Raw genomic sequence first — 461,373 nt, forward strand, 5'->3', positions numbered from 1 at the left:
GAAAATCAAATTTCGCCTAACAATCCTCTAAACTTAGTCATTGGTTTATTGGTTGGCCTAATGCTTGGTGTTGGGGTGGCCTTTTTACTAGAGTTTATGGATAAATCAATTCGTGATGAGCGTTTTATCACAGAAGAAGTCGGTTGGCCAATTCTAGGTAGCGTTTCTGAAATGACACGTGATGAATTAGCAACTAAACTGGAGACGTTTAAACAAAAAAATAGGAAAAGAACTCAGAGTAGAGTCTAAGAGGTGAAAAGATGTTTAAAAAAACAACAAAAAAAACAACTGTCGAACGTCCTAGTTTAATTACCCTAACTCGACCGAGTTCGGTTATAGCAGAACAATTTAGAACAATTCGGACAAACATTCAATTTTCAATGGTTGATAATGAGTTGAGAACACTAGTGGTAACGTCAGCTGCTCCAGGAGCAGGGAAATCAACGGTTTCTGCTAACTTAGCCGTTACGATGGCGATGCAAGGCAAGCGTGTTTTATTAGTAGATGCAGACATGCGTAAACCCACCGTTCATAAAACATTTGAATTGCCTAACCAAAATGGTTTAACGACGTTACTAACAGAAAAAAATATTGAAATTAAAGAGATCGCTCACCGTATGCCAACCGAAGGGTTATACGTGATTACAAGTGGTGCTATTCCACCGAATCCTTCAGAACTCTTAGCTTCCAATCGAATGACGGCACTTATTAAAGAACTAGAAGAAGTTTTTGATTTAATAATTTTTGATACACCTCCAGTTATTGCCGTGACGGATGCACAAGTTATGGCAGCTAGAGTAGATGGAACACTTTTTGTTATTGATAAAGGTGTTGCAAATAAAGAAATGGTAAAAAAATCAAAAGAATTATTGGATATTGTGAAAGCTAATGTAATTGGTGTAATCTTTAATCGTGTAGAATTGTCATCCGATAATTACTATCATTATTACGGAGAATAGGAGAGAGTCAAATGATTGATTTGCATTGTCATATTTTACCAGGCATCGATGATGGTGCAAAAACGATGGACGAATCTATTGTAATGGCTCGTTTAGCTGTTGCTGAAGGAATCACTCATATCCTTGCTACCCCTCACTATAAAAATGGCCGTTGGACAAATGAAAAGGACACGATTATACAAGGTGTTCAGCTTGTGCAAAAAGAGTTAGACGATAGAGAGATTGCCTTGACGCTGTTTCCAGGGCAAGAAGTCCGGATTGTTGGCGAGTTGATGCAAGATATTGCAGAAAATAGGATTCAATTTATTGATGAAGACAACCAGTACCTTATGATTGAGTTCCCGACTGCGACAATACCCGCATATACGGACTCTTTATTTTTTAATTTAAAAAAAACAGGTGTCACGCCAATTATTGTCCATCCAGAACGAAACCATGCGTTACTTAAAGATCCAAATATTCTCCTTAGTTTGATTCAAAAAGGAGCTTTAGCGCAATTAACAGCAGGAAGCTATGTGGGGACTTTTGGGAAAAAAATCCAACAGTTCAGCAAACAATTAATCGCTGCGAATTTAGTTCATTTGATTGCCTCCGATGCACATAATATAACAACGCGCTCTTTTCATATGAAGGATGCTTATCGAAAGTTAGAAAAAGAGTTTGGTAAAGAAACAGTCATGAATTTTAAACAAGTAACGAAGGACTTAATTAATGGTGAAATGATTAGTCCCTCTTTACCAAATGAGATTAAAAAATCAAAATTTTTAGGCTTATTTTGATAAAGAAAGAAGGGATAATAATGAGTAGAACAATAAAAAGAATTATCTTAATCGGTTATGACAGTATGGCTATTGTGTTATCAGCTATTATGGCCTATTACTTTTTAAATCCATATATAGGACTATCCTTTGAGAACCTATCGATACTCGTTGCACTAATTATTTTTATCTATCTAGCATTAGCGGTCTATTTTAATTTATTTTCAAAAATTAATCGCTTTATGAGCATTAAAGAGTCACTTACCATCGGACTATGTGTATCGATTGCTTACGTTTTATCGGCTAGTATCTACTTAATCATGGGACAAACGGTTAGCTTTCGATTTATCTTATTGGGTTATCTCTTTTCGGTAGCTTTGATTATGGGAAGTCGAGTCGGTTGGCGTATTTATCATGAACACCATTACCGTAAGTTGAATGCCCATCGAATCGAACGCCAAGTTCCAACCCTAGTTATCGGTGCAGGTCATGGTGGCAGTATTTTAATCAGAAGTCTAAAAAGAAGCGATACAGACGTTAAATTAGTCGGGCTATTAGATGATGATTTATCCAAACACAATCTGCTGTTATATGATGTCCGTGTCTTAGGTCAGATAGCCGATATTCCGTTATTAGTGAAACAATATCGTGTAGAACAAGTAACGATTGCGATACCCTCATTAGATCCTAAAGAATACGAGCGTATTTTAGATTTATGTAACCAAGCAGATGTAGCGGTTAATCAGATGCCTTCTATTGAAGATGTCTTGCAGGGCAAATTATCGGTTAGTCAGTTTAGGGAAATCGATGTGGTCGATTTGTTGGGACGTGCAGAAGTGAAATTAGATATGAAACAAATTTCAACTAAATTAGTCGGCAAAACGATTTTAGTTAGTGGTGCCGGTGGATCAATTGGTTCCGAAATTTGTCGTCAAATAGCGCGTTTCTCACCAGCACGAATTATTTTATTGGGCCATGGTGAAAACTCTATCTACTTGATTGATAAAGAATTGAAGAATGCATTTGGGAAAACGATTGAGATTGTTCCTATTATCGCAGATATTCGTGACCGTAAACGGATCTTTCATATTATGAAAGACTATAAACCAGCAAGAGTTTATCATGCAGCAGCGCATAAGCATGTGCCGATGATGGAATACAATCCACGTGAAGCGGTAAAAAATAATATCTATGGAACGAAAAATATGGCGGAAGCAGCAAAAGCTGCTGGAGTTGATAGTTTCGTGATCATCTCAACGGACAAAGCGGTTAATCCTCCGAACGTGATGGGGGCAACCAAACGTATCTCTGAAATGATTGTGACTGGTTTAAACGAACCAGGTAAAACGAAGTTCGCAGCGGTGCGTTTTGGAAATGTCTTAGGCAGTCGTGGAAGTGTTGTCCAACTATTCAAAGAACAAATTAGGAACGGTGGGCCTGTAACGGTGACCGATTTTCGAATGACACGTTACTTTATGACCATTCCGGAAGCGAGTCGTTTAGTTATCCAAGCAGGAGCTTTAGCCCAAGGTGGCGAAATTTTTATTCTAGATATGGGTGAACCGGTTAAAATATATGACTTAGCTAAAAAAGTAGTCAAGTTAAGTGGCCTTACAGAAAAAGAAATTCAAATCACTGAAACGGGTATTCGACCAGGTGAAAAACTATATGAAGAATTAATGGTGGATAGTGAAAAAACCAAAGAACAAGTTTTCGAGAAGATATTTGTTGGAAAAGTAACAGATATGACTGTCGATACAGTAATGGAATTCGTGGAACATTTAGATAATTGTACAATTGAGGAACTAAGAACTGAGATTATTGAGTTTGCGAATGAGAAAACAGAAGTTGAATCTGAAGTAGATAAAAGTTATTCTTATCAAGGAAATCAATTAGTGGGGGTGCAAGAATAACAAGCAATATACTAGATTCAATGATATAGGAGTATAAAAAGTGATACAAAATACTGATAACTATAAGAAATTTTTTAGCATAAATTGTAGAGCAGTATATTTTTACTGAGGAGATAATAGAGAGGTGTTTTCTAAAATATGACATATAATGAAAATAATAAATTAAATTACATTTATTTTAAAAGAACAATCGATATTTTTGTCTCATCAATTGGACTGATACTGACATCCCCTATTCTGTTAATTACTGCAGTGGCAATAAGAAGTAATACACCTGGACCGATTATTTTCAAACAAAAACGCTTAGGTCTTCATGGAAGAACGTTTGAGATATACAAATTTAGGTCCATGGGTATGAATGCGGAGAAAGGTGGTGTCTACGAAAAAAAAAATGATTTGAGAGTCACAAGTGTAGGAAAGTTTATTCGCAAAACAAGTATCGATGAACTACCTCAATTCGTGAATATTCTTAAAGGAGAAATGTCTCTTATTGGACCTAGGCCCGCTTTAATGTATCACCCTTGGAACTATGATAAATATAGTGAAGAACAGAAAAGAATGTTTTCTGTGAAACCTGGAGTAACCGGTTGGGCACAAATTAATGGTAGAAAAGATGTAGAGTGGCCTAAAAGAATTGAACTGAACGTGGAGTATGTAGATAATCTATCATTAAAATTTGATACGATGATTTTTTTCAAGACTATTTTAAAAGTTGTGAAAATGGAAAATAATTTAAACGTGAACGAAACGGCTACAAAACAAAAAGAAGTAAAATGAAATAGATAAAATACAATATATTAGGAGGGTGCCAGATTGTCTTTGAAGTTAATGTATATAACTGATGATACACAGATAGCTCAAATAGCAGAAAAAAGCGGCGTTGACCTGATTTTTGTTGACCTTGAAATTAATGGTAAAGATGAGAGGCAGGCCCATTTAGATACAGTTATTTCTCGGCATCAAATTGAAGATGTAAAAAAAATAAAAGATGTATTAAAGATAGCAAAATTATTAGTCAGAGTTAATCCACTATGTGAAGAATCTAAGGCAGAGATTGAAAGAGTTATTAATGATGGTGCTGATATCATCATGCTTCCTTTTTTTAAGACAAAAGAAGAGGTAAATACCTTTGTTCGCTACGTAGATAACCGTGCTGAGGTTATGCTCCTTTTAGAAACACCTGAAGCTGTCGGAAATCTGGATGAAATTCTAGCTGTTGATGGTATTGATTATGTGCATATTGGTCTAAACGATTTGCATATTGGATATAAGATGCAGTTTATGTTCGAGCTCTTAGCAGATGGAACTGTTGATAAGATATGTGAAAAAATAGAAAAAAAAGGTATTCAGTATGGGTTTGGTGGAATTGCAAGATTAGGTCAAGGAGAACTTGCATCAGAATATGTCATGGGAGAACATTATAGATTAAACTCATCTATGGCAATTCTTTCTAGAAGTTTTTATAATACAAATAAGGTTCCGGGACCAGACAAAGCAAAACAAGTATTTGATAAAGGTGTTTCTGAAATAAGAAATTATGAACTAGAACTAATAAAAAAAGATAGAAACTTTTTTGAAGAAAATAGAGTAACTGTAAAAAATAAAATAATAGCTATAACTAATCGGAAACAAACTGTTTCAAGTGGCAAATGATGCTACTTCCAATTACTAGTCTCAATTTTTGGGAATCATATCTAAAAAAAACTACGAATTTTTGTATGTATTAAAAGTGATCTCTAGATTCGAAGATATCTATTTAGATAGATCAGCGAAAGATCAATTAATAAAGGTGTACGAAGAAAAGAACAGACATAAAAAACAAACAAAAGATGTTTTAAAAATATATTTCATTATACTTCAATATAGTAAATCTACTCTCGGTTCTTTACTTAATAATTCAATCAAGAAGTTTATTGTCATGAAGACTAAATACATTACCAAATAAGAGTTTGGATAATCTAATAGCCGGTGTAAATCTAATGTATAAGTACAAAAAATAGTTTAATTCGTCTAATAAATATATTAGTTTTAAAAAGCTATAGCCTAAAAACTGATCAGGCAAAAAAATATTTAAATAGACATATAAGATAAATATTTTATTAGTAAAAGAATTTGAAATCTGAACTATAATATTAAAAGGATGGAGTTAAAAAATATGGTGAATCGTGTAAATAAAATTATTAAAGATTATTCAAAGCAACTAGTTACAACTGCTCAAAGTGTAAATAAAATAAATAGTAAGAATAAAATTTCTATAATTATAGATCAAGTATACTGTACATTAAAATATGGATCTAGCCCAAACAATTACTTAAACTTTTAGTTTTATGCATTAAATTCATCTAAAAGAAATAGTTATGTTACACATAGGGTCAGCGAAAATATGATTAAAAGATATAATAATGATGCATATAGAGAAATATTTGAAGACAAAAGTAAGTTTGCAGAAGTGTTTCAAGAATACTTTGGTAGAGAATGGATTTCACTAAAAGAATTAAATTATGATAAGTTCTTAGAATTTATTAAGGATAAAGAGATGTTTATCTATAAGCCCATAAATTCAGCACAAGGACAAGGTATTAAAAAAATAGAAACTAAGCAATTTCAAAGTAGTAGAAACCTATATGACTATATTAAAGATACTTATAAAGAAAATGGCATTATAGAAGATTGGATCACACAGCATCAAGAAGTATCAAATTTATACAGCAAATCAGTTAATCCAGTTAGGATTGTATCAGTTAACAAAAATGGGAGATTTAATATTGTAGCTGCCGGCTTAACCATAGGTAATGGTAGGGATATCCAAATGTTTGTTTGAACGATTTAGTATGTCCAATTGATATTAATACGGGCTTATTAAAATTTTCGGCAGAAGACGGTAATGGGCAAACCTACGAAAAACATCCGATTACGGGTGAAATTATAAAAGGATTTAAAATTCCATTTTGGAAAGAAATTATAAAGTTAGTCTATGAAGCATCTTTGGTCGTCCCTGAGGTCGGCTATGTTGGATGGGATATAGCAATAACCCCTGATAAAGCAATTATTATAGAAGGCAATACCTCCCCAGGATATAAATTTTATCAATTACCCAATCATTTACCAAATGGAGTTGGTAATAAAGAAATTTATGAAAAAAACAATTGATTTCGATAGCAAAAAACTATGTTGGTTAATTTCGTGAAATACTAATTAATATACTGAAAAAGAATGATTATGTAATATGTACGTCTGTAATAACTATTTATGGCTCTTGACTTACCTTATGATTTTGCGTACTTATTGAAAAATAAAACTTTGTCTATAATAGGTTTAATAGTCTTTATTCCAGCGAAGAACTGAATTTTATATTCTAGTATCTTAGCTGGGATTTATTCACAACATTTTATCAACTGTATATTTTTACGAACTTCTATATCTTAGATAAGATTAGTAATATAAATGAAGTGAAAAAAGTATGGCATGATGATTCCCTGAGACAAGATAGCATGAAAAAAGCTTAAAAGGAAAAGATAACAAGTTCTGTAAGAAATAGACCGATTATAAAAGATGAAATTAGGAATTAGGAGGTGGGTTTAGATGATAAAGTTGTTGTTAACAGGTGCTTTTAAATACAGTCAAGAACAGCTTGATAACCTAGAAGGTTTGGGCTATGAAATTATATTTATTCAAGACGAGAGAGTATCAATCAATATTGATGTATCTAATATTGAAGTAGTCGTATGCAATAGTTTATTCCTTTATAACAATATTAGTAAATTTAAAAATCTGAAAGTTATCCAACTTACGAGTGCCGGAATGGATAGAGTACCACTAGATTACATAAATAAAAATAAAATAAAAGTGTTTAATGCAAATGATGTTTATAGTATACCAATAGCAGAGTGGGTTGTACTCAAGGTTTTGGAAACATACAAGATGAGTAAATTTTTCTATAAAAATCAAGAAATACATGAATGGACTAAGCGTAGAGACTTATTGGAGTTAACAAATAAAACAGCTTCAATCATTGGTTTTGGTAATGTCGGGCGGGAAGTAGCGAAGCGGCTTAAAGCATTTGGTGTGAAAATAATAGGCGTTGATAGAAAAGAAATAGAATCTGAGTATTTTGATGAGTGTATCTTGATTAAAGATAGCGACAAAGCGCTAGAAAAGTCAGATATTATTATTTTGACCTTGCCCTTAACTAAAGAAACTCGTAGTTTCATTAATAAAGATACGATCAAAATGATGAAAGACAATGTTGTCCTTGTGAATGTAGCCCGTGGTGGCTTAATAAACGAAGCTGAATTAATAACTGCACTTAATGAAGGTAAATTTTTAGGTGTTGCTTTAGATGTATTTCAAGAGGAACCTCTCAGAGAGAGTCGTTTATGGGATTTCGAGAATGTTATTATAACACCACATAATTCATTTGTTTCAGATAGGATTGATGACAGGTTATTTAATTTGATAGCTGAAAATTTAAATTCTAATTTAATACATATAGTTTAAAGGAGATAAACCGTGGTGAATGTAGCAGATAACATGAAAAATATCTTAGAGGAATATCCAAATTATCAAGAGACACTCTTTACTAAGGGCTACTTGATCACAAGTAACTTATTTAAAGAATTAGATTTATATCCTTTTTACAATAATTGGAATAAAGAAGAATGTGGTACATTTAATAATGGAATGCCTGTAAACATTTATTACCATAAGCAGCAAGACTATCATGTATATGAAGAAAATGGAATAACGGCCGCTATTATTGGACATGCTTACAATCCATTTGATATGAAGTATAAAGAAGTAGAAATACTAAAAGACTGCATACAGGAATATAAAAAGAATGAAGAAGCATTTTTGGAAAAGATAAGTGAGTTAACAGGTATCCATATAATTGTTATAAATGATAACGGAAACTTAATAGTTCTCCAAGATTGTGCGGGTATGAAAGCCTGTTATTATGGGATAGCCAAAGATGATGTTTGCATAACCTCACATCCTCAGTTAGTGGGAGATATTTATAATTTAGAAATAGATGCTAATGTAAATGAGCTGATGCAAAAATGGTTTTTTTCTTTAACAGGAAGATATCTTCCTGGAGATTTATCTCCATATAAGTTACTTAAAAGACTAGGGCCCAATACATTAATACGATATTCAGAAGATTTTAAATTAGAAAGATTTTATCCTACTGAAAGACATCCGGAGCTAAGCGAGGACGAATATGAAGAATCATTAAATCTAATAGCAAAGGTACTGAAAAATAATATAGAGTTGTGTACCTTAAAATGGGATGTTCCAGCTATTTCGCTTTCAGGTGGGATGGATAGTAAGACAACACTAGCTAGTGCGAATGGGTTTTATGATAAATATAAGTATTATAGTTTTCATTCTAAACCCCAAGAAATAGAGGATGCAGATGCAGCACATGAGATTTGCCGAGAAATACGCGTTGAACATGACATATATGCTATTCCTGAAAGAAATGAAGATATTCAAGACTTTGAGATTCTTAAAAAAATAATACTGCATAATGCTTCTTATATAGATAATCCTAAAGATAATGAGATTAGAAAATTTATCTATTTAAGTAGATTAAATGATTTTGATGTTGAATTGAAATCTTGGGTATCAGAAATAGGAAGAGCCATGTGGGGGAAAAAATATAGTGTTAGCTTACCAGAAACTTTAACGCCAAGACATTTTACAATTTTTCAAACAAGATACTTTGGATCGCCTAAACTGTTAAGACATTCAGATAGAAGTTACGAAGATTATCTTCAAAGAATAAATCTTACCCAGCCTATCTATAACTACGAACATGCTGATTTATTTTACTGGGAATTTAGATTTGGTTCATGGGGAAGCAATGTTGCAACAACCCAAGATATTTCGAGACACATGGTTACAATGCCTATGAATAATCGTAAGTTAATGGATATGTTTTTGTGGTTTCCGCATGAGTATAGAAAAAAAGATATGGTTAACCGAAAAGTTATTAAAATATCTAATAATGAGATAGCGAAATTAGATATTAATGTTGATAATATGTATTTGAGAGGTAAAAGAGTTTTCATTGAAAAAATTTATTATCATTATAGAACTTTTTTTTATAGAAGTAAGTGATAGATTTATGTTTAAATTAACCATTTTATAAAGAGGAAATAAGTCAAGTCCATAATCCTGTGTAAAAATTCTAGTATAAGGTCTGAGCCGACCCCCGAAAGTTAGACCTGGAAAATCTAAACTTAGGGGGTTTTTGTATGGCAAAATATAGTTTCGAATTTAAGCTAACGGTTGTTAAGAGTTATTTAGATGGAGCTGGTGGATACAAGTTTTTGGCTAAAAAATATGGTATCCCAGGAAAAAGTGGATCCCAACTCAAAATATGGGTCGCTAATTATAGACAATTCGGTGAGGATGGGCTAATCAGAAGTAAAAAAGACAATCATTATTCTGTTCAATTCAAGATAGATACGATAGAGTTGTATCTAACTACTGAGATATCCTATCAGCAGCTTGCATTGAAGCTCAAGATAAACAACCCATCCTTAATCGCTAATTGGGTAAGGGCATTTCATGCCGAAGGCATTGAAGGACTCTCAAAACCGAAGGGACGTCCGGCTAAAATGAAAAATAAAAACACTAACCAACTAAATAAAAACAGCCCTATTAAATCTACTGATAAAAATTCAGAACGGATCAAAGAGCTTGAGAATCAAGTATTATCTTTAGAAATTCAAAATGCTTTTTTAAAAGAATTGCGGAGTCTGCAGACCGAGGAAAACCAAAATCAAACGAACCAACTGCAAAAATTATCTACAGACTCCGAGAAAAATTCCAATTAAAAGATATCTTAATGACTATTGATTATCCTAAATCAACCTACATGTATTGGCAAAAACGTTTTAAACAGAAGGATCCAGATACAGAGTTAAAGCAACTTATATTAGAAATACGGGACCAACACAAAGATTACGGTTACCGTCGTATAAAGGCAGAATTAAGAAATCGTGGTTTCGTTGTAAATAAAAAGAGAATTCAACGCATTATGCAGGAACTAAACTTACAAGTTACTTCTTTTTCTCGTAAATCACGTAAGTATAGCTCCTACAAAGGAACGGTTGGAAAAGTTACTCCTAATCGTATCAGCCGCAGATTTGATACAACTATCCCCTATCAAAAGATAACGACGGATACAACAGAATTTAAGTATTACGAAAATGATCCATCTGGGAATCTGCAGATAAAAAAATTATACCTTGATCCTTTTATGGACATGTATAATAAGGAGATAGTCAGCTATAAAATCACAAAACAACCGAATGGTATCACTATTATGGAGGCTTTAGCCGATGCTATTAAAGCAACTGAAAAGTGTCCATTTAGACGAACTTTCCATTCTGATCAGGGTTGGGCATACCAAATGAAGGCCTACGGCGCTGAGCTGAGAAAAGATAATATATTCCAAAGTATGTCTAGAAAAGGGAATTGTCTTGATAATTCTCCAATAGAAAATTTCTTTGGACTACTAAAACAGGAAATGTATTATGGAAATGTTTTTCATAGTTATAGAGAGCTGGAACAAGAAATCATCAAATATATTCACTATTATAATCACGATCGCATAAAAGAGAAGTTAAATTGGATGAGCCCAGTTCATTATCGGGAACATCATTTCTCTCCTTCTCTAGTAGCTTAAAAGCAAAAAAATAGAGTAGATTTCTCTACTCTAAATAAAGTCCAACTTTTTGGGGTCACTATAGTCACATTAAATATTGGTTATCTTTTTTTAAGTCTGATCTATTTGTAGTTTGTAGCTACTAAAACTGGATATATCTTTGGGATGAACCAATCCACTCTTCATTCTTATCCATTAGAACCGCGCCAACCAATCGGTCAGCCGAAGCAAAACTTGGGAAAATACGGATTGTCTTCTTACGACAACGAACTTCTTGGTTGAGTCGTTCAATTAAGTTGGTACTTTTTAATCGAGAGTGGACCTGCTCCATTACTGCGTACTGGAAGGCATATTTAAAACCGAGATCTAATTTTTCGCCGCTCTGGCTAAATCGATATTGGTGAATCTGAAGACGGCTTTTAAAGAATCTCTAAAGGGCTTAGATTTTTTTAGGAATGCTTTCTAGGATATTTCTCATGAAATGGACCTGACATCTTTGCCAAGAAAGCCCGGCAAAGGATTGACGAATAATCGTAACTAGACCTGGGTGAGTGTCTGAAATGAAGAGCTGTATTCCGCTCAATCCACGTTGTTTCAAGTACTCAAAGAATGTAGTCCATATTTCTACGCTCTCTTCATTTTGAATCATGAAGCCAATAATCTCACGCTCGCCTTCTTAAGTGATTCCCAAAGCGATATGGCAACTTTTTAGAAAAAATGCGGAGATCTTCTCGAACCTTGATATACAAGACTTCAATCATTAAGGATGACTATCTAGAATCCGATTTTGTCATTCAGATATGAGTGGATTGAGCTGTTTAGTTATGCTGGAAACAAATGATTTGGATACAGTCTTTCCTTATAGTTCCTCTACGATTTGAGAGACCTTGCGCGTAGAGAGGCTAGAAACGTAAATCTCTGCTATTGAAGCCATCAGGGCTTTCTCATTTCGTTGATATCGCTCAAATATATTCGGAGAAAATTTTCCGTCACGGGTCTGTGGTATCTTTAAATCAAATGTTTCAAGTATTTAGTAATTTACTAGCTGAATTCGATAATTAGTAACCTTATAAAAATAATAATATAAGATAGTAGGTGAAAAAAATTAAAAAAATATTATTGACTGCGACAGTACTAAGCCATATTGCTCAATTCCATAAACCTCTAATTAACATGTTGAAAGAAAATGATTATGAGGTGCATGTGGCTGCAAGAGATAACTTGATAGAGAAAAATGGACTTCAGCTTAATGAACCAGATAAAATTTACGATATATCACTCGATAGATCCCCACTGAGCAAGAATAATATTACGGCTTTTATGCAATTGAATAAGATTCTTTCCAATAATCACTATGATATCATACATTGCAATACTCCTATGGGAGGTGTGATTACAAGATTAGCAGCTATTAAATATCGTAAAAGCGGAACAAAAATATTTTATACTGTACATGGATTTCATTTTTATAAAGGAGCACCTATGAAAAATTGGATAGTTTTTTATCCAGTAGAGAAATTCTTATCAAGATATACAGATAAGTTAATTACTATATCCAAAGAAGATTATGATTTTGCTAAAAAGAATAAATTTAAAACAAAAATTGAACACATTCATGGAGTTGGTGTAAATTCGGATAAATATTTTTCGCCATCAAATGAGATAATACAGAAATTAAGATTGGAAACAGGCTATTTGATGAAAGACTTTATTTGTATCTGTACAGGAGAATTAAATGATAATAAAAACCAAATATCACTATTACGAGCCGTACCAGCAATTTTGAAAAAAATTCCAAATTTTAAATTGATTTTAGCTGGAAATGGTCCAAAACAAATCTATTTACAAGGATTTATTTCAGAGATGCAACTAGATAACTATGTTAAAATGATTGGTTATGTTAAAGATTTAGAACAATATGTAATGATGAGCGATATTGCTGTTTCCTCTAGCTTAAGAGAAGGTCTAGGACTTAATTTAATTGAAGCAATGCTATGCGCAAAACCGGTTATTGGTTCTGAAAATAGAGGTCATAAAGAGCTCATTACACATATGGTAAGTGGATTTCTCGTTAGTCCTACAATCAGTGAAGAATATGTTGAGGCAATTATTAAGATATACAGAAATCTAGATTTGAAATCTAATATGGGTAAGAATGCTATTATATATTCCCAAAAATATTCAAAGGAAAATGTTGTTAAAGAACTACAAAAAATATATGAATTAAATCAATAAAAATTAGTTGCTTGAGGAGGTATAATAAGTGAATGGTGATAATAGACCTAAAATTTTGATAATTTCTGATGCAACCTGGTCAGATGATAATAACATTGGCAATACTTTTTCAAATTTATTTAGAGACTGGCCTAAGGATAAAATAGGAATGATTTATGCTAGATCAGACTTGCCTAATACAGATATTTGCGATGAGTTTTTTCAGATATCAGAAAGTAGATTAATCAAACGTTTTTTTAATTTTAATATTAAAACTGGTAAAAATATCAAAAATATTTCCTTGAAAAAGATTGAAAAAAAAAACATAGAGATGGATGAAGTGTCCGGAAAAAACTTATATAATTTTTTTTTAAAATATAGATGGAATATTTTTTTAACAGCCAGAGAAATATTATGGAAAGTTGGAAACTGGAAAACAAAAGAATTAGATGGGTTTATTGATGATTTTAGTCCTGAAATAGTTTTATCTTTAGGATGTCCTAATGAGTACATGAATAACTTACAACAGTATGTCATAACTAAATCTAGAGCTAAGTCAATAATTTATTTTGTTGATGACGTATATTCAAGTAAAAGATTTAATTTATCTCCTATATTTTGGTTTAATAGAAGACTTAGAAGACGGGAAATACGTAAAACGGTCAGTATGTGCGATTTAGTATACACAATTATTGATAAGCAAAAGAAAGAGTATGATGACTTATTTGGCGTCAATAGTAAAATTTTAAATAAAGGTGGAAATTTTTTAAATAAGCTAATAATTAAGAAAAACTTAAGTACGCCAATCAAAATAGTATATACAGGTAATATAACTTCCGGTAGATGGCGGACTTTGGTTAAAATCGGTGAGGCTTTAGATAAAATTAATAAAAATAAAATCAAAGCTATACTTGAAATTTACACTAAGAATGAATTATATGGAAAGATAGAAAAAGCTTTTGAAAAAATTGCTAGTGTAGAATTTAAAGGAGGTCTAAATGTAGAACAAGTAAAAGATATACAGAATAGTGCAGATATTTTACTTCATGTAGAATCAATTAAATTGAAAGAAAAGTTAGAAACAAGGCTATCTTTTTCTACAAAAATAGTTGATTACTTTGAACGTGGAAAATGTATTTTAGCTATTGGGTGGGCAGAATCTGCTTCTATTGAATATATAAAAAAAAATCAAGCTGGGTTTGTTATTGAGGATGTAAGTAACATCGAAGTAGAGTTAGGAAAATTAATAAATAATCCCGAGTTAATACGAGACTATGGCAATAAAGGTAGAAATTGTGGATTTAATCATCACCAAATAAATAAAATTAAAGAAAGTATGTTGCATGATTTTAAAAATTTATTAACTCATTAATGTTTATGCTTATATATATTTGCATCAAGTGGCTAACTTAAAATAATAAGAATATTAGATTCAATAAAAAAACGTCTAAAATAAGAAGATAAATCTAATAACGATGAGCAAGATGTTATGATATTGATAATATTTGTTTATTATATAAAAGGAATTGAAATGAATGCATATCTTACAAATAAATGCAGTTAGTGAAATTCGCTCAACTGGTCGCTTCATCAAAGAACTAGATGAATATCTTATTCGAAATGAATATAAAAGTAGTGTAGCATTTTCGGAAGGAATACTTAATAGTAGGGGATACAAAATTGGAACAAAATTGGAAAAAAAAATTCATGGGCTTTGTTCAAGAATAACTGGATTACAAGGATACTTTTCAAAAAATGGGACTAGAAAATTATTAAATCATATTAATAAAATAAATCCTGATATTGTTCATATACATAATTTGCATAGTAATTTTATTAACATGCCTATGCTTTTTAAGTACCTAGCTAAAAACGATATAGCCACTGTTATCACGCTTCATGATTGCTGGTTTTATACAGGTGGACATACTCATTATGTTACAGATAATTTTTATGATTGGGAAACTGGATTTTTTAAAAAAAATCGGAATAAAAAATTGACAGGTAATAAAAGCTGGTTTTTTGATCAGAGCGAAAAAATATTTAATGATCAAAAAAAATGGTTTATGAATATTCCAAGACTAACTTTTGTGGGCGTATCAGGATGGATAACTGAAGAAGCCAAAAAATCAGAAGTTGCTCAAGGATCAACTATACAAACTATTCATAATTGGATTGATATTGAGACTTTCAGACCAACTAATAATACTGATATCAGAGATGAACTAAATATTCAATTTGAATTTATTATTCTTGGAGTAGCTAGCGCATGGACTAATAAAAAAGGACTTGATAATTTTATTGAGCTGTCAAAAAATATCAAAGATGATGAATGTGTTATATTAATAGGAAAAGTTGATAAGCATATTAATTTACCAGACAATATAATTAACGTTCCAGAAACGCATAACGTTAATAAATTAGTAGCCTATTATTCGTTAGCTGATGTATTTATAAATTTATCACTTGAAGAATCGTTTGGTAAAGTTACAGCAGAGGCATTATCATGTGGTACTCCTGCTATAAGTATAGATTCTACCGCTAATGCAGAAATAATAGGGGAAGGGTGTGGATATATCATTAAAGATTGGAATCTTAATGATATATTAAGTAAAATAGATATAATAAGATTTGATGGAAAATATACATACACTGATAATTGTATAAAATTTATAAGAGAAAAATTTGACTCTAAAGAAAAATTAAAAAAATATAAACAATTGTATGAAAATATAATCTTAAAATAAGATTACAAGGGAGAATAATTATGACTATAATTATTGGGTATATAGCTATAGTAGGTATGTCAAGAATTATTTCACCTAATAAAAAATTTTTTTCACTAATTGCAAGTTTTTCATTACTTATTATAGCGGCCTTTAGGTCCATAGAATTTGGATCTGATACGATAGGATATGTTAAGGCATATCAAGAATTAGAGTATAAATCTTTATCTATTTTAATAAAAGAATTTTTATTTGGAAATGGAAAAGATCCTGTTTTTTATATTTTTTCAAAACTTATCAATATGAGTGGAGCAAATTTCCGAATCTGGTTACTTATACTCTCTGGAATATTTATATTTTCGGTAGAAAGAACTATTAGAAAATACTCTCCCTACCCTTATCTTAGCTATGTTGCTATAATTTCTTTGGGATATTTCTTTTTCTCTTTAACAGGGTTAAGGCAAACCCTCGCGCTATCGCTGATCTTACTTTCGTATCCATTTTTAAAAGAAAAAAAGAAACTCCCATTTATAGTTATCGTTTTTATAGCTTCTCTATTTCATTCCTCTGCTTTAGTTTTTTTATTTAGTTATCCTCTGGCGAATATGAGACTTGGGTATAAACATATTCTAGGGCTTGGCGCATCGCTATTTATTTCTGTTTTTTTTAGTGACTATATAAGGTATTTTGTTAAAATATTTAGTTGGACAGAAACGCTATCAAGTTATGCACTTCAAGAAGCTAAATTATCTTATTCTGGATTTATTATCCAGTTATCTATATTACTTTTTTGCGTAATCTTCAAAGAAAGATTAATCAAAGAGGATACAAAAAATTTAATATTATATAATTTGCTGTTTATAGGACTCATATTTCAATCTTTTGCGCCAGTAATTGCAGAGTTTTTTAGAATTAGTATGTATTTTTCTATATTTAGTATAATATTAGTTCCAAGAGCTATTAATGTTGTGAAAGACAAAAATTTAAGAGTACTTGTATATTTTATAATATTTATTCTTTTTGTTTCTTATATATTATGGACAAATAGTTTTTATAGTTATAATTTTTTGGATTAATCTTTACTAATAAAGACCTCATATATATATTACGCATTTTTAAAAATATCTCATTTAAAAAAATATCTTTAAGATAGTTAATATTAAATAGTCATATTTTTTTATAAACCAATCTATTTGGTTCTGTTTTAACTGTATGCTTACTTCCTGTAATATTATACTTTCACGTAATTTTAAATTAGGCTTTTAGATTTCTTTTATAAAGACAAGATAATCTTAACTTAAACATAAGAAATTTTTTCTATCATTAGTTGAATTCTACAAGATATTATGTTTATTATTCAACTGATCATAACCTGTCTACTTTTTATTCATAAAAATAGAATAGATAAAGTCACTAGTGTTGCATAAACATAGCTTAATTTGACCTCATTTCTTGTTTTTCTGAAAAAAGGCAAAAAAAGGGAGTGCTTACGCAAAAGATGACTATTTCCAGAAAATTTTGCTTATTCAACTGATTCCATTACCAACGGACACCCTTTCTTTAAGGATCTAAGTCGGTATCAAAAGATTAAACCATTCTTCTGCCGGTTGAAATAACAGATAACGAAAAAATCGTTTGATTTGGAAAACAGACTGTTTACTTTTTGTTTTTAACTTAATCAAATAGGTTAATAAACTGGCAATCATGGCTAAAATCAGCTGATTGACAACCCCTTTTTCACTTCTCGAAAAAAACTTTTTAATCGTCATATGTTGTTTAATATGCTTGAAGAACAGCTCTATTTGCCAACGTGCTTTGTACATTTCTGCAATGTCAGTAGAGGAGCAGTCAAAACGATTGGTAATAAACTGGAGAGTTTTCCCCTTTTTATCTTGAACGGTTACTAAACGAAATCTGGACGTTAGATGGTTCTGAGCACCTAATGCGACCATTTGGTCGCTGATAACGGACTCACTCTTGGAAGTTACTAATGGTTCTAAAACATGAACTTTTGTATTCTTTTTGATTCTTGTCACAAAGAAGTAGCCCTGCGAGTGCATCGTATCTAATCGTTCAAAATCAAGGTAACCGCGATCAAACACATAAGTCGCTTCAGGTTGATTAACCAATACTTCTAACTGATTTGTATCGTGCTCGACGGCGTTAGTCAGTCTAAATTCATCTGGGTAAAGATGTTCATTATCCATAAAGCAGAGTTTTAAGTGAAGCTTAACTCCTGATGTTGTTTTACGAAAATCAGCCCATTGATAAAGGTTTTGGTTAAGTGAAAACGTCGAAGAATCAATTAGGTAGAGACTATTTCGTTTCGTTACGGGCCTTTTATTTTTAGCCTGACTAACCAGCTGACTAAAAATGGCTAAAAGAATCTCTGAATCTATTTTTGAGAGAGTTCTAGAGAGCTGAGAATAACTGATACTAGTCATACCCATTTCTTTTTGAAGTTCTTTCGAAACAAAAGCCGCATCCATCTCTCTAAGACTTTCTTTTTCGTCATTGATTCCATGAAGAAAAAGTTGAAGAGCTTGGAAGAAACTAAGTTTCTTATGGTATTTATCAAAGTCAACAATCTTTTTTTGAATAGGGCTTGGTAAAAGATTTAGCTTAATGGAAGAAAAACATTTATTAAAAGCAGAATTTGTTTTATACTTATCCATGTGTTAGGTCCTTTTTATTGGTCTTGGATGAGTCATCTGAGTTCAGTATAAAGGACTTTTTTGCATATTGGAATAATATAAACAAATTTGTGAAACACATAATGTTTCATGCAACACTAGTGAGATAAAGTAAATATTAAATTCCAAGAAATAATGAGAGGTATAGTATGAAAAAAAAATTAAGTGTGAAGAATAAGATATTAGAGAATGAAAATAATAGAAATATAATGGTGAATGTACTCGGTGCATTTATGATAAAAGGAGGGGGACTAATAGTCTCTTTATTTGCAATGCCGTCATATATAAGTTATTTTAATAATCAAACAGTTTTAGGCCTATGGTTTACGATGTTATCAGTATTAACATGGATACTAACTTTTGATTTAGGAATAGGAAATGGCTTGAGAAATCATTTAGTACCTGCTTTTATCAAAAAAGACAAACAATCAATAAGAAAATTAATTTCTTCAGCTTACATAGTGATTGGCATGATGATGTTAGTTATATTAATTTTAGCAATACCAATATTTAATTTTATAAATTGGAATAAACTATTTAATATTTCAGAGAAATTAATCGACAGTAAAATATTATTACTATCAGTGACTATTGTTTTTTCAGGAATAATGTTGCATTTCTTACTTAAAATTATAAATTCAATTTTATATGCTTTGCAGAAGTCTGCAATAAATAATTTTATTGGATTATTAAATAGTATAATAATTCTTGCATACTTGCTATTAGCCCCATCTGCTGATCTACCAACAAGTCTATTAAGACTATCAATTGTTAATGTAGTAGCAATAAATGTTCCTTTATTAGTTGCTACAATATATGTTTTTTCAAAGGAACTTAAATTTAGTAAACCTAAACTCAGTTTTTATAGAAAAGAATATGCTACCAAAATATTAAAGCTTGGAGGTTTATTTTTTTGGGTACAAATTATGTATATGCTTATTACAACAACAAATGAATTTTTAATCACATGGTTGTCAATTCCAGCAGAAGTTGTTGAATATTCAATTTATTATAAGTTGTTTACTTTAGTTGGAATTATATTTGCACTTGCATTAACTCCTATTTGGTCTGCCGTGACTAAAGCTCTTTCAGAGAATAATATTAATTGGATAAAAAAATTATATAGGTTATTAATATATTTAACTTTAATTGCAGTTGCTTTTGAATTTATTTTAATACTTTTTTTACAACCAGGAATCAATATATGGTTAGGTTCGAATGCAATTAAAGTGAATTATTATTATGCTTTTACTTTTGCAATATTTGGAGGTATATTTATTTGGAATGGTGTGTTGTCAAGTATAGCAAATGGACTTGGAGAATTGAGAGTACAAGCCTTATGTTATACAGTTGGAGCATTTTTGAAATTTCCAATAGCATGGGTTTTAGTGCATTATCTAGATTCTTGGATAGGTATAATTATAGCTAATATTATTGCAATGGGGTTATATAGTATTATTCAACCATTTTGGTTAAATAGAATATTAAAAAATAAAATTGGAGGTCAAAATAATGTTTGAAGATAAAATATTATTAATAACAGGTGGTACAGGTTCTTTTGGAAATGCTGTATTAAAGAAATTTTTAGATAGTGATATTAAAGAAATACGTATTTTTTCAAGAGATGAAAAAAAACAAGATGATATGCGTAAAAAGTATAATAATCCTAAAATTAAATTTTTTATTGGTGATGTAAGAGACCCGAATAGTATACGTAATGTAATGTATAACGTTGATTTTGTATTTCATTCTGCCGCATTGAAACAAGTTCCTTCTTGTGAGTTTTTTCCAATGGAAGCAGTGAAAACGAATGTGATTGGAACAGACAATGTTCTTAATGCAGCAATTGAAGCAGGAGTCGAAAAAGTTATTTGTTTATCTACAGACAAAGCAGCGTATCCCATCAACGCGATGGGAACTTCTAAAGCAATGATGGAAAAAGTTTTCGTTGCTAAGTCACGAAATGTTAGTCCAGACCAAACATTAATATGTGGGACTAGATATGGTAACGTGATGGCTTCCAGAGGAAGTGTAATTCCGCTGTTTATTGAACAAATAAAAGCAGGGAATCCATTAACAGTTACTGAATCAAGTATGACTCGATTTATGATGAGTTTAGAAGAAGCGGTAGATTTAGTTGTTTTCGCATTTCATAACGCTAAACAAGGTGATATCATGGTTCAAAAGGCACCTGCAAGTACAATCGATACGTTAATAAAAGCGTTGCAAAAAATATTTGATACGAATGTACCTGTTGAAGTTATTGGAATTAGACATGGGGAAAAGATGTATGAATCACTATTAACTAAAGAAGAAGCTGCGCACTCCATTGATATGGGAGGATTTTATAGAGTTCCTTCAGATAAAAGGGATTTAAATTATGGCAAATTCTTTGAAGAAGGAAATATTAACGCTGTGCATATCAATGAATACAACTCTGAAAACACAGAACAGCTTACAGTTGAACAATTAGTAGAAAAATTATTAAAATTAGATGAAATACAAGACGCATTAATCGGCTGGGGGTCTCCATATGCAAATATTGGTAACCGGATCTAATGGATTTGTAGGGAAAAATCTAATTGCTGAATTGAATAATCAAGGCTACAAAGATATAATAGAATTTGATAGAAACACGGATAAAAACTTATTAGAAGAATTTACCAAAAAATGTGATTTTGTTTTCCATTTAGCTGGGGTAAATCGTCCAAAAAATGAAAAAGAATTTATGCAAGGTAATTTTGGATTTACTTCTGATTTATTACAAATGCTCAAAAAAAATAATAACAAAGCTCCGGTACTTATTACTTCATCTATCCAAGCTGAAAAAGATAATCCATATGGGATAAGTAAACGTGCTGGTGAAGAGTTATTGATTAATTATGAAAAAGAAACAGGAGCTAAGGTATTTGTTTACCGTTTAGCGAATTTATTTGGAAAATGGAGTCAACCCAATTACAATACAGTAGTAGCTACTTTTTGCCATAACACTGCTAGGGATATCGATATTCATGTAAACGACCCAGAAGCTAAGTTAACTCTATGTTATATTGATGATGTAATAAAAGAGTTTATATTAGCTCTAGAAAATAAAACTCAAGTAAGTGGGGATTTTTATAGAGTACCCATAGAGTATGAGACTACTCTGGGTAAGGTAGCATCTTTAATTAAAAGCTTTAAAGAGAGTCGTTCTAATTCAATCGTTCCAAATATGGGAAACGAACTAACTAAAAAATTGTATAGTACTTATTTAAGCTTTTTACCAGAAAATAATTTCTCTTATGATTTAAAAATGAATGTTGATCAAAGAGGATCTTTTACAGAATTCATAAAAACCCCCGATAGAGGTCAAGTTTCAATTAATATTTCTAAACCTGGAATTACTAAAGGAAACCATTGGCACCATACAAAAAACGAAAAATTTTTAGTCGTAAGTGGAGAAGGTCAAATACGCTTCAGGAAGCTTCACTCTGATGAGATTATTAAATATAATGTTACTGGAGAAAAATTACAAGTAGTAGATATACCGGTAGGCTATACGCATTCAATTGTAAATATTGGAAATACTGAATTAGTTACTGTAATGTGGGTAAATGAAATTTTTGATCAAAATGATCCTGATACTTATTATGTGGAGGTATAAGATGAAAAAATTAAAAGTAATGACTGTTGTAGGAACAAGACCTGAAATTATTCGTTTATCAGCTGTTATAAATAAATTAGAAGAATCAGAAGCTATTGAGCATGTATTGGTCCATACTGGCCAAAATTATGACTATGAATTAAATGAAGTGTTTTTTGAGGACTTTCATTTAAGGAAACCAGATTATTTTTTAAATGCGGCAACTGGAACGGCAACAGAAACGATTGGAAATATTTTGATTAAAATTGATCCAGTCATGGAAGAAGTGAAACCAGACGCATTTTTAATTTTAGGAGATACAAATAGTTGCTTATGTGCAATAGCAGCTAAAAGAAGGCAAATTCCTATTTTTCATATGGAAGCGGGAAATCGGTGCTTTGATCAACGTGTTCCTGAAGAAACGAATCGTAAAATTGTAGATCATACGGCAGATATTAACTTGACTTATAGCGATATTGCTAGAGAGTATTTACTGGCAGAAGGGTTACCTGCCGATCGAATAATAAAAACAGGGAGTCCAATGTTTGAAGTGTTAAACTCTAAAAAAGAAGATATTAAAAAATCAACTATATTAGAAAAATTAAATTTAAAAAAAAATGAATATTTTGTTGTCTCAGCACATCGTGAAGAAAATATAAATTCAGAAGAAAACTTTACAGATTTAGTCGAAACACTAAACACAATTGCAGATAAATACAAATTACCAATTATTGTTAGTACACATCCTAGAACAAAAAAAATGATAGAAGAAAAAAACATACTATTCAATCAGCATATAAAATTAATGAAACCACTTGGCTTTGATGATTATAATAAACTCCAATTAACTGCTAAAGCTGTTTTAAGTGATAGTGGTACTATAAGTGAAGAGTCATCGATACTTAATTTTCCGGCGTTGAATATAAGGCAAACTCACGAAAGGCCAGAGGCTATGGAAGAAGCATCTGTGATGATGGTTGGACTGGAGAAAAAAAGGATTTTACAAGGCTTAGAAATATTAGAGGGAAATAAAGGAGACACATTCAGAGAGGTCTCAGACTATAGTATGCCTAATGTTTCGGATAAAATACTAAGAATAATAATATCTTACACAGACTATGTGAACAGAGTAGTTTGGGGTAAGTAGAATGAATAAATGGCTTTTGATGTGGCCGCGGAATATGGTGGAGTATTGTCAATATTAAGACATATATCTGTGGGTGCAGACACATTTGCCTATTCGAATAACTATGATAGGATTTCAAATACTAGATGGAGTGATATTTTCGATGAATTTATAGACACCATCTTTTTAGGTAAAGAGGGTAAAGACCTAGGTTATACTATTATCTTCAAGTTTATCCAAATATTTAATAAAAACTACCAGTTTTTTCTAATATTAGTTGATATATTTTTCACTACTTTATTAAAACCTGAATAATTCATAGATTTCTTCAAAAGCTACTTAATGTGTATTGTAGCGCTATTTTTTATTTGATTTTCTTCCACTCTTTGGGTGTGAAAAAAGAACCCCAATCTGTTATGGTTAAAGCGGCCAAAATAAACCATGAAAGTGGTTCTCTCAATGGCTACATTACACGAAAATCACTTGCTTTTCAATTCTAAAATATCCATTTCAAACAATGGAGGAAATCTTTCAACTGATTCTGGATTAATATTGGCTAAACCATTTATTAAAAGCAGAATTTGTTTTATACTTATCCATGATTTTGGTCCTTTTTATTAGTCTTGGATGAGTCATCTAAGTTCAGTATAAAGGACTTTTTGTCTAATAGAATAATATAAATGAATTTACGAAACATTATATGTTTCATGTAACACTAGTGATAGTCGCAGTTATAGCATTTTGGAAGTCAAAAATATGCCACTCAATCAAGCCACTATTATAACGCATTAATTATTGCGCTAATTACTAATCCATTAACGTGAGTCAATCCAAGTGCTATGAAAGTTGTTCAATACTATTCGATATTTTTGATGTTATTGGTGCCTAAAATAATAAGTTTATTTAAGAAAAATGAAAAACTATTGGTTTATCTAGTTGTGATAGGTTTATTAATGATAATGTTGCTATAGAGCAACCCACAATACATGTTTTTTAGGAGAAGTGATAATTTATGACTAGAAAAAAAATTTTACAAGTTACTTCATGTTTTAAGTATGGCGGAACTGAGGCATATATAATGAACAACTATAGAGAAATCGATAGAAATAATTATAATTTTGACTTTTGGATATTTAAGGAAGAAGAATCACCATATGAAGAAGAAATTAATCGTTTAGGAGGAAAAATATATCATGGTGAATTGCCTGAATTTAATAGGATAGTGCCTTTTATTAGATCGCTTGTCCTGCATATAAAGAGTAATGGTCCATATGAAGCTATCCATTCTCATATAAATATAATGAATGGTTGGGTTATGTTAGCTGCTTTTATAGGTGGTATTAGTATAAGAATTTCCCATTCTCATTCGAATTCAGGGAAATATACTGATAATATAATTAAAAAGTTATATTACAAAATATTAGAGTATATGATAAAAGTATTTAGTAACAAGAAACTAGCGTGTAGTTTAGAGGCAGGCAATTATCTATATGGAGAAAAATATTTCAGATTGTACGGTGAAGTTGTAAAAAATGGAATAGAACTTAATGAATATATTAATAACTATTCTGATAATATATCTAAATTAAGAAATGAATATTTAATACCAGAGAATCATATAGTAGTAGGTAATATTACAAGATTTGATGAGAATAAAAATCAAGAATATATAATCAAAATATTTAAAGAATTAAAGAAAATAGAGCCAAACATAACATTAATATTAGGTGGGAGTGATGGAGGGCAATTAGCTTATGTGAAAGAAAAGTCGCGTAAACTGAATTTAGATAAGAGTATCAGATTTATCGGGACGAGAAATGATGTTAATGACTGGTTGCATATAATGGATGCCTACTTATTTCCCTCTTTTCATGAGGGGTTAGGTATCGCAATATTGGAAGCACAAGCTTCAGGACTAAAGTGCTTTGTTTCAACAGGAATTCCAAAAGAGGTAGACTTAGGTATAGGTCTGGTAGATTTTTTGGACTTAGGGAAAAATCCTAAATATTGGGCTAAACACATTTTAAATAATTTGATAAATAATGATGTACATTCAGAACTCATTTCCACTACTTTTGATGCTAATGGATATTCTATTGCATCCTCTATTCTTAGAATCCAAGAAATATATAAAGGAGAATAAAAGATGAAAAAGACTGTCCATTACTTCTGTTTTGGTGTTGATGATCATACAAAGCAAAATTTATACTATTTCCCTTCGGCCCAACCTAAAATACAGTATATAATTGATACCCTAAAGAATAATGAATATATGGTAAATATGGTATCATCATGTTCAATAAAAAACAACGGTTTCTTTAAATCGAAAATATATAAAGTTGATAATAATGAAAAACATGTATTTTTTTCATCCTTCAAGACACCACTTAAAGTCTTAAATAAAATATCAATATTTATGACGTTTGTACAATTTATTTTTTATATGCTTTTTTGCGTTAAAAAAAATGATATTGTGTTAATCTATCATTCTCTTTATTATATAAGACCGATGGAATTGCTAAAAAAACTTAAAAAGGTAAGATATATACTAGAAGTAGAAGAGTTGTACTCATTCTTGGATGATAACACTGAAGTTTTTATGGATCAAGAAATTGAGTTTATTAATTATGGCTCAGCATATCTATTAGTTAACGACTTAATAGATGAAAAAATATCTAGAAGAGAAAAAAAAGCTGTAATATCTTACGGAAATTACAGTGTTCCACCTAAAATTTCATGTCGGAATTTTGAATACCATGACTATATTAATGTGGTATATGCAGGGGTCATCGAAAATAGAAGGAAGGCAGCTTTTATAGCAATTGAATCTGCAAAACATCTAAATGAAAAATATTGTATTCATATTCTTGGTTTCGGTGAAAAGAGTGATATAATCAATTTAAAAAAAAGAATCAATGAAATTAACAAAGAATTATCAGAAGAGCGGATTATATTCCACGGAACAAAGTCTGGTGATGAATATTCTTGTTTTTTACAATCATGTGATGTTGCTCTTAGTACACACTCATATGATAAGAAAGATTTACCAGCTGCGGATTATTCTTTTCCTTCTAAAATAATAACTTATATGGCAAATGGATTAAAAGTAGTATCGTCTGATGTTCGAAGCGTAAGATATTCGAAAATAGGTAGAAATATTACTTTTTATGAAAAAAATACTCCCGAAGATATCGCAAAATCAATTGAATCATTAGAATATGTTTCTCAAGTCGACTCAAGAGAAAAGATAAATGAACTAGATAAACAATTCAAGAAAAACTTGAAAAATCTAATTGATGAATTTTAAAAAGGTAATGTAGGTTTATATTGGTAAAGTGCTATTTGCTCAGAGGCATCTTTGCTGCTTTGGTAAAGCTACATATAGGACTTTGAGGTAGCCGGTTTATTTGGCTCTTTTAAAACCTGCATCGTCGTTTCATCTACATGAATAACTCGTGATTGCAGTAACTGCTTATGTAACAAGTCATATATAGGCTTTAACCATAGGTTAGAAGCTGTGATAACCCAATTTTCCATAGTGGCACGACTCAGTACGATCCCATAATTTTCCCATTCTTTTTCTTGACGATAAAAGGGGATACTCAATTCAAATTTTTGATGCATTAGCCAGGCTACTGAACTTGCAGAAGCTAAACTTCTAGGGATAACCGGTGCAGGTGTTGGAGCTTTTACAATAGCGTCTGCACCATCTTTCTTACAAGTTGGACACTCATAAGCATAACGCACAATTTTTCTCACCTTCAGGTGAGCAGGAATAAATTCAATTTCTTGTCGAACTTCTTCTTTTCCAATAATGTTTAATTCTGTATTGCACCATTCACAATGGCATTCTTCTTCATGTAATAGACAATTAACGTTGACGACTGGAAGTTCTTTTATCATTTTTTCTTTTTATCCAATTGTCCGTCTTTTTACTTTAAAGTCTTCTAAGTGATTGATTTCAGGTGCTTTTTTATCTTGGTCGATTTCTGCCTCATTAAATAGGTTTAAATCTTCGTCCGTAAATAAGCTCAGTTGGTTTTCAACAGGTGGGATCATTTTAGACTTCTCACTAGAACGACCAAATAACTTTTGAGTAAGTAGCTGCACTTGTTCGGTTAATAATGCTAACTGTTCGGTTAACTGTCTATTTTGCTCATTTGCTAACTCTAGTTTTTTGATCAAGATTTGTTCTAATTCAGTCATTTTTCACACCTACCTTTTCTTCAATTTGATACTCTTATTATACCAGAAATCGCATGCGAAAAACAGATAAAATCGTTGGTTTGACAACGATTTTATCTGTTTTTAAATTAATTGAAATACCCAGGTTTCACTTTCTTTATTGCTTTTGGTTGATCCATTTTCAATCCTTCTAAAAGCCATCCCATCAATTTGTCGACGCATATCTGTTTTTCCACAAATAATAAATACGTTCTTTACCTTGGTAAGATCAATGACTTTCATGAGTACTCAATTCCGATAGAATAATTCGCAGAAACTCCGCTTTAATTTCTTCGTATAAGAACAGTTCTGTTCGGGAGAACTTAACACCAGTGACTAACGTAGAAGGAGAAGCCTTCGGCTTATAGAGCTGATTTGTTGGAGCTTTTGAATCATTGGCTAATACCACTGGGACAATAGCTTGTTTTGCTTTCATTAATAAAACCTCCTGTAAAACTTGAATTGGTTTAATTTTTACAGGAGGTTGTGTATTTTGAAAGATACCTTTCTATTAGGCGCTTACGGTTTAAATTTATTTTTATGTAGGGGTACAATTGATAGGTTACAAAAAAAGAATAAAAAAAAGAGACATCCTGTATAATTAAGTTACCACACCAAATCAGGAGGATGTCCCTATGTCAATTATAACAGAAGAAATGCGTGTAAGAAAGAAAATATGATTACTCCATTAAATATGGGGTTTCGAAAGCAGCTAGAAGATACAACACGAATCTTCAATTTATTTATCGGCATTTAAAAAAGTACGATGGTTCAGTTAAAAGCTTAGCCTTAATTTCAAGGAGACCTAAGTCTCCTTATCCCAATCGACATACGGTTGAAGAAATGAAGTTGATTAAAAAGAAATATAAGCATTTTGCTCATGAGGGGCTAGCAGAAGTGTACGCCCAATTAATGAAAGAGGGTTATTTAAGAAGTTTTAACGGCATGAAACGTATGATTAGAAAGTATATTAAGAAAAAAGAAGCTTCAAAGCGAAAATGGAAAAAGAATAATCAGGGACCAAAATAAGAAAAAACCTATCCAGGCGAACTTGTCCAAGTAGATATAAAATATGTCCCTAAAGAAACCATTAGGTTTGACAGCAAAGGCATTAGCTACTATCAAATTACCGCAATCGATACGTATAGTTCTAAAAGAGTACTAGAAATAGTGGATGAAAAAAGTGCAACAAATACAGCACTTTTTGCTGAAAAACTTGAAGAAAAGATGGGTTTTAAAATAGAGTGTATTCAAACAGATAACGGTTCTGAATTTATGTTGGTACATCCTAACTCAAAGGGAAAGACTATTTTCCAACTAGTTTTAGACGCTTTTTCTATTCATCATACCCACACAAGACCTTATTCTCCTTGGTAAAATGGTATCGTTGAACGATCTCATCGGATAGATGGAGACCGTTTTTATAGTAGACATTTATTTAAGTCGAAGGAAGAGTTGATTAAAAAACATAGTCGTTACGCTAACTGCTATAATAGTATCGCTAAACAAAAATATAACTTTAAGTCGCCAAATCAAGTAGTAGAGAGTTATTTTAAACAACTAGCTGAGAACGCTGTAGGATATCTAGAATAAGTTGTTAAAAAGATTTGACATAGAGCCCCCGTAAGGAGCAGCCCACCTTTATAGTCCGCATTTTGATGCGGTGATCACTAATAGGGTAAGCTCCTTACGCTCTATGTTAAATCGTGAATCATATTTGAGCTGAGTTCATTTATAATTTAATTTGCAGGATTCTAACTTTGTAACAAATGATTGTGTTTTCTAGACGCTTACGGTTTAAATTTATTTTTAAGTAGAGCATTAACATTGAGAATGTTATATAATAGAAATGGTGAATACGTTGTTACAATAAAATATCTTATATTACAAAGGGGACTTTATGAAATATTGGCATCAATACACTAACTTGATGACTAGATAAGATGGAGGAAATAATGAATAAAATTAATTGGATGGCGGCAAGGACAGAAGTTACATTAACTGCAAAAGAGTATAGCTATAAAAAATCGAATTATTTATTTCACATTAGTATTGAAAGGATTTTAGAACTTTGTGACCAATATAAGATAAACGCTAAAGATTCTAATAGATCTATTAGTATTGTAGGTGAAAGAGGTAGTGGGAAAACTTCTGTAGTAAAAACGGTAAGTCAAATATTAAAAGCTAAAGATTATTTTGTTTTTGATATTGTAGATCCAGGAGTTTTTTCTGGGACTATAAGTTTGTTAGAATTATTAATAAGTAACATTTATTTATATATTAATAAAAATAGTAAAGCAAATAATTATTCTAATCTATTTGGACACTCAAATAGTAGAGAAATTTTAGAATTTAAAATGATTGAAGAAATTGAAGGTATTATGGATACTTTGGCAAATTTCAGAATCGATAAAAGTGTATTTTCTAATGAAAATACAAGCATGGAAGTATTAAATGATATCAATAATCGAGTATCGTTTAATAAAAATCTTTCAAAGTTAATTAATGATCTTAAGGTATATACAGGTAAAGAAAATATTGTATTATGTATTGATGACTTAGATTTGGTTGATAACAAAGATACTTATAATATGCTAGAAGATATTAGAAAATATTTACTGAAAGATATTACCGTCATTGTTTCATACAGGGATGTCCAGTTGTTGGATGCAGTCGTCCAAAAAAATTTGAACGAAAATAAAGAGCTGAAAAATGAAGGTTTTATAGATAGTAATGATATTTATAATCAGTCAACGAAGTATATTGAAAAACTTCTACCGCTCTCATCAAGAGTTTATTTACAAAAAACAAATGAAGTATGGAGTCAAAAAAATTCAGATGTTTTATATGCACTTTTAAATTTCGAAAAATTAAATTCTGAAAAATTAAATTACGAAAAAGAATTTGTGGAAAAATATGCAGAAGATGAAAAAACAATGAATTTTTTAAAGGGAGCTACTGTAAAAGAATGGTTGATCTTTGCTATTTTTAAAAAAACAAGAATTAACATTACGCCAGTTGACGCAAAAGAAGAAATGATTGTGGGATTACCGGATAATATGAGGGGACTTTTACAATTAATTGAAATTGTTCATGAGAGACTTGTGATGCCGAAAAATAATGATGAAAAATACCTGGAAATAATTAGAAATAATTTAAAAATATATAAAGAATACTATTACGATTTTATCTCTGAAAAACTGCCAACTGATGAAATGAAAATCATCAAAAAATGGGAAGGATCACCCGTAGAGAGTAAGAATTACAATATTTACCAAGCACTTTTTCATGAAATTAAAAAATCGGTAGTAAGTGCTAACAAAGAAATGAAGTCATTTGGAAATATGGATCAGTTATTGAATATTAACTTAGTTTCCAATGAGAATGTCACAATTGGTGATGTTTATGAAATCTTAGAGAGATATAAAATGACAAATGCAGATGACCCAGAGGCTGTATTCTTTGTTTACGTTATCAAGGTTATTTATAGTATTGAACTATTGCGCTTATATATTAATGGAAATATTAAAAAAGAAAATAGTATAGATTCTTATTTAAATTTGCTTAATAATAAGATAACTCCGGATGGTTTAATTTATGTAGAAGAATCAGATAACATAATTAAGTATAACAAACAGTTCATTGAGAAGATTAATTTGAATATGGACGAATTTTCCAATAGGAGCATATTGATATTAGATACTTTGATAAAAAAATTAATGTATACAACATTTACTGCGAAAGGTAATAATAGTCAAAATATCCGATTTAAATTGAATAACACTAAGGAAGCGGAGAATAAAAGTAATGGTAATTTCATTCAAACAAAAAATATTACGTATGCATATAGATCTTACTACAGTAAAAATATTAAAGAAATAACTTTGTCAAAAAACTACTCCTATTATTTTGATTTGCTAACATATCTCACTAAAAGAAATTATATAGAAGATAGTTTTGAAGATAAAAATTATATATATTATTCAATGTTCGATATGGATAAATTACTTCGTGTTAATTTTGGTGGAGCAAATCCTAACTACACACTATATTCTGTAATAGATCAAATAAAGAATCTATTTGTTTTTTCAAATACAGAAAAAGGCTTTACCTATTTGTATGAAAATTTTGAAAACAAAGAAAATAAAAATATATTTAGAGAATATACAAAAGAAGAATGGAATTCACTTGACTTACTACTAAAAAATAGGCAAGAATTAGTAGAAAATTTTGAAGAAATAAAAAGAGCTGATGTAGAAAACAATGAAAAATTATTTAAAAAATATAAAGAATTAGAAAGTGATTTATACTCAATTAATAAACATACAGAATCGCAATCACTAGCAATTGAAATAACTAATTTTAAAAAGAATATAACATCAAATATTGTGTTAATTCCTACTAGTAAAAAAGGGCTAAGAGATGCAATAAAAGATGTCTTAAAAAAAGAAAACGATAAATTAAATAAAACTGAACTCAATGAACTCAATAATATGGTTATTAGGGCGAAGTTAAGGGGTCCATTAAATAAACAAGATAGAGAGCAATTTATAAATATCTTGGATGCAAAAAACATTAGATATGAATTAAAATAGAAAGGTTTCTAAAAGATGATAAATGCAGATAGATTGATGCGAATTATGTATAAAGAACTAGATTTCAACTTATTTGCTTTAAATAAATTGGATACAGAAAATAAATCAGTTGCAGAAAATGGTATGAAACAATTTTCTATGTTTGATTTAAAGAATGATCAGTTTATAAAGATTTTGAAAAATAAATATTTAGAAGTTTACCCTGATAATTATAATATGGATGAAGTAAATATTATTATTGAAGAACAGAAACAAAATATTCAAAATAAGTTTGGACAAACAAATACACTATTCTTATTTCCCTTTTATGCAGAAAAACTATTTAAATTTGTTAATTCTCATATTAGAGTTGATTTTAATGATATTTTAGAATGGGATGGATTTATAAATAAAGTAGATGGAAATATTTTTATTGCAGCGTTTTTAGCATCAAATAATATTAACTCAAATGCTTATCAACCAGATGAAATTATTTCTCATACAAATAACCGTCTTTACAAGATACTGGATAAAGGCGTTGCTGAAAATCACATGCATTTAAAAGCTTCAGGGTACACGTCTGATTTAAATTGGGTAACATTATTAGGTCATAAGATATTTGATACAGAGGCACTAACCAAGTTTGTTAGTAATGAAAATAATTTTGGGAAATTGAAGACTAGCGGGAAAAAAAATGAGGATATCATTTTATACATTCAAAAAATCAAATTGGTTAGAATCTATTTAATGCAGTTCATAGATGTTTATAAATCTGATAATAAGTATTTTTTAGAAGAAAAGAAGAAAGAATATACTGACTATTGCATTAGTGAAAAAGAAATGTATCGAATGCTAGTTGTTAATACTAGTGTAGAATTAGAAGTATTTCGCGAGAAAATTCAAAAAGTAGAACGAATTCGACGACATAATTTTAGGATAAATACAGCAGATATTAAGCAAAGTTATTTGATAGAACGTAAATTTTTAACTGAGTTATTTACAATCCTCTTGAATAACGAATTTACAAGATTCTTCATGTACCTATTTAACTTTTATCTGGCAGGATTAAACCTTATAAAGTTTGAATTTGTTCAAGACAATATTGGTATGGGTTTTGGTAAGTTTAAGGAGAAAGAAAGTGTCAAAGAAGGTTTTTTAAATAACAACTTGTTGATTTATGAAAGTGTATTTGATAAATATTATAAAGAAGGTAATATAAAAAAAATCGAAATTCGCATCGCTCCAAAAAGTAAAAAAGACTTAATAAAATTAATCGATACACTAAATAAAACCAATGAAAAATATTATAGAAAATATAAGGCAAAAAATGAAGCTATTTCAAAAATTGAATATGGGATTATCATTCATTACATAAAAAATAGTGATTCACTAAATAATGGAGATAATATATCAATGTGGAGAAACAAGAAAATGCGCGTATCTCTTGATAGAGAATCAAAGAAAACTTCTAGTTTTTTTAGTCTATCAGCGGCAAGCCATCTTTATAAAATAAAAATTATTGGAATCGATGCTGCAAATGTAGAGTTAAGATGCAGACCAGAGGTTTTCGGCCCCGTGTTCCGAAAACATAGATTAGAAAGTAAAAAAAGTAATAACTTGAATTTTACCTATCATGTAGGAGAAGAATTCAATACGATCTGCAATGGTCTCCGGGCAATTGATGAAGTAGTAGAGTTCTTGAATTTTCGAAGAAATGATAGATTGGGTCACGCGTTAGCGCTAGGAATGGAAATAAAAACTTATTTTACTAAAAAGCGAAATTTTTTGACATCTACTTTACAAGATTATGTAGATGATATTATTTGGATGTATTATCTTGTCGCATCGGAAAATTCTGTTGATTATCACAGCAATATGTTACTTTATTTAGCAGAAGAATTTGAAAAATATTCCAAAAAATTATTTTGCAATACAAAATTATGTTTTGAATTTTCTATGTACGATTATATGTGTGCATATCAATTGCGTGGCGATAATCCTAGCGAATATAAGGTATCTGAAGTATTTGAATGTAGAAAAATGATGATATACGAGAATATAATGAAAAAACCAAATAAAAAATATCAATTGAATAGTGATAATAAAAAACACCAAGAGGCTTTTATGAATAAAAAAGCACAAAAATTGTATTATTTATATCATAATAATCTACTTTTACGTCAACAAGGGCAACAAACTGAAATATTCGAAGTTCAGTCGTATTATATAGAAGCAGTAGAATTAGCACAAAATTTATTACAAAAGAAAATATATGAAAAAGGAATAAGTGTTGAAGTTAATCCATCTTCTAATCGCAAAATTTCATCGATCACAAAATTTATTGATTTACCAGCTTTTGGAATTAACCGTGTAGGACTAAAGAAAGAATCTTTAAAAGATTTAGACTATCATATACCTGTAAGTATTAATACAGATGATAGCAGCATCTTTCAAACCAATTTAAATAATGAATATTCGATGTTAGCGGCGGCATTATTCAGATATGGTTTTGCAAATGAAGATGTTTATCAGTATATAGAATATTTAAGGAAATCTTCTTTAGAGCAATCATTTATTAGAGAAGTACCTTTTTAACACCACTTTACAAGTTTTTATGTCCTTTAGGATATGAAAATACAAATAACTACAAAACTCTTGTATGATTAGTTTGAGATGAAAACCAACAAAAGAAAAGGAGTCGTTTAATTTGCTGTTAGTAGAGATAATCGAAAAGGTTTAGTTAGTGGACTCATTTTTTCAAGTTTAGCGGTATTTAATTGTTTTAATATAGCTATTCGTATGAATACGTTACTAGTAGATTTTTTGTTGCTTTTATTAACCTTAGCTGCTATTTCTGGAATCTATGTTTACCGAGACAACTTCAAGGAAGCCAGTTTTCATACGGCATTTATTTTATCTGTTCTAGGAATTGTAAAGAATAGTGGCGTGTTTTTTGTTTTATTAGCGCTAGCGTTTTATCTGTTTATCGCCATAAAAAATATGGCTTTAGAGTCCAAACATTAGTGCTTGTATTAGGAACAGTCGCGTCTTCTTTTTTATTGGATACTTTATGGGGTAGACATGTGAAAACGACCTTTGTTGAGATGACATCTAAACAAAGGCCAGTCTTTCGTCTTATCAAGAGATTTTTTCAAGTAAGTCTTCAGACATTATTGATGAGGTTACATCAGCCTTTGTAAAGACCATTCTTAGGCTAGATACGTTGTCGACACAAGGTATTTTATTGATTTAGGTGTTATTTATTGGAGCGATGCTGTTTATTCGTTTTGACTTTAAACGCAAAAGCAAGTTGATGGCTATCTTTATCGTTTTAGATAGTACGATTGTGTTGTATTGTGTCGGGATTTTATTGATGTTTTTTTCTATGCCGACAGATGAAGCGCTTGTTTTAGCTGGTTTTGAACGCTATGCATCTAGTATGGTCATTTTTGGCCTTGGCGTGGACACATTGGATATGGCCGTCGAGATGGATAGACTTTTCTATGAGCAGTCCTTAGAAGCTCGTACGTATAAGTTATTTAAAAGTATCAAGCATAAAAAAGCTTATCAAACGTCAACGATGTTGCTTTTCTTTGTTTCAATCGGTTTATTGTTGTCCGAAAACAATGGAATGATTTATACAGCGAATGAGTATCAAACGACTATTCCTTATCAGGTGAAGCAGGTTACAGGCGATAATATGCGTCTAAACGAAAAGCGTTACTTGATTGTTTCTAGTGATAAAGAGGATGTTGACAACTACCTTGTTTCATTTGTTGGGAAATACTTTTTCTATAGCCCGACTGTTGATGCAAGAGAGTTTTTTACGATGGACGATGATCACTTTACTTTCTAAGCTCTAACTAAAAAATTAATCGGGGTAAATCTTAAATCTAGTATGTGTTCAACAACCGATTTACTAAAAGGTATCTAGTATTAGCTAATTCTAGTTGAAATTAACTAAATCAAGATGGATTGATTTAGTTATTTACCGAGCCGTTTCTCACTTAGAGAAGCGGTTTTTTGTTGTCCAAATATTTACAAATCTTCTCCCTCATTTACAAAGACTTAACAAGAAGTTGGTCTGAAAATCACATCCACTTGGTAAGATTTGGGTGTTGAAAGAAAACAACCTTTATAAAAAAGGTATATCTTTTGATAATTTCTACATACAACTGAGGAGGAATAAAAAATGAATCATTTAAAAAAAGGATTAGTATCAACTTTATTAGCTGGAGTCTTGCTAGCCGGTTGTGGCGCAAAAGGCGAAGCAGTCCAACCAACACAGGTTGACTTAAATGCGTTGACGACACAAGAAATTGAAACGAAAGCCAAAGAAGAAGGCAAAATCCAATCGGTCGGCATGCCAGACACCTGGGCGAACTGGGGTGAAACATGGGCTGAAATTGAAAAGAAGCATGGACTTACTCAAGCCGATACCGATATGAGTTCGGCTGAAGAAATAGCGTTATTCGAAGCTGAAAAAGAAAATGCTACCAAAGATATTGGTGATGTAGGTCAATCGTTTGGACCGATTGCAGAAGATAAAGGCGTCACTCTTCCTTACAAGACGTCTTATTGGGATGAGATTCCGGCTTGGGCAAAAGACGATGATGGCGATTGGATTGTGGGGTATACGGGGACAATTTCTTTTATCACCAATACGAATGCGGTAAAAGAAGCACCAACGTCATTTGCTGATATTTTAAAAGGCGACTACAAAGTGAGCATAGGAGATGTTAATGCTGCGACTCAAGCACAAAATGGCGTTTTGGCAGCAGCGATTGCGAATGGTGGCGATGAAACCAATCTTGAACCAGGGATAGCTTTTTTTGCAGAACTTGCTAGTCAAGGAAGATTGGATATGGGCGACACCGATTTAGCTCGTTTAGAGGCTGGAGAAATTGAAGTCGGAATTTATTGGGACTTTAATGCCTTAAACTATGCTGACTCGATTGAAGCTAGTAACCCGGATGCAGCTTTTTTGGTTACCATTCCACAAGATGGCACCGTTCAAAGCGGGTATGCAACAATTATTAATGCTTATGCACCACATCCTCATGCTGCAGCGCTAGCAAGGGAATACATTTTATCGGATGAAGGCCAAATCAATTTGGCAAAAGGCTATGCTCGTCCTATTCGTGAATCCGTTAAATTACCAGCCGATGTACAAGAAAAATTGATTGTTACTGATCAATACGGTGCAGCTCAATCCATTAAAGACACCACTGCTTGGGATAAAGCAGCAGCTACATTAGGACAAACGTGGCAAGAAGACGTCTTAACAAAGGTCAAGTAAGTAGCTAAGGAGAGAAGGTAAGTCTTATGAATAAAGTAATCTTAGTTGTTTTGGATGGTTTAAACGCTAAAACAGCGCACACCTATATGGGTTTTTTGGAACATTTAATCGAAAACAACCAGTGTGCAGCTTATCGTATGAACGCCGAACTACCGGCACAATCTCGACCGCTCTATGAAGTTATCCAGACAGGCGTGCCTAGTTACTTGAACGGCATTGTTTCTAATGGAACCGTTCGACGCTCGAAAGAAACCAGTGTGTTTCAACTAGCTAAGGCTGCCGGTTTAAAAACCGGGGCAGCTAGTTACCATTGGGTGAGCGAGTTGTACAATAAAGCGCCTTTTAACCCAATGACGGATCGCATCCAATTGGATACGGATCAAGCGATTGAAAATGGTCTCTTTTATTATGAAGATCACTATCCGGATAGTCACTTGATAGCGGATGGGGCTTATTTAATCAATGAGAAACAAACCGATTATATTTTGATTCACTCAATGAATATTGATGACATCGGCCATAAGTTTGGCTCACAAAGTAAAGAGTACGTTCAAGCAGCAGTCAGAATGGATGCACTCTTAGCTAATTATCTGATGGATTGGTTAAAGAAAGGCTACCAAGTTGTGGTAACGGCCGATCATGGCATGAATGAGTATTGTACACATAACGGTGTAACAGAGGAAGAGCGACAAGTTCCGTTGTATATTTTTTCAGATAAAGTAACGGTTGGCGATTGCCGCGAAACACTTGTGCCACAACTGCAACTAGCACCTTTATTGTGTTATTTGTTGGCGATTGAAAAAAGTGCGGCGATGCAAGACTTGACGTTTATCTAAGGGAGGATAAGGTAGTGACCACTAAAAAAAGACATTGGCGCTATGGCGTTTTCTTGTTGCCATTTATGGTATTAATTGTTTTATTTGAAATTTTCCCTTTAGTGAGTATTCTAATCACGAGTGTTTCACCTATTGGGACAAGCGGGATGACATTCGAGCACTTTATTAGCATTTTTAAAAGCGACTATTACCGGATGTCCATTTTTAATAGCCTGATGATTGCGGTCTGGTCTTCTGTGATTGGTTTATCGGTTGCTGTTTTAGGGGCTTATGCTATTCATCACGCAACGCCTAAAGTTAAACGGTTTTTTATCAATTTGATCAATATGGCTTCAAATTTTCAAGGTATTCAGTTAGCCTTTGCGTTTATTATTTTACTAGGTAATGCAGGGGTATTGGTATTGATCGGGCAACAAATGGGGATTGGGTTTCTAGCAAATTTTGATGTCTATTCCAGTACTGGTATTTTGCTGACTTTTATTTATTTCCAAATTCCTTTAGCTACGTTGTTATTGTATCCGTCTTTTGATGCTATTCGTCAAGAATACAAGGAAGCAGCCATGCTGTTAAATGCCTCTACCCTTAGTTTTTGGTTACGTGTTGGTATTCCCATTATTTTACCAAGTCTATTCGGTACTTTTTCAGTCCTTTTTTCAAATGCATTAGCGGCATATGCGACACCTTATGCTTTAATGGGCAACAATTATGCTCTCTTACCGATTCGGATTTCAGCCATGTTCACGGGAGACATTGTGCAACAAGTTGAGTTAGGCAGTGCCTTATCGGTGATTTTGTTGTTGCTAATGAGCGTGATGACCATTATTAGTACAACCGTATTGAAAAAAATGAGAAAGGAAGGATGACATGCAGAAAAAACACCCTTGGTTTAGCAACATCATTCTTTTTAGCCTTTCCTTTATTTTAGTTTTGCCTTTGATTGGAACACTGTTGAATTCCTTTTTTAGAGATTTTACGAGTATCATTCCTAAAGGCTTTACTTTTTCTTTTTATACGCAATTGTTTACTGGCGACAATCAGCTGTTACCTGTATTGCTACGAACCCTGATCATTGCACTTGTGCCAACCATTCTTTTACTCGTTCTGTTGCTATTAGCGATGTATGCTATACAAGTGTATTTTCCGAAATTAGACAAGTACTTAGACGTTTTGTCAAAAATTCCTTATGGGATCCAAGGTGTCATTTTAGCAGTTAGTATTCTTTCGCTTTATACAAGTGGTGGTGGCATTTTATCTAACCGGATTTTACTGTTGATTTGTGCCTATAGTATTGTTATCTTGCCTTTTATGTATCAAGGCATCAAGAATGCGTTATTGACCATTGAAGTGCTGCCTATTTTGGAAGCTGCTGAAATTTTAGGTGCTAATAAGGTTTATGCGTATTTTACTATTGTAGTGCCAAGCATGATGAAAGGCTTGTTTGCAACGATGTTGTTATCTACTGGGATTCTATTTGGTGATTTTGTCTTAGTTAATATTCTAGCAGGCAGCTATTATAAAACGATGGGTATTTACTTAAATGAAATAAGAGGCACCTCTGGTCATGCAGCCAGTGCCGTATCGGTTATCATGTTTTTAGTGATGCTGGTGTTGTCTTTTGGTGTCAATCAACTGAATAAAGAGCCTAAACTTAAAGGAAAAAAACAAATAAAAGCCGTTAAAACAAAACAGCTAATAGAAAAGGAGCGAGTTGGAAATGAGTTACATCGAGTTTAAAAACATTCAAAAATCGTATGATGGAGAAACGATGATTTTAAAAGACTTATCTCTGTCTGTTGAAGAAGGACACCTCGTTACCTTGCTTGGTCCATCTGGTTGTGGCAAGTCGACGCTGCTACGTTCATTAGCTGGTTTTGAAAGACTGGATAGTGGCACCATTACAATCAATGGCAAAGATGTCACCAATTTGCCACCGGGTAAGCGTGAGATTGGGATGGTTTTTCAACAATACTCTTTATTTCCTAATATGACAGTTGAAGAAAATATTGCGTTTGGTTTGAAAATGCAAAAGCAAGATAAAACAATCATCAAAGAAAAAGTTGCTCAAATGATTGCTATTGTTAATTTAAGCGGCAAAGAAAAAAAGTACCCTAAAGAATTATCGGGTGGGCAAAAACAGCGAGTAGCCTTAGCTCGTGCGATTGTTAATGAGCCTAAAGTATTGTTATTAGATGAACCGCTATCGGCTATTGATGCTCAATTGCGTAAAAGTTTGCAAAAGCAAATTCAGCGGATTCAAAAAGAACTAAACATCACGACCATTTTTGTGACCCACGACCAAGATGAAGCGATGATTTTATCAGATGTAGTCCACGTAATGAATGATGGCAAAGTTGAACAGTCAGGTAAACCCACTGACGTTTACACGCACCCAAAAACCCATTTCGTCGCTTCTTTTATGGGCAACTACAATATTTTAAAGCCCGAACAGTTTCAACAATTTTCAAGGCAACGCATCGGTGCTAGCATTGCGATACGCCCTGAAGTCATTGATTCATCACGCTTACCATTTGAACCGGATGAAGAACGCTACACTCTCCAAGGGAAAATAGTTGATCAGTCAACTAGTGGCAATATTTTAAGTTATTACGTTGATTGTGCGGGTATAAAATTGCGAGTAGATGAATTGTATCGTTCGTTTAACTTATTTAAAATTGGCGAGGACGTTCATCTGAGTTTTGAAAAACGCAATTGCCTTGAGGTTTGAAGGAGAATCGAGTAGAGTAGACAGTAAGAAGGGCTGACTGTCTATTTTTTGAGGGTTTAAATGAGAAGTGGAGGAGATGCAATAATGACTCGTTATGATCAACACATGCACACGTTTTTTTCATCTGATTCATCTGAAAAATTTGAAAATTATTTAAAGCAAACACCTGGATTAGTGGTAACGACCGAGCACTTAGACTTTAATGATCATTATATGGGTGGGGAAGATACCATCTTAGATTATGAAAAGTACAGCGTAACAATCGACCAACTAAATGAAAAACACGGTAATCGTATCCGTAAAGGCATTGAGATTGGCTACACGAAGGAGTCTTATGATCAAATTCAAGACTATCTAAAAGGCAAGGAGTTTGATGTGCAATTATTGAGTGTCCATCAAAATGGCGAGTACGATTTCTTACAACCGATTGTTAAAGAAAAAAATGTAGAAGATGTGATGAACGAATACTTTCCTCTATTACTAGAAGCAGCAACAAATTTTCCAACCGCCAATGTCTTGACTCACTTTGATTATGGCATTCGCTTATTTGATGTTTCTGTAGAGGAATTACAGGGCCATGAATCCATATTGAAACAAGTTTTGCAAAAAGTAATCGATAAACAAATGGCATTCGAGTTGAATACGCGAAGCATGTACCAATACGGCAATGTAGCACTCTATGAGCAAATGATTGAATGGTATGTGGCATTAGGTGGGAAACTGTTCTCGCTAGGCTCAGATGCCCATTCGATTGATTATTACGCCTATCATTTTGATGATGCGATTGCCTTGTTAGAAAAAAATAGCGTTTCATCGGTTACGATTTTTGAAAAGCAACAATCAACACAATTGCCCTTGAGCGAGATGAAAAAAAACGTTAAATAGAGCAGGTTGAGAAAGTCTTCAGACAGTTGAAGACTTTTTTGGTGTTTTCGTATTTTTGGTGCCGGAAAACGGACGAGTCTGGAACGTTTTTTGTTTTACTTGTCCGATATACGCCAGTTTGTGCCGAGTTAGAGGAGAATGGAGCTTCACTCGGCATTTTTCAAGGTGTAGTGGACAAGTTGGGTTTTTTATGGTGACGACTTGGCTAAAATTAGAGTTTTATCCAATCAGATTACTTTAGATGTTGAAGTAATTTTAAAGATTTTGGGTAGTTTTGTTTTTTGATGCTGGATTGGACAAGTTGGGTGTTTTGTATTGACGACTCGGCTAAAATTAGAGTTTTATCCAATCAGATTACTTTAGATGTTGAAGTAATCTTAAAGATTTTGGGTAGTGGATAGTTTTTTTAAAGTAATTTTGTTTTTTGATGCTGAATTGGACAAGACTGGAACATATTTTGCTCCACTTGTCCAAGATACGCTAGTTTGTGCCGAGTTAGAGGAGAACTGAGCTTAACTCGGCAGTTTTCACGATGCAGTGGACGAGTTTAGTGTTTTATGATGTTGACTCGGCTAAAAATAGAGTTTATCCGATCAGATTACTTTAGATGTTGAAGTAATCTTAAAGATTTTGGGTAGTTGATAGTTTTTTTAAAGTAGTTTTATTTTTTTATTGCTAGATTGGACAAGACTGGAACATATTTTGCTCCACTTGTCCAAGATACGCTAGTTTGTGCCGAGTTAGAGGAGAACTGAGCTTAACTCGGCAGTTTTCATGGTGTAGTGGACAAGTTGGGTATTTTGTAGTGACGACTTGGCTAAAAATAGTTTTTATCCGATCAGATTACTTTAGATGTTGAAGTAATCTTAAAGATTTTGGGTAGTTGATAGTTTTTTTAAAGTAGTTTTATTTTTTTGATGCTAGATTGGACAAGACTGGAACGTTTTTATCTTTACTTGTCCAAGATACACTAGTTTGTGCCGAGTTGGATGAAAACCAATCTTCACTCGGCGGTTTTTACGATATAGTGGACGAGTTTAGTGTTTTGTAATGTTGACTTGGCTGATAATGGGTTTTGTTAGATCGAATTACTTTCGTGGATGCATTCTTTAATCGTTTTTAGCAATAAATGTGAGTTAAAGAAAATAACCCTCACAAGTTCAACGGTTCATGTTATCAAAAAGCAGCGAATCAAGCGAGTTTTGAAAAAAATAGTTGCTAAGACTACACCAATATTAACTTCTGAAGAAGTAGAACAATACGCTCAAGTACTTAAACCCTACACACATGCAGATGAAAAAACAAAAAAATTGCATATTGAAACGATTAAAGTAAAATTAAGTCGTTAAGGATTTTAACTATGAGAAAGACTTCAATAAATTGAAGTCTTTTTTGGTACATGGCAGTTAGAACAAGCGAATACCGACTAGTTGAGCTTGTTTTCTAGTTCACTTGTCTAAACTAAAGCAAAAACTTCCCAGTCGATGATTTTATTTCATCGACTGGGAAGTTTTTAGTTTGAAACAGACCAGTTACCTATTTTTCATAACAAACTTGGCCATAATTAGTTTTTTAGGCAATCTTTTTGTACAAAAAAACAGGTGTCAGTGAGCCTTTATCACTGACACCTTTAAAGCTCTGAGAGATAGTCCTAAGTAGAAGAGACCGCTAGATTCGATTGACCCCAGACTTTATTGCCGCTGCTTTTACAGCTTCAGTAACAGCTGGACAGACTCTTGGGTCTAAGGCATCAGGAATCACGTAGTCAGCCTTCAATTCATCCGTAGAGACAAGAGCAGCAATCGCATTAGAAGCAGCGACTTTCATGGCTTCATTGATATCAGAAGCTCGGACATTCAATGCTCCTTTGAATACACCAGGAAATGCCAAGACGTTATTAACTTGATTAGGGAAATCACTGCGCCCAGTTCCAATAACACCTACACCAGCTTCTATAGCTAAATCTGGCATAATCTCTGGTACAGGATTAGCCATCGCAAAGACAACTGGATCGGGATTCATCATCTGAATCATTTCACTTGTTAGGATGTTAGCTGCAGAAACGCCAACAAAAATATCAGCATCCGTTAAAGCTGCAGTCAGGTCACCGTGTTGATTGGTTAAGTTGGTTACCGTCGTCATGTGTTGTTGTTCAGTATTCAAATTAGGTGTATTGCTAGTTAAGATGCCACTTTTGTCGGTCAAGATTAAATTTTTCACTCCGAAGTTTAACAAGTGTTTTGCGACAGCAATACCAGCAGAACCGGCACCATTAACAACGACTTTGCTCGTTTCAAAAGTTTTGTTTAGCAGTTTTAAAGCGTTAATCAATCCTGCTACCACAACAATGGCTGTCCCATGTTGATCATCGTGAAAAACAGGAATATCTAGTGAAGCTTTCAATCGGCGTTCAACTTCAAAACATTCTGGCGCAGCAATGTCTTCTAGATTGATGCCGCCAAAACTGCCACTGATCTGTTCAATAGTCTGAACAATCGTATCGCAATCCTTGGCTTTAATCAAAATTGGAAAAGCATCCACATCGGCGAATTCTTTAAACAAAATGCACTTGCCTTCCATCACTGGCATCGCAGCTGCTGGACCGATGCCTCCTAAACCAAGGACTGCCGTTCCGTTGGTAATAACGGCTACTAGATTATTTTTACGCGTCAAATCGTAAGCTTTATCAGGTTCTTTTTCAATAGCTAAGCAAGCTTCAGCCACTCCAGGAGTATAAGCCAAAGCTAAATCTTCACGAGTGTTGATCGGAACGCGACTGATCACTTCAATTTTCCCGTTCCATTCGTAGTGTTTGTCTAGTGCTTCTTTTTTATTGTCCATTATAAATCCCCTTTACTCTTCAAATGAGAAGCGGTAATCTGTTAAGCCGGCATCATCACGAATCGCAATCAGTTCTTTTTGAACCGGTTTATTAACTGGTAAACCCGTTTTTTTGCGTTCTTGCCAAATTAAATACTCTTTTTCGCCAGCGGTATAAATGCGTTCTGCACCAGGAGCTTTTTCAGCGGCTCTTAGTTCACGCATAATGTCACCAGTTGTTTTCTTAAAGCTTTCTAGTCCCATAAAGGCTTCTGTATCAATTGCAATGAAGAAGTGTCCTAAATGGAATTTTGTTTTCTCGCCTTGTTCTCCGATACCGGATAACATACTCAAAAAATTTCCTTGTTGCAATGCAGAAGAAAGGACTTCAACGATGGTAGCATAACCATAGCCTTTATACCCTGAAAGTTCTTCGCCAATGCCACCTAATGGAGCTAAAGCAGCTTGACCCGATTGCAGCGCTTTTAAAATTTCTGGTGAATCAGTCATAGCTGAACCGTCATTGGCAACAACTGTTCCAGCAGGTGTATCTTTGCCTTCACGTTCAAACAGTTCGATTCGTCCTCGTTGGATAATGGAAGTAGCGCAGTCTAGTGAAAATGGGAAAGCTTCATCTGTTGGGAAACTAACCGTTAATGGATTTGTGCCTAATTTATTTTGGACACTAAATGTCGGAGCAATAGAAGGGCGCGCATTTGTTCCGGTCATGCCAATGCACCCAGCTTCAGCAGCCATATCAGTATAATAGCCAGCAATTCCATAATGGGTAGAATTACGCACCGCAACCATGCCCATTCCGAATTCTTTAGCTTTATTAATCGCCATTTGCATAGAGCGATGCGCGATAACTTGACCCATTCCATCATGTCCGTCAATAACCGCTGTCGTAGCTGTTTCTCGTACAACTTCAAATTCGGTTACCGGGCTTTGAATACCTGCTTTAATTCGGTCGATGTAAATGGGTTTGAAGCGATTAACCCCATGGCTCTCGATGCCTTTTTTATCGGATTGCAATAAAACATCCGTACAAATTTTAGCATCTGCTTCAGGTACCCCATAAGCCATAAAGGCTTTCTCTACAAACTCAGTCAAAAAATCCCATTCTATAAAACTACTCATCGTAACTTCCTCCTCAAAAATGATTTTTGTGAAAAAGCAAACAATTCAAAGTAAGCGCTTACTCCGTCGCATATAGTTTAGCACATAACAGTTGTCAACTCAATTTAAGTTAGAAGAAGAAAGTCATGATTATGTCTTGAATTTGAGCAGACTAGACAATTTTTAGGAAAATAGAGCCAAACTTGTCTTTCTTTTAGTAAATACTGCCAACATTAGCCAATGTTTAACCTCACTGGTCATATTGCTAATGGAACTAGCCAAGTTGAAGAAAAAACCTTAGCAACTCATCCATTTCTTACACAACTGCGACCAGTTCACTGCTTTTCTTTACTAACTGGGTCGTTGAACAAATTAGGTCTAAAAAACATTTATTTAGGAATAGTGTCTAGCTATAAAAATAATACTTGAAATTATGTGTTTGAGCTGTAATAGTTAAGTGAGTCAATAGATGATAGTCGCTGGACTAATTACTTTCGCTTTTTATAATAAGCTCATTAGAATGGAGAACAACGGTGTACAGAAAGGCACGGAAATTACCTCAACCGACTATAAAAAATAGTGAAGATGAACAGGTATGATTGCTTGTTATTGATTGGACATAAGAGAGAGCACTTAGACAAAATGATAAGAGACTTCTGCTACTAACTAACCTTACCTAGCTAGAGCAAATAAAATACAATAAAAGGAGTAAAAATAATGAAGAGAATTGTAAAATACGCTAATGCTTTGGCTCGCTTATATGGAGTCGTACAGTTTGAAAAAGTTGTTGAGATTTATAATAGTCAAAATAAAACAAAATGGACGTTGGAAAAAGCAAAAATAGCAATCCAAGCCGATAAAGAAGCATTAGAAAAGGATTTTATTTATCTGCATAGAGATTGGATTGTCCATGAGACTGTTTTAGAAGAAGATACTTTTGATGAATTAGTCGTAAACCAACAGTCGAAACCTTTTTATATTCCTGAACAGGATGAATTATTAAAGCGCACTAATGAGTTTTACGAGGAGGAGACTAAAGAGTATCTGAATTTAAAAGAATACATAACGACTAAAGTTGTCGAGGGTGATTCTTTTATAGCTGAAATGATAAGTGATGATATCCGTGGACATTGTCTATACGGCTTTTCACTGGATTATGCGTTAAGAGAATTCAACTTTAGAGAGGTAAGATTTAAGAGTAAAGAGCAAATGGATAAAGTTGCCCAGTTGATTATAGAATTGGCAAACCATACTCGAATAAGAGAAAATAATGGTTTTACACCGGCTGAATTACATGAGCAAATGATAAAATCAGAATCATCACTATCTGATAAACCTGTTATTAAAAAAGTAGGACGCAATGATCCCTGTCCATGTGGGAGCGGTAAAAAATATAAGAAATGTTGTCTTAACAAAGTATAAAATCGTTAAAAGAACAGAAGATAGATTAAATAGAATACCAGATGAGACTTATAAAAAATCGCATATGTAAAAAGATAGTCAAAGATGTTTTAGAATATGATTACCTATTTGATGCTGAAACGGACGAGTTTAAAGTGTTTTTGGCTTCACTTGTCTAAGATAGACTAGAATGTGCCGAATTGGAAAGGATTTGGCCTTCATTCGGCAGTTTTCTTACTGGATTGGACAAGTTGAGTGTTTTATAGTGTTGACTTGGCTGTAAACAGAATTTGTTAGAGCGAATTACTTTAGATAATAAAGTAATTAGGAAACTTTGAGCAGTTGAAGGTCCTTTTGTGTATTATTACTTGTTTGATGCTGGAACGAACGAGTTTGGAGTGTTTTTGGCTTCACTTGTCTAAAATAGGCTAGATTGTTCCGAGTTCGATTAAAACTGACCTTCACTCGGCAGTTTTTATATTGGAGTGGACAAGTTTAGTATTTTATAATGTTGACTTGGCTGTAAATAGATTTTTTAGAGCAAATTACTTTAAATAATAAAGTAATTAGGAAAAATTTTGAGTAGTCAAAGGTTTTTTAGGATATTATTGTTTGTTTGATGCTGGAACGGACGAGTTTGGAGTATTTTTGCCTTCACTTGTCTAAGATAGGCTGGTTTGCGCCGAGTTGGAGAGGAGCCGACCTTCACTCGGCAGTTTTTGTTTATGAGTGGACAAGTTTAGTATTTTATAATGTTGACTTGGCTGTAAATAGATTTTTTATATTTTTTAAAGATATGTTTTAGGGAGCAGTTGAGAGTATGGTGTAGCAGCGTTTCTAGGGGGTGACCAACAACCAAAAGTCTGAGTACAAACAACCAAAAGTCTGAGTACAAACAACCAAACATTATTGTTGTTGTTGATTGTGCTGCTTTTATTGTATAGTATTAGATATGGAAGTGCTTTATTTGGCTAAAATTAAAGTTAGATACAGAAATGATTTAAACCTTATCCCTATGAGGAATTTTGAAGCTAAAGAAATGGATTTGTTTTTCTCTATTTGTGCAAAGATGAAAGATCAAGGAACAGCAAAAGTCCGGTTTGATTTTGAGCAATTAAGAGAATTAAGCGCTTATAAACCTACTTCTTTAGATAGATTTTCTGATAGTCTAGAGAGTGTATATGACAAGATGATGCATTTAAGTTATCGGACAGAAACAGAGGACGAAATTGAAAGATTTGCTTTATTTACAGGTTTTAAAATTAGCAAAAAAGAACAATACGTTGAAATTTCAGTTAATCCTGATTTAGAACATTTAATTAATCGTTTAACTAAAGAATTTACAAAATTTGAATTAGAAGAGTTTACCGAAATTCGTTCAAGCTATGCAAAAACCATGTACAGACTTCTTAAACAATTCAAATCAACAGGTTTTTATAAAGTTAAAATAGAAGAATTTAGAACGATACTTGATATCCCCGAAAGTTACAAGATGGGCAACATTGATCAAAGAGTTCTTAAGCCAATAAAAGATGAATTAGCTCCTTATTTTGATGATTTAAAAATTATCAAACATAAAGCAAGAAAAGAAAATAAAATAGCTGTAATTGAATTTCGTTTCAAAGAAAAGAAATCTAATAAAAATTTTGTACCTTTACACAATTGGTTAGAAGAATCGAATTAAGTAAAATTATAGGAGATTATTTATTATGGCAACTATTTCAGTAAAAAAATTATCTGAAGAGCTTGGTATATCCAAACAAGCCGTTCATAAAAGAATCGAACAATTACCTGACCGCTTTCAACCTAAAAAGGTTGACGGGGTTTACGAGTTGACGGCTGAAACTGCTGATGCGATAAGGAAAAATAAAAAGGCGTCAACCAGCGTCAATCAAATCAAGGTTGACGCAGTTGACGAGGTTGACGCACTAAAAATGCAGATAAATGAATTAAAAGAAGAGAAGAAAAGACTCTACGGGCAACTTGATCAATTTCAACTTTTACTCGACCAGCAACAACAATTAACCCTACAATCGAACCAACAAATACAACAATTACAACTTTCTATTACAACTCAATCAGAAGAGAATACGAGCAAAAAAGACAATATTGTTTCTAGCTCTGCAATGGAAGAACAGACTGAAAAAGAGCCACCACAAGGAAAAAAAAGGTTCTTTAGTCGTTTATTTAACCGATAATAATAGTCGATTAGGTCACATTTCGAAACGTAATCGTGTATTGAAGACAGACATAAAAAAAGAACCCTTTGGGTAAAGGGTTCGGGATACACGATTTTATCTAATTTAGTGTATTTATATATATAATTTCACTAGTGTTGCATGAAACATTATGTGTTTCACAAATTTGTTTATATTATTCCAATATGCAAAAAAGTCCTTTATACTGAACTCAGATGACTCATCCAAGACCAATAAAAAGGACCTAACACATGGATAAGTATAAAACAAATTCTGCTTTTAATAAATGGTTTTCTTCCATTAAGCTAAATCTTTTACCAAGCTCTATTCAAAAAAAGATTGTTGACTTTGATAAATACCATAAGAAACTTAGTTTCTTCCAAGCTCTTCAACTTTTTCTTCATGGAATCAATGACGAAAAAGAAAGTCTTAGAGAGATGGATGCGGCTTTTGTTTCGAAAGAACTTCAAAAAGAAATGGGTATGACTAGTATCAGTTATTCTCAGCTCTCTAGAACTCTCTCAAAAATAGATTCAGAGATTCTTTTAGCCATTTTTAGTCAGCTAGTTAGTCAGGCTAAAAATAAAAGGCCCGTAACGAAACGAAATAGTCTCTACCTAATTGATTCTTCGACGTTTTCACTTAACCAAAACCTTTATCAATGGGCTGATTTTCGTAAAACAAAATCAGGAGTTAAGCTTCACTTAAAACTTTGCTTTATGGATAATGAACATCTTTACCCAGATGAATTCACACTGACTAACGCCGTCGAGCACGATACAAATCAGTTAGAAGTATTGGTTAATCAACCTGAAGCGACTTATGTGTTTGATCGCGGTTACCTTGATTTTGAACGATTAGATACGATGCACTCGCAGGGCTACTTCTTTGTGACAAGAATCAAAAAGAATACAAAAGTTCATGTTTTAGAACCATTAGTAGCTTCCAAGAGTGAGTCCGTTATCAGCGACCAAATGGTCGCATTAGGTGCTCAGAACCATCTAACGTCCAGATTTCGTTTAGTAACCGTTCAAGACAAAAAGGGGAAAACTCTCCAGTTTATTACCAATCGTTTTGACTGCTCCTCTACTGACATTGCAGAAATGTACAAAGCACGTTGGCAAATAGAGCTGTTCTTCAAGCATATTAAACAACATATGACGATTAAAAAGTTTTTTTCGAGAAGTGAAAAAGGGGTTGTCAATCAGCTGATTTTAGCCATGATTGCCAGTTTATTAACCTATTTGATTAAGTTAAAAACAAAAAGTAAACAGTCTGTTTTCCAAATCAAACGATTTTTTCGTTATCTGTTATTTCAACCGGCAGAAGAATGGTTTAATCTTTTGATACCGACTTAGACCCTTAAAGAAAGGGTGTCCGTTGGTAATGGAATCAGTTGAATAAGCAAAATTTTCTGGAAATAGTCATCTTTTGCGTAAGCACTCCCTTTTTTTGCCTTTTTTCAGAAAAACAAGAAATGAGGTCAAATTAAGCTATGTTTATGCAACACTAGTGATATAATTTATAATTTCAAGCTTATTTTTCATTTTTTTGTTTGTTTTTTGTTACAGCTATAATAATCATAAGAAAACAAAAAATTGTTAACCCCACACCCACTAAAAAAACCTCCTTATTTTATGTGACTGCTCAATTATAAGCTAAATACAATATTATAGGAGTACATATAAGTAAAATAAGAAGTACTACTAAAGCTATTAATATTTTATTTTTTTTTTTCATATTAGCACCTTTCTTTTCCGTCATTTTATGGAAATAACTTTCTATTTTCTTTATATGGCATATAAATCATTTGCACTTTACATAATTTCATGTTGAGGTCACTTTATAAATTAATTTTACTTATTACTGTTTACTGTCTCCCAGAAGATGACATCTTCCAATTTCTAATTCTAAAAACAACTCCATGGTTAACTTCTGATCCAAGAATACCACTTAATGTAGCTACCATAGTTGAAGCTACTGCCAAACCAACACCAGGAACCATGGCAGCAATTGCTGTTGCTAATCCAGCACCTAAAACTGTTCCTGCTCCATAGTAAACTTTTAAAAATCCTTTACTTAAATAAATATCCCAAGAACCTTTACCTTTTTTTACAACTTTTGTTACTCCTGCAGACATTAAAGAAATACCTGGCGAAGATTGCTGCGGTTCTAAATCATAACCCATAAAATTGAAAAGTTCGAACATCTGAGAATCTGTTATGATAATTTCGATATTTGTATAAATGCAATAAAAATAAGGTTTAAAAAACCATTTGAAAGTATTTAATGTAATTTGTAAAAAAGAGCTTAGTAGCAGTCATTAGATTGTTGTTATAGCTCTTTTTTTTTATGATTATAACTATAAATCTATGATTTTCCCACTTTAAAAAACGAACATTTGTTCGTATAATGAACACAAATAGATAAAGTTGGTGGTTTAATTGGATAATAAAACTAATGAAAATAATACTATAATTAATCCAATTACTTCTGGTTATGTAGATAGAGGGATGGCAAAGTGGCAAGGATTAATTTTGTCAGAACATAATGAAGTCGTAAACGAAGAAAAGAAAATGAGTAAGAAAATAAATATAGAAAAACCTAAACAATCCTTAGAAGAAATTTCAAAAATAATTGACTATTCATATAGACAAAAAGCAGTTGTAACAATTCAATTAGATTATTTAATAAATGGAAAATATGATGATGATATTTTAGGTGTAGTTTACGGATATTATGAAAACAATATTTATATTCAATCTATTAATGCCGGTATTATATTTTGTGAACTAGACTTAATTCGTAATGTTGGAAAAGTGGATTTATCCATGTCTAACGTAGAATACGAGGGGCGTGTTATTTAGAAAAACTAAAAAATAACGAAAAACCAAAAGACTCTTACGAATGTTGGGATTGGAAAGACACGCTTGAAGCTAACAAAGAAAAGGGGCTTATCCCAGAAAATCGCTTAACAAAGTGGCTTCAACAGTTAGCCGTATGGTTTAAACAATTGTTAACACGAGAAAAACAATTCGAGCAACGAAGAAATCGAGGATTGTCTCGATAACTGCATTTAAAAATTACGAGTAACATTAAATTGGATTTCACTATGTAAGAAGAACATCCACTTACATGAACTGTCATGATTAACAATGTTTTTTTCGACATTCTGAATTGCAAAAAAGTTTTTCTATGTGAATGAATTTTTTATTGTTAAGAAATAAATTTTATGCTATTGTTCAATTAAACTACATAATAAAGTGGTTTCACAGTGAAAAAGTTTAGAAAAATAATAATAGCATCTGTAACAATAATTTTATTATCAGTAATAGTTCCAGCTATTTTGCCACCTAGAAGTACTGGATTATCAATTTTACAAGGAAATATTGCGTATGCAGATAATGATAGCGATGTAATTGAATTAACTGAACATGAGAAAGAAATAATTAATGAGTATGATGATAACGAAATTATTGACGTGAATAATATGACCGTGGAGCAAAAAGAAGTATTTGAAAATATGATAATTCAAGCAGTTGCAGAAATGGATCTCCCTACTAGTGAAGATGAAGAATCTACAACCAATGAAATCATGGATTTTTTTAATTCAGATACAGAATCTTATGGTGATTTAGAAGAAACCACTGAAAATATCATTGAAGAAATTGATAGCAATCATGAAACTGTTTTTGATCGTTTTTATGATGGTATTTCTGGTGAAGAGGTTATTGCTGCTAGAAAAATTGTATCTGTTAAAGTATTAGGAACAATTTTAAATGTTGCCATTTCATTTGTTACAGGTGGGGCAATTAGTTGGTTTATAAGAAAATATGGTTGGTCTGTACTCGTTTCTCAAATCGGAAGTAGAGTTAGTGCCTCATTCCAGATAAAACGATATCAAGTATTAGCAAAAGGACTTTCTAAATCAGCAGTAGCAATCGCTAATCCAGGATTAACAATTGCTAAATTAATTGACAAGAATGATAAAAATAGAAATAATGGATGGATAGACTTTTAAAAGGAGCTTTTAAATGGAATTCATTTTAATTTTTTTTGAAGAAATATTATCAGCTGTTTTAAAGATTAACAATAGAATAATTAAAAATTTTATTTTAATTATTTTATTGTTAATAATGTCCGTATTTGTTTTTTTTATGCTGTATATACTTATTGGGGCTATATTTTCGACAGTAAGTTTGATTATAAAGATAATCCTATTTGCTATATTTATTCCCTGCATGTATGTAATATATATAATTATTTTAAATGGCTATAGCGAATGGAAAAATTAATACCTCTGATGTTTCAATTGCATAGTATACTAAAATCCCAACCACATAAATGGTTGGGATTTTTTCTTGGTTGAGACTATGAAAGAGTAGGGGATAGGAAGTTGCCTCTGTTTCGGAAGGTTACGACGAAAACAATTAAAAAATAGCCGATATACTGGGGGAAACGACAGTATCAAGATAAATAAAATAAATAGGTGCAATTGAGGTGGCTAAAGATGGACAAACCTTACTTTATGATTATACTTTTGTAGCCTTTGTTATTGGAGATATGGTTCGGTAACTGTATTTTAAAATTACCAGTAATATTAAACATAACAACCTTCCCCATTATCCAAAAATAGATTTCACTAAGTAAGAAGAACGCCCAACCTTATAAAATCACGGTTGGGAGAGTAGTCACTTTGTATAACGGATATTATGAAAATAATATTTATATTCAATCTATAAATGCAGGTGTAATTTTTTGTGAATTAGACTTAATTTGTAATGTAAAAAAAATTAATTTTGAGAAATGGTTTAGCGTATAAAATATTCTAAAGAGGGTGTATGAAAGATGATAAAAATGGACTACTCACACCAACCAAAAAGAGATATTCTTTGTATTGACGTTAATTCTTTTTTTGCTTCAGTAGAATCAGTAAAAAGAGGAATACACCCTTTAGAATCGTATATCGTAGTAATGAGCAATCAAGAATTAGAAGGCGGATTGGTTTTAGCAAGTGCTCCTAGAGTAAAAAAAGAATCTTGATTTAATAAGATTCTAAATACACTAATTTAAGCATTTTCATGTATTCATATCGTTTTGACGTACTTGAATAAGTACGTTATAATAAAAGAAACTAAAAGGAGGAATAGTTTATGTCGATCGTAAACCCTAGTCAAGCTAGAAAAGTCTTTTACCAATTATTGAAAGACGTTAATAAAACTAATGAACCCGTTTATATCTCAGGAAAAAATGAAGAAAGTGAAGCGGTTATGGTCAGTAAAAAAGACTGGGATGCTATTCAAGAAACCTTGTACCTTCATTCTTATGGAGTAGCTGATGTGATTCACCAGCGTGAACAAGAAAATGAATTTGTTGCATTGGAGGATATCGATTGGGATACTCTGTAAAATTAGCAAAATCAACTATGAAAGACCTTAAAAATTTAAAATCTGCTCATTTAGATCAAAAATTTAAAGATTTAATGGACGTATTAAAAGAGAATCCGTTTCAAAATCCGCCGCCTTATGAGAAATTAGTTGGTAATTTAAAAGATAAATATTCACGCCGTTTAAACATTCAACACCGGTTGGTTTATTCGGTAGATAATGACGCAAAAGAAGTCATTATTTGGTCTGCTTGGACGCACTATGAAAGATAGAAACTTATTTTTTAAAGTAAGTTTCTATCTTTTTTGATTAAAATGATGAGAAAAAACCTTGTCAAAGTAAGTTCTTCGATACATTATTTTATCTCATTTCATGTATGAAAAAATACTAACTTATGTATATGTTATTATCACTAGTGTTGCATAAACATAGCTTAATTTGACCTCATTTCTTGTTTTTCTGAAAAAAGGCAAAAAAAGGGAGTGCTTACGCAAAAGATGACTATTTCCAGAAAATTTTGCTTATTCAACTGATTCCATTACCAACGGACACCCTTTCTTTAAGGATCTAAGTCGGTATCAAAAGATTAAACCATTCTTCTGCCGGTTGAAATAACAGGTAACGAAAAAATCGTTTGATTTGGAAAACAGACTGTTTACTTTTTGTTTTTAACTTAATCAAATAGGTTAATAAACTGGCAATCATGGCTAAAATCAGCTGATTGACAACCCCTTTTTCACTTCTCGAAAAAAACTTTTTAATCGTCATATGTTGTTTAATATGCTTGAAGAACAGCTCTATTTGCCAACGTGCTTTGTACATTTCTGCAATGTCAGTAGAGGAGCAGTCAAAACGATTGGTAATAAACTGGAGAGTTTTCCCCTTTTTATCTTGAACGGTTACTAAACGAAATCTGGACGTTAGATGGTTCTGAGCACCTAATGCGACCATTTGGTCGCTGATAACGGACTCACTCTTGGAAGCTACTAATGGTTCTAAAACATGAACTTTTGTATTCTTTTTGATTCTTGTCACAAAGAAGTAGCCCTGCGAGTGCATCGTATCTAATCGTTCAAAATCAAGGTAACCGCGATCAAACACATAAGTCGCTTCAGGTTGATTAACCAATACTTCTAACTGATTTGTATCGTGCTCGACGGCGTTAGTCAGTGTAAATTCATCTGGGTAAAGATGTTCATTATCCATAAAGCAGAGTTTTAAGTGAAGCTTAACTCCTGATGTTGTTTTACGAAAATCAGCCCATTGATAAAGGTTTTGGTTAAGTGAAAACGTCGAAGAATCAATTAGGTAGAGACTATTTCGTTTCGTTACGGGCCTTTTATTTTTAGCCTGACTAACCAGCTGACTAAAAATGGCTAAAAGAATCTCTGAATCTATTTTTGAGAGAGTTCTAGAGAGCTGAGAATAACTGATACTAGTCATACCCATTTCTTTTTGAAGTTCTTTCGAAACAAAAGCCGCATCCATCTCTCTAAGACTTTCTTTTTCGTCATTGATTCCATGAAGAAAAAGTTGAAGAGCTTGGAAGAAACTAAGTTTCTTATGGTATTTATCAAAGTCAACAATCTTTTTTTGAATAGGGCTTGGTAAAAGATTTAGCTTAATGGAAGAAAACCATTTATTAAAAGCAGAATTTGTTTTATACTTATCCATGTGTTAGGTCCTTTTTATTGGTCTTGGATGAGTCATCTGAGTTCAGTATAAAGGACTTTTTTGCATATTGGAATAATATAAACAAATTTGTGAAACACATAATGTTTCATGCAACACTAGTGTGTTATTATTATTAAAAAGATAGTAAAAAAGTATTTATTTGCTTTTTAGCTTTAATTTTAAGGAGTTGTTACGATGTTTTTTTCTATTCTTAGCATCATAGGAGTATTCTCCATGCCTTTATGGGGCATTATTTTTTGTTTGAACCTAATTTCCATAATCGAAAATATACGATATGATAAATTATATACGAAAAATGTTTTTTGGTTTACATTCTCATTTGTACTTATTTTAATTATTTTCACTATCCTTATTCTTTCTAAAAATTAATTTTTTGTTTTCTTTATGATTAAATGCCTTAGATCTACTAATAAAAATAAAAAAAAGAACCTTATTTTAGTAAGGTTCGCCATACATGATTCTATCTCATTTCATGTATTAAAAAACAATAAATATTTTTTGATATAGGAATCAAAGTTTGGTTTAACTGATGGGCTCTTTCGGATTGAATAAAAATTAATTATAGATACTCCATAAATGTTTTAAGCCATCAATCCTTTGGGTATTAAACGGATAGCTTATTTCGTTTCCCTTTTCTAAATAACTCCAATCACCAAAGCGTTTTAACGTTTCTCTAGCGGCACCGTAGACATCCAAGTCTTCTTCTGTAATAAACTGATTTATAAAGTAAATCTTTCCACTTTGTTCAATATCTTTAACCGTAAAAGAAAAATCAAGTGCTAAAGACTGTATTTGCTCTCTATATTCTTTGAACTCTTGTATATCGCGGGCAGAGATGCTCTTAAAATATATTCTGTATCCTTAAACGGAAGAACCTCAACGGTTCCTTATCTTTCTTCAATTATCTGTTCTTGCTTTAAAGCTTTAAGAACCATTTTCACTATATCCTTTCCCAAGCTAATCGTTCTATCCTTAGTTCCATTTCTACCCCTTATAATAAGGCTATTCTTAGACAAGTCTTTTTTCTTTAAATACCTTACTTCGTCTTTTTCACTATATTTTGATAATCTCACTCCGTTAAAATACCACTATTTTTTTTAACAAGCCTGTAAATAATTTCATGTGAAAAGTTTGGAAAAGTACTTAAGAGATTATGTGTGTGAACAAGATTTGCAAATCAAAATAGATTTTAACTGCTATGAAAGCTATATCCAAAGACATTCTTCATGATATAAATCCTTATTGAATTAAACTATTTAGCGTATAATTTATGAAATTTACGTATCAATTTTTCTTTTCTTTCCCATCCTCTTTATCGCCTATATAACCTAAAGTTATTGTTAGAATACCCCCTAAAATTCCTATCCCTATTACTATTGAAGCTATATCTAAATCCATAAAAATTAACCTCCTTTTAAATTTTCACCAAATAATCTATAAGTTCCATAATTAACTTCTTTACTTAAATATAACATATGTCGCATATCAGATTACATAAGTCAGATGTAATCTTTATAGTTAATTCATTTGTTTTACGAATACTGTCTTATCTTCAGCATATTTTTCTACGCTTCTAATTTAGTTAGACAAAGTAATGGATAGGTTACACTTTACTGGACAAAAAAGATAAGGTCTCTAACATTAGTATCAATAGAAACTAAAAAGGAGATTTTTAACATGACCAGAAGACAAAGAAGAACCTATACAGATGAATTCAAAAAACAAATTGTTTTGCTTCATAATACCGGAAAATCAAGAAAGGAGATCTTGTCGGAATATGATTTAACGCCTTCGGCCTTTGATAAATGGACTAGACAAGATGCGAACTCAGGATCATTTAAAGAAAAAAACAATAAAACTGTTGAAGAACTTGAGCTGGAAAAGTTGAGAAAAAGAAATGCCCAACTAGAAATGGAAAATGATATTTTAAAGCAAGCGGCGCTGATATTTGGACGAAAGTCCTAGTTATTAAAAATAATGCCCATCTTTATCCCATATCAGCGATGTGCCTGGTCTTAGAGCTTCCAAGAAGTACCTATTACTATTATTTAGAGAAAGACCTAGAAAGACAATAGGATCCTTGTAATCAGGCTGTTATAGACGTTTTTCATAGCAGCCGAAGAAACTATGGAACTAGAAAAATTAAAGTTGAACTTTTAAAAAGAAACATCCTATTATCAAGACGTAGAATTGGGAGAATCATGAAAGATAATGGATTAGTATCTTCTTATACAATTGCTCAGTTTAAACCACAAAAGACACCCACAAATGAAGCAAAGATCAGTAACCAGTTGAACCGCAAATTCAATCAAAATGAGCCATTACGGGTAGTCGTGAGTGACTTAACTTATGTTCGAGTTGATAATCAATGGAACTATGTTTGCTTATTTGCAGATTTGTTTAATCGAGAAATTATTGGCTATAGCGCAGGTGGCCGAAAGGATGCTGCTCTAGTTTATCAAGCACTTTCGACCATACCATGTGATTTAACAAAAATAAAGTTATTCCATACTGACCGCGGGAATGAATTTGATAATGGTTTGATTGATGATGTTCTTGATGCTTTTTCTATCCAGCGCTCTTTGAGCAATAAAGGAACCCCTTATGACAATGCGGTAGCAGAAGCGCTATTTAAAGTCTTTGAAACAGAATTTGTTAGAAAGAAAAGCTTTCCAGATTTATTGAGTTTACAATCTGGTTTAATGGACTGCGTCCATTGGTATAATACCATTCGCATACACGGTACTCTTGGCTATCTAACACCGCATGAATATAAAACTAGACACCTTATAAAAACTGTCTAATAAAGTGTTGCCAATCCAGTAATCAAAGCTCATAGCATACAAGAAACGTTATCTTGTATGCTTGGGCGTAGAATTAAGCTGATCTTCTTTAAATTAACCACACAAAATATTAAAGGATACTTATATAAAACTAGATTAGGAAACTTATGTTATAAAAGATAAGCAAAGATTTATGAAACATAAGCAAAAATTGCATATTGCTTTTATCCTTCTTAATAAATTTTAGATTAATTTAAATTTTTTAAACTAATTTATTTTTAATTTTGTGCTGAGCTGCATTATCCTTTTTTAGACCTTAGAGGTGGTTTCTTCTCCAGTTTCTCTAATAACGATTTGTATTTACATTGATATTCTTGTATTTCCTCATTATATTTCAATTGAATATTTTAATCAATTTTGGCTTAATTATGGTCCCTATTATTATAAAGAGAAATAAAAAAACAAACACACTGTATAAGCTTGTTTACTTCGCGTGTGTTTGTTGTATCTTAATTAATATCTATGCGCTCTATTTTACAGTAGGAAATTATCTAGGCTGGGGTACGACTACAGTAGAAATCGTAGATTAAACGACTACCTATATGATGTTTGATTAATCAAGATTCTAGATACATACTTTTAAGTGTGTTTTATATATATCGCGTTTACGCATGCTATTGTATTTACAAAGGCATTACATTAGCATATAATAGAACTAAATAAGGAGGCGATTGACTTGGAAACAAAAGCAAAAAAATCTCTCATACAAGTACGCATGGATGAAACCGTCAAAACTCAGGCTGTAGAGGTTTTAAATAGCCTAGGAATGGATACCAGTACGGCGATTAACGTTTTCTTCAGACAAGTAATTGCGGAAAATGGATTACCTTTCCAACCAAAAAAAGCCCTATTCAATAATGAAACACTCGCAGCAATTAAGAAATCCGACGAAGAGGTCAAAAACGGAAAAGGCAAACGCTACACTACTGTTGACGATCTTTTTGAGGATGCTTTAGGAAACTAATGTCTATGTTAGAAATGAAACAGACCACAAAATTTAAAAAAGACCTGAAACGGTTAAAAAAACGCAACTTAAATCTTGAAAAACTTAAAACAGCAATGAAAATGATTGTTGAAGAGATCCCTTTGCCCGAAGAAGAATACCGAGCACATCTACTAGAACCAACAAAAGAATACCTCAATTGTTGGGAGTGTCATATTTCTGGACGAAACAACGATTGGCTCTTAATTTATAAATTCTATCCGGCTGAGAATCTTGTCTCTTTTATCCGAACTGGAACACATTCTGATGTCTTTTAATTTTTGAATAATCCAGTTTATTTTCGGATAAAAAACCGAGAATAGAAATCGTACTTGCTAAAAAAAGGCTTGAAATGGGTGCATTTCGGCCTTTTTTTTTAGCTCAAAACGGACACGTTATGAAGAGGTTTACCGGAGGATTTGGGGAGCGAAACGTCCACCAACAAGGTCGTTTGCGCCACGAATTGACTAACAAACATGGAGTTTGCCAAACCCTTAAACCAATCATATTGGTAACAATCGAAAGTATTTTAGGGATAACTGGAATAATAAAAAAACCTTAATTTAATAAGGTTCTGGATACATGATTCTATCTCATTTCATGTATAGAGGTAACTACTTGAATAATCAGACAACTGCTTATTATAATTATCTAAGCAAAAAGATTACACCATTAGAAGTAAGTACATACTTTACTATGAAATTATTTTGAAAAACGTTATCATTTATTTTTAGTATCCAACAAACTTATGAGCTCGTGTTAATTTAAGGGCACGGACTTCTCTTGGTAAGAAACAACCAATTTCATCTTCGTTATACCCAACTTGCAATCTTTTATCGTCTATCATGATTGGGCGACGCAATAACCCAGGGCTTTCTTGAATTAAAGTAAACAACTCTTTAAGCGGTAATTCTTCCAAATCAATAGTCAACTCTTGAAAAGCCTTGGATCTTGTAGAAATAATTTGGTCTGTACCATCTTCTGTCATTCGCAAGATAGATTTAATTTCAGAAACATTCAAAGGTTCTGAAAATATATTCTGTGCTTTATAAGGAATATTATTTTCTTCAAGCCAAGCAAGTGCTTTACGACAAGAAACACAACTGGGTGCTATGTATATTGTAACCATAATTTACACTCTCCCTTTTTAAATTAGATGGATTCAGTTGAGGAAAATATTAAGATTATTTTTACCTAAATAATTCATAGCTTTTCTAAAAACATTAATCGATGTTAATTTTACAGCGTTTAAACTAATTTGCTTTATCACCCACTAGGTGATGAAAAAAGAACCCCTTTCTGCTATGGTTATAGCATCACAACCAACCAATAGAAAGGGGTTCTCTTAATGATTACTTTACAAGAAAAAGCAATGAAATTCAATAACCATTTATATGTCTCTCATACAGGCGGTCGTTTATCGAGTGATTCAGGATTAATTTTAGTTGATGAATTAATGGATACTTTTCATTTTGAAGAATTATCAAAAAAACTCATTTCATATAATGAAAATCGTCGCTATTGGAAACACACTAACCATAAAATTTTAAAACAACTAATTCTTCAACTAATTGCTGGCTATAAAGCTGATTCGTCTGCGACTATCTTACAATATGACCCAGTATTACAAACTCTATCACAAGAAGAGTGTTTGGCTTCTCAACCGACTATCTCTCGGTTTCTTGATCGCATTACAGACCAAACGATTAATGATTTACAAACCTTTAATCAAACATTAATTGACCAAGCGAGATTTGTTCGCAATGATATGAATATGATTATTGATTTGGATTCTACACACTCTGATACCTTCGGTATTCAGGAACAAACAGATTATAATGCCCACTATCGAACAAACGGTTATCATCCATTAGTCGCATTCGATGGATTAACGGGCGATTTTTTAAAAGCTAAACTTCGTTCAGGAAATCAATACACGTCTAAAGGAGTTAAAGAGTTTCTTGAACCGTTATTAGATCATTACAATCAAGCAGTCCCTACGACAGATATTTTAGTGCGTGGAGATAGTGGATTTGCAACACCTGATATTTATGAGTTATGCGAAGAATATGGGTCAAACTTTGTCATTCGCCTAAAACATAATAATAATTTATACCGATTAGCAGAAGAGTTTGTGTATTACGACGATAATTATCCTTGGAATGAAAAAGAAGAATACTATTATTCCGTTTCCTATCAAGCAGCGTCTTGGTCTAAACCGCGTAGAGTATGCATTCAATCCATTCGAGAAATGGGTGAATTACTTTTCAAGCATACGTTTATTGTCACAAATTTTTCAGAAAATATTTCATCAAAACAAGTTTTTAAGACGTATAAAAAGCGTGGTGCTATGGAAAACTACATTAAAGAAGCAAAAAATGGTTTCTATTTTGATAAGACAGATAGCCCTAAATTTATTGAAAATCATGCACGTATGATGATAAGTGTCCTTGCATACAACCTAATCAATTTTTTGCGTACAACTTGTTTTGATAAAAATTATAAAGGACTTCAAATTAATACGATTCGTCTTCGCTTATTCAAAGTAGCTGGTAAACTAGTGAGTACTGCGAGAGAAATGTATCTAAAAATTTCTAGTTCGCATGTTTATCAAGCGGAGTTTTATGCCGTCTTTAATCGAATCCAAAGGATTCGGCATTATATTTAAAAACTCCTTAATTTTTTTTAAAAAAACCAATCAAAACCAAGGACCAACTATGGCCAAAATTCGTACTTTCTTAATGAGAAACCAATAAATAAATGAATTAAGTACCAAAAAGTAAAACTACTAAACGTTAATTTGAAAAAAATTTGAAAAAAGTGTGTTAATTGATTAAAAACAACAAAAAATTAAAGGTATGAATTATTCAGGTTTTAGTTAATAGCTTATAAAATATATAGTATCCTAGATAATTCATAGTTTTATTAGTTTATACTCAAAAACGTTATCTCTTCAATATTTATAAGAATTTTTGCTTTTCACCCATTTGGTGCATGTAAAAAGAACACCTTTCTGTTATTGTAGATTTGACGAAAAAACAAGACAGAGGTGTTCTATATGTCAAATTTACGTGATAATCGACTAAGTTTCAATAAAAATATATAACTTTCTTCAAGAAGTGAAGAATTATCTTCTCATGGTGGATTGATTTTGGTTCGTGAGTTTCTCGAAAAAATTCAATTTGACGAACTAGTGAAAAGAAATGTTCATTTTGAAGACAATCGGAAATTCTTTGCCCATTCAAAGAATACAACATTTCTTCAGTTATTGTATCAACTTATTTTAGGGTATAAGGTAGATAGTGCAGCCAATGCCTTACGGCATGATCCAATTTTCAAGCTCATCCTTAATGAAGTTGAAGGGAGTTCGCAATCGACTATTTCTCGGCTTCTTTCAGAATCAACAGAAAAAAATTTAGATGAACTGAATCAGTTGACACAAGCTTTAGTCAAACTTTTTCATGAATCTCAAGCCTCACAAGAGGTAGTTTTAGACTTAGATTCTACTCATTCTGATACATTTGGTCACCAAGAATCGACTGATTACAATGCCCACTATGGGACAACTGGTTACCATCCATTACTTGCCTTTGATGGACTTACAGGTCTTTTTCTTGGAGCTAAGCTTCGTTCCGGAAACCAATACACTTCAAAAGGTGTTGGTCCTTTTGTCCGTGACTTACTAGATTCCTATAAAAATCGTACGACTGAATTAAACATTCTGATACGTGGAGACAGTGGATTTGCCACACCTGAAATTTATGAACTAGCAGATGATTACTCCGTTCAGTTTGTCATTCGAGTAAAAGCCAACACGAAGCTCCAATCTATTGCAGAACATCTAATCACCTATGGTGATGATACAAATTGGGAAGAAACAGAAGTTCAATACTTTAACATTGCTTACCAAGCAAAATCATGGAAAAAGCCTCAACGAGTAGTCATAAAATCAACACGCAAGGGGTTACTTTTTCGTCATGAATTTGTAACAACCAATCTTTCTACGGTTATTCACAACGACCAAGTATTTGAGATGTACCAAAATCGCGGTACAATGGAAAATTATATTAAAGAAATCAAATCTGGTTTCTACTTTGATAAAACGGATAGTTCTGCATTTTTGACAAATGCGATTCGAATGACTATTAGTGGAATTGCTTATAACCTTATGCTTTTAATGAAATACCTAGTCTTTCCAAAAACAGAAAGAAAATCTCTTATTGATACCATTCGTTTTCGATTACTTAAAGTTGCTTCTCGACTGACATACCATGCTCATCGAGTTCAAGTCCAGTTCAGTAGTTCGAATGTGTACGATAAAGAATTTGAAACGATTCTTCAAAACTTGAATTTTCTATGATTCAAGTGTCAAATTGGTTAGTTTAAAAATTGCCTTAAAAAACAAGGGGGTAGTGCGCCTTTTTTTAGCAGAAACAACCTTTTCCCAACTTCCGTTAGGAAGGAATTCAACAAATTTGTAAAAAAAGAAGAAAAAGTATCAGCTTCATTGAATATTTTGATGAAAATATTCCTGGATACAATTCTATGAATGATTCAGGACTGGAAATAACCCTTTGTTTAACAAGGTTCTAGATACACTGTTCTATCCAATTTTATGTATCCAGAATTGACTAATTAAAAGCAGTTATACGTTGAAAAAAATACACGTCCTAATTATTTTTTCTATTATGTGTTACAATGTGTTATAATAGTGAAAAGGAGTGATTATATGAGTACCATTACCATTCGACTTAACAATGATGAACAAAAAGCTTTTAACGAGTATGCTAAATTATATAACGTACCTCTATCGACCCTATTTAAAAAAAGCTTAGAAGAAAAAATTGAAGATGAAATGGATATGAAGTTTATTGAAGAGTATGAAGCTGACGTTCAAAATGGGGCTATTGAACTGTATGAGCACAATAAAGTAAGAGAAATGCTAGGTTTATAATATGAATTATCACGTTGTTTATGAAAAAAAAGCTTTAAAAAGTTTCTCTAAACTAGATAAAGGCCAACAAAAAATGATTCTAGCTTGGATTGAAAAAAATTTAGTAAATACTGAGAATCCAAAAATACATGGTAAAGCTTTAAAAGGGAATTTAAAAGAGTATTGGAGATACCGAGTTGGTAATTATAGATTATTAGCGGATATTGATGATCAACAAATTAAAATAATTATTTTAAATGTAGGTCATAGAAAAGATATCTATACCTAATAATTTCTCTCAAAAGGTATATTTCTACTACACATAACTAGTTGTTAAATTTTAAAGACGTTTTTTTGAAAAAATAGTGGCGCAAGAGTCAAAGAAAAAGAGCACCCTTTTGAGATAAAAAGGATGCTCTTTTTGGGCTAAATAAGAACGTTTTATAGTTGACCAACAAATAGTTGTTTTTGATACATGATTCTATAACATTTCATGTGTCGTTTTATTTTTTATTTAATAATTTTTCATACTCTTCAACGTCATCAAATTCCGTTGCAATTTCTCCTGGATCTTTAGAGGTGTTTTTTGGTTGGAATGGTTTTCCATCGTTAAGCTGGTCTAGAGTAATCTCAAAGGTATAGTCTTTGTCTAAAATAATTTCAAATTCTTGTTTTTCACTTTTTACTAAGTAAATATTATCTGATTTTTTTTCAAATGTCCCGCTATCAACTTTTCTATTGTCAATTAGCTCAACAAAACTAGAATCATCTGGATAAAAGGCTAAAGAAACGAAATGTCCATCTTCAACGGTCTCGTTTTGATAGCTACCTTCTAGAACGGATGCTGTGTCAGGCGAGCAACCTACCAATACTATACTTATCATAAGCAATAAAGAGATTACTATTTTTTTCACAAAAAGCACTCTTTTATAAATATTTTTAGTTATTTAATATCATTATAACTTTTTTCCATAAAAAAAGAACCCCATTTAATAGGATTCTGGATACACGACTTTATGTCATTTCGTGTATCAAAGTCTTTAGCTAGCTGAGGTATACTAAGATTAATTATATAAAGGAGGAATAGCATGAAAAAAACAACTACAGCATCTTTTTTTGGATTAATTATGTCTATATTACCGATTTTAAAAGGAGAAAGCCTAAGTAGAATACTTATCACTTTTATAGCGGCATCTTTAACTATGTTATTTTGCTTATATATTTATGAAGATGACAAAAGTAAAAAAAAAAAGGTCAATTAAAGCTGCTGAAAAGTTCGAATAAGGTCTACCCAAAATAGACAGTTTGCAGGCATTGATTTAATTGAGTTTCCGCTGTCGTTTATACGTGTCTATTAAATCATTTTACCAAAAATCAATTTCTATCTAAATTCAGGAGCGAAATACATGAACAAAGCTATTTTTAAACAACCTTTTTTCTATACTGCTTTAGTCAACTTTATCTTAGCTTTAGCTTTTATCTTCCAAAAAGGATATGTAGCACGTTTAGGTAGTTTTCTCTGTTTTTCAACTTTTATAGTTAGTTTTTATAAGACTAATAAAGCTGTACGCAAAAAGTGACCTTGAAAAGTAAAAAACTACATGAGATTGATAAAATTTTCGATAAATTTTTTTCGAGTTTACCAGACTTAGATCGCTTAGAGATTCGAGAAAGAGAGCGAATTTTTCATGGACATATAGAAAGAAGAGAAGAAAAAGCGAACACTACAAGCTCAGCGAGAGAGAGGGCTATCTTGATAGAGACTTTGGACCTTCTCTGAAGTTTTAATTGCTTATGCTAAACAAGGTCTTATCACTCTGGTTGCAAGAGATGCAAGGGTTTCAAAAGATGACACTTCCATTTAAAAAATTTTTTAATGACTTCTTTTCATACTTATCTCTTGAAGGCGATATCATTTGTGTTACGGTGTTTATGTAGTAATGAAAAATGAAAAGGAAGTGTTATTTTTGTCAATTAATAAGATTTTAGTTGGAACAATAACTTCTCTATTATTAGCTGGTGGCTTTGCAACTACTGCTTCAGCAAGTGAATATATCGATGCGCCGATTGAGAAAAGTGTCGTGGAGAAGTCGGGCGGAATTCGATTACCTAATGACATGAGAGTTGGGGATAGGTATGAAGAGACTATTAACGTAAATGGTGAGGATGTTAATTATACTGTTACTAAGAATGATGAACAATTAGGCGATAGTTCTTCCAATAATTTTTCTACAATGAGTGCTCTACCTCAAACTGTGCCAGTATCAGGCAGAGCTTCTTTTACAGTGAAGGGTGAAGTTGGGGTTAATACTTTGTCATTTAGATTAAAAACTTATCAAGGTTTGATTGATTCTGTTAGCAGACCACAATATAATTTCATTGCTTCAGTTGATTTAGATAAATTAACTATAGAAAATAATAGACTTGCTTCATATCGTATAGCAACTTCTCTTAGCATTCCTTGGATTGGTGGGCCTTCGACTACTCAAACATTAGAAGGAAGAATAACAAGCCCAGGAGCAAATCAAAATATCAATTATTTAGAAATTGAAGTGTATTGATATTAGTAGTATAGAAATGAGGACGTTAGCATGTTAGCAACAGTAGTTTATGATTTTTTGCTCCTAGCAATTCTTTTAATTCTATTGGTATCAGCATATATCATTAAGGTTAATTCGGTGAAAATGTTGGGAAAAAGTAATAGATTAGAACTGGATCAAATTAAAAGTGGTGTCGTTATAGCAAACACAATTTTCTATACGGTTTTAATTGTATTTTTAATGATGATTGCAAGCCCATTTATTATTAGGCTTGTAGCCTTTTAAAGTGTATAAAAAAGAGATGGCTTCTATTTTGATAGACGTCTCTTTTTTTGTTCAACTACTTTATTTTTAGTATAGCTTTTTTGAATTGTTGCTAATTCACCTTCGCTGGAGTGTTATAAATTTAAACCAAAAATAAATTATTTTTAAAGTGTTAATGGACTAGGTTTTAAGAAGAAGAGCATAAAGAGATTCAGGCGCCTGCCGGTTTTCCGCTACGCTTCAAAACGTTGACGTGTCAGGCTGTGCCTGACGAATCTCAAAAATAAAACCAGGCGCCTAAAGGTCGAAAAAAGGCCTTTTCTTACCCCGCTTCAAAAGACTGTTATACCAACGTTTGCAGGAGGTCGAGTATGACATATGTATACACAGGTATTACATTTGTCATACCTAATGTACACATATGTCATACGTTTTGTACACATTTGTATGACACTTTTAAGCTGTTTTTTTTCTTGTTTTTTTGTCTCTATTATTATTTTAGAAAAGTCCCATGCCAAAAAGGCAAAGGGGATTTTTTTGTTTTACACGAAAAAAATAGACGGGAATGCCGTCGTTTTTCGTGCCTGTTCGCGACAATCCTTTTCAGCCCGAAGGCGAAAAAAGGAGTAGAGAGAATAGACGGTTTTTGCCTCGCATAGCCTGACCAAAATTTATTTTGGTATAAAAGGTTATACCAAATGTTTAGTGGTGCGTTCTTCATGTTATAGTGGGAGCACTTTATTGAGGAGGGATTTCATGGCTCACGTTCAAAAATTTACAAGAGGAAACCTCAACGGCTTATCCATTCACTTAGACCGTAAAACAGACCACCATTCAAACGAAGAAATCGACCCGACAAAAACTTACTTAAATGTTGATCTCTGTCAAAAAGAAGGCGACACCCTTTCTAGACTGAACGACCGATTGAAAGAGGTTTACTGCATGAAACGAGACGATGTCAAAGTTGGCTGCAATTGGATTGTGACGTTGCCTAAAAATTTAAAAGAACAAAATGAATCCGATCAGCAGGAATTTTTTGAAAAAACCTATGAGTTTTTGAGTGAACGTTACGGGGGAGAAAAAAATGTTTTGTCCGCTCAAGTTCATTTAGACGAAACCACCCCACACCTGCATTTTGTTTTTACGCCCGTTGTTTGGGACGAAAAAAAACAACGTGAAAAAGTATCGGCTAAAGAAGTGTTGAACCGAAATGATTTACAAAAATTTCATGGCGAGTTAGATACGTTTCTGAAAAAAGAACTGCCGAACATTTATAAAGACGGTATTTTAAACGGCGAAACGATTGAGTTAGATTCCGTCAAAGAGATTAAAAAATACGCCAAACAAATTCAAGAGAAAAAAGAGGATTTATCTAAAGAATTAGAGTTGTTTAGTAAACCCAAAAAAGTAGTTGAACAAGTAGAAAAAGCCTCTAAGAAAAGCTTATTTGGCGATAAAGTGACGCTCCCTTATAGCGAATTTGAAAAATTAAAAACTCTCTCTCTTTCGGGGATCAAATTAAAAACCCAACTAGATCAAGTGTCCGAGGCTTCAAAAAAGGACCTGACAGCTTTAAGAAAAGACGTTGACTTGGTAGAGCAAGAAAAAACAGAACTTAAAGGACAGCTTCAGCAAGCGAATTACTTTAGATAATAAAGTAATCAGGAAAAATTTTGAGTAGTCAAATGTTTTTTAGGATATTATTGTTTGTTTGATGCTGGATTGGACAAGACTGGAGTGTTTTTGGCTTCACTTGTCTAAAATATGCTAGAATGTTCCGAGTTGAAGAGGAGCTGACCTTCACTCGGCAGTTTTTGTTTATGAGTGAACAAGTTGAGTGTTTTATAGTGTTGACTTGGCTGTAAACAGAATTTGTTAGAGCGAATTACTTTAGATGTTGAAGTAAACTTAAATATTTTGAGTAGTCAAAGGTTTTTTAGGATATTATTGTTTGTTTGATGCTGGATTGGACAAAACTCGAGTGTTTTTATCTTTACTTGTCTAAAATATGCTAGAATGTTCCGAGTTAGATGGAAACAGACATTCACTCGGCAGTTTTCTTACTGGATTGGACAAGTGGAGTGTTTTATAGTGTTTACTTAGCTATAAACAGAATTTGTTAGAGCAAATTACTTTAAATATTGGAGTAATCTTAACTATTTTGAGCAGTTGATAGTTTTTTAAAGGTATGATTACCTGTCTGACACTTAAACGGGTGATTTTGGAGTATTTTTGGCTTCACTTGTCTAAAAAATACTAAGCTAAATAAAATCAAAAAAGCCTTGCTGTAAGCAGCAAGACTTCTTTATTTATCGATAATCTCTTTTAATTCTTCAACAAGTTTGTATACTTTAGTGCAGGGATTTCTTTTTGAATAAGTCAGATCAGTATAACGAGTATCTAACTTTTTTGCATTTTTAATTGCTGTATCCATATAAGGTCTTAAAATAGGATAAATACCTGAATCAATTTTGCTATAACCAGAATATCCTTTAGCTTTTAATAGATTATCTAGACTAGCATTATAAGCTTCTCTAGATAATGCTGATTGTTGAAGAGAAAAATGCAAACAATACCATAACTCAAAAGACTCGTTAGACCAAGCCGTTTTTATATTATGTGCCTCAGCTTTTGTTATCGCATTATCAAAATGATCATTAGGGAAATCGTCTTTATCAAACACAGCCCAGGTGTGTTCATAGATAATTGGAGCATGTCTTCTAACGTCTTCAATCTCTTCTATTACCCGTAAGGTTTCTTTACCTAATCCACAAATATCGATAGTAAATGATTCAACTGAATTTGACTATTTTTTATTTATTTCTTCTTTTAACCCGTTAAAATAAAGAACTTCTGTTTTTTCGCCTTCAGTAGCAATTAAATAACTAGAAGGAAGAGGAGCTCTTTTTTCCTTTTTTTTCTTTTTACCAGCTTGTCTTTTAGATTTCAACGTTTTCACTACCCTATCGTTTCAGATTTGGAATAGATTTATATTTCCCGAGAATATAGTCTCGCCCGTAACTGGCATCTTTTCTAACTTTTTTAGTATTTCCATTCTCATCCTCAAGAATATAAGAGTCTAATGAATACAAGTCAGATATGCCATTTTCATTTTTATCTGCAAACCAAATTTCATCGCGTCTAAAATTATCTTTATCCAAAGTAAAAACATCATGAGTAGTAAAAATTAACTGCGCATTTTGAGGATTACTTTTTTCATCATGAAAGAGTATAATATTATACCTTAAAAGAAGTGGATGAAGTTTAGCATCTAATTCATCAATAAATATAGTGCTGCCATTTTTAATTGCTTCACTTATTGATATAAAAAGTGAAATCATTTTCTTTGTCCCACTAGATTCAGAAGATAAAGGTACCGGAATATGCTTTCCATCATCAATATTTTTATGATAAGTTAAGACTTGGTACTGTTTATCTTCGATTGAGCTTTCTTCATTAATAACTGATTGCTCAATCAAACCAAAATCTTCTATTCCTAAATCGATTGCTTTAACAAATTGCTTTAACTCTTCTTTTCTTTCATTATTTTTTATAATATCTATAATAGGAGAATTTTTTCTTGCAATAAGCATCCGTCTTTCTCTGAAATCCTGACCATAATTCATTATCAGACACTCTTTAAACCATTCGTAGATTATTTTAGCTATGGGGATTTTTAATTTAGATGCAACAGTAATGAAAAGAGTTTTCGTATCCATAAGTTTTGCTAAATTTTTTGCTTCTTTTAATTGATTATCTAACTCTATAATGTTGCCATTTTCTAAATAAAAAAGAGTTTTAAATTTTTCTTTTTTGGTATTTTTATCTCTAATATAGAGATATTCTTCTATTACTTCTTCATTACTAAGTGAAAATCCGTATTGAAAAATATTTTTATCTACAGAAAAAAGTACTTCAAATGAAGAGGGATGTTCCTTATTTTCAAAACGAAATTTATCAACAGCTAAATTTTGAGAACCATTCATATTTTCATTAGAGAAAGAATAGAGAACAAAATGTTTCATGAAATGGAATGCTTTAATAACATTTGATTTTCCGCTAGCATTAGCCCCGAAAATTGAAATTACTTTCAAAATGTTTTCATTATAGCTGTCAATTGCAACGTCACTTTTATGTTCTGAGATAGGAGAAGCAATTAAATCTAGCGTAACTTCATTTTTAAAAGATTTAAAATTTTCAAATGTAAATTGGTGTAACATATTTATCACCTCGTACAAATAATATCATATTCTTTTTTATTAATCAATTTTTGAGAGAAATTCTCAAAAAACATGTTTTTATGCTAGTTATTCAAAATTTCTCTTATAAAATAAGAATAACGGACTAAATAATTAGATTTAATTTTCAAAAAAGAATGAAATGAAAGCGTTTAATGGTAAAATAGAGTTAATGAAGTTCTAGTATAGTATGGTTACATGTTTAAATAAATGATAAGTAGGTGAGTGAAATGAACTATGAAGATTTATTGAGAGCGTATAATCAGTTAGAAAAAGAAAACAAACAACTAAAAGAACAAGTGATGCAATTTAAAAATAAGTATGAAAAAGAAATAAAAAGAACCAACTATCAGGTTAAAGAAAATGAGATAGAATTAACGGGAAATACCTTAATAAAAGGTACGAAAAAAATAACTAATGATGGAACCAATTTAAATGTGAATCATCTATTTAATAAATACTCTTCCTCTACTAAAAAAATTGAGTTATATCTGTCACTATTTCGTGGAAGAGAAGATAGTTATGCCAGAAGATTTATTCATTCTAAAACAGGTAAGCCTGGTTATGCGCCAGCGAAATTAAAACCGTGGGATTCTGAAAGTAAAGAATATGCTCCTTTAGACTCACTTGTAATTGAGCAACACTTAAGAGGCGAATTAGTAGCGGGAATTTTTCCGATTTGCCTAGATGATACGTGCTATTTTTTAGCGATAGATTTAGATGAAGCAGAATGGCAAAGAGATGCCTCTATTTTAAGGGAATTGTGCAAGAATCACGAAGTTCCGATAGCGATTGAGCGATCGCGTTCTGGTAATGGTGCCCATATTTGGTTTTTCTTTGAGGAGGCCCTTCCAGCAAAAGTAGCTAGAAAAATGGGGACACTACTTATTACAGCAGCTATGTCATTGAATCACCAAATTGATTTTAACTCTTATGACCGCCTATTTCCAAACCAAGATACGTTACCCAAAGGTGGATTTGGTAATTTAATTGCCTTGCCGTTACAAAAGAAGGCTAGGATAGATGGAAATAGTGTGTTTATCGATCAAAACTTTCAAGAATACGAAGATCAATGGCAATTCTTAAGTCAAACTAAAAAAATGACGCGAAAAAATGTAGAACAGACGATTGAAGCCTTAATAAATGAAATAGGTTCGACTTCTATTCTTCCAGTCTTAGATGGCGAAAATAGTCGTTCAGATAAACAACAGCTAATCTTAGAAAAAAAAGATTTCCCTAAAAAAGTTAATTATATAAAAATGAATCAGCTTTATATTAAAAAAGAAGGCCTTTCTCAAAAGGCTTTGAGTATGCTAAAACGAATGGCGGCTTTTCAAAATCCTGAATTCTACCAGGCACAAGCAATGAGAAAATCTACTTGGCAGATTCAGCGTATGATTTCTTGTAGTGATGAGAATGAAGAGTACTTAGTCTTGCCTCGTGGGTTACAAGAAAAATTTGAAAAGTTATTAAATGAATTAACGGTTTCTTTTGAAGCAGAGGATAGAGCATTTAAAGGAAATGAATTAGCTGTTTCATTTAAAGGAAAATTAAGATTTGAACAAACAATTGCTGTTGAAAAGATGTTGCTTGAAGATACAGGTATCCTGTGTGGAACAACGGCTTTTGGGAAAACAGTAGTTGCTTTAAATATGATTGCTGAACGAAAAGTAAATACACTCATACTTGTAAATAAGACGAGTTTAGTAGAACAATGGCAGGAAAAAATAAAGGAGTTTCTTACCTTTGAGAACGAAGAAGATAAATTAGTGGGACAGTTAGGTGGAGGCAAAAAAAGCTGACGAATAAGATAGATATCGCTTTACTTCAGTCGATGTACCGAAAAGAAAAAGTGCATGAAAGTATTTATAACTATGGAATGGTTATCGTCGATGAGTGCCACCATATTTCAGCATTTAGTTTTGAAAAAGTGCTAAAGCAAGCTAATGCTAAATACGTTTACGGCCTTACTGCTACACCCACTAGAAAAGATGGACATGAACCAATTGTTTTCATGCAATGTGGCCCGATAAGGTATAGGGATGATGCCAAAAAGCAAACTAAAAAAAGGCCCTTTGATCATACTGTTATTACGCAATTTATGCCGTTAAACTCTGAAATTTACCATGGAATGACTTTACAAGAAATCTATCGAAAAATTGCCGAATCTGATGTGCGAAATGAAAAAATTATAGAGGATATTATTAGTTGTTATAAAGAAGGCAGGAATTCAATTATTTTAACAGAAAGAGTCTCACATGTAGAAGCATTAGAAAACGATTTAATTAAAAACATTCCCGATGTTATTGCTATAACGGGGGCAATGGGTAAAAAGAAACGAACAGAGAAAATGAAACGAATTAAAGAAGCACCGCTAGACAAACCATTGACAATTATTTCTACTGGTAAATATATCGGAGAAGGATTTGATGAACCCCGCTTGGATACCTTGTTTTTAGCTATGCCTATCTCTTTTAAGGGGAGAGTCCAACAGTATGCAGGCAGATTACATCGCTTGTATGATGGGAAGTTAGAGGTTAGAATTTACGATTATTGTGATATTCATATACCCGTTTTAGAAAGAATGTATCAAAAAAGATTATCTAGTTACTCATCTATGGGCTATTTAGTGAAAATAAATGAAAAAGGTATAAATCAAAGAAGTCTTGTTTACACAAGAGACAACTATTTTGACCAATTTAAGTTGGATGTAAAAAATGCTGAGATAGGAATTATTATTGCAAGTCCAACATTAGTTCAGGAATCTATTAAACGATTTACTAATGAACGATTAAATCTTAAAAATGACTCTCTAATTGTATCTGTTGTCACAACAGATTACCATACCTTAAAGAATAAAACGTATCAAGAAAATCAAAAACAATTGATTCAACAATTAAAGGCAGACGGTTTGTCAGTAACTTTACAAACGAACGTTCAGCAACAGTGTGTCGTTATTGATTCAAAGATAGTATGGTATGGCAATATAGATATTTTAGGTAAGAGTAAAGGAGAAAGTAGTTTTATTCGTTTGGAAAGACCCCTTGATTGCAAGAGAAATAAAAGAAATTTTAAAAATAAAGGACTAAATGGGAAAGAATGGATGGTTAGATAAATGAATGCCACAGAATTTATGCAAACGGTAGATAAGCAATTACTGAAGATGAGCAACCAGGATAAATTTGAATGGATGCGTAGTTATGCAAGAATACAAACGGGAAATCAACGGGAAATTTTTTTAGAATCTTTAAAAACTCCAGTTATAGCTAATCAAGTTATTTCAACAAAAGAAATAGAAGATTGGTTAGTTAAGGTAGAAGATCAAGAAGTCTATTTCACGTACTTTTACGAAAATAGTTGTGACAATCATTATGAAGATTATACTTATGTGGATGATTTTTCTATTATAAAATATTTACTCAAAGCCCTTGAAATAGCTGAAGAGTTATTAAATAAGAGCGATTACCGTAAAGCTGCAGATTTGTATGATTGGCTATGTACCGTTCCTTTTTTTGTATATGATACAGAAAAAAAGGAATGGATTGATGATGAACTAGATATGGAAAGATTAGCAGAAAGTCAGATGATACAAATTAATATAAGACAAATCGGTATAAATTTACTTTACGCTCACTATCAAGCAACAGTAAAAGAAAAGAGAGCTTCCGTATTGTATCGGTACTTATTATGGGAGATGTGCCAAAATATTACGATAGAGGAATTTTTTTCAGTAAGGCCTCAAGAAGTAAATGATAGCGAAGAATTTCTATTAGAATGGATTGACTTTTTGCAGAAAACTTCAGGAGACAGAGCAGGAAAGTTATTAACGGAGGCGTATCTTTATCAGGGTGGAATCAAGTTACTATGTGAATCAGCTGAAAAAAATAAAAACCGACATCCTCTTTTATATGAAAAAGCGTGCTTTTATCTTTATGAAGATAAGCAGTTTAGTGAATGTGAGGAAATAGGATTAGAAGCAATAAATAATATAGCTGAAAGTAGATTAATACGTGCAAAAGTTGCAAATTTAGCGGCGAAAGCTTCTATTAAGTTAGATCATCTAGATAAGATAGAACAATTTTATGAAGTTGCTTTTTACTCAGAATCTAGTCTTATACATTACCTAAGGCTATTTAAATTATCAGACTATGAAGAAAAAACCGATAAAGCTGCACTATTTACAAAAGATTTACCAGATACTTTTTCGAGAAGATATTTTAATGGCAATACTCAATTAAATGAAAATTGGCTTGGTGACGATTCTAAACGATTGCTTCGTTTTTTTAATAAAGAATTTGATTTTATTTATACTTACTGTGAGGGAGAAAAAAACTACTTAAATTGGAATAATAGTCTCAAAGGGAAAATAGTTCCTCTATTTTTTTTAATTTTAGATAAAAATGACGGAACAAGTAAGGCAAAGAAAGCTATTATCAGAAAACTAGTATCAAGGTTAAACTTTCACAGTATTGAAAAAGAGAGAGAAGAGGATTATCTTGATTTATGGAAAAAAACCATTAAATTAACCCCCGAACAAATAAAGTTTTATCTGGTTTGGTTGAATCAAGAAATAGCTGCTCTTACGGATGTACTTGTGGGAGGTGGGAATCGAAAACTTTATAGTATAGCTGCTGAATTAATTGTTCTATTAGGTGAAGTATTAGAATCTAACGGTACCCAAGATGGAAAAATTGGATTGATAAACTGGTATAAAGAAACTTACTCGAATAAAAGTGCTTTTAAAAATGAGCTAAATAAAATAGGCTAAAGATTTTAGCGATACTTATTTATCTAGCGAAATAGCCAAGTTTACTATCATCCTTTTTAACTTGTCCGTTTAGTGAGAAAAACAGACAACTTTAGTCTATAGCTACTTCCACTTGGGCAAAACGTAGTTAAAGTGGCAGAGTGAAGGGCTAAATTTTAGTAACTGGGAGTTTTTTCAGTCAAAGCAGACGAGTTGCGTGTTTCAAATTATAAACTTGTCTATAAATAATATTTGCCATCAAATGATTTAGATAAATGAATTTAACTTTAAACTGCGTATTTAACCTATGACAGCAAGTAAGTTAATAGGAGGTACGTGATGATTTATAGCAAAAGGACAAAACCCATCTCACTAGTCATAATGGAGTCGTTAGAACGAAGGACAACTTTGTCAAGAAAACATATTCATTATTTAAATGCATTACAAAAAGGTTTCGAAGGCGAATTAGCCTTTGACTGCATGACAGAAGAGCTGGGACTGGGCTGCATAGTTATAAATGACTTATTTTTAAAACCAAAAATGTCGAACGCTTTTCAAGTGGATACACTAATAGTCATAGGAGAGACTCTATACTTATACGAAATTAAAAATTATAGTGGTGAGTATGATTATGGATCAGAAATGCTTTTGAAGAAACCTGATTTTGAAATAAGTAATCCACTGATTCAAGTTCAGAGCACTAAAAACAAATTGAAGATATTCTTGAAAGAACTCGGATATGTCTTTGAAGTAAAGGCTTTCGTAGTTTACGTTCATCCGGAATTCACCTTATTTCATGCACCAGAAGACAAGACAATGATCCTCCCGACTCAGTTAAAAGGCCATTTTGCTACTTTAAGAAATGAAATGGCAACAATGGAAAAACTCCCTAAAAACTTTATAAAAGATTTTATGATGCATAAAGTTAAACAGCCAGCATTTACTGATGATATCCCTAACTATCAGTCTTCTGATCTCAAAAATGGGATGAGATGCGAGGAGTGTGGCGGATTTGAATTGAGTATCTATCGTCAAGCTTATCAGTGTGGTAATTGTGACTACAAAAACAATCTTAATTCTGTGGTTTTGAGTAGTGTTATAGAGTATAAACAGCTGTTTCCAGCGAACAAATTGTCAACGCTCATTGTCTATAACTGGTGTAACCAAAAGGTCTCAAAGAAGCGGATCAGGAGAGCTTTGAACACACTTAGTAAAAATGAAAGTCGCGACTAGCGTTTGTATCGGGACTGCTTGGACAAGTTCACACCCTTTAAGAGCTAACTTGTCTAGATAAAAATAAAAAAGACGAGCGAGCAAAAATTTGGTGAAACTTGTCCAGAACGCAACAAGAGTAGACAAGTGGACGGTTAATGTCTGAGAACACGACTATATTTCTTATAAACTGGACAAGTTTTTGCCTTTTCGCAGTATAATTGTCCGCGGCTTGGTATTCAGTACTGAGTGCAATTAAGGTCGCGAGTAATGTTTGTGTTGGGACTGCTTGGACAAGTTCACACCCTTTAAGAGCTAACTTGTCTAAATAAAAATAAAAAAAGACGAGTGAGCAAAAATTCGGTGAAACTTGTCCAGAACGCAACGAGAGTAGACAAGTGGACGGTTAATGTCTGAGAAAACGGTTATATTTCTTATAAACTGGACAAGTTTTTGCCTTTTCGCACTATAATTGTCCGCGACTTGGTATTCAGTACTGAGTGCAATTAAGGTCGCGAGTAATGTTTGTGTTGGGACTGTCTGGACAAGTTCACACCCTCCAAGAGCTAACTTGTCTAAATAAAGATTAAAAAAGACGAGTGAGCAAAAATTTGGTGAAACTTGTTCAGAACGCAACGAGAGTAGACAAGTGGACGGCTAATGTCTGAGAAAACGGTTATATTTCTTATAAACTGGACAAGTTTTTGCCTTTTCGCAGTATAATTGTCCGCGGCTTGGTATTCAGTACTGAGTAAAATTAAGGTCGCGAGTAATGTTTGTGTTGGGACTGCTTGGACAAGTTCACACCCTTTAAGAGCTAACTTGTCTAGATAAAAATAAAAAAGACAAGTGAGCAGAAATTTCAGTGAAACTTGTCCAGAACGCAACGAGAGTAGACAAGTAGACGGCTAATGTCTGAGAACACGGCTGTATTTCTTACAAACTGGACAAATTTTTGCCTTTTCGCAGTATAATCGTTCGCGGCTCAGTAAAAAAAGATCCGTAAGCGGTGCTTAAAATTAACTCAGAAAGTACCCACAAATGAAAAAAAACACTAGTATATTTAAAAAATAAGGGGTATGATTAAGCCGGTGAAGGCTTAATCATTTGGTTAAAATGTAACCGCTTAATAAGGCGTTAAACCTTTATTATCTACCGAAAGGATAAAAATGAAAAGGAGGTTAGAGAATGAAGGAACTAGAGCAATTTTCAGAGTATTTTAGTGGGTATATAGAAGGAAAAGAAGTCGTCTTATATTATGCAGATACCCGAGAATTAGCCCATACTTATGAATTTGAAACAGAAGAAGAAGCAAAAAAATTCTACCAACTTTGTTTAAATGTTGGAGAGATAGTCGAAGAAGTACCTGAAAAAAAGCGAGCATCGGCACACCAGGTTTTTATCAATGAGAGCTTGAAAAACGTTGAGTATAAAGCAACTACTTATTAATAAAGTTTTACGTAATCAGACTGAAAAATCCGAAACCCACTTTTGATAAGTGTGGGATCGGATTTTTTTATTTTAGAAAAAAAGCGCCCTATTTATGAAATCGAAAACGAAAAGGCGGCTTTTTAAAGGTAGACATAATTTCTTCGATAAATGGATTTTCTTCACCTAAAACTTTTGTTAATAACTCTTGAACTTTAAAATAAACTAAATAGTTCAGAAATTGTTGTAGGGAATGCGGTTCTAAATGGATAGAGGTAGCTGTTTGCAATCTTTTTTGGATGACGTTTAGCTCTTTTTCTACTGAAGGCAATTCGACTAAATTAAAATCAGCCATTATTCGCTGTTTGAAGAGTTGTTGAAGAGAATAAAGATTAATGACACGGACCAGCTGATTCTCATAACCTTTTTTTCCAAGGTCAAACGAAAATTCATGCTGGTTTCGAAAATGCAAAAAGGTTAAGTTAGATTGGCTATTTTTTATCGCATGTACCACATGATGCAACGCATACCAGCTAACAGGTGCGTTAGTCGGCCCTTTTTCAGGAACATAAGCAATCGTATTGTACACATAAGGACAGCACTTTTGAATGCCAATACTGCGTCCAATTAGTTTAACGTAGTGATAAGGTACAAGATTCGCTTCAAAATAACGATTCATAATCTCCGTAGTTGTTTCTTTTGATTTAAGTGGTTCTTGGTTCAAATAAAAAATTAGGCTATTAAAAGGTGAGGAGGCCAACTTACTAATATCTTTGACGTAAATTACTTGATTGGTGATGACGATATGGTTGAATTCAATACAGGTATCAGCGATTTCTTGTAGAGCCGTTTGGGTAAAATGAAGCGATTTTTGCTGACCTTTCTGAGTGTATTCATTTATTGATAGGAGTTGCTCACGTAGCAGTCCATTGTCATGAGCTAATTGCTGATTAACCTGATAATGCGACGAGTGATTAAATTCCTTTTCCCACGTGCTATAAGTATCCATCGCTTGAAACTGATCAAAATCTCTTCCCATGCATCATTCCTCTTTCCTAATTAGACTAATAGAAAAAATAATAGTACAAGTGTATTGTAACCGATTTCACTAAAGAAATCTCACTTTTTAATTGGATGGTAAAATTCTTATTATCTTTTAATCTATTCTTAATTTTTAGGTTCTATATCAAGTAATTGATAGGTGTAAGGGATAGATTAATTATTTTTTTAGTACATAATTTCTCTAAATATAGTTCGATATCAGTCTTTTTTAGCTCATTAAATAAACTTTTTTAGATGTGCATGTGAAAAAAATATTAAAATGAAGTTTTTTAAGTACAAACGCAACAAATTGGTTCGTTTATATCAGTTTTAGCTCTCTTTAAGACGTTGTTATAAGAATATAAAAGCGATTATTCTATGAGTGTACAAGGCCTTGTAACACTTTATAAAGGAATGATTGAGATGGTAAGAAAACTATCTATTGAAAAAGAAACAGCTTTTTTTGAATACCATAGCCGGATTGTATTCGGGGTACTAAAAAGAGAAGGCATAAAAAGGACTCATCCAGATTACGATGACTTTGTACAGCAAGGGTTGTTAAAGTTAGTTGAAGCCTATGAGAGCTTCCCAGAAGATCCGGAAGAAGAAGCGTTTATTTATCCTTTTGGCGGCTTTGCTTTTAAGAAGATTCAATGGCACATTAAAGACTTGCGTCGAAAAGAGTATCGTCTGTCGTCAAATGAATTACCTTGGCCTGATCTGATGCAAGAAAATTATCCAGATAGGCAGTCTCAGTTTGAAAATGAGTGCTTGATAATGGATTTATTTAAAGAAATGCTGGTGTATTTGACAAAGAAAGAACAGCTTTACCTAATAGATGCAGTTATTCATCGCTTAACGGTAACGGAGATTGCTAAAAAGTATCAAGTCAGTCGTAAGACCATTTATCAGTGGCGTAAAAGCATCATCGTAAAATTAGACCCCTTTCTCGTGCAATTGAAAGCAGCAAGGTAACATATAAAAAAGCTAAAACGTTATTAAGGGTGTAAGCAGTCATGACAAACCTTACAAAAAATAAAACACAGGAGGCTACACATTATGGAAAAAGAATGGAATAAAGGGTCGATCGCAGTTCACTTCGAGGATGCAGTGAATGAAAAAATTATCAAACGCAACTACTCAGATACAATTCAAGGCGTAACACCTGTACAAGTTGAAGGATTTACAGCAGCACTAGAAACAATCACGGTCTTACCAGCTTCATACACAGTGGTTGCTGAAGAATACCGCTACACACGCTAATGTTTTAAAAGAATCTCTTAAAAACTAACCTAAAAATTAAAGGAGGAAAAAATAATGGCAAAATCACTAGAATTACTATTCAATACAAGTTTAGGCAAGGCGAAATCACTGAGTGTGGCAGATCCAATTCTTAACCTAACACCTGAAAATGCGAAGGCAGCAATGGAGTCTATCAGTGCCTTGAAACTGTTCCAAAGTGAGGGCGTCGACTTGTACGCAACAGTAGTCGGAGCACGTTATACTGAGCGAATAGTAGAAGACATCTTTGAAGCCTAATTACTAAATGAGTAACAAAAATCTTTGCAGACTAACAACCTGCAAAGTTTTTTTCATTTTTTTATACGAGTATCAGTAGTAGAGTTATGATACAATTCTTGCTAGTAGTAGGGATATGTTAGAAGAGTTTTATTATTTGTTTAAACGAATTGTAAATCAGATTAAAGAAGAGTAAGATAGAGATTAAGAAAAGATGAGGAGGAGATTTTTTGACAATCAATACAGATCTATTAACACAATTTAAAACGCGATTTGAAGGAAATCGTGAGAACCAAGTAATTAAAGGAGCGATTGCTAAAGTCGGAATCAACACAGCTTCTTTAGATAACGACTTACTTAGACGCCATCCTTTTTCTTTTTCACAAGAAACAAAACGTGGTGAAATAACCAACCAAGAATCAAGTGGCCGTTGCTGGATGTTTGCAGCTTTAAATACCGCTCGTGTTGGCACAATGGATCGCTTAAATGTCGAAACATTTGAATTTTCACAAAACTACACGTTATTCTGGGATAAGCTAGAAAAAACAAATTATTTCTTAGATAGTATTTTAGATACGTTAGACGAAGCACAAAATTCAAGAATCGTTGCTCATTTACTAAAAGATCCAGTAGAAGACGGTGGACAATGGGATATGTTCTCCGGTATTTTAGAAAAGTATGGTGCTGTTCCAAAATCAGTGATGCCAGAAACATTCCATTCTTCACACACAGCGGTTTTAAACAAAGTGTTAACCGCAAAATTACGTGAATTTGCAAGTGTCTTACGTGAAGGCTATAAAAATGGCGGAACGACAGAAGAATTAGCCGCTAAAAAAGAAGAAATGCTGTACTTTATCTACAATGTCTTAGTAAAAGCGCTTGGTGAAATTCCTAAAGAATTTACCTATGATTACCGTGATAAAGACAATAAGTTTCATCGTATTGCACAAACAACGCCACAAGAATTCTTCAAAAAATACGTTGGTTGGGACTTAACAAGTTTAGTTAGCTTGTTGAATGCTCCAACTGAAGATAAGCCTTATGGAAAAGCCTATACAGTCAAGTACTTAGGTACAGTAAAAGAAGGCCAACCAATTCGTTATATCAATACGCCAATTGAAGTCTTAAAAAATGCAGCGATTGACTCAATTAAAGCTGGCGAACCTGTTTGGTTTGGTTGTGATGTTGGACAAATGTCTGAACGTAAATCAGGTATTATGGATGAGAATGCTTATCTGTACGACTTAACGCTTGGTGAAGGTCTAAAAATGACTAAAGCCCAACGCTTAGATTATGGCGAAAGTTTATTAACACATGCAATGGTTTTAGTCGGAGTTAATCTAGATGGTGATGGTAAACCGTTAACTTGGAAAGTTGAAAACAGTTGGGGCGATAAGCTTGGTAAAAAAGGCGTCTTCTCAATGAGTGACAAATGGTTTGATGAGTACACTTATCAAGTAGCTGTAGATAAAAAATACGTCGCAGATAAGTGGTTAAAAGCCTTAGACGAACCCGTCACTGAATTAGAGCCTTGGGATCCAATGGGCTCATTAGCAATGGTAAAATAAATACTTAAACTAATAATCGAAAAGAGAGATAGTATACACTATCTCTCTTTTCGATTATTAGTTTAAGTAACATCAGTCTATAATAGAAATATACTAGTTTTAAGTATAAAAATTTGTGTGTTAGAAACAGTTGAGATGAAAACCTCTACTTAATTTGTATTGAAACAATTTATTTTTCAATTTAACTGATTTTTTCGGTTGAGTACTGTATAGTATCTATTAAGAGATAACACTTGTTTCGAGCTATTCATTACTTTGAGCAGGTTAGAAAAGTAGTTGTTTTTTTTGTAGTTCTTAACATTCATTTATGTGGGTGAAAGATAAAGGATAAGGAACGTAGCAATGATTTTAAAGTGATTGGTAGTTGCTCACTAATATATGATCTTTTGATAATAATAGTGTAAGAATAAAATAAGAAAATGAGGAAAAATTCTAACTATATTTTAAAAAAAGGAAGAAGACTATGAACAGTTGGTACAAAAAACAAATAAAACACCTAATGGCTGAAGAATCAGGAATGACACTTGTTGAGATACTGGCTTCTATTTTAATTCTATCTCTTATCGTCACGACTTTTTTGTCTTTTTTTATCCAAGCGGCTAAAACAAATAATCAGACCGATAACGTAAATGAAGCAACTTTTATTGCACAAGAACAAATCGAACTGCTTACATACTATTCAAGCACAAAGAGTGTAGCAGAAACACTGACTCTGATTAAGGATACGAGCACAAAAGCTGGGTTTACTGTTGTATCGAAAATATCCAAAGAATCAGAAAACCTCTATAAAGGTACAGTGGAGATCTCCGAGAGCAAGGGAGGTAAAGTTTATGCACAAATGGAAACGCGGTTATCATTCAGTACAGCAAAATAGAACAAAGATTAATTTACGAAACGAATCAGGAATGACTCTGATAGAACTATTAGCCAGTATTGCTTTACTTTCCGTAGTGCTTGCATTGGCGGGAGCGGTAAATATGTTTGGTCAAAGACAGTATATGACACAATCTTATTCTGCTAGCCAGTCAAATAATTATGCTTATACGCTTTCTGTTATTTCGAGAGAAATTCGCAAACATCCATATGCTTCTATAACTGTGTCAGAATTGGGGGATACTTTATTGATAGATAAGGTTGAGTTTTTTAGTAAAAAAGGATCTCAGCTTTTTAAAAATGGCAATCAAATTTTGGCAGAAGATGTCGGGAGTTTTGTAGTCTCTTCTGACTCTGAAACGGAGAGTATAAAAATCTTATTGAAAAGCATATCAGAAAAAAACAATCAACCTAAAGAATATCAAACGACGATTTATTTGAGAGAGTGAGTGGATAAGATGGGGATTAAGCAACTCCAAGAGGAAGAAAAAGGCAGTGGTCTGGTTTTAACATTAATGGTGCTTTTGGTATTGTCTGTCTTAGGTGTTGCCCTTGGGACCCTTACGATTGGGAGCTACCAATTGAGTGATGCTACTCGTGATAATACATCTACTTATTATGTAGCAGAAGCAGGAGTGGTTGCAGCTTATGACCAGATTCAGAGAGAAGTATTAAGTGCTTATAAAAATAACACAACAGAAGGTGCTTTTTATAGTCAGGTATCAACTATCCTTAGCTCAAAAAATGGTCAGTCGAGTATAAAATTCGATCAGCAATTAGGCAGCAAACCTACTGCAACAATCCGGACTGAAAAAGAGAATGCTCAAAAATATACCATCTATTCTACAGGAAAAATAGATGGAAAAGAACGAACGGTTACAAAACCGGTCACAGTGAAGTGGGTTGAAAAGAATACTGCTGGGGGAGGAATGCAGACACTTCCTGCTAAAACAGCATTGCTTGTGAACGAAGAAATGAAATTATTAGGCGGAACGTTGAAGGATAATGCATATATTCAATCTATAAAAGATAGTGCGGTCCAGGTAGGGACTTATGGATCATTCAAAGAATCAACATTGCACTACTCTAGCCAAACGACACCGGGTAAATTAATAAATTATCCGAATTACATGAAAAATAATCTGCCTAAATTTTCTATTCAAGTTGAGAATGTAAATTTTAAAGATTATGAAGACTTGTTAACACATGTGAAAGTACCCACTGATAATACGATAGACTTTAAAAAATTACCGGATAAAATAATTAAAAAAATGAGAATGAACAGTATAAGGTTCAAGATAATGGGAATTTGTTTCTAAACAATTATTTACTTAATACCTATAAGCTTGAGGTTTATGACAATATTTCTTTTAATAAGATAATAGTTGAGTCTGGAAAAAAGTTAACTATTGACCCTATGGGAGGAAACCACACGATTTTAGTGAACGATTTATCAATTAGTTCAGGTAATATTGATATTGTTGGAAAAGGGACAATCACATTTTTAGTGAACAATTTATCAATTAGTTCAGGGAGGCTTAATGTTGTAGAAGAAGGCAAAATTACATTTTTAGTGAATAATTTAATATTTACTTCAAGTAATCTCGATATTATTGGTAAAGGAATAATTAGATTGGTTGTAGCAAGTACAATCAATTTTAATCAGAATTCATACATCAATGCCTCTGGAACAAGCAAACAATTCTTATTGATATTTACAGGTCCTAATCCAAATTTTACGAATATTAACATGATGAACGCTAATGTGATATCCATCGGAAATGAGAAACCAGTAGATCTCAATAATACCACTATAAATGGCGTATTTCTGACGGATAACAAAGAAATTATTTTGTCAGGTGGCAACTGGAATAGACCTTCCAACGTAATACTTATTGCACCAAAATCAGCTGTCACTTTAACTGGAAGTTATCTTATGAACGGTTCGGTCATCTCAGACACGTTTGAAATAAATGGGAGTGCGAAACTAATTTACAAAGCTATTGACACGACCGGTTTCCCATTTGGCTCATCAGTTACTGTTACTGATCCAAAACCAGAAGACATCATAAACTCAGGGACAATCATAGAAAACTAGCAGAAAGGTGGAAGAACGTGGCAGATTTTAAGAAGAAAAAATTAGGAGATTTATTGAAAGAAGCGGGACTTGTAACGGAATTGCAGATTGTAGAAGCACTCAGTTTGAAAAAGCAGGATCAAAAATTAGGAGACTTATTAGTTGATCAAGGATATATCACTGAGAAGCAACTATTGGACGCATTAGAAATTAAATTGAAGTTAAAAAGTGTATCCTTGTATCAATATCCGATTGATCTTTCTGTATTAGAGTTGGTAACAAAAGATTTTGCGCGTTCTAAATTATTGCTTCCGATAAAAAAAGAAAATACCCGTTTAATTGTGGCGATGAATGACCCACTAGACTTTTATGCGATAGAAGAGATAGAATTTTCTACCGGTTATGTTGTTCAACCAGTGATAGCGACACAAGATGACTTATTACAGACAATCAACCGTTTGTATGACTCAAAAGAAGTAAATATTGACTACATTGAAGGCGAAGATGCTCCTGCAGTAAGAATTTTCAACCAATTATTAGAAACCGGTGTATCGTTACGTGCATCAGATATTCATTTAGATCAAACGGAACGCCACGTATCGGTTAGGTACCGTGTAGACGGTCTACTTCGCAATGAGCGTCCTTTGCCGAAAACCTTAATGAACTCTTTGGTTGCTCGCATCAAAATAATAGCTGGACTAGATGTTACCGAGACTCGTCTGCCTCAAGATGGACGAATTAGTACAAATATTTTAGGGAAAAGAGTAAATTTACGGGTATCAACTTTACCAACCATTTTTGGTGAGAAAATTGTGTTGCGTATTTTAGATATCTCGAATATGTTTCGAAAAGTAGAGGATATCGGCTTAGAAAAAGATGTATTAGCGAATTACCAAAAGTTAATTGCCCAACCTTCAGGGTTAATATTGTTGACAGGTCCTACGGGTTCTGGGAAAACGTCTACTCTTTATGGTTCTATCAACGAACTGAACCATCCTGAAAGCAATATCATCACTATCGAAGATCCGGTTGAATACCAAATTGAGGGTATTAACCAAGTCCAAGTCAATACACAGATTGGACTGACTTTTGCGCAAGGTTTACGTTCAGTATTGCGTCAGGACCCAAATATTATCATGGTTGGAGAAATAAGAGATAGAGAAACAGCTGAAAATAGTGTTCGTGCAGCTTTGACCGGTCACTTAGTATTTAGTACGCTACATACTAACAGTGCTATTGAGGCTATTCCTCGCTTACTTGATATGGGAATCGAATCTTACTTAATCGTCTCTGCGATAAGTGGTATCGTAGCACAACGTCTGGTAAAAACAATATGTAAAGAATGTGCGGAGACAAGAAAAGCTACACCAGTTGAGAAAGAAATCTTCGAAAGACGCAACCAAACAATCGACACGATTACGTTCACCAAAGGTTGTGATGCTTGCCGTCATACCGGCTATCGTGGACGGATGGCTATTCATGAATTAATTGTGATAACAGATGATATAAAAGAATTGATGATGAATAAGGCTTCAATCCAAGAAATCAAACAACATGTCAAAGAACAGGGTATACGCTTTTTGATTGATGATGGATTAATAAAAGTAAAAGCTGGAAAGACAACTCTAGAAGAAGTTCTACGGGTTGCTTCGATTAACGAATAAGGAGGCGGTGATAATAGAACAATTAAATACGATATTAATAGCTGCCTATAAAAAAAAAGCTTCCGATATTCATCTTGTAGTAGGCTCTGCACCGGTATTTCGAATTGATGGGAAGTTAATCACTCAAAGGCTAGCATACCTCACATTTGATGATACAAAGAATTTTGCTAAAACTATTCTTAGTCAAGAAATGTGGGAAACGCTTGAACAAAAGAGAGACATTGATTTTTCTTATGGGATAGCTGAGATTGCTCGTTTCCGTGTAAATGTGTTTTACCAACGTAGTACTCTTTCACTTGCATTCCGAATTATTTCAAAAGAAATTCCCAGTGTGGAAAGTTTGGGCCTACCGGATATCACTAAAAAATTAGTCCAACAATCTTACGGTTTATTTTTGGTAACAGGTCCTACTGGTAGTGGAAAAAGCACTTCTCTAGCAGCGTTAATTAATTATGTGAACCAAACATTGAATCGACATATCATTACATTGGAAGATCCTATCGAATACTTACATGAGCATAAACAATCTATTGTTGAACAAAGAGAAGTGGGATCCGATACAGTATCATTTAAAAGCGGTCTTCGTGCCAGTTTGCGCCAAGATCCTGATATTATTTTAGTAGGAGAATTGCGTGATATGGATACTATTTCCACAGCCATAACGGCATCAGAAACAGGACATTTAGTCCTAGGAACATTGCATACTTCAGATGCTGCTAGTAGTATTGAGCGAATGATTGATGTATTCCCAGGAGGGCAACGGGAACAGGTTCGCTTAATGCTAGCGAATGTTCTCTTGGGAATTATGTCTCAACGACTATTACCGAATAAAAAAGGTGATGGTCGTGTGGCAGCAACTGAGATGTTGATCAATAATCCAGCAATCAAAAATATGATACGGGCTGAAAAAATGCATCAGATCCCTAATGTTTTACAGACATCTGCTGATCAAGGGATGCACACAATGGAGATGAGTATTAACAAACTTATTGAAGATGAAAAAATTCGTCGGTACCATTTTTACCCCTAAATTATAAAGCAGAAAGGAGGAAAATAATGGCTGTTTTTGCCTATAAAGCTAAAACGAGAGATGGAAAATTAATGAAAGGAAAAATAGATAGTATTAGTAAAAAAGATGCCCTGAGTAAACTGAGAAATATGGATTTAGTTGTCTTTGAAGTAGGCAAGTTGAATACGATATTAAATAAGGATATCAGTTTTCGTTCTTCTTTAAAATCAAAGGACTTTATCGTGTTTTTGAGACAGTTTGCCTCTTTAATGAACGCTGGGATTCTATTGGTCGATGCATTGGATCTCCTTTCTGTTCAATCTACTAGTTTGGTGTTGAAAGAAGCCTTGCAAGAGTTAGCTGAGGAAATAAGAGAAGGGGTTGCTTTATCCGAAGCAATGGCAAAAAAACCGAAACTATTTCCTAATCTGTTGATACATATGATCCATTCAGCGGAAGTTAGCGGACGTTTGGAAGAAGTCCTGGAACAAATGGCAGATTATTATGAAAAGCAACACCGAACCAAACAGAAAATTACAACAGCCATGACTTACCCGATAGTTGTAGGTGTATTAGCTTTTTTTATTACAACATTTTTACTGGTGTTCATTGTTCCGATATTTGGTGATATGTTTGCTTCAATGGGAAGCGAACTGCCAATGATTACTCAAGTGGTCTTGATGATGAGTGGGTTATTCCAGCGTTATTGGTGGGTTGTGGTCTTACTAGTTGGCGTGTTGGTAGCTATCATTATTCAGCTTGGTAAAAAAGATCAAGTTGCCTATGTATTTGATGTCCTACAATTAAAAATACCTATATTAGGAACCTTTTTACAAAAAACATTGTTAGCTCGAATGACTCAAACGCTAAGTTCTTTGATTAGTAGCTCAGTTCCAATTCTGCAAGCCATCGAAGTGACAAGTCAAGTTGTGGGTAACCGAGTGGTTGAGAATGTGCTACTACAAGCACAAAAGGACGTTGAAAATGGGGAATCATTAGCTAAACCTATGGTGGATCATTGGTTTTTCCCACCGCTTATCATTCAGATGATTCAAGTTGGAGAAACGAGTGGAGAGTTAGACGATATGTTAGAAAAAGTTTCAGAAATCTATGATCAAGAAGTTCAGGAAGCATCAGACAAGTTGCAAGTCTTGATTGAACCGATTATGATTATATTTCTTTCAGTTGTTGTAGGTGTAATCGTTCTGTCCATTGTTGTGCCCATGTTTAGCATGTTTGAAACTTTTAGTTAATTCTTCGGAAAATAGCTTGTAAAAATACAACGGATGTTATATGATGATTGAGAAATGAGCTTCTATAAAACAAAAGTAATTTTTTAATGAAAACTAGTTATAAATAAGAAAAAGAAAATGGAGGAAAAGAAAATGAGAAATAAAATCAAACAATTGTTGAAAAAAGAAGACGGGTTTACACTAATTGAGTTACTAGCGGTTATTGCAATTTTAGCTTTAATCGTTGCGATTTCAATTCCTTTGATTGGGAATGTGGTTGCTGATTCTAAAACTAAAACGACAGATGCTCAAAAAGAATTGGTTATCGATGCTGCGCAACTGTACGAGTTAGAAAATACAGTTTCAGCTAACGGTGAAATTTCTGTTGCTAATTTAAAAAGTAAAGGTTTCCTTGAATCTGATTTTGATGAAGTAGAAAGTGGAATAACAAAAGTGAATAAAAATACAACTGAAGGAAAAATAACTTACACTGTAGAATAGTATTACCCATTCAAATACATAGAAAGACTCCTTCGTGGAGTCTTTCTTGCTTACTAGGAGTTTTTTTATGCATACAACCGTAACATTTATCTTTTTTATCTATGGATTGGTATTCGGGTCGTTTTTTAATGTCGTGGGTTTACGTGTGCCGAACGGGACATTATTTGCTCAAACGCGATCTTATTGTGATACGTGCCAACGCACATTGACTTGGAAAGAATTGATTCCCGTTTGGTCTTTTTTAAGACAAAGGGGCAGGTGCAAAAAATGTAAAGAGAAAATTTCATTACTCTATCCGATTATGGAATTGGCAACAGGTTTACTGGCTACGATTACCTTTTATCAGTATGGCTGGAGTGAACAAACCTTTCTAGGTCTATTGTTAATTGCACTTATCATTCCAATCACGGTATCTGATATAGCCTACCGAAAAATCCCAAATAAGTTGCTTCTATTTTTCACTCCTTTATTTATATTGTTGCGCATCTTATACCCACAACCATCTTTTTGGATTTCCTTATTAGGTGCTAGTTTAGCATTTGGTTTGGTGTTTGTGATCATTCTTTTATCTAATGGGGGAATGGGCGCTGGGGATTTGAAATACTTTACTTTATTGGGCTTTATTTTCGGACCGGTTCTTTTTTTGTTGCTCTTTTTTGTAGCGACGCTTTACGGAGCCGTTACAGGCATGCTTATCATGAAGCTGAAGAGTGGCAATCGTAAAATGACCATTCCTTTTGCTCCATATATTGGTCTTGCTGCACTAACTATTTTTTATTTCGGAGAAACGATCCTACAGTGGTATCTATCTTTTTTTAGTTAAGGAAGAGCATTGTTTGTGTTTCTGAAACATAAGGAGGTATATGATGTTATTTAAAAAACAACCCTTGCTTTATTTTGAATTTTTAGAAAGACGAATTCGCTATTTAGTAATGGATGCTAACTCTGGTAAAGTACTAGAAAAAAATGAAATTTTATTTGATAACGAGATTCTTCATGAAGAGAGAATTATTGACCCCGCGTTACTTGAGAATCGTTTAAATGCGTTAGTTACTGAAAAAAAATGGAAAAATGCGCAAGCATCCATCTTGTTACCGGATAACTTTATTATTGTACGTGAAGAAAAAGTACCAGTACAGCTAGATCCTTCAGAAATTAAAGCTTATATTGCTCTACATATGGGACAATTAATCCGATCTCCGTTTAAAGAGACACGTTTTCATTTTGAGTTGCTTGAAGTTAGTGATATGGAGCAGACCATTCTTTTGATGCTTTACCCGCAAGAGATTATTCTACAATACGAATCTTTATTACAAAAGGTTTCCTTGGATCCTATTGTAGCGGATATTTCATCATTATGTTTGTACCGAATCATTAAGCAACAAAAGGACCTACAAAAGGACCTACAAAAGGACCCTAATAAGCATGTAATGGTGCTGCAATGGAGCGCAGTAAATAATACGATTATGATTTTTAACGAAGATTTGCCTAAAATATCACGTCAATCGCGTTTAACCAGGTTGATAGATTTATGGGATGTAACCCCAGATGGTGAATGGAATTGGAAGGAAGATATAAATTCATTTGATGAAGCTATTGCAGATACGCTCGATGTTTTAGAAAGATTACTTGATTTTTATCGTTATTCCGTGATGAACGGCGAGGGTGGAGTGACGGATATCTATTTAGCAGGAGATTTTCCTGATCTGGAAAACGTCAAAAAACAATTTTCCAACCGTTTTTTCCAACCGATTCATATTGTACAGGTTTCAGAAGATATTACCACTAAATATTTACCATTATATGGTCTTGCCTTAAAAGAGAAAAAGGCTGCTATTCCGAAACAAGTTGCTAAGAAAAAAGTGAAGCGCATTAGAAAAAAAGCACAGGGGGAAAATAAACATGTTTGAAGTCAATTTTTTTGAAAAAAAACAGAAAAACTTTCTTCCTTATTTACTAATTGGTATTTTTCTTTTCTTGCTTCTTTTAATAGCTATCTATTTTTTCTCAATGCAAGCTTATTATACGAACGTTGAAAAGCGTAATCAAGAATGGCTTCAAGTTGAGGCAGAACAGCTTAATGTTTCGCGACAAATACAAGAATACGCTCAATTGACGCAGCAAGTAGCAGAGAATAAAGCTACTTTTGAAGCAAAGCAATACCCAATGGCTTATGTAACAAAGACGATTCTTGAACAAGTTCCAAACGTGGAACAACGAGTGTCTATTTTTAATAAAAATGAAACGAATCAAATTACGCTAGTACTAGAAGGTTTAACGGTAACAGAACTATCAGATACTGTCGAAAAATTCAAAACGTTAGGTTATGTTTCAAGTGTCCATTTCATACGTATGGAAAATCAGGTAGGTGGAGCAGGTTCGACTGTTGAACTGTGGCTGGAAATTGATGAAATAGCTTTAGGAGAGGAGGTTCTGTCATGAAGCTAAAGTGGAATCGAGTGTCCTCCGTACTAGCATTAGTGATAGGACTAGTCATTCTAGGAGTATTTATTTTAGGGCAAGCCTATTTTCTAGATCCAATTAAAGAGCGAGCTAATCTTTCTGACCAACAGGTTGAGGAATTGACCAGCTTGAAGACTGAATATCCACCAGAAGCTTCTTTATTGAGTGATTTTAAACAAGAGTATGAAGAGACTTGGAAATTTTTACCTGAAAGCGAAAGGGTAAATGAAGAGCTTGTTGTTTTGGAGAAGCTTGCTACCCAAGAAAAAGTTGCTATACAACAAATATTACGTGTCGGAGAACCAGTGACAATTGAAGACCTTGATGAAAGTTACAGAAAAAGTATCTATGAGGTTGAAATGACAAGTACCACTGCGGGGAACATGCAAGACCTTGTTGAAAAATTAGAAGCTCTGGAGCGTATCTGGAATATTCAGTATTTTGGGTTTGAAAAACTAGATGAAGCTTCATTCAGTGGGACATTTACTTTTGAATTGTTCTATTATGTTGTGGCTTCAGAGTAAAGAACCATCTAATCTCAAAGTTATCCAATAATAAAGAGAATAAGGTATCAAAAATACCCCCTACTACAGTATGTAAACTATTTTGTAGTAGGGGTATTTCTAGTGGCTAATTAAAAGTCTTATACGTTTATTCTTTTGTTACTTTTTCAATTTTTACAATTCCTATACTAGCAATCTGAAGCGGTAAAGACATCGTAGTTGGCGCATGTTCAATTAGCGTAACTTTGACTGTGTTTCCTTTTACTAATTCTGATGGAGCAATACTTTCACCTGACTTTTGATCAACCAAAGCTATATCTTCTGTTAATAAAATGACTTCTTCAAAAGAAGCAGCCTCTGATGAGTTTAACGGAGTTAAATCCGCTAAAAATAACCCATCGGTATAGGTCTCATCAAAGTCAATGACCGTTCCAGAATAAAGAATGGTTTTATCTTCTATAGTTGGTGTTTCGCTGCTGTTTTCTTTTGAATTTTCTGCACCACACCCAGCTAGAAAGGCGACAGCGATAAAGCCTACTATTAGTTTTTTCATGTTTATGCCTCTTTTCATAAGGATTTAAATCGACTACTTTTTAGAAAAATTTGTTTAAGAAAGTTTTATTGAATGATCAGAATAAATTGCCTTAATCCTTAATTCTGCTATTAATGATTGGACGTCCTTTAGTTGTTTTTTTGTATAGATAAACGCTTCTTTAGCCAGAGTAGCATTTGGTGCGTCTTTACCGCTTGTACTAAAATAAACTGTTCCATTTTTAGTCAAAGAGGCGGTGACAATGTAAGCTACTTGAATATCAGCTAGATTTAATTCAATTTTATTGGTGATAGTCCCTTTGATAGAAAGAGTATTTTTATCTATTTCTACTGTCTTTTTACTTAGCATTCCAAATGTATAACGAGTCAAATTAATCGTCTCCTTTTATAAAGTAGCGTAGTTTTATTATAGCGTACAAAGAGAATGAACAACACTAGATTGTTTAACAATAAATTGCTTAAAAACAAGAGAATCGTTCATTTTTAAGCAATGAACTATTTTTAAAACTACCTAACTAACTCAATCAATGAGTTGAAATATTAGAATAATGGTTTTGCTTTCAAATCTACCCTAATTCCGATACAATCATTAAAAGACTCAACTAATTGCGTCCATATAATTTTTAATAGCTTAAATAATAGACAGATAAATTTGTTTTAATATTGGTTTTAGTTGAATAATACATATAAAATCTGTTCGAAAGGATTTGTTAGAATGAAACTGATTATTTTAGCAACAAGTGATATGCACGGGTATATCAGGCCGTGTAATTTTAGCACAAAAGTACAAGATGAGCCTTTTGGTGCACTTAGGGTAGCAACTGTTTTGAAACAAGAAAAACAAACAGCAAGTGGGCCTGTATTGATAATTGAGAATGGTGATTTTATCCAAGGATCACCGTTGACTTATTATATTGCGAAACATCGAGGAGAAATGAAGCCAGATGATTTATCGAATGTGTTAAACATGATGGATTACGATGTAGGGGTTATTGGCAATCATGAGTTTAATTATGGGGAAGACTATCTGCGTCAGGCTATTTCAGCAGCTCATTACCCTGTTCTTTCGGCTAATATCCTGAATGAAGTTGGTCAACCAGCATTTGGTAAAGCCTATGAGATTATTGAAAAAGACGGTCTCAAAATAGCGGTCTTAGGTTTAACAACCGTCTACATCCCCAACTGGGAACATCCTGATCATATTAAAAAATTGACTTTTAAAAGTGCTGTTGAAACAGCCAAAATACTGGTCCCTCAATTGAGAGAATTAGCTGATCTAGTGGTTGTTAGTTACCATGGAGGATTTGAAAAAAATATCGAAACGGGTGAAATAACTGAGCCATTAACAGGCGAAAACGAAGGGTATCGATTATTAACCGAAGTTCCTGGTATCGATGTGCTGATCACAGGGCACCAGCATCGTTTAATTGCGACTAAAATAAATGGGATTCCGGTTATTCAACCAGGGTATCGGGGAGAAGCCGTTGGGAAAATCGTTTTAACGATTGAAAAAAATGCTGATAATGCGTATACGGTTACACAAAGTGAAGCCAGTTTAGTAACAACGGCTACAGCAATTCCCGATGCGGCTATGTCAGAAAAACTGGCTAATCTATTTAAAGAAGTTGACGAATGGTTGGATCAACCACTTGGGAGAGTTGAAGGCGATATGCGGATTAAAGATCCACATGCCGTTCGAGCCGTTGAGCATCCTTATATAGCTTTTATTCAGAAGGTTCAAATGGATGCTACGGGTACAGATATTTCTGGGACAGCCTTATTTGTAAATGAAGGCAAAGGATTTAATGAAACTATTACGATGCGAAATGTTGTAACCAATTATGTCTATCCTAATACATTAGCTGTGTTACGTGTGACAGGTGAAGATTTAAGAAAAGCTATAGAACAATCGGCTGCTTATTTTAAAGCTGAAAAAGACGGTTCGGTTGGTATTAACCCAGATTTTATTGACCCTAAACCGCAATATTACAATTACGATATGTATGAAGGCATAGACTATGTAATCAATGCAAAACGGCCAATTGGCGAACGAGTGGTAGAATTAAAGTACCATGGAAAAGAGATAAAACCAGAAGATCAACTCGACATTACGTTAAACCAATACCGCGCCGTTGGTGGTGGGGATTATCCGATGTTTTCAGCCGATAAAATCATTCGTGAAAACCAAAAAGATATGAGTGAACTGATTGCAGATTACTTGGTTAAACATCCTGTTATTAAAGCAGAGACCAACCAGAATTTTAAAGTGATAGTAGAATAGAAGCGTAAAAGAGAGGCCTAGACTAAAAAATCTATGTTTCTTTTTTATTTTTTTTGAAAAAATGCAATTTAAACGGTAGAATTAGCTGGATTATAGGTAAAATAGATGAGCTGAAACTAATTGAGCCCAATGAGACCTGATTGTGAAAAATAAGAATGGACTGAAAGATCATTTCGTAAAAACCGCTTTCATTGTATAGTAATGTATGTAAGGAGGAACAATTAATATGTTTGATAATCGATTGTTAGCATTGCTTAACCACATGATAAACATGCCTCATTTGAGTATATGGAAACTAGGTGTCGTCCTTGATCAACCAGTAGAGCAATTAGAAGAAGATATTCAAGAGCTAAATGACGTACTGGGGAAAATTGGTTATTCAAAAATTGAAATAAAAGAAGGTGAATACAGAGTTCCTCAAAGTTTGATTTGTAAGCAAAAGGAACTTCAAAGAAAACTAAAAAATAGTCAAATTTATTTACAAGAAAATGAAAGAGAGCATCTGATTTACTTATATACCTTTATTCGAAAAGAAGAAGTATCCAATTACCATTATCAAGAATTATTGAAAGTTAGTAAAAATACAACATTAGCAGATATAAAGAAACTGAGAAAAAGATGCGAAGATTTCCAAATTAATTTAAAGTATACACGATCAAAAGGGTATTACTTGGAAGGCAATGAATTAGATAAAAGAAGAATGGCTTTTATCAGCATTTCTTCGTTGCAATTAACCCCTATTGGTTCATGGGCATTGAACTACATTGCTCAAGCTTGGAATGAAGAAATAAGATTAGACGAACTAAAAAAAGAACTGGTTCAGTGTGCAACAGAAAAGCATATCCACTTTGTTGAAAATAGATTATCAGAAGTTGTCGGATTAATTTATTTTGTTTTTTTGAGACAAAAAAGAGTGAAGATTATATTTACGAATAAAGAAAAATTAGTCTTAAAAGAGAGTAGTGTCAATGAAATTAGTGAGACTATTGTAACTGATTTTTTTAAGCTTTCTTATTCAGAAGATGAAACTAGTTTTTTAACAATGGTATTATTAGGTATTGCTGAAGGCGACTCTGTTTTGTATAAAGATGAAAAGTTGTATCAAATTACAAAAGACATCATAAGTAAAATGGAAAAGATTGCAGTGATAGATTTTCGAAATAAAAACGATCTTCAAAGAACTTTATATACACATATTGTACCAACTTATTACCGCTTATTATTCGGTCTTAAATTAGAAAATTCAATGGTTAATCAAATTAAAAGAGAGCATAATGAACTTTTTGGTTTTGTAAAGCAAGCTTTAAAGCCGCTGCAAGAAATAGTGAATTCAGAAATAACAGATGAAGAAATTGCTTATTTCACGATTCATTTTGGTGGTCAGTTTGAAAAGACTCTAAAGCAAGTTCAGTCCTATCGTGCCTTGGTTATTTGTCCTAATGGAATTAGTTCTTCTTTAATCCTACGTTCAGAACTAAAACAATTATTCCCACAAATTAATTGGCTAGGAGAACATTCAATAGAAGACTTGAAATTAACGCCTGAAGATTCTTATGATATGATTTTTTCAACGGTATATATTCGAACAGAAAAGAAATTATATATCGTTAAGCCTATTATGAACCAAAGGACTAAAAATTATCTATTACAAATTGTAACCAATGATTTTGAGCTAATAGGATCATCAAATATAAATATAGAAGATTTAATGTTGACGATTAAGAAATATTCTAATGTAACGGATGAAGAAAAGCTCTACAAAGCTTTATCAAAGAAATTATTAACGCCCTATGAGGAAGAAAGAGAGGAATTACCGATGTTAGAAGATTTAATTACTAACGATACGATTCAATTTATTAAAGATGAAAACTTAACTTGGGAAGAAGCTATTAGATTAAGTAGTGATTTGTTGATAAATAAGAATTATATTGAAGAAAGTTACGTAGAAGCTATTATTGCTAATGTGAAGAAATATGGGGCATTCATTGACTTAGGACAAGGAATAGCTATTCCGCATGCTCGTCCCGAAAACGGTGTGAACCAATTAGGGATGTCGTTATTAAAATTAGAAAAGCCTGTCTATTTATTAGATGATCCAAATCATGGAGTAAATATTATCATTACTTTAGCAGCTATAGACAACCAATCTCATTTAAAAGCACTCTCACAATTAACAAAAATACTAAGCGATAAAGAAAAAATAACGGTATTAAAAGAAGCAACGACAAAGGAAGAAATTTTAAATCTTATAAAAGAAAATCAGGAGGTAGAAGATAATGATTAAATTTGGTACAGCTTGTGGTTCAGGTTTAGGTTCAAGTTTTATGTTAGAAATGAATATAGAAAGTATTTTAAAAGAGTTAGGGTTAGATAGTTCTAAGGTAGAAGTAGAGCATTACGATATTGGTTCTACAGCACCAGGACTTGCAGATGTTTGGTTTGTTGGAGCAGATTTAGAAGATGCAGCTAAAGATTTGGGCGATGTAAGAATATTGAGAAGTATCATCGATATGGATGAGCTAAGAGAAAAAGTAACACAAGCTTGCAAGGACAAAAACTTATTATAAAAAGGGGCGTTTTAAATGAGTGGAATATTAAAAGTTATTATTGATATTGCTAGTACACCAGCGATACTTGTTGCCATGATAGCAGTTCTAGGTTTGTTGTTACAAAAAAAGCCAACCACAGATGTGGTTAAAGGCGGAGTTAAAACGTTTGTTGGTTTCTTAGTTGTAACAACTGGAGCTGGCGCTGTAGTTGCTTCATTGTCACCGTTTGGAGAGATGTTTCAAGTAGCCTTTAATGTGCAAGGTGTTATTCCTAATAATGAAGCAATTGTTGCAGTAGCTTTAAGTGAATACGGAACGACAACGGCATTAATTATGTTAGCAGGAATGATTTTTAACATCATGATTGCGCGCTTTACAAAATTCAAATATATCTTCTTAACAGGGCACCACACACTTTATCTAGCGTGTATGATTGCAGTTATTATGTCAGTTATTGGATTTACTACAATTCCATTAATTCTTTTAGGTGGTTTGGCATTAGGAATTGTAATGACTGTATCGCCGGCAATAGTACAGCCTTTTATGCGTCAATTGACTGGTCACGATAATGTTGCTTTAGGTCACTTTAGTGCAGTAGGTTATGCATTAAGTGGATATATAGGTAAATATTTTGGAAATAAAGAAAAATCAACCGAAGATATTAAATTCCCTAAAGGTTTAGGATTCTTGAGAGATTCAACAGTAAGTATTGCGATTACAATGGGGATTATTTATGTCATAGTAGCGATATTTACAGGCGGAGCTTATATTCGCGAAAACCTAAGTGATGGCACAAACCACATCATTTTTGCCTTACAACAAGCAGGAGCATTTGCTGCAGGCGTTTTCGTTATCTTAGCTGGTGTTCGTTTAATCTTAGCAGAAATTGTTCCAGCATTTAAAGGGATTTCAGAAAAATTAGTCCCAAATGCTAAACCAGCATTAGATTGCCCAATTATTTTCCCATATGCTCCAAATGCTGTTTTGATAGGATTCTTTTCAAGTTTCTTAGGCGGTATTGTAAGTATGATCATTATGTTATTTGCTGGCGGTGTAATTATTTTACCAGGAGTTGTTCCTCACTTTTTCGTTGGTGCAACAGCAGGAGTAATCGGTAATGCATCTGGAGGACTTAGAGGTTCAATATTAGGTTCGTTTGTTCAAGGAATGTTAATTAGTTTCTTACCTTTATTATTATTACCAGTACTTGGAGATTTAGGTTTTGCAGGTTCTACGTTCTCCGATGCTGACTTTGCGGTTTCAGGGTTATTCCTTGGACTTTTAGGAGAATACGGTGGCCAAGTAGCAGTAGTTATTGGTATAGCTCTTGCTTTATCTATAATGATTGCTTTAACTTTGTTCAGCAAAAAACAAAAAGAAACTGTCGAAGCAAATTAAGTTATTACCATAAGGAGGAATAGCCGGTGGAAATAAAAGAACTAGAAAAATTTGCTAAAGAAATACGCTACTATACTTTAAAAGAATTAAATTATATGGGATACGGACATTATGGTGGAAGTCTTTCTATTGTAGAAGTCTTAGCAGTTATTTATGGAGAACACCTAAATGCAAGTCCTGAGACTAAAGATGATCCCAATCGGGACTACTTTGTGCTATCAAAAGGTCATGGTGGTCCAGCACTATATGCAACACTCTCTCTGAAAGGCTATTTTCCCGAAGAATGGTTGTATACACTGAATCAAAATGGTACGAATCTTCCTTCACATCCCGATCGCAATAAAACACCAGGTATTGATATGACGACTGGCTCATTGGGACAGGGCATTTCTGCAGCTACGGGTATAGCTCTTGGTAACAAGATTGCTGCAAGAAATAACTTTACGTATGCGATTGTTGGAGATGGTGAATTGAACGAGGGCCAATGTTGGGAAGCAATCCAAATGGCTGCTCATAATCAGTTAGATAATTTAATTGTTTTTGTAGATGATAATAAAAAGCAACTAGATGGATATACAATTGATATTAGCAATCCATTTGATTTTGCAGAAAAATTTATAGCATTTGGATTTAATACTGTACGTGTTGATGGTCATTCAGTTAATGCTATTTCGAAAGCAATTACAAGTGTAAAGGTATTTAAAGGAAAGCCTTCTGTTATTATTTTAGATACCATCAAGGGAAAAGGTATCAAACATATAGAAGAAATGATGGATAACCATCATTTGCGTCCAGATGACGAGACAAACAAAGCGATTCAAGCTACGATCCAACAAATAGGTGAAGAGTTGGGAGTGTTAGTTTAATGAAAGAATTTATAGTTACATTAGATGAAGCAGAAATGCGGACAACATATGCTAATTTTTTAGTTGAATTTGCACAAAAAGACGAAAAAGTTGTTGCTTTAGAAGCAGATTTATCTAGTGCTATTGCAACAAATAAAATAAAAGAAGCAATGGGCAATCGATTGATTAATGTTGGTATTATGGAAGCAGAAGAAGTAGGGTGTGCTGCAGGTTTAGCGGTAGCTGGCTTTAAGCCTTTCATCCATACTTTTGGACCTTTTGCTAGTCGAAGAGTTTACGATCAAGTATTTTTGTCTTTAAATTATGCTCAATTAAGTGCAGTTATACTGGGATCTGACGCAGGCGTAACAGCAGAAGCAAATGATGGAACACACATGCCTTTTGAGGATTTAGCATTAATGAGAGCGATACCAAAAGCGACGGTTTATGAGGTTAGTGATACGATAATGTTAAGGGCTATCCTCGAACAGTCTTATGAAGATACTGGTTTTAGTTATATCCGTACAATCAGGAAGCAACCTGTTAAATTGTATAGTGAAGGAGAATTATTCGAATCAGGAACAAAAGTGTTGAGAGAAGGCAAAGATGTCAGTATCTTAGCTTCTGGAATAATGGTCTCAGATGCAATGCTAGCTGCTAACGAGTTAGCTGCTGAAGGAATTGAAGCAACTGTAATGGATGTCTATCGCTTGAAACCAATTAATAAAGAAGCTGTTCTTCAAGCAGCTGAAACTGGGGCAATTATAACGGCAGAAAATCACAATATTATAGGTGGATTAGGAAGTGCTGTAGCTGAAGTTTTAGCAGAAGAAAAACCGACTCTTCAATACCGAGTAGGAGTTCGCGAGCAGTTTGGTCAAGTTGGAAAAGCAGACTACTTGAAAGAACAATACGGGTTAACAGTTGAAAATATTGTTTCTCAAGCTAAAGAACTCATTAAGAAAAAAGAAAAAATGAGAGCAGTAACTATTATGTAATTCAATAATTAGGCTAACTAGATTCTGAGTCTAAAAAATAAAAAAAATTATCTAATTTGATTTAAGCTCTAAAAGATTAGATTTTTCAAGTCTATCTTTAGAGCTTTTTTATCATAATAAGTTTTTTTAAACAAATAAAACTAAAATAGATAGATTATCTTTCTTCTATTCAGTACTCAAATTGACCAGGAGAACTGTTAAAATAATTACATTCAACCAAAAAACGACCAGAAACTAAGACTACTCTTAGACTTCATGGTCGTTTTTTAGGTAGTGATCAACTAAATTTAGCTTTGAGAAAAACGAAAAAGTTTGTGCTTGCCAAATAAATAATAAAACGTACTGATTAGTAACAATAAGGTCATTATCCAACTACCGAAAGGAAGAAAACGATCTAGTAAAAAGTTGGCTAATCCAAATAATCCTGTAATGAAAAGAAGAACGAGGATGGGCATAAATCCTCTATTGGCATCTGCTGCAGTAAATTCCTTTGAAAAAGGGTAGGACTTCATAGCTAGTTTTAAATAACCAAAGAAAACAACTGTCGTAGCTAAGAAACCGTTAAGAATAATAGCCAGGTCGTTCCAACCGTACAAAAAGACTAAAAAAACACTTAAAGCTACATAAAAAGGTACAATCAGTCTCATCCAAACGGTTTTTCCAGCAGCTCTAACAAATAAGCCATCGTTATTAACGGGACTCATCTGGAAAATCCAAGCGCCCTTATAAGAAGATGAATAATTTAGAGAAGCCACTAATTGCGGGACCATAAACAAGGTAATGTAAACAGCGAAAGGAAAGCCTTGATTTCTTAAATCCGTAAAGGTCATCCCACTAGCCAAGCTGTTGAAGCTAAAGAATAAAGGGAGGATAAAAGAAACGGCTAATGGCGGATAGACTCTCGTTTTAAATTCCCGTTCATTTTGAATGATTTTCCAAGTGAATTGGTAATAAGCCTGTTCAGTCGAATTGGAACAAAGAATTGTTTTAGTTTGATTCATCCAATAATTGTGTTCTTTAAGATTCTCATTTTGATTGGTTAATTTTTGAATGTTTCGCTCTAATTGAGCACTATTTTTCCTGTAATAGAAAAAGAACAGCGTAGTAGCAGTTATAAACAACAACGTATAAAATAAGTAATAGCCGTTCATTCCTTCTTGTAATAAGCCTAATGGGGCAGCGAACCACAATGGAAATAACGGTAAGTGCCAGATTTTTGGTTGATAGACAATAGCGAAATCGACAAGACTAAATAGTTGACTAACTAACTGATAGCCTAAAATAGTAAAGATGGATAAGCCAATTTGACTGTATGAAATAATATTCTTCAGTTTTTCACCGTTAAATTTTTTTAGAATCGTAGCATAAATCACAAGTGTGAACAATAGCGTCCAGAAACTAAAAATAACCGTTAATATAGTAACTAATAATCCTGCGAGAAGACCATTTACAAAATAAGTAGCAATCGTTACTGGCCCACCTAAGGCTAAAGTCAAAGAAAATAAATAAACAAAAACATGGGTTGCTTTAGCTGCACTAAGGGTTTGACCGCTAACAGGCTTGGTCCCAATCAAGACTTGATCTTTTGCATCTAATAAGATAGCAGAAAAGCTAGCAATTGTCGTTGAGAGCAACATCACAAACAAATAGCCAAAATAAATGGTGTACTGCATAATCAGGCTATCGCTAACAAATAAAGCACCAATGACAAAGCTGCTAATAATAGCGTACCAAATCAAAGAAGAAAAAAAGGCGTTCTTTTCTTCTTTATTTTTCCCATTTTGCATAATCAGATTGGGCTCACGGCCGTCCATTAGAATTTTCGTCTTAACGATTAATCTCAGTTGCTTGTAATCGACTCCACTTTTTTCATAAAGTGAAGAAAAGATATCAAGAACTTTTAAGTAAAGTGGATCTTTCGAAGTCAAGGAGTTAGCCATCGTATTCGGCTCCTTTCATCGCCTCTAAAAAGTCTTCTGCTAATTGGAAGTGTTCATCAAAACCCGTTAATTCATTGAATAACTCTTCTAACGTTCCTTCAGCTTCATGTCGGATTTCGTTAAATGGTCCATCTGCAACGATTTTCCCGTTATTAAGAATCAAAATACGATCGCTTAATTTCTCAACGGTATCCATAATATGAGAAGAGTAGAAAATTGTTTTTCCTTCAGCTTTTAACTGCGCTAAAATTTCTTTGATAACAAGGACGCTATTGGCATCCAATCCATTTAATGGTTCATCCCAAAAAAGAATGGTTGGATTATGTAATAAACTAGAGATGATTAAGACTTTTTGGCGCATGCCTTTAGAGAAAGTGGAGAGTCGATTATGAAAAGCCTTTTCGATTTTTAAAGCCGTCATCATGGCTAAACTTCTTTTTTGAATGAGGGTTTCTTCTAAACCATAAAGCTGTCCAACAAATAAAAAATATTCATGGGCAGTTAGGGTTTCATATAAATCTGCATTTTCCGGGACATAACCAATCTGAGCTTTGTAGTTGGTCTCATTTCCGTCTAAAGGTTCTCCAAAAATAATGATTTCACCAGCATCAGGTTTCATTAAACCCAAAATCATTTTAACTGTTGTACTTTTTCCAGCACCGTTCGTACCGATATATCCAATGATTTCACCTGGATAAACAGCAAAATCGACACCTTTTAAGACTTCATTTGAACCAAATGATTTTCTCAGGTTCTTTATTTCTAAAATAGGTAACATAGTTAGCCTCCTTTGATTTAAATTGATTTTAACATAGAAATAAAACGATAACAGTAAATATATTAGATAGAATTGTCTGTTCAAATAGGACTAATCCGCTGCAATTTATCGCTATCAATGAAAAGTAGACAAGTTACGAAGATTATTTAACTAACTGGTCCAAAGTGCTCTATGAATAGACTAGTCCGATACAATTGCAACTTAACTGGTCACGTTTCATCTAAGAGTAGACAAGTTTACGATTATTTTATTCATAGTTGTCTATTTTAAAGAGTCAAGTACCAAAAGTTAAAGGAAACTATTAATCGATGAGCAATTTATACTAGTAAAAATCCAATCATTAGATTTCATAGAGAATCTTTCTGAGAATGAACTAACTTTATCGAATCTATGGTAAGGTTAATTTATTGTAAAAAAAAAGTAAAGGATTGTGAAGGATAAATGGCCACCATCATCTTTGATGTAGACGATACACTATATGATCAATTGATACCCTTTAGGAAAGCCTTTCATGAAACGATTCGTGAGGTTTCACTGGATGAAATAAACCATCTTTACCGGTTGAATAGAGAAAAAAGCGATGCCTTATTTGAACAAAGTGAGTTAGGAGTATTGCCTAAAATAGAGGTGCAAGTGATGCGTATCCAATATGCGTGCGAACAAACGAATATGTCGATTAGTGGAGAGACGGCTTTAAACTTTCAAAAAACTTATGAAAAAGAGCAGAAACACTTAATGTTGTATCCAGAAATGAGTGAATTATTGGATAAGTTAGCTCAAAACAATCATCAATTAGCTTTGTTAACAAATGGTGCAGCAGCACACCAACAAAAGAAGATAGATCAGCTTGGTTTAACTAAATGGATTAACCAAAATCAGATGTTTATTTCTGGCGAATTGGGTAAAATGAAACCGGATAAAGCCGTCTTCAAAATGGTAGAGTCTGCTCTAAAATTAGTGGATGAAAAACCGATTTATATTGGTGATTCGTTTCAAAATGACGTCATTGGCGGTAAAAAAGTAGGTTGGACTGTTATTTGGCTAAATGCTCGTCGCAATAAAAAGACGGATGATAGTATTCAGCCAGACAACACGATTCAACATCCGGCTGAGTTGCTAACGTTATTTGAAGAATGGGGTTATTTTAAAAAGTAAGACACTAGCGTAGTGGTGTTGGGACGACTGTTCCAGCGCTATTTTTTCTTTTCAATCTTATTTTTTGATAAACAGGTGAGCATTCGTGTTAAACTAAAGGGAGTAAAAAATAGGAGATGCACAGATGCTAAATTTAGTTATCTTGATGATTGAACGTGTAGGGCTTATTATTATTGTGGCTTACATGCTGATGAATATTCGTTATTTTAAAACGATGTTAACAAAAAGACACTACTTATCTACGAAAATACAATTGATTCTTGTATTTGGTATTTTTGCCATTATTTCTAATTTTACAGGAGTAGAAATTGGCAAAGACCAAGTGGTTTCCGATCAATTGTTTACCACATTATCTGAAAATGCTTCACTAGCTAATACGCGAGTGTTGACCATTGGTGTATCAGGTTTAATCGGAGGACCTTTTGTAGGTGTTAGTGTCGGGATAATTTCGGGTATCCATCGGTTTACTCAAGGAGGAGAAGCTGCATTTATTTATGTTGTCTCTTCTATTTTAATCGGATTATTTACTGGCCTATATGGTATGAGAACGATGAAAAAGAATCATTACCCAACAGTTATAGAAGGCATCATTATTGGGGCCTTAGCAGAAGGAATCCAGATGGCCTGCATTCTTATTTTAAGCAGCAACTTTCGAGATTCTATTGAGTTGGTTCGCTTTATTTCGTTGCCAATGGTCTTAATCAATAGCTTAGGGACGGCTATTTTCTTATCCATTATTCGAACGACCCTCCAACAAGAAGAACAAACAAAAGCCGTTCAAACACATGATGTTCTTCAGTTAGCCAATGAAACCTTGCCTTTCTTTCGACAAGGAATGTATGAAGAACCGTGTACAGCTGCCGCTGAAATTATCATGCGCTTTATCAAAGTATCTGCGGTCAGTATCACAGACCAAGAAAGAATCTTAGCGCATGTTGGTGCGGGAAGCGACCACCATATTCCTTCCAATGCAATCTTGACGGACTTATCAAAAGAAGTATTGCGAGAAGGTAAGGTAAAAGAAGCTTTCACTCACGAAGAAATCGGGTGTCACCATAAAGGTTGTCCACTAGAAGCGGCCATTGTCATTCCTTTAAAGTCTAAAGACCGAACTGTCGGCGTGCTGAAAATGTATTTTACAGATAAAAACGAATTGACTTATGTCATCAAACAATTGGCGGAAGGGCTAGGAAATATTATTTCCAGTCAAATTGAACTAGGTGAAGCTGAGTTGCAAGGAAAGTTATTAAAAGATGCTGAAATCAAATCACTGCAAGCGCAAGTAAATCCGCATTTCTTTTTTAATGCAATCAATACAATTTCTGCTTTAATTCGTGTAGATAGTGAACAAGCTCGTGCATTATTGGTTCAATTGAGCCATTATTTCCGAGCCAATCTTCAAGGCGCTAGAACCAATCTTATTCCATTAGCAAAAGAATTGGAGCACGTCGAAGCTTATTTATCGATTGAACAAGCTCGTTTTCCAGAACGTTATCAAGTAGAATTCAGGATCGAACCGAGTTTAAATCAAGTCTTACTTCCACCATTTATTATCCAATTATTAGTTGAGAACGCTATTCGACATGCTTTTGAAGGGCGAAAGGTTGACAATCATGTGTTGGTTTCTGCTCACGCAATTGAAAATAATCTCGTATTAAGTGTCAGCGATAATGGCTTTGGGATAAAATCAGACCGGCTAGGCAAATTGGGCAGAGAAATTGTTCCTTCTGAAAAAGGGACAGGATCAGCTCTAGAAAATTTGAATAAACGGCTGGTAAGTTTATTTGGAGAGTCAGCTGCTTTAAAGATTGAAACTTCTAATAAAGGGACAACCTTTTCTTGTATGGTTCCCTGCAAAGAAAGGACAAAAGACCATGCATACCCTACTCGTTGATGATGAGCCCTTATCTAGAAACGAATTGACTTATTTATTAAAAAAATGTCCTGAAATAACGTCTATTGTCGAAGCAGAATCCATTGAAGAAGCATTAGAAAAGATGCTTTATCAACCAGTGGATCTCATCTTTTTAGACATTCATTTGACTAATGAAAGCGGATTGACCTTGGCAGATAAGGTCAATCAGTTGAAAAAACCGCCGCTTATTATTTTTGCAACAGCTTATGATGAATATGCCGTGAAAGCATTTGAACTAAATGCGCAAGATTATGTCTTAAAGCCTTTCGAATTAAACCGTATCCAACAGGCAGTGACAAAAGCTTATCGACTAATTGATGCGAATAAAGAAAAAATAAAAGCAGTTAGCATCTCTATTTCTACAACCTTACCTATTCAAGTAGAAGAATATATTTATATGGTTAAACAACGAGAAATCATCGCTTTAGAAGTTAAAAACGGAATAACGACAGTGTACACCGTTCAAAAGGACTACCAGACGCGTGAGTCTCTAAGTGCCTTAGAGAAAAAATTAAGTCCTTCACACTTTATGCGCGTTCATCGTTCTTATATCGTGCAACTAGAAGCTATCCAAGAAATCCAGCCGTGGTTTAATCATACGGTTCAAGTGACTATGAAAAACCAGTTAAAGATTCCTGTTAGTCGTTCGTATATAAAAGAGTTTAAAGAAAAAATGGGATTGTAAAGCTCAAATGTTAGGAGTAAATAGCCTGTTCAAAGTTAGGATTACAGAAGATGACTTGACGGTTACTCACGGTTTAGGTGACGCATTACAAAATGCCAATATAAAACAAGAGGAATAGAGGATTTTAATTGTGTTATGAAAGAATTTATTCGTTTTATGCTCCAGTTAATTTTGATAGATAGTCAATTGACTTATTATAATGGCTGCTACTGGTCCCAAATGGTACGTAAAATCTCTCAAGTTCCGATTATCTTTATTTCTTCTCGAAATGAAAATATGGGTAGCGTGATGGCCATTCGAATAAATTTTATCGTGAGAAGATTTTTTTAATGGACTAATTATTTGGGAAGGAACAACAAGTTGATGAGAAAAATAAGGAGCAACTAAATTACTTCATCTTTTGGCTACATCAAATTAAGACAGCTACCGTAACGATTAGCTTATTGCTACAACAGGCAGCACAACTGGAAAAGCCGGTTATGCAACTGACTTAAAAGCAAGCTTTACTAACCAAATAGCTCTGCGTTATGAATCCAGGGAAATGATTCGAACTGAATAGTATAGCACAAAGATTCTACTCGGAGACAGATTGTTTGGGTGTTTTTCTACCCATTCTCGTTGCCGTACTTCATAGTGCCTTTGCATATCCCGTTATCTAAAAAACGTTAATTATCTTTTGAATGATGAATCAAAAATTATTGGTTCTCTCTATTATAAGTGTGTTTATCATCTTTAGTTTATTTATCGAATGACTTTAAAGATTTATTACACGATTGTTAAATGAATAAACGGACAGAAGACGCTAAGTCTTCTGTCCGTTTATTTTTTTATCGTGATAAATAAAGAATACAAGAAAACTTTTTTTGTTCTATTTATCATTTATTTTTTTCTGAAAAATTCAGTTGAATTTTGTGTCTTTCTCCTGTAAAGTGGCCCTTGAGAGCATTTCTCACTTTATTAGTTTAATAAGCCATTTTATTTTGAACGGACTTTAAAAAAACGTTAAAGGAACAGGATAAGATAAAAAAAAGGTAAAAAGAGATTTTTTAAGAAGGAGAAGAAAGATGAATGTATTTAAAAGTTCAAAATTATTGTTTTGGACGTTATGGTCTCTAGCCGCAGCGCTAACAATATTTATATCGACCAAGATTAGCTTCGTTTTTCAACCGTTATACGCACTATTTTCGACCCTTTTCGTTCCAGTTTTAATTGCAGGTTTTTTATTTTATCTAATGAACCCTCTTGTTAAACTGATTGAAAAAAGTAAACTAAAAAGAAATTATGCTGTTCTCATTGTAATGATTTTGGCTATTGGTGGGACGATTTCTTTTGGGATAAAAGTAGTTCCGTTATTATTAGAGCAATTTAGTGAGCTCATTATTAATATTCCTACGATTATTTCTAATATCGAGATTCAAGCAGAAGATCTCAAACGAATTCCAGGACTTGAAAAAATTGATTATGAAGAAGTTTTATTGCGTTTAAACCTTTCATTAGATACGATTTCAAATACGGTGCTATCTTCTATTACAACAAGTATCAGTTCAATCCTTTCGACACTGACCGGATTAGCAGTTGTATTAATCACAGTTCCAATTATTTTATTTTATCTCTTTTATGATGGTCGAAAATTTGCACCAGCTGTTGCTAGTCTGTTCCCAGCCAAATACAAAAATTATGCTATTGAATTGATGAGCCAAATGAATGATGTCGTCTCTGGTTATGTCAGTGGGAAAGGTCTAGCTAGTATCGTTGTTGGAATATTAGTTTATATTGGGATTCTGTTTATTGGTTTACCGTATAGTTTATTGTTAGCCATTATCTGTGGAGCAACCAATATGATCCCTTATATCGGTCCTTTTATCGGTGCGGCTCCAGCCTTTATTATTGGATTAACTATTTCACCAGGGAAAGCTCTTCTAGTAGCCCTTTTAATTGTGGTTATTCAACAAATAGATGCAAATTTCTTAACACCGAAATTTGTCGGTGAAAGTTTGAATATTCATCCCTTAACGATTATTGTTGTTTTATTAGTGGCAGGAAAAATAGCTGGTATTGTGGGAATCATTTTTGGAGTACCTGGCTTTGCCGTAGTCAAAACAATTATCATTTATGTCAAGAAAGTAATTTTAGAAGAGAAAAAAAAGGTTAAACCCGTTTAAGGTTTGCCTTTTTTTTCTTATTCTTTATAAAAACAGAAATATAGTGTTTTTTAGCAGTCTTTCTCGTTAAAAAGACCATTAAACTTTATCCTATAAAGAACCTTTTTTTAATAAATATGGATATAAAAAAAGTTAAACGCTTACTTATTTATTTTTTGTGAAAAAAAGAACATAAACGACTTGACATCTTTTTTTGTTTATTAGATACTAAGAAAGCATTAGTGAATATGTTAACGATGTGTTGCACTTATAGTTAATTTTTAAAGAAATAACGGCTATTTAGGAAAGGTGAAAAAGAAAGAAAATACTAAAGTCTTATTTATTATTTGTTTGAAAAAAATTGTACAATTAACAAGGTTTAATTTATATTAGTTTAATCAATCGTTAAAAGATAAGCTATCTTATTTAGGAGGAATTTATATGTCAGAAAACGAAACGAAATTATCAGGGAAAGTATTTTTAAACCGTGTCCTAGCCGGAACAGCAACAGGGATTGTTGTTGGGTTGATACCAAATGCTATTTTAGGAGAACTATTTAAATTTTTAGGAACAAAAATGGACATCTTTATCTCATTATTACACGTTGTTCAAGGATTCCAGTATTCTGTACCGATTATTGTTGGTGTTTTAATTGCGATGCAATTTAAATTAAACCCTATGCAAACTATTATTGTTGGTGCTGCAGCCTTAGTTGGTTCAGGTGCGTATGTTATTAATGAAGGTGCCTTTATGCTTGTGGGTATCGGTGATTTAATCAATACGATGCTAACCGCTTCGTTAGCCGTTATCTTAGTAATGGCTATTGGCAATAAACTAGGCTCAATGACAATCTTATTGCTTCCTATTCTAGCCGGTGCTGGAGCAGGTGCGGTTGGTTCGTTCACTCTTCCTTACGTAAAAATGATTACTTCAACAATTGGTTCTTTGATTAATAGTTTTACTGAATTGCAACCTATCTTAATGAGTATTTTAATTGCTATTTCATTTTCAATTATTATTATTTCACCCATTTCAACCGTTGCAATTGCGACAGCTATTGGTCTTTCAGGACTTGCATCAGGTGCAGCAAATATCGGTGTCTGTGCTGCAGCGGCTTCATTAGTTGTTGGATCAATGAAGGTAAATAGTATCGGAGTAACTTCTTCAGTAGGTTTAGGCGCAATGAAAATGATGATGCCAAACTTAATCAAACACCCCATTATTGTTTTGCCACTTGCAATTAGTGCAACAATCAGTGGAATTTTTGCAGCAATCTTTAATATTCGAGGAACACCCTTCTCAGCTGGTTTTGGATTCTCAGGTTTAGTTGGACCAATCAATGCGATTAAGTTTATGGAAGGCAGTACCATTGCAAACTTCGGAGTAGCTGTGTTGGCTTTCTTTGTTATCCCCTTTGCTAGTGCATTGCTTGTAGATTTCGTTTTATGTAAAGTACTAAAAGTATACGATAAAGACATCTTCAAATTTTTTACAGCAAAATAAAAAACAGCTGACAAAAATAAATCATAATGGAGGAATTTTAAGTGAACTTAATTATGTTTGGTACACGTGAAGATGAAAGAGACGCTGCGATGGTGTGGAGTGAAAAAACAGGAGTGATAGTTGATACTGTAACCGAAATCTTAACCATGGAGACTCTTGATAAAGTAAAAGGCAAAGACGGTATTTTAATCCAACAAACCGGTAAATTAAATGAAAAAATTTATCCAGCATTAGCAGAAATGGGTATTAAGCAATTGGCTACCCGTTCAGCTGGTTACGATATGTTTGATTTAAAATTAGCTAAAGAAAATGGCTTATTTATCACAAATGTACCGGCTTACTCACCAAATGCGATTGCTGAATTTGCGGTAACAGCTTCATTAAATATGATTCGCCATATGGATTTAATTAAAAAGAATGTTGAAAAACATGACTTCAGTTGGAATAAAGCGATTCTTAGTAGAGAAGTACGTTCAATGAAAATCGGAATCGTTGGAACAGGTCGTATTGGTCGTATTACTGGTGAATTGTTTGCGGGTTTTGGTGCAGAGATTCTAGGATTTGACCTGTATCCAAATGATGAAGCACGCAAATTCATGAGATACACTGATACACTTGAAGAATTAGTTAGAGAAGTTGACTTGATTTCTATTCATATGCCGGCAACCGATGACAATTTCCATTTATTTAACAAAGAGTTGTTTGCACAAATGAAAGACGGTTCATTCTTAATCAATACAGCAAGAGGAACAATCGTCAAAACCGATGATTTACTTGAAGCGCTAGAAAGCAATAAATTAGCTGGTGCTGCTCTAGATACCTATGAAAATGAACATTTATTTGTTAATAAAGACTTAAAAGGCGCAGCAATTGATGACGAGATCTTTAACGCATTAATGGCAAGAGAAGATATTTTCTATACGCCTCATATCGCCTTTTATACGGAGACGGCTGTTGAGAACCTAGTAGAAGGATCATTAGATGCGACTCGTAATATTTTAACAACTGGTGAAAGTGCCTTTGAAATAAAATAAAGCTAGTATAAACGAAAAAGAAGGAAGTTAGCCTAATTTCAATGGGCTGCTTGCTTCTTTTTTTTCACCTAAAATAGTAGCGTAAATTTAGTTAAAATATGTAGCAGCGTAAATTTAATTAAAATAACGATAGAAATAGAAACGAAAATAGGGTATGATGCTAGCAGAACAATTAAATAAAGCAAATTTTTTTTAGGCAGTAGGCAACTAAAAAAAAGTGAGAGGAGCTAACAAGAATTACATAGAAAAGCTAAACTTGTTAAAAACTGAACGAGTAACCAATAAGGGAGAATGAAGATGAAAAAGAAAATTGGTATCGCATTAGGAATAATTATAGTTACCGTTATTGCAGTTCTTGTTTCACAAAAAGTGCTTTCCTCAAAAGAAGTCGTTGTAGAAGAAATAGAAGATCCTTACGGTATAGAATATTTCACAGTTCCAAGTATGGAACAAGTTTTTGTTAATGGAACAGTCAAACCAGAACAATCACAAGAGTTTCGTAAAGAAGAAGCTTATGGAGTGATGGGCGATTTACAAGTGAAAAATGGTGAAACAGTAGAAAAAGGAAAATTATTTTATACCTATGAAAATACAGAAGTAGCAACCCAACTAAGCGATACGACTAACCAAGTTGCTAGAATGGAAACGCAACGTTCAAATGCAATCTACAAAAGAGATTTAGCGATTAAAAATTGGAATAAGTTACCTGAAGAAGAACGAACTCAAACACTAGAAGAAATAAAAATGGACATGAGCACCGATGATTTAGATGCAGAAATAACAGAAATGTACAACAATTTGGTTTCTTTAAAGGAACAAAGGTACAAAGAAATAGTTGCTCCTTTTACAGGAAAAGTATATGTACCGGAAGTGAAAGATGCTGAATCTCCAATTCTGAAATTAATTTCAGATCAGTTTTATGTAGCCGGTACAGTCAATGAAAAAGACGTTGGCAAGCTAGCCAGCGAGCAAATAGCTGATATTAAAGTTATTTCTAATGATTATGCTGTTACAGGTAAAGTGAGTTTTATTGATTTAAACCCAACAGAAGATGGTGCTCAAGAAGGGGACTATGGCCAAACGTCAACAATGTCTAGTTACCCAGTTAAACTTTCTCTAGACACATTAGAAGGCATTCGCAATGGCTATCATGTTCAAGCGGTTGTGAATATTGGAAAAGAACTAATTGCCATTCCGACAAAAGCGATTCATGAAGAAGATAAAGTCTATTACGTTTTAGTAAATGATTTTGGAACAGTTGTGAGACGCATTATTCAACTAGGTAAAGAAGAAGGAGAAAATACTATTGTAACGAGCGGGTTAGAAGCAGAAGACCAAATTATTCTATCATCAAAAGTTCCTGTTGAAGAAGGTCAATTGCTTAATGAAGCGACTGATTTAGAAGCAATGGATTCTATGACTATGGAAGAATAGGTGATGGTTGCGATGGAAAAAATAGAAACAACTAAACCGCTTATTGAATTAATAAATGTAACAAAGACATTTAAACGTGGCAAACAAGAAGTCACCATTTTAAAAGGATTAGACTTAAAAATTTACGAAGGTGAATTTATTATGATTATGGGGAAATCAGGTAGTGGTAAGACAACCCTGATGAATATTATTGGTTTTCTAGACCGTATTAGTTCTGGCATCTTTCATTTTCGTGGCGAAGATGTTTCTTCTTTAAATGAAAATAAAAAATCTGATTATCGCAATGCTTTTTTCGGCTTTGTCTTTCAACAATTCTTTTTAATCGAAGCGCTAAATGTCCAACAAAATGTTGAATTGCCAATGGTCTATAAAGGAGTTCACCAAGCAAAAGAGAAAAAAGCAAAAGCGCAACACTTTTTAGATTTAGTCGGTATTGGCGAGAAAATGAAAGATAAAACAACGGAACTTTCTGGTGGGCAACAACAACGTGTAGCGATTGCACGCGCATTAGTTAACGATCCCTTATTGATTATGGCAGATGAACCAACTGGTGCACTCGATAGTGAAACGGGTAAAGTCATTATGGATACGTTAAAACAGTTAAATGAAGAAGGAAAAACGATTGTTATGGTTACCCATGATAGCGACTTGACGGCCTATGCATCAAGGGTAATCTACATGAAAGATGGTTGTTTTGAAGAAGAGGTGAAAAAGCTATGATACGAAATATTTTAATGAGTACTTTTTTAAGCCTTAAAGCGCATAAATTGAGAGTATTCCTAACCATGCTGGGCATTATTATTGGGATTGCTTCTGTGGTTACGATTGCAGCTTTAGGAGAAGGAATCAGGCAGCAAACAATTTCTCTAGCTGATTCAACGAATTCTAATGAAGTTAAGATTCAATATGTCATGCCGATGTCTGAAGATCCGACCTATTATGAAGAATCCACCTTTGCTTTTTCAAGAGTAGATATGAAGCGAGTTCAAAAGGCAACTGGCGTAACTTCTATTTTACCTGACTATGGAGAAGGGATGGGAATGGGTAGTTCGGTTGAAATCATTAGTGCTGATTTTAATTATTTCGGACAACAGTCTTCTCTTCAATTAACGCCCTATAGTGAAGATCATACAATCTTATATGGCAGAAATCTAACAGCAGCAGATGCTAATCATGACGTGATTGTGCTATCTCATGACGTATTTGACTATGGGATTATCATTGATAACCCAGAAGACATGATTGGACAGGCTATTTCATTAAATGGCTACATGTATCAAGTAGTTGGAATCAAAACACCTTATGATTACGATAATACGCCATTGACTGGTGGAGGGGATGATTACTTGACCGCTTCTTCATCAATAGTCCCGCGTTCTTCTTACAATGATTTAACGAAATACAAACCGATTGTCGGATTAAAGATTAAATTTGACGGGAGCAGCGATCGTTATGCTGCAACAGAAGAGATTATTCAAGAATTAGTTGAAACCTATCCTGATGAACAGGGAACCTTTGAAGAAGATCGATCAAATGAAGAAATGCAACAAGAAATGGAAACTTATATGGCTGGGATTGTTAATTTCTTGATGGCGATAACTGCTATTTCACTTTTAGTAGGTGGAATTGGCGTGATGAATATCATGTATGTATCGGTTACTGAACGTAAACGTGAAATTGGGATACGTCGTGCTATCGGAGCTAAGCCTCGGACCATTTTATTTCAATTTATCCTTGAAGCAGCGTTTATTACTTTCATTGGTGGATTATTAGGCTTGGTTTCAGGATATGGTATTGCGATACTAGCAGGTAGTTTTATGGATCTTGAACCAGTCTTAACCATGCAAACTATTTTATTATCAACATCTGTTTCTGTTTTAACGGGATTATTTTTTGGTATTATGCCAGCTGTTAATGCTGCAAAAATGGATCCCATCAAAGCTATTTATCACTAATTCTGTTCACTTAGTATAGGAGGAAAAATGAAGAAAAAATTTATTTCTTTCTTTTTAATCATTACAGTACTGGGCTTTATTTGGACGACTGTTTTATTTGTTTCGGTGGAAAAACAACTTTCACGTTCTTTAGGTATCCGCATCCCGGCGAATTCAACGCTTATTTCGACAGATAGTCATGGAGGATTTAATGGCGACGGAGATTTAATGGGGTCCGTATGGAGTTCAAAGGAAAAAAAGCTGAGGATATAGTCAATCAAATTCAAGAAAATAACGACTGGAAAAAGACACCTCTTCCAAAGAATATCAAACTTCAACTTTACGGTGGTGAAATAGATGAAAACACTACTTACTCATCTGATTTAGCTCAGAATAATAAGATGCCAGAGATTAATGAAGGGTACTGGCTATTTATTGATCGATACGAGGGAAAAAAACGACTATCAAAAGGCGAAGAATTGTTTTCTCGATCTTCTCATAATTATACTGTCGGACTATATGATAAAAAAACAAGCAGTCTTTATTACTTTGAATGCGACTCTTAATTAAAAAAAATTAACGAAAGAAGATTCAAGCGATGAAGAGTTAATCTATTGTTGTTTGGATCCTATTTTATATTAAATAGAATGGACAACAAAAATGATGGTTATTATTATTTTTTGGCTACAAGCTGTTGGTAAAATGATAGCAGAGTATGGATAAAAAAATATAATAGGCTTATCGGTATATGACTAATTATTTCATTAAAAAAGATAGAATTATTTTATTGTAAATGAATAAACGTGAAATATCTCGTATGTTTAATAGATTATACGTTACAAAAATAGTGATCAATAAAAAAGGTTCTACTTTTTTTAAAAAAAGAAATAGAACCTTTTTTTGTTGAAAATTGCATTACAATAAGCTAAATCTCATTGTATTTTAACTTAAGAACAAAGAAAAAAGAAAAGCAAAAAAAAAAAAACTTATAAAAATTGTATAAAAAATATAAATATACAGTATAAACACTCAATATAGGTTGTATATACTGAATAAAGAATATATATGAAATTAATGCGAAAAAAATGTGGTGAAACCGACATTTAAGATGTAGCATATAAGTTCTTATTTTGGTTTGTCAGCGTTATCATAAGGGTGTAAATAAGATTAAGAGGAGGAAATAAAAGTGAATAATCCGATTCATGTCAATTCAGAAATTGGTAAATTAAAAAAAGTTATGGTGCATCGTCCAGGTAAAGAGATGGAAAACTTAATGCCTGACTACCTAGACAGATTACTATTTGATGATATCCCTTATCTTAAAGGAGCTCAAGCAGAACACGATCATTTCGTTAAAACACTAGAAAACGAAGGAGTCGAAGTTGTTTATTTAGAAAAATTAACAGCAGAAGCAATTGATGCTGGAGACGTAAAAGAAGAGTTTATTAATCAGTGGATGTCAGAAACAGGTATTGTTTCAGAAGACGCTAAAAATATTGTGAAAGACCAGTTGTTAAAATTAGATACTTTCGATATGGTTCTTAAAACAATGGAAGGTTTCAGAAAAACTGAAGTTGATTCAGATCATTTTGACAACTCTTTAGCGGACTTATTAGAAAGTGACTATCCATTCTTGGTTGATCCAATGCCAAACCTGTACTTTACACGAGATCCATTTGCAACAATGGCTAATGGTGTTACAATTAACAAAATGTTTTCTGAAACACGTAACCGCGAAACGATTTACGGAGATTTTATTTTCAGATATCACCCAGAATATAAAGAAAACGTAGATAAATTTTACTCACGTGATGAAGAGGACCGTATCGAAGGCGGAGATGAGTTAGTCCTTTCTAAGGATATTTTAGCCATCGGTATTTCACAACGGACAGACTCTCGTGCTATTGAAAAATTAGCAAAACGCGTATTCGCAGCTGGTGCTTTCAAAGAAATTCTAGGATTTGATATTGGCGAACACCGTAAATTCATGCACTTAGATACTGTATTTACCATGGTTGATTACGATAAATTTACAATCCACCCAGAAATTGAAGCAGGACTACGTGTCATCTCAATCAAACCTGGTAAAGATGGAGAAGTCGTACTTGAAGAAAAAGAAAGTAAAAACTTAGCTGAGGTACTAGCAGAAGCTTTAGGCTTAGAAAAAGTAACTTTGCTCCCATGTGGTGGCGGAAGTCTTGTAGACTCAGCTCGTGAACAATGGAATGATGGATCAAACACACTAACAATCGCACCAGGTGTCGTTGTTGTTTACGATCGTAATACAATTACTAATAAGCTATTGAAAGAAGCAGGATTAAAACTAATTGAAATTCCAGGAAGCGAACTAGTACGCGGTCGTGGGGGCCCAAGATGTATGACAATGCCTTTCGTTCGCGAAGATTTAAAGAACTAAAGTTCATTTTTACTCAAAAAATAAAAAACTATTGGAGGAAACATTATGACAGAAACAGTATTTCAAGGACGCAGCTTTTTAGCAGAAAAAGATTTTTCTAAAGAAGAATTGGTCTATCTAATCGAATTTTCAGAGCATCTAAAGCGATTAAAGAAAAATAATATTCCTCATCATTATTTAGAAGGTAAAAATATTGCTTTATTATTTGAAAAATCATCTACAAGAACGCGTGCTGCTTTTACAGCAGCGGCTATTGACCTAGGTGCTCATCCAGAGTATTTAGGAAAAGATGATATTCAATTAGGTAAAAAAGAATCAGTAGAAGATACTGCTCGTGTTTTAGGCGGCATGTTTGATGGAATCGAATTTAGAGGATTTAGTCAAAAAGTAGTCGAACAATTAGCAGAATTTTCTGGTGTACCTGTCTGGAATGGTTTAACAGATGACTGGCACCCAACTCAAATGATTGCTGACTTCTTAACAATCAAAGAAAATTTTGGCCATCTTGAAGGTGTGACATTAGCTTATGTTGGAGACGGACGAAACAACGTTGCGAATAGTTTATTAGTAACAGCAGCTATTTTAGGAGTAAACATTCGAATCGTTGCTCCTGATTCATTATTCCCAGATCAAAAATTAATTGACATGGCCAACGAATACGCAAAAACATCTGGTAGTGAAGTTATGATTACAGATGATGTTAAAAAAGGTGTTAAAGATGCAGATGCTCTTTATACAGACGTTTGGGTTTCAATGGGAGAAGAAGACAAATTTGCTGAACGTATTGAGTTATTAACTCCTTATCAAATCAACATGGACATGGTTCGTGCGACAGGTAAAGAAGATATGATCATCTTACATTGCTTGCCTGCTTTCCATGATGCTGAAACAATTTATGGCAAACAAGTGCAAAAAGATCATAACATTACAGCAATGGAAATTACTGATGAGGCTTTCCGTAGCAAGCATGCTCGCCAATTTGATCAAGCTGAAAATAGAATGCATTCTATCAAAGCTATTATGGCAGCAACATTAGGAAACTTGTTTATTCCAAAAGTTTAAGATTAAAAAAAGTAAGACAAGAACTTTAGAGCATGGGGAATACTGCCATCCTTATGCTCTATCTTTCTCTTAAAAATAATAAAAAACGAGTTAATACTAGTAAACGTAGAATATCCGACATATAATAAGCAGGAACAACCGTTTTCAAAAAAATACGAATCGAGATAGGATGGATAATATGACAAAAAGAAAGATTGTAATTGCTTTAGGTGGAAATGCGATTTTATCAGATGATGCTAGTGCAGCTGCACAACAAGCCGCGCTTGTAGAAACAGCAGAATATTTGGTAAAATTCATTGAAAATGGGGATGATTTAATCATTTCTCACGGCAACGGTCCTCAAGTAGGGAACTTATTGTTGCAACAAGCGGCTACTGATAGCGAAAAAAACCCAGCAATGCCTATTGATACTTGCGTAGCAATGACACAAGGAAGTATCGGTTACTGGATGCAAAATGCTTTAGGTAATGCTTTGGCAAAAAGAAATATCAAAAAGCCTGTTGTATCTATCGTAACTCAAGTAGTCGTAGATGAGAATGACCAAGCTTTCAAAAATCCAACTAAACCTATTGGACCTTTCTTATCAGAAGAAGATGCACAAAAAGAAATGGATAGAACAGGTTCAATATTTAAAGAGGATGCCAGTAGAGGATGGCGCAAAGTGGTTGCTTCACCAAAACCTGTTAGTATTCAAGAATACGAAGTTGTAAACCAACTTGTCGAAAGTGGAGTAGTTACTATTTCAGTTGGTGGCGGTGGTGTTCCTGTAATCGTTAAAGATGGTGAATTAACGGGTATTGAAGCGGTTATCGATAAAGATTTTGCTTCTCAAAAATTAGCAGAATTAGTTAAAGCTGACTTATTAGTTGTTTTAACTGGCGTAGACAATGTTTTTATAAACTACAACAAACCGGATCAAAAGAAACTTGAAAATGTAACAGTTGCTGAGATGAAAAAATACATTGCAGAAAATCAATTTGCACCAGGTAGCATGTTGCCTAAAGTAGAAGCTGCGATTGCTTTTGTTGAAAACTATCCACAAGGAAAAGCAATGATCACTTCTTTAGAAAACGTTGAAAATGTTTTAGAAGGAAATGGCGGAACAGTTATTACAAAATAAAGAGTAAGAAAAAGTGTCTTGAAACGAACCAGATTGAAAAAAATGGGATCTTTCAAGACGCTCTTTTTATAAGAAAATACTTATGAAAACGGACAATATAAGCAGTTTACTAGTTAAAATAAAAGAAAGAGCTAGGCTGTTGTGCTATAATGAATACATAGATAGATCATCATTTTCCATCATCATACACATAGTTCAAACAGGATTACTTATTCGTTTAGTTCAATTATTATAAGTAAGGAGCGAATCAAATGCCAACCAAAGAGATGAAAACAAACCAGTTGTATGAATTGCGATTTAAGTCAGTTTTTGCGAACTTAACGGATTCAGAATTCAATGGTCTAAAAAAACACTTGTGTCTCAGAAGTTATAAAAAAGGGCAGGTTTTATTTGATGAAGGCGATAAACGTGAAAAATTATTTTATTTAAAAAAAGGCCTTGTTAGAATAGAACGTTACGACAAGAGTGCTTCATTTTTATACATTGATTACAACAACCCCGATACATTATTTCCATACGGAGGGATGTTCTCCGACGAAACGTATCATTATTCTGCTTATGCAGCTACCGATATTGAATTATATTATTTGCCAACAGATATCTTTGAGCAACAAGCGATATATAACGCTAATCAACTGTTGTATCTTTACAAAAAGGTATCCGTCATTTTGAGACAACAAGAAAAAAGAATTCAGTATTTAGCTGTTTCAAGTGCTACAAGTCGTATCATCAACACGTTATTGTATTTAATGGAAAATTTAGGTAAACATGTTTCACCTAAAGCAATCGAAATCCCGTATCCTATTACAATCAATGAAATAGCAGATATCAGTGGTTGTTCAAGAGAGACAGTAGGCGGTGTGATAAAACAACTCAAAGAAGACCACCAATTAGAGTATGAGCGCAAACAATTTACATTTCTACATCCTTCTTATTTTAAATCCTATTCAGAATAAAGCAAAAAAAGAGCTCTACCGTTTGAAGGGAGAGCTCTTTTTATCTTTATTTGTTCATCATTTTTAGTAAACGTAAGCCAACGTTAATCTGTAAAAGTTCTTCGGCCTGATTAAATTGAATAGCCGTTAATTTTTTAATCTTATCTAACCGATAACGAACGGTTTTTGGATGAAGAAATAGTGTATCTGCAGTATCTTTATAATTTTGGTTTTTATCTAAAAATACTTTCAGTGTTTCAACCAAGTCAGGATGACTTGCATTTAACGTAAGTAAGGATTCAGGAATGAATTTTTCAAATTGATTTAAATGATCCATATCAGCAAACAGTTGATAAATGCCAATATCATGGTAACTATAAATCATATTTTCTTCACCAAATAATGCCGTAATCTTTTGAGTATTTTTTGCTTGTTTATATAAGGATGGCAAATGAAGCAAGTCGCTTTTATAACTAAAGCTAATAGTTATATCTAGCTGGTCTAAACTGACTATTTTTTTACTTGCTTCAATACTAGCAAAGAGTCTCTTTTTAATTATTTCTTCTGAGTCTTGTTTAGTATCCATGATAAAAACAATTTTATGATTGCGTATGAGATAAACATGTTGCAGCCAGTGTTTTTTTGTCTCTTCAATGAGCGTAAAGGCAAATTGCCGTTCTTTTTTATGTTGCTCATCAGGCAACTCTGCCGTCAAAGAACTAGTAGGTAAGTGACAAATGAAAATTCGGAAATTTGAGCTATTTGTTAGTTTTAAGCTAGTAATTTTTTCGTTTAACTCATCTGTATCTTCAATGCGATTGTTTAGCATATCAGAAATAATACTATTTCTATAATGCAACGTTGTTTGAGAAACAGCGTATTTTTTTAGCAATTCCATTTGGAGAAAACTAATGGTATTCTCAATAGCTAGAAAATCTTCATTCGGTGTAGAAGAATCAAGTTCATGAACGATTAATTCATAAGAATTAATTTTTAAGTTAGGGATAGGAACGACTAATTGCGTATACGTTTGATTGTTCTCAACTAGTTGTGAGGTAACTTTTCGTCTAGTATAATCGTAGTTCATGTATTTCTGTTTATTTAATGAAATAGATTGAATAAACAAGACATTGTCATAAAATGGATTAGTACTAATCCATTCTTCTTTGATAGTATTTTTTAAGCTAATCGGTTTTTTTATTAATTTTTCTAGAACCCTTAAGATATCTACAATCTCTGGTTCATTTAAAGCCATTTTTGTAAAATGGTTTTGCAATGAGTAATATTTTTCTAAAAGGTGGATATTATTATTGATTATTTTCCCCATAACATCTAGTAAAATAGGTTCGTATTGCGTCTGTTTAGGTATTTGTATTAATGGAAGTTCGTTTTTTTCGCATAATTCAATAATATATGCTGGAATAGAGACGACTAAACGGTCAATTTTGATAATTAAGCCACTTATTTTAAGCTGATGGACTTTGGTAAAAAAATCGCTCAGCTCAACAGAAGAAAGATCCTTTAAAGCGTAGTAGCTACTTAGCAACAACTCACCTTCGCGGCCCCAACTTTCGATATCCGGACCTTCTACAATCATAATACCGGTTACACTATTTGTTAACTTGGCGTGTTTAGTTAAAATCGTTGCTTCTTTGAGAGAATCAAAATCAAGCAATTCTTTTACTGTTAAATTCATACATTCACTTCCTTGTTTGTCATTATAAAGCAATATGCAAAGCTTTTCTCTATTCAAAATAGAAAACGCTCTATTCTTTAAATTAGTACGAGGATGGATTGCAAAACAATACATAATTGACTAAAAAGAAGTACATTTACTATAACAGAAAAAAACAGTTGGAACCATTCTAAATAAAGATATTAGTAAGTAAATAGACATAGAATGATAGGTAATTTTAAAAAAGAATCTGTTATAGCGATACTAGTCAAAATAGAGATTGGTTATAAAGTTCCTCGGTTAGATTAACCTATAAAAAGCCTCATCTAGTCGTTTTTATGAAAAACGCTTAGATAAGGCTTTTTGTGTAAGTTTATTGAGTTATCTTTTTAACCATTCAAGTAGTTCTTGGTATATTTGAAGAGCTTCTTTATTTGTTGGATCGCTATCAAAATCATGATTGGCTTGTTCTAGTGTAATAAATTTAGCAGAAGAAACTTTTTCACTCAAGTTTTCTCCTTGTTGGAAAGGAACGTCGTTATCCGTTTTGCTCTGAGCGATAAAAACTGGTGGAAGGCTTGCTAATTCATCATCTGAAAGTGAAAATTGATTTTGACATTTTTTATCGGGTAAGATTAAATCTAGCCAACGTCCTGTTTGTCTAGCATAAAGGTAGATAGCGTAGCGTGTTTGTAATGGGCCCTTAGCAAGAGGTGCAGGTTGGGTTAGTTGAGCAATTAAAGATTTAGGCATAAGTGGATACTGCTGGTAGTGTTTACTTGGTAAGAGATAAAAAGACTCTTGAATAGAAGAGTACCCGTAAAAGCTAATAATTTTATTGGGTCTCTTTCCTATATTCAAATCACTCCCAAGAAGTAAAGCTAAGTAAGCTCCAGCAGATCGACCAAACAAATGGTAGTCATTTGATGATAAATGTAAGACTGTATCGGAATGGTGAATGAACCATTTAACAGCTTCAACAGCGCTGCTATAAATTTCTGGTAAAGCTGTTTCTGGCGCCAAAGGATAATCGACAGTTAAAAGATGGTAGCCAGCCTTTAAAAAGAGATCGATATAAGCTTGCGGTAAGTCGTCACGGTCGCCCCAAATTAATCCACCACCGTGAAAATAAATAATGGTTTCATTTTTTAAATTAGCCGTACTTCGATAAAAAGAAGCAGATAGTGTAAGAGAAGAATGAGTAGCATAAGAAAAAAATTCTGGTTCCATGTTGTTAAACCTCCTGAAATTTACTTGAAAACGGGATATAGTGAGCTCAAAGTATAACAAAAGAAAGGCAATAAAAGGGTGGGTTTTTCTTTTATCAGTCCGAATTATACATCAAAGACAATAAAAGGGGGTCTCTTTTAGCTCTATGGTACAATGCAATCATAGAAAAAAGGCGTTATACTATGTATTGTAAGCCTTTCCTTTAGCAGTGCATTTATGTCGTACTTTAGTACTGTTTGATCAAAAGATTATTAGGTTTTTGTAAAAAGAGGGTAAATTTAGTTCATTAGTAGATAGAAATGGTCTTATTCTTCTAAAGGAGAATGAACCCGTATTAAAAGGAACTAGAACTAGAAGTTTTGAGACTACTTTTAATCGGAAAACCAGTAAAGCGAATAATGCAACTAAATTCTCAACGTATCGTGCTGACTAAAGGATTGGTTAAGCGCCCAATTAAATTAAATAGATTGCGAGGAATCAAAATGTTACACACAATAATTAAAGAAAATTCTTATCAAGACTCAATTGTACTAATGTTGTTAACAAACAAATTAAATACAATTGAAGGCGTTACAAAAGTTTCTATTATGATGGGAACACCTGCTAATAAAGATTTATTCGAAGGTAGTGGCTTAAAAACACCAGAACTTGCATCAGCTTCTGCAAATGATATGGCTCTTGTCGTAGATGCAGAAAACGATGGCGTAATGGATGCTGTCTTAGTAGAAGTAGATGAATTCTTAGCTTCACAAGCAACGACTGATTCAGAAGATACTAACGAAACAGCACGCACATGGGCAACAGCTATGAAATTAGGAAAAGATTCGAACGTTGCATTAATTTCTGTTCCTGGTACGTATGCAGCTCTTGAAACAGAAAAGGCATTAGACGAAGGATTAAACCCATTTATCTTTAGTGATAACGTATCAATTGAAGACGAAGTTCGCTTGAAGAAAAAAGCTCACGAAAAAGGCTTAATCATGATGGGACCCGACTGTGGAACGGGTATTATTAATGGCGTTCCAATGGCTTTTACAAACATTGTTAGACCAGGAAGAATCAGCATCGTTGGTGCTTCAGGCACAGGAATTCAAGAAGTTTCAACAATTATCGACAAATTAGGTGCAGGTGTAACCAATGCTATTGGTACCGGTGGCCGTGATTTATCAGAAGAAGTTGGCGGAATTACGATGTTAGATACAATCGTAGCATTAGAAGAAGATCCTAATACAGACGTAATCGTGGTTATTTCTAAGCCACCTGCAAAATCTGTTAGAGATAAAGTACTTGGTTTATTAAGACAAGTTTCTAAACCTGTTGTAACTATTTTCTTAGGTGAAAAACCAACGTACCACGAAAAAAATCTTTACCATGCTTACACACTAGAAGAAACGGCTAAATTAGCTGTTACTTTATTAAATGGCGAAGAAGTTAAAGCACTAGACGAAACAGTAACTATTCCTTCTGTTGAACTGAAACCAGAACAAACCTTAATTAAAGGTTATTATTCAGGTGGAACATTAGCTAACGAAGCAGGTATGTTAATTGCTGACGGTTTGAATCTTGAAGAAGGATTAACTCATGAAGATGGATTTATTTTAAATTCTGCAGGACATGAAATCATCGATTTAGGGGATGACATGTACACACAAGGAAAACCTCACCCAATGATTGACCCTGAAAAGAGAATTGAAATGATTCAAACAGCCGGCGACAACCCAGAAACAGCAGTCATCTTGTTAGACGTTGTACTTGGTTACGGTGCACATGACGATATGGCTACTGAATTAGCTCCAGCTATCAAAGAAGCTAAAGAAAATGCTAAAAAAGATGGACGCGAATTATTAGTTTTAGGAACAGTCGTTGGAACAACAGCTGACCCACAAAACTTAGTTCGTCAACAACAAATTCTTGAAGAAGCTGGCGTTATTGTTTGTTCAAGCAACAACAAAGCTGTTCGTACAGCTTTAGGTTTACTAGGACATACCGTAAAAGACGAAGAAAAAGGCTTTAAAGTAGTTGAAGAAGCAACGAGTGCTTCATTGCCTAAAGCCTCTCAAGCTGTTTTAGACTTATTAAGCACAAAACCATACGTAATCAACGTCGGTTTGAAGAGCTTTGCAGAAGCAATTGAAGAAAACCAAGGTAAAGCTGTTCAATTTGACTGGAGACCAAGCGCTGGTGGAGATGTAAAACTTCAAAAAATCTTGTACTTCTTAGATAATTACGTAGCAAAATAAAATGAATAAATTGTAGAACAATATAGGAGGGTTTTTAAAAAATGAATTATAAAACAATTGACGAAGCAAACCAAGCTGTCATTGACAAAATTGTAGCAGGTTCTCCGTTTTTATTAGATGTTGTACCCGCAAAAACGGTTATCGAAGAATTGAATGGAAAAGTATTATTACATGCTGGACCTCCAATTAAATATGAAAACATGACTGATCCAATGAAAGGTTCATGTGTTGGAGCTTCACTTTTCGAAGAGTGGGCTACAACTGAAGAAGAAGCAAGAGCAATGCTTGATAGAGGCGAAGTATCCTTTATTCCTTGTCATCACGTAGATGCTGTTGGACCAATGGGTGGAATCACTTCTGGAAATATGCCTGTTTTAGTAGTAGAAAACAGAACAGACGGCAACCGTGCTTACTGTACGTTAAATGAAGGAATTGGTGCTGTTTTACGTTTTGGAGCTTACAACGAAGAAGTTGTTACTCGTCTGCGTTGGATGCGCGATATCTTAGGACCTGCATTAAGTAAAGTGTTGAACAAGATGGACGAAGGGATGAACTTGAACGTTATCATTGCAAAATCAATTGCAATGGGAGATGAGTTCCACCAACGTAACATCGCTGCTTCACTAAACTTCTTAAAAGAAGTTGTTCCTTATATGTCTGAAATCGATATGAACGAAAAAGATCGCCAAGATGTTTTAGTCTTCTTAGCAGATACGGATCAATTCTTCTTAAACCCAATGATGGCAGCTGCTAAAGTTGTTATGGATGGAGCAAGAATGATTGAAGAAGGTACAATCGTTACAGCTATGACAAGAAACGGTGAAAACTTTGGTATTCGTATCAGTGGTATGGGAGACGAGTGGTTCACTGGTCCTGTTAACACACCAAAAGGACTTTACTTCTCTGGTTTTTCTGAAGATGATGCCAATCCAGATATTGGAGATAGCTCAATAACAGAAACATTTGGTGTTGGTGGAATGGCAATGGTTGCTGCTCCAGCAGTTACACGTTTTGTTGGTACTGGTGGTTTTGGTGATGCACTAAAAACAAGTAATGACATGATGGAAATTACAGTTGGTCACAACACAAACTTCCCAATTCCAACATGGGACTTTAAAGGTATTGTACTAGGAATTGATGCAAGAAAAGTTGTTTCAACAGGTATTTTACCAGTAATCAACACAGGTATTGCAAACAAAGTTGCAGGCAGAGGTCAAATTGGCGCAGGAACAGTAAATCCTCCAATTGAAGCTTTTGAAAAAGCTGTTACAGCGTATGCGAAAAAATTAGGTATGGAAATTTAACTTAATCTAAAATAGATGATCAGTGAGTGAGTAAAGCAAACAAAAGGTTTGAAAGCTCATTGATTCATTTTTTCATCTTGTTTATTAGGAAGGACTAACATGATTTTTATTCAGAAGATGTCAAAACAGTTAAAAGAACAAATGCAACCTGATCAAGATAAGTTGACTTCTTGGAAAGTGCATAGTATCTTTAAAAATGGTTTTAATTTAATGAGTGGGAAGCAGTTACTTTTTATAGGAACAGATAAAAATGGAGAGCTGCCTTTTTCTTTGCATTTAACTGCAAGAGATACAAAAGTAATCTTAAAAGAAATTAGTATTGGCGATACTTTTCATTATGATTATGAAAAGAAAGTAATGACTATTCATCAACTAGTCCTCTCATTTGATTATTGTTATGTTTATGACTCTATCTTACCTTTGCAACAAAAAATAAGTTTAAATCAAATAGATTCAACTTTGGAAGAAGCTGAAAAGATTTTAGAATTAAATGGATTTAAAAAACAATTGCCATTATTTTTTACTACTATAGATTATGATGAATCCTTTATGAAATCAATTGAAGGTCTCTTTTCAAATGAAGAAAAAACCCTGAAAGAAAGTATGCTTTATTTCATAGGGCGTGGAATGGGGCTAACACCTTCAGGAGATGATCTTTTAGTCGGTTTGCTGAGTATCGACTCAGGCTATCCTCTATTAGATGAACGTTTTCGCAGTATTATTATAGAGCTGCTAGAAACAAAGAGTCTAACGACTATTGTGGCAGAAACGTATTTACGTTATGCCGCTCAACATAAATACAGCACAACTATTGTATCTTTTGTTGGGGAACTGAATGAAAACCCAAGTGGGAATCAGCTTAAAGTAGATTTTAAAACGATCCTGACAAATGGAAGTACGTCAGGTTTGGACACCATGACCGGAATGCTTTTCGGAATATTATCAGAAAAAAGGAGAATAAATTTATAATGGGAAAACGTGTAGTTATCGCTCTTGGCGGAAATGCCATATTAAGACCTAATCAAAAAGCAACATTTGAAAACCAAATGGAAAATGTAGGTATTAGCACAGATTCTATTTCAGATGTTAAAAAAGCCGGCCATCAAGTTATTGTTACCCACGGAAACGGCCCACAAGTTGGGAATATTTTGAGACAAAACGAAGAAGCTAAAGAGGTTGTTCCACAATTGCCTTTACACGTTTTAAGTGCACAATCTCAAGGATTTATTGGTTATATGATGGAACAATCATTGAAAAATGCTTTGCTTTCAAAAGGTATCTCAGGAAGCGTTGTAACTGTTCTAACACAAACAGAAGTAGATGCATCTGATAAAGCTTTCCAAAACCCAACAAAACCAATCGGTGTTTTTTACACTGAAGAAGAGTCTAAGCAATTAACGATTGAAAAAGGATGGGAAATGGCAGAAGATGCAGGCCGCGGTTACCGTCGCGTTGTTGCTTCTCCACAACCTAAAAAAATCCACGGCGTTGATTCAATTAAAACACTGATTGAAAATGATACTGTTGTTATTTCGACAGGTGGCGGTGGAATTCCGGTTGTTTCTGATGAAAAGGGAATACTATCAGGAATAGAAGCGGTTATTGATAAAGATTTGTCTGGTTTAAGATTAGCAGAGCAAGTTGATGCTGATGTATTCATGATCTTAACAGACGTAAACAATGTTTATTTGAACTATGGCAAGTCGGATCAAATGAAGCTAGAAACAGTTGCTGTAGAAGAAGCCAATCGCTACGTCGCAGAAGGACATTTTGCTGCTGGAAGTATGGGACCAAAAATGGAAGCTGCAATTGCTTTTGCATCAAACGGCAAAGAAGCTATTATCTGTTCATTAGAAAATGCTGTTGATGCTTTAGCTGGTCTTTCAGGAACAAGAATCGTATTAGGGAGTGGAAAAAAATGAAATTGACAAAGAAAATCATACTTTTACTAATGTATGCAGCGGTAGCTATTATTACGCCGTTAACTGTATTTGCAGCAGGAATTGACGCAGTCACAGCACCAACAGGATTTATGGCTATTGTTACGCTTATTCCTTTAATCGTTGTTTTAACGTTATTATTCTTGAAAGTAGATATGATTATTGCTGGTTTAGCTGGTGGGGCATTAGCTATGCTTATTGGCGGAATTGGTTTGGCAGAGGTTAACACACAATTTTTAGCAGCCATTCCCACAATGCTAACGATTACTGTTCCAATTGTTAACTCTGCTATTGCGATGGCTGTGTTTAAATCAGGCGGGTATACTGCTGCTTTAACATTAGCTAAAAGAGGAACAAAAGGTAAAGTAGAATACGTTTCAGCCTTTATCGTTGTATTAGTTGCAGCTGCAACTTATATGTCAGGTATCGGTGGAGGAAGTGCAATGGTTATTGCGCCATTAGCTTTCGCAGCAGTTGGAGTTGTTCCAGAATTGATTGCCGCTATGTCTTTAGCAGCAGCAGTATCTTTCACAACATCACCAGCTTCACTTGAGTCTAGTATTGTTTCAAAATTAGGTGACATTCCCGTAAGTGAATATGTTGCTACAATGCGTCCTTACTGGTTATTATTTGTCGCTATTGCAATTTTACTAGCATTTTTTGGTACAAAGCGCCGCAAATTAGGCTTTAAAGAAGAAGCAAATGATGAGTATTCAAAATTATCAAACAGTCAATTAGTTAAATTAACTCTTCCAGCAGTATTCTTATTGTTTGCTGTTATCTTAGGACCAGTTATCAATAATCTAGTTGGTTACCCTATCTTTACACCACTAACTTACATGGTTGTTACACTTGCATTAATCTTCTTCTTCTCTAAATTCAATATGAATGAAACAGCTGAAGCAATGATTGATGGATCTACGTATATCTTGACACGTTTATTCCAAGTTGGTATTTTCTTAGGATTTATTAACGTGATTGCTCAAACAGGGACATTTGCTGTCATCGCAGGTGTAGCTGAAGCGGCACCTGCAGCATTAGTTGTTCCTGTCGCTGTTTTAACGGGTATTTTAATCGGTGTTCCAGCGGGTGCTTACGTTGGTTCAATCTTAACATTAGTTTTACCCGTTGCTGTTTCACTAGGTTTTACACCATTAGCACTAGGTTTCGTTACTATTGGTGTTGGTTTTGGTAGCCAAATGAGTTTCGTTAACATTACCATGCAAGCTTTATCTTCAGGATTTAATATTCCTATTTTAGAAGTTGTTAAAGGTAACGTTAAATGGATTACATTAGCTTCAGTCTTGTTATTAGTTATCTCATTAGTATTTGCATAATCACAATAAAAGGAGAGATTTAGTAATGGATATTTTATTAAAAAATGTACGCTTAAATGATGGAGAAAGTTTAAAAGATGTCGCCATCGAAGATGGAAGAATTACAGCAATTGAAGAGAATATGACGGCAATAGCTGAGCGTGTTATTGATGCAGACGGAAGAGTGTTAATTCCGGGTTTTATTGAAAGTCACCTTCATTTAGATAAAGCATTAATTGCTGATCGCAAACCAAATAACTCAGGAACATTAAAAGAAGCTATCAGTGTAACGGCAGAACTTAAGCCAACATTTACAAAAGAAGATATCTATGATCGTGCTAAAAGAACGCTAGATATGATTATTCCTAATGGTGTAACAGCTATCAGAACACATTCAGAATTTGATCCAGCACAAGGATTTACGGGATTTGAAATTGTGCTGAAATTAAAAGAAGAATACAAAAACTTGGTCGACATTCAAGTGGTTGCATTCCCACAAGAAGGAATCATTAAATCTCCTGGTACAGAAGAAATGATGAATCAAGCAATGGAAATGGGAGCAGACGTTGTTGGTGGAATTCCTTACAACGATTCAGATGCTGAGAAACACATTGATATCGTTTTTAAGATTGCTAAAAAATACAATAAACCAGTTGATATTCATGCTGAATTTAGTGATGAAGCAACAGATATGTCTATTGAGTACTTGTGCAAAAAAACAATTGCAGAAGGTTACCAAGGAAAAGTATCTGTTGGTCACCTAACAGCATTACACGCTTTACCAAAAGCAGAATTAGACCCAATTATTGCAAAAATGGCTGAAGCCGGTATCAGTGTAATGGCATTAACTGCAACAGATTTACACTTAGGTGCTCGTAACGATGAATACAACGTCAGAAGAGCGGTTACTCCTATTCGCAAGTTAAGAGATGGCGGAGTGAATATGTGTATTGCTACAAATAATATTCGCAATGCTTTCACTCCTTATGGAAATGGTGATATCTTACAAACAGCTATGTTGACTATTCCAGTTGGTCACTTAGGTGGAGCAAATGACTTGAAAACTGTTTTACCAATGATTACAGAAAACCCTGCAAAAGCAATTGGTTTAGTAGATTATGGTATCGCAGTTGGCAACAAAGCTGATGTTGTTTTATTAGATACTAAAATTAAAGGGAATGCGATTATTGATATCCCAACTAGATTATTTGTTATTAAGAATGGTAAAGTTACCGTTGAAAGTACAAAAGAAACTATTATTCATCGTTGATTTTACTCTCTTAGGAACGTACCTTTAACTTAATTACAATAAAAAAGCCCATGAATAAGCGCAGCTTTATTTTATTCATGGGCCTTTTATTATTTAAATTTGAATAATTGTTTAAATGAGCTATATAAAACGATTAAATAAGTAGAGTAAATGACTATCTCGGAATAATGTAATCCTTGTTAGGAAAAGACTACGAATAAAAAGAAAGGTTGAGGTGTGGCTAGATATGATTGTTTTTAATCAAATAAATGAAAATACTTATTGCGATTCTGTCACTCTTGTAGTGATTTCAAATAAACTTTCTTTTATTGAAGGTATCAAAACAGCCTTAGTGATGATGGGAACAACCTATAATAAACAACTAATGAGACAATCAGGTTTATTAACCGAACAAGGAGAAAAAGCTCAAGCAACAGATTTGATTATTGGACTTGAAGGAGAGCATGATGAAGCAGTCCAAAAAGCATTAAGCATCGTTATGGCAGAACTCGGATACAGTAAAGACCCGGAGTCACGTGCTTTTTTAACCAATCGTTTAAAAGGAAATATTGGCTTAATAGGAACAGCCGGAGCAGGTCTTAGAGAAATAGCAGCGATTATAGCTAAAAACAATAGTGGAATCACGCAAATAATAAAGATTGAACAAAAAAAAGTAGAAGAAGTAATTATTAAAAATGAATTGTTAAAAGGACTAAATAGTTTAAAAGAAGATAAAGAGACAAAAATTATTTTGATAGCAGCTAAATTATTTCATGATGATGTGATGAAAGAAATCATAACAGCTATAAAAAACATTGCAAAACCAGTTGTAACTTGCTTCTTAGGCGGAGCTCCAACGCTAGTAGAAGAAAGCGGAGCGTTAGCGATGGGAACACTAGAAGATGCTGCTCATGCTGCTATTAAACTAGCTAATGGCAAAGAAGTGGAAAAAATTAATTTTACGCTAGCAGATAATCAATTAAAAGAATGGATTCTACAAGAAAGCTGCCAATTAAAAACCAACCAACTATTCATTAGAGGATTATTTTTAAGTCAACCTCATTTTTACGAGAGTCTATTCATCATGAAAGAAAAAAAGTTTCCTATTTATTCAAATATAGTCTCAAAAGATACGATGAGTTTAGAAAAGGTTACTATTAGTAAAAATCATACTTTACTTCATCTAACTGAAAATCAGTTTACACAAAACCTTTCAGATAATGCTTTACGATTAGAAAGAATCAGCGAAGAAGCTAAAAAAGAAGACGTCGCAGTGATTTTACTTGATTTAATCATTAACTGTAGTACCCATGAAGATTTTACTCAAGAGCTTTCACAAGCAATTCAAGAAGCAAAGAAAAGTGCAGTAGATGAGGGCAGATACCTCTGTGTAGTAGCAAGTGTTTGTGGAATAGATCGAGGTTCCCAAAATATAATGAAACAAGAAGAACTATTGAGGCAAGCAGGAGCAATTGTCATGCCTAGCAATGCGCAAGCAACTAGACTGGCTATTTTAATCACTGAAAACAGCCGATAATTAAACTAGTTCATTAGTTTATCTAAAAAAATTACAGGACTATTTGATATACTTTGGATGAAATTGCATTATTTTTAGAATTAAAAAAATCTATGCTTAATTTCTTCGATAGCTTTAAATTTTAAAATAAGCTCAATAAAGAAATAAAATAAAACATACAAAGGAGTGGAAAGATGGGTAAACAAACATTCAGTAGTAAATTAAAAAGTATGGGTCCAGCAGCTATTATTGCAAGTGCTTTTATTGGACCAGGAACCATTACAACCACAACAATTGCAGGAGCCAATTATGGGTACCAGCTTCTCTGGGCGGTACTATTTTCAATTATTGCCTTAATGGTATTGATGGAGATGAGTTCTCGGATTGGAATTATTTCAAGAAAAGATGCCATCAGTGCAGCAGAAGAAATGCTTCCTGAAAATAAAGTTTGGGGTATCTTTATTAAAACACTAGCTTTAGTAGCTGTACTTGTTACTTGTTTTGGTTTTCAAAGTGGCAATGAAATTGGTGCATCACTGGGTCTCGGAGACGCATTAGGCCTTTCAAATACTATTTCTGCTTTAATTGTTGGAGCGATTGTAATGGCAACAGCTCTAATGGGGACAACTAAAATTTTAGAAAAAATTATGCTATTATTTGTAAGTGTTATGGGAATCATCTTCGTTATCACAATGATTTTAGTAAAACCAGATATTTCTGCTATGTTAAAAGGATTGTTTGTACCAACGATGCCAAATGGTGGTATAGTAACTACGATGGCACTTATTGGAACAAGTTTGATTGCCATCAATTTAGTGCTTCATTCGGTTACATCAAAAGATAAATGGAAGACACCGGAGGGACTGGTTGAAGCACGTTTTGATATTAAAGTGAATATTTTAATCGGGGGATTAATTACAATTTCTATGTTGACAACAAGTGCGGCTCTTTTGTATGAAACAGGTACAGAAGTAACCAGCCCACTTGTCTTTTCTACTCAGTTAGAACCAATTTTAGGCAATGGTGCAAGAATTATAGGAGATTTAGGTATTTTTGCAGCTGGACTATCCTCAGCTATTGCAATTCCTTTCATCTTGAAAACTATTTTAGCTAGTATTTTTAATTGGGAAAAAGGAATAAATGATAATAAAGCTAAATTAATGGCTGCTATTGTTGTTATTTTTGGTACAGCTTTTGCTGTAGCAGATGTTAAACCAACACAAATTATTATATTTGCTCAAGCAACGAGCGGGTTCTTCTTACCTTTTTTCGCAGCTTTATTATTAGTTGTGTCAAATAGTAAGACAATTATGGGTAAATATACTAATACGCTTCTACAAAATATATTGGGATTAATAGCTGTCGTTGTTACACTAATAATCGGTATGATTGGATTATATGGAACGGTATCTAATTTATTTAGCTAATAGAAGGATTTATTTAGAGTTAAATGAAAGAGTGCGGTAAGAATAGTTCTAGTAGGAATAATTTTTAGGTTGGAACTAATCAACTCGTTAGTGGACAGGACTGGAGTGTGTTGTTCTGGCCCCATCATTATCTTATTAAAGAGAAGGATAGTTTTTTATACTAAAATTTGAAAGGAATGAAATCATGAGGCCAGAGCAACTAGCAAAAAAAAGTAGTTACCTGACAGATTTTTTAAAAGAGGATTATTCTGGATTCGTCCATAGTATTTTTACACATAGTCTTAATATTCAATTAGGAAAACAATTGGTTCATATAAGTGATTTACTAGAGCCTTTATCAGCTTTTGGATTGAAAATAGATAATGTAAAAATGAATTCTCTTTTAAAAGCAGTCAAAATTAATAACTTTGTTAATTATCAAAACAACACATTATTTTTTTACAATCACTTGAATAAAATTATTTCAATTATCAGTCTAGAAACACTAATTGAAACAGAATTAACTCTTAAACCAATCGATTTCTTATCAGACCAAGAGCTTCAAGAAACAGTTTTTTTTAAAGAATTGAACAAATTGCCGTTAAAAATGAAAACGGGTCTGCCATTAAGTACAAAAACGAGCAAGCACATTGATGAACTAAGTACGTATTCACTGGAAACATTATCGGATTATTCTATTTGGAATCATTTTGTTGGTAGAGGAATTGGATTGACACCTAGTGGAGACGATTTCTTAATTGGGTATCTAGGTGTTTTAACATTATTTAATCAACAAAAAGAATCCGTTCAGGCCTTACGACCCTTCATACGCACAGAACAAACAACTGATATTAGTCTAGCTTACTTAACTTGTTTATTGCATGGCGTAGTGAATGAAAATATCAAAGATTTAATTGTTTCCGTTTACTCCAAAGATCAAAAAGATATCCAATCCAAATTAGAGTGGATGCTATTATTTGGGCACACTTCAGGGACGGATACATTATATGGGATGTTTATCGGAATGAAAGCAATGATATCGAAAGAAAATTATGGATAAAAGAGAGGTCCATATCCTAACTTGAAGACTTCTTGACAATAGGTTTGATTTCATTTATTCTTAGCGAATAAGCTCGTTTTTAAAAGCTTTTATTGATGGGAGAACGAATAAAATGAATCAAGGAAATATTGAAGATTTGACTGAAGATGAAATTAAAGAACTGCAAGCTTGCTCAGATTTAATTTTTGTAGAAACCGATATTAATGGTTTTTTTGAAGTAAAAGTTAAAATACCAACAGAAATGTTTCCGACAGATGTGTTTTATACAAAAGAAGCTATTGGTGATTTCCTAATGTCTAAGTTTAAATTAAGTATTATGATCGAATCAAATGATGGTAAATTTATCTATCAGCCCAATCGTTTAGGGAAAAGAATAATAATAGACTAACAAAAGCTAACTTTATTGTTAGCTTTTTTATTTTGCTCTTTTTTGAAGTTATTCCTAAATAGAAGTGTGGTATATTGAATAGGGATAAGTGAAAAATACAAAGGGAGTCGATCGAATTGATTAAACTAATTGCTATTGATATGGATGGAACGTTATTAAATAATGCCCATCAAATTACAGATGAAGTTCAAAAAGCTATCTTTGAAGCCAATGAATGTGGAATAAAAATTGTGTTGTGTACCGGAAGACCTTTAAAAGCCGTTTATCCTTATATCGAACAACTAGATTTGCCAAATCAAGATAGTTATGTGATTTCATTAAACGGGACACTAATTCAAAGAACAAATACGCAAGAAATTGTTTATAGCCATCAGTTAAAACATGCTGAATTGAAAGAAATTGATGCTATTAGAAAAGACTATACCTTAAATTTAGCCTTTTTTGATGAAAGTCATTATTTCTATACGGGTGAAAAAACAGACCGTCTACTGTTTGATGCAAATATACTTGAAATGGAACCCATTCATTTAGATATAAAAGATATTCCTAAAGATAAAGTTATCTATAAAGCGATGTTTGTAGGAGAACCTGAAGAATTGGATCGTTTTGTAAAAGCTGTTCCAAATGAATGGTACGAAAAATTCTATCCAATCAGAAGTTTATCTTATGTATTTGAACTATTACCTGAAAAAGCCAATAAAGGAGATGGCCTGACTGGATTAGCTAGATTATTGGCTATTCCGATGGCAGCTATTATGACTATTGGTGACGGGGAAAACGATATTGATTTGATGAATGCTGTTGAGGAAAGTGTGGCAATGGGAAATGCGACCGAATCAATCAAGGCAGCTGCTAAACATGAAACCAAGTCTAATGAAGAAGACGGCGTCGCTCATGCAATCTATCAGTGGGCTTTAAACTAAAAAATAAGCGTTATACCAGTAAAGATTAACTGGTATAACGCTTATTAAAGTAGTTTTAAAATAACCAGAAAATTAAAGCAATGGCTACTACTACTTGTGTTGTTCCAACTAATAGTCCATAAAGCAACGTTTTTGGTCCTTCTTTAACGATATCAGAAAATTTAACACGCAATCCAATGGCAGCTAAAGCAGCTATTTCGAATTGTTTGCTGATAACTTGAGCACTTGTTACCATGTAATCTGGTAGTGACACAAGACTTCTTAATAAGAATAAACAAAAGAATCCGATAATAAACCAAGGAACACCAGCTGAACTTTTTGTTTTTTCATGATGACTGGTTGGTTTAGAAAATAAAGACTTATCTTCTTCGACATTCATTTTCCCAAAAATTAAAGCGACACCAATAATTAATAAAACACGCATTAATTTAAAAACAATCGATAAATTTGCTACATCATCATTAACTAGTTTTGCTGAAGCAATGACTTGGCCAATTGATTGAACTGTTCCCCCAATAAGAGCAGATGTTTGTATCGTTTCATGATTGTAAAGGATAGCGGTAAGAATGGGTAAAGTAACCATTAAAAGTGTACCCGTTAAATTAACTATCGTGATGGACAATCCTTTATCCTTTTCCTCTGCATTAATAACAGGTGAAATAGTCCCTATAGCAGAAGAACCGCATACTGCGTTCCCAGCCCCCATTAACAAGGCAAATTTCTTACCGAACTTCAAGTAACGTCCGATCCAATAAGCAGCAATAATCGTCGCAACCATTTGAAATAAGATGAAGGTAAATCCTGTAAAACCTACTTGTTTAATAATTTGAAAATCAAGGATTAATCCGTTTAAGACAATCGAAAATTCTAACAAGCTTTTCTCGGAAAATTTTGTTCCAGTGTTTAAAATAGGTTTATTTAAAAGAGTATTACCTAATAAGATGCCTAAAAAAATAGCAATTAAAGCTGCGCCGATAGTCGGAATAAAGAGAGCTAACTCCTGACTAATAATAGAAATAATAACACTTAAAACTAAACCAGGTAAAATAAAGGTTATTTTTTCTGTCATTTTTTGAATCATAATCGTTCTCCTTTTGTTTCTTTAGTATAAAAGTAGTTTACACTTAAAATTGCATAAGTTAAAATAATCATTTATTATCTAATTATAAGATATATTTATAGAGAGGAATAACAACATGTTAGATTATCGCTACCAAACCTTTTTAACTTTAGCAGAAGTTATGAATTATACTCAAACTGCGAAAAAATTGCATATTACTCAACCTGCCGTTACTCAACACATTCAGTATTTACAAAACGAATTAAATACTGAATTGCTTCATTATGAGAATAGACAATTAACCTTAACAAAAAAAGGCAAACAATTACAAAAAGATCTTTTACTCTTACAAAAAGAAATCCGGCAAATTCAAAAAAAATTAGCAAAAAAATAGAGGCCCCCTCTTTTATATTTGGTGCAACATTAACCATCGGTGAATACGCTATGCCTGATATTATTGAAAAATACATGCATGCTTATCCGACACATACTTTATCAATGTTAGTAGATAATACCGCATCTTTGATTGATCATTTAGAACATGGAAAAATCGATTTTGCATTTGTTGAAGGAGAATTTAATCAACACTCATTTGGTTTCCATAAACTATCAGACGAGTCCTTTATTGCTGTTTGTGCAGAAAGTAATCCTCTCTGGAAAAAGAAACAACCGATTAGTGAATTGTTTTCACATCAATTAATGATTAGGGAAGTTGGATCAGGCTCACGCTTAATTTTAGAAACGGCTTTAAAAAATAAGAGCATCCTTTTAGAAAGTTTCACTAAAATGATGATGATTGGAAATATTTCTTCTATCAAGGAGTTAGTAAAAAAAGATTTAGGTATCACTTTTTTATACCAAAGTGCGGTTGAAGAAGAACTTGTCGCGGGGACGCTCAAAGAAATTAAGATTAAAGACTTTATTATCGACCATCCCTTTCATTTAATTTACCTTAAAACAGCTAATATAAAAGGAATGGAAATTGCACAAAATTTTATCAAATTACTCACTTAGTATCTAAATCGCAGCTTGTATAAAGGCGATTAAAATGATACTGTTTATTCGTAATCGATTACATGAAAGAACTAAAAAAGAGAGAAAATTACTTGAAATAGATTTTACCAATTGATTATCACTCAAATAAGAAAGTAGGAATATTAGTGATTAAAAAACAAATTATTATCGATACAGATCCTGGGATTGATGATGCAGTGGCATTAGCTATTGCTCTTTATAGTGATGAAGTAGAAGTCAAACTGATTACTACCGTTGCTGGGAATGTTGGATTAGAATATGTTACACAAAATACGCTAAAGTTGCTCCAATTTTTTAATAAAGATGTCCCTGTAGCTAAAGGTTTAGATGCACCATTAATCAAAGAAATAATAAATGCAGGTGCGATTCATGGTGAAACGGGTATGGAAGGGTATACCTTTGAAGAACCAACAGATCGTCTATTGTTAAAAGAACATGCAGTAAACGCGATGAGAGAAACTATTTTAACCAGCCAAGAACCTATCACGATTATAGGCATTGGACCATTAACAAATATAGCGATGCTTTTAAAAATGTATCCTGAAACTCAATCGAATATTAAAGAAATTATCTTTATGGGCGGTTCACTTACAAGAGGAAATAGTGGAGTGATGTCTGAATACAATATTGATTTTGATCCTGAAGCTGCTAAAATTGTATTTGATTCAGGAGTGCCGATTGTCATGGTTGGTTTAGACTTAGGATTGAAAGCATTAATTTTATTAGAGGATAGTATGAAAATAAAAGAAATGAATAAAATTGGAGATATGTTTTATCATTTATTCAAACGGTATAGAGGCGGAAGTATGCATACGGGGTTAACAATGTATGATAGTACAGCGATTGCCTATCTTTTAAGACCGGACTTATTCGAAGTAGTAGAAACTTTTATAGATGTTGAATTAAATGGCACATACACAACAGGTGCTACCATTGTTGACCTAAAAGGTTTTTTGAAAAAAGAAGCAAATGCAACCGTTTGTCTCGACATCAATCAAGAGGCATTTAAAAAATGGTTTTTAACAAGTATCGAACACTGTACAGAATAGGAGTAAGCTTCTAATAAACAGGATATTTTTCTATTCTGTTTATTTTTTAAAGAAAAATGTTGATAACGCTTGCATAAAAATGGAAAAGATGCTATTATGTGTATGTAATCGGTTACATAAAAAGCAAATATATGAGGTGAACAGGATGAGAACAATTAAAGATGTTGCAAAATTGGCTGGTGTATCAGTAGCGACTGTTTCAAGAGCACTGAACAAAAGTGGATATGTCAGTGAGAAAAGTCAATTAAAAGTTGAGGCAGCAATCAAAGAATTAGATTTTTATCCTAACGAAGTAGCCCGTTCACTTTTCCAAAAAAAATCTAAATTAATTGGATTACTTTTACCAGACATTGCTAACCCTTTCTTCCCATTAGTTGCTAAGGGTGTAGAAGATAAGGTAAATGAAATGGGATATAAACTAATTTTGGGAAATGTTCAAGAAAATCCCTTGAAAGAAGCAGAATACATACGGACCTTTGCCCAAAATAATGTAGCAGGTGTATTGTCAGCTGTTGAGAGCAGTTCAAAGGACTTAAAAAATATGCCTTTCGTGATGCTAGATAGAATCACCTCGGATAAAGAATATTCCGTTCATTCTGACGATTACCAAGGCGGTACGTTAGCCGCAATGGCAGTAAGTGAAAGAAGTCCTGGTCAGGTAGTTGTAATGGTTGGACCACGTTCGGTTTCCAACTCACTCGTTCGTTTAGCTGGTAGCGTCAAAGTACTGGAAGAAAATAATTTAACGTATCAATTATTTGAAACAGAATCGTATCAATTTGATTCAGCCCAAGAATCGGCTCACCAATTGTTTGAACTGTTTCCTAATGTTAAAAGTATTATTGCTTCAAATGATATACATGCGTTAACGATTATGCGTGAAGCGATTCGTCGAGGTTTATCTATTCCGTCAGATGTTCAAGTAATTGGATACGATGATAATCCTTACAGTAAATTGATGTACCCAAGTTTATCAACGATTGCACAGCCGGCGTATCAAATTGGCTATAAAGGTGCTGAAATACTATGCAATCGCATAGAAGGATTAAAAGTAAAAGAAAAAATATCCAATTGCCAGTAAAACTAGAAATAAGAGAGTCTTTAAGAAAGAAGGAAAAGTGATGAGTAAAATAACTGTTGTCGGTAGTTTATCAACTGATTTTGTTGTAACGGCAGATAAAAGACCACGTGTAGGAGAGACCATTTTTGGAGAAAATTTTACAACAACCTTTGGTGGTAAGGGCGCTAATCAAGCAGTTGCGGCTGCTCGTTTAGGCGGACAAGTTAGTATGATTGGAACGGTTGGTTCAGATTTATTTGGCAAAGAAATTATTATTAATTTATTAAATAATCAAATCAATACAACTCATGTGGAGACGGTTACACATATTCCTTCTGGATCAGCTCATATTACTGTTGTGGATGGAGATAATAGTATTATCTATATCCCAGGAGCGAATGATGAAGTAACAAAAGAGCAAATTATAAAGGCTTATCCTGTTATTGATTCGAGTGATGTTGTCATTATCCAAAACGAGACACCATTAGCTGCTATTGAAGCAGTCATCCAAACCTGCTTTGAAAAAGGCATTAAAACAATTTATAATCCAGCACCTGCTAAAAAAATTAATTCAGCCTTAATCGAACAGGTTGCGTATTTTACACCAAATGAATCGGAATTCAAATTACTTTTCCCAGCATTGACTCTATCAGAAGGAATGGCCAAGTACCCCAACAAATTAATTGTCACAATGGGTTCTAAGGGAGTTTATTTTAATGATGGTGAAAAAGAAGTCCACGTGGATTCGTATAAAGTAACACCACTAGATACAACAGGAGCTGGAGATACTTTTAACGGAGCTTTTGGTATAGCGTTAACAGCAGGACTAGATATGATAAAGAGTATTCGTTTCGGTAATCTAGCTGCAGCACTATCGATTCAAAAATTCGGTGCACAAATCGGAATGCCGACATTAATAGAGATGAAAGAGAGTGAATTTTATGAAAAAGAATGGGACATTAAATAGCGATATCGCCAAACTATTAGCCGATTTAGGTCATATGGATCAAATCGTCATTGCAGATGCAGGGTTGCCTATTCCAGTCGGAGTAAAAAAAATTGATTTAGCGTTAACGTTAAATGATCCACCTTTTCAAAAATTATTAGCTATTCTAATCAACGAAATGGTCATTGAAGAAGTTATTTTAGCTGTTGAAATTAAGTCGGAAAATTCGGCTCAATTGAAATTGATTGAAGAAAAATTGCTAGATAAACCGATTCATTACGTTAGTCATAAAGAGTTTAAAAAGCAAACGAGTTATTCAAAAGCAATCATTAGAACAGGAGAAGCAACACCTTATTCCAATATTATCTTACAATCAGGCGTGCTATTCTAGGGGGTAAAAAAATGGAAGTTACAATGAAAGGCATCACAAAAAGTTTTGGTACAAACTTTGTTCTTAAAGGCGTCGATATTGAATTAGAGGGCGGTAAAATTCATGCATTAATGGGAGAAAATGGCGCTGGAAAATCCACGCTAATGAATATTCTAACAGGTATGCATAAATACGACACCGGCGAAATTATGATTGATAAAAAAGAAACCGTCTATGAAAATCCTAAAGAAGCTGAAGAGCATGGCGTAAGTTTTATTCATCAAGAAATGAATACATGGCCTCAAATGACTGTTGTAGAAAACTTATTTATTGGAAAAGAACTAAAAAATAAGTTTGGTTGGTTGAATAAAAAAGAAATGGAAAAAAGAGCAAAAGCTATTTTTGATGATTTAGGTATTACGATTGATTTAAACTTAGAAGTTAACCAATTATCTGTTGGTCAACAACAAATGATTGAAATTGCAAAAGCCCTTATGACCAATGCAAAAGTCTTGATTATGGATGAACCAACAGCTGCATTAACAGAAAGAGAAATTGAAGTCTTGTTTAAAATTATTTTGAATTTAAAAGAAAAAGGCGTAGCTATTATTTATATCTCTCATAGAATGGAAGAAATATTTAAAATTAGTGACTCGATTACGGTTATGCGTGATGGCGTCTCTATTGATACAACAAAAACAAACGAAACAAATGTAGATGAAGTGGTACGTAAAATGGTTGGACGTGATTTAGATGATTACTATCCTGAAAAAAAATCAGAAATAGGTGAGATTATTTTTGAAGGACGTCATCTAACTAAAAAAGGTGTATTCGAAAATGTATCCTTTAACGTACGACAAGGTGAAATTATTGGTTTTTCTGGTCTAATGGGATCTGGTCGGACTGAAATGATGCGGGCGATTTTTGGGATTGATACATTAGATCAAGGAGAAGTTTATTTAGAAGATAAATTGCTCAAGATTAAAACACCGAGCGATGCAATTCATCAAGGTATTGGTTTTTTAACAGAAAATCGAAAAGATGAAGGCTTGATTTTAGAGTATTCGATTAAAGAAAATATTTCACTGCCGTCAATAGATGGGTTTAAAAAGAGAGGTCTAATTGATGAAGTTGCTGAAAAAGACTTTGTTGATTTGTTAATGAAACGCTTAAGTGTGAAAGCACAATCTGCTGAATTAGCTGTTTCAAATCTATCCGGTGGAAATCAACAAAAAGTGGTTCTTGCAAAATGGATTGGAATAGGTTCAAAAGTTCTCATTTTAGATGAGCCTACTAGGGGCGTTGATGTCGGTGCAAAACGTGAGATTTATCAATTGATGAATGAACTAACCGATCGAGGTGTAGCGATTATTATGGTTTCGAGTGATTTACCTGAAGTACTAGGTGTTAGCGATCGAGTTATCGTCGTCCATGAAGGAACGATTGCTGGCGAGTTGGATAGAGTCGAAGCAACAGAAGAAAAAATTATGAGTCTTGCTACTGGGGGATATTGATATGAGTTCAGATACAAAACAAGTGAAATTAGCCGAACAAAAAAATTCAAGAAAAGAATTGATTGGAAAATTAGGACCGTTACTAGCATTGATTGTCTTGGTTATTTTTGTAACCATTCTTAATCCAGGGTTTGTAGCGCCAAATAACTTATTAAACTTGTTAAGACAAGTTTCAACGAATGCCTTGATTGCTTTTGGGATGACGTTTGTCATCTTAACTGGCGGAATAGATTTATCAGTCGGTTCAACTTTAGCTTTAAGTAGTGCTTTAATGGCAGGTGGAATTGTAGCTGGATTAGATCCCTTGTTGGCAATGGTTCTAGCGATTATTGCTGGTGGATTATTAGGTGGGTTTAACGGTTTATTGATCACAAAAGGAAAAATGGCACCTTTTATTGCAACCTTAGCAACGATGACTATTTTCAGGGGAGCAACCCTAGTCTTTACTAACGGAAATCCAATCACTGGTATTGGCGATAGTTTTATCTTTAAATTTATTGGACGTGGTTACTTATTTGGTATTCCTTTCCCAGTTGTAGTGATGCTGATTTGTTTCGCAGTGCTCTATGTGTTATTACACAAAATGACGTTTGGCCGAAAAGTATTTGCAATTGGCGGTAATGAAAAAGCAGCCTTTATCGCCGGTATCAAGAGCGACCGTATTAAAATAGCTATTTATGCTATTTCCGGAATGATGGCCTCTGTGGCTGGTATTATTATTACGTCAAGATTGAATTCAGCTCAACCAACTGCTGGACAATCTTATGAGATGGATGCGATTGCCTCTGTTGTACTAGGCGGAACAAGTCTTTCAGGAGGACGTGGTAGACTTATTGGAACCTTAATCGGTGCACTGATTATGGGGACATTGAATAATGGGTTAAACTTGCTAGGAGTGTCTAGTTTTTACCAACAAATTGTGAAAGGAATCGTCATCATTATTGCAGTATTATTGGATAGAAAAAAATAAAACATTATAGGAGGAAAAGAAGATGAAGAAACTTATTGGTTTTGTAGCAGCAGCAGTATTATTTTTAGGAGGATGTGGCAGTGCTACTTTAGAAGGAGACAACAAAGATTCAGGTGTCGTTGAAGAAAAGGACACTAAAGATTTAGTGATTGGTGTGTCTTTATCAACGTTAAATAATCCCTTCTTTATTTCAGTAAAAGATGGGATTGTTGATTTAGCCGAAGAAAAAGGATCAGAAGTAAAAGTATTGGATGCTCAAGATGATACATCTAAACAAAGCAATGACATTGATGATTTGATTCAACAAGGAGTCGATATTTTATTGATTAACCCTGTTGACTCATCTGCCATTTCACCAGCTGTTGAAGCTGCAAATGGCGCTGGTATTCCAGTTATCACAATTGACCGTTCAAGTGAAGGTGGAGAAGTCATTACATTGGTTGCTTCAGATAACGTAGAGGGCGGAAAAATTGCTGCTCAATACATTGAAGAAATTTCTGGTAAACAAGCAAAAGTTGCTGAACTTGAAGGAATCCCAGGTGCTTCTGCTACAAATGAACGAGGCCAAGGCTTTGATGATTATGCTAAAGATACATTAGACGTTGTCGACAAACAAACGGCTAGCTTTGACCGTGCTAAAGGGTTAACAGTTATGGAAAATATGCTTCAAGCAAATCCTGAAATTCAAGCTGTTTTTGCTCAAAATGACGAAATGGCATTAGGTGCAATTCAAGCAATCCAAGCAGCTGGTAAAACAGGCGAAATTCAAGTTGTTGGTTTTGACGGAACAGATGATGGTTTAGCAGCAATTGAAGCTGGAACATTGAGTGCAACAGTGGCACAACAACCAGCTGAAATGGGTAAATTAGCTATGCAAGCAGCTTTTGATCACTTTGCTGGTAAAGACGTTGAGAAATCTATTCCTTCACCATTAGAATTAATTAAAAGCGACAAATAAATAATCACTTTTATTAATAAAAATAAAATACAGCATAAGCTATTGTCGCTTATGCTGTATTTTTGCGTTTAATAATTAAGTCAATACTAGTCATAAATCAATTAGAAAAGCTTGGAAAAGAAAGAATGATGTGTAGCTAGCTTTTTGAGAGTGAATCAGCTTTTTGCTTTGCTCTTTCTATAGGCAGAGGGAGTCATATTAGTCACACGCTTAAAGGATTGTGAGAAAAAAGATTGAGAAGAAAAACCTGCAATGGTAGAAATGTCAGAGATAGGGTAACTGGTTGTTTTCAATAACATCTTACTTTCTTTGATGCGGATGCTAATAAGGTATTCAATAGGAGAGATTCCAATGATTGACTTAAAAGAATGAGCCAAATAATATTTATTAATGTGACTCATTCTTGCTAAACTATCTAAATTTATTTCCTCTCTAAAAGAGTTTTCTATGTATTTTTTAATTTCCGCAATATCTTTACTTAATTTTTGGTTTTCAGTCTTTTCAACCTTTAATGTATTTCTACGCAAGACTTTGATTAATAAGATGTCCAACAGACTTTGAGCGATAACCGCATAATTTTTTTTCTGATTCTGAACTTCTTCTACTAGTTTTTTTAAATAAAATAAATATTCGCCATCTGTATCTTTGTATCTATAATAAGGGATAGGTGTATCTTGGTCAGTAGAAAGTGAAAAAAAGACTCCTTGAATGCCTAGAGCGATGTATTCAAGAGGGTCGTCCATTGAAGATTTTTCGGTGTGTTCGACATAAGAATTTATGATAATGAGATCCTTTGCACGAACAGTTATTTCTTTGTCCAAGATAAAGACCGAACCCTTTCCTCTAGTGATATACAATAATTCTGTAAAGTGATGAGAATGGTTTAAGCTATGCCAATCATTTTCATACATCGATTTTGTAACATAAAGTAAAGGCGTTGATAGATCGTACTGGTGACTACAAGGCATTTCATAAACAATATTTGACACGTTGAGGCCTCCATTCAAATAAGAATCCTGTATTTAGTATAAAGTTTTTAGTTAATGATTTCAATTAAAACAAGAAACATAAAAAATACAGCAAGATAACGATTGTGAAAGCGCTTTTTCAACCGTATAATTTAGAGGCAAAGAAGATAAGAGGGGGATTTATGATGAACAAGAAATTTTTATTGGCAAGTTCGGTCGCTTTATTTTCAGTAGCTTTATTGGCTTGTGGCAACGATGATACAAACAAAGAAGAAGCAGCAGGCGGCGACAGTGAAGGGAAATCTACTCTACACATAGCTGCACTTGAATCAGCTTATGGTTCAGAAATGTGGGACAATATTGTTGCATCATACGAAAAAGCTAATCCAGATGTAGACGTAGAATTAGCTGTTGACAAAAATTTAGAAGAGGTCATTAGTCCAAATATGAAAGCAGGAAAATACCCTGATGTTGTTTTACTTGGAACGGGTCGTAAATTAGCTCTTCCAGAAACAATGATTAAAGATAATGCTTTAGAAGAATTAACAGATGTATTAGATATGGGTGTTTATGGTGAGGAAGTAAAGGTAAGCGAAAAATTAGTACCAGGATTTACTGACACATTAGTAACAAATCCATACAATGATGGAAAAACGTATCTTGCACCAATGTTTTATAGTCCAACAGGTTTATTTTTCAATCAAAACTTACTAGCTGAAAAAGGCTGGGATGTTCCAGAAACATGGGATGAGATGTGGGAATTAGGCGACAAAGCTAAAGCAGAAGGAATTTCATTATTCACTTATCCTCATGCAGGTTACTTTGATGCATTCTTCTATTCATTATTATTTGAAGTTGGCGGATCTGATTTTTATAACCGTGCAATGAGCTATGAAGACGGTATCTGGGAAACACCAGAAGCAACGAAAGCCTTTGAAATCGTTGGTAAATTAGCACAATATACAGAGCCAACAACTGTCGCAAACGGGAATGACCGTGACTTCACTAAAAACCAACAATTGATTCTTGATGACAAAGCACTCTTCATGCCTAATGGAACTTGGGTTGTAGGCGAGATGGCAGAAGCTCCAAGATCAGACGGATTCGAATGGGGAATGACAGCATTACCCGCTATTGAAGAAGGCGGAGATCGCTATGCCTTTACATTCTTTGAACAATTATGGGTTCCAGAAGCAGCTGAAAATAAAGATGCAGCTAAAGAATTTATCACGTATGTTTACTCTGACGAAGCAGCAACTATTTTTGCTGAAGCAGGAGCTGTACAACCCATTGAAGGAATCTCTGATAAATTATCAGGCGATAACCAATTATTCTATAGTATCTATGATACTGGTGCAAAAGCCGGTATGGGCGGATTTGCTGCAACAGATGCTGTTGAAGGTGTTAGCATGGCAGATGAGTTATTCGCAACAGTAGATAGTATCGTTACTGGCGATAAAACAGTTGAAGAATGGCAAGCAGGAGTCGAAAAAGCTAGTGACCAATTAAGACCAGCTTTAAAATAAAAATAAATTAAATTTCACGAAGGTTGAACGGTGAGGTCAATCCCCTCATCGTTCTATTTATTAAATTGAGGTGATGAGAATGAACAAGAAAAAAAGAAAAGAATTTTTTTATTATAGTTAGTATCCTTCCAGCACTCATTTTGCTAGCGACATTCATTTTACTGCCAACCGTTGAAGTATTTAGGATGTCACTATATAAATGGGGCGGATTTTCAAATAACCAAGAATTTGTCGGTTTAGCTAATTTTAAAATATTATGGAATGATATGAACTTCTTCAGAGCTTTCCAAAATAGTATTTTATTAATTGTGGTTGTGACGTTAATTACAATGGTTTTTGCTATTTTATACGCAACGTTACTTTCTAGAGAAAAAGTTAAAGGCGATAATTTATTCCGTATTATTTTCTACATACCCAATATTTTATCAGTCGTTGTTATCTCTGGTATCTTTTCAGCTATTTACGATCCAAATACAGGACTATTGAATAATTTCTTTTCAGCTTTGAAGCTAGAAAATTTGCAACAACTTTGGTTAGGCGATCAAAAAATTGTCATTTATAGTATCGCTGGAGCGTTAGTCTGGCAAGCGATTGGGTATTACATGGTCATGTACATGTCTAGTATGGCAAGCATTCCAGAAAGCTATTACGAAGCGTCAGCTTTAGAAGGTGCCGGTCGTTTTGTGCAGTTTTTCAATATTACTTTACCGTTAATCTGGAACAATATTCGTACAACGTTAACATTCTTTATTATTAGTACAATTAATTTAAGTTTCCTTTTGGTACAAGCGATGACAGGTGGCGGACCAGATGGATCAACTGAAGTATTTTTGAGCTATATGTATAAACAAGCGTACACGAATTCATCATATGGCTATGGTATGGCAATTGGAGTGGTGATTTTCTTATTCTCATTCGCTTTAGCAGCTATTATTAGTCACATTACTAAACGCGAAGTACTTGAGTACTAAGGAGGACTACATTAAAATGAAAAAGATAAAAAATATGAGTGTCGATAAGCTTTATCGTTTATTTATTTATATGGCTTTGATCACTTTAGCGGTTACGATTTTCGTTCCTGTAGCCTGGGTCTTCTTAGCCTCAATCAAAGAAAATGCTGAATTTTACAATAATCCATGGGCAACGCCCAAAGGGTTTTATTTCCAAAACTTTATTGATGCTTTCCAAAAAGCAAGTATGGGAACGTACTTATTGAATTCCTTTATGGTAACGGCACTTTCATTAGTTATTTTACTGATTGTTGCTTTACCAGCAGCCTACGTTTTAGCACGCTATACCTTTAAAGGCAGCAAATTAATGAATACCTTTTTCAAAGCAGGATTATTTATCAACGTAAACTACATTGTTGTGCCTATTTTCTTGATGTTGCTAAAAGGCGATACGTTCCTTCGAACCTATTTTGGTGAAGGATTCTTATTGGATAACTTGTTTGTGCTTTCAATTGTCTATGCAGCAACAGCCTTACCGTTTACAATTTATCTGTTATCGAGTTATTTCCAAACGTTACCTACAACATTTGAAGAAGCGGCTTTTATTGATGGAGCAGGCTATTTCAAAACAATGATTCAAATTATGATACCAATGGCGCGTCCAAGTATTATTACCATTATTTTATTCAACTTTTTAGCGTTCTGGAACGAATACATTATCGCTTTAACGTTGATTCCAGGGAAAAACAAAACTTTACCAGTAGGACTAATGAATTTAATGGCTGCTCAAAAATCAGCTGCTAACTACGGTCAGATGTATGCCGGCATGGTTATTGTTATGCTTCCGACGTTGATTTTATATGTGTTAGTACAAAAGAAATTGACTCAAGGGATGAGCCTTGGAGGATTAAAAGACTAGAAAGAGGTTAATCAAATGAAGAAAAGCACTGGAAGAGTGACGTTACCTAGTGAACAAAATTTTTTAGCTGAAACAAAAGAAATGATGGAGCGTTGGGGTGCTGACGCAATACGAGATAGTGATGGAACAAAATTAGATGACGAAATCAAAGAGTTGGATGCAAAAATTTATACAACTTATTTCGTTGCTCGCGCTCACAATGAGTTTGCAGAAAAACACCTAGAAGAATGCCAACAAATTTACTTAATGAGTTTATTTCAAACAGCACTTTCAGAAAAAATCAGTATTTCATTTATGGATGGCTACTTTGCTGAGCAATTAAGACCTGATTTTATTCATGACCCTAAAAAATATTGGGAAGTCATTGACCGTACAACAGGAGTGATTGTTGATCCAGCAAATTGGGAAGCGAATGAAACAGACGAAACGGTTACGATTTTGACTGCTATTCCATTTCATGAGTACACCGTTTCATTCTTAGTTTACGCGATATGGGATCCAACCCAAATGTATAACCACATCACCAACGATTGGGGCGATAAACCCCACGATATTCCTTTTGATGTTAGACAACCTTATTCGAACGAAATTATGAAAAAATATTTAAAACAGTGGTTAATCGATAATCCTGCAACAGATGTTGTGCGATTTACGACGTTCTTCTACCATTTTACACTTGTTTTTAATCAGTTAGGTAAAGAGAAGTTCGTTGACTGGTTTGGCTATGGAGCAAGTGTTTCAGTAGCTGCACTAGATGCTTTCGAGCTAGAAAAAGGGTACCGCTTAAGACCAGAAGACATCGTCGATTGTGGGTATTACAATACTGCTTTTCGTATTCCAACAAAAACGTATTTAGACTATATGGATTTCATTCACTATTTTGTTGCTAAAGAAGCCAAAGAACTCGTTGATATCGTTCACGAAAGTGGCAAAGAAGCCATGATGTTCTTAGGTGACAACTGGATTGGCACAGAACCTTATGGCAAGCACTTTGAAATGATTGGATTGGATGCAGTTGTTGGAAGCGTCGGTGGTGGAGCAACATTGCGTATGATTGCTGATATTCCACACGTTAACTACACAGAAGGCCGTTTCTTACCTTACTTTTTCCCGGATACATTTTTTGAAGGCAACGATCCTGTTATCGAAGCAAATGAAAATTGGCTAACAGCACGTAGAGCGATGTTGCGTAGCCCGGTTGATCGTATTGGTTATGGTGGGTATTTGAGTTTAGCTTATAAATTCCCTGGTTTTGTTGATTACATTGCTGACATCACAGATGAGTTCCGTGAAATTTATGATACAATTAAAGACGTTAAACCATACACGGGTGTTAAAGTAGCTATTTTAAACTCATGGGGTAAACTACGAACATGGCAAACACACATGGTTGCTCATGCTTTATGGTACAAACAAATTTATTCTTATTTGGGTGTGATCGAATCATTAAGCGGAGCAGCAGTCGACGTTGTCTTTGTTAGTTTTGAAGATATTGTTAAAAATGGTGTAGACAAAGATATTGATGTTATTATTAATGCTGGAGATGAAGGAACTGCCTTTTCAGGAGGCAAAGAATGGATGAATGAAACACTCATTACAACGATTAGACAATGGATTCACGAAGGTGGCGGCTTTGTTGGTATTGGAGAACCTTCTGCTCATCAGCATGAAGGGCATTATTTCCAACTGGCAACGGCACTTGGCGTTGATAAAGAACTAGGATTTAGTTTATCAACGGATAAATACTTTACTACGGCTTTAGAAGAGCATTTTATTTCAGCAGATGCAACAAGTTTTGATTTTGGCGAAACGATGAAAAATGTTTATGCTTTATCAGAAACTACTGAAATTATTGAATACTCTGACGGAGAAGTCCACCTGTCAAGTAACAATTTTGGTAAAGGACGGGCTGTTTATATGGCAGGACTACCTTATAGCCAAGAGAATACACGGCTGTTAATGCGAGCGCTGTTCTATGCAGCCAATAAAGAAAATGAGTTTACTAAGTGGCATGCAAGCAACATTCAATGTGAAGTTCATGTTTATCCGTCTATTAAAAAAATGGCGATTGTAAACAATTCAATGGTGGAGCAACAAACAACCGTTTATGACGGAAGAGGACAGGCTTCGCAAGTAACATTAGCACCTAGCGAGATTCGGTGGGAGGAATACACATGAAACAGCGTACGTGGATAATCATTAAGCTCATTATTTTTGTCATTAGTTTAGCACTAGTTATTATTGGACAAAGAAATACGGGTAAAATCGAATTAGGTATCATGCTCGTTGGTTTAACTGGATTACTAGGCCTGTTGTACAATTACAATCAAAAATACGTTTAAAAAAGTTGAAGACTTTATTGAAGCAATTTTCTTGCTTTGATAAAGTTTTTGTTTTTACTAGATAAGAAAAGGGGAGTGTACAAATGAAAAAAGCTATTGCTTTAGATATTGGTGGAACAAAAATTGCGGCCGCACTAGTGACAGAAGCAGGTGAATGGTATCATCGAATCGAAGTAAAAAGTGATGTAACCAATTGTGAAACGCTTTTTGAGCAAGTGGTTCAATTAATGAATCAGGTATTATCTGATTCAGCTACTTCTTTAAATGAAATACCGGGTATAGGAGTAGGTGTTCCGGGTAAAGTAGATAGAATCAACGGAATAGCCGTATTTCAAAATAATATTCCTTGGAAAGATTTTCCAGTTGTCAGTCGACTAAAAGAACGATTTGATGTGGAAAAAATCGTGATTGATAATGACGTTTACATGGCTGCTTATGCAGAATGGAAAATGGCACAAATGAGTCAAGAAGAAACCTTTGTCTACATGACGATTAGTACAGGCGTTTCTTGTACGACAATCCATAATGGTGAATTTCTCAGAGGAGCAGGTTTTGCTGGAGAATTAGGCTTAATTCCTGTCCTTTCAAAGTCTAAAGACTCAAAAAATCAACGCTTAGAACAAGTTGGATCTGGGCCAGCAATTCAACGTTTAGCAGAAAAAAATTAGGATTAAAAGAAATAACGACTAAAGAAGTTTTTGAACAGTATTTTAAAGGTGTGGAAGGCTATCAAGCAATTATTGAAGAGATTGCCGATAATCTAGCGCAAGGTATTTATGCAGTAGGTAGCTTAGTTGACCCACATAAAATTGTTTTTGGTGGCAGCGTAATTGTTCATAATCCTTTTTTACTGACAAGTATAAAAGAAAAGCTGAACCATTATTTGATTGAAGAACAAGAGACTCTTTTAGAACGGTTATTTATTAGTCAACTAGCCCAGGATAACGGAATTTTAGGTGCTGGTTTAAGTGTCTTTAAATAAATAAATAAGTATTTTTACCTTATTAGTCGACAGCTATGAGGTAGAAATACTTTTTATTTTGAAAAAGATAGCGTTTTCTATTGACAGTCTTGCTGATTTGATTTATATTTAATTTAGCTGGTAGTTACCAGTAGTTACCAGTTGAGTTGGAGGGATATGAAATGATTGAAAAAAATAGTGCAACGCCTTTATATGTCCAACTTGTAGATATTTTAATCGCTGATATTACTCAAAAAATGCAGCCAAATGACAAAATGATGTCAGAAAGAGAAATCTGTCAATTGTACGATGTGAGTCGCACAACGGTTCGCTTAGCTTTAGCAGAATTAGAAAATTCGGGGTATATCTATAAGAGACATGGACGAGGAACGTTTGTATCTGGAGCGTTAAAGGAACGGAAAAATTTAATGGATAATTATAGTTTTACAGATCACATGCGCCAACTGGGTAAAGAGCCAAAAACAATTGTTGTGACGTTTGAACTAGATGCTGTTAATCCGATACTTGCCAAACAATTGGGATTAAAAGAAGGAGAAGAAATTTATCGACTAGAGCGAATTCGTTTAGCAAATGCAGAACCGATGATGTTTGAAATCAGTTATATACCTGCTTATTTATTTCCAAATTTAACTAAAGAAAAATTATCTACTCGGCCTTTATATGAAATTTTTAAAGAAGACTACAATCAAACGGTTAAAATTGCTGATGAAGAATTCTCAGCTAGCCTTGTCACAGACGAAGAAGCAGAGATGTTAGAAGTTGCTTTCTTTTCATCGTGTTTAAGGATTCAACGGACCTCTTACAATAAACAAAATATCGTTATTGAGTATACGAGTAGTGTGGCAAGAAGTGATCAATTTGTCTACAATGTTCGACATTCTAAATAAAAGAAAGAAGGAATAAAATGATTGGAATCGTTTTAAGTGGACACGGAGAATTTGCAAGCGGATTAAATTCATCTATCCAACTCATCGCTGGAAAACAAGCAGGTTTTCAAGTGGTTGATTTTTCAGAAGGAATGAGCTCAGATGATTTACAAGAGGCATTAAAAGTAGCCGTTGAATCAGTTGAGCAAGGTCAAGGAACGGTTATTTTTACCGATATTCCTGGTGGAACACCGTTCAATCAATCGGTTATTCTTTCTACAAAAAAAGAAAAATTAAGAGTCGTTTCAGGAACGAATTTACCAGCTTTGCTGGATGGTAGTTTTAGTCGAGAGTTAGTTTTAGGAGAGTTTGTTTCCAAAGTTTTACTGTCGGGTAAAGAGGGTTTACAAGAATTTGTCCAAAAGAAAAAAATTAGCGTCGATTCAGAAATGGAAGACGGAATATAAAGGGGAGTGTTCAGACTTGTTCACATTAAATGAAGAAGAATTAGAAAATTTAGGTGCAACAATTACGACAAGAGAGATTGCACAACAACCTGATTTATGGGAAGAAGCTTATACAACTTACACAGAAAGAAAAAAAGATATTGAAGAATTCTTCGAGAAATTAACAACAAAAAATGATAATATGCGCGTTATCTTTACAGGAGCAGGTACTTCTGCTTATGTGGGAGAAACAATTATCCCTTATTTAAAAGGCAAAGTTGACGGAAAACAATGGGATTTAGCTGCTGTACCTACAACAACACTGGTTTCTAATCCTTATCAATTTTTGAAATCAGATATACCAACTTTATTGGTCTCATTTGCAAGAAGTGGGAACAGCCCAGAAAGTGTAGCTAGTGTCGAGTTAGGCGAACAAATAGTAAAAGATTTCTATCAACTAACCATCACTTGTGCCAAAGAAGGCGAATTAGCAAAACGAGCAAAGGGCGATAAAAATAATTTATTGTTATTGATGCCTGAACGCTCAAATGACCAAGGTTTTGCTATGACAGGAAGCTTTTCATGTATGACACTAACTGCCTTATTGGTTTTTGATACAGCAAAAGAAGACGAAAAAGCAGCTTATGTTAAGACGATTCGTCAAATGGGTTCATCAGTTGTTGAGAGAGTATCAGAAATTCAAGAAGTGATTGACGGCGATTTTGACCGTATTATTTATTTAGGTTCAGGAAGTCTCGAAGGTTTAACAAGAGAAGCACAATTAAAAGTGCTTGAGTTAACAGCAGGGAAAGTTGTGACGGCTTTTGATTCATCATTAGGATTTAGACATGGACCAAAATCATTTGTAAATGAAAAAGCATTGGTTTTTGTATTTGTTTCTAATCAAGCTTACACACGTAAATATGATTTAGATATTTTAAAAGAATTAAAATTAGATGGTATTGCTCAATCAGTTATTGCAATTGAAACAACAGGAGAACAAAACTTTGATGGTGCTGCATTCTCATTTGGTAAAGAAGGCAAAGATGTACCAGATGCTTACCTAGCTCTACCATATGTGATCTATGGTCAAACTGTTTCACTGCTTTCCTCTATTAAAGTAGGAAATAAACCAGATATACCATCACCAACTGGAACGGTTAACCGTATTGTTAAAGGTGTAACGATTTACGATTACAGCGAATAAGAACCAACACTAATAGGAGGAATAATCTATGGGAACACCAAATATTTTATTAACACGAATTGATAACCGTTTAATACATGGTCAAGTCGGAATGACTTGGACCAACACCCTAGGGGCAAATTTAGTCATTGTGGCTAATGATGAAGTAGCGACAGACGAGGTCCAACAAAACTTAATGGACATGGTCTTACCAGAAACAGCTCAAAGCCGTTTCTTTACTATTGAAAAAACCATTCGCATCATTGGTAAAGCTGCACCACATCAAAAGATTTTACTTGTTGTGCGCACACCCGAAGATGCATTGAGACTTGTCGAAGGAGGAGTACCGCTAAAAGAAATCAATGTTGGCAATCTACATTTTTCTGAAGGAAAGAAACAAATATCTCCAGTTGTATCTGTCGATGAAAGTGATATTGCTATATTTAAAAAACTTGCTGCTTTAGGAGTTAAGCTAGAAGTAAAAGGCATACCTAATGAACGTGGTTTCGATTTAATGACAAAAATTTAACTAGCAAAAAGATAAGGGAGGAAACAACATGTTTATTCAAGCATTACTGATTGGCCTATGGGCTGGAATTGCCGGAATTGACCAATTCAACGGCTTAACACATATACACAGACCCATTGTTACAGGGGCAGTTGTAGGACTTATATTAGGAGATTTTACAACAGGTCTAATTGCAGGTGCAACACTAGAACTTGTCTGGGCAGGAATGGTACCGCTTGCTGGTGCTCAACCACCTAACGTTGTAATCGGTGGAATTATTGGTACAGCTTTTGCTATCTTATCAGGTCAAGCACCAGAAGTAGCTGTCGGAATTGCGGTTCCTTTCGCAGTTGCAGGTCAAGCTCTTATTACATTATTATTTACAGCTTATTCTCCAATTATGCACAAAATGGATACGTACGCTATGGAAGGCAATACAAAAGCCATTGATCGTCTGAATTATATGGGGCCTTTATTCTTGTTCATTTTCTTCTTTACTATTTCATTCTTACCTATTTATTTCGGAGCAGAACAAGCAGCAGCAATCGTTGGATTATTGCCAGCTTGGTTAATCAGCGGCTTAGGTGTTGCGGGTGGTATTATGCCAGCAGTTGGTTTTGCAATGTTGCTTAAAATCATGTTCAAATGGTCTTATGCGCCATTCTTCGCAATGGGATTTGTCGCAGCAGCCTATTTAAACTTACCGATTCTAGCTGTAGCTATTCTAGCAGTTGCAATTGCTGGATACGACTACATGTCCCAAGGAAACACTCCAAAGGCTACGCCTGTTGTAGCCAACGGTATTGACGAAGAGGAGGACTACAGTGATGGCATCTAAAGAGACAACGACAACACTAAACAAAGAAGATTTTATTAAAAATACGTACAATGATCCGACAATTGAAAAGGTGATTACTAAAAAAGATTTGAATAAAATGGTTTGGCGTTCTCTACTTTTACAAGCTTCATTTAACTATGAAAGAATGCAAGGTGGTGGTTGGACTTTCGGTTTGATACCTGGCTTGAAAAAAATCCACAAAGATGAGGGTGACCTTTCAGTTGCTTTATTAGACCATATGCAATTCTTCAATACTCATCCATTTTTGGTAACGTTTATTCAAGGAATCATCATCGCAATGGAAGAAAATAAAGAAGATAGAGCAACGATTCGTGGTATCAAGGTTGCTTTAATGGGACCATTAGGTGGTATTGGTGATGCAATGTTCTGGCTCACACTCTTACCGATTGCAGGTGGAATAGGGGCTTCACTTTCTTCACAAGGAAACGTCGCTGGACCAATTATTTTCTTAATTGCATTTAATATCGTTCACTTTGGCTTAAGATTCTTCTTAATGCACTATGGTTACAATACAGGTACAAAAGCTATTTCTTCATTAAAAGAAGGCACAAAGAAAATCTCTCGTGCAGCTTCTATTGTTGGTTTGGCTGTTGTTGGAGCTCTAGTTGCTTCTTATGTTAACTTTAAACTGGGCTTAGTTATTCAAGCGGGTAAAATTCCAGTTAATATTCAAGAAGGTGTTATTGATCAAATTATGCCTAAATTGCTTCCATTAGCGTATACATTCTTCTGTTATTGGTTATTGAAAAAAGGAAAATCTCCTTTAACATTAATCGGAATGACTGTTCTAATTGGTTTGCTTGGTAGTTTAGTAGGATTATTCTAAAAACTTATTGGGGAATTTATTCCCCTTTTTGTGTTACAAATATATTATGAATAAAAATTAGAGGTGGAAAAAGTGATGTCAAAATATATTTTTGCAGAACAATTTTTTCTCGAAAATAACGTTACAGGACCAGGTTATTTAGAAATAATAGAAGGAAAATTTGGGGATTTTTATCAAGAAAAACCAAGCACGGGTAATGAGATACTCGATTATACGGGCTATAGTGTTGCTCCCGGGTTAGTAGATACGCATATTCATGGGTTTAAAAACCATGATTTAATGGCAACAGATGCAGCAGGTCTGAATGTTATTTCAGAAGGCTTACTTTCTTGTGGGGTTACTTCCTTCTTAGCAACAACATTAACTTCTTTAACAGAAAAATTAGATCAGGCTGTTAAAATGGTTGGAGATAATTATAAACAGGTAACTGGCGCAAAAATAAAAGGGATTTTTTTAGAAGGTCCATTTTTTACTGAAAAGTATAAGGGTGCTCAAAATCCGAAATATTTTGGTGATCCAACGATTGAAAAATTAAAAAAATGGCAAGAGTTATCTAGTGGCACAATTAAAAAAATTGCGCTTGCACCAGAAAGAACAGGAGTAAGTGAGTTTATTGAGTATGCCGCTAAGGATCATATTAATGTAGCATTAGGACACAGTGATGCAACCTATGAAGAAGCGAAGTTAGCTGTTGAAAAAGGAGCATCCATTTTTGTTCATACCTACAATGGCATGCGTCCATTAAATCATCGTGAACCAGGCATGGTTGGAGCAGCAATGGATTTAAAAGGTGTTTTTGCTGAACTGATTTGTGATGGCCACCATGTTCATCCGGTAGCTGCTAATATCCTAATGAATGCTAGAGGCAGAAAAGAAACGGTTTTAATAACAGACTGCATGATGGCTGGTGGGATGCCTGAAGGACACTATGAGTTAGGTGAATTCCCTGTCGAAGTCAAAGATGGCGCAGCTCGTCTTGAAAGCGGTTCTTTAGCCGGTAGCGTATTAGAATTGAAAGATGCTGTGAAAAATGTTGTTGAATGGGGAATCGCTACTCCAGAAGAGGCGATTCAAATGGCAACAATAGTACCCGCTAAAAGTGTAGAAATAGCAGATGACTGTGGCAAGATAGCTCCTGGTTATGCAGCTGACTTTATTGTCTTAGATTCAAGTTTAACGTTGAAAGCGACTTTCTTAGATGGAAAATGTCGTTACCAAACCAAGTAGATAGGGGAGATTATATGTTAAAAGTATCATCAAATAAAATGGAAGCTTTAAAACGTTTATCAGACGAAAAGGGTGTTATTGGTGCTTTAGCTATTGATCAACGCGGCTCATTGAAAAAAATGATTGCTGCTGGTAGTACAACAGATGTAGGAGACGAAGGTATTGTTCGTTTTAAAGAATTGGTTTCTGAAGAATTAACTCCTTTTGCGACATCTATTTTATTAGATCCAGAGTACGGTTTGCCCGCAGCGAAAGTGCGCGACAAAGAAGCTGGTTTGTTAGTAGCTTATGAAAAAACAGGTTACGATGCAACTGAACCAGGTCGTTTACCTGATTTGCTGCCAGAATGGTCAGTAAAAAGACTGAAAGCTGCTGGTGCAGATGCCATTAAATTCTTACTTTATTATGATACCGATGAAGATAGAAAAATAAACGAACAAAAGCATGTCTTCATGGAACGCGTAGGATCAGAGTGTTTAGCAGAAGATATTCCTTTCTTTTTAGAAATTGTCACTTATGATGCAACGAATGAGGATGTCAAGGGAGCAGCATTTGCTAAAGTAAAACCTCATAAAGTGATTGAAGCAATGAAAGAATTTTCTAAAGCTGATTATAAAGTCGATGTATTAAAAATGGAAGTTCCAGTAAATATGAACTTTGTTGAAGGTTTCGCTAAAGAAGAAACAGTCTACACAAAAGAAGAAGCAACTGCTTACTTCAAAAAACAAAGCCAAGCAACAGACTTGCCATTCATTTTCTTAAGTGCAGGAGTTTCGGCTAAGTTATTCCAAGATACATTAGTTTTTGCTAAAGAAGCTGGTTCGACTTTTAACGGTGTTTTATGTGGCCGTGCAACTTGGTCAGAAGGCGTAGCACCTTATGCAACAAAAGGAGAAGAAGTAGGCCGTGAGTGGTTAAAAACAACAGGTAAACAAAATATTGAAGAATTAAATGCTGTATTAAACACAACTGCATCATCTTGGTATGATAAAGTTTCTAACGAATAATAACGTAAAAAATCACTCTCGCATCTTGTGAGAGTGATTTTTTTGAATAATAGTAGCCGTTTTGCGCTAATCTAATGACACAGAAAATAAAAATGTGAAAACAATCAAACTAAAGAGTTTAGTGCTATACTCTTTTTAGTAAAAAATTATTTTTTAGATGAATGAGTTCATTCAAGGAGGACAAAGATGGAGATAAAAAAGAATCAGTATCCGACAAATTGGGTTGGATTAAAATCAACACGTTTTAGCAAATACCGTTCATGGATTAACAATGAAAAGCCAGGTATCTGCGGGACGTATGTTTGTGCAGTTCTATTGCATGACTTGTACCAAAACCGTTACGGAAAAGACTTATCTAAAAGTTTGTTAGTGGCAGGATTAAAATCAGTCGTTGATGAAACTTTTATGTACCGTGGGACCTTTCCTTGGGACTTGAAACATGGTTTAGCTGTTGTTTTAAAAGGAAATCCTGATTACAAAGCTAAACTATCTTTTATTCCAGATAGAGTGGTAGTAGAACAGTTAAATAAACCAAATCCGTTACCTATTACAGTCGGAACAACGAGAGTATTAGGAAGTCCATACCAAAATCATTGGGTACTGGTTTATGCATATGGATACAATACAAAAGGAAAATTATTTTTTGAAGCTTATGATAACCATGGCAAAAGTGCAGCGATTTTGCCAGCTTCTCAAACATTTGGGTGTGTTTGGTTAGAAGAAAATAAAAATAAGTAAGCAAAAAATGCTTACTTATTTTATTTAAACACTTATTTTATTTAAACGAACATCACTCAAGCGTTTTGTAACTAAGTCCATAATGATTTGTGCATCAGCGGGATTTTCTAAATCATGGTTATCAATATCAATGATCAGTGTTTCACTCTTATCATAAGAATCAAACCAATTATCGTATTGACTATGAAGATGCGTATAGTAATCTAATAAACCTTGGTTGCCTTCAATTTGTTCGAATGAACGACCTCTTTTTTCGATACGACCTAAAACCGTATCCAATGAACCACGAAGATAGATTAATAAATCAGGTGATTTCTTTTTCATGCCATCTAATTCTTCCATCATATTATCTAATAAATCTAAATAAGTATCCATTTCAGCATCACTCATATTGCCTTCTTCGTAATTAATTTTTGTAAACAAGGCATCTTCATAAATTGAACGATCCAATACGTTGTTCTCATGTAAAAATGCTGCTTTAATACTACGAAAACGGGTATTTAAAAAATAAATTTGTAAAGAAAAAGCCCACCTTTTTGGATCCTCATAAAACTTTTCTAAAATACGGTTATCATCAACACTTTCATAAAAAGCATCGCTTCCTAATGTTTCAGATATTAATTTTGTGTACGTGCTTTTACCAGCACCTATCATTCCTGCTAAAACAATCACTGCGTTATGTTCCCCTTTCAATTGACGGTCACTCTCCTATCAAAGACCGGTGTCGTCTTCGGTTAATTTGCACTTCTTAGTATAGCATAATTTATAAACTGAAAGGGAACAAGTGCTAAATATGTCTGTGTCAAGTTTTTCTCGGGTCCCTTATTATCCTGCTAGTTTAGGCGTTCTATTTTTGTACACTCATCAGCTACCGCACGGCTATGCCGTTTGCTGGCCCATCTTTTTGGAGAAGGTTTCTAAAACCAGAAACCTTCTCCAAAAAGACAGGAATTAACGAAAAGTTTTAAATAATTGCCCCATTGCCGATGAATGAGAGGCATACAACGGAATTGCTCCATTCTTTGCTCCAACTGACTGTCGTGTCTTCTCATGCAATAATGACGATAAACGAATGGTTTGTTTCAGCTTGCGTTGTTGTCTCGCACTTCTATTTTGTTGGTGAAGATAAGCTTCGCGTAATGTGTGATTTAACATGCCTTGTTTTACCTTTACCATAGCTTCGCAACCTTCTTCGCTCCAATGCATCCCACGCTTTTTCATCCGAAAAGAAATGTGCCGTTGATTTGACTCCATTGCGCCTAAACCTCTAGCGTCCTTCGGCGCCTGTTCTACTTTTTCACGCCAATCGAAAATCCGATCCCAATTCCGCAATACGTATGTCCTAAAAATTTTCAGTTTTTCCAATGCTAGTGTCTCGTCTAGCGTGCTTTCATACGTATCCAACCAAACAGTTAGGTCATCTAAATTATGCGCTTTTAGTGCTTGTTTAACCTGCCGTTTAAAGAGAGTCGCTTGTGCTCCAAACGCACGATTTAAGCCTTGATAGACATGATAGGAGTCTAGCTGGTTTAAAACAGGGTAGTTCGACTGAGAAAAAGCTTCTTGGAATTTGTCTGCTGTATAGCCTTGTCCACCATCGCTATTGGTAATGACTTGGGCTTGTTGTAACGCATAGTGATTCGCCGTAAAAGCTTGAACTTCTGCCCAAAAACCAGCGGTTTTTTTAGTCGTCATGATGGCTTTAGGTTCCTTTAAAGAGACTCTCTTTCCGTTTTTTTCCCAGCCTTCGTAAACGATGGCATGACGAACTTCTAAGCTTTTTTTCTTTTTCGTCCCACGAACAAAAACACCATCAGCCTCGGCATAAAAATAATTCACTTTTTTTCCTTTTGGTAATTCGGCTGCTTCTTCTAGTTCCAATACGCTTTCTTCATCTTCACGTGATTGTGCTGTTCCAACTCGTTTAAGAAGACTGCCTACTGTTTGATGACTAATCATGACTGCCGTCCATTCTTTTAATAGGTCAGCGGTGTCACGGTAAGTACACTTACTAGCTAGTTCTGCCACTTTTACTTCTACGAGTGGACTATGGCGTTGGTAGTTTCGAATGCCTAGGCATTCATCTAGCGGATAATGGTTTTGACTCTCATGATCTACCATCAGGGTACGATGATAGCGAACAGGACCAAAAAGAAACTGAACAGTTTTCCAATCTGCTCGTTTCACTTTCCAACCTTCACTTTGTTTTTGTTCTTTAGCAACCTGATTTAGATGCGTGAAGATATCTCCTACTAATTCAGCGAATGTTTCGTACATGTAAAGTTGTATAGATTCTTCTGTAGCAATTAAATCGCTTGATTCCTTTATTATCTCATATAATTTTGTTATAATTTTATCCATAAGAAGGCCTCTTTCATTTATGTATTTGCCGCTCAAGCATACATTTATGATAGAACGTCTTCTTTCTTTTTGCTAGTAAAAAAATAATGTTATCTCGAGAACTATTTTACACATACCTAAACCTGAATAATTCATACCTTTAATTTTTTGTTGTTTTTAATCAATTAACACACTTTTTTCAAAATTTTTCAAATTAACGTTTAATAGTTTTACTTTTTGGTACTTAATTCATTTATTTATTGGTTTCTCATTAAGAAAGTACGAATTTTGGGCATGGTTGGTCCTTGGTTTTGATTGGTTTTTTAAAAAAAATTAAGGAGTTTTTAAATGTAATGCCGAATCCTTTGGATTCGATTAAAGACGGCATAAAACTCCGCTTGATAAACATGCGAACTAGAAATTTTTAGATACATTTCTCTCGCAGTACTCACTAGTTTGCCAGCTACTTTGAATAAGCGAAGACGAATCGTATTAATTTGAAGTCCTTTATAATTTTTATCAAAACAAGTTGTACGCAAAAAATTGATTAGGTTGTATGCAAGGACACTTATCATCATACGTGCATGATTTTCAATAAATTTAGGGCTATCTGTCTTATCAAAATAGAAACCATTTTTTGCTTCTTTAATGTAGTTTTCCATAGCACCACGCTTTTTATACGTCTTAAAAACTTGTTTTGATGAAATGTTTTCTGAAAAATTTGTGACAATAAACGTATGCTTGAAAAGTAATTCACCCATTTCTCGAATGGATTGAATGCATACTCTACGCGGTTTAGACCAAGACGCTGCTTGATAGGAAACGGAATAATAGTATTCTTCTTTTTCATTCCAAGGATAATTATCGTCGTAATACACAAACTCTTCTGCTAATCGGTATAAATTATTATTATGTTTTAGGCGAATGACAAAGTTTGACCCATATTCTTCGCATAACTCATAAATATCAGGTGTTGCAAATCCACTATCTCCACGCACTAAAATATCTGTCGTAGGGACTGCTTGATTATAATGATCTAATAACGGTTCAAGAAACTCTTTAACTCCTTTAGACGTGTATTGATTTCCTGAACGAAGTTTAGCTTTTAAAAAATCGCCCGTTAATCCATCGAATGCGACTAATGGATGATAACCGTTTGTTCGATAGTGGGCATTATAATCTGTTTGTTCCTGAATACCGAAGGTATCAGAGTGTGTAGAATCCAAATCAATAATCATATTCATATCATTGCGAACAAATCTCGCTTGGTCAATTAATGTTTGATTAAAGGTTTGTAAATCATTAATCGTTTGGTCTGTAATGCGATCAAGAAACCGAGAGATAGTCGGTTGAGAAGCCAAACACTCTTCTTGTGACAGAGTTTGTAATACTGGATCATACTGTAAGATAGTCGCAGACGAATCAGCTTTATAGCCAGCAATTAGTTGAAGAATTAGTTGTTTTAAAATTTTATGGTTAGTGTGTTTCCAATAGCGACGATTTTCATTATATGAAATGAGTTTTTTTGACAATTCTTCAAAATGAAAAGTATCCATTAATTCATCAACTAAAATTAATCCTGAATCACTCGATAAACGACCACCTGTATGAGAGACATATAAATGGTTATTGAATTTCATTGCTTTTTCTTGTAAAGTAATCATTGAGAGAACCCCTTTCTATTGGTTGGTTGTGATGATATAACCATAGCAGAAAGGGGTTCTTTTTTCATCACCTAATGGGTGATAAAGCAAATTAGTTTAAACGCTGTAAAATCAACATCGATTAGTATTTTTAGAAAAGCTATGAATTATTCAGGCTAAATATAAATTATTTTATCTTCTTATTTGAACAAAGCTAACTCTTTTTATTGAAACAATAAAGCTAAGGTTTTTTTACCTGCAATCCCATCGCAAATAAGGTGGCGTTCCTTTTGAAACAACAGAATAGCTTGCTTGGTTGAACGTCCAGCTAGTCGATTTGGTATTCCCACAATTTCATACCCTCGTCCAAAAAGCATCGCTTGCACAGCATAAACATCGTTTCCGCTTGTTCCTAATTGGATATTTCTTACTAAGGATGCTGTTTTAGGTCCCCATAATCCGTCTATTTCGGTACGGATAGTCTCTTGAAATAAACAAAGAAGAGCTTTTTTAGTATTTGGTCCAAATACTCCATCAACAATTGTTCCGCAGTTCTTTTGAATTTGTTTTATTATATCTCTGCGCTCTTTTAGAGAATGGTTTGCACTAGGCAAATGGGCTTGATGTTTGGTTAACAAAAGTACGGTCCCAATTTGAATTTGATCAGAAGACAGTTGATTTAATTTTTTTAACCAAGTAACAGTCGTCTTATTTTTTTTAGCGATGCTCCATAGGGTGTCACCAAATTTAACGATATGAGTTTCATTTTTTAGGTTTGATACTAGTGAATCTTCTTTTTTGTAATTATCTAGATCAAAAGCAAACTGATTAAGACTGATCCCAAAACTAGCTAAATAATCATCAGGGTCACGATGATTTGTTCCTCCAAGATGAATAGAAACCCAATGGTGTGTTTTAATGCCTTTTTCTTTTAATGTCTTTCCTGTATTTAATGTCCTTGGTATCCCAGCTTCATTAGCTAGTTTTTTTAAAAGCCAAACATAAGCAAGATAGTCTTTTTTGAAAATTAAAGGATCCGATGTGCGAGCTAACTCTACTTGAGCATACGCATAGGCGTTTGCATTTGCTCCTGCTCCATATTGAACGAATCCAGTCTTACTTAATTGAACTATTTTTCCTCCTCCACCAACCCAATGGCTAACAAAAGCGCCTCCTTTCAAAGCTTGTTGAGCCATAAAAGTTAGTTCGTTTTCCAATGCATTTTTACCAGTATTAAGGGCATTGCCTGATTCGTGGGCAATAATAATAGTTGATTTAATTAGTGGGTATTGTTTAAATACAATGAGTCTTTTTTCGATTTGATTAGACATCTAACTCCTCCATTTTTTATTATCTCTTTGATAAACGGTCGACGGTTTATGATGAGATAACGAAAACGAGCGAATGAACGTTACATTTTCAAAGAATAAGTCGGCGCTGAGGGTTCTTCTTTGATTGAGTATTTAGTTTTTGCTATCATTAAGGTAGTTAGACAAATGAACAGGTAGTTTAGTTGATTTAAAAAGCTAAATGATTTTAGAGAGGAAGAGTGAAGACCATGCAAAGAATTGTAGAAGGAACGTACGCATCAACTGAAGAAGCAATAAAAGCAGTAGAGCGCTTATTAAATGAGGGCTATCTAGCTGAAGAACTACTCATTATAACGGATGAAAAGCATGAAGATGAGTTAGAAGATTTAACTTTAGTAGACGTCGAATCGGTTGAAGACGATGAAGATAACGATGAAGATGACGAAGAAGAGTCGCTTTGGGATAAAATCAAAGAAACATTCCGAATGGGCGACTATACGAATGATAATGAGTCTAATACGTTAGTTGAACATGGTGTTGATGTCGAAACAGCAGAGCATTTTAGCGAGTCCTTAGAAAATCATGAGATTATTATTCTAACAAACAGCACGGCTCCTGCTCATTCAAAGCAATTATCATCGGTAAATAAAGATGTGTTAAACGACGATGAAAAAAATGAAGCTAGTCTATCTGCTAAGGAACAAGTAGAACCTAGTGAAACAGAAACAAAAGAAGCGATGAATCCGGCAACGGGAGAAGGCGAGCTATTTGATCCTTCTAAATCTCAGTCTGCAAGAGAAGACGTACCCGGAACGTCAACTGCATCTTCACCAGATAAAGAAGTAAACCATGATAATAGCGAACGAGATTTACTTAAACAAGATAGAAAAGATGCACCTCATCTAACTGGTGATGAAGAAACAGTTAACACAGAAGAGGGCAACCATGTTTATCCCGACAACATTAGCACAGGTGTTGTTGGAGAAGGTTTAACAGTGGAGACAGAACCTAGAAAAGCAGAGCATCCCAATCCGCACAACGATATTCCTGAAAGTGATGCTTATTACAGCAATAAATATGAAAATGCTGGTGGGAAAACAATTAAAGATGACGAAGAGCAATAAAACTTACTTGGCCCGATGAATGCAACGTTTTATTCGGGCTACTTATTTTAGCCACGTATGTATCCGCTTTATTAATAAATAAAGTAAGGTGATTCCTATTATTGACTGACAAACTAAAAAATAGAAAGAAGTGTATAAAAATGAGTAAAGTAGTTGAATCCTCTTACAACACAGTAGATGAAACAATTTTTGCTGTAGAACGCTTATTAAGTGAAGGCCGTATGGTGAACGATATTATTATTGTGACAAGCAAAACAAATTATTCGGATATTCAAAATCGAACATTAGTTGAAGTTGATAAGGTTTCTACTGATGGAGATTATAATATGTGGGAAAAAATAAAAGAGATGTTTACAGACGTTAGCCCAGAGTTAGCATTAGAGCATTATGGAATTGATAAACAAACGGCTCTCCAGTATAATGATGTTTTAAAATCCGGTAATTATGTTATTCTTGTAAAAGAAGACAATGGTATTCCAATTCGTCAACAGCTAGAAAACGGTCCTAAAGAACTGGGTAAATCAAGCAAGGAAGAAAAGAACAATAAACCAATTGGACGAGGCGGAAGTGGCTCGAAAGTTATTTCAAATACTTCGGAACCTACTGGTAAATCAGCCGTTTATTATGATAAGGATGTCGGTCTATTAAATCAAGAAATTGATTTTTTAAGTGAAAAATATTCTGGTAGACCAGAAGATAGAACGGACGAGAATGCCGGTTTTAGTAAAGCGAGACAACTTAAACCAGTCGGACGAGGCGGCAGTGGCGTTAGAAAAACGAAAGATACAACGCTACCCGAAGGAGAAAGTGCGATGCCTAGTTTCGAGGATAGATACTTGAGTGATGGCACGCTTCAAGATAATACGAAACCGATTACAAATGAAGCGAAAAGAAAACAATCTGTTAATACCTATGATCCAACAGATAATCCGTTGCAAGGAAATCCAACAGATGAAACAGGAAACCAAATAAACGATAGACACGAGACGGCAGTTGAAGATTCTCAAGATTTACCCCGTTTTACTGGCAATTCAATCACAGGGCAACCGGTTGTTGATCCGCTAGCTGATAAAGAATAAAAAGGAAAAATCAAAGTAACCGATAGAAGGAAGTTTTTTGCTTCTAATCGGTTGCTTTTTTTTAGTGTTAGTAGGCAAACTTCTGTTCTATTTTTTGAAACAATCTATGGTATACTAGGACAACCGATACAATTATAGGAGGCGAATACCTGTGACAGACGATTCATTTAAAAAAATAGTTTCTTCAAAGGATCTAACGCCTGATGAAGATTTACCAAAAATAACCAAAATTGAGACACAAAAAAGAAAAGGACGTTACAATATTTATTTAGATGAAGATTATGCTTTCCCAATAGATGAAGCTATTCTGGTAAAGTATGCTTTATATAAAGGAATGGTTATCTCTGATGACTTCAGAGAAGAATTAGAATCAGAAGATGGCTTTAGAAAAGCGTATACGAGGTCTTTAAATTATTTGAATTATGGCTTGCGTTCTGAAAAAGAAGTGCGTGATGATTTAGCTAAACATGAGTTTTCAGACGTGGCAGATGAGGTTATCGAAAAGCTAGAGGAACAAGGCTACTTAGATGATTTAATGTATGCAGAAAGTTATACACGTACGGGAGCCAATGTTGGAGGCAAAGGTCCTCGTGTCATCAAGCAAGAATTAAAAAGACGAGGCATTGCTGAAGAAAATATTGAAAAGGCAAGTGAGCAGTATCCATTTGACCAAATGGTTGAAAATGGGATTCAACTAGCTGAAAAAGTTATTCGTCGTTCTTCCCAACATTCTACTCGTGAAACCAATAATAAATTGCGCCAAAACCTGATGCAAAAAGGATTTGACTCAGATATTATTACACAAGTATTAGAAGAAGTGACCGTTGAAAAAGAAGAAGATGAAGAATATGTAGCAATAAAAGCGCAAGGAGATAAAATCTGGCGTAAGCAAGCTAAATTAAAAGGCTATAAAAAAATTCAAAAAGTAAAAAGTAGTTTGTTTCAAAAAGGGTTTACAGGAGAATTAATCAATCAATTTATTGAGGAAAAAGAATTGGAAGATCAAAACGAATGACAAAAAAAAGAGAGCAACAAAATGAGACAAGAGCATTACTAGATCAGCATGGTATTCAAATGTGGTCAGAAGAAAAAATTGAACGATTCAGAGCAACGCTATTAAGTTGGTATGATATTGAAAAAAGGACGTTGCCATGGAGAATAAGCAATGACCCTTATCGTATCTGGGTATCTGAAATTATGCTACAACAAACGCGTGTAGACACTGTCATTCCTTATTACCTAAATTTTATGGAGCAATTTCCAACGATTAAAGACTTGTCTCAAGCGCATGAAGACAAGTTATTGAAGGCTTGGGAAGGATTAGGTTACTACTCACGAGTTCGTAATATGCAAAAAGCAGCTAAACAGATCATGACCGACTATGAAGGTGAAATGCCTCGTGATCCAAAAGAAATCATTAAATTAAGTGGTATAGGTCCTTACACTGCAGGTGCGATAGCGAGTATGGCTTTTGATTTACCAGAACCGGCAGTAGACGGTAATGTGATGCGAGTGGTGAGTCGTCTTTTTGAAATAGAGGTAGATATTGCTAAACCAGCTAGTCGAAAAATTTTTGAAGCAGTAATGAGAGAAATCATTGATCCTTATAAGCCTGGTGATTTCAATCAAGCCTTTATGGATTTAGGCTCAAGCATTTGTACACCTAAAAATTATCACCCAGAGCTAAGTCCAATTAAAGAATTTAATGCGTCCTATATAAATGAAACCTGGGCGAACTACCCTGTGAAGAGTAAAAAGAAAAAAGCCGTTCCAGTTTATTACGACGGGTTCTTAATCGAAAATGAGCACGGTGAGTTTTTACTAGAAAAACGACCAAAAGAAGGCTTATTAGCTAATATGTGGATTTTTCCATTGTTAGAAGAACAGGAAAAAGAAAGAGAAAACACGATTAAACTCCAGAAGAAACTAAAAGAGGACTATTCCATTGAAATTAGGTTAATGGAGAAATCTTTTTCAGAAGTAACTCATATTTTCAGTCATTTGAAATGGACCATCGCTGTCTATTACGGCAAACTTTCTTGCGTTGAAAAAGTACTACCAGAAAAGTGTCAGTGGGTTCATCCTGATAATTTTAACGAGTATACCTTTCCCGGTCCACAAACAAAACTATGGCAAAGTTATTTGGCGTATCAGAATATGCAATAAAAATTAGTTTCTCATTATTCTTTCATTTTATCTGAGCTTTTTCTGTTATACCCAGTAGAATTTATGATATAATACTCTTGAGTCGAGTGCAAATAGCATTCTCTGATTGTTAGATTATTTTCTTGTTGGGTTTTCATGAGAAAAAGAAAGTTGGGTTAGGATGCAAGTTCCAAAAGAAGGAGAATACATCACAATCCAAAGCTATAAACATAATGGAAGTTTGCATCGTACCTGGAGAGACACGATGGTTCTCAAAACAAGCGACCAATCGTTAATCGGTTGCAATGACCACACGCTTGTAACCGAGTCAGATGGGAGACGTTGGTTGACGAGAGAACCAGCAATTGTTTATTTTCATAAGCACTATTGGTTCAATATTATTGCAATGATTCGCGACAATGGAATATCGTATTATTGCAACCTTGCTTCGCCATATGCTTTAGATGAAGAAGGATTGAAGTACATTGATTATGATTTAGATATAAAAGTATTTCCAGATGGCGAAAAGCGACTATTAGATGTAGATGAGTATGAAGATCATAGTGAATTGTGGGGCTATTCCGATGATATCGACCATATTTTAAAAGAAAATGTTAAAGTTCTTGTTGAGTGGATCAACGAAGAAAAAGGACCATTTTCCAAAGAGTACGTTGAGTTGTGGTACGATCGATACCGTCAATTAGCAAACAAGCAATAGGACTTCTACTTAGCGAGCGATGTTTTTTCTCTAATAATGAATAAAAGGGTGCCTTTATTAATTAAGGTGCTCTTTTAATTTGCTTTTAATAATGGTTGTTTTTTTAATAAATAGCAGTAAATAAATTAGAACTTTCTTTAATCAAACGTGCTATGTTATAATAACAAATGAAATATTGGATAAAGGAGTGGGTTTATTTGACAAAAAAAAGTGGGCTAATACTTTTTGCATTACTTATTTTGACAGTTGGAGTAATTTTTATTGGCCAAAATTATCAAAAAAAACAAAAATCAGAATTATTAGCAGCGAATAATTCTTATCAAAAAAATGAAGAGAAAGAAATGAAAGAAACATCAAAAAGTGAGTCATTTGAAGAGAATAGAAATCAAAAATCAGTGATAGAATACTTGTCTAGTTTGCCAACAGATGATGAGATGAGATCTGTTAGTTTTTACGGAGATTTTTCGGAATCTGATGAGTGGTTTCTTTCAGTTGGAGACTACATTAAGGAGCAAGTAGATGATCGCATAGAGATTGGTTCTGTTGCATTACCTGAGTTTGACTCTTATCGCTTATTTGAAGAAAATACAGCTTCCTCGCTGATAGAAAAGAAGCCAGCAATTGTTTTCTTTCAAGTTCCTGTTTATGGTGATCAAGTGAGAGACATTAGTTTATCTGATTCAAAAGATTACACGATGAAAGCCTATGAAACAATCAAACAAGCCTTACCTGAAACGCTGATTGTTTTCGTCACACCTCATCCAAGTAGTTCAAGAAAAGAAGAGTATAATTCTAGAACGTTAGATTATACAAGTTATTTAAAAGTTATTAAAGAAATTATTGAGGAAAGCAACCTTCCCCTTTTCGATTTACATGAAGCCTATGAGACTGAATTACAATCAACGGATCTGGCTCTTGAAAAAACACTAGCAGAAGATGGAAAAACACTAAATAATGAAGGCAATGCTATCTATACTACTCTTTTTAATGAACAACTGACAGTGCCTATTGACACAACAAGCGGAAAATAAAAAGAAGCGAATAAAAAGTCTTTGATTGGTATTTTGCTTACCTAATCAAAGACTTTTTTTATTGTTCGATATGTTGGATATTATCGATTGTTGTTTGAGGATTCTTTAAGTCCTTTTTGTAACTAGTTACTAAAATATTTAGGCGACTTAGAAATTCTTCGTATTTTAATATACTGGACATAATATGAATAACAGCATTGCTTTGAGTGACATCTTTATTTACTTCAGCTTCCATATTAGCTTCATCGAAAAAGGAATGCATAAATTTTGATCTAAGAGATTCTTTATAATCGATAAAATTTACTTCATCTGGAGAGACACGCCCGTTAAATTTCAATAAAATTTGTTCGTGAGCACTCAAGAGAGTTTCCAAACGTTCTCTTATTTGAATTCTGAGTTCTTCTGGAAAATGATTAAATGAATTTTCTTGGCGATGTAAAATACTAGCTAAGTTATACGCAACTTTAGTTGTTGAAATAATTTGACGATAAACAACAATTTTTCTTAATATCTGGGAGCGATTTTTCTTGCGAGAATATGTTCCTTCATCTTTAAACAACGAATAGTAAGTCTCTAAACGGTCTACTTCAGATTTGACCCATTTTAAATCCTTTTTTAAAATAGCATACTCACTATTTTTTCGTACGCTAGCTCTAATCCATTTCATGATCTCAGAAGTAGTATAATCAATTAAATGATACAATTTTTCTTCATATTTAGGAGGGAAAAAGAGTGTATTGACTAAAAATGCAATAACAACACCTAATAGTGTAGCTAGAATGCGGATAGTAGCTGAGAACATAAAATTTGTACCTGGGCTCATCATGATGACAATCAGTGTTACGGTTGCTAAGCCAATAACGGGGCCAAGATTAAATTGATTCAAGATAGCAATCAATAAGATTGATGCAAGTCCGACAAATATAAAGTGATTTCCTAAAGTTAGATTGACAATAATAGCTAAAACACCACCGACAATATTGGCAAATACTCTATCTTTTAGTGTTTTAACAGATCGCTTTAAAGAAGGTTGTAACGCAAATATTGCTGATATAGCAGCTAAGACCGCTGCGGTTTTCATATCTAATAAATAAGGTATGGCTAAAGCAAGAGTAATGGCTAGACCAGTTTTCATAGTCCTTGCTCCAATTTTCATAAACGATATCCTCTTTCCCAAAAAATATTTTTAATTGGTTTGCTAAGTTTATTGTTCTAATAGGTTCATTTTAGCAAATAATCATAGTAATGAGAAGAGGTTGTGTAACGATAAGTCTATTTTCAGTAAATTAATTTATTGTAATCGTTTTTTTTGTATTTTTGAAAAACAGCAAAAATATCTATTAGAAATACAAATTTAAGAATTTTTTTATTTGTAACCGGTAAATAGTCTCATTTGATAAGATTGCATTCTTATGTGATAAAAGTTATTATTAAGGGAATAAAAAAGACAAATTAAAATAGTTTATTTTTAAAGATAAACGAATTAGACTAAATAGATTGAATGAGGAGGGATTTATTTATGGTTACCAACCAAATGGTGAGCCAAACAATTGAGAAACTAAAAGCATCTAATATTCGAATAACACCTCAGCGATACGCAGTTTTAGAATATCTAATAGAGGCAGATAGTCATCCAACGGCAGATGATATTTACCGTTCTTTAGTCGAACGATTTCCTAATGTTAGTGTGGCTACTATTTACAATAATTTACGTTTATTTACTAAAATCGGGTTCGTAAATGAAATGACTTATGGAGACGGTTCAAGTCGGTTTGATTTTGCGACAACGCAACATTACCATGCTATTTGCGAAAAATGCGGTAAAATAGAAGATATTTATTACCCAGGCCTTGAAGACATTGAAGAAACAGCCCATAATTTAACAGGGTATAGAGTAACCAATCACCGGATGGAAGTTTATGGGATTTGTCCTGATTGTCAGGCATTATTAGTTAGCGAATAAATAACTCGTTTATCCGTAACCTGTTTAGTCAGGCACCGTCAATGAGTCGAATAATCAATTAATGTGACTTTACCCTATCTTGTCTTGATTTATACTGTTTTTCTAAAATGATGATTGCATTAACGATACATGACTTAAACGAATAGACTAAAGAATAAGAATTAGAAAAGGAGGTATAAACTATGACAACTTTAAATGATGTTGCTAAAAAAGCAAATGTGTCTAAGATGACGGTCTCACGTGTCATTAATCATCCTGAGCAAGTGACGGATGAATTAAAAGAACTTGTTTTTAAAGCAATGGAAGAATTAAATTACCGACCGAACGTAGCAGCCAAGGCATTGGTCAATAATCGAACTCAAATTATTAAGTTGTTTATCTTAGAAGAGATGGATACAACGGAACCTTATTATATGAACTTATTAACCGGAATAGCCCAAGAGCTAGATGCGCGCCACTATTCTTTGCAACTTGTTACAAAAAATAACTTTGATATCGGTACTTGTGACGGTTACATTATGTGCGGCGTCCGTGAAAAAGATTATGATTGGATTAGCGGTGCAAACAAACCTGTTGTTTTATTTGGCGAAAATCGTCATGGGTATGATTTTGTTGATTCAGATAATAAAGCAGGAATTTCGTTAGCCACTCAATATGCAATTGATTTAAAGTATCAAAACGTTATTTTTATTGGAATCGACATCGATGAATTATTTGAGCTATCAAGAGAATCAGGTTACCTGCAAAAAATGGCAGAAAACCAGATGAATGCTCAAATTTTTCGTTTTGGGAACCATTCTAGACAAGCGGCTAAATTTATTAAAGAGAATTGGTCTGATTTTTCACCAAACACTATTTTTGTCTGTAGCTCAGATCGACTAGCCTTAGGAATTGAAAGAGGGATTATTGAAATGGGTGGTAATATACCGAATGATTTTGGCATTACCGGCCATGATGGGATTTTTCTAGATCAAATTGCTTTTCCACAATTAACGACAGTAAAACAAGCAGTCATCGAAATGGGAGCTGCTTGCGCCAAAATGTTGCTAAATAAAATTGATCAAGATGGTATATCTCAAGGTTCGGTTTTGTTTGAACCAGAGTTAGTTATTAGGGGAACAACAAAACGAGCTGAATAAAGTAAACTAAAGTAAGGGAGGTTTTAGAATTGATGAAAGCAATGATTGTCGTTAATCCTTCTTCAGGTAGTGCAGAAGCAAAAGAATACGTTAGCCAATTAAAGACTCGCTTAGAGGAAAAGTTTGATGAAATCGCCATAAGAGAAACGGAAAAAGCTGGTGACGCATTGAAATTTTCTGCTCAAGCATCTAAAGAAAAGTTTGAGGCTGTTTTTTTAATGGGTGGAGATGGGACAGTTAATGAAGGAATTAATGGTATTGCAAAACAAGACTATCAACCAGATGTTGGGATTATTCCATTGGGAACGGTAAATAATTTTGCCCGTGTTTTGGGGATGTCTATGAAGCCAGAAGAGGCAATTAGCCAATTAGATCTTAATCATAAAAAGAACGTCGATATCGGGAAAGTAAACGATCAGTTTTTTGTCAGTACCGTTTCGATAGGTTCCATACCAGAAACCGTTCAACATGTTGATGAAGAATCTAAGGAGAAGTTTGGCTCGTTAGCTTATTTTTTAGAGGGGGTTAAAGCCCTAAATAATGATGAAACGTCAACGTATCAAATGACGTTAGATGGTCAGGATTTTGAAGAAGAGTATAGCATGGTATTAGTAGGGCTAAGCTCATTTGTTTTCGGAATAGAGACTGTATTTTCTTTGGCAAAAATGGATGACGGTTATTTTAATATGCTTTGTTTAAAAGAAACTACAGTAACTGAAAAAATAAAATTGATTCCAGAACTTCTTAACGAGGATGAAAATTATTCAGATAAGTTAAGCGTCAAACGCTTTAAAAGTGCAGATTTAAAAACAAAAAATGATAAAAAATTTAATACAACGGTAGATGGAGATAAAGGACCGGCCTTTCCCGTTCATTTTGAAATCTATCCACAATTTTTAACATTATTTGTACCTAATGACTAACTAAAACCTCTTACTAAATCAGGGATACTCATATTATTGAGCGTTTCTGGTTTTTTTTCTAAAAATAAAGAGTTATTTTTTCAGATATAAAGTCTTTATTTTAGCTATCCCGATGATATTTGATTAAACTAAAGGTACGAATGAAAGAGTTGGGAGGAATAATCAAATGAATGAAGTTAAATCAAAATGGTGGGAAGAAGCGATTATCTATCAAGTTTATCCGCGAAGTTTTAAAGATACGAGTGGTAATGGGATCGGAGATCTGAGAGGAATCATTCAAAAATTAGACTACATTAAACAACTTGAGGTAAACGCAATTTGGTTAAATCCAATCGTTAAGTCTCCACAAGTTGATAATGGGTATGATGTTTCTGATTATTATATGATCGACCCACTCTTTGGTACAATGGAAGATGTTGATGAACTGATTGAAGAAGCACACAAAAGAGATTTGAAAATTATTTTTGATTTTGTCTTAAATCATACATCCGTTGACCATCATTGGTTTCAAGAAGCAATCAAAGGACGGGATAGTCCATACAGAGATTTTTATATCTGGTACGATGCTTTACCTAATGGTGATTTACCAAACAATTGGGCTTCTATTTTTGGTGGTTCAGTATGGGAAAAAGAACCTCTAGGCGATCAATTTTATTTTCATTTATTTAAAAAAGAAATGCCTGATTTGAACTGGGATAATCGCCATGTAGGAAATGCCATGCAAGATATTGGGAAATTTTGGTTGGACAAAGGAATTGACGGTTTTCGTTTAGATGCCTTTATTCATTTAGATAAATCAGATGATTTTTCAAGTAAAAGATTAATAGATAATCGTGAAATTGTCTCCGCGCAAGAAATCAATGAAAATTTGCCGAATATAAAAAACTACATTCAAACACTATCTAGTGAATTACGAAAGGTAAATCCAACTGTTTTTATTTTAGGTGAAGCTGCTTCTGTAGATGCTGACTTAGCTGTTACGTATACGGATCCTAAAAACGATATGTGTGATGCAATTATTTCATTTATGCTTTTTCCAGAAGATCATTCGGTTAAAGACTCACGTTTGCCGTTTAATATGCAGCACGCTATTTTAGATAAAAATGAGTTTAAGAAAACAATGACAGAGTGGCAAGAGAAACTAGCTCCTTTTGGTGGTCCAACTCTTTATTGGAATAACCATGATATGCCACGTGCAGTTTCTCGCTTTGGGGATGAAAGCTACTACCGAGATAATAGCAGTAAAATGCTAGCTACGTTAATGTATTTACAAAAAGGCATACCCTTTATTTATTACGGAGAAGAACTAGGAATGTCTAATTTAAAACACGAGAATGCACAAGAGTTTGAGACACCTGGTGCAACTGCTTTTTATGCAAAGTCTAAAGAATTAGGCTACACAGAAGAACATATTTTAAAAGAACTTAACAGTACCGCACGAGATGTAAGTCGAGGAGTGATGCAATGGGATGATTCTGACTATGCTGGATTCTCAACTCATATTCCTTGGAGTGGTGTAAACAAAGAAAAAAAATACACGGTTTATGAAGAGGAAAAAGATCCTAATAGCATCTTAGCTTACTATCGAAAAGTTTTAAAGTATAAAAAAATGCCTATTTTTACTAAAGGAAGCTTTCATATGTTTGAAGTCAAGGGGAGTTTATATAGCTATGAACGTGTATTAGATAAACAAAAAGCGATTATTATCTGTAATTTTTCGGATACAAAAGAGCAATTGCTTCAGATAGGAATGACTGAAAACAAGTGGCATGTTCTTTTACAAAATGAAGGAAACTGCATTAATGGTAATTGTATTACACTAGGGCCATATGGTGCTATTGTATTGTTAGAAAATAAATCAGGTGAAATAAAGAAACAAAATTAGCGAACAGCCTCTTAAAAAAAGGGGCTGTTTCATTCTTGTTACCGTTAACATCGTGAATGATATTGTAAGTGTTTCCTTATTTGAGTATCCTTAATTCAAGTGTATGAAACGAAAAGAGGAGGTCCAACACAATATGACAACAGAATGGTGGAAAGAAGCCATTGTTTACCAAGTCTATCCAAGAAGTTTTCAAGATAGTAACAATGATGGAGTGGGAGATTTAAAAGGGATAATTAGTCGTCTTGATTATATCCAATCATTAGGCGTTAATGTGATTTGGTTAAATCCAATTTTCACTTCTCCACAAATTGATAATGGCTACGACGTATCTAATTACTGTGAAATTGATCCTCTTTTTGGTTCAATGGAGGATACAAAAGAACTGATTAAACAAGCACATAAACGTGGGATAAAAGTAATTTTTGATTTCGTTTTAAACCATACATCAGATCAACATCCATGGTTTCAAGAAGCGTTAAAAAATCCAGATAATACTTACCGAGATTACTATCTTTGGGCTGATGGAAAAGCGGCTGACCAGTTGCCAAATAATTGGGCTTCTTTCTTTGGCGGGTCGGTTTGGGAAAAAGAACCTTTAGGTGAGCAATATTATTTCCATTTATTTGCTAAAGAAATGCCAGACTTAAATTGGGGAAATCCTAATGTGCAATCAGCAATGTTAGAAGTTGCTTCTTTTTGGATGGAAAAAGGGATAGACGGTTTTCGTTTAGATGCCTTTATTCATATGGATAAAGAAGAAGGTTATCCAGACGTCCCTACTGCAGTCGATGGAGAATTGGTTTTAGCCGAAAATTATTATGCTAATTTACCTAAAGTAAATGAGTATATGAAGATATTTGCTCAGGCTTTGCGTACCCGCTATCCAGATGTTTTTCTGGTAGGTGAAGCGTCTTCAGCTACTATTGATTTAGCTGTTAATTACTCAGACCCTGCAAATGAAGCTTGTGATGCAGTTATTACCTTTCGTTATTTCCCAGAAGACGAGACACAAAAAGATGCTCGCTTGCCGATGTCAATGCAATCAGGTAATTTAGATATCAAACAATTCAAAGAAACAATGGTTGAATGGCAAGAATGTCTAGCCGATTTTGGTGGCCCAACTCTTTATTGGAATAACCACGATATGGCGCGCGCAGTTTCTCGCTTCGGCGATGCTATCCAGTACCGAGAAAACAGCAGCAAGATGTTAGCAACATTGATGTATTTACAAAAAGGGATGCCATTTATTTTAAATGGCGAAGAAATTGGGATGAAAAATCTAGAAATAAATACAATTGAAGGCTTCTTCGCTCCTGAGGCAAAAGTTTTTTATCAAAAAGCTTATGACTTGGGCTATCGTTCAGACCATATTCTTAAAGAATTAAACGCAACCAGTAAAGATGCTAGTCGAGGAGTCATGCAATGGGATAATACTCAATTTGCAGGCTTCTCAACGGCTGCTCCATGGAGTGGTGTAAATAGCGAACTGAATTACAACGTAGCTAAGCAAGAAGAAGATTCCTCTAGTGTCTTAAATTATTACCGGAGTTTATTGACGCATAAAAAAACACCCTTATTCACCAAAGGAAGTTTTAAGTTAATTAAAACAACGGATTATATGTATTGCTATGAACGAAAACTTGGTGACCAAGTGGCTTTAATTTGCTGTAATTTAAGTGAGCAATCTTCAATTTATAAAGATACTCGTTTTTCAGATGAAACAGTTAAGATTTTATTAACGAATGGCGATAACTCTCTAGAGCACCAACAAATTACGATGGAACCTTATGGCTCATTGGTTTTGATGCTTAATAAAATGGATGAACAAAAGATTTCGGGTGAAAAACGGCTAAACGTTATCTAAAAAAAGTTGTTTAATAAATGAATAGAAATGAGGAATAAACTAAATGGAAACATCAGCAATTTTTCATAGGCCAGAAAGTGAATATGCCTACCTATATACAAAGGATGAAATGCACATCAGGATACGCACTAAAAAAGGCGACGTCTCTAATGTAATGTTAATTAGTGGGGATCCTTATTTACATGAACAGAAAAAATGGTATTTAGATAATACTCCAATGGACTTAATTTTAACTACAGATGTCCATGATTATTGGTTCATTAAGATCAGTGCGGAGTTTAAACGCTTATCTTACGGTTTTCATGTTATTGGAAACGATGGGACAGAAGTACTTTATGGCGATAGAGGAGTGTTTCCTTATGAGGAGAAATATTTAGCTTTTGCCAATTCATTTTTCCGGATGCCTTATTTTCAAGAAATCGATCGGTTTAAAGCACCAGATTGGGTAAAGAAAACGGTTTGGTACCAAATTTTCCCAGAACGCTTTGCGAATGGTGATACGAGTAATGATCCAGCAGGTACATTGCCTTGGGGCAGTAAAAAACACCCCACGCGTGATGATTTTTATGGAGGAGATTTACAAGGCATTATTGATCATTTAGATTATTTGGTTGATTTAGGTATAAACGGGATCTATTTTTGTCCTATTTTTAAAGCAACCTCGAATCATAAATATGATACAACAGATTACTTCGAAATTGATCCGGATTTTGGTGACAAAGAAACGTTTAAGAAATTAGTAGATGAAGCACATAAAAGAGGCATACGCATTATGTTGGATGCGGTCTTTAACCATTTAGGGATGTTATCTTACCAATGGGCAGACGTTGTTGAAAACGAAGAAAAATCTAAATACGCCGATTGGTTCCATATTCATCAATTTCCAGTAAAACTAGATGAAAATTTATCAACTGAAGAATTAGAAAATGTCGGTCAAGTTCCCTATGACACGTTTGCTTTTACTGGACATATGCCTAAATTAAATACTGCTAATCCAGCTGTTCAAGATTATTTGTTAGAAGTAGCAGCGTATTGGATTCGTGAATTTGATATTGATGCTTGGCGCTTGGACGTTGCTAACGAAGTAGATCATCACTTCTGGAAAAGATTTTATCAAGTAACAACCGATTTAAAAGAAGATTTTTATATTCTAGGAGAAATTTGGCATTCTTCTCAAAATTGGCTACAAGGCGATGAATTTCATGCTGTCATGAATTATGCCTTCACGGGAACGATAGAAGATTACTTTATGAATAAACGCATTTCAGCTAATAAAATGGTTTCAGGATTGAACGAACAACTGATGTTGTATCGTCAACAAACAAACGAAGTGATGTTCAATTCTTTAGACTCACACGATACAGCTCGCATTTTATCCATTAGTGCGGGAAATAAAGATGTTGTGAAATCTAGTCTTGCGTTTACATTTATGCAATACGGTTCCCCTTGTATCTATTATGGTACTGAGATTGGAATGGATGGATTTGATGATCCGGATTGTCGTAAATGTATGGTTTGGGATGAAGAAAAGCAGGATTTAGCGATGTTAACTTTTACAAAAGAATTGATCGCCTTTAGAAAAAATTATCAAGCTATTTTAAGCTTTGGAAAATTAGAGTGGTTTGATGTGAGAGATGAAGAAGATGTTATTGGGTTTAAGCGTTCATTTGGGAAAGAAACCCTTGTTGCTTACTTTAATCAAGGAGAAGAAGAGTTAGTATTACCGACTGTTCCTCAAATGGAAAGGTTGTTAAACCATTTAACGACTGAAAAAGGCGAACGTTTGATTGTCGAGAAAAATGGTTTTGTTGTTTATAAAGAAACAAGTCTATCGTAAAAAAGTCGGATTAGGTAATTAAAAAAGAGTAGTCCATATACTCTTTTTTTGAGGGATTTAATTGATTCTGAGAGTAGTAATTTGACTGGAATTCTTAGGATTTAAAATGTGTTATAGATGAGTATTATTAATAATCGCTTCTTAAAATATTTGTTTGAGAAATAAAGGTATAGTTATAAAAAGTTCGTTTAGTTGCCGCTAGTGCAATCTAATCTAAAAAGTAAATGATAAATGGGCTTTTGTCTAGTGTTGAATAGGGATAAATGATTCTGTTACCGGTAACAGTGATAAAACGATTGCAAGAAAGCGGTTTATCGTTAATAATAAGAATGTAAAGAGAAATAACAAAAAGCAAAACATTAGAGGAGGATATTAAATTGAAGAAAAGTAATTGGAAAAAGTATGCTGTTGGATTGGTTTCTGCAAGTGCCTTATTATTAGTTGCATGTGGTGGAGGAAGCGGATCAGATACTGATGCATCTGATTCAAAGGATGGCGCAGGTAGTACAGAACTAAATATCGCTGTTGATACAGGTTATATTGATTACATTAACGAAATCAAAGCAGACTTTGAAAAAGAACACGATGTAAAAATAAAGATTACTGAAAGAGATATGTTTGAACAATTAGAAGCTTTGCCATTAGATGGACCAGCTGGAAGCGCTCCTGATATCATGATGTCAGCATACGACCGTATTGGACCTCTAGGACAACAAGGACATTTAGCTGAAGTAACATTAGGAAACGAAGCACAATTCAACGATACAGATAAAGCACAAGTAACGATCGATGGTAAAATCTTTGGTGAACCTGCAGTTATTGAAACGCTTGTTTTATATTACAACAAAGATTTAATTGAAAAAGCTCCAGAAACATTTAAAGAAGTTGAAGCATTAGCAAAAGATGAGAAATACAATTTTGAAGGCGAAGCTGGAAAAAATACTGGTTTCTTAGCAAAATGGACTGACTTCTACTTCTCTTACGGATTAGTTGCAGGATATGGCGGATACGTATTTGGTGAAGACGGAACAGATGCTTCAGACATTGGTTTAAACAGTGACGGAGCAGTTGAAGCGATTACTTATGCTACAGACTGGTTCCAAAATGTATGGCCTCAAGGAATGTTAGATATCACAAGTTCTGATGCTTTCATTACCGATCAATTCTTAGCTGGTAAAGTTGCTGCATTTATTGGTGGACCTTGGCAAGCACAAGCACTACAAGAAGCAGGCGTTAATTACGGCGTAGCAACAATTCCTACTCTAAACAATGGCGAAGAATACCAAGCGTTTGGCGGAGGAAAAGGTTGGGTTGTTAGCAATTACTCAAAAAATAAAGAAGTATCACAAGCATGGTTAGATTATGTTACAACAACTGAAAATCAAAACAAATTCTACGATGCTACAAATGAAATTCCAGCAAACCAAGAATCACGCGAATATGCAACAGGCAAAGATGATGAATTAACATCTGCGGTTATTGCACAATACAAAGAAGCACAACCTATGCCAAACATTCCTGAAATGGCTGAAGTATGGGCAGGAGCAGAAAACCTAATGTTTGATGCAGCTTCTGGCAACAAAACACCAAAAGAGTCAGCAGATGAATCAGTTAAAATGATTTCTGAATCTATTGAACAAAAATATACTAAAGAATAATAATAGGGATACTTTTTATCGGCAGAGAATGAGTCTATTCTCTGCCATTATTATTAAGTGAAAAGAGGAGAGAGACTATGTCTAAGGATAATCAGCCAAAAAAGCTGAAGGATGAAAGAAAAGCTATGCTGTATTCTATCGTTCCCGGTATTGGACAATTTTATAATGAACAAAAGTTTAAAGGAATCGTATTCTTAGGAATTACATTAATATTTATTTATGAAATGATTGTATTTGGCGCAAATGCTATTACAGGTTTGTTTACGTTAGGAAGTGTGCCCGTTGAAGATCATTCTTTGTTCATTATGATTGGTGGAACATTGCAATTGATTGTAATTGTTATCTTTTTAGCTTTTTATGCATTGAATATCTACGATGCTAAAACAGTAGCAACCAGATGGAATAGACAATTACCAGTAAATACAACAGCAAAATCTGTTCTATACAACGTTTACAATCAAGGTTTCCCTTACTTATTAATTGTGCCAGCTTATCTAATGATGGCTTTTACGATTATCTTTCCAGTTCTCGTTACATTGTTCATGGCCTTTACGAACTATGACTTTTATCATATTCCACCAGCAAACTTAATTGATTGGATTGGTGTTAAAAACTTTACGAATATTTTATTCTTGAGTTCTTATCGCGATGCCTTTACTTCAGTATTCAGTTGGACAATCATTTGGACACTTTGCGCAACAACTTTACAAATTTCTTTAGGCATTATAACTGCGGTTATTACGAATCAATCGTTCATAAAAGGCAAACGTTTCTTTGGAGTTATTTTCTTACTACCTTGGGCTGTCCCTGCATTTATCACCATTCTATCTTTTTCAAATATGTTTAATGATAGTATTGGTGCAATCAATACCCAAGTTATTCCTTTGTTAAACAATCTTCCTTTTGTTGAAATCGGACAAGTTGCTTGGAAAACACAAGCACTTTGGTCAAAAGTAGCTATTGTATTGATCCAAGGATGGTTAGGATTCCCGTATATTTATGTTATGACAACGAGTATTTTGCAGTCTATTCCAGAAGATTTATATGAAGCAGCTAAGATTGATGGAGCAAACGCTATTCAACGCTTCAAAGAAATTACGCTACCTATGATCTTCATGGTTGCAGCTCCAACTTTTATTACTCAATATACCGGTAACTTTAATAACTTCTCAATGATTTATTTGTTCAATAACGGAGGTCCTGGAAGCGTCGGCGGTGGTGCTGGTGCGACAGATATTTTGATCTCATGGATTTATAAATTAACAACAGGTACTTCACCACAATACTCAATGGCAGCTGCGATTACATTAATCATCTCAACACTTGTTATCTCAGTTTCTTTAATCGTATTCCGTAAAACAAAAGCTTTCAATATGGAGGATGCTTAGGATGAAAAATAAATTAAAATCCCAAAAAACGTCTACTTTCTTAAGTCATTTTTTTACGTATGCATTTATGATTGGTCTTTCTATTATTATCATTTACCCACTTCTCATTACGACTAGTTCAGCTTTTAAATCTGGAAATATTACAGCTTTTTCTTTAGATTTCAACGCCGATTGGACATTAGCTAACTTTCAACGTCTTTTCAGTGAAACGTTATATGGAACTTGGTATATGAATACGCTGATTGTAGCGACTTCAACAATGGTCGTTCAAGTTGCTTTAATTACTTTAGCCGGTTATGCGTATAGTCGCTATAACTTCATGGGAAGAAAGAAGAGTTTAATCTTTTTCCTTGTTATTCAGATGGTGCCGACTATGGCAGCACTAACAGCGTTTTATGTCATGGCTTTATTGCTAGGAGCATTAGACCAATTTTGGTTCTTATCTATGCTTTATATTGGTGGCGGTATTCCAATGAATACCTGGTTGATGAAAGGGTACTTTGATACAGTGCCGAAAGAATTAGATGAGTCAGCTAAACTAGATGGAGCAGGACATATCCGTATTTTCTGGCAAATTATCTTGCCGTTAGTTCGTCCAATGATAGCTGTGCAAGCTTTATGGGCCTTTATGGGGCCATTCGGTGACTTTATGCTAGCTCGTTTCTTATTGAGAAGTCCAGAAAAAATTACTGTTGCGGTAGGACTTCAAACTTTTATCAGTAACCCGCAAAATCAAAAAGTTTCTTTATTTGCTGCTGGTGCAATTTTGATCGCCGTTCCCATTTCAATTTTATTCTTTATGCTACAAAAGAACTTTGTTTCCGGCTTAACTTCTGGCGGAACAAAAGGATAAATATAATTAGTTAATATGTATGTGAATGCTATAAAAGAGTAGAGGTACTAAATAGAAATAGTGAAGAAAAAGAAGGAGTTCCTATGAAAACAGACGTATTTCCACTGACTTATTTTAAAAACATTTGGACGCCTAGAATAATCTTTAAAAAGCGTCACGAATTAAATTGGTTCCAACTTATCCTTGTTTTATTTTTTTTAACAAGCATACTCATGGTCCCTGTATCCTTGAATTTCTTAAAGATGGAAACTTATCCTATTGAAGAGAGTTACCCAGATACACTTGCATTAGTAGACGAGTCTGTTGTTGCAGCTTTTCAAGCAGCAATAAATGAAGATGGAGTGTTAGTTACTGATCCTGGGTCACAGGTAGTTAAGGAAAATGGTGTAGTGAGTATAACAAACTCAGATTCTATTATTAAAGAAAATTTGAAAGCAGAAAATGCGCTTATCTTTTCAGACAACGAACTTTATTTAAAAAATAAAGGTGTACCGGTTTCCGACGTACGATACACAAAGGATTTTAATCCTAGTCAACTAAACTCTGTCAAAGATATGAAAGCAGCTATTTCACGTCAGTGGTTTTTTCAAAACCGCGTCTATGTGATAGGATCTTTGTTGTTGTTGGTGTTCAGTATATTATTTGTCAGTACTATTTTAATTGTTTTGGGATCTGCTGTGTTTTTATATTTAACTAGAAAAAATTCTTTTTCATCTATTAAAACTTACAAGGAATCCGTTAATTTAATTCTCAACGCATTAGGCATTCCTTCTTTACTCGTATTAATTTCAGGTTTTATCCAATTTGATGTTGTTGTCATGCTAACCATTCAGTCAATTGGTTTAGCCTTAATGATCTTAGCAGTTTTTTATACAACACGTTTTAATGATAAAGTCCCAGTTAAAAATAATAGAAAAGCTACTGGAGGTAAAACAAATGACTAAACGTTTATTTGAAGTAGATCCTTGGAAAATTAAATCTTCTTCTTTAGAAATAAAAGACAAACGTCTACAAGAAAGTCTGACATCCATCGGAAATGGTTATATGGGGATGCGCGGGAATTTTGAAGAGGGATACTCAGGAGATAGTCACTTGGGTACTTACGTTGCCGGTGTCTGGTATCCTGACAAAACCCGTGTTGGTTGGTGGAAAAATGGTTACCCAGAGTATTTTGGAAAAGTCATCAACTCAACCAACTTTATTCCAATAGAAATTGCACTAGACGGCATCAAAATTGATTTAGCTAAAGATACAGTTAAAGATTATTCAATAGAACTAAATATGAAAACGGGTATTTTAGCTCGTTCTTTCATAGTAATAAAAGAACAATTAGAAGTCCAATTTTGTTTTAAACGCTTTGTTAGTATTGTTGTAAAAGAATTGGCCTTAATTAATGTCTCTGCAAAAGTATTAAAAGGGGAAGCAAAAGTTACCTTTAAGCCTTTGATGGATGGAAATGTAACCAATGAAGACAGCAACTACGAGGAAAATTTCTGGTTAGAAATCGATCGTGCTACTGGTGAGAAAAGTCACCTAACAACACAAACAATCCCAAATCCTTTCGGAATCGAACAATTCACTGTGACAACGATGATGCAGACTCTTGCTGAAAAAGCTGATGCTCGTCAAACAAATGAAGATTTTATGAAAGTTGAAGAAAAAATTGATTATCACTTAGCTACTGGTGAACAAGCAATGGTGACTAAATTAGTAAGTGTCGTTACGAGTAGAGACATTAAAACAGACAACCAAATCGCTGTTGCAACTAGTATTTTAGATGGGGCTATCGAAAAAGGTCCTAATACCTTAGAACAAGAACACGTGGCTGCTTGGGCTGAACGTTGGCGTAAAGCAGATGTAGTTATTGAAGGAGACGATGAGAGTCAACAAGGTATTCGTTTTAATATTTTCCAGTTGTTCTCAACTTACTATGGGGAAGATTCAAGATTAAATGTAGGTCCAAAAGGATTCACAGGCGAAAAGTACGGTGGAGCAACCTATTGGGATACAGAAGCATACATTATACCCATGTATCTATCTGTTGCGGATGAAGCTGTATCAGAACAATTGTTGAAGTACCGCTATGATCAATTAGATGGAGCTTTTCACAACGCCAGACAACAAGGACTAAAAGGTGCTCTTTATCCAATGGTTACGTTTAATGGAGTAGAGTGCCACAATGAGTGGGAGATTACGTTTGAAGAAATCCACCGTAATAGTTCCATTGCTTTTGCTATCTATAACTACACAAATTACACTGGAAAAGAAGATTACTTGTTAACAAATGGAATCGATGTTTTAGTTGGTATTTCGCGTTTTTGGGCTGATCGTGTGCATTTTTCTGCAAGAGAGAATTGCTATATGATTCATGGTGTAACAGGTCCAAATGAGTATGAAAATAACGTGAATAACAATTGGTACACGAATAAGATGGCTACTTGGACATTGAATTATACTTTAGAAAGTTTAGGGAAAATTTCTGATGATAAAAAACAGGCTTTAGGTGTATCAGATGAAGAAATAGCTCAATGGTTGGAGATTATTGTTAAAATGTATTACCCATATGATAAAGAATTAGACGTTTTTGTTCAGCATGATACATTTTTAGATAAGGATTTACGGCCTGTTTCTGCATTAAGCAAAGAAAATCTACCAATCAATCAAAACTGGTCATGGGATAAAATCTTACGTTCTTGTTTCATCAAGCAAGCAGATGTATTGCAAGGCATTTATTATTTAGGAGATACATTTACGATAGAAGAAAAAGAGCGAAATTTTGATTTTTATGAACCAATGACGGTTCACGAGAGTTCTCTATCGCCCTCTATTCATGCTATATTAGCTGCAGAATTAGGCAAAAAAGAAATAGCTGTTGCATTTTATGCCCAAACAGCTCGTTTAGATTTAGATAACTACAACAACGATACCGAAGATGGGCTCCATATTACGTCTATGAGTGGCGGATGGTTAACCATTGTTCAAGGATTCGCTGGTATGCGCACAGCCCAAGAAACGTTATCGTTTAAACCATTCTGCCCAGGTAATTGGGATGGTTATAACTTTATGATCAAATATCGCTCACGCTTATTACACATTACAGTAACGAAAAAAGACGTTACAGTTAAGTTAAGTGAAGGAGAAGCGCTAAGCATTGAATTGTACAACCAAAAAATTAAATTAATGGATACTGTTACCGTTGCTATCCAATAAACTACCATGAAATGAAGAGGTGTCAACGTTGATAAAAGGATTTATTTTTGATTTAGATGGCGTGTTAACGGATACAGCAGAGTATCATTACCTAGCTTGGCAGGAATTAGCTAAAAAAATGGGTATTTCTATTGATCGCGTGTTTAATGAACAATTAAAAGGAATTAGTCGAATGGATTCACTAGAACGAATCTTAGCTTATGGCAATAAAAGTGATGCCTATACTAAAGAAGAAAAGTTGCAGTTAGCTGATGAAAAAAATGAAGAGTACAAAAAATTAATAACTAAAATTTCTCCGAGGGATTTATTACCAGGTATAAAAGAGTTTATGGCGGAATTAAAACAAGCAGATATGAAATTAGCCTTAGCCTCTGCAAGTAAAAATGGACCAGATATTTTGAATCAACTTGGAATCGCTGACTTATTCGATACGATTGTTGACCCAGCAGCATTAGCTAATGGGAAACCAGATCCAGAGATTTTTATTAAGGGTGCCAAGCAATTAAACTTAACTCCTGAAGAATGCATTGGAGTTGAAGATGCAAAAGCAGGAATTGATTCTATCAATGCAGCTGATATGTTTTCAGTTGGGGTGGGAACTCCAGAATCAATGAAGTTTGCAGATATGTTTGTAGTGGATACTGCTCAATTAAACTACGCATCTATTTTAGCTAACATAAAAGATAGATAAGGAGGAAACGAGTCGATATGGAAAAAAAATGGTGGAATAATTCTGTCGTTTACCAAGTTTATCCCAGAAGTTTTCAAGATAGCAATGACGACGGCATTGGGGATTTAAGAGGAATTATTCAACGACTAGATTATTTAGCTGATTTAGGAATCGATGTTATCTGGTTAAGTCCAATTTATCAATCACCAAATGACGACAATGGATACGATATTAGTGATTACGAGGCTATTTCGTCAGAATTTGGAACAATGGCTGATGTTGAAGAACTGATTAAACAATCTGGAGAACGCGGGATTAAAATTTTAATGGATTTAGTTGTTAACCACACTTCTGATGAACACATCTGGTTCAAAGAAGCTTCAAAAAGTAGAGAAAATCCTTATCGTGATTACTATATTTGGCGTGATCCATTAGAAAATGGAGAAGTCCCTAATGACTTAACGTCTGTCTTTAGCGGTTCTGCATGGGAACTAGATGATCAAACCAATCAATATTACTTGCATCTCTATAGCAAAAAACAGCCAGATTTAAACTGGGAAAATCCCAAAGTTCGTGAAGAAATCTATGAAATGATGAATTTTTGGCTAGAAAAAGGTATTGGTGGTTTCCGGATGGATATTATTGATACTATTGGAAAAATCCCTGATAAACTTATAACAACTAATGGACCTAAATTACATGACTATATCCAAGAAATGAATCGTGCTACTTTTGGCCAGTATGATGTTTTAACAGTAGGAGAAACGTGGGGAGCAACGCCAGAAATAGCAAAACTCTATTCTGATCCAATAAGACAGGAATTATCAATGGTTTTTCAATTTGAACATATTGGGCTAGATCAATTACCTGGTAAACCTAAATGGGATACAAAAAAACTTGATTTTATTGAGTTAAAAGCTGTCTTTTCCAAATGGCAAACAGAATTGGGAAATAAAGGGTGGAACAGTCTATTTTGGAATAACCATGATATTCCAAGAATTGTTTCTAACTGGGGAGATGATTCACCGGAGTATCGTATTGTTTCAGCGAAGATGTTTGCGACTTTCTTGCATCTTTTAAAAGGAACACCGTATATCTTTCAAGGAGAAGAAATTGGGTTAATAAACACACCAGTTACCTCTATAGAAGAAATAGATGATATAGAGACGGTAAACTTTTATAATGAGCGAGTAAGTGAAAATTATTCTAACGATGCTATTTTCTCTTCTATCAATAAAAAAGGTCGCGATAATTTAAGACGACCAATGCAGTGGGATAGCACAGAAAATGCAGGATTTACTAAAGGTAAACCCTGGCTAGCACTGAATCCGAATTATTCAAGCATAAATGTATTACAGGATCAACAAAGTAAAAATAGTATTTTTACATACTACAAAAAACTTATTCAATTACGTAAAGAAAATGAGTTAGTTGTTTATGGAGAATACAAAGAGCTAGTGCCTGAGGATAAACAACTCTACGCCTATGAACGAAGTTACAATGGAGAAACCTGGTTAATTGTCTTAAATTTTTATAAAAAAGAAACCGTCTATAAAGATAGTCAACAAAGGACTGCTTCAATTGTGATAAGTAATTATCCAGATAGTTCTGATAATCTTTCAGATTTAAAGCTTCGACCATTTGAATCGATTGTTTTCAAATTAAACGAAAGATATCAAAAGTAAACGAAATAAAGTCAGACACCTCATAATATTATTTTCGAAAACATGAACGTTGAAGATCAATTATTGTTAAATGTTCATTTATTACATTTCCTTTGTATATATATACGTGAATAAAAAATATAGCTTTGAATAAAATGTTCGCTTATCTTTATAGATGAGTAAACATTTTATTTTTTTGTTGACCGATTATTAAAATATTGTTATAGTAGTTGTTGTTAGCGATTAGTAGCGAATGAACAGCAAAATAATTTTTAGTTATTTGATAAACTCTTTGACATTTGTTAAAGTCTTGTGCTACACTATTGAGTGTTCAACAGTACAGAATAAATTTATTTATTTGGATATTTATTCAAATGGAAAAATATTTATTCAAAAAAATGTTGACATACTAAAATAAAATTGTTATTATTTAGAAGTTGTCAAAACGACAGCACAAACAAATTAGACCTTTGAAAACTGAACAAAGTAAAATAATAAACTGTGAACGGCGGTTCGGCCAAGGGTCGAACCAAAAGAAACAAAGTGAAAGGAATTTCGCTAGCAAGTCATTTTAATGAGCTTCAAGCATCGTTAAAAAGCGAAACAATCCTAACGGGTTGCTTCAACTTTTATGAGAGTTTGATCCTGGCTCAGGACGAACGCTGGCGGCATGCCTAATACATGCAAGTCGAACGCTTCTACTATTGAGTGCTTGCACTCGATAGTAGAGGAGTGGCGGACGGGTGAGTAACACGTGGGTAACCTGCCCATAAGTGGGGGATAACATTCGGAAACGGATGCTAATACCGCATAATTCTGATTGCCGCATGGCAGACAGATGAAAGGTGGCTTCGGCTACCGCTTATGGATGGACCCGCGGCGTATTAGCTAGTTGGTGAGGTAATGGCTCACCAAGGCAATGATACGTAGCCGACCTGAGAGGGTGATCGGCCACACTGGGACTGAGACACGGCCCAGACTCCTACGGGAGGCAGCAGTAGGGAATCTTCCGCAATGGACGAAAGTCTGACGGAGCAATGCCGCGTGAGTGAAGAAGGTTTTCGGATCGTAAAACTCTGTTGTTAGAGAAGAACAAGGATGAGAGTAACTGCTCATCCCCTGACGGTATCTAACCAGAAAGCCATGGCTAACTACGTGCCAGCAGCCGCGGTAATACGTAGATGGCAAGCGTTGTCCGGATTTATTGGGCGTAAAGCGAGCGCAGGCGGTTCTTTAAGTCTGATGTGAAAGACCCCAGCTCAACTGGGGAAGGTCATTGGAAACTGGAGAACTTGAGTGCAGAAGAGGAGAGTGGAATTCCATGTGTAGCGGTGAAATGCGTAGATATATGGAGGAACACCAGTGGCGAAGGCGACTCTCTGGTCTGTAACTGACGCTGAGGCTCGAAAGCGTGGGGAGCAAACAGGATTAGATACCCTGGTAGTCCACGCCGTAAACGATGAGTGCTAAGTGTTGGGGGGTTTCCGCCCCTCAGTGCTGCAGCTAACGCATTAAGCACTCCGCCTGGGGAGTACGGCCGCAAGGCTGAAACTCAAAGGAATTGACGGGGACCCGCACAAGCGGTGGAGCATGTGGTTTAATTCGAAGCAACGCGAAGAACCTTACCAGGTCTTGACATCCTTTGACCACTCTAGAGATAGAGCTTTCCCTTCGGGGACAAAGTGACAGGTGGTGCATGGTTGTCGTCAGCTCGTGTCGTGAGATGTTGGGTTAAGTCCCGCAACGAGCGCAACCCCTATTATTAGTTGCCAGCATTCAGTTGGGCACTCTAGTGAGACTGCCGGTGATAAACCGGAGGAAGGTGGGGATGACGTCAAATCATCATGCCCCTTATGACCTGGGCTACACACGTGCTACAATGGATGGTACAACGAGTCGCAAGATCGCGAGGTCAAGCTAATCTCTTAAAGCCATTCTCAGTTCGGATTGCAGGCTGCAACTCGCCTGCATGAAGCCGGAATCGCTAGTAATCGCGGATCAGAACGCCGCGGTGAATACGTTCCCGGGTCTTGTACACACCGCCCGTCACACCACGAGAGTTTGTAACACCCGAAGTCGGTGAGGTAACCCTTTTGGGAGCCAGCCGCCTAAGGTGGGATAGATAATTGGGGTGAAGTCGTAACAAGGTAGCCGTATCGGAAGGTGCGGCTGGATCACCTCCTTTCTAAGGATATAACGGAACCGTCACAGTTGTTTTACTTTGTTTAGTTTTGAGAGGTCTAATCTTCTCAGAAAGCAAGTAGTTGTTCTTTGAAAACTGGATAGTGTTTAACATGTAAGAAAAGCAAGAAACCAAGAAAACATCGCGTTTTATTTTTTAATGTATTTCTTCACCTTAGGGTGAATGGAATAGTTAACATGACCATAGGTTAAGTTAATAAGGGCGCACGGTGGATGCCTTGGCACTAGGAGCCGAAGAAGGACGGGACTAACGCCGATATGCTTTGGGGAGCTGTAAGTAAGCTTTGATCCAGAGATTTCCGAATGGGGAAACCCAACACTCTTTATCGGGTGTTACTATTGACTGAATACATAGGTCAATAGAGGTAGACGCAGAGAACTGAAACATCTAAGTACCTGCAGGAAGAGAAAGAAAAATCGATTCCCTGAGTAGCGGCGAGCGAAACGGGAATAGCCCAAACCAGAAAGCTTGCTTTCTGGGGTTGTAGGACTGAACACATAGAGTCATAAATGAACGAAGTAGGAGAAGCGACCTGGAAAGGTCCGCCGAAGAGGGTAAAAGCCCCGTAACTGAAACTTTGTTCACTCTGATCAGTATCCTGAGTACGGCGGAACACGAGAAATTCCGTCGGAATCCGGGAGGACCATCTCCCAAGGCTAAATACTCCCTAGTGACCGATAGTGAACCAGTACCGTGAGGGAAAGGTGAAAAGAACCCCGGAAGGGGAGTGAAACAGCACCTGAAACCGTGTGCTTACAAGTAGTTAGAGCCCGTTAATGGGTGATAGCGTGCCTTTTGTAGAATGAACCGGCGAGTTACGATCCCATGCGAGGTTAAGTTGATGAGACGGAGCCGTAGCGAAAGCGAGTCTGAATAGGGCGAATGAGTATGTGGTCGTAGACCCGAAACCAAGTGATCTACCCATGTCCAGGTTGAAGGTGCGGTAATACGCACTGGAGGACCGAACCCACGTATGTTGAAAAATGCGGGGATGAGGTGTGGGTAGCGGAGAAATTCCAATCGAACTTGGAGATAGCTGGTTCTCTCCGAAATAGCTTTAGGGCTAGCCTCGGAATTAGAATCATGGAGGTAGAGCAACTGTTTGGACTAGGGGCCCTTCTCGGGTTACCGAATTCAGATAAACTCCGAATGCCATTGATTTATATCCGGGAGTCAGACTACGAGTGATAAGATCCGTAGTCGAGAGGGAAACAGCCCAGACCACCAGCTAAGGTCCCAAAGTTTATGTTAAGTGGAAAAGGATGTGGGGTTGCTTAGACAACTAGGATGTTGGCTCAGAAGCAGCCATCATTTAAAGAGTGCGTAATAGCTCACTAGTCGAGTGACCCTGCGCCGAAAATTTACCGGGGCTAAACATAACACCGAAGCTGTGGATAGAACTTAGGTTCTATGGTAGGAGAGCGTTCTAAGGGCGTCGAAGCTAGACCGTGAGGACTGGTGGAGCGCTTAGAAGTGAGAATGCCGGTATGAGTAGCGAAAGACGGGTGAGAATCCCGTCCACCGAATGACTAAGGTTTCCTGGGGAAGGCTCGTCCTCCCAGGGTTAGTCGGGACCTAAGTCGAGGCCGATAGGCGTAGACGATGGACAACAGGTTGAGATTCCTGTACCAGTTTGTTTTGTTTGAACAATGGAGGGACACAGTAGGCTAAGGAATACGCACTGTTGGATATGTGCGTCCAAGCAACAAGTCTTGAGGTGAGTCAAATGCTTGCCTCTATTAAGGACAAGTTGTGATGGGGAGAGAAATTAAGTATCGAAGTTCCCGATGTCACACTGTCAAGAAAAGCTTCTAGTTAGAAACAATCTGCCCGTACCGCAAACCGACACAGGTAGTCGAGGAGAGAATCCTAAGGTGTGCGAGCGAACTCTCGTTAAGGAACTCGGCAAAATGACCCCGTAACTTCGGGAGAAGGGGTGCTGACCAATTGGTCAGCCGCAGTGAATAGGCCCAAGCAACTGTTTATCAAAAACACAGGTCTCTGCTAAATCGAAAGATGACGTATAGGGGCTGACGCCTGCCCGGTGCTGGAAGGTTAAGAGGATGGGTTAGCTCTCGAGCGAAGCTCAGAATTGAAGCCCCAGTAAACGGCGGCCGTAACTATAACGGTCCTAAGGTAGCGAAATTCCTTGTCGGGTAAGTTCCGACCCGCACGAAAGGCGTAATGATTTGGGCACTGTCTCAACGAGAGACTCGGTGAAATTATAGTACCTGTGAAGATGCAGGTTACCCGCGACAGGACGGAAAGACCCCATGGAGCTTTACTGCAGTTTGATATTGAGTGTTTGTACAGCTTGTACAGGATAGGTAGGAGCCTATGAAGCCAGGACGCTAGTCTTGGTGGAGGCAATGGTGGGATACTACCCTTGCTGTATGACCACTCTAACCCTCAGCCATGATCTGGCTGGGAGACAGTGTCTGACGGGCAGTTTGACTGGGGCGGTCGCCTCCTAAAGTGTAACGGAGGCGCCCAAAGGTTCCCTCAGAATGGTTGGAAATCATTCGTAGAGTGTAAAGGCAGAAGGGAGCTTGACTGCGAGACCTACAAGTCGAGCAGGGACGAAAGTCGGGCTTAGTGATCCGGTGGTTCCGTATGGAAGGGCCATCGCTCAACGGATAAAAGCTACCCTGGGGATAACAGGCTTATCTCCCCCAAGAGTCCACATCGACGGGGAGGTTTGGCACCTCGATGTCGGCTCATCGCATCCTGGGGCTGTAGTCGGTCCCAAGGGTTGGGCTGTTCGCCCATTAAAGCGGTACGCGAGCTGGGTTCAGAACGTCGTGAGACAGTTCGGTCCCTATCCGTCGCGGGCGCAGGAAATTTGAGAGGAGCTGTCCTTAGTACGAGAGGACCGGGATGGACACACCGCTGGTGTACCAGTTGTTCTGCCAAGAGCATCGCTGGGTAGCTATGTGTGGACGGGATAAACGCTGAAAGCATCTAAGCGTGAAGCCCCCCTCAAGATGAGATTTCCCATCACGTAAGTGAGTAAGACCCCTGAGAGATGATCAGGTAGATAGGTTGGAAGTGGAAGTACAGCGATGTATGGAGCGGACCAATACTAATCGGTCGAGGACTTAACCATTTTTAAACGATGAAGAAACGGTTTTATTGTCTTATAGTTAAACACTACCCAGTTTTGAGAGAACAACGTTCTCTTATAACTAAAAGATGTGTGGTGGCGATGGCAAGAAGGTCACACCTGTTCCCATGCCGAACACAGCAGTTAAGCTTCTTAGCGCCGATGGTAGTGAAGGGTTTCCCTTTGTGAGAGTAGGACGCTGCCGCGCATCTTTATTTTTCCGCAATAGCTCAGCTGGTAGAGCGCATGACTGTTAATCATGATGTCGCAGGTTCGAATCCTGCTTGCGGAGTACATAGATATCTATGGAAATAAATGAATAGAGAGTTCTATTAGAACGACCTTGGAGAGTTGTCCGAGCGGCCGAAGGAGCATGATTGGAAATCATGTAGGCGGTGCACACTGTCTCAAGGGTTCGAATCCCTTACTCTCCGTCATCCTAGTTTGGCCCGTTGGTCAAGTGGTTAAGACACCGCCCTTTCACGGCGGTATCACGGGTTCGAATCCCGTACGGGTCATGTTGGTTACTGGAGGTTTAGCTCAGCTGGGAGAGCATCTGCCTTACAAGCAGAGGGTCGGCGGTTCGATCCCGTCAACCTCCATGTTTAAAATTTAAAGGTCTCGTGGTGTAGGGGTTAACATGTCTGCCTGTCACGCAGAAGATCGCGGGTTCGATTCCCGTCGAGACCGTTGCAACAAATTAAGGCCTGGTAGCTCAGTTGGTAGAGCACTTGATTGAAGCTCAAGGTGTCGGCAGTTCGATTCTGTCCCAGGCCACCATTTTTTAATAGCGGAGGGGTAGCGAAGTGGCTAAACGCGGCGGACTGTAAATCCGCTCCTTCGGGTTCGGCAGTTCGAATCTGCCCCCCTCCACCATTTTTTTAAAGAGTGACCTTTTTTTATAGGGATATAGTTCAATGGTAGAATTATGGTCTCCAAAACCATCGATGTGGGTTCGAATCCTACTATCCCTGTGTTGTATTTTTAAAAAAACTACCCTTTTATTATGGCGATTGTGGCGAAGTGGTTAACGCACCGGATTGTGGTTCCGGCATTCGTGGGTTCGATCCCCATCAGTCGCCTTTTTTTATTGGGCTATAGCCAAGCGGTAAGGCAAGGGACTTTGACTCCCTTATGCGTTGGTTCGAATCCAGCTAGCCCAGTTTTATTTTTTAACCAATCCAATTTAATGATGGCGGTATAGCCAAGTGGTAAGGCAGAGGTCTGCAAAACCTCCATCACCGGTTCAAATCCGGTTACCGCCTTATTCGATAGATTGATTGTTTACCTATCATGCCGACGTGGCGGAATTGGTAGACGCGCTGGACTCAAAATCCTGTGCCCGCGAGGGCGTGCCGGTTCGATTCCGGCCGTCGGTATAAAATAGACATCAAACGTTTCTGTAACGTTGCGGTGTTTTTTTTTGTGGAAAAATAAATTAATGAAGTTTTTAGGTTCTATAATCGGTTATGAAGCAAAAGGAGTATAATCCATTTAAAATGATTGATAAGCTTGTATTTCAGTGTTTAAGTACGTTATACTTGTCTTGAAAATGGTAGTAAAAAATATGAAATGAGGTATTCAATTGACTAAAATAACAGATCAGTTCGAAGCAATATTAAAACAGAAACAAATCCCTTTAGCTAAAAGAGAAATTGAAAATGGCCAAGTTTCTTATAATGGAAAATTTCAATTAACAAACGAAAAAGCTTTACCTTTTGGTATTGTATTTGATAAAGAAGACGAGAGATCAGATTATCAAATCGTATACCATCATTTAGCTTTTGTATCAAACTTTAGTAAAAAAGTAACTGTGTTAGAGTTGATTAACGAGTTAAACGAATTACAATCAGGTTATTATCGTATTTGTCTAGGTTCTGATGGCGAAATTTACATGAGATTATTAGGCAGAACCTCAACGGACGTTATGCCTCTTTATGAAATGCTAGTAACAGGTTCAACTATTGCTAAAGCTATTTTACCAAGAATTGAAGAAGTTCTTAATGACAAACAAGTAAAATAAAGACGATAAAACTTGTCTAAAGGAGATAAAAATATGACAGCTCCCAAAAGTCTATTCCATGCTGAAATGGTTAATGAAAATGGTGTCGATGGAGTAGCTTATGTAAAAAATGATGGCTTAAAAGTAAGTCTATCTAGTCCGACTTCAAGTGCTCCTGGGACAAATCCAGAAGAATTGTTGGGTCTTTCTTTAAGTACTTGTTTAAATGCTACAATTCAATCCGTATTAAAGGCTAGAGGCAAACAGAATAAGAGTAGAGTCGAAGTTCAAGTAGATTTTGTAAAAGAAACAACAAAACCTGGTTATTATTTTGATGTACTTGCTACAGCACAAATAGATGGATTAGGATTTGATGAAGTACAAAAACTTGTAGAAGTAGCAGAGCGACTTTGTCCAGTATCTAAATTATTAATGGGCAGTCAAACTGTTATTGTCAAGGCTATCGAAGGTTACACGAATTAAAAAATAAAAAACCTGTTGCTCACATCGAACACTGCTGAGCAACAGGTTTTTTTAACGGTAATTAGTAAATTGTAATGCGATTGGTAAATTAGCTTCACGTAATAGAGCCATTACTTTTTGCAAATCGTCTCTATTTTTACCAGTGACCCTAATTTGGTCGTCTTGAATTTGTGTTTTTACTTTTAGTTCAGCTTGTTTAATGAGTTGTATTATTTTTTTTGTATTTTCTTTATCAATTCCATTAACTAAATCAGCTGTTTGCCTGATATTTCCGCCAAAGGCTTTTTCAATTTTTTCGAAGTGAAGATTTTTTGAAGAAATGTCTCTTTTAACTAGTTTATTAGTCAAGATATCTTTCACTTGTTCTAATTTAAATTCGCTTTCTGAAACAATAACTAATTGATCTTTTTCTAATTTAACTTCACTAATTGTGCCTTTGAAATCAAAGCGGGTATCAATTTCTTTTTTGACCATTTGGATTGCATTTTTTACTTCTTCTAAATTTGTTTCTGAAACAATATCAAAACTAGCTTCTTTTGCCATTATTTTGCCTCCATTAAATTTATGAAATTGGTTACATTAGTTATATTGTACCATAATTTGTAGCGTGGCTAAAGATAGCATAACAAATAAAACAAAGACATAGAGTCATTTCTTTATGACTTATCAAAATCTTGTTAAACGGTACAAACAATAGTCTCAGGAGGGTACACATTGAAACAACTAAAAACACCGATTTTTTGGAAAGAGCAAGCTAAAAAAATATTTTTCGTTTTATTTGCATCTATTACAAATTCGTTTGCCTTAAATAATTTTTTGATTCCATCTCAAATATATGCTCCTGGAGTAAACGGGATATCTCAATTGCTCTCACATCTTTTTAAAAATGGATTTCAAATCACAATCGATACGGGGATATTTATATTACTTATTAATATTCCCATCGCTTTATTAGGTTGGTTTAAAATTGGTAAAGATTTCACTCTTTATAGTTTTATGACTTCTGTCTTGATTTCTTTTTTCACTATTATCTTACCTATTTCGCCATTAACAACTGATCCAATTATGAACTCACTTTTTGGAGGAGTAATTGGTGGAGCGGGTATCGGGTTTGCACTAAAGTATGGTTTCTCTACTGGAGGATTAGACATTATTTCAATGGTTTTAGCTAAAACAACTGGTCGCTCAGTTGGGAGTCTATTATTGACTATAAATGGAATGATTGTCGTTGCAGCTGGCTTTATTAACGGTTGGCAGTATGCGATGTATACCTTGCTTTCTATCTATGTTATGACCAGAGTAGTTGACATGATTCATACTAGTGATCAAAAAGTAACGGCGATGATTGTTACAAATGATCCTGATGCTTTAATCAAAGCTATTCATGCCAAACTGATACGAGGTATTACCGTTATTCCAGCTAAAGGTGGTTATACAGGACTTGATCGATCTGTTTTAATGATTGTCATTAGCAATTATGAAATGTATGATTTAGAACAAGCGGTTAAAGAAGCTGATGCAGCAGCTTTTGTTAACTTCATAGGAACAAACAAAGTAGTAGGAGAATTTTTAAGTTCGGATCAACAAAAAGCTAGAAGAACGAATCAATAAAAAAATAAAAAAGTTACTCATTATTTTATGAGTAACTTTTTTATTTATAAACGAAGAAATTTTTCTAAATATAGAGCTAATCCATCATTATCATTTGTTTCTTCCGTCATATCATTAGCAATATCCTTTAAAGCTTGAATCCCATTTTTCATTACGATACCGTTACCAGCGTATTGAATCATTTCATAGTCGTTGTCTTCATCTCCAAAAGCGATGACGTTTTGTTGTTTTATACCATATGCACTAGCAACTCGCTCAACACCAAGAGCTTTTTGAACACCAGCAGAAACGACTTCCAAGCAAGGAGTATGACCACCCCATGTTCTAATTTCGACTAAATTCCCATAACGCTGCACGATTTTATTAATAATTTGTTCTTGGTTTACCTGTGCTGTAAAAACGCAAACAGAAGTAGGATTTTGTTTCAGATTAGTTGATGATAATTTGAGTACGTCTTTTTGTCCGTGTGGGAAAAAATCTGGGTAAGGTAAAAAAGATTCATCAGTGTAGACAGAATCAAGCAATTCAGCTGCAATAAGTTGAATATCGAAATCTTTTTTCAGATCAAGCATATCTAGTGCAATGTCACGACTGATTGTTTTATGGTATTGATTAGACCAATCTTTTTCATTTGGTACATGACACAACGCTCCATTAAAATTGATCATAGGTGTAATCATTTCTAATTGATCATAATAATGCTTACTATTTCGATAAGGTCTTCCTGTTGCAATCGAAATGATATGACCAGCTTCTCTAGCCTTTTGGAAAACTTGTTTTGTTTTATCTGAAATAAGAGATTGTTGGTTCAATGTTGTTCCGTCTAAGTCAACGGCAATAAGTTTTTTATCCATTTTTTGCTCCTTCTATTACAAAGTAATGCGTTTTTTATGTTAGAATAATATAGTAACTACATGTTTACATACTGTACCATAAATAAGTGTCTTACGAAAAGAGGGAAATGAATGATTTCGATAAAATCTGTAACAGTTGAAGGAATACCTTTATTAGAGATAAGTCCTAAAGGGAAAGAATTAGAATTATTGCCAACAGTTATCTTTTTTCATGGTTGGACGAGCAATAAAGAGAGTTCATTAGTTAATGGGTATGAGTTAGCTAAAAAAGGGTTTCGTGCTCTATTACCCGATGCTTATCTACACGGAGAACGAAAAGAAAAAGATTTATCAACTCAAGGACTTGAATTTTGGAATGTTATTGCAAGAAATTTAATTGAATTGCCTTTAATGAGAGATTATTATGTGAATAAAGGACTGAGTGATTCTAATCGTTTCGGCGTATCAGGTCTTTCGATGGGTGGCTTTACAACGTGTGCTGCTTTAACGCAGTTTCCTTGGATTAGAACAGCAGTTGTTTTGATGGGAAGTCCAGATCCAGTTAATTTTACGAAATGGTTGTTATCATCCAAATGGACAGAAGGAATGGAAATACCGATTAGTAAAGAGATTCTAACTGAATCACTGACAGCTTTGACGCCTATTTCTTTAACCAAACACCCAGAAAAGATTGCTAATCGTTACATCCATTTTTGGCATGGAACCCAAGATGATTTAGTTCCTTATCAGCCGACATTTGATTTTTATGAGAAAATAAAGCAGCAATCTTACGGATTAAACGTGAGCTTTTCAACTAGCAAAGGTATAGGCCATAAAGTTCCTCATGCAAAATCTGTAGAAATGGCTGATTTCTTTTCAGATCATTTGTAATGAGTTTAAGGGGATAGATTTACTTTTTAACTCAAAACAAGTAAAATAATCTTACTAATCGGAGGTGTTCGCGGTATGGAAAAAGATAGCTCATTATGGAAAGAAGAAGAAGCAGTAGAAATAAAGGAACGTATCATTGCTGCTTTAGAACAAGTGATAGATCCAGAACTGGGAATTGATATTGTCAATCTAGGTCTGGTCTACAATGTTCATTTATATGAAAATGGCTTTTGCCAAATCGATTTGACCTTAACAACAATGGGTTGTCCTCTTGTTGATGTCATTACAGACGATATTATACATGCCTTGAAAACCGTACCAGAAGTTACTTCTTCCGAAGTAAAACTAGTCTGGTATCCTGCATGGGATACGACCAAAATGAGTCGTTATGCACGAATTGCATTAGGAATAAGATAAAAAAGTTCTGACAAAATGTCAGAACTTTTTTTATTAAGAAGTTATATATAACTTCTTAATAAAAAAAGAAACATGAAATATTTGACCAATCCTAACCAAAGATTTATAATAGAGTCATAAATAAATGAATACATTGTAGTCAAGGAGGAATTGAAAATGGATAGTGAAAAAATGACTTCTACGATGCAAGAATCATTAGCGGAAGCACAAAATGTCGCAATAAATAGACACCATCAGGAAATAGATATTGTCCATCTATGGAAAATATTTATGACTCCAACCAATTTTGCTCGTGGTTTTTACCAGAGCGTTGGTCTAGATGTGGATAAATTTAACCAGATTATTGACCAAGAATTGGATCGAATGCCAACAATAGAAGGCAGTTCCGTAAACTATGGTCAAAACTTAAGTCAAAATCTATTTCATTTATTGTCTGAAGCAGACAATTTACGTAAAAAGTTTCAGGATGACTATTTAGCTACGGAGATTGTTTTGCTGGCCTTAATGAAGTTAAAAAACCATGTGTTAACAAAATATTTATTATCAAATGGGTTAACTGAAAAGCAATTAAAAGCAAGCATAGAAGGATTGCGAGGAGGCGATCGTGTGACTTCAAAAAATCAGGAAGAGAGTTACCAGGCTCTTGAAAAATATGGCATTGATTTGGTGAAAGCAGTAAAAAGTGGCCAACAAGATCCGGTAATTGGGCGAGATGAAGAAATTAGAAACATTATTCGTATTTTATCAAGAAAAACTAAAAACAATCCAATTCTAATAGGTGAGCCTGGTGTTGGTAAGACAGCCATCATTGAAGGGCTAGCTCAAAGAATTGTTCGCAAAGACGTCCCAGAGAATTTGAAAGATAAAACCATCTTTTCTTTGGACATGGGAGCCTTAATTGCAGGAGCAAAATACCGTGGTGAATTTGAAGAACGCTTGAAAGCTGTTTTAAAAGAAGTGAAAAAGAGTGATGGAAAAATTATTCTCTTTATCGATGAGATTCATAATATTGTTGGTGCTGGTAAAACGGAAGGAAGCATGGATGCAGGAAACTTATTGAAACCGATGTTAGCTCGTGGTGAATTGCATTGTATTGGAGCAACAACCCTAAATGAGTACCAGCTCTATATGGAAAAAGATAAAGCACTGGAAAGGCGTTTCCAAAGAGTGATGGTCGAAGAGCCAAACGTAGAAGACACGATTAGTATCCTGCGTGGCTTAAAAGAACGATTCGAAATCCATCATAGTGTAAATATTCACGACAATGCGTTGGTAGCTGCTGCAAATCTATCTAATCGCTACATTACTGACCGTTATATGCCAGATAAAGCGATTGACTTAGTCGATGAGGCTTGTGCAACCATTAGAGTCGAGATGAACTCTATGCCAACAGAATTGGATCAAGTGACACGTCGATTGATGCAACTAGAAATAGAAGAAGCTGCACTGAAAAAAGAAAAAGACGAAGCAAGTAAACGTAGATTAGAAATCTTACGTGAAGAGTTAGCTAATTTACGTGAAGAAGCCAACTCTTTAAAAATGAAGTGGGAAACCGAAAAAGAAGAAGTTGCTAAATTACGTGACAAACGCTCTGAAATAGAACAAGCTCGTCGCGAATTAGAAGATGCTGAAAGCAACTATGATTTAGAGCGAGCAGCTGTCTTGCGTCATGGCCAAATTCCGGCTTTAGAAAAAGAATTAAAAAAATTAGAGTCCAAAAATCTAAAAGATCAAGAAGATAAACAACGATTGGTTCAAGAATCTGTAACAGAAAATGAGATTGCGATAGTTGTAGGCCGTATGACTGGTATCCCTGTTACAAGATTGGTTAAAGGTGAAAGAGAAAAACTGTTGCATCTAGCTGATACTTTACATGAACGCGTCATTGGACAAGATGAAGCAGTTGAAAGTGTCACTGATGCGGTTATTCGTGCAAGAGCAGGGTTACAAGATCCTAATCGTCCAATTGGTTCATTTTTATTCCTTGGTCCAACAGGTGTTGGTAAAACCGAATTAGCTAAAGCACTTGCTGAAAACCTGTTTGACTCACAAGAGCGTATGGTACGTATTGATATGAGCGAGTATATGGAAAAACATTCTGTTTCTCGTCTAGTTGGAGCTCCTCCTGGGTATGTTGGATATGAAGAAGGGGGACAATTGACAGAAGCTGTTAGACGTCACCCTTATAGTATTATCTTACTAGATGAAATTGAAAAAGCTCACCCAGATGTTTTTAATGTTTTATTACAAGTATTAGACGATGGACGCTTAACGGACGGAAAAGGTCGTTTAGTCGACTTTAAAAATACGGTTTTGATTATGACGAGCAACATAGGTTCTACTATTTTATTAGATGGAACAGATGATAAAGGTCAAATTGATGAAGCGGCAAAAGAAGGAGTTTTTTCTTTATTGAATGCCCACTTTAAACCTGAATTTTTAAATCGGATTGACGACACGGTGCTCTTTGCGCCTTTAACAATTGAAGTCGTAAAACAAATTGTGCTTAAATTAACGAATGATCTAGCTAAACGTTTAGTCGAGCAAGAAATTGAGTTAGCTATTTCAAAAGAAGCTCAAACTTGGATTGCTGAAAATGCCTATGACCCAACGTATGGTGCTCGACCATTGAAACGTTATTTAACAAGAAGCATAGAGACACCTCTTGCTAAAGAGATTATCGCTGGAAAGATTTTATCTAAGTCTAAAGTAACGATCACACTTAAAGACGGAAAACTCGCGTTTGAAACAACCGAATTAACTGAATAAACAATGGATTTTAATATAAAAAGACATAAAAGACCCTCTGGATTAGAAGTTATAATCCAGAAGGTCTTTTTTCGTTAAAGAAAAGGATGTTATTTTTGAAGAAGCGTAAAGAATAAAAATATAGGTAGATTTTTTTTTGTTCTTGGCACAAATGATTTATCTAATTTATTTGATTTCATCAGTATGGATTGTTTTTGGAATAACTTGTCCGATTATCAAAATAATTCCTGCCGAAACAAGTCCAATTAAAGTGGCTGTTACAAAATCATATGAACCGCCAGTTAAAGAACTGCCAATGTAATTAATTGCTTGACCGATACAAAAACCCCACAATAATGTTACGATAATTTTCATACTACAACACCTCTCTTATACAAGACAATTTTATCACATTTAGAAAAATTGTAAAGGAAACTGTGAAAAGACTGCTTTTCAACTATTTGCGCATCCTTGTAAATTAAGGGTATAATATACGAGATGAAGTAAGAATGGAGTGACTAAAATGCCCTTTGTACAGTTGCAAGTTATCAGTGCCTATAGTTTATTGAAAAGTACATTATCAATCGAAAAACTTGTCGTTTCTGCAAAAGAACGAGGGTACAAAGCACTAGCTTTGACGGATCATAATGTCATGTATGGCATTATCGATTTTTATAAAGCTTGTATCAAACACAACATTAAACCAATTGTTGGAATAACTTTAGATATTCAAGGTGTAATAAATACGCAACAGGAATATCCTTTAATCTTGTTAGCCCAAAATAAAACCGGTTATACCAACTTGATGAAATTATCTAGTAAAAAAATGTTAATGGAACACGATGAAAGATTAAGTCTTGAAGAGATAAAAGAGTATAGTCAGGGTTTAATTGCTATCACGCCAGGAAGAGATAGCGAATTTGACTTATTTTTGCTTAATGAAGAACAAGAATCAGCGATAAAAGTATTAAACGCACAGCAACAAGTATTTACTAATGAACAGTATTTTATAGGGTTGCAACTACAGGAAAGTATCCAGAAGGTTCAAGCTAAATTAAAAGGATTGCAAAATCAGTTATTTATTAAAACAGTTGCGCTAGGCGACGTGCGGTATCTAAACCCTTCTGATCATTTTAGCAATGATGTTTTAAAAGCCATTGGTTCAGGAGAAAAAGTTTCACTAGCTGAAGTAACGACAACAACGGGACCTTATTCTTTGCTTGAAGAAAATCAGCAAGTCGAGAAATTTGTTTCTGTTGGTTTACAAAAAGCTATTGAACAAACGAATTTGATTGCTGAGACAATAAATGTTGAGATTGAATTGGATCAGCATCTATTGCCTCGTTTTGATGTACCAGAACAAATAGATACAAGTATGTATTTAAAAGAGCTTTGTTTTAAAGGACTAAAGCAAAGAAAAGTTGACTACACAAAAGAATACCAAGAACGGTTAGAATATGAATTGGCGATTATTCGTAAAATGGGATTCGAAGATTACTTTTTGATTGTTTGGGATTTAATGGCTTATGCTCATAAAGTGGGTATTGTTACTGGAGCAGGTAGAGGCTCTGCTGCAGGTTCACTAGTTTCTTATGTTTTAAGCATCACGGACGTTGATCCGATTCAATACAACTTGTTGTTTGAGCGATTTTTAAATGAAGAACGTTACACAATGCCAGATATTGATTTAGATTTTCCAGATAATCGTCGAGAAGAAATGTTGGAATACACAAAAAATAAATATGGCCAAGAACATGTTGCTCAAATTGCGACGTTTGGTACATTGGCAGCAAAAATGGCTCTACGTGATGTTGCTCGCGTGTTTGAACTTAGCCAGGCTGAAGCGACAGAGTGGTCTAACACGATTCCAAAAATACTTGGAATTACATTAAAAGTAGCCTATGAACAATCAAAATCTCTAAGAGAACTTGTTCAAAAAAACGAAAAAAATACCTTGCTTTTTGATACTGCTAAAAAAATAGAAGGATTGCCAAGGCACGTATCCACCCATGCAGCAGGGGTTGTTATTAGTAATCAACCGTTAAATAAGTATCTTCCGCTTCAAAAAGGTAGTGGATCAATTCATTTAACTCAATACCCAATGGGAAATGTAGAAGAAATTGGTCTTTTAAAAATGGATTTCTTGGGATTGAAAAACTTATCCATCATTGATAACGCACTTAAATTAATCAAAAAGCAAACACAAGAAGACGTTAATCTGTTGGCTATTCCAATGGATGATCCACAGACGCTAGAATTATTTGCTAAAGCAGATACGGTTGGTATTTTTCAATTTGAATCTAGTGGTATTAAAAATGTCCTTCGTAAATTAGGACCAACGTCGATTGAAGATGTAGCTGCCGTAAATGCTTTATATCGTCCAGGCCCGATGGAACAGATCGATTTGTTTATTAAACGCAAAAAAGGTGAAGCACCAATCGTTTATCCACATGTTAATCTAGAATCAATTTTAGGTGTCACTTACGGTGTAATGGTCTATCAAGAACAAGTCATGCAAGTAGCTTCCAAAATGGCCGGTTATACTTTGGGACAAGCGGATATCTTAAGACGAGCGATGGCAAAGAAGAAAAAATCGTTAATTGACATCGAGCGAGCTCATTTTATTAAAGGGGCTATAGAACTAGGATACGAAGAAAAAGTTGCTACTGAAGTGTATCGTTATATTGAGCAATTTGCCAATTATGGCTTTAACCGGTCACATGCCGTTGCGTATTCTTTTATTGCATATCAAATGGCTTATTTAAAAGCCCACTATCCAGAAGCTTTCTTTGTAGCCTTACTTAATTCGGCATCAAATAACCCAGTTAAATTAAAAGAATTTGCTTTAGAAATAAAGAAACGAAAAATTACTATCCTAGCGCCAGATATTAATAAAAGCTTTTATGCTTTTTCATTAAAAGACCATTCTATTCAATTTGGACTAGGTTCAATAAAAAAATTAAGAAGAGATATGATATTGGATATTATTCGTATTCGAAAAGAAAAGGGTCCATTTAAAGATTTGATTGATTTTTTAAGACGCATCGATTCTAAATGGCTGAAAGAAGAATACATTAAACCACTTATTTATGTAGGTACTTTTGATCACCTTGGTTATTCAAGAGGAACATTGGCTGCGTCTTTAATGGGTATTTTATCTAGCTTAGAATTGAGTGGGAATAATATTGGCTTATTTGATATTTTGAAACCAAAATACACCCAAACAAGTGATTTAAGTTTGGAAGAAAAGTTAGAATTAGAAGAATTTTATCTTGGTGTTTATTTATCTGGTCACCCAGCAGAACAGTACGAAAAAGTCGCGACAATGAAACAAACAGTTTTTATTCAAGATCTACAGATTGGGCAACACGAAAAAATTATTGGACTCATAAAAAATGTAAGACGTATTCGAACAAAAAAAGGAGAAATTATGGCTTTTGTCACATTGAACGATTCTTCTGGAGACTGTTCCTTAACACTTTTCCCAATCAAATATAGACAATACGGAAAATTATTAGAAAAAGGTGAATTGCTTTATGTAGAAGGAAAAGTTGAAAGTAGTCGTGATGAAACCAAACAACTAATTGTTTCTTCGTTAGAAGACATCAAAGTATTAGCAGAACTAGCAGAAATAGCCCGGATTTTTATTCGTATTCCTACTGGAAAAATGGACAGTGAATTATTACAAGAGTTGAATCAAATCTTTAAAAAACACCGCGGTTCTATTCCTGTCATTTTGTTTTATGAAGAGACAAAAAAGAAACTTGCCCTAAATGAAACGGAGTGGGTAGACGGAACACAAGCGCTTAAACTAGCTTTAGAAAAAATAATGGGAGTAGAAAACGTTGTCATTCAAAAAAAAACAATTTTTTAAAGGTTTTTCTCATTTTACTAAGACAATTCAGGCTAAAAATGGTAGAATAATTTAGTAAGCTTAATAATTGAATTAGTCATTATCGACTTTTTCAAGAAAACGCTAGTAAAGTTATAAAAATGAGATTGAGTATTTGCCCAATATCATTTTTATGCTAAATACACTGATAAGGTGGGTTATTAACATGAAACGTATCGCTGTTTTAACAAGTGGAGGAGACGCTCCTGGAATGAATGCGGCTGTTCGTGCAGTTGTCCGTAAGGGTCTCTACGAAGGAATGGAAGTTTATGGTATAAACTATGGTTACGCTGGTTTGGTAGCAGGTGATATCCGTAAATTAACACGAAGAGATGTAGGAGATAAAATTTCACGCGGTGGAACATTCTTATATTCAGCACGTTATCCAGAGTTTGCATCAGAAGAAGGACAATTAAAAGGAATCGAACAATTAGAAAAATTCGGTATTGAAGGTTTGGTTGTCATTGGTGGGGATGGATCTTACCGAGGAGGATTAGCTTTAACAAAACATGGCTTTCCTACAATTGGTTTACCAGGAACAATCGATAATGATATTCCAGGAACTGATTTTTGTATAGGATTTGATACTGCTATTAATACGGTTTTAGACTCTGTCGATAAAATTAGAGATACTGCAACGAGTCATGTAAGAACCTTTATTGTGGAAGTTATGGGACGCAATGCTGGAGACATCGCTCTTTGGACTGGTGTAGCAGGTGGAGCAGAACAAATTATTATTCCTGAAAAAGAATTTAATATGGCAGAAGTAGCCGATACGATTCAAAAAGGGCGCGAACGTGGCAAGAAACATAGTATTATTATCCTTGCTGAAGGCGTAATGAGTGGAAACGATTTCGCTAAAGAATTAGCTGAATTTGGAGATCATCATGCGCGTGTAACTGTTTTGGGACACGTTCAACGTGGCGGCTCACCAACTGCAAGAGACCGTGTATTAGCCAGCATCTTTGGTGCAAAAGCTGTTGACTTATTAAAAGAAGGCAAGGGCGGTTTAGGTTTAGGTATGATTGGCAATAAGATTGCTGAAAATAACTTTGAAGAGATTTTAAATAATCAAAAACATTTACCAGATTTATCTTTATACAAATTAAATCAAGAAATTTCATATTAACCAACTAAATTTTTTTAAAAAATGAATATTGGGAGAGATTAAAATAATGAAAAAAACAAAAATAGTATGTACAATTGGACCCGCAAGTGAATCAGTAGAATTCTTAGTAAAAATGATTGAAGCAGGAATGAACGTAGCTCGTCTAAACTTTTCTCATGGTGATTTTGAAGAGCACGGAGCCCGTATTCAAAATATTCGTGAAGCTTCACAAATTACAGGTAAAATGGTTGCTATCTTATTAGATACAAAAGGCCCAGAAATGCGTACGCACAACATGAAAGACGGACGTGTTGACTTCTCTACAGGAGATGTCGTTCGTATTGCTATGGAAGAAGTTGAAGGAACAAGAGAAAAATTCTCTATCACTTATCCAGAATTAATCGATGACGTTCATGTCGGAACACATGTATTATTAGACGATGGCTTAATTGATTTAGAAATTACAGAAATTGATTATAAAAACAAAGAACTGATAACATTCGTCCATAATGCTGGAGTATTGAAAAATAAAAAAGGCGTTAACGTTCCAGGAATAGTTGTTAATATGCCTGGTATTACTGACAAAGATGCAGCTGACATTCGTTTTGGTTTAGAAAATGATATTGATTTTATTGCAGCTAGTTTCGTTCGTCGTCCAAGCGATATTTTGGAAATTACTGAAATCTTAGAAGAACAAAAGATGGAACATGTTCAAATTATTGCTAAAATTGAAAATCAAGAAGGCGTTGATAGAATTGACGAAATCTTAAAAGTTGCTGATGGCGTTATGGTTGCTCGTGGAGATTTAGGTGTAGAAATTCCTACTGAGGAAGTTCCGATTGTTCAAAAATCATTAATCCAAAAATGTAATGCACTAGGAAAAGCCGTTATTACAGCTACTCAAATGCTGGATTCAATGCAAGATAACCCACGTCCAACACGCGCTGAAGCTAATGACGTTGCAAATGCTATTTTTGATGGTAGTGATGCAGTCATGTTATCAGGTGAAACAGCAGCTGGTAAATACCCAATCGAAGCTGTTCAAACAATGGCCCGTATTGCTGTTCGTACTGAAGAAGCATTGGTTAATCAAGATGCATTTACTTTGAAAGCTTATAGTGAAACAGATATGACAGAAGCAATTGGACAATCAGTTGGTCATACAGCTCGCAACTTAGGTATCCAAACAATTGTAGCTGCAACGGAATCTGGTCACACAGCTCGCATGATTTCTAAATATCGTCCAAAAGCAAACATTGTAGCTGTGACGTTCTCAGAACGTGTGATGCGTGGTCTAGCACTTTCATGGGGTGTTTATCCAACAGTTTCAACTAAGCCAACATCTACTGATGATATGTTCAACTTAGCCACAACTATTGTTCGCGAAAATGGCTTTGCTACAGAAGGAGAATTAATTATCATCACTGCTGGTGTTCCTGTTGGTGAACGTGGAACAACTAACTTGATGAAGATTCAATTAATTGGATCAAAATTAGTCAGTGGACAAGGAATTGGTTCAGAATCTGTTATTGGTAAAGCGATTGTTGCTTCATCTGCTGCAGAAGCAAATGAAAATGCAGTAGAAGGCAGTATCTTAGTTGTTAAAACAACAGATAAAGATTACTTGCCAGCAATCGAGAAATCTATTGCTATCGTAGTAGAAAATGGTGGATTAACAAGTCACGCTGCTGTTGTTGGAATTGCAATGGGAATTCCAGTTGTTGTAGGAGCGGAAGATGCAACAACTTTAATTCGCTCAGGCGAATTGCTTACAGTTGACTCACGTCGTGGAATTGTCTATCGTGGAGCAACAACTGCAATTTAACCGATTCATTAACTCAAAAAAATGTTAAAGCTGGGACTTTTGAAAAGATGGTATTCATCTTTTCAAAAGTCTTTTTGCATTTTAATGCTAGGTGGCCTATTGTAATTATGGTAAACTCATAAAGAAAGCTAAACTATACTCAATGAGTCTTTTTAACAAATGCTTATAAAAAAAGTACGATAATTAATGGAGGAAAAAATATGAACCAATCACTAGGAAATATTATTACAGGATTAGTTACAGATATAAACGAAAAAGCTTATTTCATTCAAAAAGATGGTGTTACCTACAAGCTGTCAAAAGATGAGTCAACAAATTATGAATTAGGAGATACAGTTGAAGGATTTGCTTATGTATCTTTAAATAAAGAAACAATCTTAACACAAGAGATCCCTACAATTCGGATTGGAACATTTGCTTGGGCTACGGTTATAGACACACGTAAAGATTTAGGTGTCTTTATGGATGTCGGCTTACCAGATAAAGAATTAGTCGTTTCTTTAGATGAATTACCTGTTTTGAAACATCTTTGGCCTAAAAAAGGTGATCAGTTAATGATTACCATAAAAGTAGATGAAAAAGATCGCATGTGGGGAACATTAGTACCTGAAACGGTTTTTGAATCTCTTTCTGAAAAGGCGAGTCCGGATTTAAACAATCAAAATATTACGGCCACTGCCTATCGTCTGAAAATGGTTGGAACTTTTGTGATTACTTCAGATAATTACTTAGGTTTTATTCACCCCTCTGAAAGAAAAGATGAGCCACGTATGGGAGAAGTTGTATCCGGTCGTGTTATTGGCGTTAGACCAGATGGTGTGCTAAATATTTCGTTGATGCCTCGTGCACATGAAGCAATAGGTGATGATGCTGGAATGTTATTAGCTATTTTGGAACGTACAGCAGAGGGTAGTTTTCCTTATACAGATAAAAGTGATGCAAATGAAATTAGAGAGCGTTTTGGTATAAGCAAATCTCAATTCAAACGTGCCCTTGGCAATTTGATGAAACAAAGAATGATTATTCAAGAAGATGGCGAAACAAAATTAGTTGAACAAATGATTGAATCAGAACCAGAAGTTGAAGTTGAAACAACCGATGCTGTTTCAAAAATAGAATAATAGAGAAAAATTGTTGAGTTAGATGAGGGATTACTAATGGAGACGGCTAAGTCCATGTTGATAAAAATAACAGAAAAGTTGCATAGTGCTGGGTATAAACTTACTCCACAAAGAGAAGCGACGATAAAAATTGTGCTTGAAAAAGAAACAGAACACATGAGTGCAGAAGAAATTTATTTGGCAGTTAAAAGAAGAAACTCAGATATTGGGTTAGCGACTGTTTATCGAACATTAGAAATTTTATCGGATATTAAAGTTGTTAATAAGATTAGTTTTGATGACGGTTTAGCTCGTTATGATTTAAAGCAAGAAGGCGATAAACATTTCCACCATCATCTTTTGTGCTTAAAATGTGGTGGAATAGAAGAGATCTTTGAAGACTTACTAGAGGATGTTGAAGAAGATGTTGAAAAGAGATTTGGTTTTCAAGTTAAAGATCATCGTTTAACATTTCATGGTATTTGTAAAAATTGTCAATAAATCTATCTTAAATAAAAAAGAGCAGATCACTTAATGTGTTTCCTGCTCTTTTTTCAATCGTATGAAGGAGAGAGAGAAATGGAAGAAGATTTAGCTGAGTATATCCGCTTTTTAACCATCGAACGTGGGCTTTCTAAAAATACAATTGAGAGTTATATGCGCGATATTAAAATCTATTTGATTTTTTTGAAAAAAAATCAACTAACAACTTGGGACACGATTGATCGTTACGCTATTTTATCTTTTTTGCAGCAATTAAAAGAAGAACAAAAATCAGCGGGTTCGATTATAAGGATGGTTTCAAGTTTAAGACAGTTTCATCAATTTTTAAGACAAGAAAAAATAGCAACGGTTGATCCCATGACTCATATTGATACACCTAAAAAAGCTCAAACGTTGCCTAAAGTGTTGTCTATTAAAGAAGTAGAAAATTTAATTGAAACCCCTGATACTAGCAATACTTTAGGAATTAGAGACCGTGCGATTCTAGAGGTGATGTATGCAACTGGATTACGTGTGTCTGAATTAACCGAGTTGAAACTAGATGATTTGCATTTGTCTTTAGGTTTGATTCAGACAATTGGTAAAGGAGAAAAAGAGCGCATTCTTCCATTAGGCAACTTAGCTGTCCAATGGACTGAGACCTATTTAAATCATAGTCGTAACCGATTAGAGCGGCCAAATCAACGTTCAAAGTATGTCTTTTTAAATCATCATGGCCGTAAACTGACTAGACAAGGCGTTTGGAAAAACTTAAAAATAATTGTTAAAAAAGCGGGTATCGAAAAACAAGTAACCCCTCATACCTTGAGACACTCCTTTGCTACTCATTTATTGGAAAATGGAGCAGATTTAAGAACTGTTCAAGAATTATTGGGTCATTCTGATATCTCAACCACACAAATTTACACTCATATCAGTACACATCGGATGTCGATGGTTTATAAAACCTATCATCCGCGGGCGTAACCGTTTTATATTTTTACCTTTTCTCTCGCAATACAACAGATTATTGACTATAATGAGAAGTGTAGAAGATAAGAATGAGGAGGAAAAGAGAATATGTCTTATAAAAGAGTGCATTTAATTGTAATGGATTCAGTTGGAATCGGCGAGGCACCAGATGCCGCAAAATTTAATGATATTGGTAGTGATACATTAGGTCATATTGCTCAAGAAGCGGGATTGTCTATTCCGCATTTAGAAGAATTAGGTTTAGGCAATATTCGTCCGTTAAAAGATGTTCGACATGTACCGGACAATATTGGCTATTATACTAAACTAGAAGAAGTTTCGGTTGGAAAAGATACCATGACAGGCCATTGGGAAATAATGGGATTGAATATTCAAACGCCATTTAGAGTTTTCCCAGAGGGATTTCCTGATGCTTTGCTCAAAAAAATTGAAGATTTCTCTGGTCGCATAATCGTAGCAAATAAGCCCGCCAGTGGAACGAAAATTCTTGATGAATACGGTGAGCATCAAATGAAGACGGGAGATTTAATTGTTTATACGTCTGCAGATCCAGTACTACAGATTGCGGCACATGAAGAAATTATTCCATTAGAGGAGTTATACAAAATCTGTCAATATGTAAGAGACATTACTAAAGATGATCCTTACATGATTGGTCGTATTATCGCTCGTCCATATGTAGGAACACCAGGCAACTTTACTCGGACAAGCGGCCGTCACGATTATGCACTAAATCCTTTTGGTAAAACGGTCTTGAATCATTTAAGTGATGCCGGTAAAGATGTTATTGCTATTGGTAAAATCAACGACATTTACAATGGCGAAGGTATTACAGAAGCTATTCGTACTACTAGCAATATGGATGGTGTTGATCAATTACTAAAAGTTATGACACAAGATTTTGAAGGATTAAGTTTTTTAAACCTTGTTGATTTTGATGCCTTATTTGGCCACCGTCGAGACGTAGCTGGTTATGCAAAGGCTATTGAGGAATTTGATAATCGTTTAGAAGAAATTGTCGGACAGTTAAGAGAAGATGATTTATTATTGATCACAGCAGATCATGGAAATGACCCAACTGCTCCAGGTACTGACCATACACGTGAATATGTTCCGTTATTGGCTTATTCACCTTCTATGGAAAAATTTGGCAGTATCCCGCAAGGCCACTTTGCGGACATAGGCGCAACAATTGCGGATAATTTTAATGTAAAAGATACCGGTTTTGGTGAAAGCTTTTTAACTCATTTAGTGTAATAAAAAATAAAAGTACTATAAAAAGGAGAACATCCATGACTTCAACATTACAAGAAAAAATTAAAAGTGCAGCGGAATATATTAATAAAAAAGGGGTTAAGCAACTTGATGTTGGTTTAATCTTAGGTTCAGGGCTAGGCGAATTAGCAGACGAAATTGAAAACCCAGTCGTTATTGCTTATAACGATATTCCTCATTTTCCTGTATCGACTGTCGTAGGTCATGCTGGTCAATTGGTTTATGGTGAATTAGGTGGAAAACTAGTTTTAGCTATGCAAGGGCGTTTTCACTATTATGAAGGTTACAGCTTAGAAGAAGTGACTTTCCCTGTTAGAGTGATGAAAGAATTAGGCGTGCATTCTTTAATTGTCACAAATGCTGCGGGTGGAGTAAACACAACCTTCACACAAGGAGAATTAATGATGATTACGGATCAGATTAACTATACTGGAGCAAATCCATTGATGGGGCCAAATGATGAAGCATTAGGCGTACGTTTTACCGACATGAGTGAGCCTTACGATAAAGATTATCAAAAAATTGTTAAACAGGTTGCATCAGATATGAAATTAGATTTAAAAGAAGGGGTTTATATGGGATTCTCTGGTCCAACTTATGAAACACCTGCTGAAATTAGAATGGCTCGTTTATTAGGAGCAGATGCTGTTGGAATGTCTACTGTTCCTGAAATCATTGTGGCTAAACATGCATCACTAAAAACAATTGGCATTTCTTGTATCACAAATCTTGCAGCTGGCATGCAAGAATCTCTTAACCATGAAGAAGTTGTAGAAACAACGCAACGTGTCAAAAAGACCTTTAAACTATTTATTAAAAATATTTTAGAAGCGATTTAATAATAATCCATTCTTGAGTAATAAAAGATTGTGCTTTTATTACTTGATAAAATCGCTTGTTTACTTGAAGTAACGTTCAAGTAAACAAGCGATTTTTATTTTTTGGAAAATAAAGTAAAAAATAAAAGAGAGTAATCATTGAAAAAATGAGCCTAGTGGGCATCTCTCAAATAATGGTAACAAAAACCCTATTCAAATACCTGTTAAAATCAGTAGGGAGCCTTCAATTAGGTCTGAAAGAGTTGTTAAACAGCGACACGTTAAATCAGCGAATCGGTCCGTTGGATAGGAATAAAATACATCGTTTTATAACTTTTATTGATAATCTAAACATATAAATCTGCAAAATTATTCTAAGACTCAGTTGACTGCAAGAAAAAAGTTAGTGAGTTTTAAAAAGCACTTTTCTTTTTTCACCAGAAGATAAGAGGATATCTTTTTATAAATGACTAACTAATAAAGTCAGGAAAGATCATTTAAAAAATTTTCTATAAAGACCAGTGTATCGAGTCGTTAGCACTTTTGTTACGTTGAGAAAATGCTTTTTTTATGTTATGGTAGGGAAAGAAAAAAATCGGATAAAGTTGAAATGAGGACCTTTAATGGACGAGCGCTTACTAACAGGTACAATGAAAATAAACGAAAAGAACCATCTTGAAGTTGGCGGCATAGACACAATCGAGTTAGTCAATAAATACGGTACACCATCATATGTATATGATATAGAAGCGGTTAAACAAAAAGCTAGAGCCTTTAAAGCTGTTTTTTCTAAAAGAAAAGTAAAAGCTCAGGTTGCCTATGCAAGTAAAGCCTTTTCTTGTTTAGCCATTTATCAACTGATGGCAAAAGAAGGTTTATCATTAGATGTTGTTTCAGGTGGAGAACTTTACACGGCCATTAAAGCAGAGTACCCTAGTGAAAAAATTCATTTTCATGGCAATAATAAATCGGATGATGAAATGTTTGCTGGATTGGATTACCAAGTGGGTTGTTTTGTAGTAGATAACTTCTACGAATTAGATCGTTTGAATCAATTTACTTCCGAACGCAAACAAAGAATGAAAATTTTGATTCGAGTTACACCTGGCGTAGAAGCACATACACATGATTACATTTCTACTGGGCAAAATGATTCTAAATTTGGTTTCGATCTTGAAAACGGTCAGGCTAAACAAGCAGCTATTTTAGCGAGTCAAATGCCTTATATTGATGTGATAGGTTTACACAGCCACATCGGCTCACAGATTTTCGAACTAGAAGGATTCAATCTAGCCATTAATAAAATGTTAACTTATTCAAAAAAATGGAAGGAAGAATTTGGTTTTGATTTAAGCGTTTTAAACGTTGGTGGAGGCTTTGGTATTCAATATACCGTTGAAGATGAACCTTTATCGATTGCTGAATACATTGATTCGATTATTACTGAAGTTGAAAATGTAACGGATGCATTAGGCCTAAATATGCCTGAAATCTGGATTGAGCCTGGCCGTAGTCTAGTCGGTGATGCAGGGATGACTCTTTATGAAACAGGTTCCCAAAAATCAATTCCTGATGTTCGCCATTATTTAGCGATTGATGGTGGAATGTCAGATAATATAAGACCTGCATTGTATCATGCGAAATATACTGGTGTTCTTGCCAACCGCGCAAATGATCAAGCAAGTGACTTGTATTCAATAGCCGGTAAGTGTTGTGAATCTGGCGATATGCTGATTTGGGACTTGCCGTTACCTAAACCACAGAAAAAAGATATTCTAGCCGTATTTAGCACAGGAGCTTACGGATATGCAATGGCCAGTAATTATAATCGCATTCCTCGGCCACCAGTGATATTTGTTGAGAATGGCAGTGATTTTTTAGCTATTCAAAGGGAAACTTACAATGACTTAATGAGATTAGAGCACTCATTGTTATCAAACAACTAAGCAAGAGGTTGTTACATGAATAAAATCTTTATGGGGGGTAAACAGAATATGTTACTCGATTATAAAAATAATTATGAGAAGATTACAATGGGTCTATTATCATTTATACCTGATTTTAAAGATGTTGATCGACTTAAATTTGAATTAGATTGGTATCAACAAGAAGAAAACCGGAAAATTTTTTTATGGCGTGGAGAAGAAACACAAGATATGATAGCTGTAATAGGTGTTGAGGTTGATGATGAATTCGTTTTATTGCGTCACATTTCTATCAATCCCTCTTTTCGTAATGAAGGGATCAGTTATAAAATATTAGAAGCACTAGATAGTCATTTCTCCAATCAAAAAATTATCGGAACAATAGAAACAGCTCAGTTAATTATTAAGTGGGAGCAAGAAAAAAATAAGAGGTCTCACTTATTAGCTGCTGATACTAACCAGGAAGAAGAATAAGCAATGTCTAAAATTAATGTGAAAATTGACGCTTTTGAAGGTCCGTTAGATTTGTTGCTTCACTTAATCCAGCGAATGGAATTAGATATTTACGATATTCCAATTGCTGAAGTAACCGCACAATACTTTGCCTATATCAAAACGATGAACGTGTTGAAATTAGATGTTGCTGGAGATTATTTAGTCATGGCAGCAACTCTAATGGCCATTAAAAGCAAACTGCTCTTGCCTAACCAAGAAATAATTCTGGACGATGACGCATTAGATTATTTTGAAGAAGGACAAGATCCACGTGATGCTTTAGTTGAGCAATTGCTAGAATACCAAAAATATAAAAAAGCCGCGGTTGTATTAAAAGATAAAGAAGAAGAGCGGAATCAATATTACACGAGAGAACCACAAAATCTCGAGTTTCTCCAACAAAATATACCCTTAGAACCAATGGAACTGACGACAGATGATTTAGTTGTTGCTTTCAATAAATTATTAACAAAACGTTTAAATAAACGGCCCCTTCAAACCCGAGTTATGGCAGAAGAAACAACGATTACTGAGAAGATGGCCTTTATTTTAAGTCAACTTTCTTTGACGACTCAAAAAGATGGGCTATTATTTTCTAATCTCTTTGTTGAGCCGACAAAAAAAGAGATGGTTGCAACCTTCATGGCCATGCTTGAATTAATTAAAGAAAAATCAATTGTTTTTAAACAATCTAAAAAATATGGAGAAATTTTTGTGTACTCAACAAAAAGTAAGGATGAGAGGGATTAACGGATGAATGAAACAGCAGCCATTGAAACTTTGCTTTTTGTAGCAGGAGATGAGGGGTTAACTTTAAATGAGATGGCTGCCCTTTTGGGTTGTTCGACGCAGCATGCCTATCGCTTATTAATGGAGTTACAAAAAGAATGTGAACTGTCTGAGAAACGTGGTCTAACTTTGTTAGAAGCTGGTGAACAGTACCAACTAGTGACTAAAAAAAATTATGCTGATATCATAAGAAGCTATGCTATTTCGCCGCTATCGACTAATTTGTCACAAGCGGCCCTTGAAACGTTAGCTATTATCGCTTATAAGCAACCTTTAACACGAATGGAAATTGACGAAATACGTGGTGTTCAAACGAGTGGTTCACTTCAAAAACTAGTCATTAGAGGGTTAATTGAAGAAAAAGGTCGTGTAGAAGGTCCTGGACGTGCTATATTGTATGGGACCTCTCATTATTTTTTAGATTATTTTGGCTTAAAAAAGTTAACTGAATTGCCAAAATTACCAGAGATAGCAGAAATGGAACAAAATTTTTCAGAGAAAGAATCAGATTTATTTTTTGAACGATTCAACGAACAATTTTCATAATACACAAAACAAAAAATTGAAATGTTAAGGAGTAGTTAAAGACGATGGAAAGATTACAAAAAGTAATGGCACATGCAGGAATAGCTTCTAGAAGAAAGTCTGAAGAACTAATTGTTAAAGGCCATGTAAGAGTGAATGGGAAACTTGTTACAGAATTAGGTGTTCAAGTAGGAAACTCAGATAAGGTAGAAGTTGATGGTGTACCGATTGATCGTGAAGAGCCTATTTATTTTTTATTAAATAAACCAAGAGGAATGATCTCAGCTGTTTCAGATGACAAAGATAGACGAGTGGTAACCGATTTGTTTACTCACGTTGAGCAGCGAATTTATCCAGTCGGTCGTTTAGACTACGATACAACGGGTGCTCTTATTTTGACTAATGATGGTGAGCTTTCACAAATGTTGATGCATCCTAAGTTTCACATCGATAAAACGTATGTGGCTAAAGTCGAAGGAATGATAGACAGACGCTCACTAAATAAGCTTGAAAATGGTATTACAATTGAAGGTAAAAAAACATCTCCAGCGAAAGCAAAAATTCTTTCAGCAGATAATGATAAAAAAATGTCTATGGTTGAATTAACTATCCATGAAGGTAAGAACCAGCAAGTTAAAAAAATGTTCAGAGCTATTGGATATCCTGTACAAAAACTTAAAAGAGAAACTTACGGAACATTAAACTTAAATGGTCTACGTCCAGGCGAATGGCGCGAACTTAAGTCTTTTGAAGTCAACCAACTTCGTAATTTAGCAAATGAAAGTAAAAAAGAACTAAATTAAACGATAAGCTTCAGATGACACTCTTGTTGTTGTCTGAAGTTTACTTCTGCATACATAATTCATATCTCTGTATGCGGACTAGAAATCGTGTATAATATAATGAATAAAGAACAATTTTTTAAAAAATAGGAGGTGCAGTATCGTTGGAAAACGAGAGACTTAACTTATTAGTTGTTGATGACGAAGAACGGATTCGACGCTTATTAAAAATGTATCTTGAAAAAGAAAATTATATCATCACTGAAGCAGATGACGGAGAAAAAGCATTAAATTTAGCAATAGAAAATGAGTATGATTTAATTCTTTTGGATCTTATGTTGCCTAAGATGGATGGCCTTGAAGTGGCTGAAAAATTGCGAGAGGTTAAAAATACCCCAATTATGATGTTAACAGCAAAAGGGGAAGAAATGAATCGGATTCAAGGATTTGAAGCCGGCGCAGATGACTATATCGTAAAGCCGTTTAGTCCTAGAGAAGTTGTTTTACGGGTATCTGCAGTATTAAAAAGAACTCACGTTGAAAAAGAACAAGAACAATTAAATCCAGATTTAATTGTCACATCTAATATTGAAATTGATAATCAATCTCATCGTGTACTAGCCGACGGTAGTCTAGTTAATCTCACTCCAAAAGAATACGATCTTTTGTTATATCTCATTCAATCTCCAAATCAAATTTTTGGAAGAGAACAATTGTTGAGAGAAGTCTGGAAGTATGAATTTTTTGGAGATCTAAGAACAGTAGATACACATATCAAAAGATTGCGAGAAAAATTAACCAAAGAATCAGAAGCAGCTGCAAAAATGATTGTAACAGTCTGGGGATTAGGCTATAAATTTAATTCTTATTCTGAAGGAAAAAAGTAGGTTAGACGATGAATAAAGTAAATAACTTAACCATTCGGATTTGGTTAATTACGGTACTACTTTTAGGATTTTGTTTTATTGCCACAACAGAGCTGTATAGTCATGTGTATCAAAATAATATACAAATGAACTATATTTCTGATTATGAAAAAATGATTCAAACAATCGAAAAACGGCTGGCAGATGACCAAAATGTTACCACTGCAAGTATGGATAATTTTAAAGCGCACGATTCTCATCTATTTATGTCTCTTCACATTGAGGGAGAACCCGTTTTAAATTTTTCTAAAGAGTCACAGAGTTTTTTCTTGAGCTACAAAGATAGTTTGTTGACTGATGCAAGTATAAAAGAAGCTTTTATTAATAAAGAAGATACACAAGTTGTTAGCGATAAAATTCGTTTTGAAAATACAAGTGGCTTGTTTATTTTTAGAGTTAAGAATCTGGTCATTGAGGGAAAAAAAGCTGTTCTTTATTCGGTTGTAGATTTATCTTTTTTAAATGAGGCCGAACAAAAAATGAATAGTTGGATTTTAAGTATTTTTGCTGTTTATGGACTTTTAGCTGTTTTATTCTTGTATTTTTTACAAAAAAATTTAGGTGAACCGCTAAATAAGTTGAGAGATATTGCTTTTGACTATGCAAAAAATGATTTCAATCAAAAAGCGTCGGTAAAATACAAAGATGAACTATCACAATTAGCTTTAGCAATGAATAAAATGAAAAAATCGTTTGAGACAACAGGAGCAGCGACTAGACAAGAAAAAGAACTTCTAGAGAAAATAGTTGCTTCTATTTCAACCGGAATATTGTATTATAATCAAGAAAAAACACTTTTAATGTCCAATCCATTAGGGGAAGAATTTCTGCGTAATTGGGATGCCTTTGAAAATGTAAAAGATTACCAATTACCTGAATTTTTAGCAGATAAAATAGATAAAGTTATTGAAAAATCAGAAAAAGTTTATGATGACCTTATGATTAATGATTTTTATTTCCAACTATCTTTGGTTCCTTTATTTGACGAAGATATGAAAAATGTTCGTGGAGTCTTAGTTTCATTAAAGGAATTAACAAAAGAACGACACTTAGATAAAATGAGGGTAGACTTTATTAGCAATATTTCTCATGAATTGCGTACGCCTTTAGTCATGATTCAAGGGTATAGTGAAGCGATTATTGATAATATTGCTGAAACAGATGAAGAAAAGCATGAAATGGCGATGATCATTAGTGATGAAGCGAAACGAATGAATCGTCTTGTTAATGAAATGCTTGACTTATCTCGTATGGAAGCTGGTTATATCGATTTAATTATTGAAGACATCTTTTTAGAAGATTTCTTTAAAAATATATTATCATTATTTAAGCGATTTGCTAATGAAAACCATGTAAAATTATTACTAGAAATTGATCCAGAGATTCGCACTTATCCAATGGATGGCGATAAAATGAATCAAGTTTTTGTTAACCTCGTTCATAATGCTATTCATCACTCATCGACAACTGAACGAGATGGTGCAGAAGTAATGATTCGAGTCCAACTAGATAAAATAATCGACGAAGTCCAGATGGAGATTGTTGATAATGGCCCCGGTATTTTAGAAGAAGATATGCCTTACGTATTTGACCGCTTTTATAAAGCAGACAAATCTCGAGTGAACAACAACTCTAATAAGGTTGGAACAGGTATTGGGTTGTCTATTGTTAAGACCATTATCGAAGAACATGGTGGTTATATTGAAGTTTCAAGTATGATAAATAAAATAACAACCTTTAGAATTCACTTTCCATATTCAGATAACACTATCTAATAGTAAGTGGAGCTTGCAAATAAAGATAATATAGCTTATACTAAAATAGTACAAATGTTGTACTAATAAAATAGACGATTCGTCTTCAGGGGCAGGGTGTAATTCCCGACCGGTGGTATAGTCCACGAACTAGATAGCATTTCTAGTTGAACTGGTTTAATTCCAGTACCGACAGTAAAGTCTGGATAAAGAAGATGGGGCTTATTTGAATATAATACTGTTCACATGCTCTGTTTAATTTTTCTGAAGAGAAATTAGACGAGCGTATTTTTTATAGTGTTTTTTTTGGTAGGCCCAAGAATGCTCAAGCTGATGAGTCCTTTCAGGAGGATTTTTTATGCAAACCCGTAATACAAAAAAATTAGTCGGTGTATCTATGCTTGCTGCAGTTGCATTCGTACTAATGTTTTTCGCTTTTCCAATCATACCAGGCGTCACTTTTTTGAAAATCGATTTTAGTGATATTCCCGTTCTGTTAGGTATGTTTTTATATGGACCAGTAGCAGGAATAGCCGTAGCGGTTATTCGAACCATTCTTCATTATGTGCAAACGGGCGGAGATGCGGGTTACCCAATAGGAGACACAGCTAGCTTGATAGCTTCCTTGGCGTATACATTACCCATTTACTACATTATGAACACGAAAGCTGAAAAAGCTAAAAATGTTGTTTTAGCTAACGTACTAGGAACGGTATCATTGACCACCGTATTATCTTTATTAAATGCTTATGTCTTAATCCCACTATACTTTTTAGTGTTGAACTTTAGTGTTGGACCAATACAAAAGTATGTCTTTTATGGGGTTGTACCTTTTAATTTAATCAAAGGTATCGTCGTTAGTACAGTCTTTATTGCCTTATACAAAAAAATGAAACCTTGGATAATTAAAAACCAAGTGAGTCAACTTACAGAAACGAGCTACCTAACATTAGAAAAAAAATAACAAGGAAATGATTTCGTATCTCTTACGAAATCATTTTTTTATTTACTTTAAATAAATTTTTAAGGAATTTATAGTGATTTTTTGGTATATTAAACGTGTATTATAAAGAAAATTAAAAAGGAGTTGTGCTGTTTTGAATAGGCTATCTTATCTTGATTATTTTTATTTATCTTTGTTTTCAAAAACGTATTCAAAAAAAGCTTCTACTATTTACCATATTTTTACTGGTAAAAAAACGGCATCAATCCTTTATAGCGCTGAAAGGTATCACCTAACTTATGTTTTTGCCTTATTTCCAAAATTAAATCGCAGTCAATTTAATAAGAGTATAGAAAAACTAGCTCATTTGAATCACCTTTCACAATCAGGAGAAAAAATGGAGTATTATTTATCAGATAGCGGAGAAAAAGAATCTGTTGGGTTTTTTAATAGCCACTATTATCCTAAACAGTTAAATTACCTTCAAAATGGGCTTGCACTCAACCATTTTTGGCGTACACTTCAATTGATTACACAAGTTTTATCTGAAGTTAGGCATAAAAATAAACTGTATACTCCAATAGAAAAAGAATGGGAAAAACAATATTGGCTCAAACTTTGGCTCAAAAAAAGCAATAAGGATAAACAAGAACTAGCAGTAATATTTGGTAATGAATGGATTTTGATTTTGAATGAACTGCCTTTAATTAACGCTGAAATACTAACTGCTAATTTATCTGGTCATAATAATACGGGCAAGACTCAAAATCAGTTAGCTGAAGCATATAAAAAAGAGGCGATTGAAGTTCATTTGATTGTGCTTGATTCGCTAGCTTGCATCGGGAAAATAATAGAGCAGTATCCTAAAAAAACGCCATTATTTTTTTCAATCTATAAAGAGATGTTGCAAACTCATGTTGGGACAACTACTAGTGCTATTTTGACGAAGCAGTATTTATTAGGAGGTTATTCAGTTGAAGATACTGCAAAGTATCGGCAACTAAAACTAAGTACAATCAATGAACATGTTATTGAAATAAGTATTATGGATCCTTTATTTGATTTATCAGCAATTTTACCATTAGATAGATTTAAAGAAATTGAGCAACTGTTAAAAGAAACACCTGCTCTTACATACCAAGAAATGCTTGAAAAAAAGCCGGAAGTTCTTTTTTTATGGTTTCGCCTAGCTCAAATAGAAAGGAATCGAAATAGTGACGAATGAGGAAAAGATTAAAGATATTTTGCTTCACCAGTTTGGTTATACTTATTTTCGTGAAGGACAAGAAGAAGCTATTTTAGCAGCTTTGGATGGAAAAGATACACTAGTTATGTTACCGACAGGTACCGGTAAATCAATTTGCTATCAAATAACAGGATACTGCTTAGAAGGGATTGTCTTGATTGTTTCTCCTCTGCTTTCATTAATGCAAGATCAAGTTGATCAAATGAAACGGATGGGAGAAAAAAGAGTCACTGCATTGAATAGTTTAATGAGTAGTGAAGAAAGAAAATGGGTTATGTCTCATTTAACTGACTATAAGTTCATTTTTTTATCGCCAGAAATGTTGCAACAAAAGTATGTTTTAGCTAAACTCAAATCGTTAACGATTAGTGTAATGGCTATTGACGAAGCTCATTGTATCTCTCAATGGGGAATGGATTTTAGGCTAGAATACTTAGGATTAGGGATGGTCCGTAAAGAATTAAATAATCCATTAACGATGGCTTTGACAGCTACAGCAACTGAAGTCGTTCGCGAAGAAATTTTAACCTCTTTATTTTTAGAGCAAGATAAGACGACTCAAATTCTATACTCTGTTGATCGTCCTAATATCGCCTTAACAACAATAAATTGTTCCCACGATAAGGATGAACAATTATTAAATCAAATTAAAAATTTATCTAAACCTGGTATTATTTATTTTTCAAGTAAGAAAAAAGCAGATCAAATAGCTTCATGGTTAAAAAAAGAAACAAGCTACACTGTTGAAAGCTACCATTCAGATATCATTAATGAAGATAAAATTAAGATACAACAGCAATTTATACAGAATGAAATCGAACTTATCTGTGCAACAAGTGCCTTCGGAATGGGAATCAACAAAGAAAATATCCGCTTTGTCATCCATTATCATATGCCCGCTAGTGTAGAGTCTTATTTACAAGAAGTAGGAAGATGTGGCAGAGACGGACAGCAAAGCATCGCTGTGTTGCTTTTCGAAGCAGGTGACCAATTCTTGCAAAAAAGGCTGCAAGAACAAAGCTTACCGAATAATGCGATGTTAGAATATGCGTATCGCCATAAAAAAATACCTGAGGGAAGTTGCAGTGAGACCCAACAACAGTTGTTAGAAAATTATCTCTCATCAGGAACACCGATTAATCAAGCTAAATCTCAAATACTTGGTAGAGAACGTCAAAAAGATCGGCAATTAGAGTATATGGTGCACTATAGTCAAACCACTGACTGCAAAAGAAGTTTTCTTCTTTATTATTTCAATGAGAAATTAATTAAGAACCCATCCTATTGTTGCTCTAGTTGTGGCTTAGACCAAGAGTTTTATGATAAAATAAAAGAAAAAGAAAAACTAACTCATTTTTCTATCTCAAAAAGTTGGAAAGAAAAGATAGAAGAGTTGTTTTTACTATCGGAATAAGGAAGACAAGATTCTTTAAGTTATGGTACAATAAAATCTAATATATTTAGGAGGAGTACTTTATGTCTAAAAAAGATTCTAAAAATAACAAAGACAATGAGGTCTGGACACGGAAATTTGAAAATAATGTAGACGATGAAAAAGATACTTCTTTAAGAGGAGCCAGGAAAAAAGCTGAAAGAGGTATTTCTCCAGTAGCTACGTCTCTTATTATTTTTTTGGCCTTATTGTTTATTTTACCAATAGCTACTTATACGTTCATTCTAAATGAACGAAGCGATGAAGAAGGATTCAAAGCTAATGAAGATAGAGTAACTATCACAAAAAGTAGCAGCAGTGAAAAACTAAGTTCCAAAAAGAAAGATTCTGCTTCTGAAAAACCGACATTATCTGTATCAACAGAAGAAGTTATTGAAAAAGCACCAGAACAGCCTGCACCAGTAGAAGAAAAGCCAATAGTTACGGAACCTGTAGCCCCTGTGACTCCAGAACCTGAAGTAAAAGAGCCTGTTGTAGAAGAAACTAGTAAGACCTATACAGTCGTTGCGGGAGATAACCTCTATCGGATTGGATTAAATCACGGGATGACAACTGCTCAATTAAGAGCCTTAAATGGTTTAACTAGCGATAGCGTGAGTGTTGGAACGGTGTTAAAAGTAAAATAGGGGAATAACTTAATTAACTAAAGGCCGTCTTTGGACGGTTTTTATTTTGAAAATAGAAAGAAGGTAGTTTTAAGAATGACGAACAAAATGATGATTGCGATTGACGGACCAGCTTCTGCTGGTAAAAGTACGGTAGCTAAACTCTTAGCAAATGAACTAGGTTACATCTATTGTGATACTGGTGCAATGTATCGTGCATTGACTTATGAAGCTTTACAAAAAGGAATAAATTTAGAAGATGAAGAAGCTTTGATTATTTTATTAGAAAAAAATGCTATTTCTTTTGAACCTACTGAAAAAAACCAAAAAGTTTATTTAAATAATAAAGAAGTAACGGAGGCCATTCGTCAACCTGACGTAACAAATTCTGTTTCTGCCGTAGCTGCACACAGTCAAGTCAGGAAAGAATTAGTAAAAAGACAACAAAAAATAGCAGATAAAGGTGGGGTCGTTATGGATGGGCGAGATATAGGTACAACGGTCTTACCCCATGCAGAAGTGAAAATTTTTCTAATCGCCAGTGTTGAAGAAAGAGCTGAAAGACGTTACAAAGAAAATAAATTAAATGGGATTGATACTCCTTTGGAACAATTAAAAAAAGAAATCTCAGATCGAGACTACAAAGACTCACATAGAGAATCTTCTCCTTTAACTAAAGCAGAAGATGCCGTCTTATTGGATACAACTAGTTTAGATATCCAACAAGTTATCGGAAAAATTAAAGAAGTTGTTAGTTCAAGAATTAGTTAAATTTTTTTAAATTAAATCGTCTCTTTCTATCTCAAAATGAGTGAACAGCAGGATAATAAAAATATTTGGTTAAAAAACAACTTGTAAAGATAAGAGTCAGGTCTATTTTTGTAGGCCTTATTCTGGCATTTTTTTATGATATTAGGTAAAATGGAATAAGAAAGAGTTATTTGGGTAAATTAGGAGGACAAAAACATGACAGATCAAAAAGACAAAAACGAAGGATTAGAACAAGAATCAATGTTGGAAGCTTTAGATAGTGTGCAAGAAATTCACATTGGTGATACTGTTAAAGGGGAAATTTTGAAAATTCAAGATAACAAACAAGTAATTGTTGGGATTCTTGGTGGAGGTGTAGAAGGTGTAATTCCTAACAATGAGTTATCTGCCGCACCTTTTGAAGATGTTACAGAGATTGTAAATGTTGGCGATATCGTTGACTTAGTTGTAATCAAAGAAATTAAAGAAAAAGAAAACGGCAGCTTTTTACTTTCTAAACGTCGTATTGATGCTAAACAAGTATGGGAAAAAATTCAAAAAGATTTTGAAGAAGGCACAATTATCGAAGCACCTGTGAAAGAAGTTGTTAAGGGTGGATTAGTTGTTGATGCAGGCGTTAGAGGATTTGTACCGGCATCAATGGTAGACATTCAATTTGTAGATGATTTTTCAGCATATAAAGGAAAAATACTTGCATTTAAAATAATGGAAATAGAACCTAGCGAAAATCGTTTAATTCTTTCACATAAAGCTGTTTTGCAAGCTGAAAGTGACTTGAATAAAAAGAAAGTTATGCAAGAATTGAAAGAAAATGATACCGTCAAAGGGAAAGTCGCTCGTTTAACAAACTTTGGTGCTTTTATTGATTTAGGTGGAGTTGACGGATTGGTTCATATTTCCCAAATTTCCTATGATCACATTAAAAATCCAGCAGATGTCTTATCGATAGGACAAGAAGTAGATGTTAAAATCCTTTCCGTTGACGAAGAAGCTGGCCGTATCTCCCTATCTATTAAAGATACGTTGCCTGGACCTTGGGATAATATTGAAGATCGTGCAGCAGTAGATACTGTTTTAGATGGTAAAGTTAAGAGATTAACAAGTTTTGGGGCATTTGTTGAAGTCTACCCAGGTGTAGAGGGACTTGTTCATATCTCTCAAATTTCTCACAATCACATTGCTACACCTCACGAAGTTTTAAGTGAAGGCCAAGAAATTAAAGTCAAAGTGCTTGATTTAAACACTGAAAATCAACGTTTATCATTAAGCATTAAGGCATTAGAAGATAAACCACAACAACAACCAAAACCACGAGAAGAAAAGTATGAGATGCCAGAAATGGACTCAGGATTTACTATTGGGGATATCCTTGGAAATCAACTTTCTGATATTACTTCTGGCAAAGAAGATACTGACCAAAACTAATTTAATCTAAACAAACAATAAGACATGTGGCAGATTCTTTAGCTACATGTCTTTATTTTCCTGAAAATAAGAATAAAAGGATGAAGTTTGTTAATTAAAGCGGTTTCATTAAGCAAAAGCTTGCAAATTCAAGCTCTGTTCTATAAACTAACTAAAGAAATAAGAAATTAATTAGAAGGAGGCTAAAGCAATGGCAAAACCAGTTATCGCCATCGTTGGTCGTCCAAACGTAGGAAAATCAACAATTTTTAACCGAATCGTAGGCGAACGTATTTCAATTGTAGAAGATATTTCAGGAGTAACTAGAGATCGTATTTACTCTCAAGCTGAATGGCTAGGCAAAGAATTTAATTTGATTGATACAGGTGGAATTGATTTAGGAGACGAACCATTCCTTGATCAAATAAAATACCAAGCAGAAATTGCAATGGAAGAAGCAGACGTGATTATCTTTATTACAAATAGTCGAGATAGTGTAACAGATGCTGATGAAAATGTCGCAAAAATTTTGTACCGTACAAAAAAACCTGTACTATTAGCAGTAAACAAAGTAGATAATCCAGATATGCGTGCCGAGATTTTTGATTTTTATACGCTTGGATTAGGTGAACCATACCCTATTTCAGGAAGCCACGGATTAGGTATAGGAGACTTACTTGATGCAGCAATCGGTCATTTCCCTGAAGAAGAAGAGGAAGAATACGATGACTCAGTTATAAAATTCAGTCTTATCGGCCGACCAAACGTTGGTAAATCTTCTATTATTAACGCTATGTTGGGTGAAGAACGTGTTATCGTATCAAGTGTAGCAGGAACAACTCGTGATGCTATTGATACACAATTCACAGATAACGAAGGAACAGAATTTGTCATGATTGATACAGCCGGTATGAGAAAACGCGGTAAAGTATACGAATCAACTGAAAAATACAGCGTCATGAGAGCACTTAGAGCGATTGAACGTTCGGATGTTGTTTTAGTTGTATTAAATGCTGAAGAAGGCATAAGAGAGCAAGACAAAAAAGTTGCTGGCTATGCACATGAAGCTGGTAAGGGAGTTATCATTGTTGTAAACAAATGGGATACTCTTGATAAAGACAACAATACTGTCAAAGATTTTGAAAGAGACATTCGTAGCGAGTTTGCGTACTTGAGCTATGCACCAATCGTATTTGTTTCAGCTGTTACAAAACAGCGCCTAAACAAATTACCTGAAATAATCAAACGAGTAAGTGAGAATCAACGTTTACGTATTCAATCATCTGTTTTGAACGATGTGATTTTAGATGCTGTGGCAATGAATCCTACTCCAACAGATAAAGGTAAGAGATTGAGAATTTTCTACGCAACACAAGTAGCAATAAAACCACCAACATTTGTTGTATTTGTAAATGATCCTGAGATGATGCATTTTTCTTATTCACGTTTCTTAGAAAATCGAATCAGAGACACCTTTGTTTTTGAAGGAACTCCTATACGAATCCTTACACGTCAAAGAAAATAATGGTTAAAAAGAAGAAATGAAAAAGCAAAAAAAGACATTTTAACATATTTATCAAGGTGTTACAAATAATAATCTATTTTATGTAAAAAAGCTAATAAAATAGCAAGGAATAGATTAAAATCATTGCAGTAACAGTATTTGTATGATATCTTTTTAGATGAAATGTAATTTGCAACATCTAAAACAGCATTTCGACTATCTTCATTTTTGGACCACTCAAAAATGATATTATGATTTTTATTTGCTTCGTAAAAAAAGCATCTATTTTTCTTTTCGAGGAGGTGAAATATACATGGCTAACAAAGCAGAATTAATCGAAAACGTAGCAACTTCAACAGGTTTGACTAAAAAAGATGCAACAGCAGCAGTAGATGCTGTCTTCGAAACAATCCAAACAACTTTGAGCAAAGGTGAGAAAGTTCAAATTATTGGTTTTGGTAACTTTGAAGTTCGCGATCGTGCTGCACGCAAAGGACGCAACCCTCAAACAGGGGAAGAAATCCAAATTGCTGCAAGCAAAGTTCCAGCATTCAAACCAGGCAAAGCACTTAAAGACGCAGTTAAATAATAAAAAAATAAAGACCCTTGAGAAATCAAGGGTCTTTATTTTTTTATTATTTAACTAGCAAAAAACTAGCAGAATTTTAACCTGCTAATTTTGAACGAGTACATTAGTCTAGTTTTCATAGAAGAGGATTAATTTCATTATCTTTTGACCAATACAACCTAGAACAACTTTTATGGGTATTCTCTTTTTGGATAATAAGAAGAGATAAGCTTGTTTAAAGATATGAGTGGCTAAACTATCATTGTTTCGTTTAACTCGTTCGAGAGCGCGCTTAAATGCCGAATTAGATCGATTCTTATCTAAGAGGTCTATTTTTAATACCGAAAAGGTCACTTCTTTTCAACTGGTCAGTTTTTTTGAGTTGAACCAACTAATTTATCTGATTTCACAAATGGCTAAAGCGCTATTTATTTAAAAAGATCAAATATCGAAAAGCTCGTTTTCTTATAAACTTTATTGTAAGCAGCTTTCTTAGGATTCTTTATCCAGCCCATTCCTTTTTTGCCGTAACCAGGTATAACAGCTTTTTTAAAAGCTCGTTTCGCTCTACCTGTCGTTCTAGCTGAAATAGATTTTTTAATGCTTGGCTTTCTTAATCCGAATTTCATTTTCCTCACTCCTTTTCTTCAGTTACCTTTTCTTCAGTTACCTTTTCTTTGATTGTTTGTAGTGGTAATAGAGTTCATTAGGGTACAATTACGAATTGCATGTTGTAAAATAAGTTTGCCTTAAAAAACAGGACTAAAAGGACTGCTCAAGAGAGGTTTCAAAATAATGGATTTTATTTTTCAATTAGTAAAAGAGCCAGCAAAACAGATCATTTGCTGGCTACAAGTTAGTAGAATTATTTGTTTGAAAGCATTTATTCAAGAGAAAGAAGCTGTTAGGTCGTTTTATTCGAACTCTAATTCAACTAACATCTCATCTAAATTCTCGATAGATTCGGTCTTTTCGATATATTCAACCCATGATTTGTAAGGATCAGAAGAATTTTCTTTGACGACCCATTTAAATTTATCGTAAACATTTTTCATTAATTCTAACCATAATTTGTCAACGGCCCGGTCCAACTTTGTTTCGTTCCATTTTTTTGCAGGTGCTCGTCTACCATTTCGAGCTTCTTGATCAACTAAAGCTTTTTGATAAAAAGCATCTTTAGCACTTAAATTTTGTTCCATATATTCTACAAATTCTTTAAAGTTCATTCATATTCACCACCTAGTAGATTTTAGCATTGTCGCTAACTTACATAAGTTAACTACATCTTTTAGCCCATTAGGAAAAATTTAGCTTACACTATCCTTTAATAATTTTAACATAAAATAATTAGCTTTATACTTGAATTTAAAAATAAATAAATGAATGAAAATCTATTGATAAAATTAAATCTAAGTAAAAATCCTTTGTACTAAGTATTTAGATTGGTTCAATATTAACTAAATTACGAGAGGATAGATCATAAAAAGAAGTTACTGATTTAGCAGAAATAAAGGAGTGGCTACTAATTGATACACTACAAAAATGATCAATAAACTCTGTGGAAGAAAATTTTAAAGATAGTTTAAATGTTGTATGCAACTAATTAGTAGAGGGAGATAGAGTTTACTAATTCAAAACAAAAATCCTTTTTAACTAGTAAGTTTTCCTATCGTAAACATTTGTTCCCAAATGAAACAGGAATTATGTTAAAATCAATAGATATAAAATGAATGAAGGTTTATGAAAGAGGTGGGGTTATATGCATAATGGAAATAAAATGATTGAAGCTTTAGAAAACAATCAACTTGAAGAAGCAAATGCATTTTTTGCACAATCTTTAGAAGTGGATTCTGATGAACAACTTTATGATTTGGCCGATAACTTATACCATTTAGGTTTTTTAGAAGAAACAAAACAGATTTACAAACAATTATTGGAAACATACACTGAAGATGATGAATTAAAGATTGGATTAGCTGAAATCGAAATTGAGTCGAATAATATCGATGAAGCAATGGAATGGCTTCTACAAGTATCAGAGATGAGTGAATCTTACCCGCAAGCGCTATTGGTTCATGCTGATTTGTATCAAGTACAAGGATTGTATGAAGCTAGCGAACAAAAATTATTAAAAGCAAAAGAACTCTTACCTGAAGAACCGGTTATTTTTTTTGCTTTAGCAGAACTTTATTTTTCAATGGGAAAATACACTCAAGCTATTCATGGTTATGAAGAATTACTAGCTCAAGGATACAACGAATTCTCAGGCATTACATTAGCTTCTCGCTGTGGTGCTTCTTATAGCGCGCTAGGAGACTTAGAACAAGCAGCTTTATACTTTGAACAAAGCGTAGAAGAAAATGAGACAGTCGACGCTTTATTTGAATTAGGGATAACGTATTATCAGCAAAAGGAATTTAAACGTGGCAATGAATTATTTTTCAAATTAAAAAAATTAGATCCAAGTTACACTTCTGTTTACCCAAACTTAGCTAAAGGGTTAGAAGAAGAAAATCAACTTGAAAAAGCCGATGAAGTTATTCGAGAAGGTTTGCAAATGGATCAATACAATGATGAGTTATTTACTGTGGGAGCAGAAATTGCGATTAAGTTAGAAGACGAAGAGACGGCTGAAGAGTATTACCTAAAGGCTCAAGCATTGGCACCTGATAACGAAGGGTTGCAATTAGCTTACACTAACTTATTATTAAAACAAGAACGATTTGAAGATGCGATTAAACTTATTGAAGAAGCTTTGTCCCATGAACAAGTCGATCCTCAGTTTTATTGGAACGCTGCTTTAGCCTATGATAAGCTAGAAAATTACGAAAAAGCAGAGTACTCATTTAAACAAGGTCATTCTTTCTTAAATCAAAACAAAGAATTCTTGAAAAGTTACATTTATTTCCTAAGAGAAGCTGGTGAAAGAGTTGTTATTAAGACTGTACTAGCTGAATATTTAGTTTTAGAACCATCAGATGAAGAAATGTTAGAGCTTTTAGAATCAAATAATACAAACTATTAGCCCAGTAGGCTATAATAGAAGTAAGCTTGGAATAAGGAGGTTTTAAAATGGACATCAAAGTATCTTTAGAATCAAAAAAAGAATTTCTTGGTTGGTTTTTAGATTGTCATCAATTGAAAAGAAGAGAATCGATGTGGATATTAAATTATTTGTTAAATCATGATATTGTTTTAGGTAAAGTTCACTTTGTTGAAAATGTTGAGACCACACCTAGAGGAATACTGATGTCAACTATTGAAACAGATAGTAAGCCATTTTTATTTTATAAAGAAGGTATCTTATTCGAAGATCCTGAACAGGCTTTTCATGAAATACGATTAAACTGGCACGAAGATATTTACCTAGAATTAATTTTTAATGACCCTTGGAAAGCTTATCAATATTTGGGAGTATTAGAAGATAATCCTTATCACAAATGGAATGACTCTCTTGACGTAAATTTGAAAACAGAAGTAGAACAGGCATTAGCTGCACTAACTTTAAACAATCAAATAGAGATGATGATGAATCAGATAGATGCTGCTCTAGAAAACGATGACAAAGAGAGCTTTATCCAACTGTCTAACCACTTAAAAAGAATCAAAAAAAATGAATCTAAGACCGAAAAAAAACCAAATCATTAACTGGTTGGTTTTTTTTTGACATTGATGGGCTATCAAACGGGCTGCATGTCTTGCAACTTAGTGACTTTTTGGTGCTATTAAATAGAATTAAGTTAGTAGGATTACTAGTGGATTTTTTTGAATGAATAAAGAAACAAGTAGCTAAAAAAATGAGTAGGAAAAGAATCGTTTAAAGAAGGGGTGGAAATAATGATTAAAGTAGTAGTAGCAGGATTTAAAGGTAAAATGGGTTCAACAGCAACAAAAATGGTACTAGATAATGAGAATTTTACTTTAGTTGGTGTTTTAGACCCAATAGTTGAACAAAAAAATTTGAGTGGTATTCCAGAGTTTTCTTTTGCAGATGTGCCGATTTTTAACGACAAAGAAACAATGGTTCAAACAATTGATGCTGATGTCTGGATTGATTTTACAATCCCAGATGTCGCTTACGAAAATACTCGTTTTGCATTAGAAAATGGCATTCGTCCAGTAGTAGGAACGACGGGTTTTTCAGAAGAAGGTCTCAAAGAATTAACAGAATTATCGCTTTCCAATAAAACGGGGGGATTGATTGCGCCTAATTTTGCCGTTGGAGCGGTATTAATGATGCAATTTTCAGCCAAAGCTGCACGCTATTTCCCAGATGTAGAAATTATTGAACTACACCATGATAATAAATTAGATGCACCAAGCGGGACAGCTATTAAAACAGCCGAAATGATTTTTGAAGAAAGAGGCGAACACCGTCAAGGACATCCTGATGAAAAAGAGAGCCTAGCGGGTGCTCGTGGAGCTGATTATAAAGGCATGAAAATTCATAGTGTGCGTCTTCCTGGCTTGGTAGCTCATCAACAAGTTCAATTTGGTAGTATTGGTGAAGGATTGACAATCCGACATGACTCTTATGATCGTTCTTCATTTATGACTGGCGTAGCATTAGGCTGCAATAAAGTTATGGAGCTAGAAAAGATAGTTTATGGCTTGGAAAATATTCTATGATCCACGAAAATCTCCTGTTTGCGAAGGCATTACCTATCATTGCAGAAATAAAAAAGGCAGGTTATGAGGTTTATTTTGTTGGTGGGTGTGTTCGTGATGCGTTATTAAATAAAGAAATCAATGATGTTGATTTAGCTACTAGCGCGTTTCCAGCGGAAATAAAAGCTATTTTCCCTAAAACGATTGATGTGGGGATTGAGCACGGTACCGTGATGGTATTAAGAAATGATGAAACTTATGAGGTAACAACTTTTAGAACTGAATCGACTTATCAAGATTTTAGAAGACCCGATCAAGTTATTTTTGTTCGCTCATTAAAAGAAGATTTAAAGCGTCGCGATTTTACAGTTAATGCATTAGCAATGACTGAAGATGGCGAAATCATTGATTATTTTGGTGGTGTTAAGGATTTAACCAATGGATTAATAAAAGCGGTTGGTTCTCCAAGGGAACGTTTCTTTGAGGATGCCCTTCGGATGATGAGAGGGGTACGTTTTGTTAGCCAATTAGATTTTAGCATGGACTCTGAAACGAAAAAAGCTATCTTTCTTCATCGAGCCCTACTGGAGAAAATCGCTATCGAAAGAATTCAAGTTGAGTTTATGAAACTATTACTTGGTGAAGGACGTCAAAAAGGGTTAAATTTATTTGTAGAATCAGAATTGTATTCCTATTGTCCTGGATTAGCTGAGTATCAAAAAGAGCTAACGTATTTTTCTACTTTAAAAAACAAACAAAACCACAAATTGCTGTCTTCATTAGCTGCTTGGACGTTGTTGTTATTTATTTTAGGAAAACAAGAAGAAGATGTTGATTCATTTTTAAGAGCATGGAAATGTTCAAAAAAAATGATTCAGCAAGTAAAAGTAGCTTTAAGAGCCTTAACTTTAAGGGTAAAGCAACCGTTAGATAAGTTGTTATTGTATCAATCTGGCTATGCTATTATTTTAGAAGTAGAGGAATTATTAACCTTTTTAGATAAACCAGCGGACTTAACTAGACTCGAGGAGTTAACGAACCGTTTACCTATGAAAGACAAAAAAGAAATGGCAGTTAGTGGTTTTGATTTACTAGCCTATTTTAATAAAAAACCTGGCAAATGGCTAGGTTCAGCCTTAGATAAAATAGAAATAGGCATAGTATTAGGTGAAATCACTAATGAAAAAGAAGCCATTTTAAACTGGCTATCAGAAACTAATGAAATAAAAAAAGAAGATTTCTGATACGAATTAGTTGGGTGCTTACGAGTGTCAGTAACTACAGGTTGAAAAAATAAGCGCCATTACTCACAGTTTATTGACTTTGACTGAAAGTAAGGACGCTTTTTATTAACTTTATTTTTTTCAATTCAAACAACTACTAGTTACTCAGAATCGTTTTCTTTATCTTTCTCATTAGATTCATCAGAAGAATCTTTCTCAACATTGCCAACATCGTCATAGTGGGTAGTATCACCGGCTAAATCACGATCAACATCATAAGGACCAGCTACTTCAGAAAAGTAACGGTTGTACCGTTTTTTAAACTGTTCTAATAGATACTCTAGTATGACCTTAATCATTGCGAATAAAGGTACACCTAAAATAACTCCGATGATTCCAAAAATATTTCCCATTACCAACAAAACAATGATAATAGTTAAGGGATACATTTTCAGATTTTTACCCATAATGGTTGGTTCAATAATATTTCCTTGGACAAACTGACCTACTCCCCAAACGATAGCCATTTTTAATAGCATGCCAGGTGAAGTGAAAGCAGCGACAATTAAGGCAGGAATAATACCAATTGTTGCGCCAATAAAAGGTACAATAGCTGTGATAGCAGCGATAGTTGCTAAAACAAAGGCATAGTCTAAACCAATAATTAAATACCCAAAGAATAATAAAACGCCTAAACTAAGAGCGACAATAATTTCTCCTTGAATGTAGGATCTGACAACACTTGAAATACGCGTAGAGACTGTTTGAATAGCATCACGAAAAATAGGAGGAATAATTTTCATCATAAAAGGTTTAAACTTTCCTTTATCTGCTAGCATAAAAAAGAGAATAACTGGGAAAGTAACAATAACTGATACAACTGTTGATATCGTCGAAAAGACGCTAACGATTTCTTGAGAAGAGCTTCCAACCCAATCCATCACTTTTGCAGGGACATCTCCGACGATTCTATCTAAACTATTCATAGCATTTTTATAATAACTTTCAAATATACTTCCAGAAACAATTTCTTCCGACCGCTGTTTCAATGCATCTACGTAATCTGGGAAGGCTAAAACAAATTCACTGATTTGTTCGGATAAAATAGGAACTAATAGAATGATTCCGTATCCAATTAAAACTATTGAAAGAACAAAAACAATTGCTGTACCAAATTTTCTTTTGAGACCTCGTTTTTCCATCCAAGAAATCAAGGGATCTAGTAAATGATAAAAGACTACCGCAAGAATCAAAGGAGCGACAATCGTACTAAAAGTAATTTGCAATGGCTTAAAGATAAAAGAGACTTGGTTAAAAAGCATGATAAGAAGAGCAATTAAAATAAATATGACTAAAGTAAAAACTAATTTTTTACCACCCCAGAAATGAATAAAGCGACTATCTTTATCGGTCTTCGTATTTTTATTATTATTTTCCTGCATAAGTACACCTCTTTTAAATAGTAATTGTCTTTATTTTAGCATACAACTACTAGAATTATCTTCTCTTAAGGTACGAAGATAAGCTTATAAATAAAAAAGTTTTTTTTATTTATAAGCTTGAAGTTGCTATCTCCCAAAACCATACTAGTAGACTAAGAGATATTTTATTAGACGTTGGACTGTATTCGCCCAACTTTGAATACTCGCTTTTATTAACTAAAAAAGATTCACTCATTTAAAAAATAAGAAAAGATTATTTTTTAACTAATGACTTTTTTAAGAATGGATTAAAAATGATTTAGATATAACGTTGTTTATTAAATAATTATAGATACTGTGAATTCTATCACAAATAAATAACAGAAACGTTTTCTTTTCATATAGTTTATGATAAAATGAAAGTGCTCGAAGAGTACAATCATAAACAAAGGAGAGATAATTATGAAAAAAGAAGTAACTGCTTTAAAGTTTTACTTGCGTAATGGTGAAACATGGACAATTAAAAAAGAATACATTGGCGATTTATGGATCAAGCAAATTAGTAAAAGTTTTGGCCGTATTGGAGACGGTGAATTAGAAGAGATTTATCCTTGTGAATCTTTAAAAATTGAAATCCTCCCAAATGCTGATCAAGTAAACTCTGCAGATATTAACTTAGGCGGTTTAGAACTAGGAATGTTTGAAAGAATAACAAAACAACCAGATATTGAAAAAATGGATATTCTTTATGCTATACCAAATGATAAAGATGCAACTGAAGTAAATGAAAAAGACCGAGTTTATTTCCCATACCTAGCTGGTGATGTTGATGGGAATGACAATGAATACCAAACAGGACTTATTTCTGAAGATGGACATTTGTTTATAGTGATTGATCCAAATAAAACAGCTCAAGAAGTTTATCCAGGTAAATAAAAGAGTAAAAAACTACGACTATAAAAGGTCGTAGTTTTTTTGTGTTTTTAAATGGTTCATAGTATGATAGACAAAGAGATTTATTATTAAGAAATGAGAATTAGGTGACTAAAGTGAAGGAAAAAGTTACATACGCAGTTGTAGATATTGAAACAACTGGAGGCAACGTAGCAAATGGAGATCGTATTATTCAATTTGGCTGCGTATTGATAGAAGAAGATAAAATTGTCCAGCAATTTGCTATTGATATTAATCCTTTGGCGAATATACCTAAAAAAATTGAATTATTAACAGGAATTACAAATAAAACTGTTGCAAACGCACCTTATTTTGAAGATGTTGCTCCAACAATTTTCAATTTATTGGAAGGATGTATTTTTGTCGCGCACAACATTCAATTTGACTATGGTTTTTTAAATGAAGAGCTGAAACGATGCGGCATGCCTTCATTAAGAAATAAAGGCATTGATACAGTAGAATTAGCACAGATTATCTTACCGACAGAGCCAAGCTTTCGTCTCAATGATTTAGCTATGACGTTTAACTTCTCACATCAAAATCCTCATCAAGCCGATAGTGATGCTTACGTCACAGCAGAATTATTTTTACTATTGAAAAAAAAATTAAAACAGTTTCCGCTAATAACAATCGAGCAATTAATTGAATTGGCTGAACATTGTACAATGAATACAAATTTATTTTTTAAAGATGGATTAAATGAAATGCGTAATGAACACCAGTTATTGCCTGAAACGTTAGTTGTTAAAAAAGGCTTAGCTTTGCGTAAAAAACAGGTAAACATGGAGCAAAACTCCCACCGTGTTCGGTCGACCTATCCAATTAGTACTGTGGACAAAGAAAAATTATTCCTTAATCATTTAACTATTCGGACATTGCAAAACACTTTAATGGATGAGGTCTATCAGTATTTTTTTGAATCCCATTCAGATCATTTTGCCATCGAAGCAGCTACTGGAATCGGTAAGACGCTGGGCTATCTATTGCCTATATCTTATCTGGCAACGCCCGAAAATCCAGTTATTATTAGTACTTACACGACACTTTTGCAAAAACAATTAATCGAAAAAGATATCGTCCAACTAAACTCAATTGTGCCGTTCACAGTGCATGCAGCTATTGTGAAAGGTAAACACCATTATTTGCATTTGTCTAAGTTTCAGGAAGTTTTAAAGGGGCCACATGAGAATTTAACTGATACCCTATTAAAAATGCGCACACTAACGTGGTTGACCCAAACAGTCACAGGGGATATTGATGAGCTGAACTTAACCAATTATTTACAGCCTTTTTGGGAAAAAGTGCGTCACAGGGGATGGACGGACAATTGTCCGCAAGATCCATTTTTTGAGCAAGATTTTTACCTGCATGCAAAGGAGCAAATCAAGCATGCTAGTATGATTATCACGAATCACGCCTTTTTATTTCATGATTTGAAACGTGAAGAGCCTATCTTACCGGCCTCACAACGAATTATCCTTGATGAATCTCATCACTTGCCAGACGTAGCTGCAGAGACCGCTAGTGATAGTTTTTCTTATTACACTAATCAAAAGTTGCTAAAAAAAATCGGGAAACTTTCTGATGATAAAAGTATGATAAGTCAATTAAACCAACTAAGCTTAAAAATAAAGACGATTAATCTATCACAGCTCAGATTGATAGAAATGAGTGTCTTAACATTAGAAGAGGCACTCTCTGATTTTTTTGAAGCTATCTTGTTGTATACCCAACAAGAACTAATGGATACAACTAGTGTTACGGATCAAGTAGATTTGCCATTTACCAAAACAGAAAAGTGGCCTTTAGAATTAAAAAAACTGACTAAAAAAATCAGTACCGTACTAAACGACTTAGTGTTTTTTGGCCACAATATTGCCTATCTAAATTCCTCTCAAAGGGAATCGTTTACTTATTTAGAAAGGCACTTATTAGATGACTTTTTAGATTTGGTAACTAGAATAGAAGAGCAAAAAAATAGTTTTATTCGATTATTTCAAAGAACCAACCAGAATGAGCTAATTTGGTTTTCGTTTAAACAAAAAAACCCTAAGAATAGTTTTATGATCAAACAATCTGTCATTGATAGTAGTTTGTTTATAAAAAAATATTTAGTAGAAAAAAAGCATTCTATTTTATATATTGGTGCAACGCTGTCTATTGATTCAGACTTCAATTATTTTGAAAGTCAATTGGGTGAATCTCATTTGCGTAAGTTATCTATTGCCACTCCTTATGATTATAAAAACCAAGCAAGGTTTTATATTCCAGCAGATTTAAAGCCTATCAAGCAGTTGTCAAAAGCACAGTATGCTAAGATGATTGTTGATTATTTAGAGTTAATAGCTCTAACGACCAACGAAAATATGATTGTCTTATTTACCGCAAATGAAACCTTACAAGAGGTCTATGATTTGCTTCAACAACAGCCTTCGCTTTTGGGAAGAGAGTTATTAGCGCAAGGAATTTCAGGTAGTCGAGACCGAATGTTAAAACGATTTTTCAATGCGACTGGTGGTATTTTATTGGGAGCGGATAGTTTCTGGGAAGGTGTCGATTTACCAGGAAAATCATTGAAAGTCATCGTCGTCACTCGCTTACCGTTTGAGCCTCCTGAACGCCCGTTGGTTAAAGCGAAATACCGTTGGTTAGAAGAACAGGGATTGAACCCGTTTATCGTTGATGCTCTTCCTAAGGCTATTTTAAGGATGAAACAAGGATTAGGACGTTTGATTCGTTCAGAAAAGGATAAGGGCATCATGGTTGTTTTAGATGACCGGTTAGTTAAGGCCTCTTATGGCAATAAGATCATGAGTTCTTTACCAGATAATTTAACAAAAGAAATCGTCTCAAAAGAAGAACTAAAGAATAAAATTGCTCTTTTTCTTAACGAACATGAAACGAATAATAAAGTAAATAACTAATTAAAGTGGGGATGAAATGAAAAAAGGCCTAATTAGTCTCTTGGTGATTGTACTAGGAGTGATTATCTTTTCTATTTTTATTTATATGAAAAGTAGACAACCTTTTATGCAAGCTAGAGACGAAGCAATAAACATTGCTAAAGAAAGCACTGATTTAGTAACGGTAGAAAAATTTTACTGGTACAACAATAAAAAATCTTATTTTAGTGTTTCTGGTATGAATGAAAAAGAAGAACCTATTATCGTAATCGTTGAACAGGATGGCGGAAAAGTCGTTGTTCTAAATCCGGGTGAATTTATTAGTGAAAGTGTCGCTAAGAAAATAGCCACAACAGAACTAAAACCTAAACAGATATTAGAAACTCGTATTGGCTTGGAAGAAGGGGTGCCCGTTTGGGAAGTAACGTATGAGCAAGATAATGGAAAGTTAGGTTATTATATATTATCTGCTAAAGAAGGCAACTGGCTTAAAGACATTAAAAATATTTAAACTAAACGAATAGAAGAAATAAAAGAATTAAGAAATTTTATTGATTTTTAATGCTAACTTACGTAAATTTAGTTATACTTAAGTAGTATAGGTATCATTTAAGAGAACGAAAATAGATTGATATGACATTAAAGGAGTTTAGAACTGTGAAAAAAATTTCAATTATAGAATCTAAAGATAATGTAGGAAAAGAAGTCACGATAGGTGCTTGGGTAGCGAATAAGCGTTCAAGTGGAAAAATAGCTTTTTTACAATTACGCGATGGTTCAGCTTTTTTCCAAGGAATTGTAGTGAAAAGTGAAGTTGGAGAAGAAGTCTTTCAATTAGCGAAAGGTTTAAATCAAGAAACGTCTATTTTAATTACTGGTACGATACAAGAAGATAGTCGTTCAAAATTTGGCTATGAAATTGTTGTTAAAAACCTTGAAGTGATTGGTGAAAGCCATGACTATCCTATTACACCAAAAGAGCATGGAACAGAATTTTTGATGGATCATCGTCACTTATGGTTACGTTCAACTAGACAACATGCCATTATGCAAATTCGTAATGAAATTATCTTAGCGACCTATAAATTCTTCAATCAAGAAGGATTTATTAAGATTGATCCACCTATTTTAACAGCCAATGCAGCGGAAGATTCAACAGAGTTATTTCATACAGAATATTTTGATGAAGAAGCTTTTTTATCGCAAAGTGGCCAATTGTATATGGAAGCCGCAGCAATGGCTTTTGGAAAAGTATTTTCGTTCGGGCCAACTTTTCGTGCAGAAAAATCTAAAACACGTCGTCATTTAATTGAGTTTTGGATGATGGAGCCTGAGATGGCTTTTATGGACCACGAGCAAAGTCTAGAAGTTCAAGAAAAATATATTGCTTATATCATTCAAAGTGTCTTAGATAATTGTGATCATTCGCTGGGTGTCTTAGGACGCGATAGAGAAGTCTTAGAAAATTATACTAAATTGCCATTCCCAAGAATTTTTTACGATGATGCGATAGTGTTATTAAATAAAAATGGTTTTGATGAGATTAAATGGGGCGATGATTTTGGTTCACCTCATGAAACGTTTATTGCTGAGCAATTTGATAAGCCAGTCTTCATATTAAACTATCCTAAAGCCATTAAAGCCTTCTATATGAAACCTCACCCAGATCGCGATGATGTGGTCTTGTGTGCTGATTTAATTGCTCCTGAAGGCTATGGAGAGATTATCGGAGGCAGTGAGCGTGAAGTTGATTTTGAAGCCTTAACCGAACGTATAGAAGAATTTGGGTTGACCCAAGAAGACTATGCTTGGTATTTAGATTTACGTAAATACGGTTCCGTTCCACATTCTGGTTTTGGACTAGGATTAGAAAGAGCTGTAACTTGGATCTGCGGCACAGAACATATCCGCGAATCTATTCCATTCCCACGTTTATTAAACCGTATTTACCCATAAATTAAAAAAAGACAGTGACTTAAGAAAACTTAAGTCACTGTCTTTTATCAGATAATGCGCACCTATTCTTAGATAAGAAAAAGGACGAAATGAAAGAGAATTAGGAGAGTGAGATAAAATGGATAATCAACTTTTAAAAGAATGGTTAGCAGCTGGTAATACAACTATTTCAAACATTCTTTTAAAAAAATACAGAGATATTGGTTTAACTAATGAACAATTAGTTTTATTATTGCAATTAAAATCATTTATAGATAGTGGAATATTTTTTCCTGATACAGAAGAAATTGCCAAACGAATGGGTGTTTCATCTGCAGATATTTTTCAAGGTATCCATGATTTAATCCAAAAAAATGTGCTAACCATTGAAACCGAAAAAAATGCTGAAGGAAAAACGAATGATCAATATAGTCTTTCTTTGCTTTGGGATAAACTAGCTTTATTATTAGTGCAAACGCATAAAAAAATTCAAAGCGAAGAAAAAGAACTAGATGAAAAAGAGTTGTTTCAACGTTTTGAATCTGAATTCGGTCGAGCTCTCTCACCAATTGAAATTCAAACGATAGGAATGTGGTTAGACGATGATCACTATTCTGCTGAGTTAATCGAAATGGCTTTACGAGAAGCCGTCTTGAGCCAAGTTTATAATTTAAAATACGTTGATCGAATATTATTAAACTGGGAACGCAAGAATATTCGTTCCAAAGCTCAAGTAGAAAAAGAAGCACAAAGTCGTAGGCAAGTGAATAAACCAGAAACCAAACGTCAAACGGAAAAGAAACCGACGATGAAAGTGCCGCTCCACAATTGGCTAAATGATTCAAACTAATAAAAAGGAGGATTGAATTTGCTAAGTAAAAAGAAAACAATTGAGTGTATTGAAGCGATGGGAGAGCTTTTTCCAGATGCAGAATGTGAGCTAGTAAGCGATAATGCATTTGAATTGTTGATATCTGTTATGTTGAGTGCACAAACAACTGATATTTCGGTTAATAAAATTACGCCACTATTATTTGCTACTTATCCAACTCCAGAGGCCTTTGTGAAAGCATCTATTGAGGATATTATGGATAAAATAAAAACAATTGGTTTATACCGAAATAAATCAAAATATATTAAAGGTTGTTGTGAAAAATTGGTTGAAGAGTTCAATAGTGAGGTTCCTCATACAAGAAAAGAACTAGAATCTCTTCCTGGAATTGGTAGAAAATCTGCTAATGTTGTATTAAGTGTTGCCTTTGGTGTTCCGGCAATAGCAGTTGATACACACGTAGAACGAGTAAGTAAACGATTGGGTATTTGCTCTATGAACGCCTCTGTTCGTGAAGTAGAAGAAGTATTAATGAAAAAGTTACCCTCAGAAATGTGGAGTATTGCTCATCATCGTCTTATTTTTTTTGGTCGCTACCAATGTACGGCTAGAAATCACGATCACACGATTTGTTTAAAATTATTAGGTTTAAATTAAGAGCTAAACTAAAAATAGACTACGTCACCTTTGGCATAAAGTGACGTAGTCTATTTTTAGTTTGAAAAGAGGCTACTATTTTTTATTTAGCAATAGAAGATCCTCAATTAGCAGAATTAGCTGCTGGTTTTTTCGAAGATTGGAGCGCAGAACTACTTTCTACACTGCTTTGAATCTCCGATTCGACCTGACTTTCTGAGCTACTTTCTGGTTTAGAAAGTTCTATAGAACTTTCTTCTGAACTCTCTTCTGAACTTTCTGACGAACTATCTTTAGAACTACTATCTTTTTCTTCCTCTTTTGAAGGAACAGTGATAGTTACCGCAATTTTTGAACTAACTTGATCTTTGATTTTAACAGCTAAGGTTATTTCGATTTCTCCTTCAGTAGGTTTTTGAACGATATAAGATAAGTTTTTTGTCTCAACTGTTTGACCAGCAATCGTCAATAGATAATTAACAGTCTCTTTTTTATTAGCAGTGTCATATTTATCCCATTTAACCGTAATTTCATCTTTTTCTTTATTGTATTTTGCTGTTAAGCCACTTGGGGCCTTTAATTCTTCACCAAAAGCAGCTGAGATAGCGGTTGGTTGTGTTCCTTTAATAAATAACTCGTTAACAATTTTTTCAATAGGCGTATTTGGTCCTGGAAGTTTTACTGGATTTGATCCATCTTCTACCGCAACCTCAACAACTGAAGAAGGTTTTTTCCAGTCCGTATTCTCAACAGATTGAGAAACATAAGACATTAATGAGCGATAAATTTTTCTTGGCAGTTGTTGAGAACTAGTACTTAACCAATTTCCATCTTCAAACTTTTTATCGTATCCTACCCAAACTGCGATAGAGTAATTGCTTGAATAACCGTTAAACCAAGAATCTGGAACACCATCATTTGGGATATTGTATTTTACTTTTTCTTCATCAGTATAGTTTGTTGTTCCAGTTTTTCCAGCTTGTGGTACACCTTGAATGGGTACCAAGTTTTGGTTCGAACCAGAATTAACTGTATCTTTTAAAATGTCTGTAATCATATATGCGGTTGAATCTTTCATAGATTGCTTTGATTTCGGAGTTAAATCAATTTCTTCACCATCTTGAAGGGTGACTTTTGAAACCGTATAGGGTTTAGTGTATATTCCCCCATTTGAAAAAGCAGCATAAGCAGCTGAAAGTTCAATTGGCGTAACTTCTCCACCAATTGCATTAGATTCAACTAAACCAGTATTATTATTCCATTTAGTTGGATCAATACCTAGATTCTTTAAGAAAGAAGTCGAATCAGCATAACCTACTTCTTGAAGGGTCTTAGCAGCTGGAGGGTTACGCGAATCAATAACAGCTTTTCGCATAGTAATTGGGCCTAGATATTTTCTATCATAGTTGTAAAGAGAGCCACCACTTTTATACTCATACGGCTCATCAACGACTTGTTGATAGGTGGAATAGTTCAAATATTCTATTGCTGGACCATAAACAGAAAGAGGTTTCATTGCGGAACCAATACTTCTATTCATATCTGCAGCACGATTCGTACCCATTCTTACTTCCTGATTTCGTCCGCCACCAATTGCTTTTAATTGTCCGGTTTTAGCATCAACCATGGATACGGCAGCTTGTAGATTTTGATCTGGAAAATTGACGTATTCATCTGAGTTTAGAATATCAAACAATCTTTTTTGTGCATCCATATCCAAATTAGTTTGAATTGTTAAACCCGCTGTATGAGGATTTAATTTAGTTTGTTCTTCAACTTCTAAAATAACTTCTTTTAAATAAGAATCAAAAACCAAATCATTCGATTGTTCTTCAGTAAGACTAACAAGGTTTTCTTCGACAGGAACTACTTTTGTTTTTTGTGCTTCTTCAGCAGATAACTTATTGTTTTCTACCATCATATCTAATACTAAATCTCGTCTTTTTTTAGCTTGTTCGGGATTTGTTTTAGGATTATAAGCGTTAGGCAATTGTGGTAATCCAGCTAGCATTGCTGCTTCTGGTAAAGTTATTTCATTTAGTTCTTTACCATAATAATAGTTACTAGCCGTACTTATCCCGTAGTTATTATCAGACATATAGACTTTGTTAATATAGAAGGTAAGAATCTGTTCTTTGGAATAGTCACGCTCTAATTTTAATGCTAACCAGGCTTCTTGAGCCTTTCTTTTCAAAGTCTGATCGGCTTTGTTTGTAGAAAAAACGGATAACTTAATGAGTTGCTGTGTGATTGTACTTCCACCTTGGGAACCAAAACCACCGGTTATGTTAGCTAGTGCAGCACCAGCAATACGAATCGGGTCAATTCCATTGTGTTCGTAAAATCGTTGGTCTTCAATAGAAATAATCGCATCTTTTAAAACTTGTGGAATTTGATCTTCCGTAGCAATTTCACGCTTTTGTCCTCCCAGAGTATAAATAACATTTCCTTTATCATCTAAAATATCAGATGAAATTGAACCGGTAATATCCTTTTCAGTTAAATCTGGTGCTGAACTAACGTAATAAACAAATAAACCAGCACTCCCTATGAAAATAGCTGCTACAAGAGCTAAAGCAATCCACAGAATTTTTTTAAATGTAATCTTAGAAACCTGTTTTTTATTTTTCGTTGGTTTAGAGCTCTTTTTCTGTTCAGATTGTTTTTTAGAGACTCGTGACATATTTTCTTTTTTCTCTGACATATATCTTTCTACTCCTTAAATTTCTATTTCTATTATCTACTTATTCTCATTCATTATCTTTAGCAATCAATTGATCAACAATAGCTAGATAAGGAATTCGTGGCGATAACCCATAATACATCTCGTAACCTATTTTTTCAAGGTCTTTTAGAGGGATGGATTTTCGACCATTTTTTTTTTGTTTTTCCCAATAGGTAATTAAATGACTTGCTTCTAAAATAAAGAGTCTATTGCTAGATGAAAAGCGTAAAATCACAAAACAAATACCTGACTGCTTGAGGCAATCTTGCATATGTGAAATCTGATGTTGATGAAAATTTTTCAAAGGAAAAGACAATTTGTTTTTTGTTTCTTTCGCTTCAAAATCCAAATAAAAGCGATTATAAACACCATTATAGTCTGTAGTAGACGCTTGACGAAAATAGGCCTCTTTTATAACCGCCGCGCTTCTTCTAGGGTAATCAACCTTAACAATCTGCACAGGAGTCGGCTTTTTGTGAATAACAGCCTTGCTAAGGGCTAGGTAATACGCGTTACTTTCATTTATTTCCTCTTCTAAAGTCATCCCTCTTTTACTAAAGGATATCTCTTTCTTTTTCGATTGCTTTTTACTGTTTTTTTCGGCATCATGAGAGTAACTCGTGCCATTAGGGTACCTTATAATCAAACCTATCACACTCCTGTGATTCATTATATCAAATACTACACTTGAAAGAAAAGGAGAATGAGACTGCGTGGCAATAAATTTATTAGTTAGCGGCTATCGATCGTTTGAATTAGGTATATTTAAAGACGATGATCCAAAGGTGGCAATTATAAAAAAATGTTTAAAAGAAGAAATCAAAGCTTATATTGAAGAAGGCGTTCAGTGGGTACTAACTACTGGACAATTTGGTGTCGAACAATGGACGATTGAAGTTGTTGAAGAATTAAAAATAGATTATCCGGAAGTAAAACAAGGCATCATCTTTCCTTTTACTGAATTTGGCTCAAATTGGAATGAAAAAAATCAAATGGCCTTGATACAATTAAAAAAAACAGTCGACTTTACAGATTCTGTTTCCCACCAACCTTATAAAGATCCAAGTCAATTAAAAAATCATCAATCTTTTTTGCTTCAAAAAACTCAAGCAGCGTTACTGGTTTATGATCCAGAGAATGAAGGGAAAACAAAATGGATCTATCAAGCTATTTTAAAAAAACAAAGGGCGGGTGAGTACGATTGTCGCTTAATTGATTTTGATCAACTGCAAAATACAGCTATAGAGGAATAAGGAGCAAATAAATTTTAATAGCTAATTTAAAACGGATAGTGTAAATTAAATAAATAGTAGTTTATATTTTTACTTATCTTTGCTATAATAACGTTATGGCCATTAAAAGATAATACCGTATTATCAATGAAAGTTAAAAGAGGTGTAGTCATGGCAGATAAAATATTGACAACTAAAGATATTTTGCAAAAAGAATTCAAAACGGGTCTGCGAGGATATAACCCTACGCAAGTAGATGAGTATTTAGATGATGTGATTCGTGATTATGAATTATATAATAAAGAGCTTACGCAGTTAAAAGCTGAAAATGAACGGTTACTAAGTAAAGTAGACGAACTAACCAAACAAGCTACTTTAACTAAACCCACTTATTCAGCACAACCAAGTAACACCGTAACAAATTTTGATATCTTAAAACGTTTGTCTAATCTAGAAAGACATGTTTTTGGTTCGAAACTAGACGAACATGATGAAGATAATTAACGAACAAGTTCAACGACTATTTGTAAATTTCGGGTAATTGCAGTCTAGCTTAACTAGATTGAGGAAAGTCCATGCTCGCACAAGCTGCGACGCTTGTAGTGTTCGTGCTTAGCGAAACAATAAGCTAAGGCCTTTATCTTTAGATAAAGTGACGGCAGAAAAAAAGTCTAAGGTTTTTTAAAACTATGACTGAGTATTCTTGAAAGTGCCACAGTGACGAAGCAATGTTGGAAACGGCATTGGTGGAACGCGGTAAACCCCTCGAGCGAGCAACCCAAACTTTGGTAGGGGCACTTTTCCTAGGGAATTGAACCGATGGAAGAGGCAGTAATTGCAGACAGATAATTACCTCCGGATAATATGACCCTGACAGGTTATCTGAGACAGAACATGGCTTACAGAAATTTACAAATTCAGGTATAAACCCTCCTTTTTGGAGGGTTTTATATTTATTATTAATGTGTATAAAAAACAAACAAAAAAGAATTGGAGCAAATAAAATGAAGCAATTTAAACTGGTTGCAACTGCCGCTAGCGGTATAGAAGCATTAGTTGGAAAAGAATTACGCACGATGGGTTACGAGTGTGAAGTAGAAAATGGGAAAGTGTTTTTCAATGGAACAGAAGAAGATATTGCGAAAACAAATGTTTGGTTAAGAACTGCTGACCGGGTTAAGATTATCGTTGGTGAATTTGAAGCTGTTGAGTTCGATGAATTATTTGAAAAAACAAAGGCTTTGCCATGGGAAGATTTACTGCCAATGGATGCTAACTTTCCTGTCGCAGGAAAATCAATCAAGTCAACATTATATAGTGTATCTGACTGTCAGGCATTAGTAAAAAAAGCTATTGTAGATCGCTTAAGTGCGGTTTATCATCGAAAAACAAGATTGCCTGAAACAGGATCATTGTATCAACTAGAAGTTGCTTTGCTAAAAGATAAAGTTACATTAACTCTAGATACAACTGGATCAAGTTTATTTAAACGTGGATACCGAATCGCAAAAGGTGGCGCACCTTTGAAAGAAAATATGGCTGCCGCGTTGGTTTCTTTAACAACTTGGCGCAAAGATCGTCCGTTTTACGATCCAGTGTGTGGTTCTGGGACAATTCCTATTGAAGCAGCATTAATTGGGCGAAACATTGCACCTGGAATTAGTAGAGGCTTTGCATTTGAAGATTGGGAATGGTTCAATACAGCAGTTATTAACACTGTTCGTTCTGAAGCTAGAGCCGCAATTGATCATGAGGTTGTACTAGATATTATGGGATCAGATATTGATGCTAAAATGATTGAAATAGCTAAACAAAATGCTATCGAAGCCGGTGTTGGCGATAGTATTATTTTTAAACAAATGCAATTAAAAGATTTCACTACTGAAAAAGAGTATGGTGTTATTTTAGCTAATCCTCCTTATGGTGAACGACTAGGTGAGGAAGAGGAAATACAAGCACTTTATAAGCAAATGGGGCAAGTGTACCGTCCATTAAAAACTTGGAGTAAATACATTATAACAAGTGATTTAACGTTCGAATCTATTTACGGAGAACGAGCAACTAAAAAGCGTAAACTATACAATGGTGCGCTAAGAACGGATTTATTCCAATATTGGGGAACGCGCCCGAAACGTGTACCACGTAACTAAATAAATTACCTTAATGAAGCGAAGAAGAGTAGGTTTTAATCTTCTTCGTTTTTTTGATAGAACGACCACTTTTTCAATCGTTTATGTAGAGCTTGGCGGGCGAAGTGATCAGCTTCTTTATTTTGATTCTCTGAAATCCATTGAATAATAAAAGATGGAAAAAGTTCCAGTTGTCTATGAATAGCAGACAGATACTCATTAAAAAGGGTATTTTTTACATAGTTACGTTCAATAGCAGAAACGACGATTTTACTGTCTGAATAGATAACTAATTCATGATGCGTTAATTGGTTAGCAATTAAATAGCCTAAACCAGATAAAACAGCATCAAATTCTGCTTGGTGATTGCTCATCTCTTTTTCTAGTGGAAAGGATAATTGGATATGAATTCCATTACCAATAATGATAACACCGGCTCCACTTGGCCCGGGATTTGATTTAGTTGAAGCGTCTGTATACATTCTTAACATGTCTTTTTGTCCTTTCAGCGTATTAGTTGTTTTTTTTTAATCTTATGCTATGATACATTTAAAATAACTATTGTGAGATAGAGGATGAAAAATGAATAAAGTGAAAACGTCAAAAGTCCGGCTTTCTTTAGAACCGGCATTTCAATTAATTTATTGGTCAATTTGCTGGCTTGCTCTTTTTTTAAGCTTGATTTTTTTTTTAGAAAAGCAACGCCTTATTTTTAGTTTTATTGGAGTTTTTTTTTGGATTTTATTTTTGTATTTTGGATTGGGTTCCGCTCTAAAAATGACAAAAGACACTCTTTCTATTCGCTATTTTAGAGGAATGAAAAAGAAAAGCTATTCTATATCAGAGGTTACGCAGTTATTTTTTTCAAATCACCGTCTGATTGAGCTTGAAATAAAGACTATAAAAGAACCATTAATTTTTTATATGAATAAAAAAAATAAGAAGAAGTTCGTATCACTGCTTCAAGAACATGTGCCAACATTCGAAGTGGGAAAAACACTTTTTCTCAATAAAAATGAACGACAGCCTAAAGAGTAAAAAAACGATACCTTAAAAGAGGGTATCGTTTTTTTTGAAATGGAAAGTTTGTTTAAAAATTTAAAGAGATTCAATAACAACAACACCGGTAGCCTGTGGACCTCTTGTTCCTTCAACGATTCTAAACGAAACGGATTGACCTTCAGACAATGTTTTAACATCGTCTCCTTCGATTCCTGTAAAATGGATAAAAACATCATCTTGATCATTGTATTCAATAAAACCGTAGCCTTTTTCGTTACTAAACCATTTCACAATTCCTTTTTCCATTTGTCAGTCCTCCTTAATTATTTTTTCGACAATATTTAGCCAACTTATGCGTAATAATAAAGAGGAAACAAAAAGTAGTGGCTTAATACCATTATAGGAATGTTAACTGCTTTCGTCAACAATTGTTAACGCTAGATTTCTTATCCAGTAAAGTTTTACTAGTAACGAAGCGCATTAATTTTTTTAGCTATCCATTATATAATTAAAAATGAAAAAAATGGCTTTGAAGCTTGTGTATAAAAAACACTTATTTTAGACTTAACGATAAGATTATCTATTAAAATAAGTCATTAAAATGAAAAATAAGAAATCTACTAGCTCATCTCTTTATGTTATTTTTTAATGTTTTTACAAATGAATGAAAAAATCTATAAATAAAGGAGGGATAAGTATGGAAACTATTTTATCAAAGTCCTTAATAGAACTAGTGAAAAAAAGAAGTAAAGATTTTCCAGTCGAAGGCTTTGTCTTGGGAGTTGGCCCAGTGAAGCCATGTTTTTTATTGCTAGGTGAAGCACCTGGGGAAGTAGAATCACTTAATGGTATCCCATTCACTGGCCGAGCTGGAAAGGAATTAATGACATTTTTTGATTTTTTAAACGTTACTCGAGAAGACGTATTTATAACGAGCACCTTTAGAAGTCGTCCTTTTATGGAAAAGGAAAAAACAGATAAAAAAACTGACGAAAAAATTATCCGAAAATACAATCGACCACCAACTAAAAAAGAAATTATAGCTCACGCTCCATTACTAGATAGTGAAATTAAAACAACCGATCCGCCTATTATTTTAACGATGGGCAATATTGGTTTGTAACGATTAATCGGCAAACAAGCAAAAATCATGCAGGTTCATGGCCAATTATACGAAGGTCCCATACTAGCATTGGACTCAATCGATGCAACTACTTTTTCTTTTACTGAAAAAAAATATCGCATCTTTCCAACCTTTCATCCTGCTGCGATTTTTTATAATCGTAAACTATTGGATTTGATTTACGAGGATTTATCCCTATTTAAGGAATACATTTGAAATAATAGGAAGTCTCTAAGTGGCTTTTGTGTTAGAATGAAACAGATTTAAAAAAATGCGTGCTTACTATGGGAAAGTGGAGATTAAATATGAAAGAAATGAAAGTCGTTAATTTAACAAAAACATATGGAGAAAAGGTTTTATTTGATGACATTAATTTTTCAATTCAAACTGGAGAACGAGTCGGGTTAATCGGAGTAAATGGGACTGGTAAGAGTAATTTATTAAACGTCATCACAGGGAAAGATAGTGGTGAAAAAGGTGAGATTCAAACACCAAAAGGATACACAATGGGCTATTTGTTGCAAGAACAAGAATTCAACGAAGAACTAACGGTTTTTGATACCATCTTTGAAGGAGATACTCCTGTCTTAGTAGCGTTGAGAAATTATGAAAAAGCCTTAGAAAACTTGATCTTAGATGCAATGAATGAAAAACACCAAAAGGCCTATACTAAAGCAGAACAAGCCATGAATGATCACGATGCATGGTTAGCTGAAACAAATGCTAAAACGATTTTAAGTAAATTAGGGGTTATTGATTTAGAACAACCGATTGCAACATTATCTGGTGGACAAAGAAAACGAGTTGGTTTAGCTCAAGTATTGATACAAGAGCCTGATTTGTTAGTTTTAGACGAGCCAACAAACCACCTAGATTTCAAAACCATCACGTGGCTAGAAAATTATTTAAGTTCATATCGCGGTGCGTTGCTCTTAGTAACCCATGATCGCTATTTCTTAGATCGCATTGCAAACCGTATGATTGAATTGTCTCATGGCAAAGCCATCATGTATTCTGGTAATTATGAAAGCTACATTATAGCTAGAGCAGAACGTCAAGAAGCTTCTATTCGTGCAGATCATAAAAGAAAACAACTATACACAAAAGAGTTAGCCTGGATGCGAACGGGAGCTAAAGCTCGTTCAACTAAACAACAAGCTAGAATCAATCGTTTTTCTGATTTAGAAGAAAACTTACAACAATCAAACGTAGACGATTCAGTTGAAATGAATTTAGAAGGCTCGCGGATTGGTAAACGAGTCTTCGATTTAAGAGACGCTTCATTAACTTTTGTTGGACATCCTATTATCGAGAAGTTTAATTTATTGATTCAAGCAAAAGATCGAATTGGTATTAGTGGGAAAAATGGTGCAGGAAAGTCAACGCTATTAAATGTTCTTGCTGGACGTATCTCATTAGATTCAGGTGAACTTGTCGTTGGAGAGACCGTAAAAGTTGCTTACTATACACAGATGACTGAAGAAATGGACCCTAAAAAACGAGTCATTTCATTTTTACAAGAAATCGGTGAAGAAGTAGAGACGTCAAATGGTGAACGCATTAGTGTAACCAATTTGTTAGAACAGTTCTTATTCGAAAAATCAAGTCATGGTACATTGATTGGCAAATTATCTGGTGGAGAAAAAAGACGATTGTATTTATTAAAATTATTGATGCAAAAACCAAATGTTCTGTTATTAGATGAGCCAACAAATGACTTAGATATTGCGACATTGACTGTTTTAGAAGATTACATTGAAACGTTCCCAGGTGCGGTTATTTCTGTCTCACATGACCGTTATTTCTTAGATAAAACAGCAGAAAAGTTATTGATTTTTGAAGGGGAAGGAAAAATTATCCCTTATTTTGGAACTATTACAGATTATATCGCTGAAGAAGAGGAAGAAAAAATGGAATACCAAGAAAAGAGATCTTCTGATAAAGGTTCGAATAAAGAGACAACCGGCTCTAATAAAGCCGTTGAAAAAGAAGAATCCAAAGAAAAGTTTACTTACCTAGAACGCAAAGAATGGGATAGTATCGAGCAAGAATTACTTGATTTGGATACGGAGATTGTTGCTGTTCAAAAAGAAATGAGTGAGAACGGAAGTAACTCGGCTTATTTACAAGAACTACAAGAAAAGCTTTCTTCTCTTGAGAAGACACTTGGAGAAAAAATGACAAGATGGGAATATCTCAGTCAATTTGAAAACAATTAAAACAGCCAGGAGGAATTATTTTGGAAACGGAGTATCTAAATTTAGGAGAAAGAGTTCTTTTAGAAGGCGTATTAAAGCAAGATAGAACGGGAACAGGAACTAAAAGCTTGTTCGGCTATCAAATGCGTTTCGATCTTCAAAAAGGTTTTCCTTTATTGACAACAAAGCGTCTACCTTTTGGTTTAATCAAAAGTGAGTTATTATGGTTTATAAAAGGCAATACCAACATTAACTATCTTTTGCAACACAATAATCATATTTGGGATGAATGGGCTTTTGAGCGCTTTGTACAGAGCGAAGATTATTCAGGTCCAGATATGACTAACTTTGGACAAAGAGCGACACAGGATGCTGAATTTAACCGTGTATACAAATCTGAAAAGGATTTGTTTTGTCAGCGAGTATTAGAAGATGAATCCTTTGCCAAACAATATGGGGAGTTAGGCAATGTCTATGGCTCTCAATGGCGCAATTGGAAAACGTCACAAGGAGAAACGATTGATCAATTAAAAGATGTTATCGAGATGATTAAAAAGAATCCTGATTCTAGAAGATTAATTGTAACGGCGTGGAACCCGGAAGACGTACCAACAGTGGCGCTTCCTCCTTGCCATACACTATTTCAATTTTACGTTGCAAATGGAAAATTAAGCTGTCAGTTGTACCAAAGAAGCGCGGATATCTTTTTAGGTGTGCCATTTAACATTGCAAGCTATGCTTTATTAACTCACCTAATTGCGCATGAAACAGGATTAGAAGTAGGTGAGTTTGTCCATACGCTAGGGGATGCACATTTGTATTCAAACCATCTGGAGCAAATGACGAAACAATTAGCAAGAGAACCTAAAGCCTTTCCTAAGTTGAAATTAAACACTGAGAAAACAAGTATCTTTGATTTTGAAATGGAAGATATCCAAATAACAGATTACCAGCCACATCCAAGTATCAAAGCTCCAATCGCTGTTTAAAACTAGTAGAAAAATGAGGGATATAAATGATTGCATTTTTATGGGCGCAAGACGAAAATGGACTAATTGGAAACCAAGGAACCCTTCCTTGGAGCTTACCAAATGATTTAAAATATTTTAAAAAAATGACGCAAGAAAAAGCTGTCGTGATGGGAAGAAAGACGTTTGAAGGAATGAATAAACGTCCTTTACCGAATAGAGTAAACATTATTTTAACCACTGACGAAAATTATCAAGCAGATGGTGTCATGGTCATGCATAGTGTTAATGAAGTAATGACTTTCGCTAAACAATACGAGAATGATACCTTTATTACTGGTGGAACAGCTGTTTTTGAAGCTTTTCTACCTTTCGCAGATAGTTTATATCGGACTGTTATTCATGCTGAATTTGAAGGCGATACGACTATTCCAGTGATTGATTGGGATAAATGGAAACTAACTGATTCTCAAGTTGGCCTGATGGATGACCGCAATAAATACCCACATGACTTTGAAACCTTTAATAAAAAATAACAAAAGCAGACTGCTCATTTTTGAGTAGCCTGTTTTTATTTATAACTGTTACGAAAAAGATTAAACATAAAAGAGTATCGAAAAATACATGAAAATTGTTCCTGCTAATACGAATAAATGCCAGACAATATGCATGAATCGTACATTTTTTAAGCTGTAAAAAATAGCGCCAATCGTAAAAGAAAGCCCACCTAAGAGCAACAATAAAAACCCATTGAATCCTAAACCTATATAAATAGGTTTTAAAGCAAAAACACAAATCCATCCCATTATAATATACAACCACGTTGAATATTTTTGAAGGTGATTGATCCAGAAGGCCTTATAAAGGATTCCAATAAAGGCAATACTCCAAACAATACCAAACAAAGTCCATCCTAAAGATCCGCCAATAGCTATAAGGATGTAAGGGGTATAGGTTCCTGCGATTAAAAGAAAAATACTCATATGGTCAAATACCTTAAAAAGCTTTCGAGCGCGTGTAAACGCTAAACTATGATAAAGAGTTGAACAAAGGTAGAGCAGAATTAACGTCGAACCATAAACAGCATAAGAAAACATTTCAATTGCGGTCCCATTATTAGCAACCTTATACAAAAGAATCACTAAACCTGCAATACTTAGACCAAGGCCAATTCCGTGCGTAATCGCGTTGAAAACTTCATTGATAATTAAATACCTTTTTGAAAAATGAGTCTGATTTGGTATGCTTTTTTCATTCATTAAGTTAGCCTCCTATTTTACGTTATTCTCTAATAAAACCTTCGCAGATAAGTATACGAAGAATCGAGAATCTGTTATACTATTTTATGTGTACTACCTATTAGTTATTAGAAACACAATCTGAACAAAAAGAAAAAAGATGGTTTGATTATATCACGGTTGCAAAAGAAATTGCATGTAGAAAGATGGGAAAAATAAGATGAGAAAAATAACGATAGTAACTGATTCGTCTGCTCAGTTAAGTTCAGATGAAATTAAAGCATTAGATATACACATTTTACCAGTAAATATTTTAATTGACGGCATAACTTATATTGACGGAGTAGATATTGGAAAAGTTGAGTTTATGGAATTAATGGAGAAATCTGCTCATCTACCAAAAACAAGTCAACCACCACTTGGTAAATTCATTGAACTATACGATAAGCTTGGAGAAAATGGCGGGGAAGTTATTTCTATCCATATGACGGAAGCTTTTAGTGGAACAGTCAATGCAGCTAGACAAGCGGCTGAAATGACTAATACAAAAGTTACTGTTGTGGATAGTACATTTACTGATCGTGGACTTTCCTTTCAGGTTATTGAAGCGGCACGATTAGCAAAAAGCGGCGCTGATGAAATCGCTATTTTAGCTGAAATCGAAAGAGTAAAACAATATACGCGTTTATTTATCTGTATCCGAACCTTAGATAACTTAATTAAGGGTGGAAGAGTTAGCCGCGTAATGGGGGTCGTTTCTCATTTAATAGATGTAAAATTAATGTTAGAAATGGTAGATGGCAACTTACAGACTCGTGTTAAGTGTCGCGGAATGAAGTCTATAAATAAATTCAATCAAACGGTTAAAGAAACGGTTATGAAAACAAAAAATTTAGCAGAAATTTCATTTTCATATGCTGGTGATTTTGATTATGCCAATGAATTGAAAGAAAGCTTCCAGCTTGCTATGCCAGACGTTCCAATGACCATTAGCCACACCAGTCCAGGTGTGGCAACTCATACAGGAACAGGCGCATTTTCTATCATTTATTATGTAAAATAGAAAAAACTATTCTGTTAATTAGTGGAGGTGAATCATCCAATGAAATTCGTTCGTTCGTTTTTGCTCACGTGTTTAATCGTCACTTTAGTTACATTTATCGTATTTCAAGGTTTAAATGTAATGACCGACAAGAAAGAAACAGTAACAACAAAACAAAGTCCTGCTACACTAGAAACAATCCATCTTTTAGCCATTGGTGATTCATTGACAAAAGGTGTAGGAGACAGCACAAAGAATGGCGGATATGTTCCCTTAGTTGCTACTCAGTTAGAAGAAACTATGGGAATAGCCAGCGTGATAACAAAAAATTACGGTGTTACTGGTGAGCGAAGCGATGAAATTTTAGAAAGAATAGAACAAGAAAAGGAAATCCAAAAAGAGATAAAAAAAGCTGATATTATTATTTTAACTGCAGGTGGAAATGATCTCATTGAAACCTTTAAAAAAGAAAAACTTAAAATCAATCAAAAAAGTTTCGTTCAACCAGAAAAAGAATATAAAAAAAATCTATCGACTATTTTAAAAAAAATAATGAAACAAAATTCAAAAGCACAAATTTATGTTTTCGGTTTGTATAACCCTTTCGAAGCTATGTTTCCAGAAATAACTGAAATGAAGACCATACTACGTACCTGGAATGACGATACAAAAAAAGTAGCAGAAGAAAATAATGCAACCTATCTTTCATTAAGTAAGATTTTTAATAACAGTGAGCAATCAAGTATCTCTAATCTAACTAATCCGTCTGATAAAACTGATAAAAGTGCTTTATTATATGAGGAAGATTTATTTCATCCAAACGATAAGGGCTACCAAATGATTGCTGATAAATTATACCGTATTATCATGGACAATAAAGAGTGAGTTAATTAACGATGAAAGATTACTGGAGAGGATTTTAATATGAAAGAAAAGAATGGAAAAAGTAGACTTAATTATTGGAAATGGGCGTTTTTAATGCTGCTATCCATTGTATTAGGAATTATTATATGGTTAACAACTCAGTTAACGCCTTTTATTCAAGGTGAGCCCAGTTTAACTATAGACGAATCTGAAAAAAAAGAAATCACTTTCCAAATTCAAGCACGTAAAGAAGATTTAAATCAATTGGTTACAAATTATATTGATGAAGAACTATCAAATAATCAAGTAGCTTTTAATTTTATCTTAGACCAAGAGGCTCAATTATCCGGAACCTTTCAATTATTTAATCGTGATGTAGGCTTTTCATTATTTCTAGACCCTTTTGTGATGGAAAATGGCAACTTGCAGTTTAAGGCGACTAAAATTTCAGTGGGTGCGTTAGATTTACCCATTTCTTTTGCAATGAATTTGATTAAGTCCCAATTGAAAGTTCCAAATTGGGTTGCTATTGACACAGAAAAAGAAATAATTGTTTTTAATTTAAATGAATTTTATTTAAAAAATGGTATGCATTTTACTGCAGATAAGATTGATTTAGAAAATGATGATATTCGCTTAAATGTTTTTTTACCAAATAATTAAAAAAAGCTACAGGCATTTTTGGATTCACTTTAAAATACAAAAAAGAAGGAGCGCAACAGATTTATGCGAAGTTCATTTTATCACTACTTAATGACAGAAAGAGACCCGCACAAAAAAGATGTGATTACCTTTTTTGCTAATGACGCCTATCTTGACGTTGGCTTTCCGAAACAGTCAGAAGATTACCAAGAAATCAGTCACTACCTAGAATTAAATGGGGAATATATATCAGAAATGGCTATTTTTGATGAAGCATGGGAACGGTATTTAGAAAAAGAAAACTAAAAAAAACAAATTGGAGGAATAAATAATGAGTACACATATTAATGCAACAGAAGGTCAAATAGCTGAAACAATTTTATTGCCAGGGGATCCCTTACGGGCAAAATACATTGCTGAAACATTTTTGACAGATGTTGAACAATACAACAGCGTTCGTAATATGTTTGGGTATACAGGAACGTATAAAGGCGTAAGAATCTCTGTGCAAGGGACTGGGATGGGACTGCCTTCAATGATGATTTATGCAGAAGAATTGATTACAAAGTACAATGTTCAAAACTTAATGCGCGTTGGTACTGCTGGTGGAATGAAAAATTCTATAAAAGTAAGAGACGTAGTTTTAGCACAAGGAGCGACAACCGATTCTAGTATTAACCGTCAAACGTTCCACAATCAAGTTGATTTTGCACCGCTTGCAGACTTTGAATTATTAAAAACCGCTTATGATATTGGAATGGAAAAAGGGATGAGCATGAAAGTTGGAAATGTTTTATCGGCTGATCGTTTTTACAATGAAGAATTAGATAAAAAGAAACTAGCTGATTATGGTGTGCTCGCTGTTGAAATGGAAGCTGCAGGTTTATACACTTTAGCAGCTAAATACGACCGTAAAGCTTTAACCATCCTGACAATCAGCGATCATTTGATAACGGGAGAAGAAACCACTTCAAAAGAGCGCGAAACAACGTTTAATGATATGATGATTTTAGCTTTAGAAACAGCAGTTAAACTAGCTAAAGCTTTATAATAAAATGAGAAGATAGTTATTACGAACTCGAAAGGAGTTAACCCTATGCATGAAGAACCAGAAAAGAAAAAACAAAGTCATGTCAAGGTGAAAACTTTTCTAATTTCTTTGTTTGTTGTTGCCGCTATTTCAATTAGTGGAACGTATTTATTTACAACACAAGCAAATCAAACTGTTCCAGATAAAGAACAACTGAGTATCAAATCAGGTGAACTTTCTAAAATAGAAGCCGTATATGACCAACTTCTTAGTCAATATTTTGAAGATATAGACGAAAGTAAACTTGTTGAAGGTGCATTAGCTGGAATGGTTGATGCTGTTGGCGATCCTTACACTCAATATCTAGATGTGACAGAAGCTACTTCTTTAAATGATACAATTTCAGCGTCGTTTGAAGGCATTGGTGCTGAAGTGATGAAACAAGGCGATGCCATTATGATTGTTTCTCCTATAGCTGGATCTCCAGCAGAAAAAGCTGGATTAAAGCCTAATGATGTCTTATTGAAAGCCGATGACAAAGAGTTAACGGGTTTATCTTTAAATGAAGCTGTTTCATTTATTCGTGGTGAAAAAGGCTCTAAGGTCTTATTAACCATTCGACGTGGCGAAATTCAATTTGAAATTTCTGTTACTCGAGATACGATTCCTGTAGAAACGGTTGTTTATAATTTAGATAAAGAAAATAAAACAATTGGCTATATTTCAATCAATAGTTTCTCAAATCCAACTTATGATGAAATAGTTACAGCAATAAAAGAATTGCGTGCACAGGGAGCGAAATCCTTTGTTTTTGATGTTAGACAAAATCCTGGTGGATTATTAGAGGGTGCTTTGAATATTTCTAATCTATTTGTTAAAGATGGTTCTGTTATCATGCAAACACAAGAAAAAGATCAAGAACCCGTTAAATTACTAGCCGATAAAGAAACAATGGGTGAATTTAAGGTCACAGAGCCAGTTGTTCTCTTAGTTGATGAAGGTAGCGCAAGTGCATCTGAAATCCTTGCAGGAGCACTAAAAGAATCTGCTGATATTCCTATTATTGGAACGAAAACATTTGGTAAAGGAACGGTTCAAACGGTTGCTAGTTTCTCAGATAATAGTGAGTTAAAATTAACGATTGCCAAATGGTTAACACCATCTGGTAAATGGATTCATGAAAAAGGCGTAGAACCAACTATTTCAGTTGAATTACCAGATTACACCAAACTATTGCTTATTGATAGCACAAAAGAATATCAATTAGGAGATGTTTCAGCTGAAGTTGAAAACCTCGAAAAAATATTTGATGCGTTAAATTACAAAACAGGTCCAATCGATGGATATCTTGACGAAACGACTGTTTCAACTATCAAAAAATTCCAAACAGAACAGAAGCTAGCGGCAAACGGTGTAGTCTCTGGCGACACAGCAACAGCAGTGATTGAAGATTTACGCCAATTAATAAAGGACAATGATACACAATATGAAAAAGGAATCGACTATTTGAAAAATAAATAGTCGATTAGATAAGATTAAAAAAGGGAATGTGAGACTTATTTCCCTTTTTTAATCTTGCTTTTATTGGAAATAAATAGTTATTTTAGTCCTTTTCTTGTATGATAGAAACAATTAGATTAGTTTGGAGCGAAACTTATGGAGAAAAAAACTTGGAAGAGCCATTTGTGGGATTGGTTTAAGCCCTTTTTATTTGCAGTGGTACTAACAATTTTCTTTCGGGATCTCATTTTTTTGCCAATGACTATTGAAGGTTCGTCAATGATACCAACATTTCAACAAAATGATGAAATCATCGTAAGAACAGTGTACCATATCAATCGGTTTGATTTAATCGTTTTTAAAGATGACTCTGACCGAATATTTGTTAAGAGAATTATTGGTTTACCTAACGAGACATTATCTTACAAAAATGATCAATTGTATGTAAACGACGTACTAACAAAAGAGCCATTCTTAGCGAATTCATTTGTTGATAAAGCTAGTGGAACATGGACATCTGATTTCACATTAGAAGAAATAACAGGCCAGATAACCATTCCTGAAGATGAGTATTTTGTTCTTGGAGATAATCGTAGATCTAGTAATGATAGCCGTTATTTTGGTTCTATTTCTGCAACGGATATTATTGGTGAAACAAGGATGATTTATTATCCGTTTAAACGTTTGTCCATTGTTCAATAATTTAATAGAAGGTAGTGGTAATAAGTGAGAAAAACAACTTATTCAGATGGAAGAGATACACAAACAGAAAATTTTGAACCTAGAAAAGCTCGCTGTACAAAAGACAGAGAATTAAAAAAGCAGAATGAAAAAAAGAGTTTTATTTCTGAAGTAGGAAATACCTTGATATATATCGCAATTGCTTTAGCTATTTTTTTACTTATTCGTCATTTTTTATTTGTGCCGGTTAGTGTTGATGGAGATTCGATGTATCCAACCCTCCATGATAAAGATCGTTTAATTTTAAATAAAATTGAGAAACCAAATCGATTTGATATCATTGTTTTTCCAGCCCCGAGTAATCCAGAGGAGCCTATATTATCAGGTAAACAATACATTAAGAGAGTCATTGGATTACCCGGAGACGAGCTAATGGTGGTTGATGAAACCTTATATGTGAATGGAGAAGAAGTTAAAGAAACTTACTTAGAGTCTGTTAAAGAAAATTTAGTTCCTGGCGAAATATTAACCGATGACTTTACTCTAGCATCTGTAGCTGGTGTTGAAGAAGTCCCAGAGGATAGTTATTTTGTAATGGGTGACAATCGAACAAATTCTTTAGATAGTCGCGTATTCGGGTTTATTGATGAAACGACTGTTTCAGGGACAACAGATATCCGTATTTGGCCTTTAAAACATTTTGGTAAACTAAACGAATAAAATAAAAAAAGATACCCCAAAAAAAGGAAGAGGCCTTTTCGCCCCTTCCTTTTTTTGGATGGTCAAAGGAGAAAAAATATGCCAACAATTCAATGGTTTCCAGGACATATGGCTAAGGCCAGAAGACAAGTTACAGAGAAACTTACACTAGTAGATGTTGTATTTGAACTAGTGGATGCAAGAATTCCATTATCCAGTCGCAATCCAATCTTGGATGAGTTAATTGGAGAGAAACCGCGAATTGTTATTTTAAACAAAAGTGATTTAGCCGATGCTGTTTTGGTTCAAAAATGGGTTGCTTATTTTAATGATCAAGGTATTTCAGCCGTTCCTATTGTGGCGCAAGAGGGTATCGGGATGAAAAAAGTTATGAGTGAAGCAAAGAGGTTATTGAAACCTAAATTTGATCGAATGGCAGCTCAAGGACGCAAACCTCGTCCAATAAGAGCGATGAGTATTGGTATTCCTAACGTAGGTAAATCAACTCTTATCAATCGATTTATCAAAAAAAATGTTGCTCAAACGGGCAATCGGCCTGGCGTAACGAAAGCCCAACAATGGCTTAAATTAAATAAAGAACTCGATTTATTAGATACACCAGGAATTCTATGGCCAAAATTTGAAGATCCAGAAGTAGGCAAGAAACTAGCTTTAACGGGTGCAATCAAAGATACTATTTTACAATTAGATGATATTGCACTATATGGTTTAGAGATTATGAAAGAAAAATATCCAACAAATCTTGCTGCCCGTTATCGCTTAACTGAGACAGAAATGACTCTAGCACCTGCCGATTTATTAATGCTCATCACAGAAAGAAGAGGGTTTATCGATGACTATAGCCGAGCAGCTGAAATGATTATTTATGAAATACGCAGTGGTAAAGTTGGTCGTTACACACTAGATGAGGTCCCTAAAAATTTAGCTAATGAAACGAGTAAAAAATAAATGGAGAAACCCTTGTCCATTGCTGCAATTAAAGCGATACTTAACGAAATTAATCAACCACTAGATGAGCGCATCTCCATTTTTCGATTAGATCAACGAAAAGGTGTTAGCGTAGCTTTAAAATCATGGGGAAAGCGATTAGAAAAGCAGCGCGAAAAAGAAAGAAAACTAAAAGTTATGCTAGAAAACGAAGAACTTATTTGGGCGAACGGATTATCCTGGATTGCTGGAATCGATGAAGTTGGTCGTGGACCACTAGCTGGTCCTGTAGTAGCAGCTGCTGTTATTTTACCAAAAGATTTTCAAATTTTAGGAATCAATGATTCAAAACAATTATCTAGTGAAAAAAGAGAACAGCTTTTCATTGAGATACAAAAACACGCTTTAGGGATAGGGATAGGAGTAAAAGATCAAGACATCATTGATGATGTGAATATTTATCAAGCAACTAAGTTAGCAATGTTGGAGGCTATTCAACATCTGCCACAGGTACCTGAGTATTTATTAATTGATGCAATGAGACTTCCAACACCTATTCCGCAAGAAAGTTTAATCAAAGGCGATAGTAAAAGCTTATCCATTGCTGCAGCTAGTATTGTTGCAAAAGTAACTCGTGATCGCATGATGGTTGAATATGACCGTTTATACCCAGGCTACGGGTTTGCTCAAAATTCTGGCTATGGGACTAAGCTTCATTTAGCCGGTTTAGAAAAAATAGGCGTTTGTCCAATACACCGTCATTCTTTTGCACCTGTTAGACAAACATTAAACAACTCATTTTAAATAAGCAAAAACACTATCCTTCAAAATAAGAGATAGTGTTTTTTTTGTAAGAGAAAAAATGAATGAGGTCCTACAGGGCGGATACTCTATTAATGAGTCAAATTATAAATAGAGTAGGTTAAAGGAGAAAAAATGGAAAAACAACTTATAGAACAGCGTATATTTCATTTAGCACACTGTCGAGGAATAGGCCCTATTAGTCAGGTTAGAATGGTTGCAGCACTAGTAGATAACTACAAATTAACAGTCTACCAACTAGCTCAATTAGCTAATCTACCGAGTAAAAATAAAGAGGCATTTTTAAAAAGTTATGCTCTTATAGAACTAGAAAGTTTAAAGAAAAAATACGCTAGCCAAGATATTCAATGGATCACTATTTTAGATAATTATTATCCAGAGTATTTAAAACAAATTTATAACCCACCAGCACTTTTATTTTATCGAGGGAATGTACGTTTATTAAGAGATAATTCATTAGCTATCGTAGGCTCAAGGAAAAATACCCCCTATGGTTCTATGGTTTTAGACCGTTTATTGCCTGAGTTAATTAAAAAAGAGCTTGTAACTGTGAGTGGTTTAGCAAAAGGAATTGACTGTGCAGTTCATGAAAAGACTATCTTATTGGGTGGGAAAACAATTGCGGTAATTGGAACAGGATTAGACTATTCTTATCCTTATGAACATAAGAAATTGCAAAAAGAAATTGGTGATCATCATCTTGTTATCTCGGAATACCCAATAGGTATAAAACCATTGCCTTATCATTTTCCAATGCGAAATAGGATTATTGCTGGAGTGTCTTTAGGCACCTTGGTTGTAGAAGCACAAAGCCAGAGTGGTAGTTTAATTACAGCTAATTTTGCTTTGCAAGAAGGACGAGAAGTCTTTGCCGTTCCGGGACCCATTACAAGCCTTTATTCAGAAGGAACCAACCAATTAATTACGCAAGGAGCAAAATGTGTTTTAGCGGCTTCCCACATTTTAGAAGAATTTATTTTTGATACAGAATAAGAATAAAATGACATTGTTTATTTATCGGAAGTAAGCATTTTTTCTTCTATATTACAGTCAGTAAATACACAATAAAAAGTAAGAGTTTTTTATTTATAACTTTCTATAGTTGACAAATGGGTATAAGATGGCATAAGATGATTAACGATTTATGTTTCGGTTAAAACTAGCCGAAGACAGAAAATATGAGCTCACTTGAAAGGAGCATTTCATTGGCCTATAAATACCTGGTAATTGTTGAATCACCAGCTAAAGCAAAAACAATTGAAAAATATTTAGGTAAGAATTATAAAGTCGTTGCTAGTTTAGGTCATATACGTGATTTACCAAAAAGTCGTATGGCTATAGATGTAGAAAATAATTATCAACCCGAATACATTTCAATTCGAGGGAAAGGTCCACTGATTAAAGAGTTAAAAAAATTCGCAAAAAAAGCTGAAAAAGTTTACCTCGCGGCTGACCCGGATAGAGAAGGGGAAGCAATAGCGTGGCACCTTAGCCATTTATTAGGACTAGATATCAACGATAAAAATAGAGTTGCGTTTAATGAGATTACTAAAGAAGCGGTTAAAGGAGCGTTTAAAGAACCTCGTTCAATCGATATGCAACTAGTGGATTCCCAACAAGCCCGTCGAATACTTGACCGTCTTGTAGGTTACACAATCAGCCCTATTCTTTGGAAAAAAGTTAAAAAAGGCTTGAGTGCTGGACGTGTACAATCTATTACACTTAAATTAATCTGCGAAAGAGAACAGCAAATAACTGAATTTGAGCCTGAAGAGTATTGGAGCATCGAAGCAAACTTTAAAAAAGGGGCTAAAAAGTTCAAAGCTCATTTCTATGGTCTAAATGGTAAGAAAATGGATCTTAAGGATGCTGCAGACGTAAAAAAAGTTATCCAAGCCATTAAAAGTGAAGAATATGACGTAACAAAAGTGACGAAAAAAGAACGTAAACGTAATCCAGCTTTGCCATTCAAAACAAGTAGTATGCAACAAGAAGCAGCTAGAAAATTAAATTTTAGAACACAAAAAACGATGATGATTGCTCAACAACTCTATGAAGGCATTTCTTTAGGCCGTGGTGGAGCTGTTGGTTTAATTACTTACATGAGAACTGACTCTACGCGGATAGCCGATTCTGCTAAAAATGAAGTTGTAGAATATATTACAAAAGAATTTGGCTCAGAATTCTCTGCTTCAAAACCACGTCTAGAAAAGAAAGTAGCTAGTTCCCAAGATGCTCATGAAGCAATTCGACCATCAAGTACAATGCGAACACCAAAAGATATTGAAAAATACCTAACAAAAGACCAATATAAGTTATACAATCTTATCTGGTCAAGATTAGTTGCGAGTCAGATGACGCCAGCAATTTTTGATACGGTAAAAGTTGATATTACTCAAGATACTGTTTTGTTTAGAGCGAACGGTTCAACCTTAAAATTCCCTGGATACCAAAAAGTATATGTTGAAGGAACAGATGATGGCAAAGAAGAAAAAGTGAATAGTTTACCTGAACTTGAAAAAGGCGATACAGTGATAGCTGTTGATGTTGAACCAAATCAACACTTCACTCAGCCTCCTGCTCGCTATTCTGAGGCAACGCTCATTAAGACACTAGAAGAAAACGGCGTTGGGCGTCCTTCAACGTATGCTCCTACACTTAATACGATTCTTAAGAGGTATTATGTTAAGATTCAAAGCAAACGCTTTGAGCCAACCGAATTGGGCTTAATTGTGAATAACTTAGTAGTAGAAAACTTCCCGCAAATTGTTGATATTCACTTTACAGCCGAAATGGAAGAAGATCTAGATGCCGTTGAAGACGGAAAAGAAGAATGGACTAACGTTATTGACCGTTTTTATAAACCCTTTATTAAAGAAGTAGAAAATGCTGAAGAAAATATAGAGAAAATTCAAATAAAAGATGAGCCTGCCGGCTTTGACTGCGAGTTATGCGGTCATCCAATGGTGATTAAATTAGGACGATACGGAAAATTTTATGCCTGTAGTAATTTTCCAGAATGCCGAAATACAAAAGCGATTGTCAAAGAGATTGGCGTTCTTTGTCCATTGTGTCAAGAAGGACAAGTTATTGAGCGGAAATCTAAGAAAAACCGCTTATTTTATGGATGCGATCGTTACCCAACTTGTGAGTTCGTTTCATGGGATAAACCCATTGGCAGAAATTGCCCTAAGTGTGAACATTATCTAACGGAAAAGAAAACAAAAGGTAAAACACAAGTCATTTGTAGTCACTGTGACTATAAAGAAGAAACACAACAATAAGGTTTCTGTAAACAAGGTATAAGATAAAAATTATTTGTCGGTTAAAAAACTAATAAAATACAAAATACAATGAAGTTAATCAATTGTAATCCTTTTACTTCTATGATAAGGTGATTTTGTCATAGGAGTGGAGGGGTTTTTTTGACAAACCTTGAATTAAAAAAAATATTTCTGCTGTACTTAATTACTGAACGACATTATTCTGAACTTACTAAAAAAGCTTACGAGGAAGACATCAATGAATTTACAGATTTCTTAGAGGCCACTGGTAAAGCAGATTATGAATCCGTTGGCTTACAAGATGTTCGTATTTTTTTAGGTGAACTAAGCGAGCGTCAATTGAGTCGAAATACGATTTCTAGAAAAATATCGAGCCTTAGAGCTTTTTATCAATTTCTTTTAAAAAATCAGCTGATATCAGAGAATCCCTTTTCTTATATTCATCTAAAAAAGAAAAATCTTCGTTTGCCTCGTTTTTTCTACGAAAAAGAAATAGCGGTGCTATTTGAAGCAGTTAAGGGCAAAGAACCACTTGATTTTAGAAACGAAGCTCTTTTAGAAGTATTGTATGGAACTGGAATCAGACTTAGCGAATGCAAGAATATCGTTATGAATGATATTGATTTTGATTTGGGAATTCTACTCATTCGCGGCAAAGGAAACAAAGAGCGCTACGTTCCATTTGGCCATTATGCCGCAGCAGCGATACAAGAATATCTTGAAAAAGGGCGAGATATCCTAATGGTAAAATATGAAAAACAGCACAATTACTTATTTGTTAATCAATATGGGACACCTATATCTTCATCGGGTATTGAATACGTCTTAAATCAAATCATCAAAAAAAGCAGTCTAACCTCTAAAATCCATCCCCATATGTTGCGCCATACCTTTGCAACCCATTTATTAAATAATGGAGCGGATATGAGAACGGTTCAAGAATTATTAGGACACGCTAGTTTATCTTCAACACAAATTTATGCCCATGTTACGAAAGAACACTTACAAAAAAACTACCGTAAGTTTCATCCAAGAGCTTAAGATAAAAAGAATAAGCGGTAGGTTAACGGAGGAAAAAAGATGACAACATTTCATGCAACAACTATATTTGCTATTCAACACAATGGAACTTGTGCTATGTCTGGAGACGGGCAAGTTACAATGGGCGAAAGCGTCATCATGAAAGGAACGGCTCGTAAAGTTCGTCGCATCTATCACGATGAAGTACTCGTAGGTTTTGCCGGAAGTGTCGCAGATGCGTTTACTTTAGAAGAACGGTTTGAAGGTAAGTTGAGTGAGTACAAAGGAAATTTAACCCGTGCGGCAGTCGAATTAGCTAAAGAATGGCGTTCAGATCGGGCACTTCAAAAATTAGAAGCGTTGCTTATTGTGATGAATAAAGACGAGATGCTTATGGTCTCTGGTTCGGGTGAAGTTATCCAACCAGATGATGGTATTTTAGCGATTGGTTCTGGTGGGAATTTTGCTTTAGCCGCAGGAAGAGCCTTAAAAAAATATGGCAAAGATCTCACCGCTGCAGAAATTGCAAAAGAGAGTTTAACAGTAGCGGCTGATATTTGTGTTTACACGAACCATAATATTATTGTGGAAGAATTATAAGGACGTGATGATAGGATGAACACAGTAGAAAATATGACACCTAGAGAAATTGTGAGTGAATTAGATAAGTACATTATCGGTCAAAAAGAAGCTAAAAAATCAGTCGCAGTAGCTTTACGCAACAGGTACCGACGTTTACAATTAGACGAAGCAATGCGAAAAGAAATAACACCTAAGAATCTATTAATGATTGGGCCGACCGGAGTAGGTAAAACTGAAATTGCTAGACGCTTAGCTACGATTGTCAAAGCACCATTCATTAAAGTCGAAGCAACCAAATTTACAGAAGTTGGTTACATTGGACGGGATGTTGAATCAATGGTTCGTGACTTAGTGGAAGCTGCAATTGTCATTGTTGAAAAACAACAACATTCTAAGGTTTATCTTCAAGCTGAAAAGAATGCGGTTAATCGTTTAGTCAAGATTTTAGTGCCTGGTATAAAAAAAGAAAAGAAACAATCAAACGCATCCAATCCATTTGAATCGATGTTTCAAGGGATGAATTTAAATCAAGAAAAACCTGTTGAAGAGGAAGAAGAAGTCAACGAAACCATTACGCTTAATCGTGAATCAATCAAACAACAAATTCGAAACGGTCAATTGGATAACAGAGAAGTAACTATTGAAATAAAAGAGCATAAAAAAAGTATGAACTCGCCTATGAATGCAGGCTTAGAACAAATGGGCATTGATTTAAGTGAAACACTAGGTGCGTTACGTTCAAAAAACAAAGTTAAACGAGCCGTTACAGTTAAAGAAGCACTAGATATTTTGATTCAAGAAGAATCAGAAAAACTAGTTAATCAAGAAGATATTTATTCAAAAGCTATTCATTTAGCGCAAAACTCAGGTATTATTTTTATTGATGAGTTTGATAAGATTACCTCTAAAAGTAGCCAGTCTGGTGAGGTATCTAGAGAGGGTGTACAAAGAGACATTCTGCCAATCGTCGAAGGCTCACAAGTATCCACTAAATATGGTGCCATTCAAACAGATTACATCTTGTTTATCGCTTCAGGTGCCTTTCATATGTCTAAACCAAGCGACTTAATCCCTGAATTACAAGGACGTTTCCCAATCCGTGTCGAACTAGATGATTTAACAAAAGAAGATTTTGTCAAAATTTTAACAGAGCCTAATAATGCCTTAGTTAAACAGTACATCGCTATGATTGCGACAGATAATATTGATGTTACCTTTACATATGAGGCGATTGAAAGATTAGCTGATATTGCTTATCGTGTAAACCACGAAACGGATAATATCGGTGCTAGACGCTTGCATACTATTTTAGAAAAACTACTAGAAGATTTGTTGTTTGAGGCACCTGATATGCAGATGGGTGATATCACAATTACAAAAAGTTACGTTGACGAAAAGATTGCGCACATTGTTGAAGACAAAGATTTAAGTAGATATATATTATAATGACGCTAGTTACGTGGAGGAATAAGCCATGAGTGGATTGCTTCAAAAGATGCGTATGATTAATCAAATGCTCCAAAAAAAAGGTGGCGTAGTAAATACTCAGCTAGCTATAGAAGGGCAACTTCCTTTTAATGATATGGCTAGTATTTTAGCCGATGTTTTAAACGTAAATGCTTATTTAATTGATGAAACCGGAAATCTATTGGGTTTTAATGAAAAGCATGAAATTAATAACGAGCGTGTAAAAGAAATGTTGAAAGCAGAAAAATTTCCTTTTGACTATTCCTTGAGCATGCTCGAAATTAGCGAAACTCGTTCAAATATTGGTATAGAGAGTGATTATACTATTTTCCCAATTGAAACAAGAGATTTATTTATCAACGGTTTAACAACCATTATTCCTATTTACGCAGCAGGTGAGCGGTTAGGAACGCTAATTCTAGCCCGTCTTTCGCCAGAATTTGATGATAATGATTTGATTTTAGGAGAACACGCTTCTACGGTAGTCGGTATCGAAATTTTATTTAAAAAGTCTACTCAAATAGAAGAGGAAACAAGAAATAGTGCGATAGTTCAAATCGCTCTCAAAACATTATCCTACAGTGAAATGAAGGCTGTCAAAGCTATTTTTGAAGAGCTTAATGGAACAGAAGGACGTTTAACGACCTCTATCATTGCAGACAAAATTGGTATCACACGTTCTGTTATTGTTAATGCATTGAGAAAATTAGAATCAGGTGGTATTATCGAGACTAAGTCTCTTGGGATGAAAGGGACTTACATTCGTATTTACAATAAAAAATTTAAAAGTGCTTTAGATAGAGAAACGTTTTATTAAAACACTTAAGATGATAAGGGAGTTGGGAGCTTTGATTAAACTAGAAAACCAGTTTATAACGGTTGAGATTTTAGAAAAAGGTGCAGAACAAACCAGTTTAATAAACAAACAGACCGGCATTGACTATCTTTGGCAAGGAGATTCAGCTTATTGGAATAGACAGGCTCCTGTTTTGTTTCCTTTTGTTGGACGTCTGAAGGATAATCAATACCAATACAACAATAAAACTTATAGCATGAATCAACATGGTTTTGCTAGAGATCGTATTTTTGAGGTAACCAATCAGAATGAAACAGCTGTAACGTTGTCTCTTTTATCCGACGAAGAATCCAAGGAAATCTATCCCTTTGATTTTTGTTTAAAGATTACTTACCAACTAGAGGAAGCTTCTGTTAAAGTTAGCTACCAAGTTGAAAATATCAATGCCGATGAACCGATGTACTTCTCTATCGGAGGGCATCCTGGTTTTAATATGCCCTTGACTGATGAGACAAGTTTTGAAGATTATTATTTAAGCTTTTCACCAAAGCGTTCAAGGACACTTATCCCGTTAAAAGGGGCCTACATTGATTATGAAAACCGAACTTTAGGGCAAACAAATACGGATATTGCGTTAAGATGGCGCCATTTTGATGAAGACGCGCTTATCTATGAAACAAAGAATAAAAATGTTTTTTCTATTCTTTCAGATAAAACAACACATGGTATTTCTGTTAGCTTTACAGATTTTCCATATGTCGGAATTTGGTCTCCCGCAAAACTGAAAGCTCCTTTAGTTTGTATTGAGCCTTGGTATGGCATTGCAGACACAAGTGATGCTAGTGGACGCTTAGAAGATAAGTTAGGAATTCAATTCTTAAAACCTAGCGAACAATTTAACTGCGAGTATACTATTACTATTTTTTAATCTAAAAAAAGTCTGACAGATTATCCTGTCAGACTTTTAATTTGTTCTTTGCTTCTAGTGTTGCTACGAATCCTTTTTAGTTTTTTTGTATCCGTATCCAAATGGAACTTTGCTTTCTGTCCCAAGTCGAATTCGTTTGATGTTATCTTTGTGTCGATAGATAATAAAAACAGCTAAAATTCCAGCTATCGTTGTTAACACCCAATCATTCGTTACCAGACTAGAAGGAAGGATAATTAATAAGCCGAGAATACTTGAGAAGCTTACCATCCTTGAAAAATAGAGAATCACTAAAAATAAAACTACACAGAAAATAAAAAACGGCGGATTATAGGCTAATAAGACTCCAGCACTAGTCGCGACTGCTTTTCCACCTTTGAATTGAGCGAAAATTGGAAAGGTATGCCCAATTATCGCACCAAGCCCTACAACCATGGGGTTCAATTCGGAATTCAGAAAATAAGGAAGACTGCCTGCGAGTGTGCCTTTTAAAACGTCAGCCAATAAGACCATAACACCAGCTTTAAAACCTAAAATACGAAACGTATTTGTTGTTCCTGAATTGCCACTACCAAAATCTCGAATATCTTTTCCATACATCTTTTTACCAATCCATACGCCAGATGGAATTGAACCAAGCAAATAGGCTACACCAAACATAAAGATAATTTTTACCACTTTATTCACTCCTAACTTAGCAAATTAATTGCCAGTACGCTGTATTTTACCATTTTTTTTATTCTAAGGCTAGTGAAAGTAGAGCAGAACGATTATTAAAAATAGGTTAGATTTAAGTTTAAATACAAGCTTATAAAAAGGGTTTATCGATTTATTGCTTGCTTTTAAGGAATGGAACTAGTTTAATAGGAAGGCAGAGTTTAATCATTTAAAAACCGAACGTACTTTCGTTTTTTTTACCGAATAAACAATTTTTACTTTTCAATCACATAGAGTTAGAGTATTATTAAATAGATACTTAAAGGATCAAACGGATGTATACGAAGTGAAAAACCTAATTCAATAGCTAAAAACAGATACGGTTTCGTTGAAGGATTATGGAGTTTAACACTAAGTATCACGTAATAAGGAGTTTTTTAAATGCCAAAAAAAATAAAAACAGCGTATGATGATACATCCATTCAAGTCTTAGAAGGATTAGAAGCAGTACGCAAAAGACCTGGTATGTATATTGGCTCTACTGACACGAGAGGCTTACATCATTTAGTCTATGAAATTGTTGACAACTCAGTCGATGAAGCTTTATCAGGCTATGGCGATGACATTAAAGTTACTTTGCATAAAGACAATAGCATTAGCGTAAAAGACAATGGCCGTGGGATGCCGACGGGAATGCACGCATCAGGGATGCCGACTGTTCAAGTTATCTTCACTATTTTACATGCAGGCGGTAAATTTGGTCAAGAAGGTGGCTACAAAACATCTGGTGGTCTTCATGGTGTAGGAGCTAGTGTCGTTAACGCTCTTTCTGAATGGCTAACGGTCACCATTGTTCGTGATGGTGTTGAGTACCAGCAAAAATTTATCAATGGAGGAAAACCCTCTGGGACTTTAAATAATAAAAAGAGCACTCGTCAAAAAAACGGCACAACGGTTCATTTTAAACCAGATACATCTATTTTTTCAACGATTAAATACTCGTATGATGTGTTATCAGAACGGTTAAGAGAGTCAGCCTTTTTATTAAAAAATCTACGCATCGAGCTAATTGATGAAAGAAACGATTGCTCTGATATTTTTCATTATGAAGAAGGCATTAAAGAGTTTATTGCCTACTTAAATGAAGACAAAGATACGCTAACTCCCATTGCCTATTTTTCAGGAGAAAGCAATCAAATTGAAGTAGAATTTTCATTTCAATACAATGATGGCTACTCAGAAAATATTTTATCTTTTGTTAATAACGTTCGAACAAAAGATGGTGGAACACATGAATCTAGTATGAAAACAGCTTTTACGAAAACACTTAATGATTATGCAAGAAAAGTTAATTTATTAAAAGAAAAAGAAAAAAATCTTGAAGGAAGCGACTTTAGAGAAGGACTATCGGCCATTATCTCTGTGCGCATTCCTGAGGATTTATTGCAATTTGAAGGACAAACAAAGAGTAAACTCGGAACGGCACAAGCTCGTGGAGCCGTTGAAGCGGTTATCGGCGAACAATTGAGTTTTTACTTAGTGGAAAATGGCGAAACCAGCCAACAATTGATTCGTAAGGCTCTTTCGGCACGAGAAGCCCGGACTGCCGCTAGAAAAGCACGTGAGGAAAGTCGTAATGGAAAAAAGCGCAAAAAAAATGATTCCTTATTATCTGGTAAACTAACACCAGCACAAAGTAAAAATGCTAAGCGTAACGAATTATTCTTAGTCGAAGGAGATTCAGCTGGTGGGTCTGCTAAACAAGGTCGTGATCGCAAATTCCAAGCGATTTTACCTTTACGCGGAAAAGTTATTAATACCGAAAAAGCCAAATTACAAGATATTATGAAAAATGAAGAAATCAATACGATGATTTATACGATTGGTGCTGGTGTCGGGGCTGAATTTGATATTGAAGCTTGCAACTATGATAAAATCATCATCATGACCGATGCTGACACCGATGGAGCCCATATTCAAGTGCTCTTATTAACCTTTTTTTATCGTTACATGAAACCCTTATTTGAAGCAGGTAAAATTTATCTAGCGATGCCGCCTTTATATAAACTTTCTAAGGGAACGGGTAAAAAAGAAAAAATTGCTTATGCATGGACCGATGATGAGCTGGTAGGGGTAACCGAATCATTTGGAAAAAACTACATCCTACAGCGTTACAAAGGACTAGGTGAGATGAATGCTGACCAACTATGGGAAACAACTATGGATCCTGATACAAGAACGCTTATACGCGTCAGAATCGACGATGCTGCCCAAGCTGAACGTCGCGTCTCTGTTTTAATGGGCGATAAAGTCGAACCTCGTCGTAAATGGATTGAATCTCACGTAGAATTCTCTCTTGAAGAGGGAAGCAGTCTATTAGACAACGATCAACTTATGGAAACATCGCAATTAGAAGATGAAGGAAGTGTTAGAGATGGAGAGTAGGTCGGATATTCAAGAATTAACCCTTGAAGAAGTGATGGGCGATCGATTTGGTCGCTATTCAAAATACATCATTCAAGAACGGGCATTGCCGGATATACGTGACGGCTTAAAACCAGTGCAACGTCGAATTTTATATGCGATGAACGTGGAAGGCAATACTTCTGATAAAGGCTTTCGTAAATCTGCTAAAACAGTCGGAAATGTTATTGGTAATTATCATCCGCATGGCGATAGCAGTGTCTATGAAGCGATGGTTCGTTTGAGCCAAAATTGGAAACAACGAGAAGAATTAGTTGAGATGCACGGAAATAACGGGAGCATGGATGGTGATCCTCCTGCAGCGATGCGATATACCGAAGCTCGCTTATCTAAAATTGCAGAAGAGCTATTAAAAGATATCGACAAAGAAACGGTTGATTTTGTCTTAAACTTTGATGATACAGATGAGGAACCAACTGTTTTGCCCGTTCGTTACCCTAATTTGTTGGTTAACGGCGCAACCGGCATTTCTGCTGGATATGCGACTGATATTCCTTCTCATAATTTAAGTGAAGTGATTGATGCAACAGTTTACCTAATTGACCACCCACAAGCAACAGCAGTTGACTTAATGGCCTATTTAAAAGGACCTGATTTTCCAACAGGCGGAATTTTACAAGGAATTGACGGAATCAGAAAAGCTTATGAAACAGGTAAAGGAAAAGTAATTGTTCGCTCTAAGACGCACATAGAGGAATTAAGAGGCGGTAAGCAACAAATCGTTATCAATGAAATTCCGTACGATGTGAATAAGGCTGTTCTCGTTCGTAAAATGGATGAAATTCGTTTAAATAAAAAAATAGACGGTATTGCTGAAGTTCGCGATGAATCAGATCGAACCGGTTTACAAATTGTTGTCGAGTTAAAAAAAGACGTAAATGCTCAAGGTATTTTAACTTATTTACTAAAAAGTACGGACTTACAAGTTTCATACAACTTTAATATGGTTGCTATCGATAAGAAAAGGCCACAACAAGTAGGAATTGTGCGTATGCTAGAAGCTTATCTCGAGCACCAAAACGAGGTTATCGTAAGACGGACGCAGTTTAATCTAAGAAAAGCAGAAACGAGAGCACATATTGTTGTCGGTTTAATCAAAGCTCTTTCGATATTAGACGAAATCATTGCAGCTATTCGTGGTAGTAAAGATAAAAAGAATGCAAAGGATACTATTATAAGCAAATTTGGTTTTACAGAAGAACAAGCAGAAGCGATTGTTTCTTTGCAGTTGTATCGTTTAACTAATACAGATATCACGGCTCTAGAAAGTGAAGCTGATACGTTAGAAAAAGCCATTGCGTCTTTTAACAAAATTCTAACTAGCCCTACTGAAATGAAACGTGTCATGAAAAAAGAACTTTCTGAAATCAAGAAAAAATATGGCAGTCCTCGTCGCACAGTGATTGAAAACGAAATAGAGGAATTAAAAGTAGAAACAGAAGTGCTGGTTACTCAAGAAGAAGTGATGGTATCTGTTACTAAAGAAGGTTACCTCAAACGGACTAGCTTGCGTTCTTATGGCGCATCAAAACCGGAAGAAATTGGTGTTAGAGAAGGGGATTACCCTATATTTATCGAACAGCTAAATACTTTGCATCATTTATTTTTATTTACAACTAAAGGTAATATCATTTATCGGCAAGTTCATGAAATAGCTGATATTAGATGGAAAGATAGTGGCGAACACCTTTCTCAACATATTGCTCTTGGGCAAGATGAAACAATTTTAAAAGCATTCGGGTTGAAAACACTCGATCCTTCGGCAACGGTTACACTTATTAGCAAAGAAGGCTTTATCAAGCAATCGAGTATCGATAATCTTTTCGGTCGCAGTTATTTGACAAAATCATTTACAGTGATGAAATTAAAAACAGAAACAGATCGGGTTGAGAATATTATTTATACAGAAAATCAACAAGAAAAAGATGTTTTCCTTATCACTCAAAAAGGATTTGGGTTAAGGTATCCGCTAAGTGAAGTGCCAATAGTAGGTGCTAAAGCAGGTGGCGTTAAGTCCATCAACTTGAAAAAAGACGATTATGTAGTTAACGGCATTGTTTTTGATACAACATCTGCGAAAACAGATATCTTAATCGTTACCCAAAGAGGATCTATTAAAAAAATGACTATTAACGATTTTGATACTTTAGGAAGAGCCAAACGTGGTTTATTAGTATTAAGAGAATTGAAAAGTAATCCACATAGAGTTGCTTTCTTATTAGATGGAAGCAAAGGAAAAGAATACACTATACGAACAGAAAGAGAAAAAGAGATTTATTTAGCAAGTTCTTCCTATCAAGTAAGCGACCGTTATTCTAACGGTTCATTTATTTTAGATCAAGGAATAGATGGCAGTCCGGTAGATATCCAAACAGATATCTTTTATGATTTGAATAAGGCGTAAAAAAAAGGCAAACAGATTAGTCTGTTTGCCTTTTTTCTGTACTACATTAAACGTGTAAAACTAATTATGTATTAGTACAGTTTAACGAAAAAAGGTTAACTCATTTTCAAAACGCAAAACATGTGAATTGATAATCATTCTCAATTAGAAAATAAAAAAATCTATAAAACCTTTATTTAAAGGGATTTACAAATAATTTGTGACAAAAAGATGAAAAAAAGTTCTTTTTAGGGCGATAATTAGTTTGTTTTAATTTATTCATGTGTTATAATGAGCAAGAAGAAGCTGTTACAATCAAATGATAGTCAACTAATAAGGAGGTTCATTAAAAATGGAGCAATGGGTAAAATTTAAAGGTAAAGTATGGCAACAGGAAATCGACGTTCGTGATTTTATTCAACAAAACTTTAGTCAGTATAACGGTACAGATGAATTCTTAGCAGGTCCTACTGAGGCAACTTCAGCACTTTGGGAACAAGTAATGGATTTAAATAAACAAGAACGTGAAGCAGGCGGAGTATTGGATATGGATACAAAAGTTGTATCAACAATCACTTCTCATGCAGCTGGCTATTTAAATAAGGAATTGGAACAAATTGTAGGATTCCAAACTGAAAAACCATTTAAACGTGGATTACAACCATTTGGCGGTATCCGCATGAGTGAGCTATCTGCTGAAGCATATGGTTTTGAAATAGATCCAGAAGTTTCACACGTTTTTCGTGATTATCGTAAAACTCATAACCAAGGCGTTTTCGATGCTTACACTCCTGAAATCCGTGCTGCTCGTCGCAGTGGTATCATTACTGGTTTACCAGATGCATATGGCCGCGGCCGTATTATTGGTGATTACCGCCGTGTAGCTTTATATGGAATAGATCGTTTAATTACAGAAAAGAAACATGACTTATCTATTACTGGTTACGGTACAATGAGCGAAACAATTATCAGAGACCGTGAAGAAATCAATGAGCAAATTCGTGCTTTAGCAGAATTAAAAGAACTAGGAAATATTTACGGCTTTGATATTGCACGACCAGCAAACAATGCAACAGAAGCTTTCCAATGGTTATATCTTGGTTATTTAGCAGCTGTAAAAGAACAAAATGGAGCAGCTATGTCTTTAGGCCGCACGTCAACTTTCTTAGATATTTATATTGAAAGAGATTTAACAGCTGGAACGTTAACAGAAGAACAAGCTCAAGAAATTGTTGATCACTTTGTTATGAAACTTCGTTTAGTTAAATTCTCTCGCACACCTGAATACAATGACTTATTCTCTGGCGATCCAACATGGGTAACAGAAGCAATTGGCGGGATTAGTGAAGACGGACGCCATTTAGTAACGAAAAGTAGTTATCGCTTCTTACACACATTGACTAACTTAGGACCTGCACCAGAGCCAAACTTGACTGTATTATGGTCAACACGCTTGCCTGAAAACTTTAAAAAGTTCTGCGCAAAAGTTTCTATCGAGTCTAGCGCAATTCAATATGAAAATGACGATGTTATGCGCCTTGAGTGGGGCGATGATTACGGAATCGCTTGTTGTGTTTCTGCAATGCGCATTGGTAAACAAATGCAATTCTTCGGTGCTCGTGCTAACTTAGCGAAAACATTGCTATATGCTATTAACGGTGGAGTAGATGAGAAATCTAAAGCACAAGTAGGGCCTAAATATCAACCAATTACTTCAGAATATTTAGACCATGATGAAGTAATGGAAAAATACGACACTATGATGGAATGGATTGCTGACTTGTATTTAAATACATTAAATATCATTCACTTCATGCATGACAAATATTCTTACGAGAAATTAGAAATGTCACTACATGATACTGATGTAATGCGTACAATGGCCACAGGGATTGCTGGTTTCTCAGTTGTTATTGACTCTTTGTCAGCAATTAAATACGCTAAAGTTAAAACAATCAGAGATGAAAATGGTTTAGTTATGGACTACGAAATTGAAGGCGATTATCCTAAATTTGGAAATAACGACGATCGTGCAGACGAAATTGGCATCTGGTTATTAAAAACATTTATGGCGAAAGTTAAAAAGCACCCAACTTATCGTGGAGCAAAGCATACAACATCTATTCTTACAATTACATCAAACGTTGTTTATGGTAAAAAAACAGGTAATACTCCTGATGGTCGTCGTGCAGGCGAACCTTTCGCTCCTGGAGCAAACCCAATGCATGGCAGAGATACACATGGAGCACTAGCAAGTCTGAACTCTGTAGCAAAAATACCTTACAAATATTCATTAGATGGTATTTCAAATACATTCTCTATTATTCCAAAAGCTTTAGGTAAAGAAGATGACGTACAACAATCTAATCTAGCTAGCATGCTCGACGGCTATGTTAAAAAAGGTGGACATCATTTAAACGTAAACGTATTTAACCGCGAAACATTGTTAGATGCTATGGATCACCCAGAAGATTACCCACAATTAACCATTCGTGTATCTGGTTATGCTGTTAACTTCATTAAATTAACACGTGAGCAACAAATGGATGTTATTAATCGTACAATGCATGAAAGTATGTAAGAAAAAGATTACTAACAGAGACTAACTAATGAAGGAGCTAAAGATCATGTCTGATTCAGCTATCGGCTATGTACACTCAACTGAAAGTTTTGGTTCAGTTGATGGTCCAGGAATTCGTTTTATCGCATTTATGCAAGGATGTCGTATGAGGTGTGAATTCTGCCATAATCCAGATACTTGGAATATGGGCGGAGGAACACCCTATACTTCAGACGAATTACTGGAAGAAGCATTAGCTTACCGGGAATATTGGGGAGAAGAAGGGGGTATCACAGTTAGTGGTGGCGAGCCGCTTTTGCACATTGATTTCTTAATAGAATTATTCAAAAAAGCAAAAGCCGAGGGTGTACACACAACAGTAGATACTTGCGGCCAGCCATTCACTTATGATGAACCTTTCTTTAGCCGTTTTGAGGAATTAATGAGTTATACAGATTTATTATTATTTGATGTGAAACACATTGACGATGAAAAGCATAAAAAATTGACAATGATGTCAAATAAGAATATATTAGATATGGCTCGTTATTTATCAGATATTGGCAAGCCAGTCTGGATTAGACATGTTTTGGTTCCAGAACGTTCTGACTTTGATGAAGATTTAATAAGATTAAATAAATTTATTGAATCGTTGAATAATGTTGTAAAAGTTGAAATTTTACCTTATCATAAGTTGGGCGTCTATAAATATGAAGCCTTAAAAATACCTTACAAACTAGAGGGAATTGAAACACCAACTACAGAACGGGTAGAAAACGCTAAACGATTATTAAATACAGATCGATATACCGCTTACAAAACAATGTAACCATACTTTTAAACTTAACGAAAGAGTAACTTATAGTTGCTCTTTTTTTATTATACTCCTACTAGAAGCTAATTTTCGAAAATATGAGGTGTAAGGATGAGTCAAGAAAAAAATAAAATGTTTTCTTCAAAAGCACTAGATTATTTTTTGCAAATTGCCAAAACAATGAACTACACCAAAGCAGCTCAAATCTTAGGTATTTCTCAACCTGCTTTAACGCAACAAATAAAAAAAATTGAAAAAAAGATAGGTGCTCCTTTATTTTATTCAAGTGGAAAGAAGCTGCACTTAACAGATGTTGGTTATTTGTTTTTACAAATGGCTCATTCTGTGAATACTATTTTTGACAATACAGCCAATAAAATTCAAAAGACCATTAGTTCGAACAGTGGTGAAATAAAAATAGGTTTATTATCATCGATAGAGGATAAAGTATTTACTGAGTTTATTAGTACTTATTATAAAAAAAATCCAGATATAAAAGTAACGTTATACAAGTTAAATCGTGGTGATATTTGGAACAATTTAGAAAATAATTCACTAGATTTAGCTATTATGTACTTACCAGATTATAAAATAGAAAATTGGCAGTCGTACGTGAGTAAAAAAATAATAGAGGAAGAGTTAATGTTTTTAAATCATAAAGCAGAAGAATTTAATCGAGACTCTATAAAGCTTAATGAAACTAATGACGAAAAGTGGACTATTTACCCGGATACATATTATATTAACGAATTACTAAGAGAAGAATTTAAAAACCAATTGACAAATTTACCATCTATTTCAGCTTATTTAACGACTCCAGAACAGCTTTACCGCTTTAGTAAGACAACTAAAACCTATACTGCATTACCACGTTCTTTTATCGAAACGAAGACGGTAGGGGCAGAAACTAAGGTACTGAGCTTTAATCCGCAAATACTTTTCCAGTTGTCTTATGTTTATCGACTTGATAAGGAACAAGTCCCGCGGGTTATTGATTTTTTAGATTTTTTTACCATTTATTTAGAAGAAGAAAATTATTATAGTAGACTAAAAAAGAAATTTAGTGAATAATAGAGAAAGAATAAAGAAAATAAAGGAGCGTTTATTGATGAGTAAAATTTTAATTTTCGGCCATAAAAATCCAGATACAGATGCAATTGCATCTGCTATTTCGTTTGCCTATTTACAAAATAAGTTAGGTACAGATTCTGAAGCGGTTTCATTAGGTGTAGTTACTGAAGAAACACAATACGCTTTAAATCAGTTTAATTTTAAAGCACCACGCGTGATAGAAACAGCAGTAAATGAAACAACTCAAGTTATGTTAGTGGATCACAACGAAGCACAACAAAGTGTATCAGACATCAGTGAGGTAGAAGTACTAGCTGTAGTAGATCACCATAGAGTTGCAAACTTCGAAACAACTAATCCGTTGTATTATCGAGCTGAGCCTGTAGGGTGTACGAATACGATCATCTTAAAATTATTTAAAGAAAACAGCATTGCTATTCCAAAAGGTTTAGCAGGATTAATGTTATCTGCTATTATTTCGGATACCTTGTTATTTAAATCCCCAACTTGTACTAGTGAAGATATCAAAGCAGCTAATGAATTAGCTGAACTTGCAGAAGTAGATTTAAACATTTATGGATTAAATTTACTTAAGGCTGGAACAAACCTTAGCGATAAGTCTGCAGTTGAATTATTAGACATGGATGCAAAAAGTTTCCCAATGGGAGAAAAAAATGTGCGTGTCGCTCAAGTTAATGTTGTTGACGTAAATGACGTATTTTCTAAACAAGCAGAATTAGAAATAACTATGGCAGAGTTAAGTGCAGTAAATCAGTATGATTTATTCATCTTAGTCGTAACCAATATATTAGATAGTGATTCAGTTATTTTAGCAACAGGGAATCCAATTAAAGCAGTAGAAGAAGCATTTAATATAACACTGGAAAATAATAAAGCGACTTTAAAAGGTGTTGTTTCAAGAAAGAAACAAATTGTACCACAATTAACAAAAGAATTGAGTAAATAGTCGCTAAATCTAAACTAGAGCAAATAATTATCGTTTTGCTCTAGTTTTTTATATTAAAGTGAATTATAATAACAACTAGAGAGATATACCAACGAAAAAAACTGAAACGAGCTTAAAATGCACCTAAAAATAGTAAGAATTTTAATAATTTTGTATTTCAATAGATTCATCTACTCCGTATAATATATATTATGTAAACTAGATAAAATTTATAGATGCCTGAAAACTCGTTGCTAGATCAGTTTTGTCTCTTATCTCTTTTATGAGTTATTTTATAGAAATAATATCTTTCGTAAATTATATTTATTTCTATTTAATATTTTTTCTAACGTATTATTTCTAACTTTTATTTTTATACTTTTTACGTTATTACTTAAATTAACGTAAATTAATTAGTTCGTTACTAAAAAATAATAAAATTTGAACATAAAAAAATAATCATTTTAAATTGCTTAACTCATTTAAAATGATTATTTTAATCTAACTAGTAAAAATTTGTTTTTTGCTTAGATTGTAAAGAAATTTTATAGCGATACAATTAATTGAATAAAGAAAGTTTTTACTATAATAAACTAAAAATGAACTAAAATAGTATATTTAATCGATTTATAACTAATTTTATCTATATTAAACTTAATTTGATATATTTTATTCCCGAATTTACTGATATCTGAGTGTAAAACATACTAATAATAAGCTTTTTTGCATCTGTTTACTCTTCTCTCCTCGTCTTTTCAAAAAAATGAGCAAAGAACAGAGAGAATATGACTTAAAATTACCTTTCATTTCCAAAATTTCCACTTGCTTTTTTTCTCTTCAGAAACTTCTTCTTCATTTTCCGGCGTTTTTTTTGATTTTTTTAAACGATTTTCAAATTTTTCTTTCATAAGTTTTTCAATATTTTTTAAATCTGGATATTTCCCATCTTTTTCACCTTTTGCAATAACTGTTAGGACCTCTATATAGCTCAATGCTAAAGCTGTAGTCATAATAGATGCAGTGGCTCCACTGATTACTCCTCCGACAATTGTTCCTACACCTGGGATGAATTTAATAACATTGGAAACAATGTACCTGCCGGCGTAAGTAGCTCCTCCAGTTCCTCCAACTGCAGCTAGCATACTTGTGATCGTTGCTTTATCCATTGATATACCAAAAATTGCTGTAATATGAGCTAGCAAAGTTAGTTGCATTGGGACTAACACTGAAGCATCTGAGAAAGGAATTGGCATAAAGCCTACTCCGAAAGAGGTAGCTATATATTTAGAGGCCCAACTTCGTGCAGATTTTGCTTTCCGTTCAATATCTACTTGTTGGGCGTTATTAAAAGCTCTTTTTTGTTCCTCTGGAATGATTTGAAAGCTCATTTCGATAAGTTTTTTCAATCCGAATGGCATGATTGAAACCTCATTTGATATAACAAGTTCTTGTGCCATGACATTTACTACTCCATAAATGGGTAAGTTTAAATTTTCGATATACTGCCTAAATTCTTTTGATTGGTCTCCAATAGATTGAGTTAATATGACTACTACTGGTATTTTAGTGCTTAATTTTTCGATTAGGTCTAATTCTAACGGTTCTATTCTTGAAGAATTTGCATTTATACAATAGTAGACAAGGTGAATTTCTTCATTAGAAGTATTCTTTTTGCCTTCTGATATCGTATCAAAAATTTCTTTTAATACCTTTTTTTGTGTTTCGTTATTTAGTTCTAAACCTCGTGTATCGTATAAGACAACTGGTACGCCATCTTTTGTTACCCTTCTTAAGTGTTTAGTAATAGGACGACCAATCCCGGTTTCAGCTAGATTTTCACGAAAAACGCTATTAATTAGCGTACTTTTCCCAACGCCAGTTTTACCAATTAATAAAATACTGATGGGTTTTATGCTCTTTAGTTCGTTTTCTGTTTTATTCATAATATCATCTACAATATTAAAATTCTTAGCCATTTTTTTCATAATACCCTCCTAAATCTGATGTATAAAGCAGCTGTTTAATACTTTTTTCAAATTAATTTGCTTGTAGTAGCTCAAATCAGATCTTTAAATGTATCGCCATTTTCTGAATATTCAGATTTAAATCCTCTGTCAAACCTGATACATCCTTTGTTCAGAAGTTCCATCCGTAAAGTTAACTGATACAATATACCCTTGTGCTTACTGTTGAAGACGCCTATCTCCACCGGCTCCAGCAGCGTGTATTGTTTCTTGGTAATCCCCCTCTTCTAAGTAAGCAATTCCTTGAGCTTGGTGAGCACAAAATCCTGCCAAAGAATCCACTTGAAGTCGAATTTAACTTGCTATTTATTGCATTCCGTTTCGCTTAACTGGTTTGAAAAACCTCATTGAGTTTGTACCTGATAAACAACTTCGTGAGCCAAAACAGATGCCTTTATAAAATCACTAGCTGCATTAAATGGTTAGCTTAATTTATTATAAAAACTTAAATCAATAAAAGGTTTGAATCTCCTGGACAATAAAAAGATCCTGTTAAATCTCCTTACTGTTCCACAAGCTGATTGAACTGACCCAGTGAAAAAGTACCAATGTTGATTCTTCACATTGGTAACTATAATCTTGAAAATCATATTAGTAGAATAACAATACCATCTACCCCACCGCTAATTAACGTCTTCCCTTCTACACTACTTCCTCTACGGTCTTATATCTTTTTAATGCATCGATGTCATCGTCCTAAATTAAATTTTTATCTATTAAATTAAAACTATCATATCATTTTTTATATTAAGACAATAAACGATAAGATGCTTTTAATGAATATTTGTAAAATTATTGGGTGATTTAGTCATGAATCACTCAGAAAAGTAAAATTTTTTAAATGACATCAAAAAACCTCAGAAATAGAAAACCTGAGGTTGTTCCTTAAAAAAAATTACTGTTGGTCATTTACTTTTAGTTGTTCTACTTTATTAGGCTGCCATCCTTTAGTGTCAATCCAACTTAAAAAGACACGATAAGTTTTTGTTTGCTGGGTGTTAGAAATTGTAGCAACTGCTTTTTGATTTCCGTTATTTTCTACACGCCATTCGATCATATCTGCTACAGAAAGACCGGTAGCAGTTGCACTTGCTTGTTTTATCTCTATTCTATCTTGTGATCCATCATTATAATCCGTTGTATGTGTGCCTTCTTGTTTTGTTTCTACCGGTTCCCAATTCCCAGTAACAGCTGATGTAACATTATCATCTGAAGGATCTGTTTTTTCAGTTTTTATCTTTTCTTTATCTTCTTTATTTTTTTCGCTATTTTTCACTTCGTCGCTTTCTTTTTCTACTTTATTAGATGAAGAAATAGTCGAAGACTCTTTCTCAACTGACTCTTCTTTCACTGGTAAAGAGGTACTCTCTATATCACTTGAAAAAGTTTCCATAGATTCATTTGAAGCTTTATCTTCACCACCACCAAGTACCCACACACCAAAGATAAGCAGCATAAGGACAATTGTAACAGAAATAATCAAGGTTACGACTCTCGAAATAGTACGGTTTTTCCCGTTTTTATTAGAGCGCGTTGGTTTATTAGCATTTTTCATAAAAGTACCTTCCCTTTCTATATCTACTTATAAGAATAGCATAGTTTTCATTAAAATGGCTATTGGTAATAGGTTACAATTGTATGCCTCTATTATTACATTTTATTTCATTATCATTTTTTTATCGTTTTTTTATTAGTAAAAATAAATACTTTTTCAACTTAGTACGTTATACTAAATATGCAACAAAATTAAGAGTTCAATGAATGGAGTGGTAAAATGACAAAAAATATTCGTATCGGTTTAGTAGGCTATGGGAATATCGGAAAAGGCGTAGAATTAGCGTTGGATAAATTTCCTGATATGGAAGGGATTGCCGTATTTACCAGACGTAATCCCGAAGAGTTAGATTCTAAATTTAAAGCCGTTAGTTTAGATCATATTCTAGATTATAAAGATCAAATTGATGTTTTAATTTTATGCGGAGGTTCAGCAACAGACTTACCTGAGCAAGGCCCAGCATTAGCAAAACATTTTTCAACAGTTGATAGTTATGATAATCATAATAATATTCCACATTATTTTAAAGAAATGAATACATCAGCTAAAATAGCTAACCAAGTTAGCATTATTTCTGTTGGATGGGACCCTGGTTTATTTTCTATTAACCGTGCTATTTTAGAGTCTGTTCTACCTGGTGGAGAAACATACACGTTCTGGGGTAAAGGTCTGAGTCAAGGTCACTCAGATGCTATTCGTCGCATTGATGGAGTAAAAGCTGGTGTGCAGTATACTATCCCGATTGAAAAATCATTGGAACAAGTTAGAAGTGGTGAAAATCCAGAGCTTTCAACTCGAGAAAAACATGAGCGTGTCTGCTATGTTGTAACCGAAGAACAAGCAGATAAAAAGCTTATTGAAAAAACAATTAAAACGATGCCCGATTATTTCGAACCATATGAGACAACTGTTCATTTCATTAATGAAGAAACATTTAAAAAAGATCATAAAAAAATGCCGCACGGTGGATTTGTTATCCGTACAGCTACTTCAGGCAATGAAAACAAACAAAAAGCTGAATTTCAACTTGAATTAGAAAGCAATGCTGAATTTACCTCTTCTATTTTAGTCGCTTACGCACGAGCTGCAGTTAAATTTAAACAAGATGGAAAAGCTGGTGCTTTTAGTGTCTTAGATGTGCCTCCTGCTTATTTGTCTGCTAAAACTTCTGAACAACTTAGAAAAGAATTGCTTTAAAATAAAACATAGCTTATTAGAAAGTAACTCTTATATTAGATAATTAAAAAGATGACCCACTTTTCTACTAAGAAAAGTGAATCATCTTTTTAATTTGTTTTAAATCGTTTTAACGGTCTAGCTACTATGGGAGCAATAATTCCTGCAGCAATTGCTTCAGCAAGCCCATTAGTCAACACAATCGCTCCTAAAGCTTTTGCTAAACTCGATACATCAACGTTTAAAGCCATAGCATAATCATCTTTATAAAAGATATAAATGAAAAATAAAACTAAGATAGTATTCGTTAAAGAAGCTAAGATTGAAGAAATAATCATGGCTATCGATTCTTTTCCTTTTCTCTTTTTGAGAAGATGAAAAACATAGCCGGCAACAAAACCGACAAGAATACGCGGAACGATAGAAATAATTGGATTAGTAAATAACAATAAATCTAACGGTGAAGCCGGTGCAACGAAGGCTTTAATTAAACGACTAAATCCCCATACACCACCAATAATCATGCCGTCTTTTGTTCCTAAAGTCAATGCTGCAATAATCACAGTGATGTGAATAATTGTAGGATTTAAGGGAGGAATAGGAATATAGCCTAAAAGTGGAACAAAGTTTTGAACTAAAATAATAGCTGATAAGATCCCTAGAATAGAGATGCGATAAGATTTTCTACCTCTTTGATACATTTAAATCCCTTCTTTCTGCTTAAATAGTTAAAATTATTATTTACTTAGTAAGTTTACAATATTTGAAAAGGAATAGCATCAAAAAAAATAGATATTTCATGAATTTTAAGAAAATTTAATTGTTTTCCCAATAGGAAAAGGAATGGAATTCGTTGAATGCCCTATTTGCTCTGTTTTAATAACAGAAAAGTCGTATTTTTTTGCAAAATACCTAATTAATGTGATTAATTCTGTTTCTTGCTTATTTTTTTCAATCGTCGTAAATTGACCTAATAAAACGGCCGTACAAGACTGGAATAGGCCCGTCTGCTCTAATTGATCTAAATAACAGCTTATCTGTTCTATTTTTCCTCCTCTTGCTTCTAATAATAACGTCGTATCAGATAATATAGGCCAATAAGGGGTTCCCGCAAGCTTTAATAAGCAACGAATATTGCCTCCTATTACAATAGTCTCAATGCTTTTAGGCTCTGTTAACCACTTATAAGCTAATGGATTGGATGCGGAATAACTCATGAAAAAAAGCTTAAAGAGATTCTTTTGTAAGTCATTCTTTAACAAATTTAGTAGTTGATAATTATAGCCTATAGAATTTGTCTGTGTAAAAATCGCATTTAGTACGACAGTGAGATCACTATATCCTACAAAAGCTTTATCAGATGCTTTAATTTGTTCATAATCAAGGAACGTTAAAACACTATTAGCTGAATCGCCACCAGATAAATCAAAAATCATTTTTATTGATTGATCTTTATAAAACGACATCAAAGCTTCGGCTCTTTTCCTTGGTGTTCCGCTAAAAATCGTATTACCTTCTTGGTAGATAGTTGGAGCTAAAACTGCTTCTAAATTAAACTCATTTTTCAAAAGTTGAATGAGCTTTTCTATCTGAGGTTTCTCTTCTAACTTCTTTCCATCAGAACAACAAATCAATCCAATTTTATCTTCTGCATTTAACATAGAGTAGATTCCCTCCTTATTTTATCCTAAAATAAAAAAACCGACAATCAAAAATGATGGACGGTTTTCTTACCATTGATTTTTATTCTTTAAAAGCAGCAATATAATGTTTCATGTATTCAGGTAAGTCTGGTGGCCTACGACTTGATATAATATGTCCATCTGTAATCGCTGGAATATCATGCCAAATTGCTCCTGCATTAATCATATCATCTTTTATACCAGGCGTACTTGTCACATTCACACCTTTTAATATACCGGCAGAAATTAAAACCCAGCCTGCATGACAAATTTGGCCAATTGGTTTCTTTTGTTCATTAAAATAAGTTATAAAATCAATGACTTCAGGAAAACGTCTTAACTTATCTGGTGACCAGCCTCCAGGTACTAAAATACCATCATATTCTTCTTTTTTTATTTCTTTAAAACTAAAAGAAGAAAACGCAGGAACACCATACTTACCGATATATTCTTTATTGGCTTCTTCACCAACTAAATCAACAATTGCGCCAGCTTCTCGCAAGCGGTAAACCGGATACCATAGTTCTAAATCCTCAAAGTCGGCACTTACCAATGCAATAATTTTCTTATTTACTAAGCTCATATCGATCACTCCAATTCATTCATTGTTAACTTAGTGTACCAATTAAACTTATGAATTGAAACCATTTCTACTTTTAAGATAAAAGACAAGATTATTGACTATTAGTTAACTTTTAATTCATTCGTCAAGCGTATGCGTCGATTCATTCGGCCTAAAAGAACCATTAATAATCTCTTTTCATCGTTCGGCCATAATTTAAATAAGTCATAAATATAAAATTCTATCTCATATTGGATAGCATTAATTAGCTGTTTGGCTTCTTTTGAGGTATTCAAATAAAAGACTCGTTTATCTGTTCCTGTTTCTTTTAAGATAAATCCTTGACGGACAAGTTCATTAACTTGTCTGCTCAAAGTTGATTTATCTAATGAAAAAAGACTGGTTAATTGTTTTAAAGTTAAGGGCTGGTCAATAAGTTGACTCATAATAGAAAAAGAAGAAGCGTTTAATTGATTCTTTTTTAAAATAGTTCTCTCTATTATTGAATAAAGTTTTTGGAATTCATCTAATTGATTAACTAGTTCACGGGCAGAAATCTCTTCATTCATCAAAAAGCTCCTTCACTATGGTATGTTTCATTATGAAACTAATTTAGTTTCATAATGAAACATACCATATAAAGGTCTTTAAATCAATGAAAGGCATCTTTTAAATTTTTTATTATCTTTCTAATTAGTAAATAAAATTAGTTTCAGTCAAACAGCAGCTCATCATTCACTAATTGATTCATCGTACTTTTTTGGAAAAGATTTAATACTTCTGAAACAGTTAAATCTTGTTTATCTTTACCTGAAAGATCGATAACAACTTTTCCTTTATCCAACATAATTAAACGATTTCCGTAATTTAATGCATCTTGCATATTGTGAGTAATCATTAATGCTGTTAACTCTTCTTCTTCTATTCTATTTCGGGTTAGCTCTAAAACAACACTTGCTGTTTTCGGATCTAATGCTGCAGTATGCTCATCTAACAAAAGCAATTCGGGTTTTTTCATTGTCGCCATTAATAAAGCAATCGCTTGTCTTTGTCCACCAGAAAGCAATCCCATTTCACTCGTTAATCTTTTTTCTAATCCTAAGTCTAATTTTGCTAGAAGAGTTTCAAAATACTGACGTTCTTCTAATGAACTCCCTTTTTTAAGCGTTCTTTTCTGTCCACGTCGATAAGCAATCGACAAATTTTCACTAACCGTCATTCTTGGTGCTGTGCCCATCAATGGATCTTGAAACACCCTACCAATTAAGGTTGCACGTTGTTCTTCTTTTAATTTTTTGATTTCCTTTTCATTAATTTTAATAGATCCTTTATCAATTAGAAAAGTGCCTGCGATACTATTCAATAAGGTAGATTTACCAGATCCGTTTCCACCAATGATTGTGATAAAGTCACCTTTTGTTACTGTTAAGTTTAACTCGTTTAGAACATTATTTTGATTAAGGGTTCCAGGATAAAACGTTTTTGAAATATCTTCTAAAATTAAAACATTTTTTTGTGTCATAGTTAAAACCTCTCTTTAGTAAAGAAATTTAAATTAAATCTTTGTCTTAAACTCGGTAATGCTAAGAAAATAGCTAAGATAAAGGCTGAGATTAATTTTAAATCATTTGGTTGAAGTCCAACTAGTAAAACAAACATAATAATCAATCGGTAAATAATTGCACCTAAGACAACACAGATTAGACGATTAACAAATGTAATGTTACCAAAGATTACTTCCCCAATGATAACTGAAGCTAAACCAATAACAATTGTACCAATTCCCATACTGATATCAGCATATCCATTATCTTGCGCGATTAAGGCCCCTGCTCCTGCTATAATACCATTTGAAAGCATTAATCCTAATATTTTAGTTTGATCAGTGGATATTCCTAGTGAACGAGCCATTTTTTCATTGTCTCCGGTAGCAATAATGGCTTGGCCAAATTCAGTTTTGAAAAAAAGAAACAAAACTACTATAATAAAAGTAACTAAAATTAAGGCCATTAAGATAGTATCGAATTGATTCGGTAATGAAAAAGACTCAAACAAATCAGTTATTTTATCTTTTCCTAATAAACTTAAATTTGCCCGATTCATAATTCTTAAATTAATTGAATACAAAGCTGTCATCGTTAGAATACCTGCAAGTAAACCAGGAATTTTAGCTTTTGTGATTAAGAAACCTGTAATTGAACCGGCTAAAGCACCGGCAAAAAAAGCAATCAACGTAGCGATTATCGGGTGTACCCCAGTCAATATTAAACGAGCACAAACGGCTGCTCCTAAAGGAAAGGAACCTTCAGCTGTCATATCTGGCAAATCTAAAATACGATAAGTGATAAATATTCCTAGAGCCATTATGCCAAATAGTAATCCTTGTGCAGTGGCGGTTGTAATTAAATTCATTTTTCTTCCTGCCTTCCATAAATTATTGGCTTTTCACTCGATCTGAGACACTTTTAGGAATAGTGATTCCTAACTTTTCTGCTTTTTCAAGATTAATAATAACTTCTCCTTCTTTTAAATACTGGATAGGCATTGTTCCTGGTTTATTATCACCCTTAAGGACTGTAGCAGCCATTTGACCAGTTAATCTTCCTAGCTCGTACTGATTTAATCCCACAGTAGCTAAGCCACCTTCATTCACCATCGTATCGACAGCTGGAAAAATAGGTATTTGACTGTTATCCGCTGCAGCAACTAGTGTGCTCATTGAGCTTGCAATCGTATTGTCTGTTGGAACCCAAACGGCATCTACTTGGCTAACTAAGGATGAACTAACTTGTGAGACATCATTTGTAGATGATACCGTAGACGTAATCGTTTCGTACCCCATTGACTCGGCTATTTCAATAGCTTGTTTTGCTTGAACAATCGAGTTATCCTCACTTGATGAATAAATAATTCCTATTTTTTTTGCCTCTGGAAGAATTTCTTTAATCAATTCAAATTGTTCTTTAATCGGTGTTAAATCGCTCACACCCGTTATATTCTGACCTGGATTCTCATTATCTTTCACTAGGCCAGCACCTTCTGGATCAGTTACTGCACCAAGAATGATTGGGATATCCTTTGAACTATTGGCTAAAGCTTGAGCAGAAGGTGTTGCAATCCCGATCATTAATGCGGCGTTACGACTAACAAAACGGGTGCTCATCGAATTCAAATTACTTTGATCTCCTTGTGCATTTTGAAAATCAATTGTTACCGTTTCTCCATCTGTAAAACCTTCTTTTTCTAATGCATCAATAATTCCTTCATAAATGATATCTAATGCTGGATGGCTAGTTAATTGTAAGATACCTACCACCGGTAAATTTTCTTTATCTTTTGCACTTGACTCTTCTTTCTCTTTATAAAAAGCAAAAGCTAATACAATACTTAATAAACTAATAAATCCAATCATTTTTTTCATTCTGTCTTCCTCCAATTGTTTTTTTGTTTTGTTTTAAAAAATCAGACTTATTTTTTTGTTTATTTTTTTATTAAAAAATGATAAAAAAATAAACAGCTACCACAAGAAGCACTTGTGGTAGCTGTTTACATACAACAACCCCACACAGAATAAATAAAAGTCTACTCTATGTGTGGAGTTGTTTCCAGTTTGCTTAAATAAACCAACATAGATACTCATTCAGAATACTTCCTGAAGGTTGTATCTATGAGACTATCTCATAAATCAACCTGTCTATCTTGGTTTTGCCAACGGCTATTTAATTTATTGCTAACAAATACAAAATGAATCATGATAGACACTCCTTCTGTTGGTTTATTTTAAAGCTATTTGACTCAGTGTACTAGGTGTTTTCTTAAGAGTCAAGCAGAAAGTAATAAATAATCAAAAAAGTTAATCCGATAAGTAAATAGTGCGATTTCTCAATGGTTGAAGTGGCCGATTCGTTTTGCCTACATTTTCTTTAAATGCTCGTAATAAACCCTTACGCATATACGTTTGGTTTTTGAAAACAATCCAATCGACTGGCCCTATGGTTGGAGGGGTCGTTAACGAACCGGTATAATGGAAATATTGCATTTTCAAAGGCAATAACTTCGCTACATCGACAGGTACAAATAATCCTCTTCCAGATATTCTTGGATTCAAAGCTAAGCTATCTAGACGATATTTTTCTAAATTAGCTGGCTCTTTATTTGGCAACACAGTAATTCCTACTACTAACAATTCATTATCTCTAGATCTATGCACTAAATGCATTTCTAAAGGAAAAGATTCATCATTAATTTGGTGTTCGCTAGGTAAATGGAAATGAATATCATCTAAAATATATTTCTTATAATCAAAAAATAGAACATTTAATTCTTCATTAGCTAACGGTGTCAAATGAACGGTATGATTAAAGAATGATGTTTCAAACTGAGTTAATTGATATCTTGTGGCAAGTGATTTTTGATAAATAAATTTTTCAGTAGTTTTTTCACACAATTGAATAGGAGATTGCAAACTCGTATTCTCTGCCTTTTTAAATGCTTCGCAAATATTTTTCCAATTTTCTGGCTTCCGTTCCCCTTCATAGTACCAATCCATTTTTTTCTCCTTTACTATCATCCATTTATAAAAATAAGATAATTAAATCATACCTTTTTCAATAGATCTTTCCAACTAATTTATCTTCTATCTAAATAATGGTATAATCAGAAAGAGAAAAATAAATAGGTAAATAAATCTCTAGTATTTTATTATTAAAAGTGAAATAAGCTAGTTTTTCGCTTAAGTGCTTAAGTATAGAAAGAAGGGCAAATAACATGTCATTTGATGGAGTATTCACTCATGCAATGGTAGATGAATTAAGAATGGGCCTTAAAAATGGCCGCGTATCAAAAGTACAACAACCTTACAAGAATGAAATCATTCTTGTCATGCGAGCAAATGGTAAAAATCATAAATTATTATTATCTGCTCATCCAAGCTACGCACGAATTCAATTAACAGAAATTCCATATGAAAACCCTAGTTCTCCTCCTAATTTCTGTATGGTTATGCGCAAGCATTTAGAAGGAGCCGTTTTGGAAGATATCCAACAAGTTGGCAATGATCGGATGATTCATTTTACGTTCAAAAGTCGTGATGAGTTAGGTGATATCCAAAATGTGATGTTGATTGTGGAATTAATGGGCCGACACAGTAACCTCTTTTTAGTCGAGCAAGATACCAATCGAATCATTGATACCATTAAGCATGTTCCAGTAAGTCAAAATACTTTCCGAACAATGATGCCTGGTTCAACTTACGTTAACCCACCTTATCAAGAAAAATTAAATCCTTTTGATGTTAGTACGATAAAAGCTATGCATAGTAGTGAAAATCAAGATGACTTATCCTTGCAACAACTTATTCAAACACAATACCAAGGTATTGGTTCTGAAACAGCTAAGGAATTAGCTTATCGCAGTGAAGGTCAGTTAGATAAAGTCAAACCAACAATCGAATCCTTCGTTGAAGTCATACGACAAAGAAAGCTTGAGCCTACTTTAATGACTCTTAATAAAAAGCTATTTTTCACACCTGTTCCCTATCTTAGTTTAGATGGTGAACCCGAAACATATCCTACTTTAAGTATTTTATTAGATCAGTATTATCAAGTCAAAGCTGAAAAAGATCGTGTACAACAACAGGCTTCTGATTTGATTCACATTGTTCAAGTAGAATTGCAACGTAATGTAAAAAAAATGAAAAAACTTGAAAAAACAATGCAAGAAACAGAATTAGCTAATGATTATCGGCTTCGTGGAGAAATACTAACAGCTTATCTACATGAACTATACAAAGGTCAAAAAGAAGTCACTTTACCAAATTTTTATGATGATGATCAACCTTTAAAGATTAACTTGAATCCAAGAAGTACTCCTTCTCAAAATGCTCAAAAGTATTTTTCAAAATACCAAAAGTTAAAAAATGCTATTATTTTTGTAACAGAACAGATTCGATTAACAAAAGAAGAAATTGATTATTTAGATTCCGTTTCTACACAATTAGAATTAGCTACACCAAAAGACGTTGCTGAAATTAAGGAAGAATTAGTTCAACAGGGTTATTTGAGAAAGAAATATAAAAAGAATCAGAAAAAGCAAAAGAAGCAAAAAGCTAGCAGTCCTGATAAATATATTTCTAGTGATGGCGATACCATTTTAGTAGGGAAAAATAATTTACAAAATGATTTATTGACAATGAAAACCGCTAGAAAGTCGGATATTTGGCTTCATACAAAAAACATTCCAGGTTCTCATGTTATTATCCAAAACAATAATCCTTCCGAACAAACAATTAGTGAAGCAGCAAATATTGCAGCTTATTTTTCTAAATCTCAACTTTCAGCTTCTGTTCCCGTTGATGTTGTAGAAGTCAAAAAAATTAAAAAACCCAATGGTGCAAAACCAGGATTTGTCATTTATGAAGGCCAACAAACGGTTTTTGTGACACCAGATAAAGAGTTAGTCAAAAATTTAAAAGAATAAGGGCTGTATGCTATATACTACTATCTCACAAGTCATCTTTTCTTATTTAACGCCTTTAAATCAACTTAAAACACTTGCTAAAGTCTACTTAATAGGCTTTAGCAAGTGTTTTTAATCTAATTAATCATTCCAGTGAATAGGATCTTGTTTCCATTTTTTCAAAAGTGTCATTTCCTCATTTGAAATAGCGCTAGTTTCTAACGCAAGCTCGGTCAATGTCGTATAATCTGTTAATGTCCTCATAGACACTTGATTCTTTTTAAAGTTCTCGATTCCTTTTGGTAATTCATAAGTGAAAATAGCTGCTACTCCTAGGACAATCGCCCCACTACTTATAAGCGCACTTGCTGCTTCTAAGACACTTACTCCTGTAGAAATTAAATCTTCAATAACGACTACTTTTTGCCCCGGTAAAAGTCTGCCTTCAATTTGATTTCCTTTGCCATGTTCTTTAGCTTTTCCTCGAATATAAATCATCGGAAGATCTAATATATCGGCAGCCCATGCCGCATGAGGTATGCCCGCTGTAGCAGTTCCCGCTATAACTTCTGCATCAGGGTAGTCCGTTTTAATTAGCTCAGCCATACTTTTCGCAATTTCTTTTCGTACAATTGGGTAGCTCATTGTAATTCTGTTATCACAATAAATAGGGCTTTTTAGACCACTTGCCCAAGTAAATGGTTTAGAAGGACTTAAGCTAACCGCCTCAATATCTAGTAAGTGTTTTGCGATAGATTGCTTGGTAGTCATTTAATTTTCGACTCCATTCCATTGATTTTTGATTGAATGATACGCTGCTACTGGATTTTTTGCTAGTGTAATTGGGCGTCCAACAACAATAAAACTTGCTCTGTTTTTTCTAGCAAAATCTGGTGTGGACATTCTTTTTTGGTCCCCATGTTCGTCAGTCTCTAATCTTATTCCTGGTGTAACACATAAAAAATTAGCAAAGGTTTGTTCTTTAATTAAACGAGCTTCTAATGCAGAACAAACTACACCATCTAAACCAGCAGCCTGCGTCAATTTTGCATAATGGACGACACTCTTTAACAAAGGAACGGTGATCAATTGCTCTGTTTGCATCGCTTCTTGAGTAGTCGACGTCAACTGAGTTACTGCTATTAATTTAGGCCGTTCTTTTCCAGCCGGTGTTCCAGCAATAATTCCTTCCATCGCAGCTTGCATCATTTCTTTTCCACCAGCAGCATGGACATTTATCATATCAATATCTAAGGCTGCTAAACCTTGCATGGAACGTTTAACAGTATTTGGAATATCATGTAATTTTAAGTCTAAAAAAATTTCATGCCCTAGGCTTTTAATGTATCGAACGATTTCTGGACCATTTTGGTAATACAATTCCATCCCAATTTTCACAAATAGCGATTCATCTTTAAATTCATTTAAAAATTGTTTGATTTCTGAACTTGTAGAAAAATCCAATGCAACAATTGGTTTAGTTTTCATTTAATCTGCCTTCTTTCACTTCTTTTATTAATCCTTCAATACTTTCTATTCCTAATTCTTTCATTCTGATAGGCAATCCTTCAATTAGTTCTTTACATACTAAAGGATTATTGTATTGAGCTGTCCCAATAGCAACGGCACTAGCTCCTGCTATAATCATTTCTAACACATCATCAACAGTCGAAACACCTCCCATTCCGATTATCGGTATCGAAACAGCTCTAGAAACCTGATAAATCATTCTTATTGCTATCGGTTTAATGCCTGGTCCGGATAGTCCACCAGTTTTATTTGAAAGAATTGGTTTTCGTGTCTCTAAATCAATGGCCATGCTAGAAAACGTATTGATCATACTAATGCCATCTGCACCACCTTGTTCAGCTGCTTGAGCAATAGCAACAATGTCTGTCACGTTGGGTGTCAATTTTACATAAACTGGCACAGTAGCTACTTTTTTAACAGCTTCAGTCATTGAACGGACAGATTCAGGATTTGAACCAAACGTTAACCCACCTTCTGCAACGTTCGGGCAAGAGACATTCAATTCAAGAGCTTTTACATAAGGGGACTGACATAATTTTTTTGTTACCTCAACAAATTCAGCCGTTGTATTTCCTGCTACACTAGCAATAACGGGCGTATCAAAATCTTTCAAAGCAGGTAATTTTTCATTCACAATCACATCAACACCTGGATTTTTTAAACCTATTGCATTTAAAATACCTGTGTCTAACTGATGGTAAGTAGGCTCTGGATTGCCCGTTCGAGCCTGACTTGTGGTTGATTTAATGATAATAGCTCCTAGAATATTGTAGTCAAACTTACCCATGTGCCTTTCACCAAAGCCAAATGTTCCACTAGAAGGCATGATTGGATTTTTAAGATGAAGTCCCGGTAAATTAACACTTAACTGATTCATTTATTTTCCCCCTAATAAGTTGTTCTATTTTTAAAATTCTCCTGTTTTTTTGGTACACTAATAAGAAAACTAGCCTCTATAAGGGTTGGGTTGTAAAAGTTCTAGCCTCTAGTACACTTAAGATGGCTGCGGCTGTATCTAATGAGGTTAATAAGGGAATTCCGTATTCGATAGTACTTTTTCGAATCAATTCGCCATCTTTTACATCTTTTTTAGTCCGACCGATTGTATTAATAACGAGTTGAACTTTTCCTCTAGCAATGACATCCAAAATATTTTCTTCTTTCATTTCATCCAACTTTGCTATCGATTGGACAAGTATATTTTTATTTTTTAAAAACTTCTCTGTTCCGCTTGTTGCAATAATTTGATAGCCTATTTGATGAAATCGCTCTGCAATAGCGTAAGATTCTTCTTTATCTTTATCTGTGAGCGTTAATAAAACTGTTCCATAATCGGCTAAATGTAATGAGCTCGCTTCAAAAGCTTTATAAAGAGCTTTTTCGAGTGTCCGATCACTTCCCATCACTTCACCGGTTGATTTCATTATCGGACCCAATAGAGCATCCACCTTTTGTAACTGAGCAAAAGAAAAGACAGGTGTTTTCACATGAACATCACTAGACTCTGTTGCTAGTCCTTCTTGATAACCTTGGCTTTTTAATGACTGACCTAAAATAGCATTAGTGGCTAGTTCTGCTATCGGTATGCCGGTTACTTTGCTTAGAAAAGGCGCCGTTCGACTAGCATGAAAATGAACTCTGCTAAGATAGACTTGATTTTCAAAGACAACAAATTGGCTCGTCATTAACCCAATACACCCTAAATGTTTAGCTAATTGTTTTGTATATTGAATAATCAGTTGTTTTATTTCTAGCTTTAACGATTGAGGAGGATAGACAGCCATTGAATCCCCTGAATGGATACGAGACCGCTCAATGTATTCGACAATACCTGGAATTAAAATAGCCCCGCCATCGCTTACTGCACTTACTTCTACTTCTATTCCATTTAGATATTGGGTAATAAAGAAAGCCGAATGATTAAGCGACCTATTCATAAATTTTTCTAATTCTAGTTGATTATCGATAATTTCTACCTTTTTTTCGTTGAACCTTGCGACTGATTGAATCAGTATCGGGTAACCAATTTGTTTCGCACTAAAAAGAGCCTCTTTTTTATTTGTTACACTAGCGCTTATTGCTATCGGAATTCCTGAATGAGTGAGTGCTTCTTCAAAAGCTATCGGATTTTGACTATTGAGACTATCTAAAACAACATTACCTAGTATTGAAACACCTAATTGCTGCAATGATTTCGCCAAATTAGCAGCTGTTCGTCCACCAAACTGAAAAATCACACCAATAGGTTTTTCCAAACGGATCACGTGCATGATATCTTCTAGTGTTAAGGGTTCAAAATACAATTTATCTGATATTAAAAAGTCAGTTGAAACCGTTTCAGGATTATTATTTAAAATAATCGCCTCATAACCCGCTTTTTGAATCGCTTTAATCGCATGAAAAATCGCATGATCAAATTCCATCCCTTGGCCAATCCGTGCCGGTCCAGAACCTAAAACTAAAATAGATTTCTTAGCAGTTGGCATGCTTTCATTTTCTTCTTCGTACGTACTATAAAAACCAGCAGCCTTTGTTTTACACTCTAAAGAGTATGGACCTAATTGCTTATAAACAGGTATAATCGTATGATCATAGCGAAAGTCTCTGACTATTGATTCAGTTGTTTGCCAAAGTAACGCAATAAAATCATCTGAGAACCCAAAAGATTTAGCATAGAGTAAGGTCTCTTGATCAAATAAATGACTACTCAGCTCTTTTTCAATTTCGATAATATGAGCTAATTTATCTAAGAAAAACAAATCAATCGCTGTTTTTTCAGCCAATGTTACAATTGGGTACTCTCTACGGATAATTTCAGCTAAATAAAACAGCCGATTGTCTTGCGCATGAATGACTTTTTGAAGTACTTCTCCATCTGAAGCAGAAGCTAATTCTGCTAAAAATATATGAGAAGCCCCTATCTCTAAAGAACGAACAGCTTTCAATAAGGATTCTTCTACCGTTCGTCCAAATGCCATTGTCTCTCCAGTTGATTTCATTTGTAGTCCAAGTTTCCGGTCGCCTTTTTCAAATGTATCAAATGGCCAACGTGGAATTTTTGAAACAATATAACCCATTACTGGTTCAAATTCAAAAATAAACTCGTCTGTTTCCGGATTTTTTATTTCATCTATTATGAATCCAACAGCTAACTTTGCTGCCGTTCTTGCGATCGGATAGCCGGTCGCTTTACTAGCTAATGCAGTCGAACGATTAACGCACAGATTTACTCCTAGAATAAAGTAATTTGAAGAGAATGGTTCAAGAGCGAAACGAATGGTACAGCTTCCTTTAATGTCTAAAGCACGGATAATATTTAAAGAAGCATCACGAAGCATTTGATGTTGTTTATCCGTTAACGTTTGACTTGGAACAAATACGATGGAGTCTCCTGTATGTATGCCAACAGGATCAAAATGTTCTAATTGGCAACTAACCATTGCTTGATTTTTTTGATCACGAATGACTTCGTATTCTATTTCTTTATAGCCAGATACTTGTCTTTCAACCAGACATTTATTAATAGGAGAACGTACCAAGCTTTTAATTAATGCGCTCTCTAATTCTTCTAAATTAGTGCAATTTACTTTAACGGATCCTACCTTGTTGCTCATAGACATCACAATTAGCGGAAAAGGCACCTGTTCAGAGAAAAGTACAGCTTCTTTAATCGTCTGAACCACTCTGCTTTCTAATGTTGGCTCCTTTAATTTGTTCATTAATTCTTTGAATAAATCTGGGTATTCTGTCGTTTTTATTGCTTCAAGGGTTGCTCCTAACAATTCAATACCTAGCTCATTTAATAGCCCAGAATCTGCTAATTCCATTGTTGCATTTAAAGATGTCCGACCACCTAGAGTTGGAATCAACGCATCTGGACGCTCTTTTCGCAGTATTTTAGAAATAAACTCTACTGTCAGAGGTTCGATATAAACGCGATCAGCCATTCCTTTATCAGTCATAATGGAAGCAGGATTTGAATTAATTAAAATCACTTCATATCCTTCTTCTTTAAGCGATAAACAAGCTTGGGTCCCTGCGTAATCAAACTCTGAAGATTGCCCAATAATCGTTGGACCAGAGCCTATAATGACTATTTTTTTTAAGTCTGCTCGTTTTGTCATACGCCCTTTTTCTCCTTCCAATCATCGACTACTACCATAAATTGATCAAATACATGCGTGGCATCATGTGGTCCAGGTCCAGCGTCTGGATTAAATTGAACACTAAACGAGGGCAAATGGCGGTGTTTTATCCCTTCAATTGATCCATCGTTTAATTCAATATGACTAACCGCTAATACTGTTTGGTCAATAGAATCATAATCAACTAAGAAACCATGGTTTTGTGCTGTAAGGTAAAAATCTCCTGAAGCTAAATCTTTTACTGGATGGTTTAGACCTCTATGCCCTACTTTCATTTTTACAACCGTACACCCATTAGCTAAAGCCAACAACTGGTGTCCTAACCCTGTTGCAAATAACGGTACCTTACTTTGAATCGTTTGAATCATCGTTAAAACCGCTGGTAAATCATTAGGATTGCCAGGTCCATTTGTTAATAAAACCCCATCAGGTTCTAAGTTTAAAATAGACTCAGCCGATGTATCATACGGTAAGACGGTGACTTGGCAATTTCTTTTATTTAATTCCTTCAATAAACTGTGTTTTAAGCCAAAATCAATCACACTTATATTGCGCCCATTTCCTGGGCTAACGTATGCTCTTGAAGTCGATACTTGTTCGACCTGTTGAATCGGTAAAACTGTTGCTTTTAATTGATCAAAAGCATGCTTAAAATCATCTTGCGCATCAACGATGGTACCACGCATAACACCTTTTTTTTGAAGAAGATGCATCAATTTGCGAGTATCTACCCCTGTAATTCCTGGAATCTTTTTATTTTTTAAAAACTCATCTAAATTCATCTGACTATGCCAGTTAGAAGGAACACGCGCAAATTCCTTAACAATAACAGCTTTACATGTTGGTTCAATCGATTCATAGTCGTTTCGATTGATTCCTGTATTTCCAATAGAAGGATAATTGAAAACAATCATTTGCCCGTTATAAGATTGATCTGTAATAATTTCTTGGTATCCTGTTACCCCTGTTGTAAACACCACCTCTCCAATAGTATCAATTAAAGAACCGAATCCTTTTCCTTTAAACATTGACCCATCTTCTAACAATAGTATTCGATCCATACTTAGCTCTCCCTTTTATAAACAACTTTTCCACCAACAATGGTCATCACTGTTGTGCCTTTCACTTTCCATCCGATAAATGGCGTGTTGGTAGCTTTGGATAGAAAATCTTTTGCTAAAAGACTGTTTTCTGTTTTTAAATCAAATAAAGTAATATCTGCTGGATAGCCGGCTTCAAGAACGCCAGTATTTAATCCAAAAACTGTTGCCGGTTTAATCGTTAACCAGTCGACTAATTGTGCTAATGTGACTATACCTGGCTCTACTAAATAAGTATAAAGCAAAGAAAAAGCTGTTTCACTTCCTGTGATACCAAACGGAGAGTTTTTCATTCCGCCTTTTTTTTCTTCCTTTGTATGTGGAGCATGGTCAGTCGCTATTAAGTCAATTGTACCATCTAATAAACCTAAAATCAGAGCTTCTTGATCTTTTTTACTTCTCAAAGGTGGATTCATCTTATAGATACTTGTATCTGAGGGAATGTCTTCTTCCGACAGCAACAAATGATGTGGTGTAACTTCAGCCGTTACCTTTATTTGAGCGCGCTTGGCATCTCTTATGACTCGCACACTTTCTTTTGTTGAAACGTGGCAAACGTGGTAATGGGCACCCGTCGCTTCACTAATTAAGACATCTCTGGCGATTTGGCTAGCTTCTGTAATGCTTAAGATGCCAGGTAAGCCTAATTCTTTATTACGAGTTCCTTCATGCATCACTCCGCCAAGTAACAACGAGTCATCTTCTGTATGAGCAACAATGGTTGTTTTATTTCTTGCAGCTTCTAGCATTGCTTTATACATTGTTCCAGCCGTTTGTACTCCTACCCCATCATTTGTGAAAGCAAATGCTCCCGCATCTAGTAAAGATTGTTGGTCGGTTAGATCATCACTTTTTAGTCCTGTCGTTATCGGGGCATATTGTAATACGTTGATTTGTGCATCTGTTCTAATCTTTTCTTGAATTGCCTTCATTTTTTCGACTGTATCCGGTTCCGGATTCACATTAGGCATTGCACAAATCGTCGTGAACCCTCCTCTTGCTGCAGCCATCGTACCTGTTTTAATCGTTTCTTTATCTGTGTACCCAGGTTCTCTTAAATGAACGTGAACATCAATTAATCCAGGAGTCATTAAAGCGCCTTTTGCATCGATTGTATCAACAGAAGTCTCTTCTTCGCTTGCAAATAACGCTTGCCCAAATGCAATAGATTGAATAACACCTTTATCTAGTATCATTTGGGTTGGTACAAATTGTCCTTTTTGACTTAATGTAACAGCGTTTTTTATCCAGATTGCCATATTTATCGCACACTCATTTCTTTTTTTATTTTTTACTATTAGTTCTACTAAAATAATATTCCTTAACTTGTTTACTTCTATTGTTTTTTCTAATCGCTTTTTCTCTAAATAAAAACCCAACAGTATCGCTTAGACTGTTGGGTTCTATCATTTACTACTAACCATTGATTAAATTGCCGTAGTAAAATAGGATAGTGACCTTTTGTGTCTCTCGGGACTCCATTAAAGTTTCACTTTTATTTATTTAATTTTTGAATTAAAACATGATCTTCTCCGTCAATTTCTTGAACAGCAACTTTTATTTGCTCTTCTATTGAAGTGGGAATGTTTTTCCCAACAAAATCGGCACGAATCGGCAATTCTCTGTGGCCTCTATCTACTAAAACAGCTAGAGAGATTTTTATGGGTCTTCCAATATCCATTAAAGCATCTAGTGCTGCACGAATCGTCCGCCCGGTAAACAAGACGTCATCAATTAAAATGACTTGTTTGCCTTCAATGCTAACAGGAATACTCGACCCTTTCATTTCAGGCTCTGAATCAGTACTCGTATGGACATCGTCACGGTATAAAGAGATATCCAATTCTCCTACTGGGATGGATACTCCTTCAAGTTCTTTCATTCGATTAGCAATGCGCTGTGCAAGGTAAATTCCTCTTGTCTTTATCCCAACAAGGACTAAGTCTTCTAATCCTTTATTTTGTTCAATAATTTCATATGTGATACGTGTTAGTGCACGTTTCATCGCTGCCGCGTCGACTACTTCTACTTCAGATTTAATTGACATTTTATCGCTCCTTTGAGTACTCTTTGGTAGTTGCCTCTTTACTTAACCAAATATATTTGAAAAATGCCCTCTCACCTATTAGGTAAGAGGGCATCCAACATTACTTGTTGATATTACCTAAATAGATAACGTCAACAAGTGATGCTTACGTGTATGCTCCTTCTTAGTCTCACAGGACTGGAGTTAAAGGATTTCTTTCACTTGCTTCTATTTAAGACTCTACCTTGTTGATTATAAAATGTCAACGTGTTTCTCTTAATTCAGTAAGAGTATCTTCAAACAATTTAGGCAGTGGCGCTTCAAAAGTTAAGAATTCGTTTGTTTTGGGATGATTGAATCCTAAAACACGTGCGTGAAGATACTGTCCTTTACCAGGCAATGTTTTTCTTGGCCCATAGATAGGGTCGCCAGCTAAAGGATAGCCAATATATTTCATATGAACTCTAATTTGATGTGTTCTGCCTGTTTCTAATTTAAGAGAAACTAAGGTGAAGTCTTTAAATCGTTCTAGAACTTGGAAGTGTGTAATCGCAGCACGACCATCATCAATGATATCTTGTTTTTTACGATCATTCTTAGAGCGTCCAACGGGTGCGTCAATCGTTCCTTTATCGTGAGGAATAACGCCGTGAACCAATGCGTAGTATTCTCTTAAAGAAGAATGATCTTTTAACTGTGCGGCAAGATTTTCATGTGCTAAGTCATTTTTAGCTACCATCAACAAGCCACTCGTGTCTTTATCAATACGGTGTACAATACCAGGTCGAATGGTTCCATTTATTCCTGATAAGTCTTTTACATGAAACATTAACGCATTCACCAAGGTTCCTGATGGGTGTCCTGCTGAAGGGTGAACAACCATTCCTTGTGGTTTATTGATAACCAGCATATCTTCATCTTCAAAGACGATTGCAATGGGAATATCCTCAGCTTCAACATCAAGAGGAATTAATTCTGGCTCAGTAATATCAATAATATCACCTGTTTGAACTTTATAATTAGACTTTGCGCTATTGTTATTAACGGTCACATCGCCTTCTTTAATCCATTGTTGAACATGAGAGCGAGTAAACGTAGGAAGCAATTCAACAACCACTTTATCTAAGCGGCCGCTTTCGTTTTCTATTTTAAATTGATAAGTTTGAGACATGTAAAAACTCCTTTTTCATTATAAACTACTAATTTGCTTGTCTTTTTTTATCTTGTTCATCTAAAAATACGTACAAAATCATTAATCCAACTCCAACAGATAAAGCCATGTCAGCAACGTTGAATATGGGGAAATCGATAAATTCCAAACGAATCATATCTACTACATAACCTAGTCGAATGCGATCGATGACGTTTCCTATCGCACCTGCTAAAACGAGAGATAAAGCTAGTGATAAGAGACGGCTTTGGCGGCCATATTTCTGTAAATAATAAACCACAATAACCACCACGATGGCTGTAACAATATAAAAAAACCACATTTGTCCTTCTAAGATACTCCATGCTGCACCAGTATTTTGTATATACATCCATGACAAAAGAGATGGAAAAACTTCTACCACTTCGTATAAATCTATGTTTGCAACGGTCAAGTACTTAGTAAATTGATCAATTCCAATAATCAAAAGAGCCAAAATATAATATAAAAACATTTATAAACCTCACTTTATCACGATAGAATAGATGGATAGGGACTTTCTTTTCATTTTACATGATATCATCCATTAGGGATAGTTTTTTCTTATTTTTTCTAGCTTTTAAGCATTAATAGTTGGTATTTATCTAAAGGAAGGTGTATAATAGTCTTTGGATAAGGAAAGGAGATGATTAAAAAATGAAAAAACCAATGATTGAAAAAGTTTGGCTAATTAAAGAAATGTTGTTTAAAAATGAGGATTACCAACTAGCGCTTGATTTAGAAGATAGCGAAAACCGCGTAACCATGCGTTACATTATTATTGACACCACTTCTGTTTCGTATCACAACGATTTAGAAATTGGCTACCACCAAGAAGACTTCTTCATCTTTACTAACAAAGAAGATGCTAAAAAAGATTTGTATTCTATTGCATAGGTAGACTTTGTAATTCGTCCATAAGAGTTACCGTCTACCTTTTTTAAATCCCCTCCATTAAATGATGGATGAGGATTATTTTTTTGTCCTTTTTTTAAAAAATTATGAAATTATGATGAAAAATAAAGGTATTATTTGGGAATAATACTAACTTTTGGTATACTGATTTGAGTTGCTGTTAAAGAAACAGCGGCTTAATTTTCACTCATTTAAATTGAAAGAAAAAGGAGATAGACTGATGAAGAAACGTACTACAGCAGCTTATGCTATGATTGCCGCTTTCTTTTTATCCGGCTGCACAACTGACGGGATTGCAGATGCTACAAGGAGTACCAAAGAAATTGAGCCCATTGAACAAGCACTTATAACGGAACTAAACACGGTTACTAAACAAGAAAAAGGGTTGCAAGAAACCGTTGAATTCGCTTTGTCTAAGAATAAAGAAGAAAAACCCTTTACTGATAAAAATTCGACTCTTTTCAAAAATATTGATGAGCGCAAAAATTCACTCAAAGCTATTAAAGTATCTGTTAATGAACTAGATTTAAAACAAAAAAGTTTAGTTGAAAATGATGGAACAAAATTACCTGAAAAAGAAATAGATTCCTTAACAACTAGTATGAAAGAAATAAGCACCTCTCTTGATGACTATACTAAAAATTACGAACAAAACTTGGCAGAAGAAGAAAAATACTTTCAATCCCTCGGAACTAAAGAAGCAACTTATCAAACATTAATAGATGGAATAGCCGCTATTAATGAGCAAGATTCTACAAATAAAGAACAGTTAAAAAAATTAAACGAACAATTCAACCAGTTAAGAACCCACCGTAAAGAGGCACAAGAACAATTGAGTTCGTTATCAGAGTCAACAAAATAATAATTGGAGTGATAAAAAATGAAACATGCATTATCGTTTTGTGGAGTAACTTTAATCAGCGCCTTGCTACTAAGTGCTTGCCAAACAAATAATCCAACGGCTTCTAAAACAAATTCAATAACTTCTTCCCTTACTCAAAGCGATTCGAGTGCAACAAAAGCATCAAGTGATAGTGCTCTTGCTGAATCTGAAAAGATAATTGAAGAGAAAAAACTAAAACCAGTAGAGTATACATACAGCGTTAACCCAGCTATCTTCACTATTGAACCCTTGAAAAAAGAAGGCAATACAAAAGTGGCTTTATTAACTTTTGATGATGCTCCCGATAAATATGCTGTTGAGATTGCTAAAAAACTAAAATCTGTTGATGCGCCTGCGGTATTCTTCGTTAATGGCATGTATGCTGAATCGGATGAAGGCAAGCAAAAGCTAAAAGAAATCCATGATATGGGCTTTGAGATTGGTAATCACTCACAAACACATGCTAACTTAAGTGAAATTACACCAGAAGAACAACGCCAAGAAATCGTCAAAACAAATGAACTAGTTTATGAAATAACAGGAGTAAAACCTCGTTTCTTTAGAGCTCCATACGGTGTGAATACAGATGTATCTGCTCAAATTATCGAAGAAGAAAAAATGGTGTTTATGAACTGGACATACGGATACGATTGGGAAGCAGATTATCAAAACCCTGAAGCTTTGACGGATATCATGCTAAACACCGATTATTTGAGTGATGGTGCAAACTTATTGATGCACGATCGCTCCTGGACAAGCGAAGCTGCTATTGCTATTGCAGAAGGTTTGAAAGAAAAAGGCTACACATTGATAGATCCAGCATTAATCGCATCACCAGAAAGAGAGGAATCTACCCAATGATGACTACTAAAAAACTAACGAATAGTTTATTGCTAAGTTTTTTACTTTTTACTGCTTTTCCATTAGCAACACATGCAGCTGATCCTATCAAGAATCAACCTATCGAAGTCAACGATCAACCTCTTTTAAGCATCCCTAAAAAATTCCCAGCACAATTTGCTTATGATAGTGGAATTAATATTGCTTATCCTGAAAACGGGGTTAAAGGAGTCTATTTAACGGCTTATTCTGCTGGTGCACCAAAAAGAATGGCTGAATTATCTGAATTTGTTACCTCTAGTGGCTTAAATGCTATGGTTATTGATATAAAAGATGATATTGGCCACCTTACTACAGATATAAAATCCGATAACGAACTAATTCAAAAAAGCACTCAAAACTATATTGCTGATCCAGATTCAATGATGGTCAATTTAGAAAAAAATCAAATTTATCCTATTGCTCGAGTAGTTGTTTTTAAAGATACTTTACTTGCAGAAGCAAAACCAGAATTATCTTTCAAGCGTCCCGATGGAAGTGTTTGGAAAAACAGCAATGGCGATGCCTTTGTAAATCCATTCTCAAAAGAAGTTTGGGAGTACAATGTTGAAGTAGCTAAACAAGCTGCGAAAATGGGCTTCAAGGAAATTCAGTTTGATTATGTTCGTTTCCCAGAAGGTTTTGAAACGCAAAGCGATAGTTTAAGTTACACTCGTGGCGATTATCAAGACAGTGAATTGGATGAAGTGCAACAGCGTGTTACTGCTGTAACCGATTTTGTTAAATATGCACGCGAAGAGTTGCGTCCGTATGGCGTTGAGGTATCTGTAGATATCTTTGGTTATGCTGCTATTGTTCCAGAAGCTCCAGGAATTGGGCAAAACTTTGGTAAAATTTCTGAAAATGTCGATGTTATTTCTTCGATGATTTATCCTAGTCACTGGGGTTCTTATTTTGGGATTGCAAAACCCGACCTTGAACCTTACAAATTAGTCCAAGAATACATGAAAGTTGAAAATGAGTTACTAGGTTCATTAGAAACACCACCTAAATCAAGACCTTGGCTACAAGACTTCACGGCTTCTTATCTTGGTGCTGGTAACTACATCAATTATGGAGCCCCTCAAGTATCTGATCAAATCAAAGCTTTACACGAAGCTGGAATTGAAGAGTTTCTTTTATGGGATGCCAATAATACTTACACGCCAGGTGTAGAGTACAACTTAAAATAGAAACTTTCACCTTTACTTAAGGCCCCTTTATCGTCTCATATAACAGACGAAGAAGGGGCCTCTTTTAATATAAAAAAGATTGTCTATCTCGTACAGATTATACTTGTACGAAATAAACAAACTTTTATTTTTTTATTCCTTTTTATTCGTTTACTAGAACCAATTCATTGTTAGCTAATAAACATAAATAAGCTTCTACAACAGGTTTATTCAAACTAATTTCAAGTGCTTTTCGATATAAATTCATTTGTCCTTTATATTTTGCAAGCATCTTCTTACTAGCTTTCAAACCGTAGCGAGTAATTTGGTCTGTTTTATAATCAAATAAAATAATCTTTTTTTCAAATTCCAAGTACCCATCTACAATTCCGTGTATCAAAATATTATCTTTTGCAGTAGGATCTAAATCAGTAAAGATCTTATCTGCTTTTATTAGTAATGAAAAAGGGGCTTCTCTTTTAACTTGTTCGGGATGAGTTAATAATAACTGTCCTAATTTGTTTTCAAAAAAGCGAACGATTTTTTCCTCTTCTATTTTTACAGCTACTTCAGGTTGCAACATACCACGTTCAACTAGGTTCAGTATTAGTTCGCTAACTGAAATGGCAGTAACCGGTTCAAAAAGATTAATAGATTGCATCACTAAGTGTGTTGCTGTTCCTATTTCTGCACTTGTGGGAGCTGTCATCTCTGCCATAAATTTAGGTCGTGTCAACTTGTCCTCTACAAATCGATTTTGATTGCGTGGCTGGTTCACATCTATTTTGACCATGAACTCATCTTCTGGTTCTTCAAATAACCGCTTAATCTCTGAGACAGATTGATAACTAGTTGTGTGAGTTGATTTTTCATAACGGTAAGTATAATCCATGAGCGCTAACGCTTCTTCTAATAGCAGTTGTTCCTCAGCAACTAAGGTGTTTTTTGAAACAGATTCATCAAGTTTTTCAATCCACTTTTCGTCTGTTTCAAGATTTTCTTGAATTAATTCTTCTTGAATCATCCTTTCTTTATAAAAGTGAATAGAAAACTTAGCCGGATGATTTTTAATGTGCACATTATTAGCCGTGATCGAAAGAAAATCATTTATTGCATCTGAATGTCTCATCAACGAAAGTCCAATCCATTTCATTAAGCTATTTGCTGCCAGACGATCGGCATTAGGCAAAACAGTTGCTTCATGCCCACTTATGATTCCCCATTCTTTGTAAGCAGCTTCTTCATCTATATAGGAACCAACTAAAAAGAGTTTTTCTTCAGCGCGAGTCAGAGCAACATATAGTTTTCTCATCTCTTCTGATAGCAACTTAGCTTTTCTCTCCACTTTTAATGCACTATTAGACAATGAAGCATAACGGATGTGGCTCTCTTGATCTCTATATTCCGTCCCAATTCCAAAATCTTCATTAAACAAATAACTTTTTGTAATGTCTTGTAAATTAAACCTTTTAGTTAAATCTAACACAAAAACAACCGGAAATTCTAACCCTTTACTAGCATGAATGGTCATAACGCGCACCGCATCTTCATCTGCAGCAATGGCTTTAGGTTCAGCTAAATCTTTATCCTTTTCTTGCATCTTTTCAATAAAGCGAACAAATTGAAAGAGTCCTTTAAAACTCATTTTCTCATAGCTAGCCGCTCTTTCGTATAAAGCATGTAGATTTGCTTTGCGCTGACGCCCTGAACTCATCCCTCCTACGTAATCAAGGAATTGAGTATCTGTATAGATAGACCAAATCAATTCGACTAAATGATTTCTTCTCGCCTCTTCCCGCCATTTTTTTAAACGAGATAAAAACACATCAATTTTATTAAATAAGGCTGTCGTAAATCCACTAGCTTTATCTTCTCCTGGATAAGAAGAATAAAATCGATTAAGTGCTTCGTAATAATCACCTGTTTTTTGACTAATTCGAATAGATGCTAGTTCATTTTCATTTAAACCCACAATAGGTGAACGCAAAACAGCAGCTAAAGGAATATCTTGATATGGATTATCAATAATTTTTAGTAAAGACATCATAATCGTAATCTCAGTCGTTTGAAAATAATTTTGTGTGTTATTGACAGATAACGGAACCGATAGACGGTTAAATATCTCTAGTAAAACTAAATTATTTTTTTTAGTAGGGGTTAATAAGACAATGTCCTTGTATCTAATAGGACGGTTACTTTTTAATTTCTTATCATAAATAGGAAATCCTTCTTGAATCAGTTGTTGAATTTTTTGACCCACCATTAGTAGCTCGCCTTGCGTTTTGCCTTCTATTTGCATATCGTAATCTAAAGACTCTTCATCAGCCTCATCTTTTTTTGTTTCTTTTCCTTTTTCATAAATCAGAATCTCTGTAGCATGCTCAGTTGTTTCTGGAAAGTCAGTAAAACCTTGAATTAATTTAGCAGGCTCATTATAATCCATTTGGCCAACAGACTTATCCATCAGTTGTTCAAAGATTAAATTAGTAAATTGTAAAATCTCCCCTCGTGATCGGAAATTTTCAGCTAAAATAATCCGTTCGCCACCATTATTTTCACCGTACTTTTCGTATTTCTCTAAAAACAAACCAGGATCCGCTAATCTAAAAGAGTAAATAGATTGTTTGACGTCTCCTACCATAAAAAGATTGCCCGTATCTTTTTCGTCTTTTGTTAACCAGTGCATAATATTTTCCTGTAGTTTATTGATATCTTGATACTCATCAATCATAACTTCTTTAAATTTTTCTCGATAGTGACTAGATGCTTCTGTTGGTGTCCACTTTTGAGCTTCATTTTTAGCTAGAATTTCTAGTGTTAAGTGCTCTAAGTCATTGAAATCTAGTAAATTTCGCTCATTTTTTCTCTCGCGATAAGCTAGTGAATATACCTTTGCAACACGAGCCATCTCTTCAATTAGTGGCACTGTTTTTATCATGATTGCAAGTTGATTTTCTAAAGGCGCATTAAAATACTCTTCTTTCATTTTTTCATAACGAGTCTTTGTTTGTTTTCGTAAAATCGCCATTTCGATACCGGCTTCTTTTACACTATCATCGGCTGATTTTTTGACTGCCCTCCAATTAACGAACTTAAAGGATTGAACTAAAGGATAGACGTCTTGATAGTGATCAGCTTGAATAAGCGCAAGTACCTCTTTAAAATGGGCTGCTTCACTGGCAACTATTTCAGTCTGATTGACTAACTCTTGCTCGCCTTCGCCAATTTTAACAGCCGTTAAGTCTAATTCAATAAAATTTATCAAACTATCTGACAGTTGAGGTTTTACTAGTTGTTGAAATAAGATTCCTTTTGAAAAAGAATCTAACGTATCATTATATAAACCAGAAAGATTTTCCAACCAATAATCGGGATCAGGATTGGCTCTAGAGAATTCATATAGCGAAAAAATAAGTTCGGTTAATCCAGTATCACTACGATCGTTAGAATAAGCACGGGCTAAATCGAGAAATGAAGCTGTTTCATCTCCGTATAACGTTTCTCTAACCTCTTCCCAAACGGACTCTTTTAATAAAACGATTTCTGTTTCATCTGTTAACAATCTAAAAACAGGGTCTAGATCAATTAAATAATAATAACGACGGATAACTTGTAAACAAAAGGCGTGAAGTGTGCTAATAGAAGCTTGTGGCAGTAGTGTCATTTGTTTTATTAAATGTTGCTTTTGTTCTGGGAGACCTTCACCAGTAATGGCTTGTTGAATAGCTGTTTTAATTCGTTCTTTCATTTCTCTTGCGGCCGCTTCTGTGTAGGTGACAATCAACAATTCGTCTACATTAACACCCGCTTTTATTTTTTCAATCACGCGTTGAACCAATACGGTTGTTTTACCCGATCCAGCTGAGGCAGAGACCAAAATATTATGGCCAGATTTGTGAATTGACTGCCATTGGCCATCTGTAAATCGGCTATTTAATGGTTTAATTGGCAATTGACTCATTCATTTTCCTCCTTTTCTGCTAAAATTAACTTGAGAATATCCTCACGCTTTAATTTCTCTTCTTTTCGGTAGTTATTTTCAGGCAGCATATAATCAAACTGAGAGACTGCTTTGAATTCGCCGCTAACAGTAGAGATATGTTGTTTTTTTTCAAAAAATGGATGGAGCGTTGTGACGCCTTTTGTGATGGCATTTCCGGCATCCATGATTAGTTTTTGGTTGTGCATTCTTAAAGCCGCCATTTCTTCAAGTGTGACAAATCCACTTGATTTCAATGATTTATCTTTAAGCTGTTTGAATGGATAAACAAATGAAGCTGTCGTCGGTTCAATTGTATGATCTAAAGCTAATAATAATTCTTCTTCCTCTAGAAGAAGCCCATCTAATTTAAATTCTTTTAAAAATTCTGTGGCTATCGACTCTTCATCTGTTATCTTTGTTTCTTTAATAAAAGGGTTCTTTACATGCACATAAAATGCTCCAACAGGTTTAGCTGAATGCCCAATTAATTCTGTTGCGTTGCTTAAAGCCGTATCCAAATACGTAATCATTTGCATAGCTAAGCCATAATACGCTTCAAAATAATTAAACTTATGTGCACTTGATTTATAGTCAACAACGCTTAAATAATGTTGATTCTCTACTTCTACTGCATCAACCCGATCAATTTTGCCGCGGATAAAAAGAGTTCCACCATTATTTAAGGGAAAAGATAGCCCTTCAATTCCTTTTTGATTAGCTAGCTGACCAAATAAGACTTCTGTTTGAACAGTCTTCATATTTGTCCTTCTGCTTTGATTGCCTAGTGCCCACACCATTCTTTTAATGGTTTGGCTTAATTGACTGCGAATGAATTTCATTCGATTAGAAGCAGATAAAATAGAGAATTTTGGCTTTTTGAATAAAACAGCTAAGACCTCATCTGTAATGAGTTCAATCGTTTCAGTGTCTAAATTAGCTAACGTCAACTCTCTAGTTAATAAAGACTTGAATAGTTGATCCAACGCATCATGAAAGAATTCACCTGTTCCTGCCGGCGATAAACCGAATCGATCTCGTTCTTTTAATTTAAGCCCATATTGTAAAAAATGATTGTAAGGGTCTGCATAAAAGGTTTCTAAACGAGAAACCGATAAATAGAGATCTTTCCCATACAAACTAGTGGCAATCTCACTTTTTAACGGATGTGGAATATTTTTCTTTACTAAGCTCGTTAACAAATGATGAAAGGGTAATGCTAGATTTTTATCTCGTTTGAAATAGCAATACACTCCTTTCCAAAATGGGGACAACTCTCCTTTTTTATCTTGCTCTTTGCGAAGGACTAATAATAGTTGGCTCATTGTACTTTGCTTGGTTCCAATAAAACTTAGCGTTTCTTTAGGTGTTGGATTTTCTATTGAACTAATTTCTGATCCTTTAAATTGAATAGGAAGAGAAAATTGCTTTCCTATCCGCTCTAGATAAGGCGATAGTTTAGCTGTTTCTTTGGAATCACTGTTAAGCGGATAAGAAAAAATCAGTTGCTCTGAGGAATCTAAAAAGGCATTGTAAGCAATAAAAGGCTCAGAAGCCATTAAATCTTCCGATGACGGTTTTAAATATTTCCCAGAAGCTAAAAATTCAGAGAAAAAGGTGCGATCCTCATTTGTTAACATACTCTTATTTTCAGATTTAGCAGGCATATGGACATCTGTCATTCCTAATAAAAAAGTAATTTTTGCTGTAGCAATTCTTGTTCCTTCAAGACCTGAAAAGATAACTTGATCAATATTAGGCGGCACAATGCTATAAGACGCATTCTCAAAACCAGCTGATAGAATAGCTTGGAAACTTTCCATTTCAAAACTTTCTTCACCCAATACTTCTACATATTCATCTAATAACTGCAAAAGAACGGCCCAAATCTGTTCATGTTTTTTAGCCGTTTCTAAATCGTTGCTTTCAATCGCTTGGTCTCGCCAAAAAGTTAATTGAGTATCTACTCCTATTTTTTCTAAAAATAGATAAAGTATTTTTGCAGCATCAGCTCCAGTTTTAGCCTTTTCAAGCTGAGCAAAAAAAGGAAGCAGAGCATTTTTTAATAAAAATCTTACTTGGTTAGCAGTGTTTTCAATACGTTGGTCTGAGTCAGATTGAAAGTCAGTATCATCATAGTAGAACTTGGTATAATGCCAAGGCTCTTTCATAGTCCATTGGTAACCTTCGTACCCATAAGCTAGCACAACGTTCTCAGTTAAATCAATTTTATTACGAAACTGATTGACTTGATTTTGGATAGATTGAATTCGAGTTTTTCTGTCAACAGGCAATTCACTAGACAGTTCTGGAATAAACAACTCTGTGCGTAGTAAACGCATGACATCTGTATAACGCCAATTTTTCCGTTTAATTGTTAGTATTGCATCAATTAGCTCCACTAGTGGATGTTGAGTCATTAAATCAGCACTATCAATAAATGTTTCAATGCCGTTTTCCGCAAAAATAGGCCCTAGAATCGTTAAATAATCTTGCGTATTTCGAGTTAAGATTAAGATATCTTTATACCGGTATTTTTCACTTTTTATCATTTTTCTAATTTCTTTTGCAACATGGGATACTTCTGCTTGTTTATCTTCAGCTACCCAGATTTTAACACAATCATCCATTGGAAGCTGTTGTTTTTTTAGATTAAAATCAATGGGACTCAATTTAGTTGACTCTACCCAAAAATCTTCTAATTGATTTAATTCTTCACAATAAGAAGCGTCGATTTGTTGAATCAATCGATCAGGCGCAACTGGAATATGCTCAGTGCGAGCCAGTTGGTATAATTTGTAATACGTTTCGCCAGCTGCTTGGAAAAGTTCATGCATCCCTGGTTTTTCACTCGGATAACCTTTATCTAATGTCAAGGAAATAGTCACTTTTTTAGCTGAGTGCATTAAAGCTAGAATCAATGCTTGTTCTTGAGCGGTAAACCGAAAGTAACTTTCAATATAAATAATCGTCTCTGAAAGATCTACTTCTTGTAATTTTTTAATCAGTGCCGTCATGATATCTTCTGTTTCGACATACTTACCCATTAAAGAAGCATCAAAAGCTTGATACAATAAAGAGATATCTTTTAGTTTTAATTGAAAATCAACTTCTTGTGGGCTTGATCCTAACTGGTGAATCAATCCAGCTAAGTCATCTTGACTAATTCGGCCTGTTCTTAGTTCTAAAAATAAATCCGTTAATTGTTGAACAAAACCTGTTTTCCGCACTTCTCCACGATAAATGACCAATTGTTGCTCATAGTCGATTAATAACTTGCGTACGAGCATAGATAAACCAGAACTTGTTAATTGTGGTTTAATAAATATATCCGTATCTTGAAGCCAATACCATGCTAAACGATTGAAACTGAATACTTGAAGATTCATCATACCCATCATTTTATTTTCATTAAAAGGAGGACGTTCTCCAATTTTTTCAAGTACAGTCATCTCAGCTTCGAATTTAATATGGTCTGGAACCAAATAAAATACCTTAGCTTGTTTGTTCGTATTCAGTGTAGTGGCAATCTCATCTAACATAAAACCTCTTTTATCACGATTAGCTCGACCTAAAATAAACTGCAACCCCATCTTACGCTCACCTCATCTGCTATTTTTGTCTCTTTTGAATCAATCATTTAATTTATTTTTAACTTTATTGCGTCTGTACATTGCATGATGAATGATAACAAAAACACTCCAAAAGTTAGGTTTTTAAATCTAATTTTTGAAGTGCTTATGCGAATGATAAAAAACTAATATAGCTAGATTAATTTAAAACTAAAAAGTAAAAAATGACGCTAAGTAGTACGACTACTCCTAAAGAATAGATTACTTTAAATTTAAGTTCTTTCGTCTTGTGTCTAAACAGATACATACCCAATAAGCCACCTAAACCTCCACCAACGAGTCCGAGTGTTAGCAATCTTTTTTCGGGAATACGCCATTTATGTTGTTGCGCCTTTTTTTTATCAAGTCCCATCAAAATAAATAGCCAGCCGTTTAAAGCAACACTATACGCCACTAAATAAGTTAACATTGCTCTTTATTTCTTGCATTTAAAGAAACAATTTCAACAATGACATCTGTTGCTTTTTGCATACTTTCTACTGCAACGAATTCATAACGACCATGGAAGTTTTCGCCACCTGCGAATATGTTAGGTGTTGGTAATCCCATAAATGAAATCTTAGAGCCGTCAGTCCCGCCTCTAATTGGCTCAATAATCGGTTTGATATTCAAGTTTTTCATTGCTTGCTCAGCAAGGTCAATAACCGTCATGTCTTTTTCGATAATTTCACCCATATTGTAATAAGAATCTTTTAGCTCAACAAAAATTCGTTCAACACCTATTTCTTCATTTAATTCTTTTGCAACTTTTTGTATAAAAGCTTTACGTTCTTCAAATTTAGTCCAATCATGATCTCGAATGATGTACTCCATTCTGGCTTCTTCTACTTCACCGGTCATTCCTAATAAATGGAAAAATCCTTCTCGACCACTTGTTTTTTCGGGAACTTCACCTTGAGGAAAAGCAGCGTCAAAAGCTAAACCAAGTTTCAAGGCATTTATCATCGTATCTTTTGCTGTTCCTGGGTGAACATTTTTCCCCTGAATGTTCACAATAGCTGAAGCAGCATTAAAGCTTTCGTATTCTAGTTCTCCGACAGGCCCACCGTCCATTGTATAAGCAAAATCTGCATTAAAGTCTGGCACATCAAAAAGATCTGCACCAATTCCAATTTCCTCATCAGGACCAAAGGCTACACGAACAGCACCATGTTTAATCGTTGAATCAGCTAATAAAATTTCCATTGCTGTCATAATTTCAGCAATACCGGCTTTATCGTCAGCTCCCAATAAAGTAGAACCATCTGTAGTAATTAATGTTTTGCCAATATAATTTTTCAAATTAGGAAAATCTTTAGGTGATAAAATGATATTCTTTTCTTGGTTTAACACAATTGCATTTCCGTCATAGTTTTCATGAAACTGTGGCTGAACGTCTTCAGCATTGAAATCAGCTGTATCCATATGAGCAATGAAGCCGATTGTTGGAACGTTTTCAACACTATTGGATGACAAAGTTGCAGTAACATACCCGTTTTTTTCGTTATAAGAAACATCACTCATACCTAAAGCCTTTAATTCAGCCATTAATGTTTTAGCAAAAACGACTTGAGTTTGTGTGGAAGGAATAGTAGTACTCGTCTCATCAGAACGAGTTTCTGTTTGAATATAGCGAACGAATCTTGGAACTAAATTTTTATACATAAAAAACTCCTTTTACTCGTATTTTTTTATAGTTAGTGTTTAACATTAGATAAAACGATACGGGTCAGTATTTAAAGTTGATTGCATGACTTCTAAATCCCAATCCATCTCTTTACTCCAATTCGTAAATAGAGTAGCTAATTCTTTTTTACAAATACTTTCGATATGGTGTCCTGGGTCGATGACATTAAGATTAGATGCAAGCATATCGTGTCCAGCATGGTAGTAGACATCTCCCGTAATATAAACTTCGGCACCTTTATGGATAGCATCTGGATAAAGCTTGCCTGCATCTCCACCACATATAGCAACGCGTTGAATTTTCTTAGAAGTATCTTTTGCAATGTAGCGTAATCCAGCAACATTAAAGGTATCTTTTATTTTTTTAGCAAATTCTTCAATAGTTACCGGCTCTTTCAAATTTCCTACTCGTCCTAATCCATATTGATCTACGTAATTTTCTATTGTATAAACGTCGTAAACCGGTTCTTCATAAGGGTGCTCAGAGAACAAAGCTTTTTCAATCTCAGCGGTTAACCGTTCTGGGAACATCACTTCAATCCGAGCTTCGCCAACTTCTGCTATTTCATTTAGTTGACCAATATGAGGTTGCGCTTGATTCACTGGAGTAAAACTTCCGGTACCTTCAACGGTATAAGTACAATCCTTATAGTTAGGTCCGATTTCTCCTGCTCCTGCTTGAGTTAATGCTTGAATCATCTTATTCTTATTTGCTAGAGGAACAAAAACAACTAATTTTTTGTATTTCTCTCGCTTTATTACTGACATAATTTCAGTCTCCGTAATACCAATCGCTTTTGCTAACCACGCATTCATCCCGTTCGTTGCTACATCAAGGTTTGTATGAGCAACATAAACGGCAATATCATTTTTCAACAAATCAGCATACATTTTGATTTGCGGATCATCTGTTACTAGATTTTTTGCAGGTCTGAAGATTGGTGGATGGTGAGCAAAAATTAAATCAATATTTTTTGAAATAGCTTCTTGTACGACTTCAGGACGCACATCTAGTGTTACTAAAATCTTTTTTACTGATTTGTTTAACGTTCCAATAGCTAAACCAACTGGATCGCCTTCTTCAGCTAAGTAAGTTGGTGCAAACTCTTCAAACTTTTGAATCAAGTCATACCCTAAGATACTTTTCATTTTAATAACTCCTCTATAGCAGCAATTTTAATAGTAAATGCTTGTATTTTTTCAGATTGGTCTGTAGCAGACTTAGGTAAGTCAACGAGTATTTGCTTATTTTTAGCCAATTCACTTGTCCATTTTTTTATAAATAGCAAAGACCGTTCTTTTCTCAAGTGAAAACCAAAAGCAATATCTTCTGCTAAAAAAGGAATTGATGATTCAGCAGCTTTTTCGGCCACTATAATTTCATATATTTTACTGTTTTCTTCAATTAATTCTTCTGCAATGATTTGATATTGGTGTTCGATTAGCCAGGTTCTTAAATCAGACTCATCTTTATTAGCCTGTAAAATTAATCTCTCTTTACCGGTTAATTTCCCGATTTGATAACCTTCATCTAAGATAGTAGCAATGAGTACACCGCCCATACCACAAATCGTAATCGCAGAAATTCGGTCTATTTCAGGATTAATAACGTTTAGTCCATCTCCCAATCGAACAACTACTTCGTTTTGTAACTTCAGTCGTTTGACTTGATTTTCGGCAATTCTAAATGGCCCTTCAATAATCTCACCAGCAACAGCAAACTTAATCTTACCTTCCACTGCTAGGACACAGGGAAGATAGGCATGATCTGATCCAATATCGGCTAAGCGTGAACCTTCAGGGACATAACTAGCCGCTCCTTCTAAGCGCAATGATAGTTGTTTTAGCTTCATTAACTCTCTGTCACTTCTTTCGTTATAAAATTAATTTCTAAAGAATGCTTCATCTAATAAATAACCTTCTGCAGCTTCTTTTGTTTTAAAGATAGCCTCCATTTTGCCATCTGGTAAATTAACAGACCACATTGGGTTATCATATACTAAACGTAAGACATCACCATTTTGATCAAACCATAATTCAGAGTATCCTTCTTCGTAACCATCTTCTGTTTTTTTCAAAAAAATGATGGCTTTATCTAGTAAACGTCTAATATTCTTTTCATCAGCATCTAAGACTGAAATATACCCTTTAATGGTTTCTTCTTTAGGTAAGTATCCAGCATAAATAAGCGCATTTCCGTTTTGATGAAGATAACGAACGACCGTTGTTTTATCAACTGCGCTGCTTTCAAAATGATAATTGGTTCTATTTAATGAAACAGGCACAGCGGTTAATTCTTTATACTCATCAAATAAAGCTTTTTTTTCCTCAAACGATAACATATATTCTCATCCTCTCAAACTATCCTACCTAAGTATTATAACAGTTTTTTTGAAACCTTGCTTTAATATGTTTAAACAAAAAAACCAAGCAAATAGAAAAAACTATCGGCTTGGTTTTTTAAAATAAGTTTATTCTAAGAAGTCTTTCAATTGTTTTGAACGACTTGGGTGACGCAATTTGCGTAATGCTTTAGCTTCTATTTGGCGAATACGCTCGCGCGTTACACCAAACACTTTACCAACTTCTTCCAGTGTTCTTGTACGCCCGTCATCAAGACCAAAGCGTAAACGTAAAACATTTTCTTCACGATCAGTTAAAGTATCTAAAACATCTTCAAGTTGTTCTTTCAGAAGTTCATAAGCGGCATTTTCTGCTGGGCTAGTTGCATCGTGATCTTCAATAAAGTCGCCTAAGTGAGAATCATCTTCTTCACCAATTGGTGTTTCTAGCGAAACTGGTTCTTGAGCAATTTTTAAAATTTCACGTACTTTTTCTGTTGGAAGATCCATTTCGGCACCAATTTCTTCAGGTGTTGGCTCTCTTCCTAAGTCTTGTAACAACTGGCGTTGGATACGAATCAGTTTATTGATTGTTTCAACCATGTGCACTGGAATACGAATCGTACGTGCTTGGTCAGCGATAGCACGTGTAATCGCTTGACGAATCCACCAAGTAGCATAAGTTGAAAATTTAAAGCCTTTGGTGTAATCAAATTTTTCTACAGCTTTCATTAAGCCCATATTACCTTCTTGGATAAGATCTAAGAACTGCATTCCACGACCTACATACCGTTTCGCAATACTAACAACCAATCTCAAGTTTGCTTCTGCTAAACGTTGCTTAGCTTCTTGATCGCCAACTTCGATTTTTTTAGCTAGCATAACCTCTTCTGCAGCAGTTAATAAATTCACTCGACCAATTTCTTTTAAATACATACGAACGGGGTCATTGATTTTCACACCCGGAGGAGCGGTTAGGTCTTCTGGTTTTTCAGCTTCTTCTTTACGTTCTTTAGCTAACATTTGGCGAACAGTTGGACCGCCGTCATCTCCTACAACACCAATTCCACTGTCTTCGACTTGCTGGATAAGTGCATCCATTTTATCTGCGTCCAATGTATAAGGTGTAGCTAATGTATTTGTTAATTCATCATAATGAACCGTTCCACTAGGTTTAAATTCTTTAATAAATGTCTTTACTGCATCCTTATAAGATAATGTTGGTACTTTTTTTTCTTCAGCCATAAAAAATGCCTCCCCTTTTTCAATCTCACTTTTTTTACTACCCATTTTTTAACATACGGGATAGATTGACAATCTCAATCATTAATACTCTTAATTGAGATTGGTCACCTTTTTTAGCAGCCTCAGTCATTTCGTCTTTTGCTTGTTTCAGTTTTGATTCTAACAATGCCTTTCTTGAGATAACATCAATATAATCTTTAATTTCTTGTGGAACAACCTCCACACCAAGAGATTGAAACTCGATTTCAACGATTTTATTTTTTAAATGTGTTTCTTTTACAAAATCAATAAAAGCCTCGATGGAAGTATCTGATAAAGCATGCTCTGCATGTTCTTGAAAGTTTTCATAGTACAAATACACCAATTGATAATCGTCATGCACAAAATGAAATTCTTCTGGTAAATTTTTGAGTTGGATTCTAACTTCTTCGAAATGAAATAAGCGATTAAGTAATAATTGTTCCGCTCGTTCTATTGAATCCAATTTCCCTCTTTGATTGTGAACTTGAGGAAAAGTTGTAGAGCGAACCTCTGGAATCGGTAGCGTCCTTTTGGGCTCTTTAGCACGTTTCTTTTGTTGTTTATAAAAACGTTGTTGAAACTGCTCGTTTAAAGAATCAATTGAGATATCAAATTCAGCTGCTAGTTGCTTCATGTACATTTCTCGTTCAACCGCAGAAGTAATAGTCAACATTTCGGTTAATATTTTTTCAATATACCCAAGCCGCTCACTTTCATTTTTCAAATTCATATCACGACGATAGTAGTTCATTTTGAAACTAAATAAGGTATCTCTTCCGTGAGAAATAAGTTCTTTAAAGGCTGGTGCTCCTTTTTCTTTAATAAAATCATCGGGATCCATACCTTCAGGAAAAGATAAAATAGCTAAATCAAAATCTGTTTGATCTATTAATAAATCAGCTGCACGTTTAGCAGCCTCAATACCTGCATCATCACCATCATAAGCAACCAACACTTGATCTGTTATTCGTCCGAGCATATGAATTTGTTCATTTGTCAGACTAGTTCCCATTGAAGCAACCCCATTTTGTATCCCTACTTGCCAAGCAGCAATAACATCCATGAAGCCTTCAAATAGAATAACCTCTTTTTCTCGTCTAACAGCAGGGCGCGCCTTGTCAAAATTAAATAAGACATTTCGCTTGTTAAAAAGATAGGTCTCAGGACTGTTTAAGTATTTGGGCCCTGTTTCGAAGTCTGAGGCCTCAAATAACCTCCCAGAAAAACCAACAACTTTTCCTTGTTGATTGCGGATAGGAAATACAATTCGATTGGAAAAACGATCTAGTAGATCGCCATTTTCTTTTTCAACAAATAAGCCCGTTTCGCTTAACAACTCTTTTGAATAGTCTTTACCAACTAAATATTGTTGCAATAAGGTACGCTCATATGGAGCAAATCCGATACCAAATGTTTCAATGGTTTCTTGTGTTAATCCCCTTTTCAACAGATAAGCCAAAGCTTTTTCACCAGCAGTTGTTTGCAACAAGATGTGATGGAATAATTCAAGACTCTCTTCATGGATTTTGAGAAGAAAGTCTTTTTTAGAATCTTTATTTTGTGAGTTTGTTTGTCCCCCATTAAATAAAGTTTGATCAACTTCAATCTGACTTAGTTCAGCTGTCTTCAATACAGCCTCTGGAAAACTTAATCCATCGACTTCCATCAAAAACGAGTAAACATTTCCTCCTCGACCGCAACTAAAACAATGAAAAATCTGTTTTTCTTCTGTCACAGAAAATGAGGGTGTTCGCTCATCATGAAACGGACAAAAACCAAAAAAATTCTTTCCCTTTTTTTTAAGTTGTACGTACTGACTAACAATATCTGTAATATTGGTTTCTTGCCTGATTTTATTAACCATTTCTTCAGGAATCCTTGTTGCCAAACCATTCACCTCTTTAGTCAATTAAAACGTACTTTCTGACTCTCTCTGCAAGGTGGTAAGAGCCGCACTAAATAAATCAGTGCGACTCAGTTTTTCCATTGTCTGTAGACAGAAATATTCAAATTTAATTATACCATAAAAAAAAGGGACAAACAACTAATTAGCCCCTTTTAGTTTTTAACTTTCGTAATAGAGGTACTAAAACTTTTTCTTCTATTCAATGACTTCCAAATAACAGAAGCAATACCGAAATCAATCATGCTGTGTATCACTGTCCCAATGCCTACCATCAGAAAAACAGATTGTAAGAATCCTTGGTTATAGTACGTATCCGTTACATTTCCACCAAAATAAAAGAGAGAAACGACTGCTACTTCTGCTAGCGCATGAACTACACCGATAATAAAAGAGAAAAATTGAGCTTTCAATGGCTTCTCTATTATTTCCGGGTGTCTTTGTACCCAAAAAGCTCCTACTAGAGCAAATATCACATGAGTTAAAGCTCTTAACGCAACAATTAAAGGAAATCCACTAATCATAAAGCCAACAGCTGTACCTAATGCCACAAAAACTGCAATAGCTGGTGATATAAATAAAGCAATAAAGATTGCTACATGACTTCCTAACGTAAAAGAAGCAGGTTCTAAAATAATTTTAACAGGTGAAACAATAGGAATCATAATGCCGATTGCTATTAGTAAAGCCGATATTGTTAATCTATGGACACTTTTTTTTTGCATAAGAACATCTCCAATTGGTTATAATCGCCTAGGTGTCAAGACACCTCTACCAATATAGTATAACCGAATAAAAAAAGATGTCAAGACACTCTTTTAGTCTTGATACAATAAGTTTTCAGAAGATAATTGTTGAATGATTTTGTTAAAGACAAATTCATCTTTACAGGCAATCGTATGCAAGTGAATGCCTTTTGTTAAGCCTGATAATAGGTTTGCTTTTAAACTTGTAATTTTTTGAAGAAATTGATCTGCATCATGTCGTGAGCCAATATTCAATTGTCCTTTTAACTCGCCATAAACTGGGTGCTCTACAATGACATCTAGCAGCTCTCCACCATTATCCACTATTGCATACAATTCTTTCTGAGTTTCATCAAGTTGATGTACACAAGCAATTTTTCGTATATAACGATCATCAGGACTCTCTTTACTATTTAAAACGTATCCTTTGGGTGTTGCTGTAATATCAATTCCTGTTGCTCTAATTAAAGCAACATCGCCAACAATGATTTGGCGACTAACCGCTAATTTTTTTGCTAATACTGAAGCGCTTATTGGCTCTTTTGCCTTTTGTAACGCTGCAACAATTTTATTTCTTCTTTTAATAGGCTCCATATTCCCATTCCTTTCAACTTTAAAAAAGCAACTTTTCTCTCTTTATTGATTTAAAAAATAACTTAGTTTAAGAATTGAGCTTCATAAAGACGACGGTAGGTTCCATCTAAGGCCATTAATTCTTTATGGCTACCCTCTTCAGCTATTCCTGTCTCATTTACAACAACAATTCTTGTCGCATGCTTAATTGTCGCTAGACGATGTGCAATAATAAGAGTTGTTCTACCAGCTGATAATGAGTTTAATGAACCTTGAATAGCTTGTTCTGTTTCAGTATCCAGTGCTGAAGTAGCCTCGTCTAGTATCAAAATGGCGGGATTTTTCAAAAACATTCGAGCAATTGATACACGCTGTTTTTGTCCTCCAGATAATTTAACGCCACGTTCTCCAATAATCGTATCCAATCCTTCAGGCATGTCTAAAACGACTTGTTCTAGATGCGCCAAGCGAACTACTTCTGTTATCTCCTCTTCACTCGCATCCAATTTACCGTATCGAATGTTTTCTCGAAGACTTCCTGGAAATAAAAAGACATCCTGTTGAACGATACCGATTTGTTTTCTTAATGACTGCATGGTTACATCTTGAATATTTATTCCATCAATTAAAATTTCGCCTTCATTTATCTCATAAAAACGAGGCAATAAGTTACAAATAGTTGTCTTACCTGCTCCACTTGGTCCAACAAAAGCAATTGTCTCTCCTTGAGTAATAGATAAATCAATACGCTCTAAAACTTTATTTGTTGAATCATACCAAAATGACACATTCTTATATTGAATCGTACCTTCTACCGGTGGTAAGTCTTTTGCGTCTAACTTATCTTGGATGCTAGGCTTTTTACCTAACTCTTCTCGGAAACGTTTGAAACCTGCTATACCTTTAGGGTAACTTTCAATCATTGTATTCACTTTTTCAATTGGACGAACAAATATGTTAGCTAATAAAATAAATGCAACAAATTCTCCATAATTAATCTCTCCTCTAATTGTATAAAACGCTCCAAAAAATAACGCAAATAAATTAATTAAGCGAATTAAAAAATAATTATAAGAAGAACTAATGCCCATCATTTTGTAAAATAATATTTTTGATTTTCGATACGTTTGATTTAACATTTCAAAACGTCCGGCTTCATATTTTTCATTAGCGAAAGCTTGCACTTCGCGAATACCACTTACAGAAGCTTCAATTCCAGCATTAAAATTTCCTAAATTTCGAAAAATTTCGATATTAACATGAGTCATTTTTTTATTAAAAATAATCAAGGCAATCATAATGAACGGAATCATAATAAAAGTTGCAATGGCTAATTTGACATGAATGGTTAACATGATACCAAAAGCCCCTATTAAAGTAATCAATGTAATAAAAATATCTTCCGGTCCATGATGAGCAACTTCTGATATTTCAAATAAATCCGTTGTTAACCGTGCCATCAACTTACCTGTTTTTTTATTATCATAATAGCCAAACGGTTGTTTTTGGAGGTGAGAATAAAGTTCTCGACGCATATCTGTTTCAATGTTAACGCCTAATGTATGGCCAAAATAAACAACTATGTACTGTAGTACCGTATTCACCATATATAAAAGTAAAAGTAAAAGCGATACGATAACAATTAATGACCAATTTCCCGAAGGTAATAAGCGATTAATCACACGATTGACAACAACCGGAAAGGCCAATTCTAATGTTGCAGCTAAAATAGCGCAACCAAAATCAAGATAGAATAACTTTTTATAAGGGCGATAATAACTAAAAAACTGTTTTAACATGAAATCCTCATCTATTCATTACTTTATCTATTATAAGCAACAAGCAGATTAAATGAAAGGCAAAATCGTAGTCCTTCTGCTTACGCAACTTATTCTTTTAATAAATTAAGTCTATCTTCAAGTAATTGACTCATTTTCATAGTATTAAGATTTCACTTCATTTATTACTTGTGAAACAAGATAGTCCGATAACATTAACCTAATTACGTTATTTAGCTTTTCATCTTATTAAAAGAGTTAAACCCAACTAAACAGAACTCCCACTAAAGAAAATTTATCTCTAGTGGGAGGATAAGCAAAAATTAATGCCTGCATTTTTATTTAACGACTAACTTATCTATACTTGCAAAGGAAAGAGTAAATAGAGCAATTTGGCTCAGTAAAGATAAGCGATTATTTCTAACAGCCTCATTATCTGTCATGACCATATTTTCATCGAAGAAAGCATCAATATAAGGTTGTAAACTTTTTAATTCTCTGAATTTTTCTTGTGTTTCTAATGTACTGAAATCAACACTTATTTTTTCAATTTGGTTTGCTAAATTTATCTCAGAATCTGTTTCAAATAGTGCTTTATCTATTTTTTGATTTACTGAATCAATCTTCTCTTTATTTTTTCTAGCTAAGTTTAGCACACGTGTTAAGGATTCAATTGTTAGTTTAAATGAATGATCTGCTACGTGTTTTTCTAATTCACGACCAGCTCCAAGCATATCGACTAAATTTTCTTGATCTGAATTTAGAGCTGCTTCAATAACATCGTAGCGTATTTTTTCATTACGCATAAATTGTTGCAAGCGAGCTTTTATAAAATCAACTAATTCTGAACTGCTCTTTTCGTAACCAGATAGTAAAGAATTTGAGTCAGAGGATAAAGTACTAAGAATATCTCTTCTAAGTGTATTCATTGGGAAGAACCAATTTTCATTCTCTACAATGCGAACTAATCCATAAGCTTGGCGCCTTAAAGCAAAGGGATCATTAGAACCTGTTGGGACTTTTCCAATCGCAAAGAAAGACATCATACTTTCTAGCTTATCTGCTAAAGCTAACACAGCACCAATTGAGCTCTTAGGTAAGTCACCGTCACTTGAGATGGGTAAATAGTGTTCGCGTATCGCTGTTGCTACAGCAGGTGTTTCGCCTTGCAACAAGGCATATTTTTCTCCCATTACTCCTTGCAATTCTGGAAACTCTCCAACAATATTTGTGACCAAGTCAAATTTATATATTTCTGCTGCACGATTTAAACTAATCTGTTCTTCGCCAGTTAAACCAACTGTTTTTCCGATAATGGCTGCAAAAGAACGAACACGTTGCATTTTTTCATATACAGATCCAATTTTTTCATGGAAGGTTACTTGTTTTAATTGTTCCACACACGTTTCAATCGTTAATTTTTTATCTTCTTTATAGAAAAATAAACCATCTTCTAATCGAGCAGTTAAGACTTTTTCATTTCCTCTAACAACATTATTAATAAACTCAGCATTTCCGTTTCGAACAGAAATAAAGTAAGGCAATAAGTTCCCAGCATAATCAGCAACATCTATATATCTTTGGTGATCTCTCATAGAAGTAATTAATATTTCTTCCGGTATTTCTAAATAAGCTGGATTATAATTGCCATAAAAAGCTGTAGGGTATTCGACTAAATTATTGATTTCTTCTAACAAATCTGGAACGATTGAAACAGCCCAGTCGTGTTCTTTTGCGATAGCGTCAATTTGGGAGACTATCATATGTTGACGTTTATCGCTATCAGCAATAACAAACACTTTTTCTAATACCTGTTCATAATCTAATGCTGTTTTAAAGGCAACATCTTTTCCTAAGAAGCGATGACCTCTACTAGTATTAGACGTTTTAATATCTAATAAAGTGAACGGAATAATTTCATCATCCAACATCGCTGTAATCCAGTGAATAGGTCTAATGTAGTTAAAATGATAATCAGCCCAGTTCATACTTACTGGAAACGTCATTGCTGTAATAAGTTTATCTAAATTTGTTAAGATAGATTTCGCTGGCAATCCCTCAATAAACTTGTCTACATGGACATACTCTATCCCATTTATTTCTTTAAAATAAATATCCTCTACAGTTAACTTTTGTCCACGAACAAATCCTATAGCCGCTTTACTCCAATTTCCTTGTGCGTCTAGTGCGATTTTTTTAGCTGGTCCCTTAGCTGATTCTTCAATATCTTCTTGCCTTTCAGAAAGGTCTTTAATAATAACTGCTAATCTTCTAGGCGTAGAAAAAGGCAAAATTTCGCCATAGCTGAGTCTATTCTCGTCTAGAAACTGCTTCATTCTTTCAACTAATTGCAGCCTACTTGGTGCTACAATATGAGCGGGTATTTCTTCTAAGCCAATTTCTAACAGTAAATTTTTAGTCATATTATTTTACCTCCTCAGTTAAATTTAGATGATCTTTTAGCAATGGATAACCAAGTTTTTCTCGTTCAGTAACAAAAGCAAGTGCGATAGCTCGTGCCATCTTACGAATGCGGGCTAAGTAACCAGCTCGTTCAGTAACCGAAACCGCTCCTCGTGCATCTAATAAATTAAAGGTATGGCTACATTTTAAAACATAATCGTATGCTGGATGAACTAAACCCGCTTCAATTTGAACAGTAGCTTCTTTTTCGTAGTCTTCAAATAGGTGCAATAATAATTCTTGATTGCTATTTTCAAACGCATATTTAGAGTGTTCGTATTCGGGCTGAATGAAAATTTCCCCGTATTTCACTCCTTTTGTCCACTGAATATCGTAAACACTATCTACTTCTTGTATATAAGAAGCCAAGCGTTCTAAGCCATAAGTTAGTTCACTAGTGACAGGGAAACAGTCTAATCCGCCAACTTGTTGAAAATAAGTGAATTGCGTGATTTCCATTCCATCAAGCCAAACTTCCCAACCTAAACCTGCACAGCCCATTGAAGGGTTTTCCCAGTTGTCTTCAACAAATCGAATATCATGTTTTAATGGATCAATACCTAAGAGAACTAGACTATCTAAATAAAGTTCTTGAATATTTTTTGGTGAAGGTTTCATGACAACTTGAAATTGGTGATGTTGAAATAAGCGGTTAGGATTTTCTCCATAACGGCCGTCGCCTGGACGTCTTGAAGGTTCCACGTAAGCTGCATTCCATGGTTCTGGTCCAATAGCTCTTAAAAAAGTATAAGGACTCATCGTTCCAGCTCCTTTTTCAGTATCATAAGATTGCATTAATAAGCAACCCTTATCTGACCAGTAATTTTGTAATGTTAGAATAATTTCTTGAAATGTCAACGGCTCTTTTTTCATTTAAAACACTCCTTTTAGTTATTTAATATAAAATAAAAAAGTCGTCCCTATGTTGATAATTATCAACATAGGGACGACTTTCATCGCGGTTCCACCCTAATTCCAGTATATAACTACTAGCATCTTTATTGGACAGCTCCAGAATGCCTTTCGATTTCTCTCTCGTTCTGGCTTTCACTATCCCAGATTCGCTAAAAACAAGAGCATAAAATCTACTTTTTTCTTTCTACGCTGTTTTATTCTATTGACACTATCATATCTCTCTAGAGAAACGTTTGTCAATCCTTTCTTTTAAAAATCTAACATATTTAATCTGTCGGATTTGGCTTTCTATCTAATAGTAAATCGCCCCATTGATACATTTGATCAATAAATCGCTTACTTTTTAATTTTATCCCAACGGATTCATCATAAATCATATCCAAAACAACTCTAATTTCTTTTTTTGTTTCATCTTTTACTTTAATTGTTCCTAAGTGATCCATTGAAACTACTGAAAATAAACGTAAAAAATAAATCGCTCTTTGACTCGCATGGTAACGATATTTGTCTAAGTCCCAATGTTTTTGACAAAGCAAGCCACCGTAGCTTCCTGAATAATCAAATAGACCCGTCGTTTCACCACATTCGCGACAACCTCGCCATTCAGGCGCAACTCCAAAATAAGGTAAAATTTGAACTTCAAAAATATTAACTAAAATTTCAGGATCTGTCCCATTGTCTATTTCTATAAGTAATTGTTTCGCTTTATGAAATAACGTTGGATCAGACACACCATCCTCAATTGCTACGTCAACTAAGCTCAATATATAAGTAGCATATGCATTTAAAAAAATATCCGTATGCAACTGATTTAAATGGATTAAGTCCTTGGCATCACGAATAAATCCAAGACCGGTATCTTTAATATCAGTTATATAGGTTGCCATAGTGAAAGGAAGTACAGCAGCTTTCAAATTACTATTTGATTTTCGAGAACCTTTGATAAAAAACATTCTTTTACCAAGTTGGGATGTAAAAATTTTAACAAGTCGATCACTTTCTCGGTAATTACGGATTGAGATAACAATCCCTTCTGTTTCTTGTAATTCTGACAAGCTACCTACTCCTTTCTTAACTTTAAACTCTAGCTGATAAATGAAATAGAAAATAAAATCTCACTAAAATAAGTGAGATTTCTCTTCATTCCATTCAAAACTAATTAATAATCTTCTTTACGGTAACCAAAATCTTGTAAGTTTGTTTGACGATCACGCCAATCTTTTTGTACTTTTACCCAAAGATCTAAATAAATTTTATCGCCAAGGAGCACTTCAATATCACGACGAGCACGAATGCCAATATCTTTTAGCATCTTGCCACCTTTACCAATAATAATCCCTTTTTGACTAGATCGTTCAACAATCACTGCTGCATGTACTTGAACTTTTCCAAGCTCATTTCTTTGCATACTTTCAACAACTACTGCAACTGAATGAGGTACTTCTTCACGTGTTAATTGCAATACTTTTTCACGTATCAATTCAGAAACAATAAAGTATTCCGGGTGATCCGTTACTTGATCTTCTGGATAGAACTGAGGTCCTTCAGGTAAATACTTGAGGATCTCAGAAAGCAATGTGTCGACATTATTTCCTTGGGTAGCTGAAATTGGAATGATTTGTTCAAAATCCATTTCTGTCCGGTAATCATCAATGATTTCAAGTAATTTATCTGGATGAATTTCGTCGATTTTATTAATCAATAAAAAGACGGGTGTTTTTTGTTCTTTTAATTTATCAATAATAAAGTTATCTCCAGGACCACGTTTTTCGACTGCGCTGACCATAAAAAGAATCGTATCGACTCCTCTTAGACTACTTAATGCAGATTCTACCATGAAATCACCTAAGCGATGTTTAGGCTTATGAATTCCTGGAGTATCAATAAAAACGATTTGCGAATCATCCGTTGTGTAAATTCCTTGAATTTTATTTCTCGTCGTTTGAGCTTTATCGCTCATAATCGCAATCTTTTGGCCTACTACTCTATTTAGTAAAGTTGATTTACCTACATTTGGACGTCCCACAATTGAAACGAATCCTGATGTATGCTCTTTATTATTTTCCATTAAACCATATCCTCCGATTGAAACGCCCCAGGTAAAAGTTCTTTTACTGTCGTCTCATATTTATCTCCGTTTGTATTTGTTAACAATACTGGCATATCCGGCTCACAGAATTCTACCATAACTTGTCTACATGCGCCACAAGGAGAAATAGGTCCAGTTGTTCTACCTGTTACAACTAACTGTTTAAATGACTTCTTCCCTTCAGAAACAGCTTTAAAAATGGCTGTCCGTTCTGCGCAATTACTTAGACCATAGGAAGCATTCTCAATATTACAGCCACTATAGATTATTCCATCATCTGTTATGAGAGATGCACCTACTGGAAATTTTGAATAAGGCACGTAAGCGTTCTCTAACATTTCTGTTGCCTCTTTTATTAATTGTTGGGTTACCTGTTTATTAGTTGTCATGATTTAATTCTCCTTTTCAAGTAAGTAATATGAAAATTTTAGGTAAAAAAATAATAGTCGCCGTAACAATTGAAAAACATGCCGTGCTTAAAACAGCCGCTGCAGCCATATCTTTCGCTTTTTTTGCTAATGGATGATAGTGATTCTCTGTTATTAAATCAACAACATTTTCAATAATCGTATTTAAAATTTCCATAACTAAAACCAAAAAAATACTTAGTATGATCCATAGCCATTCATTTTTTTCAATTCCTAGAAACCAAGAAATAAAGAGAGTAATAATCCCTAAAATGAGATGGGTGCGCATATTTCGTTCTTCTTGGAATACCGTTTGAATACCTTTGAAAGCATATTTAAAAGAATCGATAAAGCATGAGTTTTTGCACGCACCTCTATTATCTTTCGAGTCCATAGGCATCTAATATCTCTTTCTGCAAGCCGAACATTTCTTTTTCTTCAACTGGCTCCATATGATTGTAACCATTTAAATGTAAGAAACCATGAAGAGCAAGAAAACCTAACTCACGATTAAGTGAATGCCCATACTCATTAGCCTGTTCTATTGCTTTATCAACTGAGATGACAATATCCCCAATATTTCTAGGTACTACCCCTTCAAAATCGGCTAGATTTAAGATAAAATCATTTTCAACCTCATCTTCAAGAGCAAAACTAATAACATCTGTTGGTTGATCTTTGGAACGAAATTCTCGATTAATCTCTTGGATTTTTTCATTGTCGACAAATAAAATGGATAATTCAGTTTCTTTTTCTAAATGAATATAATCTCCAGAAAAATCTAAAATAGCTTGAACCATTTCTTTTTGTTCTATCGTAATTTTATTTGTTTCATCAAACAAGTCTATTTCCATGTTGTATTGTGCCTCCTAAGTGCAATAGAAAAATTATGCATCGCCTTTATTCAAGTTTTTATCTTCTAAACTTGGGTATTCAATCCTAGAATGAAACGTACCATTTAGTCCTTCACAGATAGATTTTTCTACTATTTTTAATTCTTTGATAGAAATTGTGCACTCATCAAACTGCCCATCAGTCATTCGACTATTAATTAGTTGATGAATAAAACACTCTATCGTTACTTTTGTCGGCTTTGTCATTGAACGAACAGCTGCTTCTGCACTGTCTGCTATATTAATGACAGCGGCTTCTTTTGATTGCGGTTTTGGTCCTGGATACCTAAAATCTGACTCTTGAACAGTTTCATCTAATTCTTTTGCTTTAATATAAAAGAACTTCATTAGCGTTGTTCCATGGTGTTGAGCACAAATATCAATAATCGATTGCGGCATTTTTGCTTCTTTTAATATCTTTACCCCTTCACTGACATGTCCAAAAATAATGTCTCTACTTTCATAAGGTGTTAATAAGTTATGCGGATTATCCATACCTGAAGATAAGTTTTCGACAAAGAAAAGAGAATGCCTTAATTTACCCACATCATGATAATAGCAAGCGACTCTTGCAAATAAAGCATCGCCACCTATTGCCCCTACAGCGTTCGCGCTTAAATTGGCAACCATTAAACTATGATGGTATGTACCTGGTGTTTTTGTGACGAGTTCTTTCAACAAAGGATTCGTAGGATTTTCTAATTTCATTAAAGTTAATACCGCATTATCTGTAAACAATAATTCGAGATAAGGTGAAAATAAAATCGCTAAAAAGTACGAAATTAATCCACTCCCTAATGCAAATAAGTTAATCAAGATAGAGTCACTAGAGAAAAACGATAAATTCAAGTAGAAAATAAGTGAACCGATAAATAGCGCATTAAAAAAGGATACCCACATAAATGTATTTAAAAATTGATCAACAATTCTTTTCTTTGTTATCATTGTCCCCATCATACCACTAAATAAATAAAATAAAGATAAAATAAAGGTACTATTTGAACCGGTATTTTCTCTAAATAAAAACAGAGAAAATGCCACTAAAAATCCATTTGAAACAATACCATATCTTCTAGAACTAAATGTTGTTAACAATATCGGAGCTAACGCAGCTGGAAATAAAAGACTGATATTGGCTAATCCTGATTCTTGCATTAACGAGAGAGCTTTTAAAACTAGTAGTGTGCTAGTCATTATTAATGCATACAAGGTTAGTTCCTGACCTTTTTTTAACAAAGAATCTTTTTTTGTCCTTCCTAAATAAAACAAAACTAGTGCTTGTGCTAATAGGATTAAAAATAAACTGTAAAAAAGATGATAGGAAGATTTGTTATCCAGTAAACCAAGTAATTTAACTTGTTTTATAACATTACTATCAACGACATGTCCTTCTTGTACGATTACTTGGCCTTGTAAGATTAATGCAGGCTGAACAGAAGCTTTCGCACTTTCACGTTGCTTTTCTGTTACTTGCTCGTTATAAACATTGTTTTCAATTAAAGAATTATCTAAAATTAAGCTGGCTACTCGCTGTTGGTCAGCAGTAAATTCCCAATAATCTAAACTAGCGATAGCCTCTTGCTTTTTTTTACTAAGTTCGTCAACTCTAATAGAAACAGACATTACATCAGAAAGAGTTTTTGTCGTTGCTTTTTCAATTTGAATCGCTATTTCTTCAGTTGCCCCAAGCAATTCAAGAACAGACCACTCAGGCAATGAATTGACAAATTCTTTTGTTTCCTCATCGTTATTTATTAATTTAGCATTAAATAGAGTGAGTTTTTCTTTTGGTGTTAATCTTTTTGCCGCGACACTTGCTGTTTTATTTTCTTCTTTTTCATTTGAATCTGCTTTACTTTTCTCATCTTTTACTACTTCTTGAAACTGCTCTTCTGCTAATTTATTAGCTTCTTTAATAATCGCAAACAATAAATGGATTTTTTCTGTTTGAATACCATTTAAGTCAGCTTTATAAGAGTAAACTGGAGCAACATTATCAGCTGCTGTCTGTTTATTTTCAATCGTTTTTTCTAAATCTTCAACAGTTGACTGAGCACGAATTGTTTCATTAGAAACTTGATAAAGCTTGATATCTAGTACTCTTGGTTTCAAATTGCTATATAAAATAAAGAAAAGAGCAATAGAAAAAATGAGTAGTAAGATAGGGATATAGAATTTCCCCATTTTATTTTGTATAGTAGTCAAGTATCTACGCATTTATTCACATCCTAACGACTATCAATCATACTTAAATGATTAACTAGGTTTCTTTTTTTCATCATAAGCTTCTATAATGCTTGCAACAACTGGATGTCTTACAACATCTTTTGAGTCAAAATAAACAAAGTTGATATTTTTAATATGATTGAGAATACTTTCAGCATGCGTTAATCCACTGGTAGCTCCTTTTGGTAAATCAATTTGAGTAACATCGCCATTAATAACCATCTGTGACCCAAATCCTAGACGAGTCAAAAACATTTTCATTTGTGAAACGGTTGTATTTTGGGCTTCATCTAATATTACAAATGCATCTTCTAGCGTACGACCACGCATATAGGCAAGAGGAGCTATTTCTATCACACCACGTTCCATTAGACGAATAGTATGTTCTAATCCGAAAAGATTGTACAGTGCATCATAAATAGGTCTCAGATAAGGATCTACTTTCTCCTTCAAGTCGCCTGGTAAAAACCCTAAATGTTCTCCCGCTTCAACAGCAGGTCGTGTTAAAATAATCTTTTTAACTTCTCCATTTTTTAAAGCATTGATTGCCATAACAACAGCTAAATAAGTTTTACCTGTTCCAGCAGGTCCGATGCCAAAAGTAACCGCATGATCTGTTATAGATTTAACATAGCGACGTTGCCCAAAATTCTTTGCCCGTATCAGATTTCCTGCAAAATTTTTGCCGACTTCTTTATCATACATACTTACAAAGTAATCTAACGTTCCTTCTTGTGCCATTTTAACTGCAGTAACAACATCTGGTTCGCTTATAGAAATTTTTTTATTAATTAATTCTTGTAATTTATTTAAAATAGTTTCAATTTTTTGACCTATTTCGTTTGAGCCGAGAACTTCTATTTTATTGCCACGACTGTTAATAGTTAATTCCATTAGATCTTCGATTAACTGTAAATTTCTATCTTGAGAACCAAATAATACCTGTATATCTTCTGTTTCATTTAATTCAAAGCTATAAGATTCCACTTTTTTACTAGACAAACATTCGACACCCCTTTTTATTCCTCTATTAAATAAATATGCTAGGATTTTCATAAGTATTATTGAATACATTATTATTTTACCACAAGTATGATACTAATTTATAGTTTTGATTCTTTATCTGAAAGAAAATTATGTAGTATTCTGACTGTTGTACATCATTAACCTAAATTTAACGATAGGAGAGTAAAAATAAAAAAGCAAAGGAATAAACCTTTGCTTTTTTATAAGGATTTAATTCAGTTGATCTTTAACTAGGCGATTAATTACGTTTCCTTCTGCTTTGCCTTTGATTACCGGCATAACAATACCCATAACTTTACCAAAATCTTTCATTGAGGTAGCATTAACTTCAGAAACAGCATTTGATATAATCACTTGTAGTTCTTCTTCAGAAAGTTGTTGAGGTAAATATTTTCCGACGAGTTTGATTGCTTGATTTGTTTGTTCAACCAAATCCTCTCTATTAGCTTTTTTAAACTCTATTAGAGATTCACGTCTTTGCTTCATCTCGCGAGAAAGAAGTGTTAATTCCTCATCCTCACTCAACTCATTACCTGTTTTAATTTTTTCATTTTGAAACGCAGCTTTTAGCATGCGCAAAACAGCCAAAGTATTTTTATCTTTAGCTTTCATAGCAGTTTTAATATCATCGTTTATGATTGTTAGAAGTGACAAAACTTTCTCACCCTCAATTCCTATGCGTTATCTGATTAGAACTTACGTTTTCTAGCCGCCTCAGATTTCTTCTTACGTTTCACACTTGGTTTTTCGTAGAATTCGCGTTTACGGGCTTCTTGTAAAGTACCAGTTTTGGAAACGGAGCGTTTGAAGCGACGAAGAGCATCATCAAGAGATTCATTTTTCTTAATAACTGTTTTTGACATTGTAAATTCCCTCCCTCCGTGCTTGTAAAAGTAACAATTCATTAGTTAAACAACATTATTTTTGTGGAAACTAAGAACAGTCCTTCCTTATTATATCGAATGTATTTTTTTACGTCAACAAAGTATTTGCTTTTTATTGAAAATACTGTAAAAAAAGCATTAAAATAGCTTTATCTTGACACTATTTTTCTATTAAAGTTGCTTATAAGTTATTTATATCCGAACATTCTTTGCATTTTCCAAAAATTTCGAACCGATGCGACTCAATTTCACAGCCACTTAGTTGCTCTTTAAAAAAATCCATTGGACACATTTGGATATTTTCGGTCATCCCACAACTTGTACAAATAAAATGGTGGTGATGTCCTTGATGCATACATCCAAAACGGAACATCTTTTCTCCATTTAATTCGGTTTCTTCTAAAATATCTACTTTAACGAAGCTATATAAATTACGATATATCGTATCATAACTAATCGTTGGATAAGATTCTTTTAGTAATAAATGGACTTCTTTTGCAGTTAAATAACGATCTTCATTAACAAATATCGACAACATTTGTTCTCGTTTGTCTGTATACTTATACCCATTTTTTTTCAAAATAACAATAGCTTTTTCAACTGCACTCATGTTTTTAAGCATCCCCCTTGAATGATTCCTACAATCTATTATAGCGTATCTCTATTCTAGAAGGCAAGAAGCCTGTTTATCGACCACCCGGCTAAACTTGTTTATTAGGACCTTCCTTCTTTTATTACAAAAAATCGGTTATAATTAAAAGGGCACCTTTAAAAATTGTTTTATTGACGTTTCTATTCAGAAAAGAGGGGTAACCTATTGGAAAAACAAAAAAAGATTAACCTATATATTATTTCAGATTCTGTTGGTGGAACAGCCAACAACTTAGGACAAGCAGCTATGTCTCAATTCCCAGGCGTCGATGCAAATGTCTCAGCCTATCCTTTTATTAGGGGAGAAGATACACTTTATTCAATTCTTGAAAAAGCTCATAAAGATAATGCCTTAGTTATCCATACCTTAATATCTCCTACATTAACTAATCTGATTATTTCCTATTGTGAAGACCATGATTTATTTTGTTTTGATGTCATTAACCCGGTCGTTAAAGAAATTGAACAACGGACAAGTACTAAACCTTTGGAAGAACCAGGAATACTGCATCAATTAAATGACAATTACTTTGATCGTATCAGCGCAATTGAATTTGCCGTTAAATACGATGATGGTCGAGATCCAAAAGGCTTTTTAGAAGCTGATATTGTCTTATTGGGTATTTCGCGTACCTCTAAAACACCTTTAAGTATGTTTTTGGCAAATCAAAACTATAAAGTTGCTAATCTACCTTTGGTTCCTGAAGCTCACATTCCTGAGACTTTATGGAAAGTTAACCCCAAAAAAATTGTTGGGTTAACAAATGATCGACATGTATTAAATAGTATCAGAAGAGAACGCATGATTGCATATGGATTAAATCCCGAAACAGGTTATTCAAAAATCGACCGCATTGATGAAGAATTAGTTTTCGCAAAAAAATTATACGATCAACTAGATTGTTTAGTTATTAATGTTGCAACAAAATCAATCGAAGAGACTGCCGCTATTATCGTTAACACATTACAGTTGGATTCTAAAAAAAGAACATTTTAATCTATTTATTCCAAGCAAAAAGGAGATAATGTGATATTATCTCCTTTTTGCTTTTTAAATTAAAATCCACGACTAGATCCACCACCGCCAGAGCTTCCTCCACCGCCGAAACCGCCGCCGCCAAAACCACCGCCTCGACCGCCACCGCCTGCAGACATTCCAATTAGAAATGGCAAAATACTTCTAGAACGACGTCCACCAGAACCGCCACTACCACCGGAAAAGAAGCTACTTACAAGGAAAAAAATGATTAAAATAATGAAAACTGTGGACATACCACCGTCATTTTCATCATCATAGGCTGTTTCATCAACTTGATAACCCGAAAATATTTCCTCGCTATCAAAATTATACTCTTTATTGACTTTAATAGCTGTCTCAGTAAAAATATTTTTTAAAGCTGCATCAAAATTATCATTTTTTAAATCTTCAATATTCCGGTCTAAGATAGCACCTGTCCCACTATCTGTCAAAGGACCTTCTAAACCATATCCAACTTCAAAACGAATCTCACGTTCTTTTGCAGCCATTAAAATTAGTACGCCATTGTCTAATTTATCGCCACCAATACCCCATTTTCCAAATAACTCTTCACTATAATTTTCTATTACATCGCCATCTAAGCTAGTAATAGTTGCAACAACAATTTGAGGTTGTTCAGTCGTATCTTCGTAATGTTTATTTGTATCAATGATAAATTTTTCTGTTTCTGGTGATAACAAATTTGCTTCGTCAAAAACGTAAAAACTTGTTGATGGTTCGGGATATTCAGTAACCGCCATTACTTTTAGTGGACTAAAGTAAAGGCAAGTTAAACCGAATACGACTAGAAAGTATAAAAATTTAGTACTCTTCTTGTCTATTTCCACATATTTTCCTCCTTTAAATAAACGATACGATTGAATAAAATAAAATAATTTAGTCGAAATTTACTTCTGGAGCTACTTCAGCTCCAGCTACAGCTTCAAAATATGGTTTTGAATCAAAACCAGTAATACTTGCAATAATAGATCCAGGGAAACGTTTAACTTTGTTATTGTATCCTTGAACAGCTTCATTGTACCTTTTTCTCTCAACTGCTACTCGATTTTCTGTCCCTGCTAATTCATCCATTAGTGCTGTAACATTTTGATTCGATTTTAAATCGGGATAATTTTCAACAACAACTAATAAACGAGATAAAGCTGAAGACACTTCATTATTTGAATCTATTGTTTCTTCAACTGAGCCAGCGCCAGCTAACTTAGCTCGTGCATCAGCAATATCTCCAAAAACAGTTTGTTCTTGTGTCATAACACCTTTTACTGAGTTAACAAGATTAGGAATCAAATCGTTTCTTCTTTGTAACTGTGATTCCACTTGGGACCATGCAACATCAACATTACTTTCTTCTTGTACTAAACCATTATATGAACCAATAAAGGGCACAACTAGTATTACTAAAGCTAGGATAACACCAATAGCTATTTTCATTCCTTTTTTCATATAAAACTCCCTCTTTCTATTAATCTAATATTTTTGAATTTTACTTACTATTAACACTCTGCCATTATACGTTAAAAAAATAAAAAGTAGATGAGACTTTAGTCGGAATATGGTTTTAAAACTACTTATTAAGGCCTTCCTACTATATTAATTATGCCATAAAGTTCGTCATAAAAAATTGGAATATCAACCTTTTTATTATCAAATTACTAAGATTTATTTAACAGTTTAATAGTCTCTTTGCTTTAAAATATCTTCTAATAAATCAGGATTAAATTCTTGTGATCTTAACATCTTTATTTCGTGTCCATAAGGAGCTAATTTATTTTTTTTATCTTCTCCAACAAAGGGAGTTTCTAATATTTTTGGTAATAACTTTAGCTTTGGGTGGTGGACCACAGCATTTAAAGCCTCGAAGCCTATTGTTCCAAAACCTATATTCGCATGGCGATCTTTATGGCTACCTTGTGGATTTTTTGAATCATTTACGTGAATAACCTTTAATTTATCTAGCCCTATAACATCATCAAACTCTTGTAAAACACCATCGAAATTAGTTTTAACATCATATCCCGCATCGCTGATATGACAAGTGTCCATCGTGACCGACAGCTTATCACTCATCGTAACTCCAGAAATAATCTCAGCTAACTCTTCAAAAGAACGACCTATCTCTGTCCCTTTTCCAGCCATTGTTTCTAAAGCAATTTGTACCAATTGATCTTTATGAAGTACTTCATTTAACCCTTTAATAATTTGTTTGATTGCTGCTGGAGCCCCTTCACCAACGTGAGCGCCAGGGTGCATCGTAATTTGTCTAGCACCTAAAGCTTCTGCACGTATTATTTCTGCTTTCAAAAATTCGATACCAAAAGCAAAATTTTCAGGTTTCAACGTATTTCCTAGATTAATAATATAAGGAGCATGAACAACTATATTCGATATTCCATGTTCTTGCATATAAGCGGTGCCTTCCTCAATATTCATCTCTTCTATTGATTTTCTTCTCGTATTTTGTGGTGCACCAGTATAAATCATAAAGGTAGTTGAATGATAATTCGCAGCATCTTGTGCGGAACCTAACAACATTTTCTTACCACTCATTGATACATGCGATCCTAATAAATCCATATTCTTTAATCCCCAATCTTCTCTTTAAACTCTTATTCATTGTAAGGTAGTTCAGCCAAAAGAACAAACCAAAATGGTCGTTTTCATCTATACGTGAATGAAATTTTCAGATTTATACCAGTCTTTTACATATAACGTGTTCTCTAATACAACTGATGTATCAGTAAATAAATCGACAACGTGTTGCTTTCTTTTTGTAAAGAGAACGGATAAATATAAAAAACTGATTGTCTTCAAAACATAACGACCAAAACCTTCACGAATAATAACCGTCATCCAGCTTAATTTTTCTTCTTTAAAACAAACAACTCTTAAACCAAAAATCATTTTCCCAATTGTTTGTCCGTTAGTTAATTTCGTTATAAAAATAAAATAGAGAAGAAATACAGCTAATTTACTAATTGAATATAAAGATAAATAATTAGTGCTCATTGGTGCTTGAGTTAACACAAAGTAAGAACGGACAATTAAACGGTTCAAGCTACTAATAACTAATAAATCAATAAGATAGGCAAAAAAACGAAGCCAAAAGCCACCATAAAAAAAAGTAGGGTAATAATTAAATGGTGTTTTTTCCAACTGTTTTCGCTTATTTTGTTCCTTCCAATAAAGTCTACGTTCGTTTCTCAATTCTTCAAGATTCTGAATTTTTTCGTCTTTTTCATCATCTTTATCTGGTTGAATTAAAGGCCTTTCATTTTGTACATCGGCTTCTTCTTTTGCTAGGAAGAGTTTTAATTCACTTAAATCTAATTCTCTTGTTGTACCTTTTTCAGTTGACTCATTTTTATTAGCCATCTTATTTACCTCCATAAAGGTACATCATTCTAGGAGTTTGAATATCGTTAAGCTGTTTTGTCAATTCCGTAATCATTTCTTCTGACATGGATTTTTGAGTAGTCAACTCACTTACTTTAGAAGTTAAAAGTGATTTAAATGACAATGAATCAGACGAGTACTGAAAAACTTCTGCATCTTCAATTTTATTTTCTTTTTTTAATGCCTCTAAAGCATTTTCTTGGTAACCAATTTGGTCAACTAAACCAATTCCCTTTGCTTGGGCACCATCATAAATTCTTCCATCTGCAAGTGATTTTACTTCATCAGTCTTTTTGTTTCTACCTTCCGCTACAACTGTTACAAAACGATTGTATGAATCATCAACTAAACTTTGTAAAATTTGTTCTTCTTCTTTTGACATTTGTTTACTTGTAGAACCAATATCTTTGAATGGACCACTCTTTATAGTTGTATCCTCAATGCCAATTTTCTTATATAACTCACTTACATTAAGGTTACTCATAATCACACCTATTGATCCCGTTAACGTTTCATTTGATGCGAAAATCTTATCTGCAGAGGCTGCTATGTAATAACCGCCACTAGCTGCAACATTGCCCATTGAAACATAAAGTGGAATCTTTGTTGTTTTTTGAATTTCATCTATTTTATCTTTTATTTGAGCACTTTCATAAGTGCCGCCACCTGGAGAATTAATAGATAGCAAAATTCCTTTTATTGAGTCATCTACTTTTATTGCTTCTAACTGTTCTATGAAAAAAGTATGATTGTAACCGGATGTATCTAATAAACTAGCTGTTTGATTGGCTACAATTGCTCCGTTAACTTCAAGTAGTACAATTCGTTCTTTTTGATTTCCTTTAGAAACAATCGTTTCACTTAATGCTTGTTGTCCTAAAAATAGATTGGCTGTTTCCATCATTGCATTATCTGATTCCCCAGTCGGATTAGCTTTCAACGTTAAATCACTTATAATGATTGAAAGTATAAAAAGTCCAATTGCTATAGAAATAGCCGTCCATCTTTTAGTTGTCATAATTTTTTTCCTCCTTTTAATTCTCTTCCTTTAATTTTACAACTATTACAATCTATTTCAAGTAGCGATTTAAAAAAATAAGCACTAAGAACTTTTTTGAAAAAGTTTCTTAATGCTTATTTAAAAATGAGCTAAGATAAACACATATTTCCTATCGCTTACTCTTCTATTTTTAATGTTCTAATCGAAATATCTTTTAATTGTGCCTCACTTACTAGATTCGGAGCTTTTGTCAATGGATCGACTGCTCGACCATTTTTAGGAAAGGCAATAACTTCGCGAATATTTTCTTCTCCTGCTAATAACATTGCGAAACGATCTAATCCTAAAGCAATCCCTCCATGAGGTGGGAAACCATACTCCAATGCCTCTAATAAGAAACCAAATTGCGCTTGTGCTTCTTTTTTTGTAAAACCTAATGCTGAAAACATTTTTTCTTGAATTTCACGAGAATGAATTCGCAATGATCCACCACCTAGTTCGTAGCCATTTAAAACAATATCATAAGCTTGTGCATGGACTTTTTCTGGTGCTGTTTCTAATAATGCAATATCTTCTTGTCTAGGCATGGTGAAAGGATGATGAGCAGCACTAAAACGTTTAGCTTCTTCATCGTATTCTAATAACGGCCAATCAACAATCCATAGGAAAGCAAATACAGATTTATCAATTAAGTCTAATTCTTTTGCTAACTTAGAGCGAAGTGCTCCTAATGCATCTGACACAACTGATTTTTTATCCGCAACAAATAATAATAAATCACCAGGTTCCGCTTCTAAACGACGGATTAAGTCTTCTGGATTCTCTTTAAAGAATTTAGCGATAGGCCCTTTTAATTCATCTTTTTCTACTTTTAACCAGGCTAAACCTTTTGCGCCATAGATGGAAACAAACTCTCCCAGAGCATCGATATCTTTTCGGGAAAATTTATCTGCTAATCCTTTAACATTAATAGCTTTAACTTCTCCACCGTTAGATACAGCTCCACTAAAGACTTTGAATTCAGAATCTTTAACTAAATCACTGATTTGAATAAGTTCTAAACCAAAACGAACATCAGGTTTATCGCTACCAAAACGATTTACCGCCTCTTCATAGCTCATTTGTGGAAAAGGTCTGGGTATATCAATGCCTTTTGTATCCTTCATCACTTTAACTAACATTTCTTCTGTAAAACTTTGAATTTCATCCGCTTCTAAAAAGCTTGTTTCGATATCGATTTGAGTAAATTCTGGTTGACGATCCCCACGCAGATCTTCGTCTCTAAAACAACGAACGATTTGATAATAACGATCGAAGCCTGCTCCCATTAATAATTGTTTAAATAATTGTGGAGATTGAGGCAAGGCGTAAAAATGACCCGGATGCACACGGGAAGGAACTAAATAATCACGAGCACCTTCAGGAGTTGATTTTGTCAAATAAGGTGTTTCGATATCAATAAATTCTTTGTTATCTAAATAGTTACGAACAGATTGAGTCATTTTGTGTCGTAGCATGAAATTTTTAGTCATTTCTGGACGTCTTAAGTCTAAATAGCGATATTCTAGCCTTTTATCATCTGAAACAGATACACCATCTTCAATATAAAATGGTGTTGTTTTTGATTCATTTAAAACAGTTATTTCTTCTACTTCAACTTCTAATTCTCCAGTAGCAATATTTTTATTGATAACATTCTCATCACGTGCGACTACTTTTCCTTTTATTTCAAGAACGTATTCATTACGAACAGATTCTGCAATAGCTAATGCTTTTTTTGAAAAAACAGGATTAAAAACAACTTGAATAATACCTTCTCTATCTCGTAGATCGATAAAGATTAAATCACCCAAATCGCGTCTCTTTTGAACCCAACCTTTTAAAATTACTGTTTGGCCTAATAAATCTTTTGAAACTCTTCCGCAATATTCTGTGCGTCTTGCCATTTTTTTCAACTCCTAATATCGTCTATTTTTCTTTATTAAAAAAATCGTTAAATGCTGTCATGTCTGTTGTCTTCACATTAAACACTTTTTCGAAATCTTTATAAATCTCTTTTAATTTTACACTTGATTCCGTATTGTTTTTCATCACTTTAAAGTTAACTTCCCCATTACTTAACTCATCTTCACCAATTGTCAAAACAACTTTAGCATTTAACTTAGAAGCTGTTTTAAATTGAGCTTTTGCTTTTCGATCAAAATAATCCCGATCTGCAGAAAATCCTGCTTGACGAATCGTTTGCACTAATTTTAATGTCTCAATACTTGTTGATTCTCCTAAGCCAACAACGTAAACATCTACTTCGTGTGCATTAGGTATCTCAATTTCTTCTGCTTCTAAAGTTAAGATTAATCTTTCTAAACCTAAAGCGAAACCAAATCCAGGAGTAGTAGGTCCTCCAATTTCTTCTACAAGACCATCGTATCGCCCACCAGCACAGATCGTTGTAATGGCTCCAAATCCAGGCGCATCACTCATGATTTCAAAAATAGTATGGTTGTAATAATCTAATCCCCTTACCATATTGCTATCAATTTGGTAAGGAATGGCTAATACATCTAACATTTTTTTTACCGCTTCAAAGTGATTTTTTGATTCTTCGTTTAAATAATCTAAAATAGAAGGAGCATCTTTAACGATCTCTTGATCATTTTTATTTTTACTATCTAACACGCGCAAAGGATTTTTATGCAATCTAATTTGTGACTCTTCACTTAATTGATCAAAATGTGGTTCCAAATAAGCAATTAGTGCTTCACGGTAAGCTTTTCTACTTTCTTTATCTCCAAGCGAATTAATGATTAAAGAGAAGTGTTTTAAACCAAGCTCATTAAACAAATCCATTGCTAGCGACATCGTTTCAACGTCAATCGCCGGATTCATGCTACCGAATACCTCAACACCTAATTGATGGAATTGCCTCATACGACCGCCTTGTGGTCGTTCATAACGAAACATTGGTCCCATATAATAAACTTTATAGGGTTTTGCATATTCTGGTCCAAATAATTTATTTTCAACGTAAGCACGAACAACTGAAGCTGTCCCCTCTGGACGAAGAGACATATGGCGTTTGCCTTTATCGTGAAAATCATACATTTCTTTAGAAACAATATCACTTGTCTCCCCTACTCCTCTTGAAAATAGGTCATAACTTTCAAAAATTGGTGTTCTAATTTCGCTAAATTGATAATCTCCTAAAATGACTTTTGCTGTTTCTTCTATATACTGCCATTTTAATGAATTAGACGGCAACAAGTCAGCTGTTCCTTTTGGTCTTTGAATTTGCATGTTATACGCTCCTCAGTTTAATAAGTAAATTAATTTAAAAGTAAAAATAAAAAAAGCCCTTATTCCATAACGGAATAAGGACGAGTTTAATTTATTTCTCGTGGTACCACCTTTTTTCGAGAGCAAAGCTCTCCTCAACGATTAACGCTCGCAACGTAATAGCTTTTCACCATTAACCCTCAAGAATGTCATTCAGATTTATAATGGGAACCATTTTCAGCCAAGATGGTCCTTTCTGTTTGCACATTATTAAACTTACTATTTCTCTCAACGGGTATTTATGTTCTAATAGGGTTACATTACAAGAAAGCTTTGTACTTGTCAAGTTCTCTAAAGTAGGATTTTCTAATAAGTCTTTCATTTCTCAAGTGAATTAGCAAATCTTTGATTGCATAACAAGTCATTTAATTGTTATAATTAAAGAAAATCTAAATCAAACGGTTGCATTTATTTGTAATAAGAAGGTAGTGAGTGATTAAATGAAAAAAATTGATAAATTAAAACGACCAAAAAACTTATTTTTTTTTCTAGCCGTTCTTTTATTTATTAGTATGACAACTTTTTCCACATTTGTCCTTGCTAACCAAAATACGATTAGAGTTGATGCAAGTGTTGTAAATATCCGTACTGGTCCTGGTTTATCTTATGATATTATGACACAAGTTGTTGGCGGAGAAAAAATAAATATTCTATCCGAAGAAAATGAGTGGTACAAAATCCGCTTAAGTAACGACCAAATTGGCTGGGTTGCCAGTTGGTTGATAGGAAATACAGAGTTCAGTGTTGCGTCAAATAAATTAGGTGTTATTTCTATTGAAACAGCTAATATTAGAAGTGAAGGAAATCTAGAGGCCCCTATTTTAGGGGAGGCTGTTAAAGGTACCGAGTTAACAGTTCTTTTCCAGCAAAATAATTGGACTCAAGTACAATTTAATGGACAAGTTGCCTGGGTTAGTTCTGATTTAATTGAAATAACAGCCGAAAAAAAATCAATTATTCCGATAGCTACTTCGACCAAAAATACTGAAGATAGTTCTATTGAAACCATTACTGCACGATTCGAAGACACAAATATTCGAAAGGGCCCTTCTACTAATGAAACCATCCTTTTTAAGGCTTCTAAAGGCGATAATTTCACCTATTTAAGTACGGATGGTGAATGGTATAAAATTAAAAATAGTGATGGTCAAACCGGTTATATCGCTAACTGGGTAGTAGATTTATCAGAAAATCAAACGGCTGCACCTCCAGCTAATATTTCCTCCTTAGCTGAAGCTACAATTGTCATTGATGCTGGACATGGTGGCGAAGATCCTGGCGCTCCTGCACCAAATTATAACGAGAAAGAAGCTACTTTAGAAACAGCGAGTGCCCTTTCTGGTAAACTGAAACAAGCTGGTGCTAATGTTATCTTAACTAGAAGCTCAGACGAATTCGTTAGTTTAGACCAACGTACCGTTATAAGCAATCAATCTTCTGCAGATGTATTTATTAGTCTACATTATGACTCAACAGAAATCCCTAACGAAGTTAGCGGGACAACAACTTACTATTATCATGAAAAAGATAAGGGTTTAGCTGAAACTATCAATAAACAACTTGGGATTAACAACCCATTACCAAACAATGGGACTCGATTTGGTAATTTTTATGTCTTACGTGAAAACACTCAGCCTGCACTATTATTAGAACTAGGCTATCTAAATAATACGGTCGATCAAGCGACTGTTTACACAAATTCTTATCGTGCATTCGTTGTTGAAAGTATTTACCAAGCCTTGAACAACTATTTCTCTTCTTAACTAAAAAAAGCCTCTTTATCCTTCCTAGGAATGAATAAAGAAGCTTTTTTTATTTATTTTTACTATCAATCATAATTGTAACTGGACCATCGTTTATTAAAGAAACTTGCATATCTGCACCAAAAACACCCTGCTCAACGTGTAAATCATTTTTTCTTAATCCTTCATTGAATAATTCATACAAAGGAACAGCTATTTCTGGTTTCGCTGCTTGAATAAAACTCGGACGGTTTCCTTTTTTTGTTTCTGCATGTAATGTAAATTGAGAAATAGATAAAATAGAACCGTTAATATCTCTAACAGACAAATTCATTTTATCCGATTCGTCTGAGAAAATACGCATCATTATTATTTTTCGAACCAAGTAATCAACATCTTCTTTCGTATCATCCGATTCAATTCCTATTAATAATACTAAGCCATATTCAATAGCTGCTATCGTTTCATTGTTTACCCTTATTTCTGCTTGTCTACTTCTTTGGATAACAATTCTCAAATTCAACCTCTTTTCTATGTGTTTAGTTAAGATGATATTCTTTGAACATTATAGACGTCAGGAATCATTTTTATCTTATCTATGATTCTTTCTAGCTGATTTAGATTGGGAATTCCAACAGTCAACGTAATGGTTGCCATACGATTATTATCTACTTTGCCACTGACATTATTTAAATTACGTGTCATACCATTCACAACTTGTAAGACCTCATTTAATAATCCAGAACGATTATATCCTTCAATTTGAAGATCTGCATCGTATTCTTGTCCTTGTGATGAGGTATCTTCCCACTCTACATCAATTAATCGATTTTCAACGTCTTTTGCAGCTTTTACATTTGGGCAATCCGCTCTGTGAATAGAAATACCTCTTCCTTTTGTAATATACCCTACAATTGGATCCCCCGGAACCGGGCTACAGCAACGACTAATTCTTACTAATAAATTGTCGACGCCTTGAATCACAATTCCGCCTTCGTGACGAACTTTAATTTTATCTGTCTCTTTTTTTGATTTTACTTCGATAGTCTCAATTTCTAATGCTTTCTTTTCGGTCTCTCTCACTCGTCTTTCTTTTTCAGTTAAACGGTTAGCAACAGCAAGTGCGGTAACTTCACCAAAACCTATCGCTGCGTATAAATCTTCTTCAAACGTAAAATTAAATCGATCCAAAAGAAGTTTCATATTTTGTTTTGTTAAAAATTCTTTTGGTACAAATTGCATGTCGTTAAGTTGTTTTTCAAGAGCTTCTCGACCTTTTATAATGTTTCCTTCACGATCTTGTAATTTAAAGAAACGTTTAATTTTATTTTTTGCTTTACTCGTTGAAACGACACTAATCCAATCTCGGCTCGGGCCAGATGAATTTGGTGACGTTAAAATTTCAATAATATCGCCCGTTTTCAGCTTATAATTCAAAGGAACTATTTTCCCGTTTACTTTAGCTCCAATCGTTTTATTGCCAATCTCTGTATGGATATGGTAGGCAAAATCTAATGGACCAGCTTTTGATGGCAATTCACTTACATCCCCTTTAGGAGTAAACACATAAACTTTATCCCTAAGAATGTCACCTTTTACACTTTCCATAAAATCACTTGCATCATGAGATTCACTTTGTAGTTCTAAAATATCTCTAAACCAAGATATTTTTTCCCCTACATCTGAACTTTCCATTTTCTTGGTTATGCCTTCTTTATATGCCCAATGCGCAGCAACACCATATTCAGCTACTTGATGCATTTCTTCCGTTCGTATCTGAACTTCTACCGGCCTTCCATTTGGACCGATAACTGTCGTGTGAATAGATTGGTACATATTAGATTTTGGCATCGCAATGTAGTCTTTAAATCTCCCGGGCATTGGCTTCCACCTTGTATGGACGGCACCTAAAACAGCGTAACAGTCTTTAATTGAATCGACAATCACACGAATAGCTAGTAAATCATAGATTTCATTAAATTGTTTCCTTTGATCTTTCATCTTAATGTAAATAGAATAAATATGTTTTGGACGTCCGTAAATATCAGCATGAATACTCAACTCGTCAACTGAATCTTGGATAATTTGAATAGTATTTGAAATATATAATTCTCGTTCGTCTCTTTTAGAATTCATTAAATGTACAATTCGATAATATTGTTGTGGATTCAAATATCGTAAAGAAGTATCTTCTAACTCCCATTTCACTTTGCTAATCCCTAAACGATCAGCTAATGGCGCGTAAATTTCTAGTGTTTCATTTGCAATGCGTCTTTGTTTATCTGGTCGATGAAATTTTAATGTCCGTAAATTGTGAACTCTATCCGCTAATTTGACCATAATAACACGTAAATCTTTGGCCATTGCCAATAGCATTTTACGATGATTTTCTGCTTGTTGTTCTTCGTGCGATCTAAATTCAATTTTCCCTAATTTTGTCACACCATCAACTAACATGGCTACTTCTGGTGTAAATTCCCTAGCAATATCTTCAAATGTAATATCGGTATCTTCAACTACATCATGTAAAAAACCGGTTGCGACAGTTACTGGATCCATTTTCAGTTCAGCTAATATGCCTGCAACTTGAATCGGATGAATAATATAAGCTTCTCCAGATTTTCGTAATTGTCCTTCATGAGCTTTAGTAGCATAATCACATGCTTTTTTAACAAAGGCAACATGGTTACTGTTCATGTAAGCAACGGTCAAGGCTATAACCTCTTGAGATGTATAGATTTTATTTTTTGGCATATTATCACCTTCTTTTTTTAGTTAATCCTACGTTTAGTTGTATTGGTTTTATTCCATTTAAAAATAAACCGTTGATAAAACAAGTTTTATGATTAATAACTTTCTGTTATTATACCGATAAAGATTGCTTTATTCAATGTTTAGAAGATTCTTCTTAGTTAGTTTGCCAGCCACTAACTCTTAAATTAACACTACATTCGATTTATTATCTACTTAGTAAATAGTAAAAAAAGTGCCATTAAAAAAAGACACTTTTTTCACTATTTATTTAATTCAAAATGATAAGAAATAGCTGCCAGTGCATATAAAGGAGCTGTTTCTGTTCTTAGTATTCTTGGTCCTAGCGAACAAGTTATCATTCCTGCTTCGGTAAGAGAGTCAATTTCTTCTCGACTTAACCCACCTTCAGGTCCAAATACGAGTAGAACTCTATCGTTAGGCCGCAACTTGTTTACTACTTTTGCAAAATTTGTCATTTCGCCTTTTTTAGCACTCTCCTCATAAGCTACTATACAAGCATCGTAAGAGGTTGCTAAGTTCACTAATTCTTTAAAAGATACAATTGGTGTTACTCCCGGAATCCTAGTTCTGTGAGATTGCTCGGCTGCTTCCTGAGCTATTTTATTGAGACGCGTAATTTTTTTATCACTCTTTTTTTTATCCCATTTTGTAATAGAAAAGCTTGCTTGAAAAGGAATAAAAAAAGAAGCACCCAATTCTGTTCCTTTTTGAATGATATAGTCTAACTTATCTCCCTTTGGCAATCCGCTAGCAACCGTTACTTCTAATGGCAATTCTTTTTTACTTGTTTCATCTGATACCCATAATAGACTAACAAAATCACTTTCTATTTTTGTTAGTTTTGCTACAATGGCTTTTTGATCAGGAAAGACTAAGTAGACAGTCTTTCCAACTTCCATACGCATCACACGAGTCATATGGTGGTGTTGCTCACCAGTTAATCTGATTTCTATTGTCTGGTAACTATCCTTACGATTTTCAGTAATAAAGTAGCGTTGCATCTTATTCGTCCTCTTCAGGTTTCTTAGCAATAATTGCAACCCAATCTTTCATTTGTAATACTTGAATGATTTCAAATTCTTGTTCTTTCAGTTGCGTTAGAACGGTTTCTTTTTTTGTTTCAATAATTCCAGACGCCAAAAACAGACCTCCTGGTTTTAAAACGGACCAAGCTTGGGGAATCAAAGGCAAAATAATTTCAGCTAGGATATTAGCAACGACAATATCTGTTTCTATTTCAATTCCTGCTAATAAATTATTTGCAACAACTTCAACATCTAATGCGTAGTCGTTTAATAAAATGTTATCATACGCTGACCTAACAGCTACATCATCTAAATCATATGCACGAACTTTTCCTGCACCCAAAGCTTTAGCAGCGATGCTCAATACACCCGAACCCGTTCCAACATCCAGTATAGTCTCATTGCCTCTAATACAATTTTCTAATGACTGAAGCGATAATATAGTTGTAGGATGTGTTCCTGTTCCAAAAGCTAATCCTGGATCTAATCTAATGATACGTTCATCTGTATGTTCTGTTTCATAGTCTTCCCAGTTAGGAACAATTGTTAAAAATCGTGTGATTTTTAATGAATGATAGTATTGCTTCCAAGCGGTAGCCCAGTTTGTTTCAGCAACTTCGGAAATAGTTAGAATATTTGGCTCAATAGATAAACCAACTACTTTCAAGTTAAGAATTTGTTCCTTGATACTAGAAACAATCTCTGGGGAAAATAATGTTTCTAAAAAGTAAGCTTTTACTAGTGCCCCTTCTTCTAAAAAATCGCTTCTATCCAGCTTCCATATTTGTCCAAATCCATCATCTGGAACATTAAAAAAGTCTTGACTGTCTTCAATAGCAACACCTTCAGAACCTGCTTCAATTAAAATGTTCGAAACAGCATCGACAGATTCAGTCGCTGTCTGTACGCTTACTTCAATCCAATTCATTTTATTCGTTACCTCCTTTTATTTAATCGTTTATTCATTACTAGAATTTTGGATATAAAACTTTTTCTGTATTGTAGCGATTAGTCTCTTTTAATGTTTGAATCGTCTGATCAAAATTAGCTTGATTCCATTCCATTTCAAATGTTTCAATAGTAGGATCTGTAGTAAAATCTAATAGATCTGATTGTCCTTCTGTAACAATGATTCTGAGCATTTTTACAAAAGTATTTATATAACCCTTTTCGATTCCTTGCTTAAAATCAAAAGGAATCGTTGCTAAATAGTCCTCTGCTATTATTTTTGATTTTTCAGGATTATAAAAACAAATCGCATCCTCAAACTGAATAATATTTTCTGTATTTACTTTTCCTTCAACATCTTGGATAACTAAATTAGAATCTATTTGTGCATAAATCGTAAAGGAAACTTCAATTGCATGTTGTCTTTTTTTCCATTCAATAGACCAATCAAAGTCTAAGTTAGCCTCACTCATTTCACTATCTAGGTAATCAATCATATCTTGTTTTGCCATTTCAATTCCTCATTTCTCTTAATTGCATGCTCAAAAGTTGTTTTTCAACCAGATCATTTATCTAACTTTTCTTTTTTCTGAAATGTAAGGATTTCCAGACACAGTATAACGTAATATTTGTTCATATCCTTTTATTAGGAATACCATTTCGAGCAGATCTCCTTTATTTTTTCAAGGTTTTTCTCTTAGTGAGCTAGATGCAAGGGATTTCTTGTGATTAATGTACCGTTATCGGTTTGAGCTTTTCCCATTACTCTTATTAACTTACTTGGGCTATTCGTCAGCAATAGTCCCTTTTTATTTTATCAGTTCAGTTCACTAGTGTTGCATAAACATAGCTTAATTTGACCTCATTTCTTGTTTTTCTGAAAAAAGGCAAAAAAAGGGAGTGCTTACGCAAAAGATGACTATTTCCAGAAAATTTTGCTTATTCAATTGATTCCATTACCAACGGACACCCTTTCTTTAAGGATCTAAGTCGGTATCAAAAGATTAAACCATTCTTCTGCCGGTTGAAATAACAGATAACGAAAAAATCGTTTGATTTGGAAAACAGACTGGTTACTTTTTGTTTTTAACTGAATCAAATAGGTTAATAAACTGGCAATCATGGCTAAAATCAGCTGATTGACAACCCCTTTTTCACTTCTTGAAAAAAACTTTTTAATCGTCATATGTTGTTTAATATGCTTGAAGAACAGCTCTATTTGCCAACGTGCTTTATACATTTCTGCAATGTCAGTAAAGGAGCAGTCAAAACGATTGGTAATAAACTGGAGAGTTTTCCCCTTTTTATCTTGAACGGTTACTAAACGAAATCTGGACGTTAGATGGTTCTGAGCACCTAATGCGACCATTTGGTCGCTGATAACGGACTCACTCTTGGAAGCTACTAATGGTTCTAAAACATGAACTTTTGTATTCTTTTTGATTCTTGTCACAAAGAAGTAGCCCTGCGAGTGCATCGTATCTAATCGTTCAAAATCAAGGTAACCGCGATCAAACACATAAGTCGCTTCAGGTTGATTAACCAATACTTCTAACTGATTTGTATCGTGCTCGACGGCGTTAGTCAGTGTAAATTCATCTGGGTAAAGATGGTCATTATCCATAAAGCAGAGTTTTAAGTGAAGCTTAACTCCTGATTTTGTTTTACGAAAATCAGCCCATTGATAAAGGTTTTGGTTAAGTGAAAACGTCGAAGAATCAATTAGGTAGAGACTATTTCGTTTCGTTACGGGCCTTTTATTTTTAGCCTGACTAACTAGCTGACTAAAAATGGCTAAAAGAATCTCTGAATCTATTTTTGAGAGAGTTCTAGAGAGCTGAGAATAACTGATACTAGTCATACCCATTTCTTTTTGAAGTTCTTTCGAAACAAAAGCCGCATCCATCTCTCTAAGACTTTCTTTTTCGTCATTGATTCCATGAAGAAAAAGTTGAAGAGCTTGAGAGAAACTAAGTTTCTTATGGTATTTATCAAAGTCAACAATCTTTTTTTGAATAGGGCTTGGTAAAAGATTTAGCTTAATGGAAGAAAACCATTTATTAAAAGCAGAATTTGTTTTATACTTATCCATGTGTTGGGTCCTTTTTATTGGTCTTGGATGAGTCATCTGAGTTCAGTATAAAGGACTTTTTTGCATATTGGAATAATATAAACAAATTTGTGAAACACATAATGTTTCATGCAACACTAGTGAGTTCAGTTCTAATATAAAGTTCTGCTATCCGGATTAAACTAGTGTATGGTACAACTATTTTTTGTAGCACTAAATTTAATATCTAATGAGTTTTCATAGAGTAAGATGGCTTATTCCCGCTCTTTTATACGCAGAAAGTAATCTTGGTCTTTTTTCAATACATACTGATGTACTGCTTCGTCAATTTATCCAAAATATGCTTCAGTTTCTACAATTCATCCTGAAGAAGTTCCTTATTTAGGTTTTTTAACCATAAGACATCTTAATAAATGTCAAGTACTTTCTTTTGTTGTTTTAATTGAATCAGGCCAAAAATCTATTTAAATTTACACCTATCCAAAATAAATAACTAGTCTTTCACTTTAAGTATACAACAAATAGCAGACATTCGTAAATAAAACAAAATAGAACGATAATTTCAAGATAAACTCATTAAATCATACAAAAAAGGAACAAAAGGTTTTTACTTTTGCTCCCTCTTTTGCACTATTCTAATTTATTTTTCAATAAGAATCGTTACAGTGATTTCTAACTTTATTTATAAAAAATTTAATCGTTATCAAAAGAAAAGAATTTTTCTTTTGTTTTTTGTTCGCCCAGCATGGGCAAACTCTAACAGGTGAAAGTCCTGAGTGCGACCGATTAGCGGTAAGCATGTAGCTAAAAGCAAGGGTGTCCACCGTGAGGTGGAATCTGAAGGAAGCTCGAGGCAAATCTCTGGTCTGACGAACAGAAATCATATAGGAGGCAGTGCACGAGGATAAGGTTGCAAAAGAAGCTGAAGTCCAATAGCTAATGTATCAATCGTGTGATGTAGATATGGCAGATAGATGGAGAGAAAGAGTTCGCACCTTAACTGGGGAGGTCTTCTGTTCTTATTTCAAAAACTTGTAGTGATACAAGCCTGAGACAGGAGAAGTCAGCAGAAGCCGTAGTAGTGAAGACAGCTAGTGAAAGTTAGACAGAGCGAAGGGCTGAACCGTTTTATCGTTATGGAAATCAATATTGGAAGAGGAAATAGACCGCTGGTCAAAAGACGAGAAAGTGGATACCGACTTCACGAGAAGGAAAGGAAATAACAAACATGTATGAAAGAAAAATCCTTGAGCGTATCTTAGATAAAGAGAATTTGACTGTAGCATTCGAACAAGTAAGACGAAATAAAGGTGTCGCAGGTGTGGATGGCATGACAATTGACGAGCTAGGAATATATTTTCTTCGAAACAAAGAAGAAGTTATGGCTCAGATTCGTCAAAGAAACTACCAAACCTCACCCGTTCTTCGAGTGGAGATTCCTAAACCAAATGGTGATGTTCGTTTACTAGGAATCCCGACAGTTAAAGACCGTATGATTCAACAAGCCATTGCACAAGTATTGACTCCCTTATTCGATAAAGGTTTTAGTAACTATAGTTACGGTTTTCGACCAAACCGTCAAGCTGAAATGGCGATTAATCAGGCGTTAGTGTACTTCAATGAAGGATATGACTGGATTGTTGATATCGATCTTGAACGTTTCTTTGATACGGTGCAACATGACCGATTGATGAATTTAGTCTCTAGAACAATCTCCGATGGAGATGTAATTTCGCTGATTCGTAAATTTCTTGTCAGTGGAGTACAAGTTAATGGGATTATTCAAGATACTAGCATTGGAACTCCGCAAGGAGGGAACCTTTCACCGCTATTGAGCAATATCATGCTTAATGAACTTGATAAGGAACTGGAAAAACGAAACCTCCGTTTCGTTCGTTACGCTGATGATTGTATCATTATGGTTAAGAGTGAAATGTCAGCGAGAAGAGTGATGCGTTCCGTTACAAAATTTATCGAAGAAAAGTTAGGATTGATTGTCAATAGTACAAAATCTAAGATTACGAAGCCAAATAATCCAGAAATGAAATTTTTAGGATTCGGTTTTTACCGAGATTTTAATAAGAAAACCTATCAAGCGAAACCACATAAAATCTCAGTAGAAAACTTTCGATATAAACTTAAAGTACTTACACGTAAGAATTGGAGTATTGATACGAAATATCAAGTGGAACGACTGAATCAAGTGATTCGAGGGTGGATAAACTACTATAAAATAGGTTCAATGAAAAGCATTTTAAAGAAAATTGACTCTCATTTGAGAGTCCGTCTCAGAATGTGTATTTGGCATAAATGGAAAACAGCTAAGAATCGGCGAAAGAACTTAATAAAATTAGGGATGGACAAATACAGTGCCTATAAAAATAGTCACACTAGTAAGGGTGTCGTACGTATTGCCTATTCTTGGATTTTAACAACGACTATCACAAACAAGAGACTTGCCCAATTTGGCCTAGTCTCTTGTGTAGAGCATTACGATAAAATACATGTTTAGTATAAAATGGAACCGCCGTATACCGAACGGTACGTACGGTGGTGTGAGAGGTCGGAGCCGTGAGGCTCCTCCTACTCGATCAAAAGTCTCTGAAATAGTAAGGAAAGATTGTTTACTATCTACATGACGAGCAATTTTAACAGAATGATCTCCTATACGTTCTAAACTCGAAACAATATCAATAAATAAAATGCCGTCACCAGATCGCTCAGTTCCGTTATTTACTGATTCAATATATTTCTTACGCATCTTAATTTCCATTTTATTGATTAATGGATCTTGACTAATCACTTTATTAGCTAATTCTTCATCATCTTCTTCGTATGCGAGAATAGCATTTTTCACGATAGATTCTACCATTTCAAACATATCAATGACATCTTGGTCGTAAAGGAATGGTTTTTCACCATTTGTACGTCCTTTTTCTTTGTTTTTAGATTTCTTTTTCTTTTCTATTTTAATAATAGCTTTTACATTGTTAGCAATATTTTCACTATGGTCTCCTATGCGTTCTAAGTATTTCATAACATCAATTAAAGCACTTAGCTCATTCGATTCAGCTACCGTTAATTTTTCCGCGGAAATAACCATTAGGTATTCAGTCAATCGTCTATCAATATTATTAACAGCTTCTTCTAAATTTACTACTGTACTCAAATCATTATCCTTTTGTTCTCGATAATAACTAAAGGAATGCTGGAATTCTTCGATAGCAAATTTGCTCATCTGATTGATTTCTAATTTAGCTTGATTTAATGCTAAATTAGGTGAAATTCGGATAAATTTTGTATCTAAAGTAGTTGTGTCGTACTCTACTATGGCATCTTTTCCAGGTATAATTCTTTCCATTAACCTAGCAATATTATTAATAAACCAAAATTGAATCAAAACATTTCCTATATTAAACAGGCCATGAGCAAAAGCAATTTGCAATGCAGGATTTAAATTAAGCATTTGGCCAAACCAAACAACTAGTCCGGTGAATGGATTTAGAAATATTAAGAAAATAACGGTTCCGATAACATTAAATAGTACATGCGCACCGGCAGTTCTTTTAGCGGCAGTACTTGCTCCAATTGTTGCTAGAATCGCTGTAATCGTTGTCCCAATATTATCACCAAATAAAATTGGCAATACAGCATCCAAGGAAACGCTTCCCTGCATGTAAAGTTTTTGTAAAATACCTACCGTTGCGCTAGAGCTTTGCATGATAAGAGTCATTCCTGTTCCAGTGAAAGCTGCTAGAATAGGGTGGTTAGAAAGATTAACCATTAAATTAGTAAAGGCTGGTAAATCTTCAAGGGGAGCCATCCCGCTACCCATTAATTCTAATCCATAAAATAACGCACCAAAGCCAAACATAATCTGTCCAGTATTATTGATTAGTTGCTTTTTAAAGAAAAAGAGCAGGATTGCACCAATTCCTAAAATAGGAAGAGCATATTCTCCAACATTAATTCCTATTATAAATGCAGTAATTGTTGTTCCTATATTAGCTCCCATGATAACTCCAATAGCTTGACGAAGCTTCATAAAGCCGGCACTAACTAAACCAACAGTTAAAACGGTTGTTCCAGAGCTACTTTGAAGCAACACTGTAACAAGTACACCAGTTAAAACAGCTTTTAAAGGGGTAGATGTAAAGCGATTTAGCAAATCTCTTAAACTATCCCCCGCAGTTTTTTTTAGTCCATCGCCCATAATCTGAATCCCAAACAAGAAAATTCCTAGTCCCCCTAAAAATTGGGACACCATTAATTGTACATCCAAAACTTTTCCTCCATTCGAAAAGAAGCTTTCAAAAAAGCGTTTTCAACTCACACTTAAACTTCCTTCTCTATTATCCAGAAACAACCTCTATTAATCAATAGTTATTTTTATTTAAGTTTTTTATAATATAAAATGTTTTCGTAAAATATTTTAATTCTGTTAACTACTTAAAGTTATCTGATTGTTTTCTATATACTCTGTTAATTTTTCCATCGCTGTTATTAAAGTCACCATACTAGCAGCATAACTAATTCGAACATACCCTTCACCGCCTGGACCAAATGAGTCACCTGGAATAAGGGCTAGTTTACTTTTTTTAGCTAGATCTAAACAAAATTCCGTACTATCTTGACTATAGCAATCAGGTATTTTAGCAAATATATAGAATGCTCCATTTGGTTTAGGACAAGTAAACCCAAGTTTCTGTACGCACTCGTAGACATAGTCTCGTCGTTTTAAATAGTCAACTTTCATTAATTATGCATCATTTTTACCATCTCTGAAAGCGGCTAAGGCTGCTTTTTGTGTCATAGTTGCAGTAGAAGTTATAAGAAATTGATGTACTTTATTAATTTCTTGAATCAGCTCCGTTGGGCCACAAAGTAACCCAATTCTCCAACCTGTCATAGCATGAGATTTAGAGACACCGTTTATCAATAAAGTTTGTTTTGGTAAAAATTTAGCAATTGAAACATGTTTACCATTATAGGTTAGCTCACTGTAAATCTCATCACTTAAAACAATTAAATCGTGTTTTTTTAGTTCATTAGCTAATTGACTAACCTCATCTCTAGTATAAGTAACTCCTGTTGGATTATTTGGGTAGTTTAGTACGATAGCTTTTACGCTTTTGCCGTGCTCTAATAAAGCATTTTTTACCATTTCTGGCGATAGGATAAAATGATTACTTGAAGTATCAATAAATATAGGGGTACACCTACTTAGTATCGTAACAGGTATATACCCAGGGAAAATAGGTGTTGGAATTAATACTTTTTCACCAGGATTTAAGATTCCAAATAATGCAGCATAAATGGCTTCTGTAGCACCTGCTGTAACTAAAATTTCTGATTCCGGATTATAATCTAAATCATATTTTTCTTTTAAAAATGAAGCAGCTGCTTCTCGCAACGGAAATTCTCCTACAGTTGGTGCATAATGTGTATGATTTTCTTTTATAGCATTTATTCCAGCTGTTTTTATATGTTCTGGAGTATTAAAATCAGGTTCACCTAAAGTTAACTTTGTTATGCCAGGTATTAATGAGACTTCTGCATCAAACTCCAAAATTGAAGAGGGTTCGATTAAAGATAGTTGTTTATTTAAATGATTAGCTATTACTATTCCTCCTAAAAGTTAGTGATAATTTTCTTACAATTAATTTTTGTGAAAATAGATAGTTAAATTAATAATAATAGTAGAGTATATCCTATTACGCCTAATAAAAAACTGATTAAGCTGCTTTCTTTTTCTTCTGGTAATTCTTCTTTTAAAGCATTTAAGACAATTCCGCCAATTATAAAAGCTTGTAGGATAGATAATACAAACTCATTTACTTCGGTCAATACACCAATAAGCCAGCCCATTATAGGAGCTAGTATTAAAAAATACCTTCCATATTGATCGTATACTTTTATGTGATCTCTTCTGAGCGACCAATCATTCGTTATGAAATGAACACTCAGTGCTAAGAAGTAAAATAGTATTCCATAAGAATTTTCGAACGGTTCTTTAACTAGTAGATAGCCAATAATTGTATTATAAACGAAAAATGCACTCATATGAATCCAAAAGACAGATAAATCGGCTTTCGTCTTTTCATTTAATTGCAAATCATTTTTACTTCTCTTTGCCAAACGTTCTAAGGAGTAGAATAATACTAAGCCTAATAAGGCGATAATATAAATATGATTTTCTATATTACGCCAAATACTATTTTCTAAACGAACGAGTAAAATTAATTGGTACTCGTTTAGCTTAGGGAGCAAGTCAACAAAAACATAAGAAACTGCAACGCCACTAGAAAAAGATAAAAACTTACTACGGGGCGCTTTATCTGCAAATTGCATATATTTTGAAAAGTAATGAATCAAGGTAAATCCTATAACACAGATAAAACTAATGAAGAGATCCATTAAAAACATCCTTCCAGGTTTACTCAAAGTTACTTTTTTGATGACTAATCATTTATGAATCCAGACAGCACTTATTTTACCGCAATAAAAAAACTTCTAATAAAGATTTACATCCATCTTTTATTAGAAGCATCATGTTAAAACTATTTCTGTATCTATTCTTTATTTCTTTATTTCTTTCTACCCATTAAAATCGTTATTTCTCGTCATCAATCTTAAGAACGGACATGAATGCCTCTTGAGGAATTTCAACAGATCCAACTTGTTTCATTCTTTTCTTACCAGCTTTTTGTTTTTTTAGTAATTTTTGGCGACGGGTAACATCTCCACCATATAATTTTGCCGTTACGTCTTTACGTAATGCCTTAATGGTTGAACGAGAGAGTATTTTACTCCCAATAGCTGCTTGAATTGGAATTTCAAACTGCTGTCTTGGAATGATACTTCTCAATTTTTCAACAATTGCTTTACCCCGATTGTAAGAAAAATCATTATGGACAATAAAACTTAATGCATCCACGTTTTCTCCATTTAACAGAATATCCATTTTTGCTAAACGACTCACTCGATAACCAATCATTTCATAATCTAAAGAAGCATAACCTTTTGTGCTAGATTTCAACTTGTCAAAGAAATCATAAACAATTTCAGATAGAGGTATTTCATAAACAACATTGACTCGATTGTTATCTAAATAGTCTAATGCAATAAAATTACCACGTTTATGCTGAGATATTTCCATAACGGTTCCTACATAATCATTTGGAACCATAATATTTGCTTTTACATAAGGTTCTTCAATTGACTCAATGACGCCAGGTTCTGGCATATCAGCTGGGTTTGAAACAACCAATTGTGTTTGATTCGTCAAGTTAACATGGTAAATTACAGAGGGTGCTGTTGTAATCAAGTCTAAGTTAAACTCTCTTTCAAGTCGCTCTTGGACAACGTCCATATGCAGTAGACCTAAAAATCCACATCTAAAGCCAAAGCCTAACGCTTGAGAAGTTTCAGCTTCAAACTGTAACGCCGCATCATTTAATTCTAATTTCTCTAGCGCTTCACGCAAATCAGTGAAACGTGATGAATCAACTGGGTACATTCCACAATAAACCATAGGATTCATTTTTCTATAACCAGGCAACGATTCTGGTGCTGGGTTATTTGCTAAGGTTATCGTATCTCCAACACGAGCATCTTGAACTGTTTTGATATTGGCTGTTACATAACCAACATCACCTACCATTAAAAAGTCTCTTTTAATGGGTTTTGGTGAGAAAACGCCAACTTCTGCTACTTCAAATGTTTTATTCGTATTCATTAGTTTCATTGTATCGCCCGGCTTGATAATGCCGTCCATGATACGAACGTTTAAGACAACGCCACGGTAAGAATCATAAGCTGAATCAAATATAAGCGCTTTTAATGGAGCGTCTAAATCGCCATCTGGTGCTGGAATTTTTTCGACAATTTGCTCTAAAATATCTTCAATTCCAAGACCGATTTTAGCACTAGCTAAAACAGCTTCACTTGCATCAAGGCCAATAATATCTTCAATTTCTTTTCTAACTCTCTCAGGATCTGCAGCTGGTAAGTCAATCTTATTTATAACAGGAAGAATTTCTAATTCATTGTCCAACGCTAAATAAACATTCGCTAATGTTTGAGCTTCTATTCCTTGTGCAGCATCTACAACAAGCACTGCTCCTTCGCAAGCAGCTAAACTTCTTGATACCTCATAGGTAAAATCAACGTGACCTGGTGTATCAATTAGATGGAAAGTATATGTTTCTCCATTTTTAGCTATATAATTTAATTCTACTGTATTTAATTTAATGGTTATGCCTCTTTCACGCTCTAAATCCATCGAATCCAATAGTTGTTCTTGCATATCACGGTCTGCTACAGTACGCGTCATTTGTAAAATACGATCCGCTAAAGTAGATTTACCATGATCAATATGAGCGATAATAGAAAAATTTCGCATATTTTTTTGTCTTTGGATTAGTTCTTTTTTATTCATCTAATTAATGCCTACTTCCATGTTTTATTCCAAAAAGTGTCACTTTAAATTATAACAGTGAAACTGCTGAATTACAATGTTTAGAACAAGTGCTTTAGCGTAAAAAAGAAGCCTAGAAAGTTTTCTAGGCTTCTTTTTTATTTTCTATCTTTTTTAAATACGTCTTTTACTTTTCCAAAAAGTGACTCATCTTGCTCTGTCACTTCGATACCACTTTCTTTTGCATAATCACGCAAAATCCGTTTTTGCTCTAGAGATAGATCTTTTGGTGTAATGAGTTTTATCTTAACGTGTTGATCACCATTACCAGCTCCTCTTAAACGCGGAGCCCCTTTACCTTTCAGTCTAAAGTTGATGCCTGTTTGAGTTCCCGCTGGAATTTTCAATTTAACTTTTCCATGAACAGTTGGAACTTCAACCTCATCGCCTAATGCTGCTTGGATAAAACTTATAGGTAATTCATAGTAAATTTCTGAACCATCGCGATCAAATAAATTACTTGATTTAACATGGAATACAACATATAAATCTCCATAAGGTCCGCCATTTTTTCCTGCTTCACCTTGGCCATTCAATCGCATTTGATTACCATCTTCGACACCTGCTGGAACCGTCACTTTTACAGAATGTCTTTCTTTTATCCGTCCTGAACCATAACAAGTTGGACATTTCTCTTTAATTTCTTTACCTGTTCCTCCACAAACATCGCATGTTTGGCGAGTCATTACCCGGCCAAGCGGTGTGTTGCGTTCTACGTTTAATGTTCCTGAACCATGACATTTAGAACAAGTTACTGGGTGACTTCCTGGTTTAGCTCCATCACCATGACACGTTTTACATTCTGCTTCCCTGTTGTATTGAATCGTTGACTCTTTGCCGAAAATAGCTTCTTCAAATTCTAAGTCCATTCGATATTGTAAATCTTCACCTTGTCTTGGAGCATTAGGGTTAGCTTTACGACCGCTTCCACCAAAGAATGATTCAAAAATATCTTCGAATCCACCACCGCCGAATCCACCACCGCCGAATCCACCACCGCCGAATCCGCCGCCGCCGCCGAATCCACCACCAAAACCGCCGCCACCATTACCAAAATTAGGATCGGTACTAGCGTGTCCGTATTGGTCATATGCTGCTCGTTTATTGCCATCGCTCAACACCTCATACGCTTCAGTAATTTCTTTAAACTTTGCATCTGCATCTGCTGCTTTATTTATATCTGGATGAAATTGTTTCGATAGTTTACGGTAAGCTTTTTTTATTTCTGGATCTGTAGCACTTTTTGATACGCCTAAAATTTCGTAATAATCTCTTTTTGCCATAATATCCCTCCATCGTCACAAAGATAACTCTTCATAGAATACGATTACTAAAACTCAACTTCAAGAGCATATCATATCTAGAAGAAAAAGCCAAAAGCATTTTGCCTTGGCTTTTACTTTATCCTCTTATTCGTTGCTTATTTATTATCGTCTACTTCTTCAAAATCAGCATCGACAACGTTGTCATCTCCACTTTGTTCTGCTTCTGGTTGTTCTTCAGATTGAGCTTGAGCAGCTTGTTCATAAAGTTTAACAGTTAAAGCTTGAACGATTTCGTTTAATTCGTCACGTTTAGTCTTCATAGCTTCTAAATCATTTGCTTCGACGGCCGCTTTTAATTCATCACGTACGCCTTCGGCTTTTTTAACTTCTTCTTCATCTACTTTTCCTTCTAATTCAGCTAACGTTTTATCTACTTGGAATAACAATTGGTCAACTTCGTTACGTAAATCAACTTCTTCTTTACGTACTTTATCCGCTTCAGCATTTGCTTCAGCATCTTTAACCATACGTTCGATCTCATCATCAGACAGACCAGATGATGATTTAATCGTAATCGTTTGTTCTTTTTGAGTTCCTAAATCTTTTGCACGTACGTTAACAATTCCGTTTTTATCAATATCAAATGATACTTCTATTTGCGGAATGCCACGTGGGGCAGCAGGAATATCTGTTAATTGGAAACGACCGAGTGTTTTATTATCCGCGGCCATTGGACGCTCACCTTGCAAAACATGTACGTCAACTGCAGGTTGGTTATCTGCTGCTGTTGAGAATACTTGAGATTTAGTTGTTGGAATCGTTGTGTTTCTGTCAATTAATTTTGTAAACACACTACCCATAGTCTCAATTCCTAATGATAATGGCGTAACATCTAATAAGACGATATCTTTAACATCACCAGTAAGAACACCAGCTTGAATAGCAGCTCCCATAGCAACTACTTCGTCAGGGTTAACTGATTTATTTGGTTCTTTACCTGTTTCTTTGCGAACAGCTTCTACTACTGCAGGAATACGAGTAGATCCACCAACCAAGATAATCTCATCTACTTCAGAAGCAGAAAGACCAGCATCTTTTAGAGCTTGACGAACTGGATTTTTTGTACGCTCTACTAAATCGTAGGTTAATTCATCAAATTTAGCACGTGTTAAGTTAATTTCTAAGTGTAAAGGTCCTGCTTCTCCAGCTGTAATAAATGGTAAGCTGATTTGAGTTGACGTTACACCTGATAAATCTTTTTTAGCTTTTTCAGCTGCATCTTTCAAACGTTGAACAGCCATTTTATCTTTTGCTAAGTCTATGCCATTGTCTTTTTTAAATTCTGCTACTAAATAAGCAATAATTTTTTCATCAAAGTCGTCTCCACCTAAATGGTTATCTCCGGCCGTTGAAAGAACATCAAACACACCGTCACCTAATTCAAGAATAGAAACGTCAAAAGTACCACCACCAAGGTCAAATACAAGTACTTTTTCCTCTTTATCTGTTTTATCTAAACCATATGCTAACGCTGCCGCAGTAGGCTCGTTAATAATTCTTTCTACTTCTAGTCCAGCAATTTTACCAGCATCTTTAGTTGCTTGGCGTTGTGCATCGTTGAAATAAGCAGGAACAGTAATAACAGCTTTATCTACTTTTTCTCCTAAATAACTTTCAGCGTATCCTTTTAAGTACTGTAAGATTGTTGCTGAAATCTCTTGGGGAGTATATTTTTTACCATCAACGTCAACAGAATAACCCGCTTCACCAATATGGCGTTTAATCGACCCAATTGTGTTTGGATTTGTAACAGCTTGACGTTTTGCAACTTCCCCTACTTGCATCTCGCTATTTTTGAATGCAACAACAGAGGGAGTTGTTCTGTTTCCTTCTGGATTTGCTATAATTTTAGCTTCTCCACCTTCTAAAATAGCTACTGCTGAATTTGTTGTACCTAAGTCAATACCAATTATTTTACTCATCGTTAATTACCCCTTTTTATTATAGTTTATTTTTTATTTTACTTTTGAGTCTTTATTGAGCAACAATAACCATTGCCGGTCTTAAAACTCGATCTTTTAAAGAATAACCTTTTTGAAATACATTTACAACTGTATCGGCTTCTTGTCCTTCTTCTAGAGATGTTGTTTGTATCGCCTGGTGATAATTTGGATCAAAGAGCTGATTTAATGGATCGATAACTTCAATGCCTTCATTCTTTAAGGCTACTTTAAAGGATTCCATCACCATTTCTAAACCTTTTTTCAAACTCTCACCTTGATTGTCTGTAACTTCAATAGCCAAAGCACGTTCTAAATTATCTATTACCGGTAATAATTCGGTGGCTAGAGATTGAGAGCGATACTTAGCGGTGTCTTCTTTTTCTTTTTGGTTTCTTTTTCGCATGTTAGCTAACTCAGCTTGTAAACGAAGGTACTGATCTTCTTTCTCATTTAAATCACTTTTCATTTTCTCTAATTCATCTATTTCTTCTAATTCATCTACTTCTTCTATAACACCATTCTCTTGAGATTGAATTTCTTCAACGGTTTCAGGAGAATCTTCACTAATTTTTTTACTATTTTCTTCTTCTTGATTTTCAGTCATCCTACATCGCTCCTTTTTGATTAGTCTTCCATTGTGTGGTAGTAATCAATTACTTTTTTTGAAAGTTCATTTCTAAAAACGTCGACTAAGCTAATCATTTTTGAGTATGGCATGCTAGTCGGTCCTAACAAGGCAATCATTCCTGTTCCATAACCTATAACGTTATAGCTTGCAGTTATCAAACTAAATCCCTCAAATCGTTCATCGTCTAATTCTTGACCAATCTTTACCTCAATCCCACTCTGAGGAGGAGTTAATAAATGTGCTAAATCATGTTGATCTTCCATTAAAGAATAAATTAATTTGAATTTCTCAACATTCATTCCATTAGAATAGTCTAGCATATTCATTTTACCACCAACATGTATCTGATCGCGTCCTGCCTGCAAAATAAAGGTGTCGAGTGCTGAAGAAATCCCTACTGCTGATTTAGCATATTTATTAATTAATGCAGGGATTTCTGTTTCGAGTTTTTTAAATACTTCGATTAAGGTATGACCCACTAATCGTTCATTAAAAATAGTCACCATTTTTTCTAAGTCCTTAGGCTGGATTGTTTTCGGTAAGGAAAACATCTGATTTTCTACATGTCCTTTATCTGTCACTAGTATCACCATTACCTTATTTTCAGTTAATGGAACTAACCTAAAACCCGTCAATCGACTATCTTTTAACTCAGGTCCCAAAGAAATAGCAGTATAACTAGTTAATTGCGAAAGTAACTCAACAGACTGGATGACAATTTCATCTAAATGATGAAACTCGTTGCTAAACGATTTTTTAATTGTTATTAAATCCTTTTTCTGAATTTCTATCGGATGGATAAGATGGTCAACGTAAAAACGATATCCTTTAATTGAAGGAATTCTCCCTGAAGAAGAATGAGTTTTTTCAATAAACCCTAGCACCTCTAAATGGACCATTTCATTACGAATAGTGGCAGAACTATAACTTAACCCTGCTTCATTCATTAATGTCTTGGATCCGATTGGGGTACCATAATTTGTGTAGAGAAAAATGATGGATTTTAATATGAGAATTTGTCTTTCTGTTAACATAGTAACATCACCTCTTTATTTAGCACTTAAGATAGATGAGTGCTAACACAAGTATTAATTTACCAAACATATTCATACCTGTCAACGATTATTACTTACTTTATGTAAAAAATTTACCGCATTATTTATTTTTACTACTAAAGACTTAGTTTGTTTATGAAAGCTTGCTCACTAAAAATTTAAAATAGTTCGTTTAGATAAATAATTATATAATTTACTTAACAAGAACACCGTTATAGAATTTTTAATAATTATATGTTTAAACTTTTACTACATACCAAATAAGCCTAACGCTAAGATTCTATCATCTATGCATTAAGTACACTCGGTTTTAACTACTACTATTTAAAAGAACTGATTCTTAATTTTTGACTGTTTGAAAGAATTGTCTTGTATCTTCTTCATCTTTTTTCAACTGAGTAATTAAGGCTTCTACCGAGTCAAATTTCCATTCACTTCTCAAGTAATGTAGCCAAAAAACGGTTACTTTTTCACCATATATGTTTTGGTTGAAATCTAAAATATAAACTTCTACGGTCAAAGGACGACTTTTCTCGAATGTAATATTATGTCCGATAGATGCCATTCCTTGATAACGCTCATTCCCCACAAGTATTTCAACGACATAAACACCAACGGTTGGTAAACGTATATCTTTTGTCACATCAATATTAGCTGTCGGAAATCCCAATAATCTACCTCTTGCATCGCCGTGAATCACGCGTCCAGTTGCTTCATAGGTATAGCCTAACAGGTCATTAGCTTCTTCTACATTTCCGCTATCAATTGCTTTTCTGATTCGAGTAGAGCTAATTTTAGCATCGTTTGTTGTTTGCTTTTCAATCACAACAATATCAAAACGGTTTTCAGCATATTGTGGCAGGTGTTTCATAGAAGCAATTTCTTTTTTTCCGTAAGTGTAATCAAAACCTGCAACAACTACCTTTGCATTCAAGCCAACAATGTATAAATCGACAAACGTTTGAGGGTCTAAAGATGCAAAAGAAGAAGTGAATTCTACCTCATATAAAGTATCTACACCTAAATCTGCCATGATTGCTTCTTTTTTTTCTACAGTAGATAAATAAAGCATATCTTCAGCTGCTACTTTTTTAAAAACAATTGACGGATGCTGGTTAAAAGTCATAACGGCTAATGCATGATTATTCTTTACAGCTAACTGTTTTGCTTGATTGATAACTTCTTGGTGCCCTCTATGAACACCATCAAAAAAACCTAAAGCCAAAACGACATTCGCTGAAGGAATTTGACTTTTCATATAAGGGTGACGCAGTTTAATAATTTCCATAGTAGAAAAGCTCCTTTACTGAAATGATCGTAATCCTTTTAATGGTTTGATAAGACCCTCTTTAACAGGATGCTTGCCATAAATGCTCCAAGCGACATTTTCGTACATAATAACTAATGGAAAGGTTACTTGCTCACCAAAGATATCAGATGGCAAAACAGCTCCATTTTTTACTCTATTCCATAATTCTTCCTCTATTTCAACTGAGTCAAGTTCTTTTACCCCGTATTCTAGTGGAGATAACTTTTCTTGAATTGTTTGATCAATCATTTTTTCAGCTACTTGCGCTAGAGTTAAGCATTCTTCGGATTTGAACGTTCCGCTTGAAGTACGAGTTAAATCTGACATATGTGCAGGATAACCCAAAGTTTCACCTAAATCCACCGATAACGTTCTTACATAGGTACCTTTGCCACAATCTACTTCAAATCTCCAAGATACCGTTTTTTCATTATCGTCAAAAACTGGATTCGTTGTGCGAACAAATTTTTTGATTATCGCTTTTCTACTAGGTCTTTCAACGGTTTCACCTGCTCTTGCGTATTCATAAAGTCTCTTTCCATTAACTTTTACAGCCGAAAACATTGGTGGAATTTGAGTAATAACACCCTGCATATTAGCCATTGCTTGATCAATTTCTTCTATTGAAGGTATTTGCTCCATAGCAAGGCGTTCAACAACTTCACCACTTTTATCTTCGGTTGTAGTTGAAAATCCTAATGTGATCTCTCCGATGTAGCTTTTTCCAGTTTCCATCATGTATTCAACCACTTTAGTCGCATTTCCAATACAAATTGGTAAAACACCATCAACATCAGGATCCAAGGTTCCTGTATGTCCTATTTTTTTTGTTTTTAATATTTTTCTAAGCTTAAAGACACAATCGTGACTTGTCATTCCACGTTCTTTCCATAATGGAAGAATACCATCCAATGCCAATCCCTACTTTCTTTTTTAACTTTATTCTTTCATTTAAGTTTAATCAAAATAAAGCGAGTTAAAAGTTATATATACCCTCATGTTATCTGTTGACAATAATAAATTCTTTTTCGCGCATCTCAAACAACAATTTATTCTTCATCGCCACTTCCACGTTTATTTCACGTCGATAATTTTCTTTTTTTAATTCATCGCCATCCCAACAACTGTATAACTCAATTTTATCTGACTCTTTAAAATAAGTTGTTAAGAAAGATAAAAAGCCTTTTTGTTGAATGCCATTTACCGATCGAGCTTCGTCCATCATTTTATAGTAGTCTGCTACATCTTTCGTAGTGAAACCATCTGGAACTACCGTATCGTTTTCAATGGGTTCCCATACTGGAAAATCTGTTGTTTGGTAAACATAAGGAGTACTAAAGTGTTTTAAAATATCTCCTGATTCAACTAATTCTGAAATTTCAAATGTTCCAACAATTTCTGCTTCTTTATCATAAAAGATAATTTGATTCATCGTTAGAGCTTCATTATTCGTTTGAATACGAAGGTAAGACAAGACCATTTTATCCGTTACTCCTGCATCTAAAGTGTCACGTGCAATTAAGGCAACAATATTTGGGTCTTCTGATGGGCGAGTAGTTAGTTTTTTTTCTACACCGATATATGAATATAAACTCACTATGTTAAACCTCCAATTTTTTTAAAATTCTCCTCTGAACTACTATTCTTAAAAAATAAAGACTGAGACAATTGTCTCAGTCCCTTATTTATTCTCGAATAGCTATGTGAAAAGTATTTTCTACCTACTTTTCTTTTAGATGTTATTCTTTATTTAAATTACGTAACAATTCATCAATTCGGCTACCGTACAGGACGGATTCATCAAGAGAAAAAGCTAATTCAGGAGTTTTATATAACGTCAATCGTTTTCCTAATTCTCTTCGAATTAATCCGGTTGCTTTATCTAAACCTAGCTGAACAAGTTCAAGATCTTTTTCTTTTTCAGATAAAATACTATAGTAAATCGTTGCTTGTTGCAAATCTCCGGTTACTTTTACTTCAGTAATCGTTACATTTGAAACACGTGGATCTTTCACACGTTTGACTAGGATGTCATTCACTTCTTTTTGGATTTCTTGAGCTACACGCCCAGTTCTAAAATTTGCCATAATATTGCCTCACTTTCATCATTGTTTACTTGTTTATTCATAAAGTGAAAATTTATTTGCGTTTAATTTCAACCATTTCGTATGCTTCAACGACATCGTCTACTTTTAACTCATTGTAATCTTTAATCATAAAGCCACATTCAAAGCCTTTTTTAACTTCTTTTGCATCATCTTTAAAACGTTTTAAACTAGCTAATTCGCCTTCAAAAATAACAATGTTGTCTCTTATTAAACGAATACTACTGTTGCGAGAAATATGGCCGTCTGTTACAAAACCACCAGCAATTGTTCCAACTTTAGAAACCGCAAATGTTTCACGAACAACAACTTGTCCAGTAACTTTTTCTTCGTACTCTGGGTCTAACATGCCTTTCATTGCTGTTTCAATTTCATCAATCGCGTTGTAAATAATACGATGTAGACGAATATCAATTGTTTCTTGACTTGCTTGTTCTTTAGCTTGTGGTGTTGGTCGAACGTTAAATCCAATAATAATCGCATTACTTGCTGCCGCTAAAGTAACGTCACTCTCATTGATAGCTCCGACTGCTGTGTGGATGATTTTAACACGTACACCTTCAACCTCAATTTTTTGTAAGCTAGAAGCCAAGGCTTCTGCTGAACCTTGAACGTCTGCTTTAATGATAACATTAACTTCTTTTATTTCTCCATCCTCTAAGCTTGAGAATAAATTGTCTAATGTTACACGATTAGTTATTAAACGCTGGCTAGCCATCGCTTTTTGAGCACGTGTTTCACCAACTGCACGAGCTGATTTCTCATCTTCAAAGACAACAAACTGATCGCCAGCTTGTGGAGCAGCATTTAAACCAGTAATCTCTACTGGAGCAGATGGTCCTGCTATTTTAACACGTCTACCAAGTTCGTTAACCATTACTCGTACACGTCCGTAAGTATTCCCTACTACAATTGGGTCTCCAACGCGCAGTGTGCCTTCTTGGACAAGTAAAGTAGCAATAGGGCCCTTACTTTTATCTAGACGAGCTTCAATTACTGAACCTAGCGCGGCTCTCTTAGGATCTGCTTTTAGGTCTTCTACCTCTGCGACTAGTAAAATCATTTCTAATAATTCATCTAAATTCTTAGCAAATTTAGCTGAAATTTCGACGAAAATTGTGTCTCCACCCCATGATTCTGGGATTAAACCATATTCAGTTAGTTCTTGCATCACTCGTTCTGGATTAGCTGTAGGCTTATCAATTTTATTAACCGCTACAATAATCGGAACTTCTGCAGCTTTTGCGTGGTTAATAGCCTCAATAGTTTGTGGCATAACGCCATCATCGGCAGCTACAACAATAATGGTAATATCTGTAACGTCTGCACCACGAGCACGCATAGTCGTAAAGGCAGCATGTCCAGGTGTATCCAAGAAAGTAATCGTCTTACCGTTAGATTTCACTTGATAAGCACCAATATGCTGTGTAATCCCACCGGCTTCGCCTAAACTAACTTTTGTATTTCTTAAAGAGTCTAACAAAGTTGTTTTACCATGATCAACGTGTCCCATAATAGTTACTACTGGAGGACGTGTTGCTAGATTTCCTTCTATTGTTTCTGTTTCAAAATAAACGTCTAAATCAGATACGTCTACTTTAACTTTTTCTTCTGTTTCAATTCCATATTCTGCTGCAAGAAGTTCAATAGTTTCTTTGTTTAAACTTTGGTTTAAAGTTGCTACAACGCCAAGCAGGAATAATTTCTTAATGATTTCTGCTGGTTCGCGATAAATTTTCTTAGAAATATCCGCTACAGTCATTCCGTCGGTGTAGACTAAAACATCTGGTAATTCTTTGAATTTACGCGGAACTGGAGGTGCTACTGGTTTAGTTTCTCCACGTTTACCTTTTCTCTTACGTTTGTTAAATCCACCGTGAGTACCTTGTGCTCCACGGTATCCACCACGTTTACCACTTGTTCCAGTAGTCGTTTTTTGCTCCATTGGATTGGTTGTTCGCTTTACAATTGGCGCTGCTTTCTTTTCAGCTGGTTTTGCTGCTGGACGACTAGTTGTCGAAGTTGGTTTTTTACTACTTGCTGTCTTACTTGCTGATTTTGATTTTGTTTCAGGTTTGGAACTATTATTGGTTTGATTCTGTTTGTTTACTATACCCTTACCGCCTTTTTGTGTTGTGTGTTTTTGTGTTTCGTCTTGGTTTTTCGTTGTACTTGTATTCCTTTTGTTGCTTGCAACAAATGCTTCGTTTAGCATCGCAACTTGTTTATCTTCCATTGAAGATAAATGATTTTTGTAGTTAAACCCTAATTGATTAGCTTTTTCAATTACTTTTTCAGTAGGTAGATCATGTTTTTTTGCAAATTCAAATACTCGCAAATTAGCCATTCTAATAACCTCCGTTAATTTAGTAATAATTCCCGGATTTTTTTACCAAAGCCGTTATCCAATGTTGTACATATTGTACGCTCTTTTCCAATTGCGTGACTCAACTCTGCTTTTGTAAAATAAATAACTATTGGAATATCGTAATAACGACATTTATCCGAGATTTTTTTCTTGGTTTGCTCACTAGCATCCGTAGCAACTAGTACTATTTTTGCCTGTTCTTTTCTAATTTCTTTTAATGTTAAATCTTCACCTGTTACCAATTTTCCAGCTTTCATCGCTATTCCTAAAAGGTTCAGTGCTTTTTGATCTTCATTCATAAACTCATCCGCGCTTTCTGTCGTGTTACGTAATCTAAAAGTTCTTGATAAAAAGGATCTGCTAAAGCTGTTTCGAACGTGCAATCTAAAATACGTTTATCCCAAGCAACCTTAACAATTAGTGGATCAATAGAGATATAAGCGCCGCGTCCAGCCACTTTGCCGCTGGGATCAATACTGATTTCACCCTCTTTATTTTTTACTATTCGAATCATTTCTTTTTTAGGTTTCATTTTATTTGAAGCAATACACTTACGCATAGGAATTTTACGCTTTTGCATACCATTCACCTCTATTTATTCTCATCTTCAGCTTCAGCTATTTCAATCATTTCTTCGGCTTCTCCTGAAGTTAATATACCTTCTTGAAATTCATCTTCAACTTCTATATCGCTAGGGAAATCTTTACTGTCTTCAACATTTTCAACAATTTCTGTTGCATCACTTTCTTGTTCGGCACTCATCGTTTCTTCGACAGCAGAAACGTAATCTTCTGTGCGCTCTAAGCCAGCTTTATCTTTAGTAATCAGCGAATCTTGAATATCTGATTCTGATTTGATATCAATTTTAAAGCCAGTTAATTTAGCAGCTAATCGAGCATTTTGGCCTCGTTTACCAATTGCAAGAGATAATTGGTAGTCAGGTACAACGACCACACAACTGCCTTCTCTCTCATTAAAAGTAACATTGATAACTTGTGCAGGATTTAATGCATTCGCTATAAACGTTGCAGGATCTGCACTCCATTCAACAATATCCATATTCTCGCCTTTTAACTCGTTTACGATTGCTTGCACACGTTGGCCTTTGGGACCGACACAAGTACCAACTGGATCGATATTTTCATCTCTAGACATAACAGCTACTTTAGCTCTATCTCCAGCTTCGCGGGCAATTGATTTGATTTCAACAATGCCATCGTAAATTTCTGGTACTTCTTGTTCAAACAAACGCTTTAATAAGTCTGGGTGACTGCGGCTCACAAAAATTTGAGGCCCTTTAGACGTATTCTCAACTTTTGTTACATAGACCTTTATACGATCATGAGGTTTATAAACTTCATTCGGTATTTGTTCTTGTTTAGATAATACCGCTTCAATTTTCCCAAGATTCACATAGATATAACGGTGGTCTTGTCTTTCAACAATTCCCTGCATAATATCATTCTCATAAGTAATAAATTCATTGTAGATGATATTACGCTCTGCTTCGCGTACCCGTTGCATGATAACTTGTTTTGCTGTTTGAGCCGCGATTCTACCAAAGTCTTTGGGAGTCGTTTTAAAGCGAATAGAATCCCCTAATTCATAAGCACTGTTAATATCTAAAGCTTCTTTTAAACTAACTTCTAAACGTGAATCAAAGACAACATCAACGACTTCTTTTACAGCATAAACGTGGATATCGCCTTTTTTCATATCAAACTCAACTTCTACATTTTGCGCTTGTCCGTAATTCTTTTTATATGCTGAAACCAACGCAGCTTCCAAAGCATCAATGACGATTTCCTTTGCAATGCCTTTTTCTTGCTCTAATGTATCAAGGGCATTTAGCATTTCTTTGCTCATTTCAATTTCTCTCCTGTCCACTAACCATTTAATTTAAAATTGGATTGCTAATCTAGCTTTTGCAATTTTTTTACGATCAAATTCAATCTCTTTTACTCGAGTTTTAATTCGTACAGATAAAATCAAAGTTTCATCTGTAATTTGTTTTAATATACCTTCATAAATTTTTTCACTATCAAAAGCTTCGTATAATGAAATATGAATATATTCACCAATAGCTTCAATATAATCTTCTTCTTTTTTTAATGGTCTTTCAGCTCCGGGAGAAGATACTTCTAAGAAATAGGCTTGTGGTATTGGATCTGGATTCATTGCATCCATTGTTTCACTGACTTTTTCACTGACAAAAGCACAATCTTCCAGAGTAATACCTTCTGGTTTATCAACATATATTCTTAAAAACCAATTCTTCCCTTCTCTAACAAATTCTACATCAACTAGTTCAAATTCAAAACTATTAACTATGGGTTGCACAATATTACTAACCGTTTCAACCACACTTGTCATCTATACCGCCTCCTTTTAGATACACATACCTGACTGCCGAAAAAGAGTGAGCGTCGCCGCTCACTCTTTACCAAGATATCTAAATACAGTTAAATAATAACACAATTTCCTAATCATAGCAACAAAACCCGTAGTAAATACAGGTTTTATTTTATCCAAAGAATGATTTTGCAACCCTATTTTTCTATCCATCTTACCTTATTTCACTAGTTAAAATAAATCAAACAAAGAAAGCTGATTTTCATCTGGCATACCTTTTAAGACACCATTCTCATTCATATACTCAATAACCGTTTTAGATACTTTTCCACGTTTACCTAAATCTTCTTTAGATAAAAAAGGTTTATCCAATCTTGCTTCTACTATTTGATTTGCCACGTTAAAACCTAAACTTGGTACAGCTCTAAAGGGTGCAATTAAAGAATTACCTTCTATGACAAAATCTTTTGCATCAGATTTATCTAAATCAATCATTTGAAAATTCATACCACGCTCTACCATTTCATTTGCTAATTCTAGTACTGTTAAAACATTTTTCTCTTTTGTTGATGCATCTAAACCTTTATCAGTTATTTCTTTCATCTTAACTTTAATACTTTCTTTTCCCTGACACATCGCCGCTAGTTCAAAGTCAGTCGCACGTACAGAAAAATAAGCAGCATAATATAAAATAGGAAAATGGACTTTGTAGTAAGCCACCCGAAGAGCCATTAAAACGTAAGCAGCAGCATGGGCTTTAGGAAACATATATTTGATTTTTAGACAAGAGTCAATGTACCATTCTGGTACTTTCTCAGCCCGCATTTCTTTTTGCCATTCATCTGGAATACCTTTACCTTTACGCACAGATTCCATAATTTTAAAGGCTAACCCATCTTCTACACCATTATGCATTAAGTAAACCATAATATCGTCACGACATCCAATAACCTCAGATAAAGGAATATTTTTTTCACGTATTAACTCTTCTGCATTGCCTAGCCAAACGTCAGTCCCGTGAGAAAGCCCTGATATTTGAAGCAATTCAGCAAATGTTGTTGGTTTAGTTTGCTCTAGCATTCCTCTTACAAAGCGAGTACCAAATTCTGGAATGCCTAGTGTTCCTGTTTTAGATTGAATTTGTTCAGAAGTAACATTCAAAACATCTGTTCCACCAAAAATTTTCATTACTTCTGGGTCATCTGTTGGAATTGTTAAAGGATCAATACCTGATAAATCTTGCAACATCCGAATAACGGTAGGATCATCATGTCCCAATATATCTAATTTTAAAACATTATCATGAATAGAATGAAAATCAAAATGCGTTGTTTTCCATTCAGAGTCTTGCGCATCAGCTGGAAATTGAATCGGCGTAAAATCATAAACGTCCATATAATCCGGAATAACAATGATTCCACCTGGATGCTGGCCAGTTGTACGCTTAACGCCAGTCGAACCCTTTGCTAATCGATCAATTTCTGCAGCACGGAAAGTTAAATTTTGATCTCGCTCGTAGGCCTTTACATAGCCAAAGGCAGTTCGGTCAGCTACTGTACCGATTGTTCCTGCTCGAAAAACATATTCTTCTCCAAAAAGGACTTTTGTATAGTCGTGTGCTTTTGATTGATAATCACCAGAGAAATTTAAATCGATATCAGGAACTTTATCGCCGTTAAAACCTAAAAAAGTTTCAAAGGGAATATCATGTCCATCTTTGTGCAATCTAATCTGGCAATTCGGACAAGTTTCCTCAGGTAAATCATAACCTGAACCAACTGAACCGTCTGTAAAAAACTTGGAGTATTTACATTTTGGGCAACGATAATGTGGTGGCATCGGGTTGACTTCTGTAATCCCAGTCATAGTCGCTACAAAACTAGATCCAACTGATCCACGTGAACCAACTAAATAGCCTTCTGAAAGACTTTTGTGAACTAGTTTTTGTGAAATCAAATAAATTACAGAAAAACCATTTCCAATAATACTTGTTAATTCTTTTTCAATTCTTTTTTCAATAATATCTGGTAAAGGATTTCCATATAAACGATGCGCTTCATCGTAACTTAATTTACGAATTTCTTCTTCTGAACCTTCAATTTTAGGCGTATATAATTCTGTTTTCACGGGTGTCATTTCTTCAACAGATTCAGCTATCATTTGAGTATTTTCGACAACGATTTTGTGTGCTGTTGACTTACCTAAGAAAGAAAAGGCCTCCAACATATCCTCCGTTGTTCTAAAATGAACTTTAGGCAACTCACTTCTATTCAACGGATTTGCTCCACCTTGAGAATTAATGAGTATTTTCCGATAAATATAATCTTCTGGATTCAAATAGTGAACATTACCAGTAGCAACAACTGGCTTATTCAGTTCTTCTCCAATTTGAACTAAATTCCGGATAATGTCTTCTAAATCTTTTTCTGAATTAACTAATTCTTGTTCAAGTAAAGGTGCATAAACTTCTTTAGGCATAACTTCTATAAAGTCATAGAATTTTGCTTTTTTTTCCGCTTCTTCAACACCTTTTTGCATCATCGCTTCAAATACTTCACCTTGATTGCAGGCGGATCCGACTATTAAGCCTTCTCGCAATTTAATTAACTCTGAACGAGGAATCCTTGCCGTTCTGAAAAAATATTGGGTCATCGATAAAGAAACTAATTTAAATAAGTTTTTTAAGCCTATTTGCGTTGTAGCGATAATCGTACTATGAAAAGGTCTCGCACGTTTGTAAGAATCTCCTTCACCAATGCGGTCATTTAATTGATTGTGGTTAACGATTTGATGATCTTCTTCGGCCTCTTTCAAAAATAGCCAACAAAGATAACCCGTAGATTCGGCATCATAAATAGCTCGATGGTGTTGTTCTAAGGCTACACCATATTTTTTAGCTAATGTATTTAGTCTATGACTTTTTAATTGTGGATGAAGAAATCTAGATAATTCTAGCGTATCAATAACTGGATTAACATTTTCAGCTAGTTCTTGTCTGGCATTACTAGTATTTAAAAAACCCATATCAAAACTTGCATTGTGCGCAACTAAGATATGATTTTTTGCAAAGTCTTCGAATAATAGCAATACTTCTTTTTCAGTTTTTGAGCCTCTGACCATCTCATCTGTAATACCTGTTAAGTTGATGGTTGTTTGAGATAAAGGATGTCCTGGATCAATAAAGTGTTCAAACTTTTCAATGACATTTCCTTTATACATTTTAACGGCTGATAGCTCAATGATTTTATTGTAAACAGCTGATAATCCCGTTGTTTCTACGTCAAATACCACATATGTTGCTTCAGCTAACTCTCTATCACTAGGATGATAAGCAATTGGGATACCATCATCAACGATATTGGCTTCTATACCATATAATATTTTTATCCCATGTTTTTGTCCAGCACGAAAAGCATCTGGAAAAGACTGTGCACCGGCATGATCCGTAATCGCTACAGCGGGGTGTCCCCATTTAGCTGCTTGAGCGACTAAATCAGTGATATTGTTTGTTGCATCCATTTGACTCATATTGCTATGCAAATGCATTTCAACCCGCTTATCTCCTTGTGAAGCCAGATCTTTTCGTTCCTCATGAAAGCTTTCAGAAATATCTTGGGCATTTAGTACTAGATCTCGCATGAAATTATCTTCTTGGACACTTCCACGTGCTTTTACCCACATTCCTTTTTTAATTGCTGCAAAAGCTGCTTCATCTTCTGGTGTATTAGAGAATTTTTTAACTGTAAAAGATGAAGAATAATCCGTTATCTTGACAATCAATAATTGTCGTTCAGAACGAAGAACACGAATCTCCACATCAAATACATATCCTTCAATCGTTACTCGTCTTTCCTCTTCTATAACTTGATCCATTTGCTTTATTTCTTCTTTATCTGCTATCTTACGGCCTAAAACAATTGGTCCTTTGGCTATGTTTTCAATACCTTTTTCTTTATTATATTTCTTTTCCTCTTCTGCTTTTTTTAGGTTCTCACCTGCTCGTATGCTTAATAATTCATCTGCTTCTTCTTTTTTTGATTTAAATTCGGCTATCTTTTTATTGTAGCTTTCTTCATCAATAGTTGGTTCTATTTTAAATAATGGAAATCCCAAACTTTGATAAGCTATTTCTACAGGTGGCAAATACTGATTGGTTAAATGACCTTTTACTACTTCATTCTCTACTAAAAAGAGAATTTTTTTTCCACTTAGTAAGGGCAATTGTTCTTGAAAAGCACGATTGCATAATGGTGAAGAAACGCCACTTTTTTTAACCACCGAAGGCCAATATTGTTCAAGTTTTTCAATCGTTATTTTAGGGTTTATTGCTTCAATCGAAACTTCTATAGTCGCAATAGAACTAAAAGTTAATTGCAATTTTTCAATAAATAGTTGGTAAACTTCAAAAGGTAAAACATCTTCAAATGAAAGATTAAAATGCCATATTTTCGAAGTTTTATGCACCGTTACTTTTTTTATTTCACCTTTTTTAAAATAAGGTTGGTACTCAATTGTATTTTTCAAGCCAATTTGCTCTAGTAATTTCTGAAATAACTCTTCTGGGTTTAAACTCATGAACGACTGGCTCCTTTCGATTGCTCTTGTCTGCTATAAGGGAAATAACAAAGGAAGCACAGACAAGTAAAATATATACTTGTGTAGGCTCCCTTTGTTATTTGTCCTTTAGTTATTTTCAGGATTCAGCAAAATTGCCATTGTTGAAATCATTTCATCTTTTCTAACTTCAATCGTTTCGCCCGTTTTGCGAATTTTGATTTCTACTATATCCTCAGCAGCTTTTTTACCCACTGTTATACGAATTGGTAGTCCGATTAGATCAGAATCAGCAAATTTTACTCCTACACGTTCTGCACGATCATCTAATAAAACAGAAAATCCAGCTTGATTTAGAGAAGTATATAGTTCTTCAGCTAAGTTAACTTGATCTTCTGATTTTACATTGACTGGTATCAAATGAAGTTCGTATGGTGCTAATTGTCTAGGCCAAATTAAGCCTTTATCATCACTTTTCTGTTCAGCAATGGCGGATAACAGACGGCTAACCCCAATACCATAACAACCCATGATAACCGGAATAGAACGGCCGTTGTTGTCTAATACTGTTGCACCCATTGATTCACTATAACGGGTTCCTAATTTAAAGATATGTCCGATTTCTATTCCTTTTGAAAACTTTAATACTCCTTGTCCATCTGGAGATAATTCTCCTTCTTTAACAAAACGTAAATCGACAAACTTCTCAATTGAGGCATCACGGACAGGATTAACATTCATAAAATGATGATTTTCTTCATTTGCTCCTGCAACAGCATTTACCATATCTTGTACATCTAAATCTCCTAGAACTTTAATTCCCTCTTTAACATTGACAGGACCAACAGAACCAAAATTAACACCTAAAAAGTCAGTAGCTTCTTCATCTGTTGCCATCTCTAAATAATCAGCATTTAAAAAGTTTTTAAGTTTAACATCGTTTACTTCGTGATCGCCACGAACAACTGTTAGGACAGGTTCGCCGTCTGCGATAAACAATAAACTCTTCATGACATCACTTGATTCTACTTTCAAGAAAGCTGCTACTTCATCAACTGTTTTACAATTCGGTGTTGCTACTTTTTCTAGCTCTTTTTCAACTTTAGTTGATTTTTTATGCATATAAAAACTTGTTGCCATTTCTAGGTTAGCTGAATAATCACTTGAATCAGAGTAAGCAATAACGTCTTCACCAGCATCAGAAATCGCGGTGAACTCTTTAGAATCACTTCCACCCATTGCTCCTGCATCACCAATAATATTTCTGAAATCTAACCCACAACGTTCAAAAATACGTGTGTATGCTTCTTCAAAATCTGAATAAGTTTTATCTAAGCTTTCATAGCTATCGTGAAATGAATAAGCATCTTTCATTAAAAATTCGCGACTTCTTAACAAACCAGAACGTGGTCTCTTTTCATCACGGTATTTAGTTTGTATTTGATATAACGATAAAGGGAGTCTTTTATATGAATTGATTTCATCACGAATTAAAGTCGTAAAGGCTTCTTCATGTGTTGGTCCTAATAAATAGTCTCGACCATGACGATCGGTTAACTTCATTAAGTCCTCACCGTATGTCTCATAACGTCCTGACTCTTCCCATAGTTCACGAGGCAACAGTGAAGGCATTAACATTTCAACCGCATCGATTTTTTCAAATTCTTCTCGGATAATTATTTTTATTTTTTCTAAAACTTTATTAGCCAAAGGCAGATAGCTGTATACCCCACTAGATATTTGTCTAATGTATCCTGCTCTCAATAATAGTTGATGACTCAATACTTCTGCATCATTAGGGATTTCACGTAAGGTTGGCACAAATAATTTTGATTGTCTCATGAGTATTTATCTCCTTTAGTAGTTGACTGTTTTTGTAGTTAACGGTTTTCTATTTTAAAAAGTACGTTTGGATATCATTCCATGTGACTAAGACCATTAATAAAGCTAATAGTCCGACTCCAATTAAAGTGATAATCCCTTCTTTTTCTTGACTCAAAGGTTTCCCTCTGACTCCCTCAACCGCGTTTAATAATAATTTACCACCGTCTAAAGCTGGTACTGGCAATAGATTAATAATTCCTAAGTTGATACTTAAGATCCCCATCCAATTCAATACGCCGATGTATCCTGTTTTAACAACAGCTTCAGTTGTTGCATAAATAGCTACAGGTCCACCAAACATATCAATAGAAAATCCTTTAGTAAAAATAGAGCCTAATGCAGCTAATATCTGCACGATGACCGTCCAAGTATAAGTGAAACCAAAGAACAGTTTAGCAGTAAAGGATGTATCAACTGGTGCATTTACTCCTATAATCCCGATCTCTGAATCATCATTTCCTTTTTTAGCTTCAGGAATAACATTCAGTTGCTTATCAGACCCATCTACTGATTTCAAAGTAAACTTCAGAGATTTCTCTGGACTTTTTTGAATGACTTTTACTATTTCTGTCCAACTAGTCATTTTATTACCATCAATTGCAAGGACTTGGTCTCCTTTTGCCAAGCCAGCTTCATAAGCCGGAGATCCTTCTACGATTGATCCTAATTCATTTTCATTGCTAATCACACCACCTTGTAAGAAAGCCATCAGAGTAAACGTAATAATAGCTAAAATAATATTATTCATCGGACCTGCAAAGTTCGTCATCATTCTCTGAGGCAAACTCGCTGCTTGGAATTGCACATCAAGTGGAGCAATTTGCACTTCCGTCCCATCTTCTTCAATTAATAGCGTATTTCGTTTAACCGAATAACGAACTAATTTAGTGTCATCACCAGAAAGGTAACCTTCTATATACAAGTCTTTTTCTAAATCAATCGCGCTAACTTGAATAGGAACAACTTCGAGCAATTGCTTTTTCTTACAGGTATTAATTGTTGTGACTTCATCGTTTTCATCTAATAAGATCCCAACAGACATTCCTGGTTTAATTTCCGTTTCTTCCTCATAGCCAGCCATTCTAACATAGCCGCCAATTGGTAAAATCCGTACCGTAAAGGTCGTTTCATTTTTACGATAAGAAAAAATCTTTGGTCCGAAACCGATTGCGAATTCTCTAACTAGTGTTCCTGCTTTTTTTGCAAAGTAGTAATGCCCAAATTCATGGAAAATGACTAATACACTAAAAACAAGGATAAAGGTAATAATCGTAGTAATCATTTTATCTCTCCCTTAAATCCAACTCATAACTTTTTCTCTAGTCTCTTTATCGACTTCTAAAAGAATAGTCAAGTCTGGTTTTTGTACTTCTTTTTCTTGATAAACAGCTTTATAAACGAGTGTTTCAATATCTAAAAATGGTAACTTGCCTTCAATAAATGCATTTACAGCTACTTCATTCGCTGCATTCATAACTGTCGGAGCTGTTCCACCTATTCTTCCGACATCAAAAGCTAATTGCAATAAAGGGAATCGTTCAAAATCCATTTCTTCAAAACGCAATTGTCCAATCATAGCTAAATCAAAAAAAACAGGTTTTTTAACTGGCATACGAGTTGGGAAACCTAGTGCATATTGGATGGGTTCTCGCATGTCACTGACTCCTAATTGGGCCTTTATTGTACCGTCAACAAATTGTACCATAGAGTGTACAATACTTTCACGGTGTAAAAGAACTTTAATTTTATCATAATCCATATCAAATAACCACTTAGCTTCAATAACCTCTAGGCCTTTATTCATCATAGATGCTGAATCAATGGTTATTTTCTTTCCCATTGACCAATTTGGATGATTCAATGCATCCGAAACGCTGACATCCCGTAAGTCAGCTCTCGAGTAATCACGAAAGCTCCCACCTGATGCTGTAATAAGCAATTGACTGACATCGCTGCTATTTTCACCTTGTAAACACTGAAAGATTGCTGAATGCTCACTATCTATAGGGAAAACTCTGACATTATTTCTAGCTGCTTCTTCCATAACTAAATCACCAGCCATGACAAGCGTTTCTTTATTGGCAAGTGCAATTTCTTTTCCTGCCTTGATAGCTGCTAATGTTGGCAATAGTCCGACACTGCCCATTACTGCCGTGACAACCGTTTCTACTTCATCCCTAATAACTAGTTCAGTCAATCCCTCTAATTCATATGTAAATTGAACAGCAGGGTAATCTAGTCTCAATCGTGCAGCCATTTTTTTTGACTTGACGGCTACTACTTTAGGTTTTAATAATTCAATTAATCTTCTTCCTTTTATTTCATTTTCATAAAAAGAGAAAGCCACTATTTTAAATAAATCAGGATAAGATTGAACGACTTCAATGGTACTAGACCCTACTGATCCAGTAGCACCTAATAAACAAATTTTTTTCATGATAATAAAGTTACTATCAATAAAAGATACTAACTTTTTCACGTCCTTCCATCAATTAAACTAACGTCAGTAAATACAATACTGGCATTGCAAATAAAACACTGTCGAATCGGTCAAGAATTCCACCGTGACCTGGTAATATTTTCCCGGAATCTTTTACATCATAATGACGTTTTAAAGCTGATTCGACTAAGTCCCCTAATTGACCGGAAACAGAAATTAAAACGGCTAATAATACAGTTATACCAAATGAAAAATCAGCTGGATAAATGAAATAATAACCGGTTGAGATAATAAGTGCACAGAAAATTCCTCCGAATGAACCTTCAATCGTTTTATTAGGACTGATATGTGGCGCAAGCTTATTTTTACCAAACTTACGACCGACTAAATAAGCCCCGACGTCTGTTGCCCAAACAATAAATAAGGCCAACAACAATAGTCTCAATCCTTCAAAACGAATCAAAAGAAAGTACTTAAAGCCGTATCCAATATAGATAGAGCCCAGTATCGACATAGCAGCATCATCGAAATTAAATGTGTTTTTTGAAAATACTGTTGAGACTAACAGCAACAATGAACAAACGTAGAATAACATACTAGGTGAGTAGGCTGTCCCCAATACACCTTGATTTGAAGGAATGGTGATTAGCAATAAAGCAACACTAGCAATTAATCCTTCTATTGATAATAATGATTGTTTTCTCATTCTAAATAATTCAAATAAAGCAATTAAACCTAATAAAGATACAGCGATTGTTAAAATAACTGATCCCATATAAACAATTGGTACGAAAACGATTAAAGAAAGTATGGCTGTGATGAGTCTTTGTTTCACTTGTTTTTCCTCCTAGCTATTATAATGCACCAAAACGCCTGTGTCTTTTTTTATAAACACTAATTGCATTTTCTAACGACTGCTCATTAAAATCTGGCCAAAGCTCTTTTGTAAAGTAAAATTCACTATAAGCATTTTGCCAAAGCAGAAAATTGCTCATTCTTTCTTCTCCACTTGTTCGGATCATAAAATCTACTTCTTGATAGTTGCCTAATGAGGCTGTCATTAAGTGTGACTCAAAAACAGCTTCATCTATTTCTTCTATATCTAATGTATTATCTTTCACCATTTTTGCTACTTGTTTAGTCGCTTCAAGCATTTCACTGCGACTGCCATAATTCAAGGCAAAATTTAGTATCATACCTGTATTATTTTTTGTAGCTTCAATAGCTTGCATCACTGCTTTTTGTGTATGCGCTGGCAATTGGTCCGTAAATCCAATAACTTGAACTTTAATATTTTCTTTGATTAAATCTGGTACAAATGCATCAAAAAAGTCTACTGGTAGTTGCATTAAAAAATTCACTTCTAGATCAGGCCTTCGCCAATTTTCAGTCGAAAAAGCATATAAAGTCAAAACTTTAATACCTATTTGGCTAGATCTTTTTGTAATTTTTTTAACTGTATTCATACCTTCTTTATGCCCGGCAATTCTGGGCAATAATTTTTTTGAGCCCAACGTCCATTCCCGTCCATAATAATTGCGACATGAGCAGGCATCTCGTCTAGTTTGTCAAAAGGATGTATTTCATTTTTTTTTTCTTCTTCTTGTTTCATTTTTTTAAAAAAATTTATCATTTGAGTTTCTCCAATCCGTTAACTGACTGATACCATTGTATCAAAATCTACTATAAATGCCTATAATAAATAAATAAATATCTTAAGGGATTCCTAGATAGTTAAACAGAAAAAAAGAGCAACTAGTTATCACTAGTAAGCTTTCAAACTCCAGAAACCGTAATATTATTTTTTTTAAAAAAATAATGGTATACTTTTTGTAGATAAAAAATCGTAAAAAGAACTGAAAGGGTGATTAATATGAAAAAATTAATTAAGCGAATGGTCGTCAGTTTTATAGTATCCTACGTAGCAGCAAGAGTAACTAATTTCTTTCTAAAAGAAGAAGAGACTGAGACAACTACTAAATAAGAACAACAATTAAAACACCTCATTGACCTTCAACAAGGTCGATGAGGTGTTTTAATTTACTCTCTATAAATTAAACGTCTAACAATTCTTTTTCTTTTTCAGAAGCAATCGCGTCAACATTTTTAATACTTTCATCTGTTAACTTTTGAATATCTTCTTCATAAGAATGAACGTCATCAGATGTTAATTCTTTATTTTTTTCTGCTTTTTTTAATTCGTCAATTGCTTCTCGTCTAATGTTACGGACAGAAACTTTTGAGTTTTCTGCTTCTTTACCTACTTGTTTAGCTAACTCTTTACGTCTGTCTTCTGTTAATTGAGGAATAACTAAACGAATAACGTTACCGTCATTGTTTGGGTTGATTCCAATATCACTTTGCATAAGGGCTTTTTCAATATCCTTAAGTGCTGTCTTGTCAAATGGTGTAATCATTAGCACTCGTGCTTCTGGAATGGATATCTGTGCAATTTGGTTTAAAGGTGTTGGAGCACCATAATAAATAATTTGGATACGGTCTAGCAATGAAGGATTTGCACGCCCTGCTCGAATGCTTCCTAATTCTCTTTGGAAAGCTTGTTCCGCTTTAACCATTTTTTCTTTTGTTTCTTTCAATAATTCTGTACTCATTATTTTTTCCCCCTGACAGTAGTACCAATCGTTTCACCTAAAACAACACGTTTAATATTTCCAGGTTCGTTAAGATTAAAAACGACTAATGGAATATCATTATCCATGCTTAACGAACTTGCCGTTGTATCCATAACTTGTAGACCTTTATTTATGATATCTAAATGAGTTAATTCTTCATATTTAACCGCTGAACTATCTAATTTAGGATCTGCTGAATAAACACCATCAACATTATTTTTCGCCATTAATATCACATCAGCGCCAATTTCAGCTGCACGTAAAGCGGCTGTAGTATCTGTAGAGAAATAAGGATTTCCAGTACCACCTGCAAAAATAACAACGCGACCTTTTTCTAAATGTCTTTCTGCTTTACGACGAATGTATGGTTCAGCAATTTGTCGCATTTCAATAGATGTTTGAACTCTCGTAGGAACTCCAACGTTTTCTAAACAATCTTGCAACGCTAGAGCATTCATGACAGTTGCTAACATCCCCATGTAATCAGCTTGGGCTCTTTCCATCCCCATTTCAGAACCGACTTGTCCACGCCAAATATTTCCACCACCAACAACGATTGCAATTTCAATCCCTAATTCTTTTACTTCTTTTATTTCTTTACATATATTATTGATAACTGGCGGTTGAATACCAAATCCTGTATCTCCAGCTAAGGCTTCCCCACTAACTTTTAAAATAATACGTTTGTATTTCGGTTCAATCATTTTTTTCCCTCCATTGACTCTTAGCACTCTATTAAGTTTACCATATTTTGTTAAAAACTTCATTTATAATCTTTAATACTAATTAATATATTTTTTTTAATAAACGGACTTTCACCTATTATGTAAAATAGTAAAACAAGATAAAAAAAGGGAACACATCACTAAATGTGCTCCTTTTTATCTGTTATTTATTTACTTGATTCATTACTTCTTCTGCAAAGTTTTCTTCACGTTTTTGGATACCTTCTCCAACTTCAAAACGAACAAATGATTTCACTGTTGCGCCTTTAGAAGCAACGAATTTGCCTACAGTCATATCTGGATCTTTAACGAAAGGTTGGTCTACTAAACAGATTTCAGCTAAATATTTATTCAATCGCCCAACAATCATTTTCTCAACGATGTTAGCAGGTTTGCCTTCATTTAAAGCTTGCTCAGTTAATACTTTGGTCTCGTGATCAATTTCTTCTTGAGATACTTGTTCGCGAGAAACATATTTAGGGTTGATTGCAGCAATATGCATAGCAATATCACGTGCCAATTCTTCATCATTTGATCCTTCTACAACAGTTAGGACAGCGATACGTCCGCCCATATGTGTGTAAGCTCCAAATACGTCTGCGTCTGCTTTTTCAACACGTGAAAAACGACGTAATTCGATTTTTTCACCGATTTTAGTTGTTCCTGCAAGAATCTCGGTTTCAACTGTTCCGTTACCTGCTTTTAGTGTTTTAGCTTCTTCAACAGTAGTAGGATTTCCTATGGCTACTGCTTCGGTAACATCTTTAACTAACTTTTGGAATTGTTCATTTTTTGAAACAAAGTCTGTTTCAGAGTTGATTTCAGTAATTGAACCGATGTTGCCATCAACAAATACTCCTGCTAAACCTTCAGCAGCAATACGGTCAGCTTTTTTAGCTGCTTTAGCCATGCCGGTTTCTCTTAAATAATCAACTGCAGCATCAATATCTCCATCAACAGCGACTAAGGCCTTTTTTGAATCCATCATGCCTACGCCTGTCATATCACGCAACTCTTTTACTAATTTAGCTGTTACTTGTACCATTATACTATTCCTCCTAGTAATTTGTTTTACCTTATAAAAAAGCTGTCTCCACTAAATTTGAAATGATGCCGCTTCATGTAAAGTCGCTTCTCACTTCTCCTTTTGCTCGAGACAGCTGTTTATTATTTAATTATTCAGCGTTATTGCCTTCAACAGCCTCAACGATTTCTTCAATTGATGCAGTTTCAGCAACTACAGGTGATTCAGCTGTAAATGTTTCTTCAACAACTTCGTCTTCTCCTTGATTTCCTTCGATCATAGCATCAGCCATTTTTGAAGTAATCAATTTAACAGCACGAATTGCGTCATCATTTGATGGGATAATTACATCAATCTCATCAGGATCACAGTTTGTATCAACCATTGCTACGATAGGAATGTTTAGTTTATGAGCTTCTTGAATCGCGATACGCTCTTTACGTGGGTCAACAACAAACATAACGTCTGGAATTCTAGGCATGTCTTGGATTCCACCTAAGAACTTTTCTAAACGATCACGTTGTTTTAGTAAAATCCCAACTTCTTTTTTAGGAAGGACTTCAAAAGTTCCGTCTTCTTCCATTTTGTTAATTTCTTTTAGACGTTTGATACGTTTTTGGATTGTATCCCAGTTAGTTAATGTTCCACCTAACCAACGGTGGTTTACGTAGAACTGTCCTGAACGGATTGCTTCTTCTTTGATTGCTTCTTGTGCTTGTTTTTTAGTACCTACAAATAAAGCGATTCCGCCATTTTCAGATACTTCTTTCATGTATGTGTATGCTGCATCAGCTAACTTAACTGTTTTTTGCAAGTCGATAATGTAGATACCGTTTCTTTCTGTAAAGATAAAGCGTTTCATTTTTGGGTTCCAACGACGTGTCTGGTGACCAAAGTGTACGCCTGCTTCAAGTAATTGTTTCATTGAGATTACTGCCATGATTTGTTTCCTCCATTGGTTTTATTTTTTCCTCCCCCAAGTTCAACTGTAAGGAGACTTGATTACTCAAGCACCGTCCTTTACATCCGCCGGGGTGTGAAATTAGTTGGCATCTTAATACCGCTTATTATTATACGATTTTTTATTGAATAAATCAAGAGAAATGAATAAAATAGTTATTTTCTCTTTGATGAGTCAATCATTTTTATGGTTTAAGATACGCTGCTCCAGCTAGTTGTTATTCGATAACTTCTAAAATTCCTGAAGAAACGATTTTTATCGCTGGATTTAACTGTTCTTTCTCGATACGCTGGTTTTTCATAGAATCATTGCAAACAACAAATAAAATAGTTTGTTGTATAAATAATTCTACTGTTACTAAAATTTACGAGTCTAAATACCTTTTTATCACTGGACCATTAACGACGACTTCTATCTCAAACTGAACCCGTTCTTTTTTAAGTTCTTTAAGTTACTTAATAAAAGCGACCATTTTCTTGTTCATCAATATGGATGATAACTTTCCCCATAAAGCACCTATTTAATAGCTCATCTTTTTATTAACTAAGTCTTTAATTTCCAATACTCAGTATTTCGCGAATATCTGCTTCTGTTAATTGAGTTAAAGATTGTTGTTCTTTGCCTTCTGAAGTAATGACTTGGTCAAATAACGCTTTTTTCTCTTGTTGCATAGAATTTATTTTTTCTTCAATTGTTCCTTCTGCAATCAAACGCCATACCTCAACAACTTTCTTTTGACCTAGACGATGAGCACGGCCTGCTGCTTGTTCTTCCACAGCAGGATTCCACCATAAATCATATAAGATAACGGTATCTGCTCCTGTTAAGTTTAGTCCAGTTCCACCAGCTTTTAATGAGATAAGGAATATTTCCTTTTCTCCATCATTGAAACGATTGACCATTTCTAAGCGATCTTTAGGTTTTGTTTGGCCACTCAAGTAGAAAGTATCAATTCCTTCTTCGGCAAGCTCTCTTTCAATGATTGATAACATTGAAGTGAATTGAGAAAAAATTAACACACGTTTTCCACTTTCTTTTGCTGTTTGCAACAATTCTTTTAATTGCTCTAATTTCCCTGATTCTCCCTGGTAATCATCTAAGAATAAACGGGGATCACAACAAATTTGACGTAATCTAGTTAAACCTGACAGTATTTCAATTCTATTTTTTCTAAAATCATCACCTGACATTTTTTGAACACTCTCTTGTATTCTCTGCAAGTATGCTAGATAAACTGTTTTTTGTTCTTTTGTCATTGAACTATAAAGATTGGTTTCAATCTTATCTGGCAATTCCTTCAAAACATCTTTTTTAAGTCTTCGTAGCACAAATGGGCGAATCATCTTAGAGACTTGCTCATAAGGCAATGTTTTAAACTGTTTAACCGATGGGAAAAACCCCGGCATAATGAGTTGGAAAATAGCCCATAACTCTTCTATTTTATTTTCTATTGGAGTCCCACTTAAGGCAAATCTTTTCTTAATGTTTAGCCCTCTTAATGCTTGAGCTGTCTTCGTATGGTAGTTTTTCACCATTTGTGATTCATCAAGTACTAATAAACTAAACTCTTGTTTCTTATAAACATCAGCATCTTGTCTGAAACTTGGATAAGAGGTGATTAAAACTTGGTTGCTTTTTGCGGATTGAATGATCGCCATTCTTTCCTCGGCAGTACCAGCTACAACAAAATTTTCAATTGAAGGAGCAAATTTTATTAGCTCGTGGTTCCAGTTATAAATTAATGAAGCTGGTGCAACAATCAGAAAAGGACTATTTTCTTTTTTCTCTTGGATTTCAGATAAAATATAGGTGATCACCTGAATCGTTTTCCCAAGCCCCATGTCGTCAGCAAGAATACCACCAAAACCATATTTTGAAAGCATCTTAAGCCACTTAAATCCAACTACTTGATAAGGCCTTAAATCGGCATGTAAATTTTTCGGTAAATCAGCTTCGAATTGATCAGGGAAATTTAAATCTTCTATCAGATTTTGAAATTTTCTAGATAATTGTTGCTTATTTTTTTCTTCTAAACCAAATTTTTCGTGTAGTTCCAATCCACGATAACTAGGTAAACTAATTTTGCCATTTTGAAAATTTTTCGATACACGTAATTCAGTAAGAACATCGCTAATTTGTTTGAATTTTTCCGTTTCTAAATCAATTAATGTACCGTTGTCCAATTTATGGAACGATTTCTTTTCAATTAAGCTTCTTAGCACGCTATCAATCTCTTCAGGTGTAATACCTCCAATATCAAAGCGAATATCTAATAGTGAACCATCGTTTTGAACATCGATATTCGTTTCTGGATCAATTTGATCCAAAAACATACTATCCAATAAATCGTCTACATAAACAATCGCATCTAACTCTAAAGTTGGAATTTCTTTAGTAAATAAAGAGTAAAAATCATCGTCTCTCACCATTCTTTTTGCATATGTTTTTTTAGTACGATGGTAATCAAATTCCTTCAATCGATTCAATACATTCATTTCTTGTTGACTATCACGAATAATCTGCACACCAAGATCTGGCAAATGATTTTCTTCACTATTTGTAGATAACACTAACTGTTTGTAGTTAAATTCAACTGTTGCGTGAACGGTATCTTTATCATACTTAAAGTAAATTGTTGTTTTTAATGGCTCTTGGATAAAAGAATTTTTAAGTTCGTCATCAACACTTACTTCGCCTATTTTAGTCAATAAGGGCATTACATAAGCTGTAAAGTCAGGCATGTTTTCAGGTTTTATTTCAATATCATTTCCATCGTAACGTTCTAAAAAGCTACTTAGTGGCTTACTAGCTCTCATTTGCTCTTTAGATGGTTGGAAAATAACATTAGATGAGATAAACCACTGATACTCGTCTAAATAAGAATCTACTAAATTTAAGATATCTAAAGTAATTGATTTGTTCTTTTGGAATAGCTCAAAAGAAATTGGCAATTGATTCTCCACAAATATTACTTTCTTGTATTTATCTTTTCCATTTATAAATTGAAGATTACCGCTCTCTTGTAACATCTGTAGCGTTATTTCTGCTAAAACAGGTGTTAAAATCAAATACCTTTTGTTATTGGTTAAAAGAATAGGTTCTTTTTGATTGCCTACCATTAATTGATTCGAATAAATTTGTTTTTGAAGAAAATTCATAATCTCTTTGTTTTCTTCGCTTAAATGAACCTGCTTAAAATCAATCAGTTGATTCGACTTAAGTTCAAAAACGCTTTGTGCCATATAACTTTCAAAAAATGCCGGTAAGTCTTTAATAATATATAATTTTTCTATTCCAATACGAATACTAAGTGCAAGAACTTCCGTTTTTGCACGAACAAGTGCAGTACTTAAAGGCTTTATTTCAATTTTATATTCTAGTTCTAATACACGCTCTTTTCCTGCAATAGAAAGCGACTCTCTATGCTCATTTAAGAAAATACGTGTAAAAGATTCCGTTAGTTCTTGACCAGGACTGGGTGAATCCGTAGCAACTTCTTTTGCATTTTCTTTTGTCATTATACGACTGATTCCTCTGTCTCGTAGTTCTAACTCAACAGCAACAGTATGTTTGCAGTAACCATGTTCTTTCCAGTACGCACATTCACAAAAATCTTCTTCTTTAGTTGTACCGTCTAGCTCAATTCTGTATCTTTCTTCTCCTATAACTTCGGCATTCCAAACTTTTTTTTCAAAGTTTGAATTAATTGAAAGAACTCGTTTATCGGCAACATATTTTCTTCCTTGATCAATAATTCGTTCCGGAATACTCCATTTCATTCAATGTTCCCCTACTTTCATACGTTTTAACTATTTTCATCTCGAATTTTTCTATCTCTTCATTGTACGTCATTCTCAAACAAAAAGAAAACTATTTCATTTTTAAGATAGAGAATCTTGTTTATTCCAAAAGAAGTTTGATAAAAAAATTTTTTTTATCAACATTTTCATCCTTTAGCTTTTAAAAAAGCTTGCTAAAATAGACTATCTCCTACATAATTGTATCATTATTATAGTATTTTTATTATGAAAGGTTGAGATCGATTGTTTTTTAGAACATTACGCAACTTTATTAGTTTTTTATTATTTTTTTTAAATGGCAACGCACATTATCGAAATAGAGAAAAATTACCTACAAAAGGATCGTTTATATTAGTAGCTCCTCATCGAACTTGGATTGACCCGATTTATCTTGCGATAGCTGCTAAGCCAAATGAATTTGCATTTATGGCAAAAAAAGAATTATTTAAGAATCCTATTTTATCTTGGGTCATTCGACACGCTAACGCTTTTCCAGTTGATCGTAAAAATCCAGGACCAAGCGCAATAAAAACGCCTGTTAAAATTTTAAAAGAAGGTCAGATGAATTTAGTTATCTTCCCAACTGGAACAAGACATTCTTCAGAATTAAAAGGCGGAGCAGCAACTATTGCAAAATTAAGTGGTGTCCCAATTATACCAGCTGTTTATCAGGGGCCGTTAACATTTAAAGATCTTTTGAAACGAAAAAGGGTAACTGTATGTTTTGGAGATCCAATCATAGTTGATAAAAGTATAAGATTAACAAAAGAAAGATTAAAAGAGATTGAATTAGAAATTCAACAAGCTTTTGACCAGCTAGATTATGAAATTGACCCTTCTTATAATCATAAAATAACGCCTTAGTACAAAAAACTGTTCTTCTTATTAAAATAAGAAGAACAGTTTTTTAATTTGCTACACCACTATTTTGAAGTTGATACATTTTATAATAAGACCCTTTTTGGCTAACTAGGTCGTCATGATTGCCTCGCTCGATAATTTCGCCATGATCTATTACAAGAATCATATTCGCATCACGAATGGTTGAAAGACGATGAGCAATAGCTAGGGTTGTTCGGCCTTTTCTCATTTTTTCAAGTCCTTCTTGTATTAGTGCTTCCGTTTGAGTATCAATATTTGCCGTCGCTTCATCAAGAATTAAGATTTTTGGATCCGTAACAATTGTACTTACAAATGAAATTAATTGCTTTTATCCACTAGAGTAACTTGCTCCTCTTTCAATAACTCGTGAATCGTATTGATCTGGTAGTTCTTCAATAAAAGAATCCGCTTGAACAAATTGTGCTGCATCTTCTATTTCTCGATCAGTAATCGACCTATTTTTCAAACGGATATTGTCTTTAATTGTTCCATAAAACAAGAAAGAGCCTTGTAAGACTAAGCCCATCTTGCTTCTTAGTTCTCCTATTGGGTACTTTTTAATAGAAATGTCATCAATTAAAATCTCCCCTTCAAAAAATTCGTAAAAACGCATCATGACATTAATAATGGAGCTCTTACCACTACCAGTTTGGCCAACAAGTGCAACCGTTTCTCCAGGGTAAGCTATAAAACTGATATTATTCAAAACGTTGGTTTTTCCATCATAAGAAAAGCTAACCTCTTTAAATTCTATTTTGCCTTCTTTAATGATTGCATGACTAGTTACATCTTGTTGAGGTGTTAACTCTTGATTATCTAAAATGGTTAGAACTCTATTACTAGAAACGACTCCATCTTGAAAAATGCTCAAACTATCCATCATTCTTACCATTGGCTTGAAGAAATTTTGTACATATGAAGTAAAAGCGTAAATAATACTAACCCCTATTGCTCCATTTAACGCGTCATATCCAAAATCTCCTAAAACAACAACTAAAGCTAACGCATCTAATAAATTAATAACGGGGCCAAGCAATAGTGCGTTAGCCTTAACCATGGCGTAACGAGAAGTGAAATAAGACGTATTGGTTTCATCGAATTCTTTTTGCACTCTTTTTTCTCGGCGAAATTGTTGAATGATACTCATTCCCGAGATAGTCTCAGCTAATTTCGTATTTAACAAACTAAGTTTCTCACGCATGCTACGATAAATAGCTGAACTATATTTTTGGTAATACCAAATAACAATCAGTAATACAGGAATAAACAAAGTAATCCACAGCGTTAGTTGTACATCTAATAAAGCCATCGCTATAAATGAGGCTATTACACCGAATATCCCTTGCAGAACAGTTAAAAAAACTTCCCAAAACTCTTTAATGGTTTCAGTATCATTTGTCACTCGTGTAACAATAGAACTAGCTGGAGTTTGATCGTAAAATCTCATTCCTAGAGTTTGCAATTTTTAGAAAACTTTATTCCGTATATTTTCAACTGTTTGTTCAGAAGCTAAATTAAATAAGTAAAGATTTAAATACCAAACAATAATTTTGATAATCGTTACGCCAAAGCGAACAGAGCAATGATTCGAATTGTTGCTGTTTCTGTTGTTAAGTAGTCATCTATAAAGATTTGAATAATTCTAGGTAAGACAACATTTGTCACAGAGAGCAACACACCAAAAAAGATTCCAATAAAAAAATTCTTTTTGAAAGGAGATCCAAAAGAAAAAATACGTTTGATAATTTTTATTTGCTGTTTAAGTGGTATAGACTGTGACCAATTTGATTTTTGTTTCACTAGTCTCTCCCCCCTTAGTGTTTCTTTCAAGTTGCTGCTTATCATGCATCTCTTTGTACCAACCATTAATCGCTAGCAATTCGTTATGAGTCCCTCGTTCAGAAATCTATCCATTATCCATAACAATAATTTCGTCAGCGTGCACAACACTGCTGATACGATGAGCAGCAATAATAGTTGTTTGTTTAAATCTTTTTTTTTCAAATCGGATAAAATGGCTTCTTCTGTTTTAGCATCAACAGCCGAAAGAGCATCGTCTAAAATTAATAATTCCGGGTTAATAATCAGCGCTCTAGCAATAGCCAATCGTTGTTTCTACCCACCAGATAAAGAAACGCCGCGCTCACCGACTAAGGTATTATATCCCTCTTCCATTTGTAGAATATCTTCATGAATGGCGGTCAACTTTGCAACGTGTTCAATCATCGATTGAACATACTCTTGGCTCGCAAAGCGAATGTTTTCTTTGATTGTTGTTGAAAATAGAAACTGATCTTGAGGAACATATCCAATGTGTTGCAACAAGGCATCCAAAGAGTAATCCCTAATATCGTGCTCTCCGTAGGTTATCTGTCCCTTATACCGATCATACTCTCTTAAAAATAACTTAAAGAGAGTTGTTTTACCTGAACCAGTTTTACCCACTATGCCTAAAGTTTGGCCTTGTTCTAATCTAAAATGAACCTTACTTAATACATTAGTAGGAGTTTTAGGGTAGCAAAACCTTTCAATAGTGTAATGAATATTACTAGTGATTGCTGTATCAAGTGCTTGAGGATCTTCAATAATTTATGTTTCTTCTTTTAAAATTTTTTCGATACGATTGTAACTTACGCTGCCTCGTTCTAAGATATTAAATAAACGTCCAATAGCAAACATTGGCCAAACAAGCATCGCAATATAATTAATAAAGGTTACGAAATCGCCAATAGTAATGATGTTTGTTATGACCATATATCCACCTAATATGATTGTTAGGATATAAGAAATACCAATGATTAGTGTCATAACTGGATCAAAAAGAGAATCAATTTTATATACTTTTCTATTTTCACTAACAACTTGTGCTGTTTTGCTTTTAAATTCTTCGCTATTTTCTTCTTCTTGACCAAATGTTTTGATAACCTTCATACCCATAATACTTTCTTGAGTCTTATCATTCATGTGCGAAAAAGCCGCTTGAGCCTTGCGAAAACGTTCATGAAGTTTTGATCCTAATACACAGCTACTCCTAAAAATGGCAAAGGGAGCAAAGCAATTAAAGTTAAACGCCAGTCAACTACTATCATCATAGCAATGATGGTTATACTGCCTGTAATAATTGAATCAACAAATGTTAATGTTCCACCACCCGCAACATTTCGAATAGCAGTTAAATCATTCGTAGCATGGGCCATTAAATCTCCAACTCGATACTTTTGAAAAAAACTTGCATCCATTGATGTGAAGTGATCAAATAATCTTTTTCGTAAAATTCTCTCAAGTTTGGCAGAAGTCCCCCATATATTCATTCGCCATATATATCTAAAGATGTATTTAGTAATAGCTGTAACAAATAAAATAATTAACCATTTTATTAATACAGCTTTAGTCAATGTCCCTTGCCTAATCAAATCAATAACTGTCCCTAATATTTTGGGTGGCAATAATTGTAGGAAAGCAACGAATATTAAAAAACTAATACCTGTAAGGTAAGCTTTTTTTCTTGTTTAAAAAACCAACTTAATTTCTTATAAACATCCATTAATTGATTCACCTGCCTTTTTTTAGCGAATGATAATAAAAAATGCAAACAGAAATATTCTGCTCGCATGATTTAAGTATAAGAGTAGGTTAATTAATATACTGCTTATTTTTTCTTATTCTGTTTTTCTGTTTGAACTTTCATAGAAGCCATCATTTGTCTGATTTTCTTTTCAGACGGTTTTTGACCCATTTGCATCATTAACATGCGTAATGTATCTTCGTTAATAGGTGGATTTTTTTTGAAATAATCCATCATATATTTTTTCGATAAGAAGAATCCGCCAACTAAACCAGCAACTAATGCAACAACTATTAAAAGAATTGCTAAACCTGTATTCATTTATATTCACTCCTTTCAAACTTTCTCACTGACTAATTGTACTAGAGTTTCACTTAAAAATAAATAGGCAAACTGTTTTCAATAGAAAGACTATGCAAATTGACAGAAAAATCAATTTACATAGTCAAAAATTAACGGTTTAATTTTTATAGGTTATTGTATTTCTCAATAACGTTTTCCACTGTAAATCCGTACTCTTTAATAACTTTATCTCCTGGTGCACTTGCGCCATATTTATCAATTGCAATCATAGCACCATCTAATCCTACATAACGCTCCCATCCAAAACTTGAACCCATTTCGATAGAAACACGCTTGCGAACTGCAAGAGGTAAAACAGACTCTTTGTAGGCAGCATCTTGTTTTTCGAATAAATCAAAACTTGGCATAGAGACAACAGAAACATCTTTTCCAGCTGCTTTAAGAGCTTTTTGTGATTCTATTGCTAATGCAACTTCAGATCCAGTTGCAATTAAAATGCCATCTGGAACCTCGCCATCTTGTGGAGAAAGTACATAAGCACCTTTAGCAACATTTTCTTGTGCCAATTCATCTGTTTTAGGTAAAACAGGTAAATTTTGACGTGATAATACCAGCATTGTTGGGTGATCGGTTGAAGTTAGCGCAATCTTCCATGCAGCAACGACTTCGTTACCATCAGCTGGACGTAAAACAGTCAAATTAGACATACCACGTAAACTTGATAGATGTTCTACAGGTTCATGTGTTGGTCCATCTTCTCCGACTGCAACAGAATCATGTGTAAAGACATACGTTACAGGCAAATTAGAAATAGCTGCTAAACGAATAGCTGCTCTCAAATAATCTGTAAAGACAAAGAATGTTCCCACATAAGTTTTTGAACCACCATGTAAAGCTATTCCGTTTGCTGCAGCTGTCATAGCAAATTCACGCACGCCATACCAAATGTTTCTTCCTTCGTATTGGCCAGGTTGGAAGTCTTTTTCAATAGCTACCATTGTATTATTCGAAGAAGATAAATCTGCAGATCCGCCCCAGAAAGCAGGAACAGTCTTAGAAATAGCATTTAATACTTGACTGCTCGTAACTCTTGATGCTAAAGCAGGATCTCCCTCTGAAAAACTTGGCAATTCGCTATCCCAATCTTTTGGAAGTTCGTTATTCATAGCTTGTTCAAATTGTTCTGCTAATTCAGGATACGCCTTACGGTAATCATTAAATAGTGCATTCCACTCTTTTTCTGAATGTGCGCCTTTTTTGATCATGTCTTCTTCAAAACGGTCGCTTACTTCTTCTGGAACAAAGAAATCTTTCCCTTCCCATCCGTAAGCTTTTTTAGCAGCTTCAATGCCTTCTGGGCCTAGTGGAGCGCCATGAACTTTATGAGTTCCTTCATTTGGTGCGCCAAAACCAATAATTGTTTTTACTTCAATAATAGTTGGTTTCGTTGTTTCAGCTTTTGCGGTTTCAATTGCAGCATTAATTTCTTCGATATCATTGCCATCTTTTACTAAGATATGTTGCCAATTATAGGCTTCAAATCGTTGCCCTACATTTTCAGTAAACGCTTTTGATGTTGGTCCATCTAAAGAAATATCGTTTGAATCATACAACATAATTAATTTATCCAGTTTTAAATGACCTGCTAAACTAGCCGCTTCAGATGAAACCCCTTCCATTAAATCGCCGTCTCCGCACAATGCGTATGTGTAATGGTCTACAACTGCAAAATTTTCTTTATTATAAGTTGCTGCTAAATGTGTTTCTGCCATTGCCATACCCACTGCGTTCGCTATTCCTTGGCCTAATGGACCTGTTGTAGCTTCAACACCGTCTGTGAAGTTTACTTCTGGATGTCCTGGAGTTTTACTATTCCATTGACGGAAATTTTTCAAATCCTCAATTGAAACATTGTAACCTGCAAGGTGCAATAAACTATAAAGCATAATAGAACCATGTCCTGCAGAAAGAACGAAACGATCACGATCTACCCATTTTGAATTTTTAGGATTTACTTTCAGATGCTTTGCCCAAAGTGTGTAAGCCATTGGTGCTGCTCCCATTGGTAATCCTGGATGTCCAGAATTAGCTTTTTGGACTCCTTCCATACTAAGTGTTCTAATCGTATTAATAGCTAATTGGTCAGTGTTGTCAAACAATTAAATCATCCTCTCAATTGTGTTAATTTCATTTTACTGTTTTTTAGCGTTCAAATCAACGTCTGAACGCTATTTAATAAAAATAAGTTTTTTAATGGATTCTCTAAATTTAGCGATTGTGCAGACCTTTTTCTTTTTGAATTTGTTTTAATTTATCTGGGGTCACGTCTGCACCATCTTCATCGACAACCTTTAATCCTTCAATATGATTGCGCATGCCCCCTCTAAAGGCTGCTAAATATGCTTCTCTTAGCTTTTTTTGTTCTGACTGCTCGGATAAGCTTAATCCTTCACTTTTAGCTTTTTTTGCTAGAGCGTTGATCCGCTCTATTCGTTCTTTAGATATCATCTTATTCACCTCATAATTCTTATTATTTAAACACTATACCAAAAAACTCTATTTTATGCATCAAAATCGGTTTATCTTAGCGAACATTTGTTTGATTCAGCTATTTATTTGTGTTATTCTAGAAAAGAAATAATAAAAGGAATGAGGTGTATTTAGTTATGCGCAAGACACCAGAATCAAGACAAATTGAAGTTTTGCAATATATTCATGATCAAGTAAAATTAAAAGGCTATCCGCCAACAGTACGTGAAATTGGAACAGCTGTTTCATTGTCTTCTACATCAACTGTACATGGACATTTATCTAGACTTGAAAAGAACGGTTTTATTCAAAGAGATCCTAGTAAGCCACGTGCAATTGAATTAACCTCTACTGGATTAACAAAATTAGGAATTCAACTAGAACAAATCCCTTTATTGGGAACAGTGGCAGCAGGTGAGCCTATCTTAGCTGTTGAAGAAGCTTCTGATTATTTTCCACTTCCCCCTAATCTAAAACAAGAGAGTGATACGTTATTTATGCTAACTATACGAGGAGAAAGTATGATCAATGCTGGTATCTTTGATGGTGACGAAGTCATCATTCGTAAACAATCTAGCGCAAATAATGGAGACATTGTCATCGCCTTAACAAGTGAAGACGAAGCTACTTGTAAAAGATTTTACCGTGAAGATAATTATTACCGCCTTCAGCCGGAAAACGATTCTATGAACGATATTTTACTAGATGAGGTTACTATTCTTGGTAAAGTTGTTAGTCTATATCGTAGTCACATCTTTTAATTTTTTTAAAAGTAAAAAAATAAGCTATTAATTTGATAGAGCTATCTAGCCATCTATTAGCAAACTAAATTTTTTATCTATAGATAAAAAAGACCGACCTTAAGATTAGAATTAAACTCTAATTTTAAGGTCGGTATCACTATAGATAAAAATTTTTTTGCTTTTTCCTGTCCTTAACTAGACTAGTCAAAAATAAATTTACTCATTATCATTAGTATTCCATTAACGCTAAAATATCGTAACCTTCGATTTTATTGCGGCCTTTTAGCTCACTTAACTCAACCAAGAAAGCTGTTCCAACAACTTCTCCACCTAATTGTTCAATTAGTTTAATCGTTGCTGCAATCGTTCCACCTGTAGCTAACAAGTCGTCGCAAACAAGTACCTTTTGACCAGGTTTAATAGCATCTTTATGAATTTGTAAAATGTCATTTCCATACTCTAAACCGTAGCTAACTTCTACCGTTTCACGCGGTAATTTACCTTTTTTTCGAGCAGGAGCAAAACCTATTCCTAACTCGTAAGCTACTGGGCACCCCACAATAAATCCTCGTGCCTCAGGTCCTACAATCATATCTACACCTTTATCTTTTGCATATTTAACAATTTCATTTGTTGCAAATCGGTAAGCCTCACCGTCAGCCATCAAAGGAGATATATCGCGAAAAATAATTCCTTCTTCTGGAAAATCAGGTACATCAGCTATATAATTTTTTAAATCCATTCCATTTTCCTCCGTTTCAATTCTACAGTTCTTTATTTAATTGACTTTTAATCCAGCTTTCAAGCTCTGCAAAGCGACTGTAGATCAGGGCTTCTTCTGCGGCAAATTTCCCCAGTCGTTTTTGATAAACTTTTGTATCTATTAATCCTATTTTTTTTACATTTGGCACACTATTCATAATACCATCTTGTATTGTAACAAAATCTACTTCAAAAAACACGTTGATTATAAAAATTAATGTGTTTTCCTTTAATTTTAAATGACTAGATAAATTTTTAATTTTATGTCTAACATCAATATTCTTATGCGTTGCAATATATTTAAAGACTTGTGAAAATTGCATTCGGCTTGGCATACCCTCTAAATAGATGCTTTCTCGATTAAAGAAGCTCACGTAAATACTAGATGGCTTGCTATTATTTAGTAGCTCACTTAATAAATCTAAATGATTTGGACAATCAACTAAAACTAATTTACTTGATTTCATGGTCATCTGCTCAATATCTTTTGGGTTTGTTATCAAATAAGAATAAGCGTTTTTGGGCACATTTCCTTGGTATTCTTTGTAATTTTTCTCGTTAAAAAAGATATAGTCAGCCATTGGTAATTGCCAGATGCTTGTTGCTATTCTAGTGCTTCTTAGATCAAATAGTTGTGTGCCTTTGACTACCAAGTCCCCTAGCATCAACTGAGGCTTACGTAAACTATTCCACTCATTAATATTAAGTTTACCGATAACAGACACTTGGGCTTGTGCTCCTATATTTTCTGCCATCGTTCCCAAATGAAATCCTATTGCATCTAAGACTGAATCACCTTCGAGTAACTTCAACTTCAAATGAGTTTTTTCACTTCCAATTCTTTTAATTTCTTGAACTTGAACTTGTTCGAAAAGAAATGTTGGTTTTGGATTATCTGTACCAAATGGGGCCAGTTTTTGTAACTCTTCAATCGCCTTTACAGTCACCTCTTCAATATGCAACTTTTCATCAATAACAAAAGCTTCTTCTAGTTTGTTATTTCCTGCTTTTTGTTGTAAAAATGCATTTAACTCTGTTCTCATTGCCGTTATATTTTCAATTGGGAGAGTTAATCCAGCAGCCATTTGATGTCCACCAAATTTTGTTATCAAGTGCTCTGTATCTTCTAAAGCATGGTATAAGTGATAGGCCAAAGTACTTCTACCAGAACCTTTTGCGTATCCCTTTTCTTGATCGATAGTAAGAATAATAGCTGGTTTTCCAGTTTTAGCTACTATTTTACTCGCTACGATTCCTAATACGCCTTCATGCCATCCTTGTTTTGCTAAAACATAAATACCTTGATTAGAATCTTCTAGGTCAATCATTTCTAAAGCTTCAGTTGTTATTTCAGTTACAATTGCCTGTCTTTCGCTATTTTTTTTATTAACCATTTCCGCTAACTTTGAGGCCTCTTCGTCATCAAAAGTTGTTAATAATTCAACAGCTGGAGCTGCATCCCCTAATCGTCCGACAGCATTCAGTCTTGGTGCCAACGTAAAGCCTATTGTTTCTTCGTCTGCCTCATTTTGCTTAATACTAGCAACTTTACATAAAGCCATCAAACCGATTCTTTGAGATTCTCTTAAGATTACCAGACCCTGCTTTACTAGCGCACGATTCTCACCAGTTAAACTAACTAAATCGGCAACAGTTCCAATCGCTACTAAATCAAGCATTTCTAAAGGTATTTCACCTAACAGAGCAGTGGCTAATTTGAAGGCTATACCTACACCTGCTAAGTCTTTAAAAGGATAATGTCCTTCTGGGTGTTTAGGGTGAATGATAGCATAAGCATCAGGCAAAGTACTTTGTAGTTCATGATGATCGGTTACAATCACATCAATTCCTAGTTCATTGGCTCTAGAAATTGCTTCATGTCCCGCTACACCATTATCACAGGTTAGAATTAAACCTGTTCCTTCTGAAATTAATTTTTCAAAAACGGTTGTATTAGGTCCGTAACCATCAGTAAAACGATTAGGAATATAGTAGTTAACATCTCCCCCAATCATCTCAATTGCTTCTTTCAAAACAGCTGTACTCGTAATTCCATCCGCGTCATAATCACCGTAAACAGTAATTAACTCACTTTTTTCAATTGCTTCCATCACACGAGAAACAGCCTTATCCATATCCTTCAAAAGATAGGGATCATGGATCCATGTATCATCTGGATTCATAAAATTTTGGACTTTTTCTACAGAGTTTAATCCTCTTTGTAAACAAAGTGATACAAAGAGTGGTGTGTAACTAGTTTCAAGTTCTTTTTTTTCTTCTTTATCTATACTATCGAATGGTATCTTTTTTACTTTCCACTTATCTTCTGTCGTTAACAAATTGTTTCACTCCCAACTTCAATAGTATACCAAAAATCACTAAAAAAAGAATGGACAACGAAAAAACTTTCCTATGAGAGTCAGGAAAGTTTTTTCATTATTTACCTTTAAGAGTCTGTAATAATAATTCCAATTCCAATTAGACCAGGACCGGTATGAACACCTAAAGCCGGACTAACCTCGCCTTCAAAAATAGCTTCAGCTAACGGTAATTTTTCTTTAAGGACTGAACGAATCTCTTCTACTTGTGCTAGTGCTGTTTTTCCACCATACGCAATTGCTAAGTTATAGTTTTTAGCATTTCCAGCAAAATCGACAGCTAAATCAATTGCTTTTTGAACACTTTTTTTATTACCTCTTATTTTTGCAACCGTATCGTAAACGCCATCTTCATTACAAGTGATGATAGGTTTTAAATTAAGCATATTTCCTAAAATAGAAGCTACTAGACCAATACGTCCACCTTTTTGTAAATACTCAAGAGTTGGAACGTGGAAAAATATTTTTGATCTCGATACATCTTCTTCTAATTTTGTTTTAATCGTATTCCAGTCTAAGCCAGCCTCTACATATTTATAAGCCTGAACAGCAATTAGACCACTACCTATACCAATATTTTTTGAGTCTATTGTCAAAATATCCATATCAGAAAAGTTTTCAGATATGACTCTGACCATATTATTTGTTCCACTCAATCCACTCGAGATAGTAACACAGATTACTTTTTTAAATCCCTCATCTTGCATCTTTTTAAAAATTTCTGAAATTACTTCTCCACTAGGAAGCGATGTCGTAGGAATTTCATCTTGTAGGCGATCATAAACATCTTGAGCAGTAATGTTTACATTATCGATAAATTCTTCATCTTTATAAATAATTTTAAGTGGAATTACATTCATATTCCCTTGTTCAACATATTCTTTAGGGACGTTAGATCCTGAGTCAACTAGGTATGCAACTTTTTCTTTATTCATTTTTATTTCCCCCACTATTCTATTTTTTTTTGTTTTTTTCTACTTGAGATTTATCCGTTTTATTTTTTTTGACTAAGGCTAAAACTTTTTGAGTTGTAATTTTTGATGCTACTGCTATACACGAAGTACGAACAACTAAAATTTCTATTTCAGTATTATTAGGTAATAAAGGCAGAGGTTGGTTTTTATCGATTTCTATATGTGAAGCAATGGCACTCAAAGCATCTTCTTGTTCGGTACAAAACAAATCATAAGCCTCTCTAATACCACTTACTGAAGCCTGATAAAGAATGCCTTCTTTTACTTCAGATATGGTTAAAACTTGCTTTAATACAGATATAGCAATAAGGTAAGCTAGGTGTTTCTTATTGTACCTTTTTTTTACTGGAGCGGGTATTAAATCTAGCTTGACATAATTATTTACCATAGAAGCTGTGATAATTTTACTTTGCTTATCTTCTTTAAGTACGTAAAGATAGTTGTCTATTAAGTTTAATACTTGATCCATATACAAATCAAAATCTGGTAGCTCTTCCCAACGTGGAAAATGAAATTCTGCTATTTCTTTTGTCCAATCAAAGAGTTCTCTTTCTAAATCATTCAATTCCTCACCTATTTTCTTTAACTAAATTTCAACTAATATTAAAAATATCTTACCATATATATCGTAACTAGACAAACTAGTTTTAACAACTAGGTAAGTAAAAACTCTAATCTCATAGTTAATTTTTCTGTCTAAATTCTTCCTACATAAATCATAAAACTATTTAATCTCAAAAACAAGCTAGGTTTCTTCCTAAAAAAGAGGCTACGCGAATCACTATTCACGGCGCCTCAAAATATATAATTGACTATTTCACCCTAAAAAGTAAGTTAAACTTATCTTTCATTTAAGATAGAATCCATATTCTTACTCTGGGTCATTCGATCTATTAATTCTTTTTCTAAACTGTTAATCTTATTTGTCTTATTTGTTAGTTCTTCATCTTTTTGGCTAAGTTCTTGTTCATATTCAACTCTTTGTTGTTCTAGTTCTGTTTGTTTTATTTCATTTGCTTTTGATAATTCAGTTTCATAGTTTTTTATCTGTTTTTTTGTCTTAAAAGCTGTACTTGTGGCAATCAAAACCGTAACAAGCGCTCCAATAAAAAGGGAACCTAAAATAATCATAATTAATGGCCACGAAACCAATGTAAATCCAAAATTAACCGGTACAACATCTACATTCATCACTGCAAATAATGAAATTAACAAAATAAGAATAATCGCTAGAATAGTAGCCCACTGCTTCTTCATCATTTAACCCTCTTTCTTTTTAAGAAATTTAAAAAACTGATCGTTATTATTTTAGCATAATAACGTATTGGTCCCTAATAATACACTTTTACTTATTATCAAATAGCTTCAAGGCAAGATAGTCACTAGTTTTTGGAAATAGCATATAAAATTTACTTGCAATCTCAAGTGCATAAGGCAAATTTAATTCTCTTTTTTGTGTTCCGACAAGTCCTATAATTCGGTCAGCAACTGATTCTGTCTTTAAGACCAATTTACCGACTTTTTCTAAATAATTCCCACTCTTATCAGCAATATCAAAAAAGTTGGTATCAATTGGTCCAGGATTTACTGTGGTTACAATTATATTTAATGGTTTTAATTCTAAACGCAAGGCATTGGAGTAACCTATTACAGCAAATTTTGTTGCAGAGTAAATACTTGATTTAGGTGTGGCCATTTTGCCCGCTTGTGAAGCAATATTAATAATATGGCCATTTTCTTTCTCAGCCATCTGGATAGCAACTAATTGTGTCACATACATTAAGCCTAAAACATTTACTCTAAACATATTTTCTGCAACTGACATATCGACTGTTAGGGCTTCTTCGAAATAACCAAAACCTGCATTATTGATTAAAACATCGATATTTCCGACTTCTTGATAAACTTGTTCGATTACCTTTTGAATTTCATCTGGATTTGAAACATCTAAACGGTAAGCATAGGCCGGCTTGTTTGATAGCATGGAACATTTTTTTCTAACCATTTCTAAAAGATCTAATCTACGAGCTGTTACAACAACTGTCGCTCCTTTTCTTGCAGCTTGGTAAGCAACTTCTTCTCCTAAACCAGCAGAACCTCCAGTAATAAAGACTATTTTATCTGTTAGTTGATTGGTATTTTTTGTCATTTTTTATTGCCCCTTTTTATAAATTATTTAATTAATGGTATATCGAATTCTTCAAAATCTCTTGCAATTGAAGTTCGTTTAAAATACTGTTGGGCTTCTTTTTCAAGCGCTACGACATCTTTACCTAGATAACGTGCACTAATATGAGTTAAAAAAAGTGTTTTAACGTTAGCAGCTTTGGCAACAAGAGCTGCATCAATGGTAGTCGAATGATTGTAATCTCGTGCCATTTTTTGATCACAACCTTCAAATGTGCTTTCGTGGATAAGAACATCAGCATCTTTTGCTAGAAGTACACTATTATGTGTTTTTTTTGTATCTCCTAGTATCGTAACGATTCGGCCTTTTTGTGTTTCACCAATAAAATCAAGACCATTAAAGTTACGCCCATCTGGTAATGTAATCGTTTCGCCGTTTTTTAATTTTCCATATAATGGACCGAATGGTATACTTAATTCTCTAAGTTTTTCTACTTGTAAGCTACCTTGATGATCCGACTCTTCAATGCGGTAACCAAAAGACTCTATCCCATGCTCTAGAGGCAAGCAACTGACTTTAAATTGGGGATCTTCGAAAATCAGACCACCTTCTTCAATTTCATGGAATTTTAGTTGAAACTTTAAATGTGTTCCTGACACTCTGAGGCTAGTCAAAATAAAACTTTTAATCCCTTTAGGTCCATAGATTGTCATAGGACCTTCACCACCTTGAAATGAACGGCTACTGATCAAACCTGGCAATCCAAATATATGGTCCCCATGTAAATGAGTAATAAATATTTTATCAATCTTTCTTGGTTTTAAAGTTGTATACAAAATTTGCTGTTGTGTCGCTTCGCCACAATCAAATAGCCAGACACTATTTCGTTCTGCTAATAGTTTTAAAGCAATACTAGTAACGTTGCGACTTTTAGCCGGAACACCCGCACCGGTTCCTAAAAATAATATTTCCATTTCTACACAATCCTAACCATTTAGTATTTATAAGACTTTTACTTACGTATCTTCTCTATTCTATTTTAACAAACTTATTATTATTTAGCGATATTTAAAAGAGCTAAAAAAAAAGTAATCCAATTAACGAGCAATTGGATTACTTTTTTAGATTTTCCTTTATTCAACAAATTCAAATTCATATTTCATAATACGAACGATATTGCCATCAACAGCTCCGCGTTCACGTAAGTCTTCATCAATTCCCATCGCTCTCAATTGACGAGCAAAACGACGGACTGATTCTTCGTGTTCGAAGTTAGTCATCTTGAATAATTTTTCTAATTTATCTCCTGAAAGTACCCATGAAGCATCTGCATCCCGGTTAATTTCATAACCTTTTTCTTCAGGCGTATGTTTATATAGCACTGTTTCTTCTTCTTGATCTAAGACTTCTAGCAAGAATTCAGAAGTTACATCTAATATATCTACAGTCGCATTAAGTAGGTTAGAAATACCTTTATGCGTAATAGCAGAAATTGGGAATACGGGAATATCATCTTCGTATTCGTCTTCTTTTAATAGTCGTAATTGTTCTTTAAACTCTGCTAATTTTTCTTCTGCACCTGGTACATCCATTTTATTGGCTACAATAATTTGAGGGCGTTCCATTAGCCGTAAATCATAACTTTCTAATTCATTATTAATCGTCACGTAATCATCATAAGGCTCTCTACCTTCGCTACCACTCATATCAATAACATGTAAAATAACACGAGTACGTTCGATATGACGTAAAAATTGAATACCTAATCCAATCCCTTGTGAAGCTCCTTCAATTAATCCAGGTAAGTCAGCCATAACAAAACTTTTCCCGTTTTCCATTTTAATCATTCCTAAATTAGGAACCAAAGTTGTAAAATGGTAGGCACCAATTTTCGGACGTGCCGAAGAAACTATTGATAGTAAAGTCGATTTCCCAACTGAAGGAAATCCTACTAAACCTACGTCTGCAAGAACTTTTAATTCAAGTTCTAAATTACGTTCTTCGCCAGGTTCGCCATTTTCTGCAACTTCTGGTGCAGGGTTTCTTGGTGTAGCAAAACGTTTGTTTCCTCTACCACCACGGCCACCTTTTGCAACAACCAATTGTTGTCCTTCATGAATTAAATCACCCATGACGATACCCGTATCAATATCACGCACAATGGTTCCTGGTGGGACTTTAATTAAACTATCCCCAGCACCTCTACCGTGCATGCTTTTACTCATTCCGTTTTCTCCATCTTCAGCTTTATAATGGCGATTAAAACGAAAATCCATTAATGTGCGTAATCCTTCGTCAACGATAAAAATCAAACTACCGCCGTGTCCACCATCACCACCTGCAGGACCACCATCAGGAACATATTTTTCGCGTCTGAACGCTACCATTCCGTTACCGCCATTTCCGGCTTTCACACTAATTGTTACTTGATCTAAAAACATTGACATTTTTAATTTCCTCCTCATTTTTTTTGAGTTTATGAGAGATTTCTTTGATTTTATCTTTTGGGTTACTCTTTAGATGTACCGATAATCCTTGTTGTTACATTTGTTCCAAGATGTAATCAAGTTTGTTCTTCATCACGTATCCTCTAAAAAAATGAAGTATTGTGAGTATACCCCATTTTAATCCACTTTCTATTGTACGTGTATTTTACCTTTTTGTCTATTTAAACCTAAAAATATTGCTGATAATAATTCTAGAAATATAGCTGATAATAATCTAATTTTTTTAAGTATCATGTACGTATAAGATAAAAAAGGTTTTCAAAAGTATCATACAACTCTTTCTTTCATTATAAATTTGGTCTTTTACATATAAAAAAATAATTTCATTTTAATTGTATGATTATTTAAGTATCTATCGTATAATAATGGAGAGAAAATTAAAGGATGTGTAACGTGAAATTTAATAAATTGATAATTGGAGGTTTATTACTTATAGTAGCAGTCGCAATGATTATTTACGGCTTTTTTTATATTATTCCTGATAAACAAAATGTTGACAGTCAAAAAGAAAGTGACGTTATTGAAGCTGATTATTTCCCTCAGCTATTAAATAGTGTAGGAGAAAACGAAATAGGAGCTGAAATCGTTACTTCTATGGGAACTATTTCAATCAAATTATTTCCAGAATTTGCCCCTAAAGCTGTAGAGAATTTTGTAGGCCTAAGCGAAAAAAGCTACTACGATAAAACTATTTTCCATCGTGTTATTCAAGATTTCATGATCCAAGGTGGCGATCCTGAAGGAACTGGTTTGGGTGGTGAAAGTCTATGGGGCGAGCCATTCGAAGTAGAAACTTCAGATCATCTTTACCATACTAGAGGGGCTTTATCGATGGCTAAGACAAATGCACCAATATCAATCGGAAGCCAATTCTTTATTGTTCAAAACCAGCAAGATATGTCCCATTCTGTTTCTGAAACAACTCCAAATGAAATTGTAAAAACTTATAAAAACGGTGGATATCCATCTCTTGACGGCTCCTATACCGTTTTTGGTCAAGTAATTGAAGGAATGGATGTTGTTGACAGTATTGCATCTTCGGAAACAACTAATAATGATTTACCACTAACTCCGGTCACAATTGAATCTATTACTATACGTGAATAAAACGAAGACAAGGTTGCGCCTTGTCTTCGTTTTTTTATATAACTTAAAATAAAATCAATGACAACCTGAATAATTCATACCTTTAATTTTTTGTTGTTTTTAATCAATTAACACACTTTTTTCAAATTTTTTTCAAATTAACGTTTAATAGTTTTACTTTTTGGTACTTAATTCATTTATTTATTGGTTTCTCATTAAGAAATTACGAATTTTGGGCATAGTTGGTCCTTGGTTTTGATTGGTTTTTTTAAAAAAAATTAAGGAGTTTTTAAATATAATGCCGAATCCTTTGGATTCGATTAAAGACGGCATAAAACTCCGCTTGATAAACATGCGAACTAGAAATTTTTAGATACATTTCTCTCGCAGTACTCACTAGTTTGCCAGCTACTTTGAATAAGCGAAGACGAATCGTATTAATTTGAAGTCCTTTATAATTTTTATCAAAACAAGTTGTACGCAAAAAATTGATTAGGTTGTATGCAAGGACACTTATCATCATACGTGCATGATTTTCAATAAATTTAGGGCTATCTGTCTTATCAAAATAGAAACCATTTTTTGCTTCTTTAATGTAGTTTTCCATAGCACCACGCTTTTTATACGTCTTAAAAACTTGTTTTGATGAAATATTTTCTGAAAAATTTGTGACAATAAACGTATGCTTGAAAAGTAATTCACCCATTTCTCGAATGGATTGAATGCATACTCTACGCGGTTTAGACCAAGACGCTGCTTGATAGGAAACGGAATAATAGTATTCTTCTTTTTCATTCCAAGGATAATTATCGTCGTAATACACAAACTCTTCTGCTAATCGGTATAAATTATTATTATGTTTTAGGCGAATGACAAAGTTTGACCCATATTCTTCGCATAACTCATAAATATCAGGTGTTGCAAATCCACTATCTCCACGCACTAAAATATCTGTCGTAGGGACTGCTTGATTATAATGATCTAATAACGGTTCAAGAAACTCTTTAACTCCTTTAGACGTGTATTGATTTCCTGAACGAAGTTTAGCTTTTAAAAAATCGCCCGTTAATCCATCGAATGCGACTAATGGATGATAACCGTTTGTTCGATAGTGGGCATTATAATCTGTTTGTTCCTGAATACCGAAGGTATCAGAGTGTGTAGAATCCAAATCAATAATCATATTCATATCATTGCGAACAAATCTCGCTTGGTCAATTAATGTTTGATTAAAGGTTTGTAAATCATTAATCGTTTGGTCTGTAATGCGATCAAGAAACCGAGAGATAGTCGGTTGAGAAGCCAAACACTCTTCTTGTGACAGAGTTTGTAATACTGGATCATACTGTAAGATAGTCGCAGACGAATCAGCTTTATAGCCAGCAATTAGTTGAAGAATTAGTTGTTTTAAAATTTTATGGTTAGTGTGTTTCCAATAACGACGATTTTCATTATATGAAGTGAGTTTTTTTGACAATTCTTCAAAATGAAAAGTATCCATTAATTCATCAACTAAAATTAATCCTGAATCACTCGATAAACGACCACCTGTATGAGAGACATATAAATGGTTATTGAATTTCATTGCTTTTTCTTGTAAAGTAATCATTGAGAGAACCCCTTTCTATTGGTTGGTTGTGATGATATAACCATAGCAGAAAGGGGTTCTTTTTTCATCACCTAATGGGTGATAAAGCAAATTAGTTTAAACGCTGTAAAATCAACATCGATTAGTATTTTTAGAAAAGCTATGAATTATTCAGGGACAATAAACAAATTAAATAATTCTTAATAATATACCCCAACTTTGCTATCTAGCCATATTAGATGTTGTTCCAATTCAAAACTGTTTTTCTACCCAAATCGACGGATCATCCGGATTATAATAAGATAATCCTAACTTCCAATGGTCGTCATTCTCACCATCATTTACTTCTAGTTGTTGATTGTCTGTTTAATTATATCGACTCCTACTTTGACCATACTCTGTAGACAAAATAACCATATATACTGAAATAACTCCGTAAATAAATCTGTTTTCTTCTGTATTCGAAAAAATAACAGATGCAAACTGAACATCACTTAGTAAAAATTATGCAGCAATTGAAATGATTAAGGTGAATCTTAATCAAGATTAGCTATAGGCTTTACTCTTATAACTAGATTGAGCTGAATATTTAGGATTGAGTAATTTTTTTGCGTGAATAATTAGATATAAAAAAAGATGGTCATTATTATTTAAAAATCAATCATTACAAAAATAGTTGAAATTGATTTATCTGCAAATCTATCTGGAGTTAAATTGATTCCACAATGGATAATAAGTTATAATTTTAAATTCTTTAGATGTTTTCTAATAACCAGATAAGAAATTAGGCTAATTAAAATGGATACCACTAGTATATATACCTAAATATCAGTTTATTTGAACTGTATCCTCACTCTTCATCATGATAAAAATAGTAACGATATAATCGCTCCACTAAATATATTGAGTAAAAAATAGATTTTTTCCATCTTTCTAACTCAAAGTGAGTTCCCTCATTATCCGAAATAATCATTCCATATTCTAATCCCTGTCTTCCAATATAGGGCAGTAAACCCATAATTGAGTCTATCATTAACAATAAAATTACTGTATAACTAATAAACAAACTAATTTTAAACTCCTTTCTTGCAGCTGATTAGTGATAGCCACTTTCATCTCTTCAAGTTCTTAATCGGTTATTTAAAAAACAGCTGCATTAATTATTCCGATAAATTTAGATAGAAAGCGTCTTTTTTAGACTTGTTTATTTCTATACGATCAAATTCTTTTACTTCAAATCTATTTTTTCAGATTTAATAATATTCCTTTAAATTCTAGTTGCTTGTATACCTTACTTATAGTGTACATATTTATTCCTATATCCCCCGCTAAAATACGAACACTGGGTAAGGTCTCTTCAGGCAATAGCTGTTTAGTTATAACGTCTAATTTTATCTAATAAATCAGTCGTAAATTAGTTAAATATAAATTAGAAAATTGCTTTATAGTCTAGTATGAATAAACAGTAACTAACTCCTTTCTATCAGTATCCGTTTCTATATAATAAGTATAAAAATGGAATGTTTTTCCCAATAAATGAAAACGATTACTCTTTTTGGTTGCTTTTGAACGTTTTTGGTGGTATTATTTTTATGAAAGGAGAATAACTATGTTAACTGAAGAACGTCATACTTATATTCTTACCCAATTAAGAGAATATGGACTTGTGAAATCAAAAGAATTAATGCACTATTTAAACTGTTCTGAGTCGACTATTCGTAGAGACTTAGCTCAATTAGAAGAGCTTGGCGAGCTTTCTAGAATTCACGGTGGTGCAAAAAAAGTTTATCATTTAGACGAAGAATTATCGATATCTGAAAAATCATCCATAAACGTTCAAGAAAAAAAAGAGATTGCTAAACTTGCTGCTCTTTTTATTAAAGAAAACGATACAATTTTCTTAGATGCTGGGACAACCACTCTTTACTTAATTCCTTATTTAAAAAATAAGAATATTCAAGTTGTCACAAACGGAATTCAACATGCTGTATTACTAGCCGACCAACAGACAAAAACTATTTTACTTGGTGGAAATATAAAGTTAAAGACAAAAGCTATTATTGGAACTACAACAATCAGTCAATTAGAAAATTATCGCTTTAATAAATGTTTTTTAGGTATTAATGGGATTGATAGTGAATTCGGTTATACAACTCCTGATATTGAAGAAGCGGCAGTAAAAAAACAAGCTCATTTACACAGTTCAAAAACATTTATACTAGCTGATAAAACAAAATTTAATAAAGTCAGTTTTGCTAAAGTTATTGAATTAGAGGATGCAACCATTTTAACTCAACATTTAGATCCAATTTTGTATAAGAATTATTTTAGTCAAACAACAATAAAGGAGGATGCAAAATGATTTATACCGTTACACTCAATCCCTCCATTGATTATATTGCTGAGGTTCCTAGTTTTAAATTAGGTTCCTTAAATCGTATGACTCGTGATCTTAAGTTACCAGGTGGAAAGGGAATAAACGTTTCTAGGGTGCTTAAACAATTAGGACACCATTCAGTCGCTTTAGGCTTTTTAGGTGGCTTTACAGGCGAATTCATTCAAGATTGGCTAATTAAAGAAAAAGTAGATACACATTTTACAGTTATAAAAGAAGATACACGAATTAATGTCAAGTTAAAATCCAATCAGGAAACTGAAATAAATGCTATTGGGCCCGTGATTTCTGTTAACGAAGCGGCTAAGTTCTTAAAAGAAATTGAAAAAATCTCTTCTACTGACGTCGTTATTCTCTCAGGAAACCAACCAGAATCATTGCCAAAAAATTTTTATAAACGCATTATATTAGCTATAAAATCTACTGGCGCTGAATTTGTTATGGATACAACTGGGCAGACTTTGCTAGATTCTCTAGCTTTTTCTCCTATACTTGTTAAACCAAATCATCACGAGTTAGCTGAAATGTTTAACGTTTCATTTCAGTCAGTTGAAGAAATGGTTCCCTATGGAAAAAAATTAATTGAACTAGGTGCGACATATGCCCTTATCTCAATGGCTGGTGACGGTGCCTTGTTCTTTTCAGCTAAAGAAGTTTATCAATCTAATGTTCCAAAAGGCATAGTAAAAAATTCAGTCGGTGCTGGTGATTCAATGGTTGCTGGATTTATTGGTACATTACTAAAAGAAAAAAATCCACTACTAGCTTTTAAAACGAGTGTAGCTACCGGAAGTGCGACTGCTTTTTCAGATGACTTAGCTAAGAAAGATGAAGTTGAACAATTAATTTCTCAAGTCTCCATTCATTTAATTCATACAATCTAATTAGGAGGAACTCCAATGAAAATAACTGATTTATTGCTTAAGAATATCATGATTATGGATTTAAAATCTACAAGAAAAGAAGCAGCCATTGATGAAATGATTGCTAGCTTAGCTGCCCAAAATCGTATTGGTGATATAGCTTTGTTCAAACAAGGAATTTTGGATCGCGAGGCACAAACATCTACGGGTCTTGGCGACGGAATTGCCATGCCACATGCTAAAAATGCTGCTGTTAATGAAGCTACAGTACTTTTTGCTAAAAGTTCAAATGGGATTGACTATGAGGCTTTAGACGGTCAACCTACTCATTTATTTTTTATGATTGCCGCTCCAGAAGGTGCAAACGATACTCATTTACAGGCCCTAGCGAGCTTAGCCAGACTGTTGGTTAGTCCCGAATTTGTTGCATCGTTAAGAAATGCGAATACGCCTGAAGAGGTCCACTCTTTATTTGAAAATGCTGAGAAAGAACGACTTGAAAAAGAACACGAAGAACAAAAAGATCAAGAAACCCCTAAACAAGACACTTCTCGTCCATTCGTTATTGCAGTTACTGCTTGTCCTACTGGTATCGCTCATACTTATATGGCGGAAGATGCATTAAAGAAAAAAGCTGCTGAAATGAATATTGATATCAAAGTTGAAACAAACGGGACTGAAGGTGTCAAGAATCGCTTATCAGCAAATGATATTAAGCGAGCTGCGGGTGTTATCATAGCGGCAGATAAAAATGTTGAAATGAATCGTTTTGATGGAAAACATTTACTTCAACGTCCTGTAAGTGATGGAATTCGTAAACCTGCGGAACTAATCGAAAAAGCAATGAATAAACAAGCTCCTATCTACTATGCCAACGATAGTGGCAATTCAAATAGAGAAGACAATGAGGGTGGTTCTGTTTTAAGTAAAGTATATAAAGACTTAATGAACGGCATCTCTCATATGCTTCCATTTGTAGTCGGTGGCGGAATTTTGTTAGCTTTATCTTTCTTAGTTGAACCCTATTTTGGTGATAAGAGTGAAATTTTCATTTTCCTCAATTCATTAGGTGGCAATGCCTTTAGATTCTTGATTCCAATTTTAGCCGGCTATATTGCAATGAGTATCGGTGATAGACCCGGTCTTATGCCTGGTATGGTTGGTGGTTTTATGGCAGTAGAAAGCAATGCTGGTTTCTTAGGCGGATTAGCTGCAGGATTTATTGCGGGTTACTCTATCCTTCTATTAAGAAGAGTATTAAAAGGAATACCTAAATCTTTAGAAGGTCTAAAATCAATCTTACTTTACCCTGTTCTTTCTTTATTAATTATTGGTTTCTTAATGTACTTTATTGTTGATCCAGTTTTCTCTACTATTAATACAGCTATGATTAACTTCCTAGAAAACTTAGGTACTGGAAATGCTGTTTTGTTAGGAGCTTTACTAGGTGGAATGATGGCTATCGATATGGGCGGACCGTTCAATAAAGCTGCATATACCTTCTCAATTGGTATTTTCACAGATACAGGCGATGGTAGTCTGATGGCAGCTGTAATGGCTGGTGGGATGATTCCTCCTCTAGCTATCGCTTTAGCAAGTACTCTTTTCAAAAATAAGTTTACAGCAGATGAAAGAAAATCTGGACTAACAAATTATATCCTAGGTCTTTCGTTTATCACTGAAGGTGCGATACCCTTTGCTGCAGCGGATCCTTTGAGAGTCATCACCTCATCTGTTGTAGGAGCTGCAATTGCTGGCGGACTAACACAATTTTGGAATATTTCTATTCCTGCTCCACACGGTGGTATTTTTGCGATTGGTCTTTCTAATCACGCCTTATTGTTCTTAGTAACTTTAGCCATTGGAATGGTTATCTCTGCATTAATTTTAGGTTTTTGGAAGAAAACAATCACTGAAGAATTAAGCTAACGTAATAAATAAAAAAACCCGTATTCGTTTTATCCTTTGCCATCCACATGAGCAAAAGAGAAACGAATACGGGTTTTGTTTTGTTTTGACTAAACTAACTTACTTTAAGTATTCGTTAAAGAACTTTAGCTAAAAAAATTTTTCGTTCTTGCTGCGGATAATCAAATAGCTGCTCTGGTATTCCTTTTTCAACAATATAACTAGCATCCATAAAAATAACACGGTCTGCTACTTCCTTAGCAAAACCCATTTCGTAAGTAACAATAATCATTTTCACACCTGTTTCAGCTAAATCTTGAATAGCTCTCAAGACTTCTCCAATCATTTCTGGATCTAAAGCGGATGTTGGTTCATCAAAAAGCATTAATTTAGGATTCATTGCCAAAGCCCTAGCAATCACAACTCGTTGTTGTTGTCCACCCGATAGACTGGCGGGAAAAGAGTTTTTTTATCCGAAAGACCTACTTGATTTAATAACTTTTTCGCCTGTTCTTAGGCTTCTTTTTCATTTATTCTAACGACTTTAATTAGTGTAATTTTCAAGTTCTCTGCTACCGATAAATTAGGAAATAAGTTAAAACTCTGAAAAACCATTTCAATTTTCTCTCTTAAATTATTTACTTTATTTTCAATTAGTGCTGCTAAGATATTCTGCTCAAAAGTAATTTCACCACTAGTAGGAATTCCCAATAAATTTAAACACCTTAATAAAGTACTTTTACCAGCGTCTAAAGATCCAATAATAGCGACCACTTCATTTTTTTAACTTCTCCACTAATATCTATTAAAACTTCATTTTCCCCAAAGCTCTTCTTTAGGTGCTTAAATTCGATCATGATTCGTCTTCCTTTCATAATAGTTCAATAGTTTAGTTAAACTAAATATTAACATAAAGCAGATAACCATTGTAACTGTTAGAGGAGCAATTCCTCTATAAGAATGTGATAGCACAATCTTTGTTTGGAAAATTAAATTACTTACTCCAATAATATACAATTGAACTCTCTTTGATAACAGTTATAAATTCATTACTCAAAGCTGGCCAAATATTTTTTAGTGCCTACAGAAAAATAATATAGCACATAGCTATCTGTTTGCTCATATCTAAACTTCTTGTTGCTTCAGTTTGCCCCTTATCAACAGAATATAGCCCCGAACGAATAATTTCACATATATAAGCTCCACTATTTAAAGATACAGCTATAATATCTAAAGCAAACGCCAGGATATTAATTAAGTAGCCTACTGCAAAGTAAATGAACGTAATATGAATGACCATTGGCGTTCCTCTAACAAACTCTACATACGCTGTTGCTAGAATACGAATGAACTCTCTTTCTGATATTCTCATTAAAGACAAGATAACTCGTAGGATACTTCCAAAAAATACACCTACGACAGAAATTAAGATTGTGTAATTTGTTTCTTTAGCAAAATAGCGTCAATAGTTAATCAATGTTTTTGTTTGTTCTTGTAGTCCTTGACTTTCTTTTAGTTTGTTCTTGTAGTCCTTGACTTTCTTTTAATAACTGTCCAGCTTCTTTCAGGTATTCTTCAGTTGAATTATTCTCTTTTATTGTTGCAATAGTTTGATTAATCGCTACAACAATATTACTCGATGCTTTTTTTTCAGCTACTGCTGCACCTTGATCATCTCCTTCTACTTTAAAATTCCCCTCAAATGTAGCTAAATCTGTATTATTTGCTACGTATGCCATTGCACTAGGTTTTACCATAATAATCGCTTCTATTTTATTGGTCTTTAAAGCTAAGATTAAATCAGTTATCTTTGATAAACTCATAATAGAAGGTTTTGGTATTTGATCTTTTGTTATTGATTCTTGAATTGAACCTGTTTGTACACCAATCTTTTTAGCATTCAAATTTCCTTTAGATGTATAGATTTCATTGTCTGACGGACAAACCACGATATTTCCCCACCTATGTAGTAAACATCTGAAAAATCTACACTTTCTCTTCTCTCATCTGTTGCACTCATCCTTGCTAATATTATGTCTACTTTACCAACTTCTAAAGCCGACAATAAAATATCAAATCTAATATCTTTAACGTTTAATTTGACACCTAAATCTTCTACAATTTTTTCTGCAATAGAAATATCCATACTAACAATATTATCTTTTCCGTCAATTGTTGCATGAATTCACATGGTAGAAAGTCTACACTTGTTCCTACAACTAATGTACCTTTCAATTTGATGTTTTCTACTGATTCATCTGCTACTAAGACAGGCAAAGATGGTAAAAATATAATAGTAAAAAAATTGTGAAAATAACAAACATTTTTTTATCATTATTTCCTCCTGTATTTTTAAGTCTTATGTAATCTAATAGAAAGAGAATATTTATGCAATATTAGTTTGTTTTAATCATAAAAAAACGAATGAAATATTCCCTACTACTTAGATAATCACCTATTCTAATAACTTTTTAACTCGCCAGCAAAATGAAATAGTAGCATTTTACCATTAATAGAGTTAAACTAGACTTACAACTAAATTAAATCATAAGGTAGGAGGTAGTTTTTTATGGGACAGTTTTTTAAATCCGATACAAGCATCGACGAACTATTTTCAAAATTTGCACTTGATCCTGAAGAAGCACCCAGTGCAAAAGAAAAGACTGATAAAGAAGTAGATAAAAATAAAATAAATCCTGATAAAAAAAATAAATAAAACAACTCTCTTCGATAGGAAGAGAGTTGTTTTATTTTAGTCTATTCTTTTTCTACTTTGTTCTTCTGAGAAACCATTTGGGTAACGTTTTGTTAATTTTTCGATATTTTGGATAGCAACTGTCTCAAAAGGTATATCTGCCCACTCGGCAATTTGAGATAAGTACCAAAGAACATCTCCCATTTCTTTCACTAACTCTTTCTTATCTAAATCATGTCCATGGAACGTATATTTTTTAATTAAATCTACTAACTCCCCAGATTCACTGGCCACTCCTAATGCACAATTAGTTAATACTTGTTCATTTCCATACAAAGTGCGACTTGCTAGTTTTTGATATTCATTAAATTCCATTTTTAAAACCCCTTTTTCAATTATCCAAATACATTCCAACTCAATTAATCTTTATTTTTTTTCTTAGCTAGGTATCCTTCAATTAATCCCCATGCCTCGTCTTTACCTTCACCAGTCTCTGATGAAAATAAGACAAAATCATCTTCTGGATCAAAACCAAGAGACTCTTTAGATATTTTTGTGTGCTTATTCCATTTACTTCTAGGTATTTTATCAGCTTTTGTTGCTACTACAATTATAGGAATGCCAAAGTGTTTAAGAAATTGATACATCTGCTTATCGTCTACTGTAGCTGGATGTCTAAAATCAATTACACACAGAGTCACCCTTAAAGGTTCTCTCTGAGTGAAATAAGTTTCTAACATTTCTCCCCATTTTGCACGTTCTGTTTTAGAAACTTTCGCATACCCGTATCCAGGAACATCAACAAAATAAAACTTATCTTCGATAATATAGTAATTAAGTGTTTGTGTTTTTCCTGGTTTGCTTGACGTACGGGCTAATCCTTTTCGATTGATTAATGTATTTATAAAAGAAGATTTCCCAACGTTTGAGCGCCCTGCTAAAGCAACTTCTGGTAAACCAGTTCTTGGATATTGGGCAGGTGAAACAGCACTGATTACAATATCAGCTTTATTAACTTTCATATTTTTATCTCCATCTCTTAACTGAATTCTTTCATTATTTTAACATAAATAGACATCAATAACATTTTTTTCTTTTCCAGAAAAGAATAGTATTTGTTTTATCCTGTTTTCATTCTTAAAGTTGTTTTGAAAGCCCTTAGTCCAAAAAGTAAAGAACCTCCAAAAAGATACCTTTTTGAAGGTTAAAAATAAATTACTATTTTATAAAGACTTAATCGATTTTTTCTCCTTTTTCATTATAGAAAACAGGAAGTCCATTTCCATTAACTGTTTCGTCCGTTATAACACATTTTGAAATTTCAGGACGACTTGGTAAATCAAACATAATTTCTAACATAATATTCTCAATAATTGAACGTAAACCACGGGCACCAGTATTGCGTTCAATTGCTTTTTTAGCAATTTCTCTAAGAGCCGTTTCTTCAAATTCTAATTCTACATTATCTAACAACAATAACTTTTTATATTGTTTTTCTAGCGCATTCTTAGGTTTAGTAAGAATATGAACCAAGTCATCTTCTGTTAACTTTTCTAAAGCAGCCATAACTGGTAATCTTCCAATAAATTCTGGTATTAAACCAAATTTTAGTAAATCTTCAGGGATAATTTTTTGCATAACACTTTCGTCACTATTCCCCATTTTTTTAGAAGAACCAAAACCAATAACTTTTTCTCCCATTCTACTTTTAACGATTGCTTCAATACCGTCAAAGGCTCCTCCAACAATAAATAGAATATTGCTTGTATCTAATTGAATAAATTCTTGATTAGGGTGCTTTCTTCCTCCTTGAGGGGGGATATTAGCTACTGTACCTTCTAATATTTTTAAGAGAGCCTGTTGAACTCCTTCTCCACTAACATCACGTGTAATAGAGACGTTTTCTCCTTTACGAGCAATCTTATCGATTTCATCGATATAGATAATTCCTTTTTGAGCACGTTCTACATCAAAATCGGCAGCTTGCATTAATTTCAATAAGATATTCTCAACATCTTCACCAACGTAACCAGCTTCAGTCAGGCTAGTTGCATCCGCAATAGCAAACGGAACATCTAGAATACGTGCCAAACTTTGCGCTAGGAATGTTTTTCCTGAACCAGTAGGTCCAATCAAACAGATATTGCTTTTTTGTAATTCAACGTCATCATCTTGTGATTCTACTTGATTAATTCGTTTGTAATGATTATAAACCGCTACTGAAAGAGACTTTTTAGCTTGTTCTTGCCCAATAACATAATCATTTAAAATCCTTCTAATTTCTTGTGGTTTAGGTACTTCTAAGAACTCACCATAACCTGCATCACTAAATTCTTCATCAATGATTTCTTTACATAAGTCGATACATTCATTACAAATATAAACTCCTGGACCTGCAACTATTTTTTTCACTTGATCTTGTGATTTTCCGCAAAATGAACAATTTATAGGACCTTTTGTTTCTTCATCAATAAACATAATTATTTGTCCACCTCTATTCTCATTCATGCTTACTAAAACAATGACTCATTATTTTAACATTAATAAGCTCTTTCAAACTCATATAATCATAGCATACTCTATTTTTATTTTCCATAATTCTTGCTTTAATGATCTACGCGTACTCTACGATAGTAAAGAAAAGAACTTCAAAAGTTACTTACCCTTTGAAGTTCTTTCCTTCAATTTTTTCAACGAAATTAGTCTAGGTTATTTATTTTTCTACAGATGTAGATGTAATTAAATCAATAGCTTTTTTCATAGAAATATCGTGTTTCAACATGTCTGGAGTTAACGCAGCACGAACAGCTTTCTCTTCCATTCCATATTGTCCAGCTAATTCTTTAATTTCAGCTTCTACTTCTTCTTCAGATGGCGCAAATGCTTCTGCTTCAACGATTGCTTCAAGAACTAGGTTTGTGCGTGTTCTTAATTCAGCATCGCTTTCCATTTGTTTGTGTAAATCTTGTTCTGTTGTTCCTGTCATTTGGTAATACATTTCAGGTGAAACACCTTGACGTTGCATATCATTTAGGAATGTATCCATTTGACGGTGAACTTCGTCATGTATCATTGAGCCTGGTATTTCTTCAATTGTAACATTGTCAACTGCTTGACGAATAGCTGCTTCTTCTAGAGCTTCATCTGCTGCAGCATTTTTTGCTTCAACCAATTTTTTCATTGTTTTTTCTTTTAATTCAACTAACGTTTCAACATCTTCGTCTACATCTTTGGCAAATTCGTCATCCAGTGCAGGTAATTCTTTTGCTTTCACTTCATGTACAGTTACTTTAAAGACTACTCCAGCACCCTTTAAATCTTCTTCATGATATTCTTCAGGGAAAGTAACCGTTACATCTAATTCATCATTCGCTTTAGTTCCGATTAATTGTTCTTCGAAACCGGGGATGAATGAGTTTGAACCAATTTCTAGTGAATGATTTTCACCTTTTCCACCATCAAATGCAACTCCGTCTTTGTACCCGTCAAAGTCAATCACAACAGTGTCGCCTTCAGCTGCTGCTGCTGCTTTTAAAACAAGTTCAGCTTGCTGTTCACGTTTTGCTTCTAAATCAGCATCTACGTCAACATCAGTAACTTCACGATCTTGTTTCTCAACGGTTAAACCTTTATATTCACCTAATTTAACTTCTGGTTTTACAGTAACAATTGCTTCAATAACCCAAGGTTGTCCAGCTTCCATTGATTTAACATCAATTTTAGGTTGAGCAACAGGTTCGATACTAGCTTCTACAAGCGCTGCTTCATATTGTTCTGGTAATACAGCATTTAGAGCATCTTCATAAAGAGAAGCTTCGCCATACATTTTGTTGAATACTTGACGTGTTACTTTACCTTTACGGAAACCAGGTACGCTCAACGTTCCTTTTACTTTGTTAAAGGCTGTATTCATGCCTTCTTTAATTTTTTCTTCTGAAATTTCAAATGTTAATACACCATCGTTAGTGCCTTTTTTTTCCCAATTTACAGTCATTTATATTTCCCTCCGAAACAGTCTATTATTTGACAATTCTTTTCAAAATTGCATACTCCTTAATCTTACACTATACCTTTATTTTTGTAAATACAAACAGGCCAAAGACTGTACTTTACTCCATATTTTTAATTAAATCCATGTTTGTATTTCTTCATTTAATCGATACATCCACTTTTCTATTTTTTTCTGCGCTACAGATTCTTTCTCATCTTTGCTTCCTTCATGCAATTGATTGTATCTTTTCAGGTACAATGTTACCCATTCGCTTGGCGATTTTATTACTTCATCAATAAAGGGATACAAAATCATAAAATGCAAGTTTACTTCTTGACTAATCACTTCAAATAATATTGGATCGCTATTTTCGATTGTTTCTTTTAAAATAAGTTCTATTTCTTGAACGGCTCTAGTTTTTGCTATTGGAAGCATCTCTATTGGTTTAATTACCCGTTGTTCACCGAACCATTCTAAGATAATTGCATTTTCTACTTTTCTATCGATTAGGTATTCAATCGTAGTCGTCTTAACTATACTGTTAACATATGGGTTACTTAATAAGCTACTAGCTGCTTTTATAAATTGTGGCAAAGGTAATTCTTTTGCCTCTTTAAGCGTATGTGTTTGTTTTTCAAACGATTGATTTCCCATCGAAAAAATATTTTTTGTTATTGTTTCATTTTTTTTTTCATTTTGTATTCTTACTTGCTCTTTTTCTTTTTCGATACTTTCGAGTTGAGAATGCCATTTTAAGTCACTATCATTCGTTTGTGATAATTTCTCTTTCACTATTTTTTCTGCCTGAATAAAAAAATGTCCTTTAATTAAAATAGTTACATAAAAAAGAGTTAAATTATCTTCACTCTTATAATAGTTTATTTCCTTATCTGCGATAATTTTAGCTTTTTTATATTGTCCATTTTGATAAAGTGCCGTAACATAAAATGAATTTATATTTAGCTCTTGTTTAATAGCATAGGCTTTTTCAAAAAAAAGAATGGCTTCTTTCATATTGCCTAAATCGAAAGAGTCAATCGCCTTTTTTAAATACGTCTCATAGTTTTTAGGAAATTCAATCTTTTCACCCACGTTATTCACCCAATCTTTTTATGCTTTTTTATTTAGTGTAACACACTAATGATTCTAATTATTTTTATGTATGCAATAAAAAAGCACAACTTCATTAACCTAATAGACTTTATCCAAAAATTAAAGAAAAGTTAAAAGGTTAAATAAGTTGTGTGCTTTTTTTAATATTTTCGAAATCTTTGGTATCTTTCTTCGATTAATTCACTAGGTGATTTAGGTGTTAATTCATTCAGTGCTCCAATTAATTTTGATTTCAGATTTTCTAAAATTGTTCCATTATCCAACAAAATATTTTGATCTGTTTCTGGAATAATCTGATCAATAATATCCAATCCTAATAAATCCGCAGCTGTTAATTTCATTATCTCAGCAGCTTCACCAGCTCTTGAAGCATCTTTCCATAAGATAGAAGAAAATCCTTCTGGTGAAAGAATAGAATACATTGTATGTTCCATCATCCAAACTTGGTTCCCCATCGCTAGCGCAAGAGCTCCACCACTTCCACCTTCTCCAACAATAAGAGAAATAATTGGAACCTTCAACTGGCTCATCTCAATTAAATTTCGAGCGATTGCTTCTCCTTGGCCACGTTCTTCTGCTTGAACACCACAGTAAGCACCTGATGTATTAATGAACGTTATGATTGGTCTTTGAAATTTTTCAGCTTGTTTCATCAAACGCAAAGCCTTTCGATACCCTTCTGGATGTGGGGAACCAAAGTTGCGTTCGATATTTTCTGTTAACTCATGACCTTTTTGATTTCCAATCACCGTAACAGATTGTCCGTTTAAAGTAGCTATTCCACCTACAATAGCTTTGTCATCGCGGAATGAACGATCTCCATGAAACTCTATAAAATTCTCAAAAATTTCTTCAAAGATTTCTAAAGCTGTCAATCGAGATGTTTTTCTAGATAGAACAACAATTTCACTTGCTTCATTCAATTGTTTCACCTTCTTCTATATAAATTCTCTTTTTTAGATAGTTAATTTTATTGATGCAGTTTTAAAATAAGACCTAGTGTTTCTTTTAGGTCTACTCTAGGAATAATCTTATCGATAAATCCATTTTTTAGGACAGACTCTGCTAATTGAAAATCATCCGGCAAGGTTTCTTTGATTGTTTGCTCGATAACTCGTCTTCCTGCAAAGCCGACTAGTGCTCTTGGCTCCGATAGGATAATATCGCCTTGCATAGCGAAGCTTGCGGTCACACCACCAGTTGTTGGATCTGTTAAAACAGTAATGTACAATAAGCCTTCTTTACTATGTCGCGCTACCGCTGCACTGATTTTAGCCATTTGCATTAAGGATAAGATTCCCTCTTGCATGCGAGCACCACCTGAAGCCGTAAAAATAACGATAGGCAACTTTTCTTTTGTGGCACGTTCAAGTGTTCTTGTAATTTTTTCTCCTACAACACTGCCCATACTACCCATAATAAAATGAGAGTCCATCACACAAATCGCTGCTTCGATACCTTCAATAGAAGCTTTACCGGTTACAACCGCTTCATGTAAATTAGTTTTAGATTGTACGTTAGAAATTTTTTCGTCATAATTTGGAAAATCAAGAGGATTCTTAAAAGCAATATCTACATTCCATTCTTCAAAAGTTCCTTCATCTACCGTTAATTTAATTCGTTTCTTAGCGTCTATTCTAAATGTATAGCCACATTTTGGGCAAATTTTTTCAGAGCCCAAATCCTTTCCATAAATGGATCGTTTACAATTTGGACATTGTGTAAACATTCCTTCTGGAACTTTCGCAGCATCTTTCTCGTCTTCCAATCGTGAACTTTTAGTAATGGGTATAAAAGCTCTTTTTTTAAACAGTCTCACTTTCTCACCTCTTTTTACACTTGATACCTCTTATTCAACACGTGGTTTCCATTCTTTAAGAAAGGTATCTTGTAAGAAGCTAGTATCGTATGATCCGTTGACAAAACGTTCGTCTGCCAATAAATCTTCTTGAAAGAATTGATTGCTGATAATTCCTTCGATAACTAACTCACCTAAAGCACGCTTCATTTTCGCAATAGCTTCCGCGCGGTCAGCGCCTTTAGTAATAATTTTTGCAACCATCGCATCGTAATAAGGAGGAATAACATAGCCCGCGAACATTGCGCTTTCTACTCTCAATCCATTTCCGCCACTGGGCATCATTAGATAAGTAATTTTACCTGGTGAGGGCGCAAAGTTAAATGCTGGATTTTCTGCGTTAATCCGACATTCAATTGTGTGGCCTGTAATTCTAACATCTTTTTGTTTAATTGTCAGTTTATATCCACTAGCAATTGTTAATTGTTCTTTAACAATATCAATTTCAGTTGCCATTTCAGTAACTGGGTGTTCTACTTGTATTCGTGTATTCATCTCCATAAAATAAAAATGACCAGATTGATCTAATAAAAATTCAATCGTCCCAGCGTTTTTATAGCCTACAAATTTTGCAGCACGAACGGCTATATCGCCTAATTCTTTGCGTTGCTTTTCGCTTATAGCAACAGAAGGAGACTCTTCGATAACTTTTTGATTATTGCGCTGTAGAGAACAATCTCTTTCGCCTAAATGAATAACATTTCCATAGTGATCGGCTAGCAATTGAACTTCAATATGACGTGCATGTTCAATTATTTTTTCCATATACATACGGTCGTCTCCGAAAGCGGCTTTAGCCTCAGTTTTAGCACTATTGAAAGCAGCATTTAGTTCTTCACTTTTATAAACTTTTCTAATCCCTTTTCCACCACCACCGGCAGCAGCTTTTAACATAACTGGATAACCCAATTTATCTGCAAGTTCTTTAGCTTTTTCAGTATCGGTGATAAAGCCATCACTTCCAGGAATAACGGGCACACCTGCTTGTATCATTAAGTCTCTTGCATTAGATTTATTCCCCATTTGTTCAATGGTTTCAGAATCTGGTCCAATAAAAACAACATTCATTTCTTGACACATCGTAGCAAAAGTACTGTTTTCTGATAAGAAACCAAAACCAGGATGAATAGCCTGAGAGTTAGTTACGTCTGCAGCACTTAAAATGCTTTGCATGTTGAGATAAGAGTCTGTCGCTTTTGCTGGTCCTATACAAATTGCCTCATCGGCTAATTGCATATGCAAGGCATCACGGTCAGCTTCTGAATAAACAGCTACTGTTTGAATACCGAGTTCGCGGCAAGCTCTAATGATTCGAACAGCTATTTCTCCACGGTTCGCTATTAATACTTTTTTAAACATCTGTTTATCTTCCAATAATGAAAGTTAGTTCAACTTCACAAACTTTTTTTCCATCAACGTATGCTACGCCTTTACCGATACCTGCATACTCTTTTAATTTAATAATATCTACAACTAGCATTAATTGATCACCAGGAACGACTTTTTTACGGAATTTCACTTTATTCATTCCACCTAAATAAGCTGTTTGACCTTTAAATCGATCTAATGTTAATAATGGAATAGAACCAGCTTGCGCCAATGCTTCTAAAATATAAACGCCAGGTAAAACAGGCTCTCCTGGGAAGTGCCCTTGAAAAACTTCTTCATTAATAGTTACGTTTTTTAAAGCCGTGACGTGTTCCCCTGGTATCATTTCATCAACGCGATCAATAAAGTAAATTGGGTAACGATTTGGAATTAAGGCTTGGATTTCTGCAATATTCATTTTAGTCATGTTTTATATTCCCCCTATATAATTCTGAAAAGTGGCTGATTGTATTCAACAACCTGCTCATCTTCTACGTAAATTTCTGCAATTGTTCCTTCAACTTCACTTTTAATTTCATTCATTAATTTCATTGCCTCTACAATACAAAGAACATCTCCGACTATAACCGGATCGCCGACCTTCTTAAAGATAGGTTGATCTGGCCCAGAAGACATATACGTTACACCAACCAAAGGTGACAGAATCATGTTTCCTTCTTTTACTTGTTCTATCTCAGATTCATTAGCTTTAATCGTCTCATCTTTTTTTAAAATCATTTCTGGTTTAGTCGATGTAGTTTTCACACTAGAGGGAGCTTCATTTGAACGAGTATCATTATTTGGCTGTTGAGCACTTTGTAAAGAATGTGTATTTTTACTCATTCGCATTGAAACATTATCCATTTGCAAATCAAATTCTGTTAAATCAGATTGATTGACTAGTGCAAGTAGTTCTTTAACTTGATTGAAATCCATTATTGACCCTCCCATTTTTTGAAACAAGTGACAGCATTATGGCCACCGAATCCTAATGAGTTATTTAAAGCATACTTCGTTTCAGTCTTTCTACCTACTCCTGGTATATAATCCAACTCACATGCTTCATCTTGGACTTTCAAGCCGATTGTTGGAGGTAAGAAACCTTCTTGAAGTGCCTTGATACATGCGATCGCTTCAATTGCACCAGCAGCACCTAATAAATGCCCTGTCATACTTTTAGTACTTGAAATCGCAACTTTTTTAGCTAATTCTTCGCCGAATGCATATTTAATTGCCATTGTTTCAGCAGAATCGTTTGCTGGTGTACTTGTTCCATGAGCATTGATATAGCCAACAGTCTCTGGTGCAATACCCGCTTCTTCCATAGCATTTATCATCGCTTTTCCAGCTCCACTACCATCAGGTGTTGGTGCAGTCATATGATAACCATCTCCGGTCGAACCATATCCTACAATTTCACCGTAGATTGTTGCTTTTCTTCCTAATGCATGGTCTAGACTTTCTAGCATCAAAACTCCTGCTCCTTCACCCATTACAAAACCAGTACGTTCTTTGTCAAATGGAATAGATGCACGATCTGGATCTGTACTAGTAGAAAGCGCCGTTAATGCAGCAAAACCAGAAATACCAATCTCATCAACTGTTCCTTCTGCTCCACCTGCTAGAATAACGTCTGAATAGCCATGTTTAATATTACGATACGCTTCTCCAATAGAGTTATTCCCTGATGCACAAGCTGTCACAATAGAAGTGTTAATTCCTTTTGTGCCAATTGCAATTGAAATATTGCCTGCAACCATATTGCCTATTGCCATTGGAACGAAAAGTGGAGCTACACGTTGTGGTCCTTTGTCGTGCATTTTTATAATTTGTTCTTGCATCGCATTTAATCCACCAATACCAGAACCTACGATTACTCCAAAACGATCCATATCCGTTTTTTCTGTGTTAATTCCACTCATTTCAACAGCCTGAACAGCTGCAGCAACACCGTATCTAGAAAATTCATCCATTCTTTTAGCGATTTTGCGAGGCATATATTTTGTTGGATCAAAATCTTTTAATTCGCCAGCAACACTTATCCCTGTTTCAGTTGCATCAAATTTCGTAATTGGTCCAATACCATTTTTACCTTCTTTTAACCCATTCCAAAACTCATCAACTGTGTTGCCTAAAGGGGTAACTGCACCCATTCCTGTAATTACTACACGATTTGTCATTATAAAGTCTCCTTTTCTAACCATTCATTACCATACCACCGTCAACATTGATTACTTGACCGGTAATATAGTTATTTTCACTTAAGAATACTGCTACACGAGCAACATCATCGACATTCCCAAAACGTTTTAATGGAACTTGCCCAACTGCTACTTCTTTCATTTTATCTGATAGGACATCTGTCATTTCTGTTTCGATAAAACCTGGCGCGATAGCATTAACTGTGATTCCTCTAGCAGCTAATTCTCTAGCAGCTGATTTTGTTAAACCAATAACACCTGCTTTGCTGGCAGCATAGTTGGCTTGACCAACGTTTCCTACTAAACCAACTACACTAGACATGTTGATAATCGTACCACTTCGTTGCTTTAACATAACTTTCGTTGCGTGACGGATAGTATTAAATGTTCCTTTTAGATTGACTGAAAGAGTTTGATCAAAATCATCCTCAGACATACGCATCAAAAGTTTATCATTGGTGATTCCTGCATTGTTTACTAAAACATCAATACTACCAAAAACTTCTTTGGTTTCGTCAATCAACTGTTTCGCTTTGTCAAAATCACTCATATCTCCTAAAATGGTATGAACTTTTGCTCCATAAGATTGAATTTCTGCAATTAATTCGGCGGGGATAGGATTACGACCATTTAATACAATGTTCGCACCTGTTTTTGCAAAAGCTATGGCAATTGCTTTACCTATTCCTCTTGAACTACCAGTAACAATAACTGTTTTATTTTCTGTCGTCATGTACTCATTCCTTTTTTAAAAGATAATGACTGCACTGCTTTGAACAATTCCAGTCATTTTATAGTGTCGTTAATTTAGTTAGTGTTTTTTCTAAAGATATTTTATTTTCAACATTCATAGTCGTCACAGATTTATCAATTTTTTTAATAAAACTACTCAATGTTTTACCTGGACCAACTTCAATAAACGTGTCCACGCCCAAATCAATCATTTTTCTAACACTGTCTTCCCAATAAACTGGGGACATAACTTGCTTGACCATAATTTCGGCAATTTCTTCTTTAGATGAAAATTCTTTAGCCGTTGTATTGCTAACGATTGTTAATTGCGGTTCATTAATTGTTATGTGTTCAATTTCTTTCGCCAATTGTTCTGCTGCCGGAGCAAGTAAAGAGGTATGAAATGGTCCACTTACTTGTAGTGGAACAACTCGTTTAGCGCCTTTTTCTAATAAAAGTTTTCCAGCTTTTTCGACTGCCTCTTCTAGACCAGCAATAACAATTTGACCAGGCATATTGTAGTTAGCTGGGGAGACAACTCCTAAATTACTGGCTTCTTCACAGGCCTCGATTACACTAGCACGATCTAATCCCATTACCGCACTCATAGCGCCTAGACCTTCCGGAACAGCTTCTGTCATATACTGTCCTCTTTTTTTAACTAGTTTGACTGCTGTTTGGAAATCTAATACCTCAGCTTTGACAAAAGCACTGTACTCCCCAAGACTAAGACCCGCCACCACTTCTGGCACTATCCCTTTTCCCCTTAACAAAGCATCTATTGCTAGACTAAGAGTTAAGATAGCTGGTTGTGTATAGGTTGTTTTATTGAGTAAGTCGTTTTCTTCAAAACAAAGAGCCGCTACATCCATATGTAAGGCTGTACTAGCTTCATCAAATACAGTTCTAACTACTTCATACTCCTCATAAAGATCTTGGCCCATTCCTGAATATTGAGCACCTTGACCACTGTATACAAAAGCAATCTTCATTTGTATGACTCCTAACTATTAAGCTTATTATAAAAAAATTAAACTAAGTTATTATTTAGCTATTCTTTCATTTAAAAAAATACCAGAAATCCTTGGAAGCCAATAGGAACTTCTTTCAGCTTTCTGATATTTTCATTAATAAAGCATTATTTATTTAATAGACCCAATAGGCCCGCTTGTTTTTCTACAACCGTTTTGTATTCATCCATTAATTCATGAATGATTTCCTCACAGCTTTGCTCTTTTTTGACTAGTCCAGCACTTTGTCCAGACATAAATGAGCCACTAACTTTATCGCCATCTACTACAGCCTTTTTCAAAGCGCCTTTTCCTAATGCTTCTAAAAGAGAAAGGTCTGGATTTTCATCACTTGTAATAGATTTTTCTACTTTTAAGTATTCTCTTGTTAGTTTATTCCGCAACACTCTTACTGGATGTCCTGTAATCAATCCGGTTACGACAGTATCAATATCTTTTGCTTTTAAGATAAAATCTTTAAAGTTTCTATGAGCATTACACTCATAAGCAACAACAAATCTTGTACCTAGCTGAGCTGCAGAAGCACCTAAAGCCATAACAGCTGCTACTCCACGTCCATCTGCAATACCACCAGCTGCAATAACCGGTATAGAGACCTGATCGACCACTTGGGGAACAAGATTCATAGTCGTTGTTTTACCGATATGACCGCCTGCTTCCATTCCTTCACAGATAACAGCATCTGCACCTTCTTGCTGCATTCTTCTAGCTAAAGCAACAGAAGCTACTACAGGGATAACAACAGTGCCAGCAGCTTTGAATTGTTCCATGTACCTTCCTGGACTACCCGCACCTGTTGTAACGACTCTTATCTTCTCTTCGCAGACTAATTTTACAACTCCATCTACGTGAGGTGAAAGAAGTAAAACATTAATACCAAAAGGTTTATCTGTTAATTTTTTTGTTTCAGCGATTAATCCACGAACAGTCTCTACATCAGCATGTCCACAAGCTAAAACACCTAATCCACCTGCATTTGATACTGCACTTACTAGACTTGGGTCTGCAACCCAAGACATTGCACCTTGGATAATAGGATATTTAATACCAAGTTTTTCAATTAATTCAGCTTGCATACAGGATTCCTACTTTCTCATTGTTTCTACTTATTTTTTAGCTAATTCAGCTTCTACAAATGTTACGATATCTTGAACGGTGTTTAAACCTTCTTCTGATTCAATTTTGATATCAAATTCATCTTCAATATCATTGATAATTTGGAATAAATCTAAACTATCTGCTTCTAAGTCCTCACGGAAATTGGTCGCTAATTGTACTTCTTCTTCCTCTTTGTCTAATTGGTCCACGATAATTGCTTGAATTTTTTCGAATGTCATTTTTGTTTCCTCCATATAATATGATTTTTTTGCTTAATTTTATAGCTTAAGCCCACTACTTATTTCTTTTTATTAAATTCGGATTAGTATTGAACCCCAAGTAAGTCCTCCACCAAATCCAGTTAATATAATTTTTTTACCTGTTCCCAGAACCAAATCACCAGATGAAACAAGTTCGTCTAATAATATTGGAATACTCGCTGCAGATGTATTACCATAGTCAGAAATATTTAAAGCAAATTGCTCAAATGGTATTTTTAATTTTTTAGCAATGGCTTGGATAATGCGAGAATTGGCTTGATGTGGTAAAATCCGTTCGACATCTGATAAATCAATCCCTGCAGTTTCAACAACCGCTTTGATACTTTTTGGTACGCTGCGTATTGCAAAATCAAATATTGCTCTACCTTCCATTTTCAAGTGGATATCTGCTGGATTTTTTTCATTTTGACTATAAGGATTAGAAACAGGTAATGCACCAGTTGTTAAAGCTAAACCGCGACTACCGTCAGAATGAATATCTTCTGCTATAAAACTGCCTTGCGAAGGGGTGTTCTCTAGCAATACACCGCCAGCACCATCTCCAAATAAAACAGCCGTACCACGATCATCCCAGTCTATGATTTTAGACATTACTTCGCCACCCAAGACTAAAGCATAGTGAAATTTACCACTACTTAACATTTTTTCAGCAACGGATAACGCATAGATGAAACCTGAACAAGCTGCACTTACATCAAAAGCCATGCTTTTACTTGCTCCGATATAATCTTGTACCAAACAAGCTGTTGAAGGACTTAAATAATCAGGAGACATTGTTGCAACAATAATTAAATCAACTTTATCAGCTGAAATAGTAGCTTTTCCTAAAATATCTAGAGCTGCCTTTCCGCATAAAACTGATGTATTTTCAGTTTCGCTTATTCGTCGATTCTCAATTCCTGTTCTCGTTTTAATCCATTCATCACTCGTGTCCATAATAGCTTCTAGATCTTTATTAGAGACTATTTTTTTGGGAACGTAACTTCCAGTACTAATAATTTTTGCTTGCATTCAGTTCAACTCTGTTCTTATAAGTTATTTTTTATTTCGTCCAGAAAACTATGCAGATTTCTTAAACCTTTAATCAATATTTCAGCTTCTTCTTCTTTCATTCCGGTAATCGTTTCATTAACCATATTGCGATGAAACTTATCATGTACTCGATAAAGTAGCCTACCTTTGCTTGTAAGCCCTAATCTAACGACTCTACGATCTTTTTCACTTCTAATCCGCTCAACGTATCCCTTTTTGACAAGATTATTAACTGAAACAGTTAATGTCCCTGCAGTGATAGCTAATTTCTTTGCGACTTCTGAAGTTGTATTGATGTGATCCATTCCGATAGCTTCGATTGTATGCATCTCTTTAATGGATACATCATTAAAGGTGCTCCCTTGAAGAGCATTTTCTTCAATCATTATAATTTCATTAAATATTGTAACTAAGTAAGCATTTATTTCATGCTCCAATACTTTGTCCACACCAGCTCCTCCGTTCCTTTATTTTACTAGCTAATATATTACTTTGAACATCAAACTATTTGACTATCAAACTATATTATTAAAAAAGGAAACTGTCAAGAAAAAAAAGAAAGTTTTTAAAAAAAATTAACCTTTTTTTCGATGAAAAGAAGATGAAACCTAACAAATAAAGCTTTTTTCATCGCCTAATACGATAGTTTTTTATTTTATACTAAATATTTTTTTATAAAAATACTAATGCTATCTCAACTAAACAAGAAAAGAGTTGAGACAAATTTTGTCTCAACTCTTTTAAGCATATCTAAATTTATTTTAGTTATTCTTAAGTATGAATAAACTCAACAATATCTTTAAAATTGACAATTGTTTTAGACTCCATGATATCTTTCATCTTCTCAGATGATTTTTCCCAATATATTTCAACAACAGCACTATTATTTAATAGTTTTATAATAGTACCAGCCATTTTTTCATCTCTAAATAAGAAAATAATTTTATCGCCTAAATCTGGTCTAAATGAAGCCTTAATCTCATCAATAATTTCATTTGCCTCATCATATGGTACGCCCAAAAGAGTCGCAATTCTTGATTTACTAGCTCCCTTGCGTAACTCAACCTCAACTAACGATTGAATTTCTTTGGTTATTTTGTCTCCCACATAAATTCCCTCATTTCTTTCGTTCTTGAAGAACGTTACCCATTTCTTTAATCAATTGCTTTTCAATTATACCATATTTCTCATCAAAATGAAATAAACGAATAATCAATCCTTAATTCCTTTCTCTAGAAAATATTAAACTTCTCTTTATTTATTATTCATACTGCAAAATAATAACAAATAAATCACATTAACTTTCAACTAAATGATTAGTCAATTGTATGGACTGTAATTTAAAAAAGTTTTTTTGATTTTTTTAAATTCCATCTTATAAAAATAAATTATCTAATTAATTGCCTCGTAATCAAACGAATCGATTGAGTACCGTATTTCCTCAAAGTCTTTTAAATTATTAAAAATTGCTTTTAATTCTTCTGGTATTTCAATATAGACAGGCATTGCAGTATTCAGTTCAAATATTCCAAATCTATCTTCCGAGAGGAAAAAAGAGCTTTTATCTAAAATAACTTCATTCACAGTATTGCTAAAATTTATCGTTATATTTATATTCTTCATTCTCACATCTGTTAAATTAAGCAGTATAAAAATTACTTGCGTTTTATCTGATTTATTTAGTCTCATTCCAGTAAAATATATCGCAACGTCGTTAGGAATACCTATTTTTTTCCTTGTCTCATTCTTTCTTCAACTCCTTGCAATACAGGATCATTTTCTACTGTAAAGCCATTCTCCAAATCTGCTTTTGTGGCACTAAAATTATAACACTAGTAGCTATATTCAATGTCCTTAATTTTTTACTTTTAGAGTTAACTATCGCTCCAAATCCATCTATAGTAAAAAGTTTTTTTTGATTATCAGAATCTAACAGATTTTATTGTACTATGGAAGAATTAGTTTTAATGGATTTTTTTAGTGGAATAGGAGAGGTTTTAGAATTATTTAAGGAACCTAGATCGCTCTCTATAGATGAGCTACAACCGCTTATAATAAATACAATACTTAATGCCACCATTGACTTTTTTATGATATTCCACTCCTTTTTATTTGGTTGAATCGGTCAGAATGATTCTTTACTTTTGAAAGTTATACGGGGTTATTGCAATCTTAACTTTACTGACTTAAATTCCAGTAGATAAGTAGAAGCACTCTTTTTCTAGTGTTCAACCTTTATTCCTTATAGATTAAAAACATAAGTAAGCGCCTTCTTTTTACTCTTTCTTAATTTTATCGTACCTTGAATCGCATAAAATATAAATTTATATCCTTTGGATGATAGCCTTACCAACTTTCAAAAAAATAAAGCGACTGAGACAAATTTCCCCAACCGCTTTATTCATTTCCTTTTATTTTTCAGATACTAAATTGACCATTTTTCATAGTCGCTGTTTTCCATCGATTCAACCATACCTACTAAATAGCCATTTCCTACTTGTGAAAAGAAATCATGGTTAGAAGTACCAGTAGAAATGCCGTTCATGATTACTGGATCAACATCATCAGCTGTGTCGGGAAATAAAGAATCAAATCCTAAGTTTTGTAGGGCTTTGTTGGCATTATAACGCAAAAACACCTTTACGCGTTCTGTCCATCCAATTTCGTCGTATAAATCTTCTGCATATTTCACTTCATTTTGGTACAACTGGAATAATAGCTCATATGTCCAATTTTTTAATTCTTCCTGCTCTTGATTATCTAATTGATTGTACCCAATTTGGAATTTATATCCAACATAGGTCCCATGAACAGATTCATCACGTAAAATTAGTTTTATAATTTCCGCTACATTATGCATCTTGTTGTTACCCAAGTAGTGAAGAGGCGCAAAGAATCCTGAGTAGAATAAAAAAGATTCTAGCATGACACTCGCTACTTTCCTTTGCAGAGCTGTCCCATTTTTATAAATACCATTTATAATCTGCGTCTTTTCTTGTAATAATTCATCTGTATTAATCCATTGGAAAAGATCTTCTATCTCTGATTTAGAGTTTAATGTACTAAAAATAGCACTGTAGCTTTTAGCGTGCATAGACTCCATAAATTGGATGTTATTGTAAACCGCTTCTTCGTGTTGAGTTCGAATCGACTCTTTAAAAGCTTCTAGTCCATCTTGTGATTGCAAAGTATCTAAAAGGGTTAAACCACCTAACACTTTAGCTAGCATTTCTTTTTCAATTTGTGGCAGACGTGCCCAATCACCTAAATCATTTGATAAAGGAATTCTTGTATCTGTCCAAAACTGCTCGACAAGTTTTTCCCAAGTTAATTTATCAATCATATCTTCAATATTGTTCCAGTTTATCGCATCGTATCCTTTTATCATCGTTGATTCACTCCTTTTAAATACTGCAGTTCTCGCAATCATTTGAGCCGATTTCTTCTGAGTTTTCTGTAAAAGTTCGTACATAATAAATGGATTTAATCCCTTTGCGCCAAGCATAATGACGTAAAATATTTAAATCACGAGTAGTTTGTTTAGTCGTACGTCCCTCTTTCCATTCATACATACCTTCTGGAATTTCCGAACGCATAAATAAAGTTAAGCTCATTCCTTGATCAATGTGTTTTTGGGCTGCTGCATAGACATCAATAACACGACGCATATCAATATCATAAGCAGACTTATAATAAGGCAGTGTTTCATTAGATAAGAATGGTGCTGGATAATACGTTTTCCCTGTTTTCTTTTCTTGACGTTCTTCAATTAGACGAGTAATTGGATGCAAACTTGCTGATGTTTCATTCACGTAACTTATAGACCCAGTTGGGGCCACAGCTAAACGATTCTGATGATACAACCCGTCAGTCATAACAGCTGACTTAAGATTCAACCAATCTTCTCTAGTAGGAACAGATAACGTATCAAATAAACCTTTAATCTTTTCACTTTCAAATACATAGTCACTTTGAATGTAGTCATTAAAATAGTCTCCTGTTGCGTAAGAAGATTTTCCAAAATTATAGAAAGTTTCTTGACGCTCTTTTGCTATTCTATTGCTGGATTGTAATGTATAGTAATTTAACATCATAAAATATACATCTGTAAATTCTACTGACTCAGGTGAACCATATTCTATTTGGTTTAAGGCCAAGAACGTGTGGAGTCCCATAGCACCGAGACCAATAGTATGGTATTTATCATTTCCATTTTTAATAGAGGGTACAGCAGCAATACTGGATTGATTGGTTACCATTGTTAGTGCACGAACCATTGCATCAACAGAATGGCCAAAATCTTTTGCCTTCATTAAGTTAACAATGTTTGTAGATCCTAGATTGCAACTAATATCTGTTCCTAGTTTTTCGTAAGTTTGATCATCCTTAATTATTGAAGGATCTTGGATTTGTAGTATCTCACTACATAGATTACTCATCGTAATTGTTCCATGAATCGGATTTTCTCGGTTAGCAGTATCAATATTGATGATATAAGGATAGCCAGACTCTTGTTGCAATTTGGAGATTTCATTCTCTAATTCACGTGCACTAATTTTTGATTTACGGATTTCTTCATTATTTACCATATTTTCATATTCTTTTGTAATATCTACATAAGCAAAAGGACGATTGTAAATACGCTCGACATCGTATGGACTAAACAAATACATTTGCTCATCGCGAGCTGCAAGTTCATAAAATTTATCCGGTACTACTAGGCCAAGTGACAAGGTTTTGACTCGTACTTTTTCGTCAGCATTCTCTTTTTTTGTTGATAGGAAAGAAACAATATCTGGATGGAAAACATTTAAATAAACCGCACCTGCACCGTTTCTTTGGCCTAATTGGTTAGAATAACTAAAACTATCTTCTAATAATTTCATTACAGGTATGACACCACTTGAAGCATTTTCAATTTGCTTAATTGGATCTCCTGCAGCACGCAAGTTCGTTAGGTTTACACCGACACCCCCACCGATACGAGATAATTGCAACGCACTATTTATAACACGTCCAATACTATTCATATCATCTGTTGCTTGAACTAAAAAACAAGAAACAAATTCGCCACGTCTCTTACGTCCAGCATTTAAAAAAGTTGGCGTTGCTGGTTGATAACGTTGATTGATAATTTCGTCAGCAATAGTACGTGCGACTTCTTTATCTCCACCCGCTAGGTAAAGTGCATTAAACACAACGCGATCTTCATAACGCTCTAAAAAGCGCTCTCCATCATTTGTTTTCAAAGCGTATTGAGTATAAAATTTAAAAGCAGACATAAAAGAACGAAAACGGAATTTCCGACTATAAATGTCTTCAAATAATTCTTTTACAAAAGCCCGATCATATTGATTGATAAATTCTTCTTCAATATAATCTTCTTCAATCAAATAATCTAATTTTTCATCTAATGTATAAAAGAAAACTGTATTTGGATTAACAAATTCTAAGAAATAAGCACGTACTGCTTCACGATCTTTTCTCAACGGAATAGACCCATTAACTGGACGATTTAATTCGTTGTTTAATTTAAAATACGTTATATCTTTTGGCTTGGTTGCTAATACTGGTTTATCCAAGTTCTTTCACCGCTTTCTTTAATTTTCGGACATCTTCTTCATTTCCTTGAAATTCAAAAGTATGCAATAAAGGAACATCATATTTTTCAGCTAAGTCTTTTGCTGTAAAAGCAAATAGTTTCCCAAAATTTAAATTACCTCCACCAGCTACACCTTTGAAATAGGATAGGTTGCTTCCTGTTTCAATAAAATCATTCATTATTTCAGTCGCTTCAATTTCATAAGTAGGAACAACTGCTATAAATGGTTCTTCAATAAAAATATAAGGATTCGTAAGAGTAACCTCCAACAAATCCATATCAAGCTTATGAACAAACTTTTTGGTCTGCCCTGTTAAGGACATATAAACTATTTTCATACTAATAAATCTAAAAGATCAGGACGAAAACCATTAAATGCTTCTTTACCCTTAACTGAAATAACTGGAACAGAAGTAAACCCTAATTGTTTTACTTCTTCTAGTGCAACCTCAGATTCGAAAATATCTTTTATCATATAGTCAACGCCTTTATCATCTAAATATTTTTTCGTGAAGTTACATTGCATGCAGTTTGGTTTTGAATAAATGATGATTCCGTTATGATCCATATTAATTGCCCCTTTAAATTATAGTGTTGGTTTTGAAGTTATAATTATTTTAGTAGCTACAACTTCTTTCTACTTCTAATATCTTACACAATATTTAGTTATTTTACAATCATAACGTATACCATATATAGATGTCACTTATATTCACAAAACGTTTACCCACTATATATAGTAATTCTTTGTGAAATAGCCAAGTCTGTTAAAACCAAACATTTATCCGGTTTCAACCCTCTTTATCTTCTTCTTTTCACAATAATGGAAAAAATTAATTTTATTTTATATTCAATTCAAATACAAATAATACTTTAAGAATATAGCTTTTATATTTCATTCAAGAAAATAAAAAAAGTTGATTAAATTAATTTAAAACCCACATGTGAATAACCTAACATGAGTGTTTAAAGAAAATGAAATTTAAATACAAAATAGCGTTGACTTTTTATTCATTTTCCCATATAATAAACTCTGTTGTTAAGAAATGTCTCAGTAGCTCAGCTGGATAGAGCATTCGCCTTCTAAGCGAACGGTCGGGAGTTCGAACCTCTCCTGAGACGTAAGTTTTTAATCTTTAATCTAGTTTTTATTTACTATAAATGCCTATTTATAAGTATTTCCTCTACATATAATGATTTTTTAAGCTAAACGTATATTAGAACAAACAAAATAAGAAAAGTACTCACGTTTTGTGAGTATTTTTTTTATTTGTTATTTTTAGTTTTACATATTTATGTATACTTTAATGATTTTTATACAAAAAATAGCCTGACCAATAAATTGGTAGACTATTTTCTTCTTTTATATCCTTGATTCAAAAATAGTAATTATCAATTAATACCTATCCTCTTCTTAATGCTTCTACAGGATCTAATTTAGCTGCTTTACTTGCTGGTAACAGACCTGCTAATACACTAATGAGAACACTGACAAGAATACCCGCTACCGCAAACGCTGGAGTCATATGAAGAACAGTCGCATCAAATATTCTTTCGACAAAAATATTTCCAACAAAAGATAATCCTACTGCCAGTCCTACACCGAGAATACCACTAAATAATCCAATTAAAAATGATTCAGAAACAAATATTCTTCTAATATCTTTTCTACGACCACCGATAGCTTTGATAACACCAATTTCTTGAGTCCGTTCTACAACAGAAATATAAAGAACAGTTAGTATCATGATTGCAGATACCAGCAAGGAAATACCTGCTACACCCGTTAGAATATACGTAAAGATATCTAACATTTGACTAAAAATATCTGTCAGAATATCGGCAGAAGAACCAGCGTAACCTAATTCTTTCACTTGATTTTTAATTTCTTTTGTAAATTCTTCAGACTCAGAAGTAAGATAAAGAACATTTGCTTCTATATTTTTATCTGATTCTTTATTCAAAGCTTCAAAAGTTTCCATCGTCATAAACACAGAATCAAAGATGCCTGCTGGACCAGCTGAGTCTCCAGGGCTAAAGATACCACTGATCGTATACATACTCTCTAATGTATCCTCACCAGTATCAATTTTCACACTAATTTCCTCACCAATCATATCAGCTGGATTAGTTTTTATGCTTGTTGCAAGACCTTCTGTAATTAAAACCTCGTTATTTTTAGGTAATTCTCCAAAAATAATATTAGAAGACGTAATATCTGGTGATACAGTACCAAAGTTCATATACGTATAGCTCTCATCTTCAAATTCTATTGCATTTTTAGTGAAAGAAAAAGAAGTAAATCCTTCTGTAACATTCTTAACATTTTTAATTTCTTCAAGCTCTTTACTATTTTCTTCTTCAAATGGTAACTTCGCTCCTGTACCTGGTGGGCCAGCAAACTCTACTTCTGAATTTTGACTGCCAGCACTATTTTCTCCGGGTAGACCAGGGACTGGTTCGCTAATTTTACTTTTTTCAGCTTCTTTTTCTTCTTGTTCTTTTTTAGCTTTTTCAGACTCTGTTGCATCCGTCATAGACGCCTCAATAACTAAAGGATTAACATTCTCATTCATTGTTTCGGTTAAGTAATCATTAACGCCTCTACCTAAAGATAACATCAAAACGATACTCATAATTCCAATACTGCCGCCTAATGCAATCAATACATTTCTACCTAATTTTTCTTTCATATTTAAAAGAGCCATTCGAATAGCTGAAAAAATAGATAAATTTTTATTTATCTGTTTCTCATCAAGTGAACGTAGACTAAAGCTAGTTTCTACTTCTTTCAAAGGTCCTGTTTGTTTATCGTCTATAATTTCACCATCGGCGATGGTTACAACTCGGCTAGATCTTTCTGCTACTCGCTCTGAGTGTGTTACAAGTATTACTAATTTTCCACCTTTTGCAATCTGTTGGATAATATCAAGAACTTGTTCGCTTGTTTCGGAATCTAACGCTCCTGTTGGCTCATCTGCAATAATAATATCAGGATCATTTACTAATGCTCTAGCAATAGCAACACGTTGCTTTTGACCTCCAGATAATTGCTCAGGCTTTTTATTGTACTGTTCCTTCAAACCTAATTGATCTAATATCGTTTTTGCTCGCTCCATGCGAGTTTCTTTGTCTACATTAGATAATGTCATCGCTAATGTGACATTGTCTAAAATTGAGAGATGAGATACGAGATTAAAACTTTGAAAAACAAATCCTATTTTCTCTTTATGGTACTGCACCATTTGTTTTTCCGTATAGCTCCCAATATTTTTTCCCTCTACTAAAATTTCCCCATCAAATTTTGAATCAAGTCCACCAAAAAGATTCATCAAAGTAGATTTTCCACTACCCGATTCTCCAATAATAGATACTAACTCACCTTTTTCGAATGATAAATCAACATCTTTCAAGGCATGGAACTGTTTGTCATCTCCAATTGGGTAATATTTGTTCAATTTTTTTACTTCTAAAAAAGCCATTATTTTATCATTCCTTCCGTTTATTCCAAAGTGAGCAATCACTCATTTAGTCATTCTAAAATTATAATTATATTGATTCTCATTGTCAAGTTATTGCTTCGGGAGTCAGTCCTTTTATTAAGAAGGTAATCATATTTTCCATCTCTAATGCTTTCTCTTCCTCTGTAGCAGGAATTAATTCGACGGTTATGACAAAAGTCATTAGGGTTCCTGCAAGAAATCGAAATAGTTCCTTATTCGGTAAATTTACAACTTGCTTTTTCTTTTTATAATAATCTAATACTTCATTTATTTCTTTAACTATATCTTTTGGAATTAACGTCATAAGATTTTTACGCATATCTTCTTGATAGATAAACTCCATATAAAGAATTTTAAAGACTTTGATATTATCTCCGGCATAGGTTGTTTTTTCTTCTAATACTTCTCTCAAAAAAATCGGGAAAGGATAAGCTTCGATATTTTGTTTGACTAAAGCTAATTGGTCTTTCCACTCTTGTGCTAGTGTGTGTTTTAAAAGAGGAATTAACGTTGCATACAATAAGTTTTCTTTCGAACCAAAATGTTTAAAGATTGTTCCTTCTGCTACGTTGGCAGCTTTTGCAATATCTTTTGTCGAAGTATTTGAATAGCCTTTACAAGAAAATAATTCTAAACTTGCTTTAAGAATATCTATCATTTTTGGAGTTAAACTTTTGTTATCTCGAATACGTTTTTCAAATAAGATAAGTATTGAGTCCATTTCATTTACCTCTTTCCATAGAATTTATTTAAAATCACTAGTGTTGTATAAACATAGTTTGATTGACCTAATTTCTTATTTTTCTGAAAAAAGGCAAAAAAAGGTAATTCTTACGCAAGAGATGACTATTTCCAGAAAATTTTGCTTCTTCAATTGATTCCGTTACCGACTAACACCCTTTCTTTAAAGATCTAAGTCGGTATCAAAAGGTTAAACCCTTCTTCTGTCGGTTGAAATAACAGATAACGAAAAAATCGTTTGATTTAAAAAACAGACTGTTTACTTTTTATTTTCAACTTAATCAAATAGGTTAAAAAACTGGCAATCATGGCTAAAGCCAATTGATTGACAACCCCTTTTTCACTTCTCGAAAAAAACTTTTTAATCGTCATGTGTTGCTTAATAGGCTTAAAGAACCGTTCTATTTGCCAACTTGCTTGATACATTTCTGCAATATCAGTAGGGGAGCAGTCAAAACGATTTGTAATAACCTGAAGAGTTTCCCCCTTTTTATCTTGAACAGCTACTAAACGAAATCTAGACATTAGAGAGTTCTGATCACCTAATGCGGCCATTTGGTCGCTGAGAATGGACTCACTTTTGGAAGCTACTAATGGTTCTAAAACACGAACTTTTGCATTCTTTTTGATTCTTGTCACAAAGAAGTCGCCCTGCCAGTGCATCGTGTCTAACCCTTTAAAATCAAGGTCTCCGTGATCAAACACATCAGTCGCTTCAGGTTGTTTAATCAATACTTCTAACTGACTTGTATCGTGCTCGACGGCGTTAGTCAACGTAAAATCATCTGGGCAAAGAGGCTCATTATCCATAAAGCAGAGTTTTAAATGAAGCTTAACTCCTAATTTTGTTTTATGAAAATCAGCCCCTTGATAAAGATTTTGGTTAAGTGAAAACGTTGAAGAGTTCTAAAGAAACTAAGTTTCTTATGGTATTTATCAAAATCAAATTTTTTTGAATAGGGCTTGGTAAACAATCTAACTTAGTGGAAGAAAACCATTTATTAAAAGCAGAATTATTTTATACTTATCCATAAATTAGGCCCTTTTTATTGGTCTTGGATGAGTCATCTGAGTTCAGTATAAAGGACTTTTTTCGTCTATTGGAATAATATAAACAAATTTATAAAACAAATAATGTTTCATGCAACACTAGTGATTTTAAATGTATAATTATTTTTTTAATTTTTAAATTTGTATCCTTAAATAAAATTTTTTAACTTAAAAAAAACGATTGGGATCAATAAGATTAGACTTGTTACCAGGATTATAACCACTAATAGATAGAAACTCTGAATGTAAAATACGTCTGACATCGTCATCGGTTAAGGCAGGATTGTTTTTTTGTTTATTATTAGTCAATGGCTTTTCTACTTTTTTAAATTCATAGATTCGTTTAATACCCGCCATATTAATTCCTTCAGCTATATAATCTTTTATTTCAAGAAGTGCATCAACATCATTTAACGAAAACATTCTGCGATTGCCTTCATTTCTTTCTGGATGTATTAAATCTTGTTCCTCATAGTATCGTATTTGTCTAGCGGTCAAATCCGTTAATTTCATAACCGTTCCAATTGTAAAAACGGCCATCGAACGTCTTAGCTCTTTTTCTCTCATTGTCTGATCCTCCCAACTTACTTTTTAAGAATAGCAATATTTTTTTCTGCTGTCAATCATTCATTTACTTCTATGTCACAAGTTCTGACATTGAACTTTTCATTTGAAAAATACCTAAAAAAAGAAACAACCTTTATCAGGTTATTTCTTTTTTAGGTAGTAAAATTACTTTTTAAAAAATATTTTTCAATAAAGAGTCATATACTTTTCTTGTTCCCACTCAGAAACTTGTTCGCGGTAAGCTGCCCACTCTACTTTTTTGGATGTTACAAAACTATTATAGATATGAGGTCCAAGAGCATCTTTTACTATCTCATCCTTACCTAAATACTTCAAAGCATTGTGTAAAGTAGATGGCAAGTCAATGATTCCTTTTTCGTGTCTTTCTTCAGTTGTCATACGGTAAATATTACGGTCGATAGGCTCTGCTGGAACCATTTCGTTTTTGATTCCATCCAAACCTGATCTCAATAAAACAGCTAAAGCAAGATATGGATTTGCACTAGGATCAACACTACGTAATTCAAAGCGTGTAGACATTCCACGAGAACTTGGTACGCGAATTAAAGGCGAACGATTGCGTGCGCTCCAAGCCACATAAACGGGAGCTTCATAGCCTGGAATTAGTCGCTTATAAGAATTGACAGTCGGGTTACAAATTGCTGTATAAGCTAAAGCGTGATCGATTATTCCAGCTAAAAATTGATACGCTGTTTTACTAAGTCCTAATTTATCTGACTCATCGTAAAAAGCATTGCCATTTTCATTAAATAAAGACATATTAAAGTGCATACCAGAGCCACTTACACCTTCTAAAGGTTTTGGCATAAATGTAGCGTGTAGGCCATGTTCACGAGCTACTGTTTTAACGATTAATTTAAAAGTTTGAATGTTATCACATGCTTCAAGAGCATCTGCGTATTTCCAGTCAATTTCATGTTGTCCTGGAGCTGTTTCGTGATGACTTGCCTCAATTTCGAAACCTAAATCTTCTAAATGTAATACAATTTCACGTCGGCAATTTTCACCTAAGTCTGTTGGAGCAAAATCAAAGTACCCACCGTTATCATTTAGTTCTAATGTTGGTTTCCCATTTTTATCGAGTTTAAATAAGAAAAATTCAGGTTCAGGTCCTAAATTAAATTCTTTAAAGCCCATTTTTTCCATTTCTTTTAAGGCGCGTTTTAAATTTGTTCGTGGGTCACCAGAAAATGGCGTATCATCAGCGTTATAAATATCGCAAATCAAACGAGCAACACTGCCTTTTCCATTACCAATTTCCCAAGGAAAAATTAACCATGTACCTAAATCTGGATACAAGAACATATCGCTTTCTTCAATTCGAACAAAACCATCAATTGAAGAACCGTCAAACATCATTTCATTATTTAACGCCTTAGTTAACTGGCTAATAGGTACTTCAACGTTCTTAACCGTTCCATCAATATCAGTAAACATTAAACGTAAAAAACGAACATTATTTTCTTTTGCACTTGTTACGATTTCTTCTCTAGTAAAATTTTTCATAATTTAAAAACTCGCCCTTTCATCGTGCAACTTTTTTATTTTCTTCGTTTACTACTGTAACAATGCTCAAAAAGAATGTCAAAATTTTTCTAACATGCACATGTTAGTTTTTTAGCTGTAGCTAAGTAAGGAAAAATTAAAAAAATACTGATAAACACAAAAGTAGTCATCAGCATTCGTATTTTTTCTATTATTTGACTTATCTTTTAAAAAATAACTCTGAAACTGCTGAACTAACAGCTAATTTAACATGTTCGTAAGTCAAACCACCTTGAACATATAATGTATAAGGTGGACGAATAGGGCCATCTGCCGTTAATTCAATACTGGATCCTTGAATAAATGTTCCTGCAGCCATAATTACATCATCCTCATAACCAGGCATATACGCATCGACTGGAGTTACATGAGCGTTGATTGGAGAATATTTTTGGATTGTTTGTGCAAACTGAATCATCCGTTCTTTATCATTCAACGAAATCATTTGAATTAAATCTGTCCGTTCATCATTCCATTTAGGGAAGCTCTCTATCCCACATGAATCTAAAAGAGCAGCTGTATAGACAGCTCCCTTTAAAGCTTCACCAACAGCATGAGGAGCCATGAAAAAGCCTTGATACATCTCTTGTAAGCTATACAAAGATGCACCTGCTTCACGACCAATTCCAGGAGAAGTTAATCTATAAGCACACGCTTCAATTAAATCTAATTTACCAACAATATACCCACCTGTTTTGGCTAAACCGCCACCTGGATTCTTAATTAATGAACCCGCCATTAAATCGGCTCCTACTTCTATTGGTTCTTTTTGTTCAACAAATTCACCGTAACAATTATCGACAAAAACAATGACTGATGGATTAACGGATTTGACGAACTGAATCATTTCTTCAATTTTTTTGATTGTAAAGGATGGACGATCTGCATAACCACGCGAGCGTTGGATAGCTACCATCTTAGTTGTTTCTGTCATTTTATCTCTTACTCGTTTTAAATCAACACTTCCATCTTCTAATAGTTCAACATAGTCGTAACCCATTTGGTATTCTTTAAAAGATCCAATCCCTTTTCCAGTCACACCAACAATCTCTAACAGAGTATCATAAGGTGTTCCCGTAATATACAATAAATCATCACCTGGACGCATAATGCCAAATAAAGCTGTTGCTATTGCATGTGTACCTGAGATAATTTGTGGTCGAACAAGTCCTGCTTCTGCTTTGAATACATCTGCATAAACTTCTTCTAAAATATCTCGGCCATAGTCATCATAGCCATAGCCTGTTGAAGGATTGAAATTTTGTTCTGTCACTTTTTTATCTCTAAAACTAGATAATACTTTAAACTGATTAGCTAGAGCATTTTCATGTATCTGTTCGTGGACAGGTTTAATCATTTCTTCTATATTTTTTATTCGATTATTTAATGATGTATCATATTGGCTATTCCAACTCATTTTAATTGATTCTCTCCATTCCATTTGGAATCCTTTTTCATGTATCCTTTAACGAGATAATGATTATCTTCTTCTATATATTCTTCTGACGTTACGATTGTTTCTTGTTTTAAACGAACTAATAGTTGTCCTTCAGAAACACTAATAGTCATTTGATAACGAACCATAATCGTTTTCATTCGACTTACAATCTCATCTAGTAAATTAGTTACATCGGTCATATTTCTCGCTGACATTACAATATTTGGAAACAGCCCAGGTGAAAAAAACGGATCAGCTAAATCTTTTTTATTGTAGACGGTTAAAAGTGGAATATGATCCATATCTAGGTCTTTTAATAATTTTATAACTGTTTTTTCATGCCCAACCATATTTTCAGCTGCAGAATCAACGACATGTAATAATAGGTCAACATTACGTGTTTCCTCTAGAGTTGATTGAAAGGCTTCTATTAGTTCGGTTGGCAAATCCTGAATAAATCCAACAGTATCGGTTAATGTTACCTTCGTACCTGTTGGTAGCAAAAGTTTTCTTGTTAAAGGATCTAAGGTAGCAAATAATTGGTCTTCTTCGTGTGTATCTGCTTGAGTAAGAGCATTTAATAGGGTCGATTTCCCCGCATTAGTATATCCAATTAGCCCAATTTGAAATACACCACTTTCTTTACGTTGTGTCCGACTTCTATTACGGTGTTTTTCAGTTTCTTTTAACGTTTTTTTGATATCATTGACTTGGTCACGAATATGACGACGATCTGTTTCTAATTTTGTTTCACCAGGACCTTTTGTTCCAATACCTCCACCTAGACGAGATAGATTTATTCCCTGTCCTGCTAAACGTGGCAACATATATTGAAGCTGAGCTAACTCAACTTGCAATTTTCCTTCCTTACTCTTAGCACGCATAGCAAAGATGTCTAAAATTAACTGAATTCGATCAATAATCTTTATATCTATTGACTCTTGAATGTTTCTAGTTTGACTAGGAGTTAAAGCTTGGTTGAAAATTACTACGTCAGCTTCTGTTTCTTCAACTAGATGAACCAACTCTTCTAGCTTTCCTTTACCCAAAAATGTACGAGAGTCTACACGCTCTCTTTTTTGTGTTAATATCCCAACAACTTTACCTAAAGCCGTTTCTGTTAATTGAGCTAACTCATTTAGGGAGTAATTAAAATCAGAATCTGTTTCTCTCGTTTGAACTCCAACTAAGATAACTTTTTCTTGTTCCTTCTTTGTTTCCATTTTTATAACCTGCCTTTCTTTTTATATCAAAAAACAATCAATTT

The 461,373-nt window shown here is 34.2% G+C and carries 408 protein-coding genes, 13 tRNA genes, 3 rRNA genes, 1 other RNA gene, 9 pseudogenes, 1 riboswitch and 1 other annotated feature (2 of these 436 only partly in view); of the genes and pseudogenes, 258 read left to right on the forward strand and 176 right to left on the reverse strand.

What is annotated here, in order from left to right; translation table 11 throughout:
- From B9Y54_RS07650 to B9Y54_RS12815, 12 genes are all read left to right on the forward strand, one after another.
- Window positions 1-249 carry the final stretch of a YveK family protein gene (locus tag B9Y54_RS07650; RefSeq protein ID WP_085559711.1) on the forward strand. The gene continues 489 nt to the left of window position 1, outside the view, so 249 of the gene's 738 nt are visible here — the last part of the coding sequence; its start codon lies beyond the left edge, outside the window; its stop codon occupies window positions 247-249.
- Window positions 250-260: 11 nt separating this feature from the next.
- Window positions 261-959, forward strand: a complete 699-nt coding sequence (locus tag B9Y54_RS07655) for a CpsD/CapB family tyrosine-protein kinase (RefSeq protein ID WP_085559712.1) — start codon at window positions 261-263, stop codon at window positions 957-959.
- An 11-nt stretch (window positions 960-970) separates the two neighbouring features.
- Entirely contained in the window at window positions 971-1,738 is a 768-nt protein-coding gene (locus B9Y54_RS07660) for a tyrosine-protein phosphatase (protein WP_085559713.1), read from the forward strand.
- Window positions 1,739-1,758: 20 nt separating this feature from the next.
- The gene (locus B9Y54_RS07665) at window positions 1,759-3,630 is read left to right on the forward strand and encodes a polysaccharide biosynthesis protein (protein WP_085559714.1); all 1,872 of its coding nucleotides are present in this window, start codon (window positions 1,759-1,761) and stop codon (window positions 3,628-3,630) included.
- A 138-nt stretch (window positions 3,631-3,768) separates the two neighbouring features.
- Window positions 3,769-4,407, forward strand: a complete 639-nt coding sequence (locus B9Y54_RS07670) for a sugar transferase (RefSeq protein WP_085559715.1) — start codon at window positions 3,769-3,771, stop codon at window positions 4,405-4,407.
- 36 nt (window positions 4,408-4,443) lie between these two features.
- Window positions 4,444-5,283, forward strand: coding sequence for an aldolase/citrate lyase family protein (locus tag B9Y54_RS07675; RefSeq protein ID WP_085559716.1), 840 nt, complete (start codon window positions 4,444-4,446; stop codon window positions 5,281-5,283).
- A 730-nt stretch (window positions 5,284-6,013) separates the two neighbouring features.
- Complete coding sequence (locus tag B9Y54_RS12945; protein ID WP_085559717.1) at window positions 6,014-6,451, forward strand: sugar-transfer associated ATP-grasp domain-containing protein; 438 nt, start codon at window positions 6,014-6,016, stop codon at window positions 6,449-6,451.
- The gene (locus B9Y54_RS12950) at window positions 6,448-6,780 is read left to right on the forward strand and encodes a sugar-transfer associated ATP-grasp domain-containing protein (RefSeq protein WP_085559718.1); all 333 of its coding nucleotides are present in this window, start codon (window positions 6,448-6,450) and stop codon (window positions 6,778-6,780) included. Before B9Y54_RS12945 ends, B9Y54_RS12950 begins: the two co-directional genes overlap by 4 nt.
- Before the next feature lie 432 nt (window positions 6,781-7,212).
- On the forward strand, window positions 7,213-8,127 hold the full coding sequence (locus B9Y54_RS07690; protein WP_085559719.1) for an NAD(P)-dependent oxidoreductase: 915 nt from the start codon (window positions 7,213-7,215) through the stop codon (window positions 8,125-8,127).
- A 15-nt stretch (window positions 8,128-8,142) separates the two neighbouring features.
- Window positions 8,143-9,750, forward strand: coding sequence for an asparagine synthase-related protein (locus B9Y54_RS07695; RefSeq protein ID WP_143062517.1), 1,608 nt, complete (start codon window positions 8,143-8,145; stop codon window positions 9,748-9,750).
- Between the two features lie 137 nt (window positions 9,751-9,887).
- Window positions 9,888-10,472 (forward strand): helix-turn-helix domain-containing protein, encoded by a 585-nt coding sequence (locus B9Y54_RS12810; RefSeq protein ID WP_234987777.1) that lies wholly within the window; start codon window positions 9,888-9,890, stop codon window positions 10,470-10,472.
- On the forward strand, window positions 10,442-11,326 hold the full coding sequence (locus B9Y54_RS12815; protein ID WP_234987927.1) for an IS3 family transposase: 885 nt from the start codon (window positions 10,442-10,444) through the stop codon (window positions 11,324-11,326). The genes B9Y54_RS12810 and B9Y54_RS12815 overlap by 31 nt, the downstream gene beginning before the upstream one ends.
- Window positions 11,327-11,447: 121 nt before the next feature.
- On the opposite strand, the pseudogene B9Y54_RS12820 reads toward B9Y54_RS12815, so the two are convergent.
- Both B9Y54_RS12820 and B9Y54_RS12955 read right to left on the reverse strand, forming a co-directional pair.
- Window positions 11,448-11,969, reverse strand: a pseudogene (locus B9Y54_RS12820) (transposase); the annotation flags it as partial.
- A 195-nt stretch (window positions 11,970-12,164) separates the two neighbouring features.
- Window positions 12,165-12,335, reverse strand: coding sequence for a transposase (locus B9Y54_RS12955; protein ID WP_085560546.1), 171 nt, complete (start codon window positions 12,333-12,335; stop codon window positions 12,165-12,167).
- A 65-nt stretch (window positions 12,336-12,400) separates the two neighbouring features.
- Here B9Y54_RS12955 and B9Y54_RS07720 point away from each other — a divergent pair, with 65 nt between their 5' ends.
- The 4 genes from B9Y54_RS07720 (at window position 12,401) to B9Y54_RS07735 (ending at window position 17,321) form a co-directional block, all read left to right on the forward strand.
- Window positions 12,401-13,540 (forward strand): glycosyltransferase family 4 protein, encoded by a 1,140-nt coding sequence (locus B9Y54_RS07720; RefSeq protein WP_200805364.1) that lies wholly within the window; start codon window positions 12,401-12,403, stop codon window positions 13,538-13,540.
- 28 nt (window positions 13,541-13,568) lie between these two features.
- The gene (locus B9Y54_RS07725) at window positions 13,569-14,891 is read left to right on the forward strand and encodes a glycosyltransferase family protein (RefSeq protein ID WP_085559723.1); all 1,323 of its coding nucleotides are present in this window, start codon (window positions 13,569-13,571) and stop codon (window positions 14,889-14,891) included.
- A gap of 163 nt (window positions 14,892-15,054) precedes the next feature.
- On the forward strand, window positions 15,055-16,266 hold the full coding sequence (locus tag B9Y54_RS07730; RefSeq protein ID WP_085559724.1) for a glycosyltransferase: 1,212 nt from the start codon (window positions 15,055-15,057) through the stop codon (window positions 16,264-16,266).
- A gap of 20 nt (window positions 16,267-16,286) precedes the next feature.
- Window positions 16,287-17,321 (forward strand): EpsG family protein, encoded by a 1,035-nt coding sequence (locus B9Y54_RS07735; RefSeq protein ID WP_085559725.1) that lies wholly within the window; start codon window positions 16,287-16,289, stop codon window positions 17,319-17,321.
- 492 nt (window positions 17,322-17,813) lie between these two features.
- On the opposite strand, the gene B9Y54_RS07740 is transcribed toward B9Y54_RS07735, so the two are convergent.
- On the reverse strand, window positions 17,814-18,920 hold the full coding sequence (locus tag B9Y54_RS07740; protein ID WP_085559726.1) for an IS4 family transposase: 1,107 nt from the start codon (window positions 18,918-18,920) through the stop codon (window positions 17,814-17,816).
- 167 nt (window positions 18,921-19,087) lie between these two features.
- Between B9Y54_RS07740 and B9Y54_RS07745 the strand changes: the two genes are divergently transcribed.
- The 7 genes from B9Y54_RS07745 (at window position 19,088) to B9Y54_RS07775 (ending at window position 26,993) form a co-directional block, all read left to right on the forward strand.
- Window positions 19,088-20,458 (forward strand): MATE family efflux transporter, encoded by a 1,371-nt coding sequence (locus tag B9Y54_RS07745; protein ID WP_085559727.1) that lies wholly within the window; start codon window positions 19,088-19,090, stop codon window positions 20,456-20,458.
- On the forward strand, window positions 20,451-21,497 hold the full coding sequence (locus B9Y54_RS07750) for a polysaccharide biosynthesis protein (protein ID WP_085559728.1): 1,047 nt from the start codon (window positions 20,451-20,453) through the stop codon (window positions 21,495-21,497). Before B9Y54_RS07745 ends, B9Y54_RS07750 begins: the two co-directional genes overlap by 8 nt.
- On the forward strand, window positions 21,472-22,581 hold the full coding sequence (locus B9Y54_RS07755; protein ID WP_085559729.1) for a capsular polysaccharide biosynthesis protein CapF: 1,110 nt from the start codon (window positions 21,472-21,474) through the stop codon (window positions 22,579-22,581). The genes B9Y54_RS07750 and B9Y54_RS07755 overlap by 26 nt, the downstream gene beginning before the upstream one ends.
- Window position 22,582: 1 nt before the next feature.
- Window positions 22,583-23,707, forward strand: coding sequence for a non-hydrolyzing UDP-N-acetylglucosamine 2-epimerase (gene wecB / locus B9Y54_RS07760; protein WP_085559730.1), 1,125 nt, complete (start codon window positions 22,583-22,585; stop codon window positions 23,705-23,707).
- Between the two features lie 9 nt (window positions 23,708-23,716).
- Complete coding sequence (locus B9Y54_RS07765) at window positions 23,717-24,001, forward strand: EpsG family protein (protein ID WP_085559731.1); 285 nt, start codon at window positions 23,717-23,719, stop codon at window positions 23,999-24,001.
- Window positions 24,002-24,698: 697 nt separating this feature from the next.
- Entirely contained in the window at window positions 24,699-25,829 is a 1,131-nt protein-coding gene (locus B9Y54_RS07770; RefSeq protein WP_085559732.1) for a glycosyltransferase, read from the forward strand.
- 3 nt (window positions 25,830-25,832) lie between these two features.
- A complete protein-coding gene (locus B9Y54_RS07775) occupies window positions 25,833-26,993 on the forward strand; it encodes a glycosyltransferase (protein WP_085559733.1) in 1,161 nt (386 codons plus the stop codon).
- A 68-nt stretch (window positions 26,994-27,061) separates the two neighbouring features.
- Here the strand turns inward: B9Y54_RS07775 and B9Y54_RS07780 are convergent, their stop codons facing one another.
- The 4 genes from B9Y54_RS07780 to B9Y54_RS07795 form a co-directional block, all read right to left on the reverse strand.
- The gene (locus B9Y54_RS07780) at window positions 27,062-27,589 is read right to left on the reverse strand and encodes an IS66 family transposase (protein WP_085559734.1); all 528 of its coding nucleotides are present in this window, start codon (window positions 27,587-27,589) and stop codon (window positions 27,062-27,064) included.
- A gap of 9 nt (window positions 27,590-27,598) precedes the next feature.
- The gene (locus tag B9Y54_RS07785) at window positions 27,599-27,892 is read right to left on the reverse strand and encodes an IS66 family transposase (protein WP_085559735.1); all 294 of its coding nucleotides are present in this window, start codon (window positions 27,890-27,892) and stop codon (window positions 27,599-27,601) included.
- A 102-nt stretch (window positions 27,893-27,994) separates the two neighbouring features.
- Window positions 27,995-28,153 (reverse strand): transposase, encoded by a 159-nt coding sequence (locus B9Y54_RS12200; protein WP_143062507.1) that lies wholly within the window; start codon window positions 28,151-28,153, stop codon window positions 27,995-27,997.
- Window positions 28,140-28,346 carry a hypothetical protein gene (locus B9Y54_RS07795; RefSeq protein WP_085559736.1) on the reverse strand — a complete coding sequence of 69 codons (207 nt, stop codon included), beginning with the start codon at window positions 28,344-28,346 and terminating at the stop codon, window positions 28,140-28,142. The genes B9Y54_RS12200 and B9Y54_RS07795 overlap by 14 nt, the downstream gene beginning before the upstream one ends.
- A gap of 413 nt (window positions 28,347-28,759) precedes the next feature.
- Between B9Y54_RS07795 and B9Y54_RS12530 the strand changes: the two genes are divergently transcribed.
- From B9Y54_RS12530 to B9Y54_RS12340, 14 genes are all read left to right on the forward strand, one after another.
- Window positions 28,760-28,939 (forward strand): hypothetical protein, encoded by a 180-nt coding sequence (locus B9Y54_RS12530; protein WP_200805365.1) that lies wholly within the window; start codon window positions 28,760-28,762, stop codon window positions 28,937-28,939.
- 60 nt (window positions 28,940-28,999) lie between these two features.
- Window positions 29,000-29,287, forward strand: a complete 288-nt coding sequence (locus B9Y54_RS12535; RefSeq protein WP_234987946.1) for a DDE-type integrase/transposase/recombinase — start codon at window positions 29,000-29,002, stop codon at window positions 29,285-29,287.
- Window positions 29,288-29,365: 78 nt separating this feature from the next.
- A complete protein-coding gene (locus B9Y54_RS12540) occupies window positions 29,366-29,503 on the forward strand; it encodes a hypothetical protein (protein ID WP_200805366.1) in 138 nt (45 codons plus the stop codon).
- Window positions 29,504-29,865: 362 nt separating this feature from the next.
- Window positions 29,866-32,505 (forward strand): P-loop NTPase family protein, encoded by a 2,640-nt coding sequence (locus B9Y54_RS07805; protein WP_085559737.1) that lies wholly within the window; start codon window positions 29,866-29,868, stop codon window positions 32,503-32,505.
- A gap of 15 nt (window positions 32,506-32,520) precedes the next feature.
- The gene (locus tag B9Y54_RS07810; protein WP_085559738.1) at window positions 32,521-35,079 is read left to right on the forward strand and encodes an amidohydrolase family protein; all 2,559 of its coding nucleotides are present in this window, start codon (window positions 32,521-32,523) and stop codon (window positions 35,077-35,079) included.
- 204 nt (window positions 35,080-35,283) lie between these two features.
- Entirely contained in the window at window positions 35,284-35,508 is a 225-nt protein-coding gene (locus B9Y54_RS07815) for a hypothetical protein (RefSeq protein ID WP_143062508.1), read from the forward strand.
- A gap of 247 nt (window positions 35,509-35,755) precedes the next feature.
- Complete coding sequence (locus B9Y54_RS07820; protein WP_085559740.1) at window positions 35,756-36,340, forward strand: hypothetical protein; 585 nt, start codon at window positions 35,756-35,758, stop codon at window positions 36,338-36,340.
- A 336-nt stretch (window positions 36,341-36,676) separates the two neighbouring features.
- Window positions 36,677-37,783 (forward strand): ABC transporter substrate-binding protein, encoded by a 1,107-nt coding sequence (locus tag B9Y54_RS07825; protein WP_085559741.1) that lies wholly within the window; start codon window positions 36,677-36,679, stop codon window positions 37,781-37,783.
- Window positions 37,784-37,809: 26 nt separating this feature from the next.
- Entirely contained in the window at window positions 37,810-38,619 is an 810-nt protein-coding gene (locus tag B9Y54_RS07830) for an alkaline phosphatase family protein (RefSeq protein WP_085559742.1), read from the forward strand.
- Window positions 38,620-38,633: 14 nt separating this feature from the next.
- Complete coding sequence (locus B9Y54_RS07835) at window positions 38,634-39,482, forward strand: ABC transporter permease (protein WP_085559743.1); 849 nt, start codon at window positions 38,634-38,636, stop codon at window positions 39,480-39,482.
- 1 nt (window position 39,483) lies between these two features.
- Window positions 39,484-40,353 carry an ABC transporter permease gene (locus B9Y54_RS07840; RefSeq protein WP_085559744.1) on the forward strand — a complete coding sequence of 290 codons (870 nt, stop codon included), beginning with the start codon at window positions 39,484-39,486 and terminating at the stop codon, window positions 40,351-40,353.
- Window positions 40,334-41,344 (forward strand): ABC transporter ATP-binding protein, encoded by a 1,011-nt coding sequence (locus B9Y54_RS07845; RefSeq protein ID WP_085559745.1) that lies wholly within the window; start codon window positions 40,334-40,336, stop codon window positions 41,342-41,344. Before B9Y54_RS07840 ends, B9Y54_RS07845 begins: the two co-directional genes overlap by 20 nt.
- Window positions 41,345-41,404: 60 nt before the next feature.
- Window positions 41,405-42,229, forward strand: a complete 825-nt coding sequence (locus B9Y54_RS07850; protein WP_085559746.1) for a PHP domain-containing protein — start codon at window positions 41,405-41,407, stop codon at window positions 42,227-42,229.
- 1,202 nt (window positions 42,230-43,431) lie between these two features.
- Entirely contained in the window at window positions 43,432-43,578 is a 147-nt protein-coding gene (locus B9Y54_RS12340) for a hypothetical protein (RefSeq protein WP_159446071.1), read from the forward strand.
- A gap of 319 nt (window positions 43,579-43,897) precedes the next feature.
- Here B9Y54_RS12340 and B9Y54_RS07860 read toward each other — a convergent pair whose 3' ends face one another.
- Entirely contained in the window at window positions 43,898-45,070 is a 1,173-nt protein-coding gene (locus B9Y54_RS07860; protein ID WP_085559748.1) for an NAD(P)-dependent malic enzyme, read from the reverse strand.
- Window positions 45,071-45,082: 12 nt separating this feature from the next.
- On the reverse strand, window positions 45,083-46,189 hold the full coding sequence (locus B9Y54_RS07865) for an Ldh family oxidoreductase (protein ID WP_085559749.1): 1,107 nt from the start codon (window positions 46,187-46,189) through the stop codon (window positions 45,083-45,085).
- A gap of 696 nt (window positions 46,190-46,885) precedes the next feature.
- On the opposite strand from B9Y54_RS07865, the gene B9Y54_RS12830 reads away from it, so the two are divergent.
- The 4 genes from B9Y54_RS12830 (at window position 46,886) to B9Y54_RS07885 (ending at window position 51,125) form a co-directional block, all read left to right on the forward strand.
- Window positions 46,886-47,590 carry a YecA/YgfB family protein gene (locus tag B9Y54_RS12830; RefSeq protein WP_085559750.1) on the forward strand — a complete coding sequence of 235 codons (705 nt, stop codon included), beginning with the start codon at window positions 46,886-46,888 and terminating at the stop codon, window positions 47,588-47,590.
- 946 nt (window positions 47,591-48,536) lie between these two features.
- Window positions 48,537-49,253 (forward strand): replication initiation protein, encoded by a 717-nt coding sequence (locus B9Y54_RS07875; protein ID WP_420836105.1) that lies wholly within the window; start codon window positions 48,537-48,539, stop codon window positions 49,251-49,253.
- 25 nt (window positions 49,254-49,278) lie between these two features.
- Window positions 49,279-49,767, forward strand: a complete 489-nt coding sequence (locus B9Y54_RS07880) for an AsnC family protein (protein ID WP_085559752.1) — start codon at window positions 49,279-49,281, stop codon at window positions 49,765-49,767.
- 251 nt (window positions 49,768-50,018) lie between these two features.
- Window positions 50,019-51,125, forward strand: a complete 1,107-nt coding sequence (locus tag B9Y54_RS07885; RefSeq protein ID WP_085559753.1) for an IS4 family transposase — start codon at window positions 50,019-50,021, stop codon at window positions 51,123-51,125.
- A 512-nt stretch (window positions 51,126-51,637) separates the two neighbouring features.
- Here the strand turns inward: B9Y54_RS07885 and B9Y54_RS07890 are convergent.
- Entirely contained in the window at window positions 51,638-51,976 is a 339-nt protein-coding gene (locus tag B9Y54_RS07890; RefSeq protein WP_085559754.1) for a hypothetical protein, read from the reverse strand.
- 235 nt (window positions 51,977-52,211) lie between these two features.
- Between B9Y54_RS07890 and B9Y54_RS07895 the strand changes: the two genes are divergently transcribed.
- From B9Y54_RS07895 to B9Y54_RS07920, 5 genes are all read left to right on the forward strand, one after another.
- Window positions 52,212-52,634: a hypothetical protein gene (locus B9Y54_RS07895; protein ID WP_085559755.1), complete on the forward strand. Its 423-nt coding sequence runs from the start codon at window positions 52,212-52,214 to the stop codon at window positions 52,632-52,634.
- Window positions 52,635-53,041: 407 nt separating this feature from the next.
- Window positions 53,042-53,788: a hypothetical protein gene (locus B9Y54_RS07900; protein ID WP_085559756.1), complete on the forward strand. Its 747-nt coding sequence runs from the start codon at window positions 53,042-53,044 to the stop codon at window positions 53,786-53,788.
- Between the two features lie 827 nt (window positions 53,789-54,615).
- Window positions 54,616-54,810, forward strand: coding sequence for a hypothetical protein (locus B9Y54_RS07910; protein WP_034545119.1), 195 nt, complete (start codon window positions 54,616-54,618; stop codon window positions 54,808-54,810).
- A gap of 110 nt (window positions 54,811-54,920) precedes the next feature.
- Complete coding sequence (locus B9Y54_RS07915) at window positions 54,921-55,175, forward strand: type II toxin-antitoxin system Phd/YefM family antitoxin (protein WP_085559758.1); 255 nt, start codon at window positions 54,921-54,923, stop codon at window positions 55,173-55,175.
- Complete coding sequence (locus B9Y54_RS07920; protein ID WP_034547593.1) at window positions 55,160-55,426, forward strand: Txe/YoeB family addiction module toxin; 267 nt, start codon at window positions 55,160-55,162, stop codon at window positions 55,424-55,426. The genes B9Y54_RS07915 and B9Y54_RS07920 overlap by 16 nt, the downstream gene beginning before the upstream one ends.
- A gap of 295 nt (window positions 55,427-55,721) precedes the next feature.
- On the opposite strand, the gene B9Y54_RS07925 is transcribed toward B9Y54_RS07920, so the two are convergent.
- Entirely contained in the window at window positions 55,722-56,828 is a 1,107-nt protein-coding gene (locus B9Y54_RS07925; protein ID WP_085559553.1) for an IS4 family transposase, read from the reverse strand.
- Window positions 56,829-58,526: 1,698 nt separating this feature from the next.
- On the opposite strand from B9Y54_RS07925, the pseudogene B9Y54_RS07935 reads away from it, so the two are divergent.
- The 3 genes and pseudogenes from B9Y54_RS07935 to B9Y54_RS07950 all read left to right on the forward strand — a co-directional run bounded on the left by B9Y54_RS07935 (window position 58,527) and on the right by B9Y54_RS07950 (window position 60,952).
- Window positions 58,527-59,653: pseudogene (locus B9Y54_RS07935) on the forward strand (IS3 family transposase).
- A 715-nt stretch (window positions 59,654-60,368) separates the two neighbouring features.
- The gene (locus B9Y54_RS07945) at window positions 60,369-60,656 is read left to right on the forward strand and encodes a type II toxin-antitoxin system RelB/DinJ family antitoxin (protein WP_085559760.1); all 288 of its coding nucleotides are present in this window, start codon (window positions 60,369-60,371) and stop codon (window positions 60,654-60,656) included.
- Window positions 60,657-60,661: 5 nt separating this feature from the next.
- Window positions 60,662-60,952 carry a type II toxin-antitoxin system YafQ family toxin gene (locus B9Y54_RS07950; protein ID WP_159446072.1) on the forward strand — a complete coding sequence of 97 codons (291 nt, stop codon included), beginning with the start codon at window positions 60,662-60,664 and terminating at the stop codon, window positions 60,950-60,952.
- Window positions 60,953-61,404: 452 nt separating this feature from the next.
- Here B9Y54_RS07950 and spxA read toward each other — a convergent pair whose 3' ends face one another.
- Window positions 61,405-61,803 carry a transcriptional regulator SpxA gene (spxA, locus tag B9Y54_RS07960; protein ID WP_085559763.1) on the reverse strand — a complete coding sequence of 133 codons (399 nt, stop codon included), beginning with the start codon at window positions 61,801-61,803 and terminating at the stop codon, window positions 61,405-61,407.
- Window positions 61,804-62,022: 219 nt separating this feature from the next.
- Here spxA and B9Y54_RS07965 point away from each other — a divergent pair, with 219 nt between their 5' ends.
- From B9Y54_RS07965 to B9Y54_RS07980, 4 genes and pseudogenes are all read left to right on the forward strand, one after another.
- Window positions 62,023-63,342: an IS1380 family transposase gene (locus tag B9Y54_RS07965; protein WP_085559174.1), complete on the forward strand. Its 1,320-nt coding sequence runs from the start codon at window positions 62,023-62,025 to the stop codon at window positions 63,340-63,342.
- 390 nt (window positions 63,343-63,732) lie between these two features.
- Window positions 63,733-65,034 (forward strand): annotated as a pseudogene (locus B9Y54_RS07970) (IS1380 family transposase).
- A 369-nt stretch (window positions 65,035-65,403) separates the two neighbouring features.
- Window positions 65,404-65,628 (forward strand): type II toxin-antitoxin system RelB family antitoxin, encoded by a 225-nt coding sequence (relB, locus tag B9Y54_RS07975; RefSeq protein ID WP_085559764.1) that lies wholly within the window; start codon window positions 65,404-65,406, stop codon window positions 65,626-65,628.
- Between the two features lies 1 nt (window position 65,629).
- On the forward strand, window positions 65,630-65,896 hold the full coding sequence (locus B9Y54_RS07980; RefSeq protein WP_085559765.1) for a type II toxin-antitoxin system RelE family toxin: 267 nt from the start codon (window positions 65,630-65,632) through the stop codon (window positions 65,894-65,896).
- A 214-nt stretch (window positions 65,897-66,110) separates the two neighbouring features.
- Here B9Y54_RS07980 and B9Y54_RS07985 read toward each other — a convergent pair whose 3' ends face one another.
- Complete coding sequence (locus tag B9Y54_RS07985; protein WP_085559766.1) at window positions 66,111-66,521, reverse strand: hypothetical protein; 411 nt, start codon at window positions 66,519-66,521, stop codon at window positions 66,111-66,113.
- Window positions 66,522-66,695: 174 nt separating this feature from the next.
- On the opposite strand from B9Y54_RS07985, the gene B9Y54_RS12345 reads away from it, so the two are divergent.
- From B9Y54_RS12345 to mobV, 5 genes are all read left to right on the forward strand, one after another.
- Window positions 66,696-66,869: a hypothetical protein gene (locus B9Y54_RS12345; protein ID WP_159446073.1), complete on the forward strand. Its 174-nt coding sequence runs from the start codon at window positions 66,696-66,698 to the stop codon at window positions 66,867-66,869.
- A gap of 144 nt (window positions 66,870-67,013) precedes the next feature.
- Window positions 67,014-67,187 carry a hypothetical protein gene (locus B9Y54_RS12350; RefSeq protein WP_159446074.1) on the forward strand — a complete coding sequence of 58 codons (174 nt, stop codon included), beginning with the start codon at window positions 67,014-67,016 and terminating at the stop codon, window positions 67,185-67,187.
- Between the two features lie 387 nt (window positions 67,188-67,574).
- Window positions 67,575-68,168: a hypothetical protein gene (locus B9Y54_RS07995; RefSeq protein WP_085559768.1), complete on the forward strand. Its 594-nt coding sequence runs from the start codon at window positions 67,575-67,577 to the stop codon at window positions 68,166-68,168.
- A 30-nt stretch (window positions 68,169-68,198) separates the two neighbouring features.
- Window positions 68,199-68,432 (forward strand): hypothetical protein, encoded by a 234-nt coding sequence (locus B9Y54_RS08000; RefSeq protein WP_085559769.1) that lies wholly within the window; start codon window positions 68,199-68,201, stop codon window positions 68,430-68,432.
- 735 nt (window positions 68,433-69,167) lie between these two features.
- The gene (gene mobV, locus B9Y54_RS08010; protein ID WP_085559771.1) at window positions 69,168-70,064 is read left to right on the forward strand and encodes a MobV family relaxase; all 897 of its coding nucleotides are present in this window, start codon (window positions 69,168-69,170) and stop codon (window positions 70,062-70,064) included.
- 652 nt (window positions 70,065-70,716) lie between these two features.
- Here the strand turns inward: mobV and B9Y54_RS08015 are convergent.
- The 3 genes from B9Y54_RS08015 to B9Y54_RS08020 are packed head-to-tail and all read right to left on the reverse strand — an operon-like array spanning window position 70,717 to window position 72,631.
- Window positions 70,717-71,193, reverse strand: a complete 477-nt coding sequence (locus tag B9Y54_RS08015) for an RloB domain-containing protein (RefSeq protein ID WP_085559772.1) — start codon at window positions 71,191-71,193, stop codon at window positions 70,717-70,719.
- Window positions 71,194-71,217: 24 nt separating this feature from the next.
- Window positions 71,218-71,361: an RloB domain-containing protein gene (locus B9Y54_RS12205; RefSeq protein WP_143062477.1), complete on the reverse strand. Its 144-nt coding sequence runs from the start codon at window positions 71,359-71,361 to the stop codon at window positions 71,218-71,220.
- A 13-nt stretch (window positions 71,362-71,374) separates the two neighbouring features.
- Window positions 71,375-72,631 carry an AAA family ATPase gene (locus tag B9Y54_RS08020; RefSeq protein ID WP_085559773.1) on the reverse strand — a complete coding sequence of 419 codons (1,257 nt, stop codon included), beginning with the start codon at window positions 72,629-72,631 and terminating at the stop codon, window positions 71,375-71,377.
- Window positions 72,632-72,879: 248 nt separating this feature from the next.
- On the opposite strand from B9Y54_RS08020, the gene B9Y54_RS12960 reads away from it, so the two are divergent.
- From B9Y54_RS12960 to B9Y54_RS08045, 5 genes are all read left to right on the forward strand, one after another.
- Window positions 72,880-74,451: a TOTE conflict system archaeo-eukaryotic primase domain-containing protein gene (locus B9Y54_RS12960; RefSeq protein WP_085559774.1), complete on the forward strand. Its 1,572-nt coding sequence runs from the start codon at window positions 72,880-72,882 to the stop codon at window positions 74,449-74,451.
- 50 nt (window positions 74,452-74,501) lie between these two features.
- Window positions 74,502-75,764 (forward strand): DEAD/DEAH box helicase family protein, encoded by a 1,263-nt coding sequence (locus B9Y54_RS08030; protein ID WP_256205818.1) that lies wholly within the window; start codon window positions 74,502-74,504, stop codon window positions 75,762-75,764.
- Window positions 75,765-77,417 carry a hypothetical protein gene (locus B9Y54_RS08035; protein ID WP_085559776.1) on the forward strand — a complete coding sequence of 551 codons (1,653 nt, stop codon included), beginning with the start codon at window positions 75,765-75,767 and terminating at the stop codon, window positions 77,415-77,417. It abuts the gene before it with no gap.
- Window positions 77,418-77,735: 318 nt separating this feature from the next.
- Complete coding sequence (locus B9Y54_RS08040) at window positions 77,736-78,629, forward strand: nuclease-related domain-containing protein (protein WP_085559777.1); 894 nt, start codon at window positions 77,736-77,738, stop codon at window positions 78,627-78,629.
- Between the two features lie 1,167 nt (window positions 78,630-79,796).
- The gene (locus B9Y54_RS08045; RefSeq protein WP_085559778.1) at window positions 79,797-80,057 is read left to right on the forward strand and encodes a hypothetical protein; all 261 of its coding nucleotides are present in this window, start codon (window positions 79,797-79,799) and stop codon (window positions 80,055-80,057) included.
- 88 nt (window positions 80,058-80,145) lie between these two features.
- On the opposite strand, the gene B9Y54_RS08050 is transcribed toward B9Y54_RS08045, so the two are convergent.
- Window positions 80,146-81,075, reverse strand: coding sequence for a competence protein ComK (locus B9Y54_RS08050; protein WP_085559779.1), 930 nt, complete (start codon window positions 81,073-81,075; stop codon window positions 80,146-80,148).
- A gap of 425 nt (window positions 81,076-81,500) precedes the next feature.
- Between B9Y54_RS08050 and B9Y54_RS08055 the strand changes: the two genes are divergently transcribed.
- From B9Y54_RS08055 to B9Y54_RS08130, 16 genes are all read left to right on the forward strand, one after another.
- On the forward strand, window positions 81,501-82,052 hold the full coding sequence (locus tag B9Y54_RS08055; protein WP_085560548.1) for a sigma-70 family RNA polymerase sigma factor: 552 nt from the start codon (window positions 81,501-81,503) through the stop codon (window positions 82,050-82,052).
- Between the two features lie 84 nt (window positions 82,053-82,136).
- Complete coding sequence (locus tag B9Y54_RS08060; RefSeq protein WP_085559780.1) at window positions 82,137-82,340, forward strand: hypothetical protein; 204 nt, start codon at window positions 82,137-82,139, stop codon at window positions 82,338-82,340.
- 54 nt (window positions 82,341-82,394) lie between these two features.
- Window positions 82,395-82,616: a DUF2922 domain-containing protein gene (locus B9Y54_RS08065; protein WP_085559781.1), complete on the forward strand. Its 222-nt coding sequence runs from the start codon at window positions 82,395-82,397 to the stop codon at window positions 82,614-82,616.
- Window positions 82,617-82,825: 209 nt separating this feature from the next.
- Entirely contained in the window at window positions 82,826-84,163 is a 1,338-nt protein-coding gene (locus tag B9Y54_RS08070) for a C1 family peptidase (protein WP_085559782.1), read from the forward strand.
- A 463-nt stretch (window positions 84,164-84,626) separates the two neighbouring features.
- Window positions 84,627-85,037 carry a type IV pilus modification PilV family protein gene (locus B9Y54_RS08075; protein ID WP_085559783.1) on the forward strand — a complete coding sequence of 137 codons (411 nt, stop codon included), beginning with the start codon at window positions 84,627-84,629 and terminating at the stop codon, window positions 85,035-85,037.
- The gene (locus B9Y54_RS08080; protein ID WP_085559784.1) at window positions 84,994-85,485 is read left to right on the forward strand and encodes a PilW family protein; all 492 of its coding nucleotides are present in this window, start codon (window positions 84,994-84,996) and stop codon (window positions 85,483-85,485) included. Before B9Y54_RS08075 ends, B9Y54_RS08080 begins: the two co-directional genes overlap by 44 nt.
- Before the next feature lie 9 nt (window positions 85,486-85,494).
- Window positions 85,495-86,355 (forward strand): PilX N-terminal domain-containing pilus assembly protein, encoded by an 861-nt coding sequence (locus B9Y54_RS08085; RefSeq protein WP_143313955.1) that lies wholly within the window; start codon window positions 85,495-85,497, stop codon window positions 86,353-86,355.
- Entirely contained in the window at window positions 86,346-87,134 is a 789-nt protein-coding gene (locus B9Y54_RS08090) for a hypothetical protein (protein ID WP_085559786.1), read from the forward strand. The genes B9Y54_RS08085 and B9Y54_RS08090 overlap by 10 nt, the downstream gene beginning before the upstream one ends.
- Before the next feature lie 17 nt (window positions 87,135-87,151).
- Window positions 87,152-88,777, forward strand: coding sequence for a GspE/PulE family protein (locus B9Y54_RS08095; RefSeq protein WP_085559787.1), 1,626 nt, complete (start codon window positions 87,152-87,154; stop codon window positions 88,775-88,777).
- A 7-nt stretch (window positions 88,778-88,784) separates the two neighbouring features.
- Window positions 88,785-89,807 carry a type IV pilus twitching motility protein PilT gene (locus tag B9Y54_RS08100; RefSeq protein WP_200805367.1) on the forward strand — a complete coding sequence of 341 codons (1,023 nt, stop codon included), beginning with the start codon at window positions 88,785-88,787 and terminating at the stop codon, window positions 89,805-89,807.
- Between the two features lie 26 nt (window positions 89,808-89,833).
- The gene (locus B9Y54_RS08105) at window positions 89,834-91,039 is read left to right on the forward strand and encodes a type II secretion system F family protein (protein ID WP_085559788.1); all 1,206 of its coding nucleotides are present in this window, start codon (window positions 89,834-89,836) and stop codon (window positions 91,037-91,039) included.
- A gap of 132 nt (window positions 91,040-91,171) precedes the next feature.
- Window positions 91,172-91,519 carry a competence type IV pilus major pilin ComGC gene (locus B9Y54_RS08110; protein WP_090005039.1) on the forward strand — a complete coding sequence of 116 codons (348 nt, stop codon included), beginning with the start codon at window positions 91,172-91,174 and terminating at the stop codon, window positions 91,517-91,519.
- A gap of 67 nt (window positions 91,520-91,586) precedes the next feature.
- Window positions 91,587-92,342 (forward strand): prepilin peptidase, encoded by a 756-nt coding sequence (locus B9Y54_RS08115; RefSeq protein WP_085559790.1) that lies wholly within the window; start codon window positions 91,587-91,589, stop codon window positions 92,340-92,342.
- Between the two features lie 43 nt (window positions 92,343-92,385).
- Window positions 92,386-93,429, forward strand: coding sequence for a type IV pilus biogenesis protein PilM (gene pilM / locus B9Y54_RS08120; protein WP_159446076.1), 1,044 nt, complete (start codon window positions 92,386-92,388; stop codon window positions 93,427-93,429).
- On the forward strand, window positions 93,422-93,961 hold the full coding sequence (locus B9Y54_RS08125) for a hypothetical protein (RefSeq protein ID WP_085559792.1): 540 nt from the start codon (window positions 93,422-93,424) through the stop codon (window positions 93,959-93,961). The genes pilM and B9Y54_RS08125 overlap by 8 nt, the downstream gene beginning before the upstream one ends.
- Window positions 93,958-94,506, forward strand: a complete 549-nt coding sequence (locus B9Y54_RS08130) for a hypothetical protein (RefSeq protein ID WP_085559793.1) — start codon at window positions 93,958-93,960, stop codon at window positions 94,504-94,506. Before B9Y54_RS08125 ends, B9Y54_RS08130 begins: the two co-directional genes overlap by 4 nt.
- A 127-nt stretch (window positions 94,507-94,633) precedes the next feature.
- Here B9Y54_RS08130 and B9Y54_RS08135 read toward each other — a convergent pair whose 3' ends face one another.
- Window positions 94,634-95,038 carry a putative periplasmic lipoprotein gene (locus B9Y54_RS08135; RefSeq protein WP_085559794.1) on the reverse strand — a complete coding sequence of 135 codons (405 nt, stop codon included), beginning with the start codon at window positions 95,036-95,038 and terminating at the stop codon, window positions 94,634-94,636.
- Window positions 95,039-95,092: 54 nt separating this feature from the next.
- Complete coding sequence (locus B9Y54_RS08140; RefSeq protein WP_085559795.1) at window positions 95,093-95,407, reverse strand: hypothetical protein; 315 nt, start codon at window positions 95,405-95,407, stop codon at window positions 95,093-95,095.
- A 345-nt stretch (window positions 95,408-95,752) separates the two neighbouring features.
- Between B9Y54_RS08140 and B9Y54_RS08145 the strand changes: the two genes are divergently transcribed.
- From B9Y54_RS08145 to B9Y54_RS08170, 6 genes are all read left to right on the forward strand, one after another.
- Window positions 95,753-97,318: a bifunctional metallophosphatase/5'-nucleotidase gene (locus tag B9Y54_RS08145; protein WP_085559796.1), complete on the forward strand. Its 1,566-nt coding sequence runs from the start codon at window positions 95,753-95,755 to the stop codon at window positions 97,316-97,318.
- A 226-nt stretch (window positions 97,319-97,544) separates the two neighbouring features.
- Window positions 97,545-99,602 (forward strand): BglG family transcription antiterminator, encoded by a 2,058-nt coding sequence (locus tag B9Y54_RS08150; protein ID WP_085559797.1) that lies wholly within the window; start codon window positions 97,545-97,547, stop codon window positions 99,600-99,602.
- A complete protein-coding gene (locus tag B9Y54_RS08155) occupies window positions 99,595-99,885 on the forward strand; it encodes a PTS sugar transporter subunit IIB (RefSeq protein WP_085559798.1) in 291 nt (96 codons plus the stop codon). The genes B9Y54_RS08150 and B9Y54_RS08155 overlap by 8 nt, the downstream gene beginning before the upstream one ends.
- 15 nt (window positions 99,886-99,900) lie before the next feature.
- On the forward strand, window positions 99,901-101,265 hold the full coding sequence (locus B9Y54_RS08160; protein WP_085559799.1) for a PTS ascorbate transporter subunit IIC: 1,365 nt from the start codon (window positions 99,901-99,903) through the stop codon (window positions 101,263-101,265).
- A gap of 26 nt (window positions 101,266-101,291) precedes the next feature.
- Window positions 101,292-102,131, forward strand: coding sequence for a transketolase (locus B9Y54_RS08165; protein WP_085559800.1), 840 nt, complete (start codon window positions 101,292-101,294; stop codon window positions 102,129-102,131).
- Window positions 102,131-103,108 (forward strand): transketolase family protein, encoded by a 978-nt coding sequence (locus tag B9Y54_RS08170; protein ID WP_085559801.1) that lies wholly within the window; start codon window positions 102,131-102,133, stop codon window positions 103,106-103,108. Before B9Y54_RS08165 ends, B9Y54_RS08170 begins: the two co-directional genes overlap by 1 nt.
- Before the next feature lie 287 nt (window positions 103,109-103,395).
- On the opposite strand, the gene B9Y54_RS08175 is transcribed toward B9Y54_RS08170, so the two are convergent.
- Both B9Y54_RS08175 and B9Y54_RS08180 read right to left on the reverse strand, forming a co-directional pair.
- Window positions 103,396-105,048, reverse strand: a complete 1,653-nt coding sequence (locus tag B9Y54_RS08175; RefSeq protein ID WP_085559802.1) for a hypothetical protein — start codon at window positions 105,046-105,048, stop codon at window positions 103,396-103,398.
- A complete protein-coding gene (locus tag B9Y54_RS08180; protein ID WP_085559803.1) occupies window positions 105,041-105,826 on the reverse strand; it encodes an ABC transporter ATP-binding protein in 786 nt (261 codons plus the stop codon). The genes B9Y54_RS08175 and B9Y54_RS08180 overlap by 8 nt, the downstream gene beginning before the upstream one ends.
- A gap of 441 nt (window positions 105,827-106,267) precedes the next feature.
- Here B9Y54_RS08180 and B9Y54_RS08185 point away from each other — a divergent pair, with 441 nt between their 5' ends.
- From B9Y54_RS08185 to B9Y54_RS08255, 15 genes are all read left to right on the forward strand, one after another.
- The gene (locus B9Y54_RS08185) at window positions 106,268-106,981 is read left to right on the forward strand and encodes an HAD family hydrolase (RefSeq protein ID WP_085559804.1); all 714 of its coding nucleotides are present in this window, start codon (window positions 106,268-106,270) and stop codon (window positions 106,979-106,981) included.
- Between the two features lie 124 nt (window positions 106,982-107,105).
- Window positions 107,106-108,875, forward strand: coding sequence for a sensor histidine kinase (locus tag B9Y54_RS08190; protein ID WP_085559805.1), 1,770 nt, complete (start codon window positions 107,106-107,108; stop codon window positions 108,873-108,875).
- Entirely contained in the window at window positions 108,856-109,581 is a 726-nt protein-coding gene (locus B9Y54_RS08195; protein WP_085559806.1) for a LytTR family transcriptional regulator DNA-binding domain-containing protein, read from the forward strand. The genes B9Y54_RS08190 and B9Y54_RS08195 overlap by 20 nt, the downstream gene beginning before the upstream one ends.
- Window positions 109,582-110,645: 1,064 nt before the next feature.
- Window positions 110,646-111,743 (forward strand): AI-2E family transporter, encoded by a 1,098-nt coding sequence (locus B9Y54_RS08200; protein WP_085559807.1) that lies wholly within the window; start codon window positions 110,646-110,648, stop codon window positions 111,741-111,743.
- 420 nt (window positions 111,744-112,163) lie between these two features.
- Entirely contained in the window at window positions 112,164-113,225 is a 1,062-nt protein-coding gene (locus B9Y54_RS08205; RefSeq protein WP_085559808.1) for a PTS sugar transporter subunit IIC, read from the forward strand.
- Window positions 113,226-113,266: 41 nt separating this feature from the next.
- Window positions 113,267-114,259, forward strand: a complete 993-nt coding sequence (locus tag B9Y54_RS08210) for a D-2-hydroxyacid dehydrogenase (RefSeq protein WP_085559809.1) — start codon at window positions 113,267-113,269, stop codon at window positions 114,257-114,259.
- A 297-nt stretch (window positions 114,260-114,556) separates the two neighbouring features.
- A complete protein-coding gene (locus B9Y54_RS08215) occupies window positions 114,557-115,693 on the forward strand; it encodes an efflux RND transporter periplasmic adaptor subunit (protein ID WP_085559810.1) in 1,137 nt (378 codons plus the stop codon).
- A gap of 12 nt (window positions 115,694-115,705) precedes the next feature.
- On the forward strand, window positions 115,706-116,413 hold the full coding sequence (locus B9Y54_RS08220) for an ABC transporter ATP-binding protein (protein WP_085560550.1): 708 nt from the start codon (window positions 115,706-115,708) through the stop codon (window positions 116,411-116,413).
- Entirely contained in the window at window positions 116,410-117,648 is a 1,239-nt protein-coding gene (locus B9Y54_RS08225) for an ABC transporter permease (protein WP_085559811.1), read from the forward strand. The genes B9Y54_RS08220 and B9Y54_RS08225 overlap by 4 nt, the downstream gene beginning before the upstream one ends.
- 27 nt (window positions 117,649-117,675) lie before the next feature.
- On the forward strand, window positions 117,676-117,900 hold the full coding sequence (locus B9Y54_RS08230; RefSeq protein ID WP_085559812.1) for a hypothetical protein: 225 nt from the start codon (window positions 117,676-117,678) through the stop codon (window positions 117,898-117,900).
- Window positions 117,867-118,193, forward strand: a complete 327-nt coding sequence (locus B9Y54_RS08235) for a hypothetical protein (protein WP_085559813.1) — start codon at window positions 117,867-117,869, stop codon at window positions 118,191-118,193. The genes B9Y54_RS08230 and B9Y54_RS08235 overlap by 34 nt, the downstream gene beginning before the upstream one ends.
- A 620-nt stretch (window positions 118,194-118,813) precedes the next feature.
- A complete protein-coding gene (gene arcA, locus B9Y54_RS08240) occupies window positions 118,814-120,043 on the forward strand; it encodes an arginine deiminase (protein WP_085559814.1) in 1,230 nt (409 codons plus the stop codon).
- A 45-nt stretch (window positions 120,044-120,088) separates the two neighbouring features.
- Complete coding sequence (gene argF, locus B9Y54_RS08245; protein ID WP_085559815.1) at window positions 120,089-121,105, forward strand: ornithine carbamoyltransferase; 1,017 nt, start codon at window positions 120,089-120,091, stop codon at window positions 121,103-121,105.
- Between the two features lie 178 nt (window positions 121,106-121,283).
- Window positions 121,284-122,225: a carbamate kinase gene (gene arcC / locus B9Y54_RS08250; RefSeq protein WP_085559816.1), complete on the forward strand. Its 942-nt coding sequence runs from the start codon at window positions 121,284-121,286 to the stop codon at window positions 122,223-122,225.
- Window positions 122,226-122,476: 251 nt separating this feature from the next.
- Complete coding sequence (locus B9Y54_RS08255; protein ID WP_085559817.1) at window positions 122,477-123,181, forward strand: Crp/Fnr family transcriptional regulator; 705 nt, start codon at window positions 122,477-122,479, stop codon at window positions 123,179-123,181.
- Between the two features lie 46 nt (window positions 123,182-123,227).
- On the opposite strand, the gene B9Y54_RS08260 is transcribed toward B9Y54_RS08255, so the two are convergent.
- A complete protein-coding gene (locus B9Y54_RS08260; RefSeq protein ID WP_159446077.1) occupies window positions 123,228-124,856 on the reverse strand; it encodes a PucR family transcriptional regulator in 1,629 nt (542 codons plus the stop codon).
- 360 nt (window positions 124,857-125,216) lie between these two features.
- Window positions 125,217-126,065: an alpha/beta hydrolase gene (locus tag B9Y54_RS08265; RefSeq protein ID WP_085559819.1), complete on the reverse strand. Its 849-nt coding sequence runs from the start codon at window positions 126,063-126,065 to the stop codon at window positions 125,217-125,219.
- A gap of 482 nt (window positions 126,066-126,547) precedes the next feature.
- On the opposite strand from B9Y54_RS08265, the gene fdrA reads away from it, so the two are divergent.
- The 11 genes from fdrA to B9Y54_RS08320 all read left to right on the forward strand — a co-directional run bounded on the left by fdrA (window position 126,548) and on the right by B9Y54_RS08320 (window position 139,407).
- Window positions 126,548-128,305 (forward strand): acyl-CoA synthetase FdrA, encoded by a 1,758-nt coding sequence (gene fdrA, locus B9Y54_RS08270; protein ID WP_085559820.1) that lies wholly within the window; start codon window positions 126,548-126,550, stop codon window positions 128,303-128,305.
- A 41-nt stretch (window positions 128,306-128,346) separates the two neighbouring features.
- Window positions 128,347-129,609: a YlbE family protein gene (locus tag B9Y54_RS08275; RefSeq protein ID WP_085559821.1), complete on the forward strand. Its 1,263-nt coding sequence runs from the start codon at window positions 128,347-128,349 to the stop codon at window positions 129,607-129,609.
- 99 nt (window positions 129,610-129,708) lie between these two features.
- Complete coding sequence (locus tag B9Y54_RS08280) at window positions 129,709-130,578, forward strand: oxamate carbamoyltransferase subunit AllH family protein (protein WP_085559822.1); 870 nt, start codon at window positions 129,709-129,711, stop codon at window positions 130,576-130,578.
- Complete coding sequence (gene arcC, locus B9Y54_RS08285; protein WP_085559823.1) at window positions 130,578-131,531, forward strand: carbamate kinase; 954 nt, start codon at window positions 130,578-130,580, stop codon at window positions 131,529-131,531. Before B9Y54_RS08280 ends, arcC (B9Y54_RS08285) begins: the two co-directional genes overlap by 1 nt.
- Window positions 131,528-132,886, forward strand: a complete 1,359-nt coding sequence (locus tag B9Y54_RS08290) for a citrate transporter (RefSeq protein ID WP_085559824.1) — start codon at window positions 131,528-131,530, stop codon at window positions 132,884-132,886. Before arcC (B9Y54_RS08285) ends, B9Y54_RS08290 begins: the two co-directional genes overlap by 4 nt.
- Before the next feature lie 25 nt (window positions 132,887-132,911).
- The gene (locus B9Y54_RS08295) at window positions 132,912-134,135 is read left to right on the forward strand and encodes an amidohydrolase family protein (RefSeq protein ID WP_085559825.1); all 1,224 of its coding nucleotides are present in this window, start codon (window positions 132,912-132,914) and stop codon (window positions 134,133-134,135) included.
- 226 nt (window positions 134,136-134,361) lie between these two features.
- On the forward strand, window positions 134,362-135,651 hold the full coding sequence (locus tag B9Y54_RS08300) for a hypothetical protein (protein WP_085559826.1): 1,290 nt from the start codon (window positions 134,362-134,364) through the stop codon (window positions 135,649-135,651).
- 173 nt (window positions 135,652-135,824) lie between these two features.
- The gene (locus B9Y54_RS08305; RefSeq protein WP_085559827.1) at window positions 135,825-137,057 is read left to right on the forward strand and encodes an Nramp family divalent metal transporter; all 1,233 of its coding nucleotides are present in this window, start codon (window positions 135,825-135,827) and stop codon (window positions 137,055-137,057) included.
- A 184-nt stretch (window positions 137,058-137,241) separates the two neighbouring features.
- Window positions 137,242-138,096 carry an oxamate carbamoyltransferase subunit AllH family protein gene (locus tag B9Y54_RS08310; protein ID WP_085559828.1) on the forward strand — a complete coding sequence of 285 codons (855 nt, stop codon included), beginning with the start codon at window positions 137,242-137,244 and terminating at the stop codon, window positions 138,094-138,096.
- A gap of 112 nt (window positions 138,097-138,208) precedes the next feature.
- Window positions 138,209-138,484 (forward strand): hypothetical protein, encoded by a 276-nt coding sequence (locus tag B9Y54_RS08315; RefSeq protein WP_085559829.1) that lies wholly within the window; start codon window positions 138,209-138,211, stop codon window positions 138,482-138,484.
- A gap of 116 nt (window positions 138,485-138,600) precedes the next feature.
- Window positions 138,601-139,407 carry a Cof-type HAD-IIB family hydrolase gene (locus tag B9Y54_RS08320; protein WP_085559830.1) on the forward strand — a complete coding sequence of 269 codons (807 nt, stop codon included), beginning with the start codon at window positions 138,601-138,603 and terminating at the stop codon, window positions 139,405-139,407.
- Window positions 139,408-139,462: 55 nt separating this feature from the next.
- On the opposite strand, the gene B9Y54_RS08325 is transcribed toward B9Y54_RS08320, so the two are convergent.
- Complete coding sequence (locus tag B9Y54_RS08325) at window positions 139,463-140,488, reverse strand: YeiH family protein (protein ID WP_085559831.1); 1,026 nt, start codon at window positions 140,486-140,488, stop codon at window positions 139,463-139,465.
- Window positions 140,489-140,603: 115 nt separating this feature from the next.
- Between B9Y54_RS08325 and B9Y54_RS12835 the strand changes: the two genes are divergently transcribed.
- The 9 genes from B9Y54_RS12835 to B9Y54_RS08365 all read left to right on the forward strand — a co-directional run bounded on the left by B9Y54_RS12835 (window position 140,604) and on the right by B9Y54_RS08365 (window position 148,369).
- On the forward strand, window positions 140,604-140,861 hold the full coding sequence (locus B9Y54_RS12835; protein WP_234987876.1) for a helix-turn-helix domain-containing protein: 258 nt from the start codon (window positions 140,604-140,606) through the stop codon (window positions 140,859-140,861).
- 50 nt (window positions 140,862-140,911) lie between these two features.
- A complete protein-coding gene (locus B9Y54_RS12840; RefSeq protein ID WP_234987878.1) occupies window positions 140,912-141,481 on the forward strand; it encodes a LysR substrate-binding domain-containing protein in 570 nt (189 codons plus the stop codon).
- Between the two features lie 146 nt (window positions 141,482-141,627).
- Window positions 141,628-142,551, forward strand: coding sequence for a ribonucleoside hydrolase RihC (rihC, locus tag B9Y54_RS08335; RefSeq protein ID WP_085559832.1), 924 nt, complete (start codon window positions 141,628-141,630; stop codon window positions 142,549-142,551).
- A gap of 145 nt (window positions 142,552-142,696) precedes the next feature.
- Entirely contained in the window at window positions 142,697-143,632 is a 936-nt protein-coding gene (locus B9Y54_RS08340; protein WP_234987879.1) for a LacI family DNA-binding transcriptional regulator, read from the forward strand.
- A gap of 40 nt (window positions 143,633-143,672) precedes the next feature.
- The gene (gene rbsK / locus B9Y54_RS08345; protein WP_085559833.1) at window positions 143,673-144,578 is read left to right on the forward strand and encodes a ribokinase; all 906 of its coding nucleotides are present in this window, start codon (window positions 143,673-143,675) and stop codon (window positions 144,576-144,578) included.
- On the forward strand, window positions 144,553-144,948 hold the full coding sequence (gene rbsD / locus B9Y54_RS08350; RefSeq protein ID WP_085559834.1) for a D-ribose pyranase: 396 nt from the start codon (window positions 144,553-144,555) through the stop codon (window positions 144,946-144,948). The genes rbsK and rbsD overlap by 26 nt, the downstream gene beginning before the upstream one ends.
- Before the next feature lie 11 nt (window positions 144,949-144,959).
- Window positions 144,960-146,441, forward strand: coding sequence for a sugar ABC transporter ATP-binding protein (locus B9Y54_RS08355; protein WP_085559835.1), 1,482 nt, complete (start codon window positions 144,960-144,962; stop codon window positions 146,439-146,441).
- 1 nt (window position 146,442) lies between these two features.
- On the forward strand, window positions 146,443-147,411 hold the full coding sequence (locus B9Y54_RS08360; RefSeq protein WP_085559836.1) for an ABC transporter permease: 969 nt from the start codon (window positions 146,443-146,445) through the stop codon (window positions 147,409-147,411).
- A 22-nt stretch (window positions 147,412-147,433) separates the two neighbouring features.
- The gene (locus B9Y54_RS08365; protein WP_085559837.1) at window positions 147,434-148,369 is read left to right on the forward strand and encodes a D-ribose ABC transporter substrate-binding protein; all 936 of its coding nucleotides are present in this window, start codon (window positions 147,434-147,436) and stop codon (window positions 148,367-148,369) included.
- Between the two features lie 155 nt (window positions 148,370-148,524).
- On the opposite strand, the gene B9Y54_RS08370 is transcribed toward B9Y54_RS08365, so the two are convergent.
- Entirely contained in the window at window positions 148,525-149,358 is an 834-nt protein-coding gene (locus B9Y54_RS08370; protein WP_085559838.1) for an AraC family transcriptional regulator, read from the reverse strand.
- 164 nt (window positions 149,359-149,522) lie between these two features.
- Here B9Y54_RS08370 and B9Y54_RS08375 point away from each other — a divergent pair, with 164 nt between their 5' ends.
- The 16 genes from B9Y54_RS08375 (at window position 149,523) to B9Y54_RS08440 (ending at window position 163,719) form a co-directional block, all read left to right on the forward strand.
- The gene (locus B9Y54_RS08375; protein WP_085560551.1) at window positions 149,523-150,863 is read left to right on the forward strand and encodes a carbohydrate ABC transporter substrate-binding protein; all 1,341 of its coding nucleotides are present in this window, start codon (window positions 149,523-149,525) and stop codon (window positions 150,861-150,863) included.
- 185 nt (window positions 150,864-151,048) lie between these two features.
- A complete protein-coding gene (locus tag B9Y54_RS08380) occupies window positions 151,049-151,834 on the forward strand; it encodes a carbohydrate ABC transporter permease (protein WP_177173724.1) in 786 nt (261 codons plus the stop codon).
- Between the two features lie 16 nt (window positions 151,835-151,850).
- Window positions 151,851-152,732: a carbohydrate ABC transporter permease gene (locus B9Y54_RS08385; protein WP_085559840.1), complete on the forward strand. Its 882-nt coding sequence runs from the start codon at window positions 151,851-151,853 to the stop codon at window positions 152,730-152,732.
- Window positions 152,733-152,747: 15 nt separating this feature from the next.
- Window positions 152,748-154,910 (forward strand): 1,3-beta-galactosyl-N-acetylhexosamine phosphorylase, encoded by a 2,163-nt coding sequence (gnpA, locus tag B9Y54_RS08390; protein ID WP_085559841.1) that lies wholly within the window; start codon window positions 152,748-152,750, stop codon window positions 154,908-154,910.
- A complete protein-coding gene (locus tag B9Y54_RS12550; protein WP_177173725.1) occupies window positions 154,907-155,074 on the forward strand; it encodes a DUF6903 family protein in 168 nt (55 codons plus the stop codon). The genes gnpA and B9Y54_RS12550 overlap by 4 nt, the downstream gene beginning before the upstream one ends.
- An 83-nt stretch (window positions 155,075-155,157) precedes the next feature.
- Window positions 155,158-155,742 carry an ROK family protein gene (locus B9Y54_RS08395; RefSeq protein ID WP_200805368.1) on the forward strand — a complete coding sequence of 195 codons (585 nt, stop codon included), beginning with the start codon at window positions 155,158-155,160 and terminating at the stop codon, window positions 155,740-155,742.
- An 11-nt stretch (window positions 155,743-155,753) separates the two neighbouring features.
- Window positions 155,754-156,056, forward strand: coding sequence for an ROK family protein (locus tag B9Y54_RS12965; RefSeq protein WP_256205821.1), 303 nt, complete (start codon window positions 155,754-155,756; stop codon window positions 156,054-156,056).
- A 161-nt stretch (window positions 156,057-156,217) separates the two neighbouring features.
- Window positions 156,218-156,943 (forward strand): GntR family transcriptional regulator, encoded by a 726-nt coding sequence (locus B9Y54_RS08400; RefSeq protein ID WP_085559842.1) that lies wholly within the window; start codon window positions 156,218-156,220, stop codon window positions 156,941-156,943.
- Window positions 156,944-156,960: 17 nt separating this feature from the next.
- Window positions 156,961-157,389 (forward strand): PTS galactosamine/N-acetylgalactosamine transporter subunit IIA, encoded by a 429-nt coding sequence (agaF, locus tag B9Y54_RS08405; protein ID WP_085559843.1) that lies wholly within the window; start codon window positions 156,961-156,963, stop codon window positions 157,387-157,389.
- A 16-nt stretch (window positions 157,390-157,405) separates the two neighbouring features.
- Window positions 157,406-158,575 carry an AgaS family sugar isomerase gene (locus B9Y54_RS08410; RefSeq protein WP_085559844.1) on the forward strand — a complete coding sequence of 390 codons (1,170 nt, stop codon included), beginning with the start codon at window positions 157,406-157,408 and terminating at the stop codon, window positions 158,573-158,575.
- 28 nt (window positions 158,576-158,603) lie between these two features.
- Window positions 158,604-159,083 carry a PTS N-acetylgalactosamine transporter subunit IIB gene (gene agaV / locus B9Y54_RS08415; RefSeq protein ID WP_085559845.1) on the forward strand — a complete coding sequence of 160 codons (480 nt, stop codon included), beginning with the start codon at window positions 158,604-158,606 and terminating at the stop codon, window positions 159,081-159,083.
- A 28-nt stretch (window positions 159,084-159,111) separates the two neighbouring features.
- Entirely contained in the window at window positions 159,112-159,900 is a 789-nt protein-coding gene (agaW, locus tag B9Y54_RS08420; RefSeq protein ID WP_085559846.1) for a PTS N-acetylgalactosamine transporter subunit IIC, read from the forward strand.
- Window positions 159,890-160,747 (forward strand): PTS system mannose/fructose/sorbose family transporter subunit IID, encoded by an 858-nt coding sequence (locus B9Y54_RS08425; RefSeq protein ID WP_085559847.1) that lies wholly within the window; start codon window positions 159,890-159,892, stop codon window positions 160,745-160,747. Before agaW ends, B9Y54_RS08425 begins: the two co-directional genes overlap by 11 nt.
- 75 nt (window positions 160,748-160,822) lie before the next feature.
- A complete protein-coding gene (nagA, locus tag B9Y54_RS08430) occupies window positions 160,823-161,974 on the forward strand; it encodes an N-acetylglucosamine-6-phosphate deacetylase (protein ID WP_085559848.1) in 1,152 nt (383 codons plus the stop codon).
- A gap of 14 nt (window positions 161,975-161,988) precedes the next feature.
- Window positions 161,989-162,981, forward strand: a complete 993-nt coding sequence (gene lacD / locus B9Y54_RS08435; RefSeq protein WP_085559849.1) for a tagatose-bisphosphate aldolase — start codon at window positions 161,989-161,991, stop codon at window positions 162,979-162,981.
- A 186-nt stretch (window positions 162,982-163,167) separates the two neighbouring features.
- Entirely contained in the window at window positions 163,168-163,719 is a 552-nt protein-coding gene (locus B9Y54_RS08440) for a dihydrolipoamide dehydrogenase (RefSeq protein WP_085559850.1), read from the forward strand.
- Window positions 163,720-163,743: 24 nt separating this feature from the next.
- Here the strand turns inward: B9Y54_RS08440 and B9Y54_RS08445 are convergent, their stop codons facing one another.
- The 4 genes from B9Y54_RS08445 to B9Y54_RS08460 form a co-directional block, all read right to left on the reverse strand.
- Window positions 163,744-164,412 carry a deoxynucleoside kinase gene (locus tag B9Y54_RS08445; RefSeq protein WP_085559851.1) on the reverse strand — a complete coding sequence of 223 codons (669 nt, stop codon included), beginning with the start codon at window positions 164,410-164,412 and terminating at the stop codon, window positions 163,744-163,746.
- 258 nt (window positions 164,413-164,670) lie between these two features.
- Entirely contained in the window at window positions 164,671-166,080 is a 1,410-nt protein-coding gene (locus B9Y54_RS08450) for an ISLre2 family transposase (protein WP_085559852.1), read from the reverse strand.
- Between the two features lie 323 nt (window positions 166,081-166,403).
- Window positions 166,404-167,723, reverse strand: coding sequence for an IS1380 family transposase (locus tag B9Y54_RS08455; RefSeq protein WP_085559174.1), 1,320 nt, complete (start codon window positions 167,721-167,723; stop codon window positions 166,404-166,406).
- Between the two features lie 203 nt (window positions 167,724-167,926).
- Window positions 167,927-169,033 (reverse strand): peptidoglycan-binding protein, encoded by a 1,107-nt coding sequence (locus tag B9Y54_RS08460; RefSeq protein WP_090005148.1) that lies wholly within the window; start codon window positions 169,031-169,033, stop codon window positions 167,927-167,929.
- A 227-nt stretch (window positions 169,034-169,260) separates the two neighbouring features.
- Here B9Y54_RS08460 and B9Y54_RS08465 point away from each other — a divergent pair, with 227 nt between their 5' ends.
- The 6 genes from B9Y54_RS08465 to B9Y54_RS08490 all read left to right on the forward strand — a co-directional run bounded on the left by B9Y54_RS08465 (window position 169,261) and on the right by B9Y54_RS08490 (window position 175,109).
- A complete protein-coding gene (locus B9Y54_RS08465) occupies window positions 169,261-170,136 on the forward strand; it encodes a general stress protein (RefSeq protein ID WP_085559853.1) in 876 nt (291 codons plus the stop codon).
- Between the two features lie 140 nt (window positions 170,137-170,276).
- Window positions 170,277-171,215 carry a general stress protein gene (locus tag B9Y54_RS08470; protein ID WP_085559854.1) on the forward strand — a complete coding sequence of 313 codons (939 nt, stop codon included), beginning with the start codon at window positions 170,277-170,279 and terminating at the stop codon, window positions 171,213-171,215.
- A 151-nt stretch (window positions 171,216-171,366) separates the two neighbouring features.
- On the forward strand, window positions 171,367-172,230 hold the full coding sequence (gene recX, locus B9Y54_RS08475) for a recombination regulator RecX (protein WP_085559855.1): 864 nt from the start codon (window positions 171,367-171,369) through the stop codon (window positions 172,228-172,230).
- The gene (mutY, locus tag B9Y54_RS08480) at window positions 172,227-173,381 is read left to right on the forward strand and encodes an A/G-specific adenine glycosylase (RefSeq protein ID WP_085559856.1); all 1,155 of its coding nucleotides are present in this window, start codon (window positions 172,227-172,229) and stop codon (window positions 173,379-173,381) included. The genes recX and mutY overlap by 4 nt, the downstream gene beginning before the upstream one ends.
- 160 nt (window positions 173,382-173,541) lie before the next feature.
- Window positions 173,542-174,078 carry a nucleoside tri-diphosphate phosphatase gene (gene ntdP, locus B9Y54_RS08485; RefSeq protein WP_085559857.1) on the forward strand — a complete coding sequence of 179 codons (537 nt, stop codon included), beginning with the start codon at window positions 173,542-173,544 and terminating at the stop codon, window positions 174,076-174,078.
- A gap of 197 nt (window positions 174,079-174,275) precedes the next feature.
- On the forward strand, window positions 174,276-175,109 hold the full coding sequence (locus B9Y54_RS08490) for an SGNH/GDSL hydrolase family protein (RefSeq protein WP_085559858.1): 834 nt from the start codon (window positions 174,276-174,278) through the stop codon (window positions 175,107-175,109).
- Between the two features lie 58 nt (window positions 175,110-175,167).
- Here the strand turns inward: B9Y54_RS08490 and B9Y54_RS08495 are convergent, their stop codons facing one another.
- Window positions 175,168-176,265 (reverse strand): FUSC family protein, encoded by a 1,098-nt coding sequence (locus B9Y54_RS08495; RefSeq protein ID WP_085559859.1) that lies wholly within the window; start codon window positions 176,263-176,265, stop codon window positions 175,168-175,170.
- A gap of 363 nt (window positions 176,266-176,628) precedes the next feature.
- Between B9Y54_RS08495 and B9Y54_RS08500 the strand changes: the two genes are divergently transcribed.
- From B9Y54_RS08500 to B9Y54_RS08645, 30 genes are all read left to right on the forward strand, one after another.
- On the forward strand, window positions 176,629-177,072 hold the full coding sequence (locus B9Y54_RS08500) for a Fur family transcriptional regulator (protein WP_085559860.1): 444 nt from the start codon (window positions 176,629-176,631) through the stop codon (window positions 177,070-177,072).
- Between the two features lie 182 nt (window positions 177,073-177,254).
- Window positions 177,255-178,211 (forward strand): LacI family DNA-binding transcriptional regulator, encoded by a 957-nt coding sequence (locus B9Y54_RS08505; protein ID WP_085559861.1) that lies wholly within the window; start codon window positions 177,255-177,257, stop codon window positions 178,209-178,211.
- Between the two features lie 32 nt (window positions 178,212-178,243).
- Window positions 178,244-179,134, forward strand: a complete 891-nt coding sequence (locus B9Y54_RS08510) for a diacylglycerol/lipid kinase family protein (RefSeq protein ID WP_085559862.1) — start codon at window positions 178,244-178,246, stop codon at window positions 179,132-179,134.
- Window positions 179,135-179,300: 166 nt separating this feature from the next.
- Window positions 179,301-181,019 carry an alpha-glucosidase gene (locus tag B9Y54_RS08515; protein WP_085559863.1) on the forward strand — a complete coding sequence of 573 codons (1,719 nt, stop codon included), beginning with the start codon at window positions 179,301-179,303 and terminating at the stop codon, window positions 181,017-181,019.
- 133 nt (window positions 181,020-181,152) lie between these two features.
- Window positions 181,153-182,883 (forward strand): glycoside hydrolase family 13 protein, encoded by a 1,731-nt coding sequence (locus B9Y54_RS08520; protein WP_085559864.1) that lies wholly within the window; start codon window positions 181,153-181,155, stop codon window positions 182,881-182,883.
- A 43-nt stretch (window positions 182,884-182,926) separates the two neighbouring features.
- Complete coding sequence (locus B9Y54_RS08525; protein WP_085559865.1) at window positions 182,927-184,720, forward strand: glycoside hydrolase family 13 protein; 1,794 nt, start codon at window positions 182,927-182,929, stop codon at window positions 184,718-184,720.
- A 377-nt stretch (window positions 184,721-185,097) separates the two neighbouring features.
- Window positions 185,098-186,378 carry an extracellular solute-binding protein gene (locus B9Y54_RS08530; RefSeq protein WP_085559866.1) on the forward strand — a complete coding sequence of 427 codons (1,281 nt, stop codon included), beginning with the start codon at window positions 185,098-185,100 and terminating at the stop codon, window positions 186,376-186,378.
- A gap of 77 nt (window positions 186,379-186,455) precedes the next feature.
- The gene (locus B9Y54_RS08535; RefSeq protein ID WP_085559867.1) at window positions 186,456-187,766 is read left to right on the forward strand and encodes a carbohydrate ABC transporter permease; all 1,311 of its coding nucleotides are present in this window, start codon (window positions 186,456-186,458) and stop codon (window positions 187,764-187,766) included.
- Between the two features lies 1 nt (window position 187,767).
- Window positions 187,768-188,619: a sugar ABC transporter permease gene (locus tag B9Y54_RS08540; protein ID WP_085559868.1), complete on the forward strand. Its 852-nt coding sequence runs from the start codon at window positions 187,768-187,770 to the stop codon at window positions 188,617-188,619.
- An 83-nt stretch (window positions 188,620-188,702) separates the two neighbouring features.
- Entirely contained in the window at window positions 188,703-189,563 is an 861-nt protein-coding gene (locus B9Y54_RS08545; RefSeq protein ID WP_085559869.1) for a DUF1189 domain-containing protein, read from the forward strand.
- On the forward strand, window positions 189,490-191,829 hold the full coding sequence (locus B9Y54_RS08550; protein WP_420836106.1) for a glycoside hydrolase family 65 protein: 2,340 nt from the start codon (window positions 189,490-189,492) through the stop codon (window positions 191,827-191,829). The genes B9Y54_RS08545 and B9Y54_RS08550 overlap by 74 nt, the downstream gene beginning before the upstream one ends.
- Before the next feature lie 28 nt (window positions 191,830-191,857).
- Entirely contained in the window at window positions 191,858-192,520 is a 663-nt protein-coding gene (pgmB, locus tag B9Y54_RS08555; RefSeq protein ID WP_085559871.1) for a beta-phosphoglucomutase, read from the forward strand.
- Between the two features lie 17 nt (window positions 192,521-192,537).
- Window positions 192,538-194,184 (forward strand): glycoside hydrolase family 13 protein, encoded by a 1,647-nt coding sequence (locus B9Y54_RS08560; protein WP_085559872.1) that lies wholly within the window; start codon window positions 192,538-192,540, stop codon window positions 194,182-194,184.
- 606 nt (window positions 194,185-194,790) lie between these two features.
- Window positions 194,791-196,348, forward strand: a 16S ribosomal RNA gene (locus B9Y54_RS08565).
- Between the two features lie 203 nt (window positions 196,349-196,551).
- A 23S ribosomal RNA gene (locus tag B9Y54_RS08570) occupies window positions 196,552-199,472 on the forward strand.
- A gap of 89 nt (window positions 199,473-199,561) precedes the next feature.
- A 5S ribosomal RNA gene (rrf, locus tag B9Y54_RS08575) occupies window positions 199,562-199,677 on the forward strand.
- The 16S, 23S and 5S rRNA genes sit together here with 12 tRNA genes alongside, the layout of an rRNA operon.
- Window positions 199,678-199,688: 11 nt before the next feature.
- Window positions 199,689-199,761 (forward strand) — tRNA-Asn (locus B9Y54_RS08580).
- A gap of 53 nt (window positions 199,762-199,814) precedes the next feature.
- Window positions 199,815-199,903 (forward strand) — tRNA-Ser (locus B9Y54_RS08585).
- A gap of 12 nt (window positions 199,904-199,915) precedes the next feature.
- A tRNA-Glu gene (locus B9Y54_RS08590) sits at window positions 199,916-199,987 on the forward strand.
- Window positions 199,988-199,998: 11 nt separating this feature from the next.
- Window positions 199,999-200,071, forward strand: a tRNA-Val gene (locus B9Y54_RS08595).
- A gap of 15 nt (window positions 200,072-200,086) precedes the next feature.
- Window positions 200,087-200,159: transfer RNA gene (locus tag B9Y54_RS08600), tRNA-Asp, on the forward strand.
- A gap of 14 nt (window positions 200,160-200,173) precedes the next feature.
- A tRNA-Phe gene (locus B9Y54_RS08605) sits at window positions 200,174-200,249 on the forward strand.
- A gap of 12 nt (window positions 200,250-200,261) precedes the next feature.
- Window positions 200,262-200,345, forward strand: a tRNA-Tyr gene (locus tag B9Y54_RS08610).
- A gap of 27 nt (window positions 200,346-200,372) precedes the next feature.
- Window positions 200,373-200,443, forward strand: a tRNA-Trp gene (locus B9Y54_RS08615).
- Window positions 200,444-200,478: 35 nt separating this feature from the next.
- Window positions 200,479-200,551 (forward strand) — tRNA-His (locus B9Y54_RS08620).
- Between the two features lie 9 nt (window positions 200,552-200,560).
- Window positions 200,561-200,632: transfer RNA gene (locus tag B9Y54_RS08625), tRNA-Gln, on the forward strand.
- Between the two features lie 31 nt (window positions 200,633-200,663).
- Window positions 200,664-200,734, forward strand: a tRNA-Cys gene (locus tag B9Y54_RS08630).
- A 30-nt stretch (window positions 200,735-200,764) separates the two neighbouring features.
- Window positions 200,765-200,848, forward strand: a tRNA-Leu gene (locus tag B9Y54_RS08635).
- Between the two features lie 206 nt (window positions 200,849-201,054).
- Window positions 201,055-201,492, forward strand: a complete 438-nt coding sequence (locus B9Y54_RS08640; protein ID WP_085559873.1) for a hypothetical protein — start codon at window positions 201,055-201,057, stop codon at window positions 201,490-201,492.
- Between the two features lie 33 nt (window positions 201,493-201,525).
- A complete protein-coding gene (locus B9Y54_RS08645) occupies window positions 201,526-201,954 on the forward strand; it encodes an OsmC family protein (RefSeq protein WP_085559874.1) in 429 nt (142 codons plus the stop codon).
- 51 nt (window positions 201,955-202,005) lie between these two features.
- On the opposite strand, the gene B9Y54_RS08650 is transcribed toward B9Y54_RS08645, so the two are convergent.
- Window positions 202,006-202,497: a YajQ family cyclic di-GMP-binding protein gene (locus B9Y54_RS08650; protein ID WP_085559875.1), complete on the reverse strand. Its 492-nt coding sequence runs from the start codon at window positions 202,495-202,497 to the stop codon at window positions 202,006-202,008.
- A 171-nt stretch (window positions 202,498-202,668) separates the two neighbouring features.
- Between B9Y54_RS08650 and B9Y54_RS08655 the strand changes: the two genes are divergently transcribed.
- Complete coding sequence (locus B9Y54_RS08655; RefSeq protein WP_085559876.1) at window positions 202,669-203,565, forward strand: YitT family protein; 897 nt, start codon at window positions 202,669-202,671, stop codon at window positions 203,563-203,565.
- A 44-nt stretch (window positions 203,566-203,609) separates the two neighbouring features.
- Here the strand turns inward: B9Y54_RS08655 and B9Y54_RS08660 are convergent, their stop codons facing one another.
- On the reverse strand, window positions 203,610-204,419 hold the full coding sequence (locus B9Y54_RS08660; RefSeq protein ID WP_085559877.1) for a Cof-type HAD-IIB family hydrolase: 810 nt from the start codon (window positions 204,417-204,419) through the stop codon (window positions 203,610-203,612).
- A gap of 111 nt (window positions 204,420-204,530) precedes the next feature.
- Between B9Y54_RS08660 and B9Y54_RS08665 the strand changes: the two genes are divergently transcribed.
- From B9Y54_RS08665 to clpB, 3 genes are all read left to right on the forward strand, one after another.
- Window positions 204,531-205,289: a prolyl oligopeptidase family serine peptidase gene (locus tag B9Y54_RS08665; protein ID WP_085559878.1), complete on the forward strand. Its 759-nt coding sequence runs from the start codon at window positions 204,531-204,533 to the stop codon at window positions 205,287-205,289.
- Window positions 205,290-205,364: 75 nt separating this feature from the next.
- Window positions 205,365-205,706: a metal-sulfur cluster assembly factor gene (locus B9Y54_RS08670; RefSeq protein WP_085559879.1), complete on the forward strand. Its 342-nt coding sequence runs from the start codon at window positions 205,365-205,367 to the stop codon at window positions 205,704-205,706.
- A 156-nt stretch (window positions 205,707-205,862) separates the two neighbouring features.
- Window positions 205,863-208,475: an ATP-dependent chaperone ClpB gene (gene clpB, locus B9Y54_RS08675; RefSeq protein WP_085559880.1), complete on the forward strand. Its 2,613-nt coding sequence runs from the start codon at window positions 205,863-205,865 to the stop codon at window positions 208,473-208,475.
- A 165-nt stretch (window positions 208,476-208,640) separates the two neighbouring features.
- Here the strand turns inward: clpB and B9Y54_RS08680 are convergent, their stop codons facing one another.
- Entirely contained in the window at window positions 208,641-208,829 is a 189-nt protein-coding gene (locus tag B9Y54_RS08680; RefSeq protein ID WP_085559881.1) for a YjzD family protein, read from the reverse strand.
- 148 nt (window positions 208,830-208,977) lie between these two features.
- On the opposite strand from B9Y54_RS08680, the gene dnaE reads away from it, so the two are divergent.
- The 23 genes from dnaE to B9Y54_RS08795 all read left to right on the forward strand — a co-directional run bounded on the left by dnaE (window position 208,978) and on the right by B9Y54_RS08795 (window position 235,659).
- Complete coding sequence (dnaE, locus tag B9Y54_RS08685) at window positions 208,978-212,328, forward strand: DNA polymerase III subunit alpha (RefSeq protein ID WP_085559882.1); 3,351 nt, start codon at window positions 208,978-208,980, stop codon at window positions 212,326-212,328.
- 184 nt (window positions 212,329-212,512) lie between these two features.
- Window positions 212,513-213,475: a 6-phosphofructokinase gene (pfkA, locus tag B9Y54_RS08690; RefSeq protein WP_085559883.1), complete on the forward strand. Its 963-nt coding sequence runs from the start codon at window positions 212,513-212,515 to the stop codon at window positions 213,473-213,475.
- Window positions 213,476-213,521: 46 nt separating this feature from the next.
- On the forward strand, window positions 213,522-215,279 hold the full coding sequence (gene pyk, locus B9Y54_RS08695; RefSeq protein WP_085559884.1) for a pyruvate kinase: 1,758 nt from the start codon (window positions 213,522-213,524) through the stop codon (window positions 215,277-215,279).
- A 200-nt stretch (window positions 215,280-215,479) separates the two neighbouring features.
- Window positions 215,480-216,400: a CvfB family protein gene (locus tag B9Y54_RS08700; RefSeq protein WP_085559885.1), complete on the forward strand. Its 921-nt coding sequence runs from the start codon at window positions 215,480-215,482 to the stop codon at window positions 216,398-216,400.
- A 36-nt stretch (window positions 216,401-216,436) separates the two neighbouring features.
- Window positions 216,437-216,880, forward strand: a complete 444-nt coding sequence (fur, locus tag B9Y54_RS08705) for a ferric iron uptake transcriptional regulator (RefSeq protein ID WP_085559886.1) — start codon at window positions 216,437-216,439, stop codon at window positions 216,878-216,880.
- Between the two features lie 78 nt (window positions 216,881-216,958).
- The gene (gene xerD / locus B9Y54_RS08710) at window positions 216,959-217,849 is read left to right on the forward strand and encodes a site-specific tyrosine recombinase XerD (protein WP_085559887.1); all 891 of its coding nucleotides are present in this window, start codon (window positions 216,959-216,961) and stop codon (window positions 217,847-217,849) included.
- A gap of 93 nt (window positions 217,850-217,942) precedes the next feature.
- Complete coding sequence (gene deoB / locus B9Y54_RS08715) at window positions 217,943-219,112, forward strand: phosphopentomutase (RefSeq protein ID WP_085559888.1); 1,170 nt, start codon at window positions 217,943-217,945, stop codon at window positions 219,110-219,112.
- A 35-nt stretch (window positions 219,113-219,147) separates the two neighbouring features.
- Entirely contained in the window at window positions 219,148-219,969 is an 822-nt protein-coding gene (locus B9Y54_RS08720; RefSeq protein WP_085559889.1) for a purine-nucleoside phosphorylase, read from the forward strand.
- A gap of 602 nt (window positions 219,970-220,571) precedes the next feature.
- Window positions 220,572-221,894, forward strand: a complete 1,323-nt coding sequence (gene lysA / locus B9Y54_RS08725; RefSeq protein ID WP_085559890.1) for a diaminopimelate decarboxylase — start codon at window positions 220,572-220,574, stop codon at window positions 221,892-221,894.
- Window positions 221,895-221,909: 15 nt separating this feature from the next.
- A complete protein-coding gene (locus B9Y54_RS08730) occupies window positions 221,910-222,347 on the forward strand; it encodes an N-acetyltransferase (protein WP_234987883.1) in 438 nt (145 codons plus the stop codon).
- Window positions 222,348-222,350: 3 nt separating this feature from the next.
- Window positions 222,351-223,118: a segregation/condensation protein A gene (locus B9Y54_RS08735; RefSeq protein ID WP_085559891.1), complete on the forward strand. Its 768-nt coding sequence runs from the start codon at window positions 222,351-222,353 to the stop codon at window positions 223,116-223,118.
- A gap of 3 nt (window positions 223,119-223,121) precedes the next feature.
- Window positions 223,122-223,703 carry an SMC-Scp complex subunit ScpB gene (gene scpB, locus B9Y54_RS08740; RefSeq protein ID WP_085559892.1) on the forward strand — a complete coding sequence of 194 codons (582 nt, stop codon included), beginning with the start codon at window positions 223,122-223,124 and terminating at the stop codon, window positions 223,701-223,703.
- A gap of 44 nt (window positions 223,704-223,747) precedes the next feature.
- Entirely contained in the window at window positions 223,748-224,485 is a 738-nt protein-coding gene (locus B9Y54_RS08745) for a pseudouridine synthase (RefSeq protein ID WP_085559893.1), read from the forward strand.
- 143 nt (window positions 224,486-224,628) lie between these two features.
- Complete coding sequence (locus B9Y54_RS08750; RefSeq protein WP_085559894.1) at window positions 224,629-225,351, forward strand: response regulator transcription factor; 723 nt, start codon at window positions 224,629-224,631, stop codon at window positions 225,349-225,351.
- Between the two features lie 8 nt (window positions 225,352-225,359).
- A complete protein-coding gene (locus B9Y54_RS08755) occupies window positions 225,360-227,165 on the forward strand; it encodes a HAMP domain-containing sensor histidine kinase (RefSeq protein ID WP_085559895.1) in 1,806 nt (601 codons plus the stop codon).
- A 77-nt stretch (window positions 227,166-227,242) separates the two neighbouring features.
- Window positions 227,243-227,365, forward strand: a riboswitch (FMN riboswitch).
- A 137-nt stretch (window positions 227,366-227,502) separates the two neighbouring features.
- Window positions 227,503-228,108: an ECF transporter S component gene (locus tag B9Y54_RS08760; protein ID WP_085559896.1), complete on the forward strand. Its 606-nt coding sequence runs from the start codon at window positions 227,503-227,505 to the stop codon at window positions 228,106-228,108.
- Between the two features lie 133 nt (window positions 228,109-228,241).
- On the forward strand, window positions 228,242-229,312 hold the full coding sequence (locus B9Y54_RS08765; RefSeq protein ID WP_085559897.1) for a YpbB family protein: 1,071 nt from the start codon (window positions 228,242-228,244) through the stop codon (window positions 229,310-229,312).
- The gene (locus B9Y54_RS08770) at window positions 229,302-230,747 is read left to right on the forward strand and encodes a RecQ family ATP-dependent DNA helicase (protein ID WP_090005009.1); all 1,446 of its coding nucleotides are present in this window, start codon (window positions 229,302-229,304) and stop codon (window positions 230,745-230,747) included. The genes B9Y54_RS08765 and B9Y54_RS08770 overlap by 11 nt, the downstream gene beginning before the upstream one ends.
- 62 nt (window positions 230,748-230,809) lie before the next feature.
- The gene (locus B9Y54_RS08775; protein WP_085559899.1) at window positions 230,810-231,412 is read left to right on the forward strand and encodes a LysM peptidoglycan-binding domain-containing protein; all 603 of its coding nucleotides are present in this window, start codon (window positions 230,810-230,812) and stop codon (window positions 231,410-231,412) included.
- Window positions 231,413-231,487: 75 nt separating this feature from the next.
- Window positions 231,488-232,162: a (d)CMP kinase gene (gene cmk, locus B9Y54_RS08780; protein ID WP_085559900.1), complete on the forward strand. Its 675-nt coding sequence runs from the start codon at window positions 231,488-231,490 to the stop codon at window positions 232,160-232,162.
- Between the two features lie 195 nt (window positions 232,163-232,357).
- On the forward strand, window positions 232,358-233,587 hold the full coding sequence (rpsA, locus tag B9Y54_RS08785; RefSeq protein WP_085559901.1) for a 30S ribosomal protein S1: 1,230 nt from the start codon (window positions 232,358-232,360) through the stop codon (window positions 233,585-233,587).
- A gap of 190 nt (window positions 233,588-233,777) precedes the next feature.
- Window positions 233,778-235,091: a ribosome biogenesis GTPase Der gene (gene der / locus B9Y54_RS08790; protein WP_085559902.1), complete on the forward strand. Its 1,314-nt coding sequence runs from the start codon at window positions 233,778-233,780 to the stop codon at window positions 235,089-235,091.
- Window positions 235,092-235,383: 292 nt separating this feature from the next.
- A complete protein-coding gene (locus B9Y54_RS08795) occupies window positions 235,384-235,659 on the forward strand; it encodes an HU family DNA-binding protein (protein ID WP_034550006.1) in 276 nt (91 codons plus the stop codon).
- 407 nt (window positions 235,660-236,066) lie between these two features.
- Here B9Y54_RS08795 and B9Y54_RS08800 read toward each other — a convergent pair whose 3' ends face one another.
- Both B9Y54_RS08800 and B9Y54_RS08805 read right to left on the reverse strand, forming a co-directional pair.
- Window positions 236,067-236,267, reverse strand: coding sequence for a hypothetical protein (locus B9Y54_RS08800; protein ID WP_085559903.1), 201 nt, complete (start codon window positions 236,265-236,267; stop codon window positions 236,067-236,069).
- A gap of 285 nt (window positions 236,268-236,552) precedes the next feature.
- Window positions 236,553-236,864 carry a hypothetical protein gene (locus tag B9Y54_RS08805; protein ID WP_085559904.1) on the reverse strand — a complete coding sequence of 104 codons (312 nt, stop codon included), beginning with the start codon at window positions 236,862-236,864 and terminating at the stop codon, window positions 236,553-236,555.
- Between the two features lie 533 nt (window positions 236,865-237,397).
- Here B9Y54_RS08805 and B9Y54_RS08810 point away from each other — a divergent pair.
- The 4 genes from B9Y54_RS08810 (at window position 237,398) to B9Y54_RS08825 (ending at window position 241,490) form a co-directional block, all read left to right on the forward strand.
- Window positions 237,398-238,663 (forward strand): tetratricopeptide repeat protein, encoded by a 1,266-nt coding sequence (locus tag B9Y54_RS08810; protein WP_085559905.1) that lies wholly within the window; start codon window positions 237,398-237,400, stop codon window positions 238,661-238,663.
- A 47-nt stretch (window positions 238,664-238,710) separates the two neighbouring features.
- Window positions 238,711-239,286 (forward strand): ReoY family proteolytic degradation factor, encoded by a 576-nt coding sequence (locus B9Y54_RS08815; RefSeq protein WP_085559906.1) that lies wholly within the window; start codon window positions 238,711-238,713, stop codon window positions 239,284-239,286.
- 189 nt (window positions 239,287-239,475) lie between these two features.
- On the forward strand, window positions 239,476-240,267 hold the full coding sequence (gene dapB, locus B9Y54_RS08820) for a 4-hydroxy-tetrahydrodipicolinate reductase (protein WP_085559907.1): 792 nt from the start codon (window positions 239,476-239,478) through the stop codon (window positions 240,265-240,267).
- Complete coding sequence (locus B9Y54_RS08825) at window positions 240,264-241,490, forward strand: CCA tRNA nucleotidyltransferase (RefSeq protein ID WP_085559908.1); 1,227 nt, start codon at window positions 240,264-240,266, stop codon at window positions 241,488-241,490. Before dapB ends, B9Y54_RS08825 begins: the two co-directional genes overlap by 4 nt.
- Before the next feature lie 140 nt (window positions 241,491-241,630).
- Here B9Y54_RS08825 and B9Y54_RS08830 read toward each other — a convergent pair whose 3' ends face one another.
- Window positions 241,631-242,911, reverse strand: coding sequence for an AI-2E family transporter (locus B9Y54_RS08830; protein ID WP_085559909.1), 1,281 nt, complete (start codon window positions 242,909-242,911; stop codon window positions 241,631-241,633).
- Between the two features lie 441 nt (window positions 242,912-243,352).
- Between B9Y54_RS08830 and B9Y54_RS08835 the strand changes: the two genes are divergently transcribed.
- From B9Y54_RS08835 to nth, 6 genes are all read left to right on the forward strand, one after another.
- The gene (locus B9Y54_RS08835; protein WP_085559910.1) at window positions 243,353-243,826 is read left to right on the forward strand and encodes a hypothetical protein; all 474 of its coding nucleotides are present in this window, start codon (window positions 243,353-243,355) and stop codon (window positions 243,824-243,826) included.
- Window positions 243,827-243,930: 104 nt separating this feature from the next.
- Window positions 243,931-246,768, forward strand: a complete 2,838-nt coding sequence (dinG, locus tag B9Y54_RS08840) for an ATP-dependent DNA helicase DinG (RefSeq protein WP_234987885.1) — start codon at window positions 243,931-243,933, stop codon at window positions 246,766-246,768.
- Window positions 246,769-246,784: 16 nt separating this feature from the next.
- On the forward strand, window positions 246,785-247,258 hold the full coding sequence (locus B9Y54_RS08845; protein ID WP_085559912.1) for a cell wall elongation regulator TseB-like domain-containing protein: 474 nt from the start codon (window positions 246,785-246,787) through the stop codon (window positions 247,256-247,258).
- Between the two features lie 146 nt (window positions 247,259-247,404).
- Window positions 247,405-248,703 carry an asparagine--tRNA ligase gene (gene asnS / locus B9Y54_RS08850; RefSeq protein WP_085559913.1) on the forward strand — a complete coding sequence of 433 codons (1,299 nt, stop codon included), beginning with the start codon at window positions 247,405-247,407 and terminating at the stop codon, window positions 248,701-248,703.
- A gap of 118 nt (window positions 248,704-248,821) precedes the next feature.
- Window positions 248,822-249,532, forward strand: coding sequence for a DnaD domain-containing protein (locus tag B9Y54_RS08855; protein ID WP_085559914.1), 711 nt, complete (start codon window positions 248,822-248,824; stop codon window positions 249,530-249,532).
- 18 nt (window positions 249,533-249,550) lie between these two features.
- On the forward strand, window positions 249,551-250,171 hold the full coding sequence (gene nth / locus B9Y54_RS08860) for an endonuclease III (protein ID WP_085559915.1): 621 nt from the start codon (window positions 249,551-249,553) through the stop codon (window positions 250,169-250,171).
- A gap of 103 nt (window positions 250,172-250,274) precedes the next feature.
- Here the strand turns inward: nth and B9Y54_RS08865 are convergent, their stop codons facing one another.
- Both B9Y54_RS08865 and recU read right to left on the reverse strand, forming a co-directional pair.
- Complete coding sequence (locus B9Y54_RS08865; protein WP_085559916.1) at window positions 250,275-252,854, reverse strand: transglycosylase domain-containing protein; 2,580 nt, start codon at window positions 252,852-252,854, stop codon at window positions 250,275-250,277.
- A gap of 46 nt (window positions 252,855-252,900) precedes the next feature.
- Window positions 252,901-253,521 carry a Holliday junction resolvase RecU gene (gene recU, locus B9Y54_RS08870; protein WP_085559917.1) on the reverse strand — a complete coding sequence of 207 codons (621 nt, stop codon included), beginning with the start codon at window positions 253,519-253,521 and terminating at the stop codon, window positions 252,901-252,903.
- A 67-nt stretch (window positions 253,522-253,588) separates the two neighbouring features.
- On the opposite strand from recU, the gene B9Y54_RS08875 reads away from it, so the two are divergent.
- From B9Y54_RS08875 to B9Y54_RS08890, 4 genes are all read left to right on the forward strand, one after another.
- On the forward strand, window positions 253,589-254,128 hold the full coding sequence (locus tag B9Y54_RS08875) for an SLOG family protein (RefSeq protein WP_234987886.1): 540 nt from the start codon (window positions 253,589-253,591) through the stop codon (window positions 254,126-254,128).
- Window positions 254,129-254,278: 150 nt separating this feature from the next.
- Window positions 254,279-254,611 (forward strand): cell division regulator GpsB, encoded by a 333-nt coding sequence (gene gpsB / locus B9Y54_RS08880; protein WP_085559918.1) that lies wholly within the window; start codon window positions 254,279-254,281, stop codon window positions 254,609-254,611.
- A 25-nt stretch (window positions 254,612-254,636) separates the two neighbouring features.
- Window positions 254,637-255,014: RNase P RNA component class B (gene rnpB / locus B9Y54_RS08885), an RNA gene on the forward strand.
- Between the two features lie 97 nt (window positions 255,015-255,111).
- Complete coding sequence (locus B9Y54_RS08890) at window positions 255,112-256,257, forward strand: THUMP domain-containing class I SAM-dependent RNA methyltransferase (protein ID WP_085560555.1); 1,146 nt, start codon at window positions 255,112-255,114, stop codon at window positions 256,255-256,257.
- Between the two features lie 35 nt (window positions 256,258-256,292).
- Here B9Y54_RS08890 and B9Y54_RS08895 read toward each other — a convergent pair whose 3' ends face one another.
- Window positions 256,293-256,727: a ribonuclease HI family protein gene (locus B9Y54_RS08895; RefSeq protein ID WP_085559919.1), complete on the reverse strand. Its 435-nt coding sequence runs from the start codon at window positions 256,725-256,727 to the stop codon at window positions 256,293-256,295.
- A gap of 91 nt (window positions 256,728-256,818) precedes the next feature.
- Between B9Y54_RS08895 and B9Y54_RS08900 the strand changes: the two genes are divergently transcribed.
- The gene (locus B9Y54_RS08900) at window positions 256,819-257,274 is read left to right on the forward strand and encodes an EbsA family protein (protein WP_085559920.1); all 456 of its coding nucleotides are present in this window, start codon (window positions 256,819-256,821) and stop codon (window positions 257,272-257,274) included.
- A 60-nt stretch (window positions 257,275-257,334) separates the two neighbouring features.
- Here B9Y54_RS08900 and B9Y54_RS08905 read toward each other — a convergent pair whose 3' ends face one another.
- On the reverse strand, window positions 257,335-257,544 hold the full coding sequence (locus B9Y54_RS08905) for a cold-shock protein (RefSeq protein ID WP_085559921.1): 210 nt from the start codon (window positions 257,542-257,544) through the stop codon (window positions 257,335-257,337).
- A 391-nt stretch (window positions 257,545-257,935) separates the two neighbouring features.
- On the opposite strand from B9Y54_RS08905, the gene B9Y54_RS08910 reads away from it, so the two are divergent.
- From B9Y54_RS08910 to B9Y54_RS08925, 4 genes are all read left to right on the forward strand, one after another.
- Window positions 257,936-258,361 (forward strand): uracil-DNA glycosylase family protein, encoded by a 426-nt coding sequence (locus B9Y54_RS08910; protein WP_338061317.1) that lies wholly within the window; start codon window positions 257,936-257,938, stop codon window positions 258,359-258,361.
- Window positions 258,362-258,666: 305 nt separating this feature from the next.
- Window positions 258,667-260,580 carry an ABC-F family ATP-binding cassette domain-containing protein gene (locus B9Y54_RS08915; protein ID WP_085559922.1) on the forward strand — a complete coding sequence of 638 codons (1,914 nt, stop codon included), beginning with the start codon at window positions 258,667-258,669 and terminating at the stop codon, window positions 260,578-260,580.
- 20 nt (window positions 260,581-260,600) lie between these two features.
- Window positions 260,601-261,548: a thymidylate synthase gene (locus tag B9Y54_RS08920; protein WP_085559923.1), complete on the forward strand. Its 948-nt coding sequence runs from the start codon at window positions 260,601-260,603 to the stop codon at window positions 261,546-261,548.
- Window positions 261,549-261,574: 26 nt separating this feature from the next.
- Window positions 261,575-262,063, forward strand: a complete 489-nt coding sequence (locus B9Y54_RS08925; protein WP_085559924.1) for a dihydrofolate reductase — start codon at window positions 261,575-261,577, stop codon at window positions 262,061-262,063.
- Window positions 262,064-262,123: 60 nt separating this feature from the next.
- Here B9Y54_RS08925 and trhA read toward each other — a convergent pair whose 3' ends face one another.
- Window positions 262,124-262,786, reverse strand: a complete 663-nt coding sequence (trhA, locus tag B9Y54_RS08930) for a PAQR family membrane homeostasis protein TrhA (protein WP_085559925.1) — start codon at window positions 262,784-262,786, stop codon at window positions 262,124-262,126.
- A gap of 199 nt (window positions 262,787-262,985) precedes the next feature.
- Between trhA and B9Y54_RS08935 the strand changes: the two genes are divergently transcribed.
- From B9Y54_RS08935 to B9Y54_RS09015, 17 genes are all read left to right on the forward strand, one after another.
- Entirely contained in the window at window positions 262,986-263,828 is an 843-nt protein-coding gene (locus B9Y54_RS08935) for a DegV family protein (protein ID WP_085559926.1), read from the forward strand.
- Between the two features lie 39 nt (window positions 263,829-263,867).
- A complete protein-coding gene (locus tag B9Y54_RS08940) occupies window positions 263,868-264,692 on the forward strand; it encodes a DUF459 domain-containing protein (protein ID WP_085559927.1) in 825 nt (274 codons plus the stop codon).
- Between the two features lie 39 nt (window positions 264,693-264,731).
- Window positions 264,732-265,334 (forward strand): YpmS family protein, encoded by a 603-nt coding sequence (locus B9Y54_RS08945; protein WP_085559928.1) that lies wholly within the window; start codon window positions 264,732-264,734, stop codon window positions 265,332-265,334.
- A gap of 63 nt (window positions 265,335-265,397) precedes the next feature.
- Window positions 265,398-265,619, forward strand: a complete 222-nt coding sequence (locus B9Y54_RS08950) for a YozE family protein (protein ID WP_085559929.1) — start codon at window positions 265,398-265,400, stop codon at window positions 265,617-265,619.
- A 25-nt stretch (window positions 265,620-265,644) separates the two neighbouring features.
- Window positions 265,645-266,364 carry a purine-nucleoside phosphorylase gene (gene deoD, locus B9Y54_RS08955; RefSeq protein WP_085559930.1) on the forward strand — a complete coding sequence of 240 codons (720 nt, stop codon included), beginning with the start codon at window positions 265,645-265,647 and terminating at the stop codon, window positions 266,362-266,364.
- Between the two features lie 45 nt (window positions 266,365-266,409).
- Window positions 266,410-267,864 (forward strand): S41 family peptidase, encoded by a 1,455-nt coding sequence (locus B9Y54_RS08960; protein ID WP_085559931.1) that lies wholly within the window; start codon window positions 266,410-266,412, stop codon window positions 267,862-267,864.
- A gap of 135 nt (window positions 267,865-267,999) precedes the next feature.
- The gene (gene lepB / locus B9Y54_RS08965) at window positions 268,000-268,545 is read left to right on the forward strand and encodes a signal peptidase I (protein WP_085559932.1); all 546 of its coding nucleotides are present in this window, start codon (window positions 268,000-268,002) and stop codon (window positions 268,543-268,545) included.
- Window positions 268,546-268,569: 24 nt separating this feature from the next.
- Window positions 268,570-269,244: a signal peptidase I gene (lepB, locus tag B9Y54_RS08970; RefSeq protein WP_085559933.1), complete on the forward strand. Its 675-nt coding sequence runs from the start codon at window positions 268,570-268,572 to the stop codon at window positions 269,242-269,244.
- Window positions 269,245-269,322: 78 nt separating this feature from the next.
- Window positions 269,323-270,192, forward strand: coding sequence for a ribosome biogenesis GTPase YlqF (gene ylqF / locus B9Y54_RS08975; RefSeq protein WP_085559934.1), 870 nt, complete (start codon window positions 269,323-269,325; stop codon window positions 270,190-270,192).
- Complete coding sequence (locus B9Y54_RS08980; protein WP_085559935.1) at window positions 270,193-270,975, forward strand: ribonuclease HII; 783 nt, start codon at window positions 270,193-270,195, stop codon at window positions 270,973-270,975. It abuts the gene before it with no gap.
- 132 nt (window positions 270,976-271,107) lie between these two features.
- Entirely contained in the window at window positions 271,108-271,986 is an 879-nt protein-coding gene (gene dprA / locus B9Y54_RS08985) for a DNA-processing protein DprA (protein WP_085559936.1), read from the forward strand.
- Window positions 271,987-272,198: 212 nt separating this feature from the next.
- The gene (topA, locus tag B9Y54_RS08990) at window positions 272,199-274,277 is read left to right on the forward strand and encodes a type I DNA topoisomerase (protein WP_085559937.1); all 2,079 of its coding nucleotides are present in this window, start codon (window positions 272,199-272,201) and stop codon (window positions 274,275-274,277) included.
- Between the two features lie 141 nt (window positions 274,278-274,418).
- The gene (gene xerC, locus B9Y54_RS08995; protein WP_085559938.1) at window positions 274,419-275,318 is read left to right on the forward strand and encodes a tyrosine recombinase XerC; all 900 of its coding nucleotides are present in this window, start codon (window positions 274,419-274,421) and stop codon (window positions 275,316-275,318) included.
- Window positions 275,319-275,357: 39 nt separating this feature from the next.
- Window positions 275,358-275,897, forward strand: coding sequence for an ATP-dependent protease subunit HslV (hslV, locus tag B9Y54_RS09000; RefSeq protein ID WP_085559939.1), 540 nt, complete (start codon window positions 275,358-275,360; stop codon window positions 275,895-275,897).
- A gap of 15 nt (window positions 275,898-275,912) precedes the next feature.
- Window positions 275,913-277,325, forward strand: a complete 1,413-nt coding sequence (gene hslU / locus B9Y54_RS09005; protein WP_085559940.1) for an ATP-dependent protease ATPase subunit HslU — start codon at window positions 275,913-275,915, stop codon at window positions 277,323-277,325.
- 28 nt (window positions 277,326-277,353) lie between these two features.
- Window positions 277,354-278,163, forward strand: coding sequence for a GTP-sensing pleiotropic transcriptional regulator CodY (codY, locus tag B9Y54_RS09010; RefSeq protein WP_085559941.1), 810 nt, complete (start codon window positions 277,354-277,356; stop codon window positions 278,161-278,163).
- A gap of 31 nt (window positions 278,164-278,194) precedes the next feature.
- Window positions 278,195-279,070: an aldose 1-epimerase family protein gene (locus tag B9Y54_RS09015; RefSeq protein ID WP_420836095.1), complete on the forward strand. Its 876-nt coding sequence runs from the start codon at window positions 278,195-278,197 to the stop codon at window positions 279,068-279,070.
- Window positions 279,071-279,133: 63 nt separating this feature from the next.
- Here the strand turns inward: B9Y54_RS09015 and plsY are convergent, their stop codons facing one another.
- Window positions 279,134-279,748: a glycerol-3-phosphate 1-O-acyltransferase PlsY gene (plsY, locus tag B9Y54_RS09020; protein WP_085559943.1), complete on the reverse strand. Its 615-nt coding sequence runs from the start codon at window positions 279,746-279,748 to the stop codon at window positions 279,134-279,136.
- Window positions 279,749-280,168: 420 nt separating this feature from the next.
- On the opposite strand from plsY, the gene parE reads away from it, so the two are divergent.
- From parE to B9Y54_RS09050, 6 genes are all read left to right on the forward strand, one after another.
- Window positions 280,169-282,172: a DNA topoisomerase IV subunit B gene (gene parE / locus B9Y54_RS09025; RefSeq protein ID WP_085559944.1), complete on the forward strand. Its 2,004-nt coding sequence runs from the start codon at window positions 280,169-280,171 to the stop codon at window positions 282,170-282,172.
- Window positions 282,162-284,615 carry a DNA topoisomerase IV subunit A gene (gene parC, locus B9Y54_RS09030; RefSeq protein WP_085559945.1) on the forward strand — a complete coding sequence of 818 codons (2,454 nt, stop codon included), beginning with the start codon at window positions 282,162-282,164 and terminating at the stop codon, window positions 284,613-284,615. The genes parE and parC overlap by 11 nt, the downstream gene beginning before the upstream one ends.
- Before the next feature lie 331 nt (window positions 284,616-284,946).
- A complete protein-coding gene (gene pflB / locus B9Y54_RS09035; protein WP_085559946.1) occupies window positions 284,947-287,175 on the forward strand; it encodes a formate C-acetyltransferase in 2,229 nt (742 codons plus the stop codon).
- Window positions 287,176-287,221: 46 nt separating this feature from the next.
- A complete protein-coding gene (gene pflA, locus B9Y54_RS09040; protein WP_085559947.1) occupies window positions 287,222-287,983 on the forward strand; it encodes a pyruvate formate-lyase-activating protein in 762 nt (253 codons plus the stop codon).
- Window positions 287,984-288,079: 96 nt separating this feature from the next.
- A complete protein-coding gene (locus tag B9Y54_RS09045) occupies window positions 288,080-289,039 on the forward strand; it encodes a LysR family transcriptional regulator (RefSeq protein WP_085559948.1) in 960 nt (319 codons plus the stop codon).
- A 37-nt stretch (window positions 289,040-289,076) separates the two neighbouring features.
- Window positions 289,077-290,006 (forward strand): manganese-dependent inorganic pyrophosphatase, encoded by a 930-nt coding sequence (locus B9Y54_RS09050; RefSeq protein ID WP_085559949.1) that lies wholly within the window; start codon window positions 289,077-289,079, stop codon window positions 290,004-290,006.
- Between the two features lie 782 nt (window positions 290,007-290,788).
- Here B9Y54_RS09050 and B9Y54_RS09055 read toward each other — a convergent pair.
- The 3 genes from B9Y54_RS09055 to B9Y54_RS09060 all read right to left on the reverse strand — a co-directional run bounded on the left by B9Y54_RS09055 (window position 290,789) and on the right by B9Y54_RS09060 (window position 293,564).
- Entirely contained in the window at window positions 290,789-291,970 is a 1,182-nt protein-coding gene (locus B9Y54_RS09055; protein ID WP_085559950.1) for a YcjF family protein, read from the reverse strand.
- Between the two features lie 198 nt (window positions 291,971-292,168).
- Entirely contained in the window at window positions 292,169-292,282 is a 114-nt protein-coding gene (locus tag B9Y54_RS12215; protein WP_159446078.1) for a hypothetical protein, read from the reverse strand.
- A gap of 622 nt (window positions 292,283-292,904) precedes the next feature.
- Window positions 292,905-293,564 carry a YrrS family protein gene (locus B9Y54_RS09060; RefSeq protein WP_085559951.1) on the reverse strand — a complete coding sequence of 220 codons (660 nt, stop codon included), beginning with the start codon at window positions 293,562-293,564 and terminating at the stop codon, window positions 292,905-292,907.
- Between the two features lie 219 nt (window positions 293,565-293,783).
- On the opposite strand from B9Y54_RS09060, the gene B9Y54_RS09065 reads away from it, so the two are divergent.
- Window positions 293,784-294,761, forward strand: coding sequence for a diaminopimelate dehydrogenase (locus tag B9Y54_RS09065; protein ID WP_085559952.1), 978 nt, complete (start codon window positions 293,784-293,786; stop codon window positions 294,759-294,761).
- 89 nt (window positions 294,762-294,850) lie between these two features.
- On the opposite strand, the gene B9Y54_RS09070 is transcribed toward B9Y54_RS09065, so the two are convergent.
- The 8 genes from B9Y54_RS09070 to B9Y54_RS09105 form a co-directional block, all read right to left on the reverse strand.
- A complete protein-coding gene (locus tag B9Y54_RS09070; protein ID WP_085559953.1) occupies window positions 294,851-295,441 on the reverse strand; it encodes an ECF transporter S component in 591 nt (196 codons plus the stop codon).
- A gap of 105 nt (window positions 295,442-295,546) precedes the next feature.
- The gene (locus B9Y54_RS09075) at window positions 295,547-296,401 is read right to left on the reverse strand and encodes an LD-carboxypeptidase (RefSeq protein WP_085559954.1); all 855 of its coding nucleotides are present in this window, start codon (window positions 296,399-296,401) and stop codon (window positions 295,547-295,549) included.
- Window positions 296,402-296,483: 82 nt separating this feature from the next.
- Complete coding sequence (locus B9Y54_RS09080) at window positions 296,484-297,005, reverse strand: type 1 glutamine amidotransferase domain-containing protein (RefSeq protein WP_085559955.1); 522 nt, start codon at window positions 297,003-297,005, stop codon at window positions 296,484-296,486.
- A 101-nt stretch (window positions 297,006-297,106) separates the two neighbouring features.
- Window positions 297,107-297,553 carry a MarR family winged helix-turn-helix transcriptional regulator gene (locus B9Y54_RS09085; protein ID WP_085559956.1) on the reverse strand — a complete coding sequence of 149 codons (447 nt, stop codon included), beginning with the start codon at window positions 297,551-297,553 and terminating at the stop codon, window positions 297,107-297,109.
- Window positions 297,554-297,696: 143 nt separating this feature from the next.
- Window positions 297,697-298,506 carry an ABC transporter ATP-binding protein gene (locus B9Y54_RS09090; protein ID WP_085559957.1) on the reverse strand — a complete coding sequence of 270 codons (810 nt, stop codon included), beginning with the start codon at window positions 298,504-298,506 and terminating at the stop codon, window positions 297,697-297,699.
- 2 nt (window positions 298,507-298,508) lie between these two features.
- A complete protein-coding gene (locus B9Y54_RS09095; protein WP_085559958.1) occupies window positions 298,509-299,396 on the reverse strand; it encodes an ABC transporter permease in 888 nt (295 codons plus the stop codon).
- 22 nt (window positions 299,397-299,418) lie between these two features.
- A complete protein-coding gene (trpX, locus tag B9Y54_RS09100) occupies window positions 299,419-300,405 on the reverse strand; it encodes a tryptophan ABC transporter substrate-binding protein (protein ID WP_085559959.1) in 987 nt (328 codons plus the stop codon).
- Between the two features lie 432 nt (window positions 300,406-300,837).
- Window positions 300,838-301,533, reverse strand: a complete 696-nt coding sequence (locus tag B9Y54_RS09105; protein WP_085559960.1) for a carbonic anhydrase family protein — start codon at window positions 301,531-301,533, stop codon at window positions 300,838-300,840.
- 218 nt (window positions 301,534-301,751) lie between these two features.
- Between B9Y54_RS09105 and B9Y54_RS09110 the strand changes: the two genes are divergently transcribed.
- The gene (locus B9Y54_RS09110) at window positions 301,752-303,461 is read left to right on the forward strand and encodes an NFACT RNA binding domain-containing protein (protein WP_085559961.1); all 1,710 of its coding nucleotides are present in this window, start codon (window positions 301,752-301,754) and stop codon (window positions 303,459-303,461) included.
- A gap of 120 nt (window positions 303,462-303,581) precedes the next feature.
- On the opposite strand, the gene pyrE is transcribed toward B9Y54_RS09110, so the two are convergent.
- The 9 genes from pyrE to lspA form a co-directional block, all read right to left on the reverse strand.
- On the reverse strand, window positions 303,582-304,211 hold the full coding sequence (gene pyrE / locus B9Y54_RS12845) for an orotate phosphoribosyltransferase (protein WP_085559962.1): 630 nt from the start codon (window positions 304,209-304,211) through the stop codon (window positions 303,582-303,584).
- Window positions 304,212-304,928 carry an orotidine-5'-phosphate decarboxylase gene (gene pyrF, locus B9Y54_RS12850; protein WP_085559963.1) on the reverse strand — a complete coding sequence of 239 codons (717 nt, stop codon included), beginning with the start codon at window positions 304,926-304,928 and terminating at the stop codon, window positions 304,212-304,214.
- Entirely contained in the window at window positions 304,918-305,847 is a 930-nt protein-coding gene (locus B9Y54_RS09125) for a dihydroorotate dehydrogenase (protein ID WP_085559964.1), read from the reverse strand. Before B9Y54_RS09125 ends, pyrF begins: the two co-directional genes overlap by 11 nt.
- Before the next feature lie 76 nt (window positions 305,848-305,923).
- Window positions 305,924-309,094, reverse strand: coding sequence for a carbamoyl phosphate synthase large subunit (locus B9Y54_RS09130; protein ID WP_085559965.1), 3,171 nt, complete (start codon window positions 309,092-309,094; stop codon window positions 305,924-305,926).
- The gene (locus B9Y54_RS09135; RefSeq protein WP_085559966.1) at window positions 309,091-310,176 is read right to left on the reverse strand and encodes a carbamoyl phosphate synthase small subunit; all 1,086 of its coding nucleotides are present in this window, start codon (window positions 310,174-310,176) and stop codon (window positions 309,091-309,093) included. Before B9Y54_RS09135 ends, B9Y54_RS09130 begins: the two co-directional genes overlap by 4 nt.
- A 2-nt stretch (window positions 310,177-310,178) precedes the next feature.
- Window positions 310,179-311,474 carry a dihydroorotase gene (locus B9Y54_RS09140; protein ID WP_085560556.1) on the reverse strand — a complete coding sequence of 432 codons (1,296 nt, stop codon included), beginning with the start codon at window positions 311,472-311,474 and terminating at the stop codon, window positions 310,179-310,181.
- 236 nt (window positions 311,475-311,710) lie between these two features.
- Window positions 311,711-312,262: a bifunctional pyr operon transcriptional regulator/uracil phosphoribosyltransferase PyrR gene (pyrR, locus tag B9Y54_RS09145; protein WP_085559967.1), complete on the reverse strand. Its 552-nt coding sequence runs from the start codon at window positions 312,260-312,262 to the stop codon at window positions 311,711-311,713.
- A 241-nt stretch (window positions 312,263-312,503) separates the two neighbouring features.
- Window positions 312,504-313,412: an RluA family pseudouridine synthase gene (locus B9Y54_RS09150; RefSeq protein ID WP_085559968.1), complete on the reverse strand. Its 909-nt coding sequence runs from the start codon at window positions 313,410-313,412 to the stop codon at window positions 312,504-312,506.
- A 28-nt stretch (window positions 313,413-313,440) separates the two neighbouring features.
- Window positions 313,441-313,905, reverse strand: a complete 465-nt coding sequence (gene lspA, locus B9Y54_RS09155) for a signal peptidase II (RefSeq protein WP_085559969.1) — start codon at window positions 313,903-313,905, stop codon at window positions 313,441-313,443.
- Window positions 313,906-314,087: 182 nt separating this feature from the next.
- Here lspA and B9Y54_RS09160 point away from each other — a divergent pair, with 182 nt between their 5' ends.
- The 4 genes from B9Y54_RS09160 to B9Y54_RS09175 all read left to right on the forward strand — a co-directional run bounded on the left by B9Y54_RS09160 (window position 314,088) and on the right by B9Y54_RS09175 (window position 317,300).
- Window positions 314,088-314,327, forward strand: coding sequence for a hypothetical protein (locus B9Y54_RS09160; RefSeq protein WP_085559970.1), 240 nt, complete (start codon window positions 314,088-314,090; stop codon window positions 314,325-314,327).
- 238 nt (window positions 314,328-314,565) lie between these two features.
- Entirely contained in the window at window positions 314,566-315,207 is a 642-nt protein-coding gene (locus B9Y54_RS09165) for a YkyA family protein (RefSeq protein WP_085559971.1), read from the forward strand.
- An 18-nt stretch (window positions 315,208-315,225) separates the two neighbouring features.
- Window positions 315,226-316,089 (forward strand): polysaccharide deacetylase family protein, encoded by an 864-nt coding sequence (locus B9Y54_RS09170; RefSeq protein WP_085559972.1) that lies wholly within the window; start codon window positions 315,226-315,228, stop codon window positions 316,087-316,089.
- Window positions 316,086-317,300, forward strand: a complete 1,215-nt coding sequence (locus B9Y54_RS09175; protein ID WP_234987889.1) for a putative glycoside hydrolase — start codon at window positions 316,086-316,088, stop codon at window positions 317,298-317,300. Before B9Y54_RS09170 ends, B9Y54_RS09175 begins: the two co-directional genes overlap by 4 nt.
- A gap of 142 nt (window positions 317,301-317,442) precedes the next feature.
- Here B9Y54_RS09175 and addA read toward each other — a convergent pair whose 3' ends face one another.
- The 24 genes from addA to B9Y54_RS09295 all read right to left on the reverse strand — a co-directional run bounded on the left by addA (window position 317,443) and on the right by B9Y54_RS09295 (window position 346,676).
- Window positions 317,443-321,240 (reverse strand): helicase-exonuclease AddAB subunit AddA, encoded by a 3,798-nt coding sequence (gene addA, locus B9Y54_RS09180; protein WP_085559973.1) that lies wholly within the window; start codon window positions 321,238-321,240, stop codon window positions 317,443-317,445.
- Window positions 321,237-324,851: a PD-(D/E)XK nuclease family protein gene (locus B9Y54_RS09185; RefSeq protein ID WP_085559974.1), complete on the reverse strand. Its 3,615-nt coding sequence runs from the start codon at window positions 324,849-324,851 to the stop codon at window positions 321,237-321,239. The genes addA and B9Y54_RS09185 overlap by 4 nt, the downstream gene beginning before the upstream one ends.
- Before the next feature lie 178 nt (window positions 324,852-325,029).
- Window positions 325,030-325,299, reverse strand: coding sequence for a DUF1294 domain-containing protein (locus B9Y54_RS09190; protein ID WP_085559975.1), 270 nt, complete (start codon window positions 325,297-325,299; stop codon window positions 325,030-325,032).
- On the reverse strand, window positions 325,293-326,534 hold the full coding sequence (gene pepT / locus B9Y54_RS09195; RefSeq protein ID WP_085559976.1) for a peptidase T: 1,242 nt from the start codon (window positions 326,532-326,534) through the stop codon (window positions 325,293-325,295). Before pepT ends, B9Y54_RS09190 begins: the two co-directional genes overlap by 7 nt.
- 45 nt (window positions 326,535-326,579) lie before the next feature.
- Entirely contained in the window at window positions 326,580-327,704 is a 1,125-nt protein-coding gene (locus tag B9Y54_RS09200; protein WP_085559977.1) for a Nif3-like dinuclear metal center hexameric protein, read from the reverse strand.
- Window positions 327,701-328,408 (reverse strand): tRNA (adenine(22)-N(1))-methyltransferase, encoded by a 708-nt coding sequence (locus tag B9Y54_RS09205; protein ID WP_085559978.1) that lies wholly within the window; start codon window positions 328,406-328,408, stop codon window positions 327,701-327,703. The genes B9Y54_RS09200 and B9Y54_RS09205 overlap by 4 nt, the downstream gene beginning before the upstream one ends.
- Window positions 328,409-328,438: 30 nt before the next feature.
- Window positions 328,439-328,897 carry a hypothetical protein gene (locus B9Y54_RS09210; RefSeq protein WP_085559979.1) on the reverse strand — a complete coding sequence of 153 codons (459 nt, stop codon included), beginning with the start codon at window positions 328,895-328,897 and terminating at the stop codon, window positions 328,439-328,441.
- Window positions 328,898-329,026: 129 nt separating this feature from the next.
- A complete protein-coding gene (gene rpoD, locus B9Y54_RS09215; RefSeq protein WP_085559980.1) occupies window positions 329,027-330,142 on the reverse strand; it encodes an RNA polymerase sigma factor RpoD in 1,116 nt (371 codons plus the stop codon).
- A 37-nt stretch (window positions 330,143-330,179) separates the two neighbouring features.
- Window positions 330,180-332,051, reverse strand: a complete 1,872-nt coding sequence (gene dnaG, locus B9Y54_RS09220; RefSeq protein ID WP_085559981.1) for a DNA primase — start codon at window positions 332,049-332,051, stop codon at window positions 330,180-330,182.
- Window positions 332,052-332,221: 170 nt separating this feature from the next.
- Window positions 332,222-332,791: a hypothetical protein gene (locus B9Y54_RS09225; protein ID WP_085559982.1), complete on the reverse strand. Its 570-nt coding sequence runs from the start codon at window positions 332,789-332,791 to the stop codon at window positions 332,222-332,224.
- A gap of 93 nt (window positions 332,792-332,884) precedes the next feature.
- Complete coding sequence (locus B9Y54_RS09230) at window positions 332,885-333,406, reverse strand: transcription repressor NadR (protein ID WP_085559983.1); 522 nt, start codon at window positions 333,404-333,406, stop codon at window positions 332,885-332,887.
- Window positions 333,407-333,468: 62 nt separating this feature from the next.
- Window positions 333,469-335,184, reverse strand: coding sequence for an ABC transporter ATP-binding protein (locus B9Y54_RS09235; RefSeq protein ID WP_085559984.1), 1,716 nt, complete (start codon window positions 335,182-335,184; stop codon window positions 333,469-333,471).
- A gap of 317 nt (window positions 335,185-335,501) precedes the next feature.
- Complete coding sequence (gene glyS, locus B9Y54_RS09240; RefSeq protein WP_085559985.1) at window positions 335,502-337,586, reverse strand: glycine--tRNA ligase subunit beta; 2,085 nt, start codon at window positions 337,584-337,586, stop codon at window positions 335,502-335,504.
- Window position 337,587: 1 nt separating this feature from the next.
- A complete protein-coding gene (gene glyQ, locus B9Y54_RS09245; protein ID WP_085559986.1) occupies window positions 337,588-338,499 on the reverse strand; it encodes a glycine--tRNA ligase subunit alpha in 912 nt (303 codons plus the stop codon).
- Between the two features lie 308 nt (window positions 338,500-338,807).
- Entirely contained in the window at window positions 338,808-339,596 is a 789-nt protein-coding gene (recO, locus tag B9Y54_RS09250) for a DNA repair protein RecO (RefSeq protein WP_085559987.1), read from the reverse strand.
- Window positions 339,597-339,700: 104 nt separating this feature from the next.
- Window positions 339,701-340,609, reverse strand: a complete 909-nt coding sequence (gene era / locus B9Y54_RS09255) for a GTPase Era (RefSeq protein WP_085559988.1) — start codon at window positions 340,607-340,609, stop codon at window positions 339,701-339,703.
- Window positions 340,609-341,019 (reverse strand): cytidine deaminase, encoded by a 411-nt coding sequence (locus B9Y54_RS09260; protein ID WP_085559989.1) that lies wholly within the window; start codon window positions 341,017-341,019, stop codon window positions 340,609-340,611. The genes era and B9Y54_RS09260 overlap by 1 nt, the downstream gene beginning before the upstream one ends.
- Window positions 341,020-341,035: 16 nt before the next feature.
- On the reverse strand, window positions 341,036-341,437 hold the full coding sequence (locus B9Y54_RS09265) for a diacylglycerol kinase family protein (RefSeq protein WP_085559990.1): 402 nt from the start codon (window positions 341,435-341,437) through the stop codon (window positions 341,036-341,038).
- Entirely contained in the window at window positions 341,415-341,891 is a 477-nt protein-coding gene (ybeY, locus tag B9Y54_RS09270) for an rRNA maturation RNase YbeY (protein ID WP_085559991.1), read from the reverse strand. The genes B9Y54_RS09265 and ybeY overlap by 23 nt, the downstream gene beginning before the upstream one ends.
- A 33-nt stretch (window positions 341,892-341,924) precedes the next feature.
- The gene (locus tag B9Y54_RS09275; protein WP_085559992.1) at window positions 341,925-344,147 is read right to left on the reverse strand and encodes an HD family phosphohydrolase; all 2,223 of its coding nucleotides are present in this window, start codon (window positions 344,145-344,147) and stop codon (window positions 341,925-341,927) included.
- Window positions 344,148-344,186: 39 nt separating this feature from the next.
- Window positions 344,187-345,158 carry a PhoH family protein gene (locus tag B9Y54_RS09280; RefSeq protein WP_420836096.1) on the reverse strand — a complete coding sequence of 324 codons (972 nt, stop codon included), beginning with the start codon at window positions 345,156-345,158 and terminating at the stop codon, window positions 344,187-344,189.
- A gap of 234 nt (window positions 345,159-345,392) precedes the next feature.
- The gene (locus B9Y54_RS09285) at window positions 345,393-345,836 is read right to left on the reverse strand and encodes a GatB/YqeY domain-containing protein (RefSeq protein ID WP_085559994.1); all 444 of its coding nucleotides are present in this window, start codon (window positions 345,834-345,836) and stop codon (window positions 345,393-345,395) included.
- Window positions 345,837-345,871: 35 nt separating this feature from the next.
- The gene (rpsU, locus tag B9Y54_RS09290) at window positions 345,872-346,045 is read right to left on the reverse strand and encodes a 30S ribosomal protein S21 (RefSeq protein WP_007725241.1); all 174 of its coding nucleotides are present in this window, start codon (window positions 346,043-346,045) and stop codon (window positions 345,872-345,874) included.
- 202 nt (window positions 346,046-346,247) lie between these two features.
- Window positions 346,248-346,676 carry a Fur family transcriptional regulator gene (locus tag B9Y54_RS09295; RefSeq protein ID WP_085559995.1) on the reverse strand — a complete coding sequence of 143 codons (429 nt, stop codon included), beginning with the start codon at window positions 346,674-346,676 and terminating at the stop codon, window positions 346,248-346,250.
- Window positions 346,677-346,883: 207 nt separating this feature from the next.
- Here B9Y54_RS09295 and B9Y54_RS09300 point away from each other — a divergent pair, with 207 nt between their 5' ends.
- A complete protein-coding gene (locus B9Y54_RS09300) occupies window positions 346,884-347,714 on the forward strand; it encodes a pyruvate, water dikinase regulatory protein (RefSeq protein WP_085559996.1) in 831 nt (276 codons plus the stop codon).
- Between the two features lie 59 nt (window positions 347,715-347,773).
- Here B9Y54_RS09300 and B9Y54_RS09305 read toward each other — a convergent pair whose 3' ends face one another.
- The 7 genes from B9Y54_RS09305 to hisS all read right to left on the reverse strand — a co-directional run bounded on the left by B9Y54_RS09305 (window position 347,774) and on the right by hisS (window position 355,443).
- Window positions 347,774-348,583, reverse strand: a complete 810-nt coding sequence (locus B9Y54_RS09305; RefSeq protein ID WP_234987891.1) for a TPM domain-containing protein — start codon at window positions 348,581-348,583, stop codon at window positions 347,774-347,776.
- A 49-nt stretch (window positions 348,584-348,632) separates the two neighbouring features.
- Window positions 348,633-349,199 (reverse strand): LemA family protein, encoded by a 567-nt coding sequence (locus B9Y54_RS09310; protein ID WP_085559997.1) that lies wholly within the window; start codon window positions 349,197-349,199, stop codon window positions 348,633-348,635.
- Between the two features lie 228 nt (window positions 349,200-349,427).
- Window positions 349,428-350,330: a deoxyribonuclease IV gene (locus tag B9Y54_RS09315; RefSeq protein ID WP_085559998.1), complete on the reverse strand. Its 903-nt coding sequence runs from the start codon at window positions 350,328-350,330 to the stop codon at window positions 349,428-349,430.
- An 87-nt stretch (window positions 350,331-350,417) separates the two neighbouring features.
- Window positions 350,418-351,128 carry an RDD family protein gene (locus B9Y54_RS09320; RefSeq protein WP_090005011.1) on the reverse strand — a complete coding sequence of 237 codons (711 nt, stop codon included), beginning with the start codon at window positions 351,126-351,128 and terminating at the stop codon, window positions 350,418-350,420.
- A gap of 1 nt (window position 351,129) precedes the next feature.
- The gene (gene sppA, locus B9Y54_RS09325; protein ID WP_085560000.1) at window positions 351,130-352,167 is read right to left on the reverse strand and encodes a signal peptide peptidase SppA; all 1,038 of its coding nucleotides are present in this window, start codon (window positions 352,165-352,167) and stop codon (window positions 351,130-351,132) included.
- A gap of 158 nt (window positions 352,168-352,325) precedes the next feature.
- Entirely contained in the window at window positions 352,326-354,095 is a 1,770-nt protein-coding gene (gene aspS, locus B9Y54_RS09330; RefSeq protein WP_085560001.1) for an aspartate--tRNA ligase, read from the reverse strand.
- Window positions 354,096-354,117: 22 nt separating this feature from the next.
- Window positions 354,118-355,443, reverse strand: a complete 1,326-nt coding sequence (gene hisS / locus B9Y54_RS09335; protein WP_085560002.1) for a histidine--tRNA ligase — start codon at window positions 355,441-355,443, stop codon at window positions 354,118-354,120.
- Between the two features lie 73 nt (window positions 355,444-355,516).
- Window positions 355,517-355,723, reverse strand: a binding site (T-box leader).
- Window positions 355,724-355,922: 199 nt separating this feature from the next.
- Here hisS and B9Y54_RS09340 point away from each other — a divergent pair.
- Window positions 355,923-357,245, forward strand: a complete 1,323-nt coding sequence (locus tag B9Y54_RS09340) for an N-acetylmuramoyl-L-alanine amidase family protein (protein WP_085560003.1) — start codon at window positions 355,923-355,925, stop codon at window positions 357,243-357,245.
- A 49-nt stretch (window positions 357,246-357,294) separates the two neighbouring features.
- Here the strand turns inward: B9Y54_RS09340 and dtd are convergent, their stop codons facing one another.
- From dtd to B9Y54_RS09370, 6 genes are all read right to left on the reverse strand, one after another.
- The gene (gene dtd / locus B9Y54_RS09345; protein ID WP_085560004.1) at window positions 357,295-357,741 is read right to left on the reverse strand and encodes a D-aminoacyl-tRNA deacylase; all 447 of its coding nucleotides are present in this window, start codon (window positions 357,739-357,741) and stop codon (window positions 357,295-357,297) included.
- A 26-nt stretch (window positions 357,742-357,767) separates the two neighbouring features.
- Window positions 357,768-359,978, reverse strand: coding sequence for a RelA/SpoT family protein (locus B9Y54_RS09350; protein ID WP_085560005.1), 2,211 nt, complete (start codon window positions 359,976-359,978; stop codon window positions 357,768-357,770).
- 260 nt (window positions 359,979-360,238) lie between these two features.
- A complete protein-coding gene (locus B9Y54_RS09355; protein ID WP_085560006.1) occupies window positions 360,239-361,000 on the reverse strand; it encodes a 16S rRNA (uracil(1498)-N(3))-methyltransferase in 762 nt (253 codons plus the stop codon).
- A gap of 1 nt (window position 361,001) precedes the next feature.
- A complete protein-coding gene (gene prmA / locus B9Y54_RS09360; RefSeq protein ID WP_085560007.1) occupies window positions 361,002-361,952 on the reverse strand; it encodes a 50S ribosomal protein L11 methyltransferase in 951 nt (316 codons plus the stop codon).
- Window positions 361,953-361,992: 40 nt separating this feature from the next.
- Window positions 361,993-362,484, reverse strand: a complete 492-nt coding sequence (locus B9Y54_RS09365; RefSeq protein WP_085560008.1) for a DUF3013 family protein — start codon at window positions 362,482-362,484, stop codon at window positions 361,993-361,995.
- A gap of 473 nt (window positions 362,485-362,957) precedes the next feature.
- The gene (locus B9Y54_RS09370) at window positions 362,958-364,064 is read right to left on the reverse strand and encodes an IS4 family transposase (RefSeq protein WP_085560009.1); all 1,107 of its coding nucleotides are present in this window, start codon (window positions 364,062-364,064) and stop codon (window positions 362,958-362,960) included.
- 1,207 nt (window positions 364,065-365,271) lie between these two features.
- Here B9Y54_RS09370 and ltrA point away from each other — a divergent pair.
- A complete protein-coding gene (ltrA, locus tag B9Y54_RS09380) occupies window positions 365,272-366,555 on the forward strand; it encodes a group II intron reverse transcriptase/maturase (protein WP_085558608.1) in 1,284 nt (427 codons plus the stop codon).
- On the opposite strand, the gene B9Y54_RS09385 is transcribed toward ltrA, so the two are convergent.
- The 28 genes and pseudogenes from B9Y54_RS09385 to B9Y54_RS09520 form a co-directional block, all read right to left on the reverse strand.
- Entirely contained in the window at window positions 366,514-368,325 is a 1,812-nt protein-coding gene (locus B9Y54_RS09385; protein WP_234987892.1) for a Na/Pi cotransporter family protein, read from the reverse strand. The genes ltrA and B9Y54_RS09385 overlap by 42 nt on opposite strands.
- A 159-nt stretch (window positions 368,326-368,484) precedes the next feature.
- Window positions 368,485-369,669, reverse strand: a pseudogene (locus tag B9Y54_RS09390) (pyridoxal phosphate-dependent aminotransferase).
- Between the two features lie 56 nt (window positions 369,670-369,725).
- Entirely contained in the window at window positions 369,726-370,460 is a 735-nt protein-coding gene (locus B9Y54_RS09395; RefSeq protein ID WP_085560011.1) for a hypothetical protein, read from the reverse strand.
- Window positions 370,461-370,656: 196 nt separating this feature from the next.
- Window positions 370,657-372,483, reverse strand: coding sequence for a translation elongation factor 4 (lepA, locus tag B9Y54_RS09400; protein WP_085560012.1), 1,827 nt, complete (start codon window positions 372,481-372,483; stop codon window positions 370,657-370,659).
- A gap of 137 nt (window positions 372,484-372,620) precedes the next feature.
- Entirely contained in the window at window positions 372,621-373,808 is a 1,188-nt protein-coding gene (gene dnaJ, locus B9Y54_RS09405) for a molecular chaperone DnaJ (protein WP_090005096.1), read from the reverse strand.
- Between the two features lie 134 nt (window positions 373,809-373,942).
- Complete coding sequence (gene dnaK / locus B9Y54_RS09410; protein WP_085560014.1) at window positions 373,943-375,769, reverse strand: molecular chaperone DnaK; 1,827 nt, start codon at window positions 375,767-375,769, stop codon at window positions 373,943-373,945.
- Window positions 375,770-375,821: 52 nt separating this feature from the next.
- Window positions 375,822-376,394, reverse strand: coding sequence for a nucleotide exchange factor GrpE (gene grpE, locus B9Y54_RS09415; RefSeq protein WP_085560015.1), 573 nt, complete (start codon window positions 376,392-376,394; stop codon window positions 375,822-375,824).
- A gap of 20 nt (window positions 376,395-376,414) precedes the next feature.
- Complete coding sequence (gene hrcA / locus B9Y54_RS09420; RefSeq protein WP_085560016.1) at window positions 376,415-377,452, reverse strand: heat-inducible transcriptional repressor HrcA; 1,038 nt, start codon at window positions 377,450-377,452, stop codon at window positions 376,415-376,417.
- 361 nt (window positions 377,453-377,813) lie between these two features.
- Entirely contained in the window at window positions 377,814-378,761 is a 948-nt protein-coding gene (gene ribF, locus B9Y54_RS09425) for a riboflavin biosynthesis protein RibF (RefSeq protein WP_085560017.1), read from the reverse strand.
- A gap of 15 nt (window positions 378,762-378,776) precedes the next feature.
- Window positions 378,777-379,694: a tRNA pseudouridine(55) synthase TruB gene (gene truB, locus B9Y54_RS09430; RefSeq protein WP_085560018.1), complete on the reverse strand. Its 918-nt coding sequence runs from the start codon at window positions 379,692-379,694 to the stop codon at window positions 378,777-378,779.
- 88 nt (window positions 379,695-379,782) lie between these two features.
- A complete protein-coding gene (locus B9Y54_RS09435; RefSeq protein ID WP_085560019.1) occupies window positions 379,783-380,379 on the reverse strand; it encodes a hypothetical protein in 597 nt (198 codons plus the stop codon).
- Between the two features lie 142 nt (window positions 380,380-380,521).
- Entirely contained in the window at window positions 380,522-380,869 is a 348-nt protein-coding gene (gene rbfA / locus B9Y54_RS09440) for a 30S ribosome-binding factor RbfA (RefSeq protein ID WP_085560020.1), read from the reverse strand.
- Window positions 380,870-380,921: 52 nt separating this feature from the next.
- The gene (infB, locus tag B9Y54_RS09445) at window positions 380,922-383,234 is read right to left on the reverse strand and encodes a translation initiation factor IF-2 (RefSeq protein ID WP_085560021.1); all 2,313 of its coding nucleotides are present in this window, start codon (window positions 383,232-383,234) and stop codon (window positions 380,922-380,924) included.
- A 14-nt stretch (window positions 383,235-383,248) separates the two neighbouring features.
- The gene (locus B9Y54_RS09450; RefSeq protein ID WP_085560022.1) at window positions 383,249-383,554 is read right to left on the reverse strand and encodes a YlxQ-related RNA-binding protein; all 306 of its coding nucleotides are present in this window, start codon (window positions 383,552-383,554) and stop codon (window positions 383,249-383,251) included.
- The gene (gene rnpM / locus B9Y54_RS09455; protein WP_085560023.1) at window positions 383,551-383,835 is read right to left on the reverse strand and encodes an RNase P modulator RnpM; all 285 of its coding nucleotides are present in this window, start codon (window positions 383,833-383,835) and stop codon (window positions 383,551-383,553) included. The genes B9Y54_RS09450 and rnpM overlap by 4 nt, the downstream gene beginning before the upstream one ends.
- Before the next feature lie 11 nt (window positions 383,836-383,846).
- The gene (gene nusA, locus B9Y54_RS09460) at window positions 383,847-385,121 is read right to left on the reverse strand and encodes a transcription termination factor NusA (protein ID WP_085560024.1); all 1,275 of its coding nucleotides are present in this window, start codon (window positions 385,119-385,121) and stop codon (window positions 383,847-383,849) included.
- A 33-nt stretch (window positions 385,122-385,154) separates the two neighbouring features.
- Window positions 385,155-385,628 carry a ribosome maturation factor RimP gene (rimP, locus tag B9Y54_RS09465; RefSeq protein WP_085560025.1) on the reverse strand — a complete coding sequence of 158 codons (474 nt, stop codon included), beginning with the start codon at window positions 385,626-385,628 and terminating at the stop codon, window positions 385,155-385,157.
- A 210-nt stretch (window positions 385,629-385,838) separates the two neighbouring features.
- Complete coding sequence (locus B9Y54_RS09470; RefSeq protein ID WP_085560026.1) at window positions 385,839-390,182, reverse strand: PolC-type DNA polymerase III; 4,344 nt, start codon at window positions 390,180-390,182, stop codon at window positions 385,839-385,841.
- Window positions 390,183-390,290: 108 nt separating this feature from the next.
- Window positions 390,291-392,003, reverse strand: coding sequence for a proline--tRNA ligase (locus B9Y54_RS09475; protein WP_085560027.1), 1,713 nt, complete (start codon window positions 392,001-392,003; stop codon window positions 390,291-390,293).
- Window positions 392,004-392,052: 49 nt separating this feature from the next.
- On the reverse strand, window positions 392,053-393,327 hold the full coding sequence (gene rseP, locus B9Y54_RS09480; RefSeq protein ID WP_085560028.1) for an RIP metalloprotease RseP: 1,275 nt from the start codon (window positions 393,325-393,327) through the stop codon (window positions 392,053-392,055).
- Window positions 393,328-393,339: 12 nt separating this feature from the next.
- Window positions 393,340-394,524, reverse strand: coding sequence for a 1-deoxy-D-xylulose-5-phosphate reductoisomerase (locus B9Y54_RS09485; RefSeq protein ID WP_338061325.1), 1,185 nt, complete (start codon window positions 394,522-394,524; stop codon window positions 393,340-393,342).
- A gap of 13 nt (window positions 394,525-394,537) precedes the next feature.
- On the reverse strand, window positions 394,538-395,320 hold the full coding sequence (locus tag B9Y54_RS09490) for a phosphatidate cytidylyltransferase (RefSeq protein WP_085560029.1): 783 nt from the start codon (window positions 395,318-395,320) through the stop codon (window positions 394,538-394,540).
- Window positions 395,321-395,339: 19 nt separating this feature from the next.
- Window positions 395,340-396,118: pseudogene (locus tag B9Y54_RS09495) on the reverse strand (isoprenyl transferase).
- Between the two features lie 421 nt (window positions 396,119-396,539).
- Window positions 396,540-397,097: a ribosome recycling factor gene (gene frr, locus B9Y54_RS09500; protein WP_085560030.1), complete on the reverse strand. Its 558-nt coding sequence runs from the start codon at window positions 397,095-397,097 to the stop codon at window positions 396,540-396,542.
- Window positions 397,097-397,822 (reverse strand): UMP kinase, encoded by a 726-nt coding sequence (pyrH, locus tag B9Y54_RS09505; protein ID WP_085560031.1) that lies wholly within the window; start codon window positions 397,820-397,822, stop codon window positions 397,097-397,099. Before pyrH ends, frr begins: the two co-directional genes overlap by 1 nt.
- Before the next feature lie 184 nt (window positions 397,823-398,006).
- Window positions 398,007-398,888, reverse strand: a complete 882-nt coding sequence (gene tsf, locus B9Y54_RS09510; RefSeq protein WP_085560032.1) for a translation elongation factor Ts — start codon at window positions 398,886-398,888, stop codon at window positions 398,007-398,009.
- Window positions 398,889-399,018: 130 nt separating this feature from the next.
- Window positions 399,019-399,807, reverse strand: a complete 789-nt coding sequence (rpsB, locus tag B9Y54_RS09515; RefSeq protein WP_085560033.1) for a 30S ribosomal protein S2 — start codon at window positions 399,805-399,807, stop codon at window positions 399,019-399,021.
- Window positions 399,808-400,379: 572 nt separating this feature from the next.
- Entirely contained in the window at window positions 400,380-403,607 is a 3,228-nt protein-coding gene (locus B9Y54_RS09520; protein ID WP_085560034.1) for a DEAD/DEAH box helicase, read from the reverse strand.
- Window positions 403,608-403,871: 264 nt separating this feature from the next.
- Here B9Y54_RS09520 and B9Y54_RS09525 point away from each other — a divergent pair, with 264 nt between their 5' ends.
- Entirely contained in the window at window positions 403,872-404,492 is a 621-nt protein-coding gene (locus B9Y54_RS09525) for a lysophospholipid acyltransferase family protein (RefSeq protein WP_085560035.1), read from the forward strand.
- 43 nt (window positions 404,493-404,535) lie between these two features.
- Here B9Y54_RS09525 and B9Y54_RS09530 read toward each other — a convergent pair.
- The 5 genes and pseudogenes from B9Y54_RS09530 to B9Y54_RS09550 form a co-directional block, all read right to left on the reverse strand.
- Window positions 404,536-406,355 (reverse strand): annotated as a pseudogene (locus B9Y54_RS09530) (ABC transporter ATP-binding protein).
- Window positions 406,270-408,054: pseudogene (locus B9Y54_RS09535) on the reverse strand (ABC transporter ATP-binding protein). The pseudogenes B9Y54_RS09530 and B9Y54_RS09535 overlap by 86 nt, the downstream one beginning before the upstream one ends.
- Before the next feature lie 105 nt (window positions 408,055-408,159).
- Window positions 408,160-408,396, reverse strand: coding sequence for a YneF family protein (locus B9Y54_RS09540; protein WP_085560036.1), 237 nt, complete (start codon window positions 408,394-408,396; stop codon window positions 408,160-408,162).
- Between the two features lie 146 nt (window positions 408,397-408,542).
- Window positions 408,543-410,537: a transketolase gene (gene tkt, locus B9Y54_RS09545; protein WP_085560037.1), complete on the reverse strand. Its 1,995-nt coding sequence runs from the start codon at window positions 410,535-410,537 to the stop codon at window positions 408,543-408,545.
- Between the two features lie 109 nt (window positions 410,538-410,646).
- A complete protein-coding gene (locus tag B9Y54_RS09550) occupies window positions 410,647-410,886 on the reverse strand; it encodes a DUF896 family protein (RefSeq protein ID WP_085560038.1) in 240 nt (79 codons plus the stop codon).
- A gap of 158 nt (window positions 410,887-411,044) precedes the next feature.
- Here B9Y54_RS09550 and lexA point away from each other — a divergent pair, with 158 nt between their 5' ends.
- Entirely contained in the window at window positions 411,045-411,668 is a 624-nt protein-coding gene (gene lexA / locus B9Y54_RS09555) for a transcriptional repressor LexA (protein ID WP_085560039.1), read from the forward strand.
- A gap of 211 nt (window positions 411,669-411,879) precedes the next feature.
- Here the strand turns inward: lexA and B9Y54_RS09560 are convergent, their stop codons facing one another.
- The 8 genes from B9Y54_RS09560 to obgE all read right to left on the reverse strand — a co-directional run bounded on the left by B9Y54_RS09560 (window position 411,880) and on the right by obgE (window position 420,339).
- The gene (locus B9Y54_RS09560; protein ID WP_085560040.1) at window positions 411,880-412,392 is read right to left on the reverse strand and encodes an adenine phosphoribosyltransferase; all 513 of its coding nucleotides are present in this window, start codon (window positions 412,390-412,392) and stop codon (window positions 411,880-411,882) included.
- 22 nt (window positions 412,393-412,414) lie between these two features.
- Window positions 412,415-414,751 (reverse strand): single-stranded-DNA-specific exonuclease RecJ, encoded by a 2,337-nt coding sequence (recJ, locus tag B9Y54_RS09565; protein WP_159446079.1) that lies wholly within the window; start codon window positions 414,749-414,751, stop codon window positions 412,415-412,417.
- A 107-nt stretch (window positions 414,752-414,858) separates the two neighbouring features.
- A complete protein-coding gene (locus B9Y54_RS09570; RefSeq protein WP_085560041.1) occupies window positions 414,859-415,725 on the reverse strand; it encodes a DegV family protein in 867 nt (288 codons plus the stop codon).
- Between the two features lie 19 nt (window positions 415,726-415,744).
- On the reverse strand, window positions 415,745-416,329 hold the full coding sequence (locus B9Y54_RS09575) for a DUF1836 domain-containing protein (RefSeq protein WP_085560042.1): 585 nt from the start codon (window positions 416,327-416,329) through the stop codon (window positions 415,745-415,747).
- A gap of 275 nt (window positions 416,330-416,604) precedes the next feature.
- Complete coding sequence (locus B9Y54_RS09580) at window positions 416,605-417,021, reverse strand: LapA family protein (RefSeq protein WP_085560043.1); 417 nt, start codon at window positions 417,019-417,021, stop codon at window positions 416,605-416,607.
- Window positions 417,022-417,109: 88 nt separating this feature from the next.
- Window positions 417,110-417,913: an SDR family NAD(P)-dependent oxidoreductase gene (locus B9Y54_RS09585; protein WP_085560044.1), complete on the reverse strand. Its 804-nt coding sequence runs from the start codon at window positions 417,911-417,913 to the stop codon at window positions 417,110-417,112.
- A gap of 23 nt (window positions 417,914-417,936) precedes the next feature.
- Window positions 417,937-418,866 carry a ribonuclease Z gene (gene rnz, locus B9Y54_RS09590; protein ID WP_085560045.1) on the reverse strand — a complete coding sequence of 310 codons (930 nt, stop codon included), beginning with the start codon at window positions 418,864-418,866 and terminating at the stop codon, window positions 417,937-417,939.
- A 159-nt stretch (window positions 418,867-419,025) separates the two neighbouring features.
- Window positions 419,026-420,339, reverse strand: coding sequence for a GTPase ObgE (gene obgE, locus B9Y54_RS09595; RefSeq protein ID WP_338061326.1), 1,314 nt, complete (start codon window positions 420,337-420,339; stop codon window positions 419,026-419,028).
- A gap of 444 nt (window positions 420,340-420,783) precedes the next feature.
- Between obgE and B9Y54_RS09600 the strand changes: the two genes are divergently transcribed.
- Window positions 420,784-421,506, forward strand: coding sequence for a peptidylprolyl isomerase (locus B9Y54_RS09600; RefSeq protein ID WP_090005100.1), 723 nt, complete (start codon window positions 420,784-420,786; stop codon window positions 421,504-421,506).
- A 268-nt stretch (window positions 421,507-421,774) separates the two neighbouring features.
- Here the strand turns inward: B9Y54_RS09600 and B9Y54_RS09605 are convergent, their stop codons facing one another.
- Together B9Y54_RS09605 and B9Y54_RS13205 are read right to left on the reverse strand one after the other, a co-directional pair.
- Complete coding sequence (locus B9Y54_RS09605; RefSeq protein WP_085558730.1) at window positions 421,775-423,094, reverse strand: IS1380 family transposase; 1,320 nt, start codon at window positions 423,092-423,094, stop codon at window positions 421,775-421,777.
- Between the two features lie 1,218 nt (window positions 423,095-424,312).
- Window positions 424,313-424,468, reverse strand: coding sequence for a GntR family transcriptional regulator (locus B9Y54_RS13205; RefSeq protein ID WP_085560047.1), 156 nt, complete (start codon window positions 424,466-424,468; stop codon window positions 424,313-424,315).
- Between the two features lie 214 nt (window positions 424,469-424,682).
- On the opposite strand from B9Y54_RS13205, the gene B9Y54_RS09620 reads away from it, so the two are divergent.
- The 3 genes from B9Y54_RS09620 to B9Y54_RS09630 are packed head-to-tail and all read left to right on the forward strand — an operon-like array spanning window position 424,683 to window position 428,260.
- On the forward strand, window positions 424,683-425,435 hold the full coding sequence (locus B9Y54_RS09620; RefSeq protein WP_085560048.1) for a DeoR/GlpR family DNA-binding transcription regulator: 753 nt from the start codon (window positions 424,683-424,685) through the stop codon (window positions 425,433-425,435).
- A complete protein-coding gene (gene pfkB / locus B9Y54_RS09625; RefSeq protein ID WP_085560049.1) occupies window positions 425,432-426,352 on the forward strand; it encodes a 1-phosphofructokinase in 921 nt (306 codons plus the stop codon). Before B9Y54_RS09620 ends, pfkB begins: the two co-directional genes overlap by 4 nt.
- A gap of 15 nt (window positions 426,353-426,367) precedes the next feature.
- The gene (locus B9Y54_RS09630) at window positions 426,368-428,260 is read left to right on the forward strand and encodes a PTS fructose transporter subunit IIABC (protein ID WP_085560050.1); all 1,893 of its coding nucleotides are present in this window, start codon (window positions 426,368-426,370) and stop codon (window positions 428,258-428,260) included.
- Between the two features lie 115 nt (window positions 428,261-428,375).
- Here the strand turns inward: B9Y54_RS09630 and B9Y54_RS09635 are convergent.
- From B9Y54_RS09635 to B9Y54_RS09650, 4 genes and pseudogenes are all read right to left on the reverse strand, one after another.
- Window positions 428,376-429,096, reverse strand: a pseudogene (locus B9Y54_RS09635) (amino acid ABC transporter ATP-binding protein).
- Between the two features lie 224 nt (window positions 429,097-429,320).
- Window positions 429,321-429,671 carry an ABC transporter permease subunit gene (locus tag B9Y54_RS09640; protein WP_085560051.1) on the reverse strand — a complete coding sequence of 117 codons (351 nt, stop codon included), beginning with the start codon at window positions 429,669-429,671 and terminating at the stop codon, window positions 429,321-429,323.
- A 37-nt stretch (window positions 429,672-429,708) separates the two neighbouring features.
- Complete coding sequence (locus tag B9Y54_RS09645) at window positions 429,709-430,188, reverse strand: type 2 periplasmic-binding domain-containing protein (protein WP_159446081.1); 480 nt, start codon at window positions 430,186-430,188, stop codon at window positions 429,709-429,711.
- Window positions 430,140-430,385, reverse strand: a complete 246-nt coding sequence (locus B9Y54_RS09650; RefSeq protein ID WP_085560053.1) for a transporter substrate-binding domain-containing protein — start codon at window positions 430,383-430,385, stop codon at window positions 430,140-430,142. The genes B9Y54_RS09645 and B9Y54_RS09650 overlap by 49 nt, the downstream gene beginning before the upstream one ends.
- 423 nt (window positions 430,386-430,808) lie before the next feature.
- On the opposite strand from B9Y54_RS09650, the gene B9Y54_RS12565 reads away from it, so the two are divergent.
- Window positions 430,809-430,955: a hypothetical protein gene (locus B9Y54_RS12565; RefSeq protein ID WP_177173731.1), complete on the forward strand. Its 147-nt coding sequence runs from the start codon at window positions 430,809-430,811 to the stop codon at window positions 430,953-430,955.
- Between the two features lie 36 nt (window positions 430,956-430,991).
- Here the strand turns inward: B9Y54_RS12565 and B9Y54_RS09655 are convergent, their stop codons facing one another.
- The 22 genes from B9Y54_RS09655 to nrdH form a co-directional block, all read right to left on the reverse strand.
- Complete coding sequence (locus B9Y54_RS09655; RefSeq protein ID WP_085560054.1) at window positions 430,992-431,309, reverse strand: nucleoside triphosphate pyrophosphohydrolase family protein; 318 nt, start codon at window positions 431,307-431,309, stop codon at window positions 430,992-430,994.
- Window positions 431,310-431,353: 44 nt separating this feature from the next.
- Complete coding sequence (yihA, locus tag B9Y54_RS09660) at window positions 431,354-431,956, reverse strand: ribosome biogenesis GTP-binding protein YihA/YsxC (RefSeq protein ID WP_085560055.1); 603 nt, start codon at window positions 431,954-431,956, stop codon at window positions 431,354-431,356.
- A 211-nt stretch (window positions 431,957-432,167) separates the two neighbouring features.
- Window positions 432,168-433,412: an ATP-dependent protease ATP-binding subunit ClpX gene (gene clpX / locus B9Y54_RS09665; RefSeq protein ID WP_085560056.1), complete on the reverse strand. Its 1,245-nt coding sequence runs from the start codon at window positions 433,410-433,412 to the stop codon at window positions 432,168-432,170.
- A gap of 235 nt (window positions 433,413-433,647) precedes the next feature.
- On the reverse strand, window positions 433,648-434,928 hold the full coding sequence (gene tig / locus B9Y54_RS09670; RefSeq protein WP_085560057.1) for a trigger factor: 1,281 nt from the start codon (window positions 434,926-434,928) through the stop codon (window positions 433,648-433,650).
- Between the two features lie 132 nt (window positions 434,929-435,060).
- Window positions 435,061-436,017: a tetratricopeptide repeat protein gene (locus tag B9Y54_RS09675; protein WP_085560058.1), complete on the reverse strand. Its 957-nt coding sequence runs from the start codon at window positions 436,015-436,017 to the stop codon at window positions 435,061-435,063.
- A gap of 161 nt (window positions 436,018-436,178) precedes the next feature.
- Window positions 436,179-436,961, reverse strand: coding sequence for an acetyl-CoA carboxylase carboxyl transferase subunit alpha (locus tag B9Y54_RS09680; protein WP_085560059.1), 783 nt, complete (start codon window positions 436,959-436,961; stop codon window positions 436,179-436,181).
- 47 nt (window positions 436,962-437,008) lie between these two features.
- Entirely contained in the window at window positions 437,009-437,857 is an 849-nt protein-coding gene (gene accD / locus B9Y54_RS09685; protein WP_085560060.1) for an acetyl-CoA carboxylase, carboxyltransferase subunit beta, read from the reverse strand.
- Between the two features lie 30 nt (window positions 437,858-437,887).
- Window positions 437,888-439,255 (reverse strand): acetyl-CoA carboxylase biotin carboxylase subunit, encoded by a 1,368-nt coding sequence (locus tag B9Y54_RS09690; protein WP_085560061.1) that lies wholly within the window; start codon window positions 439,253-439,255, stop codon window positions 437,888-437,890.
- Between the two features lie 4 nt (window positions 439,256-439,259).
- Window positions 439,260-439,691, reverse strand: a complete 432-nt coding sequence (fabZ, locus tag B9Y54_RS09695) for a 3-hydroxyacyl-ACP dehydratase FabZ (RefSeq protein WP_085560062.1) — start codon at window positions 439,689-439,691, stop codon at window positions 439,260-439,262.
- 14 nt (window positions 439,692-439,705) lie between these two features.
- Window positions 439,706-440,200, reverse strand: a complete 495-nt coding sequence (gene accB / locus B9Y54_RS09700) for an acetyl-CoA carboxylase biotin carboxyl carrier protein (protein WP_085560063.1) — start codon at window positions 440,198-440,200, stop codon at window positions 439,706-439,708.
- A complete protein-coding gene (gene fabF / locus B9Y54_RS09705) occupies window positions 440,200-441,444 on the reverse strand; it encodes a beta-ketoacyl-ACP synthase II (protein WP_085560064.1) in 1,245 nt (414 codons plus the stop codon). Before fabF ends, accB begins: the two co-directional genes overlap by 1 nt.
- A 16-nt stretch (window positions 441,445-441,460) precedes the next feature.
- Window positions 441,461-442,198, reverse strand: coding sequence for a 3-oxoacyl-[acyl-carrier-protein] reductase (gene fabG / locus B9Y54_RS09710; RefSeq protein WP_085560065.1), 738 nt, complete (start codon window positions 442,196-442,198; stop codon window positions 441,461-441,463).
- Between the two features lie 58 nt (window positions 442,199-442,256).
- Entirely contained in the window at window positions 442,257-443,189 is a 933-nt protein-coding gene (fabD, locus tag B9Y54_RS09715; protein WP_085560066.1) for an ACP S-malonyltransferase, read from the reverse strand.
- A 146-nt stretch (window positions 443,190-443,335) separates the two neighbouring features.
- Window positions 443,336-444,304 carry an enoyl-[acyl-carrier-protein] reductase FabK gene (fabK, locus tag B9Y54_RS09720; protein WP_085560067.1) on the reverse strand — a complete coding sequence of 323 codons (969 nt, stop codon included), beginning with the start codon at window positions 444,302-444,304 and terminating at the stop codon, window positions 443,336-443,338.
- 30 nt (window positions 444,305-444,334) lie between these two features.
- The gene (locus B9Y54_RS09725; protein WP_085560068.1) at window positions 444,335-444,565 is read right to left on the reverse strand and encodes an acyl carrier protein; all 231 of its coding nucleotides are present in this window, start codon (window positions 444,563-444,565) and stop codon (window positions 444,335-444,337) included.
- A gap of 72 nt (window positions 444,566-444,637) precedes the next feature.
- A complete protein-coding gene (locus B9Y54_RS09730) occupies window positions 444,638-445,618 on the reverse strand; it encodes a beta-ketoacyl-ACP synthase III (protein ID WP_085560069.1) in 981 nt (326 codons plus the stop codon).
- A gap of 17 nt (window positions 445,619-445,635) precedes the next feature.
- Window positions 445,636-446,088 (reverse strand): fatty acid biosynthesis transcriptional regulator FabT, encoded by a 453-nt coding sequence (fabT, locus tag B9Y54_RS09735; RefSeq protein WP_085560070.1) that lies wholly within the window; start codon window positions 446,086-446,088, stop codon window positions 445,636-445,638.
- A gap of 322 nt (window positions 446,089-446,410) precedes the next feature.
- Window positions 446,411-446,746 (reverse strand): DUF2187 domain-containing protein, encoded by a 336-nt coding sequence (locus B9Y54_RS09740; RefSeq protein ID WP_085560071.1) that lies wholly within the window; start codon window positions 446,744-446,746, stop codon window positions 446,411-446,413.
- A 1,318-nt stretch (window positions 446,747-448,064) separates the two neighbouring features.
- On the reverse strand, window positions 448,065-449,027 hold the full coding sequence (gene nrdF / locus B9Y54_RS09750) for a class 1b ribonucleoside-diphosphate reductase subunit beta (RefSeq protein WP_085560563.1): 963 nt from the start codon (window positions 449,025-449,027) through the stop codon (window positions 448,065-448,067).
- A 16-nt stretch (window positions 449,028-449,043) separates the two neighbouring features.
- On the reverse strand, window positions 449,044-451,221 hold the full coding sequence (gene nrdE / locus B9Y54_RS09755) for a class 1b ribonucleoside-diphosphate reductase subunit alpha (RefSeq protein ID WP_085560073.1): 2,178 nt from the start codon (window positions 451,219-451,221) through the stop codon (window positions 449,044-449,046).
- Window positions 451,214-451,579, reverse strand: a complete 366-nt coding sequence (nrdI, locus tag B9Y54_RS09760) for a class Ib ribonucleoside-diphosphate reductase assembly flavoprotein NrdI (RefSeq protein WP_085560074.1) — start codon at window positions 451,577-451,579, stop codon at window positions 451,214-451,216. The genes nrdE and nrdI overlap by 8 nt, the downstream gene beginning before the upstream one ends.
- On the reverse strand, window positions 451,576-451,809 hold the full coding sequence (nrdH, locus tag B9Y54_RS09765) for a glutaredoxin-like protein NrdH (RefSeq protein WP_085560075.1): 234 nt from the start codon (window positions 451,807-451,809) through the stop codon (window positions 451,576-451,578). The genes nrdI and nrdH overlap by 4 nt, the downstream gene beginning before the upstream one ends.
- 480 nt (window positions 451,810-452,289) lie before the next feature.
- Between nrdH and B9Y54_RS09770 the strand changes: the two genes are divergently transcribed.
- Window positions 452,290-452,363 (forward strand) — tRNA-Arg (locus B9Y54_RS09770).
- Window positions 452,364-452,644: 281 nt separating this feature from the next.
- Here B9Y54_RS09770 and B9Y54_RS09775 read toward each other — a convergent pair.
- The 8 genes and pseudogenes from B9Y54_RS09775 to miaA all read right to left on the reverse strand — a co-directional run.
- The gene (locus B9Y54_RS09775) at window positions 452,645-454,723 is read right to left on the reverse strand and encodes an ABC transporter ATP-binding protein/permease (RefSeq protein WP_085560076.1); all 2,079 of its coding nucleotides are present in this window, start codon (window positions 454,721-454,723) and stop codon (window positions 452,645-452,647) included.
- An 85-nt stretch (window positions 454,724-454,808) separates the two neighbouring features.
- The gene (locus B9Y54_RS09780; protein WP_085560077.1) at window positions 454,809-455,465 is read right to left on the reverse strand and encodes a TetR/AcrR family transcriptional regulator; all 657 of its coding nucleotides are present in this window, start codon (window positions 455,463-455,465) and stop codon (window positions 454,809-454,811) included.
- A 263-nt stretch (window positions 455,466-455,728) separates the two neighbouring features.
- Window positions 455,729-456,376 (reverse strand): annotated as a pseudogene (locus B9Y54_RS09785) (IS4 family transposase); the annotation flags it as partial.
- A 327-nt stretch (window positions 456,377-456,703) separates the two neighbouring features.
- Complete coding sequence (locus B9Y54_RS09790; RefSeq protein ID WP_085560079.1) at window positions 456,704-457,102, reverse strand: MerR family transcriptional regulator; 399 nt, start codon at window positions 457,100-457,102, stop codon at window positions 456,704-456,706.
- Window positions 457,103-457,288: 186 nt separating this feature from the next.
- Window positions 457,289-458,629, reverse strand: coding sequence for a type I glutamate--ammonia ligase (glnA, locus tag B9Y54_RS09795; protein ID WP_085560080.1), 1,341 nt, complete (start codon window positions 458,627-458,629; stop codon window positions 457,289-457,291).
- 199 nt (window positions 458,630-458,828) lie between these two features.
- Window positions 458,829-460,085, reverse strand: a complete 1,257-nt coding sequence (locus B9Y54_RS09800; RefSeq protein ID WP_085560564.1) for a methionine gamma-lyase family protein — start codon at window positions 460,083-460,085, stop codon at window positions 458,829-458,831.
- Window positions 460,082-461,329 (reverse strand): GTPase HflX, encoded by a 1,248-nt coding sequence (gene hflX / locus B9Y54_RS09805; RefSeq protein ID WP_085560081.1) that lies wholly within the window; start codon window positions 461,327-461,329, stop codon window positions 460,082-460,084. The genes B9Y54_RS09800 and hflX overlap by 4 nt, the downstream gene beginning before the upstream one ends.
- Window positions 461,330-461,350: 21 nt before the next feature.
- Window positions 461,351-461,373: the 3' end of a tRNA (adenosine(37)-N6)-dimethylallyltransferase MiaA gene (miaA, locus tag B9Y54_RS13050; protein WP_338061322.1), read on the reverse strand. 1,645 nt of this gene lie beyond the right edge of the window; only the last 23 of its 1,668 coding nucleotides appear in the window; the start codon falls outside the window, past its right edge; it ends in the stop codon at window positions 461,351-461,353.

Origin of the sequence: Carnobacterium iners (assembly GCF_900177385.1) — a bacterium.
GTDB classification, from domain to species: domain Bacteria; phylum Bacillota; class Bacilli; order Lactobacillales; family Carnobacteriaceae; genus Carnobacterium_A; species Carnobacterium_A iners.

Coding starts and splice junctions, on each gene's coding strand:
- B9Y54_RS07655 (WP_085559712.1), top strand. CDS start 261: ATGTTTAAAAAAACAACAAAAAAAACAACTGTCGAACGTCCTAGTTTA.
- B9Y54_RS07660 (WP_085559713.1), top strand. CDS start 971: ATGATTGATTTGCATTGTCATATTTTACCAGGCATCGATGATGGTGCA.
- B9Y54_RS07665 (WP_085559714.1), top strand. CDS start 1,759: ATGAGTAGAACAATAAAAAGAATTATCTTAATCGGTTATGACAGTATG.
- B9Y54_RS07670 (WP_085559715.1), top strand. CDS start 3,769: ATGACATATAATGAAAATAATAAATTAAATTACATTTATTTTAAAAGA.
- B9Y54_RS12945 (WP_085559717.1), top strand. CDS start 6,014: ATGATTAAAAGATATAATAATGATGCATATAGAGAAATATTTGAAGAC.
- B9Y54_RS07690 (WP_085559719.1), top strand. CDS start 7,213: ATGATAAAGTTGTTGTTAACAGGTGCTTTTAAATACAGTCAAGAACAG.
- B9Y54_RS12810 (WP_234987777.1), top strand. CDS start 9,888: ATGGCAAAATATAGTTTCGAATTTAAGCTAACGGTTGTTAAGAGTTAT.
- B9Y54_RS07730 (WP_085559724.1), top strand. CDS start 15,055: ATGCATATCTTACAAATAAATGCAGTTAGTGAAATTCGCTCAACTGGT.
- B9Y54_RS07735 (WP_085559725.1), top strand. CDS start 16,287: ATGACTATAATTATTGGGTATATAGCTATAGTAGGTATGTCAAGAATT.
- B9Y54_RS07740 (WP_085559726.1), bottom strand. CDS start 18,920: ATGGATAAGTATAAAACAAATTCTGCTTTTAATAAATGTTTTTCTTCC.
- B9Y54_RS07745 (WP_085559727.1), top strand. CDS start 19,088: ATGAAAAAAAAATTAAGTGTGAAGAATAAGATATTAGAGAATGAAAAT.
- B9Y54_RS07750 (WP_085559728.1), top strand. CDS start 20,451: ATGTTTGAAGATAAAATATTATTAATAACAGGTGGTACAGGTTCTTTT.
- B9Y54_RS07755 (WP_085559729.1), top strand. CDS start 21,472: ATGCAAATATTGGTAACCGGATCTAATGGATTTGTAGGGAAAAATCTA.
- wecB (WP_085559730.1), top strand. CDS start 22,583: ATGAAAAAATTAAAAGTAATGACTGTTGTAGGAACAAGACCTGAAATT.
- B9Y54_RS07765 (WP_085559731.1), top strand. CDS start 23,717: ATGGCTTTTGATGTGGCCGCGGAATATGGTGGAGTATTGTCAATATTA.
- B9Y54_RS07770 (WP_085559732.1), top strand. CDS start 24,699: ATGACTAGAAAAAAAATTTTACAAGTTACTTCATGTTTTAAGTATGGC.
- B9Y54_RS07775 (WP_085559733.1), top strand. CDS start 25,833: ATGAAAAAGACTGTCCATTACTTCTGTTTTGGTGTTGATGATCATACA.
- B9Y54_RS07780 (WP_085559734.1), bottom strand. CDS start 27,589: ATGATAAAAGAACTTCCAGTCGTCAACGTTAATTGTCTATTACATGAA.
- B9Y54_RS07785 (WP_085559735.1), bottom strand. CDS start 27,892: ATGACTGAATTAGAACAAATCTTGATCAAAAAACTAGAGTTAGCAAAT.
- B9Y54_RS12200 (WP_143062507.1), bottom strand. CDS start 28,153: ATGAAAGTCATTGATCTTACCAAGGTAAAGAACGTATTTATTATTTGT.
- B9Y54_RS07795 (WP_085559736.1), bottom strand. CDS start 28,346: ATGAAAGCAAAACAAGCTATTGTCCCAGTGGTATTAGCCAATGATTCA.
- B9Y54_RS07805 (WP_085559737.1), top strand. CDS start 29,866: ATGAATAAAATTAATTGGATGGCGGCAAGGACAGAAGTTACATTAACT.
- B9Y54_RS07810 (WP_085559738.1), top strand. CDS start 32,521: ATGATAAATGCAGATAGATTGATGCGAATTATGTATAAAGAACTAGAT.
- B9Y54_RS07815 (WP_143062508.1), top strand. CDS start 35,284: ATGAATACGTTACTAGTAGATTTTTTGTTGCTTTTATTAACCTTAGCT.
- B9Y54_RS07820 (WP_085559740.1), top strand. CDS start 35,756: ATGCTGTTTATTCGTTTTGACTTTAAACGCAAAAGCAAGTTGATGGCT.
- B9Y54_RS07825 (WP_085559741.1), top strand. CDS start 36,677: ATGAATCATTTAAAAAAAGGATTAGTATCAACTTTATTAGCTGGAGTC.
- B9Y54_RS07830 (WP_085559742.1), top strand. CDS start 37,810: ATGAATAAAGTAATCTTAGTTGTTTTGGATGGTTTAAACGCTAAAACA.
- B9Y54_RS07840 (WP_085559744.1), top strand. CDS start 39,484: ATGCAGAAAAAACACCCTTGGTTTAGCAACATCATTCTTTTTAGCCTT.
- B9Y54_RS07845 (WP_085559745.1), top strand. CDS start 40,334: ATGAGTTACATCGAGTTTAAAAACATTCAAAAATCGTATGATGGAGAA.
- B9Y54_RS07850 (WP_085559746.1), top strand. CDS start 41,405: ATGAGAAGTGGAGGAGATGCAATAATGACTCGTTATGATCAACACATG.
- B9Y54_RS07860 (WP_085559748.1), bottom strand. CDS start 45,070: ATGGACAATAAAAAAGAAGCACTAGACAAACACTACGAATGGAACGGG.
- B9Y54_RS07865 (WP_085559749.1), bottom strand. CDS start 46,189: ATGAGTAGTTTTATAGAATGGGATTTTTTGACTGAGTTTGTAGAGAAA.
- B9Y54_RS12830 (WP_085559750.1), top strand. CDS start 46,886: ATGAAGAGAATTGTAAAATACGCTAATGCTTTGGCTCGCTTATATGGA.
- B9Y54_RS07880 (WP_085559752.1), top strand. CDS start 49,279: ATGGCAACTATTTCAGTAAAAAAATTATCTGAAGAGCTTGGTATATCC.
- B9Y54_RS07885 (WP_085559753.1), top strand. CDS start 50,019: ATGGATAAGTATAAAACAAATTCTGCTTTTAATAAATGGTTTTCTTCC.
- B9Y54_RS07890 (WP_085559754.1), bottom strand. CDS start 51,976: ATGTTCGAACTTTTCAATTTTATGGGTTATGATTTAGAACCGCAGCAA.
- B9Y54_RS07910 (WP_034545119.1), top strand. CDS start 54,616: ATGATAAAAATGGACTACTCACACCAACCAAAAAGAGATATTCTTTGT.
- B9Y54_RS07915 (WP_085559758.1), top strand. CDS start 54,921: ATGTCGATCGTAAACCCTAGTCAAGCTAGAAAAGTCTTTTACCAATTA.
- B9Y54_RS07925 (WP_085559553.1), bottom strand. CDS start 56,828: ATGGATAAGTATAAAACAAATTCTGCTTTTAATAAATGGTTTTCTTCC.
- B9Y54_RS07950 (WP_159446072.1), top strand. CDS start 60,662: ATGTTAGAAATGAAACAGACCACAAAATTTAAAAAAGACCTGAAACGG.
- spxA (WP_085559763.1), bottom strand. CDS start 61,803: ATGGTTACAATATACATAGCACCCAGTTGTGTTTCTTGTCGTAAAGCA.
- B9Y54_RS07965 (WP_085559174.1), top strand. CDS start 62,023: ATGATTACTTTACAAGAAAAAGCAATGAAATTCAATAACCATTTATAT.
- relB (WP_085559764.1), top strand. CDS start 65,404: ATGAGTACCATTACCATTCGACTTAACAATGATGAACAAAAAGCTTTT.
- B9Y54_RS07980 (WP_085559765.1), top strand. CDS start 65,630: ATGAATTATCACGTTGTTTATGAAAAAAAAGCTTTAAAAAGTTTCTCT.
- B9Y54_RS12345 (WP_159446073.1), top strand. CDS start 66,696: ATGAAAAAAACAACTACAGCATCTTTTTTTGGATTAATTATGTCTATA.
- B9Y54_RS12350 (WP_159446074.1), top strand. CDS start 67,014: ATGAACAAAGCTATTTTTAAACAACCTTTTTTCTATACTGCTTTAGTC.
- B9Y54_RS08000 (WP_085559769.1), top strand. CDS start 68,199: ATGTTAGCAACAGTAGTTTATGATTTTTTGCTCCTAGCAATTCTTTTA.
- mobV (WP_085559771.1), top strand. CDS start 69,168: ATGGCTCACGTTCAAAAATTTACAAGAGGAAACCTCAACGGCTTATCC.
- B9Y54_RS08020 (WP_085559773.1), bottom strand. CDS start 72,631: ATGTTACACCAATTTACATTTGAAAATTTTAAATCTTTTAAAAATGAA.
- B9Y54_RS12960 (WP_085559774.1), top strand. CDS start 72,880: ATGAACTATGAAGATTTATTGAGAGCGTATAATCAGTTAGAAAAAGAA.
- B9Y54_RS08035 (WP_085559776.1), top strand. CDS start 75,765: ATGAATGCCACAGAATTTATGCAAACGGTAGATAAGCAATTACTGAAG.
- B9Y54_RS08040 (WP_085559777.1), top strand. CDS start 77,736: ATGATTTATAGCAAAAGGACAAAACCCATCTCACTAGTCATAATGGAG.
- B9Y54_RS08045 (WP_085559778.1), top strand. CDS start 79,797: ATGAAGGAACTAGAGCAATTTTCAGAGTATTTTAGTGGGTATATAGAA.
- B9Y54_RS08050 (WP_085559779.1), bottom strand. CDS start 81,075: ATGGGAAGAGATTTTGATCAGTTTCAAGCGATGGATACTTATAGCACG.
- B9Y54_RS08055 (WP_085560548.1), top strand. CDS start 81,501: ATGGTAAGAAAACTATCTATTGAAAAAGAAACAGCTTTTTTTGAATAC.
- B9Y54_RS08060 (WP_085559780.1), top strand. CDS start 82,137: ATGGAAAAAGAATGGAATAAAGGGTCGATCGCAGTTCACTTCGAGGAT.
- B9Y54_RS08065 (WP_085559781.1), top strand. CDS start 82,395: ATGGCAAAATCACTAGAATTACTATTCAATACAAGTTTAGGCAAGGCG.
- B9Y54_RS08075 (WP_085559783.1), top strand. CDS start 84,627: ATGAACAGTTGGTACAAAAAACAAATAAAACACCTAATGGCTGAAGAA.
- B9Y54_RS08080 (WP_085559784.1), top strand. CDS start 84,994: ATGCACAAATGGAAACGCGGTTATCATTCAGTACAGCAAAATAGAACA.
- B9Y54_RS08085 (WP_143313955.1), top strand. CDS start 85,495: ATGGGGATTAAGCAACTCCAAGAGGAAGAAAAAGGCAGTGGTCTGGTT.
- B9Y54_RS08105 (WP_085559788.1), top strand. CDS start 89,834: ATGGCTGTTTTTGCCTATAAAGCTAAAACGAGAGATGGAAAATTAATG.
- B9Y54_RS08110 (WP_090005039.1), top strand. CDS start 91,172: ATGAGAAATAAAATCAAACAATTGTTGAAAAAAGAAGACGGGTTTACA.
- B9Y54_RS08115 (WP_085559790.1), top strand. CDS start 91,587: ATGCATACAACCGTAACATTTATCTTTTTTATCTATGGATTGGTATTC.
- pilM (WP_159446076.1), top strand. CDS start 92,386: ATGTTATTTAAAAAACAACCCTTGCTTTATTTTGAATTTTTAGAAAGA.
- B9Y54_RS08125 (WP_085559792.1), top strand. CDS start 93,422: ATGTTTGAAGTCAATTTTTTTGAAAAAAAACAGAAAAACTTTCTTCCT.
- B9Y54_RS08130 (WP_085559793.1), top strand. CDS start 93,958: ATGAAGCTAAAGTGGAATCGAGTGTCCTCCGTACTAGCATTAGTGATA.
- B9Y54_RS08135 (WP_085559794.1), bottom strand. CDS start 95,038: ATGAAAAAACTAATAGTAGGCTTTATCGCTGTCGCCTTTCTAGCTGGG.
- B9Y54_RS08145 (WP_085559796.1), top strand. CDS start 95,753: ATGAAACTGATTATTTTAGCAACAAGTGATATGCACGGGTATATCAGG.
- B9Y54_RS08150 (WP_085559797.1), top strand. CDS start 97,545: ATGTTTGATAATCGATTGTTAGCATTGCTTAACCACATGATAAACATG.
- B9Y54_RS08155 (WP_085559798.1), top strand. CDS start 99,595: ATGATTAAATTTGGTACAGCTTGTGGTTCAGGTTTAGGTTCAAGTTTT.
- B9Y54_RS08160 (WP_085559799.1), top strand. CDS start 99,901: ATGAGTGGAATATTAAAAGTTATTATTGATATTGCTAGTACACCAGCG.
- B9Y54_RS08170 (WP_085559801.1), top strand. CDS start 102,131: ATGAAAGAATTTATAGTTACATTAGATGAAGCAGAAATGCGGACAACA.
- B9Y54_RS08175 (WP_085559802.1), bottom strand. CDS start 105,048: ATGGCTAACTCCTTGACTTCGAAAGATCCACTTTACTTAAAAGTTCTT.
- B9Y54_RS08180 (WP_085559803.1), bottom strand. CDS start 105,826: ATGTTACCTATTTTAGAAATAAAGAACCTGAGAAAATCATTTGGTTCA.
- B9Y54_RS08185 (WP_085559804.1), top strand. CDS start 106,268: ATGGCCACCATCATCTTTGATGTAGACGATACACTATATGATCAATTG.
- B9Y54_RS08190 (WP_085559805.1), top strand. CDS start 107,106: ATGCTAAATTTAGTTATCTTGATGATTGAACGTGTAGGGCTTATTATT.
- B9Y54_RS08195 (WP_085559806.1), top strand. CDS start 108,856: ATGCATACCCTACTCGTTGATGATGAGCCCTTATCTAGAAACGAATTG.
- B9Y54_RS08200 (WP_085559807.1), top strand. CDS start 110,646: ATGAATGTATTTAAAAGTTCAAAATTATTGTTTTGGACGTTATGGTCT.
- B9Y54_RS08205 (WP_085559808.1), top strand. CDS start 112,164: ATGTCAGAAAACGAAACGAAATTATCAGGGAAAGTATTTTTAAACCGT.
- B9Y54_RS08215 (WP_085559810.1), top strand. CDS start 114,557: ATGAAAAAGAAAATTGGTATCGCATTAGGAATAATTATAGTTACCGTT.
- B9Y54_RS08220 (WP_085560550.1), top strand. CDS start 115,706: ATGGAAAAAATAGAAACAACTAAACCGCTTATTGAATTAATAAATGTA.
- B9Y54_RS08225 (WP_085559811.1), top strand. CDS start 116,410: ATGATACGAAATATTTTAATGAGTACTTTTTTAAGCCTTAAAGCGCAT.
- B9Y54_RS08230 (WP_085559812.1), top strand. CDS start 117,676: ATGAAGAAAAAATTTATTTCTTTCTTTTTAATCATTACAGTACTGGGC.
- B9Y54_RS08235 (WP_085559813.1), top strand. CDS start 117,867: ATGGAGTTCAAAGGAAAAAAAGCTGAGGATATAGTCAATCAAATTCAA.
- argF (WP_085559815.1), top strand. CDS start 120,089: ATGACAGAAACAGTATTTCAAGGACGCAGCTTTTTAGCAGAAAAAGAT.
- arcC (WP_085559816.1), top strand. CDS start 121,284: ATGACAAAAAGAAAGATTGTAATTGCTTTAGGTGGAAATGCGATTTTA.
- B9Y54_RS08255 (WP_085559817.1), top strand. CDS start 122,477: ATGCCAACCAAAGAGATGAAAACAAACCAGTTGTATGAATTGCGATTT.
- B9Y54_RS08260 (WP_159446077.1), bottom strand. CDS start 124,856: ATGAATTTAACAGTAAAAGAATTGCTTGATTTTGATTCTCTCAAAGAA.
- B9Y54_RS08265 (WP_085559819.1), bottom strand. CDS start 126,065: ATGGAACCAGAATTTTTTTCTTATGCTACTCATTCTTCTCTTACACTA.
- fdrA (WP_085559820.1), top strand. CDS start 126,548: ATGTTACACACAATAATTAAAGAAAATTCTTATCAAGACTCAATTGTA.
- B9Y54_RS08275 (WP_085559821.1), top strand. CDS start 128,347: ATGAATTATAAAACAATTGACGAAGCAAACCAAGCTGTCATTGACAAA.
- B9Y54_RS08280 (WP_085559822.1), top strand. CDS start 129,709: ATGATTTTTATTCAGAAGATGTCAAAACAGTTAAAAGAACAAATGCAA.
- arcC (WP_085559823.1), top strand. CDS start 130,578: ATGGGAAAACGTGTAGTTATCGCTCTTGGCGGAAATGCCATATTAAGA.
- B9Y54_RS08290 (WP_085559824.1), top strand. CDS start 131,528: ATGAAATTGACAAAGAAAATCATACTTTTACTAATGTATGCAGCGGTA.
- B9Y54_RS08295 (WP_085559825.1), top strand. CDS start 132,912: ATGGATATTTTATTAAAAAATGTACGCTTAAATGATGGAGAAAGTTTA.
- B9Y54_RS08300 (WP_085559826.1), top strand. CDS start 134,362: ATGATTGTTTTTAATCAAATAAATGAAAATACTTATTGCGATTCTGTC.
- B9Y54_RS08305 (WP_085559827.1), top strand. CDS start 135,825: ATGGGTAAACAAACATTCAGTAGTAAATTAAAAAGTATGGGTCCAGCA.
- B9Y54_RS08310 (WP_085559828.1), top strand. CDS start 137,242: ATGAGGCCAGAGCAACTAGCAAAAAAAAGTAGTTACCTGACAGATTTT.
- B9Y54_RS08315 (WP_085559829.1), top strand. CDS start 138,209: ATGAATCAAGGAAATATTGAAGATTTGACTGAAGATGAAATTAAAGAA.
- B9Y54_RS08325 (WP_085559831.1), bottom strand. CDS start 140,488: ATGATTCAAAAAATGACAGAAAAAATAACCTTTATTTTACCTGGTTTA.
- B9Y54_RS12835 (WP_234987876.1), top strand. CDS start 140,604: ATGTTAGATTATCGCTACCAAACCTTTTTAACTTTAGCAGAAGTTATG.
- B9Y54_RS12840 (WP_234987878.1), top strand. CDS start 140,912: ATGCCTGATATTATTGAAAAATACATGCATGCTTATCCGACACATACT.
- B9Y54_RS08340 (WP_234987879.1), top strand. CDS start 142,697: ATGAGAACAATTAAAGATGTTGCAAAATTGGCTGGTGTATCAGTAGCG.
- rbsK (WP_085559833.1), top strand. CDS start 143,673: ATGAGTAAAATAACTGTTGTCGGTAGTTTATCAACTGATTTTGTTGTA.
- rbsD (WP_085559834.1), top strand. CDS start 144,553: ATGAAAAAGAATGGGACATTAAATAGCGATATCGCCAAACTATTAGCC.
- B9Y54_RS08355 (WP_085559835.1), top strand. CDS start 144,960: ATGGAAGTTACAATGAAAGGCATCACAAAAAGTTTTGGTACAAACTTT.
- B9Y54_RS08360 (WP_085559836.1), top strand. CDS start 146,443: ATGAGTTCAGATACAAAACAAGTGAAATTAGCCGAACAAAAAAATTCA.
- B9Y54_RS08365 (WP_085559837.1), top strand. CDS start 147,434: ATGAAGAAACTTATTGGTTTTGTAGCAGCAGCAGTATTATTTTTAGGA.
- B9Y54_RS08375 (WP_085560551.1), top strand. CDS start 149,523: ATGAACAAGAAATTTTTATTGGCAAGTTCGGTCGCTTTATTTTCAGTA.
- B9Y54_RS08380 (WP_177173724.1), top strand. CDS start 151,049: ATGTCACTATATAAATGGGGCGGATTTTCAAATAACCAAGAATTTGTC.
- B9Y54_RS08385 (WP_085559840.1), top strand. CDS start 151,851: ATGAAAAAGATAAAAAATATGAGTGTCGATAAGCTTTATCGTTTATTT.
- gnpA (WP_085559841.1), top strand. CDS start 152,748: ATGAAGAAAAGCACTGGAAGAGTGACGTTACCTAGTGAACAAAATTTT.
- B9Y54_RS12550 (WP_177173725.1), top strand. CDS start 154,907: ATGAAACAGCGTACGTGGATAATCATTAAGCTCATTATTTTTGTCATT.
- B9Y54_RS08395 (WP_200805368.1), top strand. CDS start 155,158: ATGAAAAAAGCTATTGCTTTAGATATTGGTGGAACAAAAATTGCGGCC.
- B9Y54_RS08400 (WP_085559842.1), top strand. CDS start 156,218: ATGATTGAAAAAAATAGTGCAACGCCTTTATATGTCCAACTTGTAGAT.
- agaF (WP_085559843.1), top strand. CDS start 156,961: ATGATTGGAATCGTTTTAAGTGGACACGGAGAATTTGCAAGCGGATTA.
- agaV (WP_085559845.1), top strand. CDS start 158,604: ATGGGAACACCAAATATTTTATTAACACGAATTGATAACCGTTTAATA.
- agaW (WP_085559846.1), top strand. CDS start 159,112: ATGTTTATTCAAGCATTACTGATTGGCCTATGGGCTGGAATTGCCGGA.
- B9Y54_RS08425 (WP_085559847.1), top strand. CDS start 159,890: ATGGCATCTAAAGAGACAACGACAACACTAAACAAAGAAGATTTTATT.
- nagA (WP_085559848.1), top strand. CDS start 160,823: ATGTCAAAATATATTTTTGCAGAACAATTTTTTCTCGAAAATAACGTT.
- lacD (WP_085559849.1), top strand. CDS start 161,989: ATGTTAAAAGTATCATCAAATAAAATGGAAGCTTTAAAACGTTTATCA.
- B9Y54_RS08440 (WP_085559850.1), top strand. CDS start 163,168: ATGGAGATAAAAAAGAATCAGTATCCGACAAATTGGGTTGGATTAAAA.
- B9Y54_RS08450 (WP_085559852.1), bottom strand. CDS start 166,080: ATGGATAAAATTATAACAAAATTATATGAGATAATAAAGGAATCAAGC.
- B9Y54_RS08455 (WP_085559174.1), bottom strand. CDS start 167,723: ATGATTACTTTACAAGAAAAAGCAATGAAATTCAATAACCATTTATAT.
- B9Y54_RS08460 (WP_090005148.1), bottom strand. CDS start 169,033: ATGTCTAATCAAATCGAAAAAAGACTCATTGTATTTAAACAATACCCA.
- B9Y54_RS08465 (WP_085559853.1), top strand. CDS start 169,261: ATGCAAAGAATTGTAGAAGGAACGTACGCATCAACTGAAGAAGCAATA.
- B9Y54_RS08470 (WP_085559854.1), top strand. CDS start 170,277: ATGAGTAAAGTAGTTGAATCCTCTTACAACACAGTAGATGAAACAATT.
- mutY (WP_085559856.1), top strand. CDS start 172,227: ATGACAAAAAAAAGAGAGCAACAAAATGAGACAAGAGCATTACTAGAT.
- ntdP (WP_085559857.1), top strand. CDS start 173,542: ATGCAAGTTCCAAAAGAAGGAGAATACATCACAATCCAAAGCTATAAA.
- B9Y54_RS08495 (WP_085559859.1), bottom strand. CDS start 176,265: ATGAAAATTGGAGCAAGGACTATGAAAACTGGTCTAGCCATTACTCTT.
- B9Y54_RS08500 (WP_085559860.1), top strand. CDS start 176,629: ATGGTTACCAACCAAATGGTGAGCCAAACAATTGAGAAACTAAAAGCA.
- B9Y54_RS08505 (WP_085559861.1), top strand. CDS start 177,255: ATGACAACTTTAAATGATGTTGCTAAAAAAGCAAATGTGTCTAAGATG.
- B9Y54_RS08510 (WP_085559862.1), top strand. CDS start 178,244: ATGAAAGCAATGATTGTCGTTAATCCTTCTTCAGGTAGTGCAGAAGCA.
- B9Y54_RS08515 (WP_085559863.1), top strand. CDS start 179,301: ATGAATGAAGTTAAATCAAAATGGTGGGAAGAAGCGATTATCTATCAA.
- B9Y54_RS08520 (WP_085559864.1), top strand. CDS start 181,153: ATGACAACAGAATGGTGGAAAGAAGCCATTGTTTACCAAGTCTATCCA.
- B9Y54_RS08525 (WP_085559865.1), top strand. CDS start 182,927: ATGGAAACATCAGCAATTTTTCATAGGCCAGAAAGTGAATATGCCTAC.
- B9Y54_RS08535 (WP_085559867.1), top strand. CDS start 186,456: ATGTCTAAGGATAATCAGCCAAAAAAGCTGAAGGATGAAAGAAAAGCT.
- B9Y54_RS08540 (WP_085559868.1), top strand. CDS start 187,768: ATGAAAAATAAATTAAAATCCCAAAAAACGTCTACTTTCTTAAGTCAT.
- B9Y54_RS08545 (WP_085559869.1), top strand. CDS start 188,703: ATGAAAACAGACGTATTTCCACTGACTTATTTTAAAAACATTTGGACG.
- B9Y54_RS08560 (WP_085559872.1), top strand. CDS start 192,538: ATGGAAAAAAAATGGTGGAATAATTCTGTCGTTTACCAAGTTTATCCC.
- B9Y54_RS08645 (WP_085559874.1), top strand. CDS start 201,526: ATGACAGCTCCCAAAAGTCTATTCCATGCTGAAATGGTTAATGAAAAT.
- B9Y54_RS08650 (WP_085559875.1), bottom strand. CDS start 202,497: ATGGCAAAAGAAGCTAGTTTTGATATTGTTTCAGAAACAAATTTAGAA.
- B9Y54_RS08660 (WP_085559877.1), bottom strand. CDS start 204,419: ATGGATAAAAAACTTATTGCCGTTGACTTAGACGGAACAACATTGAAC.
- B9Y54_RS08665 (WP_085559878.1), top strand. CDS start 204,531: ATGATTTCGATAAAATCTGTAACAGTTGAAGGAATACCTTTATTAGAG.
- B9Y54_RS08670 (WP_085559879.1), top strand. CDS start 205,365: ATGGAAAAAGATAGCTCATTATGGAAAGAAGAAGAAGCAGTAGAAATA.
- clpB (WP_085559880.1), top strand. CDS start 205,863: ATGGATAGTGAAAAAATGACTTCTACGATGCAAGAATCATTAGCGGAA.
- B9Y54_RS08680 (WP_085559881.1), bottom strand. CDS start 208,829: ATGAAAATTATCGTAACATTATTGTGGGGTTTTTGTATCGGTCAAGCA.
- dnaE (WP_085559882.1), top strand. CDS start 208,978: ATGCCCTTTGTACAGTTGCAAGTTATCAGTGCCTATAGTTTATTGAAA.
- pfkA (WP_085559883.1), top strand. CDS start 212,513: ATGAAACGTATCGCTGTTTTAACAAGTGGAGGAGACGCTCCTGGAATG.
- pyk (WP_085559884.1), top strand. CDS start 213,522: ATGAAAAAAACAAAAATAGTATGTACAATTGGACCCGCAAGTGAATCA.
- B9Y54_RS08700 (WP_085559885.1), top strand. CDS start 215,480: ATGAACCAATCACTAGGAAATATTATTACAGGATTAGTTACAGATATA.
- fur (WP_085559886.1), top strand. CDS start 216,437: ATGGAGACGGCTAAGTCCATGTTGATAAAAATAACAGAAAAGTTGCAT.
- xerD (WP_085559887.1), top strand. CDS start 216,959: ATGGAAGAAGATTTAGCTGAGTATATCCGCTTTTTAACCATCGAACGT.
- deoB (WP_085559888.1), top strand. CDS start 217,943: ATGTCTTATAAAAGAGTGCATTTAATTGTAATGGATTCAGTTGGAATC.
- B9Y54_RS08720 (WP_085559889.1), top strand. CDS start 219,148: ATGACTTCAACATTACAAGAAAAAATTAAAAGTGCAGCGGAATATATT.
- lysA (WP_085559890.1), top strand. CDS start 220,572: ATGGACGAGCGCTTACTAACAGGTACAATGAAAATAAACGAAAAGAAC.
- B9Y54_RS08730 (WP_234987883.1), top strand. CDS start 221,910: ATGAATAAAATCTTTATGGGGGGTAAACAGAATATGTTACTCGATTAT.
- B9Y54_RS08735 (WP_085559891.1), top strand. CDS start 222,351: ATGTCTAAAATTAATGTGAAAATTGACGCTTTTGAAGGTCCGTTAGAT.
- scpB (WP_085559892.1), top strand. CDS start 223,122: ATGAATGAAACAGCAGCCATTGAAACTTTGCTTTTTGTAGCAGGAGAT.
- B9Y54_RS08745 (WP_085559893.1), top strand. CDS start 223,748: ATGGAAAGATTACAAAAAGTAATGGCACATGCAGGAATAGCTTCTAGA.
- B9Y54_RS08755 (WP_085559895.1), top strand. CDS start 225,360: ATGAATAAAGTAAATAACTTAACCATTCGGATTTGGTTAATTACGGTA.
- B9Y54_RS08760 (WP_085559896.1), top strand. CDS start 227,503: ATGCAAACCCGTAATACAAAAAAATTAGTCGGTGTATCTATGCTTGCT.
- B9Y54_RS08775 (WP_085559899.1), top strand. CDS start 230,810: ATGTCTAAAAAAGATTCTAAAAATAACAAAGACAATGAGGTCTGGACA.
- cmk (WP_085559900.1), top strand. CDS start 231,488: ATGACGAACAAAATGATGATTGCGATTGACGGACCAGCTTCTGCTGGT.
- rpsA (WP_085559901.1), top strand. CDS start 232,358: ATGACAGATCAAAAAGACAAAAACGAAGGATTAGAACAAGAATCAATG.
- der (WP_085559902.1), top strand. CDS start 233,778: ATGGCAAAACCAGTTATCGCCATCGTTGGTCGTCCAAACGTAGGAAAA.
- B9Y54_RS08795 (WP_034550006.1), top strand. CDS start 235,384: ATGGCTAACAAAGCAGAATTAATCGAAAACGTAGCAACTTCAACAGGT.
- B9Y54_RS08800 (WP_085559903.1), bottom strand. CDS start 236,267: ATGAAATTCGGATTAAGAAAGCCAAGCATTAAAAAATCTATTTCAGCT.
- B9Y54_RS08805 (WP_085559904.1), bottom strand. CDS start 236,864: ATGAACTTTAAAGAATTTGTAGAATATATGGAACAAAATTTAAGTGCT.
- B9Y54_RS08810 (WP_085559905.1), top strand. CDS start 237,398: ATGCATAATGGAAATAAAATGATTGAAGCTTTAGAAAACAATCAACTT.
- B9Y54_RS08815 (WP_085559906.1), top strand. CDS start 238,711: ATGGACATCAAAGTATCTTTAGAATCAAAAAAAGAATTTCTTGGTTGG.
- dapB (WP_085559907.1), top strand. CDS start 239,476: ATGATTAAAGTAGTAGTAGCAGGATTTAAAGGTAAAATGGGTTCAACA.
- B9Y54_RS08825 (WP_085559908.1), top strand. CDS start 240,264: ATGATCCACGAAAATCTCCTGTTTGCGAAGGCATTACCTATCATTGCA.
- B9Y54_RS08830 (WP_085559909.1), bottom strand. CDS start 242,911: ATGCAGGAAAATAATAATAAAAATACGAAGACCGATAAAGATAGTCGC.
- B9Y54_RS08835 (WP_085559910.1), top strand. CDS start 243,353: ATGAAAAAAGAAGTAACTGCTTTAAAGTTTTACTTGCGTAATGGTGAA.
- B9Y54_RS08845 (WP_085559912.1), top strand. CDS start 246,785: ATGAAAAAAGGCCTAATTAGTCTCTTGGTGATTGTACTAGGAGTGATT.
- B9Y54_RS08855 (WP_085559914.1), top strand. CDS start 248,822: ATGGATAATCAACTTTTAAAAGAATGGTTAGCAGCTGGTAATACAACT.
- B9Y54_RS08865 (WP_085559916.1), bottom strand. CDS start 252,854: ATGTCAGAGAAAAAAGAAAATATGTCACGAGTCTCTAAAAAACAATCT.
- gpsB (WP_085559918.1), top strand. CDS start 254,279: ATGGCAGATAAAATATTGACAACTAAAGATATTTTGCAAAAAGAATTC.
- B9Y54_RS08890 (WP_085560555.1), top strand. CDS start 255,112: ATGAAGCAATTTAAACTGGTTGCAACTGCCGCTAGCGGTATAGAAGCA.
- B9Y54_RS08895 (WP_085559919.1), bottom strand. CDS start 256,727: ATGTTAAGAATGTATACAGACGCTTCAACTAAATCAAATCCCGGGCCA.
- B9Y54_RS08900 (WP_085559920.1), top strand. CDS start 256,819: ATGAATAAAGTGAAAACGTCAAAAGTCCGGCTTTCTTTAGAACCGGCA.
- B9Y54_RS08905 (WP_085559921.1), bottom strand. CDS start 257,544: ATGGAAAAAGGAATTGTGAAATGGTTTAGTAACGAAAAAGGCTACGGT.
- B9Y54_RS08910 (WP_338061317.1), top strand. CDS start 257,936: ATGGAAACTATTTTATCAAAGTCCTTAATAGAACTAGTGAAAAAAAGA.
- B9Y54_RS08915 (WP_085559922.1), top strand. CDS start 258,667: ATGAAAGAAATGAAAGTCGTTAATTTAACAAAAACATATGGAGAAAAG.
- B9Y54_RS08925 (WP_085559924.1), top strand. CDS start 261,575: ATGATTGCATTTTTATGGGCGCAAGACGAAAATGGACTAATTGGAAAC.
- trhA (WP_085559925.1), bottom strand. CDS start 262,786: ATGAATGAAAAAAGCATACCAAATCAGACTCATTTTTCAAAAAGGTAT.
- B9Y54_RS08935 (WP_085559926.1), top strand. CDS start 262,986: ATGAGAAAAATAACGATAGTAACTGATTCGTCTGCTCAGTTAAGTTCA.
- B9Y54_RS08940 (WP_085559927.1), top strand. CDS start 263,868: ATGAAATTCGTTCGTTCGTTTTTGCTCACGTGTTTAATCGTCACTTTA.
- B9Y54_RS08945 (WP_085559928.1), top strand. CDS start 264,732: ATGAAAGAAAAGAATGGAAAAAGTAGACTTAATTATTGGAAATGGGCG.
- B9Y54_RS08950 (WP_085559929.1), top strand. CDS start 265,398: ATGCGAAGTTCATTTTATCACTACTTAATGACAGAAAGAGACCCGCAC.
- deoD (WP_085559930.1), top strand. CDS start 265,645: ATGAGTACACATATTAATGCAACAGAAGGTCAAATAGCTGAAACAATT.
- B9Y54_RS08960 (WP_085559931.1), top strand. CDS start 266,410: ATGCATGAAGAACCAGAAAAGAAAAAACAAAGTCATGTCAAGGTGAAA.
- lepB (WP_085559932.1), top strand. CDS start 268,000: ATGGAGAAAAAAACTTGGAAGAGCCATTTGTGGGATTGGTTTAAGCCC.
- ylqF (WP_085559934.1), top strand. CDS start 269,323: ATGCCAACAATTCAATGGTTTCCAGGACATATGGCTAAGGCCAGAAGA.
- B9Y54_RS08980 (WP_085559935.1), top strand. CDS start 270,193: ATGGAGAAACCCTTGTCCATTGCTGCAATTAAAGCGATACTTAACGAA.
- dprA (WP_085559936.1), top strand. CDS start 271,108: ATGGAAAAACAACTTATAGAACAGCGTATATTTCATTTAGCACACTGT.
- hslV (WP_085559939.1), top strand. CDS start 275,358: ATGACAACATTTCATGCAACAACTATATTTGCTATTCAACACAATGGA.
- hslU (WP_085559940.1), top strand. CDS start 275,913: ATGAACACAGTAGAAAATATGACACCTAGAGAAATTGTGAGTGAATTA.
- codY (WP_085559941.1), top strand. CDS start 277,354: ATGAGTGGATTGCTTCAAAAGATGCGTATGATTAATCAAATGCTCCAA.
- parE (WP_085559944.1), top strand. CDS start 280,169: ATGCCAAAAAAAATAAAAACAGCGTATGATGATACATCCATTCAAGTC.
- parC (WP_085559945.1), top strand. CDS start 282,162: ATGGAGAGTAGGTCGGATATTCAAGAATTAACCCTTGAAGAAGTGATG.
- pflB (WP_085559946.1), top strand. CDS start 284,947: ATGGAGCAATGGGTAAAATTTAAAGGTAAAGTATGGCAACAGGAAATC.
- pflA (WP_085559947.1), top strand. CDS start 287,222: ATGTCTGATTCAGCTATCGGCTATGTACACTCAACTGAAAGTTTTGGT.
- B9Y54_RS09045 (WP_085559948.1), top strand. CDS start 288,080: ATGAGTCAAGAAAAAAATAAAATGTTTTCTTCAAAAGCACTAGATTAT.
- B9Y54_RS09050 (WP_085559949.1), top strand. CDS start 289,077: ATGAGTAAAATTTTAATTTTCGGCCATAAAAATCCAGATACAGATGCA.
- B9Y54_RS09055 (WP_085559950.1), bottom strand. CDS start 291,970: ATGAAAAAAATGGCTAAGAATTTTAATATTGTAGATGATATTATGAAT.
- B9Y54_RS09060 (WP_085559951.1), bottom strand. CDS start 293,564: ATGAAAAATGCTAATAAACCAACGCGCTCTAATAAAAACGGGAAAAAC.
- B9Y54_RS09065 (WP_085559952.1), top strand. CDS start 293,784: ATGACAAAAAATATTCGTATCGGTTTAGTAGGCTATGGGAATATCGGA.
- B9Y54_RS09070 (WP_085559953.1), bottom strand. CDS start 295,441: ATGTATCAAAGAGGTAGAAAATCTTATCGCATCTCTATTCTAGGGATC.
- B9Y54_RS09075 (WP_085559954.1), bottom strand. CDS start 296,401: ATGTTAAATGCAGAAGATAAAATTGGATTGATTTGTTGTTCTGATGGA.
- B9Y54_RS09080 (WP_085559955.1), bottom strand. CDS start 297,005: ATGAGCTTAGTAAATAAGAAAATTATTGCATTGGTAAGTGCCGACTTT.
- B9Y54_RS09085 (WP_085559956.1), bottom strand. CDS start 297,553: ATGAATGAAGAGATTTCTGCCCGTGAACTAGTTAATCAATTAGATGAA.
- B9Y54_RS09090 (WP_085559957.1), bottom strand. CDS start 298,506: ATGACACAAAAAAATGTTTTAATTTTAGAAGATATTTCAAAAACGTTT.
- B9Y54_RS09095 (WP_085559958.1), bottom strand. CDS start 299,396: ATGAATTTAATTACAACCGCCACTGCACAAGGATTACTATTTGGCATA.
- trpX (WP_085559959.1), bottom strand. CDS start 300,405: ATGAAAAAAATGATTGGATTTATTAGTTTATTAAGTATTGTATTAGCT.
- B9Y54_RS09105 (WP_085559960.1), bottom strand. CDS start 301,533: ATGGATTGGTACTATGAAGGGGAACGGAAGCCAGAAAATTGGAAAAAT.
- B9Y54_RS09110 (WP_085559961.1), top strand. CDS start 301,752: ATGTCATTTGATGGAGTATTCACTCATGCAATGGTAGATGAATTAAGA.
- pyrE (WP_085559962.1), bottom strand. CDS start 304,211: ATGACTACCAAGCAATCTATCGCAAAACACTTACTAGATATTGAGGCG.
- pyrF (WP_085559963.1), bottom strand. CDS start 304,928: ATGAAAACTAAACCAATTGTTGCATTGGATTTTTCTACAAGTTCAGAA.
- B9Y54_RS09125 (WP_085559964.1), bottom strand. CDS start 305,847: ATGAATCAGTTAAGTGTTAATTTACCGGGACTTCATCTTAAAAATCCA.
- B9Y54_RS09130 (WP_085559965.1), bottom strand. CDS start 309,094: ATGACAAAACGAGCAGACTTAAAAAAAATAGTCATTATAGGCTCTGGT.
- B9Y54_RS09135 (WP_085559966.1), bottom strand. CDS start 310,176: ATGGATCGAATACTATTGTTAGAAGATGGGTCAATGTTTAAAGGAAAA.
- B9Y54_RS09140 (WP_085560556.1), bottom strand. CDS start 311,474: ATGGCAATCTGGATAAAAAACGCTGTTACATTAAGTCAAAAAGGACAA.
- pyrR (WP_085559967.1), bottom strand. CDS start 312,262: ATGTCAATTAAATCTGAAGTAGAAGTAGTCGACGCGGCAGCGATGAAA.
- B9Y54_RS09150 (WP_085559968.1), bottom strand. CDS start 313,412: ATGTCTCAAACTTATCAATTTAAAATAGAAAACGAAAGCGGCCGCTTA.
- lspA (WP_085559969.1), bottom strand. CDS start 313,905: ATGTTTTTATATTATATTTTGGCTCTTTTGATTATTGGAATTGATCAA.
- B9Y54_RS09160 (WP_085559970.1), top strand. CDS start 314,088: ATGAAAAAACCAATGATTGAAAAAGTTTGGCTAATTAAAGAAATGTTG.
- B9Y54_RS09165 (WP_085559971.1), top strand. CDS start 314,566: ATGAAGAAACGTACTACAGCAGCTTATGCTATGATTGCCGCTTTCTTT.
- B9Y54_RS09170 (WP_085559972.1), top strand. CDS start 315,226: ATGAAACATGCATTATCGTTTTGTGGAGTAACTTTAATCAGCGCCTTG.
- B9Y54_RS09175 (WP_234987889.1), top strand. CDS start 316,086: ATGATGACTACTAAAAAACTAACGAATAGTTTATTGCTAAGTTTTTTA.
- addA (WP_085559973.1), bottom strand. CDS start 321,240: ATGAGTCAATTGCCAATTAAACCATTAAATAGCCGATTTACAGATGGC.
- B9Y54_RS09185 (WP_085559974.1), bottom strand. CDS start 324,851: ATGGGGTTGCAGTTTATTTTAGGTCGAGCTAATCGTGATAAAAGAGGT.
- B9Y54_RS09190 (WP_085559975.1), bottom strand. CDS start 325,299: ATGTTAACTTATTTAGTGGCGTATAGTGTTGCTTTAAACGGCTGGCTA.
- pepT (WP_085559976.1), bottom strand. CDS start 326,534: ATGTATAAAAATTTAGTTCCAAGATTCGTTCGCTATATTCAAACAGAA.
- B9Y54_RS09200 (WP_085559977.1), bottom strand. CDS start 327,704: ATGAAAAGTATCTTAGGGTATGACTTGATTCAAAAGTTTGAAGAGTTT.
- B9Y54_RS09205 (WP_085559978.1), bottom strand. CDS start 328,408: ATGAAGCTAAAACAACTATCATTGCGCTTAGAAGGAGCGGCTAGTTAT.
- B9Y54_RS09210 (WP_085559979.1), bottom strand. CDS start 328,897: ATGTTATCGTTTGAGGAAAAAAAAGCTTTATTTGATGAGTATAAAGAA.
- rpoD (WP_085559980.1), bottom strand. CDS start 330,142: ATGGCTGAAGAAAAAAAAGTACCAACATTATCTTATAAGGATGCAGTA.
- B9Y54_RS09225 (WP_085559982.1), bottom strand. CDS start 332,791: ATGCAAAAAAAAAGTGTCCATAGATTAACAATATCGGCTTTACTAATA.
- B9Y54_RS09230 (WP_085559983.1), bottom strand. CDS start 333,406: ATGGAGCCTATTAAAAGAAGAAATAAAATTGTTGCAGCGTTACAAAAG.
- B9Y54_RS09235 (WP_085559984.1), bottom strand. CDS start 335,184: ATGTTAAAACAGTTTTTTAGTTATTATCGCCCTTATAAAAAGTTATTC.
- glyS (WP_085559985.1), bottom strand. CDS start 337,586: ATGACTAAAAATTTACTGTTAGAAATTGGCTTAGAAGAAATACCCGCT.
- glyQ (WP_085559986.1), bottom strand. CDS start 338,499: ATGAAAAAAGAGCCGTTGACATTTCAAGAAATTATTCTAACATTACAA.
- era (WP_085559988.1), bottom strand. CDS start 340,609: ATGGAAAATAATAAAGAGCATACATCAGGATTCGTTTCAATTGTGGGA.
- B9Y54_RS09260 (WP_085559989.1), bottom strand. CDS start 341,019: ATGACAACTAATAAACAGGTAACCCAACAATTAATAAAAGAGGCAACA.
- B9Y54_RS09265 (WP_085559990.1), bottom strand. CDS start 341,437: ATGCCTATGGACTCGAAAGATAATAGAGGTGCGTGCAAAAACTCATGC.
- ybeY (WP_085559991.1), bottom strand. CDS start 341,891: ATGGAAATAGACTTGTTTGATGAAACAAATAAAATTACGATAGAACAA.
- B9Y54_RS09275 (WP_085559992.1), bottom strand. CDS start 344,147: ATGCGTAGATACTTGACTACTATACAAAATAAAATGGGGAAATTCTAT.
- rpsU (WP_007725241.1), bottom strand. CDS start 346,045: ATGTCAAAAACAGTTATTAAGAAAAATGAATCTCTTGATGATGCTCTT.
- B9Y54_RS09295 (WP_085559995.1), bottom strand. CDS start 346,676: ATGAGTGCAGTTGAAAAAGCTATTGTTATTTTGAAAAAAAATGGGTAT.
- B9Y54_RS09310 (WP_085559997.1), bottom strand. CDS start 349,199: ATGAAAAAAGGAATGAAAATAGCTATTGGTGTTATCCTAGCTTTAGTA.
- B9Y54_RS09315 (WP_085559998.1), bottom strand. CDS start 350,330: ATGGATTTATTAGGATCGCATGTATCAATGAGTGGTAAGAAAATGTTG.
- B9Y54_RS09320 (WP_090005011.1), bottom strand. CDS start 351,128: ATGGCTAATAAAAATGAGTCAACTGAAAAAGGTACAACAAGAGAATTA.
- sppA (WP_085560000.1), bottom strand. CDS start 352,167: ATGACAACTAAAAGATGGACGGCTATTTCTATAGCAATTGGACTTTTT.
- aspS (WP_085560001.1), bottom strand. CDS start 354,095: ATGGCAAGACGCACAGAATATTGCGGAAGAGTTTCAAAAGATTTATTA.
- hisS (WP_085560002.1), bottom strand. CDS start 355,443: ATGCAAATTCAAAGACCAAAAGGAACAGCTGACTTGTTGCCGTCTAAT.
- B9Y54_RS09340 (WP_085560003.1), top strand. CDS start 355,923: ATGAAAAAAATTGATAAATTAAAACGACCAAAAAACTTATTTTTTTTT.
- B9Y54_RS09350 (WP_085560005.1), bottom strand. CDS start 359,978: ATGCCAAAAAATAAAATCTATACATCTCAAGAGGTTATAGCCTTGACC.
- B9Y54_RS09355 (WP_085560006.1), bottom strand. CDS start 361,000: ATGCAACGCTACTTTATTACTGAAAATCGTAAGGATAGTTACCAGACA.
- prmA (WP_085560007.1), bottom strand. CDS start 361,952: ATGAATTGGATTGAAGTAAGCGTACAGACAGCGACTGAATCTGTCGAT.
- B9Y54_RS09365 (WP_085560008.1), bottom strand. CDS start 362,484: ATGGCAAAACAAGATATGATTGATTACCTAGATAGTGAAATGAGTGAG.
- B9Y54_RS09370 (WP_085560009.1), bottom strand. CDS start 364,064: ATGGATAAGTATAAAACAAATTCTGCTTTTAATAAATGGTTTTCTTCC.
- ltrA (WP_085558608.1), top strand. CDS start 365,272: ATGTATGAAAGAAAAATCCTTGAGCGTATCTTAGATAAAGAGAATTTG.
- B9Y54_RS09395 (WP_085560011.1), bottom strand. CDS start 370,460: ATGGATCTCTTCATTAGTTTTATCTGTGTTATAGGATTTACCTTGATT.
- lepA (WP_085560012.1), bottom strand. CDS start 372,483: ATGAATAAAAAAGAACTAATCCAAAGACAAAAAAATATGCGAAATTTT.
- dnaK (WP_085560014.1), bottom strand. CDS start 375,769: ATGAGTAAAATAATTGGTATTGACTTAGGTACAACAAATTCAGCAGTA.
- grpE (WP_085560015.1), bottom strand. CDS start 376,394: ATGACTGAAAATCAAGAAGAAGAAAATAGTAAAAAAATTAGTGAAGAT.
- hrcA (WP_085560016.1), bottom strand. CDS start 377,452: ATGTTAACAGAAAGACAAATTCTCATATTAAAATCCATCATTTTTCTC.
- ribF (WP_085560017.1), bottom strand. CDS start 378,761: ATGGAAATTATTAAACTGCGTCACCCTTATATGAAAAGTCAAATTCCT.
- rbfA (WP_085560020.1), bottom strand. CDS start 380,869: ATGGCAAATTTTAGAACTGGGCGTGTAGCTCAAGAAATCCAAAAAGAA.
- infB (WP_085560021.1), bottom strand. CDS start 383,234: ATGGCTAATTTGCGAGTATTTGAATTTGCAAAAAAACATGATCTACCT.
- B9Y54_RS09450 (WP_085560022.1), bottom strand. CDS start 383,554: ATGAATGAAGATCAAAAAGCACTGAACCTTTTAGGAATAGCGATGAAA.
- rnpM (WP_085560023.1), bottom strand. CDS start 383,835: ATGCAAAAGCGTAAAATTCCTATGCGTAAGTGTATTGCTTCAAATAAA.
- nusA (WP_085560024.1), bottom strand. CDS start 385,121: ATGAGCAAAGAAATGCTAAATGCCCTTGATACATTAGAGCAAGAAAAA.
- rimP (WP_085560025.1), bottom strand. CDS start 385,628: ATGACAAGTGTGGTTGAAACGGTTAGTAATATTGTGCAACCCATAGTT.
- B9Y54_RS09470 (WP_085560026.1), bottom strand. CDS start 390,182: ATGAGTTTAAACCCAGAAGAGTTATTTCAGAAATTACTAGAGCAAATT.
- B9Y54_RS09475 (WP_085560027.1), bottom strand. CDS start 392,003: ATGAGACAATCAAAATTATTTGTGCCAACCTTACGTGAAATCCCTAAT.
- rseP (WP_085560028.1), bottom strand. CDS start 393,327: ATGATTACTACGATTATTACCTTTATCCTTGTTTTTAGTGTATTAGTC.
- frr (WP_085560030.1), bottom strand. CDS start 397,097: ATGAGTACAGAATTATTGAAAGAAACAAAAGAAAAAATGGTTAAAGCG.
- pyrH (WP_085560031.1), bottom strand. CDS start 397,822: ATGATTGAACCGAAATACAAACGTATTATTTTAAAAGTTAGTGGGGAA.
- tsf (WP_085560032.1), bottom strand. CDS start 398,888: ATGGTACAAGTAACAGCTAAATTAGTAAAAGAGTTGCGTGATATGACA.
- rpsB (WP_085560033.1), bottom strand. CDS start 399,807: ATGGCAGTAATCTCAATGAAACAATTACTTGAAGCAGGCGTACACTTT.
- B9Y54_RS09520 (WP_085560034.1), bottom strand. CDS start 403,607: ATGAAATGGAGTATTCCGGAACGAATTATTGATCAAGGAAGAAAATAT.
- B9Y54_RS09540 (WP_085560036.1), bottom strand. CDS start 408,396: ATGAATACAGGTTTAGCAATTCTTTTAATAGTTGTTGCATTAGTTGCT.
- B9Y54_RS09550 (WP_085560038.1), bottom strand. CDS start 410,886: ATGATATCTAAAGAACGAATAGAGCGGATCAACGCTCTAGCAAAAAAA.
- lexA (WP_085560039.1), top strand. CDS start 411,045: ATGCGCAAGACACCAGAATCAAGACAAATTGAAGTTTTGCAATATATT.
- B9Y54_RS09560 (WP_085560040.1), bottom strand. CDS start 412,392: ATGGATTTAAAAAATTATATAGCTGATGTACCTGATTTTCCAGAAGAA.
- B9Y54_RS09570 (WP_085560041.1), bottom strand. CDS start 415,725: ATGAATAAAGAAAAAGTTGCATACCTAGTTGACTCAGGATCTAACGTC.
- B9Y54_RS09580 (WP_085560043.1), bottom strand. CDS start 417,021: ATGAAGAAGCAGTGGGCTACTATTCTAGCGATTATTCTTATTTTGTTA.
- B9Y54_RS09585 (WP_085560044.1), bottom strand. CDS start 417,913: ATGACAAAAAATACCAATCAACTAACAGATAAAATAGTCTTTATTACT.
- rnz (WP_085560045.1), bottom strand. CDS start 418,866: ATGGAAATATTATTTTTAGGAACCGGTGCGGGTGTTCCGGCTAAAAGT.
- obgE (WP_338061326.1), bottom strand. CDS start 420,339: ATGTCAATGTTTTTAGATCAAGTAACAATTAGTGTGAAAGCCGGAAAT.
- B9Y54_RS09600 (WP_090005100.1), top strand. CDS start 420,784: ATGTGTAACGTGAAATTTAATAAATTGATAATTGGAGGTTTATTACTT.
- B9Y54_RS09605 (WP_085558730.1), bottom strand. CDS start 423,094: ATGATTACTTTACAAGAAAAAGCAATGAAATTCAATAACCATTTATAT.
- B9Y54_RS09620 (WP_085560048.1), top strand. CDS start 424,683: ATGTTAACTGAAGAACGTCATACTTATATTCTTACCCAATTAAGAGAA.
- pfkB (WP_085560049.1), top strand. CDS start 425,432: ATGATTTATACCGTTACACTCAATCCCTCCATTGATTATATTGCTGAG.
- B9Y54_RS09630 (WP_085560050.1), top strand. CDS start 426,368: ATGAAAATAACTGATTTATTGCTTAAGAATATCATGATTATGGATTTA.
- B9Y54_RS09650 (WP_085560053.1), bottom strand. CDS start 430,385: ATGGATATTTCTATTGCAGAAAAAATTGTAGAAGATTTAGGTGTCAAA.
- B9Y54_RS12565 (WP_177173731.1), top strand. CDS start 430,809: ATGGGACAGTTTTTTAAATCCGATACAAGCATCGACGAACTATTTTCA.
- B9Y54_RS09655 (WP_085560054.1), bottom strand. CDS start 431,309: ATGGAATTTAATGAATATCAAAAACTAGCAAGTCGCACTTTGTATGGA.
- yihA (WP_085560055.1), bottom strand. CDS start 431,956: ATGAAAGTTAATAAAGCTGATATTGTAATCAGTGCTGTTTCACCTGCC.
- clpX (WP_085560056.1), bottom strand. CDS start 433,412: ATGTTTATTGATGAAGAAACAAAAGGTCCTATAAATTGTTCATTTTGC.
- tig (WP_085560057.1), bottom strand. CDS start 434,928: ATGACTGTAAATTGGGAAAAAAAAGGCACTAACGATGGTGTATTAACA.
- B9Y54_RS09690 (WP_085560061.1), bottom strand. CDS start 439,255: ATGTTTAAAAAAGTATTAATAGCGAACCGTGGAGAAATAGCTGTTCGA.
- fabZ (WP_085560062.1), bottom strand. CDS start 439,691: ATGACTAAAATGAATATTGCAGAAATCCAAGCCTTAATTCCAAATCGT.
- accB (WP_085560063.1), bottom strand. CDS start 440,200: ATGGATTTCAATCAAGTTAAAGAACTACTTGCACTAGTCAATCAATCT.
- fabF (WP_085560064.1), bottom strand. CDS start 441,444: ATGACAAATCGTGTAGTAATTACAGGAATGGGTGCAGTTACCCCTTTA.
- fabG (WP_085560065.1), bottom strand. CDS start 442,198: ATGACGACAGAAAATAAAACAGTTATTGTTACTGGTAGTTCAAGAGGA.
- fabD (WP_085560066.1), bottom strand. CDS start 443,189: ATGAAGATTGCTTTTGTATACAGTGGTCAAGGTGCTCAATATTCAGGA.
- fabK (WP_085560067.1), bottom strand. CDS start 444,304: ATGCAAGCTGAATTAATTGAAAAACTTGGTATTAAATATCCTATTATC.
- B9Y54_RS09725 (WP_085560068.1), bottom strand. CDS start 444,565: ATGACATTCGAAAAAATTCAAGCAATTATCGTGGACCAATTAGACAAA.
- B9Y54_RS09730 (WP_085560069.1), bottom strand. CDS start 445,618: ATGCAAGCAAAAATTATTAGTACTGGAAGTTACGTTCCCAAAAAAATA.
- nrdF (WP_085560563.1), bottom strand. CDS start 449,027: ATGATAAAAGGATACGATGCGATAAACTGGAACAATATTGAAGATATG.
- nrdI (WP_085560074.1), bottom strand. CDS start 451,579: ATGAAAATAGTTTATATGTCCTTAACAGGGCAGACCAAAAAGTTTGTT.
- nrdH (WP_085560075.1), bottom strand. CDS start 451,809: ATGGATCATAACGGAATCATCATTTATTCAAAACCAAACTGCATGCAA.
- B9Y54_RS09775 (WP_085560076.1), bottom strand. CDS start 454,723: ATGGCTTTTTTAGAAGTAAAAAAATTGAACAAATATTACCCAATTGGA.
- B9Y54_RS09780 (WP_085560077.1), bottom strand. CDS start 455,465: ATGGACTCAATACTTATCTTATTTGAAAAACGTATTCGAGATAACAAA.
- B9Y54_RS09790 (WP_085560079.1), bottom strand. CDS start 457,102: ATGAGAGAAAAAGAGCTAAGACGTTCGATGGCCGTTTTTACAATTGGA.
- glnA (WP_085560080.1), bottom strand. CDS start 458,629: ATGAAAAATTTTACTAGAGAAGAAATCGTAACAAGTGCAAAAGAAAAT.
- B9Y54_RS09800 (WP_085560564.1), bottom strand. CDS start 460,085: ATGAGTTGGAATAGCCAATATGATACATCATTAAATAATCGAATAAAA.
- hflX (WP_085560081.1), bottom strand. CDS start 461,329: ATGGAAACAAAGAAGGAACAAGAAAAAGTTATCTTAGTTGGAGTTCAA.